The organism is Weissella sp. ESL1177 (assembly GCF_058107185.1).
This window is the reverse complement of the sequence record NZ_CM176591.1, coordinates 402,832-864,204: the sequence shown is the minus strand read 5'-3', so window position 1 is coordinate 864,204 and position 461,373 is coordinate 402,832. Positions and strand designations below refer to the sequence as shown.

Below are 461,373 nucleotides of genomic sequence, written 5' to 3'. Positions count from 1 at the left end.
ATAAAACAAGATCTTAACCAAAGTACGGATGATAAGCAACAACATCGTTCAAAAAAAGAACTATTAAAAAAATTAGATATACCAAAACATTCAGCACATTACTTATTATCACGAGGAATTGATATAGATATTTTGCGAGATAAAATTTCAAAGGATTTGGGTAACAAGAAACAATCTCATTCATCTAGTAGTAAGACAACTTATATTTATTAATTGATGATGTCATCATTACTAAATAAGAAGAGAGAAAAATATGAGTAGATTAGTAAAAACGAGCTTACTAGTAATGGGCACCTTTATACTAGTAAGCGCTGTTGATAATACCATACATAATAACTTTTCAAATAAACATGTGATTTTAGCAACGCAAAAGCATAAACAAGCAAAAAATTTAACAACGGGCAAACTGGTAAAACTTCATGATTTAAATATTAAAATAACAAAGTGGCAGCTTATTCCTGTCGGTGAACCTGGTAATGAGTACGGTGATAAATCTGTCATTGCTTTTTGGTATCGTGTTACCAACAAAACCAGTAAAAAAATTACACCATATACTGCTTGGTCAGCGGTGTTTACAGCGTATCAAGAAAAGAGTAACGCCCAAAATATTAGTTTGGAAGAAGGTAATTTGCCCGATAATAAATACTATCGCTCAGCAACAGCTAACATCAAGAAAGGTAAAACGGCCAAAGGGGTTATTGCTTATAATTTAGATAGTGAAACAATTCCTGTCCTTTTGGAAGCACGTAAAGGTTCAGATATAGCGAAATTATTAGCCAAAGAAAATATAGCAATTAAAGGTCCCTTAAAAACGGCTAAAGCTCGTTTGAAATATCCATGGTCTTTTAAAGAGAATACTTTTAACACGGGTAATATGTCATATAAATTGATTAGTAGTGAAATTGTTCCAAGTGGTATTTATGATAATAAGAAAAGTCTTTTAATTCATATGGATGTTACAAATGGAAGTAAAAAAGCATTAAGTCCTTTAGATATTTATACATTTACACACGCATATCAAAATACGGAAACTTCGCGTGTTGAATTAGTCTCTGATAGTCCAAAAATGGATGAAAACGGCAATTATCCATATGAAAAAGAAAACGATGCATTATATGATCAACTACAACCAGGGAAAACGACACGCATTTCGGTTTATTATGGTCTAGAAAACAATAATACTATTGAAGTTGATTTCACAAATAGCAATACGAATCATGTCTATGGGAAAAAATTTTTTCCAGTTAAATAACAGGATCGAAATATGCCAGTATTTGTGGATAAATATTGGCATAATGGTAAATTATGAAAGTAAAGAAAAATTTATTAGTTCAATTGTGAAGAACGTGAAATTTTTAATTTCATACAAAAAACTGAACCCCGTAGGTTGGCGTAATTTCCAAAACTTACGGGGGTTAATTTGCTTGCTTTTTTATAGAGTTTTAACAGTAAAATTTGAGTGAAGTTAAAGTTTATATATAAAAGAAAAGAAACAGTTAATATTTTCAGTTCGAGATATTTGTTAAGAACCTGGATAGCATGATATATTAAAAATACCTTAAAAAATAGTTATTAATAAGGTATTGTGTCAATTTTTATTGTTATTTGTCGGTAGTGGGGGGAGTAATATGAAAGTATCAGATCTTTTTAAACGCAAAAAAGTAATTATTGCCATTGTTAGTGTGGTAGTTGCTGTGATTGCGATTACGGTGGGGACGTTAATTTATTCACATCGTCAAGTGTCACTTACTAACGATATTGAAGTTAAGTTTAGAGGCTATAATAAATCAGGAACGATTGATTATAATTCGGAAAAAATTAATAAAAAAATCAACTCACTTTATGCCAAGCGCTCAGGATTAAGTAAGTATCAAGTACAACAAGTTCTGGATGATCCTTCATATGTCAAAGAATTACCATCTAAGTTGCAAGACAAAGGTGTCAATGTGGCTAACTGGGGGCAAGAGCTTGTATTGCGTTTTGATCATGAAAGTGGGTTGAAAAATGGTCAAATAGTAAAAGCGACAGTTACAAATGGTAATGATAAGGAAAATCCCATTAAGGAAACATCGAAAAAATATAAAGTTGCAGGACTAAAGCCAGTAAAATTGATTTCTACAAAAAAACAATTAAATTCTATTAAAACGAATTTTTCTGGCTATAATGGTGAAGGTATTGTGCAAATAAATAGTTCAAGTCAATTATTAGATAATCAAGAAGTAACGGTTAAACATAACGGGAAATTATCCAATGGTGATAAGGTAACGTTGAATTTTAAAGATGCGTTTCCAAAACGAAAAGGAAAAGAATGGACTGGCAAAGAGAAACTAGAAGTGACAGTATCTGGATTAAAAGATTTATCAAAAATAAGTAATGTTGATGAAGTGAAAGCAATGACTGATCGTGTTGCAAAAGATGATGCAGATTCATCAACAAAAAATTCATTTGATGATAAGAAATATACGGCTACTTTCGTATCACTTTACGCACAACAAGATGATGATTTGACTGCTGCATCATATAGAGATACACCGCAATATGCCATCATCAATGAAAATGATGATGCGGCTGCAGAAAATGATGATTTAAAAGTTCGGGTAGTAGGTCTTTATAAAAAAGAATCCAGTGATACTTCAGAAGATGACGTTTATGAAAAAGTAACCTTAAATGAAATTCCATTACAAGGTAATAAATTGTATCTTGACAGAATTAAAGCTGATACAACAGGCAACCTTAGCGAGGATTATACAAATGATAGTCTTGAGACCATTGATCATAATTTAGCTGCGAACAGTGTCAAATTAAAATAAAATAATCAATTTGTCTATGTCTATTAATGTAAAAAAACTAATAAGTTTGAAATATTTCAAAGTTTACATATTTTTAAGCATACTAACATTTAACAATTTTGATTTTGCCGTTAGTGTGTCTAATAAATCTTTTTAATTCATATATTACAAATTAGGAAAAGTATTAAATCTATTGGGAGGAGAAATAAGCTTATGGGTACAAATTATGATAGAAAAATGGTACGGCAACAATTAAAAAAGCATGCTAAGGCTGTTTTACATCGCGATCTATGGGGAAATATTGCACTAAGTCTGCCTTTAGTGATTATTTTTTATTTAAGTAGCGCACTTTCTTATTGGTCAGATAATAAAAATTCTATGGCTTGGTTACTTTTCAGTTTAGTCATACTGTTAATTTTTGGGGTGTTAACTATTTATACTAGTTATGTTCAAATGTACCAATCGATAAAACAATTTCGTGATGAGTCGACAAAAGCACAACCAGGACAATCTTGGTTTAAAACATATTTAACAAAATATTGGCAAAAAAGATTATGGTTAAGCTTTTGGATGGTCTTTCTATTTCTATTAGGCTGGGGAATCTTGATATTTATTGGTCAAATATTATTTGAGGGCAGTTTTATCATTGTCATCACGGGATTTTTAGTCAATAACACGATGTACCATACTTTCATGGGATTAATGATTATTGGCTTAGCTATATACTTTATATTTAGTATTATAAGTTTAATGAAATGGTATAAATATATTTTAGTTCCTTATATAGGGTACAATGATTCCTCGTTAAGTGGTTTTCAAATGATTGCTCAATCTCGTAAAATAATGACGGGGCGTCGTTGGGAAATTTTTGTGATGAATTTGAGTTTTTTCTGGTGGATATTGCTAACAATATTTACGCTTGGTTTGGCCGGCCTATACACTATTCCGTATATGACTTTAACTTTTAGTGGTTATTTTGATGAGTTTCAACAGCAAGATCAGGCATTACAAGAAAGCTTGACTAATACAGAAACGGCGTTAGTTAAACCAATTATTTTAAAGCCAAAGTCAATAAATAACGATTAACATATTATGTTTTATTTTTGAGGTAATTATGTAGTAAATAAAAATTTAAAGGCCAATATATTTTTAGACTTTTCGCAAAAATTGATATAATTATTCAAAATTGTTCTCCTTAATATGGTTTGTTATAGTTCCCTGAAGGTCGACGGAAGAAATATAACTTCTTCTAGTTAATCTTTAGGGGATTTTTCGGTTCTATGTCAAATAACGTGAAAAGTTTTTTAACAATTATTTTATCCGATTTGGTCACAACTCATCCGACAATTACATGGAAAACGTGAGCTAGAATCATTTCATAACAACTATATTGGTGAGCTTACATGTAAATGAGTATGAAACTGCATGTAGTAAGTAGTAACTAAGGCATTGATCTAAATTTTTGAAGCATACTTTTTACTTGAATATAAAAGATAACAGTGTTATCTTTTATGAAAGTGAGGTATTATCAATGGGAAAAGAAACAAAACAACAAATAATTAATTTAACGCTGCAAGAAATTGCAGCAGGTAATTATGCAACTTTATCACTAAGAAATTTATCAAAACAAATTGGACTAACAACAGGGGCTTTTTACAAACACTTTGCTAATAAAGAACAATTATTAACGGCAGCTTCGAAACAGCTGAATACTAATTTAGTACAAGAAATTAATCGATCAGCTATCATAATACAAGAAAGTCCAGAAAATGCTCTGATTGCGTTAGGTAAATTTTTAATGACCAAAACTGTACAGGAAACGGCAACGATGGACTTTCTTTTTTTTGAAACGAACAGTTCTTTTGAAACATTGACTGCTACATCACCATTATTTAATTTAACGTTACAAATTATTAAACAAATAATTAACCAACGACAGAGTACAGTAAATCCAGAAAAAATATTTTTTAGAGAATGGTCTTTTATTTTGGGCTATGGTCTATTATTAAAAAATAAGGTAACTTCATTTGATGAAATATTTTTAAAAAATACGATATTAACATTGCTGAACGAGGTATGACTATGCAAGATGATAATCAATGCAAGTCTAACCCTATTACCGATAGGGAATCCAATTGGCAAATTTTAAAAGATGTTTCGAGTAATTTTGTGGGTTCATTGAGTGGCAATATGTTTACTTATGGATTGGGCTTAATGCTTTTAGATCAAACAGGTTTAGCAATTAGTTTTGGCATTAATATGATGGTTACACCAATCGTTAGCTTATTGTTTCTAGTGCCTGTTGGAAATTTAACCGATCGTTACCCACATAAAAAAATATTGAATTATAGTATTGCTGGTCGTTTAATGGCATTGTTCATTTTGGCTCTAACGATTGATTATTTTCAGGATGTTTATAAATTGATACCTGTCAGTGTTTTTCTGATAATTAATGCTATTTCAATTAATTTTAGTAATACCAGCTATGCAGCTTCTGTACATGAGTTAGTTAATCAAAATAAAATTCAAAAATTGAGTTCCTTAACGCAAGGAGTCAGTTCATTTTCTCAAATTTTAGCACCAACAATTGGTGTTGCACTGTATAGCATAGTTGGATTTGATGCTTTTATTTATTTTGAAATTTTGGCAACCATCATAACACTTTTAATTTTACAAACAATGCATTTTCATTATGTATATCAGTCAAAGAAAGTCACAAAATCAGAACCAGCATTAAAAAATTTTAAAATTGGCTATAAATATATCAATCGACGAAAATTAATTAAATATGTCATTATTATGGCAGTGGTGATCAATTTTATTTTCACTGCTTTAAATCTAGGTATTCCGTATATTATTAAAAATCAACTTAGTTTGGGCAATAACCCAGTTGGGTATTTACAATCAGGTATAGCAGTTGGAATGTTAGCAGGCAGTCTGTTAATGTTTCTTATACCAGAGCAAAAGTGGTTTACACAAAAACTTTTAATTCCGTTATTACTTTTTGGCATTGAGTTTATTTTTTTAGGCAGCCTCTTGATAAGAAAGGTTAACCTAGATATTTTAATAATTGGTGGTACTTTAATCATGATCTTCATTGGTATGACCTTAGCAACGTTAAACGTTACAGTGCAAGTTCGACTCCAAAAAACGGTTCCAACTAATCTCCTTGGCCGAGTCATGGCTCTGTTAACCACTGCTAACACATCTGTTATGCCATTAGGTACTTTATTCTATACGTTCTTTTTTCAAAATAATATAAATGGTGGATACGTGTTTATTATTAATGGGGTCGGTATGTTTGTCTATACTTTAATTTTATTACCAATTTTAATAAAGCACATTAAGCTCGATGATAAATTTATGGAAAAATAAAAAAACGAGTTACATGTAGTACTTATTTAGCAACATATTTGCCATTTATCCCAGCCTTGCAATTAAATTTAATTAATAAATTATTCTTTCTCTTTTTTACTAAAATTGGTAAATAAAACTGAAAAAGCTTGATAATTATAAGATAAAAATTCATTTAGTAACGTCTCACTAGTTGATGTGGCTCGGTTATCTGCCACCGATGTTTGACTATTAACTAGGTTTTGCTGATACATGCTTTTAAGCATTTACTTCTAACAATTAAGTTTTGTGACATTTATTATTAACTATAAAGAACGCTGTAAGTGTTGATTTAAAGGCACTTTTGGCGGCAATATATTTTAATTATTACAATGATTTCGTAAATATTACATTGTGTTTTTTTGAAAAATTATGATACTTATTGCCGACATTGGTCGGGTATTTTTTTATCTTGAATGTTCCATTTTAGGAAAGGAAGTCTACTATTTTGGATTATAAAGACTTTGATAATTTGGCCGATGCTTTTAGTTATTGGCGAAAAAGGCATAGTTATTCATTAGCGGATGCTAATCATATAACTGGTCTTTCTAAAACAACTATTACTCGGTTAGAAAGTGGTGTTAAACCACAAATTAAAGCCTTAGAGAAAGTAGCTGTTGTATTTCATTCATCACCAGGGAAAATTTATGACTATTTTTACTGGGATAAAACATCAAAAAAGACCAATGAATGAAAACACCAACCGAAAATTCTTGCACGAATTTTGGTGTAACCATACATTGATCTTTTAAATACACAAACCTTACTAATAGATGAATTGTTATAAGTCTAAAAGTAAGTTATCTCTTCTTAAAAAATGGTAAATAAGAAGTTTGTTTAAGTGCGCTCTTTTTTAGACACAACTTAAATGTACTATTATATTATCACTTTTTTTAAAATTTGTGAAGTAATAACTTATTGGTATTAGACGTATTTCATTTTCTGTTAGTTGGAGACATGAAATGCGTTTTTTTGTGTCAATAATTTGGTCTATGCGGTTACTAATGCGACGTTGTAATGCGGTTTGATCAGCTTGGGGTTCATACAGCCTTCACGTCGTCAAAAGTGTATCTGAGAACGAATTAGCGACCGTTTGAAGTAATGTGAGCAGTAGTTACTCACTGGTGGTGACAACTAGACAAATGCGTTAAAAGGTCAGGGTGGACGTACTGGAAATGGCGTCACACGGCAATTCATAATATTTTTTGGTGCTTAGTTCATAATTCGACCGTAACTCGAAATGATATTGTGATTGTAGCTGGGCAGTACTGGCTTTAAATGTGTGCCAATTTACTAAATTGGACGACAAAACAGTGATTTTGATTTGCTCTGATCGAGGTTAGTGTTTTGTTGGGAGGCTCGCTTTAAGGGCGAACTCTCCTAACTAACGCTTCGCGTTGAGTGATCACATGCGCAAGTGTCGGGGAAAACCAGTGAATAATTATTTTTAAGATTAATTAGTTTTGTTTTAGAAAGGAGGATCCTAATGGGAAAAGAAAGAAACTTGATTTTAAATGAGCTACAAACTTTTGTTGGGACACCACAGGTGACCTATGTTGGTGATTGTAAATACTTAATTGTTGATGAAAATTTTAGCAACATTATTCAATCATTTGATTTAAAAAGTGAAGCTTCAAAATATTTATTATCACTACATGATAAAGGTAAATTAGCAGGTCATCATTTCTGGATTTGTCGCATGCCCAAAACAGAATTTCAAAATGTTTTGTACAAATGCAAACAACAGGTGGCGCATTAAATAAGTTCATTACGATTCAAAAAGTAGAGTAGCGCCTAATTATTTGAAAGGAAATAGTTTATGCATAAATATGTTGCCGTGGATTTTTCTAGAACGAATATTTTATTTGTGGCAGATTCCTTAGCGGATTTAAATAAACAAATTTTATCAATGCCTGGTCAAAAAAAAGTCGCTAATCAGGCATTATGGATTTATCGAATGACAGCCAAAGAATTATTTGTTGTGCAACAAAAAATGCTGCATTCGGGTAAACCATTTCGCTTATTTACTCGACCAAAGGACTATTAGAAAGGATTACTAAATGAACATTCAACTTGAATTAAATTTATTTTCTTCCGATACAGTACTAATTGTGCCAGAACGATTTTATTTAGCTAGTTTAATTGATGAGAGTGGTATCAAAAAGCGAACACAGATTGTGGCTTTAGCCAGCCATAATGAAGTGGCATGTGGGACATTAGTTAAGTCAGTTTTAAATCAATATTGGGTCGTTAAAAAAAGAATTAGTCGTCATTATGTCGAGAAGAAATATCATAATCAGTTCATTCGTGCTGACCCCTTAGGGGTGACATTAGAACAGGCTATGCAGCAAAAGTTGATGGGTATAGCTCAGCAGTTACAGCATTCTTTTAATGAATAGTTGTTTATGAAAACGAGATAAATATAGTTTTGCAATCAGCTTTAAGCTGTTAGAAAAGATATCATCAGTTAACGATTATTCATTTATTAATCGACAATTGATGACGAGAAAAATGGAGAAAAATTATGCAAACAAATACACATATTGGTCGTTTAATTAAGCCTTTCGCATTACAACATGTTGGTCAAAAACAAATTGCGATGGTCAGAATTGGATTGGCTGTGAAGCAATCAACAACACAAAAAGCCCCGACTGATTTTATTTATTATGTGGCATTTGGTAAGACGGCTGAACGACTTTATCAGTATGCTAATCAGAAAGGTATGCCGTTAGAAGTTAAGTTTAATTTGCAAAGTGAGCATTATCAAACGGCAACAGGCGAAACTAAATATCGAATCAATCATGTGATTGAAAGTTTTATGCCTTGGGCACCAATGTCAGATACCAACGTTCAGCAATCACAAGATAAAGGAACGGCACGGACGGCACCTGATGAACCCATTTCTACTGATGAAATGCAAACATTGGCGGATTTAATTCCTAGTCATTTTAATTGGGCATAGGAGGATTAATTGCACATGCAAAAGGTTAAAATTAAATATTCACAGAAACCGCATCTCAAAAAGAGTGCCAATTTTTTTGATAATCTCTGGTATCGGTGGCGAGTTTATCTAGATAATCGCCGATATGATTATTATGATCGGCATCGTCGACATGTTGTCATTCGACTCCTAAGTTTAATCGGCATTACGCTGTCAATTGTGCTTTATTCAGCATTTGCACCACGACCAAGTGGGACAGTTAGTACGAAATTAAATACGCCCCAATCGTTTGGAACACAAGGTAAAAATGTGCAAATAACACGTCGTGTTTTTAACAAAAAGACGGGGACAATGCTGGTCAATTTAAAATTTAGTGGCACCAATGACACGCTCGTTTCAGACGTTAATTTGAAACGATTTAAGTTATCATTTGCTGGTGATCGCTACATTCGCAAAGGACAATCTAAAGCTAACATCATACCAACATCGGTGCAAACAATGGTGATTCAATTTACCAACTTACGTCCTGGCTTTCAAGATGTAAGAATAAAAGTTGCGGATAAAACTTTAGATGATACTAACATTGAAGCCGTTACAAGTGCTAGTTCAAGTAGTCAAAAAATGAAAGTAACCGATGATAAAGCGACTTTAGTGATTAATAACGACGATCAGTTAAAACGGGATGATCAACTACAAGTTGCCACACAAAAAACGTTAGTTTTGGCACAAACAAAAACTAATATTCAAACACAAAAAGGCCTCATTGCGGCGAATAAAAAAGCAATCGATAAGTGGCAAAAGGCAATTTCTGATAAAAATGAAAACATTCGAATTACCCAACAACAAATGGGAGATATGATCAATGATGAGCTGGCCCAAGCCAATTCATTAATTGAATCTAATAAGGGTGCAATCATGAGTGCGCAATCAAATATTGTTGAAGCAAAGAGCGATATCACGAGTGCTGATAACAAAATTAAAGCACTTCATAAATTATATTTGAAACAAGAAAATGGCGAGCTAGGTGTGCCTAAACCATACTAGATATTGTGGCTGACGTTGGTTAAAAAATTTTTGAAATTTAATAAAGAGAGGACACAATTTTATATTTTTCATGTTTAGCAAACGCTAAACAACATGCTAAACAAAGGCTAAGCAACCCACTAAACAAGCGCTAAACAACCCGCTAAACAAAGACTAAACAATTGGAATCTGTTGGTATCACTTGAAATGCCCGCACAGCGGGGTTATACCACCCCGTGGTATCATTTCCCCTTAACCTGTTAAAAATAGGTCTTATCAATTTCTTAATAACTATAAATTGACAGATTTTTGACGCTTTTAAAAAATGTTTGTCAAAAGTGAGGTGATTATTTTGAAAAAAACATTTACTATTCGACATATTTCGGAACATCATTTACAAATTTTGGATGAAGAAGCTCGCCGTAATAACATGTCACGTAATGACTTAATGATTTTGTTAATCGCAAATTTTGCAAAAAATATTGAACGTGGCAAAGCGGAAATAATTTTGACAGAACCCTTGCAAGATGTGACGAAACAACTTAATAAATTAACCCAAGTCACGACGCAATCGAATGCTAATATGGCTGCTGATATGACGGCACTGATTGCCAGTGTTCGCAAACAAAATGAGTTACTGAAAATGTTAGGAGCTGAGCAACATGAAAAGCCATAAACAACAGGTCATCATGAAGTTGGCAATCTTACTAGCGATAATTTTAGGACTGACTGTAATTTACAAACGTGGTGTCATTTTTGAAAAATTTTTTGACACGGCTGGGCAATCACAGGCTGCGCCCGTAGTAAAAAATAAAGTTGATAAATCACTCGAACAAAGATTAGCTGCGTTAAATTATCATGACCAACAAGTCAAAGTTATTAATCATAATCAACCTAATTTTACAGATGAAGATTTAAACCAGAAACCAAAATTTTGGCAAAAACTTTCTTATCGGGATTGGTTAGGTCGCCCACGAGTTGCGAATGCGATGTTGAACCAAACCGCGATGCCGCGGACTGACAGAAAAAAACTAACTGTTAAAACACCTGGTTACCGTGTCTATCAATTTACCAATAATATCAATGGGCAACAAACGTATCTTTATAATCGGTCACATCTCATTGGTTATCAGTTAACCGGAGAAAATAATAATGTCCGTAATTTAATCACAGGAACAGTCGCATTAAATGCCAATCATCAAACTGATGATCAACCGTCAATGGAAACTTATGAAAATGAAGTCGCCCACTATTTAAGACAATCACCTGAACATGAGGTTCGTTATCGGGTCACCCCAATTTATCGCAATATTGAACGCGTACCACGGGGCATTCAAATGGAAGCTGAGTCTGTTGGGCGTCATGATTTACAATTTAATGTTTATATTTTTAATGCCCAACCAGGTTGGTTGATTAATTATTATACCGGTTCCGCAATACAGAATTAGGAGATGTCATCTATGAAATTAGTAATTAAACCTCAATACAAAATTAATGAAGACGTCCAATTAGTTGCCACAGAGTATTTAAAATATTATCAGTCTCATCCAGCATTAGTTGGGAAAATTATAGGGATTAAATCTGATGTACATAATGCTTATGTGCCTGAATATGTGGTATTAACGGAGCAAGGTGAGTTATTAATTCCAGAATATTCTTTTATGACTATTAAGACGGAAATTAAAGCAACTCGACATAAAAAAATCAAAGTCGCTATTGATAAATATAGACAGCATGATTTTGAAAAAGCTGAATCAATTTTACTATTTTAAAGGGGAAACTTAAAGGGGAAACGATATGACGCCGTTAACTGAATTTCGTAAGCAATTACAACAACAAAATACTAACCGCCGAAAGTATTTAGAAAAGCAATTTCGGAATAATCCATTAAATAATGAACCTCAATTAGCTGATGAAGTACTAGGAATTGAAGTAGTCAGTCAAATTTTAAATCATGAACCAATACTTGATAAGAGACAACAAGTTGCCATTCGCATTAGTCAATCTGAATCATGGTATCGTGACGCCTTAAAAAATTGGAGCGATCGCCATCCAGAAGCTGGCATTAAAAAAGATAGTGATGCTGGTTTATATCGATTTGCCTTGGAATTTTTTGTTAAAACAATCGTACTAAATCCCAAAAACACGACTTTGGATTTTAACATCATTAATGAACGACTGGCAACATTAAATGATCCTGATCCCATCCTTGCGGATATTAATTTTCAATTGGAGACTAAAATAACAGATCTTAAAAATATGACAGGTTTTATAGCAGCAATGATGTATTTGGAAAACACCACTGAATTTGGACCCGCCCGAAAATTAAGTCAAGAAAAGTTTCAGCAGCTTCATTCGGAATTAGACAGTACGAGTGATTTTGCGAAGAGTTTTCAAAAATTTCAAGAAAATCGGCAGGCGGATAAAGCAGGACTTAGAAAACGTCAGCCAACGGAAGGAGTTGCTTTTGATTATGATTAACACACCACAGCAATTTGATTTGACACGAGCATTAGCTCGTCTTCATGAACAAGATTGGCTCGCACCTGGTGAGCCTAACTTAGTAGATTATCAAGCTGAATTTGTCTTTGAAAACCAGCCGCAATTTGCGCAACGCAGCTATTGGATTGCTCAACTAACGCATTGTTTGCAGACACAATTTCATTTAGGCCCAAGTGCCTGTGCTAGAATTTTACGTCTAACAACACATAGTGTCGTTAATCATGCAATAAGCCGTTATCCCAAACAAGATTTTGCTTCGCTGGCAGAAGTAATAGATACTTTTAACTTGTATATTAAACGAATCGGGGAAGTCTAGTATGGCTAAAACAGGTGGGTTTGCAAATTTCACTTTGGGTGAAAAGAAAGCTGGGGCAGTGTTATTGCCGACACATTTTACCACGGCTTCATCAGCTACTAAAGCTGGTAAAAAATTTGGCAATTTAGTCCGAACTTATGCGGCAAAAGGGAGTAAAGTAACCGATGAAAACAACTATGCCCTCACCGACATAACGGATGAAGAAAATAATTTAAGACAAGTTGATGAACAAAGTTTTGGTTATGGTCCAAGGTTTTCAGCGACAGGTGACACGCAACCATTGTTTAATAGTGAGACATTAAACATGACTGAAGAAGAAATGATGACGTTAGATCAACGCTTGAATATGGCACAAGATAACGGCAATATCTTACATGAGATGGCTTTTTCGATGCGGGGTGACTGGTTAGTTGATAATGGTTTGTATGATCCTGAAACGAAACAATTGGATCAAGATAAATTAAAGCGGGCGGAACAACATATGGTAACGGAGTTATTTGCCAATGGGTTTCCTGCACCACTCGGTGAAGGACCCGATGATGTCGTTTGGTTCGGGGTTATCCACCAAGATACTGATCATCTCAATATGCATCTTTGGTTTACCAAAGAATCCAAAGAAACACGTCCTGAAATGATGCACAAAAGTGGCGATCCGTTAGGCGTACTTAACTTTAAAGCTAAACGTCAAGCTGAAAGTCAGTTCCGTTATGAATTAGAATCAGATGCCACCAAAATTAGGCGGGCAAATGTGTATGAAGCTGTTGGGGAATACCGCAAACAAATTAAAAACGGCTCACTTGAAACGTTAGATTTAACCCATAAATACACGGCGGACTTACAGAAAATTTTTGAGGTGCTGCCTAGTGACTTAAGAGGACGTTGGCGAGTTGGAAATACAACCTCATTAGTCAATGACGATACCAGTCGCATGGCGCCAGCTAATCGACAAATGAATCAATTAATTGATCAGTTATTGACTCATGAATTAAAGGATGAGTACCAATCCTTCAAAGCTGAAGCCCAAAAGATGGATGGCATGATGACCGAAACACATGGTCAGCAGCATAAAGGCCAAGTTAAATGGTCAGAAACGCAAGACCAGCGTTTACGTAAAGAACTCGCAAATGGCATTTATCGGCAATTCAATGAAACATTTAAGGCGCCAACCGAGGATGAAACAGGATCGCGTTATCAAAAGAGGCAACAAGGAAACTTTGAAAAAATACGACATCAACACGGGGTTGGGGTGACCCAAAAGTCATCTAAAGTTAAAACCATGCAACCAACGGCACAAAATCTCAATAAATTAAACCGTATGGCAAGACACATGACGAAACAAAGTCAGCAAGAAATCCGTCAAGTACGGCAAATGATGCAAGAGATGAATGAAACAATGACATTAACGGTGAGTGATGAATCGCTATCACGTCATATTTAATGGGAAATAAAATTTAACAGCAATTAATTATTTTCAAGTTTTAAACAAATCTTAAAAAGGCTGCAGGAATTAGATTGAAGATATAGTCTATAATCAATAGTATAAATATTAAATCATTAAACATACGTGCGTGGCTGAAATATGAGTTAATCATTATTTGAATTATGAGGAGTAGTATGATGGGAAATTCAATTGAAAAGAAACATTATAAGATGTATAAAGTTGGTAAAAAATGGGTTTATAGTGCTATTTCAGTAATCGGAATGGCTACGGCATTTACGGTTTTTAATCCACAAGTTTTTGCCGACTCAAATATAAAGTCAAACGAAACTTTTACACAAACTGAGGTTTATCAAAATAATGCTAAAAATGCCGATCAAGCATTAAAAGAGTCGAGTGTTACAGAAAATAATCCGACTCAAACAGTGGAGAAGGATGATCAATCAATCGGCCAAACGAATGCTAATAATGTAATAGCATTATCAGTCAATTCAGATAAAGTAAACACTACTAATAGTGGCAGTATGACCGATAATGCAAGCAAGGCAGAGACCAACGAAAATTCTAATGACGATACAGATCAAAAAGGTAATATTGATGAAAGTTCAACAACAGATGCTTCACAAGTAAATAATGTTAGTGATAGTGCAGTGAATGCGGTCAGTGAAAGTTCAGCATCAAATACAGGACAAGACAATATTAGTGAAAACGAAAATGTGACTGAAACTACTACTAATGAAGAAATAAAACCTAATAATAATGCAACAAATGATAAATCTGTAAACCAAGTAAGTAAGGTGACTGACATAGAGCCTCTTCAAAATAAGACCGGCTATTTAAATGATGGATCAGGTTGGAAGTGGTATGAAAACGGACAAACTTACACTGGCTTTAGGTATTATATGGGGACATATTACTGGTTTGATGATGGTATTCGACAGGATAACAAATGGGAAAGTGCATGGGGCTACAAGTATTACGTTGGTAACGATGGTCGTGCTGTTCAAGGAATTGTTACAATCAACGGTGTTAAATATAATTTTGGGACAAACGGCACTTTCTATGAACGACCAATGCCTCAAAGTACTCCTTTTTATTATTCACAATTAGACCAACGTTGGGCTAATACTTGGTTAAGTGGTGGTTCATTTGGTGCGACTGGTTGCGTGCCCACAAGTGTCGCTATGATTCTGAAAGGAGTTTATGGAATTGACACAACACCTCGTCAAGTTGGAAATACTGTATCACGATTTCACGCTGCCTATGGTGAGACAGGATTAGACTTAAAAACAATGGTTAACGCCTACGGGCATTCAGTACAATCGTTGTCAACACCAGCTGATGTTAAAAATGCTTTGGCGCAAGGCACACCAATTATTTTCTTTGTTAATGTTGGCATTGGTCACGCAGTTGTAGCATCTGGCTATAACCAGGGTAATACAAGAAATATTTGATCCTTATAATAAATATTACTATAACGGTTGGTACAGTGTTGATAGCGTCTTAAGTAGATTATCGAAAGATCCAGATGATTGGGATAATGGTACACCAGTATTTGCAATTAACTAGGTGATACAAAAGTTCAAAATGTTAAGTTAGATGACTGTAATAGTGGCAAAGCCATTGTACAGTTGGGTATTAGTAAAAAGCTCTCTAATTCTTTCAAACTTTATTTATTGAAAGGTTTTACTAATATCTAATTGAATAGTATTTATAGTTTACAATGAAAAAGCACCAGAACGAAGGAAAAATTCTTCATTCTGGTGCTTACATTTTAACTGATAATTTAAAGATTCGAACGATAAAAATTTGGATGGTTTAACGCAATTCTTTAACGTGTTATGCAAAATTGACAAGCCATGAGTGAAAATGAACTTGTTTTTTCATTCGTTATAACTTTCAATGGGTTACTACACACTCGGTTATTAGTGAAAGTCATAACCACTACTAAATCTATTAGGTGGAACGTTCATTACTTCAAAGAAGTGGGTAATTTGGTAATTTACTTAAAGAATCAAAACGGGGAAGGGTACGTTTCAATGTTGCCTATCTCGTCAACACAAATGGATTTAACGAATAATCATTTTTTTGAAATTGCGTAGAGTAAAAAGTTTTTGAAATCCATTTTAAATCAATAGAATATTATTTAGTTGAAAAAGTATAATATTTGAGAAAATAGCTGTAAAGGAGTAAAAATGTGTTTAGAAAGCAACAAACAAAATTAGCATAGAAATAAAATTATAAATTTAAAAAGGAGTTAAAAATGAAAAGGCCCAGATTTAATAAACATATGAATTCCGATGAATTTCAAAAATATTATTGGTATAAAACAGAATTACAGGAAATTTGTAGAACATATAAATTACCATCTTACGGAACAAAATATGAATTAACAAAATATATAGTTAGTTTTCTAGATGGAACATCTATTAAACAAATCAAACCTATCAGAAAAAGAAAGTGAAATACCAAAAAAAAATTTCTTCAAACAGAATTTCACTATCGACTCCAATTTTAGATTCAGGTTTTAGTTTAAACAGTGAAGCGAGAAATTTCTTTTGCCAATATTACGAAGTTCAAAAATTTTCATTTACTAAACCAATGGGAATTAAAATGCGAGAAATTGAACAATTGAATGATAAAAAAGCAACTGTTAAAGATTTGATAGATGCTTATGAAAACAAAAGTTTTATAGATTTATCAAAAAATAACGAAGAAAACACGTACCAATGGAACAATTTTGTGAAAGATTTTAGGAAAGATCCATTATCCAATAAGTTTAATACTTCTATGAAAGTTGCATCTATATTATGGCAACACGTCAAAAATAGTGATCAAGAAAAGAAATATAATTCGGATTTGATTAATCAACACTATGATGAAATAAAACTATTTTTAAAAAAAGAGGGTAGCTACTATGAATAACATGTATAAGAAAATTTGAACATATTTTTAAAGTAGCTACGAATAAAATTGCATATAAGAAATTTAAAAACAATAATTCATCATTAGCCGAAAAAATGCGAACTTATATTTTAGAGCATATTACATATAAGTTGAGTTTAAGAGGTTTAAGTTGTTATTTTGAGTATTCAGAGTGGTATTTAAATAATAAATTTAAAGAAAATATAATATAACAATTAAACAATATGTGCTTAAAAAAATAAAAGTTGTCAAGGAAATGTTATTAACAACAGATTTTCGCTGGTTCGCTTGTTGCAGCCGATGCAAAAGGTAACAAACTTGCTAACCAAACATTGCAAAATGGGCCTTATTTCACTTTTGGTAGCCGTTCACTCACAGTTAGTGCAATTAGAAGTTCTTATGTTTGTTTATCGATGAACCTGTTTAGTTTAATAGACAAGCCTTGGGTAGTAATTTAGTATTATCTAGGGATACTACACCTAGAAATTCGGTTCTACAATATTTGGTACTGATAGCTAATCTGACAGATTAGTCATTAGTGCTTTTTTTGTTGTTTTTGTATAATTCATTTATAAACACAAAAAAACAGACCAGCAGCCACTAGTCTGTCTCACAAAATCCCTTTGAAAGGACCTCTAACATGGATAAGTATATCAAGATTTTACTCGGAATTAAAGACACACGTATTGAATTAGATGATCAAGCCTCGGAGGTGATGACCACGGTCTTAAAAAATGGCGTTCGACAACAAATTTGGCATTTGAAATTATCTTATGATAATTATTGTCCACATTGTGCTTGTTTAATGAATAAGAATGGCATGAAATTCGTCCAACATATCGCCTCTCGTGCTGCCAATATATTTAATCAGCTAGCGATTCGCAAACAAAAATACATCTGCCCACAATGTCATCGAACAGCACTAGCTGAATTTTCTGATATTAAATCAGGTGATCATATCATGACGAATGTTAAACAAGCAGCTGCCATGGAGTTAAGTGAAAATGTTAGCCAAAAACATATCGCCCAAGCCTATAACATTTCATCACACACTGTGATGCGTCAAGCGCAAGGACTCTTTACTTACAACAAAACAAGTTTTCATTATCTACCTCAGCATATTGCTTTTGATGATTTTAAGTCTGGTAACTTTGCGGAAAATAGTGGTATGAGCATGATTTTAATGGACAGTACAACCTACCGCGTATTAGATATCATGCGTGAACGTGGCGATCATAGTCTTCGCCATTACTTTGAGCAATATTCAGCAGCAGCGCGTGCTGCTGTTAAAACCATTACCGTTGATTTATTTAGTCCTTATCGCAATATAATTCATGACTTGTTTCCACACGCTCAAATCATCGCCGACAGATTTCATGTTGTCACACAAGTTTACCGTGCATTAAACCAAACACGTATCCAAACGATGAAATCCTATGGTACAGATTCACGAGCTTATCGCCAGTTAAAGCGATATTGGAAACTGCTTTTGAAAGATGAAACCACTTTGAATTATACTGATTTTCGAAAGCGTCGAAACTATCGTTATGCTTATTTAACCGATCAAGAGGTCATCGATCGATTATTAACCTTATCACCAGAGCTACGTTCAGCTTATAATTTTTATCAAGACATCCTTTACGCCGTACGATATAAAGATTTTGAACAACTGCAAATAGCTGTTACAACAAATACGCAAGAAACTCGTTTCCAACATTTGCCAGAAACTATGAAAAAGGCCCAACGGACCTTGCGTAAGCACCTACCAGAAATTAAAAACAGTTTTATTTACCCGTTCTCAAACGGTCCCGTTGAAGGGGCTAATAACAAAATTAAAGCCATTAAACGGACTGCCTATGGTTTTCGAAACTTTAAAATGTTTCGTTTGCGCATATTAATTGCCTTCAAAGATAGTTTTTATTCGCAAAGCTACAGACAAAAAGCAACTAAATTTATGAAAAATTCAGCTGCTTAATGTTTAAGCTATTTAATTAAATAATTCTGCTATCAGTACAATTTGACCAATAACCAGAAATTCTGGCGATACTAACTTGAGTGCTGTTAAAAGCGCCGAAATTGCTGGCTTTAATAGTGGTAATGGTGGCTATCCATCAGGACAATGTACATCATTTGTTGCTGGCATTCTGGCGCACAATGGGGTTTCAGTAAAAGTAAATATCAATATCTTGGGAACGGTGCTGATTGGTCTAGAAATATCTGTACAAAACGTATTAAAGTTGATATGGCACCAACGTATGGTTCTGTTTTTTCATTTTTTTCTAAATGATAATTATAATTTTTTTTTGGAGCACCTTTGTGTATGATAAAATTAAACCGTTATATTTTATATCATTTAAAATGAGAGGAAAGTTTCGTGAAAAAACATAGAAAGTTCATTGTTTCATTTGTAGTTGCATTGTTACTATTTGTTTCTGGAGGAATATACGTAGTATATCAATATGGCCCAAGTTTTGGTTTCTATCTTGTTCCACCAACTCCCGAAAGAGATGCAATGTTCGCTTTTAATAAAATAACTTCTAAAGGTATTCATACAACAAATCGTAATCAGAAAACTAGATTAAAAATGCTTAGCAGTGAGATATCAAAGAAAAGCACATATAAAGACATGTATCCTCTGCTGAATCAAGCTTTAAAAATTAAGGGTGGTAAACATTCTTCTATATCAACGCTCCAAGAAATTAAAAAAGAAATTATACATTATAAAGCTCCAACTTTTAAGGTTAAAAATAATATTTTATACGTTCATTTGCCAGATTTTATTGGTTCATCGGCACAAGCAAAAAAATATGCGACAACTATTTATCATAGGTTGATTATACAAAAGTACAACGGAATAATTATTGATCTTAGTAATAACGGTGGTGGTGATATTGGCCCCATGTTAGCGGGAATCTCTCCAGTTATTCCAAGTGGTAAATTATTCGAGATAATTACTTCAACGGGCGACCATACAAAAGTGACTCTCAAGGGAAGTGTCGTTGAGAACATGGGAACAAAAGTGGACTTGGGCAAGATAAAAAAATTTAAAGATATACCTGTTGCAGTAATTCTAAATCAGGGAACTGCTAGCTCAGGTGAATTAACGGCTTTAGCGTTACAAACTAATACAAATGTTAAAAGTTTTGGTACTGAAACTGCCGGGTATACTAGTGTCAATGATACTGACACTATGTATAATGGTGCCCAGATAAATATAACTGTTGGTAAAATAAGAATAAATAACGGTCAGGTACTGTTCAATGACAAAATTAAGCCAGATGTCCAAAGCAGCAATCCAGTTATTCAAGCCTACAAATGGATATTAGCTCATTAAAAAAATTATATAGTTAAATTTCTTTAATGAGCAACAGCAAAAAATAAAAATGTAACTTTTCAGTAGAAACCGTTTATCTATTCTTGATTCTAACATTTGCGTACGAAATTACTTTTAGCCTATCACTTTCTAATTTTTTAGGTGTTAGTAACTTGAATTGTAGTATTGATTAAATTCAGTCAGAAAAATTAGCTATCTTAGGTTTGCATAGCTAGTGGTTTTTTAATTATTTTATGCCATCATCTACAATAGCTTTTAAATAGTACTGATAACAGAATTATTTCCTACAAGCAGTCAAAGTTATTGTTCACTTAAAAAAGAGCGCACTAAAAAAGCCTGAACTGAACACCGTAAATTGGAGTAATTTCCAAAACTTACGGTGTTTTTACTATGTTTTCAAAAGAAGTACAAATTGAATCTGTCTCAATGTATACCACCTTACAAAATACGGTTCTATAATATTTGGTACTGATAGCTAATCTGACAGATTAGTCATTAGTGCTTTTTTTGTTGTTTTTGTATAATTCATTTATAAGCACCAAAAAACAAACAACCACCCACCCACTAGTTTGTTTCACAAAATTTCTTTGAAAGGACCTCTAACATGGATAAGTATATCAAGATTGTAGAACATTTTTTATCAGATTCGCTTTTTTTAGTGAGTAAATTCATAAAAAGATTCATAAAACTAGCGTTTTTATGTTGATAATAGAATAATTGCAAATTTGTTCTAAAAAAGTAGTTAGATGAGTTACCATAATCATATGGATAATTTGCTTAATACGATCCTAACTATATCATTCATTAACTATATACTTTGATATTACAACAGTTTGATGTAATAATTTAACACTCTGTTGTATTGAATATTAATGTTTGAATAAAAATACTGTTATGTAAGATATTTAAATAAGTCAGAGGATAAGAATGTTCAATTTTTTTAAGCAAAGAAGTCATACTTATTGGGCAGTGAACACAGGCAACAAAATATTATCTACCAAAAAATTAACTGTTTGTGTATTATAGTTATTCTCACTAATTATATATGCTAGTACAAGTAGAATAGGTAAATTTAAGATGGTGATTTCAAACGTTTGTGGGTTAGATGATAGCTCACCACGGTCATACGCTTGATTCAATATACCTATAATGTATTGTATAGTAAAATTGTTGGTTGACAATTCTTTGGCTTTTTCAGTTGCTCTTTCAGGTGAAAAGGGCTTTATATGCCGAATAGCAATTAGCCTATCACGTGCAATTTCCTTAATATTTTTAATGCCTATTAAGTCGACTACTGGTATGCCTGTTGCTAAGAGCTCAATAAGGTCTTCTCGTAAACTACCAGTATTTGGTAATGTTAATTTTTTAATTACTACATTTTTTTCTAGCGTTGCTCCTATCACATCTAATTTAGTTTTCCATCTACGATAAATTGTATTTTTGTTAGTGTGAGCAGCTTTTGAAATGTCATCCATAGTTATATTAGCATAATCTTTTTCAAGAAGCATTTTCCATGTTGCATTTAATATTGCATTTTCTAGTTCTTGTCCTCGTCGACGATGTGGTTTTTCCATATAATAGGGCCTCCCATGTATTTTTTGTAATTTAAATTTTAATCTCGAAAATTGAAGTTGACATTGATAATAGGAGTAGTATTATTGTTAAGGTACTTTAAGTACCTTATAGAAAGGATGAAACAATGAAAACCTCAGTAATTACAGAAAAAGACTATCCTTCAACCGTTAAAATTGGAACAGTGCTTGTTTTAGGAGCAATTGTACCAATGTTGGACACAACTATGACAAATGTTGGTATCAATACAATTATGCGAGATTTAAATTCGACAGTCAATGTAATGCAATGGATAACTACGGCCTATGTACTAGCACTGGGATTAACTGTACCATTGGCTGGCTGGTTATTAGATCAGGTTTCTGGTCGCTTACTTCAAGAAGTATCATTAATCACCTTTATGATTGGATCGTTAGTTTCTGGTATTGCTGAATCTGTACCAGCGTTAATAATTGGTAGAATTATTCAAGGTGCAGGAGCAGGAATTATTGTAACTAGTATGAGTGCATTAGGTATTAGAGCCGCAAACGGACAAAATCTCGGTAGATTAATGTCTCTTATTGGGTTACCAATTGTTTTTGCACCAATCTTAGGGCCAACAATCGGTGGCTTTTTAATTAAATATCTGGATTGGCATTGGCTATTTTATATTAACATACCGTTAGTACTAATTGCATTAATAGCGGTTATCTTAATTTTACCTAAGTTTAGTCCGATGTCAAAAGGTGAAAAATTCGATCTGCTTGGTTTTATCTTTATTACTGGAACTTTTGCAGGTATTGTGATTGGAATTACAAACTATAGTACTGATAATATTTTTGGTAAATTATCTGTTTTATTGCCAGTATTCTTAGGAATTGATAGTTTAGTTATTTATATTATATATGCGATTAAACGGCCGTATAAAGCTCTTATTTCTTTAGACCTTTTCCGCAATACTAATTTTTCAGCTTCAACCGCATTACTTTTTTTATCTGGTTTAACAGTTAATGGTGTTATGTTTATTTTACCTCTTTATTTGCAAAATATTCGGCATCTAAGTGTTATTTGGGCGGGAATTTACTTAGTGGCACAAGGATTAGGTATGCTCGTTACGCGGACATTAGTTGGTATATTAACTGATAAGTATGGCGCTAAATGGGTCGTCATTATCTCATTAATTGGATCGGCAATGTTCACACTGCCCTTTGTGTTTTTTACAGCCGACACTGCTGAATGGTTAGTATTATTTATCCTATTTCTAATGGGACTTACACGAAGTGGCATTACAATTCCAATTATGTCAGATGCCTATACCGGATTAGTTGAGAACTTGGTTCCGCAAGCAACGGTTGTCACACGTATGGCCCAAAATATTGGTGGATCTGTTGCAACAGCTGTTTTAGCGGGTGTAATTCAAAGTATTGTTGGCAATAATATTGCAACAAATACGGCATTAAATAATGCCTATCAAACTGCTTTCATTTGGACAAGTATCGGCACATTTTTAGGGGTTATTCCAGCAATGTTCTTAAGTAATCATCTTGGAAAGAAGGGATAATAATGTTAATTCTGCTAATGATTATTTTATTTTTTGCAGTCATAATTAGTTTTTATAAACATTATAACGTTTTAGGAAGTATTGGCATCGTCTTACTAGTTATAGTTCAAGTTAGTTTGTTGTTAGATTCGCAGTACCATTATGCTACTAAATTGAAGAATAATATGGTTGTTTCGCAAATAGCGCCAATTACTAGTATCCATGGTAATCATATTATGGTTATAAAAAAAGTTAATGAGGGGCGAAAAATATATCATATTTTTATTACCAAAAATAAAATTAACTTAAAAAATAATATTATTATGAACAAAGATAAAAAGGTCATTGTTAATAAAACAAATACGAAGGAAAATAGGCTTATAACCAATAATTATCGATATAAATATACAAATAAATTAGTTAGCATTTTATTTGCGGGTATTACCAATCAAAACCAAATAGAAAGGCAAGTTATTAGTTATGACATTGGTAATAATTGGTATCTTTTAAATGAAAAAAAGATAAAGTCAGTCATGGGAAGATTAAGATCTGAACAATTCCAAAATGAGTTAACTGTTGATGTTAAGGTAGGCCTTCAGAAAGAAATAAATAAAAATCCAAACTTACTTCAGGAACCACAGAAACTTAAAAACATTCAAAAAAAAGTATTAACACAAAAAGTTGGTTTACTTTTAAAAAATTATGAATCTGAAAAGTGAAAATAAATCGGTTCTAAATATAAAGACAAAATTAAGATTTTAAGCTTAGTAATTTTTGTTTTGAATATACATTTAATAAAAGATGTTGATGGGCACATGAAACAATGTCTTCGAAAGTTTTAGAGGTTTTCTCGACTATATTCAGTAAATAATTATAGTAGGTAGATTTAGTAGTTATCGTAAGATAATTCTGGCTGCTAAACCTTGTGGTGCATATCTTTTTTACAATGGCAATTATGTTTTAGAATAGTGTTTATCAAATACAATGTGCTTACCCTTAATTCTAATAAAATATTAATATGGTGCTTATCCGCATTGAGCTTCCCTTTTATTTAAAGGAATTATATGAAACAGACTGGGTTGAAGCTAGTCTGTTTTTTATATATAACAATAAATAAAAAATACAGATAAATATTTCTTATTAGTAATCTAGAAAGTGAAGCTCTATTATTGACACACCGTTTAATTGCTTATATATATTTAAATACATATAATCTATATTATTTGTTTTATTATTAATGCTATTTTAGTATAAATCGATACAAATTTTTTAATACTAGTCTACGGCTAAAGATAATTGCTGAACCCCTAGTCGTATATCAACGTATTCAATTTAAATTTTTGTAAAGCATAATAAACTCCATAAGTTTTGATAATTACGGTTCTACAATATTTGGGACTGATAGCTAATCTGTCAGATTAGCTATCAGTCCCTTTTTCTTTGTTTTTTATATAATTTATGACAAGAACAAAAAACAGACTAGTTCCAACTAGTCTGCTAAATAAAAATATATCTGCCTACAATGTCATGTGATAGCAATAGCTAAAAATTCTGATATTAAATCAGGTGATCATATCATGAATAATGTTAAACAAGCAGCCGCTATGGAATTAAGTGAATATATTAGTTAGAACATATTGACCAAGCCTATATAATATTTCGCCGCATACTGTGATGTGATAAGCACAAGGCGACTTTTTACTGTTTTCATTATCTACTTCAGTATGATTCATGACTTGTTTACACATTACCAAATCATCGCAGATAGATTTGATATTGTAACAGAAGTTTACCGTGCACTAATAACTATACATTCCGTATCCAAACAATGAAAACTATGATGCAGAATCACGAGCCTCTCGGCAATTAAAATACTGTTGAAAACTACTTTTGAAAGACGAAACAAACTTTTAAACGACACCATTTTTCGAAAGCTTCGTAACTATCAATATACCCAATTAATTTAATGGATCAAGAAGATGTTAATCATTTATTAGTTTTATCACCAGAACTGCGAGCAGCCTATAACTTTTAGCAAGATATACTATACGATGTTTACCGTAAAGATTTTACAGTACTACAAACAACTATCACAATAGATACGTAAGTTCTGTCGATCCTTTTTTTTCATACCAACTACCTGAAAAAACCATGAGAAAGGCCCAATGGACCTTGTGTAAGCACCTACCAGAAATTAAAAATAGTTTTATTTACCTGTTCTAAGACGGTCCTATTGAGGTAGCAAATAACAAAATTAAAGCCATTAAAGGTTTCCGTGATTTTAAGCTATTTCGTTTACGCATATTAATTACTTTCGTAAGATAGGCTTTACTTTCAAAATTATACACAAAAACAGCTAAATTTATAAAAATTAATCTGTTTAATATTTAGATTGTTCAATTAATATAATTCTGTTATCAGTAGCGTTTAACGATTAGCTATAATTATGTCAACTTAAGGGGTTTAGTTTATTAATATAAATTAACTAATTAAGGTTCTTTTTAAAATACGAAATAGTACTATTCCATGTTTCATAAGTATCAATCATAGTCAGCTTTTTATCTGTATCTTTGTATCGGTTATTAGGTTGGAATGGAACCGTCAACATGTGTCCTGCATTTTCAACATAATGTGAATTAAATTGATGTTGAAAATTATGTTGAGCTAATCTTTTTTGAATTCGTTTGCTTGCTTGTAATGCATTCCAAATTTCATCTTTTGACGATGCAATGCATAGAATATTACCATTGATTTGTTCAACAGGAATTTCGTAAGGACTATTTTCATTTACCATAGGAAATTCTTTATGAGTAAGTTTAGCAAAAATAAAATTTTTAAATATGAACGGAAAATAGCTAATAGGCTTACCTTTATACGACCATGATGACGTTCGCGTTGGTAATCCTTTACTACTAATGCCTTCATAAACTATATTTGAAGGTGAATTAACCACAACGCATTTAATTTCATTAAAATAGCTTGCTGCAAGTAAAGCAAATTCTGCTCCTTTTGATCGACCGTAAATACCAATATATCTGTTATTGATTATTTTTTGAGATTTTAAAAATGATATGGATTCTTCAATTATTTCTAATGGAATCTGACTTAAATTATTTGTTAAATTTTCCATTCTAAAATAACCAATTGCTAGTGTTGCAAAACCGTGATTAGCTAATAGTTGTGCTATTGCTTGCGCTTTTTCAATACCACCTTCACTACCACTTAGTACTAAAATTACAGGTAGATTAGATTCATTTTCTGGGTAGAAAAATCTAGCTTTAAATGTATTTTTTTCTAATAGTTTATGTTTAATTTTTTTATTGATGAAAAAGCGTTTAATACGACACTGATCTATAATTTTATCATTAATTAATGCAGTAATTTCAAAAATACAAAATTCATTTAAAGGTGTTGTATTACTTTTTTCTTTATTATTGAGATGCTTTTTTTCAAAAGGAATTAAAAAAGTTAAGACCCCCATAGGGTAAATACCTGTATAAGTACCAGATAAACTAGGGAAAGTATTTAAATTAACTAATCCATTACTATTACTTCGAAACGTATTCCTTGATTTCCATTTACTATTTTTACTTATTTTTTTTGGTGCATTAATACAGTAGTATGGAGATACTGTACGCACTACTATTTCTACGTTGGTTAGAGGAGGTAAATTTTCGAGTTGTATATCAATAACCTCATCAATAGCTGAAGCTTTTTTTTGAATGTTAAAATGTTTCATATCAGTTGCTATCCTTTATATTTTAATCTTTCCAAGGCAAAGAGTCCCAAGCATTTTCAACTTCATCCATTAGTTTAATTATCAAGTTAAGATCCTCATCAGAAAATTTAGATAGAATCTCTTGTAATCTATTTTCTAAATATTGTTGTTGCTTTTGGTGTTTTTTAAAAATTTCATTTCCTTCTTGGGTTAATACTAATGCTGATTTTTTAATGTTTGATTCTAGTCGAATTTTTTTAATAATCCCCTTTGATTCCAATTTACTAGTTAATTGTGATGCTGCACTGTTAGATATTTGTCTTTTAGTGGCTAATTTATTAAGACTGATATTCTTATTTTTACCAATCGTAACAATCGTGTGAATTTCCGCAGTATTAAATCCATCAATAATGTGTTGGTTAGTTTTTAAATTATCATATTTAATCATAAATTGATTAAAATGATTAAAAAAAGTATTCGTAGACACTGTGTTATCTTCCTTCAATAATTAAGTCACTTAACAGTATAGCATAATAGTTAAGTGACTTAATTATTATTGTGTTAAAAATATAATTTAAGCATTCAAAATCATTGTATAAGTCCTGTATTAGATTGATAAATAAATTAGGATAATTACCATCAATGATGGAGACTATTTAAACGGAGAATGTGGATGATTATTCTAAAGGAAAGGCTTTTAATTTTTATATGAAGTGTTTGTTAAAATCAACATGTTTTCAGAAGCATTAATCATGGATCATTATTTTTTGGGAATTGTTCCAATTATATTGTAAATTCAAGGAATGAAAATTAGAATAAACAGGATATTTTGTATCAGCATCATAATGTTAATCATCAATTTGTGGAATGATAATTTTGTGGGAACGGTGTTTTGTGAAAATATATTTAAAATAAATAAGAAGGTTGAAAAGTGAATTATGAATGATTATTTATTAAGTATATTTAAGATTGTAATTAAAAACATTATATGGTTGAAGTCAAAATTGAAGGGATGATTAAATGTCTAATTGGTTAGGAAAATTTTAGTATTAAATTGTTTTTCGACCAATTTTATTTGGCTCTGTTCATTGTTGTAGTAATAGATTAGATATAATTAGTGACGAAAATTTTTAACTTGTCATAGCTTTGATAGTAATTGTTATGAACGACTCTTACTGTCAAGATAAGAGAGAAACTTTCTGCCATAGCTGTACACATAGATAAGTCGATTTGTTAATCATACTTTTAAATACGAAATTGCCAACTAAACGCAATATATATTAATGATTTTTATATTTAAATATCTAATTATAGTGAACTGTTAAATGATAGTTTAACGTTGGTATATTATGCAATAGTTCATTTAATGTTTTTATAACAGAATCGGCAGTTTTAATAAAGATTAATATTTCAAATAATAATCTCGTTACTATATCAATACATACCTTATAACATGCTCGTCTAGAAATTGCACCTGATCCCTAACAAATTTCTGTAACATCTGTAAGTACTTACTGATAAGGACGATCCCTTATAAATTAATGTTTAACTTGGATTTGTACAATGTGACCAACTTTTGCTAACGTCTAAATTATATTTACGAGTTATTCGATTAAACGTAGTACAAAGAATGTCGTTCATTTCCATGTTTATGATTTTTAACGGTTGGTATTAAAGATTTGATTATGTAGTTTCTGGGTGGCACAACGATAACTACTGTTGGAAATTTCAGCCACCTGAAGGATTTTTAACTTTAATTATTGTTTTAGCATAGTTATTACTACCGTTTTGTAATTTTTTTCTTGTTTAGTCATAGTTTTCTTTTGTTTCTGTTTATTAGGCTTCAGTTGTCCTAATTCCAGGACTTTTATCATTTTCAAATAATAACTAGGCTAAGCATATGAAATTTTTAGTTGTTACTAGAGGTGAAACTATTTGCTCAAGATATCATCAAATTTCCTTTAAATTACCTTTATTTTAAGTGAATATTATTAATTTTTATTACTTCGACTAGCGTCTTTTATATCATACTTACTAAGTTTTTTAATTTAAATTAAGAATAGTATTTATGCCTTTAGTTCAAAATTTTTCTTGTATTTTGTAAGGCAAAATACCTTGTGACAGTTTCAATTTGTACTTCTTTTGAAAACATATTAAAAAGCTATTTTCATTTTAATTTTTTTGAGGTTTTTAGGGTGATACCTTAATTATTTATATGCGACTTTAAGATCAGTAAGTTTTTTACGGTATATATCATTATAAAGGTTAAAATTTTTTGCTTTGTTATTGCCTTTGGAAAATTTTAACTTGTGATTGTTCATTGATTTTTAGAGATGTTATGTACTTTTCAAGCTTTGCTTTTTATTTAATAATAATAATGTGTTATATTTAAGGTGTAATTAAGAAATTGCACATTACTATAATAATATAGGGGGTTTTGATAATGAATGCAAAATTACATTATAAGATGTATAAGGCTGGTAAACGTTGGTTATTTGGAACTATTATGACTGTATCTATGGGAACTGGTATTGTAGCAATGAATAGTGTAGTTCAAGCTGATACTAATGTATCAGATATACAAACTAGTGGAGAAGTAAGTAAAAGTAATGAAGTATCAGCCTCACAAGCTAGTAGCAGTGAAGTAAGTAAAAGTAATGAAGCATCAGCCTCACAAGCTAGTAGCAGTGAAGTAAGTAAAAGTAATGAAGTATCAGCCTCACAAGCTAGTAGCAGTGAAGTAAGTAAAAGTAATGAAGTATCAGCCTCACAAGCTAGTAGCAGTGAAGTAAGTAAAAGTAATGAAGCATCAGCCTCACAAGCTAGTAGCAGTGAAGTAAGTAAAAGTAATGAAGTATCAGCCTCACAAGCTAGTAGCAGTGAAGTAAGTAAAAGTAATGAAGTATCAGCCTCACAAGCTAGTAGCAGTGAAGTAAGTAAAAGTAATGAAGTATCAGCTTCACAAGCTAGTAGCAGTGAAGTAAGTAAAAGTAATGAAGTATCAGCCTCACAAGCTAGTAGCAGTGAAGTAAGTAAAAGTAATGAAGTATCAGCTTCACAAGCTAGTAGCAGTGAAGTAAGTAAAAGTAATGAAGCATCAGCCTCACAAGCTAGTAGCAGTGAAGTAAGTAAAAGTAATGAAGTATCAGCCTCACAGACCAGCGATAAAAATATTGTAAATGAGAACAACCAAATTCAAAAATCAAGTGAGCCTATTAATGTAACAAATAATGTTACAAAAACTGAACGACAAGCTAAAAAAGCAGAAATAAAAAAGCAACATGTTTCAAAAAATAGCACGGTTTCAGTTTCTTATCAAACTTTTTTGAAAAGAGTAGGCCTAAAGGCTAATGAGATAACACATGTGACTAAAGAAAATTTTTTGGATTATTTTGATTTAGATGGGGATGCCACCTATGATGCGGAAACGGGTGTTGTTACTCTTGTACCAGATGAAAATGATAAGGTTGGAAATTTCACATTAAAGAATAAAATTGATTTAAACCAAAGTTTCCAGTTGGTTGGGCAAATTAATTTGGGTGATGATTCTAATGGTGCTGATGGGATCGGTATGGCATTTCATAATGGTAATACCTCAGATATTGGTGTATCTGGTGGTAGTAATGGTATGGGAAATCTAGAACATGCAGTTGGGTTTAAATTAGACACTTGGCATAATGATGCTGCAAATCCTAATCCTGATGCTACCTCTGCTTCAGATCAATTTGGAACATCAGCAGATCCTAATACGAATGGTGAACCATTTGGTGGCTTTGTTACGACAACATATAAGCATCCAAACGATAATGATGCTTATCCTGAAGTATGGTGGCCAGAAACAGCCCAAAATGAAGGTGAAGATGGATATCAAGTCATTGGTAATGATGCTGTTGATGGACAATATCATGATTTTACAATAAATTATGACGGTACAACACATGAATTAATTGTAACCTATGATACTAGTAGTGGTGTTTTAACATGGCGTAAAACAATTGATATTGATAATTATGATAATAATTTAGCTGCTTTTATGATGTCCGCTTCAACTGGTTGGGCAAAAAATTTACATCTATTTAAAATAACTAGTTTTGATTATTATGGTAGTGAAAATGCACTCATTCATTTTATAGATGGTACGACAGGTCAAGAACTTGAAACTGAGGAAATTAATGGTTTACCTGGCGAGTCAATTGATTATGATGCAAGTGAAAAAATAAATGGTTATCTAAATCAAGGATATGAGTTACAAAATAATGAGTTAACACCAGGCTTGGTCTATGATAATGATGAATTGGTGGATCAGGAATTTAATATTACTTTAGTTCACGGACAAGTGACAATTAATGCAGCTAATCCGGTAGTCCCTGGTAGTCCAATTAATACGGATGATCCTAATAGTCCAGTTTATCCTTCTGGGACGGATTTTAATTCTGTATCTCATAATGTTTCACAGACAATTAACTATCAATTTGCTGATGGGACGACGGCAGCACCTGCTGCTAAAGATGCTGTGACGTTTAATCGTGATGTTGTTGTTGATAAAGTTACGGGAGAAATATTATCAACAGGAGATTGGCAAGCAGTTAATGATGATACTTCTTTTGATGAAGTATCATCTCCTGTAGTAGATGGTTATTATGCGGATACTAGTAAGATTGATGCGGTTAATGATTTGACAGAGGATAGTCAAGACTCTAACCAAGTGGTTACTTATGAACCAATTGGTCAAGTTGTCATTAGTTCACCTGATGATGATTTTCCTAATGCAGGGACAATTACTTATCCAAATAATCCCAATGATGCTACGACTGTCGGTTCAGTGACGTTGCCAGAAGTACCAGGTTATACAGCATTTGATGCTGATGGTAATGAAATGCTACCGGGAACGGTTATTACACCAACTAATCCGGGTGAAAATACAAATATAATTTATCGACGTGATACTGGTACAGTCACGGTTAACTATGTCGATCAAGATGATAATTCATTAAAAGATCAAACCATTATTAATGGAAATACGGGTGATAATTATGAAACACAATCTCCGGTTATTAATGGCTATTATTTAACGGCTCAGCCGGGAAATGCAACTGGTGTTATTGATAAGGCGGGGACAACGGTCACCTATAAGTATGCACTTGTTGGTTCATTAGTTGCCACATCAGATGATCCTGATTTCCCAGGGGTTGACGCAGTACCATATCCTAATGATGCTAGTGATCCAACAAAAGTTGGCACAGTCACGATACCAGAAGTACCAGGTTACACAGCGTATGGTGTTGATGGTAATAAATTAGATCCAGGTACTGTCATTACACCAGCAAATCGTGGTGAAAATACGAACATACATTATGTGCGAGATACAGGTAAAGTGACTGTTCATTACGTAGACAAAGCAGGCAATAGTATTGACAATTCTGTCATTATTGAAGGGAATACTGGTGACAATTATCAATCTGATTCTAAAGTTATTAATGGTTATGTCTTAGATTCTGTTCCTGAAAATGCCACAGGATCAATTACTAATGATGAAACAGATGTGACATATGTATACGAGCCCGTTGGTGCATTGGTGCCTAGTTCAACGGATCCTAATTTTCCAAATATAGATAATGTTGTTTATCCAAATGATGATAATGATCCAACTCAGGTTGGTACAGTTACGGTACCAGAAGTACCAGGTTACACAGCTTATGATGTCGATGGCAGTAAATTAGCACCAGGGACGGTTATTACGCCAGCTGATGCAGCTGTTAATACACCAATTATTTATCAACGTGATACTGGTACAATGACAGTTCATTATGTTGATGAAAATGGTAATGAATTGTCTGATTCAGATATGACAACAGGAGGAACTGGTGATGAATACACTAGTGATGCTAAAGTTATTAATGGTTATGTGTTAAAAGCAATACCTGCAAACAGTACTGGTAAGTTTGAAAATGGCAATGTTGATGTTAACTATATTTATGAACCAGTTGGCCATGTAATCATTAGTTCAACAGATCCTGATTTTCCAAATCCGGGTGACATGACGTACGAAAATGACCCAAATGATCCAAGTAAGGTGTTGTCAGTGACCGTACCGGATGTACCAGGTTACATTGCTATTGATCATAGTGGTACCGTAGTAGCGCCAGGTACCGTAGTATCGATTGATAATCCAGGTGAGGATACACCATTAACTTATGTTAAAGCAGATGGTACTGTGGTGACGCATTATGTTGATGAAAATGGCAGTGAAATTGAAAATAGTACGACGACTAATGGCGTTTTGGGTGACGACTATACGACAACAGCCCCAGTTATCAATGGTTATGTCTTAGTTGAGACACCTGCCAATAGTACGGGAACAGTGACAACAGGTCAGACAGATGTGACGTATACGTATGCCCCAGTTGGAGCTTTAGTAGCAACATCAGATGATCCTAACTTTCCTGCGCAAACGCCAGTCACTTATCCAAATGATGATAGTGATCCAACCCAGGTAGGAACAGTCACAGTGCCAGCAGTACCAGGTTATACGGCAGTTGATAGTGATGGCCATGAGTTAGCGCCAGGAACGGTCATAACACCAACGGATCCAACGAAGGATACCACGATTAATTACGTACCAGTTACTAAGACAGGACAAGTGGTAACGCATTATGTTGATGCTGCAGGTAATGAGTTAGCACCAAGTACAACAATGACAAACAATCAAGGTGACGACTATACGACAACAGCCCCAGTTATCAATGGTTATGTCTTAGTCGAGACACCTGCCAATAGTACAGGAACAGTGACAACAGATCAGACAGATGTAACGTATACGTATGCCCCAGTTGGAGCCTTAGTAGCAACATCAGATGATCCTAATTTCCCTGCGCAAACGCCAGTCACTTATCCAAATGATGATAGTGATCCAACCCAGGTAGGAACAGTCACAGTGCCAGCAGTACCAGGTTATACGGCAGTTGATAGTGATGGCCATGAGTTAGCGCCAGGAACGGTCATAACACCAACGAATCCAACGAAGGATACCACGATTAATTACGTACCAGTTACTAAGACAGGACAAGTGGTAACGCATTATGTTGATGCTGCAGGTAATGAGTTAGCACCAAGTACAACAATGACAAACAATCAAGGTGACGACTATACGACAACAGCCCCAGTTATCAATGGTTATGTCTTAGTCGAGACACCTGCCAATAGTACAGGAACAGTGACAACAGATCAGACAGATGTAACGTATACGTATGCCCCAGTTGGAGCCTTAGTAGCAACATCAGATGATCCTAACTTCCCTGCGCAAACGCCAGTCACTTATCCAAATGATGATAGTGATCCAACCCAGGTAGGGACAGTCACAGTGCCAGCAGTACCAGGTTATACGGCAGTTGATAGTGATGGCCATGAGTTAGCGCCAGGAACGGTCATAACACCAACGGATCCAACGAAGGATACCACGATTAAGTATGTGTTAAACAGGGCTGTAAATGGTCAGATAATTATTCATTATGTTGATCAACATGGTAATGTAATTGCAACAAGTGATACCTTAACTGGTAAAATAGGAACTAGGTACACTACTCAAGGTAAGCAAATTACAGGTTATGTTTTAATTCATGTGCCTAATAATTCTGATGGATTATTTAGTAGTGGTGATATTGATATAGTTTATGTTTATAAAGAAATACAAGAAAGTGATAGTAATCACCATAGTAATGGCATGAATATGACTAGTAATTATACTACTAGTAGTGGAATTAATATAAATACTAATCAAAATCAAAAAGATGTCGTTCAAAATTCATTAGGTCATAGGGTAAATAAACAACTTCAATACTCAGATAGCAATAATAAGAAAGTGGTGTTACCTCAAACAAATGTAAATAATAATCAAAGCAATAAGGAAAATGTTATAGTATCTAGTTTATTTGCTATATTAAGTATTTTATTAGGTGGTTTTGGGATATTCAATAAAAAGAAGAGAAAAAATAAAAACTAAACCTTGAAGGAAGGTTTAGTGTGATGCTAGTATATCATTTAGTTGAGTTTGCAAAAATTGTTCGTGAATTAGTGCGGATGTCAGAATTATTTAATTGAATGGCTTAAACAAAAAGCAACTGATTTTTTTATAAATTTGGTTGCTTTTTATCTGTAGCTTTGCGAATAAAAACTATCTTTAAAAGCAATTAATATGCGCAAATGAAACATTTTAAAGTTTTGAAAACCATAGGTAGTCCGTTTAATGGCTTTAATTTTGTTATTAGTCCCTTTAACAGGAACGTTTGAGAACTGGTAAATAAAACTGTTTTTAATTTTCGGTAGGTTCTTATGCATGGTCCATTGGACCTTTTTCATGGTTTCAGGCAGATGTTAGCAACGAGGTTCTTGCGTACTTGTTGTAACAGCTATTTGCAGTTGTTCAAAATCTTTGTATCTTACGGCGTAAAGGATGTCTTGATAAAAATCATAAGGTTAATAATCGATCGATGACCTCTTGATCGGTTAAATAGGCATAACGGTAGTTTCGACATTTTCGAAAAATGGTGTCGTTTAAAAGTTTGTTTCGTCTTTCAAAAGTAGTTTTCAACAGCATTTTAATTGCCGAGAGGCTCGTGATTCGGCATTATAGTTTTCATTGTTTGGATACGGAATGTATAGTTATAGTGCAAGGTAAACTTCTGTAACAATATCAAATCTATCTGCGATGATTTGGTAATGTGGAAACAAGTCATGAATTATATTGCGGTAAGAACTAAATAAATCAACGATAATGGTTTTAACAGTAGCACGCGCTGCTGCTGAACATTGCTCAAAGTAATGGCTAGTACTATGATCGCCACGTTCACGCATGATATCTAATACGCAGTGGGTGGCACTGTCCATTAAAATCATGCTCATACCACTATTTTTCGCAAAGTTGCCAGACTTAAAATCAGCAAAAGCAATATGGTGAGGTAGATAATGAAAACTTGTTTTGTTATAAGTAAAGAGGCCTTGTGCTTGTCGTATCACAGTGTATGGCGAAATGTTACAGGCTTGGACGTTTCTGAATGATATTTTCACTTAATGACATGGCGACTGTTTGTTTAACATGCGTCATGAAATGATCACCGGGTTTAATATTAGAAAATTCAGCTAGTGCTGTCCGATGACATTGTAAGCAGATGCATTTTTGTTTGCGAATCGCTAGCTGATTAAATATATTAGTAACATGTGAAGCAATATGTTGTACAAGCTTAGTTAGGACGGTAATTATCATAAGATAATTTTAGATGCCAAATTTGTTGTCGAATGTCATTTTTAAGACAGCGATCATCACTTTCGGGGCTTGATCAGCTAATTTAATATGTGTCTTTAATTCCAAGTAAATTTTGATATACCTATCCATGTTAGAAGCCCTTTCTAGAGAAATTTTGTTTGGCAAACTAGTTCCAACCGGTCTGCTTTCAGTACCAAATAGTGTAAAGCAAAAATCTCTAAAGACTTGAACATATTAAATAAGTAACTGGTTGATTTGATTATTTTTCTATAGATAATTTTAATTAATTTAAGAATAGATACTTTTTAAAAACAATAAACTTTTTTTATATTTTTATAGTGACAAATTCCAAGTTAATAGTTCATAATTATATTTGGTTACATAAATTTGAGGAGATAATTTCACTATGAGAAGTAATAATTCAAAATCACATTACAAAATGTATAAAGATGGCAAACGTTGGGTTTTTGCTAGTATATCCGTAATCACCGCTATGTTAACTGGAGTACTTAATGCTGATAGTGTACATGCGGATACAACAAGTAATACTAATTTTGAATCTTCGGGTGCTACTAGTAACAATAGTGCATCAAGTATAGCAGTTATAGATAGTAGTACATCAAGTACCGATAGTAGTGCATCAAGTACAGCAGTTACCGATAGTAGTGCATCAAGTACAGCAGTTACCGATAGTAGTGCGTCAAGTACAGCAGTTACCGATAGTAGTGCATCAAGTAGCTCAAATGGCTGATAGTTTGAATAGTGGTATGATACCTATTTCAGTATCTGTTACAGATACTGAAATACAAAAAGTTAACACAGTGCCACATACAAAAGTTGAGTCTCAAGTTATTTCTAGTATTCATGTTTCAAATTGGACGGATTTTGTTAATGCATTAAAAAATAAAGATATTAATGAAATTATAATAGATCGTAATATTACTGCAACAGGTGGTGGATCGCAAACAATTGCTGTTAGAGATAATAATAATCTGTTAATTCGTTCAAATGATGATGGACGTTATGCTCTTGATTTTAGAGGGGCCTATCCAACAGGACAGCTTAATTTAACTTATGAAAATATTGATCTATATGGAACGGTTTATTATGGTGTTATTAATACGAGTGCTTTAGCTTCTAAACAATCAAATATTACATTCAAAAATACAAGTTATACAGGGGCACAACTAGTTTATGCTGGTAACAATACAACTGTCATTTTTCAAGGTAAAAATACGATTAAGACAGTTAACTCTTATGTGAGTCCAGTTGATGGATCAACCGTAAAGGTCGGTAATTCACAACAAGCCTTGGAATTTACTGGTACAAATGATTATACTATTTTCGATGAAGGGTCGGTTTTTGAAGGATCGACCTTTAAAGATAATGTTATTCGTATGACGGGAAATAATAGTGGTATTACGGTTAAAAAAGGGGCAGTCGTTACTTTAATACCGCACGATAATGGGACCGGAAATAATGGTTCCGCTGAATGGGGTAATAAGGTTAATGGAATCTATATGTCAGGTAGTGGTGTCTTAAGTGTTGAAAATGGTGGTATTTTGAACATTAACGCAGGTGAAAATTCATCCCAAGGTGTTGCTGCAATTAGTATCACAGATAAAAATACTGTCGTAAACATTCATGAAGGTGGTGCTGTTAATATCAATGTAACGGGAAATATTAGCAGTTATGGTGGCAGTGGACAATCATCAAATACAGCTGTTTATATTAATGGACAATTAAACACTAATTATGGCTCATCGTTCACAGTTAATGGTCATGATATGGGGACATTTTCAGGTACATTAGTTCAAATATCCGGAAATGCTAAATTGTTGGGTAATACTTTTAAAATTATATTAGATGATGCAACTAGTGGTACAGGTAACATTATTTTACTGGATATAGGTGGTAATGTTTCAATTGAAAATCCTAAAGATTTTTTGTTACACTTAGGTAAAAATTCGAAAGCACAATGGTTTAAGAATGGAAGCTTTAGCTTATCTGAAGTACGTTTAAAGACGGATAAGACGACTACTGGTCCCTTTAAAAAAATTAGTTTTACTGTAAGTAATGGTAAACTTTCAGTTACAGATGCTGATAGTAAAAACATTATTGGTCTAACACAGACTGATGAGAATACTTTAATTTCATTATTAAATCAAATGGGTAGTGATGCAAGTGACACAACATTGGAATTTGTAGAAGCTAATGACCAAGTGAATATTGTTAATGATCAAGTTACTGTTACTAAAGAAAACGGTAAATATCTAGAAGTTAGTGGTTATACGGATATACCGGGTGCATATATTCATGCTGCAATTAATGGTACTGAATTTGCTGGTCAAAAATTGAATAGTCCATATTGGCGAGAAAATGGTATTGATAGTACGGTTTTTTATGCTGCACAAGCATCAATGATAAAAGATCCAAATGGTAAAGGCTATAAATTTACATTCGAAATTCCAAATGATGTTATTAATACACTAATACCTGGTACAACGATTGATCTATACGCAACATTCAACTTCGTCAATAGTGATGTTGTTTCAGGAGATTTAGGTATTTTAACGGCGCAACAATATAAAGATAAAATCACTACAGCAGCAAATGATGCTAAGAATCATATCAATCAATTAACTCATTTAACATCTGATCAAAAGACGTCATTAATTAGCAAAATTAATACTAGTTATAATACGATAATTAATGAGCTTAAGGATGATGTTTCACAAAATACATCTAATAATGATATCTATAATAACTTTTTAGATAATGTAAATAATATTGTTACGCTTTCGGATAATCAAGATAATGCAATGAAATTATTGCAGATAGCGGCTACAGATATAGTTAATGATATTAAGAATATTGATGGTTTAAATAGTACTCAAATAACGGATTATGAGAATCAAATAAATGAAACATTTACTAATGCTAGTGTAGAAATTGGAAAGGCAACAAGTAATGACTTTGCATTGAGTGCTGAACAAGATGGTGAAACTAAATTTAATAGCATTAAAGATGCAGCAAAGTTACAAGCAGCCAAGAATGATGGTATTGCCAAGCTAGATAATGCCAAAACAAGTACTATTGATCAAATTAAGGACTCAGGTTTGAGTACGGATCGTCAAAATGAGTTGATTAACGAAGTTAATACTGCTTATGAGACGGCGGCCAATAAGGTTAAAAATGACACAACCATTGTGCAGGTTAATCAAGACACAACGGATGGTGTTAACGCTATTAGCAGTATTTCAGGAACAGTAACTGACGAGAGTAATGCGCTACATGGTGCACAAGACACGGCAAAAAATGATATTGAGGCAGCAGCTGAAGCCGTAATTAACGAGATTAATAATAACGGTAGTCTAACAGAGCAAGAGAAGCATGATTTAGCAGCTGAAGTGACCGAGGCAGCTAATACAGCTAAAGATAATATTGAACATGCAACAACGCCAGATGATGTAACCATTGCTGAGAATGCAGGTAAAGCTGATATTACTACAGTAAGTGATGCAGCAAAGTTACAAGCAGCCAAGAATGATGCTTTGAATGCCATTGATGCCGCAGTAACAACTGCAACGGATGCGATTGATCAGAACGCAAGTTTGACGACAGCACAAAAGGATACGTACAAAGAACAAGTTCAAACAGCGGCAACAAATGCGAAGAGTAACATTAATCAAGCAACGAGTGTTGCTGATGTGACAACTGCTGAGAATGCAGGTAAAGCTGATATTACTACAGTAAGTGATGCAGCAAAGTTACAAGCAGCCAAGAATGATGCTTTGAATGCCATTGATGCCGCAGTAACAACTGTAACGGATGCGATTGATCAGAACGTAAGTTTGACGACGGCGCAAAAGAATACGTACAAAGAACAAGTTCAAACAGCGTCAACAAATGCGAAGAGTAACATTAATCAAGCAACGAGTGTTGCTGATGTGACAATTGCTGAGAATGCAGGTAAAACTGATATTACTACAGTAGGTGATGCAGCAAAGTTACAAGCAGCCAAGAATGATGGTATTGCCAAGCTAGATAATGCCAAAACAAGTACTATTGATCAAATTAAGGACTCAGGTTTGAGTACGAATCGTCAAAATGAGTTGATTAACGAAGTTAATACTGCTTATGAGACGGCGGCCAATAAGGTTAAAAATGACACAACCATTGTGCAGGTTAATCAAGACACAACGGATGGTGTTAACGCTATTAGCAGTATTTCAGGAACAGTAACTGACGAGAGTAATGCGCTACATGGTGCACAAGACACGGCAAAAAATGATATTGAGGCAGCAGCTGAAGCCGTAATTAACGAGATTAATAATAACGGTAGTCTAACAGAGCAAGAGAAGCATGATTTAGCAGCTGAAGTGACCGAGGCAGCTAATACAGCTAAAGATAATATTGAACATGCAACAACGCCAGATGATGTAACCATTGCTGAGAATGCAGGTAAAGCTGATATTACTACAGTAAGTGATGCAGCAAAGTTACAAGCAGCCAAGAATGATGCTTTGAATGCCATTGATGCCGCAGTAACAACTGCAACGGATGCGATTGATCAGAACGCAAGTTTGACGACAGCACAAAAGGATACGTACAAAGAACAAGTTCAAACAGCGGCAACAAATGCGAAGAGTAACATTAATCAAGCAACGAGTATTACTGATGTGACAACTGCTGAGAATACGGGTCAAGTAGATATTACTACAGTAAGTAATGCGGCGAAGTTGCAAGCAGCCAAGAATGATGCTTTGAATGCCATTGATGCCGCAGTAACAATTGCAACGGATGCGATTGATCAGAACGCAAGTTTGACGACAGCGCAAAAGGATACGTACAAAGAACAAGTTCAAACAGCGGCAACAAATGCGAAGAGTAACATTAATCAAGCAACGAGTATTACTGATGTGACAACTGCTGAGAATACGGGTCAAGTAGATATTACTACAGTAAGTAATGCGGCGAAGTTGCAAGCAGCCAAGAATGATGGTATTGCCAAGCTAGATAATGCCAAAACAAGTACTATTGATCAAATTAAGGACTCAGGTTTGAGTACGGATCGTCAAAATGAGTTGATTAACGAAGTTAATACTGCTTATGAGACGGCGGCCAATAAGGTTAAAAATGACACAACCATTGTGCAGGTTAATCAAGACACAACGGATGGTGTTAACGCTATTAGCAGTATTTCAGGAACAGTAACTGACGAGAGTAATGCGCTACATGGTGCACAAGACACGGCAAAAAATGATATTGAGGCAGCAGCTGAAGCCGTAATTAACGAGATTAATAATAACGGTAGTCTAACAGAGCAAGAGAAGCATGATTTAGCAGCTGAAGTGACCGAGGCAGCTAATACAGCTAAAGATAATATTGAACATGCAACAACGCCAGATGATGTAACCATTGCTGAGAATGCAGGTAAAGCTGATATTACTACAGTAAGTGATGCAGCAAAGTTACAAGCAGCCAAGAATGATGCTTTGAATGCCATTGATGCCGCAGTAACAACTGCAACGGATGCGATTGATCAGAACGTAAGTTTGACGACGGCGCAAAAGAATACGTACAAAGAACAAGTTCAAACAGCGGCAACAAATGCGAAGAGTAACATTAATCAAGCAACGAGTGTTGCTGATGTGACAACTGCTGAGAATGCAGGTAAAACTGATATTACTACAGTAGGTGATGCAGCAAAGTTACAAGCAGCCAAGAATGATGGTATTGCCAAGCTAGATAATGCCAAAACAAGTACTATTGATCAAATTAAGGACTCAGGTTTGAGTACGAATCGTCAAAATGAGTTGATTAACGAAGTTAATACTGCTTATGAGACGGCGGCCAATAAGGTTAAAAATGACACAACCATTGTGCAGGTTAATCAAGACACAACGGATGGTGTTAACGCTATTAGCAGTATTTCAGGAACAGTAACTGACGAGAGTAATGCGCTACATGGTGCACAAGACACGGCAAAAAATGATATTGAGGCAGCAGCTGAAGCCGTAATTAACGAGATTAATAATAACGGTAGTCTAACAGAGCAAGAGAAGCATGATTTAGCAGCTGAAGTGACCGAGGCAGCTAATACAGCTAAAGATAATATTGAACATGCAACAACGCCAGATGATGTAACCATTGCTGAGAATGCAGGTAAAGCTGATATTACTACAGTAAGTGATGCAGCAAAGTTACAAGCAGCCAAGAATGATGCTTTGAATGCCATTGATGCCGCAGTAACAACTGCAACGGATGCGATTGATCAGAACGCAAGTTTGACGACAGCACAAAAGGATACGTACAAAGAACAAGTTCAAACAGCGGCAACAAATGCGAAGAGTAACATTAATCAAGCAACGAGTATTACTGATGTGACAACTGCTGAGAATACGGGTCAAGTAGATATTACTACAGTAAGTAATGCGGCGAAGTTGCAAGCAGCCAAGAATGATGCTTTGAATGCCATTGATGCCGCAGTAACAATTGCAACGGATGCGATTGATCAGAACGCAAGTTTGACGACAGCGCAAAAGGATACGTACAAAGAACAAGTTCAAACAGCGGCAACAAATGCGAAGAGTAACATTAATCAAGCAACGAGTATTACTGATGTGACAACTGCTGAGAATACGGGTCAAGTAGATATTACTACAGTAAGTAATGCGGCGAAGTTGCAAGCAGCCAAGAATGATGGTATTGCCAAGCTAGATAATGCCAAAACAAGTACTATTGATCAAATTAAGGACTCAGGTTTGAGTACGGATCGTCAAAATGAGTTGATTAACGAAGTTAATACTGCTTATGAGACGGCGGCCAATAAGGTTAAAAATGACACAACCATTGTGCAGGTTAATCAAGACACAACGGATGGTGTTAACGCTATTAGCAGTATTTCAGGAACAGTAACTGACGAGAGTAATGCGCTACATGGTGCACAAGACACGGCAAAAAATGATATTGAGGCAGCAGCTGAAGCCGTAATTAACGAGATTAATAATAACGGTAGTCTAACAGAGCAAGAGAAGCATGATTTAGCAGCTGAAGTGACCGAGGCAGCTAATACAGCTAAAGATAATATTGAACATGCAACAACGCCAGATGATGTAACCATTGCTGAGAATGCAGGTAAAGCTGATATTACTACAGTAAGTGATGCAGCAAAGTTACAAGCAGCCAAGAATGATGCTTTGAATGCCATTGATGCCGCAGTAACAACTGCAACGGATGCGATTGATCAGAACGTAAGTTTGACGACGGCGCAAAAGAATACGTACAAAGAACAAGTTCAAACAGCGGCAACAAATGCGAAGAGTAACATTAATCAAGCAACGAGTGTTGCTGATGTGACAACTGCTGAGAATGCAGGTAAAACTGATATTACTACAGTAGGTGATGCAGCAAAGTTACAAGCAGCCAAGAATGATGGTATTGCCAAGCTAGATAATGCCAAAACAAGTACTATTGATCAAATTAAGGACTCAGGTTTGAGTACGAATCGTCAAAATGAGTTGATTAACGAAGTTAATACTGCTTATGAGACGGCGGCCAATAAGGTTAAAAATGACACAACCATTGTGCAGGTTAATCAAGACACAACGGATGGTGTTAACGCTATTAGCAGTATTTCAGGAACAGTAACTGACGAGAGTAATGCGCTACATGGTGCACAAGACACGGCAAAAAATGATATTGAGGCAGCAGCTGAAGCCGTAATTAACGAGATTAATAATAACGGTAGTCTAACAGAGCAAGAGAAGCATGATTTAGCAGCTGAAGTGACCGAGGCAGCTAATACAGCTAAAGATAATATTGAACATGCAACAACGCCAGATGATGTAACCATTGCTGAGAATGCAGGTAAAGCTGATATTACTACAGTAAGTGATGCAGCAAAGTTACAAGCAGCCAAGAATGATGCTTTGAATGCCATTGATGCCGCAGTAACAACTGCAACGGATGCGATTGATCAGAACGCAAGTTTGACGACAGCACAAAAGGATACGTACAAAGAACAAGTTCAAACAGCGGCAACAAATGCGAAGAGTAACATTAATCAAGCAACGAGTATTACTGATGTGACAACTGCTGAGAATACGGGTCAAGTAGATATTACTACAGTAAGTAATGCGGCGAAGTTGCAAGCAGCCAAGAATGATGCTTTGAATGCCATTGATGCCGCAGTAACAATTGCAACGGATGCGATTGATCAGAACGCAAGTTTGACGACAGCGCAAAAGGATACGTACAAAGAACAAGTTCAAACAGCGGCAACAAATGCGAAGAGTAACATTAATCAAGCAACGAGTATTACTGATGTGACAACTGCTGAGAATACGGGTCAAGTAGATATTACTACAGTAAGTAATGCGGCGAAGTTGCAAGCAGCCAAGAATGATGGTATTGCCAAGCTAGATAATGCCAAAACAAGTACTATTGATCAAATTAAGGACTCAGGTTTGAGTACGGATCGTCAAAATGAGTTGATTAACGAAGTTAATACTGCTTATGAGACGGCGGCCAATAAGGTTAAAAATGACACAACCATTGTGCAGGTTAATCAAGACACAACGGATGGTGTTAACGCTATTAGCAGTATTTCAGGAACAGTAACTGACGAGAGTAATGCGCTACATGGTGCACAAGACACGGCAAAAAATGATATTGAGGCAGCAGCTGAAGCCGTAATTAACGAGATTAATAATAACGGTAGTCTAACAGAGCAAGAGAAGCATGATTTAGCAGCTGAAGTGACCGAGGCAGCTAATACAGCTAAAGATAATATTGAACATGCAACAACGCCAGATGATGTAACCATTGCTGAGAATGCAGGTAAAGCTGATATTACTACAGTAAGTGATGCAGCAAAGTTACAAGCAGCCAAGAATGATGCTTTGAATGCCATTGATGCCGCAGTAACAACTGCAACGGATGCGATTGATCAGAACGTAAGTTTGACGACGGCGCAAAAGAATACGTACAAAGAACAAGTTCAAACAGCGGCAACAAATGCGAAGAGTAACATTAATCAAGCAACGAGTGTTGCTGATGTGACAACTGCTGAGAATGCAGGTAAAACTGATATTACTACAGTAGGTGATGCAGCAAAGTTACAAGCAGCCAAGAATGATGGTATTGCCAAGCTAGATAATGCCAAAACAAGTACTATTGATCAAATTAAGGACTCAGGTTTGAGTACGAATCGTCAAAATGAGTTGATTAACGAAGTTAATACTGCTTATGAGACGGCGGCCAATAAGGTTAAAAATGACACAACCATTGTGCAGGTTAATCAAGACACAACGGATGGTGTTAACGCTATTAGCAGTATTTCAGGAACAGTAACTGACGAGAGTAATGCGCTACATGGTGCACAAGACACGGCAAAAAATGATATTGAGGCAGCAGCTGAAGCCGTAATTAACGAGATTAATAATAACGGTAGTCTAACAGAGCAAGAGAAGCATGATTTAGCAGCTGAAGTGACCGAGGCAGCTAATACAGCTAAAGATAATATTGAACATGCAACAACGCCAGATGATGTAACCATTGCTGAGAATGCAGGTAAAGCTGATATTACTACAGTAAGTGATGCAGCAAAGTTACAAGCAGCCAAGAATGATGCTTTGAATGCCATTGATGCCGCAGTAACAACTGCAACGGATGCGATTGATCAGAACGCAAGTTTGACGACAGCACAAAAGGATACGTACAAAGAACAAGTTCAAACAGCGGCAACAAATGCGAAGAGTAACATTAATCAAGCAACGAGTATTACTGATGTGACAACTGCTGAGAATACGGGTCAAGTAGATATTACTACAGTAAGTAATGCGGCGAAGTTGCAAGCAGCCAAGAATGATGCTTTGAATGCCATTGATGCCGCAGTAACAATTGCAACGGATGCGATTGATCAGAACGCAAGTTTGACGACAGCGCAAAAGGATACGTACAAAGAACAAGTTCAAACAGCGGCAACAAATGCGAAGAGTAACATTAATCAAGCAACGAGTATTACTGATGTGACAACTGCTGAGAATACGGGTCAAGTAGATATTACTACAGTAAGTAATGCGGCGAAGTTGCAAGCAGCCAAGAATGATGGTATTGCCAAGCTAGATAATGCCAAAACAAGTACTATTGATCAAATTAAGGACTCAGGTTTGAGTACGGATCGTCAAAATGAGTTGATTAACGAAGTTAATACTGCTTATGAGACGGCGGCCAATAAGGTTAAAAATGACACAACCATTGTGCAGGTTAATCAAGACACAACGGATGGTGTTAACGCTATTAGCAGTATTTCAGGAACAGTAACTGACGAGAGTAATGCGCTACATGGTGCACAAGACACGGCAAAAAATGATATTGAGGCAGCAGCTGAAGCCGTAATTAACGAGATTAATAATAACGGTAGTCTAACAGAGCAAGAGAAGCATGATTTAGCAGCTGAAGTGACCGAGGCAGCTAATACAGCTAAAGATAATATTGAACATGCAACAACGCCAGATGATGTAACCATTGCTGAGAATGCAGGTAAAGCTGATATTACTACAGTAAGTGATGCAGCAAAGTTACAAGCAGCCAAGAATGATGCTTTGAATGCCATTGATGCCGCAGTAACAACTGCAACGGATGCGATTGATCAGAACGTAAGTTTGACGACGGCGCAAAAGAATACGTACAAAGAACAAGTTCAAACAGCGGCAACAAATGCGAAGAGTAACATTAATCAAGCAACGAGTGTTGCTGATGTGACAACTGCTGAGAATGCAGGTAAAACTGATATTACTACAGTAGGTGATGCAGCAAAGTTACAAGCAGCCAAGAATGATGGTATTGCCAAGCTAGATAATGCCAAAACAAGTACTATTGATCAAATTAAGGACTCAGGTTTGAGTACGAATCGTCAAAATGAGTTGATTAACGAAGTTAATACTGCTTATGAGACGGCGGCCAATAAGGTTAAAAATGACACAACCATTGTGCAGGTTAATCAAGACACAACGGATGGTGTTAACGCTATTAGCAGTATTTCAGGAACAGTAACTGACGAGAGTAATGCGCTACATGGTGCACAAGACACGGCAAAAAATGATATTGAGGCAGCAGCTGAAGCCGTAATTAACGAGATTAATAATAACGGTAGTCTAACAGAGCAAGAGAAGCATGATTTAGCAGCTGAAGTGACCGAGGCAGCTAATACAGCTAAAGATAATATTGAACATGCAACAACGCCAGATGATGTAACCATTGCTGAGAATGCAGGTAAAGCTGATATTACTACAGTAAGTGATGCAGCAAAGTTACAAGCAGCCAAGAATGATGCTTTGAATGCCATTGATGCCGCAGTAACAACTGCAACGGATGCGATTGATCAGAACGCAAGTTTGACGACAGCACAAAAGGATACGTACAAAGAACAAGTTCAAACAGCGGCAACAAATGCGAAGAGTAACATTAATCAAGCAACGAGTATTACTGATGTGACAACTGCTGAGAATACGGGTCAAGTAGATATTACTACAGTAAGTAATGCGGCGAAGTTGCAAGCAGCCAAGAATGATGCTTTGAATGCCATTGATGCCGCAGTAACAATTGCAACGGATGCGATTGATCAGAACGCAAGTTTGACGACAGCGCAAAAGGATACGTACAAAGAACAAGTTCAAACAGCGGCAACAAATGCGAAGAGTAACATTAATCAAGCAACGAGTATTACTGATGTGACAACTGCTGAGAATACGGGTCAAGTAGATATTACTACAGTAAGTAATGCGGCGAAGTTGCAAGCAGCCAAGAATGATGGTATTGCCAAGCTAGATAATGCCAAAACAAGTACTATTGATCAAATTAAGGACTCAGGTTTGAGTACGGATCGTCAAAATGAGTTGATTAACGAAGTTAATACTGCTTATGAGACGGCGGCCAATAAGGTTAAAAATGACACAACCATTGTGCAGGTTAATCAAGACACAACGGATGGTGTTAACGCTATTAGCAGTATTTCAGGAACAGTAACTGACGAGAGTAATGCGCTACATGGTGCACAAGACACGGCAAAAAATGATATTGAGGCAGCAGCTGAAGCCGTAATTAACGAGATTAATAATAACGGTAGTCTAACAGAGCAAGAGAAGCATGATTTAGCAGCTGAAGTGACCGAGGCAGCTAATACAGCTAAAGATAATATTGAACATGCAACAACGCCAGATGATGTAACCATTGCTGAGAATGCAGGTAAAGCTGATATTACTACAGTAAGTGATGCAGCAAAGTTACAAGCAGCCAAGAATGATGCTTTGAATGCCATTGATGCCGCAGTAACAACTGCAACGGATGCGATTGATCAGAACGTAAGTTTGACGACGGCGCAAAAGAATACGTACAAAGAACAAGTTCAAACAGCGGCAACAAATGCGAAGAGTAACATTAATCAAGCAACGAGTGTTGCTGATGTGACAACTGCTGAGAATGCAGGAAAAACTGATATTACTACAGTAGGTGATGCAGCAAAGTTACAAGCAGCCAAGAATGATGCTATTACTAAACTTAACGGATCTAAGGCAAATGTTATTAATAAAATTAAGCATTCTGTGTTAAATATTAATCAGCAAACGAATTTGATCAATATTGTTAATAGTATATATGATAATTCTTTTAATATCATTAAAAATGATATTACTATTGAAAAAGTTGTACAAGATATGAATAACGGTATTGACCGTATTAATGCTGTATTAAACCTTTTAAATTCTAAAGTTAGTAAAATTAATCCATTACAAAATACTACTAGTAATAGTGAAAATAGTAATAATTCGATTAATGAAATAACATCTAATAATGATACTAATGATCAAATTAATAACAAGAATAATAAATCATTAAACTTACCAAACACAAATGTAGAATTTAATGTTCAAACAGATTTTAATAATTTTTTGTTAGAATTATTTGGATTAATGTTTATTCTTTCATTAGCAGGAATATTAGGGAAAAGTAGAAAGTAATTAGCAAAATCAGTATATTGAAAATCTGACACTTTTTGTCAGATTTTTGGTTATTGGACAAACATATTAACATTAGAAGCAGGAACAGATATGACGATATCTGTTCCTGCTTCTTTAATTTTATAATTAAAGTGTACAAATTTATAAGGTCGACAGTACCATTGGGTAATCAACTCGAATATGTCAAACTGGCCAGGAAATGTGCATATAATTAGTTTAATATGTTAGGCCATTGAGCTTGTGTAAGAAAAATAAATACTGTGCATAATATTTTTACCAGTAAATTTGTATAAATCTAAATTAGGAGGACAAAAAGATGATTAACATGGCTCTTGATGTGAGTAAAGGGTTAAGTCATTATGTTGTTGTTCAAGATGGCAAAATTATTGATGAAGGTATTGTTCATCACAATAAAGTTGACTTTCAAAAGTTTTATTGTGTTTTCTGTTGTTTGGACGAAATACCAAATGTTATTTTCGAATCAACTGGTGTATACTCTAAACCACTTGAACGCTTCTTTACAGATTATGATATAGACTTAATACATTAGCTTCACATTTAAAATTACAGACTTTAAGACAAAATAAGACGGATGTTTCTGATGCACGTGCTTTGGCAAGTATTGCTGATGATTCAGCGTTTGTTGTGCGATTTAACACTGAAGATATTTATCAACAACTAAAAACTTTATCTAATAATTATTTACAAGTTGTTGAAGACATCAGAGCTTTTTCAAATCGTGTGAGACGTGGTCTAGAATTGTCATTTCCTGAAATGAATAAATTATTTAACCCGATTACCTCGACCTTGGCACTTACTTTTATCAGACCATTTCCTCATCCAGATGCTTTAATGGGCATGACAAGAACGAAATTAAAGCATCTGATTTTAAAAAGTACAAGTAAGAAAATCTAGCTCTTGAAAAAGCTGAAGTTTTATTAGAGATGTCTCGTCTTTTATATCCAGCTATTGATATGGATGATGTAGAAATTGATCATACTTTGTACCTAGTAAATATGTTAGAAAGCTATAAGAAAGAACAAAAATATTTGAAAAACAAACTAATTAATTTAGTACAAGAACTACCCGAATTTAAATATCTAGTTTCTATTCCAGGCATTGGTGAACTATCTTTATCTTTATTTATTGGGCAAATTGGGTGTATTAAGCGATTTTTTTCTCCTAAAAAGATCAATGCATTTGTAGGCATTGATATCCGAAGATATCAATCTGGTCAAAAAATTATTCGTGACCTATTGGGCGACATGGTAACGCAAAAGCACGTATATTTCTTTATGAAATGATTCAATCAATGTTACTTAACCAAAGACGCATTCAAAATCATATTATTATTATAAGTTAGAAACTGCCCCTATGAATAAGCCTCATATGATAGCAGTTATTGGTGCTGAAAATCACTTAATTAGATGTATGTATAATCTCGTAAAATTCAATACCATGTATGATTATACTCGTACTAATCATTCATAGTGATTTTAAAAATTTAAAAGGGGTTTTGTTTTTTTAGTGCGCTCTTTTTTAAGTGAACAATAACTTGACTACTTGTAGGAAATTGTACTGATAGCAGAATTATTTAATTGAATAGCTTAAACATTAAGCAGCTGAATTTTTCATAAATTTAGTTGCTTTTTGTCTGTAGCTTTGCGAATAAAAACTATCTTTGAAGTCAATTAATATGCGCAAACGAAACATGTTAAAGTTTCGAAAACCATAGGCAGTCCGTTTAATGGCTTTAATTTTGTTATTAGCCCCTTCAACGGGACCGTTTGAAAATTTCTGGTAGGTTCTTACGCAAGGTCCGTTGGGCCTTTTTCATAGTTTCTGGCAGATGTTGGAAACGAGTTTCTTGCGTATTTGTTGTAACAGCTGTTTGCAGTTGTTTAAAATCTTTATATCGCACGGCGTAAAGGATGTCTTGATAAAAACGTAGCTCTGGTGATAGGGTTAATAATCGATCGATGACCTCTTGATCGGTTAAATAAGCATAATGATAGTTTCGACGCTTTCGAAAATCAGTATAATTCAAAGTGGTTTCATCTTTCAAAAGCAGTTTCCAATATCGCTTTAACTGACGATAAGCTCGTGAATCTGTACCATAGGATTTCATAGTTTGGATACGTGTTTGGTTTAATGCACGGTAAACTTGTGTGACAACATGAAATCTGTCGGCGATGATTTGAGCGTGTGGAAACAAGTCATGAATTATATTGTGGTAAGGACTAAATAAATCAACTGTAATGGCTTTAACAGCAGCACGTGCTGCTGCTGAATATTGCTCAAAGTAAATGGCAAAGACTATGATCGCCACGTTCACGTATGATATCTAATACACGCGGTGGGTTGTACTGTCCATTAAAATCATCAAAAGCAATATGCTGAGGTAGATAATGAAAACTTGTTTTGTTGTAAGTAAAGAGTCCTTGCGCTTGACGCATCACAGTGTGTGATGAAATGTTATAGGCTTGGGCGATATGTTTTTAGCTAACATTTTCACTTAACTCCATGGCAGCTGTTTGTTTAACATTCGTCATGATATGATTAACAGGTTTAATATCAGAAAATTCAGCTAGTGCTGTTCGATGACATTGTGGGCAGATGCATTTTGTTTGTGAATTGCTAGCTGATTAAATATATTAGTAACATGTGAAGCAATATGTTGTACAAGCTTAGTTAGGACGGTAATTATCATAAGATAATTTTAGATGCTAAATTTGTTGTCGAATGTCATTTTTAAGACAGCGGTCATCACCTCCGGGGCTTAATCAGTTAATTCAATACGTGTGTCTTTAATTCCAAGTAAAATCTTGATATACTTATCCATGTTAGAGGTCCTTTCAAAGGAATTTTGTGAAACAGACTAGTGGGTGCTGGTCTGTTTTTTGGTGTTTATAAATGAATTATACAAAAACAACAAAAAAGCACTAATGACTAATCTGTCAGATTAGCTATCAGTACCAAATATTGTAAAACCTTTTTCTTGTGAAAAAGAGCAAAAAAAGCGTGAAAGTAAAAATTTCTCGCTAAAGAGTATAGAGCCGCATTTTCATTGTAAACTATGTTTGTAGTTATAATTAAAGTCATAAAAAAAGTGTTAGGAAAGCACCCTCACCGCTTTAGATTACCCCTGAAAAGAATAACGAAAATGTATAAACATCGTAACATGAATCAACTAATCTACGGTTTATAAACCTTTAAAAGAGCATCCTTCATATCAAATAATCAATGATATGATTACCTATATATGTTCTCGCTTACTTGAATTAGGTCTAATTGATGATGTTATTTTTATTGATAACACTAAAATATATTGGCTAATGCGAACAAACATTCATTCGTTTAGCGAAAAAACACAATTCGTTATAGTGAATTAAATCAAACAAAAGAAAAAAATTAATTCATGAAATTAAACAGACACAAACTGATTTACCTGAATTAGAACAAGCTGAACCGAGTTTAGATGAGATGGACAAAGTTATTGCGCACCTTGAGGCGCGAATTGATGGTTTAAATCAGACAGCCAAAATATCTCCTAATCCAGCTAAACAAGTACGTCGCCATTTAAAATCACAAACTCATCATTTACTGAAGGTTAAAAATAAACAATAATATAGGCAATATTTTGATAATTTAGGAACACGTAACAGTTAATTAAAACCTCACTTATAATGTACAAATGGCTACAAGTAATCAATATATTCTTATATTATGATGTTTATCAACGGCCAACTGATACAAAAATATTAATTTTTTTAAATAAACTGGCAAGAGAACATATCTTAAGTAATTTTATTGCAGCTAATATAGGTTATGGTTCTGCACCAAACTATCGTTTTATCGAAGATGAAATACCCGCTCAACAGCCTTAATACTCTATGGCACAATACTTCGCGAAAATAGTTGCAAATGGCAGAGTGATATAAACTAGGATTATGATGAGTATATTGATAAAAATGGTTTAATGTTTACCTTTCATAATTATAGTAAACGTACCGATAAATCAGGTATAACTCGTGATTTTAAGGTATACCAATCAGAATTAAAAGACGAAAATAACCAGATTATTCTGGAAGCTCTTACTCCTAAACGAAATGTACGGAAAATATAAGTTAATCCATCATGAAAATATCAAAAAGCTAAAATGCGTGAAAGGCTCAACGACCAAACAAAAGCTATAATTTATGCTTGACGTAAAATTGAAGCGGAACCTGCTTTTGGAAGAATGAATCCTCTTTTTGTCTATAGCTTTGCGAATAAAAACTACATACAAAAAGGAGCCAAACTTATGAAAGATTCAGTTGCTTAATGTTTAAGCTCTTCAATTAAATAATTCTACTATCATTACTATTCGACCAATAACCTATTATTTCGACTATCAACTTGAAGAGGACTAGTATAATCCTTTATAGAAAGGAGGTAAATTGGCAAGCAAAACTTGCAAAAGCACATCTAAGGTTTCTTAGGAATCATCAGAAGTGAAATGAGCGATCTGATTAAAAAAATGATATAGGACGAATGCAAGATTGCAACATCGCAACATCGCAACATCGCTTCTTTGATGAAGAACGTTGGAACAAATCTTCTGAATACATTAAATTCAAGCAATAACAATTACAGGAAGCATAAGGAGTCTTAAACATGGCAAACAGTATTTAACTTTGAACAATGAATGTTCGAACAGTAGAAATTGATAACGAAGTTTGGTTTGTAGCGACTGGTGTAGCAAATACACTAGGCTTAACAAATGTATTTACATTAGATGATGATTAAACAGTAGGGCGTCAAGATAAGACAAATGTCATTAGTGGAGCAGTTAGTCACCAGATCTACACTTAGGCACGTATTAATCATATATCGTGATAGCCGAGGACCATTATTTAAATAATTGAATAGTCAAATTAAGCAAGTCAATTGAAGGTGTTATGCAACACGTAGTTGAGTTGTAGAGATGTTGAAAGAACATAATAGAAATGGTTTGGATAAACAAATAAAGTTGTTCATTGATCAGGGTGAAGCTGGGTTTGCAATAAATTAAAGTACGTTAAAAAATGCGATAGAATAAATTGAACCTTTAGATAAAGTTGAAATTACAATAAAAAAAGACTCAGATTAAATAATCCAAGTTAGTGAATTTAAAGCGGTGAGATGTTTTTCAACGTTTTTTCTGAATTTAATTATATTTATCAATGAAAAAGTGCTTAAAAGAAATTATAAGCAGAGATAGTACGCAACTAAGAAGCACATTTTGAACATAGTTAAATTTTACCAATTTTCTTTTTTATATAAATTGTTTCATCTTAGAATAATTAATGAAAATTTAGTAAAAGATTTAATTTAAGGTGATTTAGTAAATGATTTAGCTTTTTTATTACTTATTAAATCATTTTTAAATTTTAATTTTTAAGTTATAATTATATAAAGTTAATATTGTTAATTTTATTTGATGGAAAATAAAGAATAGAAGGAATAGTCAGGTTATGAAAGTAAGAAGTAATTTTTTTTTAGTTTTTAGTTCTTCGTTACTATTGGGATCAATATATTTGGATGATGGTCCTTTCAATACTATCTTTGCAGATGTAATCACCCCATCCTCTGTTAGAGATACTCCAAATAAAATACAATCTCGTAGTTGGACTTATTCTGAGAAAACAGATTTTTATGATAGTCAAGGAATAGGATATAGAAAAGTAAAAAATAGCACTAATGAAGTAGCTGTAAACGATTATAGAGGAACTAAAACTGACTTGGTCATTCCTAGTCAAGTATCATATGGCCTAAATTATACAGTAGTAGGAATAAATGCTTTCGCTTTTAGCCATGATGAATATTCAACTACTACCGGGGCAAAGTTAAAATCAGTAACTATTCCAAATACTGTAAAAAATTTAGGTATGTCGGCATTTTCTTATAATGATTTAACTGAAGTTAAATGCGATACTCCAACAGGAATTTTTTCACAAGGAATAGGAACAAATAATGAGGTATTTAATAATAATCATTTAACTTCTTGGACCAACTTTAAAGATTCGAGAAAAATAGGAAATGTTGATGTGTTTACTGGACAAACTGTTGAAAAAACTATTCAAACAAATACCATTAAATTAAGTGACTTATTAGATACTTATCTTAGTGAAAAATTACCGATCAGTATTACTGATTTACCTGAAGGAGTCACTTACAATTCCCAAACAAAAATTTTTACGGTTAATCAAAAGTTACCGAATAATCAATTCACATTTCATTGGTCACAAAAAGGTGACGGTGATAAACTAGGGTCACCAGATTTTGATTTATTCTCAGGAACTTATACGGTAAATGTTGATCCGACTCCTGATACTGGTAATGGTGCTGCTTCAAGCTCTGAAAGTTCATCGAGTAGTGATACGTCGTCAAGTGATGTTAACAACAAACCAAACAATTCATCGTCATCAGACAGCAGCAGTTCATCAAGTAACGATACATCGTCGAGTGATGTAAGCAAGCCAGGTAATTCATCGTCATCAGACAGCAGCAGTTCATCAAGTAACGATACATCGTCGAGTGATGTAAGCAAACCAGGTAATTCATCGTCATCAGACAGCAGCAGTTCATCAAGTAACGATACATCGTCGAGTGATGTAAGCAAACCAGGTAATTCATCGTCATCAGACAGCAGCAGTTCATCAAGTAACGATACATCGTCGAGTGATGTAAGCAAACCAGGTAATTCATCGTCATCAGACAGCAGCAGTTCATCAAGTAACGATACATCGTCGAATGATGTAAGCAAACCAGGTAATTCATCGTCATCAGACAGTAGCAGTTCATCAAGTAATGATACATCGACGAGTGATGTAAGCAAACCAGGTAATTCATTGTCATCAGACAGTAGCAGTTCATCAAGTAACGATACATCGTCGAGTGATGTTAACAATAAACCAAACAATTCATCGTCATCAGACAGCAGCAGTTCATCAAGTAACGATACATCGTCGAGTGATGTAAGCAAACCAGGTAATTCATCGTCATCAGACAGCAGCAGTTCATCAAGTAACGATACATCGTCGAGTGATGTTAACAATAAACCAAACAATTCATCGTCATCAGACAGTAGCAGTTCATCAAGTAATGATACATCGACGAGTGATGTAAGCAAACCAGGTAATTCATCGTCATCAGACAGTAGCAGTTCGTCAAGTAACGATACATCGTTGAGTGATGTAAGCAAGCCAGGTAATTCATCGTCATCAGACAGTAGCAGTTCATCAAGTAATGATACATCGTCGAGTGATGTAAGCAAGCCAGGTAATTCATCGTCATCAGACAGTAGCAGTTCATCAAGTAATGATACATCGACGAGTGATGTAAGCAAACCAGGTAATTCATCGTCATCAGACAGTAGCAGTTCATCAAGTAACGATACATCGACGAGTGATGTAAGCAAACCAGGTAATTCATCGTCATCAGACAGTAGCAGTTCATCAAGTAATGATACATCGACGAGTGATGTAAGCAAGCCAGGTAATTCATCGTCATCAGACAGTAGCAGTTCATCAAGTAATGATACATCGACGAGTGATGTAAGCAAACCAGGTAATTCATCGTCATCAGACAGTAGCAGTTCGTCAAGTAACGATACATCGACGAGTGATGTAAGCAAACCAGGTAATTCATCGTCATCAGACAGTAGCAGTTCATCAAGTAACGATACATCGTCGAGTGATGTAAGCAAGCCAGGTAATTCATCGTCATCAGACAGTAGCAGTTCATCAAGTAATGATACATCGTCGAGTGATGTAAGCAAACCAGGTAATTCATCGTCATCAGACAGTAGCAGTTCGTCAAGTAACGATACATCGACAAGTAACGTAAGTAACCAGAACAATGGTAGTGATAATACTGCACATCGTAATGCAGCGACTGAACCTCTTAAAAATTCTATGGTAATGAGTAATACTAATCAGCCAACATTATCAGAAAAACAAGTTGGTTTGACAAAGAGTGATGACAGCGTAGATTTACCTAAAACAGCAGTTAAGTTTGTAAATAATATCAATGATAATAAGCAAATTTATGGTACATTACTTGCAGTAGTGGCTGTACTTGTAAGTAGATTAATCTTGATAAAAGCAAAGCATAAGCATTAAAAATAAATTTAAGTAAAAATAGAGGTTGAAACAAAACAGTTTTAATTCAAAATAAAGAAGCATGTCAGAAAATTTATCAAATTTTTCAGTTATTGGTCAAACATATTAACATTAGAAGCAGGAACAGATATGACGATATCTGTTCCTGCTTCTTTAATTTTATAATTAAAGTGTACAAATTTATAAGGTCGACAGTACCATTGGGTAATCAACTCGAATATGTCAAACTGGCCAGGTAAATGTGCATATAATTAGTTTAATATGTTTGGCCACTTAGCTTGTGTAAGGAAAATAAATACTGTGCATAATATTTTTACCAGTAAATTTGTATAAATCTAAATTAGGAGGACAAAAAGATGATTAACATGGCTCTTGATGTGAGTAAAGGGTTAAGTCATTATGTTGTTGTTCAAGATGGCAAAATTATTGATGAAGGTATTGTTCATCACAATAAAGTTGACTTTCAAAAGTTTTATTGTGTTTTCTGTTGTTTGGACGAAATACCAAATGTTATTTTCGAATCAACTGGTGTATACTCTAAACCACTTGAACGCTTCTTTACAGATTATGATATAGACTTAATACATTAGCTTCACATTTAAAATTACAGACTTTAAGACAAAATAAGACGGATGTTTCTGATGCACGTGCTTTGGCAAGTATTGCTGATGATCCAGCGTTTGTTGTGCGATTTAACACTGAAGATATTTATCAACAACTAAAAACTTTATCTAATAATTATTTACAAGTTGTTGAAGACATCAGAGCTTTTTCAAATCGTGTGAGACGTGGTCTAGAATTGTCATTTTCTGAAATGAATAAATTATTTAACCCGATTACCTCGACCTTGGCACTTACTTTTATCAGATTATTTCCTCATCCAGATGCTTTAATGGCATGACAAGAACGAAATTAAAGCATCTGATTTTAAAAAGTACAACTAAGAAAATATCGAAAAACTAGCTCTTGAAAAAGCTGAAGCTTTAATAGAGATGTCTCGTCTTTCATATCCAGCGATTTTATTCTCCTAAAAAGATCAATGCATTTGTAGGCATTGATATCCAAAGATATAAATCTGGTCAAAAATTATGCGTGACCGTATTGGGCGACATAGTAACGCAAAAGCACGTATATTTCTTTATGAAATGATTCGATCAATGTTACTTAACCAAAGACGCATTCAAAATCATGTTGTGGATTATTATTATAAATTAAAAACTGTCCCTATGAATAAACCTCACATGGTAGCAGTTATTGGTGCTGAAAATCACTTAATTAGATGTATGTATAATCTCGTAAAAATCATAGTGATTTTAAAAATTTAAAGGGGGGTTTGTTCTTTTAGTGCACTCTTTTTTAAGTAAATAATAACTTGACTACTTGTAGGAAACTATTCTCATTAAGCCAAGAGGACACGATGATTCAACGAGCTGGTCTAGTCGGTAGGAAATACTTATGGATAATGAGCAAAATTTAATTAGTGCGGAACATTTTTTTAGAGATAATTATCAAGATCGCGGAATGGTTAAGCGGCAAGGCTTTTTTGAGTGATCACACAGAAGATGTTGGTAACTATTCAAAATTGCGAAGCACTAATTGGAAGCGGCAAGATAAAAAAATTTAAAGATATACCTGTTGCGGTAATTCTAAATCAGGGAACTGCTAGCTCAGGTGAATTAACGGCTTTAGCGTTACAAACTAATACAAATGTTAAAAGTTTTGGTACTGAAACTGCTGGGTATACTAGTGTCAATGATACTGACACTATGTATAATGGTGCCTAGATAAATATAACTGTTGGTAAAATAAGAATAAATAACGGTCAGGTACTGTTCAATGACAAAATTAAGCCAGATGTCCAAAGCAGCGATCTAGTTATTCAAGCCTACAAATGGATATTAGCTCATTAAAAAATTATATAGTTAAATTTCTTGTTCTAAGCAACATCGAAGAAAGAATCTATATTTTATAGTGTGTGGGATGTACTCTGAAAGTCAATTTCTTAGGCTGTAAGTTATCGAAATTATTTTGGCAATGTACCGTCTAATTTTGTTTGTATGCGCGGATGTATTGTAATACATCAACCAATCTTTGACTTGCTTCATTAATTCTTGTGCAGATTCATAATTTTTCAAAAGGCCAATTTCTACTTTAAGTTTGTTAAAAAACTTTCTATAGTTAGTTGCATTATCTAATCAGGTCGCACGACGATACATACTTTGAAACACATAGTGTTTCTTGAGTAATTTACGCCATGTGCGATATCGATATTGTTAGCCTTGGTTTGTTGTGAATAGTTGTTCAATATGATAATTTATGTAGTCTTTTAAACAACTGTTGTAGGAGTCATAAAGTAAATACCAAATTAGAATTGTTATCTAATGAGTATGCGATAATTTCATATATTATATAAATCTATAATTGCCTCCAAATAGATATTTTCACCTGTACCAGGTACCTTGAATTCAGTGACATCACTAACTAATTTTTTGGCTTAGGGCTATCTGTTTTAAATTTACGATGTCAGCGATTTTTCACACGTTTTCCTTCTGGTACTTTTGAGTATCCAAGGTGCATGTCATGCATTAAAGGTTGTACTTTCTTATGATTACTCCTTTTAAAATGTATCCATATTCCTTAAAGTCAACTAAACGCGGAAAACACTATAATGTCAGATAGTCTGAATGACTGTTCCTAGTGCTTGCTTTTCGTTTAGTTGATTAAAATGTCGTTTCAAATAATGATAAGTTGCGTCAGAAATTGGTAACCCTCGCAATATATCAAATCTTAATTGTGTTTCGAGTCGGTAGACCACTTCTGTGATTTGTTGTTGCGATTACTGAATCAAGGCTGATAATTTTAAAGATTCATTCTCGATTGTTAAACTTAAATTTTCATCATCGATTGTCAGATTTATTAAGGTGTTTCTTAGGTTTTCTAGGCATCTAGGGTGTATAGACAATAACCCATTTGGACCTAATTGTGAATAGATTTGCTTCCAATGCAGAATTTTTGCAATACCTGTATAGCACAAAATATGCTGATACTTCCGTTATTGTGATGTATTATTTCTTATTGCCCATAAGGCAACTTGTACACGAAATTCTGGTGTAACAATTGGCGGATTAAATAAGACATCTGTACCATTTGTCCAATATGCAGCTAAAAGTATTCGAAATTTCTTATTATTAGAATAGTATTTATGACAAATTTTCTTTATACTACCCATACCGTTTAAATATTTATAGATTTCTTTTAGTTTCGTTTGTTTTGAAATTTTAGGCATAAAAATACCCGGAAAGTTAAATTTTTACTTTAACTTTCCGGGTACACCTCATTTCCTTCGTGTTGAAGCATAAGGAGTTTTAAATTGTATTATATGCTTCGAAAATTTCCAGACAGGTTTCTTTTATTATTTACAAGAATTAGGGTATTAAAATAATGAAAACAAAATTTAACAAAGTCGTTGATGTAAATAAACTTGCTTATACTTGTTATTACTTTCATCTTAAACCATTAAAAGAGCCTAACTTTATAACAAAGCCAGGCTCTTTTAATATAGAAATTTTTCAGTGTCCTTTACGTTTTTCAATCCGCTTAGCTTTTTTTAATTTATATTTTTTCTCAATTAGTTTTTCGTTATTGAGTTTACGATTTTTTTTATTGGTTAATTTAGTCTGTTCTAATTGCTTTTTTAAAGCTAAATGCGACTTTGAACTAATACCCTTTTGAACGAATTTTTTAGCTAGCCGTTGTTTACGCTTAGGATTAATTTTTTTAGTTAATTCAATTTTTTCAGATTGTTTTTGTTTGAAAAATCGTACTTTATTCCAACGGTTAGTTACTAAATTTAAAATTAAGGGTAGTCCAGGATCTGATGTTCCCAAATTAATTTGTGCAACTTCATAAGATTCCGCCGAATTACTTTCAAAAATAGCTTTATAAAAAGGTGGATCAAAAACGATTGTTAACAGTAACTGATTTTTTTCTACATTCATAATGCTTTCCTCCTAAAATAAATAGGAAAGATGGACGACCCAGGAGGAGGGATACTGATAATTAAAATTATTATGTTTGGACTACCAACCAAACTGTGTTTTAACTTTCCACGAACAATATACTCTTTGACAAGGAAAAAGTAAATAAATATTTTACTTAGATATTAACAAATAATCAATATTTAAGTAGATTATTACATTGCACTTTATAGAAATATAAGTGGTTGTGATATTAAATAGAAAAGCATCATAACTTCACTTATTTTATCACGTCATTATATCGATGAAATTACATGCATATTTTTATTCTAAAGGACTTACGCATAATTAAAACACTTAAAATGGATTAATATTAGGTATATCTCCAAAGTTAAATGTTTGTATTTTATGATAAATTAACCATAAATATAGTTACAAAAATTTAACAGCTATGTGTCTTACATTAAATAGACCAATTATGTAGTTTCTATAAGGTTAGTTATCATAACAATCGCCGATAATTTCTTAATTTATTTTCAGATAATTTTTACTTGATAAATGTTTTGATTTTTGTATCATTTGAAAAAAATTAACCAGTGATGTAGTATACGTATCCGTGCATATAATTGATAGCGAGTATTTAGTTTTGTCGCATCGTATTGCTTTCAGAATCCCTTATTAACAAATTGAATATCTTTAATAAATGCTTCGATTGAAATAATTTCTGCTTGAAACCTAACTTAAAGGTTGATGTTAAGTGGGCCTATTTTTCTTCAAAAAGTTTTTCTAACCAATTTATGACTTTTTGAAGAATTAGTTAAATGGGCTTAGCGAGTTTCCAAAAAAATCACTGCCATGAAAGCATGAACTGAACCTCAAAAATTGGAGTAAAGTTGAAGCAGATAATTGGTCGGAAAGCTTTCGGTATTGAATCGGAGTTTTTCCAGCCAGTTTTGTTTTATTCTGCTTATTATTGTAATAATAAAAATATAATTAGTTACGTCTGACTTGAGTTCGTCATAACTTTGATAATGATCGTTGTGTATTATTTCGACATTCAAAATGTAAGAAATACTTTCAGCCATAGCAGTGTCAAGACACGTTGCTTACGACTTATGCTCTGGAATACACGGCTAGTCTTGATACATACTCATCATTTTGATACTGTAAACCTCAGTCAGAGTGAATTGTCATTCGATAATTCAACTCTAGCCTATTTTGTAGTAGTTCGTCTAATGTCTTTATGACAAACTATACGGTTGGGTGAAAAGGTGAAAATATCACTACTGTAAGCATCAATATATGCAGTAAAATAAGCAAAAGCACGCTCTGCCATTGTGTCTGACACTCGACGAACATCTGTGAAAACCTTTTGATATGGACGATCCGTGTAAATACAATGCGATGAAATATAATCAACAATGCCTGTGTAAGAATTATATTTTCGTGTTGAAAGATTAAATGAAGTGCAGAGAAACCTATTCATTTATATAATAATCGTGAAATTAATTGAAAGAAATTCTTTCAGGTTATACTGCATTTAATACAGTATTAGGGCAGGTTCAGGATGTTCAATGAAAAACATAATAATGTTAATCGTTATGGTTAGTTTAGTATTTATGATAGGTGCGTTTGTTTTTAAATATTAAGCATGGGCCCACCCATTTTTTTAAACAGGTAACCCACTTAGCCACATCAGGAGGAAATCAATTAAAACCCTATTTATTAACTAATGCGGTCTATGACATGTTATCTGCTTTTCAAATGGTAGGGTAAGGCAAGTCATTTAAATTTTTATACCATTCGGCGCTCACTATCAATGAAAGGACTAATGTTAGTGCTGTCGTTACTGGTACAATTACTTTATAAACTATTTCAATGCTGCTGTAACTACGCAAAGTATTGTGACAATTTACACCCTGTTACTTTTGTTAACGAAGTATCACCAACAATGGCATGTTGATGAATAAAAATTTGGGAGGTGTAACCAAGTGAAAATGTTAAAAACACCTCGGAGTAAGTGACACGGTTTATGTCAGACTATTTGTTGATAAAAAGATGTTTAATCACCGCCGTCAGATTATCAAAATTTAGTCAGAAAAAATGTCTGTCAAGACCGACAGGTGTTGACAGGTGTTTAAAGTTAATAAATATCACAAAGTTAGTCAATTGTCATTACAAGGTACGTTTCTGGATAATAATATTTTGTTCCAATGACCGACATTAATTAACAGTTAACGTGTTTGCCACATAAACACAAAATTTTGCGAACCAATTAAGTCATAACGCTTTACGCTAATTTATAATGGTCAAAATCATAAAATTATAGTTACAATGTCTGAGTACATATTTAATTTAAGTAAAGATAGCAGTGAACTTTAAAGGAAAAATAAAAAATAAAAATTATAAATATAAAATTCAGCTGCTTTTTAGGTATAACTTTGTGAGTAGAATATTATTTAAAAATTTAATAAGTATAATAGTTTAAATATGATATAAATTTTGAATATTTTGAAGTTATATTATTTTCATGGTGAAAAGAAAATAATATCGTTCATTTTAAATAGTTATGAATTAATTAGAAAAAAGTGTTGTATTTTATCGTTCTATGATGTTGATGGGTTAAGTTGTCCATGTTATCATAAAAATTGGTAATCATATGATAGCGCTTTCAATAGAGGAGAATCTTATGTTTAATTGGTTAGCATCATCAACTGGTTCAAATTTTAAAGTATCAACGGAAAAAATAGAAAGTACGTATAAGAAAAAGCAATTGGGTGTTTTAATTGCAACTTGTTTATCTTATATTTCTTATTACATTATTCGCTTAGTTTTTACAACTGAACAACATGCTATAATGAAGGAATATAATTTTTCAATAGGACAAATTGGGCTTGTCTTATCAACTTTTGGTGTTGGTTATGGTATATCTAAACTATTTATGGGAGCTTTATCTGATAAGGCAAGTACAAAATATTTTTTAATTATTGGGCTATATTTTTCAGCAATTTTTAATGCCGGTTTGGCTTTTACCCATAATTTTTATATTATCACAGGCTTAATGTTATTAATGTCAGCTACTCAAGCAATGGGTGCTCCTGCTTGTTAACGTGAGATTAGTTTATGGTTCTCAAAAAAGAGGCGTGGAACAGCCTACGCAATTTGGTCTTCAGCGCATAACGCAGGTGCTTTCTTATGCGTAATGACAGTGGAATTAGGGGCATTATTATTTAATAATTCGTTATCAGCTATATTTTTAACGGCTTCAGTAGTGTCAATTGTAATTGGTACCTTAATGTTTTTCATCAATTATGAAAGCCCAGAAGCTGAAGGTTTGCCACTAGTTTCTGAGTACGAAAATGACTTAGAAATTATTGATGATGGTGAAAATGCTTCTACTAGTCAAACAAACCTTTCGATTATGCAAGTATTTATTAAGTACATCCTACTTAATAAAATTGTTTTGGCGATTGCTTTAACGTCTATGGCGATTTATATTATTCGATATGGAATTATGAGCTGGATTCCCAGTTACTTGCCAACTAAGGGTTTCAGTACTTCATTTGCAAAGTGGCTTGTTGGTATATTTGAGATTGCAGCTGTGCCAGGTGTTATTATTATGGGGATGTTGTCTGATAAACTAAAAGGACAACGTGCTTTAGTTTGTTTATGGTGTCTAGTGGGATTAACTGTTTCATTACTAATTTATTTTATGAGTAGCAATCAAATGTTGATTACCGTTGATTTGTTTTTCATGGGGAGTTTAATTTATGCACCTGCTACATTAATAGGTTTAATGCTTAATGAAGCAGTTCCTAATTTTGCAGTCGGTGTTTCAACTGGATTTATTGGCTTCTTTCAGTACGTTTTGGGAGAGGTAAGTGCAACAGCATTTATTGGTCTATTAGTTGATAAATTTGGCTGGGGGGCTAATTCCGCAGTGATTTTTATTGCTTTAGTTTTGATTTTTATTTTGACAATTTATTTAGTATTAAATGATCGAAAAATATTAAAACGTGAGAAAAAAATAGTCTCAAATTCAAAATAGTAACTAAAAATCTATTACTAAAATTTAATTTAGAAATTGTACAATATATTTACCAAGAACAGAGACATGTTATTTAGCATGTCTTTTTTTGATATATATTGCCTAAAAATAACAATATTTCGACGCGAACGTTTTTTATAATAGTGAACAAAAGATTACGTGAATCGGTTTATAAAAATTTTAATTTAAGCGCTGATAGTGGTGCGTTTTAATTAAAAATTTTAGTCTCTATTGCAAATAGTGTGAAAGTTGTGAAATTGTTTCAGAACTTTTGTTTATTAATAAGTTGTTAAAAGTGTTTTGTAATGCATGCTGATTAAATAATTCAAAGCGAGTTCTTAAAGTATACGTTTTAAAACTATGAAAACCATAATCTGTAGATTAATTTGATTAATACGATGATTGATGCCTGCCATCCATAAGATCATTTGATTAGTTGTTTAAGAAGGCGTTTTAATACCTTTTGAGTTTTTTAATAGCTAGTAATAAATGAGTCCATTTCAAAATGGCAGAATTGATAGTTTTATAAAAAAAGCTGAGAACCATCAAATAATCAATGACATTGTGGGTTTAAAGTGACTTGATAAACTTAATAGGTCTTTTTGAAATCAGGAGAAATTGTACTAATATGAAAGACTTAATACATTACGAACAATAAAAGTCCATCTCACTAAATTAAAATAGATGGATTGAAAAATTTAAAATTACTAATGAGATTGTAGTTACTGGAATTTTTTAAGTGAGATACAAACTGTATATTTTGAGAAAAGCTTATAAAAATTAGGTTGCAACTTATGGTTGCAACCTTGTCAATATAACGGTTACAGTAGTTATATTGACAAAATTTATATTTTTTTTAATATAAGAATTATTAAAAAATAAATTTAAAAAGGTTGCTTTTAAAAATGGAAAACATATTTAGTATTCAATTAAAGTTGTTGAGACAAAAACGGCGGCTGTCCCAGGCTGAATTAGCTCAGAAATTACATATTTCTAGACAAGCTATTTCAAAATGGGAAAAAGGTGAAGCAGAACCAGATATTAGTCGATTAATTGCATTGTCAGGAATTTTTTCAGTTACCCTAGATTACTTATTGTCAGGCAAACAATCAGCTAATGAATTAGTTTTAAAATTACAAAATATTAGGAAGTCATTTACTGATCCAGTATTAAAGAATGTCAGTTTTTCAATTTATGGTCGTGATAGAATTGCTCTTTTAGGTGGTAATGGTTCTGGTAAATCAACAATTATCAATATTATTATTGGTCTATTAGATAATGATCAAGGCGAAGTATCACGTTTTTTTGATACAACTGAAGACCTTGGAGTCATTCCACAAGATAATGTTCTTATTGAATCATTGAAGGTAGAAGAACAAGTCTTACTAGCTGCAAAAATGAAAAAAAGCAAAAATGTTAATAATATTAATAAATTACTTAAGGATTTTAGATTAGATACTCAAAAAAATATCATCATTAGTAAGTTGTCTGGAGGACAAAAGAGACGACTATCATTATTAATTAGCCTACTAAAGCCAACGAAGTTACTAATCTTAGATGAGCCTACTGTTGGGATGGACTTAGAAACAATTGATTTTTTTTGGGATTATTTAGATCAAATAAGTGGCAGTGTTTTAACTGTAACGCATGATTTTAATCAAATTGACAAATATTTTTCAAAAATTATTCTGCTTAAAGACGTTGTGATTGCTAAGGAAGCATCCGTTTCAGATATCCATTCTAATAATCAAACAATTGAACAGTGGTATCGGATAAATAATAAAGAGGAGAGCTAAAAATATAATGATATGGATACAATTAAAGGAAACATTTCGGAATAAACGATTCATATTTTTCACATTAATTTTGCCACTTATTTGGTTCTTTATGATGATTAATATTTCGAAAGATTCAGGATTTTATAGTGAAAAATTTGCATATCTCTGGCTTTATATGTTTAGTACAATTGGTATTCTTGGAAATTCAATTGTTACTTTTTCAAAAACAATCAGTAATACGAATCATTTTTTTCAATTACAAATAAAAACAACATCTTATAAAATACAAAATTGGTTATTAGACCAAATAGTCGTACAGACTATTCTAAATATCTTAATTTGCCTAGTTGTAATAGTTACAGCTCTTTTAACAAATATGATCAAATTTCACTTGAATAATTTTTGGGTTTTACCTTTACTACTCATTTTAGGTATATATCTATGAGTATTTGGTTTTTTCCTAGGTATTTTCTTTGATAGTAAAACAATTACAACTTTAAGCATGCCATTAATGATGATTGTTGGTTTATTGATGGTTCCAATTGATACTTGGGTGTCTGGGTCGTATGGCAAATTTGTTGAAATTTTAATATCTATTCAGAAATTTTTTCCTGGTTATTATTTATTTAAAATCATTCAAAAAAATATTGAAAGTAGCTCTTTCTTTACTGAATTTTGGAAGTTCATGTTGATCTTACTCTTACTAATTATACCGATTACAATAATTTTTATGAAAATGCAGTTTCAAAAAAATGTAGTGAAACCCTAAAAATAAACATCATTCATTTATGAGTCAATCCAATGGGTTGACTCTTTTATTGTGCAATCTGTTAAGTGACTGATGGGACATTTTTACATAAAGAGTTTCTTTTCTATTATGATAAGCATAGTTATTCAAGAAAATAATCACTTTATTACTATGGGAGAAGTACTATGCAAGGTTATAACTATCGTGAATTTTCACCGGGCAACAACATCTGGCAGAAACAACCACGACTTTTATTTAGCGGTATTAGGAGGCTTTTTCATAGTTACCTATATCATGCTATCCAAAGCGTTTTCGTATCAATTAACGTTTTCAAAAGGCCTTTTTCTAGTGGTGATGGTGGTAACCGTTCTTTACGCCATCTTACCAGCACCTAGTAATCCGAATAGTTTAGTAATTGATGAAGTCTTTGTTTGCGGACCCAAAACGGTAAATTCAAAAACCTCCACGGGTTAATGAAATGCATACCATTGGAAAAGGTGTAAAGGGCCATCGTAAAATGTCATATTCATCACTTCATTGTCTGACAGATAAACTGGTAATTTGAAACAAATTTGTGCGGGTTATTGATATTCTTGCTGGTTTTATAGTTTTAAAGTGTACGCTTTAAAAATTCACTTGAACTATTAATCAACATACATTACAAAACACTTTTAACTGCTTATTAATAAACCAAAGGTTCGTAAATTTAATTAGACAACTTCATGATTTTCACACTGTTTACAATTGCTCCAAATAAGGGCTGAGACGTATTGACGTCTCAGCTTTTATTGTTGTAAACTGAGCTGGATAAACAAAGGAGGTGCTCGCAATGAGTCATAATATTATGTTTGTTGGTATGTCATTATAAAAGAATCACATGCTACTCCATGTTGTTCTTAAAAAAACAATAACAAATATGGAGAAAATAAAATGAATACATTAAAAATAAGAAATTTTTCAATTGTTGCACACATTGACCATGGAAAGTCAACTTTAGCTGACCGCATTATGGAAGAAACACATACGATTGATATGCGTGATAGTCAAGATCAACTTTTGGATGGATTATCGGTTGAAAAGAAGCATGGTGTGACGGTAAAATCACGTTCGGTTCATAACGAATATCAAGCTGATGATGGTCAGGTATATGCACTTAATTTGATTGATACTCTAGGACACGTTGATTTTAACTATTAGGTATCAAAGAGTTTAATGGCGGGCGAAGGTGTTATTTTATTAGTCGATGCAACCCAAGGGGTGCAGGCACAAACTATTGCAAATTATCGATTGGCTAAAAAAGCTAATTTAACGATTGTACCAGTCATTAATAAGATTGATAGTCCTAATGCGCAAGTTCAAGAAACTAAAAATCAGGTAATGGCCTTAGATGATCGAATAGAGCAAGCAGATTTTATTGATATTTCTGCTAAAAGTGGTCAAGGTGTTCATGAAGTGTTAGAGGCAGTTGTAGATCGTATACCAGCACCGCAAAGCAATCTTGCATCATCTTTAAAAGCGTTGATTTTTGATTATGAATATGATTTATATAAGGGTGTCATTGCACATGTTCGTTTATTTGATGGAAACATAAAGACGGGGCAACAGTTGAAATTTATGACCAATAATCTTAACTTTATTGCAAAAGAAATTGGTATTTTCGGTCCTGATCGAAAAGCTACTGATGAGTTACAACAAGGTAGTGTTGGTTAACATTGTGATGGGAATTAAAAATCCTAAAGAAGTGCGCGTTGGTGATACAGTTACACTACAAGTGGATGGCACTACGGAACCTTTGCCTGGTTATGAGCCGGCACGACCAATGGTATACGCTGGTATTTATCCGTTAGGCGATTATAAAAAATCATGAGCGAAGCGGTTGACCGTATTGCATTAAATGATTCACCATTAGAGATGGTTCCAGAAACGTCAGATGCATTAGGACCCGGCTATCGTGGTGGCTTTTGGGGAATTTTTCATTTACAGATTATTAAAGAACGCTTGCATGATGAATATGGCGTTGATGTATTAACTACAGCACCCAATGTTACATACAAAGTTCACTTAAATGAGCGTACAAAGGAACAAGGTCAGATTTTGACTGTCACTAATCCGGCTAGTTTTCCAGATTTTTCGGTGATTGATTATGTTGAAGAACCAATGGTTAAGGCAGAAATTACAACAGATAGTCAGTTACTTGGTGAAGTAATGACGCTAGCTCAGAACTTTAAAGGTGAATTTATGGACATGACAAATGAAGGAAAATTGATTGTTTTAGTTTATAAAATGCCACTATCTGAGATCGCGTATTGTTTCTTTAATCAATTAAAGTCAGTGTCGCATGGTTATGCAACATTGTCTACTGAATTTTTAGGTTACGAAATGGCTGATGTTGTCAAGGTTAATGTCCAAATCAATTATGCTCAGGTTGACGTACAAAAACAATCAACATCATTAGTTCATAAACTAAAGTATACTGTGCCACGTCGTTTATACCCAATGCCAGCACAAGCAATTGTTAATGGTAAGGCTATTGCGCGTGTGGATATTCCACCATTACGTAAAAATGCAGCTGTTAATGGCAATGCGTATAGTGTTTCTAAAAAACAAGCTTTGTTAAGACGACAGAGTATTAATAAACGACAAGCGGCCCATAGTGACCTCGAGTTACCACAAGAAGTGTTTAACAGTTTGCTTGAACCGGATGAATAGTCCATTTGATGTGTAATCATATGATGGAAACAAAATTTAATATCGTTTTGATTATTCGTTAATCAAATTAACACTAGAAAGCAGAAGCAGATATAACGATATCTGTTTCTGCTTTATTAGTTTTAGAACTAAAGTGTACGCATTTATAAGGCTGATAATTGAGGTGTTCCCCGAAAGTTAAAGTAAAAATTTAACTTTCGGGGTATTTTTGTGATTATTTAATTATAAAATTATGACTACAAAAATTAATAGTTTATGTGTTTTACGTTAACTAGACCAATCCAGGTTGACATAATACGGGCTATCTTAACAATTACCGATAATTTCTCAATTTATTTTCAAGATAAGTTTTAAAAACGATAACCCATTTTACAATAGTAGTAATCTAATTTTTGTTTAATAATTGTTTTGATTTTTGAATCATTTGAAAAGAAAATTAACCAGTGATGTAGTATATGTATCCAGGCATATAATCGATAGCAAGTATTTAGTTTAGTAGCATCATATTGCTGCCACAATTATTTATCAGTATATTGAATACCTTTAATAAAGTCCCCAACTGAAATGTTTTCTGCTTGAACCCCTAACTTAAAAGCTGATGATAAACGGGCTTCTTCATTATCCAAAAAGGTGTTTCTAATCGATTAATGACTTTTTGAAGAGTGATAAATAATTCATTAACATTAGTTAAATGGAATTTAGTATGACTTAGTGAGCTTCCTAAAAAATCGCTGCCATGAGCAATGGCATGTGCCCAACCTTTGTCAGTAACAAAACCCCGGTAATCATTTTCCAACTTTAGATACTGAACGCTCCACTTGAACAGTTCTTTTTGTTGGCTGTCATTAAGAATACTGGTATTATCATCACATTCTAAAAGAATTCCTCCTAATAGCGCACTAAAAGATCGGGTAAAGACATAATCATTTTGAGGTTCAAGTATGTCTACGAATAGTAAATCATTATTAAAAAAATACTTAATAATATGTTCTTGTTGTACTAAAGTAAAGACATTGTTCATAAAACTTGTAGTAAACAATGTGTAAACTAAATTATCTCTAATATAAGGATTGATATTTCCAATATTTTTAAGCATGAAATCAACTTGATTATTTGTAAAATATAATTTTTGAGCAGGAGTCTTTAGTAATGCTTCTAATTCTTCAATCATAATAAATTCCTTTATATATAGTGTTAATCAATCATTCATTAATTATTGTTAGACATTTAATTTCTAATTAATTTTTTTAAGAGACAGTTATTTGGCATTAATTATAATGTAACCATTCTAAAAAGAAAAACTCATTTTTGGGTATAATCCCAATATTGTAGATTATCGCAGAACCTTTGATTTGATATTTACTACGAGCGACGCTTTGACTAAGTCTAGAGAGATACTCTATAACTGCGGCAATTTGAATTTATTTTTTGAATATAATAAAACCCAATGAATTTTTCTCTAACTCATAGGGTTCAGTTCGAATAAGAAATGATAATGTCCTTTTACTCAGAGCATTCAGATTAAAACTAAAGTAATATTTATAAATGTTGTATAAATCAGAAAATTTAATTTAAAAATTATATTAAATATTATATTGAAGTAGTACAATAACATTAGCAGGCTTGGTATTTTTGTCCTAAGTTTCTTAGGAATTAAAAAAATATTGACTAAAATAAGCCAATGTTTTAGTAGGATGACAGTCTTACTTTAGCTTAATCTATGTGGAATTTCACGCAAAATGCTGTACTTCGTAAAAGGCAAGCCTGCTTTAATTTAGGAAATAATATGAGTTATAAAAAAATAAGTGATTTAAACACTAAAAATGATATTATAAATTATTTAATGAGTACTCAATCTATAAGTTTTCCAAAAATATTTTATAAAATTTTCAATGATGTATCTGCACATTATAGTGATATCTACTTAAAGAAGAAATATTCTAATGATGTTCGGCATATTAACGCTCCAGATAAGCAATTAAAATCCATACAATATAAAATAAAAATTCTAATTGAGAATCAATTAAGATATAAAAATTATAAATTTAGTAATATAAGTCAAGCGTATCAAAATGGTAAAAGTGTTTTCATAAATGCCCAGATTCATAGGAATAAAAAGTATGTATTGCATCTTGATATTTGTAATTTTTTTGATGAAATAACTTTTAAAAGAATAAACGGATTTTTACAGTATAATTCAAAATTTATGCTAAATTATACTGTTTCAACTATTATGACTAAATTGTGCTGCTATGACGGTCATCTAACTCAAGGATCACCGGTTTCACCAATAATTTCAAATTTATTAGGCGAAAAAATAGATTTAGTATTAGTTAAAGTTGCAAAAAAATATCATTTTGTTTATACAAGATATGCGGATGATTTAGTTTTTTCAACAAATGACACTTACACAATAAACGAAAAGCTTACAGAATTTATAAATAAAGTAAGTGAAATAATTAATAGTCAAGGTTTTTCAATTAATTGGGATAAATTATCAATTGCTGGACCTGATGTACGGCATACTGTTACAGGATTAACAAATAATAAAAAAGTTTCCGTACCTTTGGAATTTTATAAACAAACAAGAGCCATCGCAAATCATTTTTATATTTATGATGAGTTTTATAATAACCAACAAATTTATCGTGATTATTATGTTAAAAATTTCAATAAAGCTCCAATGAAAATTATAGAAGGGCGTTTGAATCAAATATATAATATAGAAAATCAGAATCGAACTTTATACTCAGATCATTTATCGGGATTTGAGTATCAAGCTATTACACCTATAGACTATAAACGACATGTGGTTTCTTCAACAGAAAATAAGGAAACTCATGAAGTTATTAATGAGTTTTCTGGAAAGGAACTTGAATATAGTAAGTTTATATTTTATAAGTTTTTTTTATATGGAGATTTTATTACTTTATTCACAGAGGGTAAAACAGACCCACTTTATATTAAAAAAGCTAAAAAGATATTGGATGTTGATGATTTTGATTTAAAAATTTATGATGCAGATACTGAAATTAATAAGAAGTCTATTTTTTCTCGTCTATTTAATTTACATACCGGCGGCAAAAGTTTAATAAAAATATTCGAAATATATGTTGGTCGCGCTACTGACCAACACTTTATTAATTATTCAAAATATTTTGAAAAAAAGACTTTTTCAATAAAACCAACAGTATTATTATATGATTTTGAACTTTATAGTCGTAACTCACCATTAGGGAATTTTATAAGCATAATTTGTAGCAAAAAATATAAACATTATGGTTTTAAATGTAATGTTATAATAAAGGAGTTAAAGACTAAAGGATTTTACCGAGTATATAAAAATTTATATATAGCAGTAACAATGGATTTTAATATAATTGGTCTTAATACTCAAGAAGAAGATATAAAAAGATCGATAGAAGATTATTTTCCTAGTCAATTACTATCAAACACTAATGGTCTAAATACAGAACACTTTGAAGGAGTTAGTGCACCAAACTCACATTCTGTTGTTATAGATAAAAATCAATTTTCAAAGAGAATTCAAACTTATACTGATAAAAAAATATTTAATAATTTGTTTGATATCTTTTTAGATATTCAAAAAGATTATTTATCAGTTTTATTATCAAGATTATACAAATCCAACTTAGATGATCCAGTTGAAAAAAGAATGGTCATTAATTGTTTGTATAGAATATTAAATTCAAATAAAACACTGCAACTAATTGAACAATTTAAATTAACTAAATTATTTATGGAAGTATATAATAAAAATTTTTTGTGATTTTTTAAATGTATGTATTTACATAAGTTGATAATATATTAACCTTAGAGGTAGAAACAGATGTGATGATATCTGTTTCTACTTTTTTAATTAGCTAAGTCGCCCAAAATATCCAAACTATTAGCTTAATAACATCTATACCAATCTAAGTTGACATAACCTCTAATATTGTAAGTTGTTGATTTGACGGGATTGCCAGTCGTTTGTGAGGTAACGTCATTTCACAAAATAGATTTTTAATGACTAGCTTATTTCACAAGTATAAAAATCTTTCAAATTCACAATCTAGACCAATTAAACCAGTTTAAAACCTAAAATTAACGGTCATAAGGCAATATCAATTAAGAAATCAACGATTATTGATAAACAAGGCTCATTTGGATTGATTGTATTTATGAATCCCTCTGTATCGAGGGATCCTGATTCGTCGGATCATTTAACATTATATTATTATAAGGAGGTATGTGTACGTGCATGCACATACAGAAAGTACACTAAATCAAGGTGATCTTTAGGGCAGCCACTTTCCCAAGTGTTTATCATTATTTTCTGCAAGTCAACGCTGCTTAATGAACGAGTGTTACTCCTTGCAAAAAAAGTCCAGCTGACATTTATCAAGTACGGTAGATGATGCAAAAAATATGACATCAACGGTAAGTGATGAATTGATAGCAAAAAAGATTTAAAAGGTATATAAAACATGTCACGAAAACTAGCATTATCGTGCTTTTAGCATGTTTTTATGGTATAATAGAGGAACAGGTTAAAGGCGGTGGCTGACTTTTCAATCGGAAAGAAGGTGATGCCTATGAATGTGATTCATGGACACCAAAATCTGACGAAAGGAGGGTTAGCCCAAAATGTCTGTTCACGACGTAATATCATTGATGATATTGTTCGGGAGCTTCTTGTTGGCGTTGTTGAGTTATCTCGACAACCACAAGAAGTAAGACATACTAAAAAACCGCCTATCACTTTGACGAGTCAGGCGGTTTAAAGTTATTCAAAATCAGCCACCGTTGAAGTAACCTGGGCTCCGTGTTTGCAGCACGGGGCTTTTTGTTTATATTTAAATTATAGCATGTGTTCAGACAATTTCACAAATAATTACGTTAGATAATCAAAAAGTTAGCACCTAAACTTGTCATTTCTCTGATTGTTGTTTGTATCATAAATTATAATCCCAATATAAATAATGAGAAGCGAGATAAACACTAGTACTATCATTTTATTTATCAAATGCTTTTTTTAATAAATGTTCCAAATATCTAGAGGCAGTTAGATCATTTTCTTTAGCACGGCTGGCGAGTTCATTGGCTAAATCTTGCTTCAAAGTGAAAGACTTTGAGACTCTAGGTATAGGCTTTTCACTTGTTACTGGTTGGCTAGGCATACTACTTTGTAGTTGTGCCATCTTATCTTCAAAGGCCATCTTGGTCATACTATGCTATGCTATATTTTATTATGGTTCCTGATTAGTAAACGCATTAAAGATGTTGTTGATATTCTTGAAGAATGCCTGCGTCGTTTGCGATAAATTATTTTCTTTTGCCATACTAATCAGGGGTTCATGATTCAATGTGGTTTTATTAAATATTTCTCTTTCAGGAATTAAGGCAATTGTTCGAGGATCTTTTTTCATTTGTGCCACAAATTCATGTGATGAGTTCGTATTATGTTTTATTCTATTACCAATAAACTTCAGTTCTGCTGTCACAAAACTTTGACGACTTTCAACATTAATGACATCTTGTTTTAATTGAGCCATTCTTATTGACAAATTACTTTTGGCAATAAAACCATATTCACTAGGCTCAATCGGACTGAATACAAAATCTGAAATAACAATCATATTTTGTGTGATCGTTGAAAAATCTGGATGAGTATCTATGAGGACATAATCAAATTTTTTTAATTCGTTATAGTTGTCGGCAAACCACATGTACATTAATAATTCTTTGTTAGCTCTCATTTGAAGATCATTATTGATTGTATCTAAGTTCATTGATGCAGGAATAATAGATAAATTTTTATGTAGCGGCATTATTTCTACTACTTCACTATTCTTCGTAAAAATGTTTGCTAGGGTGCCATGGTCTTTATAAATATCATAGGTTTGGGTTAAACTGCACTGATGATCGCTATCAATTAACAAAACGTTATAGCCGTTGCTAGATAGCCATTCACCATAATTAAAAGTTAATGTTGTTTTGCCAACGCCGCCTTTAATCGCTGCAAAAGTTATTATTTTCATTTTGTATCTCCTTGTTTATAAGCATGTCATAGCATGCTATGTAAGTCATTAGCTACTCAAAATAATGAGTGTTTTTATTTTTTATTTTGACGGGGTTTTGTTTAATTAGTCCTTTTTCTAATTGGTGGTTACGAATATTTTTGTCTTTGGGAATCATGCTACCTTGCGAACAATAGGTTTCGGGAGCCACCAAATCAAACCATTTTGTGAATGCTTTTTTCATTTATTTCACCACCAATCTTAGCCTGCAATCAGTAAGACCAAAATACTTACTAGAATGAGACTTAAAACGCAACTTGGCAACGCTAAATTTATTTTAGGATAGCGCCTTAGTAACAGACGAATACCATCACCCACTAGTCCAACAAGTAAGAAGAATCCAACGCATAGCCAGTAACTCAAAAATTTAAAAATGTGGCTAATGATTTTGAATATTAAAAGAAGAGAAATCAGTACTATGCCAAATAAAAGGCCCATCATTTTTCCAATGAAGTAAGCACCTGGATTAAAAAAATACATAAGCATCATTCCTTTCGTCTGGATTTATGTACTCCCTCATTGCGAGGGGTTCCTGATTAAATAAAAAACAGATTAATAAGGAGAGTGTCCGCAAAAAACATCAGGTGACAAACGTCCCACAGGTATGATGAATTAAGCGATACCATCTAATCAGGGCGATCTTTTTGGCAGCCACATTCCAAATAAGTTTGCGTGCCGTTAGGCAACGCTAACGGCTAGTTTAGTAAATTTCATTATTATAACAACTCCAGTTAGCTAACACTTGTGAGATTAAAGCTTGTAGATTAGACATAAAATCGGCATTAGGCATGTTAGCTGTGAATCGACTGGCTAACTCACCACTAAGATACTGTGAAAAATAGGTGGCAGTAGCGGCATCGTTAACCTGTAACTCAAAGGTTGTTTTTGTGGGTAGATGATCCGCTTTAATGATGAGTGCAACGGATGCCCTCGTTTTTTCAATAGTTAAGTTATAGGTTGCTATGGGGGTTATGATGGTTGTTTTAATCATAGTGCTGCCTCTCTTTTTTTCTGCAAGTCAACCCTGCTTAATAAACGAACGTTACTTGCTTTTTGACAGGAGAATCATTATATAGGCACTGGCAAATGACAAGGGCGGCTTTGCCGTGCATTTTACCCTTGTCATTTGTCGTAGTGTTGCTTAGTGCAACGCACTTAGCAATCACTGCCTATATTATTATTTGGATGGCAAAAAGAAAGGTTCAAGGATTGAGTAGGGATTGCGCAAAGCGCATGATTAGTCCCCATTTATGGGGTCGGAGGTAGCTTAAGAACCCCGCTTGCGGGGCCTGGGGCATGCAGAGAAAGGGCGCAGGACGCCCCAGTGATTTAAATTTCAACCCAACCATTGTCAACAGTTGGCGTATTGATGTGATATTTAGCATTCATTAAGTCAGTCGCAGATAAAACGACTTGTTCATGCTGGTAGGCTTGTCGCACTTGTTGGTCAAGGTCATTTTCATTATCGACTGTTAGAGCAACCGTTCGAGTTAAAGTTTCTTCATACGTTACTAAGATTTCTTTTTTCATGAGCGACCTACCTTTCAAAATCGTTTTTAACATGGAGATGAACACTTTGTGTATCGTCAGGACTTAGGACGATTTCGCCATTGTCGTACATTTGCATGGCTTGTTGACTTAAATCGTCCACGTTCATTTCAGGGGTTAGTTCAAGGGTGACTTCTTTTTGTCTGTATTCTTCAAATAAAACGCGTACTTTCATTAGTTGTCTCCTTCATTTTTAAAGTGATACAAGGTGCCGTTCTCTAATACATTATTAAAGGTTGTATGTGTTTGTTCATTCAACATATATGCCTTTTTTGTTTGCTCAAATTCATCAGTGGCAACGGATAGCGCTTGGTATTGGTTAGCTGACATAGTACTAGGTTTAACGCCAGTATCGATTAAAACTAAAGCTTGAAAGAATAGTCGGGGGCTTTCTTTTTGGAGACCATTTAGCATGTTGTAAATCGTTTCAACTAATTTTACACTGACGTTTGCCGACACCATTTCTTCATAACCAGTGCCTAAAGCTTTTTTGTAGTGTTCTTTAGGGACTTTGGTTTCTTGATAACCGTAGGTTATATCTGCCATAGCTTGCGCCATTTTAGCAATGGGTAGTTTTGAAAAATCATCATAATAGTTATGGGTCATGTTGATACTCCTTTAAAAAATTTCGTATATGAGGCTGTCATCAAAATTATCAGCGACTTGTGCTAGTACGGATAAAAATTCATACCATTCGACTTGGGTTAAATTATCTTTCACAAACCAAAAGTCGCAATCAAAACTTAACAACTCATCTGTTGTGGTTGGTGTCATGGTATACCAAATGCGAATGATAAAATCATCACTCGTTCGCAATATATCCGCTAGGATAAGTCCTTGACCTAGGTGACAAAAAGCAATAAATTTGCGTAGCTGTTCTGCCGTGTTAATTAATCTAAAGTCCATGGGCAACTTATCCTTTCAAATATAGAAAACTTGCAATTTGAAAAATTTTGCCAAGGTGTATTTTTTTGAGTAAGCGACTATGGGTCGCTTGCCAATAAGTAACGGCAGTAATGGGATAGTCGGGCGTATTCATGACCGTCATTTTCCACAAGCGAATCGGGTATCCGCCTTTGCTGTCGGGGCTACTATCTGCAATTAAAGCTGTCTGATTTCCTAAATCAAGCGGTTGTTGACCGCCACAAGCCACAAATTTTTGGGCACGTTGAAAAAGCGTTACGGGCATACTTTGTTCACTCTCCTTACAAATGCTTATTATCACAATTTTTTTCTGCCAGCTACTACCTGTTGTCGCTGGCTTTTGTCGTTGTGACAGGGAGTTTATTGCAGGGAGCCAGTGAAAAGACAAGGGCGGCGCAGCCGTGTTATTTACCCTTGTCTTTTCACTTAGTTGTCCTTAGTCACTGGTGACTTAGGAACAACTGGTGCCTGCTATAAATGATTGGCACACAAGACAGAAGTCAGCGACTTACAGGTAGTTTGGCGAAAGCCAAGCCTTTGACCCCCGTTTACGGGGACTGGGGAAATAGGGATTTGGTGAATTTGAAATCTGAGTTGACAACATTTACATCGCCTTTAATAAATTGTTTATGATGAGCCTATTAATCGGTAAGCACCGAAAAATAGGAGGAAAAACATGGCCGTTAAAAAATTGAAGGAACGCTTAAGTAAGAAACAACAAGAATTAAATCATTTAGAAGCTAAGCAAAAACAAGTGAAAGCCGACATCGTTACTTTAGAAAAGGAGATTCAGCGAGAACTGTTTGTGGACTTGCAGAAGCAGTTAAAAACCACCAACTTAGAAGAGATTGCCGATTTTATTCAAGGCGTCCACCCACTTGATCAACCAAAGGATGACTCTGATGATCAGGAGGGGCAGCCACATGAGTATTAATCGACAAGCAATGAAAGCATTACCGATTCAAGGCTATTTAGACTATCAAGGTATTGCTTATACGGTAGAACATAATCGTTTACGATTGGTGGAACATGATAGTTGCTTAATTAATTTAGATAAAAATATTTTTTATTGGAACTCACGACATTTGAGTGGTGATTTAGGAAATTTTATTGCCGCCTATGACAACGTTTCATTAAAAGAAGCCTGGATCAAGTGGACAGCTTATGCGCGTTATTACAATCAGCAAGACACACAAACCAAATCTAAGTATCAGGCAGACGCTCAACCGTCTGCATATCACTTTGACTGGTCAAAGTGGCGCACGGCGCAAACCACGACCAATTCAGAACACTATTTAGTTCATGAACGTGGTTTTGATGCCCAATTTATCCATCAACTAGCGCAAGCTGGTTTCATCAAACAAGGTATGGCCTATCAAGACTCGAAAACAAAGACTTGGCAAAAACCAGCGTTACTGTTTCCTTGGTTTGATGATCAAAGGCAAGTGGTTGGTTTAGATCAACAGGGAACATCCGTTGACTTTGAGAAATATGGTAAGCGGGGCACGCAGAAAAAAATTGCGAGTGGATCCCAGACCAAGTATGGTTATAACTTTCGGACAGGCAATGGGGCTGATCGACTAATTGTCTTTGAATCACCCATTGATGCCTTGTCGTATGCGCAAATGAATTTCAGTCAACTAGCTAACACGAATACAACCTTTTTATCGATATCAGGGGTTGATCATCAGAAAGTCTTGGCCCAACTTGACCGCATGAATGTGAATAACGGTCATTTACCAAAGCATCTTGTCTTGGCAACGGATAATGATTTAGCAGGCTATCAGGTTGCTGATAAATTTGATGTCTTACGTTTTGAGGGGGTTGAAAACATCCGTGAAGTGCCCGTTAAAGGTAAGGATTGGAACGAACAATTACAAGCGGGGGTGACTGGTATTAAGCCCCTGAGTATGAGCGAAAACAAGCAACGGTTAACGGCATTAGAACAATTTAAGGTTAACCAGACGTCGTCTGGGCACTCAAAACAGGCCGTGAAGCCCACTGAATCCAAAGATGTTGTCAGTCCAAAGCCAACGTCTAAAGCAACAAGTCAACATCCGAGTTCGCGTCAAGAACGCCAAACGCAAACCCGCCTGAAAAACCAACAAGTGATTAAAGACGCCTTAACGCAGGTAGCTAATTATCAAAATGATCCCGTTGCAGTCCAACGTTACTTGGATTTTGTGGCGCAAGGGCAAAACTATTCCCCTCGTAACACGCAATTAATTTATGGGCAACGCCAAGATGCCACGATTGTGATGGGTTATAAACAATTTGCCGAACGGGGGATTCAAGTTAATAAGGGTGAAAAAGGTCTGAAGATTTTTGGTGCGCCCGTTAATTTAAGATCAATCATTACTGCAGAAAATGAACGGGTATACTGGCGTGATGCAACGCCTGCCCAACGGCAGGCCGCTAAAGCAGGCGATTTGGAAGTTCGTTCAGTCCAACATTATCCTATTGAAACAGTTTTTGATGTGAAACAAACTAATGCGAAGTTGGATGATTTACCGCAATTACTGCCTAATCGACCAGTCAACCTAGCAACTGACCAATCACCAGACCAATTAGAAAAAGTCTATCAAACCTTAAAAAATTATGCGGCAAATGAACAACATGCTCGGGTGGTCGACCAAGATGGCGGCGCCATTCAATTTTTAGCAGACCATCAACCCATGACCAGTCAAGGAATTGCTAAAGGAGCGACCATCATTAATCGACAAAAGCCTGATAATGTGATGATTGTTTTACGACCAGATTTACCAGTTACTGATCGGATTGCCACGTTAGCACATGAAGTGGGGCATGTTGCCCTCCATCAAAATATGGATCAGCCATTATCATCAGGCGTTAAAGAATTAGAAGCTGAAATGACCAGTTACGTCATTTTAAAAAATGTGGGCATTGAACCTGGGGTGATTAGTGAAAAATATATGAGCGACTGGACGAATCATTTACAACGAGTCCCGCAATTAAATAAGCAAGATGATCAGTTCTTAAATCGGGTCACTAAAGCCAGTACGAATGTCACGGATTATTTAAGTCATCACTTATCGAATGGCAAACCCCAAGCCCTGACCCAACGGGTCAGTCAGCAAAACAAAGTAACACAAACGGCGCTACAACAAGTATTACAAGATCAAGCACAAGAAAAGACCAATGTGATCGAAGCAGGGAGAAGTCATTCATGATTAAAAAAATACAAGGATACTTAGTACAAGTAGTCCATGACCAAGACCGTTATTTACTGGCACTAGCCACGGCAAATGATGAGGAATTATTGGTGTTACCAGTCACGACAACGCATTACCAGCAGCTATTTCCAGCAGGTGAGCCAGCATTGGATGACCCTTACGAAATCACCTTATCATTTGATCAACAGCAAGTAAACTATTCAGTCAGTTTTCAATTTAACTAGTGAGGTGCTCCCAGCGACGGCTGTACCGTGGCACCAGTCAAGTGATGCACAAGAAAAAGGAGGGACTAACCCAATGGAAACCAAACAGGCACAAGCTAATTTAAGGCAACACTTAGAAGAGATTAAACAAAATGATCAGGTCATGGCTGCAATTAATGCTGCCCTGGCTGAGGAAACCGCCGTGCATGCTAAACGAATTGCCCAACGGCAAGCAGGAAAAGGCATTGAAGCCTTATTTACAACACAAGATATTGACACGATGACGCACAATCTTAAACCAGTACGCCCTGACTTATCAGGTCAGACGCATCGTTCACAATTGCGTGATATTAAACGGGAGGTGGCTGACGAATGATAAAAACGCCCTATCTTGATCGTTTTACAACAAACTTTTCACACTTGGTGACAGAAAATCCCACGCATTATGGGGCGTATGATCGTGAGAACGCGTTGGGGCAATTAGTGCGTATTCTTAATCAAACGAAGAAAAATAGTGCGGCTATTCTAGGTGAGGCGGGTGTTGGGAAAACCGCACTTGTTGAAGAATTGGCGAAGCGCATCCAAGCTCATGATGATCTATTAAAAGGGACCTTGGCGAAGCGTGAAATTATTTCATTGGAGCTATCCGCGTTAATGGAGGCCACCGATGGTGGCAGTTTTGCCTCAAACTTACATCACATTGTGGACGAGGTTAAAGCTAATCCGCAATACTTGTTATTCATTGATGAGATGCATGAGTTAATTGGGACTGGATCAGAAGGTAGTTCAGGTATGGATGCCGCTAACATCTTAAAGCCAGCAATTGGCCGAGGCGAAATCCAGGTGATTGGCGCCACCACAACGGCAGAATTTAAACAATATATTGAATCTGATAATGCAATGGAACGTCGTTTTGACAAAGTAATTCTTGACGAATTTACGCCTGAGCAGACAAAAGCAACCTTAAAAAAGGTTGCTAATAATCTTACAAAAGTAACTCATGTCGCAGTGACTGATGAATCCTTAGATCGGGTGATTCGATTTGCGGATCGCTACATAACCAATCACTATTTCCCTGAAAAAGCGATCACGTTACTAGATAATGCCTTGGTTGCTGCCAAGCTTAATAATCACGACGTGGTATCGGAAACAGATATTGCCAGCATTATTCATGAGCGATATCACGTTCCCATGGCGGTATTAACTGAAAAAGATGATAACCGATTATTCCGCTTATATGAACGGATGCAACAACAAGTCATTGGGCAAGATGCTGCCTTGCATAAAATCGTTGATAGTATTCGGATTCGAGCCGCAGGCTTGGGGGATATGAGTAAACCGTTATCGTTCTTATTAGCGGGTACTCCTGGAGTAGGTAAGACCGAAACAGCCAAAGCCTTGGCAACACATTACTTCGGTGACGAACGCCAGTTAATTCGTTTTGACATGTCGGAATTTAAATTTGCCAAGCAATCGATGCAACGGTTTGCTGAACGGGCTGCTGAAGCCGTAAAATTTCACCCGTATGCCGTCTTATTGTTGGATGAGATTGAAAAAGCAGACCCCATGGTCTTAGATTTATTGCTGCAAATCCTTGATGATGGACGGTTAACTAATGAACGCGGGCAAACCATTAACTTTAAGGATTTAATTGTGGTGATGACCACCAATATTGGTCACCAATTAATTATTGAACGGGCTGCCAAAAGTGATGCGTACCGCCAAGACACGAATAATCAAGTTACTTTTGAAAAGAACTTTGAGAACGCCTTGTTGGGGGCTGACTTACGTCAAGAGTTTATTAGTCGTATTGGCGCCATTATTGTGTATGAGCCGTTGGCAGAACCTGATGTTAAAGCAATCATTGATTTGAAGTTACGGCAGCTTAATAGCCAAGCGCAACAGCAAGGTTACAACCTGATTTATCGGGCGGATCAAGTCACCAACTTAATTCCAAGTTTTGGGGAAGGATTTGAAGTGGTCGACGATGAACGAATTAAAGCGTCTCCTTTGATTGATTTTCTGTTAGATAAAGGATATCGCAAGTCCAGAGGCGTCCGACCGTTGGATGATAGCATTATGGAATTTGTAGAAGCCCAAATGGCAGAAGCCATTTTAGAGGAACGGCGGACTGGTAAAACGAATGGACATTCATTTATTTTTCGGGCTTGGGGTAATCCACCTGACCAAACCCATCCACGTGGTGATTGGCAAGCGGTGGTGACCCAATTTGATCAAACGACCCTGCAACCTAGTGAGGAGGTCAGTTGATGCGTAAAAATCATAAAAATAAGCACCTTGCCCACTTTAATTTATCCAAACAAGCTAAAATATGGTTCGGATTATCGACCAATCCTAATGAATTTTGGGGTAATCCCTACAGTCATGAACAAAATTATGTGCATCAAAGTCGGGTTCGTTTACGAGGAAAACTGTGGTATCAACTGCTGACGTTTAGCTTATACGTGATTGTCGGTCTGTTCTTGGCCTTATTAGTCGGCACTTTTGCGAAATGTCTCTGGTACCTATTACGCTCAGGGCTCGGTAATTTAGTGTTCAATTGGTTTGATATTTATTTTCAACCGACTTTTAGTTGGTCCTATTTCCGTGATTTTATTGCCTTTTCAATGGCGGGAGGTGTTTTACAAGATACCTCCTTTATTACCTGGGGGTTAATGGAGGTTATTTTTGCTTTAATCTTACGATTAGGCATTCGTAATTGGTATGACTGGGTGCAGAAATTCAGTGATCGAACCGTTGATTATAACCGTTTTGCGAGTTTAAAAGAAATTGACCAAACTTATCAATTAGTGCCTGATCGAAATCAATTTTATAATGCCCAAGCGGGCATGCCTGTTTCCCATATTTCAGGTTATTCATGGCCATTCTTTAAGTTGCATCCGTTTTTGGCAATCAAACAATGGCTTAAAGGATTTTTAGGGATTAATCGGGAACATTGGGGCAAACGGACACAAGCACTTTATCAATGCTTAGTTAAATCCCCACACTTAGAAAAAATGTTAGGGCGGCAATTAAGCGTCACTGGTGGGTATGCAGGCTATTATTATATAGATGATACGCCCACACATGAAGTCATTATCGGTGCTACTCGTGCGGGTAAAGATCAATTACTAGGTTATATTCTAATTGATTTATTAAGACGGGGAGAAAATCCGCCAAATATCATTGATACAGATGCTGAAAATGAAGATGGCAAGATGTCCTTTAAAGCCTTGGAGCGAGCAGGCTTTGAAGTCCAACTATTAAATATTGCTGATACGGATTGGTCAGAGACGTGGAATCCCTTTCAAGTGGCTCTTGATTATGCGTTAGATGGTGAATTAGATAAAGCGCGTGATGAGGCCATGGTCGTAGTGCAGATCATTGGGGCTTCTAAAGATAGTAATGCTGAAAATGGGGTCTGGGATGATACAGCGGAAGCCACTCAGTTAGCGATCGTGTTAATTCTTATTTGGTTAGCAATTGAGCATAATGACCCAACATTAGCGACACCGACAGGGGTCCCGCAATTCATTAATTCAGTGAACCAATTTAATGATCCTCAGGACAAAAATTTGGATGGGCTAACGAAGTATTTTCAAATGTTGCAAAAGCTTGATCCAATGCCCCCCATTGTCAATGAAGCCATTTTAAAGGCAGGCTCGTACTTAGGATCAACGGGGGACACGAAGTCATCAATCATGTTTACGTTGCAGAGTCGGATTAGTTTATTTGCTTCGGAAACGGTCGCTCGGTTAACCTCACGGTCAACCATTAAAATGACTGATTATGGGTTTCCACGGATGTTTAAAGCGACTTTACCTTTAGCATATGCGGGGGCAACGGCAAAAGTGGAACTACACGATTTAACGAAAACAAAAGGTATTATAACGCCTGATTATTTAGAACAAGATGCTGTTAAAGTGAGTCGTTCAGGTGTCATTACTTATCCGTTCCAACAGCTTTTTCCTGTAAGTTGGGCAATTCATATTCAGTTCAATGATACAAGTAATCCGATTCATTTACGGGAAACGAGTTTAACAATTTTTGGTGAAAAGCGGGTCAAGAGAAACCTTGATGGCACAATTAAACTGGACAAAAATAGCCGGTTGCCAATTGAGAAATTAGTCGTTAAGCAAAAAAGGTTTAATCTTTTTGAACAAAAAACGGCGACGTTTAGTTTGCGGTATTCAGAAAAGCCGATTGCGATGTTCTTAGTAACCCCTCAAAATAATGACAATTATGCGGCATTAGCTTCTTTGTTTTTAGGACAGGTGTTCTCAATCAATACCCAAATTGCCTCAAATATTACCCGTCGTCAGATGGATCAGCGTATTTTTTATAAATTAAACGAGTTTTCGATGTTCCCCCGGATACCCGGATTTGATAATTTCTTAACCCGAGGTCTGACCTATGGACATATCGTGATTATGTATGTGCAAGATGAAGCCCAAATTGGAAAACATTATAACAATGAGGAGGTATCTGAAATTAAGAACAATATGTTAAACACGGTCTTAATTCAAACCAAAGATGCCGAAACAAATAAAAGCATTTCAGATAGTTTAGGTGAAATTGAGGTGCAAAAGGAAATTGTGAACTCCCAAATGGGAACGCAACAACAAGACCGTGGTAATCGGCAAATGTCAATTGAAAAGATGCCCTTACGGTCACCAAAAGAATTACAGGAAATGACTAGTCGGGAAATGATCATGTTACGGCAAGCCAAGCGTTTGGATAAGAAGGGCCACCGTGTGCGACCGTTACCGATCTTTAATACGCAAGCAACATTGATGCCGAATACACGTGACCTGATTGGTGAGAGTTTCCGGCTAGACTACTACACGACAGACTTACGCATTAAAAATCACACGAAACATTTAACCTATGAGGATATGTTCCAAGATTTTACGCCGTACTATGAAGAATTAGCGCAGCAAGTCCAAGGGAACGAGGGACTAACCGTGCAAGATAGTCGACTGAATTTTGACGAAATGAAACAGTTGGCGGATAAACTGACCGCTAATGATGATGCGCAAACCAATGGTGAACGTGAGTACCAGGCTAGTTTTGAAACTTGGCAGGATGATTTTGAAGCCAAACGCCGCGCCAAAACACCTGTCTTAACGCCTGAACAACTGATTAATCCGAATGAAATTAGGTTGATCGAAGATGTGATAGGCAATTTTATTAGTCAGATTCATTACACAAAGCGGACGGCGTTACAGACGAATGCCTTGGTGCTTGCCAAGAACCATCGTTTATTTGAAACTATGCCCGAACTAAATGATTGGGATCAGTTACTGTATCTCTTTGAAAATAATTATAGTCAACTATATGAGTTGACTAAATTAATGAGCAATAAAACAGCTGAACAATCACCAGCAAACGATAATGAGGATCTATAAAGGAGGAAGTACCCATGTTAACAAGATTAATGGGTTTTATGGCTTTACCAATGGGTAATCCCACCAATGCGTTTTATGACTCATGGGCGGATTATCTACAACCACAAGCCCAACTTTGGCTCAAAGCAGCCCAAATATTAGGGCAGTGGATTGCGGATTTATTTTATGATTTAGGAAATGCCGTTCTGACAGCTTGGCAAAGTGCTTGGCAACTGGCAGATTTTAGTACCTTATTCACCAAATCAACAGGCGGTAATGATCTGACTGGCTATCATTTAGCGCAATATATTGGGGTATTTTTCATGATTGGGCTAATTGTCTTAGCAATCATGATGGCGGTGCAAATGATTCAATTTTCATTGACCTCGGGTGAACGCGGTAAAGAATGGCCGCGCGGCGTCTTTATTGCCCTGGTAATTATTTTATTTGTACCGACTTTCATCACTGCAGGTAATCAAGTTGGCCGGGCAATGAATGATAGTATGTTGGGGTCGCATGGTTCGCAAAACAACAGCCAAAATATCCTAACAGATATCTGGAAGAATAATTCGGTCGATTTGGTTAAAGTGGCGAACGCTAATTTTGATGTGAACGAAAAAGACTTAAAGAATTATAGTCCGATTGGCAAGAATTCATCTGCCAGTATTGTCAAGAGTTCAATTTTTAGAGATGTCATGAGCGATGATATTTTGAAGAACAATACTAATAAAAATGTTAGAGAAGTATTCAAAAAAAAGCAGAGTGATGGGGCGAACCCTGTTGATTTAGATAAGGGCAGTTTTTTGACAAAAAGTACCGCTGCGGAAGTGTACCCCCGTGTGAAAGTTAACTGGGTTGGCATTATTTTGGCAGAAATTGTCTTTGCTTGTGTTGGCTTCTTTGCGATCATCGAATTACTAGTTCGTTTTTATCGCTTAGCTTATTATTCAATTACTCTACTAGCGTTTGCCTTTCGTGACATGGCCGGTAAAAAGGCTCTTGAAATATTGCATACCATGGAAGGTTCAATTGTTGGGATTGCGTTACTGCCACTTAATCTATTGTTGTTCTTTGGCTTTATTCAGTGGGGTATGACTACGATTGGTAAAATCGGGTTATCATGGGGACCGTACACTATCCTGTCAGTTGCCTTAATGGCCGCTGGGGCGAAAGGTCTACTTGGTGGTTTTGCCTTAATTGATGACTGGACTGGCGTGCCAACGGGTCATGGTGCAACAATATCGGGTATGGTAAATGCCGGGGCAACTGGGGCAGCCATTGGTCGGAGTACCGCTGGGGCAGGCAAAGCTGCTTTGGGGACGGTTGGTGCTGTGACTGATGGTGTTTCAAGAATTGCCAAAACCGCAGTGGCGAGTGACCGTGCGCAAAAAATACGTGAATCAATGATGGAAAAAGGCAATGAGAGTGGTCTATTACTGAATAGTAAACTGCCTAACCGTGATGTCAAGCCAGGTGCTTTGACGAATGACATGTCAGGAAACACTAATACGAGTGCGGAAAAGAACCAAAATGACGAAAAACCAGACGACACAAAGAATGCTATTGCGGCAAATGATAAAAAGAGTGAGCAAGATCAGTCTGATGAAAAAAATCGCTCGTTTGCGGACTTTACTGGACCAAATGGTGAACCAGCACAAGCACCCGAACATCAGGATATTGGGTCGTTACCTGATAGCGATAGTGAACGCGAAGCAGTGTCTGGTGAAACAGTAGACAGTAGTGGTATTGATCCTAGTCAAGCTGCTAAGCCGCAAGATCAATTAGAAAATGAGCGTGATGACCGTGATAACGTTGCTGGTTCAGGTACGATAAAGGTGCCATTGCCAGATAACAGTCCAGCTAATTTCAATTCGCAGGGAGCTGATCATGGGTTAAAGTCGTCTGCGGCTGATCAATCACAGGGAATTGATATGACGGCAGTTAAAGCGCCACAAAATGTGGGCTCAATGTCTACCAGCCAAGACCAGCCAGCAACAAGTGATGAACATGATCAACCACTTAATTTGAATCAAGCATTGGCTAAAACAACCAGTCAAGCGGGAACTATGCCAAAGGCTCCCACGGTTGCATCAGACAGTTCAAATGCTGTACCAGCAAGTGGGACCAATAGTCCGATAGCGAAGCCGACAAGTCAATCTGTGACAAGTTATGACACAGTTAACAGTTTAGACCGTACAGACGTACCTAAATCTGCAGCAGACCCAGTAACGAAAGAAATCGATTCGGAACCAGAATTTACACCTGAAGAAGAGCGAAATATGGATAAGATGCGTAAAGAACTCGAAAAATTTCGCTACCCAGAATGATTTTTAAAAATGAACATCATGATGTGATGTTTGTTATAATAAATAAAAATCTAAAAGGAGTTGGGCTGATGGGTAAAACTGGGAAATATTGGTTAATGGGCGGGGTCATTGTCATTATTTTAGGAATCTGCTTGGGCATCTATGAACATGTTAAGCCGTTAACTGAGAAGCAATTTAAAGCACTACCAATTGAGAAGCAATTTAAAAAGGCACCGCAAGGACATTACATTCACTTACGCAAAGAGGATCCAAACCTGTATCGAACAACGTGGAGTAAAAAACACATCCATGATGAAATTCTTAAGTTTGGTCGCATTAACAAACCAAATGGGGACGGTACAATTAATTTTAAAACCAAATTAGGAACGCAATATTTGTTTAATGACAACATATTAGTTGATAAAGAAGATGGTTCTGGTATTTTAGGACTAACTTATGAACATATAATTTACAATGATAAATTTAGTTCAGATCTCAAATATGATACAAAAGCAAAAAAAGCAAAGTATGATTATAATTGGTACTTCACTAGTCCGCAAGCAGCTCAGAAAGACAAATACGTCAAGCAGAGTGTGACAAGCATAACGCGTTAAATAACTTAAATATGCCTGCAAGATCGCCAGTTTATTGGCGGTCTTTTTTTGTGTCATTTGATCAAATGAGGTGTTTTCAAATCTGAGTTGACAAGATTGACACCGCCATTCGCAAATTGTTTATGCTAAACAGGTAAATTTAATCACTTTAGAAAAGAGGAGTTTTTATGAAAGGTTATAACTACATTGAATTTTCGCCTGGTACCAATATTTGGCGTAAGCCTGTTCGGTTTTTTATTCTCAGCTTTGAACGCATTGGTGTTTTAGTAGGTTATTTTGGCGTCGGGTATGTGTGCCTAAATCAATTTTTTTCCTATCAGTGGACGCTTGCAAAACTTAGTTTTCTGATTTTCTTGGCGATAACCGCCATCTACAGCATTTTACCAGCGCCAAGTGCTCCCAATAGTTTGTTAATATCAGAGGTTTTCATTCGCGCACCAAAGCCAATGATTAAATCCCAGGCGCTTCGTGAGAGTCTAAAAACTTATCCGCTAGAGCAGGAGGAACGGCATTATGAGCTTTAAGCAACAAAAACAGGCAAAACTATCGGTTTCTAAAATTGCCGAAATTGCCCGCCCCAAAGTACCATTATTGGATATTTTGCCTTTTAAGCGGTTCGAAGGAGCGGATAACTTATTGGTCTTAGCCGATGAGACAGGTAAAGATGGTGCCTACATGGACATGTTAACAATTTTAGGGAAAGATTTAGACTTTGTTTACGGGGCTAATTCTGAAGGAGCAGGCCGCATCATTCGTGATTATCACCTGCTACTTAATGTTTATACGACGGATTTTGATATTTTAATTACACAAATGTCAGCCGAAACGGTCATCCAACAACAGGCGTGGTTAGCCAATCGGGAACGCATTGCGCAAGCAATGACACATGAAACAGATAGTCGCCGTTATCGCCAGCTACAAATCCAATATGAATTGACGGACTTACAGATTAAAAATCTGCGGCAGGTAGCTGAAAAGGTCAAACATCAAAGCTATACGGCGTTCGTTTATGGCGACAATGCTGCCGAAGCCCGCTTAAATCGTGACATTTTTATGAATTCTGGTGGGCAAGCGATTACGACTAAAAAAATGTCTTTAGCTAAAAAGAAGACCATGTTATCAATTTTAGAAGATCCCACCCAACAATTAGATAAATAAACGAGGAGAGACAAGATGAAAAGAGGTACTGCGGCAAAACTAAAAGCCTTAGGTTATGATTTAGATTTAATTCGTGAGGTGCAAAATTCCAGTCCGACGATTTACCATTCGGACTATGTACATTATGGTAATGGGGTCGCAACGATTGTTTCGATTTATGATTATCCTCGTGAAGCCCAAAAACAAATGTGGTTTCGCAACTTATTAGATACGCAAGATACGATTACCTTATTGAAAATTGGGACGGAGAGTCGGGCAAAGGTTGAAAAAGCCCTCCAAGGCTCAGCCAATGCGAATCATGCCATCATGCTCGATAAGTGGCAAAATGATCAACGCAAGTTGATTGCTCAAAATGATTACGGGCAAGTGCTCAATGATTTAAATGATTCATTGAATGGTCGTGAGATTTATAAGCGACTGTATGTGCGCGTGTTATTCACTGCACGAACAATAGAAGACTTACGTCGAAAGATTGATGACTTTAAACAACGGTTAAGTAATTATCGTTCGCGAATTTATGCGGGTGAAATGGCTAATCAGATGCGGCAATTTTTTATGCCAACCATGAAAGTCCAAAATATTGGGTTGAAAGATAAAGGTTTTCCGATGAAAGCCTATGCGTTAGCGGGAACGTATGCCTTTAATCAAACGTTTTTGAATGACCCGCGTGGGGCTGATTTAGCCACCACCTTTCAAGGTGGGGAAGTGACGTTTGATCCCAGTTTTACCGATGGTAAGCACCGAACAACGGCCTACAACTTAGTTGTCGGTGATTCTGGTAGTGGTAAAACAACCTGGGTACATCAACAAATTGATCCCTTATTTGCGCGTGGAGATCGGGTGTGGCTCTTTGATCGGACTCGTCGTTTTTTCCCACATGTTAAAAAACTAGGGGGCTTGATTCTCACAATGGATGGTTCACAAAATCGGGTCAATATTATGCATGTCTTTGGCACAGTGCTAGATGAACATGGCAATATTGATGTGATAAATTCATTCTTGCAGCACTTAGAAAAAGTCAAAACTTACTATGCCACCATTAATCCTGAAGCCACAATTGGCGAACTCAATTTATTTATTGATGAACTACGTCGTTTCTATATTGAGGATCAGGAAATGTGGTCGTATTCACCAGAGGATCACCCCGAAGAATTACGAGTCATTGGGTTGGCAGCGAATGCCTATCCCACATTAGAGACTTTTATTAGTTATCTGCAAGCCCGTTCATTAAACACCAAAGAATTTACGGCTCAAAATCGCATGCGGTTAGATAACATTGTCATGATCTTACGTAACATCGTGAATCAGTATGGATCAAAGGTCAACGGCATCACGAATGTTCGTGACTTATCAGATGAACAACTCATCCTATTTGATACCTCAGGAATGGCTGAATGGGACTCAAAGGTTTATGCGGCCCAGTACTTTAGTATCTTGTCATTAATGAATGCTTACGTGGTGATTAATGGTTATGAACAATTAGAACGTGAACGGGCTGGTGAATTTAGTAAGGCTACTGTTGCCAAAGGTACGGCAGCCCCTAAGTACTTTTGGTGGATTCAAGATGAGGCGGATGATGTCATTAACTATACTAACCCCTTAGGGGTGTCGTTTGCGGACAAAATGATGCAACAGCAACGTAAAAACTACTTTGGGTTATTCATGATTTTTCCAGGATTAAAAAATGTTTTACCAACCGGTCAACAACAGGACTCAGAAGCTGCCCGTTCAATGGCTGATTTCTTTAATCGCTTTCAAAATCATCATGTTGGACGGTTACCTGAAGACGATAAAAATCGGTATGCCAAAGTCACCAGTCGTTCGGATGCAACGCCTGAACAGTTAAATACCTTGCCAGCCCTCCAAGTCGGACAATTCTTATTGATTTTAAGGGGGTATCAGTCCATTTTTATTACAGCAAAACGCCCTAGTGAAGCAGCTTTGCGTTTGTATGGAGGAGGTATTTAAATGGCTAACAAGGCTAAAAACAACTTTGCAAAACGACTTGATCGTTATCGCCCAGCTAAAATTAGAGAAGATGCTGCCCGTGATTACCAGCGTTATCGCCAGACAGGTCAATTGTCCCGACCCAGTTCACAGCTCAAGCAAAAGACGCTGCGCTGGTTCTTGATGGCTTTGTTAGCCGTAGCGCTATTAGCGCTATTGTCTGTTTTTGCTGCCAGTCGTTAAGGAGGTCAGTATGTCTGCAAATCAAGAAAATCAAGAAAATCAAACGAGTGTGGCTGCCCATTTTTTCAAGAAATGGGGCAAATATTTATTACCCTCGGGCTTAGCTTTGTTAGGCATTGCCTTCATTATCATGTTGTTTTTGTTATTACTAGTCGGTGTGAGTGATGATGATGATTGTTACACTGATGATGGGACGACAACGAGTAGTGCCACGGGAATCGGGGGTGACTGGAAAGATAGTAATTCAGCAACCCATAAAGCGATGCAATATGCCGCTGACCAATTCAAAAATACGTTGCACATGAGTGGCGATAATATTGCAGCTGCCTTGGCTATTGGTCTGAGAGAAAGTCAGTTTAATCCGAAAGCCGTTAATCCGAGTGGGGCAGTCAAAGGCATTTGGCAATGGGGAGCCGATGGTATTAATGGTAATCGTTATGGTAATACGGAGGACACGGTTGAAGCCCAGGTTGCATTGGCCATAAGAGAGTTACGAACAACACATGCGGCAACGTTAACTCATATGCGTGATGCTGACTTAGCACACTCCATGGAAGCTTGGGATATATATTTTGAAGGCCTATCCTCTGGTGATTCGCAACGTAAACCAGCGCAAGTCTTACAAACTGCAACAGCGGTCAAACAAGCTTTTAATTTAAACTTTTCGGGTAACATTTCTGATAGTACTGGCGGTGACGGGTTAGTGGCTGCAGCAGATGCTGCCGAAAGTAGCGATTGTGGGACATCCGATGGCACGGCTTCAGGCTTACCCGTTAAGGGTAAGTACAATATCACAGGTGGTTATCCGAATTATGCGGGTGCCAGTGGTTCAGCACATTATGGGGCTGACTTTCAAACGGTTAACCATGACGGCGACGCTGGTAATGTTTATGCGGTTGCAGATGGGACGGTGACGGCTAAGTCCAGTGATGCTGTCGGTGGTAATTGGGTTGTCATTAAAGCAGCTGACGGGGCTTTTACGTATTACGGACATGCACCCTCACAATCAGCGATTGTCGTTAACATCGGTGATCAAGTCAAAAAAGGTCAACATATCAGTCATCAAGGTCAAACAGGACTAGCTACTGGGGTGCATGTGCACTTCGCGGTCAACAAAAAGAAAAGTGCCTTTGCACCACAATCCGATGGCTTGATCAGCCCGGGCGATTACCTAACTGCTTTGCCTAAACAAGCCATACCAGGTCAAGGGTTGGTGGCACCAGCTGGACCATTCCAAACGAAAAATGACGATCAAAAATAAGGCATGTGACATTAAACACACTAGTGTCATTTGCGAAAAGGGGGATTATGATGGATTTCAAAGGATTTAATAAAGGTCTTATTAGTCTTTTAATTGGGCTATTAATCATTGTGATTGGCGGTCATTTTTGGCAAACTTTTCGGTATCATGATACACCACAAGCCCAAAAAACTTTAAAAGCAACCGCAAAAACCAATTCGGATGTTGTTTTAGTATTTCACAAAACAGGTTGTCGAGATTGTCAAGCTGTTGTTAGTGTCATTAATCAAGCGATTAAACAACATCATGACGATATACAGTATGTAGTTTCAGATACCAAAAAGTCGCAACTGTATCAAAAATATCAAGTGGTGCAAACACCCACGGTTATTCATTTACGTGGTAATCGTGAAGTGGCCCGTTATTCTGGTACGAACGAAAAGCAGTTATTACGCGTACTGACCTGCAATCTAAAAAAGGAGTGAATTAGATAGACCATGAAAAGTTATAAATCATTAAGCCTCCTCGTACTAAGTCTGAGCTTATTATTTTTGGTCAGTGCGGTGGTCTTTAATCAACACCAGCACCACCAATTAAAAGCGGTGCAACAAAGTGTTTTGGTTGATAAACGTCAATTGGCAACGCCGTTGCCAATCACACAACATGAGCACCTCATTGACCAGAAAGAGTACCAAACACGGGCACAGACTTTTTTTAAAAAAGCGATCCAAATGAGCAACACACCTAGCAAGGGGAACACTGCACAAACAACCGCCAGTGAAGCGACTGGTACGTCGGCAGCATTTCAGGCCGTCAGTGGGGTGGCTGGTATGGCCAATCGCCTGGCAGTAAATCAGTTAGCCCTCACCTTTAATGAAATGGCCAATGGGACGGTTGTCGGCACAGGTACGGTCACTTTGAAAGCATTCGCAACGACTGATGACGCACAGGCACAAGAAAAAAGTGCCACAACCAAGTATACGGTGCTGTTAACCATGACGAAGTATCAGCATCAATGGCGGGTTGAGCAATTGAAGTTAGGGGAGGTACAGGAAAGTGATAATGCAAAAGCGACTATCTACTAATAAGCCCCGGCACAAGTTCACTTGGCAAATAAGTTGTCTAGTGATATCGGTACTGGCTTTATTAATTGGGACGATTAATTTTTATCAGGGAAATCAAGCCAAACAACAAAGTCAGCAACAGCAAACCACCCAAAAAAAATTGCGAACGCAACAACAGTTGACAAAATTTCAACGCCATCGACCATTATATAGTGAAACCGAACAAGCCGTTGATCAGTTTATGACGGGCTATTTAACGTTTGATAATCAAAAAATGTATGATGCCCGGCGACAAGCGGTTAAAAAAGTGATCTCACCAGCAGTTTATCAAGACCGACAGGTCTTTAAAATTGATAAATATCATAAGGTCAAGCAATTATCGTTACAAGGCACGTATGTGGATAGTCTGATTGTGCCCATTAAATTGCAGGGGCAACAAATGACGGCGACCGTTTTTGCCACCCAAAAGCTTAATTTTGAAAATGAGACGGGCAAGAATACCCAAAAAGTCTTTACGTTAACCTATGATGGGCAAACGCACCAAATAACACAAGTTAAGGAAGACGGGACTTTTCATTTAAATGTTGATAGCAATCAGTTCTAAAGGCACGGATATGTAAAGCCTTGATTGTCCAAAGTAGGTTTGTTAAAATATGCCCGTGTTCCATTTGGTTCCTGCTCAATATTTTGATGATGCCAAATGAAAATGACACACCCTGCATTAAGTTCTTTAATGAATATAAGAATTTATCAGACCCCATTTTTGTGGATTTTAGTTAGAAAAGACCTAAGTAACTATTTGTTACTTAGGCTTTTTTTGTGTTTTTTTGCTGAAATGAGGTGTTTTCAAATCTGAGTTGACAACATTTACATCGACTGCTTTGAATTCGTTAAGATACAAGTGCATTAATATTTGACGCATTTTTGCCCAGTATTAATGACAACACAAAAGGAGGTCAACAGAGATGACTGTTGATGTAAAAAAGGCGCCTACTTGGCGTTGTAAAGTCGCGTTAGGGGTAAGTGCCGCTACCCTATGGTTAAGCACAAGTGGGGTGGCACATGCCGCTGATTTGGAAGGCACAGCGAAGTCGACTGGTTCAAAGGTCATTACGTTCCTGATTATTTTAGCTGTGGTCTTAGGAGCTATCTGTGCCGCCTTAGGGATTGCACTGATGGCTTCTGGTAATCAGATGTTACATGCCGCAGGTATGAAAAAACTATTGATTGGATTAGCCTGTGTGCTTGGTATTTTGTGCTTAGGTCTGATCTTTACTTGGGTCGTCCAAACCATTACCAGTTCTGGTGGTGGCTTTGGTTGGCAATGGCCTTTCTAGGCAAGACAATCGATAAACTAGGCATTAAAACAACAGAAAGTTGAGGAAAATTAACATGAATTGGCTTAATTTGAAGCGTCACCCCTCAAAAGATTGGGGGGCTTACCATGCCCAAATTGAAAATGAGACGTTAGACTTTGATAATGAATTAATTGCGCAAATCGTCCAAGAAATTGGTGATTTAGCCCAGGCATGGCCAGAGATGACCTTAGCCGACTTACAGACGTTAACGCAACGCTTAAAGCAAGAAGTTGCGATTGTCACAGGGGAACCGGTTCCGTTAGGGACCGTCACCTATTTAGTCGCCGATCCTGATACAGGTAAGAGTCAAGAAACTGGGTTAAGTTGGGATGATGCCCAGATCCGTCCTGATATGGAAAACTTTGTCATCGAAACCATTAATCAAGTGCTCAATGATGAAGAGGTGCGTGTTGATGACAGTATTACTTATGATCAACTGCAAAATGCGTTTATCCAACTGGTGACTGGCGCAGAAACATTGGCAGCTATCCCAACTAGTGAATTACCTGAATTACCAAGTGAAGCAATATACTTACACGCACTAGAACATAATCAACCGTTAACGGTGATACCTCAAAAACTAGTTATGACAACGCCAACAGTTATGGCAAATGAGACGGATCAGCAACAAAAACAAGTAAATCCTGCTCCGCCAACCAATGATGACGAGATTGTCTTACCCACTCGCCAACGTTCGCCGCATCCGTCACACGAAAAAAAAGAAACACAGTCATTGTCCATAGAGCAACAACCCACCCGGGTTGCCCGTCATCAACAAGACAATGATCCCACAATGCCTAACAACAGGCTGGTGTCGGATCAGTTATTGGCTGATATTCGTCACTTTCAAGTTGACGTCAAACAATTTCCAGTCACTCTGCCAAACGAGCAACAAACAGTTTTGCCAGAAGATGAGACGTATGTTGATATCATGATGGCACGAGAAAAGGCGACTGCCAACGAGTTGTTAGAGCAAAGTTCAAAATCAATAACGGCTGAATTGCAAAAGCAATTACTTAAAACGGTCTCAAAAATTAGTCTTGATACTGAAAAGTTGGATCAATTATTGCAAGAAGATTGACAAACGCCTATTCATGAAAAAATTAAAGATGAAGAAACGACTAAATTTAAAACCCGTTTAGCAGAAGCCCAAGCTAATCGACAAACTGCCTATGAGGATGCCATCCAACAAGAAAATGAGCGACATGAACAAAAGTTAACGGCATTAAAGCAACAAAATGCGCTTGATATGGAACGGTTAATTACCCAAAATGAGACCTTACGCGATCAAACCATTCAACAAGCCGCTGACTTAGCAATTAAAACGCAACAAGCTTACATTGACCAAGAAGTGGCTGCCCTACAACAAAAAGCGCGTGAACGCGTGCAACATGAGTTGGTAGATGACATGATTAACAAGCAAAAACAGGCTGACACACTCATGACTGAGCAATTTAAAACGATGGTGGCTGGCTTAAATAAGATGCATCAAAAATATGTACAAGAACATCAAGTTGGCCTCCAGACTAGGCAAACCGCTGATAAAGCCTTAGCGGAACGTCAACGAACAGAAACTGCCCAACATGATGTGGTTCAGTTAGAAAACCGCAAGCATATCTTAGAAACGGAACGGCAACAGTTGCAGAGTGATTTAGTAGCTGCCCAGGGAGAAGCACAACGGTGGCAGACGCAAGCCGAAGGCTCGCAAGTAGAAAACGAACGACTAACCAAACGAATCAGTGAACTAGCAGCGGGTGATCAGCAAACAGCCTTAATTGCGGCACTAGTCGGTAAAAGACCTGCCGACGAACCACAACAAGCACCGACACCACCAGTCAACCGTTCACGCGGGTATCTCAAAGGGGCGCTTGTTGGTGCAGCCATTCTTGCAGGTATTGGTGGCGTTGGAGCTGGTGTCATGATGACTAATCAACAGAAAACAGAAGCTGCGGCACAAATGAAAGCGATCAAAGCGAGTTATCATGCCAAAGAAGTGACTTTAAACAAAGCAACAACAAAAGCTGACAAAGATAGTTCGTCAGCAAGTAGTCATTCACAAACAACGCCAACTGCAACGTCAACAAGTATCGTTGATACAACAGCGCCAACAGCTAACTATGCATTGCTAGATAATGACCTCGCTAATCATTCACTGAAAGTTTATTATCGCGATTTTGAAAATCAAGATTTAGGCACCGAAGCACGTACTTTAGCTGTGGGTCAACTCTTAGTGGATCAACATAATTTACAAGCAGCTAAACAGTTAGCCGCCGCTAATAGCGGGCATAATACACAACTCTTATCACAAATTAATCAACAAGAAATTGGTCATTAGGAGGCAGGAAAAATGAGTTTTAAAACAACGGTACATCCGGCCAATGTGTTGTTTCGAGAACCCGTGCAGAGTCGCACTAAAAAACATGCGATTAATTGGTTATTGGTGCTTGGGTTCAGTATGGTCATGATTGGTATGGGATATTTCATCTTGCGCGAAATCATCTAAGAAAGGAGTTTGATAGATATGGGGTTTAAACCGATTGATCCGGCATCAAAATCTGCTAATGGACGTTTATCAGGTCAACAAAATAAACAATCTAACAGAAAAAGATCACCTGCAAAGAAACGTTGGTTGATTGCGTTAGGCGTTGGCTTAGCAGTTATTAGTGTCCTATTAGGCATTGGTTTGGTGAAACAAAGTTTAGTGAATAAAACGTCCGCACGGATGCAACATGACAATTTTACAAAGAAAGCTGATATTGCCTTAATGAACGAGCTTGATGCACACCAAAGTACGTTTGCATACGGTGCCAATAATCATGGGATTCCAAATGCTCATCAATTAAAAAAATATGCGGCTTTACCTGAAAAGTTATATGGTCGGGGCTATATCGCCGTTCCCCGACAGACGGGCGTTAGCCAACCGATTACTGCCTTAGTCATCAATGAGGGGGTCAGTGACAAAGTCTTGGCCGTAGGCGCGGGAACACCCCGACGCAATGAAATGATGGGTCAAGGTAATTTTGCCGTCGCAGCACATAATTTTGGCAATAATCAAACTTATTTTAGTCCAATGCAACGGCGAATTGACGTTAATAAGCAACCAAAGGTTTATTTAACGGATGGTCAGCAATTATATACTTATCAATTTAACAAAATTAAAGATCAGGTTAGTGGTCGTCAAGTTGTGAGTTATAAACATGGCGAAGTGGTGGATGATGCTGCGGGGAAAGGTCATAAAATCTTAACCATGATCACCTGTGATGAACCCGGTGTCTTCAATTTACATCCTGAAAATCGTTTATTATTACGAGCAACTTTGTTGCACGTTGGTCCACTGAAGCAGGCGGATAAACCAGTGCAACAATTATTTCCACAATTACAAGAAAGGTAAGCAGCATGATCAGAATTAGGAAAAAACAGAAATTAATCATCTTAAGCGCAACAATGGTTGCCGTGTCAGGAACCATTGTGCCAAGTATACCGCCAGTCACCGCTGATGATCAGGTGGCAAAAACAGATCAGTCATCAGATAAAACAACAGGACTGAAAGTAACACCAGTTGCTACTGACCTTAACCAGGCAATTCAAGCAGCTAAAGATGCTGGGTTAACGGTCGATACAACGACGAAGGTTCAGAACACTGTTACCACCGCCGATACAACGGCAACAAAAAAGAATATTGAAGCTGATTATGCAAATCAAGCTAAACAAATTCGTCAGCAAATTGCAACTTATCAGCAACAAGTTGCTCAGTATAATTCGGAAAAGGCGGCCTATGATAAAGTTGCTAGTCAGATTCCAACAGATAAAGATGATACCAATACCAAGGGGTTGAATTTGAATGGTGGCGTTTCAAAAAATAATGACTGGCGGTATATGATGACGGGGTCACGTGATGATGTTCATAATGCGAATCTAACAATTGTTGCCAATAAAAATATGGATGGTAAGGTGGCAGAACACCATTACTTGAAGCGGGGCACTATTATTAAGTGGAACGATAATACCCAAATGACCCAAGAAAAAGGGAAAACCAAGTCCATGTATGACGGAACACTTTACGATAAGGGGGGCTCGGTGGTGCTCACTAATGTGGGCACCCTACAAGATGGTACTAATGTCAATTTACGTTTAACAGGTGATCAATCATTTTTAGTTGCACCACATGAACCCAATCAAGACAACAATCAACGTACAGGTAAAATTATTGTTGACTCATTAGATGATCTCAATCTGAAAACGGAATTGTTAGACGATAAGGGGAATTCACTGAACGTTTGGCAGGGAAACTATTATGGCGATATTGATGAACCCGTGAATGGCTATGCCCAAAATCTAGATCTATCAAAATCTCAGTCTAATGGTATTGCAATTGTTGATAATAATTTAAATGCTAATGGGTACACATTATCACCCAAAACGGTTGGTGATAATCATGACTCTAACAAGTATTCAGTGATGACTGTTACCCAAGGAACGGCAAATACAATCCACTTATATACAACAGGTAGTTTGAAATCAGTGGGGTATGGTGGCAATGACCTTCACTTAATTACCCCTTTATTTGGACAGCAACTGAATGTTAATGTTGCTAATCCACCAATCGAGGTAACCAAGCCCAAAATTTCGGCTGCTTTTACTGATTTATATGAAACACCATCAATTAATAAAGATGTGGATGCAGGTGACAACATTGATGATATTTCAGGATCGTCAAACAGCAAAGTATTTATGAAAGGGGATCAATTAACCTATTCGCTCAAAACAGACCCATTACCTGGAGGACGTGAACAAGCAAAATCACTAGCCATTATTGACAAAATTCCTGATGGATTTGACCCAAAAACGATTCGAGTTCATGACGGTGATCAAGATATCACAGACAAATTTGAAATCACCACAACTGATGGTCAAGTAAAAATTACGCCAAAAGAGGATTTGCTGGCAAAGATTAATCAACAAGCTGACGAAGAAACCGTCTTTGCGCCATTAATTACGATTGCTGGTGTGGCAACCAAAGAAGACGTGACAATGGACAACGATTATCAATTGCTGTTTGATGATCAAACCTTTGCTTCCAATAAAGTGTCTAATCCAGTCAAGACCATTGCGGTGCATAAAGATGTTAAAGCGGGAGTCAAGGATACCTTAACGAAAACCAGCGTCGCTGGTAAAGCAGTGGTTAAAGGGCAGGCCTTAACGTATGATTTAAGTATGGATGACCTCCCCGCTAATCGAGCGACCGATATTCAGTCACTAAGTTGGACGGATAAGCTTCCTAGATATGTGAATTACGCGGGTTACAAAGTATTTAACGCGCAAGGAGAAGATGTGACGGCAAATTATGAGTATCAAGGTAACAATAAGCGTCAATTTTCCCTAAAGGCTAAACCAGAAGCACTTGCGATCATTAATGCAGACAAAGACACTGCCTATAAAAGTGATCGAATCGAAATTTATACAAATGCGAATGAAGATGGGGTTAACTTTAAAAATAACGCCAAATTAACGATGAATAATCAGGATTACGATAGTAATACAGTTACAAATCATACACCAAATTATCACCCCATAAAGAAAGATGTGGATGCTGATCAAAATGACTATAACAATAAAAATGTGAAACCTGGCGATACCATTCATTATCAGGTCATAGGTGATTTATCAGAGATGACAAATCTGGCGTTAACATCCGACCAGATTAATGATGAAACTTTTCAATTAAGCGATGATTACGATGAAACCCGTTTAGATGTGACAGATGATGTTAAAAAGGACTTTAAGATTGCTATCTTAAAAGATGCCCAAGCAGATGCCGACAAAACGACAGACAAGGAGGATACGTCAGAGAAACCGTCTACTAGTACTGATAGTTCAGTCAGTTCAACAGAAGCTAGCCAATCAGGTCAGAATGGAAAAAGTGCCGCTCAAGCGTCATCAGTTACCACTGATAAATCGACAACCTCATCAGAACAAGGTAAATCACAAGCAGTACAAAAGGATGATACAATCTTGATTGATAAAGGGACAGCCAAAGAGTTTGATATGGCAGATGTCGATGTCAAATGGGACGATCATAATGGTCGCTTTACCGTGACACCAAAAGATCAGGTTGCTTTCTTGAAAAAGTATGCGGGAGATAAGCTCGTCGCTTATTTTAATCCAATCGTGAAAGATGATGCGACCGGTGTCATTGAAAATGTTGCCGCCCAAACAAGCTTTGGCGAAGAAAAGACCACTAATCAGGTGAAAAATCCAATAAGTGAGCATAGTACGATTGAAAGAACCATTGATAAACAAACCAAAGAAAAAGAGCTCCCAAATACGGGTAGTCATCATTTAGTGCAAACAATCGTTAGCCATTTGATACAGCTGTTTAATCGTTAGTTTGCTGATTGTCTGTCTAGAAAGAATGGTTTACGTCAAATAATAAAAAATAAACAGCAGAGTAGAAAAACGGTAGCTAATACTATATGTTAGCTACCGTTTTTATTGCTGCCGGTCTATGATGTTGCGCCCATTTTTTATATTATATGATTACTATATGAAATTATCACTAAAGGAAGCCTATCATCATGAAAAAGTACAAACGCTTAAGTCGGCAAGAACGTTATTATATTTATGTTTGGCATTATGAACAAAAAATGTCTTTAAACCAAATTGCCATTAGATTAGAACGGACACCAAAAACAATTTATGACGAAGTCAAAAATAATCGGCGGCGGCCAGATATTCCCCTAGAAAAGTTCCCTTATGAACCAGAATATGCGAATTGGTTAGCTGCCCAAAAACGGATTGCCCGTCGGGCAGGAAAAATTCAAACCAAGCGGGGCACCCTAAAACGAATTGCCAAAGCTATTAAAGAAAAACATTGGACGATTCCAATGATTGCCCACAAGGTCAAGTATGCCCCGACTGAAGCGACCTTATATCGGTATTTAAAATTAGGTATCAATGAACTAAATGACTATCCAAAGCGTAAGTATCGGGTGAAGGGTCCCTCGTTACGATCAATGATGCGTTCAAACTATGAAAGTGATTTTATGAAGGCTCATGCTATTGATCACCGCCCTGATGTCATTAATCGACGACAAAATTACGGGCATTGGGAAATGGATTGTATTGATTCTTCAAAAGGTGTGAAAGCAGCTTTACTAGTCTTTTTAGAACGCAAAACTCGGTATGTTGAAATCACTAAAATTTCGGATAAAAGTAGTCAACAAATGCGCTTAGCTACGGAACAATTTTTAGATCGTCACCCAGATGAAGTACATTCGCTGACAGCTGACCGTGGGCATGAGTTTACTAATTTTGACATGATGTCGCTATTAGATGATCGCAAAATTAAGATTTACTTCACACATCCGTATAGCCCATCGGAAAAAGGGTCAATTGAACGCATTAATCGTGATATACGGGGTTTCTTTCCGAAAGGAAAAAGTTTTAATCGAGTAACACCAGCTGAAATTAAACAAGTACAAGATATTATTAATCATTATCCAAGGCGGGTGATTGGCTGGGAATCACCCTTATTTAAGTATAGACAATGGCAACAAGCGCAAGGACATAAACAAAAAAAATTAAGAATAAATTTGGGGTAATAGGGAAATAAAAAAAGACTGAGAGGTACAGATAAAATACCAATTTTGGGAAGAATTGTAACCAAATTGTAAAAAAGCCAAAATAGCCCGATATAAAGGTTTTTTTAAGGCATCACGTATGTTTTTTAAAAAAGTTTATAGTTAAATACTTGACAATACCTCTAACAATTAAGTTTACATAATATTGCCCAGCTAATTTAAGAACCTTGTCATAATCATAATTACGTCGTTTCATAGGGGTTGACAAGATACTTGCATATTAAATATTCAAGCGTATAATTATAGGAGCTGGAAAAGTTCATTTTTGTTGAGGCGGAGGTGAAATATAATGGCACGAATTCCGCAAAATCTCGTTGAAGAAATTCGGGAGCGCGTTAACATTGTTGATGTTGTTTCACCATATGTACAATTAAAAAAACAAGGGCGTAATTTGTTTGGTAAATGTCCTTTTCATGAAGAAAGGACGCCGTCTTTTTCTGTGAATGAGGAAAAACAAATTTTCCATTGTTTTTCGTGTGGTCGGGGTGGCAATGTTTTTAGTTTTTTGATGGAAATTGAAAATTTATCATTTCCACAAGCTGTTGCAAAAATTGCACCGCAAGCTGGTGTGGACCTAGATGAAATATATTTAGATAATGATCAAAATATTCAGGTTGATCCAGAGACAGAAACTTTAAGAAATTTATATAATGAGGCAACGAAGCTCTATCACCATTTATTAGTTAACACTACTACTGGTGAACAGGCATTATCTTATTTGAATGAACGTGGTTTAGATGATAAGACGATTGATGCTTTTATGTTAGGTTTTGCACCTGAAGGAAACATTCTTTATGATTATTTCAATGCTCAAAAAATTGACTATCAAATATTGCGTAAGTCAGAATTGTTTGTTGAATGGTCGGATGGTACGTTACATGACCGTTTTGCTAATCGAGTACTATTTACAATTAGAGATAGTTATGGTCAACCAATTGCGTTTTCAGGTCGTAAATTAACAGCCGATGACGATGAACCAAAATATATCAATTCACCTGAAAGTCCATTATTTAATAAATCTGCGGAGTTATTTAATTTAGACTTAGCAAAAGATACTATTAAAAAGAAGAAACATGTGATTTTGTTTGAGGGATTTATGGATGTTATTGCGGCGTTTCAAGCCGGTGTACAAAACGGCGTGGCTTCGATGGGAACATCATTAACAACTGAACAAATTCGGCGATTGTCACGGTTGACTGAAAAAATAAGCATTAGTTATGATTCAGATATGGCTGGTCAAAAAGCAACAAAGCGTGCACTAGATTTGATTACACAACAGGGGCGTATGACAGCACAAGTTATACATATTCCTGATAATCAAGATCCAGATGAATATTTACGGTCTAACGATGCATCAGCCTTTAATCAGATTTTGCTACACAATGTTGAAGATCCGATTACTTTTAATCTTCGTTTTCTACAAATTGATCGTAATTTAAATAACCAGACAGAATTATTTTCGTATATTAGTGATGCTTTGGGAGTTATTGCTACGGCCAAAGAGCCTGTGATTCGTGAACAGTTTTTACGCCAATTAGCCAATGAATTTAATTTGAGTTATGAAGCTTTACAAGATCAAATCCGACCAATTTTATTACAGTATCAGGCACAAAGACCTTCTAGTAATAAGAAAAGTGAGCGCAATCAACCAAGGGCTTTAAATGATAATCAAATTATCCAACGTAGTATGACACGTATCGAAAAGGCTGAACAAATATTATTGGCTTGGATGCTACGGGATAATGATGTTTGGTTGGAAGTGACCAACCATCAGAATTTTTCTTTTCAAGATGTACCTTATGAAACGTTGTTTATGATTGCAATGGCATACCGTGAAGAACAGCAACAACAAACCATATCTGATATGGCTGCGTTTATGGACTACGTACAAAAACCAGAGTTAATACGTATATTAGCAATGTTAGAGGACATTGATCCACAGTTATTTGTTGATCGGGACCAAGTTGCTGAATATATCCGTGTTATCAGTGATGAAGCACCCTTAGAAAGAAAGATTCGTCAGTTATCAAGAGAAATCAAAGAAGCAAATCAGTTACATGATCATGCTCGTATTGCACAATTAAGTGTTGAATATATGACTGTCTTAAAACAAAAACAAGCAAAAAATACAGAAAATTGAGGAGTGTACTATGGCTGCAAAGAAAACTGAGCAAAAATCAACTTCATTTAGTAAGGTGGATTTTGATAAAGCGGTTAAAGGTATTATTAAAGAATTTAAAAAAGATAAGCAAATCAAAGAAGCTGACCTACAGAAATCAGTTGTTAAGCCAATGTCTTTAAATGCTGATCAAATTGATGATTTATATGATCAAATTGAGTCAGCTGGTATTTCGGTTGTTGATGAAAACGGAGAACCTTCAGCACGTGCACTAGAAAATAAAAAGACAAAATTGTCTGAAAAAGAACTAAAGCAAGCAGCTGATGCACCTACTGGTATGAAAATTAACGATCCAGTTCGTATGTATTTAAAAGAAATTGGTCGTGTTTCTCTATTAACAGGTGCCGAAGAAGTTTCATTAGCGGAAAGAATTGAAGATGGTGATGAAACAGCAAAGCAAGAACTAGCAGAAGCCAATTTACGTTTGGTTGTTTCTATTGCAAAGCGCTATGTTGGTCGTGGTATGCAATTTCTTGATTTAATTCAAGAAGGTAATATGGGCTTAATGAAGGCTGTTGAAAAGTTTGATTATCGTAAGGGATTTAAATTTTCAACATACGCCACGTGGTGGATTCGACAAGCAATTACTCGTGCCATTGCCGATCAAGCACGAACCATCAGAATTCCCGTACACATGGTTGAAACCATCAATAAGTTAATTCGTATTCAACGTAATCTGTTGCAAGATTTAGGACGTGAACCAACACCAGAAGAAATTGGTGCCGAAATGGATGTGCCAACAGAAAAAGTACGTGATATCCTTAAAATTGCTCAAGAACCTGTCTCTTTAGAAACACCTATTGGGGAAGAGGATGATTCACACTTGGGTGATTTTATTGAGGATAATGAGGCGGTATCACCAGCTGATTCAGCTGCCTATCAAATGCTTAAGGAACAGCTGGAATCAGTTCTTGATACATTGACTGATCGAGAAGAAAATGTCCTAAGACTACGTTTTGGTCTTGAAGATGGACGGACACGTACTCTAGAAGAAGTTGGTAAGGTATTTGGAGTAACTCGTGAACGAATTCGACAAATTGAAGCAAAAGCGTTGCGTAAGTTACGGCATCCATCACGTTCAAAACAATTACGTGATTTCTTAGATTAAGTAACAATAGTCAACAATAATAGAGTGGTTTAACCGATTGATTACTGGTTAAGACCACTCTTTTTCAATAAAAATAGATGATCGTATTGAGCAGATATAGAATAGTAGGAAGGTATAAAAATGATTTTAGTTTCTTTGGGATTTGCGCTGGTGGCAGGTTTTTTATTGGCTAATCAAAATCCGATTAATTCTGATTTAAGTAGAATTGTTCGATCCCCCTTTTTAGCAGCGACTATTTCATTCTTAATTGGTACATTATTTTTAGGATTATTAAGTTGGTTAATGACTGGTGATTTATGGCCTACAGGTCAGTTTATTTATACACATCCGTGGTGGATTTGGTTAGGCGGATTATTAGGTGGTATTTATTTAACATCAAATGTTTTGTTATTTCCACGATTAGGTGCGATGCAAACAGTTATTTTACCAATTTTAGGACAAATATTAATGGGTACCATTATTGACACGTTTGGTTGGTTTCAGGCAAAAGTCATTTCTTTAACTATTCTGCGTGTCTTTGGATTAATTGTTCTAATTTTTGGTGTGTTTTGTGCTGTTGCTTTACCAACATTGTTACAAAAAGAATCATTAACAACTAATAAAGAAATTTCAAAATCAACAGAGAAAAAATTCTGGCAAATTTGGGCCGTTATAGCTGGTGGTGTTTCAGCAACCCAGCAAGCCATTAATGGGCATTTAGGTACGCTATTACATAATTCAGAACAAGCGGCATTTATCTCTTTTTTGACAGGTTTTGTACTTATTGCCATTTTTTCAGTTGTGTTTGAAAAAAGATTACCAAGTATGACTGCGTTGAAAACAACAAAGTGGTGGAATTGGTTAGGTGGTATTTTAGGTGGATTATTTGTTTTAGCGACAGTATTAACTGTACCTCAAATTGGTGCGGGACTAACAATTACCATGGGATTAATTGGGTCAATTTTGGGTTCAATGTTCGTACAAAAATTTGGTTGGTGGCATTCACTCAAAGCACCAATAACATTGGTACAAATTATTGGTGTCCTTATTATGGCAGTTGGTGTGATTATTATTAAGTTTTTATAGTGAAGGGGCGTGTTTATGACAGAACATCAATCTAAATTAGCAAATTTTAGTTTTCCGCTGCTTGCTTCAAATTTTGCGTCAGTTTTTGGTGATGGCGTTTATCGATTTGGTTTGAATTGGTTTTTAGTCGCAAGTTACGGTAATGCAAAAATTTTAGGTATTCTCACAGGATTTGGCTTTATTGTTTATGTTGTTAATGATATTTTTGTCGGTTCAATGCTTGATCGGTTTAATCGTAAGATTGTCCTCTTGGCTGCTGATTTTATGGGAGCAATCGGAGCACTGAGTTTATCATTCTTTATTAATCCAGATAAACCACAAATTTGGATTTTGTTTATTTTAACATTTATTTTAAATATGGATGTTTCCTATTCGTATCCAGCAACAAGGGCCATTTTACCTGATGTAATTAAAGAAAAATCGCTTGCAGGTTTTAATGCTTGGGCAAGCGCAGCATTTTCGACAGGACAAGCGATGGGACCACTTGTTGGTGGCCTGTTATTGCATTTTAAGTGGATCAACTTGAGAACTTTCTTACAAATTCTTGCAGTGATGTTGTTTATTACGGTACTTTTTAACTTAGCTATTAAGTACAAACCAGCGCCAAAGTCAGATTCATATACAACAGAACCCTTTTTACAAAGTTTAGCAGCTGGTTTTCGATATGTAAAAAACTCACCAGTATTGTTTGAGTCTATGTTGCTAACAATTTGGACAAACTTCTTTTTTGAAGGGTTTATTTTAGCGATGCCATATTTAATTCAACATAATTATCACGGTACGGCAACGAGTTATTCGACTGCATTAACATTAGCTGCAGTTGCTGGTATTTTTGTCAGTGTCATATTAGCAAAGTTACCAAAATATAATACGATGAGTTCGATGTATCATGACTTTTATCTGTTAGGAGTAGCGTTTATTATTGCGACTTTCTTTAAATATTTATGGGTCTTTATTATTTTAGTGATTTTATATGGTTTTGCTCGGTCTGCCTTTGTCATTAAAATTAATACGGTTCGTCAACAAGCCAGTTCACCAGATTATTTAGGCCGAGTTTTTGGCATATCGTTTTTTGCAACTGATTTATTTTCACCAATCATTACAGTGGCTTTAGGATATGGTGTTTCATGGATGGGTGAATGGACGATTTTCTTACTAGGTAGCTTATTGATTATTGGCATGCTGGTTATTAAATTATCAAGTAAATCATATGCAAAAAAATTAATGGATAATCATTGATGATAGATGAATGAACGTTCATTATTGAAATTGTCTGACATTGCAGCATAGCAACTTCAAACAATTTCATTACTTTTCGTGGTAAACTTATAATTAATATATAAAAATAGGAGTTTATAGTTATGACAAAAGTTTTGATTGTTGATGACGAACCATCATTACAAACTTTATTAACGTATAACTTAAAGAAATCCGGTTTCGAAGTCGTATCGGCCGTTGATGGTAAGCAAGCATTAGACATTATTCATCAACAAGAAATTGACATTGTGTTATTGGATGTGATGTTGCCTGAAGAAAGCGGCGTTGATGTCACACGTGAATTACGAGCTGAGAAAAATCAAATTCCAATCATTATGTTAACAGCTTTGGATGATGAGATTGATAAAGTTGTTGGTTTGGAAATTGGTGCAGACGATTATGTAACGAAGCCGTTCAGTCCACGAGAAGTTATAGCACGTGTTCATGCAGTATTGCGGCGTTTTAGTCAAAAGACAGCTGTAACAAATGAAAATGCTATGAAGCATACGCAGTCATATGGTGACTTATCAATTGATTTTGATAAAATGGTTGTGCAATTTGATGGCGAAGTTGTGAAATTAACACCTAAAGAATATGAGTTATTGGCTTACATGGCTGAACGTGAAGGACGTGTATTAAGCCGTGAAACTATTCTAGATGGCGTTTGGGGTTATGAGTTTTCAGGACCTGATACGAGAATGGTCGATATGCATTTATCACATTTGCGCGACAAAATTGAATTGGATCCAAAACACCCAGTCTATCTTAAAACGGTTCGGGGCTTTGGTTATCGATTTGACCATCCATCTGACAAATAAATTTAAAGGACAAGACTATGAATATTGATGAATTAATTGAATCAGCAAAGCGTTTTGTCCTTTTCTGGTTCCTTTATGCAGTGATTATCTGGTTAATTTTATGGTTAACATCACTTACGGGTGATCAGAATGTTACTTTAAAGTGGCACGTTTTAATCCTGCTTTCAATGATTTTGGCTGGTGCAACGACTTTAGCATTAGAAATTCAAAGGCAACGTCGAGATGCACATTTAACGCTATTTATTGAAAAATTACAAGATTTAGAGACAACTCATACGCATACAGCTCATGTTTTGATGCGTCCAGATGATTCTTTAGCACCGCTTGCCACTGCAATTAACAATGTGCAGCACTTAAACAGTAAACGTATTAAGATTATGCAAGAGCAAAGTAGTACGATGGAAACGTTGATGAGTAATATGCCTCTAGGTGTTTTACAGATTACACCTGAGCGCAAGATCATTCAGGCAAATCAGCAAGCTAATCAATTATTGGGTGTTCAGCAAAGTTTATTAAATCAACATTATGATAATGTGATTAAGTATCATCGCTTGATGGAATTATTTGAACAAGCTTTGAAACAAAAGAAAAAAATTCGTGAATTGGTCAAAATTGAGGATAAAACAATTGATGTCTCTATTGTTTATTATGAGACTCGTGAACGGCATTTCGAGTTATTAGTGCTGCTCTACGATATGACTGAAGTTATTCAAATGAAAGACATGCAAACAGCGTTTGTTGCCAATGCTTCGCATGAATTACGGACGCCATTGACGTCCATTGCTGGCTTTACTGAAACCCTATTGAACGGTGCACAGGATGATCCAAAAGACAGACAAGAATTTTTAGAGATTATTCAAGCAGAGACGAAACGTTTGTTGGATTTGACGAATGATATTTTGACTTTAGCGAAAGTACCTGAGCAAACACATAATTTGCAACAGTTTAATATGGCTGAAATGGTTGATAAAATTTTTAATACGAAAGCTGCAGCTCATAGTGCATTAAATTTGACACTAAAAAATGAAGTTAGTGAGACATTGGTCATTAAGCAGGATAAGAATGTGATTGAGCAAATTTTAACTAATTTAATAGGTAATGCTATGAAGTATAACCGTCAGAATGGGTCAGTGAAAGTATCAGCTATGATGACTGCTAGTGAGTTAGCCTTTGCAGTTAAAGATACTGGCTTAGGTATTCCTAGTGATGAACAAAACAGAATATTTGAACGCTTTTATCGGGTAGATAAGTCACGTACAAAATCAATTCCTGGTACAGGGTTAGGACTAGCAATTGTGCATGATCTTGTTGAACAAGCACAAGGGAAAATTGAATTAACAAGTCAAGTTGGGGTTGGATCAACAATTACAGTGACCTTACCATTACAATAATGATGTTTATATAGAAAAGAGAGAGGTTTAGCATGGCTACATCACGCCCAATGGTTATCGGTGTTACGGGAGGATCTGGTTCTGGGAAAACAACTGTTAGTCAAGATATTATTAAACGTCTTGAAGGTGAATCAGTTGTGATGATTCCTCAGGATGCTTACTATCGAGACCAGAGTGACAAGAGTATGTCTGAACGACGGATGACGAATTATGATCATCCAGATTCATTAGATAATGAATTATTAATTACACAATTGGAACAATTATTGGCTCGGCAACCAATTGAGCAGCCAACGTATGATTATACAAATCACACACGGTCTGATAAGACAATTACAGTCGCTCCTGCAGATGTGATTATTTTAGAAGGCGTTCTATTGTTTACTGAACCACGTTTACGTGACTTGTTAGATATTAAAGTTTATGTTGATACTGATGATGATTTACGTTTTATTCGTCGTATGCAACGAGACATTGTTGAACGTGGTAGAACTGTTGATTCAGTTGTTAATCAATATATGGCTACTGTGAAGCCAATGTATCATCAGTTTGTGGAACCAACAAAGCGTTATGCAGATATTATTTTACCTGAAGGTGGTGCTAATACTGTTGGTATTGGTATGCTAGAGGCACAAATACGAGCGATTTTAACTAAAAACCAAGCATGAAATAGATAGTATTATAGAAAGTGTGAGTGTATTGGAAGAACGAATTTGGCAGCGTATTGTAAAATATACTGAACTACAAGGAACATCCGGTCAAGAACATCAAGTTAGAAGGGCATTCAGAGAAGATCTTTCACCATTAGTTGATGAAGTTGTACAAAATGGTCTAGGTGGTATCTATGGTATTAAATATAACAAAGATACTTCAGCACCCCGAATCATGTTTGGTGCCCATATGGATGAGGTTGGCTTCATCGTGACGCAAATTACCCCAAGAGGTATGTTGGTGGTAGCACCAGTAGGTGGTTGGAATCCCTATACTGTTTCAGCAGAACGGTTTACATTATTTACACGTGAAAATAAGTACCCAGTTGTTTCATCATCTGTCTCACCACATTTATTACGACAAGGAAATGTTAACGGTACACCACAAATAGCAGATATTTTGTTTGATGGTGGCTTTTCATCAGCTGAAGAAGCAACAGCTTATGGGGTTCACCCAGGCGATTTTATTGTACCAGCAGTCACAACGACCCTGTTAGCAAATGGCAAACGTGTTGCTTCAAAAAGTTGGGATAACCGGTTTGGCCTTGTGACTATTTTAAATGCCTTAGAAAATTTGCAACATCAAACATTGCCGAATACATTGATTATGGGGGCTAATACGCAAGAAGAAGTTGGCTTAAGAGGTGTTGGACCAGCTGTTAATCAATTAAAGCCAGATATTTTCTTTGCACTTGACTCTTCAGCTGCTGATGACACTGTTTCTGAGCACGGTCAAGGTCAAATGGATCAAGGCGCATTATTACGTGTCTTTGATCCAGGAGTTGTAATGCCCCTACGCCTTAAAGAATTTGTTTTAGATACAGCGAGTGATGCTGGTATTCCATTACAATACTTTGTCGCTAAAGGTGGGACTGATGCTCATGGCGCTCAATCACAAAATAATGGCATTCCATCTGTTGCACTCGGGGTAGCATCTCGTTACATTCACACTCATCAAACAGTTTGGTCAATTGCTGACTTTGAGTCGGCACAAGCTCTTGTTGAAGCAATCGCACAAAAATTAGATGCAAGCACGGTAAATGATATTATTTATGGTGATTAGTGAGTTAAAAATACTTAATAAAATAAAGGAGAACTGACAGCATGTTAATTGCCAGCTATAATCCAGCAGGGATGGGAGATCACTTAATCGTATTAACCAACCAAGCAACCGAATACGATATTCAAAAACACGAGAATGTTGTTCAAATTAAAACAAAAAATAATGAAGTTATCGGATATAACTTTTTAAATATTAGTCAATCATTAGACCTAGCAAATATTTCTGGTCAAATTATCTTAGATGAAGCGCAAGTAGCAATATTGAATGATTTAATTAATCAGGCCGGATTTTCAGAGAAATTAGTTGTTGACAAGACACCGAAATTTGTTGTGGGTTATGTTGAAAAAGTCGAGCCACATCCAGATTCAGATCATTTGCAAGTGACAACTACAGTTATTGATCATGATGAACGTGTTCAAATTGTGTCTGGCTCACCAAATATGCAACAGGGTATTAAAGTTGTTGTGGCAAAAGTAGGTGCAATGATGCCTTCTGGATTAATTATTTGGCCTGGTGAACTTCGTGGTGTTAAATCAAATGGTATGATTACCTCTGGTCGTGAATTAAAATTACCTAATGCGCCTCAAGTACCTGGTGCATTGATATTACCTGAAGATTTTGCGCCAGTGGGAGCACCATTTAACGCTAATTCAGCAGCTGCACAATCACTCTTTCAATAGAAGGTGGTGAAGTAATGGCTTTGCAACGTCCAATTGTTTTTTATGAAACTTTAATGCACACTTATGATCAACAGGTTGCAGAATTATTAGCTGCTAAAACAGATTACATTTTGTTGGCAGATCGTGAGACTGAGATTGTTAAAACATTATCAGCGAAACAGCCTATTGTTGTAGAGGTTTTACAGCCTCATCAATCAAAAAAAGTTAAAAAATCATCAACATCAAAAACAAAAACATCAGTTAATCATGCCAAAACGAGTGTTGATCCTAAAATGATTAAAACAGGTTTAGGTTTAAGTTTGGATGATATTTTGTCAGAAGAAGACAGTGTAGCTGCTAGAGATCATAATGGTTATTTTAACAGTTAACAATTTTAAACTAGTGAAAACACTTATCGAATAATGCCGATAGGTGTTTTTTTTGGTAAAATTTTTGGTAAGATAGAAGATAATTAATAAATTTAATGAACGATATTTACGTTAGAATGGATGAAAAAAATGAACAAGAATCCTAATTATTATTTTATTGGTATTAAGGGCTCAGGTATGAGCGCTTTAGCATTAATTTTACACGATCAAGGTTATCAAGTCTCTGGGTCAGATATTGATGAATACACATTTACACAAAAGCCCCTTGAAGCAGCAGGAATTCCAATGTACTCGTTTGATGAAAATAACATTAAACCAGGCATGACGGTTATTCGTGGTAATTCATTTGAAGATGATCAGGTCGAAGTTGCAGCAGCATTAGCGATTGCTGATCAACTAACCATCTTAACTTACCCAGATATGGTTGAACAATTGGTCGTGCAATATACATCGATTGGCGTTGCTGGTGCTCATGGTAAAACATCAACGACTGGTCTACTTTCACATGTCCTTTCAGGAATTGCACCAACATCATATTTAATTGGTGATGGTACCGGTAAAGGTGTGCCAAATGCGCGCTTCTTCATTTTTGAAGCTGATGAATATCGTCGCCATTTTAAGGACTACACACCTGATTATGCGATTATGACTAATATTGATTTTGATCATCCTGATTATTACACAGGCATTGATGATGTTCGTAGTGCTTTTGAAGATTTTGGTAATCATGTTAAAAAAGGTATTTTTGCATGGGGTGATGATGAACAATTACGACGAATCCACGTTTCTGTGCCAGTGTACTATTATGGTACGAATCCTGAGACAGACGATTTCTATGCTGATAACATCAAACGTTCAACTAAAGGATCTAGTTTTGATGCGTATTATCATGACAAGTTCCTAGGAAATTATAAGGTTCCTTTGTTTGGTCAACATGGTATATTAAACACATTAGCTGTTGTTGCTGTGTCTTACTTTGAAGAAATTGAAGCATCTTTGATTCAAGAAGAACTATTAACTTTTCAAGGAGTAAAACGACGCTTTACGGAAAAACATATCGGGCCAGTGACAATCATTGATGATTATGCACATCATCCTTCAGAAATTACAGCAACGATTGATGCGGCCCGTCAAAAATATCCGGATAGAAAATTAACTGCCGTTTTTCAGCCACATACTTTTTCACGAACAATTGCTTATCAAGATGACTTTGCAAAGGCATTAGATTTGGCAGATAATGTTTTCTTAACTGAAATATTTGCTTCGGCACGTGAAACTGCTGGACAAATTAGTTCCGCAGATTTAGGTAAAAAAATCACAAAATTTGAAGGAATTGTTTCACCAACAAATGTTGCGCCGCTTTTGGCAGATGAAGATGGTGTCTTTATCTTTATGGGTGCTGGTGACCTGCAAATGACTGAGTTTGCCTTTGAAAAGTTATTGTCAAATACACAAACAAACCTACAATGATATTTAATTTTTGTTAAACCTTAAATTAAAACTAAGCTTTCTGTTATACTATTAAGTAGTGGGGAGGTTCACCAAACCATTGTCACTTATGACAACGTAGGAGGTAAGTATATGGATAATTATCAAAAACAAGAACCACGTCTCGTAAATCCTGATGTAAGTGGTGTGAATAACTTCTTTAAAAAAGTTTATTTGTACATGGCATTAGCCTTACTCGTCACAGCAGTTACAGCGTATTTAGGTGCAACATTATTTGCTGGACCAATTGTTCGAATCTTTAGCAGTCCTATTTCATCACTAGTTATTTTTGGTATCATGATGGGATTTGTCTGGCTATTCTCAAGCCGGGTTTATAAAAATCCAGCGCAAGCCTTTGGCATGTTGATTGGATTTGCTGTGCTAAATGGATTTACATTTACGGTAATTGGGTTAACAATTGATTTTGGCTTAATTGCCTTAGCATTCTTTACGACGGCATTCCTATTCGTGGGTATGGCAGCGTATGGATACTTTACAAAAAAATCACTAGCGTCACTGTCTTCAATTTTGTTTGGTTCACTGATTGCCCTGATTATTGGGGGTATTATCAACCTATTCTTTTTCAATAGTGTTGTATACTTCTTTTTATCAGTTGTTGGTATTGTTGTCTTTGCAGTGATGACAGCTTATGACATGAATCGTTTGAAGTCAATGTATTATGAATACGGTGAAACTGGTGCACAAGTTGCTCAAGGACTGGCTGTTTCCGGTGCGCTAAATCTATATATGGATTTCATTAATTTGTTTATCTATATTTTGCAACTGTTTACGTCATTTAGTTCACGTGATTAATCTAATCTAGAAAGTGTTATCTAAAGTTATTTAGCATAACACTTTTTTTGCGTTTATGTTGTTATCACTATTTGAACTCTGCTACACTAATAGATAGATTAAAAAGGGGTTTAAACCCAGAAACGAGATAAATATGACAAAACCAACTTTGCTTTTAATTGATGGTAATTCATTGGCTTTTCGTGCATTCTATGCATTGATTAATCAAGTCGAACGTTTTGTTAACCATGAAGGATTACATACGAATGCATTAGTTGGATTTAACAATCTGCTAGATGGCATTGTTGATCCATTTGATCCAGACCTTGCACTTGTCGCTTGGGATGCAGGTAAAACGACTTTTCGGACGGGAAAATTTGATAATTACAAAGGAAATCGTGATAATACTCCTCAAGAGTTAGTTGAACAATTTGAACCATTACGTAAAATGGTTGAACTTCACGGCATTCGCTCATATGAATTACCTGGATATGAAGCAGATGATATTATTGGTACCATGGCGCAATTAGGTGAACAAGCGGGCTACATGGTAACCATTGTCACTGGTGATCGTGATATGACGCAATTAGTATCTGATAACATCACGGTTTGGGTAACTAAAAAAGGCATTTCTGAGATTGATCATTATACACCAGCAATGATTTCAGAGTTGTATGAGGGATTAGAACCAAAGCAGATTGTGGATATTAAAGGATTACAGGGAGATACTAGTGATAATTATCCAGGTGTCGCTGGAATTGGTCCCAAGACAGCTCTGAAATTAATTAAACAATATCATTCAATTTCGGAAATGTACGATCATATTGATGAGATGAAGCCATCAAAACAAAAAGATAAACTGATTGTGGGAGAACAAGATGCTCGTTTGTCTCGAGATTTAGCTGAAATTCGAACTGATGCACCAATAACTATTTCACTTTCGGACCTAACTTATAAAGGACCTGATTATAAAAATATTATTCCCTTCTATCAGCATCTAGATTTTAAAGCACAATTAGTAAAATTGGCTAATCAAGGTTATACTGTGCCAACGAATGAGCATAATGGGAACGCGACATTTGATATTAATAATACAAAATTACAAGTATCAACATTAACAACAGCTAGTCTAACGCATATATCACAATTGCAAGATACGATTAGTTTTTATTTGGAACTAGATGGAGAAAATTATCATACTGCAAACCCGGTCGGTTTCGTTTTGGGAAATCAAGAAAATGGTTATTTTGCAAGTCGTGATATTGAATTGTTAACTCAAAATTCACCAATTAAAACTATTTTAGAAGATCCCAAGATTACTAAAAATGTTTTCAACGCAAAAGAACTTTACGTCAGTTTGAACCGCCTAGGTGTTTCATTACAAAATGTTGATTTTGACTTACTACTTGTTTCATATTTGTTAGACACAAATGATAACAATAATGACTTAGGGGCATTAGCTCATGATAACGATTACTATGCTGTTTTAACTGATGAAGAAGTTTATGGTAAAGGTGCAAAATTTGCTATTCCAGAAACTGATTCAGACTTTTTTGAACATCTTGGTCGTAAAGCAATGGCCATTAATCTCTTACGTGAACCACTTTATACAAAGTTGGCCGATCATGAACAAACAGACTTGTACAAGAATATTGAATTACCATTAACACGGATTCTTGCCCGAATGGAAGCGACGGGGATTACTGTGGATGCTGAACAGTTGTTACAGATGCGTAGTAAATTAACTGAGCGTTTAAGTGAGTTGGAGCAAAAGATTTATCAGCAGGCAGGTCATGAATTTAATGTCCAGTCACCAAAGCAATTAGGTGTTGTTTTGTTTGAGGAAATGAACTACACGCCAATCAAGAAGACAAAGACAGGTTATTCAACAAGTGTTGAAGTACTGGAAAAGATGAGTGATGTACCTATTGTTGAATCGATCCTAGCATATCGTCAAGTTGCAAAAATTCAATCGACCTATGTTGAAGGCTTGCTACGAGTTATTCATGGTTCAGATTCTAAGGTTCACACACGTTACTTACAAACTTTGACACAAACTGGCCGCTTATCTTCAGTTGATCCAAATTTACAGAATATCCCAGTGCGTATCGAAGAAGGTCGCCAAATTCGTAAGGCCTTTGTGCCTAGACAAAAAGATTGGCAAATCCTTAGTGCTGATTATTCACAAATTGAGTTACGGGTATTGGCGCATATTACTGGTGATAAAAATCTTCAAGCAGCATTCATTCACGGTGAGGATATTCACGCAGCAACAGCTCGTCGTATCTTTGGCTTAAAAGATGATGAAGTTGTTGATGGCAATATTCGACGTCAAGCAAAGGCAGTTAATTTTGGTATCGTGTATGGCATTTCTGATTTTGGTCTTTCAAAGAATATTGGCGTTTCACGTAAGGAAGCCAAGTCGATTATTGAAACCTATTTTGATCAATATCCTGATGTTAAAAAATGGTCAGATAACATTGTTGCTTCAGCCCGTGAAAAAGGTTATGTTGAGACCATTGCCCATCGACGTCGTTACTTACCTGATATTAAGGCAAAGCGATTTAATGCGCGTTCATTTGCAGAACGTACTGCTATGAATTCGCCAATTCAGGGATCTGCTGCAGATATCATTAAAATTGCTATGATTAAAGTGCAAGCAGCTATTGAAGAGGCGGGATTGCAAGCACATATGCTTTTACAAGTTCATGACGAATTGATTTTCGAGGCACCTGCAAGTGAAATGGCGACATTAGAGAAGCTTGTGACAAAAGTGATGGATAGTGCAGTAAAATTAGATGTACCACTATTAGTTTCATCACATATTGGTCAATCATGGTATGACGCAAAATAAGATTGATTTTTTTAAGAGTATGCTAGTTAGCACGAATTAACTAGCGACTCTTTTTTTTAAATAGGGCGGTAAATTAATAATATTTAACGACAAATTTGTTATAATACGGTACAATTAATTATTGAAAACGTTTTCAGATGACGTTTCTTTAAATATTAGGGGGATACCATGATAGCAAAGTTAGAATGGTTGGACGATCCGACTGTATTTAGAGTCGGTAAATTACCAGCACATAGTGATCATGTCGTTTATCGTTCAGCGGCAGAAATGGCACAAAAAAAATCGAGTTTGATTAAAAGTTTAGATGGGACTTGGCGTTTCCATTTTGCAAAAACACCAGCAGAGCGTTTAATTAATTTTGAAGCACCAACTTTTAATACAGAAAACTTTGATGATATTCAAGTACCAGGTCATATTGAATTACAAAATTTCGGACAAATTCAATATATCAATACCCTGTACCCATGGGAGGGTAAAACTTATCGACGGCCTCCTTATGCATTAGGAGCAGATGAGACTTATCCTGGTATTTTTAGTGAAGCAAGTGATAATACGGTTGGTCAATACATTAAAACATTTACTTTACCTGACGATTTTTCAGATCATGATGTACACATTCAATTTGACGGTGTTGAAGAAGCCATGTACGTTTGGTTGAATGGCCATTTTATTGGTTATTCTGAAGACAGTTTTGCTAGAGCAGAATTCGATTTAACGTCATTTTTGCAACCAGGTGAAAATAAATTAGCAGTTGAAGTGTTTAAATACAGTACAGCAGCTTTCATTGAAGATCAAGATATGTTCCGTTTCTCGGGTATCTTCCGAAGTGTTCGTTTACTGGCCATACCACAAGTCAATCTTGTTGATATGCATATTAAACCAGTTGTTAACGCTGATTTGAAGACTGGAAACTTGTCGATTGACCTAACAATGGCTGGTCAATTATCAGAGACGAGTGCTCAAATCACGGTTAATGACCCATCTGGGATTGTTGTCTTAGATAAACTTGTCTCAGTTTCACAGAACATTACGATTGAAAATGAACTGATTAAAAATATTAGTTTGTGGTCACATAAGCAACCTAATTTGTATGAATTGACTGTGACCTTGTTTGATTCTGATAAACAAGTTATTGCAATTGTGCCATACGCATTTGGTTTCCGTCGGTTGGTCAAAGATGCACAAAATCATGTGACATTAAATAATGTACCATTGCATTTAAATGGTGTTAATCGCCATGAATGGAGTGCTGTTGGTGGCCGAAGTGTGACGATTGACGAAATGCGGACAGATATTGACATGTTTAAAGCAAATAATATTAATGCTGTTCGTACTTCTCATTATCCAAATCAAGTACCTTGGTATGGTATGTGTGACGAAGCGGGTATCTATATGATGGCTGAAACAAATTTGGAATCACATGGTTCTTGGCAAAAGATGGGGGCTGTTGAACCATCAGATAATGTACCAGGTTCAGTACCACAATGGTTAGACGTTGTCTTAGATCGGGCAAAGTCTAATTTTGAACAATTTAAAAACCATCCATCAGTCTTGTTTTGGTCGCTGGGTAACGAATCGTATACGGGTGATAATATTGCAGCAATGGATGCTTACTTTAAGTCGGTTGATGATTCACGACTAACTCATTATGAAGGTGTCTTTCAAAATCGTGTTGATGAAGATCGAATATCTGATGTCGAGAGTCGTATGTATGCATCCCCAGCTGACATTCGAGCATATCTTTCAGACAATCCCAAAAAACCATATTTAAACTGCGAGTACATGCATAGTATGGGTAACTCAGTTGGTGGTTTGGATGAATATGTGCACTTATTTGATGAGTTTGACACATATCTTGGAGGTTTTATTTGGGATTATATCGATCAAGCCTTGTATGTCACAGATGAGGTGACTGGTCAACAAGTCCTTCGCTACGGTGGTGACTTTGATGAACGCCATTCAGATTACGAATTTTCGGGGGATGGGATTGTCTTTGCCAATCGTCAGCCTAAACCAGCAATGCAGGAGGTAAGTTACTATTATGGACGCTACGACAACGAATAAATTACAAGTTGTATATGGCGATGGGTCATTGGGATTACATGGAGACACATTTCATTATTTATTCAGTTACGAAAAAGGTGGTCTTGAGTCACTTAAGGTAAACAATAAAGAATGGTTATATCGTGTACCAAAGTTAACCTTTTGGCGTGCAACAACTGATAATGATCGCGGTAGTCATTTCTCAACCAAGTCAGCAACTTGGTTCGGAGCAGATATGTTTACTGAAGCTACGGCAGTTCATGTGACCGTTGATGGAAAAAATTTGGGCTTGCCGATTGCACCAGGGAATAACCGCTTTACTGCAAATGAATTTGCGGATAATGCGTCAGTGACGTATACCTTTTTAACAGCGACTCAACCGCAAACAACGGTTACTGTGGTATATACTGTTTCAGCAACGGGTGAATTGCATATTGCTGTTAATTATGCAGGAAAAGCTGGCTTACCAGAATTACCAACATTAGGATTACGATTTATTATGCCAACGGTTGCAAATGGCTATAGCTATGCTGGTTTATCAGGGGAAACCTATCCTGATCGAATGGCGGGTGGTCAATCTGGTACGTATGAAGTAGCAGGACTACCACTGACGCCTTATATTGTCCCTCAAGAGATGGGGATGCATATGGCAACGTCCAGTTTAACGATCAATCGGTCAACAACCTTAAATAATGCTGATTTTTCAAAGGAAATAGGTTTATTAACATTTAAACAAACGACAAAGCCTTTTGCTTTTTCAGCTTTACCATATACAGCGATTGAACTAGAGAGTGCAACTCATATTGAAGAGTTGCCAATTCCTCGCAGGACGGTTGTGACAATTTACGGAGAAGTTCGTGGCGTAGGTGGTATTGATAGTTGGGGAACTGATGTGCAACCACCTTATCATATTTCAGGTGAACTTGATCATCAATTTGACTTTATCATGCAACCAACAAAATAAAAATTAATAAATTAGTTGCGCCATAATCTTGGCATAAGCAATGGGAGGGCCGTGAATTTACCAGTTTAAACTGGTAAATTCACGGCCTTTTAAACTTTTTTAAAAGATTGAAAACTTATTATTAAAATCTATGAAATAACATAAAAAAGTTAGACATTTAAATAAACTTTGATTAATCCAAAATTTAACAAATAGCGATTCATCTGTTACAATATGTCTCTGTGCTTATCAGAGAAAGAGGTAGAAATTTTGGCGTATTTTAAATGGCTTTATAACGAGTTAACTGCAATTAATACTGCGGGAAGTATCATGTTAGCATTTATTTTTGGTGTACAACTCGCACTTTTTTTAAGTAATCCGATTACAGGATTGTCTGTGATTACTTTATTTGCAACTTTGATTGGTTCTGCATGTACGGTCTATATGATGATTGGAAAACCAATTAATGGGCTATTGGGATTAATTAGTGCGCTTGGTTATATTTATATTAATTGGCAAGCGGGACATTATGCTTCTGTTCTTGACCAACTTGTATTTATTTTACTGATTGACTTGCCTTTGATCGTTACGTGGAAAACATGGGGACATCGAATTGTTGACGGTGTAAAATTTTTACGACTACGAGGATGGATATTGACCATTGCAGCTATGTTGATACTTTGGTTACCAGTTATTTGGATTTATACTCGTTTAGGTGACTCAAATCCAGTCTGGGATGCGATTGTTTTGATTATTGGTGCAACTGCCTCATTGTATGTTTTCTTTGGTTATGGTGATTCATATACTTTGTGGTTATTATCAGATATTGTTAATATTGCGCTATGGGTATCCGCATTAGCAGCAGGGTACTCAGCAAGTTCATTACCAATGTTACTAACAATGGGCTTTTATTTAGCAACGGCTTTATATGGCCGTTTTTGGTCAGTTTGGAGTGGACATAAAAATAGACAAGCATTGTGATTCATAAAAAAGCCTCCCAAAATTAGGAGGCTTTTTTTATGATAATTTTTCCATTATCTCTATGAATACCTGACCATGTCAATGATAAAACGCCAAACAATAACCATGTAAAAAATTAGGGAAAATACATTTATAATCAAGCATTGTATTATTTCAGCATAGTTCTAAGTTGTCCGCAAATTTTTAAAGAGTTCAATATCTTTGGCATCTTCTTTTTGCATAAAAAAACTCAATGGATTGAAGTCCATTGAGCAATAGAGAATTGTAAGCGCAAAATCTCTCGTATATATCATACAATTCAATTTTACCACGTAAGGAAACTCAATATAATAGTTTTTTGTGATCTATTTATTCCAAAGATGAAACAAAATTTATGAGTTAAGCATTGATATATTAGTTATCAATCAAGATTTATTCCCTTTTGTTTTAAATTTTGAAGACATGCTTGATAGTAATTTAAATCATGCTCAGGATAGATAGGATATGTTAACGGTACAGGCACAAGCGCTTTGTATGCAGGTATATTCACGCCCCGATAAAGAGGGTTAAACCATACAGAATTGGGTACATAACCACGCTGTTGCATTTCATACATAACTTTTTCATGATATTGAAACAGTTTGTAGGGTGAATATTGAAAGACATAGTTTACTGTACGATGTTTTTTACCCCAACCGCCACCACGTAGAGCACAGCATTCTCTATGTTGGCCAAGTAATTGTTGTCTTGGTAGTTTTGTAATTAAAGCTTCATGCCATAGCCGCATCGTTCTTTCCTTTCAAGTATCATTATTGATATTTTATGTTTAAATCGATTAAATGAATTGCCCACATTATAACGTAAAAATTTACTTTCGTAATTAGTTTTTTGATATTTAATTGGTTACTGAATTTATAATCACTAACGTTTATTTAAATCATCAAATACTATTTATGAATAAAAAAGTCTTTCTTTAAGAATACCTATTATGATATTCTTACTATTATTTATTGTTAGGAGATTTTTCATGAATATGGGATATATCTATTTAGCGATTGCGGTTATTTCAGAAGTTATTGGCTCAAATCTTGTGATTGAAACAGCAGGTTTTACAAGACTTAAGCCAACGTTACTTTGTATTTTGTGCTTTGGTATAGCAATTTATATGTTGTCACTTACTGTGAAATATATACCGCTTTATATTGCTTATGCAATTTGGGGTGGCGTGGGAATCATCTTAGTAACACTTGTCGGTCTACTTTTTTGGAAGCAAAGCATTAATTTACCTACCTTATTAGGTATTTTTTTCATTGTTGTTGGCGTAGTTATTGTCAATTTATTCAGTAAGGCGCATTAAAAAAATGTTTAAGTTATATTTAGGTCTGATTTAACTTTTTCATAATAGAATAATCGCTGTAGGTAGTTTGTTTCTACCTATATTTTTACTACAAGTGCACCTATCTTATTGGAAAGATAAGATAGGTGCATTTGTCGTTAGACAAGTAATTTTTAAACGCCAACTTATTTCAGACTTATCCAAAATAAAAATGTCCAATCCTTGGCTTGATTGGACATTTAAGTAATTAGAATTTGGGACTCTATTACTTTATTATAATAACACTAGAAATTTTGGTTTTCAATACTAAATGATTTCATTATTGAAATTTTATAATAGCGATATTGAAACTACTTATTCGGAAAGATAATCTTTCTAAGATTTATTGATACTAGTATCAACACGACAAATTGACGAAAAAATAAGAAACGAGTCATATCATATTTCATGCTATCTGCACTAAAAGGGTTAATCAGTGTGAAATATAAACATTAATATTCGTGATTTATGGATACGATTTGTTGCATATTTGTTGCAGATAATAAAATTTTTTTAAAAGTAAATAATTACACACATCATGATACAGTTAAAAGTGATTCTACTGTATAATAATTAAATGTAAGATAATAAGAATATATAAATAAATTATTGTTGGCATATAAGGAGGTATATTATGATTGGTTTACATGTTTTTTTTGGGGTGATGATCGTCGTAGGTGCGATGATGACGGCAATTTCATTTCAAGGTGATACAGATAAATTAACAAAGTGGCAAAAATTTTCATTGATTATAACAACATCTGCTATTGGTCTCACAATAGTTTCAGTTGTTTCTGTCTATGCGTCTATTTATATTGGTTTGTTATTATTTGTACTTTTGGCAGCATATGAATATTTTGCTTTCGTACGAGTAGTTCGTGAAAAATAGTTGTGATAATTAACTAAAAGCGTGATTTCATATAATGAAACACGCTTTTTTAAATGCATAAGGTAAACCGGGATGGCAAGGTGAACATCTTACGCTTACCAATAACTTATTTTGTCATAGTGATTTATTTAAACACTTAGAATGAAGAACTAAGTTAATTTTTAATCAGTATTTCTAGCATTGAATATAGACCATTTTTTAGAAATATTCGTCAGATATGGCTAACTATGGGTTTAAATAACCATATTAATTAATGTTCAATAATCATTTTAAGATAGGCATAACAGAAACATTTAATAACTATCATTAATTAAAATCATCAAACAAAAGAATGATAATTATTTGTATTGTATAAAAAAATATGAACACTTATAATTTAAACAACTTGATGATAACTATGAAAAAATTATCCTTGAATAAACTCATTTTAAAAAGCTGCCCATTTTCATCAAGTTTAAAATCCACTAAGATATGTCATTTAGCATAACTTAGTGGACTTTTTTGTGTCTAATATGAATAGTTTGGTGTACCAATAAACGTTTATTGATTAATTTCTATGCAATAGAATATATTAATTTTTTGACATATTATTTATATAATATGTATGTAATTAATTGAATATGCTATTAATAACACTTGTGAACTTATTCTCAAAATACTGGCAACATGTTAAAATTAGTTGATTATCGTTACCAATGTCATTAATTTTTGAGGGGGAGAACTTTTTTATGAAAAAAAGTTTAAAAATAAGTTTTTTAACATTAGTATCAATGATGTCTGTGAGTTCAGTAATAACTAATAATGTTTTGGCAGATGGCAATCAATCATCTAGTGAGCTAATAAATATAGATAGCGTGGCCAATGATACATCTGGAATATGGGGTACCTGTCCTTTTCAGTATGATGCTAGTACGCAAACACTTATTTTAGCAGGTGGCGTAATAACTAATCCTAACTATGGTGGCTTAAAACTCAGTGAATCTGTAAAACATATAAAAATTACCAACACTGTCAAACTACCTGAAAATTCTAGTTATCTGTTTTCATTTTTTCCTGAATTAGAGGATATATCTGGAAGTAATAACATAGATACATCAGCGGTTACAAACATGCGTGGTTTATTTTATGACAACAAGAATTTGACACAGTTAGATGCTAGTCATTGGGATATGTCGCATGTGACGTCTGTATTAGATATGTTTTATGGTACTAGCAACTTAAAAAATCTGGATGCTAGTGGTTGGCAATTGGCGAATTTAACAAGTATGCAGAGAATGTTTTATCAATCTGGATTGAAAATTTAGATACTAGTCATTGGAACACATCAAATGTTACAAACATGTTAGATGTGTTTTATGGTACTGGCAATTTAAGGAATTTAGATATTAGTGGTTGGGATACAGCGAATGTCGAAACGATGCAAAGAATGTTTTATCAATCTGGGATTGAAAACTTAAGTACTAGTCATTGGGACACATCAAATGTCACAAATATGGTAGATATGTTTAACGGTACCATTAATTTAAGAAATTTAGATGTTAATGGGTGGAATACAGCGAATATTACAACAATGATGAGAATGTTTTATCAATCTGGAATTAAAGACTTAGATGCCAGTCATTGGGACACATCAAATGTCACAAATATGATAGATATGTTTAACGGTACCAATAACTTAACGAGTTTAAATATCAGTAGTTGGGATATGTCAAATATTGTAACCTATAGAATATTTAAAAATAGTTCTGTCAATAAATTAATTTTAGGTTTTAAAAATAAATTTGATAATTATGACCTGCTGCCTGATGTACCAAATGATAATATATATACAGGTAAATGGGTATATCAAGCAGATCCATCAGGCAATAGTATCAGCAATGGTCCTACGTATACATCTAGTGAGTTAACAAGTAGTTATACACCTGAAAAAGCAGGAACTTACGTTTGGCAAAAGATAAAAGATGATGCAGCTAGTTCAAGCTCGTCAACAAGCGACAATTCAAGTTCATCAGTAAGTAGTAGTTCGAGTTCATCGACAAGCAGTAATTCTAGCTCATCGAATAAGCCAGATGTAGATTCGTCAGTCAGTAACGGGTCAAACTCATCTTCGGAAAACGAAACAAGTAATACTTCCCCAAGCCATGTTGATAATGGCACTGATACCAGTGGCATAACATCATCAACTAACAGCAGTTCTTTAGGATCAATGACAAATTCAAGTAATCATGCCATTAGTACTAATTCAAATTTGTCAGCAACTAATTCGTCTAACAGTCATGATGCCAAAACGAAGAAAAAGATTAGTTTACCTAAGACGGCCACTAAATTTGTTAACAATGTGCAGGAACATAAATTTTCGTATAGTGTTTTAGTAGGTGCTTTAATTTTTCTTACAAGCGGACTAGTATTAACTACATCTAAGCATAAGCATTAAAAATAACTTCAAGTACAAAACGTTATATGTCAATAAATGTTGATATATAGCGTTTTTTTGTGTAAAACGTTTGGTTTATATTTATTTCTTGGTGCATTAGTTATCTTATTAGTGATAGTTAATAAATTACAGGTAATATAATGATAGATAATAAAACGAGTGCCTAAAATGAAGCTAAGTAATGGTGGCTACAAAAAATAAGGAACATAAGAATCGAACTTATGCACGATCGTTTATTAAAAATTTAGTTATGGCAGAAAACTTAAATGAATTGAAAGGGCCAATTTCAGAACGTGAAAATAATTGACGTTAACTATAACTATGTATATACTTATATGTATACAAAAAGGAGGTGGGCAATATGGTAGTAAAAGCACGTAAAGTAGGAAACTCCACAACCGTTACAATTCCCAGTTCGTTTAATATCCCTGAAAATACAGAGTTTGAAGTGAAATCTGATAATGATGGTAATATTATTTTTAGCCCTATTGTCAAATTGTCTGGTCAACAAACTGATAATATTCATGATTTCATGGATCAGTTTAAACCCTTGATGGAACAATTAAAGAATAAGTAATGCGATATTTGACAATAGCTGAATTAGAGGCAATCAATCAGTATGCTGTTCAAATGGTAGGTGGTCATAATTATGGCGTGCAATCACATGAGGCTTTGTTGGTTGTCGTTGATCAACCACAACAAGTTGTTTTTGGCAAAGAATTATATCCAACCATCTGGTTAAAAGCAGCTTTTATTTTGCAAAAGATTACAAAAAAACATGTATTTGTTGATGGTAATAAAAGAACTGCGATACAAGCTGCACTTTATTTTCTATCAATTAATGGTATCTCAGTTAAAAATGTAAATGTAGTGAACAAAACTGGTGAAAAATTAATGCTCATGGTCACTAATGCTCCAGACAGTGAAGAAGTCATGTTAGCTGTCGCAGAGTGGTTGGAAGCAATAACTAAATAGCGCTGCCATATGAATTATATGGCAGTTTTTGTTTATCCTAACTCTGCCATTTTATAATGCTATTGTTAAGTTTTATAAAACGGCATAGGTCACTTCAAATAGACATGATATTACCGATTTATTCTTTAAGATTGCATGTGAAATTATTTTTAAATAAGGAGACTATAAGATGAATGTCAATGTATATGTAGCTAGTGCTTTCAGCAAGGATGGGGCAGGCGGTAATAAAGCAGGCGTTGTTTTTATGGACAGGTATCTCAAAAGAAAGAGATTGCTCGACAATTAGGGTATGCTGAAACTGCTTTTATTTCACAATCTAAAGTAGCTGATTTTAGACTAGAATACTTTACGCCTAAAGAAGAAGTAGACTTGTGCGGTCACGCTACTATTGCAACCTTTGTCATATTAATGTACTTAAACAAGCTATCTAAAGAACAATATCAGATTGAGACCAATAGTGGTATTTTAGTGATTAATATTAAAGATTCAGTAGTTTTCATGCAGCAAAATAAGCCAACTTTTTTATGAAGAATTATTTCCAGGAGAATTAGCTGAGTGTTTTGATATGAATTCTATTGATAGAAAATATCCAATTCAAATTGTTTCAACAGGTTTAAAAGATATTTTAGTACCTATAAAGTCAGAGCAAGCACTGCATGAATTACAACCAAACTTTGACAAAATTAAAAATGTTAGTGAGAAACATGATGTGATTGGTATGCACTTATATACGATACAAGAAAACCGTATTGTGTGCCGAAATTATGCGCCACTATACGATATTGACGAGGAATCAGCTACGGGAACGTCTAGTTGTGCGGTAGCCGGTTATTTATACACTCATAACTATTTGCGACAAAGCATGTATGTGTTTAATCAAGGTTATTCTTTGAATGCTCCTTCGGAAATATTAGTAAAACTGAATCATGATCAAGAAAATAATATTACTAGTATCTTTGCAGGTGGACGGGGCTATTATTGTGAAACAAAACAGTTACTTGTTTAACCTGAGTAAAGATGAATTACCTAAAATATGATATCTTTACCGGAAGTACATCAAGAAAACTGAATACATGGACTCGTCATATCTTATCAGATAAGATAAACTGTAACTATTTAATGCGCAGTGAAAAAGAGCTTGAATACCATTAATAAATAAAAGTGGTTGGCTACATGTCACAATTGTCGATGTGTAGCCAACTACTTTTATTTTGCACTGAAAAAGGGGGTATTGATATGAAACCATAAAAAACACCATCTATCATTGATAGCGTAGATTACTACTTATCTACCGTTATAATCATCTCTTAAACCGTTGATAAAATCAGGAATGTTAGTCATTTGGCGTTGTTCTATTTGCAGTAACTAGCATTAATTTATGATAATAAACAAAACAATGATATTTATTTCTATTGTTTTAAAAAATATGAACACTTATAATTTAACCAACTTGATGTTGACTATGAAAAACCCATCCTTAAATAAATTGATTGTAAAACCTACGAATTTTCATCAAGTTTAAAGCCCACTGAGCTATGCTAATTTGCATAACTTAGTGGGCTTTTTTTCATGTTTAATATAAGATAGTATAATGAATAATAGGTAAGACATTATACGGTTAAATTTTAAAAATTAGTTAGTAAATAATTTTAAAAAATAAATTACACATGAAAACACACATCGAATTTTATAAACATTGATACAAAGAGGTTTACAAGAGATATGCCAGAGCTACCTGAAGTGTCTTTTAACAATTAAATAGCATAAGAAAACGCCAGTAAATGCCTATATAAAGGTACTTACTGGCGTTCTTTAATTTGTTCGATATAAGTTAATATTAGGTAAAATAAGATACAAGTTAAGATTTTTTGTTAAGATTTTTCGTTAAGTAATAATTAAATTTAGTCAAAACCATCGTTTAATATGTCATCTACAATATCATTTTCACGACTTGTAGCATGGGTATAAATTTGTAGAGTCATTGCCACATCAGCATGACCTAATCTTTTTTGTACCGCCTTAATTGGTGCTGATTTCCCATGACGTGCAGCTTGCTCAAATAACAATGTAGCATGCGTATGGCGAAGTCCGTGAAGGGTGACATGCTTTAAATCATTATCTGAATCTGGCAGTTCATTACGCATTTTTTGTATCCATCTTTCAGGAACATTGAAATCCATGTATGTGTGCTTACCTGGCCAAACAATATTGTTCATATTTTTAGGTGCAATGCTTTTATAAGCTTGCATAATTTCTAGCGTTTTCTTATCTATTGAGATGATACGATTACTTGCACCAGTCTTTGTCTGCTTAAGATACATGTTTGTTGTTTTATTACGATAGTCTAGACCAACAGATTTATTAATAGTTAAGCGATGACGTTGAAAATCAAAATCATTCCAAGTTAATGCTAATATTTCACCACGTCGTAAACCTGTATAGGCTAGTAAGCGAAAATATGCATATTGTGGTACAGTTTTTGTTTCCCAATAATTTAAAAAACGGGTGAGTTGTTCGGAATTCAGAAAATTTTCTTGCTTACGTTCTCGGCTAGTATTAACCTGCTTTGGCCTAGTAACTACATCAAATGGGTTTTTTAAAATAATTTCATGTAACTGAGCATATGAGAATAGCTGTTTCAGGTACTGTCCCCATACAACACCAGATTTTGCTTGTGTGGCCCATTTATTTAGTAGTGACTGTAATTCTCCGGAAGTTATATCACGCACCTTACGAGAACCAATCGCAGGCAATATATGATTTTTATAATAAGATTCTGTTTTAGAAAGAGTAGAGGCTTCAACAGATTGAGCGTATTCTTCATGCCACTGCTTATATAAGGTTTCAACCGTTACTTTTTCAACAGCAAGTGATTCAAGGGTATATGATCCTTTTTCACGCTCTTCGAGCATTTTTGCATAGGCAATTGTTGCTTCAATCGGAGATTTAAAACCACTTTTAGTTTTTATAATCTGCTTACCAGTGATAGGATTACGACCTATGAATATTTGAAATAGCCAACGATCTTCACCATTCTTCAATTTATACTTTTGCGGTTTCATTGTTTGCACCTTTCTAAGCTGGTACAATTAGTGCCATAGGCTATTTAATTGTGGCTTGTATTTTTATTACACGCACATCCATTTGTTTATCGACAGGGGATGTGCTTTTTAGCCTAATTTTTCAGAATATAAGAATATATGGTCAAATTTAAAAGGCGTGAATGCCTTCGTAATACCATAACGCATAAATTCAGGAACTACATTTAAAAAGACAGTAAAATATGCTTGGGTAAACTGTATATCATTTTTAGGTATCAACATTTCTTTTTGTAGTTGTTCTTTAGTATTCGGATTTCTAAATAGATATTCTTGAAGAATTCCATCGAAATTCACAGATAGTGTGTTAAAAATGCCTTTATCATCCAAACTCATCAATATTTTCATTAGTAACCATACACCACTTTGTCCAAATCCTTCTCGATACATACTAGGGGTAATTTTTAAATATTGATGAGTAGCTTCACGATATTGAATTATCGGTTTATATTCTTGACTTCTATTGTCAAAAAAATTTGATTTTGGAAAATAATTGTAAATTCTTCCACCATGAGCAGCTCTATTTCTGAATTGATGAAATAAATCAAGCATTGAAGAAAAATACTTAACACTTTCTACAATTCCTAAGTTCTCTACTAAATCTTTATCCAATATATCTCCTACAATTTCTTGTTTTTCAGGCGTCTTAAGCATCGAATACCAAATTTTTAATCCACCAAAGTCTAATCCCTTTACCACAATCCAAGGTGGTACATTTTTATATTGTTCTCTGTAATGTTTAAATGGTTCATCTAAATTTGAATAAGCAATACTAGCTAAAGTTTTTATCAACTTTGCTAATTTGTAGGGGCCTTTTCTAGGAGACCTATAATTTGAAAAATTCAAATATTCCTGTTGGTTTTCAGTATGATATTTTGAAAATACTCTAGCAATTGCTTGGCGGAGTGATAATTCAAACAATTCTATTGCTGATAGTGTAGCATCCCTTAACTCTTGATCAAATTCAAACAAATAATATAAATCATAGAATGTAGTATTTTTTTTAAAATTATCATGTTCTCCATTTACCAAAAAAGGGGTACGATAACCATTAATAATTTCATAATATCCGTATTGCATTAGTGCATCTGACACAAAAAGATAGTCTTCGTCTGTTATCAACATGCCACGTTCTTTCAGTTTGGTTATTTGATTTTCTATTGATAACCAAACTTTAGGTTCTAACTCCATAAATAAATCTCCTGTATGCACAAAAGGCCTAGCTACATATAGATGTAGTTAGACCTTTTGGTAGAGTGTCCAGCACTCGCTTCATTAACCTAATTACACCATATTGTTTTTTCTTTGTCAATAATAAACATCTGTTGCTAACTTACGCTAACTAATTATGTTTTTCTTTTTAAAGCACACAATTCAATTAGTTTGTATAAGATTTCATTACTTTACTTCCAAAAGCTTTTAGTGTGATTCCTTTCTAAATATATGTATGCCCCCAGCAGGGTGGCTTTTTAATTCGATTACTAACCATTAATTGATGAAGTTAGTGTTTTTAGCTTTCCAGTCCTCTAGCTTGATATTAACCCAGAAACTATAAATTCCTAGAGTTATAATGATGAAGAATAGCCACTTAATCCAATTTCCAAATAAACCAACAGCTGATCCACTGAATCGCATACGATGACCATCAATGACAGTATGATTAATTTTCCACCCATAGACCATGACTATTGACCAAGGATATAAAATTCCAAACGATAGTACAGTTACTAAAAATCCAAGAATTGTCCATCCAATTAAAGCGAGTAAACCGCCATCAAAAAAAGATGCTCTGCCAAATTTTCTTTCTGGTCCCATATTGATTCTCCTGAATAGCTTTTTACGTGGATCATTGTTGCACGTGTTAGAATATAAACAAATGGAGGTATTTATGTTATGGATATATTTGCTAATATAGTTGGCTTTTTCCTTTGTATCGTAATAATAGTTTCAGCAATAGTAGCATTGTTCATGACAATCTCTATAATTTATTACATATTAGACGATTTAATTCATTAGAGCTTTCTTTTGCTAATCATTAAAGCAGCATTTAATATTATTTGATTAATGGTTTTAGAACTAACGTTATAGGGTGGTTTAGCATCCGTCCAAAGGAAATCATTAAACTGCCCAAAATTAACGTTAAAATCATCTTTGTATATTTTGTGTGACCTTTTTTTGCTACAAAATTCGATGTGAATTGTAACTTGTTCTGAATACTAAGTTATGTAAATAAAAGCGCAAAAAACGCTTGTTAATATAATTACACGTACATGACTGTTTGGTGATAGGAGTGCACGTGTTTTTTTATCTAATAGAATTTAAATTCACTATTATTAGTTATCTTGGAATGACCAATAGCATTGTTATTTGTATCATAAAAAGCGGTGTATATCATATCAGTCATGTCTTCATATTTTTTATAATGAGAACCCAGAATCACAATTGAAGATTTTTGAATTGAATTACCAACGAATTTTTTAGATGTATTAGAAAGTGAGTTAAAATTGCCATTAACAACAGCTTTTAATTGTCCATCTTTTGTATAAGTTATTTTACTAACGGTTAATGACCAATTGTAAGATGAATTTGGGGTTCCATTATCAGTTGGATTTCCATTTTCATCAAGTGTTCCATTTGCCCATCCTTGGTCTTGTTTTAGTCCGTCAGCTATTTCTTTATTTACAACTTTTCGTTTTTGGTTAGCATTCTCTGTTTTTCTAGAAGAAGCACTAATCGAATCAATGTTTGAATCTAAAGAAATAATTGAATTTGAAAACATTATTTCCATTGACATACTAGTCAATAAAATAGCACTGATTTTTGTAATTTTATTCATTGTTATTCTTTTCCCAAAGCTTTTAACGTGAATCCTGTCTGCACGTAATATGTATGCCACCGATGGGTGGCTTTTTTTACATTTAATTTAAATTTCTTGTATTGCATCTTTAACAATAGGTTCAAACCAAGAGGGCAAGTGAAACTTATTCATAAAGTCAGTGTAATTACGATATTCTAAAGGTGTGTCACTATAAGCCAAGGTTGCTAATATATAAATCATGCCTTTATTTGCAGTAATTTCAGATTGGTTTTTAAAGCCAATTGAGAAATGATAAAGCATGGGCTCACCGTCACCATATATAATGTGTGAAAGTTCATGAGATTTTCTAGCAACCATAGGATAAGGTGTAATGAACGCTGTGTTAATGATAATAACTGGCGGTTTATCAAATCTAATAATAACCACATCTGGATCATCAGGGCTAAATTCAGCATATTGTAGAATAACATTTGATGAATAGATGAGTTTATTAACTTGTTCCTCTAATTCGTCCATATGTCAATCCTCATCACCATCAATTAAATTTAAAATTTCAAGAATACCACGTTTTGCCTTATCCGAAAGCTCACGCCCTTGAAATTCCATAACAACTCCCTTATCAGATAGAGCTTTATCAAGATTGATAACTTTGTCTGACTTTTTATTTGCGTGCATATCATCAGTGTTACCTAATAGGTAATCTACCGATACGCCTAGGACGTCAGCAACCTTTAATAGATTTTCAGCTGAGGGAGTTTTATTTTTCCAAGAGTAAATAATATTGTTTTTTAATTTTGCAAAATCATTTAATTGATTGAGAGTTAAGCCACGTTCCTTCGCGGTTTGTTTAATTCGTTCAAATGTTGTCATTGTAACTTCTCCAAATTAAACGAAATAAAATTAAACTTTTGTTATAAAACGCTTGACGTAATTAAACTATAGTTATAAAATTAAATCATTCAAGTAATAAAGCAACTAAAAAAGCGTGTAAATCTCGTACTATATTTTGATGAAGTAGAAGCAATAAATACAGCTATTTGTTGCGGTTTTTAACCATGTTTAAAGTTTAAACTTTAGTTATAAAAATGTCAATAAAAATTACTTGTTTAATTACACTACAAGAAAGGAGGAAAGGAAATGGGATCATAAAATAAAAACCCCTTCTAAGCATGTAGAAAGGCATTGGAACAATTATATATTACTAATTACATCATGCTATGCAACTTTCATGATTTGGCCGTTCCAAGTCAACCCTCATGAGATAAAAAATGATTAACCCTCTTGTAAGTTCATTTTTAAAGTAAGTTTCCACCAACTTTGAGTTCTTGGTTGAATGGGCCAAGAAAACTTACACCCTTAAGCGCGGGCCGTGCAAGAGTTGAGTCTTGAAACTTAATTAAACAGTTCTTTAAGTAAAGGGTTAATTCAAAAAGGTTTCCATAGAAGAAAGGCCCTCCTAAATTTTTAATTGTGCATAAGCACAGACGTAATTATAACACTAAAAAAACAACCCTTAAAAAGGAAAGCAAAATAAAAAATCACTTAGCCGACCAAAACTAAGTGATTCTAAGAGGTTTTTACCTGATGTCTAACAACACTTTAAGTGTAAGATTACTCAACAAATTAATCAAGTAAAAATTACTTGTTTAATTACACTACATGAAAGGAGGAGAGGAAATGGAAGGACAAAATAAAAATACTGTCACTAAAAATTCTGGAAATAATGACAGTATCAAATTTGTTGAATGTATCGTATGTAAAACAATGGTACCGGCTTATAAATATTGTGGCAATTGTGGATTACCAACAGGTAGATCAATTAAATATAAGCGTTAATAATAATCAAGAATTTAATAAAGATTACGCAGAAAGGAGGTTGTGAAGATGGATGATATGAACAAAGAAATTAGTAAGGTCATCAAAAATAAATATGAAGAGGTCGAAATTGATTTAACAAAACATAGAGTCGAAATTATATCAGAAATAGATGGGACAACTAACGTTATTGTTGATGGCAAAAAGTTACAGTTTGTTAAAAGAATCAGTTTTGAAGGTTTGTTTATGAACGAGTGGGACGATGCAAAAAGAAAGACCCTTAAGGTAATTATTCATTATCCAGAAGAATCTAATATACCGCCATCATATCTAACGTATCTTAGTGAATGAAATAGAAGTGTGGTGATCCAGATAATCATCAATTGATGTTACTGAAAATCCGCTCTTCATTAAAAATTGAACGACTTCGTTTGTATTCGAATTATCAGGAACAATTACATTGAATGTTTTATTCTTGATAGCATCTTTAACGTCATTAATAAAAGAATTATCTAGTGTCATGTCTAAACCACCTTTTTGTTTTTAAAAAATTGATGAGATAAGTATAACACTAAAAAAGCAACTACTAAAAAGGAAGTGAAAATATGGTTGAACGAACTATTGTAGATGAAATCAGCACAGAGGAGGCTTGGGCAAGAATTTGGTTTCCGTTAAATGACTTCAAAAACTACATCAAAACAAATCATTTTAAGCGTCAAGATTTGGCAGACAAAATCGGCGTAAGTAAGAAATACGTTGATGATCTACTAGATTTAAAAGCTGGTGGACCCAATACCGTTATTAATTATCAACAATTAATGAACATCACAGGATTCAAAGGTGAAAACGTCTATATCCATAGATAAGGAGACAAACATGGCAAATGAAGTACAGGTATTTAACTTTGAACAGATGAACGTTCGAACAGTAGAGATTGATGATGAAGTTTGGTTCGTAGCAGTAGATGTGGCGAAAGCTTTAGATATTAAAAATACTACTCAAGCATTGGCAAGATTAGAAGATGATGAACGGGCTATGTTTAACATAGGTCGTCAAGGTGAGGCAAACGTCATCAGTGAACCCGGTTTATACAATTTCATTGGTTCAAGCCGTAAAACAGAAGCTAAGCAGTTTATGCATTGGGTACGTCATGAAGTCTTGCCAAGCATTCGTAAGACTGGAAGTTATCAAGCACAACCAATGACGCTAGACGAAAAAATGAAGCTGGCACTTGAATCAGAACAGGACTCGCGTGAACGAGTAGGAACTTTAGAAGGCAAGGTCGACAACATCATTGTTAACCAACCAGTGAATGCCACTGATTATGCAGCGATTGGTGAAGCAGTTAGTCACAGAGTCCACACTTGGGCACGCATGCATCACATTCCTCGTGATAATCGAGGGCCATTGTTTAAAGACTTGAATAGTCAAATTAAGCAAGTCACGGGAGCTGGTAACCGAACTCGTATCAAGTCTTCACAATATACCAAGGTAATAGATTTTATTGAAACAAAATGGGAACCGTCTGCTGCGACGATTGAAGGCGTGATGCAAACAGAATTGGAGGTGTAGAAATGCTTCATCACTATATGACACGATTTACTGATGAATCTGGCGAACACTATATAAGTTGGATCCAATTTAATTTGTTCAACTTTGCTTTCACTCTAAGCAAGCGTGAGTACGTTAGCGGTGTGCGAATTGGAAAGTAAAAAACACACATCTGTGAGAGATGTGTGTTGCCAGGTTACTTGTGCTCCCAACCACGACCAGGCTTTTGGGTTGGTGGGAGACGGTCACCACGACCAATTTTAACATTTCGCCCACCAGGAACTTTTCCACCTCGAGGGCCAACTTCAGTGTAACGACCAGGTCGTTGATTATCAGTACCTGGCTTAATAGGGTTTGTCATATGCAAACACCTGCTTTCGTATGAATTTTGGAAAGCAAATGAATCTTTGGGAAATCGGATTCAAAACATTTCCATAAACAATCATATCATGAAATAGAAATAACGGAGAGTTAAGCAAATGTCACTAGCAGAAATAATCAATGATGGACTTCGTTTAAAAGGAAATAAGACCCGCTATTGGCTAGCAAATGTAACGGGTGTATCTATCGCAGCGTTATATGATGTTACGAATGGTAAACGAAATAGGTTAACGTTACCAGCAATGGTAAAGGTAGCAATTGCGTTAGACCTAGATTTGAATGAGTTAAAGAAGATTAATTGGGAGGTGTAGACATGACAGAAATAAATATTCAACAAGATGTTCAACAACTAATTCACGATGTATTAACTGACGATCAAACAAAAGGCAACCCAGAACTGATTACAGCAGTTACTGGATTGCTAGCACAAGCATATTCATCAGGAATGCTTCGAAATACATCAAATAATGACAGTGTAGAAATTGTTCCAGGTGTCTTTATTTAATCAATTTATAGATTAACTCATTTGTATATTCAACGTTTAAATTATCCATGGCAAGTACTAGAGCGTTCATTTTGTTGTTGTTAGTTAGTGTACTTTCAACTTTTTTAACAGCTTCTTCCATATGATTTTCATCATAGACGTCTGAATATACGCTTTGAGCAATTTTATCAAATTCAGTTCTATCCATTTTTTCTGCCTCCTTTCATTTCAATGTAGGGGAGGATTGCGACGCTCACAAATTAAATTATATCAATAAAGGAAGAAGGCTATACATGGAAAACAAATATGAAGAAATTTCAATTGATCTAAGTAAACACGATGTTGAAATTATTTCAAAGGCTGGGAACTATGTAGTACTAAAAGTTGACGGCATTGAATTCCCTAGTAATGTGCCAGAAATGCACTCGTTGGAGAGAATCGAATTTATAGCACCGTTTTTAAATGGTGCTGAAGATATGCGTAAAAAAACGCTCCAAGTAATTGTCGGTTACTAGAAGCGAAAGTATATCAATTAAGAAAAGTAGGAAATAACAATGAATAATGAATTAATCAAAGTTCATGAAAATGAACAGGGTGAGCAACTAGTTAGTGCTCGTGAATTATATAAGGGTTTAGGTATTAAAGAAAGATTTAGTCTTTGGTTTGCTCGATATAAAGATATGTATGTTGAGGGAATTGATTTTGAGGGCGTAGGTTTACCTACACCCTATAGAAAAGGCTCAGATAAGGTACAAGTTGTCCAAGACTACAAACTAATGGTTGACATGGCAAAACACATTGCGATGATGACCAAGACAGAAAAAGGTAATCAAATTCGAGATTACTTCATTCAAGTCGAAAAGGAACATCAAGCATTGCTAAACGATCCACGTTACCAAATGGCAATGGGAATGAAGTCAGCTCAAATGTTGCTAAACCACAAGGACGAGATTATTGCAGAAATGAAACCTAAAGCATTGTTTGCTGATGCAGTATCTGCCAGTCAATCGTCAATTCTCATCGGTGAATTGGCAAAGCTGTTGAAACAAAACGGCATAGATATTGGGCAAAATCGTTTGTTTAATTATCTTCGCGAGAAAGGTTACTTGGTCAAGAGACTTGGAACAGATCGTAATATGCCTACACAAAAGAGTATGGAACTTGGCTTGTTCGAGATTAAGGAACACAACCACATTAATTCCAATGGTGTAAACGTAACTACTAAAACGCCAAAGGTAACAGGTAAGGGACAACAATATTTCATCAATAAGTTTCTTGGTAAATCACAAACGGCATTGGAGGTATAGGGATGGTTTTCATAGAAGAGCAGATTGAGGAGATTAAAGAACACTCTCGTAAGCAAGATGAACTAATTGATTACTTGCTTCGAAAGGTCGATAAAGATAACCAAAGTGAGTTATTAAGTGTGGAACAGGCTTATATCAAGTTAACTGGCAACAAACATGTAACACAATCAGCACGTAGCCAGTATATGAATAGCCTAGTAAAAGAAGGGGCAATTCATAAAATTCTGATTAGTGGTCGTCCCAAGTATGACCCAAAGGAATTGGATGAGCTAATTGAAAGTCGTAAAGTCACTGGACGAGTTATTTGAGAGGAAATATAAGAAATGGATGAATTATTATTTTTTTGGAAGTTATTGTTAGCAGCAATTCCACCAGCCGTTGTTTTAACAATGATCATCATGACACTAATTTATTACGGTGGTTCAATCATTCGTTACATTGGTCGATTGACTAAATGGTTAGTCATGATGATATTTGACGAACCAGAGGCAGCACATCGTGTGACAAAAACTTGGCGTTCTCAGCAAAAATAATCAATCAACTAGAAAAGCAAGGTAATGATTAATGATAACGATTGAATTAGCAATTGCACTAAATAATGAACGTGATCATGTGTTTAATAATTACTTATTTGCTCCTGATATGATGACACAAATATTACATATGAGAGCGGAAGTAGAGCATGGAATTAATGCAAAAACGCCTAACCATTTCAATGGTCAGACGTTGGGTAATTAGAGTTGCAATCAAAATTACCCTTCTACATTAACACAAGGAGGCATGATATGCCAAATGATTTAATAGATCCACCAAATGATGATTTACCTTGGGGATACACAATATATGGTGAAGAAATCGAACGAGGTGAACTGGATGTTAGGGAAATTGAACCGGGAAAATATATAAAACCGCACGAATTTGGGCGACTCGTGATTGATAACAGCATCGAGGTTAATACGGAGGAATAAAAATGAATGAAATACAAGCAGTACAAAAACAGTTAAATAAGCCAAAAGTACAAGAAAAATTTAATCAGATCTTGGATAAACAAGGGCCATCATTTGTAGCCGGTTTATCAACATTACTTAACGATAATGAATTATTGGCCAAAGCAGGTACTAATAAAATTGTGACAGCAGCCTTAAAAGCCGCTGCATTGGATTTGAGTCTCTTACCTGATTTAGGTGAAGCCTATGTGATTCCTTATGAGAAAAAGCGCAAAGTGAACGGTAAATGGTCAACGGTAGATGTTGACGCTAATTTACAGCTTGGTTATCGTGGCTTAATTAAACTCGTACAAAACACTGGACGTGTTGGTAAAGTTGCTGGTGTTGAAATTTATGAAGCTAACAAGCCTAAATATAACCGCATCTACGGTGAATTATCGATTGGTAACCCAGAATATGATCCTGATGTTGATGAAGAAAGTGAGGTAGTTGGATATTTAGCTTATTACTATCTTGATGGTAATCGCATTGAAAACTACTGGAGTAAGAAGAAAGTATTGAAGCATGTTGAGAAGTTCTCGCAGTCTTGGGACTCATATAACAAAGAAATCAGACCTAAAAGTGCTTGGGGAACTAATTTCGATGCCATGGCAATTAAAACCGTGATTAAAGATTTACTGAAGTTCGCACCTAAGTCACAACAAGTTGCTGAAGCAATTGCAGAAGATGATCATGTCGATAGACGGGATATAACTCCTGATGAGCAAGTGGTAACTGAAGATAGTAATAATGTCACACCAACTATTAATGTTCCAGAAGAAGCTGTCGAAGAATCACAGTCAGAACCAGACCAACCTAAGCAAGCACCAGCAGTTAAAAAAGCGGAACAATCGGCAGCAGTTGATTTTGAAGATAATGCCGCTGATGATTTTCTAAAAGGTTTGGGTTACTAGGGGGGACAAGATGAAAAAAGTAGATACTGATTTAGTCGAAATTAAAGGCGATGAATTATTTGGTGCAAAAGAATTCTTAGCGCAGCTTCAGGAAATCAAAGCTTTTGACGTTTCAACTAATACTGAATTGGCGCAAGCTAAAAAGCAACGGGCGGTTGTTGCAAAGGTTAAACCATTTATTAAAAAATTGCATAAACAATATCAAGAAGAAAAAGAGGCTGAGTTTAGAGCTAATAATCCTGAATTTGCATTAATTGAAGAACTAACCAACGATTTATTGCAAGATTTTGATGATGAGATTAAACCTTATGTTGCTTCAATTAAGGGTGAACGTTTAGCCCGTATTCAACCAATGATTGATGAAATTTCAGGTAACTATCATTTAGAAACCTATCAAGCACCCAATGAGTATGCCAATGAAGAGTATTGGACGCAAACAAATAATCCTGCTAAAAAGCTGGAAAAGAAAATTGTTGATGATGTTCGCATTCGTGAGTTTGAAAATCGTAAAAAAACAGCTAAAGAAGATATTAAGCAACGTCAGGATGACAAATTAAAAGATACGATTAAAAGCATTATTGATGGCATAGACCGTACAGCACTATATGACGGTAATGACGTGATTAAGTTGTTAATCCCACTTGGTGAATTTATTAAAGAAGAACAACCATAATTTAGAATTGGAGCGATATTATGCCAATCAAGAGAGCTAATCGCAAAAGTAATTTTGCCCAAATTCCAAATGAAACCCTTCAGGATAAGAATTTAACAAACAGCGCTTATAGATTACTGATGTATATGCTTTCAATGGCGGATGGTTGGATATTTCGCAACAGAAAGATTGCTAACGATTTAGGACATAACGAGAGATGGGTAATGAATAATTTAGCAGAGCTTGAAAATGCAGGTTATGTTAAACGAAAACCTATTAGGAACAATCTTGGTCAAATTGTTGAATGGGAACGAATTATCTATGATTTACCACATGTCGCAAAAGAGACACCTGGTAATCATTGATCTAGCAGCATTACCCAGGTGTCGCATTTACTACATGTAGTAAAAGGACACCCTAACAATACTAATTATTTAACAATACTAATTATTAATAATACTAAGTCTGGTCCGCCGTGCATCCGCTATCACAGTATATAGAGAAATAAATACAATTACAGAACAGACAGAAATTAAAAATGTTTAGAAAATCCCAATCATTTGCTGATTATCGTACCAGCAGATTTTATAGAGGTGGACCGTGGTAAATAAAGAAAAAGTGAATCCACAAATATTAAAAGAATGGACGGCTGCAGAGCTTCCAAAAAATAAATATTTTATTGGAGATATTAACAAATATTTGTCTACTCTGAATTTAGCTACAAAAAATGAGCTAGAAGCAAGAAAAATATTAATTCTGGCTATTCGGGCGACTAAATCTGAAGGTGGGCATACAAGTGCATATGTAAAAAATAAAATTGAAAGTTGGGTTGCCAATAATTTAAAAACGGCTGCAGAGGTTGGTCGATATGTAGAAGAATCACAAAAGATGCAGTCTAAGAGGCGTTATGGTCAACCTTTTAAACAAGAAACCAAAATGGTTAAACCCACAAAAGATGATATTCAAAAGAAAAATGAGCGTTTGGCTAAAGAACTTGGCTATGAAAGTGTTGAGGCAATGGCAAAAGGCACTCATGACATATTTGTAAATCTAAGGCGAACACGTTCGGAACGTTTGGCCAATAAAGCAAAGACTGGGTTAACAGCAACTGGTCATCAGGTAGTCAGGAGGTTTTAATGGCAAAGCTAATAATTCCACTAACAGTATTTATTTTGCCAGTGAAAGAAAAAGGCAAAATGCAGTTAGTTAAAATGACCTTAAACAATTGGATTATGATCCATGGTCAGCGAGCAGGTCGCTTTATTGCTAATCAAAACAAACACCGCATTCAAACAAGGATTATGCCATTAGTTGCTCAAGCAATGGTTGACGGATTGAAACCAATTGAAAAACACACTAAATTCAAATTTGATTGGTATTTTCCAGACCGTAGAACAGACTTGGACAACTGGACGTTCACACACAAGTTCATTTTTGACGCGTTTCAGACAAGTTCAGTCCGTGGACAGGTATTTATGCCAAACGATAATTTAAACTTCGTAGTGGCGACATATGACGATTTTAAAGGTGTGGATAAGGACAACCCAAGGGTTGAAATAGATTGGAGTGATGAAAATGGTTAAGTTTAGAGTTTGGAATGAAATGTATCACTGCTATTTCAGTAGTAACTATGGTGGTGAGTATGCCTTGGAAGAGACGGGAAACTTGATTGAAAGTGATGATTACGAACACTTTGATGATGTACCATACGATCAAAAATGTGTTGTTGAACAGTGGACTGGCTTAAAGGATATGAATGACACCAACATTTACGAAGGTGATATTGTCAAAATTTTACGAACAGGTACGAGAAGAAGCATTGGGTTTGATGAAATTATATTTTCAGAAGCACGTTTCTGCTTTAAACACGAAAATATTCGAGACGATTTTCTGCCTTTCTTATCTCATTCAGATATCTATAGCTTGAAGATCATTGGCAATGTTCATGAAAATACCGAGCTGGTGGCAAAGATAGGAGTACCAAACTAATGAAAAATATTGCACCAGTAAAATTAGCAATGCTTCTCATAGTACTAGTAACAATTGTTGGCGTCATTTGCGAAACAATAATTAAGGTGGTGGGCTAATGGGACAAAACAAAGATATCGATGAAACAGCAATCATGAATGATATGAACGTTATTAGCAGTGTAGATGAGCATTTTGCTCAAATGGTGAAATTAAAATCAGGGCAAGATGATATTAATGACAAGGTACAACATGATCTCCAGTCATTAGCTAAGATACAAACTTATGAAGATGAGCTGATCAATAGTCATGATAAAGAGCTGGATCGTATCAGTGAAGATTTGACGTTCACAATGGTTACGCTGTGTATCGTATCCGTGCTACTACTCGTAACAGCTATCTTTCTGATATTTGTAATTAATCGGGTGGGCATATGACAACAACAGTGATTGGCTTATTAATAATTTTATGCATGATACTTGGTGTATTGCTAATACTCATGATTAGAAAATTAGGAGATATGTGGTGATGACAGATAAAGCATATATCGTTGCGAATGAGCAACAAGAGTGTGAAGTGTTACGTGAGTTGGAGGAACAAGGGTATACGTGGAACGATAAAAGTAAGGCAACAAGTTTTATCCATAGTGAAAAAGCATGTGTAACGTTCCTTTATGCAATAACAAGCGATAGATTTATTGGTTGGCTTTCAATAGATGATGCAGTACAAAACAATTACGAAATCGCATTTGACGGACGAAAGGAAGAAAAGATGAGTGATAAATATGTGGTGTCGCAGGAGTTTATGGAAGAGTTGGAGGAGTGGAAAAAACGAGGAAATGCTGAGACATATTTTGTTGGCTCGTGTGATATATCAATGCTACCAGATGATATTAAACGTTGGTGGAACCATCCAGAAATAAACAATTTTGAATGCAACAACCGCCTAATCGCAATCATTCGTTGGGTGAGCGGCGAAGATGTGTTCGAAGTTGAGAAGCCTAAGAAGTGGGTTGTGAGAAGTAAAGAGACTGATAGTAATGGTGCTTATGGGTACGCACATATTTTTGAAAATCTTATTGCTAATAATAGCTACTACAAAGATACAGCCACGCGTTTTGATACCCAAGAAGAAGCACAAGAATGGTGCAACTCACATCAAGAACCGATTGAGGTGAAAGAATGAAACGAGAAATTAATTTAAAACAATGGAGCTTAATTCAAAAAGGATTTGTAGGCATGATAATAATGGATCGTGTTGAAAAAGGCAACTCCGAAGTTAATGAAAAACAACGTCGAAGAATTAATAAGTTAGTGTCAATGAATAATCGTTTGTTTTGGAAAAAAATAAAAGCAATAGGCGGAACAACTAAGATTATTCGTAAACCTAGATGGAGAAGAATCAAAACATTGAAGCATCAAGAAGCTGTTAAGGTTGAAGCATGAAATATGTATTAGTTTGTGAATTTTATAGTTAGTTTTCAGATAAAGTTAATGAATATATAAAAGATGGATACTCATTACGTGGAAAAACTTTTATTTTACATGAGAATAACGCTCATTACTTTTGTCAGGCAATGATTAAGGAGGAATAGTAATGGCAATAGCAGGAATTGAACCAGAATGTGATATGCGTGAATTAGTTGAACATTCAAGAACGTACGCTTATATACCCCATGGTGTTGAACTTTATAGGAACGAACAAGTGCGTGAGATTTTGGTTAAGTTTGCAAATTCTAAAAATGCAATGCGCCGTGATATGACAGCTGAACAAATCGTTGATGAATTTATGGAAAGTGGTGAGTAGTAATGACATTTGATGAAGCGGGTGAAAGCTTAGTAAGTCGTACAGATTTTAAAGAATTAACTATACCGGTTGCTGATGTAGATGAAATTTTAGATGATTTACGTGTAACATATGCACCAATTGTCAAAATGACACGAAAGCAATTTGAACAATTTATTGAGTCTAAAAAGCAAGACGTCTATTTTGCAACGTTTATATTCAATCGTGGGAGAGACGAATTAAGTGAATTTGAAGCTTTTAAAACGCCCCCCGAACATGAAATAGAACTTGAAAAAGGCTTTATGAACGCATGGTTGCACCCAGAATTAATTAAGGTGGTGAATTAATATTGAACAAATTACAAGTAAATAATGTCGTTAAGAGCAATAACAAGTTGTTTGATACTAAGTTGGAACAAAAATTAGATGTGCTGTTACTAGATATGATTATCAATGACGTTAAGGAATTTAACGTACCATATCAAATGTCAATTCCTTACAATTGGAAGGGTTTTGCTAGTTATAGTGATCATCCTCTGATTGATGTTGTAAGTCCTAATTTGGGTGAATACATTGAAGATTATTTGTTAATGTATACGCCAGCTAATATTTTCATCAACAAAGAAAATATGTATTCAGAAGATGGATCAGTTTATTTTGATTTGTTGGTCATACAAGAAGCGTAAGAGGGAGGATAAAAAATAGTTATTTAAATTTAAAATGATTAGGCAGAAATTAGAATTCATCAATACCGCTGATAATATTTAATTGTATGAGACTTATGTCTCTAAAATACACTAAAAATAAATAATTTGGTTTTAGTGTACTTATTTGATAATAATAAGGGCTTTTAGTAATGAAATAATCAAATGATTATACGATAATGTGCTTATTGTGTGAAGAAACTTTAAATATTATTTAGGAGATCATATGCGGAAAAATTTGGTAATGAGTGTATTGACAGTTGTAGCAACATTAATGGTATGTAATCTGGTAGATTCGAATACTACGTATGCAGATGAAACACCACAAAATGAAATAGGTACGCAATTAAATGTTGCAGATGTTCAAACAGGTATGTGGGGTACTTGTCCCTTTCGATATGATCCTAGTACGGGAACTTTGACTTTAGAAGGTGGCAAATTAATAAATGGTATGTGGGGAAATCCGCCAATATCGGTAAATGGTTCCGTAAAACATATAAAAATTATCAACACTGTAAAATTGCCTAAAAATTCTTCATATTTATTTACTTATTTTCCTGACTTAGAAGATATAGATGGTAGTAACAAAATAGACACATCAGGGGTTACAGAGATGCTTAGGTTATTTCAATATAATACTAAATTAACGCATTTAGATGCTAGCAATTGGGATATGTCACATGTTACAGATGCATTAGATATGTTTATGGGTACGAGCAACTTAAAAATCCTAGATGTAAGTGGTTGGAAATTAGAAAGTTTGACAAGTACACAGAGAATGTTTGATGATTCTGGGATTGAAGATTTAAATACTAGTAATTGGGATGTTTCAAATATTACAAATATGGTGGATATGTTTTACGGTACCAGTAATTTAAGACATTTAGATGTCAGTGGCTGGGATACTTCAAATGTTACAGATATGTTGAGAATGTTTGCTAATTCTGGAATTGAAAATTTAGATGCTAGTAATTGGGATACTTCAAATGTCACAAGTACGTATTGCATGTTTGAATTTACAAGTAATTTGCAAAGTTTAAATATTAGTGGTTGGGATATGTCAGGTGTTAATAGCTATAATTTTATATTTTATAAAAGCTCGGTAAAAAAGTTAATCTTAGGTTCTAAATGTAGGCTTAATTTAGTAGACGATTTTCCCTTATTGCCTGATGTACCGAATAATGATAAGTATACAGGAAAATGGGTGTATGCAAAAAATGTGATGGGGAATACAGTGGTCGATGGTGCAACGTATACATCAGATAAATTGTTAAGTGACTTTAATGAGCCCGGAACGTATATCTGGCAGAAAAAAATTAATAATACTCCTGGTTCAGCAGATAGTAGTGCATCAAGTGATGTGAGTTCGTCGAGTACATCAAGTACGTCTTCGTCAGACAGTAGTAGTACATCAAGTGATATGATCTCATCAAGCACGGCTTCATCTGATAGTAGTAGCACATCAAGTAATGATGCATCATCGAGTGATGTTAACAAACCAAACAATTCATCGTCATCAGACAGCAGCAGTTCGTCAAGTAATGATACGTCGTCAAGTAATGTGATCTCATCAAGCACCGCTTCATCTGATAGTAGTAGCACATCAAGTAATGATGCATCATCGAGTGATGTTAACAAACCAAACAATTCATCGTCATCAGACAGCAGCAGTTCGTCAAGTAATGATACGTCGTCAAGTAATGTGATCTCATCAAGCACCGCTTCATCTAATAGTAGTAGTTCATCAAGTAGTGATGCATCGTCTAGTGATGTTAACAAACCAAACAATTCATCGTCATCAGACAGCAGCAGTTCGTCAAGCAATGATACATCGTCAAGTAATGTGATCTCATCAAGCACTGCTTCATCTAATAGTAGTAGTTCATCAAGTAGTGATGCATCGTCTAGTGATGTTAACAAACCAAACAATTCATCATCATCAGACGACAGCAGTTCGTCAAGCAATGATACATCGTCAAGTGACGTAGATAAGCCAAGTAAGTCATCGTCAAATAAAGGTAGTTCATCGGGTAATGGTGTGACGGCAAATGAATCATCATCAAGTAGTAGCTCGACAGAAGATAATGCACCAATAAGTAAGCCGCATAGTGGTTCACATCATGATACAACAAATGGAGATGTTGTGGTTCCTACAGGAACTAATGATGTAAATCATATTAAGCTAAATTCTAGCCAACCAACGTTGTCAGAAAGTCGAAAACGAGTTGGTCCAACAAAGACTGATGCTTCAGTCAGTTTACCAAAAACAGCTGTTAAGCTGGCAGATAATGTTAATGAACATAAAGGTATTTATAGTTTATTAGCTGCTGTCGTAGTATTATTGACAAGTAGCCTAATATTGATCAAATCTAAGCATAAGCATTAAAAATCATTTCAAATAAAAATAACCGCTATACATCAATGAGTGTTGATATATAGCGGTTTTTTAATGTTTTTGAAAACTTTTTAATTGATATAAATGGTATAATATAATTAAATATATAACATAATGGAGGTTGGCCTAATGGGGTTATTAGGATTACTAGGTGATTTTGAAATAAATGAAAAAGCTACAATTAATAACGTGCGCCATTTCTTTGAGCATGATTGGCCAATTATTCAAAACAGAGCACACATTAGCTTTGCAGATGTGAAGTCGCCAGTGATAAGTGGGATGCCAACTGGCAGTATGAACGGTAAGGTCAATGATGATAAATATTCTATTCATGCCCAAGCAACACAATGGGTAGATGATGTAATCAAAGCTTGCCAAGGAATGCCAAACCTATACAGATGCATTCTAGAGTTGCGCTATTTTAAAAATCAGAGCTGGGTAGAGATTGAAACAATAACGGGTTATTCAAGAAAACGCGGTTATGAGTTATTGAATGATGCCCTTTTGAGTTTTGCAGAAGCATTTTCAGACACGTATGATTACCGTGAGTATAAGTAAAAATGTAACATGTAGTACCCAATAAGAGGACACAAAGTACACGTACTATGTCATATAATAGTATTGTGGAATAGTTAGTTAAGTTACGAGTAAAGAATATCTACTGATAAAAACTCCTATAACTATTTTTTGAAAGTTAACTGTTTCACATACATAATATATGGGATAATAGATAATTGTAGAATGGTTGTTTTATTAGTTTACGTACAGTGCAGTTTCTTAATTACAAATTTGGCGTTAGAAAATCATGAAATCATTCTATGGGGCAAGCGTGGGTGGAATAGGTAAAGCAATTGCACTAGTCGTTGTTAGGTGCAAATCCTAACCGCTTGCATACATAAGGCATATAGGGGGAAAATAATGAAAACTTATTCAAGCAAAGAAGAGCTAATTATAGAAATTAAACAACGCTATGAAAAATATATCGCTGAATTTGAAGGCATTCCTGAAAAATTAGCAAATAAAAGAATTGAGGAAACCGATAAAACACCCTCTGAAAACTTATCCTATCAGTTAGGATGGATATCTTTATTATTAGACTGGGAAGAAAAAGAAAATGCAGGGGTTGAAGTTCAAACACCAGCAGAAGGTTATAAGTGGAACAATTTAGGTGAACTTTATCTGTCATTTTATGAAAGTTATGAGGAAAAAACTTTAGTTGAACAAATTCAACAGTTAGATAAAAAAGTGATTGAATTGTGCGATTGGATAGAAACATTAAGTGATAAAGAATTGTTTGAAACTGAACAACGCGAATGGGCGACTACAAAAGCAAAATGGCCTTTGTATAAGTGGATTCACATTAATAGCGTTGCACCATTTACAAATTTTCGAAGTAAAATACGTAAATGGAAGAAGTTTGCTTTATAAAATATGGTTATGCATGAGTGAGTACATCTTGAGTAAAAACTAGAAAATCAAATTCAACAGTTAAAAAATTAGATGATGGGAAAATTTATTAAGAAAAATTTGCTTGGAGAACAACATACCCGGTTTAATAAACCATTAAAATGGGTAGCCTTTTTTATTTTGGAGGTGCAAAAATGATATTTTCGATAGTTGCTCTACTAATAGGTATTGTTTCGCTATCAATAAGTGCGTATTCTATTGGTTATAAACACGGAAAGTTAGACAAGTAATTTCAGGTAGCAATCAAAAGATTGTTGCCTTTTTATTTTGCACTGAAGGAGGGGATTGAAATGAAGACTGGGTTCTTAAATTTATTAACGATTATATTTGTTGGTTGCAAGTTATTCAGCGTAATTGACTGGAGTTGGTGGTTGGTATTCGCGCCAACGATATTAAACGTGCTGCTTGTGCCTGTGTGGATATTAATTGTAGCCGTTACTAAAACATTACAAGATATGAAAAAGTAAATGGCAAACGAATGGTACAGACAAGTAGAAAATCACATTATTGGTTCGATTGACAGAGAAATTAAGAAACAAAAACGTTTAGATGAGCAAAAGAAGAAACGAGGTGGTGATATGTAATGGCAAAAGGAAAATACTTAGAATGGTTATCACTAGAAGGATTAATAAAACTTGAGGGTTGGGCCCGTGATGGCCTAACAGACAAACAAATTGCTAATAATATTGGTATCAGTCGTCCTACATTATATGAATGGAAAAAACGGTATCCCGACATTTCTGACGCCCTAAAAAAAGGAAAAGAAGTTGTTGATCGTCAGGTTGAAAATGCCTTATTAAAAAAAGCCTTAGGTTATACCATTATCGAAACTACGAAAGAACGTATCGCAGATACTGGTCAAAAGCGACGACATGATGGTGCTCAAAAATTAACAGATAAGCAATGGCGAATGTGCCAAAGCTATTTTTCTAATCAGTGTGCTTATTGTGGCAGACAAGTTAAGCTGACTAAAGATCATTTAAAAGCTTTGGATAAAGGTGGACAAATGGATTTATTCAATATTGTGCCAGCATGTGGCAGATGTAATTCGAGTAAACAAGATGAAAATTGGCTGAGTTGGTTTCAAGGACAATCTTTCTATAATGCAGAAAGAGCTAAACATATCAACGATTACATGAACTTTGTCGTTTACCTTGATATTGATGGAAATGAAACATCCCAAGATGAAGACAACAAATTAGTGATTACCAAAGAGGTGACAAAGGAAATAGGACCAGATGTTGGTGCAATTGCTTTATGGCTTAAAAATCGAAAACCAGATAGTTGGCATAAATCTAATCCTGCTGAGGAACAATTGAAACGTTCACAAGCAAAACTTAATGAACAACAACTTGCGCAGTTACAAGGATATGAAGATCTAGATGATAACATTTTGTTAGTAGATGATTTGGGGGTTAATGATGACACAAAAACAAGTGATTAAAACATCTAAATTAGTTAACCCACATTTCAGTAGACTATGGAATACTAAATGTCCCTATATTATTGCAAAAGGTGGCCGTGGTTCTTTCAAATCGTCTGTTATTAGCCTGTGGTTGGTCTTGGCTATGAAAAGACAGACGCAGGCAAAGCATCGGGTAAATATCATTTGTATTCGTGAAAATCAGGCATACTTACGCGATTCAGTTTATGAACAGGTGCTGTGGGCAATTGATATGCTTAAATTAACTTCCGAGTATCGCAATTATAAGTCACCGTTAAAGATTGAACATATTAAGACAGGCTCAGCGTTTTATTTTTATGGTGCTGATGATCCACAAAAATTAAAATCAAATAAGGTTCAACATGTAATTGGTGTGTGGTATGAAGAAGCAGCTAACGTAAAATCAGCAGAAGTTTTTGACCAAGCTAATCCAACGTTTATTCGTAACAAGTCACCTTATGTCAATGATGTAAAGGTGTTTTATTCATATAATCCACCCAAAAACCCTTATGATTGGATTAATGAGTGGGTTGAAAACAAGAAGACTGATGAGCAATATTTGATTGATCATTCAACTTATTTAGATGATGAATTAGGCTTTACAACTAAGCAAACCATGTTATTGATTAATAGCTATAAAGAAAATGATTATGACTATTATCGTTATTTGTATTTAGGTGAAGCAATTGGGCTAGGGACAAATGTTTACAACATGGATATGTTTCATCCACTTGATGTAATTCCCAATGATGACCCAATTACTCAAGTAGCCTATACAGTTGATGCTGGTCATGCTAATTCAGCCACAACAGCTTTATGTATTGGTGTAACAGCCAAAAAGAAAGCTATTTTATTAGACACTTATTACTACTCGCCAGCTGGTCAAACAATTAAATTAGCACCTAGCGATTTATCAATTAAAATACATGATTTTATTGCTAATCAAACGAAACAATCATGGGGAAGATTACCAGTTGTTAAGCGTACGATTGATAGCGCAGAAGCTGCATTGAAAAATCAATACTTCAAGGATTGGCAAATATCTTGGCATCCAGTAGCAAAAAAGAAGAACACAACTATGATTGATAGCGTCTACTCATTGTTAGCGAGTGGACGTTTTTATTATCTTGATAATCAGGCCAATCAAGTATTCATTGAGCAACATCGTAATTATCGATGGGATGAAAAGACAGTTGAAACTGACGACCCGAAAGTTATCAAAGTTGATGATCACACGGTTGATGCGTTCAAATATTTTGTATTAGACAATGCACGACTACTTGAATTAAAGGTTTAGGAGCGTGATATGAAACTGATAGATAGATTTAAGAATTTTTTGAAACGAGGAGGCGCTAAAATGGGCGTTAGTACAACGTTAAATAAAATTACAGACCACCCAAGAATAGGCGTATCTGATAGTGAATACCAACGCATTAATGAAGATTTAAAGTTCTTTCAGGGAAAGTTTCCAAACGTGAAGTTCATTAATACGTACGGTGAACGGAAGACACGACCATATACAGCATTAAACATGGCACAAGTACTTTGTCGCCGAATGGCATCTTTATTAGTTAATGAACAAATGACATTTAGTGTTGCTAACAATGAATTAGCTGATAAATATGTGCATGAAGTGTTTGATAATAATGATTTTATTAAAAACTTTGAGCGCTATTTGGAATCTGGTTTAGCACTAGGTGGGTTAGCAATGCGACCTTATGTAGATGGTGACAACATCAAGATTGCCTATGTGCAAGCGCCTGTATTTTATCCGCTACAATCAAATGCCAACGATATTTCAGAAGCAGCCATTGCGACTAAAACAACGACAACAGAAGGACAGCGTACTATTTATTGGACGTTGTTAGAGTTCCATTCATGGGACGGTGACAAGTATGTTATTGACAATGAGTTATATCGCTCAGAAGATGCTGGCACAGTTGGCGTTCGACAATCATTAGATGCTAATGAAATCTATGCTGATTTAACTGAACACGCAGAGTTGAATAACTTTAAACGCCCTTTATTTGTTTATTTAAAGCCATTTGGCTTTAATAACCGTGATATTACTTCACCATTAGGACTATCAATCTTTGATAATGCACGGCCAACGTTGACACAAATTAATGATGCGTATGATCAATATCATTGGGAAATTAAAATGGGGCAACGACGTGTGATGATTCCGTCATTTATGACGCAAATGATTAATGAAAACGGTAATTATACTCGTTTCTTTGATACTGACCAGAACGTTTACACTGGTGTAAATGTTAGTGACGAGGACGCTAAGATTACGGATTTGTCCACGGATATTCGTGCGGATGCATATATTCAATCAATTAATCAATTCTTAAAGACCCTTGAAATGCAAGTTGGTTTGTCAGCTGGCACGTTTTCATTTGACGCTAAAGATGGGTTAAAAACAGCGACCGAAGTTGTATCAGAAAACTCGATGACCTATCAAACTCGTAATTCACATTTGAACAATGTTGAGCGTGCTTTACAAGAATTGGTGGTAACAATTTTAGAGTTAGCAGCGGCAGAAGGCTTTTACTCAGGTGATATTCCAGATATTGGTGATGTACAGTTTAACTTTGATGATGGGGTATTCACTGATAAGAATGTTCAGCTCACTTACTACACACAAGCTTTAACAGCTGGTTTAATTTCAAAGAAGCGCGCTATTATGAAAGTATTTGATGTGCCAGAAGATGAAGCAGATTTAATCTTACAAGAAATTGGTGATGAATCTGAACCTGCTCCAAGTGCGTTTGACCAATCAATGTACAGTAATTCAACTGGTGATGAATAATGGCTAAAGTGAATGATGACCAAATGTTGTTAGGCGCGTCTGTTGTTGGAGATATATACAGTAACATGGCACAGGAATTGTTTATTCGCATGATTAAACGAATTAAAAAGCGTGGTGTTGCTGATTTAAAAGATAATCCCTATCTGTGGCAACTTGAAAAGCTTAACGACATGCACATGCTGAATGAAGAAAATATCAAATATGTTTCAGAACAAACGGGTGTTGCAAGAAAACTACTCGATGAAATTATCCAAAATGAAGGTTTAAAAGTATATCAGAATACGGCTGAACAATTAGCTAATGATTTAAACCTAGCCATACCCGCATACAATAGTGTACAAGAGACGTTAGCAGTTTATGCTACTCAAACCTTTTTAGACATTGACAACTTAGTTAATCAAACGTTATTAACGACTAATTTAGGCAATAATTCAACCATGCGAGTATATAAAAGCATTATTGAACAATCAGTTGCAGAAGTCACAACGGGGCTTAAATCGCCTGATAAGGCTTTATCTGATACAGTCATGAAATGGATTAATAAAGGCATTCCGTCTGGTTTCGTTGATAAAGGTGGTCATACGTGGTCCATTGAACGTTATGCAGATACAGTCATGCAGTCAACAACCTATCGTGTATATAACGAGATGCGCACTAGTGCATCTGAACAGATGGGTGTTGATACATTCTTAATGAGGTCACACGCTGCTTCTCGTCCTGCTTGTGCACCAATTCAAGGACATATTGTAACGAAGAGAGAGACAGGCTTTGAATCACACGAAAGCGATATTGGATATGTTGAATCATTATATGATCATGGCTGGGGCGAACCTGGTGGTACGTTAGGAATAAACTGTCATCACACACTCACACCGTTTGTTATTGGTGTGAATAGTCTACCTGACATTGATATACCTAATCCTAGTAAAGCAATTGCTAATGGTAAAAAACAAGCTAGTCAACGTTCATATGAGCGTGGCATTCGTGATGCGAAGTATAAGCTAGAAGCTGCTAAACAATTAGGCGATGATGATCTTACGAAACATTACAAAACGGTATTATCTAATAGGCGATTAGGATTAAGAAATTTAATTGATGATAATGATTTCTTACATCGTGACTATTCGAGAGAGCGTATTTATAAAAATCAAAAGCTAATTGACACTTACAAAATGCAATTTGCACACAAAAACAAGCACTGACATTAATTTGTTGGTGCTTTTATTCTGACCCGAATATGTCATTAAACTGTTCTTTTTTAATGCAAAAATCTGTGCGAGGGCTGACTCGCTAATCAACAGCTAAGGAGAAAAGCATGAAAACTGAAACGCTTAAAGGCTTTGGCCTAGATGACGAACAAATCAAGCAAGTAATGGCTGAACATGGTAATGACTTGAATGCCCTGAAGCAAGAGAGAGATGCAGCGGAACAAGAACGTGATTCATATAAATCACAATTTGATGATATCAATACACAACTTGCTGATGCGCAAAAAGGTGCAAAAAAAGGTAGTGAATATCAAGACCAGTTGAAAGAATTACAAGCTAAGTTTGATGAATCTAAGGCCAATGCTGAACAGCAACTGCAAGAGACTAAGAAGAGTTATGAAATCTCAAACGCATTAAGAGAAGCAGGCGCTAAGAATGAGAAAGCTGTCATGGCATTAATTGACACTGACTCAATTACTTTTAACAACAAAGGTAAATTAACTGGTTTGTCTGATCAACTTGATTCAGTAAAGAAAGATAACGACTTCTTATTTGTTGCAGAGAACGACGACAGTAAGACGCCAACTATTACACCAACTGGTAATCCTAATCCAACAGGTGAGCCACAAGTCAAAGCATTGGCTGATTACTCATATCAAGAGTTATCTGCTTTAAAGGCTGATAACCCTACACAATACCAAGAATTAGTAGGAGGAAGTAACTAATGGTTGTTACACAAATGGAGAACATGATTGACCCCGAGGTTATGGGGGCAATGATTCAAGCACAATTGCCAAAGGCGATTAAGTTTAGTGGTATTGCTCAAATTGATACTGCATTACAAGGACGTCCAGGTGATGAAATTACTGTGCCATCATACAAGTACATTGGAGATGCTGAAGACGTTGCCGAAGGCGCTGCTATTGATTACAAGCAACTAGAAACATCAACACGTAAGATTGGCATTAAAAAGGCTGGTCTAGGGGTCCAATTGACTGATGAAGCTGTTTTGTCAGGTTATGGTGACCCAGTTGGTGAGGCACAACGTCAAATTCGTATGGCCATTGCTTCAAAGATTGATAATGACATTTTAGCGACTGCACAACAGGCAACCCTAACAGTTAATGCAAAGATTGATTTGGATTTGATTGACCAGATTGAAGCAACATTTGTTGAAGCACCAGATGCAATTGAAACGCAAACCACTGATCAAACTGGTGTGTTGTTCTTGTCATATAAGGATGCTGCTAAGCTACGTAAGTTAGCGGCTAATGACTGGACACGCACCTCACAAATGGGTGACAACATTCTAGTGACTGGTTCATTTGGTGAGTTATTTGGTTGGGAGATTGTGCGTTCACAAAAGATTGCAGACGGACAATTCATTGCTGTTAAGCCTGGTGCTTTGAAGATTTATATGAAGCGTGACCTATTAGCTGAGTCAGCACGAGATATTGATCATAAGCAAACTAAGTTTAATGCTGACCAACATTATGGTGTGGCAATTGACAACGATGCATTGATTGTGCGTTCGGCAGATGCATCACAAACATCAGCTCCTAAAGCTTAATGAGAGGTGACTAGATGGCGTATTTAACTTATAACGAATATCTGGCTTTGAAATTAACAGAAGTTTCAGAAGATGAGTTTGAAAAAGTCTTAATGCGTGCATCAATGGCGGTTAACGCAGCAACTAATTTTAAATTCATTAAAGATGAAACGGCGTTAAATGATTATCCAGAGTGGTATCAACGACAATTCAAGTTAGCAGAGGCTATGCAAGTTGAATATATCGCTAAAAGTGGTATTGAAACAGCGGCAGACGCCAGAGAACAAGGCAATATAACCAGTTCATCTATTGGATCGACTAGTATCAATATGAACGGTAGTAATCGCTCAAATGATACAAGCCTGTATATGTCGCCTGATGTGATGAGTATTTTAGGTGCATTAGGTCTGTTGTATTCGGGGGTGAGTTATGTACGTTAATAAACGTTTATTAGTTCACCGTGTCCAAGTAGCAAAACCTACTAATAATAAAGATTTATATGGTCAGCAACAGCAATATGAGTGGCAAGAATTAGCCCCTGTACGTTTTGAAGAGAGTTTAACCAAAACAGGCAGTAACAATCAGAAAGAACAACAAAAAGGGGCTAAGTTATTTGTTTATCCAGCTTATCTGACAAACAAAATTATGTTTGATGATAGTTGGTTAGGTGGGGTGGTTAAGTTTGATGGTATAGATCATGAAATCATTGCAGTGAAACGATTTGATTATCCGTTTGCTGATAAACCATTCAGTTATGAAATTGAGGTGCGCTAATGGCTGATACGCAAATTCATTTAGATGTTGGCAAAGTTGATAAGCTACTTAGCCCAATGAATAAACAACGTGTCAAATTGGCATTAGCTAATCAAATCGCAATTGATATGGATAAGTACGTGCCCCTTGATAAAGGAAAATTGCGTGCTAATCGAACCGTTACAGTTCATTTGGGCAGGTATATGCTAGAGCACAGTATTACGGTACAAACGGTATTGTGAGTTTTAAAAATTATACAACACCAGACACTGGTCCTAAATGGGATGAAAAAGCTAAGGATAACAATATGGACAAGTGGATTGATACCTATAAGAAAGAGGTAACGAAATATCAATAAGAATGATTTTTTAGAACAGCTGGCAAATTATTTAAATAACAATTTGAACTTGCCACTGCCTGTGCAACTTTCTTTTTTGACTGACAAGCCAAGCATTGCATTGTTCCCTGTACCAGGTGGTAGAACAACTGCTGAGTATTTTGATGGTACTAAAGAAATGGATTTTGCTTGGCAATTAATGGTACAAGAAGAATCACCACAAGATACTGCAGCAATTATGTGGGCTATCTATGGAGCACTATCTAATGAAGATTTAGTTATCAAAAGCACTGATGATTCATTTGAATTTAATTACATGACCCCTAATCAACCTGAATTAGAGGGTGAAAAGAATAATATGACGGTCTGGTCTTTATCAGGAACCGCCAACTTAACAATTTAGAGAGGATTTTAAAACATGGCAAAAACAAAATTTCAATTAAACTTTGAAAATCACTTAGAAATTGACGTGGCTGGTAATACGTCACTCGATGATATCAGCAAGGCTAATTGGGCAGCTTTATCAGAAGGAATTCAAACAATTACACCATCTTCATCAGAAACGGCTGATACGACTCCTTATTATAGTGGCGAGGGATTTTCTGATCATGATGTTACTGGTAAGGCGGTACAATTTGCAGTTGCTGGACACCGTCTATTAGGCGACCCTGCACAAGATTACGTTGCTGATCACTTTACTGACGTTGGTGACTCATTGCGTACATTGGCACGCTGGACTAATCCAGAAGGCAAACAACTCGTATTCGTTGCTACCTTGACAGCAATCGTACCATTTGGTGGTGCTGCGAACGTTAAGCAAACATTTAGTTTCACGTTAGCTATGAACGGTAAGCCACAGAAAGTTGCTGCTAACACCACACCGAGTAACCCCTAAAGCAGGTAATGTAACAGTTGCTACACAACCGGCTGGAAACGAATAGATAAGTAGTAAGCGACAACGGCTTTAAACGTTCGAACAGGGTGAAAAGCCTGATTTTTTTGTTGAATTAAAAAGGAGAATATTCATGGCAATTGATATCACACCACTAGTTATTAAATCACAGGAATTTGTAATTGGTAAGAAAACTTACACCGTACGTTATACACCAGAACTTGATGACCAATTTTCAGATGTGATTCTTAAAACAGAAGATCTACTGAATGAAATCAAAAATGCTGATTATAGTAACAATATACCACTAGATGAGCAACGCAAGATTGTTAAGGATGGCTATGCTGAAGTTGCCAAGATTTCAAAAGAATATCTAGCTGCTGCACTTGGTGAGAAGGCTGCTGATGAAGTTGTTCGTTATGCTGATAATCGCACAGTAACGCTTGCTAAAATTGCACGTACGATTTATGAAGCTGGTCAAGATGATGAAGATCTACGCAAAAAGTATGGATCTAATCGAAATGAACGTCGTAGAAAGGGTAATGGTAATCACTAATGTTTTCATTCACTAAACAGCCTGAACAAACGGTTAAACTAAACGGACGTGTCTATCATGTTAATTTAGCTTTTAATCGAGTGATTGCAGCGTTTGGTGTGTTAGATAACGACAATTTAAGTGATTACGAAAAAATTAATAAGTGTTTTAATCTTTTCAATGTTGCAATTCAAACAAATGATATTGCTATTAAAGCGAGCGTAGTAACAAACCTATTTGATTACATTAACGAACGACCATATGGCAATTTTGATGATGAAGAAAATGAATCATCTCAACTAGTAGACGATAGTCATGAAATTATTGCTGATTATGATTTTGAACAAGATGCAGCCGCCATTTATGCTTCATTCATGGCTTATTACGGTATCGATCTAAATGAACAAATAGACGTTATGCATTGGGATGTATTTAAGGCGTTATTTGATAACTTGGGTGAAAAGATGCCAATTAGTCGTATTCGACAAATCAGAAATGATGATCCAAGTAACTACAAAGATGACGCTAAACAAGCTGGTCAAATAGCCGAAGCACAAATGTTTTATCAACTGGATAAAAATAAACATGCTGATTCATTTGGAAATGGTGCTAGCTCAATCTTTGATAGTCTAATGGGAATGACAGGTTAAAGGAAAGGAGGAAAATAAATGGCAGACGGCAAGATCGATATTGATTTAATCTTAAATGACCAATCAGATAAAACGTGGACCGCGTTTAAAACTAAGGCTGAAACGACTGGTAAGGAAGGTTATGAAACATTTAAGAAGTCTTTTGGTAATCAACCATTAATTGCTAAGTTAGAAGCTAAAGCTGAAAAGGAAGGTATTGATAATTTTCAAGATTTATTAGCTGAAATACCTGAAGAAGAACAAACGGAGTTACTGGCCAAAGCTGAAAAAGGTGAGATTAATAGTTTTGATGACTTGTTGAATGCGTTACCTGAAGAAACTCGCACAGAGTTACAAGCTAAGGCACATACAGCAGATATCAGAACATTTGATGACCTATTAAAAGAAGTACCTGAAGATGTTCGTACGGAATTGAAAGCTAAGGCCGAAAAGGGTGAGATACGCTCATTTGATGACTTATTATCTGTATTACCAAAAGAAACGCAAACACAATTAAAAGCCAAAGCTGAACGTGGTGAGATTGCTAGTTTTAATCAATTATTGAAATCTGTTCCTATGGATAAGCAGACACGTTTATTGGTTGATGCAGATGTACATGGTATTAGTAATTTCGATAAGTTACTGAAGCAATTGCCTAAGAAAACTCAAACAGATTTGGAAGCTAAGGCTGAAAAAGATGAGGTAATTAATTATGAAGAATTATTAGCTCAAATACCAGCTCGTAAACTCACGCAGATTCAATTAAATGACAACGCTAGTCCTGAACTACGCAATATTCAAAGTGAAGCTGAAAAAACTAAAGCTAAATTTAGTAGCTTGAAGGATATTATTAGTGGTTCATTCTTAGGTAACGTTGCTGCAAGTGGTTTTAGTAAGATTACCGGTTATTTGGGTGGCTTAGTTAAAGAAGCTGGTAACGCATCTGACGCGATGCAAGGTTTTGATGCTACTATGCAATTAGCTGGTTTTGGGCATGACAAAATCAAAGCAGTAGGTAAAGATGTTAAAAAGTATGCTGATGATACTGTTTATGATTTAGAGGATGTTTCAAATACGACTGCGCAATTAGCTGCTAATGGGGTTGATAATTTTGAAAAGCTGACTGAATCAGCTGGGAATTTGACTGCTGTTGCAGGTGGTACTAAAGATGATTTTAAATCCGTTGCGATGGTAATGACACAAACAGCTGGAGCTGGTAAACTGACAACCGAAAATTGGAATCAATTAACTGATGCTATTCCTGGTGCTTCTGGTAAGTTACAAGAAGCCATGAAGAAAAATGGTGCCTATACTGGTAATTTTCGTGATGCCATGGAAAAAGGGCAAATTAGTTCTAAAGAATTCAATAAAGCTATTGAAGAACTAGGTTCTACTGATAAGGCCAAGAAGTTCGCTAAAGGAACTGCTGAATTTCAAGGGGCTTTTGGCAATCTTGAAGCTGAAGTAGTCAATGGTTGGAATAAGATTATTGACGCGATCGGTAAGAAAAATATTACTGATGTGATTAATGGTCTAGCTAGTACAGCAACAAAAGCGTTCAGTGGAGTCGCTAAAGGTGTTGATTTGTTAGGCGATGGACTTAGCAAATTAAAAGATCATCCTGCATTATTAGCAACATTGACGACATCGTTTAAAGCATTAGGAACTGCCATTGCAGTCTTTGCAGGTATCAAAAGTGTTATTAGTATTATAAAAGGGATCGGAACAGCATTTTCTGTGCTGAATGCAGTATTGAATGCAAATATTTTTATAGCAATAGCTTCAGCAATTATTGGATTGGGCGTTGCTTTAGTCAGCTTGTATAAACACAACCAGAAGTTTCGTGAATTTGTCGACAACTTGATTTCTGCCAGTGTTGATTTTGCTAAAGGTATCGGTAAATGGCTTGGTAGTGCATTTAATGCCATTGGTGATTTCTTTAAAAATGTTGGTAAGTCATTTAGTAATGGCGGCAAGACTATTCAAGGATTTGTTAAAGATATTGGCAAGTGGTTTAAGGGTATTGGTAAGTCGATTGGCAATGGTGCTGATGCCATAGATGACTGGTTTAGTGGTCTTATTAAAGGATTCCAAAAAGGTTGGAATAAATTTATTAAAGCTGTACAAGACCTGGCTAAGGGTTTTGGCAAAATGATGTTGTATGCATTGGCTCTACCAATTGGAATTGATATAGCAATTACTAAACCGCTAGTTGGCTCATTAAAGAATATTTTTAATAGTTTAGTGAAAGACATTAAAAATATTTGGAATGGATTAACGAGTTTCTTAGAAAATATATGGCAACCCGTTCAAAAAAAGTGGACTAAAGTTTGGAATGCTATCTCTGATTTTTTCGATGAACTTTGGAACGGTAAGCATGGTATTAAACGTTTATTTAGTGACGCAATTAATGGCATTTCAAATATTTTAAATAGTGCACTTAATGGTATTTCTAAAGTTTGGACTAAGTCATGGAACGCTGTTGCTGATTTTTCTAATGAATTTTGGAATGGCAAGCATGGGGTTAAACGATTGTTTAGCGATGCAATTGATGCCATTGCAAATGTTTTGGGAAATGTATTAAATAACATCTTGAAAATATGGATTAAATCATGGGATACCATTGCTGATTTTTTTAACGATCTTTGGAACGGTAAACATGGTATTAAACAAGTTTTTTCCAACGCAATTAATGCAATTAATGACATTTTAAGCAAAGTGCTAACCAACATTTCTAAGACTTGGAATAAAACATGGGAATCAATTGCTGATTTCTTCAATGATATCTGGAATGGTAAGCATGGAATAAAGAACACAGCCTCAAAAGCTTGGAACTGGATAAGCAGCGGATTAAGTAATTTTGGTGACGGCATTTCTAAAACATGGACTAACATGTGGTCAGGTATTCGAGATTTCTTTAGTAATATATGGGATGACATTAAAAGATTGGCCAAGGATGGCATGAACGGTGTTATCGGATTTATTAACGGAGGCGTTGGTGCTATTAATGACGTTATTCATGATTTTGGGGGTAAAAAACAAGCAATCGCACCATTAAAGAAGTTGGCCACAGGTACCACTGGTGCGCCAAGTGGTTTAGCAATGGTTAACGATGGCTTTGATAGTCCAACTGGTCAAGAATTGATTATTGATAATCAGGGTAACGGCACCATTTTATCTGGTCGTAATCGATTAGTTAATTTTGAAGGTGGTGAAACAGTTGTACCTGCCAATGTGACACATGCAATGCTAAGTGGTCACATGTTCGCAAATGGAACGAGCGACTGGTTTGGTGATATTAAGCATTTCTTTGGTGATGTAGCTGACGATATCAGCGATGCTATTTCGTCTGCAACAGGTAAAGCTAAAGACTTTTTGGGAATCGCAATGCATCCAGTAAAGTACATTGAGGATAAAATATTCAATCCTATGACTAAGGGAATCAGTAATCTAGCTGGTTCAGCGATTAGTTCATTGGGGTCCGCTGTCAGTGGTAACAATGGTGTTCAAGGACAACAAAGTAATTGGTGGCACGAACTATGGAATATGCTAAAAGATGCGATGTCTGGTAGTGGTAACGGTGGTTTAGGTGATGACTATCGCTTTAAGAATAAAAGTAAAGATGAGGGTGCCCCCAGTGGGGATCCTTGGGGTTATTTCTTCCGTGAATGTGTTTCTTTCGTTGCTAGTCGTTTAGCAAATGTCGGTGTTAAACCAAGTTTGTTTACTGGCTTAGGCAATGGGTCTAATTGGACTAGTGCTCATGTTAAACATAAAAGTACACCTAGTGTTGGTGACATTGCTGTTTATTCTAATGGTTCTAAGTATGGAAACCACGTTTCAGTGGTTACAGGTGTTGACAATGGACGTTACAGTGAAGAAGGTTACAACTATGCTGGCAATGGTAAGTATTACACCTCTAGTGGTCTAAAGTTTAGTGATGCAACAACATTTTTGAACTTTGGACGTAGTGCAGCGCGTTCTAAATCAGAATCAAATAAGTCAGATTCACCATTACAAAAGTTAATTCGGTCGCAAGTTGGTGGTATGTTTGATTGGGTTTCAGACATGATGAATAACTTATTAGGCTCATTTAATGGTGGTGGTGAACAAGCTGCAAGTAGTGCAGCTCCTAGTGGTTCACATAAACATTGGCTAGAACAAGCTGGTATTCATGGCAATTTTGATAAGTGGAATTATATTATCAATCATGAATCAGGTTGGAATCCACGAGCAAAAAATCCTGGATCTAGTGCTTATGGTATTGGTCAAGCATTGCCACCATCAAAGATGGCACCATTTGGTGCGGACTATATGACTAACCCAATCACCCAATTAAAATGGATGAAAAGTTATGTAAACGACCGTTATGGTGGTATCGATCATGCTTACGATTTTTGGCGTAGTCATCATTGGTATGCTAACGGTGGTCGTACAAATGGTATTGGATTAGTCGGTGAGATAGATGGTGAAGATGAATGGGTTATTAACCCTAATCGCAATAGTGCTGATGAAACCATATTAGGGTCAATTAAAGAAACAGCTGATAAACAACCAAATAGTTTTGCTGCAAAGTTAACGCAAGTAATTAATACTGCGAAGACGGGTTCACAATCTAATATGATTACACAATTCCATAATGGATCACATACTCAAAATGTTGGCCAAACAAATGGTGGCATTGATTTAAGTGGTGATGTTCACATGGTTGTTCAGTTAGATAGTGGTGAAGTTGCTCGGGCTACCTATCCAAAGATTAAGATACTTCAAAATCAAGACATTCAATTGAAAGGACAAACAACAGGTAATATGTATGGCTACTAAATTTCAAAGTGACATTTTAATTCAAAAAATAGATGGAACCGTTTATGATTTAGGGGCCGAAGGTATTCGTGTGGTTACTTTTGATCCACCTTCTCCAGCTTACACGCACACTTATGCACAAATCGGTAACTATGGTGCTACGTTAACTGGGACACAGGTGACACAAACAACAATTCCGATAACATTTGATGTGTTTGCACATGATAATTTTGATTACGAATTACAAAGGCTCAAGGTACTAAAAATTTTTAGTAGCGTTGAGCCTTTTTACGTCATTAATTTACGTACACCTTTCATGCGTTGGAAAGTTGTTGCGGATGCATTTACTTATCCAAGATTAGGTAATTACTGGAAAGCTAAAAACGTTGCTATTAATTTAATTTGTTATGAGGGTTTTGCTGAAAGTATCGCAACAACCTTACACACAGCAACAATTAATGGTCAGGTTTATGATGCGAGTTTGGGTATGCCATTTGCTGATTATCAATATGAGTTTTCATCGTCACAATTTAAGATTTATAATCCATCGGTCATTCCATTATTAGCTGATGAAAGACCCATAACAATTACCTTTAAAGGCAGTGCCCCGCAAGGGCTGACTATTAAAAATAACACGACAAACCAATCTTTTACTTATAAAAAGGCGATCACAAGTAGCGATACATTTCAATTAATTGGATTGGTGCCAATTGTTAATGGTATTCAACGATTGGGAAATGATTATTCAAGTCGTAGTTATTTAGATATAGCAAAAGGGTATAACGAACTTGAAATCAGTGGCGCAAGCAGTTTTACAATTTCTTTTGAAACGAGGTTTTATTACTAATGGGAAATGTTATTTATGCTTATACAGCTAATCTTGATGAAGTACCAGCAGTTGTCACTGGTTTATCCATTACAGAAACATTGAATGAATTTAGTACATTATCATTTAATTTTGTTGCTGACAGCCGTAATAAAATAGCTGCGGAAGCTATGATACCTCAAACCAGAGTACTTGTTCCTGAAACCGGACAATGGTTTAGACTAAGTAGTGTTAATCCTATTCCATCTGCTGATTTTCGTACTTATCAAGTTTCCGCCGTACATGTTGGGACGGATTTACATGATAAATACGTTGAAAATAAATTAACAAATACACAGAGCTTAGATCAATGTATGAAATTAATTACAGACGGAACATCATTTAACTATGTCATACATGATTCGTTTTCTAATTATTCATTTAGTGATGGTTTTGGTGCAGATTATGCTGATTCATTGCTGATGAATACTTTAAAAGATGATTTTGGATTTGAATTTTATGTTGATAATTGGACTATTCATATTTATAAAACACTTGGGCAAGCTGACCAATTTATTTTTATTGATGGTTATAATGCTAGTAAAATTCAATGGACAGAAGATTACAGCAATATTCGTACCAAAATTAAAGGACTTGGCAAGCAAAATGATGATGGCACTTATGCAGCAACAGCTGAATATAATAGCCCAACGCAAAAAATTTGGGGCATAAAACAAGCAGCAACTATTCAAGATGATCGTTTTACGGATAATAATTCATTGTTAACTTACGTTAAATCACAATTACAGGATTATCCAATAATTCAATACACAATGGAAAGAGCTGAATTTGAACATCATGCGAAATTATCTGATATTAATAAAATTGTTATTGGTAATTCTGGCCTTATTAAGGATCGTTTGGGTGTTGAAGTAGATGTACGGATTATTGGCAAGACATTTTACCCACAAGATGCTAATCAAAATGATACAGTGACGTTTGGCAACAAGTTGTTTGACTATACACAGAACTATGCTGCTTTACAAAAAGCTCGTGATAGTAATGAAGCTCTTGGTAAAGCAGTTTCAAAGTTACAAACTAGTGTAGGTAACGTTATTAACGTAAATGCTAATCGCAAAAGCTGGGTAGTTGGCGAGGTGATTGAATGACGTTAAATGGTATTGACATTTCAAACTGGCAACCAACAATTGATCTATCAAAAATAAGTGCTGATTTTGTCATTATCAAGGCAACAAAAGGAATTGATTATGTTTCACTTGTATTTAAAGACCAATATCAACAAGCTGTTGCAACTAACAAATTACGTGGCTTATACCATTATGCAGATGGTTCAGGGGCAGAGAAAGAAGCCCAGTACTTTTTGGATAATGTTAAAGACAATATTGGTGACGCTGTACTTGCTTTAGATTGGGAAGGTGATGTTGTTAATCAGGGTGTCTCGTATGCTAAAGCGTGGCTTGATTATGTGTATAGTCAAACAGGTGTCCGACCACTGATTTATATGAGTAAATCGGTAACAAGTGCTTATGATTGGTCATTAGTTTCAAAAGATCACGCGTTATGGTGTGCTCAATATGCTGATAAAAACCCAACTGGCTACCAAGATACCCCTTGGACTGATGCACTGCCATTTGGTGACTGGTTGTTTCCTACCGTTTATCAATACAGTTCAACCGGCAATTTAAGTGGTTATGATGGCAATCTTGATTTGGATAAATTTTATGGGGACAAAGCTGATTGGTTGAGCCTGACTAAGTCAAATGATGGTGAGCCATCTAAAACAAAAACGCCAATTGTGCAATATTCAGATGATGATGGTAATCGAGCCTATGCGTTGACCCATTGGGCAGCCATTAACAATAAGCCTGAATTACTGGGCAAAGATGATTTACAGCCCTATGCCTTGAAAACTGACTTACCTCAAAAAATTGCTTTAAGCAAAGGAACACTTAACCTGACTAACGGATTGCCAATTCTTAATTATGCTTACAACGACAAATTAGTAACACTAATGCTGGTTGGTTCGGTTGCTAAAACAGTGTCAAATATGCAAGGTGATACGCAAGTTGGAACACTGGCAGCTAACATTCCTAAACCACCTTTTGATGTCACCGCATCATTAATTGATATTTCAAGTAAGTCCAACATGGGGCATTTAAAAGTGCAACCTGACGGGGCATTGATCATTAACATGACAGATGCTTGGAATGGTGATTGGATTTCAGGAACGGTAAGTTATGCCATTTAGAAAGGAGTAGACCTATTTTTGATACAAGTAAATTAGAACATGTTGATCAGAAACTACAATTAATTTATCAAAAACTAGATAGTATTTTTTTTACGGGTCTTGTGGTTAATTCACAAGGCCCGTTTACTATAACTGTTTGGAATGAAAACACATATTCATTTTTAAGAAGTTGTTTATTAAATTTGTTGAAGGAATATAACCGTTTATTAGATATTCTTGGTGACCATAATTTAAATCCTTTTGGTGATATTAAGCTTGATGACTTGGAATTTATTGATAATGGGAGCGATTTAACAAAATTAATTAGTAAATATGATGCAGTATTAGATAACTTAGAAAAAAACTTGAATAATATACAAATTATTATGAATTTAAATGGTTTAATGGAGGATTTATAATGGCAGAAATTGACGGCAGATTCGCTGTTATTAACACACAGTTAGATGTCGCCGAGATAACTCTTGTAGAAAGCATGTCAGGGCGTCAAGGTGATGATGGTCGCATTGTATATTTTGCTTTGCGTGATGGAGATAAAGCGCATAACTTAATGAATCAAGATGTGTCTTTAGAAATTAAAGATAGTGTTGGAAAAATTAAGGTCATGCACGGCATTTATGACATGATATCGATTGAACGTGGTCTATTTTCCATGTTAATTCCTGGTGAATTTTATCAGGCGGCTGGTGATATTGAAGAGGGATATTTAAAAATCACAGATAACACAGGAATAGTGATCACTACTGTGCCAATTACATTTACTGTTAGAGGAAACGGCGTATTACTGACAGCTAATGCTTCACAAGACTTTATCGATACCATAAAAAAAATGATTGCCAATGCTGACAAATTAATTACGGATTTAAACGGTAGAATTGAGCCGCAAAGATTAGCTGTTGAAACATTACAGAAGACGCTTAACGAAACGACTGAATTAGTCAACAATAAACAAGTTCCGACTCTAAATTCAGCCAATGTTTATACTGACAATAACGATTTCAAGAAAGACGTCACGGTTGAGGGTGCTTTACATGCTAAGGCGTCTGATGCAGAACATGCTGATATGGCTGAAGAAGCAATGGTGGCATATTCATTAGATAATCGGGCCATAATAAATAACCGCTCACAAGCCCATACAACGTCTGTAAAACTATTAGATAATACCTTATATTTGATTAGGTACGGCAATACAGTCACGGCAAAATTTAATAATGCTGGTAGTACTATTCTATTTGGCCAATTTGCTGGTTTGATCCCTGCTGGTAGTATTCCAGCTGGTTATCGTCCCATTGATTTCGCCGCACTTAGTCTAGAACAAGCTGATTGGCAGGACGGACGCAAGGCAGGTAATGTTTGGATATATGCGGATGGTTCAGTCATGAGTCGCTCGACGTATAACAAAAACAGCAAGGATAGCAGCGTTATCTCAATTTATGGCACGTATCAAACAGCTGATGACATGCCAAAATAGGAAGGAAGTTTAGCGAATGACACAAGAAGCAACTTGGTGGTCAGGTTATGACCCCGTAACATTTCAATACAACGGTATGCGATTGTCTGTTGAACAACCAGCTAATGCAACGGCTGTTGGGATTGGTAATTTAATTAATCCAGTTTGGAACCCATCATTGAATGAATGGGAGGGTGCAGATTTAGCTAAACAATTAGCTGACTTACAAGCCAAGGCTGAAACCACTGCTCAAACATCCGCAACAGAAACTTTGCAACAAGACATTGCCAACCTGACGTCAGCAATAGCTAAGGATAAAGCCACAAATACAGCTACTATTTCAGATTTAATGAAAGAAGTTGCCACACTTAAGACACAAGGGCAAGGAGGAACAACCAATGCGTGAGATGGTCATTGAATATTTTAAAATGGGGTACTTTAATGAAGCTGATTTAGCCTTGTTCACACAAGTACAATGGATATCTGCACAAGACTACAAAGACTTAACGGGTAAAGATTATCAACCAGCTTAGGGAGGTGAGGCAATGCATGGATTTTGGCCACACGATTTTGCCACTTGGATATCAACAGGCGGCATCTTGTTAACTGGCTTATGGTGGGTGTTAAAAAATACAATCGTTAATTCTATTAACGGGTTGCGCAGTGATATATCCAACTTAAGAGACGAGTTGAAGCATGCGAATGATATTACGCACAATCATGAAGTACGCTTAACGAAACTTGAAACATGGCAACATGATCATTGGGAGGTTTAAATGCTTAAAAAATTAAATAATTCGCTCAAGAATGCAGACGGCACTTATTCTGGAAAGGTAATTGCAGGTCTGTTTTCTTTATCTATTGTACTAGTACAACAATTGTTTGCTGCTTTTGGCATCAAATTTACAGGTGACTGGAACGCGATTGCCGCTGTTGTTAATACCGTCTTAACCATCTTAGGAATGCTTGGTGTGATCTCTGGTGGCGGTGTTGTTGAAACCCCAACAACCACTCAAGAAAAAACAGACGAATCGGTTAAGGTTACCGAAATAGCTGATACGACAGGAGGTTCAAATGAACAAAATTAAAACTACTATTCTAGCAGTTGGTGCTGTATTGGCGTTAGGTGGTGTTGATGAAACAACCGTTCATGCTGATACACCGCGTGTAGATATGGTGGACGTGTCGAATCATAATGGGCAAATGACCGCACCTGAATTTACCTACATGCGAAATAATTATGGTATGAAAGCCGTCACAATCAAAATTAGTGAAGGTGTTGGTTATCATGATTACACGGCACGGGGAAATATTGCTGCTGCTGAACAAGCTGGCGTGTACATTAATGGCTATCATTATTTGCACGCAACAACAGTCGCTGGTGCTGTTCAAGAAGCTGATTATGCTGTTAATATGGCGAAAGCTGACGGCTTGCCCGTTGGTGCCGTTTTAGCTGTTGACATTGAGAATCAAGATCAAATTGCGATGGGTCGTGCAATGCAACCCGTTGCTAGAGCATTTGAGAATGAAGTTGCCCGTTATGGTGGCTATCGTTCAACGACTTACACGGGTGGTTCAGCGATTTCAGTATCGCCTGATAGTGAAAAAGCATGGATCGCAGCATATCCGTATGTGCCAACGTCTGCAATGCATCAATACAGTACAGAACATTCGTGGCAATGGACTTCAAGCCAAACATTTGCCAGTTCATTGGGACGTTTTGATGCTTCAATCTTGTATGATGACTTCTTCACAGCGGGTACTGATAAAACGGCTGTTGTGCCTAATGTGACACCAGCTGCTCCCGTTGTAAATCATGATACATCAGCAATTAAGCAATTTAAGAACGCTGATAATCGGTTCACGGCTTATAAGTCATTCAAGGTTGATAAGATTGCTTATGTCAACGGCATGTGGCAAGCCATCAATTACGATCTTGCAGGTGGTAAAGATGCCAATTGGACGACCAACGGTATTCCACTTGCTATGCTTGACAACTTAACTCGTGGTAACTATCGTGCAACACAAGTAGGCGACACCGTTAAGTTCATGACTGGTTACAACTATGGCACGATTGATCAATACGACAACAACTCAAATGGTGCAGGTATTGTTGAAGGACGTTATGGCAACGTTTGGTACAACGCTAATGCATTATTAGCTAAATAAAGTTATCCACACATGTATCAAACTGGTCGATTTCGACTAGTTTGATGTAAAATTAATTTCACTGGTCATTGCGATTTGTAGGAATTTTTTTGCATTGTTCTGTAATTAATAACTAGCATTAATTTATGATAATGAACAAAATAATGATATTTACTCCTATTGATTTAAAAAATATGAAGACTTATAATTAGTTCGCTTGACATTGATTTATGAAAATCATCTTTAAACAATTGGTCGTAGAACCTACCCATTTTCGTCAAGTTTAAAGCCCACTAAGTTATGCTAAACTGCATAACTTAGTGGGCTTTTTTTCATGTTTAATATAAGATAGTATAATATTGTGTAGGACTAAAATAAGTAAGGCTAAACTTAATATAGATTAATCAGAAAATTATTAGTTAAGATTTTTGTTAAGATAAAAAATATAATCATTGATACAAAGAGGTTTACAAGAGATATGCCAGAGCTACCTGAAGTAGAAACGGTCCGTCGCGGACTAACAAATTTAGTTGCCGGACGTACAGTATTAAGTACAGAAGTAAGATGGGAAAAAACAGTTGGTGGGTTAACTGCTGCTGAGTTTGATCAAGCATTAAGTAATCAAACAATCTTAAAAATTGATCGTCGTGGAAAGTATTTATTATTCCGTTTTACAAACGGTTTAACGATGGTCTCACATTTAAGAATGGAAGGATCGTATTATACGGTGCCTGCTGGTACTGAACCAGGTAAACACGATCTAGTTACTTTTCATCTTGATCAAGACATCGACTTGTTTTATCGAGATACTCGTAAATTTGGACGCATGAATGTTGTGCCAAATGACAAGGCAATGACAGTTGCTGGATTAGCAACAATTGGTCCTGAACCAACAGCAGAAGATTTGACGTTAGATTATATGATTAAAGAATTTGGTAAATCTAAGATGCATATAAAACCATTTTTATTAAATCAAAATCATATTGCTGGCTTGGGAAATATTTATGTTGATGAAACACTTTGGCAATCTAAGATTCATCCCCTAACACCAGCAAATGTCATTACTAAAGAAGAATTAGCAATATTAAGAGAAAATATTATTTCTGAATTAAAACGTGCTACAGAACATCACGGTACAACAGTACATAGTTTTACAAATGTATTTGGTAATGCTGGTGAATTTCAAAATGAACTACAGGTATATGGTCGTGTTGGTGAGCCTTGTTTACGATGTGGTGAACCATTAATTAAGACCAAGGTTGCACAAAGAGGGACTACATATTGTCCGGTTTGTCAAATTGAAAGGACCCACTAATGTTTAAATTGGGATTAACAGGTGGCATTGCTACTGGTAAAACAACAATTTCTAATTATTTAGCATCAAAAGGCATTCCCGTTTTAGATGCCGATAAATTTGCGCGATTAGTGGTTGCACCAGGTACACCTGGGTTAGCTAAAGTTATTTCAACTTTTGGTGATGAAGTCAAACAAGCAGATGGTTCACTTAATCGACAGCTTTTAGGAAAAATTGTATTCAGTGATGATACCGCTCGTCAAAAGTTGAATGATATCACACATCCACTAATTCAACAGATGATGAACAATGAACTAGCAGAATTAGCACGTCAGGGTACGAAATTAGTTATTTTAGATATCCCATTATTACTTGAAAACCATAATATTGCGGGAGCTGATGCTGTTATGGTGGTTAGACTACCAGAATCAATCCAATTATCTCGCTTAATGATACGAAATCATTTAACAAAAGATGAAGCAAAAAAACGCATTGCTTCACAAATGCCATTATCAGAAAAAGAAAAACTAGCAGATTTTATTATCGACAATTCAGGCAGTGTGGCACAAACAGTGGCACAAGTAGATAAAGTTATTCAAGAAGTATGTCATAAGATTTAAGTAAAGGGGGAATATTCATGGCAAATTTTTCTAACCAACAAAGATATCGACTGATATATGATGAAACAATTGACATGAATTCAGTGCGATCTTTGACAAAAGTCTATCTACCAATTATAGGACGTGATGCTTATACGTTATATCTGGCTTGGGCAACAGTTGGTACAACAAAAGAGGCCAAAAGTCGCCATGTTGATTTACTTGACCAATTAGCAATGAATCAACATACATTTCTAATTGCTCGTGAAAAATTAGAAGGTATGGGACTGGTTAAATCGTATCAACAAACAACTAATTTTGGTACGCAATGGACCTATCAAATTTTTCCACCAATGAGTATTCGGGCTTTTCTTTCAGATGTTTTACTATCTAGTCTATTAGCACATTATCTTGGTGATGAATTATTTAATGATTTAGTAACTGATGAATTATCTGATAAGCGGTCGATTAATGGTGAAAATGTTTCGAAAACTTTCTTTGATTTGGTTGGTCAGGAAAGTTTTATTCATCGCAATCAAGCACCCTTGGATAAAAATGAAGATAATCAGGATAATTTGCCACACACCATTAGAAAAGCAGTGAAGGCTTTGGATATTGGTTTCATGGCAGATATGTTAAAATCATATGGTATTAAGCAAAAAGTATTACAAGAAAATGAAGTTGACTTAACACTTCAAAAGACACTGTTCAATCTTTCAGATATTGAAATGGTTCGTGTGATTCAAGCAACAACATCACCAAATAAACCAATTGATATACCGGCTATTCGTAAAGCACTCGAACAAAATTTTCAACAATCCCAAATTAAAGATAGGACTAACAATCACACAAGTGATGCTAATACAGGTAAAGTAGCAAATAACAAAGCAGAAACTTCAGACGCAGCAACATTATTAATTCAAACAGCAAAGACTGTGTCACCGTTAATTTTTTTGAAGAATCTGCGCCACCGAAATAATGGATTTGTTGCTGATAATGAGGTAAAAGCATTAACTGATATTGCCCAAATGAATGTTGTTTCCGCAGAAGTATTGAATATCGCAATCTATGAATTGACTGTTGTCGAAAAACGGACAACTTTAAATAAAACGATTTTACAAACATTAGTTAACGATTGGACACAACATCAAGTTACTGATGCCATTAGTGCACTACAATATTTACAACGACGTACAAAAAAGCAACAAGCTCGTCAAACTAATCAATCGAATAAAAAATGGTCAAAACAAAATAATCTTGTTAAGCGAGAAACACGTCCTGATTGGGAAAATCAACATGGCACAAGCATTTCTAAAGCAGATGCAGCTTCAGCAAGGGAAGCTTTAGTAGCAATGCGTGCTCGTCGGAATAAAAAGAAGCCAGAGGAGAAATAAGCGATGAGCGCAGAAAAATTTGAAAAGAATGATAATCAGTCAGAAGTAACGCCAATGAATGTTGGGGATGCCTTGCGAGATTTCATGGACAAAAAGCAGTTGAATAGTCGCTATCAAGCATTACAAAAGGAAGTTTTTAAGGATCCCGACATACGACGGTTTTTTAATGATAATCATGATAAATTATCACGTAAAATTATTGAACGTGACTTTGCGGTTTTATATGAGTACTACTCACAACAAAAGAATGCAAAAGCTGGTAAAACTGTTGTTCATCGAGGATATACACCAGCTTTACAAGTAACAGAAGGTCGTATTGTTATTATTTATGAACCGGATGAGTCAACCCTATTAACACAACGGATGAACATGCAAGCACATTTAGTGAAATCAATTGGCATGCCAAAATTAATTAAAAAAGCACGCTTAGATGATTTTTCTGAACATGATGGTGAACGACTAGCGGCATTTTCTGGCGTCCTGAAATTTATTAGTGATTATATCCAATCACCTGATGATTTTCATCGGGGTCTATACATTCATGGTTCTTATGGTGTTGGTAAAACCCATTTGATGGGCGCCATGGCAAATGAACTAGCTCTTGAAGGTATTGCAGTAACACTCATTCACTTCCCGAGTTTCGTTGTTGAAATACGTAGTGCCATTGGGAGTGATCAACAACCCCAAGAAAAAATTAATACGATTAAACGTGTGCCTATTTTAGTAATTGATGATATTGGTGCTGAATCGTTAACAGCGTGGGTTCGAGATGATATTTTAGGTGTTATTTTAGAATACCGCATGCAAAATGAACTAACGACATTTTTTACTTCGAATTTTTCAATGCAACAACTTGAAACAGAACATCTCACAGTAACCAAAGACGGTGCTGAACCATTAAAGGCAGAAAGATTAATGCAACGTATTAAATTTCTGTCTAAAGAAATTCAAATGGGTGGCGAAAATCGTCGGGAGTTTGATTAAATGAGACAAAAAAATATAAAGCATATCATCTTAAAATTTCTTGTATTGATTCTTCTGATGATTGCAAGTTTTTTTGTTTTACGTCACAATGCTGGTTGGTATCAACAGCCAATTGGTGAAGTTACGACGGTTAAACAATTATCAACAAAAACTTTGCGTGATCAATATGGAAATGACATCAAACAGCACAATGAACGTGTACAGGTTAAATTACTCAATACGGACAAAAAAGATAAAATCATTACGTTTGTGAATACTTATGATGATGCAATGGCAATTACGCAACCCTTGCATCGATCTGATCAAATTTTTTTATCACGTTCCGAACATGCTTGGGGACTTAAAAATTTTAAGCGTGATACATTTTGGATTCCTGTTTTAATCCTAGTTATTGGGATTCTAATCATTTCAATGGGAAAAGCAGGTAGCCTAATGACGGCATCTTTATTTATCAATGTTGGGTTATTTATTCTAACAGTTTACTTAAACCTTTTAACAAAAGACGCCAATATTTTTTGGCTATTTATTTTGTTTAGTCTCATTTCTTCAGCAATGACCTTGATGTTTGTTATGGGTATTAAAAATAAATTAACGTGGACAGTACTTTTGACTGTGATAACATCTACGACCTTAGCCATGTTAATCGGTGTGATAGTATTTAAAATAACTAATGGTAAAGGTTTGCATTTTGAATTAATGTCTTTTATTACACAATTACCACAACCAATGTTTCTATCAATGACATTAGTTGGTGTACTTGGTGCAGTTATGGATGAAGCAACGGATATGATTGCGACATTGTTTAGCGTTGAACGGGAACATCCAGATATTGGCATAAAAGAGCTATTAATTACTGGTCGCCATGTTGGACAAGAAATATTTGGCGCACTGAGTAACACACTTTTCTTAATTTTTATCGCTGAACAAATTCCAATGGCAATTTTGTACTTAAGAAATGGTAATAATTGGGGCTTCACTTATACAATGAACCTGTCGCTAGGCATGATACAAACACTAATCAGTGCCATTGGGATTGTATTAACTGTACCAGCTGGTATCTTTTGGGTCTGGTTATTACATCAGTGGCAACAAAAAAAGGCAGGTATCTAATTATGGGTGTTTTAATGATGCTATCAGTTATACTATTTGTCTTAATGCTAATGATTGGTGGAATAAAGGGCATTGGTGCCTTTATTAGTTTATGGATCAGTTTTGCCATTATGGTTATTATGATCATGTTAATTAGTTTTCAATTTAATGCATTTTGGGTGCTACTAATTGGTGGGACAAGTCTCTTAACTGTAACTGTTTTAAGCGCTGGTGCTGATGAACGGACAACAACCATAGCACTTATTGCTAGTTTTATTGTTATGCTAATTTTATTAGCAGTAATTTTGCCAACTGAACATATTGCGGTTACGCAAGGATTTGCTGAGGAAAACTCTGAAGATTTGGAAGGGTTATCATTAGCAATTAATGTTAATTTTGGTACATTAGGTATTGTAGCCGCTTTATTAGCAACATTGGGCGCAATTGCTGAAGCCTCTGTTGCCATTGCAACTGGTATTGGTGAGTTATTAGCAGATAATCCAAAATTACAAAATAAAGCGCTCGTTAATGTTGGACAAACGTTAGGTAAACAAATTATTGGTACAGCTGTTAATACCGTATTGTTTGGATTTTTGGCTGATTTTTTAAGTTTGGCAGTTCTGTTTAGTAAATTGAAATATACTCTCGGTGATATTCTAAATGCGAAATTATTTACATCTTCTATGTTGTCACTTCTATATGCACTATTAGGTGTGATGATAACTTTGCCGATTACAATTGGTATCTTTTTGATCTATCAAAAGCATCAAAAACTTGACTCTGATAGGGAAAAACTATGATTTATTAGAAAATCATGTTATGATTAATGTAAATTATGTCATAGTTGTAGAATGGCATCGTATTATGTAAGAAAGTAACCAGAGGTATAGCGTATGAGTAGTGTGCTTGTTATTGAAGATGAAGAAAATTTAGCGCGTTTTGTGGAGCTAGAACTACAGCACGAGGGTTATGAGACTCATGTTGAAGATAATGGACGAGGTGGTTTAGATGCTGCCTTAGGAAACGATTACGATTTAATTTTACTTGACTTGATGTTACCCGAATTGAGTGGCTTGGAAGTGGCACGTCGTTTGCGTGAAGAAAAAAACACACCAATTATCATGATGACTGCACGTGACTCTGTCATTGATCGTGTTTCAGGATTAGATTATGGTGCTGATGATTATGTCGTTAAGCCATTTGCCATTGAAGAATTATTAGCTCGTGTGCGTGCTTTGTTACGTCGCATTGATATTGAAACCGAAGAACATAGTACGCACCAAAGTGTTGTGCGCTATCGTGATTTAACTGTTGAAAAAGAGAATCGCATTGCTCGTCGAGGTAATGAAATTATTAACTTGACAAAACGTGAATATGAATTGCTATTAATTTTGATGGAAAACATTAACGTTGTCCAATCACGTGAGGAGTTATTAAAGAAGGTTTGGGGATACGATTCAGAAATTGAAACAAATGTTGTTGATGTTTATATTCGTTACCTACGCAATAAAATTGATCAACCTGATTCAAGAGCATCTTATATTCAAACAGTTCGCGGTACTGGTTATGTTATGCGCCAGTAATTTGGAGGAAAGTTAATGGATAGGCAAACATCCATTGTTGAAAAAACACCACAACGTAAAGGTCTTTCCTTGAAATGGAAATGGGCTCTTGGATCAGTTGCTGGTGTTTTTTTAATATTTATTATATTTACATGGTTTGTAATGCAAGCTTTTGCAACACAAATGATGAAAACAGAAAGGCAACAAGTCAATAGCTCTTTAACAGCTGTTACTAATCGTTTGCAACACATCGATGAATCTCAGATGTTACCATCAAAAATTGATAATATGTTACGACCACATAGTACTGATTTTAATCAGGTCGTTAATGATCCAGTGTTACAGCAGATTGCTCGTAAAGATTATACAATTAGAGTTTATAATAAAAATGGTGCTCAAATTTATCCAATTGGTGGTGCGAGAATACCCTTCAATAAGACCAAACAACGTGTGATTCAAATAGAACGTATTGAGGGCGTCAAAATGTTGGTTGGGCATCAAGCATTACGTGATAATAAGCATCATATTATTGGTCATGTTGTTGTGGAAAATCATTTAACTGGTTATCATAAAACATTTAATCGTGTATATTCAATTATCGCGATTTTAATTGTACTTGGTCTTTTCTTAATTGCTCTTTGGGGATACTGGTTAGCTGGTTTTTTCTTACGACCAATTGACAACATTAAAAAGACGGTTGATACGATTAATCATGATCCACAATCACAAGTACGTGTTGCTAATGAAGAACGTAAACCTGATGAATTAACAGACCTATCTGATTTGTTAAATGTTATGCTTGATCGTATGCAACGCTTCATCTTGCAACAGCATCAGTTCGTTGAAGATGTTTCTCATGAATTAAGAACACCTGTAGCGATTGTAAAAGGGCATATGGAATTATTAAACCGTTGGGGAAAAGATGATCCAAAAGTCTTAAATGAATCAATTGCGGCCTCATTACAAGAAATTAGTCGAATGGAAGGATTGGTGTCAGAAATGCTTGATCTGACTAGGGCTGATCAAGTAGAGCTAACTTTTCGTGAAGGTGATACAGATGCAAAGGAATTAATTAATGGCATTTACACAAACTTTAAAATGATCCATCCGGATTTTTCATTTTGGATTGATGATGATTTAAAAGGGCCTACAATTATTAATATGAACCGCGATCATTTAGAACAAATTTTAATTATTCTATCAGACAATGCGGTTAAGTATAGTCAGGAGCGTAAAGAAATTCATTTTGCAGCATCACGTTCGGGAAACATTGTCGAATTAGCCGTTCAAGACTTTGGTGAAGGTATCAGCCCCGAAGATGCTAGTCGTGTATTTGATCGTTTTTATCGTGTCGATAAAGCACGTTCACGTAAACAAGGTGGGAATGGTCTTGGTTTAAGTATCGCGCAAAAACTAGTAGAAGGTTACGGCGGCCGTATTCAATTAGAATCAGCTATTGGGCAAGGTTCTATTTTTAGAATTACACTTCCCATTAAGCATCAAGAGAAAAGTTAAACATTAGCAGGTCATGGTAGTCCGATAGGAAAATTCTGTATGTCTATCGACCTGCTTTTTTATTTGTGAAGGATAGTAAAATATGATTATAAAGCACGTGATATTGCACGTTTTAGACAAAAATAGTGGGAATTTAATTGCATCACAAAATGAATTGGATATTACTCAACCAAATTTACATGATTATGTGCAAAAATTAATTGAAAAATTTGAAACAAGTGATTATAAAATTGGACAACTGACTGATAATGAAATGATTTCAAAAATCATTTCAGATAATGATGAACGTTCTTTTACTGAAAAAGCAACAGATTTAGCAGAAAAATTATATGAAATAATTGCACAAAATGAGTCAATTCCGGCTGGTGATTTATTGGTTGTTGAATTTTCAGAAGGTACAAACGATTTTTGGGGGATTTTAAAGCTAAATTTTACACCAAGATATACGCATATTGTTGAGTATCATGAGGAGAAGCTCGTCAATAATCTTGTTCTTAATCAGGCTATTTTACCTGCGGCAACTCAAAAAGTGGACGAGGGTATCATGATAAATTTAATGAGTGGCGAATATATGTTGGTAGAAAAACGTTATTTAATTGATGGTCATCGAACGAATTATTTTTCAGAAAAATTTTTGCAAATACAACCAGGTAAGTCAACAAAAGATAATATTCAAGCAATTAAGCAAGTTGTAAAATCAGTTGCTAGCAGATTTGATATACCAGAACATGAAGTATTGGCGGATACCCAAAATGTTATTTTTGATAATGTTCAGGATGATGGTGCAATCAAAACGGCAGCTATTGCAGAATCTGTATTTAAAGGTAATATATCGGCTCAACATGCTTATCAAGAGATAATTGATCACAAAGAAATTGATAATGATATTGCTGTACCAAATACTGAAAGAATTGAAAAAAAGTACAGTTTGCAACGTTTTAAACTTGATTCTGGTATTGAAATTGCGATTCCAATAGAAATTTATCAAGATAAGAGTAAGGTAGAATTTATTAATAAGCCAGATGGTACAATGTCATTAGTTATTAAAGACATTTCATCAATTGTTAATAAATTTCGTTCGTAATCTATTAACAGTTATAAGCAATCGCTAAAGATTCGCAACTTATATGATGTTTCGTGATATAATTATTACTTGAAAAAATGAAATAGGTAGGATGATACATTCCATGAAAATTAAAGGTTTAACACCCATATTATTAATTGTACTAGTCGTTTTGTTTGTTACTGGCCATGCTGATTTCTTAAAGACGCCTTTGACAGACTTTATGAACTGGTCAGAATCAACAATTGGGGGCGCCAATGCCGTTGGTTGGTCAATCATTATTTTAACGCTCGCCGTACGTTTAGTGCTGCTACCAATGATGATCCATCAACAAAGAAACGCAACGATTCAGCAAGAAAAAATGCGTCTATTACAACCACAACTTGCAAAGGTCCAAGATGCACAAAAGAATGCACAAACGCAAGAAGAGCAATTATTGGCATCGCAAGCCATGATGACTATTTATCGAGAAAATAATGTTTCGTTGCTTGGTGGCATGAATTTTACGACATTGATTATTCAATGGCCGGTTTTTATGGGGCTATATTCTGCGATTAGATACTCAAATGATATTGCTCATGCATCATTTTTTGGAATCAGTTTGTCGTCACATGCACCGATTTTAGCAATTGCAACAGCGATTGCATATGGTATTCAAGCATATCTATCATTAATTGGTATTCCACCAGAACAAAAAAAGCAAATGCAAATGATGATGTTTATGATGCCGGTCATGATGCTATTTATGACGTGGGTTACTAATGCTGGAATTGCTTTATATTTCTTTGCTGGTGCATTAGTTATTATTCTTCAAACATTGATCATTATTCTTTGGCGTCCAAGACTTAAAGCACATGTTGCTGATACCTTTGAAGTTAAAGATGTTGTTGATGATGCCTTAGCAGGTAAAATTCAATCAAAACCAACTGGTCGCTTTGCTGAAGCAATGCAAGCTGCACAACAGCAACAGCAGCAGCAAAGTAATGAGCGTAAGGATATTACCAAAACAGCTCAAGAACGCCAACACGAGGCTAAAGGCGGCCGTAATGCTGGTAAACAACACCATAATTAAAAGTAATAAATAAAAAATCACCTGATAGCGGAATCGTTATCAGGTGATTTTTTAAATATTAGCATGTTGTGCATTTGTCATTTCATTTGCAATGTGAACCATTTGATCAATTGATTCATGAGCACCAGTGGCAATCCAGCGAATCGCTAAAGCTAACATCCCAGATGCTGTAAAGTCAGAGACGTAATCAATAGACTGGTTAAATGTCACTTGATTTTGTAATAATTCTGCATAAAGTCCATGTAGAATATCACGTAAGGGTGGATAGAATTGTTCACGTAATCCGGCATTTAACAGGACAGCGATTGTAATGCCATTCGCCTTAACAAAGCCAAAAAAAGCTCTTGAAATTTCATTAACATCTAATGGTAATGCATTCGCTTCTTTTTCAAAATCTTGGGTCAATTGCAAAACAATTTCCTTGATGACAGCTTCTTTTGTACCAAAATGGCGGTAGAAAGCCATCCGTGACACGCCTGCCTTACGGGCAATTTCTGTAACCGCAAGTTGGTCATAGGAGTGACTTTGTAACAAGGTTAGTGTTGCATCAATAATTTGATCGTCTGTTTGTTGACGAATACTTTCTGTTAACAAGTTTTTCATACTTTAATTTTACGCTATTAACAACTAAGTCAGTGAAAAATTAAGCAAACTGAAGATTCATTTTAACGACTTAATAAAACCTTTGTAAACGCTACCGAAACATTAATATTATAAGTGTCGTTGTTGTTGATAATTTTGTAATTCAGGTGATAGCACATATTGAACTTTTTTTAAATCAGCTATTGAATCAGCACCAACTAATGCATATAATTCCTTTAATTGTTGTTGCCAGGTTTTAATTTCTTGGGTTAGGCCTTCAGAACCATGCTGTAATACAGTATGTAAAAAATGTCCCGCAATACCAACAGCCGTTGCTCCTAAAACTTGCGCTTTCAAGACATCAAGAGGATTTTGAATACCTCCAGTTGCAAAAATAACAGGTTTTTCATGCAGTAACTGAGTATCTAATAGACTTTCTGCAGTCGTTTGTCCCCAATCATATAAAAAATCATAACCTAATTTTTTGTCACGATTTCTTCGATCTTCAATAATTGCAAAATTAGTTCCCGAGCGACCACCAATATTGACATATTTGGCACCATTATCATACAATTTTTTAATTGTTTGGGCGCTCATACCAAAGCCAACTTCTTTAACGATAACAGGAACAGATACAGAATGAATGATGTCAATAATATTATCAAGCCAGACAAACTCTTGATCACCTTCAGGCATGACAATTTCTTGGGCAACATTGACATGTACTTCTAATGCATTTGCATCGATCATATCAACAACTTCTTGAGCAGAGCTTGCTGAATGACCAGCACCAATGTTTGCCATGATGAAGCCATCTGGATTAATTTCACGTGCAATAGTAAAAGTCTTGATTGCAGATGTATCTTTTAGAGCAATACTTTGTGATCCAACAGCCATAGCGATACCCGTTGATTTTGCCGCTTCGGCCAATTGACGATTTATTTCCCCGGTCCGTTCACTACCACCAGTCATTGCCTCAATATAAAAAGGCGTTGTAAAATTAAAATTTTCATCCTGGATAGCTGTGGATACCTTATTAATTTTTATTTCGGGTAAACTTTGATGAATGAGTCGAACTTGTTGCAAAGACGATACTGGCGCATGTCGTCGAAATTCTGCTTCAGCTAATGCAAGGTGTTCATCTTTTCGATGTGCGTGTGCTGATTCCATTATTATTCTCCTAATATTGCGATTTTTAAAGGTAATGGCACAATGTTTGCGCGACGCCAAGACTGTTTCAATGACTTTGCTTGACTATTATTAATGGCCACTGCAACAACATTATCACCAGCACCAGCACCTGATATTTTAGCAGGAACACCAATCTTTTTTGCGATAAGCATAGCATTAGAGAGATTGTTCGTTAAATAATCAATGTTAACTTGATCAGCAAAGTTAATGAGGCTCGTTTGATTTGCCAAAATATTTTTAATCAACAATGAAAAATCAACAGTCAAAATACTTTTAACAAGATTGTCTATGATGGGTAATGTTTGCGCTGCTAAGGTCTCTTTGGCGTGCTTTTTTTCTTTTGTAGATACGACGGTATCCAATAATTGCTGTGTATCGGCAGGCTCGCCAGTCCAGCCGATAACCAGTTGCCATTGTGATGGCCACGATAGTTCTGTGATAGTTAACTCTGGCCAATATGTATTAATTATTGATTTATAATCATGCATGTTTCTCATTAACTCTGCAACTGAATGATTGTCAAATTTTTGATATAAAACCATGCCACCGTATACCGCAACCGCCAAGTCTCCCATAGATCCATGGGAAAATTGGGGAAGTGATAGCATGACAATAACACCTAGTTTAAATTGTTGTTGTTTCGTCAAATGTAGGTGCCATAGTGTATTGAAAGCTTTGATTATTGCTGAGACAACAGCTGCTGATGAACCAAGACCTAATTTTTTACCTTCAAAGGTAAGAGCACTAGTTATTTTTATTTTTACTGCTAATAACTCTTGATCATCCGTAAAATGATAGTCATAAATGACTTGAATGGTTTGCAAAACAAGTTGCCATTGATTAGAGACTATATTTTTATGAAGATCATTTAAAGAAAATTTATAAGTTCCTAATTGGTCACTTTCTAACTGAACGTCATTACCAGAAATTTCCTGCATTGTTACAGTAATATATTTATTTACACCAAAAATAATGGCACGTTGCCTTGGTAATGTAATTGCATATTCTCCTGCCAAGTATAGCTTACCAGGTGCTTTTGCCGTCACTATCATATAGTATCTCCTACAACAATTTTAATACCAGGACCGGGTGTCGCAACAATCACCTGAGAAGGTGAGACAATTTTTGAAAGTGCTTTTTTAATATTTAGTGAATCATCTGGACGTGAAATTAATTTAACGTTTGGTCCTGCATCCATAGTGGCATACACAGGAATACCATTTGCACGTAATTTTTGCGCCATCATAATGACTTGCCAGCTTGTATCTGTTAAATAGTTAAAGGGTGGCATGGCAGTTGTATTTATCGCATGCATTTGTAATGCATTTGCTTCAGCAAGCTCGCCTAATTTCATTAAGTCATGCTGTTCAATAGCTACAATCATGTCATCTATTTGTGAATTTGCTAATGTTACCCAATCATTATAAAAAGGGGAAGTTGCTTTAGCATGTTGCATACCAAGACGTGATCCAACTTTTTTAGGTTGATCACTGACAATAACAGTCATGAGTTGGATCGGCCAATCAACTGTCTCAGAAATTGAACTACCAACTGATGTTTGATCATCACCAGGGATCCATTTGGCAAAGCCACCAAAGATTGATCTAGTGGCAGAACCAGAACCATGTCGTGCTAGTCGAGATAATTCTAATGGTGTTAGTTGTAATCCCGCTGCTTTACTGGCAGCACCTGCTAGTGCCGCGAAAGCTGATGCAGATGAGGCAAGTCCAGCAGCGGTTGGAACATGATTGTTGGAAACAACATGGGCATATGAATCAACTGCTGCATTTTGCCGTACTAAATTTAAAAATCGACTAACTTTATCTTTCTCATGGCCAGTAATTGCAACATTATCCAAAATTAACTGATCAGTGGTCAATTGCTTATCGAACCAGACAGTTGTATCAGTATAAAATTCATTAAGCGTTAGTGAAATTGACGTCGTTGTAGGGGTAATAATTGATTCATCAGCCTTTCCCCAATACTTCAGTAAAGCGATATTTGTGTGCGCACGAGCCGTGTAATGCATGATAGATACTCCTAAACTAATGATGATTATAATTCTGTGTCCAGACTTCTTGTGCACCGCTTTCTTCTAGCGCTTTAATTACTTGTGCTGTTTGTTTTTCACCTTTAGTAATTGCAATCATCGTCCCACCGATACCGCCACCGGTTAATTTTGCACCCACAGCACCAGCATTGCGAGCAGCTGTAATCAATTCATCCAGTTTAGGATGAGAAATACCTAATGCAGCCAAATGTTTTTGTGCTTTATTCATAAAATGACCAACCTTAAGTAAATCATTTTCTGAAATTGCCAAGCGTGTATTTCGGGCAATTTCACCAATTTTATCGATGTGATGTTGGGCAATTTCAGGCTCATTTAGCAAGTGTTCACGAACAACTGAAATAGCGAGACCCGTTTGCCCTTGAATGCCAGTATCTGCGATGATCAAGGTACCATCTAATGACATGTCAATCTTTTCAGGTTGATTACCCTTAACAAACCAAACGGCCTGATCGTGTGCGGCCGTTGCTGTATCAAGTCCAGAGGGAGATCCATGAGTGATGGCTTCTTCAATACTTGACCAACGTTGTAAATCTTTCTTTGATAAAGGCTTATCAAAGAAGTCAAAAAAACTACGAACAATCGCAATTGCAGTTGCAGCTGACGATCCCATGCCACGCTCTTGTGGAATATTTGATGTGATCGTCATTGTAAAAGGCATTTCATCTGAATTGAAATACTTTAATAATCGATTGATTAATTGTCGAATCCCTTCATAGACTTCCGCCATTGCTTCTAATGGGCCCTGATAAGATTGTGATAGCACAATTTGTCCTGCTTCACGTGATTCGATTTTAACAGTCATTGCCAAATCCGGCAGAGGAAGTGCAATAGCTGGCTGGCCATAAACGACCGCATGTTCGCCAAGTAAAATAACTTTGGCATGGCTGACGCCGATTCCTGGTTTTTTCACTTTGAAATTACCAATCCATTCTATTTTTTATTTTAGCTTTCTTAATCATACCAAATTCATTGATTAATTACATCATTCATATTACTGATTCTAGCTTAAATTACTTTATATAAATGAAATTTTACATATTGTCAACTGTTCGTTTTATAATGTATTTTATATGAAAGGTAAATAATTTATTGTTATATAAGGCAAATTTTAGACTGCAGATATGCTATAATCAAGCTAAGATTACAAAGAGAAAGTCGTGGTACGTTTCGATGCTAAATAAAGACATCTATGCGGTTGTTGATCTTGAAACAACCCGTACAACGAGCGAATCAGGCCGTATTATCCAAATTGCGATTGCGTTCGTGCAGAATAAAAAAATTATTAATCAATTTTCAACTTTAATTAATCCAAATGAAATAATCCCGCGTAATATTATCCAGCTAACTGGGATTACGCAAGAAATGGTGCAACAGGCACCCGTATTTGAAGATGTTGCAGAATCAATTTATACGATGTTATCCGGCACTATTTTCGTTGCGCATAATGTGAACTTTGATTTACCATTTTTAAATGCTGAATTTCAACGAATTGGTTTATCACCACTACGGTTAACAGCGATTGATACGGTGACACTAAGTCAAATTGTTTGGCCAACGGCACCAGGATTTCGCTTAGTCGATTTAACATCATATTTATCATTATCACATGGTCACCCACATCAGGCTGACAGTGATGCTTTAGCAACAGGGGCTTTATTAATTAAAATAATGGACCGCCTTGAAAAATTACCGATTGTCACGCTACAAGCATTAGTTGATTTACCATTAGTTTTACCACAAGATACAGCACATTTATTTGAACAAGTACTTCTCAGAGCAAAAGCGTTACGGCGACCTTTACCAAAACATTTGCAAGTTATTGATGGTTTAGCCATTCGCCGATTTAGTGATCCTGAGGCACTCGTACCCAAGCAAGGAGAGTCGTATCCAGCAAAACGAGCAGCTAAACAGCAGCTTTACGGCAAGAAACTAGTCTATCGTGAGCAACAGGCTAAGTTAATGAACGCAATCAAAAATCATTATACTAATACCGATTTATCGGAAGTGCCAGGTGAATCAGCTTTTATTGCAGAAGCACCTACTGGTATGGGAAAAACACTTGGCTTTTTATTACCGTATGCTTACCTAGCAAATGATAATAAAAAACAAGTTGTTGTGACAGAACCAACCATTACTTTGCAAACACAAATTACCGAAACTGTTAACACTGTTTTACATGATATTTTACCTTTTGAGGTACGAGCAGTAAGTTTAAAAGGAAGACGACATTATTTGAATTTGCAAAGTTTTAAGCGCTCTTTACAAATTGATGAGGGAACAACTTCACTACAATTTATCAAAGCACAAATTTTAGTTTGGTTAACAGAAACAACGAGAGGGGATTTTGATGAACTACATCTAATGAATGCCCAGCAAAAATTTATTGCAAAGTTGTCACAAAATGCCAATAATCCAATTGGTTCACCGTTTTATGGTTATGAATTTTTTGAACGGCAGCACATTTTGGCACAACAATCACAATTTTTGATTGTGAATCATAATTATTTAGCAGAATACGCGAATGAATTGGGCACAAAACAAAATCCGCCATATTTAGTCATTGATGAAGCGCAAAACTTGCCAGCTGCCATTTTGGAACAAAGTCGGCATCACTTGCCAATTCAAATTTGGATTGCCAGAGTACAAACAGCTATTAATCTTATTTTACAAGACGTTCAACCAGCAATCGGCAATATATTACGGCATATAGTTGGTGGTGAACAGCTACGAAATCATTTATTACGCTCATTAGAGCAATTAGCAAATGAAATTCCACAGTTACAAGTTGCTTTGTATCGACGTTTTTTACTTAACAAGAGAACCCCACCAACACAAGGAAGGTATGAAATTGCTTTAGCTAATAATGATTTTGCACAATTTTGGATAGATCAAGCAAACCATGTTAAAACGATTCATGATGAAGTACAAAATCTAGATGATACCTTACAGTTATTACTAAAAGAGTTCAGCGGTACAAAAGGCAAATTTTCATTAGGTGAACGCCAACAACTGGCTGATTTCCGTCGATTATTAGATAGTATTACACAGTACGAAAAACAATTAATGACTTTCCAACAAGATTTAGTGGACTTTCCAGATGCTAGTATCTTCTGGTTAACTGAATCACAAAATCGTGATAGTAGTAATTTACAATTAAGTGGTGGCCTACTGCATACATTAAACTATTTTAAAGAGAAGGTGTATCCACACTTTATGCCTCCAACAATTATTGGTGCAACATTGTTTACTTCTACAAAATCTGGCTACTTGTATGATCGTTTAAATTTGGATAAAGACACGGCAACAGTACGACATTATCCAGATATTTTTGACTTTAAAAATCAAGCTGATTTAATTATGGTTAAGAATGCACCGTTACCAACAAGTGTGAACTTTGCTAATTATTTAGCCAAACAGTTAGTTGATGTCACAACAGCTATAAATCAAAATACATTAGTTCTGTTCAATTCTTTAGATACAATTCGCCAAGTATATAATCATGTTCAAAGTAATCGAAAATTTCAACAAACACAGTTAACATTATTAGCACAGGGAATTACAGGTACCCGTGGTAAAATCAGAAAACGGATGCAAAGTGAACAACATCTCGTTGTTTTAGGTGCTGCTAGTTTCTGGGAAGGTATTGACTTACCTGGAGACCAACTAAAATTATTAGTTATTGCTCGTCTACCTTTTGACCGTCCAGATTCCGTTTTACAAAAGGCAGAAGAAGCTGTTTTGACAGCACAAGGCAAACAGCCGTTTTATCAAAGTACACTGCCTAAAGCTGTTTTAAAATTACGCCAGGGCGTTGGACGCTTAATCCGCACGCCAACGGACCATGGTGCTATTATTATTTACGATACAAGAATTATTACAAAGTCTTATGGTAAAACTTTGCGAAAAATGTTACCTAATAATTTACCACAAAAGGAATTAAATGATTCTGATGTTGTTAGAGAGTTAAAAGATTTCTTTGATGAACATCTTTAATAAGATTAGAAAATTTGGTAAAGTAGTAAGTGGTTTATTTTTACAGTAGGCAAGACTATTAAAGTAAAGGAGCTTAGTATCATGGAGATGCGATCAACGGTCCACGGACGCCGTGGTAAGCGGCTTCGACACTGGTTACTTGGCATTCTAGTGTTTTTGTTTATTATTTTGATTGGTGTATCGATATTAGGAGAAGCACAAAGGCCCGTTGATGTGGCCAGAAATCGTGTAACTAAGCTTGCTAAGCAATCAAACGATTTAACTTCTGTCTCAAAATTTTATCGAATTTCACGACAACATACTTATTACAGTGCAATCGGTGAAAATAAAAAACATCAAACGGTTGGTGTTATTGTTCAGGGAAAGTCAAATAAACTAACAACAATAAAAATGTCAGATGGTTTATCTGAGAGTCGTGTCCGTCAGTTAGTCGAGAAACAGTATCAACCTAAAAAAATAACAAGTATTGGTCTTGCTATATATAAAAAAGTACCTGTTTGGCAGTTAACATTTATTGACAAAGATAATAATTTAAATTTCATTACTTATCAATTCTCAGATGGTAAACAAGTTCAAACAATTCGTCATTTATAAAAAATAAATAATTTATAAGGGAGCTTAAAACAATGGAGACTATTCGCATTGAAGACGCGAAGAACTATGTTGGCCAAGAAGTCCGCTTAGGTGCTTGGTTAAGAAATAAACGTGGATCAGGGAAAATGCAATTTTTACAATTGCGTGATGGCACGGCTTTTTTTCAAGGAGTGGTTGTTAAGTCAGTTGTTGGTGAAGAAATTTTTGCCAAAGCAAAGGCACTTTCACAAGAAACAAGTATGTATTTGGTTGGAACAATTGTTGCTGATGAAAGATCACCATTTGGTTATGAAATGCAAGTGAAAGATTTAACGGTTGTCGGTAGCTCACAAGACTATCCGATTACACCAAAAGAGCATGGTACAGAGTTTTTGATGGATCATCGTCACTTATATTTGCGTCATATCCAACCATTTGCTGTCCTACGTATTCGTAATACTTTGATTGCAGCAACGTATGAATTTTTCAACAAAGAAGGCTTTATTAAAATTGATTCACCATTATTAACGGGTTCAGCTCCTGAAGGTACCACAGAATTGTTTCATACTGAATACTTTGATGAAGATGCCTACTTATCACAGACTGGTCAATTATATGCTGAAGCTGGGGCAATGGCATTCGGGCGTGTCTTTACATTTGGGCCAACGTTTCGAGCTGAAAAATCTAAAACACGTCGTCATCTAACAGAATTTTGGATGATTGAGCCTGAAATGGCCTGGATGACTCAAGAGGATTCATTAAAAATTCAGGAACGTTATATTGCTTATTTGATTCAAGCCGTTTTGGATCGTAACGAATATGAATTGGATTTATTAGGGCGTGATAAAGATTTGCTAAAGTCTTATACACAATTACCATATCCACGTATCTCTTATGATGATGCCATTACTTTGCTTCAGGAAAATGATTTTGATGTTAAGTGGGGGGTTGACTTTGGTTCACCAGAAGAAACCTTTTTAGCAAATCACTTTGCAAAACCTGTCTTTATCGTCAACTTTCCTAAAGAAATTAAGGCTTTCTACATGAAACGCCATCCAACCCGTGACGATGTTGTCATATCTGCTGATCTGCTAGCTCCTGAAGGCTATGGCGAAATTATTGGTGGTTCAGAGCGTGATACTGATTATGACTATCTTGAAGCACGTATTAAAGAACAAGGATTAGACCTAAATGAATATTCATGGTACTTAGATTTACGTAAGTATGGTTCCGTGCCACATTCAGGATTTGGTTTAGGACTAGAACGTGCTGTCACTTGGATTACAGGTGAGAAACATATTCGTGAAGCGATACCGTTTCCACGAACCATGAATCGCCTATGGCCATAAACAAAATTAAAATAAAACCAGTATAGTCACTTAAGAACGGTAATGTGATATATACTGGTTTTTACTTACTAATTCATAATTATATTGCCAAAATTTAAATATGATTATGATATGCTTATAAATAATATCTGCAAAGAAAGTGACCGATAGAAATGACAATTGATCAAAATAATGTCTTAAAATTTTTAAAAGTTGGTCAGACAACTTTAGACAACTTTTTATTACTTCATTATCGAGAAGTAGGTATGAATAATGAAGAACTTTTAGTTTACATCCAAACCAAAATGGGCATTGATCGTGGTAATCCAGAACCCAGTACTGAAAATATAGGTAATACAATGGGATGGTCTGCCAAAAAAGTGTTCTCGTATCTTGAATCAATGCGCAAAAAGGGGTTAGTTGACTTTAATAGTCGTCATGCGAGTGATGGTAAAGTAACGACTGAACTCGATTTTAGCCCACTTTATATGGCACTACTAGATATAAAAACAGATCATGAGCGTTTGACAACAAACCAAGGCATTCCCAAAATTGATAATGAACAGATTGCACGAGCTGATATTTATAATATGGTTGAACAAGAATTTGGTCGTCCTCTAAGTCAAATTGAAATTGAAACGATTAAAAATTGGTTCGATATTGACCATTTTGACCCCAAGTTTATTAAAGCGGCTATCCAAGAAGCCGTCTTAAATTCAGCACTTAATTTAAGATATATCGAAACTATTTTAATTTCTTGGCAGAAAAAAAACTATCACTCACTAAATGACATAAAAAATGAGCGTAATCGTCATACAACCTATAAACAATTACAAGTTGATGATGTGGTTGATATTCCAACGAATGTTGATATTTTAAATACTGATTGGGAAAAATTTAAATAATAACACACAAAAAAGGAATGCCTAATTAGACATTCCTTTTACTTTACTACCTATTATTTATTGTGTAGGTGTTGTACTTTGTGTACTACTTGATTGTGAACCACTATCAGTGGACGTATTAGCACTACTTGTATTTTCTGAGGGTTGACTTGAACTTTCTGCTGAAGACGACGATGATTCTGAGCTGCTACTTATCGATTCATTAGAAGTCGATGATGGTTCTGAGCTGCTACTTGATACCTCACTAGATGAAGAACTACGTGAGGAAGATCTTGAAGACGACTTTTTAATCACTTGACTAACTGTATCTTCAGAAGAAGTATTTGCACCAACAACAGAGTATTCTTTAACACCATTAATCGTCGAACTCTTTACCGCACTTGGCATTGTCCAATCCGAACCATCGGCGCTACCACTAGACATAATGTAATCCATCAAAGCTTTATAAACACGCAATGGTATAAATTGTTGTTCTCCAGATGCTAATGAGTGACCAGTTTCATTTGGTTGATCATAACCTGTCCAAACGGAAATTGATGCTGCTTTTGTAAATCCAGTAAACCATGAATCAGAGGCTGAACCATCCGGCATGTTCAATGAATCAGCATAAGCAGTAACACCAGTTTTACCAGCTTGTGCGTAGTCAGATGTGTTAATGATTTTGGCATATGAATCAGTTATGACTGATTTCATCATATTAGTCAGCATGAAAGCTGTTGATGATTTCATTGCTGTGCTACCTGTATTTTTGAATTCCTTAACAGCACCACTTTGGTCTGTAATCTTAGAAATATACTGTGGCTTGTAATAAGTACCACCGTTATCAAAGGCAGCAAAAGCAGCTGCTTCCTGTTCACTTGAAACATCAATACCAATGGCACTTGATGCAACAAGTTTGTTACTCTTAATTGGAATACCAACCTTATTTAAGAAAGCAGATGACTTATCGTAACCAACTTCTTGCAATGTTTTGATTGCTGGAATATTTCTTGAAAGAGCTAGTGCTTTACGCATTGTAATTTGACCAAGATAGGTGCGATCCGCATCGTATACAGATGTATTTGTTCCTGGATAAACATAGGCAGAATCATTAACTGCATGATTTGTTGACCAGCTCAAATTTTCAACTGCTGGACCATAATCAACTAATGGTTTAGCTGTTGATCCAGATGAACGCTTTGTATTCGTTGCGCGGTTTGAACCCTGTAACGTCGTCTGCTTACGACCACCAATTTGTGCTATAACTTTCCCATTCTTAGGATTTGTCACAGTTAATCCAACTTGCATGAGGTTATCCGTCCATGAAACATAATCATTAGTATTAGTAATGTCGTATGCCCGTTTTTGAATATCAGGATCCAAATTAGTTTGTACGACCAAACCGTCTTTGTTTAAATCGTAACCCATCTTTGTTAATTTATTGCGAACAGAGGTAATATAAGCATCATCAACACGTGCATCTTTATCTTCAGAACTTAAGGTTGCATGTTCTGATGCTAAGCCATCCTTAATTGATGTTTTACTATATTTTGTTGCATCTGATTGTGAAATGACATTGTTACTTGCCATAGCTTGCAAAACTTCATTTCGACGAGCTGTTGCACCTTTTGGATTAGCATAAGGATCGTAGCCAGAAGGAGATTGAGGCAAGCCGGCTAGTAGGGCCATTTGTGGCACTGTCAACTGTGACAAGTCCTTGTTGAAATAATATTCAGCAGCTGTTTTCATACCATAAACGCCATTACCCATATAAACTTTATTCATATATAATGTTAAAATTTGGTTTTTTGAATATTGTTTCTCGAGTTTAATAGCCAACCAAGCTTCTTGCGCTTTACGCTTTAATGTTTGATCACTAGCATTTGTTGAAAATGCCGTTAATTTAATTAATTGTTGTGTCAGGGTAGACCCACCTTGTAAGCCCAGTGATGAACCAGTGACATTGGCAAACGCTGCGCCAATAATACGTTTAGGATCAACACCATTATGCTTATAGAAGCGACGATCTTCAATTGAAACAACAGCCATACGCATTTCTTTGGGAATTTCACTTTGCTTGGCGGTTTCTCGTTTTGACCCTGTTGAATAGAAAACATTCCCATCTTTATCTAAGAATTTGGTTTGTGATGTCCCAACTAAAGCTGCATTCGTCACTTTTGGTGCAGATGATGCATAATAAGCAAATAAACCAGCTCCAGCTAAACCACCAACAACGAATAAAATAACTAACGACCAAATCGTATACTTTAAAACACGTTTAAATTTTGAACTAGGTTTTTTTTGTTTTGGCTGAGAAGGCCGTTTATGATTTTTCGTGTTGTTACGTCCTCGTTCAACACGTGACATCTCTTCTGTCATAGTGCGTTATCTCCTTCTTGTTTACGTTGTGCTAATAATTTATCAACGGCCATTAAATAAGGGGTTGTTGGATTGACTTTAGGTTCTACTAATTCACCTGCATTAACAACGTCCTCATAAGGAATTGATTTTCGACCAGTTTCTTTATTTTCCCAATATTGAAAAATGAAGTTGGCCCAGACAACGTATGTTTCTTTTAAAACTGTAAATCTAATAATCATGAAAGCTAAACCATGTTGTTTTGCGATTGCTTTTAGATGTTGGATTTGATGGTCATGGATATTATTTAAAGGAAAAGAGCGTTTATGGGTTGTTTCCTTGGCATCAAAGTCAATATAATATCCTTTATAAACACCATTATAATCCGTCGTAGAAGCTTGCCGAAAATACGCTTCTGTAATCTTAGCTGCAGAACGAGCCGGATAGCTCACATTGACAATTTGGATGGGTGTAGGTTTTTTATGTATAACCGCTTGCTCAGTTGCCAAATAATAGTCATTCGCAGCATTAATATCGGCTTCTAATGACATTCCGCGATTACTTTGCGAAATACCTGAATTAACACTAGGTTTTCGAAAAGCTTTTTGATTAAATGAATGTCCGTTGGGATAATTAAAAGTCATCATAAACTCCTAAAATTAAACTTTATCTTTGTTATTATACCAAAAGTGGTTCAATAGTAACAGTTTAGTGGAATTTGTAAGGAAAAAATAAGTTAAGAAAGGTATTTATAATTAATGAATCGTCTTTGGGTAACCGGATTTCGTAGTTTTGAACTAGGTATTTTTAACACAAAAGATCCAAAATTAACTGTAATTAAATATGCACTAAAAAAAATTCTAAACATGAAAGTAGAGGATGGCTGTGAATGGCTGTTGACAGGGGGACAATTAGGTATTGAACAATGGGCTATTGAAGAGGCTTTACAACTAAAAGAACAACAATCTTTAAATTTTCAAATAGCACTCATGGTACCATTTTTAGATTTTGGTAGTCGTTGGCAACAAAATAAGCAAGAAAGATTAAATGAACTAAAACAATCTGTTGATTTTAGCAGTTCTGTTTTTCAATCAAACTATCAAAATCCACAACAGTTGCGATTATATCAAGAGTTTATGTTAAAGCATACAGAAAGTGCAGTCATATTCTATGATCAACAAGCTGAGAAATCACGAGCAAAATATGATTATCAAGCTATGAAAAAATTTTCCGAAAATCATAATTATCCAATCTTATTAGTTGATTTCGATCGTCTGCAAGAATATGCTGATGAATACCAGTTAGAAAATGCCGATGATTTTGATCAATAACGATCATAATAAATATTATTTTTTACATAACTAGCTTTGTCATCTGTTTAAAAAGCTGGTAAACTAGGATAAGAAGAAAACTAAGGAGTGCAAGTGATGGAAAACGTGCAACATACTCGTGAAGAAATTCTAAACAAGGATTTTAAGAAGACCCGTATTGGTACTGGCTATGATATAACGGATGTAGATGCTTACTTAGATGAGATTATTTCTGATTATCAAGCCTTCCAAACGAATATTAATGAACTCAACAATCAGAACCAAAAATTAAAAGATCAAGTAGCAGAATTAACAAAACAAATTTCTGCAGCGCCAGCGTCGACACCAAAAGCATCGCCGGCTCCTACAGTTAATACAAATATGGATATCTTAAAGCGTTTATCGAATTTGGAGCGTCGTGTATTTGGCGCATCATCTGAGCAATTTAAGAGAAACCAGGAAAGTAGTGTTGAGAAGACATCTGATGTAGAAAATATCGTTGTTGAAGAAAGTGCTACACAATCGGCTGAATAAGTGTATAATGATTATTCGTGATGTATTAGTGGGTGATTGCGTGTGACTGATGTTGCATGAGGAAAGTCCATGCTCGCACTAACTGTGATGTTAGTAGTGTTCGCGCTAGCTGAAAAAATAAGGCTAGGCATTTAACTGTGTTAAATGACGGCCAGTGAAAAATCTAAGGATTTTATCTATGATTTAGTAGCTGTTAAGGTGCCACAGTGACGAACCATCAAAGAAATACGATGGGTGGAACGCGGTAAACCCCACGAGCGGGCAACCCAAACTTTGGTAGGGGCGCTTGACCTAACAAAAAGAAGTGATGGTCGGGGAAACAGGAATGTTTGAGATAGATGATTACCACTAAATAAAGATTGCCAATTTTTATTTAGAACAAAACATGGCTTACAGCTAATACATTCGGCAGCCGGCGTCCTTGTGGCGTCGGTTTTCTTTTTGCCCAATTTTTTAAACTCATTTATAATAAAATGTATCAACCTGAAAAGAGAAGTAAATATGAAAAACTTTAAATTAATGGCAACCATGGGAGCTGGTATGGAATCCTTAGTTGCACGAGAACTCAAAGAAATGGGTTATGCAACTCAAACTGAGAACGGCCGTGTTTTTTTTGATGGTGATATAGAAGATATTTACCGCGCAAATTTATGGTTACGTGTTGCCGATCGTATCAAAATCGTTGTTCAAGAATTCGATGCCAAAACTTTTGACCAGTTATTTGAAAAAACAAAAGCATTTCCCTGGGAAGATTTATTACCCTATGATGCCAATTTCCCTGTGAATGGTCGTTCAAAGAACTCAATCTTACATTCAGTACCAACTGTCCAAGCAATTACTAAAAAAGCAATCGTTAAACGTTTATCTGAGGCATATCATACTCACAGTTATTTGCCCGAAACTGGTCAACGATATGTTTTAGAAACAGCAATTGATAAGAACCATGTCATGATTACCCTTGATACGACTGGTGATTCATTATTTAAACGAGGTTATCGTACTGAAAAAGGTGGTGCGCCTTTGAAAGAAACAATGGCCGCTGCATTAGTTAAACTAGCACACTGGTTCACTGATAATCCATTTGTTGACCCAACAACTGGATCAGGAACGATCGCTATTGAGGCTGCTTTAATTGGTCGAAATATTGCTCCTGGATTAAATCGTGAATTTGATATTACTGATTGGGATTGGTTTGATAAAAAGATTGGGCAGACTCTCAAAGCACAAGCGCGTAGCATGATTAATTTTGATGAGCCGTTAGATATTAGCGGTTTTGATATCGACGAAAATATGATTGCCATTGCAAAAGCTAATGCAGAAGCTGCAGGTGTTGGTGATGACATTACATTTAAACAATTAGCTGCGGCTGATTGGTCAACTGACAAAATTAATGGTGTGTTAGTTGCTAATCCCCCATATGGTGAGCGTTTGGGTGATGAAACAGCTGCTCGACAATTATATAGCCAAATGGGGCACATTTATAATCATATGCCGACATGGTCTAAATATATTTTGACATCAGATGAAGAATTTGAAAATGCATTTGGTCAAAAGGCTACGAAAAAACGTAAGTTGTATAATGGGGCATTAAAAGTAGATTTGTATCAGTATTGGGGAAAAAAGATTCGCCATTAAAATATTGAAAGAAGTTCAAGTTGATGATTTGAAGGGAGAAATAATATGAATCCGTTACTTGCGGGTATGAATGATAAGCAAGCTGAAGCTGTTGTTACAACTGAAGGACCACTTTTAATAATGGCTGGTGCGGGTTCAGGAAAGACACGGGTGTTAACACACCGTGTCGCACATCTCATTAAAGATTTAGATGTGCACCCATGGCGTATTTTAGCAATTACGTTTACCAATAAAGCAGCTCGTGAAATGAAAGAGCGTATTGGCCAGCTTGTGGATGATGCAGATGCTGAAGCTGTTTGGGTTTCAACTTTTCATGCACTTGCTGTGCGAATTTTGCGACGTGATATTGATAAATTGGGCTATAAAAAAGATTTTTCAATTATTGATGCCAGTGCACAACGAACTTTAGTAAAACGTATTTTAAAAGATTTAAATGTGGATATTGAGAAATACACGCCACGTGCTGTTTTAGGTGCGATTTCTAATGCAAAGAACATTATGGAAAAACCAGACATGTATTTAAAACATGCCTCTGAACCTTTTGAGAAAATTGTTGGTAAAACCTATAAAGAATATCAACACCGGTTAGCATTAGCGCAATCTCTAGATTTTGATGATCTAATTATGTTAACAATTGAACTACTTCATCAAGATGAGGCCGTTCGTCAATACTATCAAGAAAAGTTTCTCTATGTTCATGTCGATGAGTATCAAGACACAAACGATGCACAGTATGAATTAGTAACATTACTCTCTGCAAAACATCGTAATTTAGCAGTTGTTGGTGACTCTGACCAATCTATCTATGGTTGGCGTGGCGCAAATATGCAAATTATTCTAAACTTTAACAAGGAATATCCAGATGCAAAAACGGTCATGCTTGAACAGAATTATCGTTCAACACAAACGATTTTAGATGCCGCAAATGCCGTTATTCGTAATAATAATGAACGAATTGCTAAAAAGTTGTGGACAGATAATGGTGATGGAGAAAAAATCACTTATTTTCGTGGACAATCTGATCGTTCTGAAGCACTGTATGTGCTTAAAGAAATTCGTGACGCTGTCAATTCAAAAAAGTATGCTTATAAAGATTTTGCTATTCTTTATCGAACTAATGCGCAATCTCGTGGTGTGGAAGAGGCTCTAGTTAAAGCCAACATCCCTTACACAGTTGTTGGTGGTTCTAAGTTTTACGAGCGAAAGGAAATTCGAGATATTTTAGCATACTTAGCACTAATAACTAATCCAGCAGATAATGAAAATTTTTTACGAATTGTTAATGAACCTAAACGTGGCATTGGTCAAACATCATTAGAAAAATTGCGCCGCTTTGCTCTAGAAAAAGATTGGACATTACTTGATAGCGCTGCCAATGCAGCACTAATTCCTGATTTATCAACACGTGCCGCAAATAAACTGGCAGAGTTCGCCACGATGATTGCAACCTTCAGAGAACAAATGTCATTTGATTTAAGCCTAACCGATTTAACAAAATCAATTCTGGATAAATCCGGTTACGAGACACAATTGAAAAAAACACCTACACCTGAAAACGAAGGGCGTCTGGAAAATCTTTCTGAATTTCTGTCTGTTACTGAAGAATTCGATAAATCTTATCAGCCAACAGATGAGAGTATTTCTAAATATGTTGACTTCTTAGGTGAATTAGCACTGGTATCAGATTTGGATAGTGTTGATGAAAATAGTAGTAATCAAGTAACCTTAATGACTTTACATGCTGCTAAAGGACTGGAATTTCCAGTTGTCTTCTTAATTGGTATGGAAGAAAATATTTTCCCACTATCACGTGCTGCGATAGATGATGATCAATTAGAAGAAGAACGTCGCTTAGCTTATGTTGGTATTACCCGTGCCAAAGAAAAATTATACTTAACAAATGCTTTCTCAAGATTATTGTATGGTCGAACAACAAGTAATCCAGCGTCAAGATTCATTGATGAAATTGACGCAAAACTTATTAAGGTACAATATGATGGTGATAGTTTCCAACCAAGAAATCGTGAAAATGACCTGCCATTTAATCAACGTAACAATGTCGCGCAAGGTGTCACGTTTAGTGGTCGTCGTCAAGCTCGACAATCGGTTAGTCAAGCTCAGCCAAGTACAACAAGTACTGGTGCTGAAAAGAAAGATTGGACGATTGGTGATGCCGTACAACATAAGAAGTGGGGAATCGGACACGTCATTAAAATTACTGGTGAAGGGGAGGATAAAGAATTAGATATTGCTTTCCCTAACCAAGGTATTAAAAGATTACTGGCTGCTTTTGCACCTATTAATAAAGTTGAAAAATAGATAGGAGATTGATCATGTCAGAGGTTACACTAACAAATCCAGCGAAAGCAGCTGAAAAAATGGCCCAACTACAAGAGCAGTTGCAAAAGTGGGCGGTAGAATATTATGAAAAAGATGCCCCGACTGTTGAGGATGCTGAGTATGATCAAGTTTATAAACGTTTAGAAGAACTAGAAAATGCTTTTCCTGAATTAGTTAGCAGTGACTCTATTACACACCAAGTTGGTGGTCATAAAACAAAGTCTGAATTACCAAAAGTACAACATGACGTACCAATGCTATCACTAGGTGATGTCTTTTCATTTAATGAATTATCTAGTTGGTTAGATAATACGCAAAAATCATTTATTGAGCCATTATCATATAATGCTGAACTAAAAATCGATGGTTTAGCCATTAGTATTATTTATGAAAATGGTCATTTAATACAAGCATCTACACGTGGTGATGGTAATATTGGCGAAGACGTTACCAAGAATATCAAACAAATAAAAGGTATTCCGATCGATCTTAACGAACCACTATCTGTTGAGGTTCGTGGAGAGATATATATGCCAAAACAGGCGTTTGTTAATTTAAACGAAAGTCGAGAACGTGACGGTATCCCAACATTTGCTAATCCTCGTAATGCAGCAGCTGGTTCATTACGGCAATTAGATCCACAAATTACAAAAAAGCGAAAGTTGGCAGCATTTTTCTATCAAGCTGTTGATCCAATAAAAAATTTACATGTGTCGCAACAGTCTGATTTACTACTCAAATTAAATGATTTAGGATTGCCTACCAATACAACTAATCGTGTGATTAACAATATGCAAGATATTGAAAACTATATTGTCTCACAAACGGCAGCCAGAGATACCTTAGCATATGGCATCGACGGTATCGTCATTAAAGTAAATAATTTAAATTACCATGACGAATTAGGGAATACAGTAAAAGTTCCTAAATGGGCAATTGCTTATAAATTTCCACCTGAAGAGGCAAATACAACTGTTTTGGATATTGAATGGACAGTTGGTCGAACTGGTGCTGTGACGCCAACAGCAGTCATGACGCCCGTTCAATTAGCGGGTACGACAGTTGCAAGAGCGTCGCTACACAATGCTGACTATCTACAAGAAAAAGATATTCGCATCGGTGATGTCGTAACACTACATAAGGCTGGTGATATCATCCCAGAAGTTGGTAAAGTTCTATTAAATAAGCGTTCTGAAACAAGCGTTGCATATGAGCTGCCCAAAAATTGTCCTACTTGTCATCAACCTTTAGTCCACGTTGATGGTGAAGTCGCACTAAGATGTATTAATCCTGCTTGTCCAACTCAGGTACAGGAATCATTAACACATTTTGCTTCACGTAATGCAATGAACATTGATGGTCTTGGTCCGAAAATCATTTCACAATTGTTAGCACACCAATTAATTACCAAAGTAACAGATCTTTATCGTCTAACATATGACGATTTAATCCAATTAGATAAATTTGGTGATACGGCTGCTAATAATTTATTAAACGCCATTACTACTTCCAAGTCTAATTCAGTTGAACGGTTGTTGTTCGGTTTGGGTATTCGAAATGTTGGTGCAAAAGCAGCCAAAACGATTGCTGTTAAATTTGGTTCACTAGACGCAATTGCCAATGCAACAGCTGAAGAAATTTCAAAATTACCTGGTATGGGACTCATTATTGGTGATAGTATTACGCAATATTTTGCCACTAATCAAGCACAAGAATTATTAGCTGATTTTAAATTGCTAGGTGTTAACTTAACATTCACTTCACATGCAAAGGCCATTGACAATCCACTATTTACAGATAAAAAGATTGTTTTGACTGGGACGCTGTCTTCATTTTCTAGACGTGAAGCTACTGCTTGGTTAGAAACACAAGGAGCAACTGTTGCTGGCTCTGTTTCTAAAAAAACTGATTTATTGATTGCTGGAGAGAACGCAGGTTCTAAACTCACAAAGGCACAAGATCTTGGCATAGAAATTTGGTCAGAAAAACAATTGCGTGATATTATGGATACTAATGATAATGAATAATTGCTAAATTAAACGCGATTTAGTTTAAAGGAGAACAAGTATGCGTGCAGTAAAATGGTTATCTACCATTGGAGTTGTCGCTGTGTTAGTTGCAGCGTTAGTTTTCTTTGGAAACTTTTTTTCTAAGAATTCTTCTTCCGTTTCAAACACAAATAGTAATAAAACAACGACAACAAAATCAAGTTCAAAAAAGGGTATTCAAATAACTAGTAAAAATAATAACTCGTCTTATCAGACAGTGATTAAAAATGGTCGTTATCTAACTAGTAAAGCACGAGGCGTGACAGCTTCTCAAGAAAATAATACCTTTAATCAAGTGAGCTTTGAAAATGGCTTATTAGATTTTTCTAAAGAGCACTTCAGTACTTCAAAATATATTTTCCAAGAGGGTCAATATTTGACAACTAACACTGCAAATAATTGGTTAGCTCGTAAATCAAGTAGTAATCAACTTGGTCTTAATCCTGAAGATAACGGTAAATATGATGATAGTCGTAATCCTATTTATCTTCAAAGTATCGAAGAACAGGATTTCATGACCAAAGAAGGTAATAACCTCAAATTAAATGGTATTGTTTTAGGTTTAGCAATGAACACACAAGATACCTATCAAAAAGAGCAATATGGTGCTAGTTACACGCAAGATATTAGTAATGCAGATCGCATCAGCCATGGTCGAGAAATTGCTAATGAAATTGTAAAACGTTATCGCAAAATTAACGGCATTAGTAATAATACGCCAATTTATGTTGCAATGTACGCACAAGCAAAAGATGATTCATTAGCCGGTGGTAACTATTATAGTTGGAATGTTTCAAAGTCTGGTGATAATTTAGGTAATTGGACAGATCTTAATAATCAAACGGTTGTCTTGCCAATGCAAGCAGACACAGATAATGCAAAATCCGTTGGTACAAAATTAAATACTAGTTTTGTTAATTTTACGGATAATATCGAAAGTTTTTTCCCAAATCTATCTTCTGTCACCGGTCAAGCATCATATGAAGGTAATAATTTAAAAGGGCTCATTGTAACTGTTTCGACACAGTTCTACTCAGCAACTGAAATCGAAAGCTTTGCAAATTATATCGCGCAGAGTGCACCAAATTATTTGCCAAAAGGAGTCTCTGTTAAAATTAAAATCGAAGCTTCGACAGGTATGCAAGCCTACCTAATTCAAAGTGCTAATTCTGATAAGTATAAAGTAACTATTTTAGGTTCATACTAATTTGAATAGAAAAGTCACAGAATTGTGGCTTTTTTTCTTGCTTTTTTATAGACTTAAAAGTAACATAGTGAAAATGTTTATTTTATGAGGAGGCTCAAACTAATGGGAATGCATCAATATTTATCGGGATTAAACGAGCTAGAAATGATTACACGAGCACCTGGTTATTTTAAATATCAGCCACATTCGGTAGCTGCACATTCTTGGAAAGTGACTGAAGCGGCCCAATTTCTTGGTGATATTGAGGAAGCACACGGCAATGAAGTTGATTGGCGTATGTTATATGAAAAAGCACTGAATCATGATTTAACTGAACGTTTTATTGGTGACATCAGAACACCTGTAAAGTATGCATCATCAACATTGAGACATATGTTAGCAGATGTTGAAGACACGCTCTCGGATAATTTTATTCGTACAGAGATTCCCGAAGAGTTACAAGAAATTTACAAACGTCGACTGCATGAGGGTAAGGATGATACATTAGAGGGGCGTATCTTATCAGTTGCAGATAAAGTCGACTTATTATATGAAGCTTTTGGTGAACTACAAAAAGGTAATCCAGAACCAGTATTTACTGAAATTTATAAAGAGAGTTTAGAAACAATTTTTGCATTCAGGGATATGCCTAGTGTTGCATACTTTATCAAGGAAGTATTACCAGAGTTATTAAACGAACACTTCCCTGGATCTGAAAAGCTACAGCGTATTTACATTGGTATTTTTAATGCCGATTAAAAATTCAATCTTGGCATAATAAATTAAGCTATTTTCAATTAGGATGAAAGGGGTTATTTAAATAAAATTCCCCTTAGTTATTCTTTTATTTTCGGCAAGAAAGTGAGTTATAACACACATGATTAATCGTCGCAATGATAATGACTACCAATTAGTATCAAAATATCAACCAACTGGTGATCAACCAGCAGCTATTGAAAAATTAGTTAATGGTTTGAAAAACGGTATCAAGGAACAAATCCTTTTAGGTGCAACTGGAACGGGGAAAACTTTTACAATTTCAAACGTTATTGCACAAGCAAAAAAGCCGGTTTTAGTGTTATCCCACAATAAAACGTTGGCTGGACAATTATATGGAGAATTTAAAGAATTTTTCCCAAATAATGCTGTTGAGTATTTCGTTTCTTATTATGATTATTACCAACCTGAAGCCTATGTACCGTCGTCAGATACTTATATTGAAAAAGATTCTTCAATTAACGATGAAATTGATAAATTACGTAATTCTGCGACCGCTTCTTTGCTAGCAAGAAATGATACCATCGTTGTTGCGTCGGTTTCTTCAATTTTTGGTTTAGGTAGCCCAGAACAGTATCATGATCATGTTATTAATGTTCGTGTTGGTGATATATTGGACAGAAATACGTTAATGCATCAACTAATTGATATTCAATTTCAACGTAATGATATTGATTTTCAGCGCGGCCGTTTCCGAGCTCGTGGAGATGTATTAGAAGTATTTCCAGCTTCATCTGATGCGAAGGCTATTAGAATTGAATTTTTTGGTGATGAAGTTGATCGTATTCGTGAAATTGATTCATTAACTGGTGAAGTTACTGCTGAATTAGATTTAGCAACTATTTTCCCTGCCACTCACTTTATGACTAATGATGCCATTCGTGAGCGGGCGCTCAAAACCATTCAAGCTGAACTTGATGATCAATTACAGAAATTTGAAAAAGAGGGGAAGCTACTAGAAGCACAACGTTTAAAGCAACGTACAGAATATGATATTGAAATGATTCGCGAAATGGGGTTCACAACTGGCATTGAAAATTATTCACGTCATATGGACGGACGTGCACCAGGCGAACCACCATTTACACTACTAGATTTCTTCCCAGATGATTTTTTGATTATTGTTGACGAATCACATGTTACCATGCCGCAAGTACGTGGCATGTATAAAGGTGATCGTGCTAGAAAAGAAACTTTAATCAATTACGGTTTCCGGTTACCTTCAGCATTAGATAATCGACCTTTACGTATTGAAGAGTTCGAAAAACATGTTAATCAAATCATCTATATGTCAGCAACACCGGGAGATTATGAAAATGAACGTGTTGCAAAAGAAGATGTTGCACAACAAATTATTCGACCGACAGGTTTGCTTGATCCAGAAATTGAAGTACGTCCAGTTATGGGGCAAATTGATGACTTAATCGGTGAAATTAATAAACGCGTCAATCGTGATGAACGTGTTTTTGTCACCACACTAACTAAAAAAATGGCAGAAGATTTAACAGACTATTTGGAAGATGTTGGGATTAAGGTGAAATATCTCCATTCTGATATAAAGACATTGGAACGTACTGAAATTATTCGAGATCTTCGATTAGGTAAGTTTGATGTTCTGGTTGGAATTAATCTCTTACGTGAAGGTATTGATGTGCCCGAGGTTTCATTAATCGCCATTCTTGATGCTGACAAAGAAGGATTTTTGCGCAACACACGTTCCTTAATTCAAACGATTGGTCGTGCCGCACGTAATGAAAATGGCCATGTTATTATGTATGCAGATGTTATCACAGCTTCAATGCAAGAAGCAATGGATGAAACAGCACGGCGTCGTCAAATTCAAATACAATATAATACAGATAACCATATTACACCGCATACCATTAAAAAGGATATTCGTGACCTTATTTCAATTAGTCATACTGCCGATAATGATCAGTCTACAAATCAGGGTAGTTTTACAGACGTTGCCTTTAAAGATATGGCTCGTGATGATCAAAATGCTATGATTAACAATTTGGAAGATCAAATGCGGTCAGCAGCAAAGCGTCTTGATTTCGAGGAGGCAGCTAATTTGCGGGATGCAGTCATGGAATTAAAATTGCAAATGGGTAAATAAATACAAAAAAAGACATATCAGCATGACTCTGACATGTCTTTTTATTTAATTTGTTTCACTTAAGCTATCATTTAAAATTTTAATTTTCTTTGTGGCTACCCATAACAAGAAACCAGCGATTATTGTCACAAAACCAATAATTAGGAAATACATGATTTCAGTATTCGGTGCATATAGCTTTACTAGTTGTGCGTTAGCAGCCTGTGCAGTTGCATCAGACAAATTCCAAACAGTTAACATCTGCGCTTGAAAGGCAACAGGTGCCATCTTTGCAGAAGCTGATAAACCAACTGGTGAAATAAGCATTTCTCCAATTTCAACTAACGCCCAAGAAGCAACTAACCAGAGTGGGTTAAAATGATTATGAACACCAAACAACATGCCAGGAAATGCCATCCAAACATATGACAAACCTGCAAACACAAGTCCCAAGGCGAATTTAACACCCGTTGCTGGTTGCTTATCTTTTAGTTTCTTTGACCATAGCCAGACAAAGAAAGGAGTGAACAACATGATAAACAATGGATTCAATGATTGAAACCAAGAAGCCGGTATCCCATGAAGTGCTGTTTGGTTTGATGCGAATAGTGCTAGGACCACCGATCCTTGCTCCTCAATCACCCAGAATAACATTGCTGCAATAAATAATGGTATGTACGCAACAACCTTACGTCGTTCAAACTTCGTTGTTTTATTTGAAGTCAACATCACAACAAAATAAAGAATTGGTACCAAAATAGCAATAAACGTTAATAAATTAATAATAGTATTAATATTTAGCGCATTTTTGGCATGCAAAATCATCAAGAAACCAACGATAACAATAATGCCAACAATTAATTTCCAAGCCAATGATTTCATTTCTTCTGGTTGTAATGGGGAAGGTGCAGATTTTGAAATATTTTGCAAATGCTTACGCCCATCAATCACATATTGTACGAGACCAATAAACATACCAATCGCTGCTAATGAAAAGGCAACATGGAAATTTACGTTAACCTGGAACCAACCAACTAAGATCGGTGATACAAAAGACCCTAAATTGATACCAAAAACATAAATAGAAAAGCCTGCATCACGACGTTCATCATCTTTATCGTAAAGATTACCAACCATTGTCGCAACATTTGGCTTTAATAATCCAGTACCAAGAGTAATTAATAATATCGAGCTGAATAACCCAGTCGATCCTAAAGGCATAGATAGTGCAATATGTCCAAACATAATTAGCACACCACCGTAGAATACGGTACGCCAAGATCCTAGGATACGATCTGCCAAATAACCACCAATAATACCAGATAGGTAGACCATCGAACCATAGATTGACATAATGGCAGCACCGGTAACTGCATTGAAACCTAAGCCACCCTTATCAGCTGCATAAATCATATAAAACAATAGTATGGCTCGCATACCGTAATATGAAAAGCGCTCCCACATTTCAGTAAAGAACAAAGTCATTAAACCTCGTGGTTGACCAAAAAATGAGGCACTATCTTTCTGATTCATCAAAAGACCTCACTTCACATTTAAAACTGTGCATATTTATTCGTAAAAACGAACGTTTGTAATTTTACTCTCATTTAAATTAAAAATCAAATGGATAATGATTGATAAATACATCATTCTTAATATAAGAAGATAAAGTAATATTCTACAATCTTTTGGACATACTTAAAAAACCGCGAATCTACCAAATTAAAATGGTTAGATTCACGGCCTTAGTGTCATATAATCTGCTGCAATCAAAATCAGTAAAAATATGTAAATTTTTATTCATTTTGTGACAGAATTAACTTGACTACTTATCCTTCTTTTTAGAAAATGCTGCTAAAGTCTCTGTTATTCGTGTTTGTGCTTCATCTATGCGTTCAAGATGTGGCTTATTTTTAAAGTTTAACTTACTAATCTGTTTCTGCAAATCATCCATTAATTTGTTAATTTCTTTTAATGAATTCTGAATATTAGTGACGGCAATTTTAATATGATTGATTGCGTCTTTTTCATATTGAATTGCATTTTTAAAATTTAGGATGCGCATCTTGATTTTTTTTAGCATAATTAATCCTTTTCAAATTGTGCGGCAATTTTTTGTGCACGTTCCTTATAGATTTCATCAGTCATTTTATCACTATTATCTAGTACGGGAATTTCATATCCATCATCAGCATAACGGGGTAACAAGTGGAAGTGTGAGTGAAAGACTGACTGACCAGCTGCTTCACCATTATTATTAATGATATTTAAGCCGATAATACGATTATCACTTGCCTTAATTGCGCGTGCAATCTTAGGCAAGACGCTCAATACACGTGCTGCTAATTCATCACTATATTCATAAATGTCTGCAACGTGTTGCTTAGGCACAACCAACGTGTGACCAGGTGTTGCTTGTGTTAAATCCAAAAAAGCTAACACATCATCATCTTCATATACTTTATATGAAGGAATCTCACCAGCAATAATCTTATCAAATACATCTGACATCTTTATTTCCTCCTCTGACTTTAATTTCATTATACAGTTAATTATAGTTTCTGTCTGGTATAAATATTGGGCTATTTTTTGTTAAAATAGAATAAACACTTAGAAATACAGGTGAAACATTATGAGTTTAGAAATACAACATCTTTCCGGTGGCTATGGTCAACTAACCGTATTAAATGACGTGTCATTTAGCGTACCTACTGGTAGTCTGACTGCTTTAGTTGGTTTAAATGGATCTGGAAAATCAACAACAATAAACCACATCATTGGTTTATTAATGCCTAAGCAGGGAACCATTACACTAAATAATTTAACACTACTAGCGCAACCTGTTGCTTATAAAGCACAGATCGCTTATATTCCAGAACAACCCATTGTTTATGAAGAACTTACTCTAAAAGAACACTTAACAACAACAATTGCTGCTTATCATCTTGATGAAAAAGCTGCTTGGCAGCAAGCAGAAAAACTTTTAAAAATGTTTCGATTGGATGATAAGTTATCATGGTTCCCAACACACTTTTCAAAAGGTATGCGTCAAAAAGTCATGATTGTGATGGCATTTATAACTGACGCAAAATTGTTTATCATTGACGAACCATTCTTAGGATTGGATGTTATAGCTGTAAATGATTTATTGTCATTAATTGACCAACGCAAAAAAAATGGCACGAGTTTTCTACTAACGACCCATGTATTACAAACGATTGCTGGACATGCAGATCAATTTGTTTATCTTAAGGAAGGACAAGTTGCTGCGACTGGACCAGCAGCAGATTTTGCAAAACTAGTGCCAGAATTAGCAGGTAACGAAGGATAAAAAATCATGCAATTAAATCATTTATTCAAAGAACGACTAGCTAAGCGCTGGCAACGCTATCTAAAATATCTGCGATACGTGTTCAATGATCATGCTGTTTTAGCTTTATTTATTTTAGCAGGAGCAGCAGCCTTGGCATATCGTTCTATTTGGCAAACAGCACCAGTTAATTGGGGAACAAAATCATTATTAGTCATGATTGTTTTACTAACATTTTTCTTGTTCAAAAATCCAACAAACTTCTTAAAATCAGCTGATCCAACGACTTTATTAGGTGATGAATCTGTACTAAGAAAATTAATCAAACAAGCAACCATCTACAGCATATGTGTCAATGGCTTGATAGAATGTTTGTTAGTCATGTTGCTCTGGCCAATGATGTTAAGGTTATGGACAAAATCACTACTATTAATCATGATATATACGATTGTATTGGTGATTTTAAAAATGATGCTAACAGACCGCATTGCCAGAAAGCAGCAACAATTTGCAAACCAACAGGCATCAAAATTAGTCAATTGGCGACAATTAATGCTGGCAGAAGACAATCATCAATTTATTGTCCTATCCTTCTTCAATCTTTTTGTTGATGTTCCTGGTATTGCACCCCGTGTTAAACGCCAAGCTTGGGCAGATACGATGATTAATCATTGGCCAGATAAACAACAAAATGGCATGACAAAATTATTTGTGACTGCATTTATTAGACAAACACAATATTTAAAACTTTGGTTACGGTTAACAATTATTGGCGGTTTTGCAGCTTGGTTAACTTCAGGATGGTTACAAACCATCTTGTTATTAATTTTATTCTATTTATTGGTCTTACAACTGTTACCACTTAATGATGTCCATCAACACATTGTTTTTAACTTTTTATATCCAATAACCGCTTTAGAGCGCGTACGAGCTTTTCAGCAAGCCGTATTGCCTTGGTTGATTATGACTGAACTCTTTTGGATACTAGTTTCATTTATTGCTCATCCAAGTATTAACTTATTATTGCAAAATATAATATGTCTTGTCGTAGTTGGGGGCTTTTTGGTATTCTGGTATACGAAACAAAAAATTAACAAAAACACACAAAGGAGAAAGACTCGTGCGTTTAAGAAATAAAAAATGGGCACAACCTTGGCTAGAAAAGCATACTGATCTTGTCATTAATCAAGAACGTGCTGTCTCATTAAAGGGACATTGGCAAGAAATTTTTGACAAGCAACAACCATTACAAATTGAAATTGGCACTGGCAAAGGGCAATTCATTATTGGCATGGCGAAAAAATATCCCGATATTAATTTTATTGGAATGGAAATACAAGAAGCTGCAGTTGCAGTTGCAGGTAGAAAAGCAGCAGAAGATGATGCATCATTACCAAACTTAAAATTTATTTATGGTGACGGTGCAGGTGTAGACACGTACTTTGATAAGGGGGAAATTAGTAAGTTATTTCTAAATTTCTCAGATCCATGGCCCAAAAATCGTCATGAATCTCGTCGTTTAACTTATCAATCATTTTTAAAGAGTTATCAAGAGGTGCTACCAGAAGGTGGGAAAATAGAATTTAAAACAGATAATCGTGGTTTATTTGAATATTCATTATGCTCTTTTGCTAATTTTGGCATTCATTTTGAACCAACGGGTATTTCATTAAATTTACACGAAGATGCTGAAAAAATGATTGATAACGTCGAAACTGAGTATGAGCAAAAATTTGCTTCACAAGGATATCCAATCTACAAATTTACAGGTTCATTTAATTAATAATCCAATACATCGTAAAAAGAGCATGCCATAACTACTAGTCAATTCAGCCTAATATTTATGACACGCTCTTTTTTTAATGATGATCTAACTTGGTAGGTTAACTGGTTCTTCCGTCATGACTGTAAATGTGACCGTTGTTTTATCACTTGTCCACTGTGCTTCTGCACCACATTGTGCCAGTTGTTGCACTTGTTGTGCCAAAAAGCCAGCTTCTAACGAGAAACTTGCATCAACATTATCAGTCAATCTTTTTTCAATAACAGGACCATTTAATAGCCACGTTTGTTCTGCAGATTTTTGTGTCATCTGTGTTAGATAACCAAAACCGGCTGACATAAAAAAGTTTTGAATTTCATTAATACCTTTTAACTCATATTGCGTTGCTAATGATTTACCAGCCCAATAAGTAATCTCAGATAGATCATTTTGTAATAATTCTGGTAATAAATGATCTCTTAGTAATTCTAATGAAAAAATATCAAATTCCTCGTCTTGTATTGATTCCATCATGATTTACTCCTTTAAATGTTCACAAATAATTATAATGTATTCAAGTGTAATTTGCCAACAGTTTACATGAGTGTTACAATTAGATTCTTGAAAGGATGGAGTTTTACATGGTTTTACCGTATAGTCCACTAAATAACAGTACACTAGGTTTGGTTACTGGTGATTTAATAGCACGGCGGCAAGTCGATGGTCAACAGACATCATGGAGTGGGGACTCCGCCTTAACATTAGCAACAATTAGTAGTTTGTCATATGGTTATAATCTAACTGACATGATGTCACGTTATCTGAGTTGGTATCAGTATGGTACCTATACTAGTCATTCTGAAAAGCCTACCACTGTTGGTGACACAACTACTTTTGCATTAAATAAATATGAACGTACTAATGACCCATTTAATTCTGGTGGTCGCGAAATTTCTGATAATGGTAATGGGGCATTAATGCATATTACACCTGTCGTTTTATATTTGAGAGCAAAATATGGTGAAGATTTTGTGGCACATGATCCTGCCATGCTAGTACTACACCAAATTACAGGATTAACTCATAATCATCCCCAATCATTAATTGCAAGTGGTATCTACGCAATGTTAGTGAACAATCTTTTGCAAAACATTCCGCTAGTTGAAGCAGTTGATCAAGCGGTCAGCAGTTCTTACGAATACTATGCCCAACATCAAATATTCGCACAATATTTATCAGCTTTCCAAGGACTAAATAAACCTGATTTAAAAAGTGAGTCGATTGATTCACTACATACTTCAGGATATGTTGTTGACACACTGGAAGCGACAATATGGGTCATATTGAATAGTGAAAGTTTTAATGAAGCAATTTCGCTAGCAAAAACATTACCTGGTGAATCTAACCGGATAATGTCTCTAGTAGGTGCAGTCGCAGGCATTTTATATCATCAAGAGATATTTGATCATGATCACTTAAATGAAGAAGAACTTGAATTAGTAATGGATACATTAAAGGTAGCTAATCAGAGTCATAATTTTAATTAATATCATTGATGAAGATGGCGATATGTCATCTTTTTTATTTAATTTTTTTATAGAAAGAAGGAATAACGGGTTACATGGATGACTTAGCTCACAGTATTACTGGTGTTTTAATGATTTTAGGCTTAGTTGCCATTGGATTTGTTTTAATAAAAGGAAATGTTTTTGACGATTCTGATGGTCGGATTAGTAAATTTTTATCTGGCTTTATCACAAAAGTAGCGATGCCAGCTTATTTAATCGTTCATATTCCGCAAGATTTTACACCCAAAACACTTTTATCAATGGGAACAAATTTATTATTTCCAATCGCAAGTATGATGCTTTTATTGGCGCTTTCTTTTATTATTGCGCGATTAATTCACGTTGATCCAAAGCATAAAGGCCTTTTTCAATCATTGTTATTTAATTCCAACACAATCACCGTTGGTTTACCAGTAAACATGGCATTATTTGGTACAAAAAGTTTACCGTATATTCTCATTTACTATATGGCTAATACCACAGTTTTTTGGACAATTGGTGTTTATATGATTTCTATTGATGGTAATCATAATAATAAACATTTTAATTTACGACAAACACTATCTGGTATCTTAAACCCACCAATGATTGCCTTAATTGTGGCATTACTATTTGTCTTTTTAAATATTAAATTACCTGCATTTTTAGTAACCGATTTAACAGAATTGGGTGACACCAACGTGCCATTAGCTTTAGTATTTATTGGTTTTGCCATTGCTAAAACGCCTAAAAAAGATTTACTACCAAATAAAGAAACCATCACTCTATCGCTTAGTCGATTTGTCTTAGCACCATTAACAATGGCACTTATCTTGATGCCTTTTGATTTGCCACTATTGTTAAAACAAGTATTTATTATTCAGGCCGCTATGCCTGCTATGACGAACGCTGCAGTTATGGCATTACAATTTAAAGCTGATTATAAATTTGCATCCATTAGTATTACACAAACGACATTGTTAATGTTAGTCGTTATTCCAATTTTAATGGTAATTATTAGTTAACGATTAATAAAAATCCGACTTGCATTCTAATCATTATTTGTATTATGGTGAAGGTAGATGAATGAAATATTTATTCATCAAAACAAGAATACAGAAAAGATTAAGGAGGCAATATAATGATTTTATTTGGCACAAAGGCATGGGCAAAGCAGACATTGAAGGCTGCCGGAATTAATCAGATTCCTGTTGCAAAACGACCAACTCGTCTTGCAAATGCAACAACAACTGCTCTTTACCAAGCTATTTTCAGTCATAATCTCGTTTAAAATTTATTAAAAATATAAGATACGAAGATGAATGTATCTCAAAAAAAGTTGGACTACTGTTATTATTCAGTAAGTTCAACTTTTTTGGTTATTTATACTAAATAAAATAAAAATATTGCATATTATTTCATTTATTGTTAATATAATGGCAACATGATGAAGATTTATTTGGAGGATTGCAATAAATGAACGAAATAGATACGACAATATACCAAGATGCATGGTTAAATGATTTAATTGGCTTATTAAAAATTCCCTCAGTGCGTGACGATACAAACGCTACGATGACTGCACCTTATGGACCGGGTCCAAAAGCAGCTCTTGATTTTATGATGTCGTTAGCACAACGTGATGGCTTTGAAAAAATTGGTACAGTTGGCAATCGTGCTGGCTATATTTATATCGGTCCGGAAAATGACAAGCAACCAATTGGCGTCATTGTACACGTAGATGTTGTCCCCGTTAATGATATTGATCAATGGGAAACAGAACCGTTTGTACCAACCATTAAAGCAGATCATCATATCTATGCACGTGGTGCTGACGATATGAAATCTGCTGTTATGCTAACTTACTATGCAATTAAAGCAATACAAGATGCACATTTACCTTTAAAGCATCAAATTCGTTTTATTATCGGGACTGATGAAGAAAGCGAATGGGCTGATATGCATCAATATTTTGCTGAAGAAGGGCAATTACAATATGGTTTCTCACCTGATGGCTCTGCTCATCTTTCTTATGGTGAGAAAGGTATTAGTCAACTAGATCTATATTTTGATGCAACTAACGATGCAGATGCACCGCTAAAATTATTATCATTTCACAGCGGCTCAGCAACAAATGTTCTACCAGGGTCTGCAACAGCGATACTAACAGGTCTATCAACGGCTGAAGTTAAGCCATCATTTCAAAAATACTGCGATAGCCACAAAGTTTCTGGTTCACTAACTGAACATGATAATAACATCACATTAAAGTTACAAGGGATTGCAACACACGCCGCACGACCAGAAACTGGAAAAAATGCTGCGACATACTTAGCTAATTTTCTAAAAGACTACCCATTTAGTGGACAAGCTGCAAAATTTTTAGCATTTATTGGTGAAAAGTTACATCAAGATCCTTATGGTGAACATTCGGGTTATGGTAAAACCGAGCCAAAACTTGGTAAAACAAGTCAAAATATTGGCATAACTGACTTTGTTCCTGGTGAGACAGGTCATATTAATCTAAACTTCCGCTATTCATTAGCTTTTGACGAGCAGCAAACGATTGATCAAATTATCCAAGACGAACCATGGTTAACTAATATTGTTCGTGATCCGGCTGGACTTGTGCCACACTACGTCGATCCAGAGGATAAGTTAGTGACATTATTGGCCAATGCTTATCAATCAGTAACTGGACAATTGCCTGAAACCGGTGTTAACGGCGGAGCATCATTTGGACGTTTAATGTCTAATGGTGTTGGCTTTGGTGTTTTACCAACTAATGAACCATCAACGGCTCATGCTGCAAATGAATCTTTTGATTTAGACCTATATGAGAATGGACTGAATATGTTAATCACCGAAATTTTAGCACTAGCCAATAACTTATAAAACAAACTATTTTGCCATTAGCCATCTAAAGCTTAAAGCATAATGAAAGCGTTGACTTGTCCTATGTTAAGTGCAATAATCATGTTGTAATTAAATAATTTACTAGGGGGGCTTTATGCTGAGATGTTTTTAAAACAGACCCTTTGAACCTGTTTAGTTAAGACTAACGAAGGAAAGTAATGGTAAACTTGCATTTTCAAGCACAAATAACCAGGATTTCCTGATTATTTGTGCTTTTTAGTTACCACATATTTGGGAGGAATCATGATAGAAGTACCACAGGTCATTACAATTGCGACAACAGATGCCAGTGGAGGGGCAGGCATTAATGCTGATTTAAAAACATTCCATAATCAACAAGTTTATGCTGCAACAATTGTTGTTGGTTTAACTGCGCAAAATACGTATGGCGTTCAAGGGCAGTATACAATTCCAACAACGTTTATTTTAGAAGAATTTAAAAGCATTGCGGATGACTTAGATATTAAAGCCGCTAAAACGGGCGCTTTACTAGATGCTAATCGTGTCCATGCAGTTGCTCAAGGTTGGCAAAAAAACAATTTTGGTAAATTAGTTGTTGATCCAGTTATGGTTGCAAAAGGGGGCGCACATTTATTGAGTGATGAAGCCATTAACACTTTAAAAGCTGAATTAATACCCCTTGCATTCCTAATTACGCCTAACTTACCGGAAGCAGAAGTCCTAGTCAAAAAAACTTTAGTCACTGATAATGATGTCATAGAAGCGGCAATTAAATTACAAAAAATGGGTGCACAAAATGTCTTGATTAAGGGCGGTCATCGCCCAAATTCACAAAATGAATATGCCGATTATATACTATATGCTGATGGTACGTCAGAATGGTTAACAATGCCAGGAATTAAAACAAATCGAACTCATGGAACAGGAGACACACTGTCTGCCTTTATTACTGCCAACTTAGCTAAAGGGTACGCATTAAAGGATATTATGCCAAAAGCAAAGCAATTTACTTATGAAGCCATTCGCCAGACAATCAATGTTGGTCATGGACATGGTCCCTTAAATCATTGGGTAGATGTTCAAATGGAGGAAAAGAAATGATTTTTCATAATTATTTATTGGAACAATCAGATGATATCCGAAAAAATATTTATCAAACATCATTTGTACAGGGAATCGCTTCAGATAATTTGCCACAAACTCAAAGGGATTATTATGTTGCCCAAGATACCTATTACACAAATTATTTTGGAAAATTATTTGATTTAGCAACCAAAAAACTAACCGTATCACAACAGGCGGCTCAACCACAGTCATCGGATGAAGAATTAGCTCATGAAGCTTTGTTAGCTAGTCCAGCAAGTTTGGATATTCTACCTGATGTACATAACTTAGCATATCTCGATCATATGGAACAAGCCATTAAACGTGGTGATGCAACAAATGCAATGTTGGCGCTATTACCTTGTACAGAGTCTTATCATTTGATTGGTCAACAATTCATCAACACGACAAAAAATAATACGTATTTACCTTGGTTATCTTATTATACTAGTCCTGACTATACTGCATTCACGCACTGGAGTTGGCAAGTTGTTGACCAACAAGTTCCAAATTGGCAGACGTTATCAACAAAACAACAACAAACCTATTTAGAGACGTATTTAACATCTTATCAATATGAATTATCTTTTTGGGAACAGGCAGCGAAACATTAATCATTATTGAATGATATACTATAGGTGTCTATAAATAAGAGGAGGACAAATAAATGAACACATTAATTTCAGTTGCAATTGCACCATTTGGTGTAGGAGATGAGTTAAGTAGTTACGTTAACGACATTATTGGGGTCATTGAAGAATCTGGTCTAACATACAAAACAACAGCCATGGGAACCGAAATTGAGGGGGAGTGGTCTGACGTTATGGGAACAGTGCAAAAAGCAATTCAAACGCTAACAGATCAAGGAATCCGTGCCTATGTTTCATTGAATGCAGATATTCGTCCTGGACACACAAACACGATTGAAACAAAGTTACAGAAGTTAAGTCATAAACTAGAAGGTTAATTAATTTAAACTTGAAAGTCACTAATCTGAAATAGTTAGATTAGTGACTTTTTTGAAATATTATCAAAAATTCAAATCGCGTTAATGCACTTTTTGTATTGTATATGGAATTATAAATCAATGTGAAATCATTTTTTAAAATTGTTTTTATAGACAAATCCCACAAATAGGACTATATTTATTTTTGCAAGCGTTTTCAAACCCGTTTGCAATTATTTTTAGGTTTTTTAGGAGATTTTATTATGGAAACTGCAATGTCATCCTCAAAGAGTCAGCCAAAAGTTGTTAATCGTTGGCTGGTCATCTTTGGTACTGCTCTTGTGCAATTAGGTGTGGGAACTTTTTACGCATGGAGTATTTTTAATACACCCATTTTGAAGATGTTTCATCAATTAGTCATTGATCCAGCCACTGGTAAAACAGCATCTGTACAGCCTCATTTGGGATCTATTTCATTGATTTTTTCAATTGGCGCTTTAGCCTTATCATTATCAACAATCTTTGTTGGTAGTTTAGTTAAAAAGTTTGGTGTGCGTAAAGTGACGATAACTGCTGGCATTTTATTTGGTGTTTCGGTCTTTATTGCTTCACGTGTTCATTCATCTAACCAATTATGGTTATATTATATTTCAGCAGGTGTTATGCTTGGGGCAGCTGATGGTATCGCTTATATGGCAACTCTTTCAAATGCGATTAAGTGGTTTCCTGAAAAAACTGGGTTAATTTCCGGTATTTCTGTTGCTTTTTATGGTTTAGGTTCATTTGTTTTTAAATATATTGATTCCGCTATTTTAGGTAATAATATTGTTCATAATCTCCCATATGCTTTAATGGGTTGGGGATTTTTATCAATGATCCTTATTGTCGGCGGTGCGATGTTTATCCATGATGCCCCTGAAGTAAAAGAAGCTACTACTGTGGATGATGGTATGCATCATGAATTTACAACAAGTGAAATGTTACGTAAGCCTCAAGCTTACTTGTTATTTATTGCATTATTAACGATTTCATTGTCAGTCTATCTAACTGGGATTGCATCCAACTTAGGAACTAATTTAGCTGGATTGGACATTGCCCAAGCAACGAACGTCGTTGCTTTAGTTGCTATTGCTAATACAGTGGGTCGTTTCTTAATTGGCTCATTATCTGATAAATTTGGACGTAAACCTATGTTTATCTTATCTTACACGGTAACCTTTATTGCCGTTGCAATATTAGCATTTAGTTCTCATCTAAGTGTACCTGTATTCTATACCGCAATGATGGCGGTAGGCTTCTTCTTCGGTGGTACGATTACAGTATACCCAACAATGGTGGGCGACTACTTTGGTCTAAAGAATCATAGCCAGAATTATTCATTGATTTATCAAGGATTTGGGTTTGGAAGTTTAGCAGGAGCCATTATCTTGTCACTAGCTGGTGGTAATCTATCGGTTGTCTTCAATATTTATATGGTAATGTTGATTGTCTCATTACTTATTTGGATTTTCATTAAGAAACCAGTTTATCACAAATAAAATATTATTATCGGCAGGTTAGTTCAAACGAACTAACCTTTTTTATATTGTCAGAAACCAGTTGTGACTAATAATTTTATACACGTAAAATTTTCAGTTATCATTTTGGCTAAAAAATAGTAGCTTTTTTTATATTATTTTGTGTATAATATCATTTGTAGAAAAATGATTTTACGATAAATGAAACAGGAGACGTTAATTGGATGACTACTCAAATTCAAAAAAATAAATTTTTACAATTAACCACTTTTGATATTAAGGTAATTGGTTTAGTATTAATGGTTATTGACCATTTTCATCAAACTTTTGCCCCACTAGGCGCACCTAATTGGTTAGACTGGTTTGGGCGTCCTGTGGCCACACTGTTCTTTTTTACGGCTGTTGTTGGTTTCGCACATACCCACAGTAAAAAGAGCTATATGCTACGTTTATACATCAGTATGGTCGTCATGGCACTTTTAATGAACTTGACCCAACAAATTGTTGGCTTTGAACAAGTGCAGTTAATTAATAACATTTTCCGTGATCTGTTTATTGGAACCATCTTTATGGCTGGTATTGATCAATTTGAGAAAGTGCGTGAAGGGCAGGCAGGTAAGCATATTACTTTAGGTGTTCTGTTATTTCTATTACCTTTCTTGTTATCAATCATCGTCATGCCAGTGCTATCTTCGGGAGGAGCAATTGGCTCTGGGCAGAAAATATTTATGCAGATCCTATTAGCAATCGACCCAGCAATTTTACTTGCCGAAAACAATATTATGGTTTTACTAATACCAGTATTATATATTTTCCGTAATATACGTTGGGCACAAATTTTAAGTATTGCTGTTGTTGCATGTATCTACGGTATTTTTGGTTCAACACAATGGATGATGATTTTTGCCATTATTCCAATTGCTTTGTACAGTGGTGCTAAAGGACGGAGTATGAAGTATTTCTTCTACATCTTCTACCCAGCCCATATCATTATTTTGTACTTACTTGCTGATTGGATGTATATGCCAATGAAGTAATAGAAAAAAGGACCACATCAATTATGAATTGGTGTGGTCCTTTTACTATAAAAATTATTATTTCGTATAACGATAAACTTTTGCTTCAAATGGGCGTAATGTTGTTCCACGATCGTCCGTATAATTACTAATTAATACTTCCGCATTAGCCGGCACATCATAGTCACGTGATTGTTCTGACTCAGTAAAGTTATTAATGACTAACAATTCTTCATCATCACCAATTCGCTTATACGAGTATACTTCAGCATCTTCTGGATCCAACAACTGATAATGACCAGTTGTAATGATAGGTAACTCATGACGTAATTTAATTAACTCTTGATAGTAATAAAATACCGAATCTTTATCAGCTAGTGCTTCTTCAACATTAATCTTATCAAAATTGTCATTCATCTTTAACCATGGTGTCCCATCAGTAAAGCCAGCATTTTTACCAGCAGTCCACTGCATAGGAGTACGTGCGTTATCACGTCCCTTATAATGCACGTAACGCAACATTGTATCATCATCAATTAAATGATCTTTATTAACCAAATACTCACGCGCATTCAAAATCTCAATGTCATTGAAATCATCCCAACCTAAATTATACGCATTCGTCATACCAATTTCTTCACCCTGATAAATATAAGGTGTTCCTTGCATGAAGTGAAGAAGGGTACCAACCATTTTGGCAGATACAACACGGTATTCTGGTTTATCACTACCGTAACGACTGACTGCACGTGGTTGATCATGGTTATTCCAATATAGTGAATTCCATGCTTTACCATCAAGTTCATATTGCCACTTGCTTAAGTTTTCTTTCAACTTTGGTAGAGAGACGCGTTGATCATACCACTTACCCAAAGCAGCATCAGGATTACCATCTAATTCAACATGTTCAAATTGGAATACCATGTTTAATTCTTTGCCATCATTTGATGCATATTCTTTAGCATTCTCGATATCAACACCAGATGCTTCACCAACAGTCATCATATCAGCATTATTCAAGACCTTATCACGCATTTCTTGTAAGTATTCGTGAACACGAGGGCCATTAGCAACTGCACGATTTGAATTACCATAGATATCACCATCGGGCACCTTACCATCAGGTAAACCATCTGGCTTAGAAATCAATGAAATAACATCCATTCGGAATCCATCAATCCCTTTATCAACCCACCAGTTCATCATGTCCCAGATGGCATTGCGCATCTTAGGGTTTTCCCAGTTAAGATCAGGTTGTCCTTCAGCAAAAAGGTGTAGGTAATATTGACCCGTTTTTTCATCATATTTCCAAGCTGGGCCAGAGAAGAATGAACCCCAATTATTTGGCTCATGACCATCAACAGGATCTCTCCAAATATAGAAATCACGCTTATCATTATCTTTTGATGAGCGACTTTCAATAAACCATTTATGCTGATCAGAAGAATGATTAACAACCAAATCCATCACAATCTTTAAACCACGACCATGTGCGGCTGCTAATAAATGATCAAATTCTGCCATATCACCAAACTCTGGATTAATACTCTGATAATCAGAAATATCATAACCATTGTCCTTATTAGGAGAATTGTAAACGGGATTCAACCAAATCACATCTGCGCCTAATTTCTTAACATAGTCCAAATGTTGCTCAATACCTTTCAAATCTCCAATACCATCGTTATCTGAATCTTGGAATGAACGAGGGTAGATTTGGTAAACAACTGCTTTTTGCCACCATTTAATATCTTCTTGTGTCATAATAACCTCCGATTGTTATGTAAATTAATAAAGTATTTTGTCTAATCTAAATTTCGTCGCGAACCATCCAAATTGCAAAACCAGCAATAAAGAAAGCAATTGCGGCAATGATAAACATGTGAGCCATCGAGCCACCCAAAGCAGGTAGAATTAGGAAACTAATTGAAGATGCCACAATTTGTGGAATACAAATAAAGCAGTTAAACAATCCTAATACAATACCATCATGCTTACCATCCAAGGCGTTAGTCAAAATTGTAAATGGAATTGTAATTAATGCAATCCAAGCTACTCCAAATAGAGCAAACGCAATGATAGATGATAGCTTTGTCGTACCAAAAGCAATCATTAAGAAACCAATACCACCAAGAATCATGCTGACAGTATAGGCTGGGCGACGAGTTTTCTTAGTTAAGCGTGCAAAGAAGAGACCAACGATAATGGCAACGACTGAATACACTGCTTGAACAATTCCAAACCAATTTCCAGCTTCTTGATAACCAGCTGTCGATGGATCAGTGACATGCCAAATATTTTCTGCTAAAGCACCAGTAGAATAAGTCCACATATATGGAATAGCAAACCAAACAAAGAATTCTACAATACCAAGTAGCCAAAATACCTTTGGTGCACTTCTTAACACATTCATAATAGAAGCTTTTTCTGCTTGTTCTTCTTTAGAAATATTGTGATATTTTGCCATTTCTTCTGGCGTATATTCTTTAACGTTCAAAATGGTAAACAATGCTGATAATGCTAAAATAATTGCTGATGCATAGAATGAGATTTTAACAGACATAGGTACTTCACCACGAGGTGCCGTATTTGCAACGCCTGCAGCTGTCAAGATGAATGGGAAAACAAAGGCCACTAGGCTTCCTAAGCTACCCCAAACATTTTGCATTGACCATAATGAATTTGATTGTTTTTCATTAGCCATATCAGGAATAATCATCTTGAATGGTTGTTGCGAAACGTTTGATGCCAAATCCATAAATAGGACGGTTACTGCACCAAACCATAACGCAGCGGCTGAACCAAATCCAAAGCCTAATGAACCAGCGTTAGGTAATAGTAACATAACGATAAATGACACTACCGAACCACCAATTAGATATGGCATCCGTCGGCCAAGTTTTGGTATCCATGTTTTATCAGAGAAAAAACCGACTAATGGTTGCATAATCATTCCTGCCAAAGGCGGTAGAATGAAGAAGAACCCTAAATTATTTGGATCTGCACCAATTGTTTGAAAGATACGACCCATACTTCCAGTCTGCATTGAAAAGGCAATCTGAGTTCCAAAGTAGCCAAATGTCATCATAAACATTTGAACTTTTGTCAAATCAGGTAACCGATGTTTAACCGGTGTTGTTGTGACACCGTCTGTTTGATTATCCATTAGAAAATCTCCTTGTATATAAATAAAAAATAAAACCCTCTAAACGTTGTACAAACGTTTACGCAATATATTGTAAGCGTTTCCATTTTACGTGTCAAGTAATATTTATAAAAGCAGTGAAATTGAGCTGCAGTTTACATATCCAAATAAACGAAATAATTTATATAATGTTACAAGAAAGTCAGTGTATAATAATACCAACTGAAGGAATAGGAGTCACTCATGAAAGTCACCTTAAAAGATGTTGCAACAGCGGCTAATTTGTCTGTTGCGTCAGTTTCACGTATCCTGACAAATAGAGGTCGGTACAGTGAAGTAACAGCAGCAAGAGTCAGAAAATTAGCACAAGAAATGGGTTATTATAAAAATCAAAACGCAGCAGATCTATCTAGCAAAAAAAGCCGAGCGGTTGGTGTTGTTGTACCATTAATACACACGAACTTTGCTGATGTGGTTATCAAAGGTTTATATGAAGAAACCATTTCTTCGGGTTATGAGCTATTAGTTAGTTACCTTGATGAGGATGAAGATCATCAATATCAAGTTTTTAAAACATTACTATCAAGGCAGGTAGGGGCAGTATTTCTATTATCACTGGATATTCCGTCATGGATGATTAAAAAATTATTGGAAGAGCAGATTATGGTTATTTCGTTAACTACCATATTAGACGACAAAGTCTCAGCTGTTACTTCAAATGAATTTCAAATGATGGATACGTTAGTTTCGTACCTCATTGAAAAGGGGCATCATAATATTGCTTTAATTGGTGATACAAAATTAACAACTAATATTTCAAGTGTACGTCGATCTAATTTTATTAAATCTATGAAACAGCATCATTTAACAACTGATAATATCTTTTTTTATGGTAATGATCATTCATATGAAACAGGTTATAATAGCGTGACAAAGGGATTCAATATTAATAATTTACCTTTCACAGCAGCAATTGGCACTGCTGATATGATTGGTCCAGGAATCACAAACGCTATGTTGGATAATGGTAAAAAAGTACCCGAAGATCTATCAATAGTTACTATAGATGGACTAGAACAAACCAAAATTAATCGACCAAAGTTAACCACTATTCAACAAAATTTCCAGGAAATTGGTCGTGTTGCCATGAAATTTTTCTTGGATTCTAATAAGCCGGCTAATGACTCAAATAAATCAGCCAATATAGAGCAATCACAAATCATATATGTACCAACAAAATTAATTGAACGTGACAGTGTCAGATTATTATCGGACCATTAAATAATTAAAAAAATAATTAAAAATGAATATTTATTTTTAATTATTTGGCATGTGAGGGGGATTTATGTACGCTGGTTTACTAACTTTGATTTATATCGCTTTTATTAGCTTGGGATTACCGGATTCCTTAATTGGCTCAGCTTGGCCATTGATGCATAATGATTTAAACGTACCTACGTCTTATGCCGGAATTATTACAATGACAATTTCAGTGGGAACAATTATTTCCAGTTTATCCACCGGTTATTTAACGAAAAAATTTAGCACCGGTTTAATTACCGCAATCAGCGTATTGTTAACTGCAGTTGCTTTACTTGGCTTTTCTTCTTCAAATTCATTCTTAACGATCTGTCTCTGGGCTGTACCATATGGTTTAGGAGCGGGAGCAGTGGATGCAGCGTTAAATAATTACGTTGCCGTTCACTATGCCACCCGTCACATGAATTGGTTACACGCATTTTGGGGAATTGGAGCTTCAATTAGCCCTTATATTATGGGGTTCGCACTAACAAATCAAAACAATTGGCATTTAGGTTATCAAATCATTGGCATTTTCCAACTTATTTTAACGTTCATTTTATTAATCAGCGTACCACGTTGGCAAACTAATATCGTGTCAAACGATGATCAAACTGCGGTCATCGATGAACTAGCAAGCTTAACTGATTCTGACCAAATACCTATAACTGATTCTGACCAAATACCTATTTGGAAGACAGCTGGCGTTATGCCAGCATTAATCACTTTTTTTGCTTATGCGACTATAGAACAAACCAGTGGCTTATGGGCAAGTTCATTTTTTGTGAATAGTCGTGGTGCCAGCCTCGACATAGCGGCAACTTTAGCTTCGTTATTTTATATTGGTATTACACTTGGGCGATTGATAAGTGGCGTTATTTCTAATAAATTATCCGATCAAAAATTGATAAAATTGGGTTGTTATTTGACTTTATTCGGTATAATTATACTTTTCATACCAAATAAATATTGTGCTTTTTTAAGTTTGGTATTAATTGGCTTTGGTTGTGCACCAATTTTCCCATCATTAATACATGCCACGCCAACAAACTTTGGTCGCAGCAAATCGCAAAGTATCATGGGTTTTCAAATGGCCATCAGTTACTTAGGGACAACATTAATGCCGCCATTATTTGGGTTAATTAGTCGATATGTATCAATGTCAATTTTACCTATATATTTGTTAATTGCAGTCATTGTCATGCTAGTAATGATCAGACGAATACCTTTTAAAAACGAAATACATTAAAAATGGGTAGTCAAGCAGTAAAAGGAGGGGGCATAACTTGCTTAGCATTTTGATGTCTTATTATTGATGTTAATATTTTTATTTATATTAGTTTACATAATATATATTATCGAAAGTTAAACAAGAAAAGGCACTGTCAAGTATTTGACGAAGTAATGATTTATTTTACATCTTTTCTATGTACTGTACCAGTATCACACCAGTTTTACTGGCATCTTTTACATTTTTCTAACAAAAGTCGTTTTGCAACATTTTTTGAGCCTTTATTTGAGCCTTTATTTGTATTTTTTCTCTTAATGAGTTAATGAATGAGCTAATAAGCTTTTTAATCCATTTTTAAACACAATAATCAGGTGGTATTTAAACCTACCTAATAAGATTAATTAATCTTATTGCTGTTTTAGCCACTCTAGCTAGCAGCCATATGGACTCGTACGTTATTCTCGTTGGCGTAAATGTTTAGTTGTATGTTTAAACAAATATTCTATTCTGCTGGTGATTTCTGTTGTTTATTAGCTGATGCGTTAACGTCTTACTATTGATTTCATTAAAACACCTGATCCACGCGCCCCCAAGCGCTGTTGACCAATATCACTAAAACGCGTGCCTTTGGGAAAATATCATTTGGCACGTATGGCACCATTCTAAGTTAGATTTTATTTTCGTAATAACTATCGACGACTTCTTTATCTACGGCTTGTTGCATAAACGCAGTGTTTTTAACTCACTCAACTGCATGTTCAGCAATGTTTATGCTAAATCATCACCCGTTTCATTGATAATTTGTGTCTGATAAACTAACGCTTGTTTCTTTTTAGTTTTGTCGAGTGTTTAAGCCAACTTCATCTAGTTAATCTCCTTTCAACTACTGATTAATGAATTAGAATGGTCATTGCCAAGTAAAGCCCCCACCGGCATCCGTAATGGTTTGGACAAATCCACAAGTCACCCCCTTAATCCTAAGTAAAGAATACCGACAATACTTGCTAAAGCAATCATAACTTGCTTAGTGTCTGAAGCGTGCAACATTTGGTTACCTGATGCCATCATCTGTTAGTAAGATTAGGAAAGTAATAACCTTACTAACAATATTCTTAGCAGTTTCTTCTAGGGCTACAGCATGTTATTTAGACAACAAAAAATAGGTCTTTGACTTAGCAGTGCACACGTCCAATCAAAGGCTTATTTTTTGTTGTCTAATTATGACTTATGTAAATTATTTCTGTAAACAAACTTAAATCCCTTTTTTAAATAAAATAAATGAATAAATAACTGGCACAACAACAATTAGAATTACAGTTCCAATCATTATCCAGGTTTGTATGAAGTAGCCATTAATAATAAAGACCAATCCACCAAGCATCATTAACCAAGCAGCAACACGATTGGTTTTGTCCCAATTTTCTGCACTATTCAGTGTCCAAGAAATTCGAATGCCAACGGTATAATTTTGTTTAACCTTATGCAAATAGTTTCCAATCACGATAAATAATATACCCACTAAAATATTCACAATTGTTACAACGTTGATGGTATATCCTAAGGCAATAGCATAAGTTATTGCCATCACAATTAAATTAATTATAGGCAACAACCACAGAATTATTTTAAAGAATACAGGGCTAATATATTTCTTTTTTGGATCAAAGTACGTGCCCAAAAATACTAACCATTGAACACCAATCATAATTAAAGGTAGTATAAAAACCGTAAAAGGTTTGCTACTCCAGCCATTTGGTTGATTGCGTTCATTAAAATGTGTAGCAATTGAATTGGGTAATTCCTGCCAAAGTAATAAGCCAATTAAGATTGGAACTAGTAAAAGTATTGTTGTGATAATCATTGTTTTTTTTAAATTAAGATGGCTCATCAAATCAATCTCCTTTCAGATCAAACAGCCAACGCATTAATTCGTCTAACAAAGTCGTATTTAAGTCATAATATATGAAATTTTTGTCATGTTCTTCCCAGATTAAGTCTGCTTTTTTTAGGACTTTGAGATGATATGAAATGGTTGCATTAGTCATGGTAAAGTGTCCTGCAATTTCCCCAGCAGATAATTTACCATGCTTTAATAATTGTAAAATTTCTCTTCTTGCTGGATCAGCTAAAGCTTTAAAACTATTTTCAAAACTCATATAATTTCCTTTACCTATTTTAACTATTTCGAAAAGTTTCTAATTAGATGTCTATCTAAATTATATCAGTAAACAGTCCAAAGGCAAATTTATCTTACGGTACCAAAAAACATATAAAAAATCTCTCGGAAAATTTCATATTCTGAAAGATCAGTATGTTTTTAAAACATTAAATGTTCCAGATTTTTAACTGGCAACAAGATTTTTAAATTCTTATGTATCAGGTACTCTATGCCTCTTGTTGCCTTAAATATAAACGTAATACTTCAAATATTTTATGAAACGACTAGCATATTTGCGGTTTTTACGCCCTTTTAACGTTATTTATAGCCAAATTTCATGGCTTTTAACATTTCAATAATATTTTGTGATTTTTTGTTATGATCGTGTGCTTTTTATGATAAAAATATACTTAAACTATTAAACGACTTTATCTAATTTTTATCTAATTAATGTTCTTATTTATTTGCACACTAAAAACCCCACTAAGCTGCTTGAAGTGCCACAAAAAGTTAGACATTTAAACATTTAAATAAATCTCTTAATTACCTAAGGCCTGTTTCCGATATGCAACCGGAGACAGGCCTTTTGTTTTCAATGAAATACGCTTATCGACAATAACGCGCAATTCTGCGATATTTTTAATATGTTGTTGGTTAAGACTTTCCCGTTTTAACAGATTAAAAAAGCTTTCAATAGGCTCATTGTCCAAACAATTTCCTTTATATGACACGTATATGACATGCTGGGAATAACGTGCATAGTCTTTAACTTTGCTGATAATCTTTGAGTTGATAATGCCAGCCTTGATCAGAATGAATAATTTTCTTTGTTCCCTTAACTCCTTCTTATTCATACAACCCCATACTGAAAACAACCTTCTACCTATTTGTATTAATAAATAGTTGTTATTATTGCGTTTAAAACAACACCCATTTTATCATTTACTATTTCTACTAACTAATACAATGACTGATGCTTTTGGAATAAAGCCCATTGAAGATTACTTGGGACGTGACTTGTTAGCAGTTTTCTCTAATGAAGAGCAAGTTCGAAATATGCAACCAAATTTTGAAAAATTAAAAAAATTAGATGGGTTACTTCAAAATGTCACTGCTCATGGTATAGAATATGACTCTGTTTCTCGTTCATTTGCACCTAAACTTAATGTATTGGAGGATCCAGTGTGTGGCAGTGGTCATTGCCACATTATTCCTTATTGGGCTAAAAAACTTGGAAAAAATAATATCGTTGCTTTTCAGGCCTCCGAACGAACAGGAAAATTGTATTGTGAATATCATGGGGACACTGTCAACTTAGCAGGTCATGCAACCATTTATTCTACTGGACAACTGAACCTATGAGTTATTGTTTGTTAATCCATTCATGTAAAACATTAATCTAGAATATTTATCATTACTTGACTTGATACATTTGTTCTTCAATGATATTCAAAATATTACAATCAGCTCTTTGGATCACACGATGCGTAATTGGTTGAATTTCTTTCACCAATCTCCAAAATTGACATCATCGTAGCAAAAAACGCTATGCTGTAAGCAAAGCGTTTATATTATTTTAAAAATAACTGATTTAAAATTAATTTGAAATCGTACAGCGCAATCACCAATCTTACGTTCTACAAACGTAATCAACATTGATTCATAATGTTGTTAACTCACACTTTTTTCTACATAATGAACACCTTGTGTATATATAATAGAGAATAATTGTTTAGTTAACATCCATTTTTTCTAATCGATATTTTTGAATAAAACCAATCAAGACAGTTATTAATAAGCACATAATAACTGTTACATAACTAACATTACCCTGATAGATTAATGAACCATTATCATACCGAACAATTTTTAAAAATGCAGTGATAGGATAATAATCTTGCCAGTTCTGCCCTGCGACAAAGATACCGACAAATCCGTAAACAAATCCTAAAATAACATTGGTATACGAATTTGTTTGCGTTAAGAAAAGCAGGATTAAAGGCAATACTGCAATATAGACCCCTACACTAGTGCCAATAACCTGCATCATAGACCAAAAAATTTGTGACCACGGTTGAGTAGCATGTGGTAAAAAATTAAAGATGCTATACGATAATAACGCGTTTAAAATGGCAAACAAAAAATTAACAATACCAACCATAAGTACCTTGCAAGTGTAGAGCTTTGTAATAGATACAGGAATTGTAAGATTATTTTTTAATGCCCCTGATAACGATTCTAAGTTAATTAAGTAGTTACTAAACACCAAAATCATTGCTGGTAAAATCATGCTAAAACTATCCCAGATAATCGTGTTTGTAAAATCTGTATAGGTATATTGGCCTTTCTCTTGCCCACTATATAATTGAAACGCTGCTAATATATCTGTAAATAACCACACTAGTAGAAAAATAAGTAATACATCATTTCTTTTTATTTTTTTTGCTTCATTAATAAGTAACCCTATCATCTTACGCTACACCTCCTCGTGTCTAAAGACGGCAAAGGCAGACCAGCACGAAATAATTGTGACAACCAACAAAATACCAACACATGATGACGTAGAAAAGAAAAATCGTGTAACGTCTTGAGGTCCTGTTGATATATGGGGTAATGACCATTTCATGACAACAGACAAAGGTAGCGGAATACTCATGTACTGTAATGAAAAGATAAAACTTATGATGGTATAAAATAAGCTGATAATAAATGTCATTAAATAATTTTTACTTAGTTTAAGCACCACTAATAGCATAGGAGAATTCCCCAAAACAACCATCAAGCTGATCATTATACCCAAGCCAAAAGTTTTCAATACTTGCAACAAGCTAATATCGTTATTAATAACTGCCATCCCTACTGGCAGGATTAGTGATATCATGGCATAGATAATACCGATCAGTAATATCAGACACATTTTAGCTCCTAACAAGCTCCCTCGTGGTACAGGAATCGATAAAATATTTTTTAATGTTTGGTTATCACGTTCTTCAAAAATTAGCGTTGCCAAAACCAGACTACTAAAAATGGGTAATAAAACATAAAAACTAAAAATGAAAATAAACATTCTAAGCTTTTCAAATGACATACCTGTGTGACTTGCCAAAATTGATAATAATACTGGAAAAATAAACGCTGCTACAAGCGTAAACATCACGATATGATTACGCTTTAACTTTGCCATTTCACTCATAACTAAACTAATCATTTTTATCACCCCCAGTGAGTGATTCAAAATAACTTTCTAGATTACCGTTCTGTCTATAAGCCGCCCGTACATCAATGCCATATTGCACTAACAATGCAATTATTTTTTCTGGGTGGGTGACCTTTGCTTTAATTTTCAACACATCTTTTTCAATTAAAATGTTTTGCAGTGAAAATTTATGTTTTATCAAATCAACTGCTTTTGTTGCATCTGATAATTCAAGAATGAATGTTTGACTGTTTTTATTCATTAATTGATTCAAGGGCGACTCAACTAATAATTTGCCATCGGAAATAATACCAATATCGTCTGCAATAAGTTGTATTTCAGACAATATATGACTTGAAATTAAGATAGTTATCTGTTCATCATGGCTCAGATGCAATAATAAATTTCGAATTTCGATTATCCCATCTGGATCTAATCCATTTGTCGGTTCATCCAAAATTAACAGTTCTGGTTTATTCAATAAGGCGTTAGCAATCGCTAATCGTTGCTTCATACCTAACGAGTACTCTGAAAACAATTTTTTGTCTTTATATGGCAACGACAATTGTTTTAAGACCTCAGCTATTGTTCGTTCAGAAGTTCCTCGGAGTCGTGCAAATATTCGCAAATTTTCCGTACCAGTTAGATTTGGATAAAATCCTGGCGATTCAATGGTATTACCAATTTTAGAATAAACGTTTATGGCTTCTTTTTTAGAAGCTGCCTGCATATTCTGTGAAAAAAGGTTCACTGAGCCGGCACTGGCTTTTACTAAACCTAAAATAATTTTCATTGTTGTACTTTTACCAGCACCATTTTTCCCCAATAATCCGTAAATTCTACCCTTCCTTAAGTGAATATTTAAATTATCCACACTGGTTTGTTCACCATAGCTTTTAGTTAAATTTTTGGTTTCTAATATAAAATTTTCATTTTCTGACACAATACTACCCCCACCCAAAACTGATTTATGTCATTTTCTTAATTTAAGCGTAAAACAAAGCATGATAAAATACTACTTACAAAAGTGTAAGGCCATCTAAAAAAACGCTATCGCTCTTGTTGTCAGAATGATAGCGTTAAATTAGTATACTAAGTTAGCAATCTTTAATTGAAATTTATCATTAACTAATTACTTCACTAAATGATAGTATTTTGAAGATGTCATCCAATAAATAATCAAATACAATATAGTGAACATTATCCCAACGATGAAGTAACTGACGAAATAAAGATGCATATTTGTAATGCCAACCATTCCCATCAGTTGACTCATTATATTTGTTGCAAATAATACATGAATCAACCCAACAACTAGTGGCAAGCCGAACAGCCAAATAATTTGTGAGCGAATTGTCCTTCTAATTAATTGATCAGGTATTCCCACTTGTTGCATAATTTGATAATTATTCCTGTCCGAATAACCTTCACTAATTTGTTTGAAATATATCATCAATACGGTAATGATAAATAATACTAAACTTACCAACATGCCTATGAACAACAAACCACCATATAAATGGTACTCTTCCTGTTGTACAGAATATTTTGTTGTAATAATTTGACTATGATTTATTTGAAATTCTTTTATTTCATGATTAGTTACCTTTTGCCCATTAGCTAAGTCAAAATATAAATTACTATCTAACGGTGTTTTAACCATTTTATTTGATTCTTGATCATAGACTTGATATTGATTTTGTGCTTTTAACAAAGCTTGTTTATTTGGCACAATAATACTAATAACTTCAATACCATAATTTCCCGTCAATGATGATGTATTAACCTGTTTCACTTGATATCGTTTATCAGCAAATTTTATATGTTGATAATCAGACACATCAATAAGATTTGAGCCAATCATTACAGTTTTATCATTTAATTTGTAATGTTTATTTACAAGTTTATTAAAGTCAGTAACTGTTTGTACTAGTATATAAATAGGTCTACCATTATCCGTCGTTGGACTTTTCTTCAAATTAATAATTTCATGATTTTTAGTTAGTGAAGCAGGTACATTTAATTGCGTCAACAAAAAGCTATGCGTAACTTTTTTAGTCTGTTTAATTTGCTTTAACCCTGTGTTCAAACTTTGCACAGTTTGTCGATGGCTCTCGTTACCAAGTTTACTGGGTGCTAATTCGTATTGACGTGGCATGGCACTATTAATTTGTGATTGCATACCCAAATATAAAGTAACCGTTGCACTTAATGTCAATATAATGCCAGAACATAATATTGCAATTGTTGCCAAACTAACCGCATTTGACTTCATACGATACAGCATACCCGAAATGTTCAAAAAATGATGAGCTTTGTAATAATAACCATCCCTTTTCTTCAACATTTTTAATAAGGCAATTGATCCAGTAGTAAATAAGCAATAAGTTCCTATAACCACTAACAAAATAGCGATGAAAATTTTAATAATTGATTGTATAACACCTTCTGATGTTACAGCAATATAGTAGCCTAATATCAGAGTAATGATACCCAACAATGTCATCACTGGCCGAATTTTAAGTTCACGTTCCCCAGACTTTGCTAATGATAATAATTCAGTTGGTTGATATTTAACTAGCCTATAGTTATCTAAAAGAAAAATCATGATGAAAATTGCTAATAAAATACCAGATGTTCCAACGGCTGTAGCAAGGTCAAATGAATAATTCATAAAGGTTGCCCCAGTATCATGCATCATTCTATTAAGAATAATAAATAAAAACTTTCCTAGGCAAAATCCAAAAGAAATACTGATTAAACTAGTAACTAGCCAACAAGAGAAATATTCAATAAAAAACATATATCTAATATGTTTATTTTCTAGTCCCAAGATAGTATATAAGCCAAATTCCTGCCGTCGAACTTTACTTACGAACCGACTACCATATAATGCAATGATAATATTCAGTATAGTAATAAAAAATAATGTCATGCTTAACAAATTTAATAAATAATCACCATTGTTTCGTACATAATCATTTTTTATTAATGATAGTAAAATATATTCTAACGAAAACAGAAAACCAACTGCCAAAATATACGGCACATAAATATTTTTCCAATTTAAAATACTTTTAAAAGATAAGCGACTTAGAATGCTATATTTCATCATTATTCTCCAGTCTACTCATCATTGATAAGCTTGATGCAATTTTATCTTGAAAATCTAAATCATTATTCGTTCCTTTATAAATCTCATGAAAAACAATACCATCTTTTATAAAAAGTACCCTGCTTGCTGCTGCGGCAGCCTGAGCAGAATGTGTCACCATTAAAATGGTATGACGCATTTCATTTAATTTTTTAAACAACTTCAAAATTTGATCAGATGATTTTGAATCAAGTGCACCAGTTGGCTCGTCAGCTAATAGTATTTTAGGTTGATTTATCAATGCACGAGCTATTGCCACTCTTTGTTTTTGACCACCAGAAATTTCATATGGATATTTCTCTAATATTGTTTGAATATTCAACGTACTAGCCAAGTTATTAACGCGATTTATCATATCTTTAGGTTTTTGATTTGATAAAACTTGTGGTAATAAAATATTATCTTTGTTGCTAAACGTATTTAAAACATTAAAATCTTGAAAAACGAAACCAAGTTCATCACGTCGAAACTTAGCTAAGTCTTTTGATTTTATTTTTGTTAAATCACGACCATCTAGGCTAATTTGTCCTTCGCTAGGAATGTCAAAAGTCGCAATCATATTTAATAATGTTGTTTTACCCGACCCAGATTCTCCCATAATCGCAACAAATTCACCTTTGTCTACACCAAAGGTCACTTTATGAAGTGCCTCCACACGAACACCTTTGTTCTGATAAATTTTTTTAACATTTTTAATATCCAGTAGCATTATTCTCACTTCCCTTACAAGTTTATGGATTAAGCATACTGAATTTGCTAGCACATTGCCTTTATCTAAGCTTACAAAATTTAATTTATATGTCAGTATTGTAAGTTATAACTTAATGTAAAGTCAGTTTAAAACATGTTCCCTTTCCCCTAACAGATTTAACGACAATAGGCTGCGATAAACGTTCGGAAATTTTTTTAACTAGAAATAAACCAATACCACTTGATTGTTCATTAAGTTGCCCATTAAGTCCCATATATCCTTTGTCAAAAATCCGTGGCAAATCTGATGCTTCTATGCCAATACCTGAGTCTTTAATTATCAGTTGATTGCTTGGTTCTTGATATGTTATCCAAATATCCTTGTTATGAGCATACTTAATCGCATTTGTTAATAATTGTTCAATCATCAATGACGTTAAGTTTGCTTCAGTTAGTACTATTGCTGTCGATTTTTGATAATGTAAAGTAATATGATAATGTATAAATTCAAGACGATATTTTCTCAACAACGGTTGTATCAATTGATCAATTGAAATATGATCAAATAACATATCTGTATCAGGATTAGTGATTTTTAAATAATTCAAAACCATATTGGTATAATGATCAATTTTTAATATTTCTTCTTGTAAATGTATGGTCATTTTATCTTTATGCATTTGCGATAATAATAATTCACTTGCTGTCACTGGAGATTTAATTTGGTGTACCCACATCAAAAAATAATCTTCTTGATTCTGTGATTGTTGCGTCGTTGATTTCTTTAAATTTTCAAGTTGTTCTTGTAAAAGAGTGATTTGTTGGTTTAGGTTCTCCGTATGTACTGTATGAAAAGATAAATATGCCAAAGCAACAATGTATATTAAAAGAACAAATAAAAAACCTGCACGAAAAATGGACCAATCTAAATTGAATAAATAGAATAATAAAGCGAATATCCCCAAAGGTATTCCAAGCAAACAGGTCACAATACTAGCCGATTTCAAAAATTTTTTGCCCATACGATACCTCATATTAAACAATAACCTAATTTCTTTTTTGTTTTTATCAAATTGTCCAACCCAATTGTTTTCAATTTTTTTCGTATCCGAGTGACATTGACAGTTAGTGTATTATCATCAATAAACTGATTATTTTGCCAACAAAAATCTAGAATATCATTACGTGCAGCATAATTACCTTTTTTGTCAAAAAGATATGTCATAATCTGCAGTTCCGTATGGGTTAAACTAATAGATTTTTGTTGGTATGTTATCATAGCCTTACCAACATTTAGGGAAACATCCCTATAATCCTTGATTGTTTTCATAGGTGTATCAAATTCGTAGGTTCTTCTTAATAAGGCTTGAATTTTTGAAATGGTTAACTGCAAATCAATAGGTTTACTAATAAAATCATCGCCACCCATCTGTATAGCCATCAATTTATTAAATTTTTCGTTAATTGAAGAAATAAAAATAATTGGCACCTCTGACCATTCCCGTATTTTTTCACACCAATAATAGCCATTATTACCAGGTAGCTTAATGTCTAATAAAACTAATTGTGGGTTAGTTTGCTGTAGAAATAAAACAATATTTGAAAAATCATCTGGTAGCACAACTTCATAATTTTGAGCCATTAACTCTTTTTTTATTATGTGAGCAATCACTAAATCATCCTCAATAATTGCTATTTTCATTTTTATTTCTCCTTTATTTCGTTAATAAAATGGTGGCAAACAAATAGATAATATTTTTTTAAATTTAAATTTCAAATTAAATGATGTAATTTGGAATATTTTCAAAACTAATCAACATGATAACAATCAGCTAAATTATAACATCCCCTAACACTTTTCATTCACATTTGGACTAATTAAACCGAACAATTGATTAGTTGGTATAGAAAAATTAGTGGTTTGGAACGCTCGCCTTTTCTGACAGAAGATCTAATTTGGCTTTATCAGCGTCATCTGATCCATTGTAATGCCGCAATAGCCTTGTTCGTAAGCTACTATAAAACTACCTAAATCAACAAATAACCTCCTCGCTACCAACACGAGACATAGGTTACTTCAACGATGACTAGTTTAAAAATATATTTTAACACTGCCTAACTCGTCAAAGAGATAGGCTATCTTACTACGTGTGGTTGAAAAGAAACTCCAAAATAATATTATTAAAGATATTGCATTATAAACAGATATTTATGACTAATCCTCCTTTCATTAAATTTTGACGACCATCCATCGTATTCATAGGCATCCCCCTTCTTTCTAATGAAAAACTTTAACTTGTCCCATTATCATCACATAAAAAGTGCTCCAAGCATTGATGTTATCATGTTTGGAGCACTTTTTTATATTGATTGACTAGTTGCTATTGATTTGCTTCGCAATAGCTTTGGCCTCATTTAACGGAGAATGAGCATCAAGAATACCACTTCCGATAATTACAATATCTGGTTTAAATGACAAGTATTGAATAACTGTTTGTTTGTTAATACCACCTGCAACGGCTATTTGAACACTTTTGGCATATTTCTTTAATTCATTTAAATCTTCTATCGGTGTTCTGCCAGCTTGTTGCTGGTCTGCACCCGTATGAACAGCAATAACATCAACCCCTAAAGTTTCAAGTTCAGGCACTCTTTCTTCAAAATTTTTAACACAAATCATGTCTGCCACTACTTTTTTCCCACGCTTATGTGCTTCATTAACACAACCACTAATTGTTAAGTTATCTGTAATTCCTAACACAGTTATATAATTAGCACCTACATCAAATGCTAGTTTAGATTCATAACCACCCGCATCCATTATTTTTGCGTCACAAAGCACTTCTAACATTGGAAATTTATTTTTAATTTGCTTAACAGCTTCTCTACCCGCATCTATCAAAAACGGCGTGCCAATTTCAATGATATCAATATACGGCACTAATTCATCTAAAATAATTAATGCCTGTTTTAAAGACAATTTATCTATCGCTAGTTGTAATTTCATTATCTCACCTATTCTAAATTTGCATGATTATCAAAGGACTTTTCTAAATTAATATTTTTATATTTTGCCAACGCCACAATTAGAGAATCAGCTAATAGAAAAACTGTTTCCTCAAATAAACTTCCTCCTGGTAATATTCCTTTTTTATTAATTTGACTTGAAATTAATTTGTCTGTATATGCTGGTATTGTCACTACATTCGTAGCAATTTTGGATATACTAGAATCCTTACTAGTAGTAAAAATAGTTGATAGACCATGTAATTTATCAACTTTATCAATAATCATCAATAAGGATTTGGTTTCACCTGAAGCACTAGCAACTATGAGAAGATCACCTAATTTAAAAGACGGTGTTGTAACATCACCAACAACAAACACCTCAAATCCTAGGTGCATTAACCTCATAGCAAAAGCTTTCATCACCAATAATGATCTACCCGCTCCCACTAAAAAAATTCTATTAGCGGATTTAATTTGTTCTATTAATATATCCAAATTCTTTTGATCGATCAGTGAAATACAATTGGTTAACTCTTCTGCCGCCTGTATTGCAACTTTAATTGATTTCATAGTATGCTTTTAACCTCGTAAATTTTTATAACTAGCAAAAAACATATCCATCTGACCATTTAAATTAAGTTCACCAAAATCATCTGGGATAAGAACGGTTTCTCCTTTAGTAACAGTGACACCATTGATATCACCTTGGCCTTCGACAATCGTGACAAATGCAAATCTAGGAGAAGTATATAGACCATGCGCTTGTGTTTTAACACGACTAAGCGTATATAATCCTGGTTCGTCCCAGTAATTAGTAACTTCACAACCTTCATTATAGGAAGGTGCATACCACTCGAATCCTTGAGACTTATCTGGTACTAGTACATTATCTTGCACTTTATCAATGTGCAATTCTCGTTCTTTACCTGTATTTTTATCCTTACGATTATAATCAAAAAGACGATAAGTTAAGTCAGCGTTTCTAGATATGTTATAAGTTAGGACGTCCCTACCTATTGCATGCAACGTTCCTGCTGGAATATCAATAAAATGATCTTTTTTTACTGGTAAATATTTTAACAACTTTCCCCATTCTTTTTTCTCAGTCCACTCTCTGAATTCTTCTTTAGTACGAGCATGATGGCCAAATTCAATTTTTCCATCTTCTGGAGCATCTAGAATAACCCACGCTTCCGGTTTTCCACGAGAGCCATCATGAGCCATTGCATATTCATCATCCGGATGCAATTGTACAGATAAGTCAGATAATGGGTCTAATAAATTAACCCTAATTGGTAGTTCTTTTGTATCACATTTAAACCAATCCGGCTTTAAATTATACAATTGTGACAAGGTCATATCTGTACCCGACACTTTACAATCTGCTGCACCTGGCAAAGCAACGACGTTATATGCCTCACCAACTGGATAAACATCTGTTTTATAATTGTATCGTTTTAACATTCTATCACCACCCCAAATCCGTGGTTCAAAGTAAGGTTCAATTTTTATAATTTGTTTTACCATGATAAGCCAACCTCTTTTGTTTGTTTTATGGTACAAAACAAATTATACACTGCTTTTTTGTTTTATCAACAAAAACAAATCATATTAATTTGTTTCATTCCGAAAAGCCAAAATTTGTGTTAAAATTTATCAAAGAGGTTTCTAATGAAAAAAAATAGCAATGATAGAAGAAACAGTATTCTCCAAGAAGTTATATTACATAATAAAATTTCTATAAATGAATTAGCTGATAAATATAATGTGACAACTGAAACTATTCGAAAAGATGTTTCGAATCTAGAAGAAAAAAAACTTCTTACCAAAAGTTATGGATTTGTTACTGCCAAAACACCTTTTGTCGAAAATGAATTCACCAAAAAAGAACAACAAAAAATAAAAGAAAAGAATATCATAGCTGAACATGCATTAGCAATGATTAAACCTAATTCCTCAATATTTTTGGAAGCTAGTACAACTGTGCTACAGTTAGCTAAATTATTAGTTATGCAATCCGGCTTAACGATTTTTACCAATTCATTACAAATTAATGAAGTCCTTTCTAATTCTGATAACCAAATTTTTTTAACGGGTGGGCAATATCGACAAAAAAGTAATTCATATGTTGGTCCTTGGGTTGAAAGCTTTATTTCGCAATTAAACATTGACTATGCTTTTATTGGTTGTGACGGTTTTTCGAAAACTGGTCCCACAATTCATGCCTATCAAGAACTGAGTGTTAAAAAATTGCTCAAAAAAGCTAGTCAACAAACCGTTTTATTATGTGACACTTCAAAACTAAACAACACAGGTTTATATACATTTTGTCAATTTTCGAATTTAGATTTAATTATCATGGATAGAAAATTGCAAGATGAAGAATCACTTATTTTCCCAAATGATCTTTTAATTCAATAATTAAACCCTTAATTTAACAGAGATTCTACAATTTTTGTACTGATAGCTAATCTTACAGATTAGTTATCAGTACTTTTTTGTGTAAGTTACTCATAAACAAATAAAAAACAAACTAGCTCAAAGCTAGTTTGTCTCATAAAATCTTGTTAAAGAAGTCTTCAACTATAAATAAAGTTACTAAAATTTTACTAGGAATTAAAATCAAGTGAATTTTAAGATCTAAACGTTTATTTATCCCAATATTTCTTATGATATTCATTAATTAATCCTGCAAAAGCAATTGGTTCGTCTTCATTTAAAATATGTTGTCCTGGAATAATATGTAATTCAGCACCAGAAATCAAAGTTGCTAATTCTTCTGCTGCTTTTAAATTAGCTTTATCTTCAGAGCCACAAATAACATACGTTGGCAGATTTATATAGGACATCTCTGTTCTTAAATTTAATTTCTTAAGCGATCGACATAGTGCAATTGTTTGTTTTTTGGTGATTCCTAAATTGCTAAAGTTTTTATTGGGCATGAATTGAAACATTAAATTTTGTAAATTAATTAACAGTTTATTTGGACTTTCAAATTGGGCGCCAGAAACAATGATGCCTTGTAGAAATTTATTTTTCATCGTCGCTTGTGACAAAGCTAAAATACCACCCAATGAGAGTCCACATAAAATATATGGTTCATTAACCAATGCTAGTCTCTTTGTTAAACATTCATTTAGTAACGAAAAAGATAAATGTGTTTTTTCATGGACATCTGCAAATAAATCCACTGATATAAATTGTATATGCGAATCTAAATTTTTTATAACTTTAGTCCAGGAATTTTTATCTTGTCCTAAACCGTGTAAAAATACTATTTTCAAAATTCTCCCCCTTACCTTATTAGACTGTTATTCTCAAATTATTGACATAAACGTTAATTCATTATTGTTGTAAATGTACTTTAGCTTGCCACTCGTCTCTTAACAATGTCCAAATATAACCATCATGATAGCCATCTGCTAATAATTCATTTGCTCGAATAGTGCCGTCCAAATGAAAACCAGCCTTTTTTGCAACGTTATTGCTTTGTTGGTTATCTATGGCCGTATGAATTTCAATTTTATTGACTTGATAATCATTAAAACCTAATTCACACATACCAATAACAGCACGATGCATAATACCATGTCCATTAAAATTAGTCCCTAACCAATAACCAATTTCCGTACTATTATTTAGATCATGAAACCTGTTAAGACTAATTGCACCTACAGGTTGTTCTCGAAACATGATAATCGTCGTAACTGAAGTCCCTTTACCAAATTTTTCTAAATCTCTTACTAAAGCCTTCTCTTCATCAGCGATATTTTGTATCTCATTGACCCATGACAACCAAGTGCCTAGTTCATTACGGCTGGCATCAATCAATTTAAATATAGATTCAGCATCTACTTTAGGTCTTGGTATGGCTAAAGAAATTTCGTTATCAATTTTATATTCAAACATTGGTTATCCTCCATAAATTTATAGATATTGTTGTGTCTCTTGTTGTCCTTGTTTTGTATTCGTCTGACAATTTTATCAAATGACCAATAAATCTTATTTAATAATTCTTTTATATAAAGTGAATAATTACTATTTTACATTCATCTTAACCTACGATATATTAAAGTCAAATGAAAAAGACTAGTACGACAGAAAGGTGATTTAAAATGAAAGAACTTTATTTAATGCGTCATGGTCAAACGTTATTCAATCAATTACATCGAATTCAAGGTGCAAGTGATTCACCTTTAACAGAACAAGGCATTAACGACGCCAAAGAAGTTGGTCACTATTTTAAGGAAACCAATTTAACATTTGATCATGCCTATGCTTCGACGCAAGAACGCGCCTCTGATACACTCGAAAATATTGTTTCGCAACCGTATACCAGAGTTAAAGGATTAAAAGAATGGGATTTTGGCGTTTTTGAAGGACAAAGCGAACAACTAAATCCTCAAACCGATTCAGAACGCCATTCATATGGTAACTTTTTCGTGCAATTTGGTGGTGAATCAGATTTACAAGTTCAAGAACGAATGAATCGCACATTAACCAAAATTATGGAAAAACCTGACCATAATCGTGTGCTAGCAGTTAGTCATGGTGGCGCTTGTTTTATGTTTCTTCAAAAATGGCTACCATATAAAGAAATAGAACAACGAGTCACTAATTTCCATAATTGTTGCATTCTTAAATTCACCTATTCATCAGACGTAGGTTTTACCTTTGTTAAAACAATAAACGTCAAAGAATTGTAAAATACAAAATCGTCAAGACAAAGATGTTTAGCTTTATCTTGACGATTTTTTCATTTTTGACAAATTATAATGATAGAAAAGGACGAAAGAACTACCTATCATCTTTATTTTACAACTAGAACATCACAACCCGCATGTCCCACAATATAACTAGTATGTGATCCCTGCAACATTTTTTCGACTGCATTAGCACCAGTACTACCAACCACAATCAAATCAGTTTCTAATTCCTCTGGTAGTGTCTTCGCTAAACTTGTTTTGACATTGCCGATAATGGCATCAGCATAGACATCAACCTCTTCATCTTTATTAGCTGCTTTATCTAAATACTCGATAACTTTTTCGTGAGCTTGTTTTGCTAAATCTTGATAAAAATCTTCGCTAACACCAAATGATGAATCCATACCACGATCTCGATTAATTACCCAAGCAACATGTAAATCTGCCCCTAAATTTTTGGCTAAAGAAAAGGCAACCTCAAAAGCACGATTAGCTTGCTCAGAACCATCTACACCAACTAAGATATGTTTATAGGTCATAACGATACTCCTTTTTAGAATTTTAGATCAGCATGACGCTTACCATAACTAAAATATACAATCATTCCAAGGGCTAACCAAACCAAGAAACGTACCCATGTTTCCCAATTCAAACCAGCAATCAATACAATACAGAACACAATCGCAATCAATGGTGTTACTGGTACCCAAGGCGCTTTAAAGCCACGATGCAAGTCAGGCTTTGTACGACGCATGATCATGACACCAGCTGATACCAAAATAAATGCTGTCAAAGTTCCGATATTAACCAATTCTGATAGAATATTTAAGTTAATAAAGCCACCTGCTAAAGCAGTGATAATACCAAAGAACCATGTTCCCTTAAATGGCGTTTGATGCTTTTCATCAACATGACCAAAGAATTCTGGAAATAAACCATCACGAGACATTGAATAACTAATACGTGATTGTCCGTATAATTGGACTAAAATAACAGTTGTCATACCAAGAATGGCACCTAAACTAACAATGATTGATAACCAAGTTTGCCCTGTTTTTGCTAAAACAGCTAAAATTGGTGCATTCAAATATTTTTCAAAGACACTATATTTCACAACACCCGTCATAATCAAAGTCATGATAATGTAAAGGACTGTAGAAATTAACAAAGAATATAAAATTCCTCTGGGAAGTGTTTTACTAGGGTTAATTGTTTCCTCAGCACTTGATGAAACGGAATCAAAACCAATAAAAGAAAAGAAAACGATAGAAGCAGCGGGAATAATTCCAGTTGCAACACCATTTGTACGAGAATACATCCCAAATGGACTAAATGGATGCCAATTGCCAGGCTTAATGAACCAAATCGTACAAACAATAAACAAAATGATAACAGCTAACTTAATAATAACCATCGTATCATTGACACGCTTAGTTTGTGTAATACCAATTGAAATAACCCAAGTAATAATTAAAACAATGACAAAGGCAGGTAAATTAAAATATGTGGTCACACCGGGTGTCGTACCCGCAGCAGCTGTTAAGGCTGTCGGTATATGTATCCCTATATTATCAAGTAAATTAACAAAATAACCTGACCAACCAACAGAAACTGTTGCTGCACCTAAGGCGTATTCAAGAATTAAATCCCACCCCATAATAAAAGCAATAATTTCACCAAATGCAATATATGAATACGTGTAAGCTGAACCGGCAACTGGTGCCATTGATGCGAATTCGGCATAACATAATCCAGCAAAACCACAACAGATAGCGGCAATCAAGAATGAAATAGACAAGGCTGGTCCAGCAGTAAGCGCCCCTTTACCTGTCAAAACAAAAATACCTGTTCCGATAATTGCTCCAATTCCTAAGAAAGTTAAATCCCAAATACGTAACGTTCTCTTTAACGGGGAAGCATTCATAGTTAGCTCGTTAATGTCCTTTTTTCGAAATAATGTTGACATATTCTTTCTCCTTTTCTCATTTGATTTTAATGAGTTTATCACTGCCAAAATGATTTGTAAAATAAAAAGGTGAAATTTATCCAATAAAATCGAGCTAATGTTCGCTATTTACGTTTTATTTTAAAGCGCTTACTATTTAAAATAAAAATTAATATCTATATTTAATATATATAATAAATTATTATTAGATTAATAATATATATAATCTTTTTTATTATACCTTTTTTTGTCATTAATTTTATTATTGGATAATTAATCAACGATTTAGAAAAATATTTTCGATAAAAATTAATTAATGATGAGAATTTAATTAGCTATTATCCATCAATATGTTAGAAAACCTAACGAATTTTATTAAACTTAACATCCTCCTATTTTATAATGAAATAACACATGTTTCTTTAACTATTATTTGTACAAAAATGAAGGGAGCCAGATATGCAAAATTTTAGTCAACGACAAATTACTGCTAACATCATCAAAGGTTCTTTAGGTAATATGATCGAATGGTTCGACTGGTACATCTATGCCTCATTCACGGTTTATTTTGCACCATCCTTTTTTCCAAGTACAAATCAGACCACAGAACTATTAAGTGCAGCTGGGGTTTTTGCAGTCGGTTTCTTAATGCGTCCCTTAGGAAGTTTTATTATGGGAAAGTTAGCTGATATTCGCGGTCGTCGTGCTGCACTATCTTTGTCAGTGACTATCATGGCTACCTGCTCAATGATTATTGCATTGATGCCAAGTTACCAAACCATTGGTATCTTGGCACCGATTGGACTAGTTATCGTACGAATGATTCAAGGTCTTTCATTAGGTGGCGAATATGGTATTTCAGCAACTTATTTATCAGAAATGGCTTCCCAAAATCGCCGTGGTTACTATGCTTCTTTTCAATATGTTACTTTGATTAGTGGTCAACTGGCCGCACTTGCAATTCAAGGTATATTGCAATTCTTTCTAAATGAAGTACAACTTCAAACATGGGGATGGCGTATCCCTTTCGTTATTGGCGCATTGGGTGCTATCTTAGTGATGTATCTACGACTATCAATGGATGAAACACAACAATTCGAAAATTCCGTCCAAGAAAAAAATGGTCAATCTCGTGGATCATTGCATACACTCATGCAATATCCTAGTCAGGTGCTAACTGTGATTGGTTTAACATTTGGTGGTACGATTGCTTTTTATACATACACTACCTATATGCAAAAATATATGATTAACACTCTAGGGTTACCAAATCAAACAGTGACCACAATTAATTTTTCTGCCCTTTTAATTTTCATGGCTGTTCAACCATTATTTGGCGCACTTTCAGATAAAATCGGCCGTAAACCTTTACTATATTGGTTCGGTATTATGGGGACGTTACTAACGGTGCCAATTTTTATCGGATTAAAATACGTTTCAAGTCCAGTAATGGCCTTTTTGTTAATGTTAGCAGGTCTATTAATTGTTAGTGGTTACACATCAATTAACGCCATTGTGAAAGCTGAAATGTTTCCTACTGAAATTAGAGCCCTAGGGGTTGGATTACCCTATGGTTTAACAGTCGCTATCTTTGGTGGTACTGTCGAGTATATCGCTTTATGGACTAAGAGTATTGGCCATGAAAATATCTTCTTTTTCTACGTTTCTTTTGCCATCCTAGTCAGTTTATTGGTTTATGTCCGCATGCTTGAAACGTCAAAAAATTCAACATTATAATTATTGTTGATTTGATAAGTAATCATTTTTATTAAAGTCCGTTTATGTCGTTCATTATAAGAATTTAAAACAAGCATAGCATACTATCAAAAAGTAGTTTCTACCCACAAAATTGTAAACAAAAAGTAGCACAATTGATGAAACAATCAGCTACTTAATATGCAAACTATTTAATTAAATACCTCTGTTCAGTACCGTTTAGTGTATCAATGGTCATTTCAGTTTATCAGTTCATGTTTTTTATTCAAACACTCAGCTAATCATTAGCCCCAAACTGATTTGATAACGGTCCCGATAATCCAAACAATCGCAACAATGATCCACCCGCCGTGGATTAAAAAATCCCAAAAATTAGTTTCAGAATGACTACTATCATCAATAGTAATTCTATTTTTCAAATCTACATCACCCTTTATCAAATTATCTAATGAGATATTAAAAAAATCACTCAATGTAATTAACCGTTCAATATCAGGGTAAGCAGTTCCCAACTCCCATTTAGAAATTGCCTGTCGACTAACATTTAATGTTTGTGCTAATTGATCTTGTGTCAAATCTTTTTTCTCACGCTCTTCTTTGATTCGTTTACCCAATATTGTTGTCATATGACTACGCCTCTTATCTATTTATTTGTACTCATTGTGCACCAAACTGATTAGAAAAGCACGCTAATCATCAGAGCACAACCATGCAACCACTAGTTGCGAGAAAAGCAACCCAACTTTCTGTCATATTAGTTCAAATCCTCACTCATTGAATTATGACTAATATAAATATCTGTACTATAGAATGGCACAAATATTTGAACTGACAAAAACAGTACATTATGATCCAAATAGAATTCATGATTTCAAAAATATTTATAGAATATTTAATATGTGCTTCATAGCTACTTTCAAAAAATTTTTCCCACTTCCTATTTCAACTGAAAACTCATTCAAAAATAAAAAATGGTCTCATCCTGATGTACATCAGCAATGAAACCATTTTTGAACAATGAATACATTTCTACTATACTATATCGCTTACCTTCCAGAGTGAAATACAACTATTGAAAGGCTAGTAACAAAGACTGAGACAAAAATGAAAATACTTGAACTATAATTGATAATGTTTCTTATTTGCCGTCACTTTATATCAGGCAGACGTAATCATTTATTAATGAGACTTTCAACTCTGTTTTATTTCTACTTTATTCTCCCCAAACTTCTTGGGCAGTTTCAACAACTAAGCGAATTTTATCCCATTCTTGTTGTTCAGTAAGCTTGTTTCCTTCCTCAGTTGAAGCAAAGCCACATTGTGTGCTAAGTGATAAGTTCTCTAAAGGCACAAATTGTGAGGCTTCTTTAATTCGTTCGACTAGCGTTTCTTTAGATTCTAATTCTGGCTTCTTACTAGTAACTAAACCAAGTACAACTTGCTTACCCTCTGGTACTTCAGCTAAAGGTGCGAAATCACCAGAACGATCATCATCAAATTCTAGATAAAAAGCATCCACTTTCTCTTGCGCTAATAGATGACTAGCAACTGGTGCATAACCACCTTTAGCTGCCCATGTTGAATGATAATTACCACGGCAAACATGCGTGCTGATACGCAAATCATCAGGCAAATCTGTTATTGCGGCGTTATTTAATTTCAAATAAATATCTTGCAAATCATTCAAATCAAAATCACCATTCGTCATATCTTCCCAAAAGTCATGATCAACCACCATACCCCAAGTACAATCATCAATTTTGACATCGCGACAACCTTCGTCATACAAAGCCAAAATCAAATCATGATATGCCTGACCAATATCTGCAATCAAATCTTCTTGATTATCGTAATACTTATTTACAGCTGCAACATTTTCTTCGCCGCGCACGATTTCTGCATAAAACTGTGCAGGCGCTGGAATACTCTGACGTGGTGTAATGTCATCTTCATCAGCTACTAAGTCACGTAAAAACTTAAAAGCCTTGACATCATGATGATCGGGATCAAAGGCAATCTTACCTTCTACCTGTGCTGAGTCAGCTCGCGTTTCTTCATCATGAAATAGATAACCATGTTCTGGGACCGTATGTTTTATTCCAGCAAATCCCCAAAATGTATCCAGATGCCAATAACTGCGACGGAATTCACCATCAGTCACAATTTTTAAGCCAGCATCAATTTCCTTCGTAACCAAATCACGAATGGCTTCATCTTCCACTGCTGTCAATTGTTCATAGCTAATCTTGTTTGCTGCATAATCTTCACGTGCTTGCTTTAATTCACTTGGTCGTAGGAAACTTCCTACAATATCATAATGTAACTTTGTTGCTGTTTGACTAACCATTGTCATTTCTCCTTTTCTATACAAAAAACACCCCCAGAAAACAACTCTCGTTATCTTCTAGGGGCGTGTCATTAACAATATAATTTTCACGCGGTACCACCCACTTTTAACATCATCTTTACAAACGATGTTCTCATCAGGTACACAATACTTGCTATACCTTTCTACGTTAACGGGCAGAACCGCGACCGACTTATTTCTCAACTTGCCGTCCGTTTGCATTCCAAGACCATCTTCATCAGAATCCACTTGTCATTTCACAGCTACCATGACTCTCTGTAAAGCTTCTATCATTGATTACTCATCTTTTCTTAGCAATTACTTATTAAGTTGTCATTAATGTTAATCCGTCTGTTTGAAATTGTCAAGGCTTAAATGGAAATATTCTCATTTAAAATTCTAATATTAACACTTAAGAAAATATAAATGCTGACTATGTATTAAACTATTTATTGTTTGTTTTTGATAAACCAATATCGCAAGCAGCACCGTTCATAATCCTACTTTTAATACATACAAAAAATTTCTTCTTTTTTATAATTGATCAATCATTTGAACGACTTGTTGAATAGCGCGGTCCCAAACTTGCCATTCATTTGCACCAGGTACTTCCAGAAACTCATGTTTTAATCCTTTTTGTTCAATCTGATGATTTAGTGTCTGATTCATGGCATAAAATGGATCATCAACACCACAAAGTTGCCAAATTGCTGGCGCATTCTCTGTCTGTTGAGAAATTAAATATGCAATATCATTTTCTGATCCTGGTACCTGATCTGGTGAGCCAAACAAACGATGATACCAATTATTACGGTCAGGATGGTTTCGCCAATGCTTTGCAATATCCGGCATTGCTGATAACGCAAATATTTGTTGGAATTGATCAGGGTGCGTTAAACCAATTTTTAGCGCACCAAACCCGCCCATTGACACACCAGCAATAAAACATTTGTTTGAATCAGATGGCAAATGAAACCATTGTCGACAACGTTGCAACACTTCATCAGCAATATAATCAAAATACTGGCTGCCACCGATTATATTTGTGTAATAGCTACGATCAGCACGTGGCATGATGATTGTCATTTGAAATTCACTAGCATACGCTGCTAATCTTGTCTGTGTTAGCCATGACGTTTCGTCATCATTCAAGCCATGCAATAGTAACAATACCTTGCCATGATGTTCTGGATATTCTGGTAATATAACGTTAATTTTTGTATTCATTTGTAATTTTTCAGAATAAAATTCGATGTTAGTAATTGCCATAATTGTCTCCCCAATTTCGTATCATTTTAGTATATTGAGATGATAGTCTATTTTGTAAAATACCGATAAACCTTTGCCTCATATGGTCTTAACACGTCATCGGCATCATCCCGATAATTACTAATAATCTTTTCGGCATTTTGGGGTATTACCAATTTACGAATGACTTTATGATCTGTAAAATTAGCAATAATTAATAATTCTTCCTTATCAGCGATTCGCTTATACATATAAACTTCTTCATCATCAGATGCCAACAATTCATAGTGTCCTGTTGTGATAATTGGTAGTTCATGGCGTAACTTAATCAAAGATTGATAATAATAAAAAATCGAATGATTATCCGCTAATGCCTGTGTGACATTAATTTCTGGGTAATTTTCATTGACCTGAAGCCAAGGTGTCCCAGTCGTAAATCCAGCCGCGGTTCTATTATCCCATTGCATTGGTGTTCGAGCGTTATCGCGTGATGAATGATAAACATATTTCATCATTTGATCAGGTGATATACGATGTTGTTTCATAACTAAATCTTGATAGGCATTCAAAGTATCAATGTCTTGATAATCGTGAATATCATCATACTTAATATTTGTCATACCAATTTCTTCACCTTGGTATACATAGGGTGTTCCTTGCATCAAATGTAAAACAGTTCCCAACATTTTAGCTGATAATTCACGATACTCAGGACGCTCGTCACCGAAACGTGAAACAACACGTGGTCGATCGTGATTATTCCAATACAAACTATTCCAAGCTTTACCGTCTAATTCATTTTGCCATTTTGATAAAACACGTTTTAAATCAACTAATGAAAAACGCTCATCACTCCATTTACCTAGCCCTTCTTTACTATCATCAATAGTCGTATGTTCAAATTGGAAAACCATCTGTAACTCATGCGCGTTAAAACCGGTATATTTTATTGCATCTGCCGGTGTAACACCTGGTGTTTCACCAACTGTCATAATATTAGCTTTTGATAACACTTTTTCATTCATTTCACGCAAAAATTCATGAACACGAGGCCCATTTGCAACCATCTCCATTGATGAACTATGTTGACCAACAACAACATTGGGATCATCTGGAAACTGCATATCTTTTGAAATTAAATTAATCACATCCATACGGAACCCATCAACACCTTGTGCCAACCACCAGTTCATCATGTCATAAATAGCTTGACGTAACTTTGGATTCTCCCAATTTAAATCAGGTTGTTTCTTTGAAAAGATATGTAAATAGTATTGACCAGTGTAAGCATCATACTCCCAGGCTGATCCACCAAAATCAGATGCCCAGTTATTAGGCTCATGACCGTCAATTGGATCACGCCAAATATAAAAATCACGGTATGGATTATCTTTTGATACCCGACTTTGCTTAAACCATGCGTGCTCATCAGATGTATGATTAACCACCAAATCCATCATAATCTTTAAATCTAATTCATGGGCTTTCTGGAACAACTCATGCATATCTGCCATCGTCCCAAATGCCGGTTGAATGGCTTGATAATCACTAATATCATAACCATTGTCAGCATTTGGCGATTGATAAACTGGACTTAACCAAACAACATCGATTCCCAATTTTTTTAAATAAGGTAATCGCTTAATCACACCGGGAATATCTCCCATACCATCCCCATCAGTATCCTGAAAACTACGTGGATACACCTGATACACAACTGCTTTTTGCCACCATTCACTTGTCATCATATTCCCCCTTATATGGTAATTTCACACATCTTTATCTTATCATGTTTGATTTTTGCAATCGCTATAAACATATTAAAATAAACAAAAAAGAAGTGCGCTTAGAAGTTAAATTTTTACTTTAACTTCCAAGCACACTTCAAAACCCACTGTCTTCTAAAATCTTTTAATATGTGCTAAATATATCAAAATTAGCTAATTGTATCGTCTGTTTCCTTTAACATACTGCCAGGTGCTGATGGTCGAATCATCCATAATGAAATAATCAATACTGGCAAAAAACCAATTATCACTTCAGTCCATGTCATTGCTCCCGAACTGTTTTGAATCAGCGAGGTGATATCTACAAAAGAGTGGACAATAATTGGTAGCCATAACGAACCCGTTCTAATATAGAGAACTGCAAAACCAATTCCAAAAACAGTGGCGTACATAACTTGTTGAATCACTTCTAGTGGCGCTTCACCTCCTGATATGTTAATAAAGTGTATTGATCCAAAAATCAACGAAGAAATGATAGTTGCCATAAATATTTGCCATTTTGAATCATTAAAAAGCCACAGCAGCAGTATAAAAATAGTGCCGCGTATTAATAACTCCTCAAAAAATCCTGGTTGACTGCCAATGACAATATCCGCATAAATGGCATCAATCTCCATGTGTGGTAAAGCTTTGATAGAATCAATTATTTGATCACACGTTGGCAATATTATCGCCAAAAGAAGTGGAACAATCGACAGCCAATTGATATTTTTTTTGATACTGAAATGAAACTTGACAGGCCACTTAATGTTCAGAATCAATTTTGGTAGTATTGCTAACAATATTGATCCTAAGAAAAACAGTGTTGTCCCCAAAAATGCCGTAGGTTGGTCATGTTTAATCAAACCAAATTGACCTAAAACGTTATAGAATAAAACATCTCGAATCATCACTAAACTAATCAAAATAATAAATGACCCAACTATAATACTACCTAATCTCACATACTTATTCGAAATTAATTTCTTCACAATCAACCTTTAACCTCCTAACCTCCGAATTTTGGTATCTAACAATCATATAACCTCACTTTTTTTAACTGATACGCCCAATATGACAACGTACTTTGAGATTAAAAGAAACCACAAAAATTCATTATCAACAGAAATAGCCAATTTTTTAAAAGTTTTCATTTAAGAAACTGATAATGCATTTAGCAGCTAATTGTTTATCGCCAACTTGACAATGACGCTCGCCACCACTCCTTTCAGTAAACACTTTGCTAGTAATAGAACGCGCATTGACCAATTGTAAGGCTTCTTTTGCAGCTGTTTCAGCAGGAACATACAAATCTTTTGTACATCCAATTAATAAAACATCTTGTGTAATACGATCTAATTTGCCATTCATCGTGTACTTAGCTGCTTCCATCACAAAATCTACAGGTCGCTTCGTTAACGTGATATCCATTCCTTTTTGCAATTTAAAAGTTAAGTCAACATTATCTCTTGCTTTTTCTACTAAAATCGCATTGAACTTATTCTGTAATATTGAATCACCAGTTAATTTAGGTACAATTTCAGCTGCAGCTGGCATCTTCATAATTAACGCTTCAGCTAAATCATACATCACATCATAGGCTAGTACCTTTTGAATACGTGGTTCATAAGCAGCTGCACGCGTTGCTAGATAACCGCCTAGTGACATCCCTAAAATATCAGCTGCCTCAATTTGATAATAATCAAGAAGCGCACCAACTGGCTTTTCCCATTCATGTGTTAATGGGACCCCAGTTTTTAAACAAGTTCCTTGTCCAGGTCCCTCAAATAGAATGAAATTATAGTTTGGTAGACCATCGTACAAGCCTTGTGAAAATGTCAAACGTATGATTTCCTCCATATATGAATCGAAACCACCATGAAAAATAATTGTCTTGTTTGCATTTTTATGATTAATACGAACGACAGGCATATAACCTTGCTGATAAGGGACTTTATCAAAGATTAATTTTGATGTATCAATACTTTGATAGAAATTTTCTGAAAAACGACGATAAGTCTCTTTTTTACGAACATCTTTCTCAATTAAAAAGAAATCAGCCATTTGAAAATATGCTGAAGCTAACCCATAGTGCTTCGCTTTTTCAGCTTGATCACCTAACTTGTACCAAACTGTATACCAGCTTTCCTGATCAGAAATATATTTAACAGACTCATTAAGAATATTTTGAATATCATTGTTATTATAATATGGTTCCATGAAACGATTGATTTGAAAATTAAATTGTTCATTTTTCATGTATTCTTTATACATCATTAATCCCTTTCTTTTAAAACACGAATTAATTATTTCAGTACCATTAATTTATAACATCGTTAAGCACCGAGAGCAAGTGATTGCTATCTATTTGTGTCAAAATGATATCTCATCTTTTTAAGAAATACTGAAAAGCAATAATCTTTCAAACTAATTACTGACATTTTTTCCCAAATAACAAAAGAGGTTGGGACAAAAGAAAATGTTCCAACCTCTTTTTGCTAAAATTGTTTGAATTATAAGCCTGTCATTTTTATAACATAAACGCGTTCACAAAGACTGGATTCTCAATGTAACGAATTTTGCCCGCTTCACGGTCTGATGACCGCAAAACGTCTTTATTATCGCTCTCTCAACATTAAATAATTCTATTTTTATATCATTAAAAGGGTATTTTCCCAATCGTCCTTCAGTAACGTCCATATATACTCATCATGGCATCCATCTATTAACAATTCATTTGCCCGAATGAAGCCATCTAAATGAAAGCCACCTTTTTCAGCAACTTTGTTACTTCGTGTATTTTCGACTGCTGCGTGAATCTCTATTTTATTAACTTGATAATCATTAAATCCTAAATAACACATACCAACTAGTGAACGTTGCATAATGCCTTTTCCAACAAATTTCGTACCCAACCAATACCCGATTTCAGTACTATTGTCTAATTCACGAAATCTATTGAAGCTAATCATTCCCGCAGCTTGATTTCTATAAAGAATAATCAAATTTAATGAATAACCCGTCCCAAAGTGCACCATCACTTGAGATAAGAACTTTTCTTCATCTGCAACATTTTGTATAAGTGGTACCCATCGTAACCAGGGCATCAATTCTTCACGGCTATCGTTAACCAAGTTATAAACCGCTTTAGCATCAACTTTAGGTCTTGGTAAAACTAAGCTGACCTCATCATCAATTTTATATTGAAACACTAGTTAACCTCCAACATATCAGATTACTTCTCATAAACTTTCAACTTTAATGGTTCTGTGCTCATTTCAATTACACCACCCAAAGGAAAGGTAAAAATAGGTTGCGTGTGTCCAAAGTCAACATCATAAATGACAGGAATTTGCTTAAGCAACGGATATTTATCTAATATGTACAACAATAAATCATGTGTCATACCGCATTCCTTAGGAAATCTACCAATGACTAATCCCCTTATATCTGGATAAACTTGTAAAAATTGCGCTAAAAGACGATCAAATTCGTCCGCATCATCTTCTTCAGCTTCCTCTAAAAATGCGACTGGCTGCGCAATTCTTTTAAAAAAAGGAGTGCCAAATAATAAATGATAAGTCTGAATATTACCACCAATTATTGTGCCAGTTGCCCGGCCACCATGATAAACTTGCCATTTATTTGGCAAAAAATTCCTTGGTATCGATGTGTCATACCACGGATCACTTGTATACACATCACTAGCTACCAAATCATAATTCGCATCTTTTTCTTGATTTGATACGACTTGCAACCATTGTTTTGTTTGAAAGTCTTGCAATGCATCCATTTTAAAGGAAGAATACGCTGGTGAATAATATGTCACCAATCCTGTTTTAGCAAAGATGGCTGTATGTAAACTCGTTGTATCAGAATAACCAAAGAAAAATTTGGGATTACTTTTTATTAATGCCCAATCAATATAGGGTAATAATTCATTCGCGTTAAAGCCACCAATAGTTGTCATAACTGCTTTAACTTGCTTATCCCTAAAAGCATCATGTAAATCTGCCAATCTTGATGAAATCGAAGCAGAAAATAGTTGATCATTTTCATAAATATGTTGTCCAAACGTCACTTTGAAGCCAAGATCTTCTAAACGTTTTTTAGCAATTAAATTATTTTGCATCCCACCAATTTTTTCTAAACTTGAACTAGGTGAAATAACACGAATTTCATCACCAGGTTGCAATTTTTTAGGATAAATTTTTTCCATAAGTTATCTCCTTTCTAATATTTTTATTAAAAAATACCTTATTTACCTGTTTTCTACGACCATACATTAACGCTTAACTTATATGACGTTACTATATGGCGCGGTAAATATGTTTTAAAGATGCGCATCCTGACGTCAAGTTAAATAATCACAACGGGTCTTGGATGACTTGGTGCATCCCATGCTTCTTTTATATGATCTAACGCAAATAATTTTGTAGAAACTTGCCAATTGTTTGTCATTGCTAATTGAAAAACATGTGCAATCGCAGAAACTAATTCTTTGCCATGCAATGAACCAATGCCTGATCCCAATAAACTAATTTTGGTTGATCTTAATAAATTACCTGGTAAATTAATATTTGGGGATGCTAATGTTCCTATTTGAATATAGCGAATTTCAGATTGCACATGATTAAATTGATAAATCGCTTGCATAATTTTCTCGGTAGAATCTCCCCACAAATAGTCTAAAACAATGGTCACATCAACTATTTTTTGACCTAAATCTGCCACATATCGAGATTGTTCATCATCATTGTAGTCGTTAGAAGATAAATAAACATCTGCGCCAGCTGCTTTTAAATCTTCTTTTTCACGTCCTAATGCAATAACTTTTTTAGCGCCCAAAGCATATGCCATCTTAACAGCAAGACTACCCGCTGTACCAGTAGCACCATTAACTAAAACCACATCATTTTCAGTAATTTTAGCACGATTAACCAAAGCTGCATATGAACTCATACCTGGATTTGCAATTGCTGCAGCAGTAATTGTATCTAATCCTTTAGGAACTTTGACCGTCCGATGTCTATCAACAATTGTTTGTTCTGCTAATGCACCATAAAACCCCTTTGAACCATTAAAATAGTAACGTTCCCCACTTTTAGACTCACCAACACCTTCTATACCAGCAATTCTTGGAAAAGAATTGTCACTAGAATAATGACTCCCTAAAGATATTCCTTTACTAACTCTCGTTACTGCACTGGCTTTAATGGTCAGTACCAAATCATCACTAGTTAATGCTTGCGGTTCTTCTATTTCTTGAATGACAGGCATCATTCCTTTATTTTTAACTACGGCTGCTTTCATAATAAAAACCTCTCTTTATTTAAGTGCATTATGCACATAAATAAGTATAACATAGTGCGTGCATTATGCACGCATTATGTTTATAATACAAATATGGATACTCAAAAAATACAAGAATTATATGTTGAAACTTTTAAATTAGTAACCTTTTTTAATCAACCTGAAAACGATAAACTACTATTAGAAAAAAATAATATTGATTTAGACTTTAAACTATTTCCATTGTTTGTCGCTATTTCAAGAATGCAACCTGTAACCGTCCAAAAATTGAGTGATTTTTCAGGTCGCCCACACTCAACAATTAGCCGACAAATACAACGCTTAGAAGCTGCAAACCTCGTAGAAACTAACATAAATGTTAACGACAGCCGAAGTCGTATCATAAAGTTAAGTATGACTGGCGATAAATTATCGGATAAGATTAAAAATGCAAGATTTAAAACAATGAATCAGGTTTTAAGCAATATTACCGATCACGAACAGGAAACGATAATTAATAGTTTAAAATTACTAAATAGACTGATTTTCGAAAATGCCTCTGAAAATCAACGTAAATAATCTATCTCTTTTCGAATAAAAATAAAAAACACATTAGTCGTGATATACCAAAAAACAACTAAATTCATGAAAAATTCAGTTGCTTAATAATTAAGTTATTTAATGACATATAATATACATAACGGTTTTAGACTACTTGATGAGAGTATTTCGACCTCCCTTTTATTACGTCATTTTTCTAATAAAAATTACCGCCGAATTCTTTCTGTAATTGTTCAAATTCATAATCCGATTCAGATGTATCAACTGTCCATTTTTTACCATCTTTGATCAGTTTAATATCTTGACCATCATTTTCTCGCACAGGCATTGTCTCTAAAACTTCTGGAAACTTTTTGATGAGTGACTCCTTGACAGCGCGATCAACTTCACTATACGACATATCACCATTAGCATTCTCATTTTCATCTACTTGTCGATGCGCTTCAGTGATAACTGCCGATAAATCAGTCAATTTTACTAAAGTTGGCGTTACTGTAATTTCTGCAGTTGTTGGTGTCGCTGTCTTTATTGCATATTTAACAGACCCTTTTTTAGTATTCACAGCTTGGATTTGTTTAATCATATTTGTCGTTGCTTCATCAGCAATCGTATTGTTAAATGCGCGTGTTTCAAGGAAATCTCGAGTCACATTCCGATATGAAACTTGTTCATCTTCTAACTTATTAGTCAATAATTTGTCATACGAAATATCATCTGTCTTATTTAGAAATACCCGATTAACATAACTTGTCATCGCTTTTTGCGATTCCTCGGTATGATCTTGATACTTACTAGTGTTAACCTTCACCTTAGTCATTGGTATTTTATTTGTACCTGATGCGACTGGTGAGACTTCTAAAGTATATTTTTTGTTCTTAGTAACAGGGAAAACAACATACCCATTGATTACGTCATGTTTGGCTAGTTTTTCATATCCCATAGTTGAAAAATCATCCCCACTACCATAAATTTGAACTGATTTAATCCGATTACCACTTTTATCCCTTAACTTAATATCGCTAGTCATTAAGCTATGCTTAGCCCCTTTGTTTTTAATGTGTAAATTCAAAGCTAAATAACCTTTGCTTTTAGATAAAGTTTCTTTGTCTTCCGGAATAATGTATTCACCACTTTTAATGGTTACTGCATCCCCATTTGCAGGTGCTGAAGCTGTTGCGGCAATAATATGATTGTTACCAGCATATCCCGCGAACGTACTCACTGCTATCAAACTTGCAAAAACAATCCCCATTTTCTTATGTATTTTCATAATAAATCCCCTTTTATTAATCTACATTTGAACATAGTGCCCGTACCCATTTATTAAATTAACCAGTCATTAATACATTCTTTAGCAATTAACACCGCTAACAGCAACGTATTTATGATGAGAGATATCCTAATTAAATTATAACAAATATGAAATAAAGACTGTTGTAATAACAACTCGTTTCATTTTTGATTCTTATTAGTACAAATCTATTAGTGAATTTTAATAATAACAAGATTTTCTTGACCTAAAGTCAGATTTAGGGTTTAAAGTAAACATGTGAGAAAAAAAGAGATAAACAAGAAGGAAAAATATGGAATTAGTTAATTTATTACAAAAAATGAACACGGAACAATTTATTGCAAATAATTCTGAAACACAACAGGCTATGAATGCTATTTCTAGTGACACACGACGTTTATGCATGATTTTAAACACTGGCGTCTATACAGATGAAGAAATTAGACAACAGTTTTTTAAAATTATTGGTCAAAAAGATGATCCGACATTTTCAATGTTTTTACCGTTCACCACTGATTTTGGTAAAAATATTAAAATTGGTCATCATGTTTTTATGAATTCAGGCTGCCGTTTTCAAGATCAGGGAAGAATTATTATTGGTGATGATTGCTTAATTGGCCATAATGTTGTCATCGCAACCATTAATCATGATTTAAACCCTGATAAACGAAATAACTTACATTTACAACCCGTTGAATTAAAAAAGAATGCTTGGATTGGTTCAAATGTCACTATTTTACCAGGTGTGACCATTGGAGAAAATGCTGTCGTGGCTGCTGGTTCAATTGTCACAAAAAACGTACCAGATAATGTTGTCGTGGCTGGTAATCCAGCAAAATTTATCAAATCAATATCAATATAGGATTCATATACTCTTAAAAGACGCCATCGCTATTAAATTGCTGCATTTAATAACAACGGCGTCTTTTACAACTAAATATTAATTCATTTAAAAGTCCCTTCTAACAATTATTTTTTACATAAAACTCTGTACCATCTTTAACTGCCTGTCCGTAATAATGACATTTATATTCAAGCGTTGCTAATGTTTCATCTAATTCAACCATTTTAGCTTGCACAGTTTGTCGTAAATCCTGAAACATTTGCAATCGCTGCTGTAATGTACTATCTCCCATCTCACACCATTGAATAAATATTTTTATATCTTTAATAGCCATCCCTGATTTTTTGAGACATTCAATAATTTTAATGGTTTCCAGATTTTCTGATGTAAATTGTCGGACACCTGCATCGTTTTTTTGTAAATTAGGGATTAGATTTTCCTTATCATAATAGCGTATTGTTGAAATTGATAAATTAAATTGTGTTGCAACTTCTCCGATTGAATATGTTTTTCTCATAATTACATTGCCTCTTAAATTTTTCTTGACCTAAAGTCAGGTTTAGGCTTTAAAGTGATTGTAACATAATAATAATTTTATATGAAAGGAAGAATCAATATTATGGCTATTAAAGATAAAGTAGTAATTATCACGGGTGCTTCTTCAGGTATTGGTGCTATAGCAACCGAATTATACACATCATCCACTGACCCTGAAACTCAAAAAGCTGAACTAGAAAATGAAAAACACATTGGCCTTAGTGCACAACAAATCGCAAATGCGGTAACGTTTGCAATCGATTCACCTGCTAGCATGGATATTAACAAAATGATGATTCGACCTATCAAACAAACTGTCTAATTGAAGAAGGGAGCTAATGATGAATAAATTGACTAATGATACACGTGTATTTACAATTAATGAACAAATTGATGTACAAGATGTGCGATTCCAAAACAGATATGGTTTTAACATAGCTGGCCATCTTTATTTACCACTTAACTTTGACCGTACTAAAAAGTATGCTGCTGTTATTATTTCTGGTCCATTTGGTGCTGTTAAAGAACAGTCAAGTGGGTTATATGCTCAAACTTTAGCTGAGCGTGGTTTTGTGACTTTAGCATTTGATCAATCTACTACTGGTGAGAGCTCTGGTATTGTTCGTAATATGGCATCTCCTGACATTTTTGTAGAAGATTTTTCGGCAGCTGTTGATTTTATTGGACTACAAGACTACGTATCACGAAAAAGAATTGGTGCCTTAGGAATTTGTGGCTTAGGTAGCCATGCATTAACAGCAGCTTCTATTGATAAAAGAATTAAAGCTGTCGCAACAAGTGTTATGTACGATATGAGTGAATCAATGTGGTTAGGATTGAATAATTCAAAAACTAAAGAACAACAAGATATTGAACGAGATTATCTGGCAATACAACGCTGGCAAGATGCTGAATCAAATACTTATGAAGGTGGTCCCCACGAACTATCGTTTGACAAAAACAATCAACCAATTCATTCTGCAACAGTACTACCAGATACTTTAAGCCCTGATGCAGATCCTATCACAATTGATTTTTTTCATTATTATAAAGAACGAGCATTTCATCCACGTTCAATTAATTCAAATGGTGCATGGTCTGCAACAAGTCCTTGGAGTTATTATAATTTTCCACTACAGCAGAAAATTTCTGAAATTTCGCCACGACCTGTATTAATTGTAACTGGTGAAAAAGCACACTCACGATACATGGCCGAAAGTGCGTACGAACATTTACAAGAGCCAAAAGAATTAGTTACTATTCCTAATGCAACTCACACAGATTTATATGATCAAATGAATCTAATACCATTTGACAAATTTACTCATTTTTTTAAAGTCAATATTGCTTAGTTAACGTCTGACATTTGTGATACTTTATAGTAATTAGTTAAAAATAAAGGTTGTATGATATTTATGCCTAATTAACTAGGTACCATAGTAACTTTTATATTCAAGCAAGCGTCACAAATAAATTAAATAAAAACTAAACTATAAAAAAGATACAGAATTCACAAAAGATTTCTGTATCTTATTTTTTAATCTTACTTTGCGTTATATAAGTCACCAAGATAGTCAAAGTTATTCAATATGTGGTTGGCCAGTAGAAGCTGTTGTCCCACCATCTACAGTCAGGATTGTTCCAGTAATATATGCAGCATCATCTGATGCCAAGAACAATACAGCGGGTGCAATATCTTCTGGTTTTCCAGGCCTACCAAGGGCAATTCTATTAATAAATGGATTCAACTGTTCCTTAGATTTAGCCATGTCTTTTGTCATGTCAGTTAGTGTAAATGCGGGTGCAACAGCGTTTACCCGAATGCCATCAGTTCCCCAATCAAGTGCCAAAGATTTAACAAAGCCATTGACAGCATGCTTAGTAGCATTATAAATAGATTGTTGCCAATCACCATTACTTCCAGAAACGGAAGAAATTGCAATTAAAGAACCTTGACTTCTTTTCAATAATGGATAGCTCGCTTGAGCCAGATAGAAAAAACCATCAATATTTGTTGCACGTACATTTTCCCATTCTTGCTTTGTTATCTGATTAAACTCACCCGAAATCATAGCTGCCGCATCACTAACAACAATGTCTAAGCGACCAAATCTTGCACTTACTTCATCTACTGCTTCTTGCGCTGCTGTTGGTTGGGAAATGTCTTTTGAAATTGTTAAAACCTTGTTTTCATCATAACCAGCAATTGTCTCTTTCAATGCTTTTTCTCGCCGACCAACGACAGCAACCTGTGCGCCATTATCTAGAAAGGCTTGTGCAATGGCCCGGCCAATACCACTACCACCACCGGTTATTAACACGGCTTTATTTTTTAAATCATATTTATTTTTAGTCATGACTGTACACTCCTTATTAATTTATGTTAATCTTTTGTTATAGAAAGGAATTTTAAGCTTATGAAAAAAACATACAAACGGTTATTAGAACGTCATTGTGCTACTGCCAACACACTATCTTTAATTGGTGGTAAATGGAAGATTTTAATCTTAAATCATTTGCGTAACAGAGCCTATGGTTTTAATGAACTGCAGCGTTCATTATATGAGATTACTGCACATACATTAAACGACAGCTTAAAAGAACTTGAAGAAGATCAATTAATTATTCGTAAAGACTTTAAAACGGTACCACCCAAAACAGAATATTTTTTATCATCTAATGGCCAAGAATTAATCCCCTTATTAGATGAAATTATAAAATTTGGTGAAAAACATCCTGTCTTAGAGGATAGTGATATTGCTGATTCAGATACTCATCAGAAAAAAATTAGTTAATCTCGTCTTTCAAATTTTTTGTGATAAATGAATGCGCAGATTGTGCCATTTCCAATGGATTAACGTGGTTTGGATTTATTTCAGCATCAACCATTACCCATCCCTGGTATTTCTTCTTTATTATAAAATCAAAAAGTGGTCTGAAATCGATATCCCCTTGCCCAGGGACTGTAAACATGTCATTTAAAATTGCTTCTTTAAAGGAGAACCCTCTTTTACGAAAAAGGGTTTCTTTTTTTTGATGAACGTCTTTTAAATGTAAATAATTGATCCGTTTTGCATACTTTTTTAAAAGTGGCAGATACGACCCGTCTGAAACAACCGCATGGCCAGTATCTAAAAGTAATCCAACTAAGTCAGCATCTGTATTTGACATCAAACGATCAACTTCTTCACTTGTCTGCACGCCAGTTCCTAAATGATGGTGGTATGCGATTTGGACACCATATTTATGTGCTATACGCCCATATTCATTCAGTCCAGCACACAGCTCTTCCCACTCGGCATCAGTAAAATAGGGTTTATCTGCAAAGATATTTTTATCTGTTTGCCTTTGTATCGAATTTGTTTGTTCGGATAGCACTGTAAATGATGCATGAATTTCAGCGAGATATTGGCAATGCTTTTCAAAATCTTGTAATGCTTTTGCTATACCATCACGAATAATAAAACTACTAAACCACTGTCCACCCACCTGCAATTTACGAATAGCCACTTCAGCATTTAAATCAGCTGCTTTCGGAAAATAGCTACCAGCTTCTGTACCTTGGTATCCTGCCAAAGCGACTTCACTTAAAATACGTCGGTAATCAGTATCCCCACCAAGTTCAACGACATCTTCATTTCGCCAACTAATTGGTGATATACCTAAATAAAAACCGTTCATTATAGATTTCATCGTTCAAACCCCCATCTAAAAATCTAACCAGTTAACGTATTCTATTTTCTATTTGTTAAATACACAACAACAAAATAATAAGTACCCTACTTAAATAATGCCATTAACCGTGTAGCCAATTATTTGTTGTTATTTTAACCAGGTATTAATTATCATGTTTAAAAACATTTTCATAACCACCCATTGTTTCAGCAATTTGATCTAAGAAACTTGGCTGAATTCCTAGATCCTCCATATCGGCCTTTGTAAGATAGTATCGAATGGCCTCTTCGTTACCAGCCTCAACTTTTTGAACCCACTTAGGCTCCCAGATAGATTCGTGCCCTAAAGCGACAAGATCAAATGCCTGACTGACCTTTTCTGCTTCTTGTGGTGTTTTAATATTACCAACAACGATCAGTGGGAACGCTCCTGCAACACGATCTCTAATGGCTTGATTAACAATTGTCTGAGATGATTGATCCCGCATTGGTGTCCGCCACACATTACTTTGAGAAACATGCAAATAATCAATTTTAGTTTGTTTCAACCTATCAATCAATTGCAACGTATCATCCAACGAAATACCTGGTTCCTCCAATTCTTCCGGTGAAATACGGTACCCTAATAGAAAAGGTTTTTTAGCATATTTCTCGATTACTTGAGTCGCTTCATCAATGACTGCAAGTGGAAAGTTCATTCTTTTTTCAAGCGAACCACCCCAATGATCTGTTCGACGATTCGAATGTGGCGAGAAGAATTGTTGCAACAAGTACGTATTCGCACCATGCAATTCTACTCCGTCAAAGCCTGCTTGAATTGCTCTTTTAGTTGCTGCACCAAAGTCTTTGATAGTTTGAATAATTTCATCTTCAGTTAGTGCTCGTGGCACTTCAGAATCTTCGCGTACCGCTGAAACAGCGCTGGCACTGATAGGTTGTTCGCCTCTTAAGATTGCACTGTTTGACATGCGACCGGCACTAAAAATCTGAATAATAGCTTTGGTGCCATTTTTCTTCATATGCGAGGTTAGCTGGCTGAGCCTTGGTAAATATCTATCATCTGAGATACTCAACTCGCCTTCAAATCCTTTACCTAGAGAATTGACATTTGCAACTGCCGTAATAAATAGACCTGCACCACCAGAATGCTGAGAATAATAAGCTAGTTCATCACTGCTAACAGTGCCGTCCTCTAATGACAATCGTTCTGTCATTGGTGGAATAACAATTCGGTTCTTTAATTCTATATCCTTATTTTTAAATAAATATGGTTTTAAAAAGTTATATTTTGTCATATACAAAACCTCCTAAGACAATGAATAAACTTAATAAATTTAGTATAACTTGCTAAAATTTAATTTAATAGTACTGACTTTTTTAATACTACCCCTCATTTATAAACTGCAGATAATATTGATGTCACATTCCCCAATGAAAAAACGGACAAATAACTGGCTATCAAGTCACCAAAAAAGTGAAGGGAAACATAAGTCGTTATAACTAGCTGAAAAGAGCGTAAATCTATCAATTTGAAGTTGGTAGATTTACGCCCTTAAACGTGTTTGATTTTTCACTGATATGACAAAATTTTTATACAAGAAGAACTCATCTTATTTCAACTCTAACCATTTATCCAACAATTGTGATACCTCTATTTTTCGATTATTTTTAATATTTAAAAGTCGTCCTTTATTTTCTTCACCACCCTTTACTGAAAATCCCTGAATAATTTGCGCACCTAATGCCAGCGACTCAATTTGATCAAAGGTTGACCCCTGACCATAACCGCCATTAGTATTAAAAGGCATTATCCTTAATCCTGTAAAATCATGATTGATCAAAAATGAAACAACTGCTTGAGGTAAAGCCATATTCCAAGTCGGTGAGCCAATGAAAACGCATTTGTAAGACTTCAGATTATCAATATGAGTATCTAAAGTGGGTAAAATATTATTTTCTTGTTCCATCTGATTTTGGTGTACTTCTTCTCGGTAATCAATAGGACGAGCCTCACTAGTCACTATCCGTACAATATCTCCACCCAATTTGTCATGAATCAATTTTGCCACAGCTTCTGTATTACCAGTTCGTGAATAATAGACAATTAAGTTTTTGTTACGATGCATCGATAAATCCCTCCTTAATTAATTTAAAAACAAATCTTAGTATGCACCTTGGAGTAAACGCCAAGTCAATAAAAAAATTAAACTAGTGTCACATGCATCACAAATGAATAATCCGTTTTATCTAAAATTAGATTGATATAATTTATTCACTCATAGCCCCAGCAATATCACTCTCTGGTTCCTGCATCGTAATAACCGTATCACCATGTATGACCTTTTGGGCTTCTGCCATTGGTTCAATTAATTTATGTTCATCATTCGTAACAATAACCATTACTGTGTCATCATAACCTGCATCTCGTATGACTGGCGCATTAAAGCTTCCTAGCAAATCACCTTTTTGTACAATCGCTCCCACTTCAACATCTTTATTAAAACCCTTTCCTTTTAATGCAACCGTATCAATACCAATATGTACTAAAATTTCAACACCATTTGTCATCGTGAGACCATATGCATGACCAGTATCTGCAACCACCGTCATTTTACCTGATTGCGGTGCATAAACGTTGACTTGATTATCCTTGCTACTCTTAATAGCAACACCATTTCCCATGATACCAGATGAAAATACTGGATCATTTACTTTGCTTAAGTCTGTTGTTTCACCATCAATTGGTGCATAAACACTATCGTCTACTATTGCTGCTTGTGTTGCGTCTGGATCAACTAATAATTCTTTGGGCATTGCGAACATATTCGTTAAAATGAACGCAACAACAATCGCAGATAATGAAACAATTGTATATACTAACAAACTATGTCCATTATAAATATACATCAAGTACGATGGTACAACTGCTAAGCCATAAGTATTGGCAGAAACATTGAAAATACTTAATAATGCACCACCAACACCACTCACTAACACAGTAACTAGCAATGGTTTTAGATTATATCTAATCAATATTCCAAATAAAGTTGGTTCTGAAACACCAAATAATTGTGATGAGAAAGCACCGGTAAAGGTTGCTTTATCTTTTTTATTACGTGCACGCATAATCATAGCCAAAGCAACACCCAAATTAGCAAATCCATAAATTCCTTCTAATGGAATCAACGGATTAAGGTGAGTCGCTGCTAACAATGATGTCTCAATCGCAATCATCATTTGATGGATACCAATCAAAACCATCAATGGATAAGCAGCACCAATAATAAATCCACCGATACCATAAGGCAAATGAATTAGACCTTGAACACCATCTACTAAAATATTTTCAACACCGTGAACAATTGGACCGACACCTAAAATCATGATACCGAACGTTACCAACATAGTTAAGAATGGTGTGATAATTTGGTCTAACACATTTGGTACATGTTTATGAAAATAAATCTCTAACTTTGCCCCAAGGAAACCTGCAACTAATGCAGTCAAAACTGATCCCTGACTACCAACTACCGGGATATGTTTAAAAAGCATAATTGCTTTAGCTGTTCCCCCAGCAACATCATATGCGTTGGGCAATGATGGTGATACTAGCATCAAGCCAATGACAATCCCAATAATCGGTGTTCCCTTGAAATATTTAAAAGTTGACCATACGATTAATGCCGGTAAAAAAGTAAAAACAGTTCCTGTTAGTACTGAAACAACCGTATTAAAACTCCCCGGAATATCAGATGGTGATGCACCAAATAAATGTAATACTTCTGGATTAGTTAACGCGCTTTGTAAGCCTAAGAATAATCCAGTTGCTGCAATAACTGGAATAATCGGTACAAATATACCAGTTAACATTGCCATGATTCTTTGAACAATTGATTTATTTTCAGAATTCGAACCATTTTCATCACCATTATTATCCGAAATGTCATCTTTTCCATAAATGGCATTAACCTGGCCTTGCTTATCAATTTCATCATAAACATCATTCACAACGCCAGTTCCGATAATAACTTGATATTGTCCTGATCCATAAAAGACACCTTTGACATTGTCCAAATTTTTTATTTGCTTATCATCAATTTTTTTACGATCTTTTACTACAAACCGTAATCTTGTTTGACAATGTGTTACTGATTCAACATTATCTGCACCTATATTATCAATTATATTGCTAGCTAATTTACTATAATCCTTTTTCATTATTCGTTACCTCAATTAAAATTCCTTGATATGGTTTTAATTCATTGACTGTATATGACTGATAAGTATTTAAAATGACATTTCCTTCAGGTAAATTCACATAACAGTTTTCATCACTTAAATTAAGATACATTTGAACATGTTGTCCTCTACGATAAGCAATGATCGTATCACCACTTTTTATTGGTCTGAAATCACCGTAAATTAAATCATCTGACCATTTCGAGTGGTTTCTTAAATTAATCATGGTTTGATAAAAATGCCAAACTGAAAATGCATCATTTTTTTCGTCGGCTAGATTAATTTCTTTGGCTTGTTTAGCTAATCCTAGCCATGGCTGATGACCTTTATTAAACCCATTATTCACTTTATTATTCCAAGCATAAGGCACGCGTCCATTATCACGTGACCGAATATTGACAAAGTAAAGTGCTTCTTTATCAGAATATCCTTCTTCAACTGCGCGATAATAATTGTCTTTACTTGATACGTCATTAAAGTCATCAATGGTTCCCCGCTTTGCATTAACCATCCCCAATTCTTGTCCTTGATAAATAAACGGGCATCCCCGCAAAAAGAAATACATTATTGCCAGGGCCTTGGCACCCCTACTATCACGATAATCACTATTTTTAATATATTTATTAACACTTCTAGGCTGATCGTGATTTTCCAGAAAATTTGCTCCCCAACCTACTTTTTGAATGGCAGTTTGGCTATTGTTTATTTTTTCTCGTAACTCATTTGTCGTCCAATCAGTCTGTCGATACCATTCAGACCCAGAAACAACATCAATGTCTGCATAGCTAAAATCAAAAATCATTGAAAAATAACCATCTTCACCAATAAATCGTTTATAGTCTTCATACCCCACACCACTTGCCTCACCAACTGTCACTGCATGATATTTTTTGAAAGTTCGTTCATTCAATTCCTTCAATAAAGTTGCAATACCTGGTCGATTTTCTGCTTTTCGTTTCACTTTTCCTAATCCATCAATACCATCAGGCGTAATTGACGCGAAATCTTGATCTTTTTTTATAAAGGTAATGGCATCAATTCTAAAACCAGCAATACCTTTATCTAGCCACCAATTAATCATCGTATATATTTTTTCTCGTAGTTCTGGGTTCTCCCAATTTAAATCCGGTTGTTGCGGTGAAAACACATGATGGTAGTACATATTTGTTTCACGTGGTACTGGTTCCCACGAAGAGCCTTTCCCAAAATTTGATCGCCAATTATTGGGTGGCAACCCTTCATGACCTTCTTTAAAAATGTAAAAATTTCGGTACGGACTATCTGGAGATTTGATTGCATCTTGAAAATATGGATGTTGATCTGATGTATGATTAATAACTAAATCCAAAATAACCTTTATTCCCAAAGAACGTGTTTTTCTCATTAGTTCGTCAAAATCAGCCATCGTTCCAAACATGGGATTGATATCGTAATAATCAGCAATGTCGTAGCCATTATCAGCCATTGGTGAAACGTACATGGGTGATAACCAAATTGTCGTCACACCAAGTTCATTAAGCGAATCTAATTCCGAAATAATTCCTTGAATATCACCAATGCCATCATTATTACTATCTTTAAATGATGCGGGGTATATTTGATAAAAAATTTCTTTTTGCCACCACTTTTTTTCCATTTCCGCTCCTTTTTGGAATCGTTTCCAAATTGCTGTAAAAAAATTAGGCACTTGCCCTAATAATTAAAGACAAAGCTAATTTTTCATTTTCTTGTTTTATTTCTTCTGAATTTTTATCTAATCCCTGCATTAACAATGCGACAGCAGATGCCGCCATCAATTCTACCGGTTGACGCACGGTTGTTAATGGTGTCGCCACATACTTTGCCATCGGCTGATCATCATAGCCAACAACAGCAATATCATCAGGCACTTTAATATGTTGTTGTTTTAAACTATCAATGATACCAATTGCAACTTCATCAGAATTAGCAAATACTGCATCTGGCCGATTTTCCTTTGTTAATAGTCCAATATTTTGTCCAATAACGATCCCATCTTCAATTGTATGAGCCTTTGTATAAATATCTGACGGGAGAATTTCTAAGTCATAATACTGACAAAAATCCTGATAAGCTTTCGTTCTTGTTTGACCATGGGCTGAATTTTTATATTCTCCACCAGTTACATAAGCAATATGTCGCTTCCCCTTATTGTAGAGATATGTCAATGCATCGTAAGTTGCTTGATAATGATCAACAACAACACATTTCAAATTAGAATTATCAATGTGCTCATTAAACAAAACAATTTTATCCGCATAATCCTGTCCCATATTAGCAACCAATTTTTCATTTTCCACAGATGCCATAATCACACCATCAACTTGATGGGTTTTTAATTTTTCTAAGAATCGTTGTTCAGCCAAAGAATCATCATGCGTTTGCGTCACGATCACTTGATAACCTAATGCATTTAACCTGGTTTCACACATATCAAATAAATTTGCTAAAAATGGATTAGAAATACGCGATACTAGAAAACCAATGTTTTTAGTTGACTTTGATCTTAATTGTGCGGCAATCGCACTTGGCGTATAATCCAATGCATCAATCGCTGCACTAATTCGTTTCTTTTTTTCATCAGATACATGCGGTTGATTATTTAAATATCGTGAAACCGTTCCAACACCAACCCCAGCCTTCTTTGCAATTTCACTAATTGTCACTGGCATATTTTCACCCCTTTGAATCGATTCCAAAAATAATATAACATATTTAATTAAATTAGTAAACGCTTTCACTATTATAAAAATTTACCTATATGAAACATACAATATCTTATTAATTAATAAATTACCTATATTCACGAAATTACTCATTAAATTAAGTAGCTTTGATAGTGCTTATTTACGATTCACTGGTACAATCAAATTAACCAATGATGGCGATAACAATAGTTGATGAGGTTGCTAACCCGAATTTAATGTACTTTGGTAAAACAATCTCTGAATAATTTAAAAGGTGGTCATTCACATGATAATTGTTTTGTGGATTTTACAAATTTTATTAGCACTATTATTTTTAAGTTCTGGTTATTCAAAAACTTTCCAATATAGCAAAAAAGAAGACGAATTAAAAAAGATGGACCATCTTGAATCAAAGAATTTAATCATGTTCATCGGAACAGCAGAAATGCTTGGTGCTTTAGGATTAATTTTACCTAAAGCAACCCACATTCTACCTGTGTTAACAATGTGGGCGGCTATCGGTTTAATGCTTATTATGTTTGGTGCTTTTGTTATACATTTAAAATTTAAAGAGTATAAAAACGCTACTTTTGTCACTATTGTTTTCATCTTGTTACTGATTATTGCGATCTATTCCGTTTAGTCTACTAACTGCTAATCAAATCTTTCTACAAATTAAAAGCGTTGGCATGAGGGCAAAAGTCTTCGTACCAACGCTTTATTTTTGAATGCTTCATTCAAGTTTATTTTCTATATCTCACCTAGATTAGAAATCTTAGCAGTATGTCATTCGATGAAATGAACTTATTTATCTGTCTTTTCATAAACTGGAAACGAATCCGATTCACCATAATTATCGATATGCTTAACTTGCTTTAATGCCGTCATATCATCATCACTAATTGTAAATGCTAACTCAGTATTACTGATAATATGACTTGGTGTTTCCGCCTTTGGCAAAGGTAGCATCCCCAACTGCAAACAATATTGCAAGCATAATTGTGCAACACTAACACCATACTTATCAGCCATTTTTTGTAACTCTGGATTATGCAAGATTTCACCATGAGCAACTGGTGAATAAGCTTCAACTAGAACATCATTATCCTGACAGTATTTGATTAAATCAAACGGCGTATTAGAGACATGTGCTAAAACTTGATTAACAACCGGTTTAATACGACCATTTTGCAAAATATTGTCTAAATCAACTTGTTGGAAATTTGATACACCAATGGCTTTAATTTTACCAGCATCATAAGCTTCCTCTAGAGCACGCCATGCTGCTAAATTGCCCTTGAAATAGTGTTCACCATTCCTAAAATCAGCCCATGGTTGTGGTGCATGAATAATCATCATATCGACATAATCCAGACCTAAATCAGTCAGTGACTGGTCAATTGCAGTAACTGCCTCATCATATGACTTGATTTCGGCTGCCAATTTCGTTGTCACAAACACATCTTCACGTGAAACTGATGACTCACGAAGCGCTTGACCAACTCCTCTTTCGTTTCCATATGCTTGGGCCGTATCAATATGTCGATAACCAGCATCAAGCGCTACCTTGACAGGCTCAACGACTTTATCATTATCAATTAACCATGTACCAAACCCTAATTTTGGAATTTTAACACCATTTGATAACGTAAATGTTTCATCTAAAATTGTCATGTTAGACTTCCTTTCAATCTTTCTATTTATTTTTTAAAAATTAAATGGACACCACCGTCTGGTAATTTCTTAGCTTGGTCAAAGGTAAATGTGTCATCAATATATTGACCAATGGTTTCAAAACTAGACTTTTGAGTCCCATCACCATTCACATGCGGTGCAACGACTAGTGAAATTTCATCAACAACATGGGCTTTCAAAAAAGCACCATTAATCATGGCACCGCCACAAACTGCTAATGTTTCAATATTAAAATAGGCATTTAATTTTTCTAAAATTGTTTCAAAATCAAATACTGTGTCACCACCAATAATATATGGAATATTCATTGATTTGAGAAATGCCAAATAAGCTTGGCTAGCTTGTTTTGTCACCACTTCAATGGCATGCATTTGACGCCCATTATATTCAAAAAAGTTTTGTGTCCAACCACATCTACCTTGCCGATCAAAAGATACAGACCAAGTATCTGATGTAATTTTTGGTATCCAATCTTCATAAGGAACTTGTACATCGCTAAATTCACTTAAATCAAGCTTTGCTGGCGCTGCGTACATCTGAATCGTTTCACGACCGTTAGCATCAGCGTTACTCATTTGAAATAGTTCATCTGAGTAATAAGTACTTGAAGCGCCACTACCATGTGGTCCATCAATTTTACCATCAATCGAAACATACATGTGGATAATCACTTTACTACGTGTCATAACTACCCCTTTTATGTTTTTACTTTGCTAATTGATTATAAACGGTATCTTCAACCGGTTCTAACCATTCTGACTCACCAGTCGTAATTGCTAAATGACTGAACCAACTATCTTTCGTTGCACCATGCCAATGCTTAACGCCATCATGAGCAATGACAACATCACCTGGATTTAATAGTTGCGCTGGTTTGCCTTCTTCTTGATACCAACCTTGGCCACCCGTCACCAATAAAATTTGACTACCATTATGATGAATGTGCCAATTATTTCGGCAGCCTGGTTCAAAAGTCACATTCCCAACAGGTACACTGACATCACCACCTGGTGTCACTAATGTTTGATTATAACTCTGACCAATAAAATATTGGTCAAACGCATCATTAGTTGGTCCTGTTGGAAAAACACCTGGTTGTTCAACTTTTTGATTTGTCATGTTCATTTCTCCTTATTTTTATACTGTTATATCTAATTTATTGCCAAATTTCCTTAGCTCGATTAAAGGCTGACCATGCTTTTGGCCAACCCGCATAAAATGCAAGGTGTGTAATTTCTGCCGTAATTTCCTCTTGCGTAATACCATTTGATTTACCAATTTTTAAGTGTGCTTCCAACTGTTCAGTGTTCCCCATTGCAATCAGTGCTGCAATCGTTACCAACGAACGATCGTGCGCACTTAATTCATCTTCTTTATCCCAAACTTCACCAAATAAAACATCATCATTTAAATGAGCAAATTGTGGGGCAAACTTTCCTAATTGTTCTTGCCCTGCTGTTTGTTTCTTAGCCATAGTGGCACCTCCCTAATTTATATTTATAAAACACTTTTATTGTAAAACCTAAAGTGCACTTTAAGTCAAATGATTATCTTAATATTATTAAATTTGTTTTTACTGTATAATAGCATTTAAAGTCAACTATAAGGAGAGTTTAGCATGACACCAACACAAAAAATTTATAATATTGGCGAATTTAGTGAATTAACAGGTATGCCAACTTCAACTTTACGTTATTATGAGGCTGAAAACTTAATAAAGCCACAACGTTTAGCTAATGGTCATCGTTACTATACGAACGATGATTTTGACTGGTTACGTTTTTTAAATCACTTAAAGGGAGCTGGTATGAGTATTGCTGATTTAAAACAATACATTATTCTGCGTGAGCAAGGAGATAAGACCATTCCACAACGTCTAGCGCTTTTAAAAAGGACTAAAGCAAATTTTCTAAAGGAATTAGCTGAAATCCAACAACATTTACAAATTTTAAACGATAAAATCAACTGGTACGAAGCCAAAGATGCAGGTATTATTTCTGATAGTGAAAAGTTTAAAACTTACCTCGAACACCTGGGCCACGAAAATTATTAATAAGTCGAGTATTAATAGTTTTGATAAAATTCATTAGCTAAATATCATAATGACATCACCACTTAAATAAATACTCTCTAAATCCATAAATAAACAATCACGATTAATAAAAAACATAGAACTAATCGATATGTAACTACATGTATTACACTATTTTATGACTGTTGTTAATGAGAGAAATATTTCATCAGCTGCTCAATTAGAAAACCAAAAATTGATTTTTCCATTAACAAATTATCAACTAACGACATTTAATGATTGGTTCGGTCAAAATGCTATCAATTATCAGATTATTGGCCATTATAATCTTATTAATAACGCTGCAAACATAGCCATGACGGGGATAGGCCATGTTCTATGTTTAGAAGGTGTCTTTAACACCATTAATACTAATTTGAAATTCATTCCTTTAAAACCGACGATTAGTGCTACCACTAGTTTTGTCTGGCCTAAAAATATGACGCTTTCCGTTGCTAGCAGTAGATTTTTAAAATACGTTCAAAATAAATTACTATCAAAATAAGGTATATCCATAAATTAAATTTTTACTTTAATTTATGGATATACCTTTTAAAAAATATTATATTTTAAATTTAACGATATCGTTTTAACAATGTTTTTATACTTTTTTACATGACAATTAGTGATTTAATGGCTTCACGTTTGTCCATTGCGTCATAAGCATCCGGAATATGATCAAGATCAAATTGTTTCGTGAAGACTTTTCCAGGATGAATCGTTCCTTGAAGCACAGCTTGTAGCAAGCCATGCTGTTCATCATGAGTTGTGACTGCAGCAATACCACCACGTAGACCAACATTTTGCCAAAATAATTGATTAGTATCAGGTGTACTTTGTGGCACACCAACTCGCCCAATAACTGCCCCTGGACAGCTAATTTGTTGTGCTTCAGTTAAAGAATTTTCACTACCAACACATTCAAGGACTGCATCAACTCCTTTTTGATTTGTCAAATTCATGATTTTTTCAACGGCTTGCTCATCCCGTTCTGACACAATAGTCGTTGCGCCAAATTCACGCGCTAGTTCGGCACGGTCTTGATGATGACTTAAAGCAATAATTTCCTTAGCACCCAATAATTTTGCACCAATCACTGCGCAAAGGCCAACAGCGCCATCGCCTAAAACGGCTACCGTTGTGCCAGGCTTAACCTCAGCTGTATAGGCCGCATGATAACCAGTTGCCATCACATCCGATAAAGTCAATAGATCATTCAGTTGTTCCTCTGTGTAATCTGAAGGCTGTCCTGGGATTTTAACCAATCCCCAATTAGCATTGTGATAGCGTAAATATTCGGCTTGATAGCCATTTTCGGGATCTGAGACTTGATTAGTACAATTACCGTCAAATCCAGCAAGGCATGCTGCACAGTGTCCACAACCATGTGTGAATGGTACGACAACAAAATCCCCTGCTTTAACTTTTTGAACTGCATTACCAACTTGTTCTACAATGGCAATCGCCTCATGACCAACCCGTGAATGATGTGTTCTAGGATTAATGCCCCGATACCACCAAAGATCAGAACCGCACACACAAGCGCGTACAATCCGTAAAATGGCATCTGTCGATTCTTTTAATTCTGGCTTTGGGGTTTCCTTAATTGCTATTTTTCCAGGTTCTATAAAGTAAGTTGCTTTCATAATTTTTCCCTCTTCTAAATTTTATTTTGGTTGTAAAGGTCCATAATAATAAGAAGCCGTCGCACCACCGTCAATTAAGAAAGTCGACCCAGTAATAAACTGTGCACGTTCACTCATCACAAGTTCAGCGACATCTGCTACTTCATCAGCCGTTCCTGGACGACCTGCTGGTGACTTAGCAAACATATTTTTGTAAAAATCGCCTCGTTGCCCGTTAAATTCATCAATTGCCAAGGGTGTTACTATGATACCTGGCGCAATATCATTAATCCGTGCTTTCTTTTTGCCCCATTCAACCGCTTCATACATTGTCCGCTTTTCATTACATCTTTTTGCTAATTGATATGCTTGTAATGAATCTTTAATCTGATTAGGCTGTAGAAAATCAAGTTTTAAGAGTTCTTCTGTCGGTGTCATCGCTAGTTGACGATTTTGTTCTGCTGTTAATGCTGGCATCCGAAAACCAGACTGACTCGATATCACAACTCCTGCGCCACCTGGTGCAATCACCTGACGTACCTCTTCCATTAAGACAGCTGTCCCATAAAGATCAACTTTTAGAATAGTCTCAATTGAAGCTTGTGATGGTGATACACCAGCACCATTAACTAAATATTTAATGGATCCATATTCTTGTCCTTTTTTAATCATTTTTTGGATAGATTCACGTGATGAAATATCCATTTCACAAATTTCTGTATCATAACCCGCTTGATTTAAAACATCTGCTATTTTCTGCGCATTATGAATATTTTTATCCCCTAAAATAATCTTCTTACCATAGCCAACTCTCCGGGCTATTGCTAAAGAAAGTTGTCCTGCACCAGTAACTAACATAATATCTTGACTCATTTGATAAAATTCCTTTCTTTTTTGAATACCATTACTATAATTCTTGGAGTATACTCTAAGTCAAACAAAACTATTTAAATTTTTTATGGCGTACGCTAAGCTTTATACTGTCATTAAATTAAAAAACGAAAAAATCAAGAAAAGGACCAACATCATGAATATTAAAAAAGCTAGTGAAATTAGTGGCGTTTCAGCAGATACAATTCGCTATTATGAACGAATTGGTCTCATCCCACCAGTTAAACGAAAAGAAAACGGTATTCGTAATTTCGATGATGAGGATTTAAAATGGATCAAATTTAGTCGACAAATGAGAAACGCAGGTTTGTCCGTTGAAGCTTTAATCGAATATTTAACTTTATTTAGAAATGGTCAAAAAACAATTCCAGCTCGAATTAATTTATTACAAGAACAAAGAGATCAATTAGAAGAAAAAATTGCCTCTTTAACAAAAGCAAAAGAAAAGTTAGACTACAAATTATCTAATTATCAAACACATATGCTAAAGGCTGAACAAGGTTTACGCCCGTTTGACACCAGTAATTCAGAAGATAATTAAAAAATCAAGTATATAGTAAAGCCCCATGAGTTTCGGAATTTAATCTAACTCATGGGGCTTAATTTAAATTTTAATTAAAGCGGTAAGTCTTTCTTTTGGAAGACAACCGCTGAAGCTGCGTATAATACAACTGCAACACAACCTAATGCCAGTAATGGTATACCAAAGTCACCATTACTTAAAATTTCATCTGTCTTATACAGAGTTGTTAATGAGAAGTACTTTAAGTTCTCCAAACTATCACTTTGTTGGATAACCAAACTAATCAGGAAGAATGCGAATGGCAACCCTGCTCCAAGAATCATGGCATGGTTTGATCGGTTAAACAATGTACTTGCAAAGAATGAAATACTACCCATTGCCAAAATTAACAAACATGCACCAACGTTTAACCATACAAACGTCTCGATATCAAATTCTAATGATTTATCAGATTTCAAAGCAGCATTTACTTGCGATGTATCAATCAACACCTTTAATTGCTCCTCAGGAACTTTAGTTGCTTCTGAAGCAGCTTTGATAGCTTTATCATCTTTTAGTAAACTCATATTATCTTGAATATTACTCTCTGATGTATTCAAAGCCTTAGCACCTGCTTTTTGAGCAATTGCCATAATAATTGACGGACTAGCTGGCAAACTTTTTTCCATCTCTTTTTGTTTTGCAGCACTATCATCCTTGATTTGATCATTAATTGAATTACGATAATCACTAACACTCTGACCAGTAACTTTAGCACCTGCACTCAAAGCGTCATTATCATTCAGCATTAACTTTGGATTCTTAGTTAATTCATTTTGAGTAATTTCAATCGTTGATTTACTCTTATCAGAATCAGCAAACTTATCCTTACGATCTGATGTTAATTTCTTAGCAGCAGCGTCATAACTATCACGTAAAATAGCTTGATCAAGATATTTCTTATAAGCTTCTTTATCCATATTGCGTGCTTCAGCACCTGCTTGTAGTGCATACTTATCGTCTTCGATCATGTACAAATGCCCACGAACATAACTGGGCTTACGATCCATTGCATCGGCAGCAGCCTCAACATCTTCCGTCATCGGTTCACCAGTAATATTATGGTGAGTAACTTCAGATACGCCAAGTCCAACACCTGTTACAATACCAAACATTAAGACAATTGAGCCAATCATGTATGCCATCTTGGTAAAGATAACAGTACTACGTTTAGTTGGTGTTGACAAAGTGTAAGCCATTGAGCCACTATCTACTTCGTTAACTACTAAATTATTAGCTGAAAAAATAATATAAACTAATCCTAGTAGGATAGCAATGGTTTTATAAAACGTTTCTAGCGTTCCTAGAATTGAATTAAATCCTGATAAGATACTATCAAAACTGGTTCCTGAAGCCGCACTTGATAAAGCAGCAAAATCCTCTGGATCAAATTGAACAATAAAAACACTTAATAGTGCGCACGCAACAAGTGTGATGACAAGCCAAAGTGTCCCATTTGATCGTACACTTTGTTTAAAAATTGCTTTACTGAACATTATGCCTCCTCCTTGAATGTCTGGTTAAAATAATCTTCAAAAGTTTGTTTGATTTCTTTAAAGAACGACACTTGATGATGTTGTAAATCATTCATTAATGTGTTTATATTTTGATCATTTATTTTGACTGTTACTAAGTATTTATCATCTTTGATCTCTTCAAAATGATAATCTAAGTGAATAAAATGTTGGAAACTTTCAATATCTTGAAAACCAACCTGAAACAACTTGTTTGGATTATACCGAATATTATCCATATCAATCGTATTGATAATTTTACCGTCTTTAATCATAGCAACATGATCACAAGTTTCTTCCATCTCTTTAAAAATATGACTCGACATAAAAATCGTGTTCCCAATTGCTTTTTGCTCTTCAACCAATTTGATAAACGTATCTCGCATCAAAGGATCTAATCCGGTTGTTGGCTCATCCATAATCAAAATATCTGAGTTTGCAGCAAACGCTGAAGCTAAGGCTGTTTTTTGTTTCATTCCCTTACTCATACTCTTAATATTTGCTGTGATATCTAGTTGTAAATCGTCACAAATTTCTTTACAACGTTCCCAACTACCATGACCAAGCATTTCAAGTTGTCGTTTTAAAAATACTTCACCGCTATCATTACCTGGAAAATTAATTTCACCAGGTACATAAGCCACTTTTTGCTTTATTTGAGCACTTTTTTTTGTACAATCAAGGCCGTCAATCGTCGCATTCCCACTATCAGGTTTAATAAAACCCATGAGGTTGCGAATCGTGGTTGTTTTACCAGCACCATTAATACCAGCAAAGCCAAAGACTTCACCTTTTTCAACTGATAAATTAATATCAAAAATGCCACGACCTTTACCATAATCTTTTGTTAAATTATTAACTTCAATCATTGCCATGTTCTAATTCCTCCTGTCCAGCTTCAACACTCAGTTTGCGATCGTAGAAATTCATGAAGTAATCTTCTAGGGTAAATTTAATTTCTGAAATAAAATGCAAATCAAATCGACTAAGTTCACTAAATAATTGATGAATATTACTATCTTGTATACGTAATTTCACTTGATCTTGATCGGGTCGTTTCGCAGAAATATCTAGCTGTGTTTGATCAATAAACCGTTCATAGGTCTCATGATTAATAAATTCGATCTTAAATTCTTTATTTTGATTTTTTCTTAACTTATCTGCCACAATAGTTGAAACAATTTCACCGTTTTTAATAATCGCAATTCGATCACATGTCGCGTCAACTTCATTAAAAATATGACTTGAAAGTAAAATCGTTTTACCAGCCTGCTTTTCAGCCAAAACAAAATCAATAAACCGTTCTTGCATCAACGGATCCAAACCACTAGTTGGTTCATCCAAAATCAAAATCTCTGGGTCATGCATAAACGCCGTCACAACTGCTAATTTACGTTTAGTACCTAAACTCATTCGTTTAATTAGTCCCGACGGGTTTAATTCAAACATGTCCAACAAATAATTTGTTTTAGTCATATCAGTAATTTGCCGTTCTTTTGCCATAAAACCAATGAATTGTGTGCCCGTCATCCCCGATGGAAAGGCTAATTCACCTGGTAAATAACCAACTTTACGCTTAATGGACGCTGCATTTTTCCAACTATCCTTTCCGTCAACTTTTATGTCACCCTCTTGTGGTTTAGAAAAGCCCATGATATGACGAATCGTCGTGGTTTTACCTGCACCATTGGGTCCTAAAAAGCCAAAGACTTCACCTTTATTGACTGAGAAAGATACATCAAAAATACCACGTTGATGTCCATAATCCTTTGTCACATGATTAATATCAATAACTGCCATTCACTTCTCCTAACCTATTAATGTACAAATGATAATTTATTTACAGATGTTCAATAACAGATTATAATGGTTTCAGATAATATGACAACGTACAATTTATTTTAAAAAGGAACTTAAGTATCAAATTTGTATATTATGTTCGTTAAAATTATAGAGAAAGGCAATTTATTATGGATTTAAATTTAGATTTACGTGTTCAAAAAACTTATTCATCACTTATTAATGCTTTTTTTGAGATTCTTGAAGAAAAAAGTATCAATCAATTAACAGTTAATGAATTATGCCAAAAAGCAAATGTTCGTCGACCAACTTTTTATAAACACTTTTCTGATAAATATGCCTTTATAAAATTTGTTGCCTATACTACTCAAAAAGAACTATTGAAAGAAATTGATACACAAACTGAAATGGAAAATCCATTTGATTTTTTTCTCACTTGTTTTGAAAAGTTTCTCGATTTAGTTGAACAATATCAAAATGTGTTAGTTCGCTTAGAAATGGAATTGTCCACTGATTTTTCATTTGAAATAATTGATAATTATTTACAACCACAAATCGAAAAAAGAATTCTATCCTTTGAAAAAAAAGGTGCTGTACTTGCTGAAGATATTGGGTTTACATGCCAAATTATTTTAGGTATTTTTCGCCAAACCAGTATTTGGTGGTTAAAACCAGAAAACCATCTTACTAAACTGGAAATACGTAATCATATGGCACAAGTTCTTCATTTACTATTTCCAATTATTTAAGGTATTTTTTACTCAAAAGCTTTCAAAGCACTTGATAGTAAACTGAACTATGCATTATAGACAATTGGTTTTACAAAATGACTATTTAAGTTCTATACAATCAAGTAGTCATATTGTTTAATATCTAAAAGTGTAGTAAACTACATATTTGTGAGGTACAAAAATGATAAATACTTTTCTTAATAAAATAGGGCCACAAATCAAGGTTGCTAACACTTTGATCGAAAAAAAACTAAATAAACACATGTCAGAATTGCTTAGTGACTGGAACTTAACTGGTCCACAGATTTCTTTATTAATTTATTTATATGAAAACTCTGAGCGGGTTGTCACACAAAAAGAAATTGCTGATCGTTTCGTTTTAAGTCATCCCACAATCAGAAGCATCGTTAAACGTTTGGAAAAAAATGATTTATTAGTGATTACTCAATCAAAAAAAGACATGCGTCAAGTTATTTTGACGTTATCTGTTTCTGGACAAAAATTAATTACTGATCATATTACGGAAATTTACGCTGTGTTAAATGATGTTGACCACCAAATTGTGACAAATTTAACTCCTTCGGAACAAGAAAAATTTTCACGGATTTTAGCACAAATCATCCGCAATTTTTAATTGCACCGCATAAATGTGTCGCTTACTACACAAAAACGGAGGAAAAATGAATACAGAAATTATAAATATTTCAGGAAAAAAACGAACAGTCATGATGGCTGTTCTGCTGTTTGGTGCTTTCATGGCGCTACTTTTGCATCAATTTTGAAGAGTATCGTCTACCTGGTGGTGCAGCAATTGTTATAAACCGTGTACTTTATGGTGAAAAAGAAAATTATCGCCGCTACCCAGGAAATGTTAAAAGTAGTATGGTTGTCAATATTTCAGCCTATGTCTTCTATTTATTAGCTGTCTTTTTCCCTCAATTTATTTGGCTAGGATTAGCACAAAGCTTGTTTGGCTTTACTCAAGTAATTGGTCATGGTTTCATGTTTAATATTCGTATGAAACGTTGGTATAATCCAGGTATGTTAAGTGCCGTCTTATTACATTTACCAATTGGTATTTATTATATTGTTTATATAACACAACACCATTTGGCCACAGGATGGGATTATCTATGGGGAATAGTTACGCTTCTGATTGCGGTCATTGTCACGATTCCTTTACCAATTTTAGCCTTTCGAGATCCAAATAGTCCTTATGAATTCACAGAAGAAGAAGCTTCTCGGTATCACATCATGGATAAAATGAAAGAAAAAGGACTATAGAAAGAGGAAAAATTATGGAACGTATTGTGCGTCACTGGTATGAGTTTTCTGTTTACATTGCAGGTTGCTTTGCATTAATTCTTGGTTTGGAAAATTGGAATCTACAGTAAAAAGCACTGTTGTTAGGACTAATCATCATTCATCTTCACTTTTTTGAAGAATTTGGTCTGCCTGGTGGCTTTGCTTGGGGAGGTATCAAAGTTGAGATGCGCAAAGTGAACCCAGATGTATCGCAATGGCAACTAAACCAATTAAGTGCCTTGTTTGGTAATGAATGGTTTGCAATTACTGTATATTTATTACCATTATTGACACCGCAATGGCACTGGACTATTTTAGCAGCTGTTATTTTCGCTTTTCTAGAATTTTTAATGCATGTTGTTATTTTTAATATTGGCTTAAAAAGTTGGTATAACCCTGGCACATTTACAGCCACTTTTGGTTTAACACTTGTCTCAATTTGGTATTTATATCAAGCTATTCCAACTGGTATCTTTAATTGGTGGGACTTGTTATTAGCCATCATTTGGGTTGGCTTTAATTATTGGATTGGATTCCGGTCACCGCTCTTCCAGTATTTCAATAATAATAACAAATATACATTTTCCAGAGCTGATGTTGAAAAATCAATCGATAATTTAAAAAATTTACATTAGATTCAGATCTTTGATATCCACTTATTTATAACAACAAAAAGCTATCAACATTTCAATGATGATAGCTTTTTGTTTACTTAATAAAGCCTTATCCCGTTGATAACGGCTATTTTTTGACAATATTTTAACCATTAAAATAACGCTTCATTGCTTTAGCAGTTAAAGTATTATTTTGTTGTACTAACGTATATGGCGTTCCTTGAAATAGTAATTTGCCACCATTTTTTCCTGCAAAAGGACCAATATCAACCAGCCAGTCCGCTTGCCCCATTACTCTAAGATTATGTTCAATGACGATAATAGTTAAATGTTGTTCTTTGATTAATTTTTTCAATAGATCAATTAAATTTTGTACATTTGCCTCATGTAAGCCACTAGTGGGCTCATCTAAAACTAAAAGACTCGTATGATCTTGCAATAAAACTTTCGCTAATTTAACACGTTGTAACTCTCCACCAGAAAAAGTATCTAGGCTTTGGCCTAATTTAATATAACCCAAGTCGACATTTATTAAATGATTCAATGCTTTAGCCAAATTATCTGTAAAAAATTTAACTGCCTCTGTAACTGAAAGATCAAGTATATCTGCTATATTATACCCATGAAATTTCACTTGCAAAGCTTCTTTTGAATAACGTTTACCATCACAAACTTCACATGTTTCATGTCGTATCACCCATATAAGCTAAGTCTAACTTAATCATTCCTTTTCCTTTACAAACAGGACACGCACCCTTACCGTTATAGCTAAACAAAGAAACATTCTGACCTGAACTCTTAGCAAAAATGTGACGTAATTTATCAAATACACCTAAAAAGGTCAGGACATTTGAACGAATGCTACTGTGGACAGGTTTTTGATCAAGTAATACCGTGTTCGTATATTTCTCTTTAAAAGTATCAATTAAAGTGCTTTTTCCAGAACCAGCAACACCTGTGACGACAGTTAATGCATTTTTAGGAAATTTAACAGAAAGGTTCTTAATATTATATTTTGAGACTTTTTTTAATGAATAAAATTCATTGTCACTTTTAATCTGCTTATTAGATGAAGACAGTTGCCCCTTATTTCGCAAATAATTTCTTTATGTTGCGTATTTAGCGCAAATTCTAACACTATTGCTGATAATAATCACTTTCATCTGAGAGAATGATGACATATCTATTCACAAAAAAATCCTCACAATTATTAAATATTTATATCTAACAATTGTGAGGAACTATCTTTGTTCTTATTTATCGCATGATTTTGTTTATTATAAAACGATGTCGTTATGGCATCTTGAAATAGTTTTTAATCCTTATTCAACAACACTATGCTTTGTCTTGCGAAATTGCTTTGGTGTAACATCAGTGAATGATTTGAATACCTGAATAAAGTAACTTGTTGTTGAAAAATTTAGTTTTGTTGAAATATATTTTAAACTAAAATCTGTTGTTAATAACATATCTTTAGCAACTTTTATTTTTTCTTGGAGTACATATTGTTTAATTGTTATATTATATTTTTCTTTAAATCTTTTATTTAGATACCGTTCTGAATACTCAAAATGACGACTTAAATCTTTTAAACTTAACTTATGTGTAATATGCTCTAAAATATAATTTTTTGTTTTTTCAGCTAATGACGAATTATTGATTTCAACTTGTTCATTTGTCGCCATAAAATAATAAAGTGTAATATTTTCTAGCCAAATATTAAATGAAATTTCAACTTCTTGCATTTCAATCTTTGCAATAATCTTATTAAATATGTAATATGCTTTTGTAATTGGAAAATTATGATTAATAACTGAATCATTAAGAATTGTTAGATAAGAAATTAAAGCATCCTTTTGCCCACGTAAATATTTCTTTTGACCAAACATCTCGCCATATTGTTTCGCACGCAAATCCGATTTTAAATAATACCTTAATTTGGTTTCATCTTTATTATTAAATGCCTGTAATAACTGAATTAAGTTATTTTGCATTTGCCGTTCTTCGGTGGCATTAAACGATACCTGATTATTATTTTCATAAACAACATCATCTAAATATGTATAATATAACAACCAATCAGGTGCTTCTACTCGTTTAAGTAATTGATACGCAAATTGCAAGATCGTTTTTACTTGTGGTGTTAATGTAGACAATATTAAATTTTCTTTGGAATAGATGGAAGTTGATACTTTTGGTTGCATCACCAAATATTCACGATTACCAAAATTAATCACTAAATAATAATTACCTGCATCTCTAATTAAATTATATGATTCGTCAACACTATTATTTAAAACATTATCAAGTTTATTATATTTATTGCCGATTAATGATTTTTGTATTTTAATATGTGAATTTTCTTGATAATAGTCAATATCCATTTCTAATAGAAGTCCTAAATATTTTAAATTACTTAATCTATCCATAGTTCTACCTTTTCTTCATTATTAAATTAAAAATATTTATTAAAAATGATGCCAATAAATTTATATACAGCATGTCTTAATATTTAACATAACTAAAACTTATTAACTGAATTGAATAAAATATACTGACACACCTTATAAAGTTATCACATTAATAATCTTAAATTTTTCATGTGATAATACGTTTTTTATTATGCCACTATTTAATTAATTGTTTTTTAAATAAATCATTTTATGATTTATAATACTATCTAAGTACCGTAAAAAATCGTAGATAACTATACATCTACGATTTTTTTAATTTGTCTATTCTATTTAATACTTCACCACCATAAAATACTTCAATTGAATCATATTATTGACGACTTTTACGACGACCAAAACCTGTTAATACTGGTATTAATAACATGAAAATATTTGCTAGTAATACCATCATAATTGCGAAATTATCATCTTTAACAACAGCTGTTTTAGGTAACATCATATGAGAAATTTCCATCTTTTTATTTGATTTCAACTGACTGCTACGATTGTTATCTTGTTGTTTCACAATATTTAATGTCGTAACATCATCAGACTTAACATTATGCAAATTGGCTGTCGTCAAACCAGAATTTCCATCAATCGTAGTTGTGTCATCATAAATTTTTTCTGATGATTGATTTAAGGCATCATTTCCCTTTCCTTGTAAATTAGCTGCCGCTACTTCAGCATTAATTTGATCAATACCTGCTTTTAGTTCGTCAGCCACATCCGTTAGTGTAAGTGATTGTTGAATATTGGCTTGGGCAGTGACACTGGCTTGATTAATAGCCTCTTTATAGATTACCTTTTCAGCCGTTGTCAAGCTGCCATTACTATCAATAGCCGCTAAGGCTGCACTCGTTGCTTGTGCTAATTGATTTAATGCATTTGCTTTAGCAGTTTGCAGAGCAGTATTTTCTGTTTCAACTGTCGTATCAATGGCATTAAGGGCCGTCACTCCGGCTTGCGCATCCTGTTGCACCATTGCAATCGTCGTATCACTAATTACTTGTTTTTTAGCTGCAGCATAAGCGTCATTCACTTGTTGTAACAAGGTATTCTTACGATCTGTACTTAGTTCAGATTGGTTAATATTATTGATAACTTGTTGCTTGGCCGTGTCTAACGTTGCAATCCCGTCATTCTTGGCCGCTTGCAATTTTGCGTTTGCTACTTCTGCATTAATTTGATTTGAACCACTATTTAATTCAGTAATGACATCAGCCGGTATTGTTGCTTGTTGAATACTCGTTTGCGCAGCGGCACTCGCTTGATTAATTGCTGCTTTATAGCTTGTTTTTTCATCTGCTGTTAAACTCGTATTCCCATCAATGGCGGCTAGCCCATCACTCGTTGCTTGTACCAATTGCTTTAATGCTTCTGTCTTAGCTGCTTGTAGTGCACCATTTTCGCTAGTTACTGTCGTATCAATGGCATTAATGGCTGCTACTCCGGCTTTTGCATCTTGTTGGACTGTTCCAATTGTCGTATCACTAGCTACTTGTTTTTGGGCTGCATCATAAGCATCATTCACTTGTTGAAGTAACGCATTCTTACGATCTGTACTTAGTTCAGACTGATTGATCTTATCGATAACTTGTTGCTTTGCTGTATCTAACGTTGCAATCCCATCATTCTTGGCTGCCTGCAAATCTGCAGCTGTTAGTGACATAGCAATTTGATTTGAACCATTCTTTAATTCAGTTGTCACATTACTTGGTGTCGTTGCTTGTTGAATGTTGGCTTGCGCAGTGGCACTTGCTTGATTAATTGCTGCTTTATAATCATTCTTTTCAGCTGTCGTTAAATTAGCATTCCCATCAATAGCTGCCAGCGCATCACTGGTCGTTTGCGCTAATTGCTGTAACGCATCATTTTTTACACCTTGTAAATTCGCTGCTGTTGTTGTTGCGTTGATTTGATCCGTATCACTCTTTAATTCAGTTGTCACATCACTTGGTGTCGTTGCTTGTTGAATGTTGGCTTGTGCAGTGGCACTTGCTTGATTAATTGCTGCTTTATAGCTTGTTTTTTCGTCTGCTGTTAAACTAGCATTCCCATCAATGGCTGCTAAGGCATCGCTCGTTGTTTGTGCCAATTGTTTTAAGGCATCTGTCTTAGCTGCTTGTAATGCACCATTTTCGTTCGTCACCGTTGTATCAATGGCATTAATAGCTGCCACACCAGCTTGTGCATCTTGTTGCACCGTTGTAATCGTCGTATCACCGGTTACTTGTTTTTTAGCGGTATCATAAGCGTCATTCACTTGTTGTAACAAGGCATTCTTACGATCAGTACTTAGTTCAGACTGATTAATCTTGTCGACGGCTTGTTGCTTGGCGGTGTCTAACTTCGCAATGCCGTCATTCTTGGTTGCTTGCAAATCTGCGGCGGTGGTCTCTGCTTCAACCTGACCAACACTTGTCGTTAATTCAGCTGTCACATCAGTTGATGTTGTTGCTTGTTGAATACTCGTTTGCGCAGCGTCACTCGCTTGATTAATTGCTGCTTTATAGCTTGTTTTTTCATCTGCTGTTAAACTCGTATTCCCATCAATGGCGGCTAGCCCATCACTCGTTGCTTGCGCTAATTGCTGTAACGCATCTGTCTTAGCTGCTTGTAGCGCATTATTTTCGTTCGTCACCGTTGTATCAATGGCATTAATGGTTGCTACACCAGTTTGTGCATCCTGTTGCACCGTTGCAATCGTCGTATCACTCATTACTTGTTTTTGGGCCGAATCATAAGCATCATTCACTTGCTGTAACAAGGCATTCTTACGATTAGTACTTAGTTCAGACTGATTGATCTTATCGATAACTTGTTGCTCAGCTGTGTCTAATTTCGCAATGCCGTCATTCTTAGCCGCTTGCAAATCTGCAGCTGTTGTTGTTGCGCTAATTTGATTTGTACCATTCGTCAATTCAATTGTCACATCAGTCGGTGTCGTTGCTTGTTGAACGTTGGCTTGCGCAACAGCACTCGATTGATTAATGGTCTCTTTGTAGCTCTTCCTTTCGTCTGCTGTCAAACTGGCATTCCCATCAATAGCTGCCAAAGCTTCACTGGTCGTTTGCGCTAATTGCTGTAACGCATCTGTTTTGGCCGTTTGTAGCACATTATTTTCGTTCGTCACCGTTGTATCAATGGCATTAATAGCTGCTACACCAGCTTGCGCATCTTGTTGCACCGTTGCAATCGTCGTATCACTAGTTACTTGTTTTTGGGCTGCATTATAAGCATCATCCACTTGTTGTAACAAAGCATTCTTACGATCAGTACTTAGTTCAGACTGGTTAATCTTGTCGACGGATTGTTGCTTGGCGGTGTCCAACGTTGCAATGCCGTCATTCTTAGCCGCTTGCAAATCTGCGACGGTGATCTCTGCTTTAACCTGACCAACACTTGTCGTTAATTCAGTCGTCACATCAGTTGATGTCGTTGCTTGTTGAATATTAGCTTGCGCAGCAGCGCTTGCTTGATTAATCGCTGCCTCATAATTTGTCTTTTCGTCTGCTGTCAAACTCGTATTCCCATCAATGGCTGCTAAGGCATCACTCGTTGCTTGCGCTAATTGCTGTAACGCATCATTTTTTACACCTTGTAAATTCGCTGCTGTTGTTGCTGCATTAATTTGATCCGTATCATTCTTTAATTCAATTGTCACATCAGTTGGTGTTGTTGCTTGTTGAATGTTAGTTTGCGCAGCAACGCTTGCTTGATTAATCGCTGCCTCATAATTTGTCTTTTCGTCTGCTGTCAAACTCGTATTCCCATCAACAGCTGCTAAGGCATCACTTACCGTTTGTGCCAATTGCTGTAACGCATCATTCTTTACACCTTGTAAATTCGCTGCTGTTGTTGCTGCATTAATTTGATCCGTATCATTCTTTAATTCAGTTGTCACATCAGTTGGTGTTGTTGCTTGTTGAATGTTAGTTTGCGCAGCAACGCTTGCTTGATTAATCGCTGCCTCATAATTTGTCTTTTCGTCTGCTGTCAAACTCGTATTCCCATCAACAGCTGCTAAGGCATCACTTACCGTTTGTGCCAATTGCTGTAACGCATCATTCTTTATACCTTGTAAATTCGCTGCTGTTGTTGCTGCACTGAGTTGATCTGTGCCACTCTTTAACTCAGTTGTCACATCAGTCGGTGTCGTTGCTTGTTGAATGTTTGCTTGCGCAGTGGCACTTGCTTGATTAATTGCTGCTTTATAGCTTGTTTTTTCAGCTGCTGTCAAACTCGCATTGCCATCAATAGCTGCTAAGGCATCACTTACCGTTTGTGCTAATTGTTTTATGGCATCTGTCTTAGCTGCTTGTAATGCACCATTTTCGTTCGTCACCGTTGTATCAATGGCATTAATGGTTGCTACACCAGTTTGTACATCTTGTTGCACCGTTGCAATTGTCGTATCACTAGTTACTTGTTGTTTAGCGGTATCATAAGCGTCATTCACTTGTTGTAACAAGGCATTCTTACGATCAGTACTTAGTTCAGACTGATTAATCTTATCAATGACTTGTTGCTTTGTAGTGTTTAATGTTGCAATACCATCATTTTTGGCCGCCTGCAAGTCAGCAGCTGTTGTTGTTGCACTAATTTGATTTGTACCATTCGTCAATTCAGTTGTCACATCAGTCGGTGTCGTTGCTTGTTGGATGCTGTTTTGGGCAGCAGCACTCGTTTGATTAATGGTCTCTTTGTAACTCGCCTTTTCGTCTGCTGTTAAACTAGCATTCCCATCAATGACCGCTAGCGCATCACTCTTTGCTTGTGCCAATTGCTGCAACGCATCATTCTTTGCACCCTGTAAATTGGCTGCTGTTGTTGTTATGTTGATTTGATCCGTATCACTCGTTAATTCAGCTGTCACATCACTTGGTGTTGTTGCTTGTTGAATGTTAGTTTGGGCAGTAGCACTCGCTTGATTAATTGCTGCTTTATAGCTTGTTTTTTCGTCTGCTGTCAAGCTGGCATTCCCATCAATGGCTGCTAAGGCATCGCTCTTTGCTTGTGCCAATTGCTGTAACGCATCTGTTTTGGCCGTTTGTAGCGCACCATTTTCGTTCGTCACCGTTGTATCAATGGCATTAATAGCTGCTACACCAATTTGCGCATCCTGTTGCACTGTTGCAATTGTCGTATCACTCATCACTTGTTTTTGAGCTGCATCATAAGCGTCATTCACTTGTTGAAGTAATGCATTCTTACGATCAGTACTTAGTTCAGACTGATTGATCTTATCGACTGCTTGTTGCTTGGCAGTGTCTAACTTTGCAATGCCGTCATTCTTGGCTGCCTGCAATTTTGCGTCCGTTACTTCTGCATTAATTTGACTAGAACCACTCTTTAATTTAGTAGTGACGTCAGTCGATGTTGTTGCTTGTTGAATGTTGGCTTGGGCAGTAGCACTCGCTTGATTAATTGCTGCTTTATAGCTTGTTTTTTCGTCTGCTGTCAAGCTGGTATTACCATCAATTGTTGCCAAAGCATCACTGGCTGTTTGTGCTAATTGCTGCAATGCATCATTTTTTACACCTTGTAAATCGGCCGCTGTTGTTATTGCATTGATTTGATCCGTATCACTCTTTAATTTAGCTGTCACATCAGCTGGTGTCATTGCTTGTTGAATATTCGTTTGTGCAGCAGCGCTTGCTTGATTAATTGCTGTTTTATAACTTGTTTTTTCGTCTGCTGTCAAGCTGGCATTCCCATCAATGGCTGCTAAAGCATCACTCGTTGTTTGTGCCAATTGCTGTAACGCATCATTCTTCACACCTTGTAAATTCGCTGTCGTTGTTGCTGCATTGATTTGATCTGTACCACTCGTTAATTCAGCTGTGACGTCAGTTGGTGTTGTTGCTTGTTGAATGTTAGTTTGGGCAGTAGCACTCGATTGATTAATTGCTGCTTTATAGCTTGTTTTTTCACCTGCTGTTAAACTCGTATTCCCATCAATGGCGGCTAGCGCATCACTCGTTGCTTGTGCTAATTGCTGTAACGCATCTGTTTTGGCCGTTTGTAGCGCATTATTTTCGTTAGTTACTGTCGTATCAACTGCATTAATAGCTGCTACACCAGCTTGCGCATCCTGTTGGACTGTTGCAATTGTCGTATCACTCATCACTTGTTTTTGAGCTGCATCATAAGCGTCATTCACTTGTTGTAACAAGGTATTCTTACGATCTGTACTTAGTTCAGATTGGTTAATATTATTGATAACTTGTTGCTTGGCCGTGTCTAACGTTGCAATGCCATCATTCTTGGCTGCCTGCAATTTTGCGTCCGCTATTTCTGCATTAATTTGATTCGTACCATTATTTAATGCAGTTGTCACATCACTTGGTGTCGTTGCTTGTTGAATGTTGGCTTGCGCAGCGGCGCTTGCTTGATTAATGGTTGTTTTATAATCATTCTTTTCAGTCGCCGTCAAACTAGCATTCCCATCAATGGCCGCTAGCGCATCACTCGTTGCTTGTGCCAATTGCTGCAACGCATCATTCTTTACACCCTGTAAATTAGCTGCTGTTGTTATTGCATTAATTTGATCTGTATCATTCTTTAATTCAGCTGTCACATTAGCTGGTGTTGTTGCTTGTTGAATATTAGTTTGGGCAGCAGCATTCACTTGATTAACGGTTCCTTTGTAACTTGTTTTTTCAGCTGCTGTTAAACTCGTATTCCCATCAATAGCTGCTAAGGCATCGCTCGTTGCTTGTGCCAATTGCTGCAATGCATCTGTCTTAGCTGCTTGTAGCGCATTATTCTCGCTAGTTACTATCGTATCAATGGCATTAATAGCTGCTACACCAGCTTGCGCATCTTGTTGCACCGTTGCAATCGTCGTATCACTAGTTACTTGTTGTTTAGCGGTATCATAAGCATCATTCACTTGTTGTAACAAGGCATTCTTACGATCAGTACTTAGTTCAGACTGATTGATCTTATCGATAACTTGTTGCTCAGCTGTGTCTAATTTCGCAATGCCGTCATTCTTGGCCGCTTGCAAATCTGCAGCTGTTGTTGTTTCACTAATTTGATTTGTACCATTCGTCAATTCAGTTGTCACATCAGTTGGTGTTGTTGCTTGTTGAATGTTGGCTTGCGCAGCAACACTCGTTTGATTAATGGTGTCTTTGTAACTCGCCTTTTCGTCTGCTGTCAAACTGGCATTCCCATCAATGGCCGCTAAGGCATCACTCGTTGTTTGTGCCAATTGCTGTAACGCATCATTCTTCACACCTTGTAAATTCGCTGTCGTTGTTGCTGCATTGATTTGATCTGTACCACTCGTTAATGCAGCTGTGACGTCAGTTGGTGTTGTTGTTTGTTGAATGTTAGTTTGGGCAGCAGCGCTCGCTTGATTAATGGTCTCTTTGTAGCTCTTCCTTTCGTCTGCTGTCAAACTGGCATTCCCATCAATGGCTGCTAAGGCATCACTCGTTGCTTGTGCCAATTGCTGCAATGCATCTGTCTTAGCTGCTTGTAGCGCATTATTTTCACTAGTTACTGTCGTATCAATGGCATTAATGGCTGTTACACCAGTTTGTGCATCCTGTTGCACCGTTGCAATTGTCGTATCACTGGTTACTTGTTTTTCAGCTGCATCATAAGCGTCACTCACTTGCTGTAACAAGGCGTTCTTACGATCAGTACTTAATTCAGATTGATTGATCTTATCGATAACTTGTTGCTTAGCAGTATCTAACGTTGCAATGCCGTCATTCTTGGCTGCCTGCAATTTTGCGTCCGTTGCTTCTGCATTAATTTGATTCGTACCATCATTTAATGCAGCTGTCACATCAGCTGGTGTTGTTGCTTGTTGAATATTAGTTTGGGCAGCAGCGCTCGCTTGATTAATTGCTGCTTTATAATCATTCTTTTCAGCTGTTGTTAAACTAGTATCCCCATCAATGGCTGCCAGAGCATCACTCGTTGCTTGTGCCAATTGCTGCAATGCATCATGTTTTACATCTTGTAATTGAACATCCTGGTTAATGCCATTAATTAATGACAGCCCATTGTCTTCAGCTGTTTGTACTGCATCCAATGTTGTTGCATTATCAATATCAGTTGTTGCATTATCACCAGCTGTAACGATTTCTTGTTTATAATTACTTTTTTGATTGTCAGTTAAATTAGCATCGCTATCAACGACAGTTAGCAGATTATTAACCGATGTATTAATCGCATCAATCGCTGTCTGCTTTTCGCTCGCTAAAATAGCAGTTGCAACATCAACTGTATAGTTACTGGTAACAAAATCTTTTGAAGCTAAAATATCAACTGTATCAACATCTGACCAATCATACATGCTTAAATCGATTTTAAAATTACCATTACTATCGGTCATCGTACTGTATTTATCAGTATCTCGCCAATATGGACTAGCAATCGTACCAACAACTTCTTTTGTGCCATCCGCATGATTAAGAACTACCTGTATATAGGTATCTTTTTCTTTATCAAAAACATTTCCCTGTAATATATGCGATTTATTTAATGTAATATTTTGTAAAGTGACATCGTCTCCTGAACGTTTCAAATCTAACATAGTTAATTTATTATTATTGAATAAGTTCTTAATTTGGTCTTCTGTATTTTCATCTTTTGCTTCTACAGACTGAACAGACGCGACACCATTTTGAAATTGTAATACTAATTTTTTAATTGGCTCACTATATGTTGTCCCTAAGTTAGCTTTTACAAGATTGAAAGTTAAAGTACCATTTGTGATGATGGAACTACCACTATTAGTATTTGCATTTCGATTAATATAAAACACTTTTGGCTGAACAATCGTAAACGTACTACCCGATGAAAGATTGAATACTTGAATTGCGCCTGTACCATCAATACTTACTGAAAAATTAGCATCATGATTAACCAAAAAATTTGATGTACCAGATACGACAAAAATATTTTTAGCATAATTGCCTAAATTTTTACCGGTATATTTAAATGTTGCATTGGTATCAATTAGGAACTGTGCATTTCCCCCTAAATAGATAGGAGCAGCAATCGGTTCACCATCGTTCACCATATTTAATGTACCGTTCTTATGTATAACAAAGTTCGCATTCCCACTTAGATAAATATCACTAGCGGAATTATTAATAAAGCCATCATTATTTGCATAAATATTTAACTTTGCGCCATTGCCAATAGAAACATTCGCATTATTAATGACTAAAGCATACGCTGTACCATTATTAATATCCTCACCCGAACCATCACCATGTGGATATAAATCCACAGTAGCATTGTCTTCTAGAATAACACCCTTACCACCATTAGACATTTCTAAAACATTACCATTAATAGTTGTTCCAGAAAAGTGACTATTCGTCGTAAATGTGATTGATTGACCTTGAATAATTTGTTGTCGATTTGGTGTACCAGTTGCTGAACTGTCCTGAGTATATTTTAAATCATTGGTAAAACCATTATTATAAGACGAAACGGTTTTGACATTAACATTGCCATGAATATAAATATCAGCACTCGGTGAATATACTAGTTGTGATCCAGTATAGGTCATATTTGTAAAATCATAACGAGCCGCATCATTGAACATACCGTAATAACTCCGACCATAGGCATCAATATTAGAAATGCTGATATTGACCGACCCATTAAAGGTAAAACTATATGGCCCAAAATCTACAATGTAGTGATTACCAGACGTTGAAGACAAGTTAATATTTCTAACATGATTAACACCCACAGTGCCAATGCCAGCACTAGGATTAATCGTTGTTAAATCAATATTTGAATCAATATAAATCGTTTGGGCTGTGCCGTTAACAATGGCATTATATAAATCTTGTGCTGTACTGACAGTAACCGTTGTATCATCATCAATTGATTTATTATCTATACTATCCGTTTTACCAGCTAAATTACTTATTGCAACGCCATTGCTTACTATATTCGCTGCACTATTTGCAACAACATGACTGATTGGATTTGAACTGTTTGTTGCACTAACCTCGTTGCCTGTGTTCGCTGCATCGCTAGTTGCCATACTATTATTATCTATAATTGTGACACTGTCAGTTGCAGCATTGTCATTACCCGTATTCACTGCACTACTAGTTACGACACCACCATCACTACCCATATTCATCGCAGCGCTACTGGTCGACATACTATCACTGACCGTATTTGCCGCACTGCTAGTTGTTGCACTATCACTAACTGCATTTGCTGCACTGCTAGCTACTGTACTATCACTGACCACATTCGCTGCACTGCTAGCTGCTACACTATCACTGACCGCATTCGCTGCACTGCTGTCTGCTGTGCTATCGCTGTCCGTATTTGCCCCACTGTCGGTTGCATTATTAGACGGAAAATTACTAATTTCTTTTGTACGATTATTTTTGTTATCTAATATAACAACATTTGTTTTTTTATTCGTTATATCCTGATAATTAATTCCCCCTTGTAATTCACCACCTGATGTATCATTCGTGTCTGCTAAAACATTGCCACCAATTAAAGAAGAACCAAATATGGTCAGCCCCATTACTAACCATTGTTTACCACCCTTATACATTTTATAATGAAGTTTGCCATTAAAATTTTTATTAAACATATTAAACATATCCTCCACCGTTATAAAAATAATACAAGCTCCATTATCTAAAATTTTCTTTTTTCAATTCAAGTCATTTTTGTATTATTTAAATCAAAAAACGGACTTCGTTCTAATAAAAAGTGTGTGAAAAAAAAGACATGCGATTTTTAAAAAGTTACTCGTTGGTAAAAAGTATTAACCCAATGATAATCAGTATATAAACAATATTAGGCGGTAAATTATCAGAATAATTCCGACAATTTACCGCCTAAAAACATGGAATATTTAATTTTTTGAATATAATTACTATCAAATATTTCTGAAACTGTTCGTTTAAATGTTGTAAAAGTCAGCCATCACTTGCTTTTACAATTTACCCATCTTTAATCCGTCGTTTTTCTTTCGTATGCTAATTTTTCATTTTCATAATTTAAAGTGCGATCTTCAAAATGTTCAATTTTAAATGTCAAATAATGAACAGTTTTTTGGATTTCGTTAATTTGTGCTAACAATTCTTGGCGTTGATCAACCAATATCGATTTACGAGTCTCATTAGTCTGTCCGCCCTGTCGATACAAGGAAACAAATTTTAATAATCTTTCAACAGTCATTCCAGCTTTACGTAAAACTTGAATATAGAATACCCAATTTAAATCATATTCTGTGTATTCACGATAACCCGCACTATTTCGGCTGATCTTGGGTAATAATCCTACTTTTTCCCAATAGCGTAATGTATCTTTTGATATATTGAATTTCTTTGCAACTCTGTCAATATTCATTAGTTAACAAACCCCTTTTTTGTCTTAAAACACATATTATAATTATAACTTATTAGCAAATGCCGCAGATAACCCACCATCTACTGTGAGCTCAATACCAGTAATATAATCGCTATCATCAGATGCCAAAAAAAGCACAGCTTCAGCAACATCATGAACCTGACCAGTTCTGCCAAGAGGTGTTAAACTAGCTCGCCATTGCTGGCGCTCTAATTCTTGTGTTTTACTACGTCCTAATTCCCCCGTTGCAGCTGCTGTTGGAATAACTCCTGGACTTACTGCATTCACTCTAATCTCTGTTTATTCTTTAAATCAGTAGTCCAACTATGAACAAAAGAACGAACTGCTGCTTTCGATGCAGCATAAAGACTAAAATCAGGTAACCCTAAGTCAGCCGTAATTGAAGTATTTAAAATAATGGATGCACCTTTTGTTAATAAAGGAATCATTGTCTGAACTGTAAAAATAACACCCTTAACATTTACATCAAATGTTTGATCAATATCATTTTCTTGGATATCAGCTAACTGAATATATTTACCAATACCTGCATTGGCAAATATTATATCAAGCTTATCTGCTTGTTCCTTAATGATTGTATAAACTTTTGTCATATCTTGTTTTATACTGACATCAGCCTGTATACCAACTGCTTGACTACCTAATGTTTGCACGGCTTGCTCTAAAACATTTTTTCTGCGACCCGTAATATAAACAAAGGCACCTTCCGCAATCATTATTTTAGCTGCTTCTAACCCAATCCCTGAACTACCACCAGTAATTAGAGCAATCTTATTTTTTAACTTTTCAGTCATAATATTAATTACCTGCTTTTCAAAATTTAAACGTTTCGTGTCATATTCAAAATACGTTTAACTGAATTGGGGTCCCGATGATCAAAAAATTGACTTTCCTTTTTATCTAATTGACTAATCCACTGCATTTCTTCCTGATTTAACTTAAAATCAAAAACATTGATGTTTTCTGCCATTCGTTCTAAATGTACAGTCTTAGGAATAACAACAATGTCTCGTTGTAATAACCATCGTAAAATTACTTGACCAATTGTTTTATCATGATTTCGTCCAATTTCTTGCAAGATAGGATTATTAAATATATCATTTTTACCTTCAGCAAAAGGTGCCCAAGCCTCAGCCTGAATATTTTCTTGTTGCATAAAGGCCGTATTTTCTAATTGTTGCATCCAAGGATTAATCTCAATTTGATTCACAGCTGGTGCGACTTTATTATTTAATTTTAAATCAATCAAACGATCAGCTTCAAAGTTAGAAACACCAATAGCCCTAATTTTACCAGCCTGCACCATTTCCTCCATTGCTCGCCAAGAGCCATAGATATCACCATAGGGTTGGTGAATTAAATACAGGTCAAGATAGTCTAATTTTAAACGTACCAATGACTTTTCAATCGCTTTTTTGGTCGCATCATATCCCGTTTCTGAAACCCATAGTTTACTAGTAACAAATATTTCTTCTCTGGCAACATCACTTTTAGCAATAGCTCGACCAACTGCTTCTTCATTGCCATATGAAGCAGCTGTATCGATTAGACGGTATCCCGTTTGAAGTGCATTGACAACGGCTTGTTCAGCTTCTTTTTGATTTCTAATTTGAAAAACACCAAATCCCAACTGTGGCATTTCAACGCCATTATTTAATGTAATATATTTCATACTTTACTTCTCCAATCATTAATTTTTTAACTTAATGTGATATTAAAAGTGCGTTTCATCAATATCAATCTTATCCAAAGCCGCATTAATTTCTTGTAATTCAGATGGCGTTAGTTCAACATCAGCAGCCGCTAAATTTTCTTCTAATCTTGTTATTTTCGTTGTTCCTGGAATTGGTACAATAAAAGGCTTCTGTGCTAATTCCCAAGCAAAAACGATTTGAGCATCAGTCACATTTTTACGTTTTGCCATTGCATTAATGATATCTAATACTTCAGGCTTAAAGCGTCCCATGAAATTTCTAAAATCACCTTCCGGAAATTTTGTTTTTTTAGTATATCTACCTGATAAAAAGCCATTTCCTAATGGACTATACGCCACAAAGGCAATTCCTAATTCTTCACAAAGGTTAAATAGTTCTTTTTCAGGTTGACGAGCAACCATAGAATATTGATTTTCAATAGCTGAAATTGGACAAATGGCATGAGCACGCCGAATATAATCTATCGGCGCATTTGAAACTCCCCAAGCTCTGATTTTACCTTGGTGGATTAAATCCTGCATAACCTTGGCAACTGTTTCAGGTTCAACCCTTGGATCGACGCGATGTTGATAATACAAATCAATCGTTTCAGTTTTTAAGCGCTTTAATGACGCCTCAACTTGTTCATATATTGATTCTGGCCGACTATCTAAAACATTTTGTGTTTTGCCATCGACAATTTTTTGACCGGTAATACCAAACTTAGTTGCAATCACGACTTGATGACGTATTGGTTCAAATGCTTCACCCAATAATTTTTCATTTTCTTCGCCATAAACTGGCGCAGTATCAAAAAAGTTACAGCCTAATTTGACAGCTTGTCGTAAAAGCTGGATCATCTCTTGTCGATTCCTTTGCGGTCCATAAGCATGATCCATTCCCATTGTACCCAATCCAATTGCAGACACTTTAATGTTTGATTTTCCCAATGTTCTGACCTTCATATTAGCATCCTTCTTTCTTTATGATATGTTATATCATAAACGGTAGAGTTCACTCTAATGCAAGCCTTTCAGACATTATTAATGAAATAATTCGTTAAACAGCATGGTTTTTAAGTTAATTTGATAAATAACTTCTATAACTTCAGGAGAACAGTTAATTAATGCTTTTAACTTAATTAATCGTTATCATATAAAAATAATGTCACAAACACTATGATGATAGCGTTTGTGACATTATTTTTATTAACTAGTACATATCTTTTCAACCAATGACTCGTTCAACTTCATTAGTCCTAATGACGTATTTCTGGATGGGTCATTTTTATATGTGGTGTTGATTCAAAAATAAAAGGTTGACCTTGACTGATGAATCCTATTTTTTTGTAAAATGATTCCACTTGTTGTTGTGCTTCAATTTCAATTTTTTGTTCCGGAAATTTATTAGTAATATTTTGCATAACATGGGTCATTAATTCTTTTCCTAATCCTTGACCACGGTAATTATTATCAACGACAACTCGTCCAAAAGTGATATGATCTCCTTCTTGAAAAATCCTCGCATAAGCAACAACTTCTTCATTGATCATTTTAAATACGTGCCATGCAGTTAAGTCATGAGCATCCACTTCTTGATAGATTCTTTTTTGATCAACGACAAATGTTGCTACTCGTAAAAAATAAATCTGGTAAAGTTCATAAGCAGTTAGTTCTTCAAATCTTTTTTCAGACCACATAATTCCCCTCATTTTTCAAATAAAATTGTATTGATTGACTTAAAAGCTTGGTAAAGTTGCGCACGTTGTTGTTCAGGAACAGAAATTAATATTTTTTTTATTTGCTGATCTGATTTTTGATTTAATTGTGCAACAGTCTGATTACCTTTACTAGTTAAAAATAGTTCAACCGAACGTAAGTCAGTCTTTGAAGCTTTTTTTATAATTTCTTGTTTTTGTATCAAGCGATTTATCAAGCGACTAGTATAGCTTTTATCTAGATTCAAAGATCTTGAAAGTGCAATAGGTGTCACAGGGTAGTTAAAACTAATTTCTAAAAGAAGTCGTCCTTCTGGCCAGGTTAAAGAAGTATCAAAGACTTGTTTATCTAAAATACCTAGTAATAATGTGTAATGACGATTAAAGTTACGAATTTGTTCTATTTGTTTAGCCTCCATTATTGGTACCTCCTTACACTGATTATAATCGCACATAGTGGCTTTTGTCCACTATATTGATAAATAAATTTTTTTAACTTGATACAGACCATGAAAAAAATTCAGAAAAGTTTGCCAAAAATCAAAAGCAAAATCTTTTCTGAATTAATTTTAATATTTTAGTCATCAAATGCGATTAACTTACCATATTTATATACTTTTTTTGCACCCTGTAAAATTGTGATATTATCTAGCGGATTTTTATCTAGGATAATAAAATCTGCAATAAAATTATCTTTTATCTCGCCAACTTGATGATCAATTCTTAATAACTTAGCAGCCTCACTTGTGGCAGATAATATGGCTTGACGAGGTGACAATCCTAATAACGTCATTCTTTCTAATTCTTTAGTTGAACCATCAATAAAATCATTAAATGGTGTACCTGCATCCGTTCCCATGACCATATGAATCCCAGCATCAATGGCTTTTTTAATACTTTGACGATGAATTTCTACAACAGGTTCATTCTTTTCATATATCCAATCGACAACTTGTCCTTTATGATTATGAATGGCTGCTGGTGCATCCAATGTTGGTACAATTGGAATTTTTGTTTCTAGTAACATATCAATGGCTTCATCATCTAGATAAATCGCATGTTCGATAGAGTCAACACCAGCTTGAATGGCATTCTTAATACCTTGAGTTCCTTGTGCATGAGCAGCCACGGGCACGCCTACACGATGAGCCTCAATGACTGCCGCGGTTAATTCATCAGTATTAAATTCTACATTACCAGGTATTTCGGCATCATTACCTGTCACCCCAGCTGTTGCCATTAGTTTAATATTTCGCGCACCTTGCTTTAATAATTGACGAGTTGCTTTTCTTACTTCATCAGGTCCATCAACCTCAATTCCCATTGATCCAGCCCCATGACCACCAGTAATTGTTAACGCAGAGCCACTTGCAATGATATTTGGACCGACAATTGTTCTTTGCTTAATTAATTTTGCTAAATGAATATCAATATTTTTCACTGAACCGACATCACGGATCGTTGTGACACCATCCATCAAAAATTCGTGTAAATGTTTGATTGCATAAACCGTTCGTTCAACTTGATTTGTGACTACTGGTAATGATTGTTTATCAGCTTCTGTTAAGTCAGAAATATGTGTATGGGCATTAATCAAACCTGGTATTACAAAACGTCCAGACAAGTCAACTCTTGAATCATATGTTTCATTGTCTGTAAAAATTCCCAAATCAGTGTCAACCGTAAAAGAAATCTGTTTAAAATCACCTTTAATAAATACATTTGCATTGTTAAAACGTACTTTTGTCATATTATTCTCCTATTTAGCCTTATATGCTTTCTTAAAATCAAATGTTGCACCATATGTGTTGATTACTAATCCTTTAACATCCGGACGAATTAATGCAGGTGTCGATTTATGTCCTAACGTCACAATTGGTAATTCACTTTGTAAACGATGTTCTGCTTGTATTAAATCTTGATAACGAGCGCCTTGATTATTCACATCTTCACCGTTAGCTCTTTTTAAAGCGTTATCGTATTGATTATCATTAAATTGTGCGATATTAATACCGCTATCACTTGTAAATAGATTTAAAAAGCTCATCGGATCTGCATAATCTCCTCCCCATGAAGTAAGCACAATATCAAACTGATGTGCAAGCTGTGCTTTAACTCGTGCTGCTTTAGGTACGAACTTAATGGTTAATGTCAAACCTGGTAAATTCTTTTGTAATTGACTTTGAATATACTGTGCTTCAACTTTACTTTGTTCGTCATTATCAGCTAACAAACTGAGATGAATTTTACTTGATCCTAATTGTTGTTTAACACTTTTAAATCGTTTATTAGCCATAGATTTGTTAAATGGATATTGTTTCGTCGTTGCCTCTTTGCTAAAATCTTTATGATTTTTGGGATTTGTAATTGTATTTTCTGGTGTAAATGACCTACCTGGTCGTTCAATACCTTTAAGCACCTTATTTGTTAATCCCTTCGTATCAATTGATTGACGAATAGCAATTCTCATATCTTTATACTTTAAATATTTTTGTTTTGTGTTCAAGCCCAAAAAATCTGTTCGACCATTAACTAAACTGTGATAAGCTTTATTTTTTTCATTGATTCTGACTTGATCTGCTGTTAATGGTGTGTAATCTGATTTGCCAGATTTATACAAATTGTAGCCTGTTGAATTATCAACAACCGTTTGAACATTAATACGTTTTGTTTTAACTTCAGAACTATCCTCATAAAATTTATTTTTTTCTAATTGATAAGAATCACTTGACCCATTCCATTTCTTTAAGACAAAAGGTCCATTTGAGAGCGTTTTATTAGCAGAGGTACCATATTGATCACCAAGCTTAGTCACAAATTTTTGTGGTTCTGGATAAAATGAGGAACTAGCTAAAATGCTTTTAAAACTAGGTACTGGTTCATTTAATGTGATTTCCAAGGTGTTGTTATCAATAGCTTTCACTCCTAATTCATTTGCTGACTTAGTCCCATTAGTAACTTCAGTGGCATTTTTTATCGGTGTTGCTAAGGTTGCCCCATTTGATTTATTTTTCGGGCTTACAGTCTGTTGAATACCATAAACATAATCATTTGCGGTTAGTTGTTCACCGTCAGACCACCGAAGATTCGACTTTAAATGAAAAGTGTATTTTCGACCACCATCAGAAATGTCAACTGATTTTGCATCGGCCAATTGCGCCTTGTTGTGTTTACCATTACGATATAAACCTTGTCCAATTTGAGTCACAATTTCGGTTGCTGTTGCATCATTTGCCTGAGATGGATTAGTTGTCGTTAGTGACGATGGCTCTGTCCAATTAATTGTTTGATCTGCAAAAACCGTTTGATTTTGTTGTTCAACTGTAAAAATAGTTGTTGATATCCCGACACACATGAGTAAAGTTAATTTTTTTAATGTCATTATAATTTCTCCCGTTTGTTAACAATGTTTTTTAGACAAAAAAGCGGCTAATCAGCACAACATGTGCTAACTAACCGCTGTCTTTTACTAAAATAAATAATCTAGCGGCTAGCTATCGTTAATACATAACTGATAGCTAGCCCATCACAAATAGCCAACTATCTCATTGGCCGCCACCATAAAATAGTTGTTGAAATTACAACATGATTAATTTTTGTTGTTTGTAATATCATGAAATCTCTCCTTGTAATGATTAGAATAATTTAATGATAACATCATAATTAGAAAATTCAACAGTTAATTAAAAATAAATTAAAAAATGTTAATTTTAATTATTCCCTGAATATCGTTGATTTTGTCAAAAAAATCATCGATTAAATTTCTAATCAGTTAAATTATTATTGTTTAAGTTATAGTAATAAACTTCTTTATCCGACCACTGTTCAAATTCGTACATAAAGTTCTTTCGAACAGTTTCAAACGAAAATCCTAATTTCTTTAACAGTTCTTTAGAGGGTGTGTTTGGCAAACTGACATGTGCCTCTATTCTGTGAAACTGTAATTCACGAGAAGCAAATTCTAAAATAGCTGATATTGCTTCAAACGCATAACCATTTCGCCATAATTGATTATGAATAAAATAACCAATTTCACCCCAGTTCATAGTCGCTCTGGCAAGTGTTGCAATATCAACCATACCAATATGATGATGGTTTTTATCAAAAATTGCAAAAATATATGTGTTATCTGTATTTCTTAACTCGTCATGTTTTTTGACCAAGTCATTAAACCATTCTTGTGTACAAACACTCATGTCCATAAGACCTTCGTCAAATGGATTCTGAGATGGCTTACGTTCAGAAAAACCATTCAACCAACTCGCATAATCTGTTGTCTTTAATGGTCTAATAATCAATCTATCTGTTAAAATTTTTTGCATCATTTATTTATATTTCCCTTTCTTTTAGGTGTTTACACCACTTATCCATTCCAATAATCTTTAATAACCCTAAGGTAAAATTAGCTTGACTATTGGTAACTTTTTTAAACATAAAATAATAAAGATACTTATTCCCCAAACAATTATGGGCAACACAAATAAATACTCCCAAGAATTATCTGGTATTGGCCAAAAATGTGTCACTATCGAAATAATAAATTCATGGATCACATAGACGCCCAAAGATGCCCCTGAAATTTGTTTTAACCAATAAGCAACTTTTTTTGAAGGATGCCACGTCAATGGAAACTTATTTTGTACGAATACCCAAATACCAAGAGGCAATAAAAAACCACCAATGGAAAATATTGAATACACGTTTTGTGCCGTCTCTCCTTGCTTAGCAGATAAAAATACAGTCAGGATAAACATAAAAATAATACTTAGTATTGAACCAATGTACACATAAATTCTTTTTTTGGCATTTAACCAAAAGGTGTTCAAATACCAACCCACAAAGAAAATACCAACCCCCGTTGTTAGTGCCATGGGAATATTGTTTAGTAATTGACTAGCAGTTTGATTCATCAAACTATAAACATAATTTATAACATCGGTACCAACAAAATATAATAGAATAACATATTGTACAAGTCGTTTATTTTTCTTTTCTGCAATAACTGACAAATATGGCATTGCAATATAAATTGGAATGATAAAATAAAAGAACCAAAAAATAGGTTGTATTTTCCCATGGGCAACGCCATGAATAAACCCAACAATTGACCAACTTTGTTGTTGAATCACAAAATGATTCCAGACATACCAAATCAATGACCAAAACAAGAAAGGGATAAAGACATGTAAAAAACGTTTTTTAAAAAAAGTTTTTGTATCATAACGTTGCCGATAATTTAACAAGTTTGCACCTGAAATCATAAAAAAAATGGGCACTGCCCAGATAAACAACACTTGAATAAATAGACTAATATACCAAACTAGTTGTTGCGGATGATAACGGAATGCATATTCTGACGTATGCAACACAACAACTGCTATTGTTGCCATAATATTCAATATATCTAAGTAATAAAATCTTTTCCTCTTTTTTAAATTTGACTCCATAAATGCATCCTTAAATCTAAACATTAATTTGAGAACTAATTTTGAATTATGTCCAAAAATACATTATAAAGTATTATTAACTGTTATTTTTCTCAATATTTTTTATTTAATTTCAAAAAAACAATAATGGTTTCAACCATATTTTTTTAACAATAACAATCTAAATTTTTCAGTTTATATTCTTTTCCAAAAATGATGACATTTATTCTCATCAGAAGCTAATTAATAAACGAATAACAATATAAAAGAGCTATTTTCAAAATTTCATTTTGGAAAATAGCTCTTTTATCGTGACACGATACTTATATTTACTTTGCTTGATTAATCGCTATTTCAACAGGCGTTTGTCCGCTAATTAGCGGAATAATCTTACCGATTGAGGAATTATCATGCAAACATGCAACAACAGCAGCAGCAACATCAGACCGACTAATTGATCCCCCTGTATCAGAGACATTAGTTGTTACTTTACCTGTCTCAGAATCAAAAGTTAAGCTGCCTGGTTCCAAAATCGTATAGTCAAGCAATGTCCGATTTCGTAGCCATTCGTCTGCATAAAACTTTGCTGCATAGTAAGGTTTGATTGTAATCCATTTTGTTCGATCTTCTGCATAAATCGCGCTAACCATGATGAATCTTTTCACACCTGCGATTTCTGCAGCTTGCATACTTTTTACTGCACCATCTAGATCAACTAACATGGTCATATCATCACCAGTCTTACCACCAGATCCAGCAGAAAATACAATTGCATCATATCCTTGTAACTGTTGAGCCATCTCTTCCGGTTGCTTTAACAAGTCAAAGACCTCTGCATTCACATCTTTTCTTTGGAAATCAATCACCTGTTTTTCACGATGTACACCTGCAGTTGCATGATCATTTGCTTTTACTAAATGATCCACAACCAAACGGCCAACATTGCCCCCAGCACCAATAACAAATACTTTCATTTTAAACCTCCCTCTATGATGAATAATCATTATTAATTTAGTTTAATCACAGACAAACAGAATCGTCAAATAAATAATAGTTGATAGTCGCTATTTACTAAACCAGTTATACTTATTTATGGTAGTTCGTTATTGCAAGATAGTCATCAATTACCGTCATTAGTTAAAATATTATTAAATAGAAAAAATCATGACTTCAAACAAGCCAAGTTTAATGATGCAGAAAGGATGCTCTAAATGCAACTTATTATTTCACCAGCCAAAAAAATGGTAACCGATCAGGATAATTTTACGCCAAACAATGAACCACTTTATTTATCCCAAACAGAAATGATTCTTCAAGAATTACAAAAGATGTCTTATGATGAAGTACAACATTTATGGCAAACAAGTCAGCAATTAACGGCGAAACACTTTGAACAATTACAAAACATCAATTTACATCATCATTTAACACCTGCTATTTTTAGTTATTCTGGCATTCAATATCAATATATGGCTCCTGACGTTTTAAGTCAGGATGCGCTAGATTATCTCCAAAAAGTTCTGCGTATTCTATCTGGCTTTTATGGTATCTTACGTCCATTCGACGGTATTGTGCCTCATCGTTTGGAAATGAACGCCCATTTGTCTATCAATCATACTAAAAATTTGTATGAGTTTTGGGGTGATCGCCTATACCGTGAAATTAACAAACAAGGACCAATTATCAACCTAGCCTCTAAAGAGTATTCACAAGCAATAACACCTTATTTACAGTCAAATGATCAATTTGTTGAAATTACTTTCGCACACGTTATTGGTGATAAATTACAAGTTCGTGCTACTCCTGCAAAAATAGCACGTGGTGAAATGGTCCGTTTCATTGTTGAAAATAAGTTAACGACGGTTGCTGAACTAAAAGACTTTCAATCAGCAACTTACACATTTGACTCAACTTATTCAACCAGTCAAAAATTAGTTTTTATTCATAAAGAATAGTTTAACTCAGTACTTTCCCGATGATACTCTATTGCTTATTACTAACGACTAATTAGCATATTTTGGATTAGCATGTCGCACACTATTTGGTAACGATACCTGTAATCTATGGAATGCGTCGATAACATTTTCTGGTATATCAACATGACTGATAAAATTCTGACCATTTGGACCATAGCCATCTTTTGTATCTTGTAATCTCACAATTTCCCCCATTATCAAATTAACGTAACGTTTCAGATACCACATACCAAATGGTGGTTCGATAATCTCGTGATTTTGAACATTAATGTCGTATGTTGCGTAATTAATGATTATTTTTTTATTTTGGACGTATTTTCGTAATCCAGCTGCTATTCGCCGTTGCATCGTTGCATCTTGTGACAAAATAATTGATTGCCAATCAGGTAGCTTTTTTGCTAACAATGCCAATAAATTTGTAATGTTATTACCACAATTAGTGGAATTAGTTTCAAGCCAATCCACGTCTAAGTGATAACGATGTCGAATATAACTTTGAAAAATTTCTGCTTCTGACAAATTTTCTGTTGCAATCGCAGGATAAATATGACGGACAGTTCGCCTTAATGTCTCAGTTGTATGTCCAGCCCCACCAACAATCACATAGTGCTTAGCAATATGATTATTGATGGCTTCAGCTAAGACGTCCCCACCTGCCAAAATGCTACCACCAAATAACACCATCACATCAACTTGTCTAATATGAAATTTTTCAATCAAATTCTTCGTACTTAACGTTGTTAAATCTTTTTGACTTAAGAAATCACTCAAAATATTAATATCATGATCGATATCAGTTAAATTCATTATATTCTCCATACACTTTTAACAAAATACTCAAGCTAGTGGACGATCATTTGTTAATGACAAACAATCATGAGTTATTAAACTGATTGTATTACAGCCTTCAAATCAAGGCAATGACCTTCATTATATATGAAAACAATGAAAAAGCGAGTTGGTAAAATTTCCCAACTCGCTCTATTTTTATTAATCTAACGTTTCATCTAATTAATGATATCTATTGTTCCCGTAAATAATAGGTGCCATCATTACCAAAATAATATTTTTTACCATTGATCCATTGTATACCTTGTACCGCACGACCATCACCATCGACATAATATTGATAACCCCAAGCACTTTCCCATTGATTATTTTGACGCACACCGTTGTTAAACCAATAATAGGTACCCATATAATATCTGAAACCCGTATATACTTGGCCATTCTCAAACCATTGCCAACTACCATTAGCTGTTTGAATATAGCCTTGCCATGGTTCTAATACCCCTTGTTTGTTAGCATAATAAGTTGCATTATCCCGTTTAATAAATTGATCAGTTCGAGCATAAAATGTCCCATTATCGCCAAAATAGTATTGCTGACCATTGATCCATTGGAATCCTTGCACAGCACGGCCATTACCATCAACATAGTATTTATTGCCCCAGGCACTTTCCCATTGATTATTTTGACGCACACCGTTGTTAAACCAATAATACACCCCCATGTAGTATCTAAAACCCGTATATACTTGACCATTCTCAAACCATTGCCAACTGCCATTAGCTGTTTGAATATAGCCTTGCCATGGTTCTAATACCCCCTGTTTGTTAGCATAATAAGTTGCATTATCTTGTTTGATAAATTGATCAGTTCGAGCGTAAAATGTCCCATCATCGCCAAAGTAGTACTGCTGACCATTGATCCATTGGAATCCTTGCACAGCACGACCATTATCATCGACATAGTATTTATTGCCCCAAGCACTTTCCCATTGGTTATTTTGACGCACACCATTGTTAAACCAGTAATACGTTCCCATATAATATTTGAAACCAGTGTAGCGAGTCCCATTTTCAAACCAATACCAACCAGTGCCATCATTCAAATAACCGTTTTTTGGTTGAAAAAAAGGTGACCCATAATCGATACTAACATCAAATACACCTGCAACGCCTGGAAAGGTTGTCTGTGAATTCCATTGCCATGCGCCATATTGTGTATGCCATAAATTATTACCATCTGGATAATAAGGGTACGAGGCCATCCAAATATTTTTTAAACCAAATGACTGGGTATTTAACCCAGTCACATTAATATAATTAGGTGACGTATACAGCATTTGATTACGAAATCCAGCTGCAGCTAATTGATTTTGGAAGGCCAATGCATTAGCCGTAACGTTACCAACCTGAGTGACGGTGTCTTCTAAATCATCAACCAATAGTGTATCTTTAGACAATCCTAATTTGTTAATATTCTCCAAAAAATAATTTGCCTCAACAATTGCACTATTTTGTGAATTATAAGTGGCATAATGGTACACCGAAATTTGTAGACCAGCCGCACGAGCATTGGCAATTTGGCTACTAGCATATGGATTCAAATAATTATTGCCTTCTGTTAATTTAACAATTACCCCCTTGACACCATAAGCCTTTAGCTTCAAAAAATCTGCAACCGTCAAATTACGATTCCAGCTAGAAACATCCACAAAATCAATGCGTGGCAAACCAGACGTACCAGCAACAATATTCGGAATGCCACTTCTTAATGATAAAGTCGTTTCGTTATTAAGCGTTTGATTAGTTGTTGCTTGATTACTAGTATTACCTTGCCCCTCTGTTTCGCTATGATTTGTTTGCAATGCCACATCATTTTTAACCGTTGTTGTCGTTTTTTCCGTATCGCTAGTTGATATACTGGCTGATGCATCACTGGATTCGTTAGATGATTCATCTTGTGAAATCGTATGCTGTGATATATTCTGGGTGCCACTATCTTGCGATGTCACAGTCGTATTCACTGCGGAATTATTATTCTGCGCATTCTGCGAGATATCCTGATTAAGTGTACTTGTACTTGTTTCATTATCAGATGATTGCATGCTATTGTCCGTATTAACATTTGCATTGTTCATCTCTTCTTGATTAGTCGATATATCAGATTTATTTGAAAAATGTTGTCCATTTTCATCTGTATTTATTTGTGTTGTGTCTTTTTCAGTATCATCAACCTGACTCGCATTGTTTGGTAAAATAATTTGTTGTTGCGTTAACGTATTGTCTGCAACATAATCTTTACCGTTATTTGAATCTTGACTGACTGTATCGGCTGCTACTTTCGTGTTTGCCATTGTCCCAATGGTCATCATCGTTGCTATTGAAATAGCACCATAAACCCACTGCTTTCTCGATTTATACATTTTATAATATGAATTTTTACTGGAATCTTTCACCATGGCTCTCCTTAAAATTTTATACAAAATAAAGCGGTCTCTTCAATGCCTGACTAGACTAACATCAAAAACAACTCCCTAAATTGTTAATTATAAGGTAAAATTATGCTCTAATTTAATCATTATTTTTTATAATAAATAAAAAACATGATAACGTCATTGAATAAAATAAAAGGCAGCTCATCAAAAAATGACCTGCCTTATCTTCCATAAAAAATCACAACAATATCATCTAAATAATCGTAACTTGTCTAGTAGATATTGCATTCAAAGCAATTAAATGAATACTCTCATTAGTCGTTGTACATGCATCTTGTAATATACGAACATCATATTTACTTGCTGCGGGTGAGATAGCTGTATGTGTCACACAATTTTGTGTCATCATACCACAAATATCAAGTGTATCTATATCATACTTTGATAAAACATTTTCTAGTTCGGTTTTGTAAAATCCATCAGCATAGTGTTTGATGACCGTATTTTCTTTTGGCACCAATCCATCAAGTGTTTCAATTATTCTTTCACCACCCGTACCTTCGTTAAAGAATGGTGCGATACCTAGTGATGGATCTGCAATATGCTGCACAATAAAAACTGGTTCATGTTCTTCGTTTGCTCTAATAATTAAGTTTTTGATGTTATTAACAACTGCTGCCATATTCCATAAGGGAAATCTACCATCTGGTAAATAATCATTCTGTGGATCAATAACAAGTAATGCCTTCTTCATAATGTAAAGTCCTCCGTAAAAAATTAATTATTATTTTTAACAATTCTTATTTTAGGATTTCTTAGTGTTTTAGAATAATACTAGATAATGTTATACTTATCACAAAAAGTGATAGGTATTAAAAATGAATTTTAACGATTTAAGTATTTTTCATGCGATATACGAATCTGGTTCAATCAATAAAGCCGCTAAAAAATTGGGTTACGCCCAATCGAATATCACGACAAGGCTACAAGAAATGGAAAAAGAGCTTCATACGCCACTTTTTTTACGTACTTCGAGTGGTGTCATACCAACAACTGAAGGTAATCTTTTTTATACCGCGGTGCTAAACATTGAAAAAGAATTCACTAACGTAACCAATCAGATTAAGCATCAAAAAAAATCTCTTTTAGGATCAGAAGTTTTAGTGTCGGATTTGGTCAATCATAATCTCATTAATTATGATGCTTTTAGCAAAATTATTGTTAAAAAACAAAACGACATTATCCAAGAATCAACTAAACACTTATATAACATTGTTGTGACATTTTCTGATTTAAATAATCAATCAAATTATTCACTACAAAAAGTTTGTACAATTTATTGTAATTATTTAGCACATCATGAAACTGATTTTGAAAATAAAAATTTACCAATTCTGATTAACAGTGACCCCGAATGCGAATTTAGGAAAAAAACATTGTTAAATGTCACAAACGATAATCGGGTGCTTGAAATCGACTCACTACAAACAATTACTCAAATGGTTGCGCAAGGTCAAGGTATCGCCTTCTTGCCCGTCTCTCTTGCTAATAAAAAGGATTTTACTAAGTTACAGGGGACGGACATTCCGCTAAATTATCATTTATATCGTGCAAAACAAGGTTAATGACTAACCCATCATTATACAAAAATAGATGATTGTCTCATGATGAGCAATCATCTATTTTTAATGTTCAATTACGTTGATAATAAAATTAGTACATTACCGAATAATTTTTTTCACATATTTGGCAACATTGGTATCTTTTTGTGCATCACTTAAGCTATTAAAGTACCAATTATAATCATACTTACTTTTTTGCGAAAACGAATTATTTCTCATATTACTATTAAAATTACCATTACCATTCAGTTCAAATGTTATTAAAGTTAAAATACCCGGACCATTTTCGGTATTCGATACACCATTATCATTAAATAAATGACTGGTTCCTAAATTACTTTTGGCATCAGTTGTACCATTACGATTAACTATCGTTGTATTATTCATTTGATTTATCAAATAATCATGTATCTGTTTTGCACTCCAAGTTGTTCGATAAATGATATCACTTTTTTTCTGCAGATGAATATAATGTCCAGCAGGCGCTTTTTTGAATTGTTCATTTATAGGTAATGACTCAAATTGCGCGTTCGTTAATGAATGATCGTGTGTGAAAACGCTGAATCCAATTGTACCAATTATTATTAGAAAAATTATATAAATATACCAAGTTTTGCCCTTGCTCCCCATGATAGTTATCCTCTAAATCTTTTCAGTAATTCTACCAAAAACTTCAACATTGTTATTATCAAAAATTTATGTGATTACGTAATTAATTAAAATTGCTCAATGAAACATCAAATTAATACCATCATTTTAATGACTGACCAACGATTTGCATAATTTAAAAAACAGATAACGTTATCACTTTTTAAGATATGTTTTTTTGATAAGTTAATTTTTAATGAATATTAACGTTTTCGCCAATTCCGATGGTTTTGTGGTAATACATTTTGTTCAATTAACTTAATAATTTGTCGATTCTGTGGCAAATCTGAATGTTGCGCATCATCACCTGTCACGGTTATTTGTGTATAATTAGCAACCTGTTTCTGAAAAATAAATTTGCCAGTTTCAACTGATTGCTCTGGTACAATACCATCGTCGTCATATGTTTCTGTCCCCAATATTGAATACACCGTTAAATCACTAGGCAATTTGCTCCGATTTTTTATGAAATCATCAAGCATTTTGGTCCGATTATGCACATTTTTCTCAGAAAAATTATAAGGTGTGCCAATCGTCATCAATACGGATAATTGAACTGACTGCTTTTGATAGTACTTTTCTAAATAACGTGTCCAAATTAAACCACCATTTGAATGACCAATTGCTTGAAATTGTCGAAAACGATACCGTTCTTGCAAAGTTAGAATTGCTTTGTCTAACCACTGTGCTTGCTTTTTAATATTTTCATAACCATCCTGGTTGTTTTCAAAAGCTATGACAAAATAAGGTGCTGGATCATTTGCATGATATTTACCATAAATTTTCACAACCCCTTGTTTATTAACCACTGCCTTAATCAAGCTATGTTTATTATTACCAGTATTTAATTGCTTGATTAAGTAATCAAATCGGTCTTGTGAAGCTGAAGATCCTGGTACCAAAATCGTTGGTGATGTTTTTGAATTATAAATGGCACGATTCACCGTTGTTTTATGATGATTCCAATTGATTTCTAATATCAGCATGCTAACAATTAAGGTAACAGTACCCACTAAAAGGAACATTTTAATTATTTTCCGCATCTTTTATCTCCATCATCATTTGATGTGCCACCGGCCAATATATCATGACATCAATCAGTAAAAGCACCATAATAACAATACTATAGGCAACCAAGTGATGTGATGCTAATCCACCAAAAAATAAATTAGGCATCCCGTTTGTCACCCAATAAACAGCCGGTTTTAAATGACAATATAATAATAAGCTACCAATGATGGCATTCGTTGTCGTCACCATAACCGCCCGTTTCAAAACATTAAATCGCCAAAAGATTGGCAACATAAAGGCCAACGGCCACCACAAATCAAAAATTAGTGGTATACCAACAAGATACCATTTTAATGGTATCTTCTTAAGCGAATGCCATTGTACAATGAATGCAATAAACAAGGCTAACAACATCCCTGCACCACCCACTAATAAGAAACTAGATAACGGATAAGTCGTGAATAAATATGGTACCGTATGATGTTGTAAAGTTGCAACAAGATTGTCATTAGCACTTGTTAAATTAAGATCATGACTATCTAACATTGAAATGCTATTCAATCCTAGTAAATTGGTGATAGTTGATATAATCTGTAAAACAATTGTATGAACAACATTTGTTGACCCATCCCCAATAAAGTTATTAAAACTTTGTTGTAGAAACATCGCCAAATTAAAATGATAAATTTTTTGTGCAATTAATATATACATCGCATATCCTGAACTAATCATGATACCCAGAGAAAAACGCCATTTGGAAGGTACTTTTTTTAGTGGCCAAGCAATTGAGATGACATATAATGGTAAAACTAACCAATTGAGATACACAAGATTATTCATCAAACACCAGACAATTATCCCTGAAATAGCAACTAAAATACTTAAATGATCACCAACCATTTCTTCATTTAAGATTGATATCAATGACAAAGTAATTACTAATACAATAACTAACTGGTATCCCACCGTTATCAGCATATTCATCACCATGTTAATGAAACCATGACTAGTCATAAATGACTGATAATTAAGAATGGTAGGGAAAAAGCCGTCTGGTTGAATAAACAAACGTTGTATCAATGTTAGCCATGTTAAAAAAATAACGCTTGGCAGTAATTTATACATATTTTTTTGAACTATTCGGAATATCTGGTGCATTTAAATATACTCCTTCTATTGAAATGAACAAAAAAGGTGGTAGAGAGCCTCCACCACCTTAAAAGACAATTTAAAATATTCTCTATCGATAACCTACTTAATAAGCATACGAATCCATCATCCACGATTTTGTATAATATTTGTCAGTTAAATGATATGTTGGTGCTGGTTGCTTTGTTGTTAAAAAGTTATTCACTTTCTTATCAAACGCTAGCCAGCCACGCCATCCTAAATGAATTGTATCTTGCATAAAATACTTTTTCTTACCATCATTTGAAAAATCAGCAATATTTTTAAATCCCTGAGACGTTAATTGATGTTTAATTTTTGCAACAGAGTGTTGATACATACTGGTATTTAACCCTGTATATCGAGCCCATTTTTCATTCACTGGTTGGATAACAAACAGCACATTTGTATTTGTGCGTGCAAATTGTTGTAAAATCAGCTGTAAATCACCGTATTCTGGTGATTGTAGATAGTTAACCGCTTTTTGTGACCCTTTAATTTCTTTTAATTGTGAAGCAATTCGTTGCTGGTAAAAAGTATTATCAATCCCAAATTTATTATTCGTTGTATTATTTCGGGCATACGAATCTGCTAAAGTATTTAATTGTTGATAATTATAAGTTTTGGGTAAATTCTCAACCTTGGGCAAAATCTTTTTTGTATAGTTATTACCAATTTGTATGTCCGCAAATAACGAATCTTCATGATTTAAAAATCTTAATTTGATTGCTATTTTCGTTAAATCTGTATTAGATAAAGATTTTCCAGCGGCAATTTTTGCTAAATAATGATTTAGCGAAGAAGAGATATTCATTTGTAACAAACGTTTTGCAGCGTATTGATCAGCAGCTGTATTTTTAGCATGCTGCAACCAAGTTAAAGCTTGTGTTTGATTAAAATAATAATTAAATGCTGCTGGATCCTCTCCAGATTTGACAAACCACTGAGGTGAAATAACAAAAACAGCTTGTTTGTGACGCATTTGTTGTGTCATTTGTTGCATGCCAAAATATTGCGTTAAACATTGTGCCCCTCTTTGACCAAGTAGAAAAGGACGATATGATCGATGATAAGCTTCTGCCATGACTGATGGATGAAAGCTGTCCATTCGATTCCACTCACTAGAACCAAAAAATGGTACAAAACGATGATTTGGATCACTTAGTGCGCGTTGCTTTAAAGTCTCATTTTTAAAAACTGTTGGCGTTAAAGCATTAGCAGCACGCTGTTCCTCAAGAAAATTATGTTTTGTTTGACTTGATTCTGGAATCAACATGATTATTGAAAAAACCAGGACAAAAGCTAAGATCACTGGGCCAAAAATTAGGCCCAATTTTTTAAACATCTTGTAACTCCTTAATTCCTTGAATAATCTTATTCGCTGTATTCCAATCATCACGTCCCATTTCTGAAACTGGAATTTTAATATTAAACTTTGCTTCAAGTTCCAACACTAATTCAACGGTTCCCATTGAATCAAGCACACCGGCATCAAACAAATCGTCATCCATCATATCACTAACATCAGCCATAAATAATTCATTAATGATACTTAAAACTTCTTCTTTAATATTCATTTTAATATACCTCTTTTATTTATTAATAGTTGTGAAACCATAATTGATCTAAAAATCCTGAGAATAACAAGAAACTAAACATAACAACATTAAATGTTATAAAGATTGCTAATGCTTCTGTTAATTTATTATGTGGTAATTGATCTTTATGACGTCGTTTATAACGTAACCACCAATCATTAATAACCATACCTAGGCCATGGAAAATACCATAGCTAACGTAATACCAAGTTACCCCATGCCAAAAACCCATAATAGTCATATTTAAGACATATACAACACCAGATGTCACATTACGGTTTTTAAAAACTTTGTGGCGCATAAATACCATTACTAAACGCATAAAAACAAAATCACGGAACCAAAAACTGAGTGACATATGCCACCGATTCCAAAAATCTTTTAGGTTTTTAGCCAAAAACGGTTTGTTAAAATTAACCGGTGTTTCAATACCCATCACATATGAAATGGCAATTGCAAACAATGAATAGCCAGCAAAATCAAAAAATAAATCTAGGCCATAAACATACATCACACCAATTGTTGGTAAATTAAAGACCCCTCCTTCTGCCAATGCCATATGTTCTATGTTTGGCAATAATAACGAGCCAAAGATATATGCCAAGATAAACTTATATAGAAACCCTAAAAAAAGGTAATGAACTGCTTTTTCCAGCATGCTTAAATATTTATCACGATCTGGTAAGTGTTCATAATCAGCAGTAAAACGACGAAAACGATCAATTGGTCCTGAAGAAATTGTTGGCATAAACAACATAAACCGTAAAAACTGGCTAAGTGTAAATTCTTTTAGCACACCATCACGTGTTTCCATTAACATACCAACCGATCGAAACATCAGATACGAAATACCTAAAAAACCAATAATTGAACTTTTACCCATAGTAAAGGCTGGTGTCAATTTAACAATTGCCAACGGCAAAATATCTAAAAAAACAGTACCATAAAAAATCCATTTATTATCCGCTTTTCTTCGATAAGCAGCATAACCAAAAACAATCATTGATTGCCAAATAATGTAACCACATAAGGCGACAAACTGCTGCCAATGGTCTCCTGCAAACATGAGAACAATAAAAATTAGTGAAATGATTGATTCATACCATTTCAGTCGCTTACCTAAAAAAATAGCGATAACGATTGGAACTAGTAAAACAATTAAATAAACAAAATATTGTGGATCCCCATAAGGTTGTAAATTAGGCAACGCTTGTAACCAATCCATCATCGCTTATTAACCTCACTAATTAGTGCCTTGATATTAATTTTACCGTTAGGCGTCAATGGTAACTCATCCCGATACAGAAATCTTGATGGCATCATATACGGCATCATATTATCTTTAATATCTTCTTTAATTGCCTTGGTCAACAACATCTCTTTACGAAATACATCATGAACACCTGGCTTTAATCTGATAAATGCCAATAAATTTTGAACCTTATGCTGTTCATTATATCTAGGCACTGCAACTGCAGCAGAAACGTACTTAGACATACTTAGTATTTGCGAAACTTCCTCTAATTCAATGCGAAAACCATTAAACTTAATCTGAAAATCTAACCGACCACCGTAATGAAGCATACCTGCTGAGTCAAAATAACCAAGATCACCCGTATGATAGGCAGGTTGATTATGAAACATAAAAAAGGCTTGTTGTGTTTTTTCAGGATTATTAATATAACCCTTAGAAACACCTGGACCAGTAACAATAATCTCTCCCATTTTACCAGTTGGTAAAACTTCGCCCTCGTTGTCAACAACAACGGTTGGTGAATCAGGTTTTGGAAAACCAATTGGCAATCGTTCAGCTTGATCAAGCATTGCCGGTGTAATTTGTACAGCTGATAACGCAACGGTTGCTTCAGTAGGTCCATATGCATTCACAATTCTTGCGTTAGGGAATCTCTCGTGTAATTTTACTGCCGTATTAACTGTCAATTCCTCACCATCAAAATAAAAATATTTTATGCTGGGAAGATTTGCCTCATTAAAGTCTTCTGATAACATCGCCATATCTGCAAATGATGGTGTTGAAGTCCATACATCTACCGGTAACTGAGGTAGTGTTTCAAATAACGTTTTGAAATTTTCAGTTATCTGTTTTGGTAGTGCATACAGCGTGCCACCCATTGCTAAAGTTGGCGCCCAATACATCACAGATAAATCAAAAGAATACGGTGGCTGTGCCAGCATTTGCGGGTGTTCAGGTATACAAAATGTCTCCGAATTAATCATCCAATTTGTAAAGGATAATAAATTATTATGAGATATTTGAACACCTTTTGGTAATCCCGTTGTACCAGACGTGAAAATAATGTAAAAATTATCGTCTGCGCTAACCGGATGCGTCATGACATACTTGTTTTTGGTTGAAAAGATGTCATGTAAAGCTGCCAATCCAACGACGGGAATCTGATCAACCTCTATTGGTAAAGGTTCGATTGCAATAATCAAACTTGGTTGTCCAATTTGTAAAATATTTGTGATACGCTCATTTGCCGAATTAACATCAACCGGCGCATATGCGTGACCTGATTTGCTTAAGCCAATAAAAGCGACTAACATTTCATATTGTTGTCCACCAAAAACCATGACTAAAGATTTTGGCGGAATATTTAATGAATCAATGTAAGCTGCTAATCCATCAGAATCGCGCTTCAAGTCAGCATACGTATGACATTCTCCGAGCATGTTATACATCGTTGTATTTGGTTGTGTCATTGCATAACCATCAATCGTCGCAAGCATATTCGTAATTTGCATGTTAACCCCTTAAAAATTTTAGTAGAGTAGATATTAAAACTCGTTATAAATAAAATGACCCTGACCTAAGCCTGAGTATCCATATAAATAAACAAGTGAAAAAATAATAATGGCATAAAATATTGTTTGACACAAAAATTTTAATGCCTGGCGCATCGTTTGTGAAACTTGTACTTTATTCACAGATCTCCCTCCTTATTATGACAATGTATTTCATAAATTGTCATTTATATTACAAATGTTTCAACAGTAAGGTAACGATTTAACCTTAACTATTTATTAAAAATAAATTATTCGTTCCATGATTTTTAACGCCTCATCATTTTTTTAGCCCAAAAATTTATCCATACATTTTTAACATTTACTTTGTGTTATTATATTTAAAACATCATTTTAAGGCAATCAATCCACAGACTTTTAACTATCTTATTTTTTTATAAATTTAAAATTTATTGATAGAAAGCGCTATTATATTCTTGTTACAATTTTTTTATGCACTTAGTCTTGCTAAATTTTAGTTAATAATAGGTGGTAATACATGTCAAAATTTGATTTATCTTTTGTAAAAAAACTAACAACTACTGAAAAAGCAGAGCTAGTTAGTGGTAAAAATTTTTGGTTTACGTCAAGTAATGAAATGCACAATGTACCTGAAATAATGGTTACTGACGGGCCATCTGGATTACGTAAACAAGCCGATAATGCAGATGCACTAGGCTTGAATAAAAGTGTTGAAGCGATTGATTTTCCTAGCGCAGCATTAACCGCTAGTTCATTCAATGTTGATATGCTATATCAATTAGGACAGCATCTCGGCAAAGCTGCTAAATCAGAAAACGTTTCAGTATTACTTGGACCTGGAGTAAATATCAAACGTTCGCCTTTAGCAGGCCGCAACTTTGAATACTTCTCTGAAGATCCTTATTTAGCAGGTGAACTAGGTGTCGCTTACGTTAACGGTGTCCAACAACAAGGTGTTGGTGTTAGTGTAAAGCACTTTGCTGGCAATAATCGTGAAAATCAACGCTTCACTTCTTCTTCCAATATCGATGAACGTTCTTTGCGTGAAATTTATCTGTCAGCCTTTGAAAAAATTGTTAAACATGCTGAGCCAGCGACTATCATGTGTTCATACAATGCAATTAATGGTCAACTAAGCTCACAAAATTATCGCTTATTAACGCAAATTCTGCGTAACGAATGGGGATTTACCGGCCTTGTTATGTCTGATTGGGGCGCCGTTGCAGATAATATTGCTGCCTTAAAAGCTGGCTTAGACTTAGAGATGCCTGGTAATGGTGAATACTCAGTAAAACGAATCGTTACTGCCGTTCATAATGGTGAATTAGAAGAATCCGTCTTAGACACTGCTGTTTTGCGAGTTCTACATTTGGTCGAAAAATTTCATATTGAGAACAGCCATGCTTTAACCTATGATAAGGACGAACAACATGCATTTGCACGTCAAATTGCTGATGATAGCATGGTTCTCTTGAAGAATGATGAACATATCTTACCAATAAGTACAACAGATAATATCGCACTTATTGGCGAGTTAGCTGAAAAACCTCGCTATCAAGGTGGCGGTAGCTCACACGTTAATGCTTATAAAATCGTGACACCTCTTGCAGCTGCACAGTCTAGTAAACAACGTATCGTTTATGAACCAGGTTACCGCATCGATGACACAAAAACTGATGCACAAATGGTTCAAGATGCATTATCAGTTGCCAAAGCAAGTGATAAAGTAATTATGTTTGTTGGTGTGCCGGAGCGTGATGAATCGGAAGGCTTTGATAAAAAAACACTTGATTTACCAGATAATCAAGTTTCATTAATTCATCAACTAGCCACAGTAAATTCTCATTTGATTGTTGTCTTACAAAATGGTTCTGCAATTACTATGCCGTGGAAAAATGAAGTGCAAGCTATTTTAGAAACTTATCTTGCTGGCGAAGCTGTTGGTGAAGCAACTTGGGATATTTTAACAGGTCAGGTAAATCCTTCTGGTAAATTGGCTGAAACCTTCCCAATTAAAATTCAAGATACCCCAACTTATGGCACATTTAATGCTAGTCGCCAAGAAGAAAACTATCATGAAGGTATTTTTGTTGGTTATCGTTACTATGATTTAAAAGAACGTCCTGTTAGTTTCCCATTTGGACATGGATTAAGCTATACAACATTTAAATACGATCATTTTAAGATACAAAGTAATAAAGAAAGTGTTCATGTACACTTTACAATAACAAATACTGGCCAACGTTTCGGGCAAGAAGTTGCCCAATTATATATTGAAAACTTAGTAAGCGATGTCGAGATGCCCGTTAATTCTTTACAATCATTTAAAAAGGTTGCTCTGGCCCCTGGCCAAACAAAAGATATTGACATTGAATTAAGACGACGTCATTTTGCTTGGTATAACGTCAATAATCAATCTTGGGTCGTTGATAACGGTGATTATCTCATTAAAATTGGTAGTTCATCACGAGACATTCGCTTAACGCAACGTATATTTGTTAAATTGGGAACAAGTTCATTAGCACCTATAACAACAGAAACCTATATCAGTGAAGTTGTTAAACGAGATGACTTACAACCAGCTCTGCAAGAATCAGGTCTTAATGAAGTCATTACTTACATGACAAGCACTGAGGATAATCAAGAATTACTAGCTAATATGCCACTAAGAGCAGTCGTTATGGTCGGTGCTGACATCAAGCAATTAAATGATTTTCTATCTTTAGCTAACCAATAACAAGTCTCAGTAAAAAGCCACATATGATGATTAATTTTAAATCATCATATGTGGCTTTTTATATAATAATCAACAATTACAGAATTCCTTCTAACAAGGCACAATAAATAGTTAAAATAAGTAAATCAGCGGATCCACCCAGACTTAAATTTTTCTCAATAAATACTTCATCAAGACCTGCCAAATATTGCATGCCTGCTCCTGTCTGACTCCCACCTAATTGAAAGAAATGATTAATTTTTTCTTTCACCCAAGGTAAAACATTAACGGTTCCTGCTCGTTTAATAAGATTGGAGTCTTCCGTATTTTTCACAATGATCATCAAAGTATCTAACAATTTTTGATTGCGTGTTCCTCGAATCTTTCTTAAATATGGCAACGCAATCTTAAATACAACTGGATAACCACTTGCAGCTTCCGCACGAATTCCGCCTTTACCATACTGTATGAACTGCTTTTCACCTGCAGTTAATTCGTTTTTATTGGTTAAACCATTAAAATCTGTTGCAATTAATTCTTGTAACATTTTCTGAATCACTGGCACAAATTCGTTAGTTTGATAAGATTGTTCAGATTGCTGACAATAACCAGTGGCTGCTACCAAAATACCTAACGAAAAAATAGCACCTTTATGAGTATTAACGCCTTTTGTCGCCTGAAACATTAATTTTTCGGCTTGCACACCAATTGGTCGTATTTGTTTAAATAATGCTGTTAATTGTTGCCCTTTAAATTTGACACCACAGTCATAAACTGACATAAAGTAAGGTCGTAAAGCAATTGCACTATCTATAAAAGTAAACATATCCATATCATCATGTGCACCAACACTTATCGGATCTACCAAACCCGGTTTTGGTTTGACAGAAACTTCATACAGTAACGCTTTCACTGCTGCATCTATTACTTCTTGTTTTGTCATCATCATTTCCCTTCAAAGTAATCATCACACAAAATATTAATAGCGTGCTTAATCTCCTGACTAGAGTGTTTCTGCATACGTGCACATATTTTTGCCGGCTGTTGACAAACAAAACATACTCTTTGTGGTAATCCTAATGCCGTTCGTGAGATTTGCTTAGCTGCCCTTTTATGGGTCATCACATCCACATCAAATAGGCGACCTAAGATGTAATCCACTTCAAACTGAATGGTCTCACGCTTAACATCATCAATTGACCCATCGATAACGATAAACCCTTCTGGACCAGTGAAACGATCAAGGTCGTATTGGCTGACTAATTCTTCATTATTCAAAAAAGTCGTCTTTAATTTCTGCCAGCCATCTATAAATACTTGTGTCATTAGTTGATTATTTTTAATGGCACCAGGTATGTTTAATTTAACGGCAACAACAACAGCTTGTGGATATTTGTTCATTAACTGCTGCTGTTGTTCAACTCGCCAATCTTTATTGTCTAAAATTTCGAGTAGCGTTACGGGTGAACCTTCTTTAAATATATCAACCATGCCATCACTCCTCATATCTGATATGTATAAGGACAAACATCACTGGTCAGCGACATTTGTCCTTCATAAATTAATCCTTTACTTCTTTAATGACATCAATAATTGATCCATCGCGATATTCAATCATTGCAACAACCTTGTCTGTAAACTCAAGTTGCTTAGGTTGACCAACAATTTCTTCCGCTTTTTGTTGCATTTCTTCAATTGTGTAAACTGGTACACCAGGAATGTGGCCCAGTGTTTCCATCAGGTCTTGACGCTTTGGGTTAATGGCAATCCCAATCTCTGTCACTAACACATCAATTGAATCTCCTGGCGTAACAACAGTTGTGACGTCTGGTACAACCGTTGCAATTCGACCACGAACTAATGGTGCTGAAATAATTGTTAACTTTGCTGCAGCAGCATCTTGGTGACCACCAATTGCACCACGAATAACACCATCTGACCCTGACATAACATTGACATTAAACTTCGTATCAATTTCAAGCGCTGAAAGAATCACGATATCTAATTTGTCAACCATTGCACCCTTATTAGCTGGATCAGCATACCATGAAGCATCAATTTCTTGCTGATTCTTGTTCAAATGCATAGAAGCTGCGGCGCCTTTATCAAAGTCTTGCACGTCCATCACACGATCAACTAATCCTTCTTCAAGTAAATCAATCGTAGGTTTCGTGATACCACCTAAGGCAAATGAAGCTTTAATTTGATTATCAATCATTGATTGACGTAGGAAACGTGTCACGGCTAATGCTGCACCACCTGAACCAGTTTGGAATGAAAAGCCATCTTTGAAATAACTTGAATGCGTAATGACTTTATTAACAGTCTGTGCGATTTTAAGTTCTTTAGGATCTTTGGTAAAACGAGTTGCTCCTGACCCAATCTTATCCGCATCCCCAACTTGATCTACCTTAACCACGTAATCAACTTGCGTTTGATTAATTGAAGCAGGCACATTTGGGTAATCTTTCAAATTATCAGTAATTAAAACAACTTTATCAGCATATTGTGCATCTACTAATGCATAACCAAGTGAACCGAAAGCAGTCTCACCATCCATACCATTTGCATTTCCCATTTCATCAGCATTAGGTACACCCAAAAAGGCCACATCAATTTTAATTTCACCTGATTCGATCGCACGAGCACGATTACCATGAGAACGGAAAATAACAGGATTTTTTAATGCACCGTGTGATACAGCATCCCCTAACGTACCACGCATTCCTGAAGATGTAATATTTGTAACAACACCCTTGTTGATTGCTTCGACCACAATATCATTCATAACATTTGTTAATGATGATGGTGCCAAAGTCAAGTCACGATAGCCTTCATCAATGATAATGCGCATCACCTTGTTAAAGACATAATCTCCTTCTCTAAAATGATGATGGAAAGAAATCGTCATACCATCCTTAACTGTTTGCTTAACCACTTGGACTAGCGAATCAACAATCTTACTTTCAACTGCTGTGGCATGAACCTTTGGTGCAACACGCTGAATATCAGGCGTACCAAAATCAGTTGTCTTAAAAGGTTCATAATCCAGACGACTCATCAATTTTTCCGGCAATTCGCGGTTTACATTATTCTTCAATGTTATTTCCCTCCTCATCTACAAGATGTGCTGCTTTCGCAAGACGCATCACACGTTCTGCTCGTAAGACAACCGGTCGATCCACCATCTGACCATTCATTGAGATAACACCAGAACCTTTTGCATGAGCTTCAGCAATTGCAGCAACAACGTTCTGTGCATTTTCAATTTCTTTTGCTGTTGGTTGATAAACTTTATTAACCATTTCAATTTGTCGTGGATTAACCAATGACTTACCATCAAAGCCAAGTTGATGAATCAATTCAGTTTCACGATAGAATCCTGCTTCGTCATCCATATTGGTAAACACCGTATCAAAAGCAGCAATACCTGCTGCTCGTGCTGCATGAAGAATCATGTTTCGAGCAAATAGCAACTCTTGACCATCAGGATAACGGTGAGTTTTCATATCAGTTGTATAATCCTCAGCTGATAAAGCAATACCAATCATCCGTTTCGAAGACTCAGCAATTTCATAAGCATTCAAAACACCCTTAGCTGATTCAATTGCTGCCATAATATGGGTTGAACCAACTTCACGACCAAATTCACGTTCAGCATCTGCAATAAACGATTCCAGTTGTATCATCATCTTAGCTGATTCAACCTTTGGTAAACGAATCACATCGATACCGGCTTTGACCATCGCTTTAATATCATTTTCATAATATGGTGTATCTAGTCCATTAATACGAACGACTAACTCTGCATCACCATAATCAACTGTTTGTAATGCTTCATAAACTAAGTAACGAGCGGCATCTTTTTCGCCCATCGACACAGCATCTTCCAAATCAAACATAATTGAATCAGCACCATAAATACCCGCATCTTTAACCATGGCTGGATTATTACCTGGTACAAACATCATTGTCCGGCGCAAACGTTCTACTTGTTCTGCCATTAGAGCACCTCCCACGTTGGTTGATCAACAATATCTAATGCACGTTGTACGGCTGTAATAGTCCGTGCTTTGATAACCATGTCAAGAGCACCCTTATCAATGATTTTGACGTCCACATTTGAAATATCATAATGTGTTAATACATCAGTGACTGTCTGACGAATTTGATCTCCAAATTGTTTTTCGACATCGGACTCAACATCAAATTGAATGCCTGAAGTTCCTTTTGAAAGCATGATTTGTACATCAGAAGACTCTAATGTACCGGCAATTGCCGTTTGCTTAATTTCCATTAATCCTTTGTCCTTTCTTAATGCGACTTTGTATGTTAACAAAATTCTTTTTAATATAATTTAGCGTAGAGACTGGCACGTTTTTTGCAACTGTTTCTAAATCATTTTTCGCAATTGCTTGGCGCACGTTCCTCGCCGAAATAATATCACCATTCTCATTTTCTTTTCTCTGGATAATTCGCACATCAACTTGATCTGCCAATTCATGTTGCAAGCTTTGATTATAAATTGCTGTTGTTCTTGAAAAAGGTTCATAACCAAGATATCGACTTGTAATCGCTAATGATGGCACAATTTTTTGTTTAAACAGTGTGGCATCCAATGTTGTTTGATATCTAATAACATCGTTTTCAGATTTGATAAAATAGGATGGAAAAGTCGTATAACTAACCATATAAGGGCCACCATCTACGACACAAACATTGCCTAAATCTTGAATGCCTTGTGAAACTAATGCTAGTCTTTCCTTAGTCGTAAACAACGACACATCTTGATTAACCACAAAGACATAAACAAAGTCATTTTCTTTAGCAGCTTGTTCAATTAAATACCGATGTCCTAAGGTAAATGGATTCGCATTTATCACAAGACTTGCAATTTTTTTATGACCATCATTCTGTATTTTTGGTACACGATTAAGGTAATCACTGATATTGGGATGCCCTTTTTCTAACAAAACTCCCTGGTTGGTTGACGCTAATTCATTAAATCCGACGTATTGAAAACTCGTCAGATACTGTGGTTTTGTAAATACAAATATGTGAAAAATACCTCGTTGTGCCAAACGATTCGTTAATTCGGTCAATATCAAATTGAATCGTGAACCTTTTGGCACATCTTTTTCACAAGCAGCGATATATTTAATTACCTGACCAGCAATTGAACCAGTTGCAACTAAATCATCGCCTTTATAAATACCTACCGTTTCATCAATCGTTGCTATTTCACGATCGTCAAATCTGGTAATACCACGATCAATCAAAAAAGTTTCCCATTTATGTCGCGTAGCTGGATTTGCTATATATAAATCTTTCACTTGCATCATGACAAATCCTCCTTGCGAAAATTATCCTATAACAATGTCTGTAGCATCATAATGACTGGTACAACAATGATAAACAATACTGAAGCTGATGCAACAACATTCGTTGCAAATTTTACATCACCATGATACTCGTTAGCCATAATTGGTAACACAGCCAAAGTTGGTGTTGCTGATTGAATAATCAACGTTTGTTGGAAAATTGAATTTAATTGAATACCAAACAGATGTGAACCAATTAAAATCAAGGCAACCATAATAATTGGTGATAAAATAAAACGACCAACTAACGTCATAATAACATGACTATCAAATTTCATATTACTCAAGCCAAAGTTACGTAACATAATACCAATATAAATCAAAGATAATGGTGTAACCAAGTTACCTAGATCAGGTACAAATGTCTGACTCAAAAATGAAATAGATTCATAAGCATGCTTTAATGGTGCAATATAGACAAATGGTAGTGCGGCAATAAAACCATACAATGGTACTGGTAATAAGTGTGACCAATCAAACTTTACCTTTTGCCCGTTCGCACCCACTGTTGGATCATCTTGAGCAATCACCCAAACACCCAAAGTCCAAACAATAATCGTATTAATAATGTAGTAAACCAATAAATATGGTATTGATGTTTGACCAAACAATGCTGTATTTAGTGGCATACCAATGAACACGGTATTTGCACCATTGATTGCTTGAATCATTAATCCGCGCCGACCATGTGGTACTTTCATTAATTTCACCACGTATGATGTGACTGCGTAACCAATAAGAATGGCTAAAATAACATAAATTAATCCAGCGGCTAGCTTTGAAAGTTGTGACGGATTAAATCGTTCTAGCATTGCATTAAAAATTGAAACTGGCAATGCAATTTTCATAATCAACTTTGATAATGAATTTGAAAATCCTTCTGAAAAATATCCTTTTCCTTGTGCCCAATACCCTACTGCCATTAATAAGATAATGGCAAGTACAGATTGAATTGAATTCCAAAATACACCCATTTATATTCACTTCCTAAATCATTTTTGCCTTATGTTTGTTTCAATGTTCTTTACTTTCCTTTTTAATTAATTATCTAATGTACCTACATAACTTAATACTGCTTCAGATACTGTCTCCACAACACCAGTATCAAACACACCAGGGACGATGTTTTCTTTATTCGGCTTTTTAATCATATGCGCTAATCCCTCAGCGATTTTTACTTGTAGATTTATATCAACCTTTTTTAAACCACTAGCAAGTAATCCTTTAAACAAACCTGGAAATACTAAAATATTATTAACCTGGTTCGGCCATTGCGATGAACCGGTTGCTACAACGGCTGCACCAGCAGCATTTGCTTCAGTTGGATCAATCTCAGGAACCGGATTAGCTAAAGCAAAGACAATCGGTTGATTGGCCATTCGCTCAACCATCTCTCCAGACAAAACATTAGCATCCGACAAGCCAATGAAAACATCTTGATCATCAATCACATCATCTAATGTTTTACCTTGTGCTTGTATGACTTGTTGCGCCAATTCACGCTGATAGCTGTTATACCTAGCGTCATCATCCCGGATAACACCATGAATATCGACCAAAGTTAAATGTTGAATACCGGCAGCTAATAAAACCTTGGCTGTTGCAACTCCCGAAGCACCAACACCATTAATAACCACTTTTAAATTCTTTAATGACTTACCAACATATTTCGCAGCATTAATCAAACCAGCTAATACAACGATAGCCGTTCCAGTTTGATCATCATGATAAACCGGAATGTCCAAAACTTTGTTTAATCTTTCTTCAATTTCAAATACACGTGGCGCAGCAATATCTTCTAAATGAATACCTGCAAATGACTTAGACATATTTTTAATCGTTGCCACAAATTCTGGAATAGGCACTTGATTCAATGCTAATGGCATTGCATCAACATTTGCAAAATCTTTGTATAATAATGCTTTTCCCTCAATAATTGGTAATCCAGCAGAGGGGCCAACATTTCCTAATCCCAATACAGCAGAACCATCGGTTATAATTGCAATCAACTTGCCACTTGTCGTGTATTTATTTTTTTCAGTTTCATCTTTTTGAATTAATTTTGCCAAATCAGCAACACCAGGTGTATATGCCTCACTTAATTCAGTTCGATTTGTCACGTCAAATGCCGGGTTAATGCCTAAAACACCAGTATGATTTTCATGCAATGCTAGCACTTTTTCCCTGTCGACCAAGATTTATACCTCCTGTCAAATACTTTTGATTCTAATTTCAATTATTTAAACGTGCACGTTTTCATTTGTTAACATTTGTAATTGTAGCGCTTGATTTTAAAAAATGAAAGAGTTTATTTTATATTTTTTAAAATAAACTCTATATTTTTAAATGTTATAAAATTTCTGAGAAAATAGTACTGGTAACAAGTTCATTTATCCAAAGATTTTTTAAATTTTTTAAGTGTATTTCTTTTTTTAAAATATGCTATGATGGAATTAAATTTGTAAATGAATATGTAATAGGTGAATACATGACTAACAATGATTTTCTTGCAAACATATCACAGGACTTTTATATCTCTCAATTAAGTCTTGCTGAAATATCTAAAAAATATGGGATTAGTCGCTATTTAGTAAACAAATCCTTAGATGATGCTCGAAATAGCGGTATTGTAAAAATTGAAATAACAACGCCTACAACTCGTAATATCGAGCTTGAGCGTGAAATTAAAAAACAATTTAATATTCCAAATGTTTATATCATCAGATCTTCTGATAATCCAAATGATACAATTCAAGATACGATTAATTTTGCAGCACAACATGTCCAGTCACTGATTCACAATAATGACATTATTGGTACAGCCTGGGGCGGTACAATATATCAAGTTATCTCAAAATTTCAGAGTAAAGTCTTAGAAAATGTTACATTTACGCAGTTTATGGGCGAGAATATGAAATATAACTCATCGGCTGGTACCATGAGGATGGTTGAACGTGCTGCTCATAAATTTTCAGCAAATTATTTAACAATGGTTGGTCCCCTTTATATTGTTAACGATGCTGTCCGCCATGGCTTAACAGAAGAAATTTCTGTTCGTTCAACTTTTGCTGCTTCAAGTCGTATGGATATGATTTTCACCGGATTGGGAACTTTAGCATCAATTAATTCTATTCCAGCTTGGCATCAGGGCATTAACGATATTTTCCCTGGTGTCGATGTTGATAGCATTGCTGGCATGTTGTATGGACGACCTTATGATATTAATGGTCGTTTTCTAAATTTGTCGGTTGATAAAACATTTGGCGTCGATTTAGATAGTGTCTTAGCAACCCCCCGACGTGTTTGTATCGTAAAAAGTAAATTTAAGACAAATGCAACACTAGGTGCTTTACGTGGTGGCTTCATAACAGATTTAATCACAACAGAATCTGTTGCTAATCGTATTTTAACCGATCGTTAGTTCTAAAATAATCAGGCAAATTCCCCCCAAAAAGTGGATGACTTTTTGGGGGGAATTTGTCTGATTATTTTCATTACCATGCAGGGTATTCTGAATTGCCAAATAATTTTTTAATTTCTGCTTTGGTCTCTTTTGTCTGATATACCTTTACAATTTGTTTGTATATTTTCTTATTTGCTTCATTTTTTCGAGAAGCAATTAAGTTAATATAAGGGCTGACATTCTTTTTCAAATTTTGTGTTAATAATATGTTTTTATCATTCAAATTCGCGTCATGAGCAAAATTGCCATTGATGACTGCGGCATCAGCTGTTTGTAAAGCAGAAACCGTTTGTCCTGCATCTACCTCTTTAATTTTCAGGTGTTTGGGATTTGAAGTAATGTCCTTTGCAGTCGGATCAGTGACTTTTTTATTATATTTAATAAGCTTTGCTTGCACTAACACATCTAGTGCACGTGCTTCATTAGTCGCATCATTAGGCACTGCAATCGTACTGCCGTTCTTAAAATCACTAATCTTTTTCGTTTTTAACGAGTATAACCGCATGGGAACAATCACTGTTTTACCAATAGAGGTTAGTTTACTGCCCATTTTTTTATTTTGATCATCAAAAAAGATCTTTGTTTGAAAAGCATTTAAATCTAGGCTACCATCAACCAATGCTTGATTTGGTTTCACATAGTCATTAAATTCTTTTAACTTAATTTTAATACCATATTTTTTTTGTGCTCTTTGACCAATATTTTCCCATAGTTCACGAGAAGTATCACCAACAACCCCGACCGTTACTGTTTTATTAGTATCCGCACTGGCTATTTGCAAGGACAAACCTATGGTTGAGATTAAGACAGTTGTGCCAACTAACACACCAAATTTTACACTATTTTTCATTTACATCTTGCCTCCAATATCTTATTAACGAGTTAATCATTTATCATGTCATAAAAAATCCCGTTGTACTACAACAATGTAATACAACGGGACGATTGATTATCGTGTTACCACCCGAGTTCTGTCCATTAATTTGAACACTCCATTAAGTACCTATAAATATTTCATGATACCCTAGCGCAATAACGGGCGCACCCGAAAATAATTCATTAAAAATTCTTAATAACTCATTATTTTTACACTCCGAGGCCATATTCATCAACAAAATTGGTTGCTTTACACCAAACACAACTCTCTGAACAATCTAAGATTGATTACTCACCTCTTCCTTGTGCAATAAGTATATTTGGATTAAAATGAAAAGTCAATAAGTTTATTAGAAATATTTAATTTTATTGTCAACTAACACGACTCCTTAGTAATCTAAGATTTGTTTATTTTCAATATGAAAATGTTCATCAAAAGTATAAATGATTGGTGTTGCATTCGGTATTTTAATGGCATCTAACTGATCATCTGCAATCTTTTCAAGATATTTTACTAAAACTCGTAAACTACTGCCATGTGCAACAACCAACTGGTTTCTTCCTTGCTGCAATTTAGGCAGAATATCATTTCTCCAATACGGCATCAATCTTTCTAAAGTCATCTTTAGACTTTCTGTCCTTGGTATAGACACACCAATCCGATCGTAAACTAACTGATGATCGGATTCAACTAATTTAGGCGGAGTATCAATGAAACCGCGTCGCCACAATTCAACTTGCTTTTTACCAAATTTTTCACGTGCCTGATCTTTATTAAGCCCTGCTAATGCCCCATAATGCCGTTCATTTAATCGCCACGTTTTATATATCGGTATCCAATTTATTTGCAATTCATTACAGATGATATACGCCGTTATAATTGTCCTTTTTAGAAATGATGTATGAACATCGTCAATATCTACTGCTTCATCTATTAATCGTCGTCCCGCATCTTTAGCTTGTAACCGTCCTTTTGTCGTTAACGGTGCATCAGTCCATCCCGTAAAAGTATTTTGCATGTTTGCTGTACTTTCACCATGACGCATTAATATTAATTTAACCATCCCTTACCTCCTGAACAATCATACACATTGTGCTATAAAAATAATACAAAATATTATTACTTCACACTTCGTGGTTATATTGCAATATTATAAACGGAATTGCCATTTTGTTAAATACGTCACAAATAGTTTTTAAAAATTTTGGTAAATCATTATATTTATCAAAATAGAAAAGATAGTTTGCTTTTTTTAAAAAACACGTTCTTCATCATTTAGAACATGCCAACTTTGATAAACAGAATCGGCAACCCGAAACTCATTTGTCTTTAAATATTCTTTTGCCTTTAACACTAAGGGTGATGAATTTTGATCGTTTATAGCCATTAAATCAATGGGTAGTGCTCCTAATGAGTCTTGACCATTAAATTGACGAACCGCCTGCAATAAATTGCCTGTATACGCCTGTATTTGATAAAAAACTGCAATATGTTGATTCATCTCAGCATCTAAATATTGCCAAGGGTATTTAAAACTAGTCGTTCCTATTTGTACTAACTTTTGAGCTTTTAGCCCAGTTTCTTCGCTAATTTCGCGAATAATTGCGTCTTCTAATAATTCACCATCTTCCAAACTACCACCTGGCAAATCGTAACGATTAATATATGGTCCCCCATTTTTCTTAATAACAACCAATTGATCATTAATCGTGACAATGCCATAAACACCAAATGCACGATGCGTATGCGTTTTAGTCATATTTTTCCCCTTTTTATCATTGCTTTTAACATCATTCTAATCTAGTCATCCTCTTTTAAATGTTACGTTATCTCTCCTTATAAACCGTTTATTTTGTCACTATCACAATGTTTATCGCAGCATGCATTATAATGTACTTCTTATACAAATTCTCAGCGTCGAGTCGGTAAAATTATTTACATATCAACAATTTTACAATAAATAATAAACTAATCAATAATGACAAGGACGTCGCACATCATTCGTCATTGTTGAATAAAATAAAAATAGCAACGTTCTTCGTTCCGAAGACGTTGCTATTTAACTTAAACAATACTATTTTTAAATAAGTGTTCTTTAAACATTTTTGCAGTTAAACCATAAATCGCCATCGCAACAAATACCCAAAAAATCCCCAGTGCGACACCGCCAATTAAATCACTTAAATGATGTGCATTAAAGTATAAACGTGAAAATAAAATGCTAATCCAGATTAAAATAATGACCGTGCGTGTAATAATTCGTGACCATTGATTTCTCATCATTGGTACTAATACTAATAGAATCGATAATAGCAGTAAAGTACTAGCAACTGAATGACCACTTGGAAAAGAAAATCCATTGTCTATGGCCAGATGATGTACTGGTCGTGCACGATGCATAGCAGATTTAACAACAATTCCTAGCATACCACCAGTACTAACGACTGCCAAAAGCCAGAATGCTAACAAGCGATAATTTTTTATAAATAATATGATTGCTATAAAAAAAGTTATGACGACTAATGGTTTTGCATCGGCGTAGCTCGCTAAAAATGTCATCACATCGTTAAAAATACCATGATGGTAATCCATCATTGGATACCCGAAGGCATTTTCAAAAAATGCAGTCACTTTATTATCGACAGTCAACAAATAACTATTATTTGTCGCTATCAATACCGATATTAGTCCGAAAACAACGAGGGCAATAATTGAAAAATATAAATAATCCCTTTTATAGTTGATTATTTTAGACATAAAAACAAACCTTTCATGATTGATTATTTATTACATTAAGCAAATAATACTTTAAACCTTACTTGATTGCAATGGGTCTCAAAAAAAGGAGACAAAATCACAACATTTTTTCTTTCTTTACGAAATGGTTAAGCGTATGATAAATGGTAAGGAATATTAAATTTAAATGAGATTATCACTCATTATTTTTTAAATGAAAGTCGAAGGTATTATTATGAACATGACAAACAAAGAATTTGCTGAAGTACTCCATCAGGCATACACAACGAAACAACCATTATTACAAGAATCTTATGCCTCATTTCTTGATAATTCAGAAGATGCATATGCTGTTCAACATTATTTAACTGAACTCAAAGATGAAAAAGTTGGCGGATATAAAGTCTCATTGACAAGCAAAGAAACACAAGATATGTTTGATTCTGATTCCCCACTATACGGTGCGCAGATTACTAGTCATTTTTTACAGTCACCAGCTACATTATCGCCTGATCAATTATTAGCACCTTTGGCTGAAGTCGAACTGATGTTTACTGCAAAAGAACCATTAACTTCTGCAGATTCATTAGAGGACTTAATGGCCAAAACTTTAGTATCTCCCGCTATCGAGGTTCCCGACTCGCGTTTTTCTGATTGGTTCCCTAGCCTATCAAAATATCTTGTCATTGCTGATGCTGCTGTCGGTGGTTATATTGTCTATGGCAAACAAGTTGAGACGGCCACCCATTTCAAAACACCTGACGAGTTGGCACAAGTAACCACAAAATTATACCATGATGATCATTATTTGAAAGACGGGGCTGCAACCGAAGTATTAGGCAATCCTTTACTATCATTACAATGGTTAGTAAAAAAATTAGAAACAAACGGCACAAAGTTAGAGGCAGGTCAACATGTTTCTAGTGGTACTTTCTTACTACCTGAACATCTAACGGCTGGTAAATGGCGTGCTTCATTTGACCACGATTTAGGAGATGTTTTCATTGATGTAAAATAAAATCATATATGAAAAGAGAGTGTTACAATCGGCTTCAGTCTTTTGGAACACGTTTAAAGGCGCTAATCTACCAATCAAAATTGATAGATTAGCGCCTTTTTCAGCTGATCATAACGACTGATGTCTCAGTCCCTTTTCATATTATTTTATTTAGCAGTATTACTCAACATGACGCCAGTCCGGATCCATAATAATACGCGCAACAATTAATCCTAGTGGTAAAAATAGCACAATCAAGAGTGCTGCAATAAACCAATCTGCACCTGTTGAAATGTTGCCAACACCTAGATAATACATTGCCCGATACATGTATAGACCTGGTACCATAATCACAATGGCTGGCACCGTTAGTGAAATACGTGGGTATCCCATTCGTTTATGAAACAAAGATGCCAATATCCCAGCTGTCAAAGCACCAATAAAAGCTGCTGCTGCTGCTGGTAAGGATGTTAAATCAACTAATTCTAACCGTAATGTATTCGCAATTGCACCAATATATCCTGCTGTTGCTGCCATCTTAACCGGACTATTAAACATAATCGAAAAACCAAAAACACCACAAAAACTAGCAGGAATCCTAAATAAACATAGTAACCAAGGACTTAACCCTAATGGCAAAAAGCTATCTGGTTTCAAATCACTAGCCAAAGCAACTAGCCAGCCAACCAAAGTTGCAATCAAAATGATGGAAACTGCGTGCACAAGTCGTTCAATACCAGACCGCATATCTGACTTAGCAATATCAAGACCGCTTGTAATAAATGGAAATCCCGGAATAGCAAATAACATCGCACCAATATATCCTGCCTCATGTGCCACATTAATATTGAAAATTAATTCTAAGCTTCGTGACAAGACAAGATATGTTAAACAAGCAACCGCCACACCTGTTGCTAAACCTGCAAAAATAGTCAAGTGTTTGCCATTCATTTTCGCACGCGTGTAATTCCCTAATCCTGCACCAAAGAATGAACAAAACATTTCTACTGGTCCGCCACCAAGTAAAAACACGAAAGAACTGCACGCAAGAGCTGCAGCTAAGCCAAGTAATATTGGCGTATAATTGCCTCTTTTACCATTAATACGATCTAATAAACGATGGACATCTTTTACCTTTAAAAAAGCACCCTCATTTGTAAACATTGTCACAAATTGTTGCATATTTGTTAGTTTATCTGTATTAACACCTGTCGACTTTAAAGATAATGATTCTGTATAACTACTAGTCTCGTCAAAGCAAGTATACGAAATGGAAATTAATCCAATATCTGCAGAACAATAAACTTTTAAAATACGTGCCATCGTATTCATCGCCTCACGAACACGCCAAGCACCAGTACCACAAGATAACATAATTAATCCTACACGACCAACAATAATTGTTTTTTCTTTAAGGGACGCATTGACAACTAAAGTATTCGATTCTTTAATTGCAAGTTCATCCCATGGAATTAACATATGGTTCGTTGATAAACCATCATTTTTTTCTGCCATTTCCAAAACCTTCTTTGTTCAACTTTTCAATACTTTTTATTGTAACATAGGTAAAACAATTAATTGTTTTACTGCTTATCCTTAAATAATTGTATTTTCACCCATTGCATTTTATAAATGAAGCTCCTACAATGATGGTGAAGGATAAATTAGAATCCTGACAAAAAATAATTAGTTTAGGAGGAAGTTATTATGGCAAACGAGTTATCAAATCGTTTTAATGGTATGTTTCATGATTGGGATCATTTCTTTAATGATTTTAACCATTTGATGCCAGCATTTAATGCTGACAGTCAGCACTTAAAGAGTGACGTTGTAGATTTAAATGATCACTATGAAGTATCAGTTGACGTGCCTGGAATTAATAAAGAAGATATTAATTTGGACTACCAAGGTGATACGTTAACGGTGTCTGCTACACAACACACTTCTAAAACTGACAAAGATTCTGAAGGAAATGTTCTGACCCATGAGCGTGCTGAAGGTCGGATTCAACGTCGTTATTATTTACCTGGCGTTGATATCAGTAAAGTTAACGCAAAGCTGACTGATGGTGTCTTAAAGATCACATTACCAAAATCAGAATCAATCAACAATCAACAAATCACTATTGATTAATACCAATTAAAAGCAAAAGGACTGGCCATTAATATCGGTCAGTCCTTTTCGGTTTTATTGTCGTTGATTTAATTTTTTTAGTTGTTGTACATAATCATATTGTGCATTAATCCCAGCTAACAACGCATCATCGTGCGTATGAGCAACACCATCAAACAAAATTTCCTGATATAAATTGACATACGGTAATCCTGCTGCCTTAGCAATTACCAATTCTTCTGATAAGTTATAAGCGACTTTTCTGAAATCAACTTGCGCCAAGCCAGCATCATCAATCTCAAGTATGGCATATTGTGCCCGTCGATCACGATTTAACTGACGATGTTTAAAAAATGGTTGTCCTACCGAACCTGGATTAATAATTAATTGATCTCGACTACTGTAACGTAACATTTGATGATGCACATGACCATAAATAGCCATATCAACATCATCACTTAAAAATAATTGATCAAAATGTGTGGTTGCTGCATCCGCTAACAATGCAGGACCCGAATTTAAATCATTTAAATTATGCGAAATGTTAATTGATAGCCCATTGACCGATTTTATTTGATGGATTGGAAAATGCTGCAATGCCTTTTGATACTTACCATCAAGATGATCAATGACATACTGGCCTAACATACCAATATAAACATCTGACGGATCATCATAATGATTACCAACCGTCTGATTCTGAACATCTAAAAAACAATCATCCCAATTACCTCTAATATAAACAGATACTTTTATTTTCTCCAATAGTGCAAATAGTTCATTAGTTGCTGGCCCTGGCATGACCAAATCACCTAAAAACCAACAATCATTAATTTCTTGTGTCGCTAAATCTGCAATGACTGCTTTCAGTGCGGTGACATTTCCATGTATATCAGATAACAAAGCAATCCTTTTTTTCATCTATCTTCCCCCATCATTATTCTTAATAATTTCATGATTCTCTAGAAGTCTCTCCTCAACCACTCATGAAACAACCACAACCCCATATTAATGATAACTTCAAATGGTTATGATTGCACCGTTATTTGAAGTTATCCTGTCATTATTTAAAAATTAGCCATTTATTTAGTAACATGATGTAAAAAAAGCAATAACTGAACACTTACTCTGAACAGTTATTGCTTGGTTTTAAATCAACCGAATTAATTTAGAAACTAATCATCTGATGATTATTAATATTCGCCCCACCACTTCTTCATAGAAGTTTTACCAATTCCAGGGTTGAAACTATTTGTTGGGTCGTTCTTCTTATAATGCTTGACCAATGCTGGTGCAGCTTCATATAAGTGGCCAACGTTATGCTCAGCTGGATAAATTGCGCCACGTTCGTCAAAAATCTTTAGCATTTCTTGTTTCAATTCATGAGCATCAACACCTGGCTTTAAGATGTAATCCTGATGCATAACGTGATCTAAGAAGTGACCATAATAAACTTTGTATTGAATCTTATCGTCAATTTCCTTTGGCAATGTTTCAAACCAGTTATCATCATTACGACGCAAAGCAACATCAATTGGCAAAATATCAATTTTATCTTGCATCAATTCTTGGTAACGGATGACAACTGAAGCAGTAACATAACGGTGCAATGATGCTTTATTTGTCTCATCAGCATTTGCTTCAAAGAATTCACCTTCTTCTTCTTTAAAGAATTCAGTCAGGTAAGCACGTGCCTCTTCGATACCGTCACCAGCCATCTTCAATTGTAGATAGTGTTGAAAACGATTAGCATAGTCTTCCATACGCTTTGGCAATTGGTTTGGGAACAAGTGCCCTGCTTTTTGCAAGAAACGATCTGGGAAATAAGGCTTGAACGTTGGTACATGTCCCAATATACGTTCAGCAGTTGCTTTTAAACCAAATAAAGTTGGTAACATACTTGTACCTAACTTATCGATGACCATTAATGAGTCCTTACCGTATAACTTAGCTAACTCATAGGCATCCTTGTGCATGTATTCACCTGAAACAGGTAAGTTCTTAAATTCTGCTAGGATGTGACGACGCATTTTCTCTAAGACAGCAGGTGAATTCGTTCCAATATAGAACACTTGTGACTTACCCTCTGAAGGATACGTATCTAAGCGGACAGCAAATGTGGCAACTTTACCAGCTGCACCCGATGCTTCATACAATCCTTTAGGATCAGCGTTATAACGCGTTGGCATATCAGAATCAACATCACGAACACGCTTCTCATAATCACGATTATGACCAACACGTTCGTCTGAATTGGGCACATTATTCAAATCAAAACGACGATTTGTTAAATTATCCAAAATTTCTTCTGGTGAATCACCAAGATCAATACCTAAATGATTTACCAAGTGTAATTCATTGTTTTCATCAATTCGAGCGTACAATGACAATTCTGTGTATGCAGGCCCACGTTGAATCAATGCACCACCTGAATTATTATTGATACCACCAATAACTGAAGCACCCAACGTTGATGAGCCAATCACTGAGTGTGGCTCTCGGTTCAATGGCTTTAATGACTTTTCCAAATTAAATAATGTCGTACCTGGGAAAGCAATCACTTGCTTACCTTGGTTAATTAATTGTAAGTCTTTAATACGACTACCCTTGACAATAACTGCATCACGATCATATCCTTCAGTCGGTGTAGATCCCTCTGTCAAACTGGTATTTGAAGCTTGCATGATAATAATAATATTATCTCTATGCAACACTTTCAAAACCTGCCACATTTCAACAAGAGTTCCTGGCATAACTACTGCCAAAGCCTCTCCATAACCTGAACGGTATCCTTTACGATAGCGTAATGATTTGGCTGCGTTAGTCACAATATGGTGACTACCAACAATGGCTGTTAAATCTTTTACCGTAGACATAAAATTAACCTACCTCCTATTTTTGTACAGTCTATACCTTAATATACCACTTTTTTGTCCTAAAAACGAAGATTTTGTGAATTTTGGCAACCTATAATCGTACTATTTTTCACAATTTAGGTCAATAAAATTATTATTATTATCTTAAATTCCCTGTTTTTTAGTTATTTAGCCAATTAAAAAATGTGCAATGTTATTCACATAGCACATTTTTTATTTTATATTTTAACGACATTGACCAAATCATTTGCGAGATATCCCTGGATATTTTCAACGACAATATCTAACAAGCGTTGTCGCGTTTCCAAAGGTGCCCATGCAATATGTGGTGTTAAATAGCAATGTTTTGCTGTTAACAATGGATTATCAGCATTGATTGGTTCTTGTGAAGCAACATCCAGAGCCGCATAAGCAATTTGATCATGGTTTAAAGCCATCGTTAGGTCATGCTCATTGATCAATTTTCCTCTTGCTGTATTGATCAATATTGCTGTTTTCTTCATCTTAGCAATCGTATCAGCATTAATGAATGCTGACATTTCTGGTGTATACGGTATATGTAAGCTGATAATATCGGCTTCAGCATATAGTGTCTCTAAATCTACTTGATGAATCGCATCATCAAAAACTGTCCGTGGGCGATGATTATAAAAAATGACATTCATATTAAACGCCAAGGCAATTTTTGCAACCGCTTGTGCAATTTTACCAAAACCAACAATACCCAACGTTTTATTTTTCAATTCCATTAATGGTGCATCCCAAAACGAAAAACGCCCTACCTTTTGCCATTCGCCCGCATGAACCAAATCATCATGTTGCTTCACACGGCTAGTAACAGCCAATATCAATGCAAATGTAAACTGTGCAACTGCATCCGTCCCATAAGTTGGCACATTAGTGACTGTAATCCCTTTCGTTTGTGCATATTGCACATCAATATTGTCATAACCAGTTGCTGTTTCTGCAATCAATTTAAGTTTTGGTGATGCATCAATAACTGACTTGGTAATCGGTACCTTATTAACTAACACAATTTCTGCATCTGCTAGACGTGCACTGATTTCCTTCTGATCATCATACGGTGTCTCATCATAAACAACAACTTCACCAAATTGATCAAGAATATGCCAATCTAGATCCCCTGGGTTTAAAGCTTTCCCATCCAAAACAATAATTTTCATTATGATTCCCCCATATATCTAAAATACCTACAATAACATTATAACCTTGAAAGTGACATTTTAGAAAAATATACCATTACCAACAATAAAACTAAGAATTTCAAACACTAAAATGATAAACAAACAAATGAGATGAAATAATTTATGATTTGCCAATAACGCAATATATTCTCTGATAAATGCGTTTGGGATAAAGAAACGACTTGTTTTAGCACCCAAACCGTCAATATTTAAGCCAACTAAACGAGCATAACCAGCTGCACGGAAAGTATGATAGTCGCTCGTGGCAAATAAACCATTTAAGAAATTAATATCTTTATCTGCTAATATTTTTTTAGAGAAAAGCATATTTTCATAAGTATTTTTTGATTTATTTTCGATTAATATATGTGACGTTTGTGCACCGTGTTGTTCTGCATAACTCGCCATCGCTTCCCCTTCAGGTAGTAACTCATCCCCACCTTGACCACCAGAAAATATTAACCAAGGATAGTAACCTGTTTTCTCATTTTGCTTGACAGCAAAATCTAATGCGACTTGAATTCGTGAGGCTAATAATGGTGAAACGTCTTTACCATTCAATAAGCCTGCTCCCAAAACGATAATATAATCCTTGTTATACTTTGGTCGATATAAACGGGTAATAATAAATGATGTAATAAATGCTAAGAACCAGAAAACAAAATATAAAATAACCGGCTCAACGAATGCCATGTATAACCCAATTGCTTGATGACTTAATAGTCGACTATCCAATGCTCGTAACAGTGGTAAAATAACGACAATTAAAACACCTAAAGCTAACGTCAACATATTACCAAGTGTATGACTTTCACGACGCCAAACCGTAAATGCATTCCATAATAGTAAAATTCCCAACAGTGAATACAAAATTGCTAATGGAATTGAAACAATAATCATTATGGTATAGAAAATCAAAGATAACCAATGTATGTTTATCAATTCTATAAACATCATTAATGTTATGCCACCTAATAGGACTGAAAAATTTGCTAGGACGCCGTTTAATAAGCGGAATTTATTTTGCTTTAGGCTGATCACCAACATCGTGATACAAATAATTGTTAAAACGAAACAGATGATAATTGGTAAATTACTCGTGTCTTTCATAATAGACATTTAAAATAACCTCTCCTTTAACGGTATTTACTCATACTAAGATTATACAAAACCTACCTGTTACTGACCACTATAATGCATAATGAATAATTCTCTACCAAGTTGTATCCAACATTAATGAATATAGTCAGTTACACTAACGTTTTTTTATGCTATTCTTAATTGAGATTATTCAATCTATAGAAAGACATATAAATCAATGAAAAAGAAAATTATAACTGTTGTATTGGGAATCATTGCTATTATCTTGATTGTTACTGTTTCTCAACATGACCAAAATTCACAAACACAATCTAATCATCAACAATCATTAGCTGCTCATAAATGGACCAAAAAATCATTTGATCAATTAACACTCGGCGATTTTAATAAAGCTGGTAAAAACGGCACTTCTTATGAAAAAGTTGTTGCCACCTATGGTCGACCAGATAAAAAGTCAAAATCAAAAGCAAATGGCCACATCCTAACTGTTGTCTCATGGAAGAATGTGTCTGGTGATTATACCGGTGTTACCTTAACTTTCATGAGCGCAAATAATAATACCAATCGTGCCAGATTAACTTCAAAAACAATCTTAGATACAAAGACCATTAATCTAGCGAAGAAATGGACACTATCAGCATACAATGCCATTGCCTTAGATAAGAGTGACGATCCCACTCATGAGGGTGATTCTTTAAAAAGCTTAACCAGTAAGTATGGTAAACCAGCAATTTTGACTTTAGCCCGTGTTAATGGCGCTATACAAACGAATGCTGTTTGGCATAATACAAATGGTGGTGCAAATGGTACCGTATCTGTTGATTTTTCTGAACAACAAACGGCTACTGATAAAGAACAAGATAAATTACGATAACATAAAAAGGTTTGAGCAAGCAAAATTATTTGTGCCTGTATCAAACCTTTTTTGTCTCTAAAAGTATTAAGTTATCAATCTGTTTCATCAAAGAAAACACCATCAGCTATATCTGCGAGTGTCTCTCGTGATGGAATGAAAAACAATTGTCCACTTAAAATAGTTGAGAACTTTAGTAGAAAATCTGATTTTTCTAACATCTGTTCTAACATGAGCTTTGTTACTCGCCAATGGCGTGAATAACCAATAAAATATGTGCCTGTATAATCTAAAGCTGGGTCAGAGAAGGGCACATTCATACGAATGATTTTCTGTTCTTCACCATCTATTTCAATCTTTGAAGCAACATTGTGAGCATTTGCTAGTTTATCATCATCATCTAATTCCATATCATCAAATTTATGACGACCGACTGCTTTTTCTTGATGTTCAACCGTTAGATTTTCCCAGAATGCCATATCATGCTGCCACTTTTGAGCAAAGGCATACGAACCATTTTCAAAATTTGGATCTTCATCACCAATAATGGCATAATCAGCCGCATCTTCAATCGCTGGTGCTTCAGTACCATCAATAAAACCAATGATGGCACGCCCCTCTAAATAACGGAATCCTTTTGTCTCATCAATGACACTCGTTATTGGTGATAACAATTTCATAAATTGACGGACGATTTCGTAAACAACTGCTTCTTCACTTGCACGAATATGCAAGAAAATATCGCCATCGCTAGCGGGCATCGTGTATTCTGGGCCATGCAATGTTTGATACGTCTCTAATTCCTTGGGTTTATTTGCATTTGGAAATAAATAATTCCAAGCATAGTTACTAAATCCAATCGCAACTTGTAAGCCAGCTTCCGGATTACGAATACGCATTGATCTAATAATAGCTTGCGATTTATCCGCAAATTCAGCAATACCTTCTCGCTCATCATTTAAATTCTGATGATTCAATGCTAGTACAATAAATGAAACATTTTTTCCAGGATCTTTCCAAACATCTTGTGCTAATCGTGCGTTTAACATGTTAACCTTACCTCTTAAAATATTATATATACAAACTAATGATACATCTAATTACTTTTTTTAAAAAGTCCCGTGAAAAAATTTTATTTACTATTCCAAAGAATAAACGTGCACTTGTGAGACAAAATCACCCGCTTGGGCTGGATCATCATAAAATCCTAATTGCATTAACTCATCACCAAAGCATTTTTCTCCAGTGACTTGATCAATATAGACACCATCTGATATCAAATGAACCGGTTTTGTCACTGTAAACGGTTGTTGTGCAGATGCTAGTAATCTAAAGTGATAGACCAATACATCAGAACTATCTGGACTAATAAACTCCCATGCAGCTTCATTAGTCGTAAATGGATCTTTTAGACGATAGAAATCACCGTATTGAATCAGATGACGGTATTTTTTATAAAAAGCTACTTGCTCTTTAACAAGTGCTTTTTCTTTATCCGACAACTGTTGCACGTCAAGTTCATAACCAAAGACACCTGAACTTGCAACATCTCCTCTGGTCTTTAAACTCGTCCAACGTTGTGTTTGTGGATTAGGAACAGCTGCCACATGCGCTGTCATACTTGAAACAGGATAACCAAAAGTCGTCCCATATTGAATTTTAATTCTTTCAGCAGCATCAGTACTATCTGATGTCCATGTTTGTGGGAAGTAATACAACATTCCTGCATCAAAGCGGCCACCACCACTAGAACAACCTTCAAATAAGATATCCGGATAACGCTTGGTTAGACGATCAACTAAGTCATAAACACCTAAGATATAACGATGTGCTACTTCTCCTTGTTGTTCGGCTGACAACACAGCTGAATAAACCTCTGTCATATGACGATTCATGTCCCATTTAATATAATCAATTGGCACACGATCTAAAATAGCTGTCATCTGCTCATAAATATTATCAACAACCTCCGAACGTGAGAAATCAAGAATATATTGATCGCGTGAAAGCGACTTTGGCCGATTAGGAATTTGAATGGCATAATCAGGATGGGCACGATATAAATCAGAATCTTCAGAAATCATTTCTGGTTCAAACCATAAACCAAACTGCATGTTTTTTGCATGTACCTTCTCTGCTAAGCCACGCAAACCACCACCACTCGCTAATTTACTTGTATATTCATACCAATCACCTAATGCACGCTTGTCATCATCACGATCACCAAACCAACCATCATCAAGTACAAACATTTCAATCCCTAATGGTGCAGCCTCATTCAAAATGGCTTCAATTTTTTCCGCATTAAAGTCAAAATAAGTCGCTTCCCAATTGTTAATCACAATTGGACGATCCTTAAATTGATGATTACCACGTGCCACACGTTCACGGAGTAAGTGATGGAAAGTTTGTGACATACCATTTAGACCTTCATCAGAATATACCATAATTGCTTCTGGTGATTGAAAACTCTCTGTCGGATTCAACTGCCAACTAAAACCATCTTCATTGATTCCCGTCACCAAACGGACTTGATCAATATAATCTTTTTCAAATGTAAATTGATGATTACCTGAATAAACTAATTGCACACCCACTGCTTCACCCGTTTGCTCGGTAGTTGCTGGGTCAACCATAACAACAAATGGATTCATTTGATGAGAACTAGCGCCACGTCTACTACTAAATTCCGTAATACCCTGTCTTAGTGATTCGCGTTCGACTTGTCGTTCATGAAATTGTGAGCCTGGAAATGAGATTACTGCCATGTTTTGTTTTGGAACATCCAATTGTAATGATGCAATTTTTTCAATCTGAAAATCAACATCACTATTATTGACAATTTTAGTTGAACGAGTAATCACTGCCCGATCAGCATAAATTGTATAGTATAAGATGACTGAGGCAGCTAATGTTGTATCTTTTAATGTAATTGCTAAAGTTTGTGCTTCATCTGCTTCCTTAACGTATGATTGTGGTAAACCTGATAACTCAGGCTTACCAGCAAAAATTTCATATGATTCATAACGAAAATCAGTTGCTAAAGCCCCATTTTTTGCCTTAATAACGATAGCTGGGCAACGAAAATCACCGGTCTGATTACCTGCATATTCTTGTGGTAACACGTCTTTTGAATAGTGACGGTCTACCTCACCAGGAATGCCAGCTAAATTAGGTGACAGACCACGTTCGTATCTTGGATAGTGACGTAACCCATGATAACCACTGACATGCTTTCCAAAATATAAATGACTCAGAATATTTCCCTCTTCGATGGCCATTAAATATGAAATTTCACCATTTCTCAGGTGAAATATTTGTTGTGCCTTATCAAATGTAATGACTGCTTTTGCCATATGTTCCTCCATAAGATGTTCGAAATCCAGTACTGTAACGTTCTCAAAATAGTTGCCACACTAATATTGTAACCGCTTACCAAGAAAGTGTAAAAGATTTATAATAAATAAAAAAACTTGCTTTATTATCTGAAAGCGCTTACAATTAGGCGGTTGACAATTTTATAATTTTATAAGGAGACTTTGTATCATGAAGGCTGAAAATAATAAACAGTCCGCATTATCACGTTGGTCGTATTCCTTTGGAGCTTTTGGTAATGATGTCTTTTTTGCCACCTTATCAACTTACTTCATCATGTTCGTCACCACCCACTTGTTCAGTGGTGGTGACTCTGCAACCAATAATAAAATGATTAGTGCTATTACATTAATCATTTTCTTGCTTCGTTTTGTCGAATTAGCTATTGATCCATTCATTGGAAATGCGATTGACAACACCAGAACTCGTTGGGGTAAATTTAAGCCTTGGGTCGTTATTGGTGGAACAATTGGTTCAATTGCTCTAATCATTTTATTTACTAGCATGGGTGGTTTGAACAAATCAAATCCAATGGCTTATCTAATTCTATTTGCTATTATCTACATTACAATGGATATTTTTTATTCATTTAAAGACATTGGATTTTGGTCAATGATTCCCGCTTTGACCTTTGATTCACGTGAACGTGAAAAGACAGCTACTTTTGCGCGAATTGGCTCAACGTTAGGCGCAAACCTTGTTGGTGTTGTTGTGATGCCGTTAGTACTCTTCTTCTCTGTTAAGAGCAATGGTGGTACTGGGGATACACGTGGTTGGCTATGGTTTGCCATTATTATCTCTTTTGTTGCTTGGATTAGTGCCATTGCTGTTGGTGTTGGTACAAAGGAAGTTGATTCAGAACTTCGTCAAAATAAAGAAAAAACAACATTTAAGCAAGTTATCAAAATTTTGCTTAAAAATGACCAATTAATGTGGACTGCTGTTGCTTACGGCCTCTACACGACTGGTATGACATTAGTTAATTCACTTGAACTTTACTACTTTACTTTCATTATGGGGGATTCAAAGTCATTCTCTATCTTAGCAAGTTTAAATGTCATTACTGGTCTTATCTCTGTGTCACTATTCCCTAAGTTAGCTGACAAACTTAACCGTCGTAAGTTATTCTTCTGGAGTGTCGGCATTATGCTAGTCGGTTTAGTTGTCTTTGTATTTGCCGGTAAGTCATTACCTGTTGTCCTAGTTGCTGCTGAATTATTTGCCATCCCACAACCACTCGTATTCTTAGTTGTGTTGATGACAATTTCTGATTCGGTTGAATATGGTCAATTAAAATTAGGTCATCGTGACGAATCATTAACACTGTCAATTCGTCCTCTACTTGATAAATTAGCTGGTGCTATTTCTAACGGTGTTGTTGGATTAACTGCTGTTGTTGCTGGTATGACAAGTGGCGCCACTGCTGCATCAATTACACCTGCTAACTCAGCTACTTTCAAAGCAATTATGTTTGGTATTCCAATTGTGATCATTCTTGCTGGTGTCTTTGTCTTCTTCAAGAAAGTTACCTTAACCGAACAAAAGCACGCTGAAATTGTTGATGAACTAGAGCGTACTTGGGGTAAGCAATTCAATGATACTAATGAAACAGTTACTGAAGTATTGCCAACCCTTGCAGATGGTGAATCAGTCTATTACGCACCAATCAGTGGTACATTATTACCATTAAGTGCCGTTAATGATAAAGCATTCGCTTCTGGTGACTTAGGTAAAGGATTTGCAATCAAACCAACTGATGGTCGTGTTTATGCGCCATTTGATGGAACAATTCGTATTGCTTTCTCAACCCGCCATGCGGTTGGCTTAGTATCTGATACTGGTATTGTGACATTAATTCATATTGGATTAGATACTGTCACACTGCAAGGAACTGGTTTTGTATCATACTTTGAACGTGGTCAGCATGTTAATAAAGGTGATTTATTGATCGAATTCTGGGATAAATCAATCACTGATGCCGGTTTGGATGATACTGTTATTGTAACAATCACAAATTCAGATAATTTGTCGACCTTTGAATTACTAGAAGAACCAAATACTTTGATAGAGCAGTCAACCCCTATTCTAAAGCTTGGCCGTCACTAATTAAAAACGTTTTATCTATATAATTGAATAACTAAAAAAGGTCGTTATCCACCAAATTTATTGGTAGACAACGACCTTTTAATAACGTCAAAAAATTGTTTTCTCGTTAACGTGCCTTAGCTGAACGAAGTTTACTATTTGTCATCATCTCTATCTGTCGTAAAGTTGCTGCATCAACATGTAACCCACTAGCGATTTGTCCAAAAGTCCAAGTTGGATGACGCTCACATAAGTCATGAAAATGTGCAATCAACTTTTCATTCACTTTAGGTTGCTTATTTGTTTGTGTTCCGCCAGCAACAAAATCAGTAACATTAGACTTTTCAAAACTGTAATGTAAACTGCTTGGTCCCATTGCTCCAGTTGCAAAATCCATTGTTCTTTCCCCCTAATTATAGGCTAAAAATATCAACACCAACTACTATGAGGTTTATGTTAACACTTTTAAAGTCGAAAATAAAGTTAACTTTATAACAAATAAGTAATTAATTCATTCGTTTTTAAATATTAATGGTGCTTTTAAATCCCTTTAAAAAATTAGATAGTTCGTATATTAAGTAAATATCTGACTAGAGCCGTATTCATTTTTATGAAAATGGTATAATATGAACACAACAATTTTAAGGAGTCAACATGTCTACACGTCAAAAATACATTCGTAACTTTGCCATTATCGCCCATATTGATCATGGTAAATCAACGTTAGCCGATCGTATCATGGAAATGACAAATACCATTTCAGAACGAGAAGCTCAAGATCAATTACTCGATGATCTAAGTGTCGAAAAAGCCCATGGTGTGACCGTAAAGTCAAGAACCGTTCGTAACTACTATACTGATGAGAATGGCGATGAATATCAATATAATTTAATCGATACGCCTGGTCATGTTGATTTTAATTATGAGGTATCACGTAGCCTTTCTGCAACTGATGGTGTCCTTTTATTAGTGGATGCAACAAAAGGTGTCCAAGCGCAAACTGTGGCGAATTATCGGTTAGCAAAAGAAGCCAATTTGGTCATTGTACCAATCATTAACAAAATTGATACTGCTGCAGCTGAGGTCGATGCAACAATTGATCAGTTAGCAGATTTGGATTCATCATTTACATCAGATAATATTATTAAAATATCGGCTAAAAGCGGTTTAAATGTTGATCGCGTCTTAACTGCCATTCGTGATCGTGTGCCAGCACCCGTTGGCAATGAAAATGATAACCTACAAGCACTCGTTTTTGATTCCAAATTTGATCCATATAAAGGTGTTATCGTGCAAGCTCGATTATTTGCCGGTACACTAAATAACAATGATCAAATTCTATTCATGGCAAATCATGTGAAATCAGATATTAAAGAAATGGGTGTTTTTACACCTTTAATGACACCTATCAAACAATTAAAAACGGGTGATGTTGGTTTTATTGTCACTGGTATCAAAGATCCTGAAGCTGTTAAAGTTGGTGATACGATTACATTATCTAAAAACCCAGTTTCAGTCGCATTACCCGGTTATCAAGAAGTTGAACCAATGGTATACGCTGGACTTTATCCTCGTGGTAGTGACTTCAAAGATTTGAAAGTTGGTATTGAAAAACTAGCCTTAAACGATGCTGCTTTCCAGTATGAGCCTGAACAATCAGAAGCCTTAGGCATGGGCTTTCGTGGTGGTTTTCTTGGTATTTTTCACTTACAGATCATTCGAGAACGTTTAAAGGAAGAGTTTGGATTAGATGTATTAACGACTATGCCAAATTCAACGTATCGTGTCACGATTAAAAATGAAGATACGCCCATTTACGTTGAAAATCCAACACAATTTCCTGACTATGGGCAAATCGTTCAAGTTGAAGAACCCTATATGTTAGCAAAAATGACAATGCCTAATGACATGTTAAATGACGTCATGCGTCTCGCTGAATCACGTCGTGGCGAATTAGTTGACTTAGAAACAATTGGCACGATGTTATTAGTGACATATCGCATGCCCATATCTGAAATTGCCTATGACTTCTTTAATGAGCTAAAATCTGTTTCGCATGGATTTGCCACACTATCAACAACCTTTGATCAGTACCAGCCATCTGATTTGGTTAGAATAGATATTGCGATTGATTATGCAAAAATCGATGCATTAACTTTCGTCGTCCATCGAATGAAAGCAAATCGCATGGGGATTGAATTAGTTGATCGTTTAAAAGATTTAATTCCAAGAAAATTGCAAGCAATGCCCGTACAAGCAATTGTTGAAGGTCGTGCCATCGCACGTGCAGATGTACCACCATTACGTAAAGCACAGGCTTCAGGCACTAAGGTATCTAAAAAGCAACAACAAATGCGTAGACAAGGACTTAAGAAAAGTAATATTGAACTACCCCAATCTGTCTTTGATGCCATTTTAGAAATGAATAGCAACTAATAATAAAAAAGATTGTATCTTTATCATGACGTGTTTAACGTTACAAGATTAAGATACAATCTTTTTTCACTTTACTTTTCTAAATCAACTGTCCGACTAATAATATAAACAATAATTGCACCAATAACTAATGCAGCAAATTCTCCTAATGCCGTCCATGCATAGGTTGCCCAAAATGGCGTTTTAGCCATGTAATATAGTTCCGCAGCAATCACCCACATCATTAACGTATCAACAATTGTGCTAATCATTAAGCGAGTCACAATATGCTTAACATGCTTCGCTAAATAATACGAAATCGATAGCATGGCACCCGTTTGAAGTGTACCAACAATCATATCAACAATACCATAAGGTGACCAAATATTCGCTATGAAGACCCCCACTGTTATTGCAACAATATAGCGTTTATTAAAGACTGCTAAATGATTAAATGCTTCTGAAAAACGTAATTGCACCGGCCCATATGATGCAAACGGTAATGCAACAGTCGCAACAACATATAGCGCAGCAATCACCGCAGTAACTGCTATATTTCTAGCTGAACGAAACTGATTTATTTTTTGTGCCATTTTATTATCTACTCCTAGTTTTTTTGAGTGGGATGGTTACGAACCACTGATAATAAAACTATCACTAACACTTAAGAAATGCAACTAACTAGTCATTCACTTGAAACGATACTGCTTGTGGATTATCTCGAAATGATTCAATTAATGCTGCATTGATTGTTAACTGAATGATCACTTGATTACTAAAATTATCACTTAGCATTTTAATTTCGGGATGTTGTTGCACAGTTTCCTGTATTTGTTGATGATCACGAATAATTTTTGCCGTTACTTCTTTTGAACTAACTCTCAAACCATCTTCTTTATTATACCAAGTTGTAAACGCGACAATGCCATTATGAGTAATATTTGCGACTCGTTCAGTTTCTGCTCCTGTGACAAGGTAAAAAATATTTTCTTGACTAGCCGATTGTTTAAAGGTGATAATACTAGCAGTCAAATGCCCCTTTTCTGATTGTGTTGCTAGAACCAATACATTTTCCATTTTTGTCAGGGCACTTTGGAAAACATCCGTCTGACTACCCTTCTCAACACCACGAAATTTTTTCTTTTGCTTTAAAATCGTCAAAATCGTTAAAGGAATAATCAAAATAATATAACCAACAACTGTTAAAACAACTGCTTGGGGTAAAAAGCCAGTAATGTGAAATAAATCGACGATAAAAAGCGAGATAAATATGGTTATTAAAAATATTAAAAATAATTGAATAAATCTTTTAGGATACATTTGTTTCCTCCTTCACAAAATAATTTTACCATGATTTTCCCTTTTTACTTCACCAATTTTATTGTTAGACTAGTAGTTGAATGATTATTATAATTGAGAGGTTTTTATGTTTAATCGGCATTTTAAAAACATATTGTTGCTAGCTTTATGTGCATTATTAATAATTTCACCACAGATTTTGCATCATAGTCTCATTATGGGGGCAGATTCACTTTTTCATTTTAATCGTTTTTACGATATGGCCTCACAAATAAACGATCAAAATTGGCAATATTTTGTTTCTATGTATGGTTTTTCACAGTCTGGACGTATCGTGAATGCCATTTATGGTCCCGTTCTAGCTTATTTCAATGGCTTTATTTTATGGTTAACACGTTCTTGGTTTTTTTACCAAATTATTTCAGATTTCATTGTCATGCTTATTGCTGGTATTTCAATGTATTATCTGCTCATTCAAAATAAAATTAAACAATGCTATCTGGTACCAATTGCCGCACTTTATATGTTAAGTTATGGTATTTTTACTTGGACTATTTCACAACAATTCTTAAGTTGGGGTGCAGCGCTACTACCCATTGGTGTTTCTGTCGCCACGAGGCTTGTCAAAAATAAAACTGATCCTGTTAACATTATTGAAATGACTTTGGCTGTGACGTTGATGGTTCAAACACATATGTTATCTTCGATATTACTTGTTGTCCTACTCATGATTTTCTTCATTATTGCATTTTTTCAAACAAACCAACGACAAGTTTTAATCTATAAAACGTTACTAGCTGCATTGTTGACAATTTTATTAACAGCAAATGTTTGGGGAGGATTTATTGAAGTCTACACTAGTAATAAAATACTCCCGCCCTTCCGAAACCACACGCCGCAAACGCGCGGTAGTGTCACATTCCCGATTGATAATTTAAAACTTTTCTTCCCATATGTTTTATTATATGGTTACCAAATCATTGTTGTTCTTCGTCATTGGCGACAATCTAGCCTAACCAATCGCATTGTGACGATTATTGGGAGTGTTTCCTTAGTATTAACGCTCTCAATTATCCCTTGGAATACAATATTTAAATTACCTTTTATCAGTATGTTACAATTTCCATATCGTTTACTACCTACAGCAACTGTACTCTTGCTACTTGGTCTAGGAATGACTTTGACTGATCTGCAAGGATCGTTTCAAAAAAATCAATATTGGCGTCCCATACTACTCGGTGCGGTCATATTGGTCATGGCTAACAATATAGGTATTGTTAACAAAAAGGCTTTAATTTGGGAAACACCGCAAGTACTCGCTGATAATAATAAAATTCATCAAGACACCAGCAGTACACATTTGCGACAAAGTTTTTATGCCAATAAACGACTCCATGTGTTACTGGATAGTGTTTGGAAACCCACCCCTGACTACTTACCAATTCAAGATAGTCAAAAAGAAAAAGTTAAAAATCCATATGAACAATATGGTCAACAGATTGCATCAAAACAGTACACATTTATTAAATACACTGAAAATGGTCAATTATATGTTGCTTGGCATGCACATTCAAACCGATTAAAAACAATTAGCGTTATTAAATATGCGCACACTCATTTAAGACTAAACAATCATTCCTTAAAGCCATCAGACTATGAATTAACTGATATTGGGACAGTAAAAGTTCACAGTAAAATTGGTGATAACGTCCTACAGTTATCTTATCAACCAGCACAATGGTTTACATTTTTAATGAATGTTACCAAAATCTCTTGGTTACTCTTTATCTGTTACCTTATTGGTTTACGCTTAAGTTATCGGCAACAAAATTTTTCAAAACAGTCATAAATCGTTATAACCAGCTAAAAAGGGCGTCAATCTTTCACATTGGTAGATTGACGCCCTTAAACGTGTTCTAAAAGACTTATTGAAGCATTGTTGTTACAGTTAGCTTCAACAAGCCTTTTGTTGCATTCCCTTTTTTGTTTTATGGTTTAATCATTAATTATAATTGTCCCCATGCTTGTGACGCAATTGATGGGAATAAGTAAACCATGCGCTCTAATTCTGCAGGGCCAAACTTAAATTCAATTGCTGGTAACAATGCATTAATGACATCATCCGCCTTATTTGACACTTCAGTTGCACCAACCAACTTGTGATCTTGGTCAAAAATCAATGTATTCTTACCAATTTTTTCTTTATCAACTTGACGATACCAGTCACCCGCCAAATCATTTTCAACAATCGTATACTTATCTGGGTTTGCTTGTGCCTCAGCAACGGACACACCTGCTTTGGCAATACGTGGTGTCGTAAAGACAACTGACGGAATCACTGGATATTGAATAGCATCAGTTGTCTCACCAGCAAACGTGTGCATCAAGTATGTTGACTCAAAAATTGCTGTTGGTGTTAACTTAGGTTGCTGCTTATCAATTACATCACCTGAAGCATAAATATTAGGTACAGATGTCCGCAAATGATCATCAACTTCAATGCCGTGTTCGTTATACTTAACACCAACTTCATCTAATCCTAAATCAGCTACGTTAGGTACACGACCAGTTGCGTCAAGAACCCAGTCAGTTTCAACATTTAAATCAGTACCTCGGACAACTAAACCGTCCGCACCACCCACAATGGCTTCTACTTCTACTTCACGGACAAATTGCACACCTTGTGACTCAAGGTCTTTAATAATCATTTCAACGTATGGTTGGTGATAGGCTCTCAAGGCTTGATCACCGTGCATAATCACTGTGACTTTTGAACCAGCTGCCACAGCCATTGATGCGAATTCCATGGCAATATAACCAGCACCAATCACGGTGATACGATCGGGCATTTCTGTTAAATTCATGAACTCTTCGGAATCATGTGCCAAATCATCTCCAGGAATATCTAGGCGATTAGGTTGCAGACCCGTTGATAAGACAATATTTTCAGCTGTTTTTTCTTCACCATTAACCTTAACAGTGTGATTATCAACTAAAGTACCCCGACCAAATAAAATATCAATATCTGAAGATACCAATAATCCCTTGATAAAGTCTGGTAAACCGGCAATAATTTCTTGTTTGTGTGCTTCATTTGCTGCCCAGTTGATGTCAATATCACCTGTCACAACAATACCATGAACTTCTTCTAAATGGCGCTTCAAAGCAACTGGTGAATCTAAAGCAATTTTGGCATTGCATCCACGATTTGGGCAAGTTCCCCCAATAAGGTCTTGTTCAACAACAGCTACCTTCTTACCTTTAGCTGCTAATGGGGCTGCCCCATCAAACGTTCCATGACCACTACCAATATATAACACATCATAATCATATGCTGTCATTCTATTTATTCCTCCCGTGGACTTCTACAAAAAATCTCAATCGGCCGATATCTCTTAAATCAACCGCTACACTTAGTATATAAGAAAAGTATCACTGATGCATTCATTTTAACTTAAAAATAAAAATCACTTACTTAAAAATAGCTCGTACAGCCATCGTTATGAAGTCTTCAACCTCGGCATCCGAAACAGTTAAACCATTTTGAATACGCGATTGCAGTAACCATTGCATTGGTTGAATTGTTTGCGCAACAATTAAATCAACACTCCCCGTCACTAATAATTTTTGTCGATAAGCTGCTGTAATGATCGTCAGTAATTCTTCATTTAACAATGACCCACTGTTTTGTAAGTCTGCTGGTAAAAATTGTGGATTTGCTAACATTGCTGCTAGAAATTCAACCTCCTTCACATTATTTCTAAAACGATTTGCATACTGTCGCAAAATGGCCGCAAATTGTTCTTTAATTGGTAAGTTTTCATCTGGTATGTCCATGTCATTAATTAAAAGATGCTGAACTTGCTGGAATAATTTACCAAGTAAATCAGCCTTATTATCATAATAAACATATGCTGTTGCTACAGACACACCTGCTCGCTTTGCCATTTTATTAATACTTAAGTTGATAATACCCTGTTCTGACACTAGATCCAATGCTGCATTTGATAAAGCTGATATTTTATTTTCATCTCGTTGTCTCATACCCTTATTTTAGCCTGTTTTCCTAAAAAAAATAAGAGTAAACACGTATTTTGTGTTTACTCTAGTGACGAAATATCAATTAACTTAATTTAACACTCGTGAGATAAGTAATAAATCTGTCTAAGCCAGCTTGACCATTCAGATCGTCTTTATAAACACCCGCATCTTCTAAGACGCGAACAAAGACTTTACCAACTTCTTCATGCACAATGTCCGTAACATTGGCCGGACTAGCTTGATGGTTTTGCTTGATTTCTTCTGCCCAGAGCCGATGGCTTTCAGCAACTTCTTCAAGTGATACACGGTCAATTAAATATGCTTCAACTTGTTGCAATTCTTTTAACAAACGTGCTGGTAGAATTGCAAGTCCCATCACTTCAATTAAACCAATGTTTTCTTGTTTGATATGTTGTACATCCGCATGCGGATGAAAAATACCCATCGGATATTCATCTGAAGTACCATTATCACGAAGAACACAATACAATTCATAACGTCCATTCTTAAATCGTGCAATTGGTGTTACTGTATGTTGCCGATCACCGGATTCACTCGTTGCTTGAATCATTAGTTTGTCATCAGAATACTTTTCCCAAGCTCGACGAATAAATTCACCAGCAGCAACCACGTCTGCCGCATCAGCTGATGAAATACGAAATGCTGTCATTGGCCAATTTAGGACAGCCACTTCAACATTTTCATAGTCAGGCAGTGCGACCACTTGCTTAACAGTGGCTTTCATCATTGGAAATTCATGACGACCGCCTTGATAGTGTTCTTGTGACAAAATTGAACCACCAACAATTGGTAAATCAGCATTAGACCCGACCATATACATTGGATAACGCGTCACAATTTGCATTAATCGTGTAAATGTTCGCCGCCCCATTTGCATCGGTTGACGCTTAAAGTTAACGAAAATCGCATGTTCTTCAAAATAAGCATATGGAGAATAGTGCCAACCCCAAGTTTCATTGCTAAAATTATCTCGAATGAATCGATGAGTTAAACGTGGTGCAGCTGTCACTGTTCCCAAATAACCCTCATTCGTATAATCTAAAGCGGTTGGTGGATATGTTGACTTTGGTGCACTCGCAGCTGCTTTAATTTCCGCAGTTGTTTTTTCAGGTTTTGATAAATTGATCGTAATCTCAATATCACCATACTTAGATTGATGCGTAAAGGCAATATTACGTGCAATATCTTTCACTTTCACATTTTCAACTGATTCACTAATAAAGTAGTAGTATTTAACAGCTTGCTCAGGATCAACCGCATATAAACGCTTAAATTCACTTGCTAAGACATCCGGCATTGGTGTCACAATATTTAACAGTTCTGTGCGATTAATTGCTTGTTGCCAACTCATATCAAAATCAACTGCTTGTATAGCGACTAATTGGTCAGTTAAGTCGCTTAAATTAGTATCTGTTTGCCCAGTCAAACCTTGTACAAGACTTGTGGCACCTATTTTTGCTAACACTAGATTTGTTCGATATACAATCTCATTTTCTGAATAAGCATGCATGGCTACACCCCATGCAACGAAATCCATAACGATTTGACTTTGTTCTGCATTTAATGACTTCATTTTAACAGCTCCGCCTCCTACAAGGCATGTGTCCCATCAACAATATCAGCAACAAAGAACGATGCTTGGTAACCAATTTTATCAGCATATGCCTTGCCAACTGCTGCAGCAAAGTTTTCAGATTCTGACTTAGCTACAAGCGCAATGGCACTACCACCGAAACCTGCACCAGTCATACGCGCACCTAACACACCAGGTTGTGCCATTGCTGCAGAAACTAACGTATCCAACTCAATACCTGTTACTTCATAATCATCACGCAATGAATTGTGTGAGGCTGTTAACAACTCACCAAAGCGTTGCATATCATGGTCAGACAAAGCTGCCTTTGCCAAAACGGTCCGTTCATTTTCTGTCACAGCATGACGTGCACGCCGTTGGTTAACTGGGCTACTAATGTGATCAACAATCTTTTCAAACTCTTCAGAAGTTAAATCACCTAGTGTTTTAATATCTGTCACTGTCTGTAGATCTTCAAGTGCCTGCTGTGTCTCCGCACGGCGCTCGTTATACTTTGAATCAACCAATTCTCGCTTCTTATTCGTGGTCATGATTACTAAGTCATAGTCACCAAAATCAGCTGGCACCATTTCATAATCCATCGTATTTGTATCTAGGAAAATCGCTTGCTTTTTTTGACCAAAGGCAACAGCAAATTGGTCCATGATGCCTGTTTGCAAACCCAAATAGTCATTTTCAACCGCTTGACCTAACTTAACTAATGACAGTGTGTCCATGCCATAATCGAATAAATCATTCAACATGACACCAATTAGCAATTCCAATGAAGCAGATGATGATAATCCTGAAGCTGTTGGCATATCACCAACGATAGCCAAATTAAAGCCACGTGGTACTTCGTGGCCTAATTTACTTAACTCACTAATCACACCACGAACATACTTTACCCAACTATCATATTGACGTAGTGCTAAATCACCTTTATCAAAGGTGACCATACCAGCATCTTTAAAGTTTGCCGAAACAGCATGAATTTCATTATCATCACGTAATGAAACAGCTGCATATGTTCCAACACTAATTGCTGCTGGAAAGACGTGACCACCATTATAATCCGTGTGTTCACCAATCAAATTAACACGACCAGGTGAAAAGAAAAACTTTTCTGCAGGGTGACCGAAACGACGTTGGAATGACTCACCTAATTCTTTTGTAAGTGTCATGATAAATTACCTTGTTTAATCCTTTTAAATTAATTTTTTTCTACTTCTTCTTTAACTAATCGTTCCTCAAGTTGACGAACTATTTCTGCGTGCTTTTTTTCAGTTAAGGTTACTTTGAACCAATAGATAATAACCGAGATAACAATCAATACAATGGGAATGTAGAACATAAATAAATTAAATGATTGTAATCCACTGGCTGTAATATCTTCTGGCTTTGCTGATCCGGTCATACCGGCAGCTACAGCAGCAACACCAACAATACCATTGGCAAAAGCACCAGCTAATTTGTCAATTAATGGACGAAGTGATAAGGTGACTGACTCATTACGAATCCCTAACTTCCACTGACCATACTCAACTGAATCAGTAATCGTCATTAAGACAACCAAGAACAAAATAGGATATGGTGAGAAGAATAACGTAATAGCTAAAATAACAAGTGGCAAACTACTTGATGCGAATAAGAACAAAGCGTAGCCGACCAACATAATAATCGCACCTGATAAGAAAATTGTACGACGTGAGAAAAACTTTGATAACGTTGGGAAGATGGCAACAGCAATGATTCCTTCAACGGCCGTAAAAATACCAACCAAGTAGAATTTATCACCAGCACCCATTACATACTTAAAGTAATACAACAACATTGAATTTGTTGAAACATAAGCTAACGCAAACAAGAAATAAGATAACGCTTGCCACATCAATTGATCATTTTTGGCAACAGCCGTAAAGATTGCTTTAATTCCTGATTTCTCAGTATTCTTACGCACAATATTATCTTCTTCTTTGGTACCCCAAACAGTTAACAAGGCGCCAGCATAAGCAACAATGGCAATGACAACCGCAAACCAAAACCAACCTGTTTTTGTTTCAGCATGTGAACCAACAAAGGCTAATGAAAAGAATGTTACTAAAGGAATCACAACGATTTGGACCCCTTGTTGACCAAGCGTTGATCCAAATCGTGCAATCGTACCAAACTTTTCACGTTTCTTACTATCCAATGATAGCGCTGGCAACATTGACCAAAACGCCACGTCTTTAAACGAGTAAAATCCATCTAACGTAATAAAGACAATCCCAAATAGCACAATGTACAACACAGGATGACTAACATTTAAACCACCAAAATTAGTAAAGATGACAACTAATAAGATTGAACTAATTAATCCGGCAACGACCAACCATGGCTTAAACTTTCCCCAACGTGTGCGGGTATTATCAACAATTCCCCCAATCACTGGGTCAAAAATAATTTCAACTATTCGTAATACCACGATTAAAGTTGTTACCCAACCAATCATCTTATCATTAAACGCTGAATCAGATGTGTTAAACAACTGACTCGTCACAAACATCATAAAATACGTACTCAATGTTGCATAAAACGCATCGTGACCAAAAGCACCCGCCGCATAGGACAAGTACTGTTTTACCTGTTTCATCTTAAAAAAAACCTCCAAAACACAAATTGTGAACTATCTACTCTTACAATGATAAAGCGCTTTCAGGTTTAAATTTGCGCAATTTAAACCAAAAAAAAGGACAAATTGAAATTATGTTCAATTTATCGCAATATGGTGACTTCAAAATTACGTTTGCCATTTACGGAAATTTAACGGGGTCACGCCAGTTTCTCGCTTAAAGACACGACTAAAATAAGCAGCGTCACGAAAGCCACTTTCATTCGCAACGGCCATAATACGTAGATGTTTTTGTGAAACTAATAATTTCTTAGCATGACTTAATCTCACTTGTAATAAGTATTCTTGTGGGCTTAAATTCATAATTTTTTGAAACACACGGTCTAAATATTGTGGCGTCACATTTAAATATTTCGCAACTGACGTAATTGTCAAGTGACCCGCAAAATTTGTTGACATATAATCCATGGCTGGTTTGACGTATCGCTCAAAATCTGGATGCTGACTATTAACATGATGTGCCTCTTCACGACCAAGTGATAACAATAAATAGTATGACAGGGCCGATACCCATTCTTTGTCTAGTGGATTTTCATTTAAACAACTGATGATTTTTTCGACTTGTTGAACGAATTCATCCCCTCTTTCAGCAGGAATATACACATATTCATGATTTAACATCTGTTGATTAAAATCATCTGCAAACTTTCCCTGAAATGTTACAAACATGACTTCCCAAGGTTCATTTTTTTGCATTGATTCATAACGATGTGGCACACCAGGAGATACTAAAACACCAGCTTTTTCTGGCAAAGTTAAGCGTGTATTGCCAATCCAAAAATTACCAACACCTTTTTGTGTTTGTAACCAATGGAAATGGGGAAATCCCTGATAACGAATAATTTGATCTTGTTGCCACTCTGCACCGATATGTTCAACGGTTACTGGAAAATCATTTGCATCTAAATTAAAATATGCACGCATAAATTTTCCTCACTTCATTTTTATATTATTGAAAATAATAATTCCTCTTTTATTTTAGTCTATTATAGATTCTTTGCCTAATTGTTTGCCATACCGTTTGCTTTTTTGATTATTTACTTATAAAATGTAATTAAAATAAAAGTTATTTGGAGGTTTCTCATGACAAAAGTTGGTATTATTGGTGCAACGGGGATGGCTGGATCGGCCATCTTTCAAGCCGCTCAGGCTGCAGGTTTAGATGTAACCGCCATCGTCCGCAATGCTGCTAAAGCCAAGCAAACACTTGGTTCGGATATTGCAATTATTGAAACTGATGCATTCAAGTTAACGAAATCTGATTTAACCGCATTTGATGTTGTTATCGATGCCTTTGCAACAGCACCTGAAATTGCCTATCAACATACAGATTTAACTGCTCATCTAGTTGCTGAATTACGTGAAACAGAAGCACCACGTGTTATCTTTATTTTAGGGGCTGGTAGTACATTTGTAGGTACTGGAGTAGATCGTCATTACTCATATGACGATATTAAAGCTGATCCCAATAATGCTGCTTGGCAAAACATCCCTGAAAATCAATTATATGAATTGAATTTCTTGAAGGATGTTAAAAATGTCAATTGGGTTGGTGTTTCACCCGGTCAATTATTTGTACCTGGTGAACTAGCTGACAAAATCTTGTATGGTCAAGATGATATGCTATTTGATGACGCAGGTCATTCACAAACAACTAGTGATACAATGGCAAAAGCAATTGTTGACGAAATTGTCACACCTACTCATAAGCAAGAACGTTTTATTGTTACCAATGGTTAAAACAAAGTGTGACAAAAGATGGTTTGAAGCCGATTGTAACAACAATTAGACTTCAGTCTTTTGGAACACGTTTAAAGGCATCAACCTACCAATCAAATTGATAGATTAATGCCTTTTTTTCTGGTCATAATGACTGATTTCCCAATCTCTTTTTAGTACAGTATTGTATTTAATCAGTTAACGAAAGATTAATAAACCAATACCAATCGCAACAAAAAGGACTAGAAATAATAAATTAATAACCATTAATCGTATCGGAAAAGATAATGGCACACGATCAACACGTTGGTATTGACGCCATGCTAATAAATTAGCTAATGACGCAATAATTGTTCCCAACCCGCCAATCGAAACACCCAAATAGACTGCATAAGTTTGGTTTGTAAACGTACTTAATAATACCGTTGCTGGCACATTACTAATTAATTGGCTCAATATTGTACCAGAAAAAAAAGTTCCCATTGCTGTCATTGTCAATTTTTCAAATAAATTAGTCACAAAGGCCACCCGACTTAAAGCACCAACAATTAAGAATAGCTCGATAAATAGAATAATAATTCCGTAATCAACCGTTAAAAAGCTTTTACGATCAATAAACAAGGTTAGTAAAATACTCGTTATCAACGATATCATGATTGGCACCACATGCAACAACCCTGCTAAAACGATGCAACTACCAATTAACAAAATAATTGTTGTCTTGATTTTAATCTTTGGTGGCTCTAGTGTTAACTTTGTTAATGGTTCAGAGCGGAATAAAAAGCTACTTAAAAATAAGATGACACAGCTAATGAGGCCAAGCGGTAATGACATTTTAAAAAAATGACTTAATGTGACATGATAATGACTCGTTAAATAAATATTCTGTGGATTACCAAAAGGTGTCACGGCACTACCTAAGTTGGCAAATATCGTTAATAAAATAATCGGTAAAGAAGCTTTTGTATTCATTTTTTGTGCAATGACAACATATATCGGAATAAAAGTTAGTATTGCGACATCATTTGTTAAAAACATAGCACTCACATACACCAATAAAAAGATTGTCAGTTGGACTTGCCGGGTAGATTGACACTTATTGATAATTGTTACAGCAATAAATTTTAGCAATCCTTCATGTTCATACAAACTAATCAAAATCATTAATGATAACAATGCGAGAATCGTTTGTGTGTCAATATCTTGATAGTTAATTGATCCAAAAACTATGGTTAGCATTAATAAACTGGTTGTCACCCATAATGTCCGGTCATGACATATTTTAGAAATCAGTGTTTGCATCATTAATTCCCTTTCACCTTACTTATCACATACTGCTGTTATTAAATGGTAAACGAAAGGATCAAAGCAACCCTACATATCGGAAAGCTTTGATCCCCTAAATACCTAACCATAGTCACCTTGCAATAAGGGACTATGTTGTATGAAACGATTAATTATTAGTCACGTGCAGTCATAAAGGCACGATTCATTGGCAAATCATGACCTGAAGCACCTTTTGTCATTAAGAACTGCATAACATCGATATTACCACTCTCAAAGGATGCTGCACAAGCTTGCAAGTACAAATCCCACATGCGAGCAAATTGGTCACCGTACTCACTGACGGTCTCATCATAAACTTTATGATAGTTTGTTGACCAATGCTCTAGTGTCTTCTGATAATGACGTCGTAAAGGCTCAATATCATCCAGCTGTAAATTAGCATCCAAAACATGGGTCACATTCTCAGCAATATTTGGAATATAACCACCTGGGAAGATATACTTCTCGATAAATGGATCTACACCTGCACCATAATGTTGACCAGTAATACCATGAATTAAAGCACGACCATTTGGTACAAGATATTTGGCTACGTCTTTAAAGTATTCACCAAGGTTTTCTTTACCAACATGTTCAAACATACCAACTGATGTTACATAGTCAAATTGTTGATCAATATCACGATAATCTTTCAACATAACATGAACTTTATCTGTCAAACCTAATTCTTGTACGCGTTGCATAGTATAAGCATATTGTTCTTCAGAGAGTGTCACACCATAACTTTCAAGGCCGTATTCTTGCGCAGCCGTAATAATCAATGTACCCCAACCAGAGCCAATATCAAGTAATTTTTTACCAGGTTCACTGTGTAATTTGTCTAGAATATGATGAACTTTCGCGATTTGTGCATCTTTCAATGTCATATCATCATTTGCCCAATAAGCACATGAATAAGTCATCGTTTCATCTAACCACTTTTTATAAAAATCATTACCAATATCGTAATGACTTTGAATATCTTCCTTAGAAGTCTCTTTGTCATGAGAAGAAGTAAACTTACTCATGACTGCCCCTTTGAAACCACTTTGATCTGTTAAAAAGCTATCAGATTGACGATAAGCAGCACTCACTAATTCTTGAATACTACCATCAATCTCAATATCTCGTCTCATATAAGCTTCTGCTAACTCCAAAGTTGGCACTTTTGCCATCCGTTTCAAGTCAAGTTTCTTGTTAAAGGTCACGTGAACTTTTGGTAACCCTTCACCATACTTTTCGGTCTTACCATCCCAATAAGTCACTGAAATAGGTAAGTCAAACGCATTTTCAAGAAGCTTATTCAAAACTCTTTTTTGTAACATTCCTTATACCACCTCACAATAAAAAATATATATGTCCATTGTAAACCATATTGTCAAGTAGTGCGATAGATGATTTTTAAATTTTTTTCAAAAAAAAGAACAACCACAAATAGCGGTTGCCCTTTTTTGCCTTATGATAAAAATTTTACCATGAAGCCTTCTTAACACCAGGAATTTGACCCTTGTGTGCCAATTCACGGAAGTTCAAACGTGACATACCAAACTCACGCATGTATGCACGTGGACGTCCATCAATCTTATCACGACGGTGGATACGAACAGGTGAAGCGTTGCGAGGCAACTTTGACAACCCAACGTAATCACCAGCAGCTTTTAGTTCTGCACGCTTTGCAGCATACTTCTCTACAGTTGCTTCAATCTTCTTTTCCTTAGCGATCTTTGACTTTTTAGCCATGATTACTTTACCTCCTTGAACACAGTAACGCGACGCAACTTTGGAGAATACTTCTTTAACTCCAAACGGTCTGGCGTGTTACGACGGTTCTTAGAAGTCAAATAGATACGCTCACCGGTTTCGGCAGCTTCTAATAAAATGTTAATGCGCATTAACATAACTCCTTGAATTTATTTGTGAGGTGCCCCTCACCACTAATTTGAACGACAGGATTAGCTGCATTGGGCTAATCCCCAAGCTTGCGCCGTTACAATATAGCTAGTAAATTACAAATATTTATATTACACACTTTTTCAATAAATAGCAAGCTTTTTAACTCAAAAACATTGGTTTTCTTGGCAATGTTAAGCTTCTGTCAAACGCATAAAATACCAACTTAAAAAGCCCATCGCTACTGCCAAAATATCATTAGCAATCACATCCAAAAAGCCATTAATTGGCCAGCCCACTCGTTCAACAATAAACATTAATATGTGAAACAAAACATATAAAATAGCCAAAAGTGTTAATGCATTTCTCAATGATTCAAACCCATTTTTACGGGCCGATTGCCCAAAACGAATCATCGCATAAGCTAGTCCAAGAATAATTAATCCAGAAATAATATCATGAAAGGAAATTGGCGTAACTGTGATTGCAACATCTAATGAGATTGACCAGACAAATTGAAAGACCAACCAAACGACCCAAACTAACGCTAATACACGCATATCACGATTAAAGTCATCTTTTTTTGTTGCAATTGCGTATTTTATTAAAGCAACCATCGTCATTAAGATTAAACCGTCAGCAATGAATTGTAAGGTTTTAAAAACATATTCATAAGGCGTCCCCGTTGCTGTCAACATCGCTAATGGATATGGTCCAATTTTATACGTTGGCCAAACAATGGTCCCTAAAATACTTTGTAATAGCAATAGTGCACTACCAACCATCCCTGCACCAACAATAATCTTTTTCTGCCACCACGGTTGCATGTTTTTCTCCTCATTCATCAATGATTTTTATAAACAAAAAGAGCAAAAAGCTCCAACACCAATATAACGAAAAACTGCTTCGTCAGCAAGTTTTAAAATAGGTCTGTTATATTGAGCAAATCTTTTTACTCCATTACAATTGTCATTATTTTGGTTCAATTTCTAGCAATAAATCACCACCATCAACAACATCTGACGCGACGACGTGCACTTGCTTGACGACGCCATCGAATGGTGCTTGAACCGTTGTTTCCATCTTCATTGCTTCAGTAACAAGTAATGTATCTCCTTGCTTAACTAATTGTCCATTAGTAACCGCAACCGATAAGACACTACCAGCCATGGTTGCCCCAATTTCATTTTCATTCGATGGTTCTGCTTTACGACGAACAACCGTGGTTGTTTGTATACTCGTATCTTGAACATCTACTTCTAGAGGTGTGCCATTAACATCAAAGTAAAGCGTGCGTACACCATCAACATTCGGCTCACCAATTTCTTCTAACTGGAAAACAACTGTTTTACCAACACCCATTTGTACATCTACGCGTTCACCAACACGCATACCTTGGAAGAACGTTGGTGTATCAAGTACAGTCATTGGGCCAAACTTTTCATAATTCGCAATATAGTCCATGAATACCTTCGGATAAAGAATATATGAAATAACTTCTTCATCCGTTGGTTCGCGATGCAACAATGCTTGCAAATCTGTTTTTTCAGCAACAAAATCAGCTGGTTCACTCAGTTCACCCGGACGTACCGTGATAGGTTGCTGCCCTTTCAGGACAACTGCCTGCAATGCCTTAGGAAAACCACCAACAGGCTGACCTAAATCACCAGCAAAGAAGTCAATAACTGATTGTGGGAAATCAATGGTCTTGCCTTCTGCCAAGACTCGTTCGGGAGTCAAATCATTTTGTACCATAAACAATGCCATATCACCAACGACCTTCGATGAAGGTGTTACCTTGATAATATCACCAAACATTTGGTTAACCGTCACGTACATTTTTTTAACATCGTTCCAACGATCACCAAGACGTAATGCTTGTGCTTGTTGTTGTAAGTTAGAGTATTGACCACCTGGCATTTCTACTTCAAAAATGTCTGTTTGCGTCCCTGATGTTTCACTCATAAAGTCACGGTAGTATGGTTTGACACCTGCCCAATAATCATTAATTCGATTTGCCGCATGAATATCTAACTCTGGTTGTCGATCATGGCCGGTTAGAGCATAATAGACTGCCCCCATTGATGGTTGTGATGTTGCGCCTGAAAAGGCTGACATGGCAACATCAATAACATCAACACCAGCATCAACTGCGCGAGCATAGGTATAAACACCATTACCAGTAGTATCATGTGTGTGTAAATGAATGGGTACATCCACTTTATCTTTTAGTGCACTCACCAATTGGTAAGCAGCTTCCGGCTTTAATAATGCAGCCATATCCTTAATTGCGATAATATGTGCGCCTGCCGCCACTAGTTCTTGTGCAAAGTCCGTATAATATTTCAAGTTATATTTTGTTCTAGATGGATCTAAAATATCACCTGTATAGGCCATAGCAACTTCTGCTAATTTATTATTATCGCGTACGTATTGAATCGACTTTTCCATTTGTGGTAACCAATTCAAACTATCAAAGATACGGAATACATCCATACCATTCGTAGCAGATAGTTTAATAAACTCTTCTAAAACATTGTCTGGATAATTTTGATAACCAACCGCATTTGAACCACGGAACAACATTTGCGTTAATGTTCGTGGCATTTGCTTTCGTAACACACGCAATCGTTCCCAAGGATCTTCACCTAAGAATCGGTAGGCTGTATCAAAAGTGGCGCCACCCCACATCTCACTAGAAAACAAATTTGGCAAAGCTTGTTGCACATCGGCAGCAATTGCTGTCATATCCTTTGTTCGTAAACGTGTCGCAAATAATGACTGATGCGCATCACGCATTGTCGTATCTGTTAACAATACTTTGTCTTGTTGTTTTAACCAGTCAACAACACCATCTGGTCCTTGTGCATCGAGCACATCCTTAGCTGTAACCAGATTATCATCAAGTGGTACTGCAGGCGTTGACTCGTAATGACTGGCCGTATAAACCTTTGGCCGGTCATGGTCTAATCCAGGAAAACCATTGACTGTTGTTTCAGCAACATAACGAAGTACTTTACGTTCTGGATCCTTATCAGGTAAAATTTCAAACAATTCAGCATGATTATCAACAAAAGTTGTTGGTGCATCAGCTGCTCTAAAGGTTGGATGAGCATAAACATTCTTCAAAAATGGAATATTGGTCTTAACACCTCGAATCGCAAACTCATTCAATGCACGCTGCATTTTATCCACGGCTGCTGTGAAATCAGAACCATGTGTAATCAGTTTCACTAATAATGAATCAAAATAAGGCGTTACTGTTGCCCCAGCGTATACATTACCAGCATCTAAACGTACACCGGTTCCACCCGGTGAACGATACCAATCAATTTTACCCGTATCAGGCATAAAGTTATTTGCTGGATCTTCAGTTGTAATACGTGATTGAATTGCCACACCCACAGCTTGTAATTGTTCTTGCTCTGGAATATTTAGTGGTGCCTCGTGTAAGCTATATCCTTGTGCAATCAATAGTTGTGACTTCACAATATCAACACCTGTTACTTCTTCGGTAACAGTATGTTCAACTTGCACACGTGGATTAACTTCAATAAAGTAAAAATCATCCCCTTCGACCAAAAATTCTACCGTACCAGCACTTTGGTAAGCCACACTACGCATTAAACGTAAAGCAGCCGCTTGAATTCTTCGACGCATCTCGACAGAAACAGATACTGCTGGTGCAAACTCAATGATTTTTTGATGACGTCGTTGAATCGATGAATCACGTTCAAAGAGATGCATCACTTCACCTTGCTCATCTGCCAATATCTGAATCTCAACATGCTTGGGATCACGCAAATATTTCTCTAAATAAATATCAGGTTTACCAAAACTTTGCTTTGCTTCTGATGCTGCACGTTCGAAGGCTTCTTTTAACTCTGCTTCATGTTCAACAACACGCATACCACGGCCACCGCCACCAGCAGCTGACTTTACAAATAATGGATAACCATGCGTTTTACCAAAAGCCAATGCTTCCGCCACATCTGCCACTGGATGATCAGTTCCTGGCACGGTTGGTACATCTGCTTTCATTGCAATTTGTTTTGCAGTAATTTTGTCCCCAAACATCTTTAAATGTGCAACTGTTGGCCCAACAAACTTGATACCAGCAGCAGTGACAGCAGCTGCAAATTCATCATTTTCAGATAAAAAACCATAGCCTGGATGGATTGCATCGGCACCAGCTTCTTTTGCAATGCGAATGATATCCGCAATATCCAAATAAGCAGCAATGGGTGCTTTACCAGCACCAACTTGATAAGCTTCATCAGCTTTAAATCGATGTACAGCAAATTCATCTTCTTTTGCAAAGATAGCAACCGTTTTAATACCGAGTTCTTTTGCTGCACGAATAATACGGACAGCTATTTCACCTCGATTTGCAATCAACAACTTTTCCATTTGCTTTTATTCTCCCCTTATGACTTACTTTATGAAAAACATCTCATTTAAATAATAATGCTTTCATTTATTTTATCAGAAAAAGCGTTACATACGACAAAAAATTTCGTACATAACGCTAAACTGTAACATATTTTATAAACTAAACGATCATTAATCCAATTTTAATACATCATTGCGATTAGTGACGCTTAATTTCCTCAAATTCGCCATCAAAAACTTGATTATTTTTTTGATCACTTTGATAATCACTAGAAAACTCAGCATTTTGAATCTTGACTGCTAGACGCTTTAAGCGTTGAGAACGACGCCACCACCAGACACCGATTAGCAACATAATAATTAGAAAAAGCATATTTTTCCCCCCTATTTAATTAATGTGTATACTAACAATTATAGCTTAAAACAACCTCGGCTATTTTTCTGTATTTAAAGTTGCAATTTTAATAATTGTATCTGTTGCCTGTGCCATCACCTTAGTTGACACATACTCATAACGCCCATGCATGTTTTCACCACCTGCAAATAAGTTAGGTGTTGGCAACCCTAAGAATGTAATCTTTGAACCATCTGTCCCACCACGTACGGGTTCAATAATTGGTTCAATATCTAAATCACGCATTGCTTCAGCAGCTAGTTCAACAGGTGTCATATCATCTTTCAAGATTTCACCCATGTTATAATACTGATCTTTCAGTGTTAATTTAATACGATCAACACCTAATTTTTTATTCAAACGATCAACAATTTCGGTCATTAATGTCTTACGTGCCTCAAATTGTTGGCGATCGTGATCACGAATAATATAATCCATGCGCGCATCTTCAGGCGTACCAGTCAAACTCAATAAATGGAAGAATCCTTCACGACCCTCTGTCAATTCTGGCCGTTCATTAGCTGGTAGTGCATTATGCACATCAATGGCGACTTGTAAGGCATTAACCATCGTATTTTTGGCAGTTCCAGGATGAACATTACGTCCTTGAATCTCAATCGTTGCTGAAGCTGCTGAGAAAGTTTCCCACTCTAATTCACCTAATGGACCACCATCAACAGTGTAAGCAAAATCTGCCCCAAACTCAGCAACATGGAAGTTATCTGCCCCAATACCAATTTCTTCATCAGGTCCAAAGCCAAAGACTAATTTACCATGTTTAACTTCAGGATGCGTTATAAAGTATTCAGCTGCTGATACAATTTCTGCCACACCAGCTTTATCATCAGCACCTAATAAAGTCGTTCCGTCAGTGACAATCAACGTATGACCAGCATATTTTTTTAATGAAGGAAAATCTGCTGTTGTTAATGCGTAATCTTCATTTAGCTTAATGTCGGACTCTCCATCATAATCCGGAACAAACTGTGGCTGCACATTTTCAGCATTGAAGTCAGCCGTATCAACATGTGAGATGAATCCAATCGTTGGGACATCCTTATCGATATTTGAAGCTAACTCCGCAAAAACATATCCATCGGACATTGTTCTGACATTATCTAGGCCCAATTTTTTAAGATCAGCTGCTAAATCCTTTAAAAAGGCGACTTCTTTTGGGTCTGAAGGGACTGTTGTGGCATTTTCGTTAGACCGTGTATTGATTTTAACGTAATCAATGAAACGATTGATTAAATTAGGATAAAGTTCTTCTGTCATGTTATACCTCTTTTTTAAATGTAGCTATAAGGATCTGTATTAATTGTTGATGCAAAAACTTTTTGTAATGACCAATGATTCTCTTTTTGCCATGTTTTGATCAAAGACACCATATGTGGTTTTGCAATGGCTTCCATATGATGATCTGGATCAATCACCACAAAATCGTCTGCCAGTATATCATGGGCCGTATGATAATAAAGATCTGCTGTAACATAAGCATCAGCGCCAGCTGCAATTGCAGCAGCATATTCATCACCACCATCACCACCAAGGACTGCAATTTTTTGTATTGGTCGCTGTAAATCATTTGCAATGACCCGCACCGCTTTTACTTGAAATAGATCACGTACAAACTTGGCATATGCTGTCACTGTTTGTGGCTGTGCTAACTGACCAATACGCCCCATACCTGTTTGACCATCTGCATTCGGAATAAGTGGGACGACTTGCTTTAATTGTAAAGCAGCCGCCAACCAATCATTCATACCATTGATTGTTGCATCTAGATTAGTATGTGCGGCATAAACGACAATATTGTGCTTAATCAAATCTGCATACATCCGATTTTGTGGAATTGACAGATCTAAATTTTTGGCTGGATGAAACATCATCGGGTGATGTGCAAAAATAAAATCAACTTGCTGATCAATCGCTTCTTGAACGACCTCTGGCCGAACATCTAATGTTGTCATCACCCGCTGCACTTCTTGTTGTGGATCCCCCAACTGTAAGCCAATCGGATCTTTTTCCCAAGCTAAAGATTTTGGCGCGTAATCTTCAATCATGGTCATTAAATCACATGCTAGCATAAGCAATTGCCTCCATAATCATCTGTAATTCTTTTGCATACGCTTGATAGGCGTCACTATCAGCTTGATTATTTTTAATTAAAGTCTGCATAATTTTTTGAATTCGATTTGCTTCACGCTGCCATTTTTCAAACCAAACTGATGATGGTTCTGTTAAATTATATGGACCAAATTTAATTTCCCGAGCTGAATACGTCACATTTCCCGGTTCGGCAACCAAAATTTCATAGTAATGTCCATCATCTTCAACAACTGCTTCATCAGCAAGTTGATAGCCATTTTCTGCAAGCCAACTACGAACTAAATCGATATCAATATTGGGCTGTAAAATTAAGCGACGGTAACGATAAACATCTAACTGCCCTTCAGCAAGAATTTGACAAATTAAACGACCACCCATACCAGCAATAACGACAGTATCAATTAAATCACTGGTTCTAATTGCTGCTAGCCCATCAGCTAAACGTGGGCGCAAGACATCATTTAATCGATGACGCGTTATTTCTGCTTCAACATTAGCAAATGGACCAGGTGCAACTTCGCCCGCAATCGCAAATGAAATATGATTATTTAATAATAAATTAGCTGGTAAATAGGCATGGTCTGACCCAATATCTGCCATCCGTGCCCCATCTGGCACAAAGTCAGCAACTGCTGCTAAACGTTTTGACAAGTGCCAAGCGTCCATTATCCATCCTCATTTCTATATCTTATTATTTTCTAATAAACATATTATACAGTTTTAAATTCACCGTGACAAACGACCAAAATATTCGCGATATTAAAAAAACATATTATTTTGATAGCAAAAAATGACTGTCAAAATAATATGTTTTATTTATCTATTTATCTTTATCAAGTTCTTCTTGCAAAACTGCCATCATATCAAAATCTTCAGGAACTAATTTGACATATTGTTGTAGTGCTTGTAATGCCAATTGATGATCACCTTCATCTCTGAAATAGTAATAAGCTGGTTTCAAAAAGTCTGGCTGATCCATTAAAAATGGTAATGCTGCATGCCAATACTTTGTCGCCATATTAAAATCTTCTAACGCCGTGTAACTTTGTGCCAAGTGCCAATACAACTCAGGATTACTGTCTGTATCATCATCTTCAAAGTACGTATTTAGTAAATTAATATCACCTACATAGTCTTCTGTTTGTACCAAAAAAGCAGAATAACTTGTTACTAAGACACTATCATTAGGATTATTAGACAACCCTGCCTGGTATAACGAATTTGCTTGCTCTGGTTCGTTTAATTCAGCTGCTATTTTGGCACCTGCTTGATAAAACTTCACATTGAAAGGATCAACCGCAATTCCTTCCTGATAAGTTAATAATGCTAATTTAGGTTGATGTGTTTCTAAATATAATTGCGCTAAAGGATCATATAAACCAACATATGAAGCATCAAGATCACGTAATTGTGTAAATACTTTTATCGCTTTTTGCCAGTTATCTGGATTTGTTGCATAAGTTAATCCCAGTTGGAAACGCACATCTGGCGTCATGTCAGTCTCTTGAATCTGTTCCAAATACCCCAAGGCATTATCAAAATTTCCTACCAAAGCATAGGCCACACCAATTCGTGACACAATATCTAAGCCAGAAAAATATCGCTCACCTTGTTTAAGGAGTTCTCGATAATAAGGGATTGCAACTTGATACTTAGCTGTTGAAAAATAAAATTCCGCCAAAGCAAATTGAATAATCGGCTCTGCACTATCTAATCGATAAGCTGTTAATAGTTTGTCTTCAGCTGCTTCATTTATGCCCTCAGACTGATATAGGTCAGCAGCAACTAACAATGATTCAACATAGGCCGGTGATTCACTGGATATTTCTGATAAATACATCAATGCTTGATCAGTATTGTCTTCATCAATCGCAATATCCGCTAATGCTGTCCGTAGTTGATCTTCTTCTGGAAATTTACTTAATAATTTTTGATAAGCTCGTTTTGCTTGATTTGAGAATCCCAAGCCATATAGTTCCTCTGCTAATGAATAAATCGTATCATCATCGTCATATCGTAAAGATGATGCAAACGATTTTTTAGCTGCTTCTAGTTGTCCACTTGATAGTTCATCAAGCATGCGTTCTGCAAAACTTGCCATAACGCCTCCTGTTTCAAAATTAATCTTTCTGTTGTTGGAATTTTTGTTTTGCTTTTTCAAGTAATGCTTGGCGAGCTGATTTCTTTTGATCAACACTAACTTGACCCTTTTTTGCGGCACCCCGAGCAAAATCGTTTGATTTTATTGTTCCTTTACCCATACAAACTTCCTATGATTTATTTCATTCTAACGATTCGTTTTTAATTGACACAACATTGGCTACAGCTGCACCTTTGATTGATTTAACCTTTAAGTCAACTTGATCGCCTGCTTGCATCAACAAAGCAGTTTGCTTTTGTGATGGATCCAATGTATATAATGTGTCATCATTAGCTAATTTAAAGACAACAACTTGTTTACTATTTAAAGTTGCATTCGTATTGACTCGCACAACTTTACCACGAACTGTTTTAATTTTTACCTTTTGATCACTAGCAGCAGCTGATTGCGCACTCCCAGCCAACGCATTACGATATGATGCTAAGGCATCTGAAGCATTCGCTCCTTCTCCAATCACATTTTGATCAGCACCTTTAATATAAGCATATTCACGGAATCGTTCATTATTATCCATCATTGACACAACCCATGTTGGTGTTCCATCAATATTCATAATAACTGGATTCGAACCATGCCACTTATTTTGCGGATGTAATTGCTTGGCAACTTTCATGGCACCTTCAGAATCCATAATACCAACATTTTTACCTGTATAGAAACGTAATTGTCCGGTCCGAGTATCTACCAATGAATACCCTTTGTCTGAATCGGCATTTGAACGCACCGTTGTAAAATCATCAAAGTAAGCTAATGAACCATTAGCATTAAACGTTGGTGTTACACCACTTTCAGAGCCATTTTCAGTTGGTTTGATTTGATTTTTATGTCGGAAATTAAAGGCATATGGATTACCATAAGTACGATTCATTAACGTGGCAGCTTCGGGTGAAACACCAACGTCTACCCACTTTGGTAAGTTACTCGTTTTGTAGACCGTTGTTTTCCCAGTATCGGCGTTGGTAACAGCAACATGAATGTTATCAAACAACAATTGACCAGCCCATCTCACACGTAGTAATGTTTGTACCCAATAAGTTTGCCCATGATTATTAACTTCTAAGATTGGTTCACCAACTTGTTGATAACTTGGATTTGCAATATAAATTTTACGAGCAATACTATGTGAAAACCAGCTCGTTTCAGAATAAGCCATATCTCTTTTTACAAAATGGGCTGTATCATTAATATCCGTTGCTGATACCACAAAATATCCGGGTAATTTACGATTCATAAACCATGAAACAAACCCGTTAAATTCGACAGGTGCAACATAGTATGGCTTACCTTTAATATATTGTGCAGATAAATCACCTAACTCATACATTGATGAATCTGGCACTTGCGAGAACGCCTTTTTCATCATATTTTTTGCAGCTTGAGCTGATAATGCAATTGGTTGATCATCCTTTGTTAGAGGTGCTTCCTGTTGCTTCTTTGCTTGTACAGAATGATACATTGGTCGCACAGTAACCGCTTTTGAAACACCAGCAGCTACTGAAATACCAATCGCCAACAATGGTATAATAAACGGCCATAAACTAATGCCCTGTAAACTATATGAACGTTTACCATTTGTCACTCGCTCAACTATGACAGACGATGCACCGATAATTAATGACCAAATACTAATGAATGTTGTTTCAATAGCAACTGGTATGACTAATTGTGATAAGGTTGGTACTGGCATCCACCAGTACACAAATATTAAGTTTAAGACTGTCACAATAATGATTGCTAACCAGTCTAACTTATGTAACTTCAATTTTTTTGCCCATAAAAACGTTGCAATAGCAGTTATTTCAAGGACCAAAAATGATGTAATCATATCATTCTCCTCATAAAAATAGATACCCATATTGTACCATAATCTAGGCTTTTTTTAAGTTTACCTTCGTTATGCTATCATTGATATAAAAAAAGGAGACATCAATCATTATGGTAATGGAACAATATTTTAAACAACTCCGCCAAAAAATTGGTCATGACGAAATCATCATGCCTGGTGTTGCTGGTATTTTATTTGATGAGAGTCGACAAAAAGTGTTGATGGAACAACGTGGGGATGGCGAGATTGGCTGGAGTCTTGTTGGTGGTATGCAAAATTTGGGTGAATCTGCAATGACTTCACTCATCAGAGAATACAAAGAAGAAACAGGTCTTGATGTTAAAATAACATCTTTAATTGGTGTTGACACCAACTTTCATCATATCTTTCCTTCTGGTGACAAAGCACAGATCCCCATGTTTTTATTTGAAGTGACACAAATTGGTGGTACTTTGACAGCTGATGGTGATGAAACCCTCTCACTCACCTATGTTCCCCTTGCTGACCATCCCCAAATGTATAATCAACAACATCAATTAGCGATCGATCAACTCATTAATGGTGTCCCATATGGTTGGTATTTCTAAAAAATAAAAGCGCATGCTCCCAATTGTGGTTGCATGCGCTTAATCGTCTAATATCATTTATAAAATATGCATCGTTATTTGACTATGACCATCACCTAATTTTTTAACCGCTAATTGTTGTGGTATTTGTTGTTTCATTGATGTGACATGTGAAATGATACCAACTAAGCGCCCACTTTGTTCAACCATATGCAACGCTTCCATCGCTTGTGCAAGTGTCTGTTCATCTAATGACCCAAAACCTTCATCAATAAACAGCGCATCAATTTTAGCACCACCTGCACGATGTTGCACGATTTCAGCCATCGAAAGCGCAATCGATAATGCGGCAATAAATGATTCACCACCAGACAACGTACTTGTTGCCCTAATTTTATCGCCATCTTGATCATAAATGTCGATGTCTAAGCCGTTTTGATTTGCACGCCCACCTTGTCGATCTGATAGTATAAACTGATAGCGTCCCGCAGATAGTACCCCAATATAATGTTGATTTGCATAATCTAAGACATCAAACAAAAATCGTCGCAAAATAAATGGTTCTAATCGTAATTTCTTCTCATTATGACCATCAACTGCTTGCACCAAAGTGAAAAGATCTCGACTGGCCGTTTGTTGGTCAAGCCATTGCTTTTGTAAATTTGTTACTTCTTCACTAATCTTAACGTGTTGCTGATATTGATTTTGTTTTGTCACGACCAACTCGTATAGCTCTTCAACGATTTGCTGTCGTTGATTTACAGTAGCTTCTAATGCTTTCAAATCAGGTTGCTGGTGTTCATGTAATTGGTGTTGCAAAGCCTTGATATCTGTTTGTAATTGGGTAACAACCGTTTCATAAGTTGTGATTTCTTTTGCTAACTGATCACGCTCTTCAGGATGTGTTTGCACATGTTGCATTAATTGATCGAAGGCCGTGTGATCATTTACCGGACCATGCTGAATCGCATGATCAAGCAACCGTTTGACGTTCGCTAGATCATCCTGTAGATGTTGACATTTTTGTTGCACCGTTTGCAATTGTTGTGTTTGTTCACGTTGACTGTTTTCATTAGTTAATAATTGTTCATGCACTGTCGTTCGTTGTTGATCATAATTTTCACATGCTGTCTTTAAAACCTGCCGTTCTTTTTCATAATCAGCAACCGACTGACGTCCCACCAAAGAATGATTAAGTTGTTGTCGTTCAATATCAAAATCGGTCTGACTTTTCTTTTGTAAAGAGAAAGTATTTTTATTTGCAACTAAGCGCTCATTTAACGTTTGCTCTAATTGTCGTTGTTGTACGATATCATTCTCTAAGCTCTGTAAACGCTTTTTTGCTGAGGTAATAAATGTACTTGCTGCTGTCAGCTGTTTTGTTATTTGCTGAAGGTCTAACTGGATGGGCAATACAACAAATGTTTCATCAAATGTTGTAAACATTTGCTGCCAGTCTTGACGGAAAGACGCATATTGAGCCGTTAATTCATCATTTTCTGCTTGCAACCACTTTGTTTCTTCAACAATATCAAATTGGTAATTTTGCCAATTAGTTTGTACTTTTGATAATTGACCACTAGCTAATTGTGTTGCTTTTTCTGTTTCTTCAACAGATTGAATTGCTGCTTTTAAATCATCATAAGTACTGGTTACGATCATCGCCTGTTGATCTTCACCATCATAAATATGACCACAAATCACACAAGGTTCACCAATCACCAATTCTTGTTGTAACTGTTGCATTAAAATTTCACGGCGCAACTGCTCCTTTTCTTTCAATTGTTTTTGTTGTAAAGTCAGATTTTTTTTGGCAAGGTCAACCTGTTCCGCTAACTTTGTCATTTCCTGTTGTTTGTCAACTAATGCTGCTTTTTTTGTTATATATTGTTGATAACGTTCTTTTAACTGACTAAAGCGTGCCAACAAATTACGCAATGGCTGATCGCAATCAATAATAGTTTGTACTTGCTGTCGCTGGTTTTCTAATGCTTTGAGCTCAGCTTGTACTGTTACTTGTTGTGCTGCCAATTTTTGACCATCATCTTTGGTCGTCGCTATTTCATTGATAAGTTGGTCGATTTTCTGGTCTAGACTTGTTAACTGGCGTGCTTTTGGTAGCCAATCATTTTGAATATTTTCAATACGTTGGCGCTTGTTATCAATAGACTCTTGTTGTGCATCTAATTGTTGCTTTATTTGCTGCAAGTCATTATTTTTCTGAACTAATTGTCGCAACTGATCAGATAAGGTTTGTTGTCTGTCTAATTCTTGGGTATAACTTGTTTGTAGCCTTTTTTGCGTCTCAATATGTTCGCGTTGTGCTAACCCCCATGATACTTGTTGTAAGTCATGTCGTTTTTTTGCAATATCAGCTGATTGCGTATCGTACGTTTGTAATAACGCTTGTTTTTGTGCTAATTGATCAAATTGATTTGCAAGTTTTTGACCGATTTGATACGCTTGTTGTCCCTTTTTTAGCTGGTCACGAGCAACCTTTAATTTTTGCTCATCATTTTCTAGCAATTGTTTATATTTACTATTCAGTTGCTGCAATAATGCTATTTTTTCTGTTGCAGTTGGTGCTTTTGACTCAACGTCATCTTGCAACCAGTGCACCTGTGCTAATTTTTCGTCACGTTGATAGGCAATTTTTTCTAACTGATCTCCCAATGACTTTTGTTGTTGTTTTAGATTGGTTGTTAATTGGTCAAAGATGGTCGTCCCAAACAATTGTCGTAAAATGATCATCTTCTCATCACTTTGCGCACTCAAAAATTCGCGAAATTTATCTTGTGGCAATAAAATAATTTTGCGAAACTGTGCTGCATTAAGGTGCAATAATTCCTTGATCTGATCATTAACAACGGTCGTTTTATCACCTAGTGCCGTTAACGGTGTCTGTAATGTATCATCAACCTCGATCAATGACACCGTTGCTTTATGCTCAGTTGTATCCATATCCGATTTTGCACCACGCTTCTTTTTTAATTGTTGCGTAGGTGTTCTCGTAATCACATAAAAATGACCATTGTGTTCAAACCAAAATTTAACCCTTGTTTCTGACGAAGCATCAGCAAACTCACTACGCATGTCTTCTGGCCGTCGTTCACCGGTTCCTTCACCAAATAGCGCATAGGTCATACCATCGAAAATCGTTGTTTTACCCGCACCAGTATCACCAGTAATCAAAAATAACTTTGATTCCGTAAATTTTGAAAAATCAACGGCTGTCTGCTCATAAGGGCCAAAATTACTTAACTGTAATTTTAAAGGTCGCATGCTATTCTTCCTCCTCTTTGTGCAGCTCGCTGAGTGTTTGTTCAACAATTTGTAATTGATGTTGATTTAATGATTCATTAGTCACATATTGATAGAAATTAGCAATTAATTCATCATCCGCTTCTTGTTGGTCAACTTTTATCTTGGACATTTGTTTCTGATTAAATAGTTGTCGTGGTAATTCATACTGTACTTCGACAACATCTCCATAAATGTCAGCTAAAGTTGCCCGTGCGTTAACTGCTGTGACTCGTCCCTGAATTTTGATACTAAAATAATTTTTATGTGCTCGTTCAAATTGTTGATAAAACGCTGGTGTTGTTAGTTCTTCAAAAGATCCTGTTAGCAATATCAAATCTTTTTTCGGTATCAATGGGCACCATGTCGTCGTTACTTGGTGATCGTTGATTTCAACTATAAAGACGCCTTTCTGTGTTTGGGCTTCTTTTGTGTTAAATTTAATTGGAGAACCAGCATATTTTACTTTTTCACTTGGACTAGCTTGCTTTAAATGTAAGTGACCTAATGCAACATAATCAAAGTCTTTAAATAATGAGTCATCTAAGCCACGCAGCCCACCAACCTGTGAATTTGTTTCACTAGTAAACTCATAATCTTTATTTTTACTACCAACGACATAATAATGAGTCACTAAGATATGATTTTTGTCAGGATCAAACTGATCAGTCATATCAGCAATAATCTGTGGCATGACTTGATTAATCGTTTGATACTGTTGTGCATCATCTTCTGGAATATGATAATACACTCGTGCCATTGATGGTTCGATAAAAGGCAGTAAAAATATCTGTGTATCTGATGTCTCTATTGGCACAAATGCATCTGCCAACGTCGTATTCAAATAAAAATGATTTTGTTGACGCCATTCACGACCAGCACCTAAACGTGTTGCCCCATCATGATTACCAGAAACAGCAAAAATTGGCATGTGATGCGTCATATTTAAATCCTTTAGCATACTTTCTAACCCATTAACGGCTGCAATTGGTGCAATACCACGATCATATAAATCACCCGCAATAATAACGCCATCAACTTTTTCAGCAAGGGCAATATCTTTAATTTGTTGATAAGCTGTTTGTTGCTCAGTTAACAATGAATAGCCACCGAGCTCTTTACCAATATGCCAATCAGCTGTATGTAAAAATTTCATGTATGTTATCCCTCTATTTTTTGAACGATATAAAAAAGAAAGAACTGCCATGCCTGACAGCTCTTGAATCGCTATTTATCGAATCCACTTCCGCAGTGGGACACTAATAATCAATGCTAAGATAAAGCCCACTAAAACTTGGAAAATATTGGCCGGTACATCAGCCAAACCTGCAATAAATGCTGCTTGCACTGACATCTTTGCACCACCAGTCACCCATAATAAGAAACTACCAGCGAGCCAATAACCAACAACCATCACGACACCACCAACAAAATTACCCAATAAACGAACAGCAACTGTTTTGTTGACATTATAATGACCGATTGTCCAACCTTCAAGACCATGAATAATTAGTGAAAAAAACATCCACTGTGGATAACCAGCAAATAAATCCAGTAAAAATCCTGTTAACCCACCAACTGCGAGACCCATTTTAGGGCCAAAATGCCAGGCACCAATAAAAATGCCTGTTTCTACTAGCGAAACAAAACCAGTAGGTGTTGGTAATTTTGCGACATAACTCAAAACAATATTAATTGCGACTAACACCGCACCAATCGTTACTTGCTTAGTTTTCATGTATCTTTTCCTCATACCGACGTGCAGCTTGCCACACATTACCAACCCGAAAATCATTATTTAAATTAATACCATGTAAAATACCTTGGTGAACAAAGTCTTTCGCATCAGTAATTGCCATCATAGGCTCAATACCTTGAGCAAGTTGACTAGTAATTGCTGCTGAAAAAGTACATCCAGCACCATTATTAAATGGTTGCTTAATTTTTGGTAATCTAATCAACTTTTTATCATGATCAGATACAACGGCATCGACTGCCATCTCACCCGTTAACCGTGTACCACCTTTAACCACAACAACTTGTGGTCCTAGTTGTTTTAACTTTTCTGCCACAGATAATAAATCTGCCTCAGTGTTAATTGTTTGTTGGGTCAATAATTCTGCTTCCGTTAAATTGGGGGTTATAACCGTTGCTAGTGGCAACAATTGTTCTTTCATTGATTTTGCTAACAAACTAGCATTTATTGTATCTGTTTCCTTAAATACCATTACTGGATCAATTACAACAGGTATATTTGTGCCATATTGTCGTATAAATTCACTCACAACTGTCATATGATCTATTGATGGCAATAAACCAACCTTAATGCCTGTAATATTTGTTAACTGACTAAGCGAAATTAATTGTTTTTTTAGTACAGGAATTGGTATCGCATGTATATCAAAATCTGTTTGATCGACCGTAACAATACTTGTTAATGCGCTCAAACCAAACAAGCCATACTCATTAAACGTCGCTAAGTCGGCTTGAATTCCCCCACCAGCCAAAATATCAGAACCAGCAATCGTTACAATTTTACCAACCACCATTGCGACACCTCCCTTACAATAATTAAATTTAAGTTTAGCACAAATTATGACTGGTAAACATATCTAGTTAACAGATACATCAAAAATTTTGGCAATAAAAAAAGAAGTTATGTGAACACAACTTCTTTTTTGAAAAATTACTTGATGGCGTCTTTCAAAGCCTTACCAGGCTTGAATGCAGGAATCTTTGATGCAGCAATCTCGATTTCCTCACCAGTTTGTGGGTTGCGACCCTTGCGAGCGGCACGAGAACGTACTTCAAAGTTACCAAAGCCAATTAATTGTACTTTTTCACCTTTTGCCAAAGTATCTTGAATTGAAGCAAATACAGCATCAACTGCTGCAGTTGCATCCTTCTTTGTCAAACCAGTTGCAGTTGCAACATCAGTTACTAATTCTTGCTTGTTAGCCATTTAACTTTCCTCCTGGATAGGTATATTGGCAATTTGCCAATAAATTTAGATCGAATCTGTAATTAGATTTCGATAATTAGAATATCATAATTAACGCCATCTTACAAGTAAAATCTGTCTTAAAACGTTGATACAACAGGCTTTTTGTCATATCCTTAAACATTTATATAAAAAATTGTTTAAGGAATGTCAAATTAAGTTTATTTTTACTTGCGTGCCCGTTTAATTAAGTGAATTGGCGTTCCTGTAAAATCAAATGATTTACGGATTTGATTTTCTAAGAAACGTTCATATGAAAAGTGCATTAATTCTGGGTCATTGACAAAGACCACAAATGTCGGTGGCTGAATAGCAACCTGTGTTGCGTAATAAACTCTTAGACGCTTACCATTCACCGTTGAGGTTGGATTTAGTGCCAAAGCATCCATAATCACTTCATTCAACGTAGCTGATTGAATACGCTTTTGATGATTTTCATTAACTTGCTTAATTAACGCAGGTAATTTGTTTAGTCTTTGCTTAGTTACTGCTGAAACAAAGACAATTGGTGCGTATGATAGATACTGAAATTCTTCACGGATTTGATTTTCAAAATCTGCCATCGTGTGGTTGTCTTTTTCAAGCGTATCCCACTTGTTAATCACAATAATAACGGCACGACCGGCTTCATGTGCATAACCAGCAACATGCTTATCCTGTTCACGAATACCTTCTTCTGCATTCAAAACGACAAGAACAACATTTGAATCATCAATAGCACGCATAGCACGCATAACAGAGTATTTTTCTGTTGATTCATACACTTTACCACGCTTACGAATACCAGCCGTATCGACCATCACAAATTCATCACCTTCTGCAGAGGTGAAACGCGTATCAATTGCATCACGCGTCGTACCAGAGATATCTGAAACGATCACCCGCTCTTCACCTAACATTGCATTAACTAACGATGATTTACCCACATTTGGGCGTCCAATAAATGAGAAGCGAACGGCTTCATCATCTTCTTGTACGGCAGATTCAGGAAAATTAGCCACAACTTGGTCTAATAAATCACCTAAACCAGTACCATGGGCACCTGAAATAGGGTATGGATCACCAAATCCCAAAGCATAGAACTCATAAATTTCTGAACGTAATTCAATATTATCAACCTTATTCACGGCCAATACAACTGGTTTCTTTGACCGATACAAAATTTTGGCTACGCGCTCATCAGCTTCAGTCAATCCTTCCCGTGCAGACACCATAAAAATAATGACATCCGCTTCATCGATTGCAATTTCCGCTTGCTGTACAATTTGTGACATGAATGGTTCATCACCCATATCAATACCACCAGTATCGATTAATCGAAATTCATGAGTCAACCATTCTGCACGTGTATAAATACGATCACGCGTTACACCAGGTGTGTCCTCAACAATTGAAATTCGATCACCCGCAATGCGGTTAAAGATTGTTGATTTACCCACATTTGGGCGACCAACAACTGCCACAACAGGGAATCCCATATTATCCTCTTTTCTGAGGTATTAAATTTTTGCTACCTCAATTTAATTTGTCACTGTTACATATAATCTTAACATGAATTAAGACGAAACAAAAATTAGAGGCTGAGACAACTCTTGTCCCAGCCTCTAACTGTTTTAAGCTATTCTAATGCTTAGTTAAAATCTTTAAAAATATCACCAAATGCATCACCTAGTGTTGCTGATCCTTCTTCTTCTGAAGTTGAATAGTTAGTAGGTGCTGATTGACGTGGGCGACGTGAACGACGAGGACGATCATTTTCCTCGTGTGCAGGTGCCTCTTCCAAAGCCTTGATTGACAATGATAAACGTTGACGCTCTGGATTAACATCCAAAACCTTAACCTTAACCTTGTCTCCAGCCTTCAAAACATCACTTGGGTTAGCAATGTGCTTGTGTGAGATTTGTGAAACGTGAACCAAACCTTCGACACCTGGGAACACTTCAACGAATGCACCGAAGTCAACCACACGCTTAACAGTTCCCTCTAGAACTGTACCAGCAGGTGCCTTCTCAGCAGCTTCGTCCCAAGGTCCAGGTTGAGTAGCCTTGATTGACAATGAGATACGCTCACGTTCTGGATCCAAGCCCAAAACCTTAACCTTAACTTCTTCACCAACTGACAAAACGTCTGAAGGTTGTGAAACGCGTTCGTGTGAGATTTCAGATACGTGTACCAATCCATCAACACCACCAAGGTCAATAAATGCACCAAAGTTAGTCATACGAGCAACTTTACCTTCAATAACATCACCAACTGATAGTTCGTCGAAAATACGTGCCAAAGCAGCTTTACGCTCTTCGTTCAATACATCACGACGTGACAAGATCAAACGACTGTCTGCTGCATTGATTTCGATAATCTTTGCACGGATAGTTTGACCTTTGTATTGGTTCAAATCTTGCACGAAACGGTTCTCAATCATTGAAGCAGGTACGAATCCACGTACACCTTCAACGTCAACAACCAAACCACCCTTAACAGCTTGTGTTACTGGTGCTTCCACAATGTCGTCAACACTGTGCTTGCTTGCGATTTCTTCCCAAGCACGACGAGCTTCAAGACGACGCTTTGACAATAGGTATGATCCACCTTCCTTGTCAGAACCGATAGTTGATACAACTACCAAATCCAACACGTCTCCAACCTTGACAAGGTCATTTACGTCCGCATCGCGGTCAGTTGTCAATTCACGCAAAGGAATCACACCTTCAACGCCGGCACCTTCAATACCTACGATAACTTGACGATTATCATCAATTGCCAAGACTTCACCCTTAACTACATCGCCAACTTTAACTTCGGCTACGCTGTCAAGAGCTGCCAATAGCTCGTTGTTCTCTTCGTTCATTACAATATATCCTCCTGGTCACACGACTCTAATGAGTATTATACCTAATATTGGTATATTTTACTAGTACTTTTTGCACTTTTTTAGCCGTAATTATTATTTTTGTAATTTATTTTCAATAATATGCTTCACTTCACTCACTACTTCGTTAATTGAGAGACCTGTCGTATCCAATTCAGTTGCATCAATTGCTTTCTTTAGTGGTGAAATTTCACGATGAGAATCAAGATAATCTCGCTTCTCAATTGCTGTTTCAAGTTCAGTCAAAGTAGTTGCCATTCCCTTGGCTTGATTTTCTTTAAAGCGACGTACTGCACGTTCATGAACAGATGCAATTAAAAATATTTTCACTTCAGCATCTGGTAGCACAGTTGTCCCAATGTCACGACCATCCATCACGACACCACCAGCAGCAGCAATTTCTCGTTGCAACGTGGTCATCGCATTGCGCACTTCACCATAAGCAGAAACAACGGATACATTTGCTGTGACTGCAACCGAACGAATCTCTTCAGTCACTTCCTCACTATTTAGAAAAACGTGTTGTACTGGGTTACCCGGCTGAAATGAAATTTTAATGTCAGGTAATAGCGCTGTCACAGCTTGTTCATCAGTTAATGTAACGCCTGATTTAATTGCTGCTAAAGTTACTGTCCGATACATTGCCCCTGTGTCAACATAGACAAAGTTTAAGTCCGTAGCCAAAATTTTAGCAATTGTCGACTTACCTGCAGAAGCCGGGCCATCAATTGCAATCCGAATTGGGTTCATGATTCACATCCTTATTCAATTTATTACTGTCTTATTTTACGCTTAATTGCCTAGAAACACTAGTACGACTAGTTTAAAAAATGATTTGACATTATTTGAAGTATACGCAAAAAAATCGTTGATCTACCAACATAAAATGGTAAGATTAACGACTCCTATCACAAACTGACGTTTTAACAACAACGATAAATTTTTACTTAACTTTTAAGCCTTTGCCATAATAAGTAGCATAATTACTTGCCGTTAAGCCTGGATTTAACGTATACAATTCTTCTGGTGTTGTCCCATTTGCAACAGCAAAACTATAAAGCGTTCCTGACTCAAAATTAACAGTCTTTGAAGCTTCTTCTGAAGAAGATGACGCTGCTGATGAAGAGGCTGCTTCAGAAGATGCAGCTGCCTCAGAAGATGCGGCGGCTTCTGAAGACGATTTAGCTGCAGCCTCGCTTGACTTTTTGGCAGCTGCCTCAGAAGATTTCGATGCAGCCACCTTTGCCTTTGATTCTGACTTCGCAGTATCTGTCACTTTATTGGTTGAGGTGGTTGTTTTCGTAGATGAAGCGACAGGCAATTCAGTATTTGTTGTGGCATCAGCAGGTTTATTCAATTCCTGTAAATATTTATAGACAGGAACAAACGACAAAGCAATGACAATCAATACCAAAATTCCGACAACCATACTAACACGTTGTGACTTACGTCGGTTTTGTGTTCTTGAATATTGTTTGGTCGTTTCATCTTTGAAAGATGCCTCCCATGGCTGTTGTTCATTCTTCTTTTCGGTCATGATTGGTGGCTCTCCTTACTCTCTTTTTTTATTATCTTTAATCATACACTAAGTACCTTAAAATAGTTAGTGTCACACCCAAACTTTATTGTAAATTAAACAGTTTTTTTAACTGTTGTGACCAATCTGCCACCATTTCAGGTCGTGGTACGTTTTCTTTTCTTGCCAGTGCCAATTCTGCAGGTGGCCAGTCTGTCACACCCACGCTTTCATCTGTCAAAGATAGCGTCGTCGTATCATTACCAAAATATTCACTAATTTGTTTGCGCAACTGACCTGGCGACTTAGCGTAATTGATCATTGACCACAAATTTTCTTGACGACTATATTTTCTTTGTTCAAAAATTTGAATAATATCAGCAATTGACAGACCACTGTTGCGATAAAAGTTTAATAATTTTACTTGATCAGCAGTTAAAACATCTGCATTAGGGTGTTCTAAGTAAATTTTGATTGCAGCAGAATTTGGAATCGTTTGATCAATTAAATTAAATTGAATCAGTTCATCCCCGGGGACATATAATAATATTGCAACAGCTTGCTGGTTATCACGACCAGCACGCCCAATTTCTTGTAAATAATTAGATAAATCATTACTTAAATGATAATGAATAACAAAACGAATATTATCTTTATCTATTCCCATACCAAATGCGGAAGTTGCCGTAATCACATCAATATCACCATGCATAAACTGTTGTTGGACACGATATCGTGAAATTGTATCCATCCCACCATGATAAGCAACCACATTTTGCTGGGTTTCTTCATGTAACCATTCAGCCATACTTGTTGCTAATTTTCGTGACGTAAAGTAAATAATCCCTGGACCTGTCGTGGTCATAACTAATTCTTTTAAGCGCTGTCTCTTTTCAGCGTCATTAGCCAACTGTTCTGTATGTAAATAAATATTGGGACGATCGACTGCATGTTTATAAATAAACCAATCTGTCTCAGCCATGCCAAAGCTATCAATAATTTCATCAATCATACGTGGCGTGGCCGTCGCCGTTAATAATAGTAGCTGTGGTTTATGTAACTGCTCATGAATTCGTGGCAATGCCAAATAATCTGGTCGAAAATCTTGTCCCCACGTCACCATGGTATGTACTTCGTCAACCACCATTAAGTTAATGGTAATTCGTGTCAAAGCAGCTTGTACTGGTTCTTGATGAAGCATTTCTGGCGAAATAAACAAGAAATGATAACTTGCAAGGTTTTTTAACACCATTTTTTTATTTTCGTACGATAAAGTTGAATTTAAAGCAACGACCTTTTTTTCACCAAGATAATTCAAACGAGCAACTTGATCCTGCATTAACGATAATAAAGGCGTTACAATGAGAATCAATCCTGGTCGTAACGCACCCATCATTTGATAAATTAATGTTTTCCCCCCACCAGTTGGTAACACAGCCATGGTTGATTTTTTAGCCAATAAAGCTGTTAAAATTTCTTGTTGACCCGTTTTAAATGTTTCAAAACCAAATTTACGATGTAAAACATTTTCTAAATTAGAACCTGGCATCTTTTGTTCCCTCTTGCTTGGTTAAATAAATTTCATATAAGCGAAATAAAAAAAATTCGTTTGGATCGTCTGATCTTCTAACACTTGAAAATTGCCAGTCATCAATGGCACCACTGAGATTTTCTTTTAAGTAACTCACTATTTGGGGTGTTAAAAACAAATCGTAAGGAAAATTCTGTTGCGGTAACCAAATTGCCGCCGATAGTAAATGTTCTCGCACGGTTCCTATTTTTAAATGACGTCGTTGACTAATTTGCGCAATTGACAATCCTTGGCTAACTTGTCGACATGTTAATTGCATACTATTGGAAAGATTGCTTTGTGTTTGTGTTAACTGCCATAAGGTTTTTAATATACTTGGACGCGACCTTTTTGAAATCGTTGTACTCCATAAAGCAAACAAATCTAATTCCCATAAATAAAAATCAATTGCTCCCCAAGTTGTTGGGTGTCCTAATTGCGCAATATTTTTCCCTGCTATTTGATGCCCCACCCACGTTGCAATAAATTGATTGGCAGTTTTTTTAGGTAACTGTTCAAGAAATTGCTGGATGTCGGCTGACCAAGTAACACCTAATGTCTGTTTATTCGTTATCTGTCGATACCATTGCTTCACTAATAATTTCGTTTTTAAATCAACTTGCAATGGATAATAATGGTTATTGTGATATGACGCTTCCGAAATAATCTGATTGGCGAGTAAGAATGTTTCTCGAAAATGACGAACATTAGCTAAAGGCTGGGTTGCCAACGTGACATACTGCAATTGATAGTGTTGCTTAGCAAACTTTTGTTGTGCCAAAACGCCTTTTTGTGTCAATAATAACTGACCTGTTTCAGATTGCTTTTCAATTAATAAACCCGTTTGGATAAATCGCTTTATTTGTTCATCAAAAGTTGTCTTTTCTAATTGTGGCATCAGGCCAACATATGGCAACAATTGATAACGTAATCCCCAGTACTCAGTCGACACAGTTAATCGACGTTTCAATAAACTAAAAATTACCCGATGTCGTCGTGCTTGTGTTGACGAAAATAGGGTAATCAAAAAATTATCTGTCACCACACTGTCCACCTTTCCACATACTAATCATTAGTTTAAGAAAATAGTGAACGAAGTGCAAGTCACTTGATTTAATTTAGTTGTGAATGCATTCGTGCCAAAACACGTTGGAAAGAGAAAAAGACGACACCAGATACGGCACCTAGAATAACCCCCTCAATTAGGTTAAACGGTACGACCATCCAAAGCAAATAATGTCCTAGTCCAATCGTGGCTTTAATATCAAAATTAGCAAACACGGCATACAGCGGTACAGCGTAAACATAATTAAGAATAACCATGGCAATCGTTAATCCAATCGTTCCCATTAATGTGCCAATCATAAATTGTTTTTTTGATACATCAGTTCGTTTCATTACCATGATAATAATTGTCATCAAAACAGCCATCCCAATAATGTTCATTGGCAAACCGATCAAATCACCTGGCCCTTCATTATTTAACAATAATTTTAAAACAGATCTTAAAATTAAAATAACATAGCCTTGCTTCAAGCCTAATAATAAGGCACCAAACAAAACTGGTACAATTGAAAAATCAATTTTCAAAAAACTTGCTCCCGGTAATAACGGAAATTGCGGAAATACCATCAAAACAAAAGCAATTGCTGATAACAGTGCAATAATCGTTAAATGACGTGTTCTATTCATGATACAATATATCCTCCACACTGATAATAAAAAAGTCGGTCTCATTCGTGTCAGGGCGACACAAATAAAACCGACTATATCAGTCAATTCATTAATTCTTCTGCATACCAGACTTTACTGTCGGTTATGGATTCACACCATATCAACCACAACATTGTGGGTCGCGGACTTTCTAAAAAATCAGATTACCGCCGGTCGGGAATTACACCCTGCCCTGAAGATATTTAATTATCATATTTATAGTAGCTTTCCTGTTACTAAAAGTCAATAGTCATTTGGTATTGCTTACCAACGTCCAGCTGATTTACGGAACTGGTGACCTGATTTTAATGTTTGCACCTCTTCGTGACGCAATGGTCGATATTCACCAGCTGTCAAACCAGTTAAATCTAGCATACCATAACGTTCACGCGTTAATTTAATAACCTCATAGCCAACCGTACGTAACATCTCTTTGACTTGATGATACTTACCTTCATGAATCGTCAACTTAACGATTGCTGTATGCTTTTTCTTATCTGTTGATAAAATTTCAGCATGTGCTGGGGCTGCACTAAATGTATAATGGCGTCCTTTTTGGACTGTTTTAACAGTCACACCATGACGTAATTTTTCTAAGGCCTCATTTGTTGGAATGCCCTTCACTTTAGCCACATACACCTTATCTATACGATATTTAGGATGCATTAATTTATTCGCTAAATCACCATCGTTCGTTAATAACAATGCACCAGTCGTATCATAATCCAAACGACCAACCGGGTAAACACGCTCAGGCTCATCAACAATATCCATCACTGTTTGTCGTCCCTTATCATCAGAATTGGTCGTTACCACCCCGCGCGGCTTGTTTAACAAAAAATAGACTAATTTTTCTTTTGCTTCAATGGGTGTCCCATTAACTTCGATATGATCACTAGGTTCTACTTTTGTCCCCAGCTCTGTTTTTACTTGGCCATTAACTGTGACTTGACCTGCGGTAATCATTTTTTCAGATGCACGACGTGAAGCCACCCCCGCTTGTGCCATCACTTTTTGTAATCGTTCTGCCATTATTTTTCCTCGTTATTTTCTAAGTCATTCGTCAATTCAGCAATCGTCACATCAAATGAAGATTGCTCATTACCTGTTGGCATTAACGGGATGACTGTCTCTTGATTATTTTGCAAATCTTCTAATGCTTTTGCTGTAACCAAAGGTGGTAATTCGTCCAAATTTGTTAAACCAAAGTAATTCAAAAAATACGACGTTGTCCCATATAAGATAGGTCGCCCCGGTTCGGTAGAACGTCCCTTACTAGTCACCAAATTGCGTAAGACTAACTTTTGAATCGTTGATTGAGATTGCACTCCCCGAATTTCATCCACCTCAATCCTAGTCACTGGTTGTTTATAGGCAATAATTGCCAGTACTTCAAGAGATGCTTGTGACAAAGCAGTTGTTAATGGTGCTGTAAAAAATCGATGAATTGTTTCAGACAAGGTTGTCTTCGTGACTAGTTGATAACGATCATCTGTCTTGAGTATTTCAAAAGCACAACTCTCATCTGACGAATATTTTACTGCTAAATCGTCTAGTAGCCCATTAACAGCTGGCTTTAAAAATTGTGTTGCTGCTGCCAGTTCGCCCAGTGTAATGCCTTCATCCCCTGCAACAAATAACAATCCTTCAATTTGTTGTAAGCTATTCTGCATTGGCCGTTTCTTCCTCTCCTTGTTCATACGGTATTTGACCACATGAAAGATTAATTGTATCAAATAATTTATCCTGCTTCACTTGCAAATGCTGATGTCTGACCAATTCAAGCATCGCCATAAATGTTGTCACGAGCTCATCGCGACTCTTTTTTTCAGAAAACAATTCTTCAAAAGTCAACGTATCCACCGTCGTCATGCGGTCCATGATATGTGACATTTGTTGGTGAATAGACCAGTTGTCATTTCGTAATGATCGCGGCTGTACTTGCTTTTGAAATCTTTTTTTAACTAACTGATCAAATGCTGTTTGTAAATCAGCTAAAGTCAATCCTTCAGGTAAAGGTGCACCATGAATATCGTCAGGAATTGGCATTGGCGCACGTGAAAATTGTAATTGTCGTTCTTCTTCACGTTCACGTAAATCTCCCGCAGCTTGTTGGTAACGTTGGTACTCCAATAATTGCATCATCAATGTTTCGCGAGGATCTGCCTCTTCCGTTACGAACTCAGCCAGATCTTCATCATACTCAAAATTATCATTTTTAGGCAATAAATAGTTGGCTTTAATCGACATCAACGTTGCAGCCATCACTAAAAATTCACCAGCAACATCTAAATCTCTCTCTTGTTCTGCGTGTAAGAAATCTAAGTATTGTGCAGTAATTGCAACAATTGGTATGTCCATAATATCCATCTCATTGACCCGAATGAGGTGTAACAATAAATCCAATGGACCATCAAAATCATCTAAATGATACGTTAATTCTTCACTCATTTTGTTTCTCGCCATTTCGTAACATATTTCTGCGTCGCAATTGATCCCATAATCACTCTGTCTGGATATTGGGACTTTAAAGCTTGATAAATTTCATGACCAAGTCTTAGTTGTTGGCGACGTTGTACTTCAGGACTAAAAACAATTCGTCGAATAACAACCGAATTATAAATTTGTAAAATGCCAAGTAACACCGTAAAGTGATGCGTATCTTCATCACGCCATAACAAAATATGACGACTATCATCTGTTTGGTACCAGTCATACTCTCGCTGCACAGCAGCAATATCTGGTAAGTTTGGGCTATATGATAATAAGCCCATGACAATTTTTGATTGATCTTTACGTACGATAATTAACATATTTTCCTCCAATCAATCCGAACTAGGCTCGAGGATGCGCTTTTTCATAAACTTCAGTTAACCGTTTATTTGAAATATGCGTATAAATCTGTGTGGTTGATATGTCAGCATGCCCCAATAATTCTTGTACAATACGTAAGTCCGCCCCATTTTCTAAAATATGGGTTGCAAAAGAATGACGTAAAGTATGGGGTGATACATCTTTGGTAATGCCTGCTTGTTTGACCCATTGTTTGATTAATTTCCAAATACCCTGACGTGTCAACTGATGACCACGATCATTCAAAAAAATAATATGGGGATCTTGCTGTTTACCTAACAATGGTCGTCCGTCACTTAAATATTGTTTCAACCACTTTGCTGCCACGTCACCAATGGGCACGATCCGTTCTTTGTCCCCTTTTCCAATCGTCTGAATTAACCCTAAATCTAAATGCAGATTGTCTAATCTTAAATTAACTAACTCACTAACGCGCAGACCAGTTGCATACATCACTTCTAGAATCGTCCGATTGCGCAATCCCAGAGGTGTTTTTATATCCGGCACACGTAACAAAGCTTCTACCTCAGATAAAGTTAAAACTGCTGGCAAATGTTGTGCTTTTTTAGGGGAATCAACTTGTAACATCGGATTATGATCAATCATATGGTTCATTTGCAAAAATTCAAAAAATTTTCGTAAAGTTGACACCATGCGAATCACTGTATTACGCGACTTACCTTTTTGTTCTAAAACACCTAAAAAGGCCATAATTGTAAAACGATCAACGTTTGTTAAACTGTTGTATTTTTCAGTCATCAAATATTGAAAAAATTGTGTCAAATCTTGTTGATAAGAATATTTTGTATTAGCTGATAAGCCGCGCTCCACAGTTAAATAATGAAGGTAGTCAACCAAAACGTCCTCAAATGGTCCTACCTGCACTTTCATATTATTCGCCTTCGCTTTCTACTAAAAAGAGTCCTTTTTCATTTTGTGTAATGCGACGTTCCTTATACAATCTACCAACAGCTCGCTTAAATTGTGACTTTGACATGCCAAAGTATTTTTTTATAGCCTTTGGGTCTGACTTGTCCGTAAATGGCAAACTGTGTGTTGCTGATCGCTCCAACAAAGTTAACAGCATTTGCGCATCTTCAGGAATAGCTTCGTATGCTCTTGGACGCAACGACAAATTCAGCACACCATCAGGTCGCACACCAATAACACGTGCTGATAATACTTCACCTAAACGAGGTTCTCTTTGACGTTCATCGGGATGGATAAAGCCAAAGTGATAATCAGACGTAATTACTAATGTACCCACCATTTTTAAACGATACACGGTTGCTTGCACTTGTTTGTTATGCATATTTGTTTTAGCAGGAATTCGCACAGCTTGCAAAATTTCTGGTGTCACTAATTCACCCCATAAACGGTCTTTTTTATCGATACGCAACGTTATCATCAATTTGTCACCGCGTTGTGGCCACAATTCTTTAATTGTTGGTAATTCATCTAATGACACAACGACATCTTTATTTGGCAAACCAATATCAACAAAGACACCTAAGTCTCGACGAATATCTGTCACTGTTCCCCAAGCATAATGTCCTACCCGAACATCAGGGATATTTTTCGTTATTTCTAGTTGGTGTTTCTCATTTTCATAGGCAAAACCTGAAACAAGTCCACCAATTTTTAATGGTTTAATCAGTTCTTCTTTTGCAATTTCATAAGTTTCACCGTTAATTTGCGCATAGTAATAACGATCATTTTCGTCAGTTACTTTAGCCGTAATCACATCACCAAGTTTATGTGTCATTCTATCTCCATCCTTTTACATCAGTTGCATCCGTTGTTATAACAGTCCGATGCCACAGCACTGGTAAAGGTTATTTATAACCAGCATCATAGCGCCAGTAATCTTGTTCACTATATTTAATTATCTTAACAGATATGCATTGGATATGATATATGTAAACCAAATTCTCTCATATATCTCGGCAAAAACATGAATTTTTGCTAAAATGGTTAATATTATCTTGAAAGCGGGTTTATATTTATGAAAGCAATTGGTATGGAACCACAGGTATTAATTGATATCTTAGTTGGTGCCAAAGTTGGTGTGGTGTATCCATTCAATACAGAGCATCGTGGTGATTTAGTTATTACATCGTACGCATTGAAACAAAGTGGCTTACCTTCCAACATGGCTGGTGCTGTTGTGCAATTAGAAAATGTTGAAGAAACTGCGCCAGGTAATTTTGTTTGGCAATTTAATCCAAAAGTAACTTTAATTCGGCCATTTAAAGTGCATGGCACAATGGATTTATTTGACGTTGATGATCAATTAATTCACCCTGAACCAACAAACTGGTTTAACGTTGATGAAGAAAATGCTGGACATGCGAAAATCGGTGCTTGGTTAGATGAGTATTTTACAGCACATCCAGACATAACACATATTCCTCGTACCGAGATTCCTGAGGATATTGCATCATTGGCCGCTTCTTTTGATGATTGGCGAGCAGCTTATTTTAATTTCTTATACAAACCCACTAAAGGTCAAAAACGTGAACTCAGAATGAAACGTTATGATATTGATCCCCTATAAAACAAAAAAAGGTACCGAAGCAACGCAAAGTTGAACTGAACCCCAAAAAATTGGCGTGAAGTTTAAGCAAGCGCAACTTGGTACCTTTTTTTGATTAAATGATCATATAGATCAACTACACTTTTTTCAATAATGGACGTAATAGAATAGGCGCAATAATCGTTGACATGATAATGACAATGACCATATCACCAAAAATATTTTTCGAAATCAACGCTGCATTCAAACCAATTTGTGCAACAACTAACGCCATCTCACCTCGTGACACCATGCCTGCGCCAATTGCCTGAGCGGCAGGTTTATTCAATTTCGCTAAGCGTGCACCCCATTGCGCACCATAGTATTTTGTTATCACTGCTAAAATCGTCAAAATAATAATCAGTGGCCACGTTTTTTGTAACCCATTCAAAGAAATATGCAAACCAATCGAACCAAAGAAAACTGGAAATAGGATCCAAGTACCAACTAAATTTGCCATTTTTAAAATTTGTCCAGATTTAGACAAGCAATTCACCAAAATTCCTAAAATAAAGAACGCAATTGGTAGTAATGTCGTCATACTTAGCCCTTGACCACCAAAAATTAGAACATAGGCACCAACTAATAATAATGCTAATATGTCATCCAATACGGCTGCACCTAGGACAACAGCACCTACCTGTGAACCTAAACGACCCGCTTCACCCAACACACTAATCGTAATTGAAATAGAAGTTGCGGCAAACACAATGCCCCAAAAGATGGCGACATGAAACTCATAGCCCAATATCAGTGCTGTCGCTGAAAAAAGAAGTAATGGCACAATAACACCTAAAACGGCTGTTAAAGTTGCGCCTGTTAGATTGCGCTTTAGTTGACTGACGTCTGTCTCCAAGCCAGCTGTAAACATCAACAGCCACACCCCTAATTCTGACAGTGTTGCAATTGTTGGTCCAGTCGTAACCCAATGTAATAAAGCCGGCCCGACAATAATTCCTGCAATTAATTGGCCAACAACCTCAGCAAAGCCTAGTTTTTTTCCAATATATCCAATCAGTAATGTGATAATAATTAAAATAATGACCTGCCCAATAATCCCCATTAAAGCCTCCAAAAAAAGCGTACACTTCAATTTCTACTGGTTACCCACCCAGAAACTTGAAGCATACGCCCAACCGAAATATTATTTACTTTGATAAATTACGTGAAAATAAGTTGCTAAATGGTGACTCACCAGTATTCGCAACTTGTGTCAAGAAAATCTTGATTGCTGTCTGCGTGGTTAACCCTTGTGACTTAAAAATTTCATCTGCTTTGTCTTTGACACTGTCCTCAACGCGCAATTGAATTAACTTTTCTGCCATAATGCTACTCCCTTCACATTAGTTACTTTGTATGACGATATTATATCATAGTACAGTTTACATGTACCTTAAATATGAATCAAATACTAGCAGTTTTTATACAATTTTGCTAGTTATTACTACTTAAATATGAATCTTTCACTTATTTTCAGTATCAAAAATAATGGTTACTGGTCCATCATTGGTTAATTGAACTTGCATATTAGCCCCAAACTTACCAGTTGCCACTGTCAATCCAGTCTCACGTAATTTCTCATTAAACCGTTGATACATTTGATTGGCATAATCAGGTTGACCAGCTTTAGTAAAGCTTGGTCGATTGCCCTTCTTCGTATCTGCATATAATGTAAATTGTGAAATTGACAAAATTTGACCAGCAACATCATTGATGGATAGATTAAGCTTACCCACTGAATCTTCAAAAACTCTTAATCTTGTAATTTTTCTCACTAAATAATCTAAATCAGCATCAGTATCACTATCTGCAATGCCAACTAATAGCACATAACCTATACCAATTTGTCCGACAATTTTTTCACTAATGGTGACACTTGCCGATGTTACTCTTTGTAAAATGATTTTCATTACTTAAATGCTCGCTTTACTTCATAGACATCCTTAACATTCCGGATGTTTACCATCAACGCCTCAAGTTGTTCCAAATTCTTTATGCCAATACTTAAAGAAATACGCACATCATTATTATGATCTGCCCGACCGTTGACCGAATTCAATGAACGCGTTGTGTTATTGACCATGCGAATCACATCATTTAATAAGCGGTTGCGATTGGTCGCCGAAACTTGTAAATCAGCATCATACTCTGTTTTATTATTGCCATTAGGATTTTCCCAAGCAACATCAACTAAGCGATTACCTTCTACCTCAGCAGCTTTCAAATTAGGACAACCCAATCGGTGAACTGAAACACCACGCCCTTTTGTGACATAACCAATGACTTCATCACCTGGCACTGGCGTACAACAACGCCCTAAGCGCACCAACATATTGTCAACACCTTGAATCACGATTCGATCTTCACGATGACTATTGGGCTTTGCGTTTTTGGGGTTATTTTCAATTGTTTGATGGTGCTCAAGGATCGCCTTTTGTTCTGCTTCTTGCCGTGCTGCTTCAATTTCAGCACGTTTTTCTTCTGTAAAGCGATTCGCAACCCCTTGTGGTTTGATATCGCCAAATCCTAATGAAGCATACATATCATCAACAGCTTGATAATGCATCTTCTCAGCGGCACGCTCTTCATTTTCAGGTTGCATCAACTCTTCAATATTATAACCTTCACTATCCAACCAGTCAGCAACCATCTTTTTCCCGGCCTCAATATTATCGGCTTTATCTTGTTTGCGGAAATATTGCTTGATCTTATTGCGCGCACGACGCGTTGAAACCATAGTTAGCCAATCTCGATTGGGTTGGGCATTAGGGGATGTTAATATTTCCACAATGTCACCCGTTTTAATTGGAAAATCAAGCGGTACCATGCGATCATTCACTTTAGCACCCACTGTATGATTACCAACATTTGTATGGATGGTATAAGCCATATCCAATGGGCCAGCACCCTTTGGCATTTCGATAACATCACCTTTCGGCGTGAAGACAAAGATACGATCTGTAAATAAATCACCTTTGACAGATTCCATAAAATCATCGGCATCTTGGGCATCAGCTTGTAATTCTAAAATACCTTGAATCACATTCAACTTTTGTTGATCAGCATTTTGAACATCTGCTCCGGCAAAATTACCTTCCTTGTATGCCCAGTGTGCCGCGATACCAAACTCAGCAATTTCGTGCATTTGATATGTACGAATTTGTACCTCTAAAGGTCGACCACCTGGACCAATAACAGATGTATGTAGTGACTGATACCCATTGGCTTTTGGTAAAGCAATATAATCTTTAAATCGACCCGGCATTGGTGTCCAACGTGCATGAATAGCACCAAGAACAGCATACGTTTCCGGAATCGTGTCAACTAAAACACGAATTGCTAATAGATCATATATTTCTTCGAAACGTTTATTCTTATCAACCATTTTACGATAAATGGAATAGATATGTTTTGGACGACCATAGACTTCTGTATGTTTCAAATGTAAATCAGTGATAGCATGTTCGATGTCATTGACTGCTTGATCAACAATTTCTAAACGTTCTTGACGACGTAAATTCATTGACTTGGCAATATCATGATAAGCTTCTGGATTCAGATATCGTAACGACATATCCTCGAGTTCCCATTTGATTGTCATGATACCTAAACGATCTGCTAGCGGTGCATATATTTCCAGCGTTTCAGACGCAATACGCCGCTGCTTTTCTTCTCTGAGTGCAGATAACGTCCGCATATTATGCAAACGATCTGCCAATTTGACAATAATGACACGAATATCATGTGACATTGCTAATAATAATTTACGATGATTTTCTGCCAATTGTTCACGGGACGACTTATACTTGATTCTCGATAATTTTGACACACCATCGACAATCACTGCGACATCATGGCCAAATGCTTCTTCAACATCAGTCAGTGTGGCCGTTGTATCTTCAACAACATCATGTAAATATCCAGCAACGACCGTATCTGGGTCCATATGTAATTCGGCCAAAATACCAGCTACCTGAATAGGGTGAATAATATACGGTTCACCAGATTTGCGCCTTTGTTCCTCATGTAAATGGGCTGCAAAATGATAGGCCTTATCAACTTTTTTGACATGCTCATCATTCATATAATCTGCGACTAAGTCATGCACATCTTGTGCTGTCAAATTTTTTACTTCTGCCATAAGAAATCATCCTCTATTTTTAGATTCACGCCGATTGGGATTCATACCCGCAGCATCGCATCTGTTGTCTATCACTCTGAATAGTTAATTTATTCTAACGCATTTCATAGGTGTTTGTATTGTATTTTGCGCTTAATTTCGATATTTGCTAAAAAAATCAATGCTTAAGTTGAAAAACGACGTTATTTTCACCTAATACGGCACGTAACGCACGCATGGTTTCATCATCATCATTCAACCAATATGTTTCATTCAAAGCAACTTTTCGATGATCACGTTCAAACACCATTAAAACAGGATTTGATCCTTGATGTTGTTGTAACGTTTGTTGTAGGACGGGCAGGACACCCGCATCCTCAGCTAATGACATAATTCGTAAGTACCATTGTCCTGTCGTTTGCTGCATTTGTTCATGATTAGTTTGTTGTAAAAACTGGTCGCCATCCACTATCTGATTGGCAATTAGTTGCAATGCATCACGACCACGTTGTTGTTCAATTTTACCTGTAATGATCAACACTTTTTCATTTGTTAGTAAAGGTGCAACTTTTTTAAAGAGATTTGGAAAAATCGTAATTGATAAAGTGCCTGTCAGATCAATGCCATCAATGAAGGCCATTGGATCACCTTTTTTTGTCCGAATTTTTTTGATTGTTTGCAAATAAATAACAACCGTTACTTTGGCCATGCCAACGGTCAAATTTGCGATATCGGTATGCTGCGTTTCTGGCATCGCAGCTAAATAAGGTTCGATTGGGTGCCCACTTAAATAGACACCTAAATAGTCATGCTCATAGGCTAATTTTTCATTTAGTGGAAATTCACTCACTTCACGCATTTTGGGTGTCAATGTTTCAAACAAAGAAATTGACTCACCTGCCAGACCAATTGCATCAATATAACCTTGAAGGGATCCTAGCAGGGTTCGCCGATTAAAACCAAATTCATCCATTGCACCTGAATAAACCAATGGCTCTAATTGTGATACTTTACGATATTTGCTGGGAAGTCGACCAATAAAATTACTCAAATCACGATATTGGCCACCTTCTTGGCGCTCTTGAATAACAGCTTCACGAAAATCACGTCGTAAACCACTAATTGATGCTAAGCCCATTTGCAACTCACCTTGTTTATTCATACTATACCCTTGCCAAGAATGGTTTATGCTTGGGCGCAGAATAGTGACTTGACTTAATTTTGCTTCTGAAATATAAATACTTATTTTTTGACGATCAGCAATCGCATCATTTAGGACTGCCTTATAAAAGGCTGCTGGATAATGGGCTTTAATATACGCTAATTGGAACGCTAATTTTGAATAAGCAACCGCATGTGACCGATTAAATCCATATTGTGCAAAGGTTTCAATATAACTAAAGACTTCTTCTGCAACTTGTTGTTGATGCCCAAGATTTACTGCACCATTGACAAACTTTGATTTCATCGCAGCAATCTTATCATGATCTTTTTTTGACATGGCACGTCGCAATAAGTCCGCTTCCCCTAATGAAAAGCCTGCAAATTTTTCTGCCACACGCATGACTTGCTCTTGATAAACAATAATACCGTAAGTTGGTGCTAAGATGTCGGCCATACTATCATCTGGGACAACTTGAGCCTCTTGATGATGTTTACGGGCCACAAAATGTGGAATATTTTGCATTGGACCTGGTCGAAATAAAGCATTGGCTGCAACGATATCTTCAAAGCTGTCGGGTAGTAGCTGCCGTAAAATATTCTTCATCCCCCCCGATTCAAATTGAAACACGCCATTTGTTAGACCATTCTGAAATAGCCTTAATGTTGCCGCATCATCTAAAGGCACATTGGCAATATTAAATGATTCATGGTCTGGTAACTTTTGAATTTCACGAACGGCAATGTCTAAAATATTTAAATTTGATAATGCCAAGAAATCCATTTTTAACAAACCTAATGCTTCAACTGGACCCTTTGGCAATTGTGTCACCAACCGACCATCTTCACCCAGTTGGACAGGCATGTGATTCACTAACGGTTCAGCTGATAAGACCACTCCTGCAGCATGCAAAGAAGCGTTTCGTGGCAATCCTTCCAACTTTAAAGCTGTTTGATACAGTAATTCACCGTCAACAGGTAAATCGATCAACGCATTACGAAAGGGTAGTGACTCTTCATATGAGGCTTTCAAATTAGCTGTCCCTCGGGGCATTGCTTTTGATAAATGATCAATTTGAGTCGGATTCAAACCAAAGACACGAGCCACATCACGGATAACTGCACGTTGCGCCATTGTTGAAAAAGTAATAATTTGAGCAACCCGTTCATGGCCATAATGTTCATGTAAGTAATCCAAAATTTCTTCCCGTCGATTATCAGGGATATCGATATCAATATCGGGCATTTGTCGTCGTTCTGGATTTAAAAAACGTTCAAACAATAAATCATAGGCAATTGGATCGACATCCGTAATCCAAAGTACATAGGCAACCAGTGAACCGGCAGCTGAACCACGTCCTGGTCCAGTTCGAATCGATTGTTTATGGGCGTAGTTTAAAACATCCCATATAATCAAGAAATAATCTGCAAATCCTAATTCATTAATAATTCGCAATTCTTCTGCTAAACGGGTTTGATATGGTATTGGATCAACATCTAAATCATGTAACCGATTTTTTAAACCAGTTTCAGATAATTCAGCTAAATAGTCCGCTGATGATTGTCCCTGCGGTGTTTCATAACGTGGGACAGTCACTGATGATTGCTCCAATTTAAACGTTGTATGCGCAGCAATCCAATCAGTATTGGTAATCGCCTCTTTTAAATCATGACTTTCATATTCAGCAACCCAATCATGCACCTCTTTCAAGTACGCTGTGGCCGGTTGCTTTTGTGCCAAGCCAACGTTAGCAATGATTTCACCTTGACCAAGTTTTTGAATGACCTGTGCAGAAAATTGATCAGTGGCGTTAGGATAAACCACTTTTTCATTAGCGACTATTCGCGTATTTGTTTGTTGTGCAATGTTTTTGATTGCTTGTACAAGTTCAGTACGCATCTCTGCATTTACGCCTAAAAATACATGATTCGCATCAGTCATCTGGATTAATTTTTGTACTAATGCCTGTGCTTGGTCTGGTTCTGTCCCTAAAATGACCGACAGTTCACCAACACTTGGTAAAATAACGTATAACCCCTCTAAATCATCTTTTAAATCGTTGATCGACAACTTATCATTTGTTGTGTTAAGCAGACTACTGATACGCAACAAATGATGATAGCCTGTTTGATTTTCCACTAATAAAATCAATGGATATGTTTGTGAAGATTTCAAACCAATGAGGGTGACAGTTAATCCTAAAATTGGTTGCATACCTGCACGTGTTGCTGCTTGATAAAAGTCATACATGCCATACAAAACATTTTCATCTGTCATTGCAACTGCTCGATAACCCTTTTCTTGTGCAGCAGTTACTAATTGCTGAGGGGTCATTGGGCTCCGCAACAAACTAAATGCTGTCATGGTTTGTAGTGGTACCATAATAGCCTCCTTCTTGAGATATGTCATTGACTAATATTCAATTTAACTTAATTTCATTATAGCGATTACAAATAAAAAAGACCACCTGTGACAGTGATCTCTTGGTATTTCGTTTGTTAACTAGGTCCTATTTGTCTGCATGTGGTGCAGCTGACTTTGAGATAGCAAGATATGCAATCGTACCAACCATACCGATAACTACAGAAAACAAAGAAGTTGCCGTTGCATTATAAGGTGCACTTTCTAGCGCACTACCAATATAACCAAGCACTTCACCTAAAACAAACGTCCAAACAAACGCTACAATGTACTTCATATCGTTACCTCTTAGCATATTGCCAAAATGTTTTACAGTTTCATTTTACGCTTCACATTCTCATTTGTCACATGTTAATTAGTTCACAGCCGTTTATGTTTAACGCGTATACTTTACTAATCGCCAATCGTAATCATTTTCAGCATCTACGGTACCACTGTCAATTTCTTCTGGGTGCCAAATGGTCGTATCAACAGCTGGCATCTTGACATCTCCGGCAAAATCTGAGTCTAAATAAGTCACATACAATGCGTCTGCTTTATTCAAAAAACTCTCATAAATTGGCTTACCACCAATAATTTGTAACTTAACACCCGCTTGATCTGCGATTTCTTCGGCTTCTTGGACACTATAAACCTTTTGAAAGCCACTGGGTACAACTAACGATCTATCATGCGTTAATACCAAGTTCAGACGCTCTGGTAACGGCCGACCATTGAAACTAGTCATCGTATGACGTCCCATCAATGTTGCCTGATGGATCGTTGCTTGTTTAAAAAAATGCATGTCTGCTTTTTGATGCCAAGGAATGCGCCCATTCATGGCAATCGTACCGTCTGATGTTTGCGCCCAAATCAAATTCTTTTCAGCCATTACGCACCGCCTTCCACGCGTTCCGATAATTCTTCCCAACGATTCATTTTTTCTTCTAATTTTTGATTTGTTTCATCTAATTTTATTTGTAAGTCACCTAGTTTGGTAAAATCAGCTGCATTATCATTCATTTCTGTCTCAATATGATCAATGGTCGTTTCTAACACTGCCATATCATCTTCAATTGTTGTCCATTCTTGTTTCTCTGACCAAGTCAACTTTTTCTTTTTTGGTACTGATGATTCTTTAACAGTAGTTGGCGTTACTGATTTATCCGTTTTTATTGCTAATGTTGGCGCACCATACGTTGCCAAATAGTCACTGAAACGACCATTATATCTAGTAATCTTGCCATTTCCTTTAAAGATCCACAATTTTTCTGCCACTTTATCTAAGAAATAACGATCATGTGATACCGTGATCACAGTCCCAGCAAAAGTGTTTAGATAATCTTCCAATATCGTTAATGTCCCAATATCTAAATCATTTGTCGGTTCATCCAGTAACAAAACATTTGGTTGTTGAATCAATAACTTTAGTAAGTACAGCCGGCGCTTTTCACCACCTGATAGTTGGCGAATCAGTGTCCCATGCATAAATGGTGGAAACAAAAATTGTTCTAGTAATTCAGCCGCTGAAATATGATTGCCATCACGGTCGATCACTTCTTCAGCAACTTCACTCAAGTAAGCAATCACGCGCTTATCTTCTGGAATCGGCTCTGTTATTTGGGTATAATAAGCCATCTTGACCGTCTCACCAATTTCAATAAGACCACTATCTAACGGTTGCTCACCAGCAATGGCATTCAATAAGGTTGATTTTCCAGAACCGTTTGGTCCAGTGATACCAATTCGCTCATTACCTTGCACAAGTTCACTAAAGTCTTTCAAGATAACCAACTGATCAAAGGTTAGATTAGCCTGCTGAATATTAATGACCTTTTTACCTAAACGTGTTTGCCCTAAATTAACTGAAACTTCACCTTCGACTTGACGTGTCCCTTGTTGCGCCTCAAGATCAGCAAAAGCATTTTCACGTGCTTTTTGTTTCGTTGACCGTGCTTTAGCCCCTGCATGCATCCAAGCTAATTCTTTTTTATATAACTGTGCTGATTTGTGTTCAGCAACCGCCTCAGCAGCTACTCGTTCTGCTTTTGCCGTGACATATTTTTCATAATTGCCATGATATTCATACAATTGGCCAAAAGACAATTCGAATATTCGATTAGTCACATTATCCAAGAAATAACGATCATGGGTCACTGTCATAACAGCACCTTTGTAATTTGCCAAATATTTTTCTAACCAGGCAATTGAATCGAAATCTAAATGATTCGTTGGCTCATCTAATAACAATAGATCAGGCGCCTGAATAAGCACTTGCGCTAACCCAACACGCTTACGTTGACCACCAGACAACGCTGAAATTTGTAATTCTAAATTAGGCAAATGTAATTGCGTTAAAATATTTTTCACTTCAGATTCAGCTAACCAGGCATCTTGTTGTGTCATTTGCTGTTCAAGTTTTGTATAACGAGACAACAATTTCTCATCTGCAGGATTTTCTGAGTATGCTGCTAAGGCTGCTTGGTAATCTCTAATCAATTGAAAAACCGGTTGTGCGCCATTGAAAATGGCATCCATGACCTTTTTATCTTCGTCAAGTGGTGGTTCTTGCTGTAAATAACCAATCGTGTAATCATTTGGTGTGTCGACATCCCCACTATCTGCTGGTACTACCTGTGAAATAGCATTTAACAAAGTTGTTTTACCCGTACCATTGACCCCAACGATACCAACACGATCACCAGTTTCAATCAAGAATGATACATTATCCAGTAAAGTTTTTTCACCATAGACACTATGTAAGTTTACTGCTCGCAATTGTTTCATTTATACTATTTCTTCTCTTTCTCTACAATCGCAGTTGCTGCTGCTAGCAAAACCGATTTTTCATTTGTTAAGTGACCCATCACAACACGTTTTTCTAAATCGGCTAAGATTTTGCCGAATAATGGTCCAGGCTGCAATTGTAATTCTTTTACCAATTCACCACCGTTAATCGCCAAATCTTTTTTATCTTTAATCGCTAATGCTTCGTAACGCATTGCCAATTCAGAAACATTTGCATTAATTTCACTTAATTTTATTGTTGCTAATGCCGTTTGAATGGCACTCTTTGTTTCATATAAGTCCCAATCGCTTACTTCACCCAAGCGCAACTTATTCATTAAGTTCACAGCAGCTTTTGCCTCTTGAATCATGTCATTGGGTTGCTTCCACGACTTTAAAAATTTGCTCGTATCTTGTGGACTTAATCCCAACTCAAAAGCTAATAATGTCCATGCTTGAGTCGCATTTTTTGGTTGATCTAAGCGTAATAATTCTGCATACGCTGCTAAATCTTGATCAGCATTGGCTAATCCCGGCATAAAATGATTTAATTTTGTTTTGATCATGGCCACTAATCCATAACTAGCTGAAGTCCCCTGCATTAATTTTGTCAATTCAATATTGACACGTTCAATGGCAATATTAGCTAATAGATGCGCATTATCCATGATTGCTGTTTCTATTTCAGGTGCAATTTGAAAATCTAATTGCGCAGCAAATCGAACTGCTCGCATCATACGAAGGGCATCTTCATGAAATCGCTCTTCAGCTCGACCAACAGCTCGCAATATTTTTGCAGACATATCCTGAATGCCACCAAACAAATCAATGACTTCACCATCTTTTTTCAAAGCCAATGCATTAATTGTAAAATCACGACGTTTCAAATCTTCATTTAAAGATCTCACAAAAGTCACTTCATCAGGGCGTCGAAAATCTGTATAAGTTGATTCTGTCCTAAAAGTTGTCGTTTCATAGCCTTTACCATGATCTAAAATCATAACAGTACCGTGTTCAATTCCTGTGTCAATGGTACGTTTAAATATTTTTTTGATTTCCTCAGGATAAGCTGAGGTTGCAATATCAACATCATGAATTGGCTTGTCTAGTAATGTATCACGCACAGAGCCACCGACAAAATATGCTTCATATCCTGCTGCCTCAATCGTTTCTAAAATTGGTAACGCATCAACAAATTCTACAGGCATCTGATTAATTTTCATACTGGCCTCCTCAATGTTATTTCTAATATTTAGTATACCAGACCAGCCGACATTTTTTCACGACCACGCTAACAGATGACACCATGTTAAATAAATGAATGTTCATTTTTATACATCAACCATTAATAACGTCTTTAGCCAGCTTTACTGCCTGTTCTTGCGTATTCACAACAGCCATAAATCCTGTACGATGAATAAAAACAACACCTGGCGCATTAATTTGCGGCACTGGCTTTTTAACTTCAAAGCTACCATGTGCAACAGGAACCCCTTGAATCATCCAGTTGCCATCTCGACGAGGCATGATAACAAAGATCAACTTTTCAAATTGTTCAGCATAATCTTTCCAAGGTCCTGAAATTGGTAACAATAAAATTTGATCTGAAATAAATTTTGCATGCGCAATGACTTCTTGTTGCGCCATTTCTTTTGCAACAGTTTTTTTAACGCGATTTTCCAAAATCAAGCGTGCACATGCAACAGCCTCATGAAAACTAGCTGTCTCATGCTTATCATCGTAAAAATCATTAATGACATCAGGTACTGTGAACACATCACTCTGGTACTCTGACACACCATTATCTAGTGCATCAATACCAATCACAAAACTTGTCATGACGTGCTGTTTAACAGCATTCACAATATTAGCAGATGTATTTGGTACTAGTGATTTTATATATTGTTCACCAAATTGTTCCCAAATTAAACCAAAGGCAGCCATTGGCACACCATTTTTATGTTGCCGTGTATCATCAATACCATGATGATCAAATTGTCCGCCACCAACATCAAAAACAAAATTTTCTTGGTTACTAGTGATTGTCTCATCACGTGTGCGTACAATGGGTAATTCCGGTAGCAACTGTGTCATCACCACCGTTCCTAAAACATCATCTGCGTGAAATTTACCATTATGAGTAACGAGTTCCTTATACATTGGTCATCCCTTCTTTATAATCATTTTTATCTTCTATTGTACACATTGTTGCGAATAATAAAAAACGTTAACTGAATATCATTCAAGTTAACGTTCCAATATTTTATACACACTTTATTGTACAGTCACTGATTTTGCTAAATTACGTGGATGATCAACATCAAGTCCACGACCAAGTGATGTGTAATAAGCCAGTAACTGGCTTGGCACAACACTAACTAATGGCGTTAATAATTCATTGATATCAGGCAATACAAAATCATCTTCCGGTTTTGCAATGGCTTGCGTAACAATCGTATACGTTTTTGCACCACGGGCTTGTGTTTCTGCTAAATTACCACGAACTAAGCCAGCCAAGCGTGGTTGGGTCATTATTGCAATAACTGGTGTATTTTCTTCAATTAACGCTAACGTACCGTGCTTCAATTCACCAGCAGCAAAGCCTTCTGTATGCACATATGACACTTCTTTCAACTTTAATGCTGCTTCAATTACAACAGCAGAATCAACCCCACGACCAATATAAAAAGCATGGTGAGCAGGTACTAACATCTCTTCAGCAACTTGCTTTAATTGTTCCTTATTATCAACAATACCTTGAATTGCAATGGCAATTTTTGATAGTTCTTGTTCTAAATCAATCTCTAATTTGGTACGATCAGCTAATGCATAAGCCAAAATCGCTTGTAAGGCAGTTTGTGCAATATAAGCTTTTGTTGAAGCAACTGCAATTTCAGGACCAGCAAGCAATGGCAAAGCGTAGGTTGCTTCACGCCAAAGTGTTGATTTTTCAACATTAGTCAACGTCAATGACTTAAATCCTTGTGCATTAATGTTTTGTAGTACTTCGCGCGAGTCTGCCGTCTCACCTGATTGTGACAAGAAAATGAAAAATGGCTTATCTGATAATAAAGGTTGTTCGTAAGCAAATTCAGATGAAACACGTACTTCGGTTGGTATGCCAGCCCATTGCTCAAATAACCGTGCTCCGACCAAGCCAGCATGATAAGACGTTCCAGCAGCAACAATGTAAATTCGATCTGATGCAAGTATATCTTTAATAATACCTTCACCAATTTGTGGTTGCCCACCCTGTGGTAAATATTTTGAAATCAATTGACGAATAACAATTGGTTGCTCATCAATTTCCTTCAACATATAGAATGGATAAGTTCCTTTATCAGTTTCTGTTGCATCAATATCTAAATGGAAAGCTTCACGTGAAATCTCTTGACCGTCAGCATCGAATAATTGGATATGATCAGGATCAACAATAGCAATTTCACCATCGTGTAATTCAATGAAATCATGTGTTTGGTCCAACATCGCCACTGCATCAGAAGTCACCACATTAAAATCACTACCAACACCAATTAGGAGTGGTGACTTTTGCTTCGCAACATACATCCGTTCTGGTTCTTCACGATCCATTAACAAAAAGCCATAGGCAGAATTTTTATCCATCAACGAAATTAGCTTTTTTAATGCTGCAAGCGTTGTGGCGCCTGCCTTAACAAACTTATCAATCATTTGGACAGCAACTTCAGTATCAGTATCTGATTCAAAATGAACACCCGCTAAATATTGTTGCTTTAACTCAGCATAATTTTCGATAACGCCATTATGAACGAGATAAAAACGACCATCTGCTGACACGTGAGGATGGGCGTTGGCTACTGATGGTTCACCATGAGTTGCCCAACGTGTATGTGCAATACCTGCACTACCAGTAACATGTTTTGATGATACCAGCTTTGCTAATTCTGAGACACGTCCGTTCTCTTTCACTAATTGGTCTGTACCAGCTTTTTCATCAGCAACATACAAACCAGCGGAATCGTAGCCCCGATATTCTAATTTTTGTAACCCTTTTAACAAGATGGGGGCTGATTGGTAATTATTTCCAGTAAATCCAACGATTCCACAAAACATATCTGTTCTCCTTATACAACTCGATCATTTTTATAAATGGTATAGTATTTTTTATTTGTTTTTTTAATTACAAAAACCATTATCACGCGTTAATATTTATTGGTCAATAAATATGAGCCATTTTTTTACGAATTTGGTATAAATTGGTATACTTTAAATTTGTGAAATCTCATAACATCAAATAACGATTATTTTCTAATAAAGAAATAGTTGGTACATCAGTCGTTACGACCAGATGAAAAAAGTGCCAATCTATCAATTTGATTGATAGATTGACACCCTTAAACGTGGTCCAAAAGACTGATGCCTTTTGTCTCACTCTCAAAAATTTTAGTGACCTAAATGTGACCACAACGTTATAATCATCGCGAAATTAGTGAGCATTTGTATGCTGACAATCGTTATGGTGGCGCTCAATTTTCATGTTCTTATATGCACGAACAGCGCGATCAACTTTCTTATTCAACATATTCATTCCAAACATATGATTGCCTCCCTTTTTATTATTTTACTAATGTAAAGATATTCTTTACATTGTTGTCATATTTATCCATTGCCTTATACTAACCCATTTACCTTAAGCCGTCAATAAACTAGACATTTACCTCACCATGTAAGTCATAATCTAGTCCGTCTTCTTCAACTGCTTCATCAACCCGCAATGGTGTTATCAAATTAACCACTTTTGCAATAACAAACGTAACGATAACAACCAGGACAATTGTTACCAAAATAGCTCCGATTTGTGTGCCAATCAACTGCCAGCTAACTGACTCACCCGCCAAAGGCTTTGAAGCAAAGACACCAGTTAAGATACCACCAATCACACCACCAACACCATGGAGGCCAAATGCATCTAATGTATCATCGTATCCTAAACGATACTTAATAACAGTTGTTGCAAAATATGTGCCGACTGCAACGATGATTCCCATCAACATGGCACTCATTGGCTGTACAAATCCAGCACCAGGTGTGATAACTACTAAACCAGCGACCCCACCAGATATGGCTCCTGAAATACGAACACGTTTGAATAATGAAAAATCAAGTAACACCCAAGTTAACATGGCAAAGGCTGCCGCAATATTTGTATTTGTAAAGGCAACAATGGCAACTCCATCTGCTGCTAAAGCAGAACCAGCGTTGAACCCAAACCAACCAAACCACAAGAGACCGCCACCAATAACCGTTGCCAACAAATTATTACCACTTGAATCTTGCACAACTCGTCGCTTACCAATCATTAATGCCAAAACTAATCCTGAAACACCTGAGGAGATATGAACAACATCTCCACCAGCAAAATCAAGCGCACCATGCTGAGCAAGAATACCACCGCCCCAAATCATGTGTGCTAATGGCACATAAACTAATAACATCCATGCGACTAAAAATAAGATAAACGCTTTAAAGTTCATTCGACCAACAACTGACCCAGCAATAATAGCCATGGTAATCATTGGGAACATTCCTTGAAATAAAGCAAACAGGCCGTCGGAAATACCTAAGTTTCGTGTGCTCTCAGTCATTGAAACGTGATGTAAGAATGCAGCATCTAAGTTACCAATAATTGGCCCTGATCCACTAAATGCTAGTGAATAGCCAACTGTAAACCAGACAACACCACCAACCGCGATGGCAATCATGACCATTGCCAATGTATTTACTGTCGTGCGTGTTTCTGATAAACCACCATAAAATAATGCCAATCCTGGAACCATTAACCAAACTAAACCAGCACTAATTAAAACCCATGCAACATCTGCGCCGTTCATTCGAATCACCTGCTCTTTCTTTAAATAACTTAACATCAGTATAATCATGTGTGCCAAAAGAACGGTAAAATGTGTTAGAAATCCTAACATGTGTGGTCTAGACTAATCAAAACCAAGCATATAAAAGACCTGTTTCCAAACATATCTTGGAAACAGGTCTTGTATAATTAATTTTAAATGCAACAATTTTTATCATACTTCATTCTGATAATACAATATGATACGCTTGTTTACTAAACAAGACTAATTTGTGGGTACCCCAATTGAACTCATGGTTGCTGTTGAGATATTGCCACCATATAACGGTCCTGACTTAGCTGCTTTCAAACCAAGCGATTTACGTAAGACATTTGTCGCACGCTGTTGTTCATCACTAGTCACAACCTCAGTTGATCCAGATGATAGACTGTAACCTTGTCCTTGGATATGATCATTTTCCACATGACCAGCAGCTTTCGCATACTTGCGAACGATTGAAATCATATCACCATATGATAAATCAGTCTGTGTTGAATCTGAAATTGAATTTAAGAAACCAGAATTCAATAACTTTGTTGGATTATCCTTAGCAGCTTGAATAATCCCTTGCAAAACTAAACGTTGTCGTGTTTGACGACCATAATCACCCTGAGGATCATCATAACGCATCCGAGAAAATGCTAAAGCAGCCTTACCAGTCATTTCTGTATAGGTTTTGCCATTATGCGTATAGGTGCTTGAACCCTTCGTAAAGTTATATAGATTATTACCAGTTGCGTGAGCAGTATCTGGATTAAAACTAAAGGTCAATGGTGATGTTACTTTGATACCACCAATTTTATTAACAACCTTCTCCATACCACCCATATTAACGAGTGCATAATAGTCAATTGGCACATTTAACCACTTTTGAACTGTCTTAATCGTTGTTGCTGATGAACCGTATGAATATGCCGCATTAATCTTTTGTGGGAAAGTATTTTCATAGCCCACAATTGCAATCAACGTATCACGTGGAATTGACATAATCGTCGTTTTATTTGTTTTCGGATTAATTGTCACTAACATCATCGAATCCGTCCGACCTTTGTAATGACGATTTAATTCACCCGTATCAGTACCCAATAGTAAGATTGAAATTGGCTTACCAGAACTAATGACCTTAGAAACATCACGTGACTTTTTCATTGTTGGTGCAACATAAGACTTATCAATCGCACCTTTTGTTTGCATATAAGCGTATCCAAACAAGCCCGCTACTGCTAAAATAATGACTAATAAGATACTCAAAATAATATTGCGTACCTTATGAGACTTTTTTTTATTTTTTTTATTATCACGATTTGATCGTGATAACTTTTGCTCGTTATCCATGAGCCATCCTCCCTGTACATCAGGTTATCATCTAAAAAACGATACCGTACTACTCCTAAAAATAGATGTCCTTAATAGAATATATACCATCCTTAAATATTATACACAAATAAAGTACTAAATTATTAATGAAATGATTAAGATATAAAAAAGAATTGAGCACGTCATGTCCTCAATTCTTTTTAAAAATAAATCATTAACTTAAATTGTTAATAACTCTTTTTCTTTTTCAGCTGCAATGCTGTCAACATTCTTAATCGCAGCATCTGTTGCTTTTTGAATGTCATCTTCGATACTATGTGCTTCATCTTCTGATAAATCGTTGTTCTTCAAAGCTTTTTTAGCATCATCCATTGCATCCCGACGGACGTTACGAACAGCCACTTTCGCTTTTTCTGATTCAGCCTTAACTTCTTTTGCTAATGACTGACGACTTTCTTCTGTCAAAGCTGGAATTACCAAACGAATAACTGAACCATCATTAGCCGGTGTTAATCCTAAGTCAGATGCAAAAATAGCTTGCTCAATACCCTTTAATGCCGTTTTATCAAATGGTGTAATTAACAAAACACGTGCTTCAGGTACTGTAACCGATGCTAATTGATTTAATGGTGTGTCTGCACCATAATATTCTACCGTAATATTACGAAGAATTGATGGATTAGCGACACCCGCACGGATATTACCTAATTCACGACGTAATGCGTCACCAGCCTTACTCATACGCGTTTTTGCTGATTCAATAATTGCATTAGCCATAATACTAATCTACCTCCACAGTTGTGCCAATATTTTCACCAAGGACAACTCGCTTAATATTACCAGATGTATTCATATTAAAAATCACTAAATTAATATTGTTATCCATTGATAATGTTGATGCAGTTGAATCCATAACCTTTAGGCCCTTAGCAATAATATCTTTATGGGTTAACTTTTCAAACATTGTTGCGCTTGGATTCTTACGAGGATCATCACTGTAAACACCATCAACACCATTTTTGGCCATTAAAATTGCTTCAGCATTAATCTCAGCTGCACGCAAAGCTGCAGTTGTATCCGTTGAAAAATATGGTGAACCTGTACCAGCGCCAAAAATAACGACCCGTCCCTTTTCCAAGTGACGAACAGCTTTACGGCGAACATATGGTTCTGCGACTTGGCGCATTTCAATAGCAGTTTGTACACGTGTTGGTACTTCGTGTGATTCAAGTGCATCTTGCAATGCTAAAGCATTCATGGTTGTTCCTAACATACCAACGTAGTCAGCTTGGGCACGTTCCATACCTAATTTTGCACCAGCTTCACCACGCCATAAATTACCACCGCCAACGACGATTGCAATTTCAACACCTAGTTCATAAACTTCTTTGATTTCCGCTGCGATATTGTTAACCGTTTCTGGATCAATACCATAACCACGTTCACCAGACAAAGCCTCACCTGATAACTTTAACAATACTCGTTTGTACTTTACATCTGCCATCATTCAATCGCCTCGGTCTCTATTCACCCATTTGAGCTGCAACTTCAGCAGCAAAGTCATTTACCTTCTTTTCAATTCCTTCACCAACTTCATAGCGAACAAATGAAACGACCTTACTGTTTTTGCTTGCAACATACTTGGCAACAGTTTCTTTACCATCACCCTTAACAAATGGTTGGTCAACCAATGCAATTTCTGCCAAGAACTTGTGCAAACGACCTTCAACCATCTTTTCTTTGATGTTATCAGGCTTACCTGCCAAGTCTTCTGACTTCATTTGTACGGCCTTTTCATGGTCTAATACATCGGCTGGCACTTCTTCAGCAGAAACATACTTTGGCGCAATTGCTGCAACGTGCATGGCAACATCTTTAGCCACTTGCTCATCTGAGCCATCCAACAATACAAGTGATGAAATACGACCACCCATATGTGAATAAGTACCAAATACTTGACCTGCTGCTTTTTCAACAACTGCGAAACGACGTAATGTAATCTTTTCACCAGTGATTTGTGTTGTGTGAATGATCATATCATTTAATGTCTGATCTTCAGCAACTTGTAGTGCCAAAGCATCGGCAACATTTGCTGGTGCATATTCAACGATTGCGTTAGCCACAGCGTGTAGCAATTCATTAAATTCTGCGTTACCAGCAACGAAGTCAGTTTGTGAGTTCAATTCGATGATAGCTGCTTTGTTATCCTTTGAAACAACGTAAGTCATACCTTCAGCAGCAACAGCATCAGCCTTCTTAGCAGCCTTTGCCATTCCCTTTTCACGCAAAGCATCGATTGCTTTGTCCATATCACCATCAGTTTGAACCAATGCCTTCTTGGCATCCATCATACCAACGCCAGTCTTTTCACGTAATTCTTTAACTTGTGAAGCAGTAATAGCCATTTTATGGTCTCCTTGTATATGCTAAATCTTATCTCAACTAGTATACACGAAAATATAACGATTTTCTATACACACGTTAGATATCTAATACTCATTTTACATGAGTTTTGCGTAGAGCGCAAAAAAAGCTTGTTCTCAACAAAGAACAAGCTCTTTTGCTATCAAATTAAAAGATAATTAGTTCTTCTTACCTTCAACAAGATCAGTCAATTCTTCGATTGAAGCAGGCTTGTCACCTTCAGCTGCGAAATCAGCTTCTTCAACAGAATCTTCACCTTGGTTACCTTCAATAATAGCATCTGCCATCTTTGAAGTAATCAAACGTACCGCACGGATAGCGTCATCATTTGAAGGAATCTTAACATCAATTTGATCAGGATCAGCATTTGTATCGACCATTGCAACAATTGGAATGTTTAACTTATGTGCTTCTTGCACTGCTAATTGTTCCTTATGTGGATCAACGATAAACATCAAATCAGGAATCTTAGGCATATCAGCGATACCACCCAAGAACTTGTCCAACTTCTCACGTTGCTTAATTAACAAAGAAACTTCCTTCTTAGGCAAACGATCAAAAGTACCGTCTTCTTCCATTGCACGCAATTCCTTTAGACGAGCAATACGTAATTGGATTGTCTTCCAGTTAGTCAAAGTACCACCCAACCAACGGTGGTTAACGTAGTACATATTTGCACGAGTTGCTTCTTCAGCAATTGAGTCTTGTGCTTGCTTCTTAGTACCAACAAACAAAACCGTTGCGCCATCAGCTGCTGCATCACGTACATAGTTATATGCTTGATCAACCAACTTAACTGTCTTTTGCAAATCGATAATGTAAATGCCGTTACGTTCCGTAAAGATGTAATCTGACATCTTTGGATTCCAACGACGTGTTTGGTGTCCAAAATGTACACCAGCTTCAAGTAATTGCTTCATTGAGATTACTGCCATGAGTATCTGCCTCCAAATGTTTTTTCCACCTAGACTCGCATGTAGCCTGGCGACCCGGTAAAGGGGCACCCGTCAAACTATTGAGTACTAGTGAGTATTTTGGTATAAAACCAATAACTAATTTTACGCACTTCTTCTTTACCTGTCAATAGTTATTACTTCGTTAAAAACTCTTTGACTTGGTGATGACGCAAAAATTGTTCTTTTTGTGGTCGTGTTAACTGCTTAAACATTGCTTCAGCATGTAAAGCATCATGTTTTGTAGGAAAAGCTTCAGCATAAATAACTCGTAATGGATGACGCTTCGCTGGACGAGTAAATTTCGCTCCTTTGCCTGCTTCATGCACTGCAAAGCGTTTCCCAACATCATCCGTAAACCCACAATAAAGCATATTATCAGCCGTTAACAACACATACATATAATATGGCTTATTCATGTTGATTTCTACCTTCGTAAATTGACAAAACGGCATCCGTATAGGTGTCATCATCATTGTGAGTCACAATTGGTGGTAAAATTTTGGCACCAGTTAACTGACCATCCTTGATAGCATCGATGAGCAAAATATTCGCAGTCTCCCCCGCCTTTGGATAAACAAATTGTATTCGTTTCGGTGCAAGATGATTTTTTTGTAAAGCGTCTAAAATCTCAAATAAGCGATCTGGTCGATGAACCATAAAGAAGTGCGCCTTATTTTTTAATAGTTTCTTGGCTGTATAGGTGACTAAATCTAAATCTGCCATAATTTCATGACGAGCAATGGCAAAATGTTTATTTTCGTGCATAATTGTTTGATCATTATCAACTGTAAAATATGGTGGATTAGACACGACCATATCAGCCGTACCTGGTTTAATGTCATTAAAAATATCACGCATATCTGCATTCATGATATGAATTTTTTCCGTCAAATCATTCATCATAACTGATCGTTGCGCCATATCGGCTAAACGTTTTTGAATTTCAACACCTATAATTTTCCCAGCGACTTTATGTGCCATAAATAGTGATACAGCCCCATTACCAGCGCCTAAATCAACAGTCAACCCTCGACCGCCTTTACGCGGTGTTGCAAAATTTGCCAGTAAAACTGCATCTAGTGAAAATGAAAAAACATCCTTACTTTGAATAATATGAACGTCGTCATTATATAACATATCAATGCGTTCATCTGGTAATAAATTAACTTCCATAAAATTGATCTCCTGAAATCATCCTCGTTTGCCAAAAACGCCATGTATGTGGGATAATAAGACGTTATTATTAGGGAGGATGAACAAACATGTTCTATTCATTCATACGTTATGTCGCTGTAGGTATTGTCTGGCTAATAAATGGTCGGTATCGAATATTAGGGACAAACAAATTACCACAAGGCAACTTCATTTTAGTTGCCCCACACCGTACTTGGTGGGAGCCTATCTTCTTTGCATTAGCTGGTTGGCCTCATAAATTTAGCTTTATGGCTAAAAAAGAACTTTTCAAGAATCCTATTTTACGCTGGATTTTGATCCATGCCAATGCTTTTTCAGTTGATCGTGCGCATCCAGGGCCATCGGCTATTAAAACACCTGTTAGAAATTTAAAAAAGACACCATTAAGTCTGATTATGTTTCCCTCTGGTAGTCGGCATTCCGAAGAAATGAAAGGTGGCGCATTAATGATTGCAAAATTATCTGGTGCACCATTAGTACCAATTGTTTATCAAGGTCCTGTCAAGTTCTCTGGATTATTCAAACGCCACAACGTTACAATGGCTTTTGGTGACCCAATTTATATTGACAAACGTATCAAACTAAATGAAGCAAACACTGCTGAATTTGGCGATACGCTACAAACAGCTTTTGATAAACTTGACGACGAAATCGATCCTAATTGGGTTTACGTTGATCCACATCCTAAAACTAAAGATGAAGACAATAAATAATGTTGCATGATGAAACAGGCTATTAATAAATAACCTGTTTTTTTGTCGAAAAAAAAAGACTGAGCGATAATAACTCAACCTCTTTAACCACTATTTCTTCTTTGAAGAAGTTTGTGCTTGATTCTTCATTTGTGCCATCATTTGGTTCAAACGCTTTTGTGAAGGCTTTTGTCCCATCGATGACATCATAGATTTCATCATTTCTTCTGAAATAGGGGGATTATTCTTAATGTACGTCTCCATAGAACGACGTGCAATGAAGAAACCAGCAATAGCACCAACTATTGCGGCAATAACGACAATGACAATCCAAATAGTTGTACTCATTTTATTACTCCAAAAATATATTCAAGTATCATTATAGCGAACTATCCGGCATTTGACTAGCGAACTGAACAACTAATTATCTCGTAATCCTTTTTCTTGTTGAATTTTCTTCACTTTTTCTGGTGTGACCTCTTTTCCATTTTCATCATAAACTTGTAACATTTCAACTTGTGAACGGAATGATTTTCTAAAATTATCTAAAAATTCTGCACGTAAATCTGCACGTTCTGCAATTTCGTCTTTAGTCAAACCTTCTGGCGATTTTGCTTTTGCTGCCAATTCGTTAATTCGTGAACGAACAGCCATTATATGATCGGTTTCAGTCATATCATTTCCACCTTTTCTGAATTGAATGTATCTATTTTATCATATTTTAGCTAATAATCATGCCATTAGCTTACCTAACACATCTCTCTGTTTTATCGTACAATAGACTAGTACTAAAGGAGATTTGACAATGACTCAAAAATCTACAAAACAATTTGAAATTTTACAGTATATTAATGATGTACAAAAAAAGCGGGGATATCCACCTACTATTCGTGAAATTGGTGCTGGTGTTGACTTAGCTTCTTCGTCAACAGTACATGGTCATTTAATGCGCCTACAAAAAAGGGGCTTTATTGATAAAACTGCAGAAAAAACACGGGCTATTAAAGTTACTAATGCTGGTCTCGCTTTTCTACAACATCATACTAACATCAACGCTGCTGATTCATTAATAACTGAAAAACCGCTTTTACTGCAAAATTTAATACCTACTCATGAACCTGACGTGTTTGTCTTAAGGCATCATGGCAACACGATGATTAACATTGGGATACTAAATCATGATTATTTAATTGTTAAAAAGCAAACAACTGCAACAGACGGTGATATTATTGTGGTTCAAATGAACGATGATAATGACTCTCATCAACGTGTCTATCGCTATTTTAAAGAAAATGACCATTTCCGATTACAACCAGAAAACAACAATCTAAAATCTGTTATAACAACAAATATCCAAATAATAGGTCGTGTCATTGGACTCTATCGCAATAACATCAAATAAAAAGTGAGTGAAACAAAAGCCGTTATGAAGCCGATTGTGATACCAAAATTTTATTCTTTTGGAACACGCTTAAGGACGTCAATCTACCAATCAAATTGATAGATTGACGTCCTTTTCAGCTGGTCATAACAACTGTTATCCAAACTTTTTTCTATAAAATTAATGTCACTCTAAGCAACAATTAAATGAAAAGATAACCAATGCATCAGTCATTTATCATCACTATTTGGCTTTGCTATCAGTATTTTAAGCGTGTTGAACAAAGTGTTTAAAATTAATTATTCTTTCGATTCACAAAATAATCTTTTTCTTGCTGTTCCCAATAGACTTTATCTTCAGCGGTTATCTCACGCATAACTTTTGCCGGATTGCCAACAGCAACTGAATTGGCTGGGATATCTTTCACAACGACGGCGCCCCCACCAATCACTGAATTATCACCAATGGTTACACCAGGACCAATAAAAACATTAGCGCCAATCCAAACATTGTTGCCAATCGTTATGGGCTTTCCAAATTCTAATCCACGAGTACGCACACCTGCATCGATCGGATGTCCGGCTGTAATAATACTAACTCGTGGGCCAATCATAACATGATCCCCAATATGTACTTCACAGGTATCTAAAATTGTCAACCCAGTATTACCATAAAATGATTCACCAACATAGATATTTTTACCATAATCAATATACACACTTGGCTCAATATAACTATTAGCACCCACGCTTCCCAGCATGTCTTCTAACAAGCCTTGAACCTGTTTCTCTTCTTCATGCGCTATCTGATTGTACAATGCGGCGCGTCTTTTCCCCGCTTTACGCAATGCAGCTAATTCCTTATCAGCCGAATTATATAGCTTAGCTGATAACATTATTTCACGTTCAGTTTTCATTAAATCCCCCCTCTAATCATATCAATATTAGCTATTTTAACATAAAAATTTACTACATGACCAATTGTTAAACCTTAAATGACATGTTAAGATGACAACTAGTTGAGTTTATTTAAGAAAGGTATTAACATGACAGTCGCTAAACGTAATCTTTTGTTCGATATCGCTCGTGCAATTGCAATTTATCTTGTCATTATTGGTCATTCAATGACAGGACTTTGGGGAACTTGGCAATCCAATCTAATATTTGCTGCCAACTTACCTATATTTTTTGTTATTTCAGGATATTTCTATCATCCTAAAAAAATTAAAGATGTTATTAAAACAGGTACGAATACATTATTAACACCATTTTTTATAATTATTATTTTTTATACAATTTTACGAGCCATTATTAGTTTCTTGGTTAAACACAAACATTATTTAAACTTCCAAACTTTAATGCCAATTATTTATGGTAATGGCGCAACCGCTCATTCCCCTTTTGGTTTTGAGTTAACTGCTCATGTTGGCGCCATTTGGTTTTTATTGACCATGTTTATTGCTAATATTATTTTTTACTTGTTAATGACTGTCAATAAAGAATATCTACGGTTCATTATCGTTAGCTTGTTATTCTTATTAGGTTGTTTATTGGCAAATTATGGTTATTTCCCATGGTCTTTACAAACTGCTCTTGAAGTTCAAATATATTATTTATTTGGCCATTGGTTATCAATAATTACCAAGCATTGGTCCGAAAACACAATTTTTTCAAATCCACTTATTTTTATCGTTGGTGCTGCTTTATGGTTGATTAGTTCTTTTAGCGGTGCATATGAATTAAATCGTGGCTTAGCTGATAATATGTTAGCTGCTGTCTTAGGTGGCTTTGGTAGTTCAATTGTCATTCTAAGTATTGCGTTATTAATTGAGAAACACTGGACACACTTGGCTAGGATTCTTAGTTATGTTGGGCGATATTCTTTAGTTATTTTAGGTGTTCACTCAGTGGATATTAGCTTATTAGATGCAGAATTAATGCACTTTTTACAAGCGCATGACTGGTTCATCACATATAGTTTGTTTATTTATTTAGGTTTAATGTTCGCACGAATTATTTATACAACCGTCTTTTCATGGCTTATCCTGAAAGTGCCATTTATTTATCGTTTATTAGTTGATCGTTACTTCCCACTTAAAATCAAACAGGTATCAACAAAATAATATTTCAATATAGCAATCAAAAAGGGTCTATGAATCTGAAAATATCAGATTCATAGACCCTTTTCATTTCATGACATGACTCTTATTGCTTCGTAAACTTTTCTGATAAATAATGTTTACCTGAACTTAGATCATACTGGACTAACTTAAAATCATGTAATAACTTTTTCTGCTTATTCGTTAAGTCTTTCGTTTTTAACTCATGCCCTTTATTATTAACAAACGTTCCCCGTGTATAATTTGCAAATGCTGGTAATTCTTCTGTCACTTTTGTCTGTAATGCAAAAAATGGTGTCAATTTACTATTGGTTGCTTCTAATGCTAATGCAGGAAAATCACTTGGTGAAGCATAAGCACGATTCTTCAAATCTGTACTGAGGCCACTCTTTTCCCGGGCTGCTTTATTTTGATAAATAAAATAATCAGTTTCATGCGATCGCTTGAGTTGCTTATCTTGATCAACGAATGTAAATACACCTGGCCAATGATCACCGTAAAAAATCAATGTTACTGGACGTGACATATTTTCTAATTGATTGATCAAATCTTTTGTTGCAACATCAGTATAGTGAACACCTGTAATGTAACTTTTAACCGTTTCTTTTGTGCTCTTTGAAACTGCTGGTTCTAGAACTTTATATTGACTATTTGGATATTGATCTGCTGAATAAGGCATATGATTCTGCATTGTCATTAATTGTAAGAACTGTGATTTCGTACCATCAGCTGCTGCAATTTTATTTTCCAAATATTTGTATGAATATTTATCAGCGGGATAATTACTATCAGAACCAACACTCTTCAAATATTTTTCCGGATATTTATATTGTTTACCATCCGTTGTATAGAATTTTTGGATGCCAATTTTGTTATACGCATCACGTCGATTGTAAAATGTCCCAACATAAGGATGAATAACTTCACGTTGTTGGAATAGATTAGTAATTGTTGGTACTTCATTTGCAGCTGGCACTAACTGTGTATATGGCACAACCATTTCTGGTGCGTAAGTCGCTAATGGAAAGCCAGCCAACGTCATGTATTCAATATTGGCAGTCCCACCACCATAACCTGATGACAACATCTTACCAGAAAATACTGACTTTTTTTGAATTTGTTTGATATTTTGAAAAACATCAGTACCTTTATACTTCAATCCGGGTACATTATCGGGGTCTGTTAAAGACTCACTTAATATGTAAGCTACCGTTTGTCCTTTTAAATTATCTTGTCTTGTTTTATTTAATGAATTTGCATACTTTGTATACTTTTTTTGCAAAGACACCATTGATTTTTGCGAATAACCAGCCGGTTGACGCATAATGACACTCGATATATTCGAGACAAATGTCATCACTGGTCCATTTAGCATAGCATCTTCACCAGTATTAAAACTCTGCCATTCATAGTTAAAATGATTCAAAATAGCTCTATTTTGATCCGCATTGGCAACAAAAGGCGTTGCTAAGATGATAAATAAGACAACCAATACACCAATACGAGTCCCCGTTTGTTGCACCATCATTCGTACAATTGAATCTGCAAATCGTCCAGCCCTTTTCCGTCGAACCCAAAATTCTAGTAGTATTGCGCCAACAAAAAGCACAATAATGCCACCAATTGCAAACATCATCAAATTTTTATCAACCATTTGCGTTAAACCACCAACAGCTGTTACTTCAGACATATCACTAAATAAAATGGGTTCATTTCTTGATTTCATTTTCATATATTCAGCAACAAATATAATAATAGAAATCGTCAAATAGATGGCTGTCCCAATAAATAAATGATTAACCAATACGACAATAAAAATAAAAACAATTAAGCAAGCAATAATTGTAAAAATGGCTTGTTGACGCGTTAAAAAATGAATCGATGTTTCAATCGCTTGCCCGAGGTCAAGTGTTTGATCAAAACGTCCCCAAACTTGATAATACATAGCAAATTGCAAAGCAACCGTGGTACAAACGCTCAAAACAAGACCAATAATTAATAATTTCATCCAATTATTAAGATTTGGACTCACCAATTTATGTCTAGTTAGAAGATTTTTCATTCAATGCACCCTTTTTACCTTCAATAAACTTCAATAATTTGACTACCAACAACTTGCCAATGACTACCAAAATTAACGTTATTAACCAACTTAACGCAAAATTAATGACCCCTGTTGGTAAAACTTTATCAACATAATTATGAATAGGCGTAACTGTATTAATAAAAATGTAGACAACAACATTAACGATTGAATAACTACCAATTGTTAAAAACAAGGGTGCTAATTTGTCATAATTAGCAACGCTCTGTGCCATAGTAATTAAACCCAATAAACTGATTAATCCAGTTAACGTTCCTAAAATCCAAAATGGTGTGTAAGCAACCACCATATCTAACCCTGTCGATGCAGACATGACCAAATTTATCATTAATGATGCCATAATAGTCGTTAATCCACCGGACCATTCACGTAATTTTCGATAATGAAAACCTACAAATACATATGGCAAGGCAACGAAAGCTTCTTCAAATGCCCAGGGTATCTGAATGAAAGTTGCCAAATAAAAACCAATGCCTGTTAATATCGTAATGACAACAATAATTAATGATGTCCTTCTTACTCTTGAAAGAAACAACATCAATATTGTACTAACAAATAACGCCATTAATAGCCATAATAAACCAATACCAGTATCCAAAAAGCCAAAAATTGTCGTCACTGGAACGCCATTACCATATAATAACGTTTTTAATCCTGCGCGCATCGATCCAAATGGTGCGTTGAGCCACTTTGTTAACGACAATATTTGAATAATTTTGTTCAGAATAATGACTAAGATACCCAGCATAAAATATGGTACCAAATATTGTTTAACAGCCAACTTAATCCCTTGTTTTAAGTTAATCTTTTCATCAATGGCGTATCCACAAAGAAAAAAGATTGTTGGCCACGTTAACCATGTAAAAAAATGGTATAAAATACTATGATCTTGTGGATTAATCATTTGAATAAAAATCAACATAATCATTGCAAAACTAGCTAATATGTACGTTGTTCTACTTTTTACATTCATCATCGTTTCAGATGCTCCTATGTATAATTTTGAGCTACTTTATTATATATATCTCTATATGTAATAAAAAAGGATCGGATATTTACTAGCCCGACCCTATCATTTATATTTAATTATAAATTAAATTTTCAAAATAAAGCTTAAAAAAAACTTATTTTTAAAAATTCGTTAATGACAGAATTTCATAACCAGCTAATTGCTCACGCCCATGTAATTCGTTCAATTCAATCATAAAGGCCAATCCAACGACTTCACCACCTAATGCTTCGACAAGTTTGATTGTTGCAGCAATCGTACCGCCCGTTGCCAGTAAGTCGTCAGTAATTAAAACTTTTTCGCCTGGTTTAATGGCATCTTTATGCATCTCCAATGCAGCCTCACCATACTCTAACGTATACTTCTCACGAATCGTTTCACGTGGTAATTTGCCAGGCTTTCTTGCCAAAACGATACCAGTTCCTAATTCATTTGCAACTGGTGCCCCAACTAAAAAGCCCCGTGATTCTGGTCCAACCACAACATTAACATCGCGCATTTTAGCAAAACTTGCAATACGATGAGTGGCCTCTGCATAGGCCTCTGCATTACCCCAGAGTGGCGTTAGATCACGGAAAATAACCCCTTTCTCTGGAAAATCCGGAATAGAAGCAATATAGTTATTTAAATCCAACATCAGTTTCGCTCTCCTGCTTACTCAAATTCATTAATAAAGTCTCTAATTCAGCTGTCGTGCTGTAAATTAATTGTTGTTCAAGATCTCGCTGCACCATAAACCTTTGGAACGTCCTTGTTTGAGTCAACTTTGTTGGCGTTGGATTCGGCACAGCATTTAAAACACCATTCTCGATTATAACAAATTTTGCATCTAAAAACACCTTTAATATCAGTTTTAATGTTAATTGATTAATCTGCAAATGTTTTGCCATTGCTTCAAATTGTGTCCGCATATTAATATCTTTAAATACATGTAAAAATTTATAGACCTTTGAAAACACTTGTTTATTTGGCATTGTTTGTAAATAAACTGGTGTCTGTACGTAAAACATTGGCGCTAATATACTTGGTGTTGTTTCACTTAATAAAGATCGTAATTGTCCTAATTCTTCAGGTAGATCAACCAATACCATTGTTTGTATATTTTCTTGTCCTAGCGCTTCTTGCCACATCAATGCTTGCCCCGCCTGACCAATATAAGCTGACAATTGTTGATAATGTTTTTCTCTAAAGAAAACATATGTGCCTGGTTTATCAAAATTTTGTTTTGTCAAATGACTCGTACGCCAATCTAATAAAGCTGACCCTGTAGCTTTCATATCTTGCAACATTAGCTGATAAGTTGTATTACCGCGATATGAATTTTGACTCATTGTGCCAACAATTTGAAAGGATGAAAAATGACCGGTTAACGTGTTGGCTTGCTTTCCCCATCCAAAGGCAACAACTGGCAATTGACCCGTATCAGTCTGGGCCATGAATCGCAAATGTTTACCATTCGTCATCGTTTTCACTTGATTAACACTCTGCAAATTAAGCATAAACTTCGGTTCGGGATTGCCTTCCCCAAACGGAGCTAATACCTGTAAATTATCAAAATTTTGTTGTGTAAAATCAGTGGCAGTCACCTCATCTGCAATTTGAATAGTTGGTTTCTGTGCTGTTGCTAATTTTTGCTGGTCTGCCTCTACTTTTAAAACGTCTCTCATTTGAGCCAAATACTGCGTGGGTATGGTCATACCTGCTGCACTTGCATGGCCCCCAAAACTAGTCATTAAATCTCGGTGACCATCAAGTGCCGTAAATAGATCAAAGGCTGGAATAGAACGACCAGATCCTTTCATCTCATCACCATCAATATTAAGCACAATTGTTGGCTTGCCAGTTTGTTCAACTAACTTACTAGCAACAATTCCTAGCACACCTTCATGCCATCCTTCCCCCGCAACAACTAAAACGGGTTGATCCGATAATTGTTGGACTTGTTGTTCAGCTGCCTGTGTGATGTCATTGACTAACTGTTGCCGCTTTTGATTTAGTTCATTAATATGTTCAGCCAGTGGTTCAGCACTCTCCAATGTATCCATTAACAACAATTGCACACCTGTCGTTGCATCTTCCAAACGTCCCAGAGCGTTTAGTCTTGGAGCTAAAGTGAACCCAATGGTCGAAGAATCCACATCCGATAATTGTACGCCTGCTGCAGACAATAGTGCAGCAACACCGGGTCGTGGATCTAATTTAATATTTGCAAGGCCATGTTTCACAATGATTCTATTTTCGTCAGTCAGTGACATCACATCAGCTACTGTACCAAGTGCCGCTAAATCCAAGACTTCATCAGCGGGTTCTTCAAGCAAAGCAGAAGCAACTTTAAAAGCAACGCCTGCCCCTGAAAGGCCACCAAACGGATAATTACCCGCTGGATGCCGCGGATGAACAATTGCCGTTGCATTTGGTAGTTCTGAGGGCAACTCATGATGATCAGTAATCACCACATCAATCCCTTGAGCCATTAACCAAGCAATTTCATCTTTTCCAGAAACACCATTATCAACGGTCACCAATAGTTGCATACCCTCTGCTGCTAATTGTTGGTAATTCTCAAGATTTGGTCCATAGCCATCTTTAAATCGGCTGGGAATAAAATAAGTCACATCTGCACCCATTAACTCCAGTGCCCAAGTCATGATGGCAGTACTTGTCATACCATCAACATCATAATCACCATAGACAACAATTTTCTGACCGGTATCAATCGCTTGCATGATGCGAGCAACAGCTTTATCCATATCATGCAAGAGGAACGGATCATACAAATCCGTTAATTCAGGTCTTAGAAAAGTATTCGCAGTCTCAACGGTATCATATCCACGGTTAACCAGTATTTTAGCGATTAGTTTTGAAACACCAAAAGATTCACTAATCTGTTTAATCGCCTGTTGATGACTCACTTCCGGATATTCCCATTGATAACGTGAATCGATCATGCCTTGCCCCCTTTACTTAATCATCCTCATCAGTCATTGTCACTTTCATCGGTTTCGTATTATCTTGTTTGCCAAATGGCACATCAAACACGTCAAAGTCATTAACAACGCGTGTGTTCGAAAAAATTGCGCGCGCTTGATAAGCCAATTCATTTGCTGCTTTACCAGCATAACGTGCCGATATATGTGTTAATAACAAACGACCGACTTGTGCTTTCTCTGCAATTGTGGCAGCTTGAATACTGGTTGTATGGAAATGGTTACGTGCCTGTTTTCCTTCGCCTTTACCATATGTCGATTCATGAACCAAAACATCGGCATGTTTAGCTAATAAAATTGTATTATCAGTTTTACGTGTATCACCAATAATCGCCACACAACGTCCTGGTTTGGGCGCACCGATAACATCCGCCCCACGAATGAGACGACCATCTGAAAGGGTAATATCTTTACCTTGTTTTAACTGACCGTAGAGTGGTCCAGCAGGTATGTTCAACGCCTTTAATTTATCAACAAGTAATTCGCCTGGATGTGCATGCTCTGTTATACGATAACCAAACGACGTGATACGGTGATCTAACGGTAATGCAGTTACCGTAAATTTCGCATTCTGTAATACCTCACCGCCTGAGTTAGGTAATTCAACATATTTAATGGGATATGTTAAATGTGTTTGTGCCACCTGTAAACTCACTTCAACGAATTGCCGAATACCTTTCGGACCATAAATAGTTAGCTCGTCTTCACCACCTTGAAATGATCGTGACGCTAATAAGCCAGGTAATCCATAGATGTGATCACCGTGTAAATGGGTGATAAATATTTTTGTCACTTTACGAGGTCGAATTGTTGATTGTAACATTTGTCGTTGTGTACCTTCACCAACATCAAATAACCAAACTTCATTAATTTCCTCAAGTAGTCGTAATGCGATACTTGTCACATTGCGAAAATGTGCTGGCGATCCAGCTCCAGTTCCTAGAAACTCGATTTGCATGATTAGGAACTCCTTATCTTCTTTAAATTATTCGTTGAATCTACGTTTTAAACTGATTCAAAAAGAAAACCGTCCAAAATGACGGTTGATACTACCTATAATATTATCATTTTTTATATATTTAATACAGTTGTTTCACATATTAGAAAGTGATTGTTTTAACTGCTGATGGTTTCACAATATCTTTTCCTGACGAATCTTTTACCGTTGCAAATTGGATGTCAATCGATGACAAATTAGCAACTAATTGTTTTGGTACTAGTATCGTAGCTGTCGTTGTAACTGTATCATAAGGCACAATTCCTGCCGTATTTAATTGACCATCATTGTATATACCACTTAATGCCGACATCGTATCATTGTTTGGATATTTAATCGCCGTTATTCCTGGTGTAATTGCCGTGACAGCACCATTATTAGTCACAGTATAGGTAATAACTAATGTCGTAAACTTAGATGCTAATTTACGATCATTTAGCGTGCGTCTTGCAGACAACAATGCATTTTGCGTACGCGCAGTGTTTTCAATCACATTGATTTGTTCTATTTTGTAACTTATATCACCATTTATAATCGTACTGTTAACTTGTTTACTAGCCGCCCATTTCTGGACGAGGCCACTTTCAGTAATTTGGTACTGACCAACCTTTTTAATATGGCCAAGTTTAACATAATTACTATTAGCTAAATCCTTCTTAGTCGGCTTGTACTTACCATTATTTTTGTCACCTTTTTTTGCAAAAGGTTGTTTATTGTGGGTCAATGTTTCTTCTGCCATGGTTTGGACACGAGTAGGTTGTCCATTAGTACGATATAATACTAAAACCACAATAATTGCAACAATTCCCACAATAGTTGCTACAAGCCAGCCTATTCGTCTTTGCATATCAGCCTTCCTTAATCTCAACCAAGTACAACAACATCATCAATAATACGATACCCATATATTTTGTGCAATTGTTGTTCGTTGTCACGTATCACAATTTCTAATGTGTTATCGTGGTACTTTTGCAAATCATTAATTGTTGTTCGCTGTTGCATATCTATTTCCAGTACCAAAAGATTATCATCTTTACCAACAATTCTAACAGGTTCATACTGAGGAACCAATAAACGAGTCATTATTGGTCGATCTAAAGGCATACCGCCTAATGATACTTTTAAATCTCCTAAATACATAGATACTCTCCAATTTATGTTGTTAATTATGACACAAAAAAAAACAAGCAACCTTAAATTGAGTCACTTGTTTAATCTATTTAACCGAAAAACCCTTTTTTATGTTCTCCAGTCATTGCTTCACGGAAAGCTTCAAGTGCTTTCTTTTGGTCTTTATTCAATTTCTTTGGTACATCCACGTACAGTGTCACAATATGATCACCATTATTGTTACTACGCATATGAGGGGCACCTTTACCACGCAAGCGGAAGTTTGTCTCAGTTGCAGTACCTGCTGGTACCTTCAATTTTACATCACCATGAACTGTCTTAACAGAAATTTCACCACCAAGCGTTGCGGTTGTAAAATCAATTGGCATACGTGAGTAAACAGTCGCACCATCACGTTCGAAGCCATCTTTTGATGGTGAAACATGAAAGACAACAAATAAGTCTCCATAAGGGCCGCCATTAATACCTGCTTCACCTTGACCAGACAGGCGCATTTGTTGACCATTTTCAACACCAGCTGGCACAGTAACCTTTAATTCCTTATTTTCTTGCTTGCCATTATCCGTAGAACGCGTATACGAAATAGTTGTATCTTTTCCGAACACAGCCTCCTCAAATGTTAGATTCATGCGGTATTGTAAATCTTGTCCCTTGCGTGGTCGATTTGGATCTTGGAACCCACCGCCAAACATTTGGCTAAAGATATCCCCAAGATCAGAGAAATCACCGTATTGGGCATTGCCACCACCGAAGCCACCGAAACCGCCAAAGCCACTTTGGCCACCAGCTTGACCATCAGTTGCACCGTATTGATCATACATTGCTCGCTTTTGCTCATCGCCTAAGGTTTCATATGCTTCTTGTACTTCTTTATACTTTTCTTCAGCGCCTGCCTCATGGTTAAGATCTGGGTGATACTTCTTAGACAGCTTACGATAAGCCTTCTTAATTTCATCTTGTGAGGCATTCTTATCAACACCTAAACGCTCATATAATTCAGTATTATTCATGAGGCAACTCCTCCTAAAAATTCAATATGTATCGCCTTGTGAGCTGCTATTCTCACAGAGGCGTACGGTCTGTAACGTAGGGGTGTTCAGATCGTTAATTCAGTTTACTTCTTATCATCATCTGAGACGTCTTCGAAGTCACCATCAACAGTATTGTCATCGCCTGACTTACCTTCTTGAGCAGTACCTTCAGCACCTTCAGCTGGTTGTGCTTGTTGATATAACTTAACAGCTAATTCTTGAGAAACTTTCTCCAAAGCTTCCTTCTTTGTCTTCATATCTTCCAAGTTATCAGCTTCTTTGGCAGCCTTCAAATCAGCAACACCATCTTCAACTGGCTTCTTCTCATCTTCAGGCAACTTGTCGCCAACTTCTTCCAATGTCTTTTCTGATTGGAAAATTAATTGGTCAACTTCATTACGTAAATCAGCTTCTTCTTTACGCTTCTTATCAGCTTCTTCGTTTGCCTTAGCGTCATTCATCATACGCTCAATTTCATCATCTGACAATGATCCTGAACTCTGAATGGTAATCTTTTGCTCTTTATTTGTACCCAAATCCTTCGCAGATACAGAAACAATACCATTACGATCAATGTCAAACTTAACTTCGATTTGTGGTACACCACGAGGTGCAGCTGGGATGTCAGCTAATTGGAAACGACCCAATGTCTTGTTATCGGCAGCCATTGAACGCTCACCTTGCAAAACATGAATATCAACGGCTGGTTGATTATCAGCAGCTGTTGAGAATGTTTGTGACTTTGACGTTGGAATGGTCGTATTACGATCAATCAACTTAGTGAAGACACCACCCATTGTTTCAATTCCCAATGATAATGGTGTCACATCAAGCAAAACCACATCCTTAACATCACCGGTAATAACACCACCTTGAATAGCAGCACCCAAAGCAACAGCTTCATCAGGGTTAATTGAGTGATCTGGTTCCTTACCAGTTAACTCCTTAACAGATTCTTGTACTGCAGGGATACGAGTTGAACCACCATTCAAAATAACCTTGTCAATATCGTTCATTGAAAGTCCAGCATCCTTCAAAGCATTGCGAACTGGTCCTTCAGCGCGCTTAACCAAGTCAGATGTTAATTGATTGAATTGTGCACGTGACAATGTTGTTTGCAAGTGCAATGGTCCTTCATTAGTTGCCGTGATAAATGGCAAATCAATTTGTGCTTCTGTTGCTGATGATAACGTCTTCTTTGCCGTCTCAGCAGCATCCTTCAAACGTTGCAATGCTAGCTTATCATTCTTCAAGTCAACACCATGTTCTTGCTTAAAGCCATCAGCTAACCAATCAATAATCTTTTGATCAAAGTCATCACCACCAAGATGTGTATCACCATTCGTTGACAAAACCTCGAACACACCGTCACCTAACTCTAGTACGGAAACATCAAATGTTCCACCACCCAAGTCATAAACCAAAATCTTTTGATCTTGATCTAACTTATCTAGACCATATGCCAATGAAGAAGCTGTGGGCTCGTTAACAATACGTTCAACTTGTAGACCCGCAATCTTACCAGCATCTTTCGTTGCTTGACGTTGTGCGTCATTAAAGTATGCAGGGACAGTAATCACTGCCTTATCAACTGTCTCACCTAAGTAATCTTCAGCATACTTCTTAATGTATTGCAAAATCATTGCTGAAATTTCTTGTGGTGTATAATCTTTACCATCTACAGTAACCTTATAACCAGGCTCACCCATGTGTGACTTAATTGATAAAATCGTGTCTGGATTAGTAATTGCTTGACGCTTTGCAGTATCACCAACTTGTGTTTCACCATTCTTAAATGAAACTGCTGATGGTGTTGTCCGACCACCATTTGGATTAGTAATAATCTTTGGTGCGCCACCTTCCATAACTGCAACAGCAGAATTTGTTGTTCCTAAATCAATTCCAATGATCTTTGACATAATAATTTACCTCTTTTTGATCAGATTTTTTATTTTTATATTGTGCTAATGGCTCGGTCGCTATGTTAATTATAAACAGCTACCATTGCTGGTCGAATAACACGATCAGCTAAAACATATCCCTTTTGAAGAACCGTCGCAATTGTATCAGCTGGATGATCATCATCAGCTGGTACTGACTGAATCGCTTGGTGGAAGTTAGGATCAAATGCTTCACCAGCTTCACCAACCGCTTTCACATCATGCTCTTCAAGCGCTGAAATTAATGTTTTATAAACCATTTCAACACCTTTTTTAATTTGTTCAGCTGCACCATCGTCAGCTTCAACTTGTAATGCGCGTTCAAGATTATCGACAGCTGGTAAAATTGACGCCGCCAATTTTTGATTAGCAAATTTCACAGCTTGAACTTGCTCTTTTGCATAACGAGACTGCATATTTTGCATTTCAGCATGTGCACGCAAATAATTATCTTCAGCTTCGGCAACTTTCACTTTCAAATCTGCAATTTGATCTGCTTCAGTTTTTACTTCGGCTTCCTCAGATTCAGTCGTTTGCGTTTCAGCGTCAACATCTGTTTCTTCACTGGTAGCTTCTAGCTCTTCTTCAGGGTTCTGCTTTTCTTCTGACATGTTAACACCTCTTTTCTAACGATAGTATTCTAATAACTGCTGTGTTAAAGCACTACGGAACGCATCAACCAAACTAACCATATCAGCATATCGCATTGATGTTGGGCCAAGTATGGCTATCGCACCAACACCGTACTGTGCAACACGGTATGTGGCTGATACTAGGCTATATGGTGATAATAAATTATTACCATTCTCATCACCAATTTGTACCATTACGCCATCATTTGCTGTTCCAACAACCCGACGCATATCATTTGCCGAATCAAGCAACTGATACAATTGCTTAACGTCTTGCAAACTCGAATTAACCGTGAAGTCTAGAACATTTAAATAACCACCAATGAATACTTGTTCATGAATCGAACGAGCTAATACATCACCAAACAGTTGCAAAAAAGCAACCGGTGTTCGAATCGTTCGTTCCATTTGCCAAGGTAAATCACCAGTCAATGTTTTTAAAACATCAATAATCGGTTGGTTCACTAATGTCTTATTAATATAATCAACCATATCATCAAGGTTTCGCACTGACATACCTTCTGGTAATCTGAAACTTTGACTTGTCACTTGCCCATCATTAGTAACTATAATCGCCATGATTTGCTGACCATTAATTGGTACCAAGCGGAATCCTGATAGTCGAATATCAATCGATTCAGGTTTTAGAGCAACAACCGTATAACCTGTTAGACTTGCTAACTCATTTACCATTGTTTGCATTAAATCATCAATTTCTTGAAAATTGCGATTAAACACACGTTCTAAAGATTCCTGAACGACTTTTGATAAACGATGTTGATGCATTAATTCATCAACATAGTAACGATAGCCTCGTTGTGAAGGTACACGTCCTGATGAAGTATACTCTTTTTGTAGCAAGCCTAATTCTTCTAGTAGTGCCATCTCGTTTCGCACAGTCGCTGAACTTACTGTCAAACCCAATTCACTCAATAGTGTTTTTGATCCAACAGCTTTGCCGGTTTTTGCGTAATCGCGAACTATTGTAGCTAATATTAGCTGCTGTCTTTCCGTTAACATACGCGCCACCTTTCTTAGCACTCTCAACTACTTCGTGCTAACAGTTATTATAGTACACGCCTTATCGTTACTTGTCAACACTTTTTAGCACTCTTTATTATTAAGTGCTAAATTAGTTTACTTTTCCCGGTATATCAAGCATTAACTGTTCAAAAAAGCAAGTAGTGACCTATTAATGCCGCTACTTGCCCCATCCTATGATTTATGTTTTGCTTTGATGATTTTCATACTGCCAATGATTATCAAGATTAACCACGATACTAGGCTAAGCCAGTTTGCAAAAATTCTAACTGGTGTGTTTTTGTATCTAATATCAATTTTATTATGCCCTTTTTTAATAGCAACAACGATTAGATTTTCCTTGGTATACTTAGTAGTCATTTCTTTACCATTAACGTAAGTATGGAAGCCTGGATAATATATATTTGGTAGTATCAATCGTTGATTTGCTTGCTTAGAACTAATCTGATAGTGAATAGCATTATAGCCTGTCGACCAGCTCAGCTGTTGTATATTTTGATTAGGATTAATTGCTGGAATATTATGTTGCTCTAACTGATACTTTAATCCAACACTTTGTTTTGGCAAATAATCATAAACATAGTTATTTAATGTACTTTTTTGAAAGTCTTGCCACTTAACAATGGTTACTGCATTATTTTCTGGATTATGTTTAATATTGAAGTTTAACGCAGTTGCTGTCGTCAAGCCAATTAAGCCAAACAAACTAATTATTATTAGTCGGTTCTGCCTATTGGTAATTAAGTCCTTTAATGCAATGGCACCTAACAATGAAGATAAGAACGTTGCAAAATATAAAAAACGTCCAACAAATTGAATAAAACTAAAATATTTATCAAAAATTGGCCATGGAAAAACATTAGAAGCCAATATCACTGACAATAACATCATGACAGCATAATATTTTAAAGGTGCTTGAAACTTGTGCCAACGAATGGCGACACACACAAATAAAATTATTCCTAGTATGCCCAAACTATATGATGCAATATTGCTAGTAATAAATAGACTTGTAAGTGCATAAGTTGTCTTGGATAAAATCAATTTATTTACGGAAATATTTTTCACAAATAATAGATTTTGCATTAGTGGTAATAAGAAAAAGGCTGTCAGACAACCCGTTAATATGCCGGCATATACGAGTCTCAATAATCTAAACCACTTTACCTTTAACGATTCTGATAGCGTTAAAGTTGCAAAGAAGCATAGCATTAATAATAAAAGTGCGACACAAGCATCTGGCAAGTCACTAAAAATCAATCCAGTGACACCGAGTGATAAAAGCCACCACTGTTTATAATCGCCAACTGCAATTTGATACATACCCAAAAAAGCAATTGGTATAAAAATAAATGCAAATGATCCGCCAAAACTCCGGTAAAACAATGTAATTGTTAATGTAAAATGACCAAAGCCGTATAAAATACTGCTTAATAGTGCCGTATAGCGATTATGAGTTAATTTTAGTGTCACAACGTACATTGATGTAAAAGTCAAAAAGAAGATTAGTGCAACAAAAATCAGATACGCCAAATAAGCATTGCCAACAATGACTTGCAAAAAAGCTTCTGGTAATAGCGTAAAAATTGGATAAAACATATTTTCAGGATAACCAAATGATCCGAAAGTTTTCGTCATCATACTTGGATTAATTTGCGTTATATGTCCCGCTTTTAAATTCAAATAACTTTCGGCAATACGTGAAATATGAAAACGACCATCCCATCCCGGATTATGCTGGTAAGCAGGTCCGTGCAGATAAGGTAATATCAGTAAAAAACTTAATATGGCAAATAATAATAACGTGCTTATATTGGGATGCTTATTAATAACAGCTTTAATTTTTGAACCCACGACTCTATCGCTCCTTTAAAAACATAGTCTTACTATATTGTACGTGATAACACCGAAATAATGGCCCTTTTTTCAAAATAAAAAAAGATTGCTAATGACGCATTAACAACCTTTACCATAGACCATCTTTCGATACTAGTCATTTAATTTTTTATTTTTTGCAAATTCAACCTTAGGACGGAAGAACCATCCAGTAACCGTTCCTTTAATAATCATTTTTAATCGTAACTTCATATTTGGTTGGTGGTTACGGAACACTCTAAAAATTTCGTACAACACTTTAAGATGGGTTCGCAGGTATAACAATAACCCTCTTTGCCGACTAAAGTACATTTGATTACGAAATGCATAGAAATAACGTGGCACTCGATTAATTGTATCTAGTGAGACATTAGAGGCAATATTATTAGCCATCTTATGAATCACTCGAGACGTTGGTACCATGTAACCTGGCAATACCCGTGCTGAACGTTCTGTATATTCAATATCATCGCCCCAAATAAAGAATTCAGTAATTGGCAAGCCAATATTTGCGACGATTTCTCGACTAAACATAACAGAAACAAAAGTCGCATTACGCAATGGTTCAAGTGCCGTTGCATCAAGTGGAATTTTATGGAATCGTTTTTTTGGTGCTGGTAAATTCATTTGTGCACGAGAATTATCCGTCCATCGTACATCAGAAGCCAAAAAGCCAAATTGATTATTTAGTTTATCAGCAGCATTCACTAATTCTGTTAGTGCCGTTGGTGTTGGTACAGTATCATCATCCATTAACCAAACATAGTCATCATTCGTCTCTTCCATAAAGTAGCGAACACCTTTATTAAAGCCACCCGATCCACCAATATTTTCTGTCAAACGGACATAACGAATTGCATCACCCAAACTGGTTAAATATTCTTGTGTCTCTTTTTCACTATTATTATCAACAATAATAATATTATCTACCTTAGTTTCAGAGTTTTGTAAGGCCTCAACGACCTCTTTTAACATAGGTAGTCGATTATATGTTACCACAACCGCACTCACAGTCATTTTTATAGTCTCCCAACTATTTCATTCTTTATTTTTGAGTTAATTAACATTACTCAGACTTACTTATACAGATTTGACCTAAAAAGAGGCTTAGATTATTTCACCTTTTTAGCCACATAAATTGGTCGTTTTTTAACTTCCAAATAAATATTTGAAATATAACGACCAACAATACCAATACTTAACAGTTGTACACCACCAAGAGCCAAAATGATAACAACCATTGATGGCCAACCAAATACGGATGTACTTGGATACAAAATTGCTCGAATAAAGACAATAATTGCACCAATAATTGCCAGGATAAATGCCAAACCACCTAACAAAGAAACTAGTAACAAAGGGGCTCGTGAGAAATCAATAAAGCCTTCAATAGAGTATTTGAACAATCCCCAAAAAGACCATGATGTTTGTCCAGCAACCCGATCTTTATTTTCATAGTCTAAGTACTTCTGTTTAAATCCTACCCACGAAAAAATACCTTTTGAAAACCGATTATATTCTTGCATGCTTAAAATAGCATCCACCATTTGTCGACTCATGACACGAAAGTCTCGTGCACCTTCAACGATATGTGTATCGGACATTGCATTGATCAATTTATAAAATAGCTTTGAGAACCATGAACGAATAATTGGTTCTCCCTGTCGATTCGTACGACGTGCACCGACAGCATCCCATTCACCAGATGACACACCAGCTAACATTTCTGGTAACATTGCTGGCGGATCTTGTAAATCAACGTCCATGACAGCAACGTAATCACCGGTTGCATGTTCTAAGCCAGCGTATAATGCCGATTCCTTACCAAAATTTCTAGAAAATGACACTGTATGCACATGATCATCTTTTGCAATTAATTCATCCACGACAGCCATTGTCTTATCAGAAGAGCCATCATCAATGAACCAATATTCCAATTCATATTCGGAAAAATTTTTGTGTTCTTCTTCTATTGCATTATAAAACAAATTTACGGTATCTTGTTCGTTAAAAACCGGTACAATCAAAGATAGCTTTGCCATGTCTTCCCCTTTTAAAAACTTACTGCATTCTATTATAGCAAAATTTTCCTTATTTCTTATTTTTTAAAAAATTTTTTTACAAAAGTTAGCCCTTCTGTCACGATATTCGCACGTAGCAATATCACCACCGCAAAATAAACGACGGTTCCAACCGCTATACTGACAACAGTGCCACTCGGATTAGGTTGTAACTTCAACGTCATTGGTATCAGGATCGCAAACATAATTATGCCCGCAACAAAATACTTCCAAACACCAGTAAACAGTCTTGTAATAGATAAATCATGTCTCACAACAATTAATTGATAAATCGTCACTGCTGCTTCAGATAATACTGTTGCAACTGCTGCACCGTAAAGACTCCACATTGGAATTGCAATGAAATTTAAAATAACATTTAAAATTGCTCCAATCGTCACAGACATCGTGTAGTCCTTCGTACGGCTGACTGGCATCAAATATTGTGTTCCTAGCACATTACTCCAAGCAATCAAAACAATGATAGGCGATAATATTGATATTGTCCAACCGGCTGGTAAAAATGACCACCCCATATACCAAATAGATGTTTTCGGTCCCAAGGCCATCATACCAAACATTAATGGTACAGATAATGCGGTCACAAAATCCATTGACTTATAAATTGCCTTATTCACTGCTGATAAATTACCTTTAACAAAATAATTTGCAACACGTGGTAACATCACCGTCCCTAATGCGGTCACAAGCGCTAATGACACCTTAATAATCTTGTCAGCATTTTCATAGAATGCAGACAAACCAATTGAATCAGGTTGAAAAAGAGGCAGCATTGTTTTATTTAACTGTAAGTAAATTTGCGTTGCAATTGTCGGCATAAACAATGCTAACGTTGGTATCAGATGTTGTTTCAAACGTAATGTTTTAATCTTTGGCAATTTAACTTGTCCGGGTATATAAAACCACATTGATAAATTACCTAAAACCTGCGTCAATGCTAGTAACAAAATATAATTGTTAACGTCATCAGGTGATTTCACAACCAAAAAGATGAGGACGACCATCGCTATTTTGACTAGTGAATTTCGAATAACCGTCTTTTTAAAGTCTTCTAAGCCCATGAAATACCAAGAAATATCTAGCAAACCTGAAACAATGACCCAAGTTTGTAAATATAATTGGTGTGTATTTTGATTAAATTCACCCGAAACATTGCGCATCAAATAAACAAAAAGCAAATAGGCAAAAATAGCAAGTAAACTAACGAGCGTGTGTAGAATCTGAATTTCCCAGAATCGTCGATTGCGTAGTTCAATATCATCGCGAACATAAGCAATTTCTCGTTGACCATATAGTGTAATACCTAATGTCGCAAATAATAGAAAATAACTCACAATTGAATTTGTCCATGCTTGTATTCCCATACCGTTAGCACCAAGTACATGTGACAAATACGTCATTGTTATCAATGGTGCTAATACCACTAATAACTGATAAAAGACATTATATAAATAATTTTTTACAACTTGCATGTTCTCTTTCCTTATATATAAATAAAATCAAGTTCTATTATGACATGATTTTATTTATAGTTGGTATTTTTACTTAACAAATTATCTCAGTTATCTGAGATAAAACCAACAGATGAATTAGTCAGGCTTATTTCAGTTATAAAAAGTAAACTAAAATTTGAATAGCAATACCTATTGCCACTGAAATACCCCATGCCATTCTTAAATAATTTATCATCTAAGTATTAAGTCCTTAGAAAAATAAGGCACAACGCACCTTTTCATCGGATGATTGTACCTCATTAACAGGTTATATTAACAATGTTTTAGTGTTCCTCATCATGAGCAAAGTTGAAATCTGCTGGGATATCAAATTCTTTCTTAACAGTATTAAATGCTGCATTAAACACTTGATCCATGTCATAGTAGCGATATTGTCCTAGACGACCACCAAAAATAAATTGGTCTTTATGTTGACGTGCTTCCTTTGCATATTGCTTATACAAATTCGTATTTTTCTCATCATTAACAGGATAATATGCTTCCTTTGAACGATCCCATTCCTGTGGATATTCCTTGGTAATAATCGTTACGCCATCATCTGATAAGCCATCAAAATGTTTCCATTCCATCACACGTGTATAAGGTGTCTCCGCATCTGTATAATTGATGACCGAATTACCTTGATAATTATCCGTGTGCTTCAATTCTGATTCAAAACGAACTGAACGGTATTCTAATTCACCATACTTATAATCAAAGAATTGATCGATCATACCCGTATAAACAATGCGTGGGAATTCAGCAATATATTCTGCCTTGTGATCAAAGAAATCTTCATTGACACGCACATCGATCAACTCATTATCCAGCATCTTTTCAAAGATTTGCGTATAACCGCCAACCGGAATACCTTGGTAACGGTGGTTAAAGTAATTATTATCATAAATAAAACGGACGGGTAGACGCTTAATAATGAAAGCTGGTAATTCCGTTGCCTTGCGTCCCCATTGCTTTTCAGTATATCCCTTAACTAATTTTTGATAAATATCCGTACCAATTAATGAGATTGCTTGTTCCTCTAGGTTGCGTGGCTCACGATCACCTAATTCAGCGAGCGCCGCTTTTTTTTGTTCTTCAATCTTAGCTTGTGCTTCGGCTGGGGTCTTCGTTCCCCACATCTCATAGAAGGTATTCATGTTGAATGGCAAATTATAAAGTTCACCCTTGTAGTTTGCCACCACTTGATTTTGATAACCATTAAACTCAGCAAATTGGTTAATATATTCCCAGACCTCTTTGTTATCTGTATGGAAAATATGCGCACCAAAATCATGAACCGTAATGCCATGGTCTGTATGGGTATAAGTATTACCCGCAATATGTGGTCGCTTTTCAATGATAAGTGAACGCTTACCACGCTTTGCAGCCTCATAAGCAAAAATTGCACCAAATGGACCAGCTCCTACTACGAGATAGTCATAATTTTTATCGTTTAAAGTCATTGATTAATTTCCTCTATATATATCTATAAAAATATCCTGAATTTACTTTACCATAAATTCAGGATATTGTGTTTTAAAAGTGGACCTTCTTGTTAGTATTTTTTAAAAATTTACGCTTTAAAAACTGTGTCCCTTTATCTAACCAATTCGTTTTTTCTGTTGTAATAACCGGAAATTCAAGGAAAGTTTTTCCCTCAGTATATAACCATGTGTCCATCAACCTTTCAGATAAAAAGCCGAAGACGCGTCGTTCTTGTCCTTCATAAGTCTCATAAGGAATATTTTGAGCAACTTGATTTAAAACACCAAACAAAAAGTCTGTATAAGACTGAAAATCAGCCTGTTTCATCACACTCATATTAAATAAATGCGCCTTTTTACTCTTCTCCATTTTTTCAAATGCTGGTAAATATTTTGGGAAATTTTCTTTAATCACCCGTTGCATTTCAAAATATGGTTCATGTTGATGTGCATTCAAGTAATGATCCTTCTGTGACTCAATATAATAATTACGTTGCTTTGGTAAAAGAACGTCTACTTTTGCTAATGCATCATCAATTTGTTGCTGGTTAAGCACATTTTTCAAATCATGTCCTGAAGTAACCCCAAGATAACGACGATAATGATCTAATCCGATAATTTCCTCATCTTTTAAATTATATTTCGCCCAATATAACGCTGTTAATTCATTAAAAAAAGGGTTCAACTCTGAAATATTCTTGCCAGTATCATCTCGCAAATACGTCGTTGGAATTTCATCTCTTAAAGCAGATCCTACCATAATAGGCTGATAACCAGGCATTTGAGGAATATCGTATTTTTTATGCGTTGCAATTAGGATTTTCATTGTTCAACATTTCCTCCTCTGCAATATGAATAACACGCCAATAAAAGAATAACATTAATAAGATCGGCCATGAAAGGACATTTGATGGTGTTACTGCGCTCACAATGGTGATTGTAATAATCGTCATATAGAACGCTTTAATCGACACACGATAAAGGACACTATGCTGGTCATTCTTACCACGCAATGACTTTAAGACAATCAAAGACCGCTTAACAAGTCCCATCAATAACCACACGAAGATCAGCAAGAAAATAACACCATATCTAGAAAGCCAACCAAACAAATCATTTAAGATTGGATAAGCTTGCTTTGTATAAACTTCTTGGAATTCAAAATTATCCTTTGACCATGCTGGCAAGTTATCTATGATATATTGTCCTTCGTAACCATACCCAACACCAAATAATGGATGTTGCAACCAAGTTTTAATCAACGCAATTGTGCCACCAAGACGATTATCAGTACCACCCTTTTCAAAGATCCAAGTATTAAGCAAACTATGAATACTTGGTATGACGTAGTAAGCAGCAACAATACCGAAAAAGCCAAATATACCTAGGATAAATAAGCCAATTTTTTGTTGTTTTGGTGCAGCTAACCAATAAACGACTGCAATTACTGCAATTAACAAAAATCCAGTCGTTGTCTTTGCCAGTAGCAAAACCAGCATACTCATTAAACTCAAGCCCAATACTGCCCAGTATACCCAACGCTTTTTGAAGTTTTTAATTGGTTCCTGAATCAGCATCAACAACATTGGACTGAATGCAATACCAACTAGTAATGCAAGATAGGCAGCTTCAGGCTCAAAGCCATTAACACGTTTAGATGTTGTCACATAACTACCATTCGCATAAAAATCTCTACCTTGCCAATGACGCTCAAACAAATGGGCAATCGGATTAATCCAATGCTCTAATTGTGTCATACCAAATAAATACAATATTTGCGGTACAACGATAAGAATTAAATATACAGCCAAAGTAATTACTAATGATTTTACAAACTTTGCCACATCATTATAATTTTGAATGACCATCTTTTGAATCGTATAGACCATCCAAATTACTAAAATCATTTGAATGAACATCATTAATCCGTGCAACAAGCCATAAACACGCGTTGTTGCGCCAACCGTAAACGACTGGTGTGTCATTATAATCAATTGCACAACAATAAAAACACCCCAGATACGCAATGTATTTGTTTTAGGTAAAATTTCGTCAAGTTGTGTCGGTTGTAAATAAAGCTTCACTAGGATAAATAATCCAAATACTAATACTGCTATTTGTGAAAATAAATCAAAGAAAAAGAAGGTATAAGTTTTTGGCAAAATTGCAAAAGGCATTAACCAACTAACCATATGTCACTCCTTTTTATGCTTTTATTGTTTTAAAATTTTTAAATATACCTGTAAAAAATGCTAAGACAATGCCAATGACAACCCCGGCAACGAGACCAAATGCGGCCGCTTTCTTAGGAGACCCGGCAACGATTGTTGCAATATGTGCCTTCTTAGGTGCTGACATCAATTCTGGTTTAGGCATATTTGAAATTAATTTTGGTGCATTAACCGCATATGAATCTGTATAAGCCTTCACCATTTTAACGGCTTGTCGACCCTTCTTCACATCATGCACTTTTGCATTAATTAACAACGTACTATCGGGTGATGTTAAATCAACTGATTGACGGAGCTCATTTGCTGTGATTTTCACATGTTCTTTTTTAAGTTGTTTCACTGCTGGATCGATAATTTGACTATCCTTACCGATTGCACGATAGGTTTTTAACATCCAAGAATTTCCCATCACCCGTGAATTCGGATCTTTGACATTACTATCATTTTTCCCAACATACATTGTTCGCGATGCACTAAAGCTCGTTGCTGTTGGTTGCTTATTCATAAAATACATCGCAACACCACCAATAATACCCAAAACGATAATCCACCAAGCATTGCGAATCATATGCTTAATTAAATCAGTCATAGTAAATTGATTTTCCATTGTACACTATTTCCTCTTAGTCTAAAAAATTCTGATATCAATATCAATCAGTTAGATGCGAAAACTCGCTACATCTCAGTATACAGGAGATGTCGCGAGTTTTATAGTTTTATCACAAATTTTTGAACTTTTACATTGCCCCTTCACCTTTAAAGACGGCAATAACAGTCATAAATAATATTTTAAAATCAAACCATAAGTCTGCTTTATCAACATAGGCAATCTCCAATTGTGCACGTTCAGGATATTGTATTTCGCTTCGTCCACTGGCTTGCCATAATCCCATTGCACCTGGTTTGACTGATAAAAATTTATCAACATCTTCCCCATATTCAACCAGCTCTTTTTCGACAACTGGTCGTGGACCAACAATGCTCATTTCACCTTTTAAAATATTAATAAATTGCGGTAATTCATCAATAGAAGTTTTACGTAAGAAAGCACCAAACTTCGTAATACGTGGATCTTCTTCTGTAGGTAATTTATAACCGTTCTCGACAAACTTTGCGTATAAATCTTTATTCGCGTACAATTTTTCCTCAGCGCCTACAACCATTGACCGAAATTTGTAAATACCAAATTCTTTATGATTTTGCCCGATTCGTTTTTGTTGATAAAAAATAGGACCACGATTATCACCAAAAAAGTAAAAAATCGAAACAATTAAAAACACTGGTGATAAAATGATTAACGCAAATAGTGAGACAGAAATATCTAAAAATCGTTTTGTAAATAAGTATCCGGTTTCTGACATTTTGAAACTTCCTTCTTGTTTGCTAATTTTTATAGATATTTTGCGTCAAATATTGGATCTTGTGACGTCAAAATTTTAGGACCATCGTTAGTAATTGCCACAACATGTTCATATTGTGCCGACCAAGAACCGTCAGCAGTTGTCACTGTCCAACCATCTTCTGATGATGTATTAACTTTCCAACCACCAATATTCACCATTGGTTCAATCGTAATGGTCATCCCTGCTTTTAGACGTAATCCATGGCCAACTTTACCATAATGTGGTACAGCTGGTTCTTCATGCATTGTTGGTTGAATGCCATGTCCAATATATTCACGTACATTACCATAACCGTTTTCATCTGTCACATATTTATCGATTGCTGCACCGATATCACCAATACGATTGCCAACTTGTGCTTGATCAATACCAAGATACAAGGCCTTTTTAGCCACTGCCATCAAACGCTTTACTTCGTCAGAAACTTCACCAACAGCATAAGACCAAGCAGAATCTGAATAATAGCCATCTAAATCAACAACAGTGTCTACCTTGACTAAATCGCCATTTTTTAAAAACAATTTTTTTCGTGGAAAAGCATGTGCGACTTCATTATTAACCGAAACGGTTGTCGCATATTTGAAACCTTCAAAACCAATTTGAGCTGCACGTCCACCATGACTCTCGATGTAGTTGCGACTAAATTCTTCGATTTCCCAAGTTGAAATACCTGGCTTGATTAATTCACGTAACCCCTTGTGCATACCGGCAATAATTTCACCAGATTTCTTCATGCCTTCGATTTCACGTTGTGACTTAATTGTAATCATTAATTTTAACCTGCTTTTCTTATTCGATATAACTAGTAAACATTATACGCTTATTCACATAATTCTTGTCAATTTTTCTGATTAACTAAAAAGGCTATTCTCATTTTTCGTAAGAACAGCCTCAAAAATTCAGTTGTTAACGTAGATAATATGTGCCGTTATTACCAAAATAATAATAACGACGCCCTATTTTTTGATAACCTTGCACTGCACGACCGTCATGACCAACATAATATTGATGACCCCAAGCAGAACGCCATTGGTTTTCCTGACGAACACCTTGGTCAAACCAATAAAAAGCGCCCATGTGATATCGGAAACCCGTATATAACTGACCTTTTTCATACCAACGCCAACCTGCGCCAACATTAATATATCCTCGCCAAGGTGACAGGATACCTTGTTCATTTGCATAATATGTTTGTTGGTTCACGGTTATAAATTGGTTCGTGCGTAAGAAGTACGTGCCATTGTCACCAAAATAATACAGGTGCTCTCCAATTCGTTTTATTTTTTGGACAGCACGACCATTATTGTCAACATAGTAGCGATAACCCCAGGCAGTTTGCCATTGGTCGTTTTGACGGACACCATCCGTAAACCAATAATACGTTCCCATATAATAACGGAAACCAGTATAACGTTGCCCGTTTTCAAACCAATACCAGCCGGTACCATCATGATAATAACCAGTTAACAGCTTATTATTTTGCAATCCATGTATATCGGCACTTTGTATCTCAACTGATTGCGGTTGCTGCAAGAAAACTGATCCATAATCCACACTAACATCGAATAAACCTGCCACACCTGGAAAGGTCGTTTTTGAATTCCATTGCCAAGCACCATACTGGGTATGCCATAAATTATAACTCGTTGGTTGATATGGATACGATGCCATCCAAATATTTCGATTGCCAAATGCTTGTACATTAAGTTTCGTTACTGCGATAAAATTTGGCGACGTATAAAGCATCTGCTGATGATAACCTGCTGCTGCTAAATAATCTCGAAATGCCATCGCATTTTCAGTAACCCTACCATTTTGAGTAGCCGTATCTTCTAAATCATCCACTAAGACTGTGTCAGTCGATAAATCTAAATGTTTAATCTGATTCAGAAAATAATCCGCTTCTTTATTTGCGGCTAGTCGTGAATTGAACTTTGAATAATGATAAACAGCAACTTTTAATCCAGCTTGCCGAGCAGCATTAATCTGTGTTCGTGCATTTGGATTTAAGTAATATTGACCTTCAGTTAATTTAACAATGACACCTTTGACACCGTATGCCTTCATCTTATTGAAGTCATTTACTGATAATTGACCATTCCACGAAGAAACATCTACAAAATCAATCCTAGGCATATTTGATTGACCAGCTGATATATTCGGCACGCCATTCGCTGAAATACATTTTACCGCTATGACAGTGCTCAATATCCCAATGATCAAAACCGTCAGAACCTGTTTAAAATAAAACATCTTAAACTTACCTCATATTGTATGATTACACTTCTCAAGTGCTTGATAATCTTACTATATTTAATAAGTTAAAAATGAATGGTTATTTATCAAAGCCAAAAAAATTGGTCAGTATCTGCGTCGACAACTAACAAAATGATACAAGCTTAATATAATTGCTGTCGCAATGCTAATACACCAAGCAACGACAGTCGTTACTGGCGTCTTAGCATAAACCGTTATCACCTTAAGGCGTTGATTACCTGACTTGATTTGCAATTGCTGGTTGTGATTGATGCGATAAGCATAATGCTTATTATTTTGATCAGTAATATCATATCGTAAACTATCATAACCAACCATTGGTAATGTCGTTAATTGGTTCGTTTTTAAACTGCCTTTATATTGCATACCATTAGGTAATGACGTTGCAGCGGTTTTAACTGGTTTACCATCTTGAACAATTTTTTTATTCTGCAAATTCTTATTAAAAGTAACATTTTCAGGCATATAATCAAACGCCCCATATGTCACCCAATACCCCATTATGTTAGAAAAATCATTATTTTTTATTTTAAAGTTGGCCATTGGCGTATAACTAACTGGTTGCTTCGCCGTTGATCGTTGACTTGTCCGGACTGCAGAAGCATTGACACGGTCAACAAAGCCATATTTCACGTTAAGGACGGCAAATCCAAATGAAAACAGCATGAGCATTATATAGATACTTTGCCGTAAACGATTTGAAGGGACAACATTTTTAATTGCGAAGACAGCTGCTAAACTTAACAAAAAAATTGCAATAATGAAAACACGATGTGGGAATTGAATCACACCTAATTTCGTACCATACAGGTATTGCCAAATATAGTGCATTCCGCTAAAAGTAACCAAGATTCCAATCAGGGTTGCTACCTTTGTGAAGTGATCTTGTTTACGCCACGTAAACAACACCCCAAAAATTGCTAAGAAAGCAATCACACCAATCGTATCTGTCTTGAACCGTGCGTCAGGCTGGATAGCAAATGTTGCTTTTAAAAACTCATGAATATCTGGTGCTGACCAAATACTCAATTCTGTTGCTGCGGGTGTGACAAGATGATTTCCTAGCATAGCAACAATAAATGGTAAGAGAAATACTAATGACAGTAACACCGCAATGACACCAGCGACAAACAAATTTATGAAAACATTTAAACGATTTTTCTTAAATACTAATAAATAAACAACATATAATAAGGCATAACCTAGAACAATCGCAAACGACAAGACGTGTGACAAGACGATTAGTGTAAACCCAATGGCTAATAAATTAATTGTTTTCTTATCAAGTTTAACTGTTGTATCGGTCGTTGTTTTCGATAGTCGAACCAACCCCAAGACGATCAGTGGCATAAATGACATTGCCCAGACTTCTCCAAACAGCCATTGCTGAATAACTTGTGATAATGTTGGCACAGCCACAGTGTAAATAAACGCCATGGTTGTACTTTCAAAACTAGCCATCCCCAATTCTTTACCAACCCACTTTGCAATACTAAACTGCGTCATCAGTTGTAACCACATCAACACATACATTGCCGTTACTGGTGGAAAAATAAACTGTAAAACAGCCCCAATATATACTGGTAAAGAAGGATACATTGTTGGCACAATACTGCCGATTTGATTAGCCGAATATGTCGAAATAACCGGTATCAAGTTACCATTCTTTAAATGCTGATAAAATTCATAAATTCGATTAGCATGAAATTGTAGATCCGCACCTGAATATAAGAATCCAAATCGGCAAACATAACCTAGAATTAAAGCAAAAGCTAATCCAGGTATCAAATAATGGCTGATCTTTTTGACTACGCCAGCGTTCATAACAAACTCCTTAATGATATTTTTATGTATATGTTCACTTATCTAAATGACACTCGTAATTTTAGCTTGCGATATAAAGCCTTTATTATTGTATCATGACAAGTGCATCAAAATATTTTTTAATGCCAACGCTGCATCTTTTCCTGCATGTGGGTTATATGTATTGCTAATATTTGCTAATACATCGTAATCATAATGATCAGTACGTAGTAGATCCATCAATTCTGTTTCAGAATAAGCAACTGGTAGATTTAAATCTTTTTTAGCATCTAAATAAATACCGCGACGAACACAATATTCATTCACATCCGGTTGAAAAATATAAATTTTCTTACCATAAATTGCAAAATCAAAAAAGACACTTGAAAAATCTGTAATTAATGTATCTGCAACAATGAATAATTTATATAACGAATATTTATCTGCTGTAATAATGCGCCCTTGTTTGACTCCCTCAGAAAAATAATGACCACGATAAACAACCGTGTATGTCTGTGATAATTTTTCTAACGTTGCCGACGTCAGATTTGTTTGCTCTTTTGGCTGATATCCTCGAAATGTCGGAACATACAATAAAATAGGTTTATCTGATTTAATACCCAATTGATATTTAATGCGAGCTGGTGTCATATTTTTCTGATAGCGTGTCACAATATTTTTACGTAACTGCCCCTGCTCTACAAAACGCTTCGTTTTTGGAAAGACGTCCTTAAACTTTTCTAAGTCATAATCACTGTAGGTAAACATAAAATCAAATTGCACATGATCATACCAATACTGTACTAAACGTGATAGTCCAATTTCAGCATGACCTAACGTTTTTAGCGGAATACCATGCCAAAATTGAATATAAATATGTCTTTTGTGGTGAAATGGAATTAAACGATCAATACTAGAATTTGCAATCCAATATTTTGATTTCAGTAAATGATAAAAAAATAATGGTGAATTCGCTGATATTTTCCGTCCTAATTCTGGCTGAACAAAAATTTTGGGCTTATTAAATGCCCATACCAGATCATATTCTGCAAAATCAGGATCTTCACGAAGCATATTGTACGCTTCTTTTGGAGTGTCTGAATATTGACGACCACTATATGATATAAATAAAATTTGTTTTTCATTTGGTCTAATGAATAATTGTAATACCTTTATAAAGGCACCTACACTTGCCAGATACATCATACCAAAAAAGCCTGAATTTTTTATACGATTTTTTATTTTTTGTGTTCGTCCCATAGTATTACCCTTTACCCCTAAACAAGATATTCCAAGTATAACAAAAATATGGCATTCATATTTTGCAATTATCTGACAATTAGCCGTTTATTGCATTTCGTGCATGATTTCTGCGCCACGATTAACGATTAGGTATGATTTCCCATGTTCGTCCCAAAATTGTGACTCGAATTCTCTCGTGCCCTGTTTCTTTGTGGCATAAACACCACTTTTAATATCCGATGATTGTAAATTGTCACTAATCCACTTCGTAGCAGGTATCGCATAATAAGCACCATCAGTCAAATAAAATAGTTGATCCGTTTGTTGATTGACAGATAAAAATTGCCCAAAATAACCTGGCTTTTGGCGAATAATTGTTTGCGATGCCCTCATTCTTAACTGACCATGCCTAATATTCCCATGGTATAACATGACATCTCCCACTTGGATATTTTTTGCAGTCAATGAATGTTTCGTTTGCTTAGAAATCATTGCAACCATGGCAACATTACCATCTGCATCAATACTCAAATTTTGTTCACCATGAAATGATTGCTTGTTTTTAATATCTCTAAATATAAATTTATGTTGATCAGTAGGATACAATGTATCTAGCCGTACGCGAATCAATTGCTGTTGCCTTGAGTGCCGTGCTAAAGCCACAAGCCATATATGATGATCTTGCGCATTATATGCAATCGCTTGTCCATGTCCCATATAAAACTCTGGTCCAATTTTGACGCTTTGTATTAATTGTTCATCATGATTTGTAGCAAAATAATGATTATTAATTCTACTTTCTAATTGACGTAAATCATCGTCACTGCTTGATTGCCAAACATGTAACGCCTTTAATTTTTGAATATCGTAGCGGACGATCCGACCATAACTCTTATGTTGTTGCGATTCATACATGACATACAAATAATGACCATGCATGACACTTCCTTGTGGTAACTGCCAATTGACTAATCTTGTTGAAATAGTGGGCAAAAGCAACGCTGTTTGGTAACCAGCAATTGGATCAACAGATTGTTTATTCGCCCGAATAACTGATAATTTATTTTTTGCTGATATGTACGTCGGTTTTTTTAGATAAGACAAACCTGTTTTGGGCGCTTGGACAACGCGATATTTTTTTAATGCCACACGACTATTTTGAAAAACATTTGACCAATTAGCCATCTTAATTTTTAATGATGGTTTACCCAATACTTGCCATTTTGCGAGTGTCATCGAGACAGCTTTCGCCATCACCTGCCCAGATTTATTCTGTAACTGTATCGTTATTTGATCGTGCTTGTTTAACTTTCGACTAAGCGTTGCCGTAAATGATTGATTCAAAACAATCACTTTTTTTAATAATTGTTCTTGTTTACTCTTTATTACTAGCGTATATGCCGTTGTGCGATCTATTTGTGAATCCAAAATCGCCCCTTTAACTTGGTTACTACCAACTTGCAATTGTACATTTTGCTTTAAATTAATATGATCTAATGCATTTGTTTGTCCATGAACAATAGGCATTGGCACATCAACACTCAATGTACAGACAAAAATTAGAATGAATGCATACTTTAAAAATTTCATATCTTGTTGCCATCACCTCACAAATAATGCTAATAAATATCTTTCTCATTTTATCACACTCTATCACGAGCATTACTAATGACGCTTCATAACAAAAATGGGAATGTTACAATCGGCTTCAGTCTTTTGGAAAACATTTAAAGACGCTAATCTACCAATCAAAATTGATAGATTAGCGCCTTTTTCAGCTGATCATAACGACTGATGTCTCAGCCCCTCTTTCAAATCATTTCATTGTCTCATCATGATTAGTCAAATTTGCACAGACCTTTTATCAAATATCTTTTCGAATCACGGCCTTTTTCACAGCCTTTTTAGTGACTTGAAATGGTGAATAATCTGCACGATCAAGCATCATCAGCGTATAGGTCATACGATCAACATCACAAACAAAATAGTTAACACCAGGTTCCAATGCCCTGTCCCGTGAGATTTGGATTTTCTTACTAACTGTAAAAACATCATTTATCACCAACTGTTTTGTCTGTTGCCGATGAATAAGATTTCTGCCAACAATACCCAATAACCATAAAACACTCCCCCAATAACAAGAATGCTTCATTTTTTTAGGCTGCTTAACAATTGTTGCCTTTTGTTTATTTTGTTTCATTAAAAATAGCCCCCAATTAACTAATTTTAGTATATCATAAAACAACCTTGCAGCTGTTCGCCATATATAAAAAGGCACTATTTATATAGTAGGAACTTATTCATATCTCATTTTAATAAGCCACGATATTAGCACAAAAAACGGCTCATGAAGCCAGTGACTCACGAACCGTTCAACATTATTTAAAAAACAATCAACTAATCAAGCTGCGCACCATTTGTCGCAATAACTTGCTTGTACCAATAGAATGAATCTTTTGGCATCCGATCTAGCGTACCATGTCCTGCATCATCTTGATCAACATAGACAAAACCATAGCGCTTTGACATCTCTGAAGTGCCTGCACTAATTAAGTCGATTGGTCCCCATGTTGTGTACCCCATCAAATCAACGCCATCTTTAACAGCTTCTTTCATTTGCATGATGTGTTGACGCAGGTAATCAATACGATAATCATCATGAATGTGTCCATCTGCAGCAATCTCATCTTGTGCTCCTAGACCATTCTCAACAACAAACAATGGAACATGGTAACGACTCCAGAATTCGTTTAATGTAATTCGCAAACCAACAGGATCAATTTGCCAACCCCAGTCACTTGATGCCAAATAAGGATTCTTGCCTCCAAATGTTAAGTTACCACTTGTCTTTTCAAAATCTGTATCAGCTGAAGCAACCATTGACATATAATAACTAAATGATAGGTAATCGACAGTTCCTTCACGCAACAAGTCTTCATCACCAGCAGCCATATCAATCACGACATGATGCTCAGCAAAATAGCGATTCATAAATTCGGGATACTCACCACGCACTTGCACGTCAGTAAAGAACAAATTCATTTCATCTTGCTTTTGGGTTTCTAAAACATCTGCTGGATTTGGTGTATTGGGATAGTTTTGCATGCGAGCTAACATGCAACCAATTTGTGCATCAGGGTCAATTTCATGAATTTGTTTTACAGCGATGGCACTTGCGACAAATTGATGATGTAAAGCTTGATAATGTAATTATATTTTTTCATCTTCAGTTAAGCCATCTTCTAACGCACCCGTTGCGTTAAAGCCCCAAGTACCCGCATTAATTTCATTAAACGTCATCCAATACTTTACCTTATGTTGATAACGCTTGAACACAGTTTCTGTAT

Annotated in this window: 420 protein-coding genes, 1 other RNA gene, 8 pseudogenes, 3 riboswitches and 1 other annotated feature (2 of these 433 cut by a window edge); of the genes and pseudogenes, 210 read left to right on the top strand and 219 right to left on the bottom strand. The window is 35.5% G+C overall.

Annotation, left to right across the window (positions count from 1 at the left end; all coding sequences use genetic code 11):
* The 22 genes and pseudogenes from AC3B5D_RS04100 to AC3B5D_RS03995 form a co-directional block, all read left to right on the top strand.
* Nucleotides 1–213, top strand: partial view of a hypothetical protein gene (locus AC3B5D_RS04100; RefSeq protein ID WP_489839369.1) — the final stretch only. It extends 447 nt beyond the left edge of the window; 213 of the gene's 660 nt are visible here — the last part of the coding sequence; its start codon lies off the left edge, out of view; the stop codon is at nucleotides 211–213.
* A 40-nt stretch (nucleotides 214–253) separates the two neighbouring features.
* Nucleotides 254–1,252: a DUF5067 domain-containing protein gene (locus tag AC3B5D_RS04095; protein WP_489839370.1), complete on the top strand. Its 999-nt coding sequence runs from the start codon at nucleotides 254–256 to the stop codon at nucleotides 1,250–1,252.
* A gap of 376 nt (nucleotides 1,253–1,628) precedes the next feature.
* Nucleotides 1,629–2,810, top strand: a complete 1,182-nt coding sequence (locus tag AC3B5D_RS04090; protein WP_489839371.1) for a hypothetical protein — start codon at nucleotides 1,629–1,631, stop codon at nucleotides 2,808–2,810.
* A gap of 192 nt (nucleotides 2,811–3,002) precedes the next feature.
* Nucleotides 3,003–3,875 (top strand): DUF975 family protein, encoded by an 873-nt coding sequence (locus AC3B5D_RS04085; protein ID WP_489839372.1) that lies wholly within the window; start codon nucleotides 3,003–3,005, stop codon nucleotides 3,873–3,875.
* A 445-nt stretch (nucleotides 3,876–4,320) separates the two neighbouring features.
* On the top strand, nucleotides 4,321–4,869 hold the full coding sequence (locus AC3B5D_RS04080; protein ID WP_489839373.1) for a TetR/AcrR family transcriptional regulator: 549 nt from the start codon (nucleotides 4,321–4,323) through the stop codon (nucleotides 4,867–4,869).
* 2 nt (nucleotides 4,870–4,871) lie between these two features.
* Nucleotides 4,872–6,164, top strand: coding sequence for an MFS transporter (locus AC3B5D_RS04075; RefSeq protein WP_489839374.1), 1,293 nt, complete (start codon nucleotides 4,872–4,874; stop codon nucleotides 6,162–6,164).
* Nucleotides 6,165–6,630: 466 nt separating this feature from the next.
* Complete coding sequence (locus AC3B5D_RS04070; protein WP_489839375.1) at nucleotides 6,631–6,876, top strand: helix-turn-helix domain-containing protein; 246 nt, start codon at nucleotides 6,631–6,633, stop codon at nucleotides 6,874–6,876.
* A 792-nt stretch (nucleotides 6,877–7,668) separates the two neighbouring features.
* Entirely contained in the window at nucleotides 7,669–7,941 is a 273-nt protein-coding gene (locus AC3B5D_RS04065; RefSeq protein WP_489839376.1) for a hypothetical protein, read from the top strand.
* A 60-nt stretch (nucleotides 7,942–8,001) separates the two neighbouring features.
* On the top strand, nucleotides 8,002–8,229 hold the full coding sequence (locus AC3B5D_RS04060; protein ID WP_489839377.1) for a hypothetical protein: 228 nt from the start codon (nucleotides 8,002–8,004) through the stop codon (nucleotides 8,227–8,229).
* A 13-nt stretch (nucleotides 8,230–8,242) separates the two neighbouring features.
* A complete protein-coding gene (locus tag AC3B5D_RS04055; RefSeq protein WP_489839378.1) occupies nucleotides 8,243–8,581 on the top strand; it encodes a hypothetical protein in 339 nt (112 codons plus the stop codon).
* Nucleotides 8,582–8,706: 125 nt separating this feature from the next.
* On the top strand, nucleotides 8,707–9,144 hold the full coding sequence (locus tag AC3B5D_RS04050; protein ID WP_489839379.1) for a single-stranded DNA-binding protein: 438 nt from the start codon (nucleotides 8,707–8,709) through the stop codon (nucleotides 9,142–9,144).
* Between the two features lie 15 nt (nucleotides 9,145–9,159).
* Nucleotides 9,160–10,167, top strand: a complete 1,008-nt coding sequence (locus AC3B5D_RS04045; RefSeq protein ID WP_489839380.1) for a hypothetical protein — start codon at nucleotides 9,160–9,162, stop codon at nucleotides 10,165–10,167.
* Nucleotides 10,168–10,498: 331 nt separating this feature from the next.
* Nucleotides 10,499–10,822 (top strand): hypothetical protein, encoded by a 324-nt coding sequence (locus AC3B5D_RS04040; RefSeq protein WP_489839381.1) that lies wholly within the window; start codon nucleotides 10,499–10,501, stop codon nucleotides 10,820–10,822.
* Entirely contained in the window at nucleotides 10,809–11,594 is a 786-nt protein-coding gene (locus AC3B5D_RS04035) for a DNA/RNA non-specific endonuclease (RefSeq protein ID WP_489839382.1), read from the top strand. The genes AC3B5D_RS04040 and AC3B5D_RS04035 overlap by 14 nt, the downstream gene beginning before the upstream one ends.
* 12 nt (nucleotides 11,595–11,606) lie before the next feature.
* A complete protein-coding gene (locus AC3B5D_RS04030; RefSeq protein WP_489839383.1) occupies nucleotides 11,607–11,918 on the top strand; it encodes a hypothetical protein in 312 nt (103 codons plus the stop codon).
* A 25-nt stretch (nucleotides 11,919–11,943) separates the two neighbouring features.
* Nucleotides 11,944–12,627 carry a hypothetical protein gene (locus tag AC3B5D_RS04025; protein ID WP_489839384.1) on the top strand — a complete coding sequence of 228 codons (684 nt, stop codon included), beginning with the start codon at nucleotides 11,944–11,946 and terminating at the stop codon, nucleotides 12,625–12,627.
* Nucleotides 12,620–12,964 carry a hypothetical protein gene (locus tag AC3B5D_RS04020; protein ID WP_489839385.1) on the top strand — a complete coding sequence of 115 codons (345 nt, stop codon included), beginning with the start codon at nucleotides 12,620–12,622 and terminating at the stop codon, nucleotides 12,962–12,964. The genes AC3B5D_RS04025 and AC3B5D_RS04020 overlap by 8 nt, the downstream gene beginning before the upstream one ends.
* Nucleotide 12,965: 1 nt before the next feature.
* Nucleotides 12,966–14,402 (top strand): MobP2 family relaxase, encoded by a 1,437-nt coding sequence (gene mobP2, locus AC3B5D_RS04015; RefSeq protein WP_489839386.1) that lies wholly within the window; start codon nucleotides 12,966–12,968, stop codon nucleotides 14,400–14,402.
* A 176-nt stretch (nucleotides 14,403–14,578) separates the two neighbouring features.
* Complete coding sequence (locus AC3B5D_RS04010) at nucleotides 14,579–15,856, top strand: KxYKxGKxW signal peptide domain-containing protein (protein ID WP_489839387.1); 1,278 nt, start codon at nucleotides 14,579–14,581, stop codon at nucleotides 15,854–15,856.
* 809 nt (nucleotides 15,857–16,665) lie between these two features.
* Nucleotides 16,666–17,327: pseudogene (locus tag AC3B5D_RS04005) on the top strand (SAP domain-containing protein).
* Nucleotides 17,328–17,967: 640 nt separating this feature from the next.
* Nucleotides 17,968–19,302, top strand: coding sequence for an ISL3 family transposase (locus AC3B5D_RS04000; protein WP_489839388.1), 1,335 nt, complete (start codon nucleotides 17,968–17,970; stop codon nucleotides 19,300–19,302).
* 399 nt (nucleotides 19,303–19,701) lie between these two features.
* Entirely contained in the window at nucleotides 19,702–20,661 is a 960-nt protein-coding gene (locus AC3B5D_RS03995; RefSeq protein ID WP_489839390.1) for a S41 family peptidase, read from the top strand.
* A 959-nt stretch (nucleotides 20,662–21,620) separates the two neighbouring features.
* On the opposite strand, the gene AC3B5D_RS03990 is transcribed toward AC3B5D_RS03995, so the two are convergent.
* Entirely contained in the window at nucleotides 21,621–22,235 is a 615-nt protein-coding gene (locus AC3B5D_RS03990) for a TetR/AcrR family transcriptional regulator (RefSeq protein ID WP_489839391.1), read from the bottom strand.
* 125 nt (nucleotides 22,236–22,360) lie between these two features.
* On the opposite strand from AC3B5D_RS03990, the gene AC3B5D_RS03985 reads away from it, so the two are divergent.
* The gene (locus AC3B5D_RS03985; protein ID WP_489839392.1) at nucleotides 22,361–23,773 is read left to right on the top strand and encodes a DHA2 family efflux MFS transporter permease subunit; all 1,413 of its coding nucleotides are present in this window, start codon (nucleotides 22,361–22,363) and stop codon (nucleotides 23,771–23,773) included.
* Nucleotides 23,774–23,775: 2 nt separating this feature from the next.
* The gene (locus AC3B5D_RS03980) at nucleotides 23,776–24,471 is read left to right on the top strand and encodes a DUF4811 domain-containing protein (RefSeq protein WP_489878292.1); all 696 of its coding nucleotides are present in this window, start codon (nucleotides 23,776–23,778) and stop codon (nucleotides 24,469–24,471) included.
* 1,766 nt (nucleotides 24,472–26,237) lie between these two features.
* Here AC3B5D_RS03980 and AC3B5D_RS03975 read toward each other — a convergent pair.
* Together AC3B5D_RS03975 and AC3B5D_RS03970 are read right to left on the bottom strand one after the other, a co-directional pair.
* Nucleotides 26,238–27,491, bottom strand: coding sequence for an acyl-CoA thioesterase/bile acid-CoA:amino acid N-acyltransferase family protein (locus tag AC3B5D_RS03975; protein WP_489839393.1), 1,254 nt, complete (start codon nucleotides 27,489–27,491; stop codon nucleotides 26,238–26,240).
* A 22-nt stretch (nucleotides 27,492–27,513) separates the two neighbouring features.
* Nucleotides 27,514–27,957 (bottom strand): MarR family winged helix-turn-helix transcriptional regulator, encoded by a 444-nt coding sequence (locus AC3B5D_RS03970; RefSeq protein WP_489839394.1) that lies wholly within the window; start codon nucleotides 27,955–27,957, stop codon nucleotides 27,514–27,516.
* 1,956 nt (nucleotides 27,958–29,913) lie between these two features.
* On the opposite strand from AC3B5D_RS03970, the gene AC3B5D_RS03965 reads away from it, so the two are divergent.
* Complete coding sequence (locus AC3B5D_RS03965; protein WP_489839395.1) at nucleotides 29,914–35,469, top strand: MucBP domain-containing protein; 5,556 nt, start codon at nucleotides 29,914–29,916, stop codon at nucleotides 35,467–35,469.
* Between the two features lie 146 nt (nucleotides 35,470–35,615).
* On the opposite strand, the gene AC3B5D_RS03960 is transcribed toward AC3B5D_RS03965, so the two are convergent.
* The gene (locus AC3B5D_RS03960; protein ID WP_489839396.1) at nucleotides 35,616–35,825 is read right to left on the bottom strand and encodes a transposase; all 210 of its coding nucleotides are present in this window, start codon (nucleotides 35,823–35,825) and stop codon (nucleotides 35,616–35,618) included.
* A 303-nt stretch (nucleotides 35,826–36,128) separates the two neighbouring features.
* Nucleotides 36,129–36,362, bottom strand: a complete 234-nt coding sequence (locus tag AC3B5D_RS03955) for a transposase (protein ID WP_489839397.1) — start codon at nucleotides 36,360–36,362, stop codon at nucleotides 36,129–36,131.
* A gap of 773 nt (nucleotides 36,363–37,135) precedes the next feature.
* On the opposite strand from AC3B5D_RS03955, the gene AC3B5D_RS03950 reads away from it, so the two are divergent.
* From AC3B5D_RS03950 to AC3B5D_RS03930, 5 genes and pseudogenes are all read left to right on the top strand, one after another.
* Nucleotides 37,136–37,480 carry a KxYKxGKxW signal peptide domain-containing protein gene (locus tag AC3B5D_RS03950; protein WP_489839398.1) on the top strand — a complete coding sequence of 115 codons (345 nt, stop codon included), beginning with the start codon at nucleotides 37,136–37,138 and terminating at the stop codon, nucleotides 37,478–37,480.
* Nucleotides 37,473–49,751: a beta strand repeat-containing protein gene (locus AC3B5D_RS03945; RefSeq protein ID WP_489878291.1), complete on the top strand. Its 12,279-nt coding sequence runs from the start codon at nucleotides 37,473–37,475 to the stop codon at nucleotides 49,749–49,751. The genes AC3B5D_RS03950 and AC3B5D_RS03945 overlap by 8 nt, the downstream gene beginning before the upstream one ends.
* Nucleotides 49,752–50,067: 316 nt before the next feature.
* Nucleotides 50,068–50,301: an IS110 family transposase gene (locus tag AC3B5D_RS03940; protein ID WP_489839400.1), complete on the top strand. Its 234-nt coding sequence runs from the start codon at nucleotides 50,068–50,070 to the stop codon at nucleotides 50,299–50,301.
* Between the two features lie 26 nt (nucleotides 50,302–50,327).
* Nucleotides 50,328–50,666: pseudogene (locus AC3B5D_RS03935) on the top strand (IS110 family transposase); the annotation flags it as partial.
* A 29-nt stretch (nucleotides 50,667–50,695) separates the two neighbouring features.
* Entirely contained in the window at nucleotides 50,696–51,055 is a 360-nt protein-coding gene (locus AC3B5D_RS03930) for a transposase (RefSeq protein ID WP_489839401.1), read from the top strand.
* Between the two features lie 310 nt (nucleotides 51,056–51,365).
* Here the strand turns inward: AC3B5D_RS03930 and AC3B5D_RS03925 are convergent.
* Nucleotides 51,366–52,080: pseudogene (locus AC3B5D_RS03925) on the bottom strand (transposase).
* Between the two features lie 1,154 nt (nucleotides 52,081–53,234).
* Between AC3B5D_RS03925 and AC3B5D_RS03920 the strand changes: the two are divergent.
* Complete coding sequence (locus AC3B5D_RS03920; RefSeq protein WP_489839402.1) at nucleotides 53,235–53,378, top strand: hypothetical protein; 144 nt, start codon at nucleotides 53,235–53,237, stop codon at nucleotides 53,376–53,378.
* A 2,695-nt stretch (nucleotides 53,379–56,073) separates the two neighbouring features.
* On the opposite strand, the gene AC3B5D_RS03915 is transcribed toward AC3B5D_RS03920, so the two are convergent.
* Entirely contained in the window at nucleotides 56,074–57,633 is a 1,560-nt protein-coding gene (locus AC3B5D_RS03915; protein ID WP_489839403.1) for a hypothetical protein, read from the bottom strand.
* Nucleotides 57,634–57,694: 61 nt separating this feature from the next.
* Between AC3B5D_RS03915 and AC3B5D_RS03910 the strand changes: the two genes are divergently transcribed.
* The 4 genes and pseudogenes from AC3B5D_RS03910 (at nucleotide 57,695) to AC3B5D_RS03895 (ending at nucleotide 59,679) form a co-directional block, all read left to right on the top strand.
* Nucleotides 57,695–57,895 carry a hypothetical protein gene (locus AC3B5D_RS03910; protein WP_489839404.1) on the top strand — a complete coding sequence of 67 codons (201 nt, stop codon included), beginning with the start codon at nucleotides 57,695–57,697 and terminating at the stop codon, nucleotides 57,893–57,895.
* 356 nt (nucleotides 57,896–58,251) lie between these two features.
* Nucleotides 58,252–58,485 carry an IS110 family transposase gene (locus AC3B5D_RS03905; RefSeq protein ID WP_489839400.1) on the top strand — a complete coding sequence of 78 codons (234 nt, stop codon included), beginning with the start codon at nucleotides 58,252–58,254 and terminating at the stop codon, nucleotides 58,483–58,485.
* A gap of 26 nt (nucleotides 58,486–58,511) precedes the next feature.
* A pseudogene (locus AC3B5D_RS03900) lies at nucleotides 58,512–58,796 on the top strand (IS110 family transposase); the annotation flags it as partial.
* Between the two features lie 646 nt (nucleotides 58,797–59,442).
* The gene (locus AC3B5D_RS03895; RefSeq protein ID WP_489878290.1) at nucleotides 59,443–59,679 is read left to right on the top strand and encodes a S41 family peptidase; all 237 of its coding nucleotides are present in this window, start codon (nucleotides 59,443–59,445) and stop codon (nucleotides 59,677–59,679) included.
* Nucleotides 59,680–61,464: 1,785 nt separating this feature from the next.
* On the opposite strand, the gene AC3B5D_RS03890 is transcribed toward AC3B5D_RS03895, so the two are convergent.
* Complete coding sequence (locus tag AC3B5D_RS03890; RefSeq protein WP_489839407.1) at nucleotides 61,465–61,893, bottom strand: YjdF family protein; 429 nt, start codon at nucleotides 61,891–61,893, stop codon at nucleotides 61,465–61,467.
* A 2,668-nt stretch (nucleotides 61,894–64,561) separates the two neighbouring features.
* On the opposite strand from AC3B5D_RS03890, the pseudogene AC3B5D_RS03885 reads away from it, so the two are divergent.
* From AC3B5D_RS03885 to lepA (AC3B5D_RS03875), 3 genes and pseudogenes are all read left to right on the top strand, one after another.
* A pseudogene (locus AC3B5D_RS03885) lies at nucleotides 64,562–65,920 on the top strand (MFS transporter).
* Nucleotides 65,921–66,825: 905 nt separating this feature from the next.
* The gene (locus tag AC3B5D_RS03880) at nucleotides 66,826–67,716 is read left to right on the top strand and encodes an XRE family transcriptional regulator (protein WP_489839408.1); all 891 of its coding nucleotides are present in this window, start codon (nucleotides 66,826–66,828) and stop codon (nucleotides 67,714–67,716) included.
* Nucleotides 67,717–69,376: 1,660 nt separating this feature from the next.
* Nucleotides 69,377–71,155: pseudogene (gene lepA / locus AC3B5D_RS03875) on the top strand (translation elongation factor 4).
* A gap of 583 nt (nucleotides 71,156–71,738) precedes the next feature.
* On the opposite strand, the gene AC3B5D_RS03870 reads toward lepA (AC3B5D_RS03875), so the two are convergent.
* Entirely contained in the window at nucleotides 71,739–72,326 is a 588-nt protein-coding gene (locus AC3B5D_RS03870) for a DUF2785 domain-containing protein (RefSeq protein ID WP_489839409.1), read from the bottom strand.
* A gap of 615 nt (nucleotides 72,327–72,941) precedes the next feature.
* Between AC3B5D_RS03870 and AC3B5D_RS03865 the strand changes: the two genes are divergently transcribed.
* Entirely contained in the window at nucleotides 72,942–74,945 is a 2,004-nt protein-coding gene (locus AC3B5D_RS03865) for a reverse transcriptase domain-containing protein (RefSeq protein WP_489839410.1), read from the top strand.
* Between the two features lie 860 nt (nucleotides 74,946–75,805).
* Nucleotides 75,806–75,895, top strand: coding sequence for a putative holin-like toxin (locus tag AC3B5D_RS03860; protein ID WP_489839411.1), 90 nt, complete (start codon nucleotides 75,806–75,808; stop codon nucleotides 75,893–75,895).
* 278 nt (nucleotides 75,896–76,173) lie between these two features.
* Here the strand turns inward: AC3B5D_RS03860 and AC3B5D_RS03855 are convergent, their stop codons facing one another.
* From AC3B5D_RS03855 to AC3B5D_RS03815, 9 genes are all read right to left on the bottom strand, one after another.
* The gene (locus AC3B5D_RS03855) at nucleotides 76,174–76,359 is read right to left on the bottom strand and encodes a hypothetical protein (protein WP_489878289.1); all 186 of its coding nucleotides are present in this window, start codon (nucleotides 76,357–76,359) and stop codon (nucleotides 76,174–76,176) included.
* A 48-nt stretch (nucleotides 76,360–76,407) separates the two neighbouring features.
* Nucleotides 76,408–77,199, bottom strand: coding sequence for a ParA family protein (locus AC3B5D_RS03850; protein ID WP_489839413.1), 792 nt, complete (start codon nucleotides 77,197–77,199; stop codon nucleotides 76,408–76,410).
* 52 nt (nucleotides 77,200–77,251) lie between these two features.
* Nucleotides 77,252–77,422, bottom strand: coding sequence for a hypothetical protein (locus AC3B5D_RS03845; RefSeq protein WP_489839414.1), 171 nt, complete (start codon nucleotides 77,420–77,422; stop codon nucleotides 77,252–77,254).
* A gap of 516 nt (nucleotides 77,423–77,938) precedes the next feature.
* Nucleotides 77,939–78,229, bottom strand: coding sequence for a hypothetical protein (locus AC3B5D_RS03840; protein WP_489839415.1), 291 nt, complete (start codon nucleotides 78,227–78,229; stop codon nucleotides 77,939–77,941).
* A gap of 338 nt (nucleotides 78,230–78,567) precedes the next feature.
* Nucleotides 78,568–78,768: a hypothetical protein gene (locus AC3B5D_RS03835; RefSeq protein ID WP_489839416.1), complete on the bottom strand. Its 201-nt coding sequence runs from the start codon at nucleotides 78,766–78,768 to the stop codon at nucleotides 78,568–78,570.
* A 7-nt stretch (nucleotides 78,769–78,775) separates the two neighbouring features.
* Entirely contained in the window at nucleotides 78,776–78,961 is a 186-nt protein-coding gene (locus AC3B5D_RS03830; protein ID WP_489839417.1) for a hypothetical protein, read from the bottom strand.
* Entirely contained in the window at nucleotides 78,961–79,392 is a 432-nt protein-coding gene (locus AC3B5D_RS03825; RefSeq protein WP_489839418.1) for a hypothetical protein, read from the bottom strand. Before AC3B5D_RS03825 ends, AC3B5D_RS03830 begins: the two co-directional genes overlap by 1 nt.
* Before the next feature lie 12 nt (nucleotides 79,393–79,404).
* Complete coding sequence (locus tag AC3B5D_RS03820) at nucleotides 79,405–79,692, bottom strand: hypothetical protein (RefSeq protein WP_489839419.1); 288 nt, start codon at nucleotides 79,690–79,692, stop codon at nucleotides 79,405–79,407.
* A gap of 7 nt (nucleotides 79,693–79,699) precedes the next feature.
* Nucleotides 79,700–79,975 (bottom strand): hypothetical protein, encoded by a 276-nt coding sequence (locus tag AC3B5D_RS03815; RefSeq protein ID WP_489839420.1) that lies wholly within the window; start codon nucleotides 79,973–79,975, stop codon nucleotides 79,700–79,702.
* A 411-nt stretch (nucleotides 79,976–80,386) separates the two neighbouring features.
* Between AC3B5D_RS03815 and AC3B5D_RS03810 the strand changes: the two genes are divergently transcribed.
* The 39 genes from AC3B5D_RS03810 (at nucleotide 80,387) to pnuC (ending at nucleotide 125,804) form a co-directional block, all read left to right on the top strand.
* On the top strand, nucleotides 80,387–80,644 hold the full coding sequence (locus AC3B5D_RS03810) for a hypothetical protein (RefSeq protein ID WP_489839421.1): 258 nt from the start codon (nucleotides 80,387–80,389) through the stop codon (nucleotides 80,642–80,644).
* Entirely contained in the window at nucleotides 80,634–82,901 is a 2,268-nt protein-coding gene (locus tag AC3B5D_RS03805; RefSeq protein WP_489839422.1) for a toprim domain-containing protein, read from the top strand. The genes AC3B5D_RS03810 and AC3B5D_RS03805 overlap by 11 nt, the downstream gene beginning before the upstream one ends.
* Nucleotides 82,898–83,128, top strand: coding sequence for a hypothetical protein (locus AC3B5D_RS03800; protein ID WP_489839423.1), 231 nt, complete (start codon nucleotides 82,898–82,900; stop codon nucleotides 83,126–83,128). Before AC3B5D_RS03805 ends, AC3B5D_RS03800 begins: the two co-directional genes overlap by 4 nt.
* Before the next feature lie 73 nt (nucleotides 83,129–83,201).
* Nucleotides 83,202–83,483: a hypothetical protein gene (locus AC3B5D_RS03795; RefSeq protein ID WP_489839424.1), complete on the top strand. Its 282-nt coding sequence runs from the start codon at nucleotides 83,202–83,204 to the stop codon at nucleotides 83,481–83,483.
* Entirely contained in the window at nucleotides 83,480–85,378 is a 1,899-nt protein-coding gene (locus AC3B5D_RS03790; RefSeq protein WP_489839425.1) for an AAA family ATPase, read from the top strand. Before AC3B5D_RS03795 ends, AC3B5D_RS03790 begins: the two co-directional genes overlap by 4 nt.
* Nucleotides 85,378–88,515, top strand: coding sequence for a type IV secretory system conjugative DNA transfer family protein (locus AC3B5D_RS03785; RefSeq protein ID WP_489839426.1), 3,138 nt, complete (start codon nucleotides 85,378–85,380; stop codon nucleotides 88,513–88,515). Before AC3B5D_RS03790 ends, AC3B5D_RS03785 begins: the two co-directional genes overlap by 1 nt.
* A 14-nt stretch (nucleotides 88,516–88,529) precedes the next feature.
* Nucleotides 88,530–90,821: a pLS20_p028 family conjugation system transmembrane protein gene (locus AC3B5D_RS03780; RefSeq protein ID WP_489839427.1), complete on the top strand. Its 2,292-nt coding sequence runs from the start codon at nucleotides 88,530–88,532 to the stop codon at nucleotides 90,819–90,821.
* Between the two features lie 68 nt (nucleotides 90,822–90,889).
* Nucleotides 90,890–91,414 (top strand): hypothetical protein, encoded by a 525-nt coding sequence (locus AC3B5D_RS03775; protein WP_489839428.1) that lies wholly within the window; start codon nucleotides 90,890–90,892, stop codon nucleotides 91,412–91,414.
* Between the two features lie 167 nt (nucleotides 91,415–91,581).
* Nucleotides 91,582–91,938, top strand: coding sequence for a hypothetical protein (locus tag AC3B5D_RS03770; protein ID WP_489839429.1), 357 nt, complete (start codon nucleotides 91,582–91,584; stop codon nucleotides 91,936–91,938).
* On the top strand, nucleotides 91,928–92,572 hold the full coding sequence (locus tag AC3B5D_RS03765) for a hypothetical protein (protein WP_489839430.1): 645 nt from the start codon (nucleotides 91,928–91,930) through the stop codon (nucleotides 92,570–92,572). The genes AC3B5D_RS03770 and AC3B5D_RS03765 overlap by 11 nt, the downstream gene beginning before the upstream one ends.
* 15 nt (nucleotides 92,573–92,587) lie before the next feature.
* Nucleotides 92,588–94,540 carry a type IV secretion system protein VirB4 gene (locus AC3B5D_RS03760; protein ID WP_489839431.1) on the top strand — a complete coding sequence of 651 codons (1,953 nt, stop codon included), beginning with the start codon at nucleotides 92,588–92,590 and terminating at the stop codon, nucleotides 94,538–94,540.
* Entirely contained in the window at nucleotides 94,541–94,762 is a 222-nt protein-coding gene (locus AC3B5D_RS03755) for a hypothetical protein (RefSeq protein WP_489839432.1), read from the top strand.
* 10 nt (nucleotides 94,763–94,772) lie between these two features.
* Nucleotides 94,773–96,023, top strand: coding sequence for a phage tail tip lysozyme (locus AC3B5D_RS03750; RefSeq protein WP_489839433.1), 1,251 nt, complete (start codon nucleotides 94,773–94,775; stop codon nucleotides 96,021–96,023).
* Nucleotides 96,024–96,073: 50 nt separating this feature from the next.
* Nucleotides 96,074–96,487, top strand: coding sequence for a thioredoxin family protein (locus AC3B5D_RS03745; protein ID WP_489839434.1), 414 nt, complete (start codon nucleotides 96,074–96,076; stop codon nucleotides 96,485–96,487).
* A 12-nt stretch (nucleotides 96,488–96,499) separates the two neighbouring features.
* Nucleotides 96,500–97,087: a hypothetical protein gene (locus AC3B5D_RS03740; RefSeq protein WP_489839435.1), complete on the top strand. Its 588-nt coding sequence runs from the start codon at nucleotides 96,500–96,502 to the stop codon at nucleotides 97,085–97,087.
* The gene (locus AC3B5D_RS03735; protein ID WP_489839436.1) at nucleotides 97,059–97,670 is read left to right on the top strand and encodes a hypothetical protein; all 612 of its coding nucleotides are present in this window, start codon (nucleotides 97,059–97,061) and stop codon (nucleotides 97,668–97,670) included. The genes AC3B5D_RS03740 and AC3B5D_RS03735 overlap by 29 nt, the downstream gene beginning before the upstream one ends.
* Nucleotides 97,671–98,031: 361 nt before the next feature.
* Nucleotides 98,032–98,403: a hypothetical protein gene (locus AC3B5D_RS03730; RefSeq protein ID WP_489839437.1), complete on the top strand. Its 372-nt coding sequence runs from the start codon at nucleotides 98,032–98,034 to the stop codon at nucleotides 98,401–98,403.
* Between the two features lie 55 nt (nucleotides 98,404–98,458).
* Entirely contained in the window at nucleotides 98,459–99,505 is a 1,047-nt protein-coding gene (locus AC3B5D_RS03725) for a hypothetical protein (protein WP_489839438.1), read from the top strand.
* Between the two features lie 168 nt (nucleotides 99,506–99,673).
* Nucleotides 99,674–100,759 (top strand): hypothetical protein, encoded by a 1,086-nt coding sequence (locus AC3B5D_RS03720; protein WP_489839439.1) that lies wholly within the window; start codon nucleotides 99,674–99,676, stop codon nucleotides 100,757–100,759.
* Between the two features lie 12 nt (nucleotides 100,760–100,771).
* Complete coding sequence (locus AC3B5D_RS03715; protein ID WP_489839440.1) at nucleotides 100,772–100,927, top strand: hypothetical protein; 156 nt, start codon at nucleotides 100,772–100,774, stop codon at nucleotides 100,925–100,927.
* Between the two features lie 18 nt (nucleotides 100,928–100,945).
* Entirely contained in the window at nucleotides 100,946–101,815 is an 870-nt protein-coding gene (locus tag AC3B5D_RS03710) for a class A sortase (protein WP_489839441.1), read from the top strand.
* Nucleotides 101,816–101,820: 5 nt separating this feature from the next.
* Nucleotides 101,821–104,811, top strand: a complete 2,991-nt coding sequence (locus AC3B5D_RS03705; protein ID WP_489839442.1) for an LPXTG cell wall anchor domain-containing protein — start codon at nucleotides 101,821–101,823, stop codon at nucleotides 104,809–104,811.
* Nucleotides 104,812–104,999: 188 nt separating this feature from the next.
* The gene (locus tag AC3B5D_RS03700; RefSeq protein WP_489839443.1) at nucleotides 105,000–106,025 is read left to right on the top strand and encodes an IS30 family transposase; all 1,026 of its coding nucleotides are present in this window, start codon (nucleotides 105,000–105,002) and stop codon (nucleotides 106,023–106,025) included.
* Between the two features lie 328 nt (nucleotides 106,026–106,353).
* On the top strand, nucleotides 106,354–108,204 hold the full coding sequence (gene dnaG, locus AC3B5D_RS03695) for a DNA primase (protein ID WP_489839444.1): 1,851 nt from the start codon (nucleotides 106,354–106,356) through the stop codon (nucleotides 108,202–108,204).
* Between the two features lie 10 nt (nucleotides 108,205–108,214).
* Nucleotides 108,215–109,351 (top strand): RNA polymerase sigma factor RpoD, encoded by a 1,137-nt coding sequence (gene rpoD, locus AC3B5D_RS03690; RefSeq protein ID WP_489839445.1) that lies wholly within the window; start codon nucleotides 108,215–108,217, stop codon nucleotides 109,349–109,351.
* 123 nt (nucleotides 109,352–109,474) lie between these two features.
* Nucleotides 109,475–110,416: a DMT family transporter gene (locus AC3B5D_RS03685; RefSeq protein WP_489840585.1), complete on the top strand. Its 942-nt coding sequence runs from the start codon at nucleotides 109,475–109,477 to the stop codon at nucleotides 110,414–110,416.
* A gap of 15 nt (nucleotides 110,417–110,431) precedes the next feature.
* Nucleotides 110,432–111,655: an MFS transporter gene (locus AC3B5D_RS03680; protein WP_489839446.1), complete on the top strand. Its 1,224-nt coding sequence runs from the start codon at nucleotides 110,432–110,434 to the stop codon at nucleotides 111,653–111,655.
* Nucleotides 111,656–111,777: 122 nt separating this feature from the next.
* Complete coding sequence (locus AC3B5D_RS03675) at nucleotides 111,778–112,491, top strand: response regulator transcription factor (protein ID WP_489839447.1); 714 nt, start codon at nucleotides 111,778–111,780, stop codon at nucleotides 112,489–112,491.
* A 17-nt stretch (nucleotides 112,492–112,508) separates the two neighbouring features.
* Complete coding sequence (locus AC3B5D_RS03670) at nucleotides 112,509–113,882, top strand: sensor histidine kinase (RefSeq protein WP_489839448.1); 1,374 nt, start codon at nucleotides 112,509–112,511, stop codon at nucleotides 113,880–113,882.
* A gap of 32 nt (nucleotides 113,883–113,914) precedes the next feature.
* The gene (gene udk, locus AC3B5D_RS03665; RefSeq protein ID WP_489839449.1) at nucleotides 113,915–114,550 is read left to right on the top strand and encodes a uridine kinase; all 636 of its coding nucleotides are present in this window, start codon (nucleotides 113,915–113,917) and stop codon (nucleotides 114,548–114,550) included.
* A gap of 31 nt (nucleotides 114,551–114,581) precedes the next feature.
* Entirely contained in the window at nucleotides 114,582–115,655 is a 1,074-nt protein-coding gene (gene pepA / locus AC3B5D_RS03660) for a glutamyl aminopeptidase (RefSeq protein WP_489839450.1), read from the top strand.
* Between the two features lie 41 nt (nucleotides 115,656–115,696).
* Nucleotides 115,697–116,335, top strand: a complete 639-nt coding sequence (gene ytpR, locus AC3B5D_RS03655; protein ID WP_489839451.1) for a YtpR family tRNA-binding protein — start codon at nucleotides 115,697–115,699, stop codon at nucleotides 116,333–116,335.
* 14 nt (nucleotides 116,336–116,349) lie between these two features.
* Entirely contained in the window at nucleotides 116,350–116,703 is a 354-nt protein-coding gene (locus AC3B5D_RS03650; protein ID WP_489839452.1) for a hypothetical protein, read from the top strand.
* 129 nt (nucleotides 116,704–116,832) lie between these two features.
* Nucleotides 116,833–118,173, top strand: coding sequence for a UDP-N-acetylmuramate--L-alanine ligase (gene murC / locus AC3B5D_RS03645; protein ID WP_489839453.1), 1,341 nt, complete (start codon nucleotides 116,833–116,835; stop codon nucleotides 118,171–118,173).
* A gap of 111 nt (nucleotides 118,174–118,284) precedes the next feature.
* A complete protein-coding gene (locus AC3B5D_RS03640) occupies nucleotides 118,285–119,004 on the top strand; it encodes a Bax inhibitor-1/YccA family protein (protein ID WP_489839454.1) in 720 nt (239 codons plus the stop codon).
* A 133-nt stretch (nucleotides 119,005–119,137) separates the two neighbouring features.
* Nucleotides 119,138–121,837, top strand: a complete 2,700-nt coding sequence (gene polA / locus AC3B5D_RS03635; RefSeq protein WP_489839455.1) for a DNA polymerase I — start codon at nucleotides 119,138–119,140, stop codon at nucleotides 121,835–121,837.
* A 168-nt stretch (nucleotides 121,838–122,005) separates the two neighbouring features.
* Nucleotides 122,006–123,901, top strand: a complete 1,896-nt coding sequence (locus tag AC3B5D_RS03630; RefSeq protein WP_489839456.1) for a glycoside hydrolase family 2 TIM barrel-domain containing protein — start codon at nucleotides 122,006–122,008, stop codon at nucleotides 123,899–123,901.
* Nucleotides 123,879–124,844, top strand: coding sequence for a beta-galactosidase small subunit (locus AC3B5D_RS03625; protein WP_489839457.1), 966 nt, complete (start codon nucleotides 123,879–123,881; stop codon nucleotides 124,842–124,844). Before AC3B5D_RS03630 ends, AC3B5D_RS03625 begins: the two co-directional genes overlap by 23 nt.
* Nucleotides 124,845–125,057: 213 nt before the next feature.
* Nucleotides 125,058–125,804 (top strand): nicotinamide riboside transporter PnuC, encoded by a 747-nt coding sequence (gene pnuC / locus AC3B5D_RS03620; protein WP_489839458.1) that lies wholly within the window; start codon nucleotides 125,058–125,060, stop codon nucleotides 125,802–125,804.
* Nucleotides 125,805–126,204: 400 nt separating this feature from the next.
* Here pnuC and AC3B5D_RS03615 read toward each other — a convergent pair whose 3' ends face one another.
* Nucleotides 126,205–126,570, bottom strand: coding sequence for a TIGR02328 family protein (locus tag AC3B5D_RS03615; protein ID WP_489839459.1), 366 nt, complete (start codon nucleotides 126,568–126,570; stop codon nucleotides 126,205–126,207).
* A 240-nt stretch (nucleotides 126,571–126,810) separates the two neighbouring features.
* Here AC3B5D_RS03615 and AC3B5D_RS03610 point away from each other — a divergent pair, with 240 nt between their 5' ends.
* From AC3B5D_RS03610 to AC3B5D_RS03575, 8 genes and pseudogenes are all read left to right on the top strand, one after another.
* A complete protein-coding gene (locus tag AC3B5D_RS03610; RefSeq protein WP_489839460.1) occupies nucleotides 126,811–127,140 on the top strand; it encodes an SMR family transporter in 330 nt (109 codons plus the stop codon).
* A 652-nt stretch (nucleotides 127,141–127,792) separates the two neighbouring features.
* Nucleotides 127,793–128,047, top strand: coding sequence for a hypothetical protein (locus tag AC3B5D_RS03605; RefSeq protein ID WP_489839461.1), 255 nt, complete (start codon nucleotides 127,793–127,795; stop codon nucleotides 128,045–128,047).
* A gap of 728 nt (nucleotides 128,048–128,775) precedes the next feature.
* Nucleotides 128,776–129,351: a BspA family leucine-rich repeat surface protein gene (locus tag AC3B5D_RS03600; protein WP_489839462.1), complete on the top strand. Its 576-nt coding sequence runs from the start codon at nucleotides 128,776–128,778 to the stop codon at nucleotides 129,349–129,351.
* On the top strand, nucleotides 129,288–130,481 hold the full coding sequence (locus AC3B5D_RS03595) for a BspA family leucine-rich repeat surface protein (protein ID WP_489839463.1): 1,194 nt from the start codon (nucleotides 129,288–129,290) through the stop codon (nucleotides 130,479–130,481). The genes AC3B5D_RS03600 and AC3B5D_RS03595 overlap by 64 nt, the downstream gene beginning before the upstream one ends.
* A gap of 181 nt (nucleotides 130,482–130,662) precedes the next feature.
* Nucleotides 130,663–130,788: a hypothetical protein gene (locus tag AC3B5D_RS03590; protein WP_489839464.1), complete on the top strand. Its 126-nt coding sequence runs from the start codon at nucleotides 130,663–130,665 to the stop codon at nucleotides 130,786–130,788.
* A 54-nt stretch (nucleotides 130,789–130,842) separates the two neighbouring features.
* Nucleotides 130,843–131,058, top strand: coding sequence for a type II toxin-antitoxin system PemI/MazE family antitoxin (mazE, locus tag AC3B5D_RS03585; RefSeq protein ID WP_489839465.1), 216 nt, complete (start codon nucleotides 130,843–130,845; stop codon nucleotides 131,056–131,058).
* Nucleotides 131,058–131,456, top strand: coding sequence for a type II toxin-antitoxin system death-on-curing family toxin (locus tag AC3B5D_RS03580; RefSeq protein WP_489839466.1), 399 nt, complete (start codon nucleotides 131,058–131,060; stop codon nucleotides 131,454–131,456). Before mazE ends, AC3B5D_RS03580 begins: the two co-directional genes overlap by 1 nt.
* Before the next feature lie 169 nt (nucleotides 131,457–131,625).
* Nucleotides 131,626–132,462: pseudogene (locus AC3B5D_RS03575) on the top strand (PhzF family phenazine biosynthesis protein).
* An 895-nt stretch (nucleotides 132,463–133,357) separates the two neighbouring features.
* Here the strand turns inward: AC3B5D_RS03575 and AC3B5D_RS03570 are convergent.
* The 6 genes from AC3B5D_RS03570 to AC3B5D_RS03545 form a co-directional block, all read right to left on the bottom strand.
* Nucleotides 133,358–134,518: a site-specific integrase gene (locus tag AC3B5D_RS03570; protein ID WP_489839467.1), complete on the bottom strand. Its 1,161-nt coding sequence runs from the start codon at nucleotides 134,516–134,518 to the stop codon at nucleotides 133,358–133,360.
* Nucleotides 134,519–134,626: 108 nt separating this feature from the next.
* On the bottom strand, nucleotides 134,627–135,745 hold the full coding sequence (locus AC3B5D_RS03565) for an Abi family protein (RefSeq protein WP_489839468.1): 1,119 nt from the start codon (nucleotides 135,743–135,745) through the stop codon (nucleotides 134,627–134,629).
* Between the two features lie 297 nt (nucleotides 135,746–136,042).
* Nucleotides 136,043–136,369 carry a hypothetical protein gene (locus tag AC3B5D_RS03560; protein ID WP_489839469.1) on the bottom strand — a complete coding sequence of 109 codons (327 nt, stop codon included), beginning with the start codon at nucleotides 136,367–136,369 and terminating at the stop codon, nucleotides 136,043–136,045.
* A gap of 493 nt (nucleotides 136,370–136,862) precedes the next feature.
* Entirely contained in the window at nucleotides 136,863–137,390 is a 528-nt protein-coding gene (locus AC3B5D_RS03555; RefSeq protein ID WP_489839470.1) for a hypothetical protein, read from the bottom strand.
* Nucleotides 137,391–137,477: 87 nt separating this feature from the next.
* Nucleotides 137,478–137,888, bottom strand: a complete 411-nt coding sequence (locus AC3B5D_RS03550; RefSeq protein WP_489839471.1) for a hypothetical protein — start codon at nucleotides 137,886–137,888, stop codon at nucleotides 137,478–137,480.
* A 3-nt stretch (nucleotides 137,889–137,891) separates the two neighbouring features.
* Nucleotides 137,892–138,242: a helix-turn-helix domain-containing protein gene (locus tag AC3B5D_RS03545; RefSeq protein WP_489839472.1), complete on the bottom strand. Its 351-nt coding sequence runs from the start codon at nucleotides 138,240–138,242 to the stop codon at nucleotides 137,892–137,894.
* Nucleotides 138,243–139,049: 807 nt separating this feature from the next.
* Between AC3B5D_RS03545 and AC3B5D_RS03540 the strand changes: the two genes are divergently transcribed.
* The 4 genes from AC3B5D_RS03540 (at nucleotide 139,050) to AC3B5D_RS03525 (ending at nucleotide 140,759) form a co-directional block, all read left to right on the top strand.
* Nucleotides 139,050–139,208 (top strand): hypothetical protein, encoded by a 159-nt coding sequence (locus AC3B5D_RS03540; RefSeq protein WP_489839473.1) that lies wholly within the window; start codon nucleotides 139,050–139,052, stop codon nucleotides 139,206–139,208.
* Nucleotides 139,209–139,256: 48 nt separating this feature from the next.
* Nucleotides 139,257–139,538 carry a hypothetical protein gene (locus AC3B5D_RS03535; RefSeq protein WP_489839474.1) on the top strand — a complete coding sequence of 94 codons (282 nt, stop codon included), beginning with the start codon at nucleotides 139,257–139,259 and terminating at the stop codon, nucleotides 139,536–139,538.
* Between the two features lie 254 nt (nucleotides 139,539–139,792).
* Nucleotides 139,793–140,053, top strand: a complete 261-nt coding sequence (locus AC3B5D_RS03530; RefSeq protein WP_489839475.1) for a hypothetical protein — start codon at nucleotides 139,793–139,795, stop codon at nucleotides 140,051–140,053.
* A 10-nt stretch (nucleotides 140,054–140,063) separates the two neighbouring features.
* Nucleotides 140,064–140,759 (top strand): BRO family protein, encoded by a 696-nt coding sequence (locus AC3B5D_RS03525; RefSeq protein ID WP_489839476.1) that lies wholly within the window; start codon nucleotides 140,064–140,066, stop codon nucleotides 140,757–140,759.
* 175 nt (nucleotides 140,760–140,934) lie between these two features.
* On the opposite strand, the gene AC3B5D_RS03520 is transcribed toward AC3B5D_RS03525, so the two are convergent.
* Entirely contained in the window at nucleotides 140,935–141,099 is a 165-nt protein-coding gene (locus AC3B5D_RS03520) for a YjzC family protein (protein WP_277380278.1), read from the bottom strand.
* Nucleotides 141,100–141,217: 118 nt separating this feature from the next.
* On the opposite strand from AC3B5D_RS03520, the gene AC3B5D_RS03515 reads away from it, so the two are divergent.
* Together AC3B5D_RS03515 and AC3B5D_RS03510 are read left to right on the top strand one after the other, a co-directional pair.
* On the top strand, nucleotides 141,218–141,430 hold the full coding sequence (locus AC3B5D_RS03515) for a hypothetical protein (protein WP_489839477.1): 213 nt from the start codon (nucleotides 141,218–141,220) through the stop codon (nucleotides 141,428–141,430).
* 2 nt (nucleotides 141,431–141,432) lie between these two features.
* Nucleotides 141,433–141,624, top strand: a complete 192-nt coding sequence (locus AC3B5D_RS03510) for a hypothetical protein (protein WP_489839478.1) — start codon at nucleotides 141,433–141,435, stop codon at nucleotides 141,622–141,624.
* Here the strand turns inward: AC3B5D_RS03510 and AC3B5D_RS03505 are convergent.
* Nucleotides 141,617–141,811 carry a hypothetical protein gene (locus AC3B5D_RS03505; RefSeq protein WP_489839479.1) on the bottom strand — a complete coding sequence of 65 codons (195 nt, stop codon included), beginning with the start codon at nucleotides 141,809–141,811 and terminating at the stop codon, nucleotides 141,617–141,619. The two genes, AC3B5D_RS03510 and AC3B5D_RS03505, sit on opposite strands and share 8 nt — an antisense overlap.
* A gap of 85 nt (nucleotides 141,812–141,896) precedes the next feature.
* On the opposite strand from AC3B5D_RS03505, the gene AC3B5D_RS03500 reads away from it, so the two are divergent.
* The 57 genes from AC3B5D_RS03500 (at nucleotide 141,897) to yidC (ending at nucleotide 185,985) form a co-directional block, all read left to right on the top strand.
* A complete protein-coding gene (locus tag AC3B5D_RS03500) occupies nucleotides 141,897–142,118 on the top strand; it encodes a hypothetical protein (protein ID WP_489839480.1) in 222 nt (73 codons plus the stop codon).
* Between the two features lie 39 nt (nucleotides 142,119–142,157).
* Nucleotides 142,158–142,910 (top strand): phage antirepressor KilAC domain-containing protein, encoded by a 753-nt coding sequence (locus AC3B5D_RS03495; RefSeq protein WP_489839481.1) that lies wholly within the window; start codon nucleotides 142,158–142,160, stop codon nucleotides 142,908–142,910.
* 2 nt (nucleotides 142,911–142,912) lie between these two features.
* On the top strand, nucleotides 142,913–143,218 hold the full coding sequence (locus AC3B5D_RS03490; protein WP_489839482.1) for a hypothetical protein: 306 nt from the start codon (nucleotides 142,913–142,915) through the stop codon (nucleotides 143,216–143,218).
* Between the two features lie 15 nt (nucleotides 143,219–143,233).
* Entirely contained in the window at nucleotides 143,234–143,443 is a 210-nt protein-coding gene (locus tag AC3B5D_RS03485) for a hypothetical protein (RefSeq protein ID WP_489839483.1), read from the top strand.
* 31 nt (nucleotides 143,444–143,474) lie between these two features.
* Entirely contained in the window at nucleotides 143,475–143,648 is a 174-nt protein-coding gene (locus AC3B5D_RS03480) for a hypothetical protein (protein ID WP_489839484.1), read from the top strand.
* Between the two features lie 47 nt (nucleotides 143,649–143,695).
* Complete coding sequence (locus tag AC3B5D_RS03475; protein WP_489839485.1) at nucleotides 143,696–143,878, top strand: hypothetical protein; 183 nt, start codon at nucleotides 143,696–143,698, stop codon at nucleotides 143,876–143,878.
* A gap of 2 nt (nucleotides 143,879–143,880) precedes the next feature.
* Nucleotides 143,881–144,810 (top strand): recombinase RecT, encoded by a 930-nt coding sequence (locus AC3B5D_RS03470; protein ID WP_489839486.1) that lies wholly within the window; start codon nucleotides 143,881–143,883, stop codon nucleotides 144,808–144,810.
* A 10-nt stretch (nucleotides 144,811–144,820) separates the two neighbouring features.
* Nucleotides 144,821–145,483: a hypothetical protein gene (locus tag AC3B5D_RS03465; RefSeq protein WP_489839487.1), complete on the top strand. Its 663-nt coding sequence runs from the start codon at nucleotides 144,821–144,823 to the stop codon at nucleotides 145,481–145,483.
* A gap of 20 nt (nucleotides 145,484–145,503) precedes the next feature.
* Nucleotides 145,504–145,827 carry a helix-turn-helix domain-containing protein gene (locus tag AC3B5D_RS03460; protein WP_489839488.1) on the top strand — a complete coding sequence of 108 codons (324 nt, stop codon included), beginning with the start codon at nucleotides 145,504–145,506 and terminating at the stop codon, nucleotides 145,825–145,827.
* A 235-nt stretch (nucleotides 145,828–146,062) separates the two neighbouring features.
* On the top strand, nucleotides 146,063–146,599 hold the full coding sequence (locus AC3B5D_RS03455) for a hypothetical protein (RefSeq protein WP_489839489.1): 537 nt from the start codon (nucleotides 146,063–146,065) through the stop codon (nucleotides 146,597–146,599).
* On the top strand, nucleotides 146,599–147,045 hold the full coding sequence (locus tag AC3B5D_RS03450; protein ID WP_489839490.1) for a dTDP-glucose pyrophosphorylase: 447 nt from the start codon (nucleotides 146,599–146,601) through the stop codon (nucleotides 147,043–147,045). Before AC3B5D_RS03455 ends, AC3B5D_RS03450 begins: the two co-directional genes overlap by 1 nt.
* On the top strand, nucleotides 147,038–147,451 hold the full coding sequence (locus tag AC3B5D_RS03445) for a YopX family protein (protein WP_489839491.1): 414 nt from the start codon (nucleotides 147,038–147,040) through the stop codon (nucleotides 147,449–147,451). Before AC3B5D_RS03450 ends, AC3B5D_RS03445 begins: the two co-directional genes overlap by 8 nt.
* A 97-nt stretch (nucleotides 147,452–147,548) precedes the next feature.
* Complete coding sequence (locus tag AC3B5D_RS03440; RefSeq protein WP_489839492.1) at nucleotides 147,549–147,866, top strand: hypothetical protein; 318 nt, start codon at nucleotides 147,549–147,551, stop codon at nucleotides 147,864–147,866.
* A gap of 91 nt (nucleotides 147,867–147,957) precedes the next feature.
* Nucleotides 147,958–148,614 (top strand): hypothetical protein, encoded by a 657-nt coding sequence (locus tag AC3B5D_RS03435; protein ID WP_489839493.1) that lies wholly within the window; start codon nucleotides 147,958–147,960, stop codon nucleotides 148,612–148,614.
* Nucleotides 148,611–148,874, top strand: a complete 264-nt coding sequence (locus tag AC3B5D_RS03430) for a hypothetical protein (protein WP_489839494.1) — start codon at nucleotides 148,611–148,613, stop codon at nucleotides 148,872–148,874. Before AC3B5D_RS03435 ends, AC3B5D_RS03430 begins: the two co-directional genes overlap by 4 nt.
* Before the next feature lie 151 nt (nucleotides 148,875–149,025).
* Nucleotides 149,026–149,235: a hypothetical protein gene (locus tag AC3B5D_RS03425; protein ID WP_489839495.1), complete on the top strand. Its 210-nt coding sequence runs from the start codon at nucleotides 149,026–149,028 to the stop codon at nucleotides 149,233–149,235.
* A 2-nt stretch (nucleotides 149,236–149,237) separates the two neighbouring features.
* Complete coding sequence (locus AC3B5D_RS03420) at nucleotides 149,238–149,561, top strand: hypothetical protein (RefSeq protein ID WP_489839496.1); 324 nt, start codon at nucleotides 149,238–149,240, stop codon at nucleotides 149,559–149,561.
* A gap of 2 nt (nucleotides 149,562–149,563) precedes the next feature.
* Entirely contained in the window at nucleotides 149,564–149,899 is a 336-nt protein-coding gene (locus AC3B5D_RS03415; RefSeq protein ID WP_489839497.1) for a hypothetical protein, read from the top strand.
* 244 nt (nucleotides 149,900–150,143) lie between these two features.
* Nucleotides 150,144–152,303 carry a BspA family leucine-rich repeat surface protein gene (locus AC3B5D_RS03410; RefSeq protein WP_489839498.1) on the top strand — a complete coding sequence of 720 codons (2,160 nt, stop codon included), beginning with the start codon at nucleotides 150,144–150,146 and terminating at the stop codon, nucleotides 152,301–152,303.
* Between the two features lie 138 nt (nucleotides 152,304–152,441).
* Nucleotides 152,442–152,870, top strand: a complete 429-nt coding sequence (locus AC3B5D_RS03405) for an ArpU family phage packaging/lysis transcriptional regulator (protein WP_489839499.1) — start codon at nucleotides 152,442–152,444, stop codon at nucleotides 152,868–152,870.
* 360 nt (nucleotides 152,871–153,230) lie between these two features.
* Nucleotides 153,231–153,740: a ClbS/DfsB family four-helix bundle protein gene (locus tag AC3B5D_RS03400; RefSeq protein WP_489839500.1), complete on the top strand. Its 510-nt coding sequence runs from the start codon at nucleotides 153,231–153,233 to the stop codon at nucleotides 153,738–153,740.
* Between the two features lie 329 nt (nucleotides 153,741–154,069).
* The gene (locus AC3B5D_RS03395; protein WP_489839501.1) at nucleotides 154,070–154,246 is read left to right on the top strand and encodes a hypothetical protein; all 177 of its coding nucleotides are present in this window, start codon (nucleotides 154,070–154,072) and stop codon (nucleotides 154,244–154,246) included.
* Between the two features lie 116 nt (nucleotides 154,247–154,362).
* Nucleotides 154,363–155,223 carry an HNH endonuclease gene (locus AC3B5D_RS03390; RefSeq protein ID WP_489839502.1) on the top strand — a complete coding sequence of 287 codons (861 nt, stop codon included), beginning with the start codon at nucleotides 154,363–154,365 and terminating at the stop codon, nucleotides 155,221–155,223.
* The gene (locus AC3B5D_RS03385; RefSeq protein WP_489839503.1) at nucleotides 155,201–156,520 is read left to right on the top strand and encodes a PBSX family phage terminase large subunit; all 1,320 of its coding nucleotides are present in this window, start codon (nucleotides 155,201–155,203) and stop codon (nucleotides 156,518–156,520) included. Before AC3B5D_RS03390 ends, AC3B5D_RS03385 begins: the two co-directional genes overlap by 23 nt.
* Before the next feature lie 60 nt (nucleotides 156,521–156,580).
* Complete coding sequence (locus AC3B5D_RS03380; protein ID WP_489839504.1) at nucleotides 156,581–158,038, top strand: phage portal protein; 1,458 nt, start codon at nucleotides 156,581–156,583, stop codon at nucleotides 158,036–158,038.
* Nucleotides 158,038–159,240, top strand: coding sequence for a phage minor capsid protein (locus AC3B5D_RS03375; protein WP_489839505.1), 1,203 nt, complete (start codon nucleotides 158,038–158,040; stop codon nucleotides 159,238–159,240). Before AC3B5D_RS03380 ends, AC3B5D_RS03375 begins: the two co-directional genes overlap by 1 nt.
* Nucleotides 159,241–159,353: 113 nt before the next feature.
* Nucleotides 159,354–159,971 carry a phage scaffolding protein gene (locus AC3B5D_RS03370; protein ID WP_489839506.1) on the top strand — a complete coding sequence of 206 codons (618 nt, stop codon included), beginning with the start codon at nucleotides 159,354–159,356 and terminating at the stop codon, nucleotides 159,969–159,971.
* Entirely contained in the window at nucleotides 159,971–160,816 is an 846-nt protein-coding gene (locus AC3B5D_RS03365; RefSeq protein WP_489839507.1) for a N4-gp56 family major capsid protein, read from the top strand. The genes AC3B5D_RS03370 and AC3B5D_RS03365 overlap by 1 nt, the downstream gene beginning before the upstream one ends.
* 14 nt (nucleotides 160,817–160,830) lie before the next feature.
* A complete protein-coding gene (locus AC3B5D_RS03360) occupies nucleotides 160,831–161,235 on the top strand; it encodes a head-tail connector protein (RefSeq protein WP_489839508.1) in 405 nt (134 codons plus the stop codon).
* Complete coding sequence (locus AC3B5D_RS03355) at nucleotides 161,225–161,569, top strand: putative minor capsid protein (protein WP_489839509.1); 345 nt, start codon at nucleotides 161,225–161,227, stop codon at nucleotides 161,567–161,569. The genes AC3B5D_RS03360 and AC3B5D_RS03355 overlap by 11 nt, the downstream gene beginning before the upstream one ends.
* Nucleotides 161,569–161,790 (top strand): minor capsid protein, encoded by a 222-nt coding sequence (locus AC3B5D_RS03350; RefSeq protein WP_489839510.1) that lies wholly within the window; start codon nucleotides 161,569–161,571, stop codon nucleotides 161,788–161,790. The genes AC3B5D_RS03355 and AC3B5D_RS03350 overlap by 1 nt, the downstream gene beginning before the upstream one ends.
* A complete protein-coding gene (locus tag AC3B5D_RS03345; RefSeq protein WP_489839511.1) occupies nucleotides 161,787–161,906 on the top strand; it encodes a minor capsid protein in 120 nt (39 codons plus the stop codon). Before AC3B5D_RS03350 ends, AC3B5D_RS03345 begins: the two co-directional genes overlap by 4 nt.
* Nucleotides 161,899–162,288 (top strand): phage tail terminator protein, encoded by a 390-nt coding sequence (locus AC3B5D_RS03340; protein ID WP_489878294.1) that lies wholly within the window; start codon nucleotides 161,899–161,901, stop codon nucleotides 162,286–162,288. Before AC3B5D_RS03345 ends, AC3B5D_RS03340 begins: the two co-directional genes overlap by 8 nt.
* A 15-nt stretch (nucleotides 162,289–162,303) precedes the next feature.
* Nucleotides 162,304–162,780, top strand: a complete 477-nt coding sequence (locus AC3B5D_RS03335) for a phage tail tube protein (RefSeq protein ID WP_489839512.1) — start codon at nucleotides 162,304–162,306, stop codon at nucleotides 162,778–162,780.
* Nucleotides 162,781–162,910: 130 nt separating this feature from the next.
* The gene (locus tag AC3B5D_RS03330; protein WP_489839513.1) at nucleotides 162,911–163,333 is read left to right on the top strand and encodes a hypothetical protein; all 423 of its coding nucleotides are present in this window, start codon (nucleotides 162,911–162,913) and stop codon (nucleotides 163,331–163,333) included.
* Complete coding sequence (locus tag AC3B5D_RS03325) at nucleotides 163,333–163,962, top strand: Gp15 family bacteriophage protein (RefSeq protein WP_489839514.1); 630 nt, start codon at nucleotides 163,333–163,335, stop codon at nucleotides 163,960–163,962. Before AC3B5D_RS03330 ends, AC3B5D_RS03325 begins: the two co-directional genes overlap by 1 nt.
* An 18-nt stretch (nucleotides 163,963–163,980) precedes the next feature.
* The gene (locus AC3B5D_RS03320; protein ID WP_489839515.1) at nucleotides 163,981–168,765 is read left to right on the top strand and encodes an aggregation-promoting factor C-terminal-like domain-containing protein; all 4,785 of its coding nucleotides are present in this window, start codon (nucleotides 163,981–163,983) and stop codon (nucleotides 168,763–168,765) included.
* Nucleotides 168,755–169,591, top strand: coding sequence for a phage tail domain-containing protein (locus AC3B5D_RS03315; protein ID WP_489839516.1), 837 nt, complete (start codon nucleotides 168,755–168,757; stop codon nucleotides 169,589–169,591). Before AC3B5D_RS03320 ends, AC3B5D_RS03315 begins: the two co-directional genes overlap by 11 nt.
* Nucleotides 169,591–170,718, top strand: coding sequence for a phage tail protein (locus AC3B5D_RS03310; protein ID WP_489839517.1), 1,128 nt, complete (start codon nucleotides 169,591–169,593; stop codon nucleotides 170,716–170,718). Before AC3B5D_RS03315 ends, AC3B5D_RS03310 begins: the two co-directional genes overlap by 1 nt.
* The gene (locus AC3B5D_RS03305; RefSeq protein WP_489839518.1) at nucleotides 170,715–171,818 is read left to right on the top strand and encodes a GH25 family lysozyme; all 1,104 of its coding nucleotides are present in this window, start codon (nucleotides 170,715–170,717) and stop codon (nucleotides 171,816–171,818) included. Before AC3B5D_RS03310 ends, AC3B5D_RS03305 begins: the two co-directional genes overlap by 4 nt.
* Nucleotides 171,785–172,216, top strand: a complete 432-nt coding sequence (locus AC3B5D_RS03300; RefSeq protein ID WP_489839519.1) for a hypothetical protein — start codon at nucleotides 171,785–171,787, stop codon at nucleotides 172,214–172,216. The genes AC3B5D_RS03305 and AC3B5D_RS03300 overlap by 34 nt, the downstream gene beginning before the upstream one ends.
* Complete coding sequence (locus tag AC3B5D_RS03295; RefSeq protein WP_489839520.1) at nucleotides 172,216–173,286, top strand: hypothetical protein; 1,071 nt, start codon at nucleotides 172,216–172,218, stop codon at nucleotides 173,284–173,286. The genes AC3B5D_RS03300 and AC3B5D_RS03295 overlap by 1 nt, the downstream gene beginning before the upstream one ends.
* Before the next feature lie 16 nt (nucleotides 173,287–173,302).
* On the top strand, nucleotides 173,303–173,671 hold the full coding sequence (locus AC3B5D_RS03290; RefSeq protein ID WP_489839521.1) for a hypothetical protein: 369 nt from the start codon (nucleotides 173,303–173,305) through the stop codon (nucleotides 173,669–173,671).
* On the top strand, nucleotides 173,664–173,798 hold the full coding sequence (locus AC3B5D_RS03285; protein WP_489839522.1) for an XkdX family protein: 135 nt from the start codon (nucleotides 173,664–173,666) through the stop codon (nucleotides 173,796–173,798). The genes AC3B5D_RS03290 and AC3B5D_RS03285 overlap by 8 nt, the downstream gene beginning before the upstream one ends.
* A 12-nt stretch (nucleotides 173,799–173,810) precedes the next feature.
* Nucleotides 173,811–174,041 (top strand): hypothetical protein, encoded by a 231-nt coding sequence (locus AC3B5D_RS03280; protein ID WP_489839523.1) that lies wholly within the window; start codon nucleotides 173,811–173,813, stop codon nucleotides 174,039–174,041.
* Entirely contained in the window at nucleotides 174,042–174,353 is a 312-nt protein-coding gene (locus AC3B5D_RS03275) for a phage holin (RefSeq protein ID WP_489839524.1), read from the top strand.
* Nucleotides 174,340–175,434: a GH25 family lysozyme gene (locus AC3B5D_RS03270; RefSeq protein ID WP_489839525.1), complete on the top strand. Its 1,095-nt coding sequence runs from the start codon at nucleotides 174,340–174,342 to the stop codon at nucleotides 175,432–175,434. Before AC3B5D_RS03275 ends, AC3B5D_RS03270 begins: the two co-directional genes overlap by 14 nt.
* A 457-nt stretch (nucleotides 175,435–175,891) precedes the next feature.
* On the top strand, nucleotides 175,892–176,728 hold the full coding sequence (gene mutM / locus AC3B5D_RS03265) for a bifunctional DNA-formamidopyrimidine glycosylase/DNA-(apurinic or apyrimidinic site) lyase (RefSeq protein ID WP_489839526.1): 837 nt from the start codon (nucleotides 175,892–175,894) through the stop codon (nucleotides 176,726–176,728).
* Nucleotides 176,728–177,327: a dephospho-CoA kinase gene (gene coaE / locus AC3B5D_RS03260; RefSeq protein ID WP_489839527.1), complete on the top strand. Its 600-nt coding sequence runs from the start codon at nucleotides 176,728–176,730 to the stop codon at nucleotides 177,325–177,327. Before mutM ends, coaE begins: the two co-directional genes overlap by 1 nt.
* 17 nt (nucleotides 177,328–177,344) lie before the next feature.
* Nucleotides 177,345–178,700, top strand: coding sequence for a replication initiation and membrane attachment family protein (locus tag AC3B5D_RS03255; RefSeq protein ID WP_489839528.1), 1,356 nt, complete (start codon nucleotides 177,345–177,347; stop codon nucleotides 178,698–178,700).
* Nucleotides 178,701–178,703: 3 nt separating this feature from the next.
* Nucleotides 178,704–179,684, top strand: coding sequence for a primosomal protein DnaI (dnaI, locus tag AC3B5D_RS03250; protein WP_489839529.1), 981 nt, complete (start codon nucleotides 178,704–178,706; stop codon nucleotides 179,682–179,684).
* Nucleotides 179,685–180,794: a YibE/F family protein gene (locus AC3B5D_RS03245; protein ID WP_489839530.1), complete on the top strand. Its 1,110-nt coding sequence runs from the start codon at nucleotides 179,685–179,687 to the stop codon at nucleotides 180,792–180,794.
* 2 nt (nucleotides 180,795–180,796) lie between these two features.
* Nucleotides 180,797–181,573: a YibE/F family protein gene (locus AC3B5D_RS03240; RefSeq protein WP_489839531.1), complete on the top strand. Its 777-nt coding sequence runs from the start codon at nucleotides 180,797–180,799 to the stop codon at nucleotides 181,571–181,573.
* A gap of 93 nt (nucleotides 181,574–181,666) precedes the next feature.
* Nucleotides 181,667–182,356 carry a response regulator transcription factor gene (locus AC3B5D_RS03235; protein ID WP_489839532.1) on the top strand — a complete coding sequence of 230 codons (690 nt, stop codon included), beginning with the start codon at nucleotides 181,667–181,669 and terminating at the stop codon, nucleotides 182,354–182,356.
* 15 nt (nucleotides 182,357–182,371) lie between these two features.
* A complete protein-coding gene (locus tag AC3B5D_RS03230) occupies nucleotides 182,372–183,850 on the top strand; it encodes a HAMP domain-containing sensor histidine kinase (protein ID WP_489839533.1) in 1,479 nt (492 codons plus the stop codon).
* A gap of 82 nt (nucleotides 183,851–183,932) precedes the next feature.
* Complete coding sequence (locus AC3B5D_RS03225) at nucleotides 183,933–184,934, top strand: nucleoid-associated protein (protein ID WP_489839534.1); 1,002 nt, start codon at nucleotides 183,933–183,935, stop codon at nucleotides 184,932–184,934.
* A 103-nt stretch (nucleotides 184,935–185,037) separates the two neighbouring features.
* Entirely contained in the window at nucleotides 185,038–185,985 is a 948-nt protein-coding gene (gene yidC, locus AC3B5D_RS03220) for a membrane protein insertase YidC (protein WP_489839535.1), read from the top strand.
* Between the two features lie 51 nt (nucleotides 185,986–186,036).
* Here the strand turns inward: yidC and AC3B5D_RS03215 are convergent, their stop codons facing one another.
* The 5 genes from AC3B5D_RS03215 to mvk all read right to left on the bottom strand — a co-directional run bounded on the left by AC3B5D_RS03215 (nucleotide 186,037) and on the right by mvk (nucleotide 190,739).
* Nucleotides 186,037–186,588: a TetR/AcrR family transcriptional regulator gene (locus AC3B5D_RS03215; RefSeq protein WP_489839536.1), complete on the bottom strand. Its 552-nt coding sequence runs from the start codon at nucleotides 186,586–186,588 to the stop codon at nucleotides 186,037–186,039.
* Nucleotides 186,589–186,696: 108 nt separating this feature from the next.
* Nucleotides 186,697–187,737, bottom strand: coding sequence for a type 2 isopentenyl-diphosphate Delta-isomerase (fni, locus tag AC3B5D_RS03210; RefSeq protein WP_489839537.1), 1,041 nt, complete (start codon nucleotides 187,735–187,737; stop codon nucleotides 186,697–186,699).
* A 2-nt stretch (nucleotides 187,738–187,739) separates the two neighbouring features.
* The gene (locus tag AC3B5D_RS03205; RefSeq protein WP_489839538.1) at nucleotides 187,740–188,810 is read right to left on the bottom strand and encodes a phosphomevalonate kinase; all 1,071 of its coding nucleotides are present in this window, start codon (nucleotides 188,808–188,810) and stop codon (nucleotides 187,740–187,742) included.
* Nucleotides 188,807–189,787 (bottom strand): diphosphomevalonate decarboxylase, encoded by a 981-nt coding sequence (mvaD, locus tag AC3B5D_RS03200; protein WP_489839539.1) that lies wholly within the window; start codon nucleotides 189,785–189,787, stop codon nucleotides 188,807–188,809. The genes AC3B5D_RS03205 and mvaD overlap by 4 nt, the downstream gene beginning before the upstream one ends.
* A 16-nt stretch (nucleotides 189,788–189,803) precedes the next feature.
* Nucleotides 189,804–190,739, bottom strand: a complete 936-nt coding sequence (gene mvk / locus AC3B5D_RS03195) for a mevalonate kinase (RefSeq protein ID WP_489839540.1) — start codon at nucleotides 190,737–190,739, stop codon at nucleotides 189,804–189,806.
* 260 nt (nucleotides 190,740–190,999) lie between these two features.
* On the opposite strand from mvk, the gene AC3B5D_RS03190 reads away from it, so the two are divergent.
* From AC3B5D_RS03190 to AC3B5D_RS03175, 4 genes are all read left to right on the top strand, one after another.
* Complete coding sequence (locus AC3B5D_RS03190; protein ID WP_489839541.1) at nucleotides 191,000–193,822, top strand: helicase C-terminal domain-containing protein; 2,823 nt, start codon at nucleotides 191,000–191,002, stop codon at nucleotides 193,820–193,822.
* 81 nt (nucleotides 193,823–193,903) lie between these two features.
* Complete coding sequence (locus AC3B5D_RS03185; RefSeq protein WP_489839542.1) at nucleotides 193,904–194,416, top strand: cell wall elongation regulator TseB-like domain-containing protein; 513 nt, start codon at nucleotides 193,904–193,906, stop codon at nucleotides 194,414–194,416.
* Between the two features lie 32 nt (nucleotides 194,417–194,448).
* On the top strand, nucleotides 194,449–195,744 hold the full coding sequence (asnS, locus tag AC3B5D_RS03180; protein WP_489839543.1) for an asparagine--tRNA ligase: 1,296 nt from the start codon (nucleotides 194,449–194,451) through the stop codon (nucleotides 195,742–195,744).
* A gap of 152 nt (nucleotides 195,745–195,896) precedes the next feature.
* Nucleotides 195,897–196,628: a DnaD domain-containing protein gene (locus tag AC3B5D_RS03175; RefSeq protein ID WP_489839544.1), complete on the top strand. Its 732-nt coding sequence runs from the start codon at nucleotides 195,897–195,899 to the stop codon at nucleotides 196,626–196,628.
* Nucleotides 196,629–196,685: 57 nt separating this feature from the next.
* On the opposite strand, the gene AC3B5D_RS03170 is transcribed toward AC3B5D_RS03175, so the two are convergent.
* Both AC3B5D_RS03170 and recU read right to left on the bottom strand, forming a co-directional pair.
* Nucleotides 196,686–198,986: a PBP1A family penicillin-binding protein gene (locus AC3B5D_RS03170; RefSeq protein ID WP_489839545.1), complete on the bottom strand. Its 2,301-nt coding sequence runs from the start codon at nucleotides 198,984–198,986 to the stop codon at nucleotides 196,686–196,688.
* Nucleotides 198,983–199,609 (bottom strand): Holliday junction resolvase RecU, encoded by a 627-nt coding sequence (gene recU / locus AC3B5D_RS03165; RefSeq protein ID WP_489839546.1) that lies wholly within the window; start codon nucleotides 199,607–199,609, stop codon nucleotides 198,983–198,985. The genes AC3B5D_RS03170 and recU overlap by 4 nt, the downstream gene beginning before the upstream one ends.
* Nucleotides 199,610–199,723: 114 nt before the next feature.
* On the opposite strand from recU, the gene AC3B5D_RS03160 reads away from it, so the two are divergent.
* The 9 genes from AC3B5D_RS03160 (at nucleotide 199,724) to uvrB (ending at nucleotide 210,914) form a co-directional block, all read left to right on the top strand.
* Nucleotides 199,724–200,296 carry an SLOG family protein gene (locus AC3B5D_RS03160; protein WP_489839547.1) on the top strand — a complete coding sequence of 191 codons (573 nt, stop codon included), beginning with the start codon at nucleotides 199,724–199,726 and terminating at the stop codon, nucleotides 200,294–200,296.
* A gap of 96 nt (nucleotides 200,297–200,392) precedes the next feature.
* Nucleotides 200,393–200,809 (top strand): cell division regulator GpsB, encoded by a 417-nt coding sequence (gpsB, locus tag AC3B5D_RS03155; RefSeq protein ID WP_489839548.1) that lies wholly within the window; start codon nucleotides 200,393–200,395, stop codon nucleotides 200,807–200,809.
* A gap of 24 nt (nucleotides 200,810–200,833) precedes the next feature.
* Nucleotides 200,834–201,207: RNase P RNA component class B (rnpB, locus tag AC3B5D_RS03150), an RNA gene on the top strand.
* 103 nt (nucleotides 201,208–201,310) lie between these two features.
* A complete protein-coding gene (locus AC3B5D_RS03145; RefSeq protein ID WP_489839549.1) occupies nucleotides 201,311–202,444 on the top strand; it encodes a THUMP domain-containing class I SAM-dependent RNA methyltransferase in 1,134 nt (377 codons plus the stop codon).
* Between the two features lie 45 nt (nucleotides 202,445–202,489).
* Entirely contained in the window at nucleotides 202,490–204,763 is a 2,274-nt protein-coding gene (gene pcrA, locus AC3B5D_RS03140; protein ID WP_489839550.1) for a DNA helicase PcrA, read from the top strand.
* Nucleotides 204,764–204,777: 14 nt separating this feature from the next.
* The gene (gene ligA / locus AC3B5D_RS03135) at nucleotides 204,778–206,811 is read left to right on the top strand and encodes an NAD-dependent DNA ligase LigA (RefSeq protein ID WP_489839551.1); all 2,034 of its coding nucleotides are present in this window, start codon (nucleotides 204,778–204,780) and stop codon (nucleotides 206,809–206,811) included.
* Nucleotides 206,812–206,851: 40 nt separating this feature from the next.
* On the top strand, nucleotides 206,852–208,039 hold the full coding sequence (locus AC3B5D_RS03130) for a CamS family sex pheromone protein (RefSeq protein ID WP_489839552.1): 1,188 nt from the start codon (nucleotides 206,852–206,854) through the stop codon (nucleotides 208,037–208,039).
* Between the two features lie 102 nt (nucleotides 208,040–208,141).
* Complete coding sequence (locus tag AC3B5D_RS03125; protein WP_489839553.1) at nucleotides 208,142–208,777, top strand: YfbR-like 5'-deoxynucleotidase; 636 nt, start codon at nucleotides 208,142–208,144, stop codon at nucleotides 208,775–208,777.
* Nucleotides 208,778–208,895: 118 nt separating this feature from the next.
* Nucleotides 208,896–210,914 (top strand): excinuclease ABC subunit UvrB, encoded by a 2,019-nt coding sequence (gene uvrB, locus AC3B5D_RS03120; RefSeq protein ID WP_489839554.1) that lies wholly within the window; start codon nucleotides 208,896–208,898, stop codon nucleotides 210,912–210,914.
* Between the two features lie 45 nt (nucleotides 210,915–210,959).
* Here uvrB and AC3B5D_RS03115 read toward each other — a convergent pair whose 3' ends face one another.
* The 3 genes from AC3B5D_RS03115 to AC3B5D_RS03105 all read right to left on the bottom strand — a co-directional run bounded on the left by AC3B5D_RS03115 (nucleotide 210,960) and on the right by AC3B5D_RS03105 (nucleotide 213,404).
* Nucleotides 210,960–212,426: a peptide MFS transporter gene (locus AC3B5D_RS03115; RefSeq protein ID WP_489839555.1), complete on the bottom strand. Its 1,467-nt coding sequence runs from the start codon at nucleotides 212,424–212,426 to the stop codon at nucleotides 210,960–210,962.
* 292 nt (nucleotides 212,427–212,718) lie between these two features.
* A complete protein-coding gene (locus AC3B5D_RS03110) occupies nucleotides 212,719–212,976 on the bottom strand; it encodes a hypothetical protein (protein ID WP_489839556.1) in 258 nt (85 codons plus the stop codon).
* 2 nt (nucleotides 212,977–212,978) lie between these two features.
* On the bottom strand, nucleotides 212,979–213,404 hold the full coding sequence (locus AC3B5D_RS03105) for an HIT family protein (RefSeq protein WP_489839557.1): 426 nt from the start codon (nucleotides 213,402–213,404) through the stop codon (nucleotides 212,979–212,981).
* A gap of 121 nt (nucleotides 213,405–213,525) precedes the next feature.
* Here AC3B5D_RS03105 and AC3B5D_RS03100 point away from each other — a divergent pair, with 121 nt between their 5' ends.
* From AC3B5D_RS03100 to trmB, 3 genes are read left to right on the top strand one after another with little or no spacing between them, the layout of a single operon-like run.
* A complete protein-coding gene (locus tag AC3B5D_RS03100) occupies nucleotides 213,526–214,224 on the top strand; it encodes an ABC transporter ATP-binding protein (RefSeq protein ID WP_489839558.1) in 699 nt (232 codons plus the stop codon).
* 6 nt (nucleotides 214,225–214,230) lie between these two features.
* Complete coding sequence (locus AC3B5D_RS03095) at nucleotides 214,231–215,340, top strand: ABC transporter permease (protein ID WP_489839559.1); 1,110 nt, start codon at nucleotides 214,231–214,233, stop codon at nucleotides 215,338–215,340.
* Nucleotides 215,324–215,986 (top strand): tRNA (guanosine(46)-N7)-methyltransferase TrmB, encoded by a 663-nt coding sequence (gene trmB, locus AC3B5D_RS03090; protein WP_489839560.1) that lies wholly within the window; start codon nucleotides 215,324–215,326, stop codon nucleotides 215,984–215,986. The genes AC3B5D_RS03095 and trmB overlap by 17 nt, the downstream gene beginning before the upstream one ends.
* 87 nt (nucleotides 215,987–216,073) lie before the next feature.
* Here trmB and AC3B5D_RS03085 read toward each other — a convergent pair whose 3' ends face one another.
* Nucleotides 216,074–216,499 carry a DUF2507 domain-containing protein gene (locus AC3B5D_RS03085; protein WP_489839561.1) on the bottom strand — a complete coding sequence of 142 codons (426 nt, stop codon included), beginning with the start codon at nucleotides 216,497–216,499 and terminating at the stop codon, nucleotides 216,074–216,076.
* A gap of 107 nt (nucleotides 216,500–216,606) precedes the next feature.
* Here AC3B5D_RS03085 and AC3B5D_RS03080 point away from each other — a divergent pair, with 107 nt between their 5' ends.
* The 9 genes from AC3B5D_RS03080 (at nucleotide 216,607) to AC3B5D_RS03040 (ending at nucleotide 224,993) form a co-directional block, all read left to right on the top strand.
* Nucleotides 216,607–217,512 carry an ADP-ribosylglycohydrolase family protein gene (locus AC3B5D_RS03080; protein WP_489839562.1) on the top strand — a complete coding sequence of 302 codons (906 nt, stop codon included), beginning with the start codon at nucleotides 216,607–216,609 and terminating at the stop codon, nucleotides 217,510–217,512.
* A 74-nt stretch (nucleotides 217,513–217,586) separates the two neighbouring features.
* Complete coding sequence (locus AC3B5D_RS03075; RefSeq protein WP_489839563.1) at nucleotides 217,587–218,537, top strand: AEC family transporter; 951 nt, start codon at nucleotides 217,587–217,589, stop codon at nucleotides 218,535–218,537.
* Between the two features lie 116 nt (nucleotides 218,538–218,653).
* Nucleotides 218,654–218,803 (top strand): hypothetical protein, encoded by a 150-nt coding sequence (locus AC3B5D_RS03070; protein WP_489839564.1) that lies wholly within the window; start codon nucleotides 218,654–218,656, stop codon nucleotides 218,801–218,803.
* Nucleotides 218,804–218,988: 185 nt separating this feature from the next.
* On the top strand, nucleotides 218,989–220,407 hold the full coding sequence (locus AC3B5D_RS03065) for a Sapep family Mn(2+)-dependent dipeptidase (RefSeq protein WP_489839565.1): 1,419 nt from the start codon (nucleotides 218,989–218,991) through the stop codon (nucleotides 220,405–220,407).
* Nucleotides 220,408–220,501: 94 nt separating this feature from the next.
* A riboswitch (TPP riboswitch) is annotated at nucleotides 220,502–220,599 on the top strand.
* A 72-nt stretch (nucleotides 220,600–220,671) separates the two neighbouring features.
* A complete protein-coding gene (thiD, locus tag AC3B5D_RS03060; RefSeq protein WP_489839566.1) occupies nucleotides 220,672–221,490 on the top strand; it encodes a bifunctional hydroxymethylpyrimidine kinase/phosphomethylpyrimidine kinase in 819 nt (272 codons plus the stop codon).
* Nucleotides 221,487–222,107 carry a TenA family protein gene (locus AC3B5D_RS03055; RefSeq protein ID WP_489839567.1) on the top strand — a complete coding sequence of 207 codons (621 nt, stop codon included), beginning with the start codon at nucleotides 221,487–221,489 and terminating at the stop codon, nucleotides 222,105–222,107. The genes thiD and AC3B5D_RS03055 overlap by 4 nt, the downstream gene beginning before the upstream one ends.
* Nucleotides 222,108–222,160: 53 nt before the next feature.
* The gene (locus tag AC3B5D_RS03050) at nucleotides 222,161–222,460 is read left to right on the top strand and encodes an MTH1187 family thiamine-binding protein (RefSeq protein ID WP_489839568.1); all 300 of its coding nucleotides are present in this window, start codon (nucleotides 222,161–222,163) and stop codon (nucleotides 222,458–222,460) included.
* Between the two features lie 242 nt (nucleotides 222,461–222,702).
* Nucleotides 222,703–223,977, top strand: coding sequence for an OFA family MFS transporter (locus AC3B5D_RS03045; protein WP_489839569.1), 1,275 nt, complete (start codon nucleotides 222,703–222,705; stop codon nucleotides 223,975–223,977).
* Between the two features lie 203 nt (nucleotides 223,978–224,180).
* Entirely contained in the window at nucleotides 224,181–224,993 is an 813-nt protein-coding gene (locus AC3B5D_RS03040) for a TraX family protein (RefSeq protein WP_489839570.1), read from the top strand.
* Between the two features lie 57 nt (nucleotides 224,994–225,050).
* Here the strand turns inward: AC3B5D_RS03040 and AC3B5D_RS03035 are convergent, their stop codons facing one another.
* Together AC3B5D_RS03035 and AC3B5D_RS03030 are read right to left on the bottom strand one after the other, a co-directional pair.
* Nucleotides 225,051–226,736 carry a glycoside hydrolase family 13 protein gene (locus AC3B5D_RS03035; RefSeq protein ID WP_489839571.1) on the bottom strand — a complete coding sequence of 562 codons (1,686 nt, stop codon included), beginning with the start codon at nucleotides 226,734–226,736 and terminating at the stop codon, nucleotides 225,051–225,053.
* A gap of 46 nt (nucleotides 226,737–226,782) precedes the next feature.
* Nucleotides 226,783–228,138: an SLC45 family MFS transporter gene (locus AC3B5D_RS03030; protein WP_489839572.1), complete on the bottom strand. Its 1,356-nt coding sequence runs from the start codon at nucleotides 228,136–228,138 to the stop codon at nucleotides 226,783–226,785.
* A gap of 222 nt (nucleotides 228,139–228,360) precedes the next feature.
* On the opposite strand from AC3B5D_RS03030, the gene AC3B5D_RS03025 reads away from it, so the two are divergent.
* A complete protein-coding gene (locus AC3B5D_RS03025) occupies nucleotides 228,361–229,398 on the top strand; it encodes a LacI family DNA-binding transcriptional regulator (RefSeq protein WP_489839573.1) in 1,038 nt (345 codons plus the stop codon).
* Nucleotides 229,399–229,462: 64 nt separating this feature from the next.
* Nucleotides 229,463–230,665: an MFS transporter gene (locus tag AC3B5D_RS03020; protein ID WP_489839574.1), complete on the top strand. Its 1,203-nt coding sequence runs from the start codon at nucleotides 229,463–229,465 to the stop codon at nucleotides 230,663–230,665.
* Between the two features lie 1,234 nt (nucleotides 230,666–231,899).
* On the opposite strand, the gene AC3B5D_RS03015 is transcribed toward AC3B5D_RS03020, so the two are convergent.
* The 3 genes from AC3B5D_RS03015 to AC3B5D_RS03005 all read right to left on the bottom strand — a co-directional run bounded on the left by AC3B5D_RS03015 (nucleotide 231,900) and on the right by AC3B5D_RS03005 (nucleotide 233,659).
* Entirely contained in the window at nucleotides 231,900–232,535 is a 636-nt protein-coding gene (locus AC3B5D_RS03015) for an SdpI family protein (RefSeq protein WP_489839575.1), read from the bottom strand.
* Nucleotides 232,536–232,539: 4 nt separating this feature from the next.
* Nucleotides 232,540–232,803: an autorepressor SdpR family transcription factor gene (locus AC3B5D_RS03010; RefSeq protein ID WP_489839576.1), complete on the bottom strand. Its 264-nt coding sequence runs from the start codon at nucleotides 232,801–232,803 to the stop codon at nucleotides 232,540–232,542.
* A 541-nt stretch (nucleotides 232,804–233,344) separates the two neighbouring features.
* Entirely contained in the window at nucleotides 233,345–233,659 is a 315-nt protein-coding gene (locus AC3B5D_RS03005; RefSeq protein WP_489839577.1) for an IS3 family transposase, read from the bottom strand.
* 58 nt (nucleotides 233,660–233,717) lie between these two features.
* Here AC3B5D_RS03005 and AC3B5D_RS03000 point away from each other — a divergent pair, with 58 nt between their 5' ends.
* Entirely contained in the window at nucleotides 233,718–234,167 is a 450-nt protein-coding gene (locus AC3B5D_RS03000; RefSeq protein WP_489839578.1) for a PhzF family phenazine biosynthesis protein, read from the top strand.
* 370 nt (nucleotides 234,168–234,537) lie between these two features.
* Here AC3B5D_RS03000 and AC3B5D_RS02995 read toward each other — a convergent pair whose 3' ends face one another.
* The 10 genes from AC3B5D_RS02995 to AC3B5D_RS02950 all read right to left on the bottom strand — a co-directional run bounded on the left by AC3B5D_RS02995 (nucleotide 234,538) and on the right by AC3B5D_RS02950 (nucleotide 244,381).
* Nucleotides 234,538–235,275, bottom strand: coding sequence for an ABC transporter permease (locus AC3B5D_RS02995; protein ID WP_489839579.1), 738 nt, complete (start codon nucleotides 235,273–235,275; stop codon nucleotides 234,538–234,540).
* 6 nt (nucleotides 235,276–235,281) lie between these two features.
* Nucleotides 235,282–236,013: an ABC transporter permease gene (locus AC3B5D_RS02990; RefSeq protein ID WP_489839580.1), complete on the bottom strand. Its 732-nt coding sequence runs from the start codon at nucleotides 236,011–236,013 to the stop codon at nucleotides 235,282–235,284.
* Complete coding sequence (locus tag AC3B5D_RS02985) at nucleotides 236,006–236,944, bottom strand: ABC transporter ATP-binding protein (RefSeq protein WP_489839581.1); 939 nt, start codon at nucleotides 236,942–236,944, stop codon at nucleotides 236,006–236,008. The genes AC3B5D_RS02990 and AC3B5D_RS02985 overlap by 8 nt, the downstream gene beginning before the upstream one ends.
* 189 nt (nucleotides 236,945–237,133) lie before the next feature.
* Entirely contained in the window at nucleotides 237,134–239,113 is a 1,980-nt protein-coding gene (locus AC3B5D_RS02980; protein WP_489839582.1) for an FtsX-like permease family protein, read from the bottom strand.
* Nucleotides 239,103–239,867 carry an ABC transporter ATP-binding protein gene (locus AC3B5D_RS02975; protein WP_489840587.1) on the bottom strand — a complete coding sequence of 255 codons (765 nt, stop codon included), beginning with the start codon at nucleotides 239,865–239,867 and terminating at the stop codon, nucleotides 239,103–239,105. Before AC3B5D_RS02975 ends, AC3B5D_RS02980 begins: the two co-directional genes overlap by 11 nt.
* Nucleotides 239,868–239,976: 109 nt before the next feature.
* Nucleotides 239,977–240,867, bottom strand: coding sequence for a sensor histidine kinase (locus AC3B5D_RS02970; RefSeq protein WP_489839583.1), 891 nt, complete (start codon nucleotides 240,865–240,867; stop codon nucleotides 239,977–239,979).
* Nucleotides 240,868–240,875: 8 nt separating this feature from the next.
* On the bottom strand, nucleotides 240,876–241,547 hold the full coding sequence (locus AC3B5D_RS02965; RefSeq protein ID WP_489839584.1) for a response regulator transcription factor: 672 nt from the start codon (nucleotides 241,545–241,547) through the stop codon (nucleotides 240,876–240,878).
* Nucleotides 241,548–242,219: 672 nt separating this feature from the next.
* A complete protein-coding gene (gene hxlA / locus AC3B5D_RS02960) occupies nucleotides 242,220–242,852 on the bottom strand; it encodes a 3-hexulose-6-phosphate synthase (protein ID WP_489839585.1) in 633 nt (210 codons plus the stop codon).
* Between the two features lie 8 nt (nucleotides 242,853–242,860).
* On the bottom strand, nucleotides 242,861–243,424 hold the full coding sequence (gene hxlB, locus AC3B5D_RS02955) for a 6-phospho-3-hexuloisomerase (protein ID WP_489839586.1): 564 nt from the start codon (nucleotides 243,422–243,424) through the stop codon (nucleotides 242,861–242,863).
* Nucleotides 243,425–243,433: 9 nt separating this feature from the next.
* Complete coding sequence (locus AC3B5D_RS02950) at nucleotides 243,434–244,381, bottom strand: class I mannose-6-phosphate isomerase (protein WP_489839587.1); 948 nt, start codon at nucleotides 244,379–244,381, stop codon at nucleotides 243,434–243,436.
* A gap of 144 nt (nucleotides 244,382–244,525) precedes the next feature.
* Between AC3B5D_RS02950 and AC3B5D_RS02945 the strand changes: the two genes are divergently transcribed.
* Nucleotides 244,526–245,275: a DeoR/GlpR family DNA-binding transcription regulator gene (locus AC3B5D_RS02945; RefSeq protein ID WP_489839588.1), complete on the top strand. Its 750-nt coding sequence runs from the start codon at nucleotides 244,526–244,528 to the stop codon at nucleotides 245,273–245,275.
* A 227-nt stretch (nucleotides 245,276–245,502) separates the two neighbouring features.
* On the opposite strand, the gene AC3B5D_RS02940 is transcribed toward AC3B5D_RS02945, so the two are convergent.
* Both AC3B5D_RS02940 and AC3B5D_RS02935 read right to left on the bottom strand, forming a co-directional pair.
* The gene (locus AC3B5D_RS02940) at nucleotides 245,503–246,138 is read right to left on the bottom strand and encodes an alpha/beta fold hydrolase (protein WP_489839589.1); all 636 of its coding nucleotides are present in this window, start codon (nucleotides 246,136–246,138) and stop codon (nucleotides 245,503–245,505) included.
* Between the two features lie 61 nt (nucleotides 246,139–246,199).
* Nucleotides 246,200–246,763: a GNAT family N-acetyltransferase gene (locus AC3B5D_RS02935; protein WP_489839590.1), complete on the bottom strand. Its 564-nt coding sequence runs from the start codon at nucleotides 246,761–246,763 to the stop codon at nucleotides 246,200–246,202.
* 206 nt (nucleotides 246,764–246,969) lie between these two features.
* Here AC3B5D_RS02935 and AC3B5D_RS02930 point away from each other — a divergent pair, with 206 nt between their 5' ends.
* The gene (locus AC3B5D_RS02930) at nucleotides 246,970–247,560 is read left to right on the top strand and encodes a histidine phosphatase family protein (RefSeq protein ID WP_489839591.1); all 591 of its coding nucleotides are present in this window, start codon (nucleotides 246,970–246,972) and stop codon (nucleotides 247,558–247,560) included.
* A gap of 104 nt (nucleotides 247,561–247,664) precedes the next feature.
* On the opposite strand, the gene AC3B5D_RS02925 is transcribed toward AC3B5D_RS02930, so the two are convergent.
* Together AC3B5D_RS02925 and AC3B5D_RS02920 are read right to left on the bottom strand one after the other, a co-directional pair.
* A complete protein-coding gene (locus tag AC3B5D_RS02925; RefSeq protein WP_489839592.1) occupies nucleotides 247,665–248,099 on the bottom strand; it encodes a universal stress protein in 435 nt (144 codons plus the stop codon).
* 14 nt (nucleotides 248,100–248,113) lie between these two features.
* Nucleotides 248,114–249,526, bottom strand: a complete 1,413-nt coding sequence (locus AC3B5D_RS02920) for an amino acid permease (RefSeq protein WP_489839593.1) — start codon at nucleotides 249,524–249,526, stop codon at nucleotides 248,114–248,116.
* A 438-nt stretch (nucleotides 249,527–249,964) separates the two neighbouring features.
* Between AC3B5D_RS02920 and AC3B5D_RS02915 the strand changes: the two genes are divergently transcribed.
* A complete protein-coding gene (locus AC3B5D_RS02915; protein WP_489839594.1) occupies nucleotides 249,965–251,242 on the top strand; it encodes an MFS transporter in 1,278 nt (425 codons plus the stop codon).
* A gap of 263 nt (nucleotides 251,243–251,505) precedes the next feature.
* Here the strand turns inward: AC3B5D_RS02915 and AC3B5D_RS02910 are convergent, their stop codons facing one another.
* From AC3B5D_RS02910 to AC3B5D_RS02870, 9 genes are all read right to left on the bottom strand, one after another.
* The gene (locus AC3B5D_RS02910) at nucleotides 251,506–251,847 is read right to left on the bottom strand and encodes a helix-turn-helix transcriptional regulator (RefSeq protein WP_489839595.1); all 342 of its coding nucleotides are present in this window, start codon (nucleotides 251,845–251,847) and stop codon (nucleotides 251,506–251,508) included.
* Nucleotides 251,848–252,434: 587 nt separating this feature from the next.
* Nucleotides 252,435–253,568, bottom strand: coding sequence for a 5-methyltetrahydropteroyltriglutamate--homocysteine S-methyltransferase (locus tag AC3B5D_RS02905; protein WP_489839596.1), 1,134 nt, complete (start codon nucleotides 253,566–253,568; stop codon nucleotides 252,435–252,437).
* A gap of 534 nt (nucleotides 253,569–254,102) precedes the next feature.
* Nucleotides 254,103–254,837 carry an alpha/beta hydrolase gene (locus AC3B5D_RS02900; RefSeq protein ID WP_489839597.1) on the bottom strand — a complete coding sequence of 245 codons (735 nt, stop codon included), beginning with the start codon at nucleotides 254,835–254,837 and terminating at the stop codon, nucleotides 254,103–254,105.
* 47 nt (nucleotides 254,838–254,884) lie between these two features.
* Nucleotides 254,885–256,561 (bottom strand): alpha,alpha-phosphotrehalase, encoded by a 1,677-nt coding sequence (locus tag AC3B5D_RS02895; protein ID WP_489839598.1) that lies wholly within the window; start codon nucleotides 256,559–256,561, stop codon nucleotides 254,885–254,887.
* Between the two features lie 191 nt (nucleotides 256,562–256,752).
* On the bottom strand, nucleotides 256,753–257,574 hold the full coding sequence (locus AC3B5D_RS02890) for a CPBP family intramembrane glutamic endopeptidase (RefSeq protein ID WP_489840588.1): 822 nt from the start codon (nucleotides 257,572–257,574) through the stop codon (nucleotides 256,753–256,755).
* Nucleotides 257,575–257,722: 148 nt separating this feature from the next.
* Nucleotides 257,723–258,856: an alpha/beta fold hydrolase gene (locus AC3B5D_RS02885; protein WP_489839599.1), complete on the bottom strand. Its 1,134-nt coding sequence runs from the start codon at nucleotides 258,854–258,856 to the stop codon at nucleotides 257,723–257,725.
* A gap of 377 nt (nucleotides 258,857–259,233) precedes the next feature.
* The gene (locus AC3B5D_RS02880; protein ID WP_489839600.1) at nucleotides 259,234–259,794 is read right to left on the bottom strand and encodes a GNAT family N-acetyltransferase; all 561 of its coding nucleotides are present in this window, start codon (nucleotides 259,792–259,794) and stop codon (nucleotides 259,234–259,236) included.
* Between the two features lie 23 nt (nucleotides 259,795–259,817).
* Nucleotides 259,818–260,801 carry a S66 family peptidase gene (locus AC3B5D_RS02875; RefSeq protein ID WP_489839601.1) on the bottom strand — a complete coding sequence of 328 codons (984 nt, stop codon included), beginning with the start codon at nucleotides 260,799–260,801 and terminating at the stop codon, nucleotides 259,818–259,820.
* Nucleotides 260,802–260,941: 140 nt separating this feature from the next.
* On the bottom strand, nucleotides 260,942–261,895 hold the full coding sequence (locus AC3B5D_RS02870; RefSeq protein ID WP_489839602.1) for a quinone oxidoreductase family protein: 954 nt from the start codon (nucleotides 261,893–261,895) through the stop codon (nucleotides 260,942–260,944).
* A 93-nt stretch (nucleotides 261,896–261,988) separates the two neighbouring features.
* Here AC3B5D_RS02870 and AC3B5D_RS02865 point away from each other — a divergent pair, with 93 nt between their 5' ends.
* Nucleotides 261,989–262,453 carry a MarR family winged helix-turn-helix transcriptional regulator gene (locus AC3B5D_RS02865; RefSeq protein ID WP_489839603.1) on the top strand — a complete coding sequence of 155 codons (465 nt, stop codon included), beginning with the start codon at nucleotides 261,989–261,991 and terminating at the stop codon, nucleotides 262,451–262,453.
* A gap of 178 nt (nucleotides 262,454–262,631) precedes the next feature.
* On the opposite strand, the gene AC3B5D_RS02860 is transcribed toward AC3B5D_RS02865, so the two are convergent.
* Nucleotides 262,632–263,705 (bottom strand): DUF5105 domain-containing protein, encoded by a 1,074-nt coding sequence (locus AC3B5D_RS02860; protein WP_489839604.1) that lies wholly within the window; start codon nucleotides 263,703–263,705, stop codon nucleotides 262,632–262,634.
* A 313-nt stretch (nucleotides 263,706–264,018) separates the two neighbouring features.
* Between AC3B5D_RS02860 and AC3B5D_RS02855 the strand changes: the two genes are divergently transcribed.
* Nucleotides 264,019–264,588 (top strand): DapH/DapD/GlmU-related protein, encoded by a 570-nt coding sequence (locus AC3B5D_RS02855; RefSeq protein ID WP_489839605.1) that lies wholly within the window; start codon nucleotides 264,019–264,021, stop codon nucleotides 264,586–264,588.
* 100 nt (nucleotides 264,589–264,688) lie between these two features.
* Here AC3B5D_RS02855 and AC3B5D_RS02850 read toward each other — a convergent pair whose 3' ends face one another.
* Nucleotides 264,689–265,087: a MerR family transcriptional regulator gene (locus AC3B5D_RS02850; protein ID WP_489839606.1), complete on the bottom strand. Its 399-nt coding sequence runs from the start codon at nucleotides 265,085–265,087 to the stop codon at nucleotides 264,689–264,691.
* Between the two features lie 102 nt (nucleotides 265,088–265,189).
* Here AC3B5D_RS02850 and AC3B5D_RS02845 point away from each other — a divergent pair, with 102 nt between their 5' ends.
* Both AC3B5D_RS02845 and AC3B5D_RS02840 read left to right on the top strand, forming a co-directional pair.
* Nucleotides 265,190–265,429, top strand: coding sequence for a hypothetical protein (locus tag AC3B5D_RS02845; RefSeq protein WP_489839607.1), 240 nt, complete (start codon nucleotides 265,190–265,192; stop codon nucleotides 265,427–265,429).
* A gap of 16 nt (nucleotides 265,430–265,445) precedes the next feature.
* Nucleotides 265,446–266,459 (top strand): alpha/beta hydrolase, encoded by a 1,014-nt coding sequence (locus AC3B5D_RS02840; protein WP_489839608.1) that lies wholly within the window; start codon nucleotides 265,446–265,448, stop codon nucleotides 266,457–266,459.
* 228 nt (nucleotides 266,460–266,687) lie between these two features.
* Here AC3B5D_RS02840 and budC read toward each other — a convergent pair whose 3' ends face one another.
* The gene (gene budC / locus AC3B5D_RS02835) at nucleotides 266,688–267,464 is read right to left on the bottom strand and encodes a meso-2,3-butanediol dehydrogenase (RefSeq protein ID WP_489839609.1); all 777 of its coding nucleotides are present in this window, start codon (nucleotides 267,462–267,464) and stop codon (nucleotides 266,688–266,690) included.
* A gap of 60 nt (nucleotides 267,465–267,524) precedes the next feature.
* Here budC and AC3B5D_RS02830 point away from each other — a divergent pair, with 60 nt between their 5' ends.
* Complete coding sequence (locus tag AC3B5D_RS02830) at nucleotides 267,525–267,902, top strand: winged helix-turn-helix transcriptional regulator (RefSeq protein ID WP_489839610.1); 378 nt, start codon at nucleotides 267,525–267,527, stop codon at nucleotides 267,900–267,902.
* On the opposite strand, the gene iolE is transcribed toward AC3B5D_RS02830, so the two are convergent.
* The 6 genes from iolE to AC3B5D_RS02800 form a co-directional block, all read right to left on the bottom strand.
* Nucleotides 267,895–268,800 (bottom strand): myo-inosose-2 dehydratase, encoded by a 906-nt coding sequence (gene iolE, locus AC3B5D_RS02825; protein ID WP_489839611.1) that lies wholly within the window; start codon nucleotides 268,798–268,800, stop codon nucleotides 267,895–267,897. The two genes, AC3B5D_RS02830 and iolE, sit on opposite strands and share 8 nt — an antisense overlap.
* A 145-nt stretch (nucleotides 268,801–268,945) precedes the next feature.
* A complete protein-coding gene (locus AC3B5D_RS02820; protein ID WP_489839612.1) occupies nucleotides 268,946–270,076 on the bottom strand; it encodes an NADH-dependent flavin oxidoreductase in 1,131 nt (376 codons plus the stop codon).
* A 315-nt stretch (nucleotides 270,077–270,391) separates the two neighbouring features.
* Nucleotides 270,392–270,907: a flavodoxin family protein gene (locus AC3B5D_RS02815; protein WP_489839613.1), complete on the bottom strand. Its 516-nt coding sequence runs from the start codon at nucleotides 270,905–270,907 to the stop codon at nucleotides 270,392–270,394.
* A gap of 142 nt (nucleotides 270,908–271,049) precedes the next feature.
* Nucleotides 271,050–272,999 carry a PTS sucrose transporter subunit IIABC gene (locus AC3B5D_RS02810; protein ID WP_489839614.1) on the bottom strand — a complete coding sequence of 650 codons (1,950 nt, stop codon included), beginning with the start codon at nucleotides 272,997–272,999 and terminating at the stop codon, nucleotides 271,050–271,052.
* Nucleotides 272,983–274,656 carry an alpha-glucosidase gene (locus AC3B5D_RS02805; RefSeq protein WP_489839615.1) on the bottom strand — a complete coding sequence of 558 codons (1,674 nt, stop codon included), beginning with the start codon at nucleotides 274,654–274,656 and terminating at the stop codon, nucleotides 272,983–272,985. The genes AC3B5D_RS02810 and AC3B5D_RS02805 overlap by 17 nt, the downstream gene beginning before the upstream one ends.
* A 43-nt stretch (nucleotides 274,657–274,699) precedes the next feature.
* On the bottom strand, nucleotides 274,700–275,710 hold the full coding sequence (locus AC3B5D_RS02800; RefSeq protein WP_489839616.1) for a LacI family DNA-binding transcriptional regulator: 1,011 nt from the start codon (nucleotides 275,708–275,710) through the stop codon (nucleotides 274,700–274,702).
* Nucleotides 275,711–276,011: 301 nt separating this feature from the next.
* Between AC3B5D_RS02800 and AC3B5D_RS02795 the strand changes: the two genes are divergently transcribed.
* Nucleotides 276,012–276,368, top strand: a complete 357-nt coding sequence (locus tag AC3B5D_RS02795) for a DoxX family protein (RefSeq protein ID WP_489839617.1) — start codon at nucleotides 276,012–276,014, stop codon at nucleotides 276,366–276,368.
* Between the two features lie 161 nt (nucleotides 276,369–276,529).
* Here the strand turns inward: AC3B5D_RS02795 and AC3B5D_RS02790 are convergent, their stop codons facing one another.
* The 4 genes from AC3B5D_RS02790 to AC3B5D_RS02775 are packed head-to-tail and all read right to left on the bottom strand — an operon-like array spanning nucleotide 276,530 to nucleotide 278,894.
* Nucleotides 276,530–277,399 carry an aldo/keto reductase gene (locus AC3B5D_RS02790; protein WP_489839618.1) on the bottom strand — a complete coding sequence of 290 codons (870 nt, stop codon included), beginning with the start codon at nucleotides 277,397–277,399 and terminating at the stop codon, nucleotides 276,530–276,532.
* Nucleotides 277,400–277,425: 26 nt separating this feature from the next.
* Nucleotides 277,426–278,106: a dihydrofolate reductase family protein gene (locus AC3B5D_RS02785; protein ID WP_489839619.1), complete on the bottom strand. Its 681-nt coding sequence runs from the start codon at nucleotides 278,104–278,106 to the stop codon at nucleotides 277,426–277,428.
* Between the two features lie 19 nt (nucleotides 278,107–278,125).
* Nucleotides 278,126–278,539 carry a cupin domain-containing protein gene (locus AC3B5D_RS02780; RefSeq protein WP_489839620.1) on the bottom strand — a complete coding sequence of 138 codons (414 nt, stop codon included), beginning with the start codon at nucleotides 278,537–278,539 and terminating at the stop codon, nucleotides 278,126–278,128.
* Between the two features lie 37 nt (nucleotides 278,540–278,576).
* Nucleotides 278,577–278,894 (bottom strand): carboxymuconolactone decarboxylase family protein, encoded by a 318-nt coding sequence (locus AC3B5D_RS02775; RefSeq protein WP_489839621.1) that lies wholly within the window; start codon nucleotides 278,892–278,894, stop codon nucleotides 278,577–278,579.
* A gap of 144 nt (nucleotides 278,895–279,038) precedes the next feature.
* On the opposite strand from AC3B5D_RS02775, the gene AC3B5D_RS02770 reads away from it, so the two are divergent.
* Together AC3B5D_RS02770 and AC3B5D_RS02765 are read left to right on the top strand one after the other, a co-directional pair.
* Nucleotides 279,039–279,473, top strand: a complete 435-nt coding sequence (locus tag AC3B5D_RS02770; protein ID WP_489839622.1) for a MerR family transcriptional regulator — start codon at nucleotides 279,039–279,041, stop codon at nucleotides 279,471–279,473.
* A 157-nt stretch (nucleotides 279,474–279,630) separates the two neighbouring features.
* Nucleotides 279,631–279,996, top strand: coding sequence for a LysR substrate-binding domain-containing protein (locus AC3B5D_RS02765; RefSeq protein WP_489839623.1), 366 nt, complete (start codon nucleotides 279,631–279,633; stop codon nucleotides 279,994–279,996).
* A gap of 106 nt (nucleotides 279,997–280,102) precedes the next feature.
* Here the strand turns inward: AC3B5D_RS02765 and AC3B5D_RS02760 are convergent, their stop codons facing one another.
* Both AC3B5D_RS02760 and AC3B5D_RS02755 read right to left on the bottom strand, forming a co-directional pair.
* Complete coding sequence (locus AC3B5D_RS02760) at nucleotides 280,103–281,137, bottom strand: zinc-binding dehydrogenase (protein WP_489839624.1); 1,035 nt, start codon at nucleotides 281,135–281,137, stop codon at nucleotides 280,103–280,105.
* A gap of 21 nt (nucleotides 281,138–281,158) precedes the next feature.
* Nucleotides 281,159–281,989, bottom strand: coding sequence for an SDR family oxidoreductase (locus AC3B5D_RS02755; RefSeq protein ID WP_489839625.1), 831 nt, complete (start codon nucleotides 281,987–281,989; stop codon nucleotides 281,159–281,161).
* A gap of 154 nt (nucleotides 281,990–282,143) precedes the next feature.
* Between AC3B5D_RS02755 and AC3B5D_RS02750 the strand changes: the two genes are divergently transcribed.
* A complete protein-coding gene (locus AC3B5D_RS02750) occupies nucleotides 282,144–282,548 on the top strand; it encodes a MerR family transcriptional regulator (RefSeq protein WP_489839626.1) in 405 nt (134 codons plus the stop codon).
* Nucleotides 282,549–282,622: 74 nt separating this feature from the next.
* On the opposite strand, the gene AC3B5D_RS02745 is transcribed toward AC3B5D_RS02750, so the two are convergent.
* Genes AC3B5D_RS02745 through AC3B5D_RS02735 form a run of 3 tightly spaced genes read right to left on the bottom strand, consistent with a single transcriptional unit; the run spans nucleotide 282,623 to nucleotide 285,883 of the window.
* Nucleotides 282,623–284,065 (bottom strand): ABC transporter permease subunit, encoded by a 1,443-nt coding sequence (locus tag AC3B5D_RS02745; protein ID WP_489839627.1) that lies wholly within the window; start codon nucleotides 284,063–284,065, stop codon nucleotides 282,623–282,625.
* On the bottom strand, nucleotides 284,065–284,958 hold the full coding sequence (locus tag AC3B5D_RS02740; protein WP_489839628.1) for an ABC transporter ATP-binding protein: 894 nt from the start codon (nucleotides 284,956–284,958) through the stop codon (nucleotides 284,065–284,067). Before AC3B5D_RS02740 ends, AC3B5D_RS02745 begins: the two co-directional genes overlap by 1 nt.
* On the bottom strand, nucleotides 284,945–285,883 hold the full coding sequence (locus AC3B5D_RS02735) for an ABC transporter ATP-binding protein (RefSeq protein WP_489839629.1): 939 nt from the start codon (nucleotides 285,881–285,883) through the stop codon (nucleotides 284,945–284,947). The genes AC3B5D_RS02740 and AC3B5D_RS02735 overlap by 14 nt, the downstream gene beginning before the upstream one ends.
* A 170-nt stretch (nucleotides 285,884–286,053) precedes the next feature.
* Between AC3B5D_RS02735 and AC3B5D_RS02730 the strand changes: the two genes are divergently transcribed.
* The 4 genes from AC3B5D_RS02730 to AC3B5D_RS02715 all read left to right on the top strand — a co-directional run bounded on the left by AC3B5D_RS02730 (nucleotide 286,054) and on the right by AC3B5D_RS02715 (nucleotide 288,554).
* Entirely contained in the window at nucleotides 286,054–286,632 is a 579-nt protein-coding gene (locus tag AC3B5D_RS02730) for a TetR/AcrR family transcriptional regulator (RefSeq protein WP_489839630.1), read from the top strand.
* Between the two features lie 163 nt (nucleotides 286,633–286,795).
* Entirely contained in the window at nucleotides 286,796–287,248 is a 453-nt protein-coding gene (locus AC3B5D_RS02725; RefSeq protein WP_489839631.1) for a MarR family winged helix-turn-helix transcriptional regulator, read from the top strand.
* A gap of 113 nt (nucleotides 287,249–287,361) precedes the next feature.
* Nucleotides 287,362–287,898, top strand: coding sequence for an HXXEE domain-containing protein (locus tag AC3B5D_RS02720; RefSeq protein WP_489840589.1), 537 nt, complete (start codon nucleotides 287,362–287,364; stop codon nucleotides 287,896–287,898).
* A 119-nt stretch (nucleotides 287,899–288,017) separates the two neighbouring features.
* A complete protein-coding gene (locus tag AC3B5D_RS02715; protein WP_489839632.1) occupies nucleotides 288,018–288,554 on the top strand; it encodes an HXXEE domain-containing protein in 537 nt (178 codons plus the stop codon).
* A gap of 124 nt (nucleotides 288,555–288,678) precedes the next feature.
* Here AC3B5D_RS02715 and AC3B5D_RS02710 read toward each other — a convergent pair whose 3' ends face one another.
* The 16 genes from AC3B5D_RS02710 to AC3B5D_RS02635 form a co-directional block, all read right to left on the bottom strand.
* Nucleotides 288,679–289,167 carry an ATP-binding cassette domain-containing protein gene (locus tag AC3B5D_RS02710; protein ID WP_489839633.1) on the bottom strand — a complete coding sequence of 163 codons (489 nt, stop codon included), beginning with the start codon at nucleotides 289,165–289,167 and terminating at the stop codon, nucleotides 288,679–288,681.
* Nucleotides 289,168–289,216: 49 nt separating this feature from the next.
* Nucleotides 289,217–289,630 (bottom strand): ATP-binding cassette domain-containing protein, encoded by a 414-nt coding sequence (locus AC3B5D_RS02705; RefSeq protein ID WP_489839634.1) that lies wholly within the window; start codon nucleotides 289,628–289,630, stop codon nucleotides 289,217–289,219.
* Between the two features lie 225 nt (nucleotides 289,631–289,855).
* Entirely contained in the window at nucleotides 289,856–290,962 is a 1,107-nt protein-coding gene (locus tag AC3B5D_RS02700; RefSeq protein ID WP_489839635.1) for a helix-turn-helix transcriptional regulator, read from the bottom strand.
* Between the two features lie 355 nt (nucleotides 290,963–291,317).
* Nucleotides 291,318–301,592 (bottom strand): DUF1542 domain-containing protein, encoded by a 10,275-nt coding sequence (locus AC3B5D_RS02695; RefSeq protein WP_489878288.1) that lies wholly within the window; start codon nucleotides 301,590–301,592, stop codon nucleotides 291,318–291,320.
* A 365-nt stretch (nucleotides 301,593–301,957) separates the two neighbouring features.
* Nucleotides 301,958–302,356 (bottom strand): MerR family transcriptional regulator, encoded by a 399-nt coding sequence (locus tag AC3B5D_RS02690; RefSeq protein ID WP_489839638.1) that lies wholly within the window; start codon nucleotides 302,354–302,356, stop codon nucleotides 301,958–301,960.
* A 42-nt stretch (nucleotides 302,357–302,398) separates the two neighbouring features.
* Nucleotides 302,399–302,644, bottom strand: a complete 246-nt coding sequence (locus tag AC3B5D_RS02685) for an SDR family oxidoreductase (protein ID WP_489839639.1) — start codon at nucleotides 302,642–302,644, stop codon at nucleotides 302,399–302,401.
* Nucleotides 302,641–303,171 (bottom strand): SDR family NAD(P)-dependent oxidoreductase, encoded by a 531-nt coding sequence (locus tag AC3B5D_RS02680; RefSeq protein WP_489839640.1) that lies wholly within the window; start codon nucleotides 303,169–303,171, stop codon nucleotides 302,641–302,643. Before AC3B5D_RS02680 ends, AC3B5D_RS02685 begins: the two co-directional genes overlap by 4 nt.
* 26 nt (nucleotides 303,172–303,197) lie before the next feature.
* Complete coding sequence (locus AC3B5D_RS02675; protein WP_489839641.1) at nucleotides 303,198–304,049, bottom strand: aldo/keto reductase; 852 nt, start codon at nucleotides 304,047–304,049, stop codon at nucleotides 303,198–303,200.
* Nucleotides 304,050–304,091: 42 nt separating this feature from the next.
* Nucleotides 304,092–305,036: an aldo/keto reductase gene (locus tag AC3B5D_RS02670; RefSeq protein ID WP_489839642.1), complete on the bottom strand. Its 945-nt coding sequence runs from the start codon at nucleotides 305,034–305,036 to the stop codon at nucleotides 304,092–304,094.
* A gap of 293 nt (nucleotides 305,037–305,329) precedes the next feature.
* Nucleotides 305,330–305,770, bottom strand: coding sequence for a GNAT family N-acetyltransferase (locus AC3B5D_RS02665; protein WP_489839643.1), 441 nt, complete (start codon nucleotides 305,768–305,770; stop codon nucleotides 305,330–305,332).
* A gap of 8 nt (nucleotides 305,771–305,778) precedes the next feature.
* On the bottom strand, nucleotides 305,779–306,207 hold the full coding sequence (locus AC3B5D_RS02660; protein WP_489839644.1) for a MarR family winged helix-turn-helix transcriptional regulator: 429 nt from the start codon (nucleotides 306,205–306,207) through the stop codon (nucleotides 305,779–305,781).
* A gap of 158 nt (nucleotides 306,208–306,365) precedes the next feature.
* Nucleotides 306,366–307,538 carry a metal-dependent hydrolase family protein gene (locus AC3B5D_RS02655; RefSeq protein WP_489839645.1) on the bottom strand — a complete coding sequence of 391 codons (1,173 nt, stop codon included), beginning with the start codon at nucleotides 307,536–307,538 and terminating at the stop codon, nucleotides 306,366–306,368.
* A gap of 9 nt (nucleotides 307,539–307,547) precedes the next feature.
* Nucleotides 307,548–309,170, bottom strand: a complete 1,623-nt coding sequence (locus AC3B5D_RS02650) for a peptide ABC transporter substrate-binding protein (RefSeq protein ID WP_489839646.1) — start codon at nucleotides 309,168–309,170, stop codon at nucleotides 307,548–307,550.
* A 382-nt stretch (nucleotides 309,171–309,552) separates the two neighbouring features.
* Nucleotides 309,553–310,113 (bottom strand): GNAT family N-acetyltransferase, encoded by a 561-nt coding sequence (locus AC3B5D_RS02645; protein ID WP_489839647.1) that lies wholly within the window; start codon nucleotides 310,111–310,113, stop codon nucleotides 309,553–309,555.
* 66 nt (nucleotides 310,114–310,179) lie between these two features.
* Complete coding sequence (locus tag AC3B5D_RS02640; protein ID WP_489839648.1) at nucleotides 310,180–311,235, bottom strand: acyltransferase; 1,056 nt, start codon at nucleotides 311,233–311,235, stop codon at nucleotides 310,180–310,182.
* 308 nt (nucleotides 311,236–311,543) lie between these two features.
* Complete coding sequence (locus AC3B5D_RS02635) at nucleotides 311,544–312,188, bottom strand: SDR family oxidoreductase (RefSeq protein ID WP_489839649.1); 645 nt, start codon at nucleotides 312,186–312,188, stop codon at nucleotides 311,544–311,546.
* A gap of 237 nt (nucleotides 312,189–312,425) precedes the next feature.
* On the opposite strand from AC3B5D_RS02635, the gene yaaA reads away from it, so the two are divergent.
* The gene (yaaA, locus tag AC3B5D_RS02630) at nucleotides 312,426–313,169 is read left to right on the top strand and encodes a peroxide stress protein YaaA (protein ID WP_489839650.1); all 744 of its coding nucleotides are present in this window, start codon (nucleotides 312,426–312,428) and stop codon (nucleotides 313,167–313,169) included.
* Between the two features lie 48 nt (nucleotides 313,170–313,217).
* On the opposite strand, the gene AC3B5D_RS02625 is transcribed toward yaaA, so the two are convergent.
* The 3 genes from AC3B5D_RS02625 to AC3B5D_RS02615 form a co-directional block, all read right to left on the bottom strand.
* Entirely contained in the window at nucleotides 313,218–313,997 is a 780-nt protein-coding gene (locus AC3B5D_RS02625) for a YdcF family protein (RefSeq protein ID WP_489839651.1), read from the bottom strand.
* A gap of 214 nt (nucleotides 313,998–314,211) precedes the next feature.
* Entirely contained in the window at nucleotides 314,212–316,437 is a 2,226-nt protein-coding gene (locus AC3B5D_RS02620) for a GH25 family lysozyme (protein WP_489839652.1), read from the bottom strand.
* A gap of 229 nt (nucleotides 316,438–316,666) precedes the next feature.
* The gene (locus AC3B5D_RS02615) at nucleotides 316,667–317,167 is read right to left on the bottom strand and encodes a cysteine hydrolase family protein (RefSeq protein WP_489839653.1); all 501 of its coding nucleotides are present in this window, start codon (nucleotides 317,165–317,167) and stop codon (nucleotides 316,667–316,669) included.
* Nucleotides 317,168–317,291: 124 nt separating this feature from the next.
* On the opposite strand from AC3B5D_RS02615, the gene AC3B5D_RS02610 reads away from it, so the two are divergent.
* Nucleotides 317,292–318,038 (top strand): LysR family transcriptional regulator, encoded by a 747-nt coding sequence (locus tag AC3B5D_RS02610; protein ID WP_489839654.1) that lies wholly within the window; start codon nucleotides 317,292–317,294, stop codon nucleotides 318,036–318,038.
* Nucleotides 318,039–318,134: 96 nt separating this feature from the next.
* Here AC3B5D_RS02610 and AC3B5D_RS02605 read toward each other — a convergent pair whose 3' ends face one another.
* The 8 genes from AC3B5D_RS02605 to AC3B5D_RS02570 form a co-directional block, all read right to left on the bottom strand.
* On the bottom strand, nucleotides 318,135–318,665 hold the full coding sequence (locus AC3B5D_RS02605; protein WP_489839655.1) for a hypothetical protein: 531 nt from the start codon (nucleotides 318,663–318,665) through the stop codon (nucleotides 318,135–318,137).
* Between the two features lie 221 nt (nucleotides 318,666–318,886).
* Nucleotides 318,887–319,726 (bottom strand): alpha/beta hydrolase, encoded by an 840-nt coding sequence (locus AC3B5D_RS02600; protein ID WP_489839656.1) that lies wholly within the window; start codon nucleotides 319,724–319,726, stop codon nucleotides 318,887–318,889.
* A complete protein-coding gene (locus tag AC3B5D_RS02595) occupies nucleotides 319,710–320,852 on the bottom strand; it encodes a hypothetical protein (protein ID WP_489839657.1) in 1,143 nt (380 codons plus the stop codon). The genes AC3B5D_RS02600 and AC3B5D_RS02595 overlap by 17 nt, the downstream gene beginning before the upstream one ends.
* Nucleotides 320,853–320,949: 97 nt before the next feature.
* Entirely contained in the window at nucleotides 320,950–322,206 is a 1,257-nt protein-coding gene (gene dltD / locus AC3B5D_RS02590) for a D-alanyl-lipoteichoic acid biosynthesis protein DltD (protein ID WP_489839658.1), read from the bottom strand.
* Nucleotides 322,199–322,438, bottom strand: a complete 240-nt coding sequence (gene dltC, locus AC3B5D_RS02585; protein ID WP_489839659.1) for a D-alanine--poly(phosphoribitol) ligase subunit DltC — start codon at nucleotides 322,436–322,438, stop codon at nucleotides 322,199–322,201. The genes dltD and dltC overlap by 8 nt, the downstream gene beginning before the upstream one ends.
* Nucleotides 322,439–322,460: 22 nt before the next feature.
* On the bottom strand, nucleotides 322,461–323,687 hold the full coding sequence (gene dltB, locus AC3B5D_RS02580; protein WP_489839660.1) for a D-alanyl-lipoteichoic acid biosynthesis protein DltB: 1,227 nt from the start codon (nucleotides 323,685–323,687) through the stop codon (nucleotides 322,461–322,463).
* Nucleotides 323,684–325,210 (bottom strand): D-alanine--poly(phosphoribitol) ligase subunit DltA, encoded by a 1,527-nt coding sequence (gene dltA / locus AC3B5D_RS02575; protein WP_489840590.1) that lies wholly within the window; start codon nucleotides 325,208–325,210, stop codon nucleotides 323,684–323,686. Before dltA ends, dltB begins: the two co-directional genes overlap by 4 nt.
* Before the next feature lie 48 nt (nucleotides 325,211–325,258).
* Complete coding sequence (locus AC3B5D_RS02570) at nucleotides 325,259–325,381, bottom strand: teichoic acid D-Ala incorporation-associated protein DltX (protein ID WP_489840591.1); 123 nt, start codon at nucleotides 325,379–325,381, stop codon at nucleotides 325,259–325,261.
* Between the two features lie 382 nt (nucleotides 325,382–325,763).
* Between AC3B5D_RS02570 and AC3B5D_RS02565 the strand changes: the two genes are divergently transcribed.
* The gene (locus AC3B5D_RS02565) at nucleotides 325,764–327,983 is read left to right on the top strand and encodes a glycoside hydrolase family 3 C-terminal domain-containing protein (RefSeq protein WP_489839661.1); all 2,220 of its coding nucleotides are present in this window, start codon (nucleotides 325,764–325,766) and stop codon (nucleotides 327,981–327,983) included.
* A gap of 76 nt (nucleotides 327,984–328,059) precedes the next feature.
* On the opposite strand, the gene citG is transcribed toward AC3B5D_RS02565, so the two are convergent.
* The 8 genes from citG to AC3B5D_RS02525 form a co-directional block, all read right to left on the bottom strand.
* The gene (gene citG / locus AC3B5D_RS02560) at nucleotides 328,060–328,905 is read right to left on the bottom strand and encodes a triphosphoribosyl-dephospho-CoA synthase CitG (protein ID WP_489839662.1); all 846 of its coding nucleotides are present in this window, start codon (nucleotides 328,903–328,905) and stop codon (nucleotides 328,060–328,062) included.
* 2 nt (nucleotides 328,906–328,907) lie between these two features.
* Complete coding sequence (citX, locus tag AC3B5D_RS02555) at nucleotides 328,908–329,453, bottom strand: citrate lyase holo-[acyl-carrier protein] synthase (RefSeq protein ID WP_489839663.1); 546 nt, start codon at nucleotides 329,451–329,453, stop codon at nucleotides 328,908–328,910.
* A 70-nt stretch (nucleotides 329,454–329,523) separates the two neighbouring features.
* On the bottom strand, nucleotides 329,524–331,062 hold the full coding sequence (gene citF / locus AC3B5D_RS02550) for a citrate lyase subunit alpha (protein ID WP_489839664.1): 1,539 nt from the start codon (nucleotides 331,060–331,062) through the stop codon (nucleotides 329,524–329,526).
* Nucleotides 331,052–331,966 (bottom strand): citrate (pro-3S)-lyase subunit beta, encoded by a 915-nt coding sequence (citE, locus tag AC3B5D_RS02545; protein ID WP_489839665.1) that lies wholly within the window; start codon nucleotides 331,964–331,966, stop codon nucleotides 331,052–331,054. The genes citF and citE overlap by 11 nt, the downstream gene beginning before the upstream one ends.
* Nucleotides 331,966–332,259 carry a citrate lyase acyl carrier protein gene (gene citD / locus AC3B5D_RS02540; RefSeq protein WP_489839666.1) on the bottom strand — a complete coding sequence of 98 codons (294 nt, stop codon included), beginning with the start codon at nucleotides 332,257–332,259 and terminating at the stop codon, nucleotides 331,966–331,968. The genes citE and citD overlap by 1 nt, the downstream gene beginning before the upstream one ends.
* Nucleotides 332,249–333,301: a [citrate (pro-3S)-lyase] ligase gene (citC, locus tag AC3B5D_RS02535; RefSeq protein ID WP_489840592.1), complete on the bottom strand. Its 1,053-nt coding sequence runs from the start codon at nucleotides 333,299–333,301 to the stop codon at nucleotides 332,249–332,251. The genes citD and citC overlap by 11 nt, the downstream gene beginning before the upstream one ends.
* Before the next feature lie 29 nt (nucleotides 333,302–333,330).
* Nucleotides 333,331–334,317, bottom strand: coding sequence for an AEC family transporter (locus AC3B5D_RS02530; protein ID WP_489839667.1), 987 nt, complete (start codon nucleotides 334,315–334,317; stop codon nucleotides 333,331–333,333).
* Between the two features lie 66 nt (nucleotides 334,318–334,383).
* Entirely contained in the window at nucleotides 334,384–335,538 is a 1,155-nt protein-coding gene (locus AC3B5D_RS02525) for an NAD(P)-dependent malic enzyme (RefSeq protein ID WP_489839668.1), read from the bottom strand.
* Between the two features lie 293 nt (nucleotides 335,539–335,831).
* On the opposite strand from AC3B5D_RS02525, the gene AC3B5D_RS02520 reads away from it, so the two are divergent.
* Complete coding sequence (locus AC3B5D_RS02520; protein ID WP_489839669.1) at nucleotides 335,832–336,764, top strand: sugar-binding transcriptional regulator; 933 nt, start codon at nucleotides 335,832–335,834, stop codon at nucleotides 336,762–336,764.
* Between the two features lie 73 nt (nucleotides 336,765–336,837).
* Here AC3B5D_RS02520 and AC3B5D_RS02515 read toward each other — a convergent pair whose 3' ends face one another.
* The 4 genes from AC3B5D_RS02515 to AC3B5D_RS02500 form a co-directional block, all read right to left on the bottom strand.
* Nucleotides 336,838–337,656 (bottom strand): MetQ/NlpA family ABC transporter substrate-binding protein, encoded by an 819-nt coding sequence (locus tag AC3B5D_RS02515; protein ID WP_489839670.1) that lies wholly within the window; start codon nucleotides 337,654–337,656, stop codon nucleotides 336,838–336,840.
* Between the two features lie 84 nt (nucleotides 337,657–337,740).
* Nucleotides 337,741–337,995 (bottom strand) — a binding site (T-box leader).
* Nucleotides 337,996–338,071: 76 nt separating this feature from the next.
* Nucleotides 338,072–338,746, bottom strand: a complete 675-nt coding sequence (locus AC3B5D_RS02510; RefSeq protein WP_489839671.1) for a 2,3-bisphosphoglycerate-dependent phosphoglycerate mutase — start codon at nucleotides 338,744–338,746, stop codon at nucleotides 338,072–338,074.
* Between the two features lie 189 nt (nucleotides 338,747–338,935).
* A complete protein-coding gene (locus AC3B5D_RS02505) occupies nucleotides 338,936–339,442 on the bottom strand; it encodes an NUDIX hydrolase (RefSeq protein ID WP_489839672.1) in 507 nt (168 codons plus the stop codon).
* A 305-nt stretch (nucleotides 339,443–339,747) separates the two neighbouring features.
* Nucleotides 339,748–340,440 carry a phosphatase PAP2 family protein gene (locus AC3B5D_RS02500; protein ID WP_489839673.1) on the bottom strand — a complete coding sequence of 231 codons (693 nt, stop codon included), beginning with the start codon at nucleotides 340,438–340,440 and terminating at the stop codon, nucleotides 339,748–339,750.
* Nucleotides 340,441–340,660: 220 nt separating this feature from the next.
* On the opposite strand from AC3B5D_RS02500, the gene AC3B5D_RS02495 reads away from it, so the two are divergent.
* On the top strand, nucleotides 340,661–341,437 hold the full coding sequence (locus tag AC3B5D_RS02495) for a 2-keto-4-pentenoate hydratase (protein ID WP_489839674.1): 777 nt from the start codon (nucleotides 340,661–340,663) through the stop codon (nucleotides 341,435–341,437).
* A gap of 159 nt (nucleotides 341,438–341,596) precedes the next feature.
* On the opposite strand, the gene AC3B5D_RS02490 is transcribed toward AC3B5D_RS02495, so the two are convergent.
* Nucleotides 341,597–342,931, bottom strand: coding sequence for a threonine/serine exporter family protein (locus AC3B5D_RS02490; protein WP_489839675.1), 1,335 nt, complete (start codon nucleotides 342,929–342,931; stop codon nucleotides 341,597–341,599).
* Between the two features lie 192 nt (nucleotides 342,932–343,123).
* Here AC3B5D_RS02490 and AC3B5D_RS02485 point away from each other — a divergent pair, with 192 nt between their 5' ends.
* Entirely contained in the window at nucleotides 343,124–343,549 is a 426-nt protein-coding gene (locus tag AC3B5D_RS02485; RefSeq protein WP_489839676.1) for an Hsp20/alpha crystallin family protein, read from the top strand.
* 54 nt (nucleotides 343,550–343,603) lie between these two features.
* Here AC3B5D_RS02485 and AC3B5D_RS02480 read toward each other — a convergent pair whose 3' ends face one another.
* The 4 genes from AC3B5D_RS02480 to AC3B5D_RS02465 form a co-directional block, all read right to left on the bottom strand.
* Nucleotides 343,604–344,449, bottom strand: a complete 846-nt coding sequence (locus tag AC3B5D_RS02480; protein WP_489839677.1) for a metallophosphoesterase family protein — start codon at nucleotides 344,447–344,449, stop codon at nucleotides 343,604–343,606.
* 272 nt (nucleotides 344,450–344,721) lie between these two features.
* Entirely contained in the window at nucleotides 344,722–346,404 is a 1,683-nt protein-coding gene (gene dld, locus AC3B5D_RS02475) for a D-lactate dehydrogenase (protein ID WP_489839678.1), read from the bottom strand.
* Between the two features lie 218 nt (nucleotides 346,405–346,622).
* A complete protein-coding gene (locus tag AC3B5D_RS02470) occupies nucleotides 346,623–347,588 on the bottom strand; it encodes a D-2-hydroxyacid dehydrogenase (RefSeq protein ID WP_489839679.1) in 966 nt (321 codons plus the stop codon).
* 60 nt (nucleotides 347,589–347,648) lie between these two features.
* Nucleotides 347,649–348,728 carry a YdcF family protein gene (locus AC3B5D_RS02465; protein WP_489839680.1) on the bottom strand — a complete coding sequence of 360 codons (1,080 nt, stop codon included), beginning with the start codon at nucleotides 348,726–348,728 and terminating at the stop codon, nucleotides 347,649–347,651.
* A gap of 199 nt (nucleotides 348,729–348,927) precedes the next feature.
* Between AC3B5D_RS02465 and AC3B5D_RS02460 the strand changes: the two genes are divergently transcribed.
* Nucleotides 348,928–349,584, top strand: coding sequence for a DUF3862 domain-containing protein (locus AC3B5D_RS02460; RefSeq protein WP_489839681.1), 657 nt, complete (start codon nucleotides 348,928–348,930; stop codon nucleotides 349,582–349,584).
* 74 nt (nucleotides 349,585–349,658) lie between these two features.
* Here the strand turns inward: AC3B5D_RS02460 and AC3B5D_RS02455 are convergent, their stop codons facing one another.
* Together AC3B5D_RS02455 and AC3B5D_RS02450 are read right to left on the bottom strand one after the other, a co-directional pair.
* The gene (locus tag AC3B5D_RS02455; RefSeq protein ID WP_489839682.1) at nucleotides 349,659–350,612 is read right to left on the bottom strand and encodes a Dyp-type peroxidase; all 954 of its coding nucleotides are present in this window, start codon (nucleotides 350,610–350,612) and stop codon (nucleotides 349,659–349,661) included.
* A 90-nt stretch (nucleotides 350,613–350,702) separates the two neighbouring features.
* Nucleotides 350,703–352,919, bottom strand: coding sequence for an alpha-galactosidase (locus AC3B5D_RS02450; RefSeq protein WP_489839683.1), 2,217 nt, complete (start codon nucleotides 352,917–352,919; stop codon nucleotides 350,703–350,705).
* A gap of 190 nt (nucleotides 352,920–353,109) precedes the next feature.
* Here AC3B5D_RS02450 and AC3B5D_RS02445 point away from each other — a divergent pair, with 190 nt between their 5' ends.
* A complete protein-coding gene (locus AC3B5D_RS02445; protein ID WP_489839684.1) occupies nucleotides 353,110–355,044 on the top strand; it encodes a glycoside-pentoside-hexuronide (GPH):cation symporter in 1,935 nt (644 codons plus the stop codon).
* Between the two features lie 106 nt (nucleotides 355,045–355,150).
* Here AC3B5D_RS02445 and AC3B5D_RS02440 read toward each other — a convergent pair whose 3' ends face one another.
* Entirely contained in the window at nucleotides 355,151–355,420 is a 270-nt protein-coding gene (locus AC3B5D_RS02440; RefSeq protein ID WP_489839685.1) for a helix-turn-helix domain-containing protein, read from the bottom strand.
* A gap of 257 nt (nucleotides 355,421–355,677) precedes the next feature.
* On the opposite strand from AC3B5D_RS02440, the gene lepA (AC3B5D_RS02435) reads away from it, so the two are divergent.
* On the top strand, nucleotides 355,678–357,459 hold the full coding sequence (lepA, locus tag AC3B5D_RS02435; protein ID WP_489839686.1) for a translation elongation factor 4: 1,782 nt from the start codon (nucleotides 355,678–355,680) through the stop codon (nucleotides 357,457–357,459).
* Nucleotides 357,460–357,530: 71 nt separating this feature from the next.
* On the opposite strand, the gene AC3B5D_RS02430 is transcribed toward lepA (AC3B5D_RS02435), so the two are convergent.
* Nucleotides 357,531–358,031: a QueT transporter family protein gene (locus AC3B5D_RS02430; RefSeq protein WP_489839687.1), complete on the bottom strand. Its 501-nt coding sequence runs from the start codon at nucleotides 358,029–358,031 to the stop codon at nucleotides 357,531–357,533.
* 8 nt (nucleotides 358,032–358,039) lie between these two features.
* Nucleotides 358,040–358,084: riboswitch (PreQ1 riboswitch) on the bottom strand.
* A 35-nt stretch (nucleotides 358,085–358,119) separates the two neighbouring features.
* Complete coding sequence (locus AC3B5D_RS02425) at nucleotides 358,120–358,758, bottom strand: pyridoxamine 5'-phosphate oxidase family protein (protein WP_489839688.1); 639 nt, start codon at nucleotides 358,756–358,758, stop codon at nucleotides 358,120–358,122.
* A 106-nt stretch (nucleotides 358,759–358,864) separates the two neighbouring features.
* On the opposite strand from AC3B5D_RS02425, the gene AC3B5D_RS02420 reads away from it, so the two are divergent.
* Nucleotides 358,865–360,586, top strand: a complete 1,722-nt coding sequence (locus AC3B5D_RS02420) for a hypothetical protein (protein ID WP_489839689.1) — start codon at nucleotides 358,865–358,867, stop codon at nucleotides 360,584–360,586.
* Between the two features lie 157 nt (nucleotides 360,587–360,743).
* On the opposite strand, the gene AC3B5D_RS02415 is transcribed toward AC3B5D_RS02420, so the two are convergent.
* The 6 genes from AC3B5D_RS02415 to AC3B5D_RS02390 all read right to left on the bottom strand — a co-directional run bounded on the left by AC3B5D_RS02415 (nucleotide 360,744) and on the right by AC3B5D_RS02390 (nucleotide 367,970).
* Nucleotides 360,744–362,078, bottom strand: coding sequence for a dihydrolipoyl dehydrogenase family protein (locus AC3B5D_RS02415; RefSeq protein ID WP_489839690.1), 1,335 nt, complete (start codon nucleotides 362,076–362,078; stop codon nucleotides 360,744–360,746).
* Nucleotides 362,079–362,208: 130 nt separating this feature from the next.
* On the bottom strand, nucleotides 362,209–362,781 hold the full coding sequence (locus AC3B5D_RS02410) for a TetR/AcrR family transcriptional regulator (RefSeq protein ID WP_489839691.1): 573 nt from the start codon (nucleotides 362,779–362,781) through the stop codon (nucleotides 362,209–362,211).
* A 79-nt stretch (nucleotides 362,782–362,860) separates the two neighbouring features.
* A complete protein-coding gene (locus tag AC3B5D_RS02405; RefSeq protein ID WP_489839692.1) occupies nucleotides 362,861–364,372 on the bottom strand; it encodes a UDP-glucose--hexose-1-phosphate uridylyltransferase in 1,512 nt (503 codons plus the stop codon).
* 17 nt (nucleotides 364,373–364,389) lie between these two features.
* Nucleotides 364,390–365,556, bottom strand: coding sequence for a galactokinase (locus AC3B5D_RS02400; RefSeq protein ID WP_489839693.1), 1,167 nt, complete (start codon nucleotides 365,554–365,556; stop codon nucleotides 364,390–364,392).
* A gap of 29 nt (nucleotides 365,557–365,585) precedes the next feature.
* Entirely contained in the window at nucleotides 365,586–367,007 is a 1,422-nt protein-coding gene (locus AC3B5D_RS02395) for a glycoside-pentoside-hexuronide (GPH):cation symporter (protein ID WP_489839694.1), read from the bottom strand.
* A 147-nt stretch (nucleotides 367,008–367,154) separates the two neighbouring features.
* Entirely contained in the window at nucleotides 367,155–367,970 is an 816-nt protein-coding gene (locus tag AC3B5D_RS02390) for an AraC family transcriptional regulator (RefSeq protein ID WP_489839695.1), read from the bottom strand.
* A gap of 159 nt (nucleotides 367,971–368,129) precedes the next feature.
* Here AC3B5D_RS02390 and AC3B5D_RS02385 point away from each other — a divergent pair, with 159 nt between their 5' ends.
* The gene (locus AC3B5D_RS02385) at nucleotides 368,130–368,786 is read left to right on the top strand and encodes an NAD(P)H-binding protein (RefSeq protein ID WP_489839696.1); all 657 of its coding nucleotides are present in this window, start codon (nucleotides 368,130–368,132) and stop codon (nucleotides 368,784–368,786) included.
* 177 nt (nucleotides 368,787–368,963) lie between these two features.
* On the opposite strand, the gene AC3B5D_RS02380 is transcribed toward AC3B5D_RS02385, so the two are convergent.
* From AC3B5D_RS02380 to AC3B5D_RS02320, 13 genes are all read right to left on the bottom strand, one after another.
* Nucleotides 368,964–370,070, bottom strand: coding sequence for an SLC13 family permease (locus AC3B5D_RS02380; RefSeq protein ID WP_489839697.1), 1,107 nt, complete (start codon nucleotides 370,068–370,070; stop codon nucleotides 368,964–368,966).
* A gap of 155 nt (nucleotides 370,071–370,225) precedes the next feature.
* Nucleotides 370,226–371,416 carry a class I SAM-dependent methyltransferase gene (locus AC3B5D_RS02375; RefSeq protein ID WP_489839698.1) on the bottom strand — a complete coding sequence of 397 codons (1,191 nt, stop codon included), beginning with the start codon at nucleotides 371,414–371,416 and terminating at the stop codon, nucleotides 370,226–370,228.
* 145 nt (nucleotides 371,417–371,561) lie between these two features.
* Nucleotides 371,562–371,831, bottom strand: a complete 270-nt coding sequence (rpsN, locus tag AC3B5D_RS02370; protein ID WP_042493910.1) for a 30S ribosomal protein S14 — start codon at nucleotides 371,829–371,831, stop codon at nucleotides 371,562–371,564.
* Nucleotides 371,832–371,833: 2 nt separating this feature from the next.
* The gene (gene rpmG / locus AC3B5D_RS02365; protein ID WP_002827335.1) at nucleotides 371,834–371,983 is read right to left on the bottom strand and encodes a 50S ribosomal protein L33; all 150 of its coding nucleotides are present in this window, start codon (nucleotides 371,981–371,983) and stop codon (nucleotides 371,834–371,836) included.
* A 192-nt stretch (nucleotides 371,984–372,175) separates the two neighbouring features.
* Nucleotides 372,176–372,808, bottom strand: coding sequence for a hypothetical protein (locus AC3B5D_RS02360; RefSeq protein ID WP_489839699.1), 633 nt, complete (start codon nucleotides 372,806–372,808; stop codon nucleotides 372,176–372,178).
* Between the two features lie 145 nt (nucleotides 372,809–372,953).
* Nucleotides 372,954–376,391: a pyruvate carboxylase gene (locus AC3B5D_RS02355; protein ID WP_489839700.1), complete on the bottom strand. Its 3,438-nt coding sequence runs from the start codon at nucleotides 376,389–376,391 to the stop codon at nucleotides 372,954–372,956.
* 181 nt (nucleotides 376,392–376,572) lie between these two features.
* Nucleotides 376,573–376,746, bottom strand: coding sequence for a hypothetical protein (locus tag AC3B5D_RS02350; RefSeq protein ID WP_489839701.1), 174 nt, complete (start codon nucleotides 376,744–376,746; stop codon nucleotides 376,573–376,575).
* A gap of 60 nt (nucleotides 376,747–376,806) precedes the next feature.
* Nucleotides 376,807–378,042: a peptidase T gene (gene pepT, locus AC3B5D_RS02345; protein WP_489839702.1), complete on the bottom strand. Its 1,236-nt coding sequence runs from the start codon at nucleotides 378,040–378,042 to the stop codon at nucleotides 376,807–376,809.
* A 14-nt stretch (nucleotides 378,043–378,056) separates the two neighbouring features.
* Entirely contained in the window at nucleotides 378,057–378,854 is a 798-nt protein-coding gene (locus AC3B5D_RS02340; protein WP_489839703.1) for a Nif3-like dinuclear metal center hexameric protein, read from the bottom strand.
* Nucleotides 378,841–379,542 (bottom strand): tRNA (adenine(22)-N(1))-methyltransferase, encoded by a 702-nt coding sequence (locus tag AC3B5D_RS02335; RefSeq protein WP_489839704.1) that lies wholly within the window; start codon nucleotides 379,540–379,542, stop codon nucleotides 378,841–378,843. The genes AC3B5D_RS02340 and AC3B5D_RS02335 overlap by 14 nt, the downstream gene beginning before the upstream one ends.
* 154 nt (nucleotides 379,543–379,696) lie before the next feature.
* Nucleotides 379,697–380,977 carry a tetratricopeptide repeat protein gene (locus AC3B5D_RS02330; protein WP_489839705.1) on the bottom strand — a complete coding sequence of 427 codons (1,281 nt, stop codon included), beginning with the start codon at nucleotides 380,975–380,977 and terminating at the stop codon, nucleotides 379,697–379,699.
* A 19-nt stretch (nucleotides 380,978–380,996) separates the two neighbouring features.
* Nucleotides 380,997–381,137 (bottom strand): hypothetical protein, encoded by a 141-nt coding sequence (locus tag AC3B5D_RS02325; RefSeq protein ID WP_489839706.1) that lies wholly within the window; start codon nucleotides 381,135–381,137, stop codon nucleotides 380,997–380,999.
* A 21-nt stretch (nucleotides 381,138–381,158) separates the two neighbouring features.
* Entirely contained in the window at nucleotides 381,159–382,862 is a 1,704-nt protein-coding gene (locus tag AC3B5D_RS02320) for a hypothetical protein (protein ID WP_489839707.1), read from the bottom strand.
* 110 nt (nucleotides 382,863–382,972) lie between these two features.
* Between AC3B5D_RS02320 and AC3B5D_RS02315 the strand changes: the two genes are divergently transcribed.
* Nucleotides 382,973–383,449: an NUDIX hydrolase gene (locus AC3B5D_RS02315; RefSeq protein WP_489839708.1), complete on the top strand. Its 477-nt coding sequence runs from the start codon at nucleotides 382,973–382,975 to the stop codon at nucleotides 383,447–383,449.
* A 57-nt stretch (nucleotides 383,450–383,506) separates the two neighbouring features.
* On the opposite strand, the gene AC3B5D_RS02310 is transcribed toward AC3B5D_RS02315, so the two are convergent.
* The 18 genes from AC3B5D_RS02310 to AC3B5D_RS02225 all read right to left on the bottom strand — a co-directional run bounded on the left by AC3B5D_RS02310 (nucleotide 383,507) and on the right by AC3B5D_RS02225 (nucleotide 402,015).
* Entirely contained in the window at nucleotides 383,507–386,710 is a 3,204-nt protein-coding gene (locus tag AC3B5D_RS02310) for an SbcC/MukB-like Walker B domain-containing protein (RefSeq protein WP_489839709.1), read from the bottom strand.
* A 1-nt stretch (nucleotide 386,711) separates the two neighbouring features.
* On the bottom strand, nucleotides 386,712–387,884 hold the full coding sequence (locus AC3B5D_RS02305; RefSeq protein ID WP_489839710.1) for an exonuclease SbcCD subunit D: 1,173 nt from the start codon (nucleotides 387,882–387,884) through the stop codon (nucleotides 386,712–386,714).
* A gap of 75 nt (nucleotides 387,885–387,959) precedes the next feature.
* Complete coding sequence (locus AC3B5D_RS02300) at nucleotides 387,960–388,466, bottom strand: ECF transporter S component (protein WP_489839711.1); 507 nt, start codon at nucleotides 388,464–388,466, stop codon at nucleotides 387,960–387,962.
* The gene (locus AC3B5D_RS02295; RefSeq protein WP_489839712.1) at nucleotides 388,456–389,277 is read right to left on the bottom strand and encodes a bifunctional hydroxymethylpyrimidine kinase/phosphomethylpyrimidine kinase; all 822 of its coding nucleotides are present in this window, start codon (nucleotides 389,275–389,277) and stop codon (nucleotides 388,456–388,458) included. Before AC3B5D_RS02295 ends, AC3B5D_RS02300 begins: the two co-directional genes overlap by 11 nt.
* Before the next feature lie 137 nt (nucleotides 389,278–389,414).
* Nucleotides 389,415–389,690 (bottom strand): HU family DNA-binding protein, encoded by a 276-nt coding sequence (locus AC3B5D_RS02290; RefSeq protein WP_042493879.1) that lies wholly within the window; start codon nucleotides 389,688–389,690, stop codon nucleotides 389,415–389,417.
* A 206-nt stretch (nucleotides 389,691–389,896) separates the two neighbouring features.
* On the bottom strand, nucleotides 389,897–391,207 hold the full coding sequence (gene der, locus AC3B5D_RS02285; RefSeq protein ID WP_489839713.1) for a ribosome biogenesis GTPase Der: 1,311 nt from the start codon (nucleotides 391,205–391,207) through the stop codon (nucleotides 389,897–389,899).
* A gap of 152 nt (nucleotides 391,208–391,359) precedes the next feature.
* Nucleotides 391,360–392,577 (bottom strand): 30S ribosomal protein S1, encoded by a 1,218-nt coding sequence (gene rpsA, locus AC3B5D_RS02280; RefSeq protein WP_489839714.1) that lies wholly within the window; start codon nucleotides 392,575–392,577, stop codon nucleotides 391,360–391,362.
* Between the two features lie 96 nt (nucleotides 392,578–392,673).
* Entirely contained in the window at nucleotides 392,674–393,348 is a 675-nt protein-coding gene (gene cmk, locus AC3B5D_RS02275) for a (d)CMP kinase (RefSeq protein WP_489839715.1), read from the bottom strand.
* Between the two features lie 193 nt (nucleotides 393,349–393,541).
* Complete coding sequence (locus tag AC3B5D_RS02270) at nucleotides 393,542–394,135, bottom strand: LysM domain-containing protein (protein ID WP_489839716.1); 594 nt, start codon at nucleotides 394,133–394,135, stop codon at nucleotides 393,542–393,544.
* Between the two features lie 85 nt (nucleotides 394,136–394,220).
* Nucleotides 394,221–395,663 (bottom strand): RecQ family ATP-dependent DNA helicase, encoded by a 1,443-nt coding sequence (locus AC3B5D_RS02265; protein WP_489839717.1) that lies wholly within the window; start codon nucleotides 395,661–395,663, stop codon nucleotides 394,221–394,223.
* Nucleotides 395,650–396,726 carry a helix-turn-helix domain-containing protein gene (locus tag AC3B5D_RS02260; RefSeq protein ID WP_489839718.1) on the bottom strand — a complete coding sequence of 359 codons (1,077 nt, stop codon included), beginning with the start codon at nucleotides 396,724–396,726 and terminating at the stop codon, nucleotides 395,650–395,652. The genes AC3B5D_RS02265 and AC3B5D_RS02260 overlap by 14 nt, the downstream gene beginning before the upstream one ends.
* A 71-nt stretch (nucleotides 396,727–396,797) precedes the next feature.
* Complete coding sequence (locus tag AC3B5D_RS02255; RefSeq protein WP_489839719.1) at nucleotides 396,798–397,376, bottom strand: ECF transporter S component; 579 nt, start codon at nucleotides 397,374–397,376, stop codon at nucleotides 396,798–396,800.
* Nucleotides 397,377–397,467: 91 nt separating this feature from the next.
* Nucleotides 397,468–397,602, bottom strand: a riboswitch (FMN riboswitch).
* A 59-nt stretch (nucleotides 397,603–397,661) separates the two neighbouring features.
* Nucleotides 397,662–398,429 (bottom strand): pseudouridine synthase, encoded by a 768-nt coding sequence (locus AC3B5D_RS02250; RefSeq protein ID WP_489839720.1) that lies wholly within the window; start codon nucleotides 398,427–398,429, stop codon nucleotides 397,662–397,664.
* Nucleotides 398,429–399,070 (bottom strand): SMC-Scp complex subunit ScpB, encoded by a 642-nt coding sequence (gene scpB / locus AC3B5D_RS02245; protein WP_489839721.1) that lies wholly within the window; start codon nucleotides 399,068–399,070, stop codon nucleotides 398,429–398,431. The genes AC3B5D_RS02250 and scpB overlap by 1 nt, the downstream gene beginning before the upstream one ends.
* Nucleotides 399,060–399,848, bottom strand: coding sequence for a segregation and condensation protein A (locus AC3B5D_RS02240; protein ID WP_489839722.1), 789 nt, complete (start codon nucleotides 399,846–399,848; stop codon nucleotides 399,060–399,062). Before AC3B5D_RS02240 ends, scpB begins: the two co-directional genes overlap by 11 nt.
* Nucleotides 399,845–400,210: a reductase gene (locus AC3B5D_RS02235; protein WP_489839723.1), complete on the bottom strand. Its 366-nt coding sequence runs from the start codon at nucleotides 400,208–400,210 to the stop codon at nucleotides 399,845–399,847. The genes AC3B5D_RS02240 and AC3B5D_RS02235 overlap by 4 nt, the downstream gene beginning before the upstream one ends.
* Before the next feature lie 22 nt (nucleotides 400,211–400,232).
* Nucleotides 400,233–401,141: a site-specific tyrosine recombinase XerD gene (xerD, locus tag AC3B5D_RS02230; protein WP_489839724.1), complete on the bottom strand. Its 909-nt coding sequence runs from the start codon at nucleotides 401,139–401,141 to the stop codon at nucleotides 400,233–400,235.
* A gap of 1 nt (nucleotide 401,142) precedes the next feature.
* Nucleotides 401,143–402,015: a CvfB family protein gene (locus AC3B5D_RS02225; RefSeq protein WP_489839725.1), complete on the bottom strand. Its 873-nt coding sequence runs from the start codon at nucleotides 402,013–402,015 to the stop codon at nucleotides 401,143–401,145.
* Nucleotides 402,016–402,255: 240 nt separating this feature from the next.
* Between AC3B5D_RS02225 and AC3B5D_RS02220 the strand changes: the two genes are divergently transcribed.
* Nucleotides 402,256–402,807 carry a hypothetical protein gene (locus tag AC3B5D_RS02220; RefSeq protein WP_489839726.1) on the top strand — a complete coding sequence of 184 codons (552 nt, stop codon included), beginning with the start codon at nucleotides 402,256–402,258 and terminating at the stop codon, nucleotides 402,805–402,807.
* Nucleotides 402,808–402,922: 115 nt separating this feature from the next.
* Here the strand turns inward: AC3B5D_RS02220 and AC3B5D_RS02215 are convergent, their stop codons facing one another.
* The 19 genes from AC3B5D_RS02215 to AC3B5D_RS02125 all read right to left on the bottom strand — a co-directional run bounded on the left by AC3B5D_RS02215 (nucleotide 402,923) and on the right by AC3B5D_RS02125 (nucleotide 425,052).
* Nucleotides 402,923–403,888, bottom strand: a complete 966-nt coding sequence (locus AC3B5D_RS02215) for a cation:proton antiporter (protein ID WP_489839727.1) — start codon at nucleotides 403,886–403,888, stop codon at nucleotides 402,923–402,925.
* A gap of 85 nt (nucleotides 403,889–403,973) precedes the next feature.
* Nucleotides 403,974–404,150, bottom strand: coding sequence for a type II toxin-antitoxin system RelB/DinJ family antitoxin (locus tag AC3B5D_RS02210; RefSeq protein WP_489839728.1), 177 nt, complete (start codon nucleotides 404,148–404,150; stop codon nucleotides 403,974–403,976).
* A gap of 138 nt (nucleotides 404,151–404,288) precedes the next feature.
* The gene (gene dtd, locus AC3B5D_RS02205) at nucleotides 404,289–404,735 is read right to left on the bottom strand and encodes a D-aminoacyl-tRNA deacylase (RefSeq protein ID WP_489839729.1); all 447 of its coding nucleotides are present in this window, start codon (nucleotides 404,733–404,735) and stop codon (nucleotides 404,289–404,291) included.
* Nucleotides 404,735–406,966 carry a RelA/SpoT family protein gene (locus AC3B5D_RS02200; protein ID WP_489839730.1) on the bottom strand — a complete coding sequence of 744 codons (2,232 nt, stop codon included), beginning with the start codon at nucleotides 406,964–406,966 and terminating at the stop codon, nucleotides 404,735–404,737. Before AC3B5D_RS02200 ends, dtd begins: the two co-directional genes overlap by 1 nt.
* Nucleotides 406,967–407,123: 157 nt before the next feature.
* Complete coding sequence (locus tag AC3B5D_RS02195; protein ID WP_489839731.1) at nucleotides 407,124–410,489, bottom strand: DNA polymerase III subunit alpha; 3,366 nt, start codon at nucleotides 410,487–410,489, stop codon at nucleotides 407,124–407,126.
* Nucleotides 410,490–410,616: 127 nt separating this feature from the next.
* The gene (locus AC3B5D_RS02190; protein WP_489839732.1) at nucleotides 410,617–410,805 is read right to left on the bottom strand and encodes a YjzD family protein; all 189 of its coding nucleotides are present in this window, start codon (nucleotides 410,803–410,805) and stop codon (nucleotides 410,617–410,619) included.
* Nucleotides 410,806–410,904: 99 nt separating this feature from the next.
* Nucleotides 410,905–411,399 (bottom strand): dihydrofolate reductase, encoded by a 495-nt coding sequence (locus AC3B5D_RS02185; RefSeq protein WP_489839733.1) that lies wholly within the window; start codon nucleotides 411,397–411,399, stop codon nucleotides 410,905–410,907.
* The gene (locus AC3B5D_RS02180; protein ID WP_489839734.1) at nucleotides 411,399–413,294 is read right to left on the bottom strand and encodes an ABC-F family ATP-binding cassette domain-containing protein; all 1,896 of its coding nucleotides are present in this window, start codon (nucleotides 413,292–413,294) and stop codon (nucleotides 411,399–411,401) included. The genes AC3B5D_RS02185 and AC3B5D_RS02180 overlap by 1 nt, the downstream gene beginning before the upstream one ends.
* A 5-nt stretch (nucleotides 413,295–413,299) precedes the next feature.
* Complete coding sequence (locus tag AC3B5D_RS02175) at nucleotides 413,300–414,517, bottom strand: CCA tRNA nucleotidyltransferase (RefSeq protein ID WP_489839735.1); 1,218 nt, start codon at nucleotides 414,515–414,517, stop codon at nucleotides 413,300–413,302.
* A gap of 115 nt (nucleotides 414,518–414,632) precedes the next feature.
* Entirely contained in the window at nucleotides 414,633–415,454 is an 822-nt protein-coding gene (locus AC3B5D_RS02170; RefSeq protein ID WP_489839736.1) for an MYG1 family protein, read from the bottom strand.
* Between the two features lie 114 nt (nucleotides 415,455–415,568).
* A complete protein-coding gene (glmS, locus tag AC3B5D_RS02165) occupies nucleotides 415,569–417,386 on the bottom strand; it encodes a glutamine--fructose-6-phosphate transaminase (isomerizing) (protein ID WP_489839737.1) in 1,818 nt (605 codons plus the stop codon).
* A gap of 593 nt (nucleotides 417,387–417,979) precedes the next feature.
* The gene (locus AC3B5D_RS02160) at nucleotides 417,980–419,164 is read right to left on the bottom strand and encodes an ammonium transporter (RefSeq protein WP_489839738.1); all 1,185 of its coding nucleotides are present in this window, start codon (nucleotides 419,162–419,164) and stop codon (nucleotides 417,980–417,982) included.
* Between the two features lie 243 nt (nucleotides 419,165–419,407).
* On the bottom strand, nucleotides 419,408–420,517 hold the full coding sequence (locus AC3B5D_RS02155; RefSeq protein WP_489839739.1) for an LCP family protein: 1,110 nt from the start codon (nucleotides 420,515–420,517) through the stop codon (nucleotides 419,408–419,410).
* A 201-nt stretch (nucleotides 420,518–420,718) separates the two neighbouring features.
* The gene (gene frr, locus AC3B5D_RS02150) at nucleotides 420,719–421,276 is read right to left on the bottom strand and encodes a ribosome recycling factor (RefSeq protein WP_489839740.1); all 558 of its coding nucleotides are present in this window, start codon (nucleotides 421,274–421,276) and stop codon (nucleotides 420,719–420,721) included.
* Between the two features lie 4 nt (nucleotides 421,277–421,280).
* Complete coding sequence (pyrH, locus tag AC3B5D_RS02145) at nucleotides 421,281–422,003, bottom strand: UMP kinase (RefSeq protein WP_489840593.1); 723 nt, start codon at nucleotides 422,001–422,003, stop codon at nucleotides 421,281–421,283.
* A gap of 19 nt (nucleotides 422,004–422,022) precedes the next feature.
* Nucleotides 422,023–422,904 (bottom strand): translation elongation factor Ts, encoded by an 882-nt coding sequence (gene tsf, locus AC3B5D_RS02140; protein WP_489839741.1) that lies wholly within the window; start codon nucleotides 422,902–422,904, stop codon nucleotides 422,023–422,025.
* Between the two features lie 177 nt (nucleotides 422,905–423,081).
* The gene (gene rpsB / locus AC3B5D_RS02135) at nucleotides 423,082–423,858 is read right to left on the bottom strand and encodes a 30S ribosomal protein S2 (RefSeq protein ID WP_489839742.1); all 777 of its coding nucleotides are present in this window, start codon (nucleotides 423,856–423,858) and stop codon (nucleotides 423,082–423,084) included.
* Between the two features lie 155 nt (nucleotides 423,859–424,013).
* Nucleotides 424,014–424,295: a GIY-YIG nuclease family protein gene (locus tag AC3B5D_RS02130; RefSeq protein WP_489839743.1), complete on the bottom strand. Its 282-nt coding sequence runs from the start codon at nucleotides 424,293–424,295 to the stop codon at nucleotides 424,014–424,016.
* Nucleotides 424,288–425,052: a tRNA1(Val) (adenine(37)-N6)-methyltransferase gene (locus tag AC3B5D_RS02125; protein WP_489839744.1), complete on the bottom strand. Its 765-nt coding sequence runs from the start codon at nucleotides 425,050–425,052 to the stop codon at nucleotides 424,288–424,290. Before AC3B5D_RS02125 ends, AC3B5D_RS02130 begins: the two co-directional genes overlap by 8 nt.
* 89 nt (nucleotides 425,053–425,141) lie before the next feature.
* Here AC3B5D_RS02125 and AC3B5D_RS02120 point away from each other — a divergent pair, with 89 nt between their 5' ends.
* The gene (locus tag AC3B5D_RS02120; RefSeq protein ID WP_489839745.1) at nucleotides 425,142–425,786 is read left to right on the top strand and encodes a lysophospholipid acyltransferase family protein; all 645 of its coding nucleotides are present in this window, start codon (nucleotides 425,142–425,144) and stop codon (nucleotides 425,784–425,786) included.
* Nucleotides 425,787–425,876: 90 nt separating this feature from the next.
* Here AC3B5D_RS02120 and AC3B5D_RS02115 read toward each other — a convergent pair whose 3' ends face one another.
* Nucleotides 425,877–426,113, bottom strand: a complete 237-nt coding sequence (locus tag AC3B5D_RS02115; RefSeq protein WP_489839746.1) for a YneF family protein — start codon at nucleotides 426,111–426,113, stop codon at nucleotides 425,877–425,879.
* Between the two features lie 72 nt (nucleotides 426,114–426,185).
* Nucleotides 426,186–426,440, bottom strand: a complete 255-nt coding sequence (locus AC3B5D_RS02110; protein ID WP_489839747.1) for a DUF896 domain-containing protein — start codon at nucleotides 426,438–426,440, stop codon at nucleotides 426,186–426,188.
* Between the two features lie 130 nt (nucleotides 426,441–426,570).
* Here AC3B5D_RS02110 and lexA point away from each other — a divergent pair, with 130 nt between their 5' ends.
* Nucleotides 426,571–427,167 (top strand): transcriptional repressor LexA, encoded by a 597-nt coding sequence (gene lexA / locus AC3B5D_RS02105; RefSeq protein ID WP_489839748.1) that lies wholly within the window; start codon nucleotides 426,571–426,573, stop codon nucleotides 427,165–427,167.
* Nucleotides 427,168–427,441: 274 nt separating this feature from the next.
* On the opposite strand, the gene AC3B5D_RS02100 is transcribed toward lexA, so the two are convergent.
* The gene (locus AC3B5D_RS02100) at nucleotides 427,442–428,062 is read right to left on the bottom strand and encodes a sugar O-acetyltransferase (protein WP_489839749.1); all 621 of its coding nucleotides are present in this window, start codon (nucleotides 428,060–428,062) and stop codon (nucleotides 427,442–427,444) included.
* Between the two features lie 129 nt (nucleotides 428,063–428,191).
* Here AC3B5D_RS02100 and AC3B5D_RS02095 point away from each other — a divergent pair, with 129 nt between their 5' ends.
* Nucleotides 428,192–429,268: an acyltransferase family protein gene (locus AC3B5D_RS02095; protein WP_489839750.1), complete on the top strand. Its 1,077-nt coding sequence runs from the start codon at nucleotides 428,192–428,194 to the stop codon at nucleotides 429,266–429,268.
* A gap of 82 nt (nucleotides 429,269–429,350) precedes the next feature.
* Here the strand turns inward: AC3B5D_RS02095 and AC3B5D_RS02090 are convergent, their stop codons facing one another.
* The 27 genes and pseudogenes from AC3B5D_RS02090 to AC3B5D_RS01960 all read right to left on the bottom strand — a co-directional run.
* Complete coding sequence (locus AC3B5D_RS02090) at nucleotides 429,351–431,327, bottom strand: sulfatase-like hydrolase/transferase (protein WP_489839751.1); 1,977 nt, start codon at nucleotides 431,325–431,327, stop codon at nucleotides 429,351–429,353.
* The gene (locus AC3B5D_RS02085) at nucleotides 431,308–432,345 is read right to left on the bottom strand and encodes a hypothetical protein (RefSeq protein WP_489839752.1); all 1,038 of its coding nucleotides are present in this window, start codon (nucleotides 432,343–432,345) and stop codon (nucleotides 431,308–431,310) included. The genes AC3B5D_RS02090 and AC3B5D_RS02085 overlap by 20 nt, the downstream gene beginning before the upstream one ends.
* A 154-nt stretch (nucleotides 432,346–432,499) precedes the next feature.
* On the bottom strand, nucleotides 432,500–433,018 hold the full coding sequence (locus AC3B5D_RS02080) for an adenine phosphoribosyltransferase (protein ID WP_489840594.1): 519 nt from the start codon (nucleotides 433,016–433,018) through the stop codon (nucleotides 432,500–432,502).
* Nucleotides 432,999–435,326, bottom strand: a complete 2,328-nt coding sequence (gene recJ, locus AC3B5D_RS02075) for a single-stranded-DNA-specific exonuclease RecJ (RefSeq protein WP_489839753.1) — start codon at nucleotides 435,324–435,326, stop codon at nucleotides 432,999–433,001. The genes AC3B5D_RS02080 and recJ overlap by 20 nt, the downstream gene beginning before the upstream one ends.
* Before the next feature lie 16 nt (nucleotides 435,327–435,342).
* The gene (rnz, locus tag AC3B5D_RS02070) at nucleotides 435,343–436,323 is read right to left on the bottom strand and encodes a ribonuclease Z (protein ID WP_489839754.1); all 981 of its coding nucleotides are present in this window, start codon (nucleotides 436,321–436,323) and stop codon (nucleotides 435,343–435,345) included.
* A 142-nt stretch (nucleotides 436,324–436,465) separates the two neighbouring features.
* Entirely contained in the window at nucleotides 436,466–437,209 is a 744-nt protein-coding gene (locus tag AC3B5D_RS02065) for a hypothetical protein (RefSeq protein WP_489839755.1), read from the bottom strand.
* Between the two features lie 17 nt (nucleotides 437,210–437,226).
* On the bottom strand, nucleotides 437,227–437,502 hold the full coding sequence (locus tag AC3B5D_RS02060; protein ID WP_489839756.1) for a hypothetical protein: 276 nt from the start codon (nucleotides 437,500–437,502) through the stop codon (nucleotides 437,227–437,229).
* An 80-nt stretch (nucleotides 437,503–437,582) separates the two neighbouring features.
* Complete coding sequence (locus tag AC3B5D_RS02055; protein WP_489839757.1) at nucleotides 437,583–438,503, bottom strand: DnaJ C-terminal domain-containing protein; 921 nt, start codon at nucleotides 438,501–438,503, stop codon at nucleotides 437,583–437,585.
* Between the two features lie 104 nt (nucleotides 438,504–438,607).
* The gene (dnaK, locus tag AC3B5D_RS02050; protein ID WP_489839758.1) at nucleotides 438,608–440,443 is read right to left on the bottom strand and encodes a molecular chaperone DnaK; all 1,836 of its coding nucleotides are present in this window, start codon (nucleotides 440,441–440,443) and stop codon (nucleotides 438,608–438,610) included.
* Between the two features lie 65 nt (nucleotides 440,444–440,508).
* A complete protein-coding gene (grpE, locus tag AC3B5D_RS02045; protein WP_489839759.1) occupies nucleotides 440,509–441,075 on the bottom strand; it encodes a nucleotide exchange factor GrpE in 567 nt (188 codons plus the stop codon).
* A 15-nt stretch (nucleotides 441,076–441,090) separates the two neighbouring features.
* Nucleotides 441,091–442,116 (bottom strand): heat-inducible transcriptional repressor HrcA, encoded by a 1,026-nt coding sequence (hrcA, locus tag AC3B5D_RS02040; protein ID WP_489839760.1) that lies wholly within the window; start codon nucleotides 442,114–442,116, stop codon nucleotides 441,091–441,093.
* A 195-nt stretch (nucleotides 442,117–442,311) separates the two neighbouring features.
* Complete coding sequence (locus AC3B5D_RS02035) at nucleotides 442,312–443,991, bottom strand: hypothetical protein (protein ID WP_489839761.1); 1,680 nt, start codon at nucleotides 443,989–443,991, stop codon at nucleotides 442,312–442,314.
* A 135-nt stretch (nucleotides 443,992–444,126) separates the two neighbouring features.
* Entirely contained in the window at nucleotides 444,127–445,029 is a 903-nt protein-coding gene (locus tag AC3B5D_RS02030; RefSeq protein WP_489839762.1) for a glycosyltransferase family 2 protein, read from the bottom strand.
* Between the two features lie 95 nt (nucleotides 445,030–445,124).
* A complete protein-coding gene (locus tag AC3B5D_RS02025; RefSeq protein ID WP_489839763.1) occupies nucleotides 445,125–446,054 on the bottom strand; it encodes a glycosyltransferase family 2 protein in 930 nt (309 codons plus the stop codon).
* Between the two features lie 56 nt (nucleotides 446,055–446,110).
* Nucleotides 446,111–447,565 carry a flippase gene (locus AC3B5D_RS02020; RefSeq protein ID WP_489839764.1) on the bottom strand — a complete coding sequence of 485 codons (1,455 nt, stop codon included), beginning with the start codon at nucleotides 447,563–447,565 and terminating at the stop codon, nucleotides 446,111–446,113.
* A 305-nt stretch (nucleotides 447,566–447,870) separates the two neighbouring features.
* On the bottom strand, nucleotides 447,871–449,049 hold the full coding sequence (gene glf, locus AC3B5D_RS02015; protein WP_489839765.1) for a UDP-galactopyranose mutase: 1,179 nt from the start codon (nucleotides 449,047–449,049) through the stop codon (nucleotides 447,871–447,873).
* A 73-nt stretch (nucleotides 449,050–449,122) separates the two neighbouring features.
* Nucleotides 449,123–449,896, bottom strand: coding sequence for a DUF4422 domain-containing protein (locus AC3B5D_RS02010; RefSeq protein WP_489839766.1), 774 nt, complete (start codon nucleotides 449,894–449,896; stop codon nucleotides 449,123–449,125).
* The gene (locus AC3B5D_RS02005; RefSeq protein WP_489839767.1) at nucleotides 449,871–451,262 is read right to left on the bottom strand and encodes a hypothetical protein; all 1,392 of its coding nucleotides are present in this window, start codon (nucleotides 451,260–451,262) and stop codon (nucleotides 449,871–449,873) included. Before AC3B5D_RS02005 ends, AC3B5D_RS02010 begins: the two co-directional genes overlap by 26 nt.
* Before the next feature lie 13 nt (nucleotides 451,263–451,275).
* Nucleotides 451,276–451,908: a YveK family protein gene (locus AC3B5D_RS02000; RefSeq protein ID WP_489839768.1), complete on the bottom strand. Its 633-nt coding sequence runs from the start codon at nucleotides 451,906–451,908 to the stop codon at nucleotides 451,276–451,278.
* A gap of 130 nt (nucleotides 451,909–452,038) precedes the next feature.
* A complete protein-coding gene (locus tag AC3B5D_RS01995) occupies nucleotides 452,039–452,662 on the bottom strand; it encodes a sugar transferase (protein ID WP_489839769.1) in 624 nt (207 codons plus the stop codon).
* A 29-nt stretch (nucleotides 452,663–452,691) separates the two neighbouring features.
* Entirely contained in the window at nucleotides 452,692–453,474 is a 783-nt protein-coding gene (gene map / locus AC3B5D_RS01990) for a type I methionyl aminopeptidase (protein ID WP_489839770.1), read from the bottom strand.
* A 136-nt stretch (nucleotides 453,475–453,610) separates the two neighbouring features.
* Nucleotides 453,611–454,840, bottom strand: coding sequence for a GH25 family lysozyme (locus AC3B5D_RS01985; protein ID WP_489878287.1), 1,230 nt, complete (start codon nucleotides 454,838–454,840; stop codon nucleotides 453,611–453,613).
* Nucleotides 454,841–455,065: 225 nt separating this feature from the next.
* Nucleotides 455,066–456,805 carry a hypothetical protein gene (locus tag AC3B5D_RS01980; protein WP_489839772.1) on the bottom strand — a complete coding sequence of 580 codons (1,740 nt, stop codon included), beginning with the start codon at nucleotides 456,803–456,805 and terminating at the stop codon, nucleotides 455,066–455,068.
* Nucleotides 456,806–456,898: 93 nt separating this feature from the next.
* Complete coding sequence (locus tag AC3B5D_RS01975) at nucleotides 456,899–458,044, bottom strand: CDP-glycerol glycerophosphotransferase family protein (RefSeq protein WP_489839773.1); 1,146 nt, start codon at nucleotides 458,042–458,044, stop codon at nucleotides 456,899–456,901.
* Nucleotides 458,045–458,131: 87 nt separating this feature from the next.
* A complete protein-coding gene (locus AC3B5D_RS01970) occupies nucleotides 458,132–459,616 on the bottom strand; it encodes a hypothetical protein (RefSeq protein WP_489839774.1) in 1,485 nt (494 codons plus the stop codon).
* Nucleotides 459,617–459,890: 274 nt separating this feature from the next.
* On the bottom strand, nucleotides 459,891–460,226 hold the full coding sequence (locus AC3B5D_RS01965; protein ID WP_489839775.1) for a hypothetical protein: 336 nt from the start codon (nucleotides 460,224–460,226) through the stop codon (nucleotides 459,891–459,893).
* A 197-nt stretch (nucleotides 460,227–460,423) separates the two neighbouring features.
* Nucleotides 460,424–461,373: pseudogene (locus AC3B5D_RS01960) on the bottom strand (glycoside hydrolase family 1 protein); it runs 517 nt beyond the window's last position.

What these genes read in the sequence shown, in the direction of transcription:
- AC3B5D_RS04095 (WP_489839370.1), top strand. Translation starts at nt 254, where the DNA reads ATGAGTAGATTAGTAAAAACGAGCTTACTAGTAATGGGCACCTTTATA.
- AC3B5D_RS04090 (WP_489839371.1), top strand. Translation starts at nt 1,629, where the DNA reads ATGAAAGTATCAGATCTTTTTAAACGCAAAAAAGTAATTATTGCCATT.
- AC3B5D_RS04085 (WP_489839372.1), top strand. Translation starts at nt 3,003, where the DNA reads ATGGGTACAAATTATGATAGAAAAATGGTACGGCAACAATTAAAAAAG.
- AC3B5D_RS04080 (WP_489839373.1), top strand. Translation starts at nt 4,321, where the DNA reads ATGGGAAAAGAAACAAAACAACAAATAATTAATTTAACGCTGCAAGAA.
- AC3B5D_RS04075 (WP_489839374.1), top strand. Translation starts at nt 4,872, where the DNA reads ATGCAAGATGATAATCAATGCAAGTCTAACCCTATTACCGATAGGGAA.
- AC3B5D_RS04065 (WP_489839376.1), top strand. Translation starts at nt 7,669, where the DNA reads ATGGGAAAAGAAAGAAACTTGATTTTAAATGAGCTACAAACTTTTGTT.
- AC3B5D_RS04060 (WP_489839377.1), top strand. Translation starts at nt 8,002, where the DNA reads ATGCATAAATATGTTGCCGTGGATTTTTCTAGAACGAATATTTTATTT.
- AC3B5D_RS04055 (WP_489839378.1), top strand. Translation starts at nt 8,243, where the DNA reads ATGAACATTCAACTTGAATTAAATTTATTTTCTTCCGATACAGTACTA.
- AC3B5D_RS04050 (WP_489839379.1), top strand. Translation starts at nt 8,707, where the DNA reads ATGCAAACAAATACACATATTGGTCGTTTAATTAAGCCTTTCGCATTA.
- AC3B5D_RS04045 (WP_489839380.1), top strand. Translation starts at nt 9,160, where the DNA reads ATGCAAAAGGTTAAAATTAAATATTCACAGAAACCGCATCTCAAAAAG.
- AC3B5D_RS04035 (WP_489839382.1), top strand. Translation starts at nt 10,809, where the DNA reads ATGAAAAGCCATAAACAACAGGTCATCATGAAGTTGGCAATCTTACTA.
- AC3B5D_RS04030 (WP_489839383.1), top strand. Translation starts at nt 11,607, where the DNA reads ATGAAATTAGTAATTAAACCTCAATACAAAATTAATGAAGACGTCCAA.
- AC3B5D_RS04025 (WP_489839384.1), top strand. Translation starts at nt 11,944, where the DNA reads ATGACGCCGTTAACTGAATTTCGTAAGCAATTACAACAACAAAATACT.
- AC3B5D_RS04020 (WP_489839385.1), top strand. Translation starts at nt 12,620, where the DNA reads ATGATTAACACACCACAGCAATTTGATTTGACACGAGCATTAGCTCGT.
- mobP2 (WP_489839386.1), top strand. Translation starts at nt 12,966, where the DNA reads ATGGCTAAAACAGGTGGGTTTGCAAATTTCACTTTGGGTGAAAAGAAA.
- AC3B5D_RS04010 (WP_489839387.1), top strand. Translation starts at nt 14,579, where the DNA reads ATGATGGGAAATTCAATTGAAAAGAAACATTATAAGATGTATAAAGTT.
- AC3B5D_RS04000 (WP_489839388.1), top strand. Translation starts at nt 17,968, where the DNA reads ATGGATAAGTATATCAAGATTTTACTCGGAATTAAAGACACACGTATT.
- AC3B5D_RS03990 (WP_489839391.1), bottom strand. Translation starts at nt 22,235, where the DNA reads ATGGAAAAACCACATCGTCGACGAGGACAAGAACTAGAAAATGCAATA.
- AC3B5D_RS03985 (WP_489839392.1), top strand. Translation starts at nt 22,361, where the DNA reads ATGAAAACCTCAGTAATTACAGAAAAAGACTATCCTTCAACCGTTAAA.
- AC3B5D_RS03980 (WP_489878292.1), top strand. Translation starts at nt 23,776, where the DNA reads ATGTTAATTCTGCTAATGATTATTTTATTTTTTGCAGTCATAATTAGT.
- AC3B5D_RS03975 (WP_489839393.1), bottom strand. Translation starts at nt 27,491, where the DNA reads ATGAAACATTTTAACATTCAAAAAAAAGCTTCAGCTATTGATGAGGTT.
- AC3B5D_RS03965 (WP_489839395.1), top strand. Translation starts at nt 29,914, where the DNA reads ATGAATGCAAAATTACATTATAAGATGTATAAGGCTGGTAAACGTTGG.
- AC3B5D_RS03960 (WP_489839396.1), bottom strand. Translation starts at nt 35,825, where the DNA reads ATGAAAAAGGTCCAATGGACCATGCATAAGAACCTACCGAAAATTAAA.
- AC3B5D_RS03955 (WP_489839397.1), bottom strand. Translation starts at nt 36,362, where the DNA reads ATGATTTTAATGGACAGTGCCACCCACTGCGTATTAGATATCATGCGT.
- AC3B5D_RS03950 (WP_489839398.1), top strand. Translation starts at nt 37,136, where the DNA reads ATGAGAAGTAATAATTCAAAATCACATTACAAAATGTATAAAGATGGC.
- AC3B5D_RS03945 (WP_489878291.1), top strand. Translation starts at nt 37,473, where the DNA reads ATGGCTGATAGTTTGAATAGTGGTATGATACCTATTTCAGTATCTGTT.
- AC3B5D_RS03940 (WP_489839400.1), top strand. Translation starts at nt 50,068, where the DNA reads ATGATTAACATGGCTCTTGATGTGAGTAAAGGGTTAAGTCATTATGTT.
- AC3B5D_RS03930 (WP_489839401.1), top strand. Translation starts at nt 50,696, where the DNA reads ATGTCTCGTCTTTTATATCCAGCTATTGATATGGATGATGTAGAAATT.
- AC3B5D_RS03920 (WP_489839402.1), top strand. Translation starts at nt 53,235, where the DNA reads ATGGACAAAGTTATTGCGCACCTTGAGGCGCGAATTGATGGTTTAAAT.
- AC3B5D_RS03910 (WP_489839404.1), top strand. Translation starts at nt 57,695, where the DNA reads ATGAGTAATACTAATCAGCCAACATTATCAGAAAAACAAGTTGGTTTG.
- AC3B5D_RS03905 (WP_489839400.1), top strand. Translation starts at nt 58,252, where the DNA reads ATGATTAACATGGCTCTTGATGTGAGTAAAGGGTTAAGTCATTATGTT.
- AC3B5D_RS03890 (WP_489839407.1), bottom strand. Translation starts at nt 61,893, where the DNA reads ATGAATGTAGAAAAAAATCAGTTACTGTTAACAATCGTTTTTGATCCA.
- AC3B5D_RS03880 (WP_489839408.1), top strand. Translation starts at nt 66,826, where the DNA reads ATGGAAAACATATTTAGTATTCAATTAAAGTTGTTGAGACAAAAACGG.
- AC3B5D_RS03870 (WP_489839409.1), bottom strand. Translation starts at nt 72,326, where the DNA reads ATGATTGAAGAATTAGAAGCATTACTAAAGACTCCTGCTCAAAAATTA.
- AC3B5D_RS03865 (WP_489839410.1), top strand. Translation starts at nt 72,942, where the DNA reads ATGAGTTATAAAAAAATAAGTGATTTAAACACTAAAAATGATATTATA.
- AC3B5D_RS03860 (WP_489839411.1), top strand. Translation starts at nt 75,806, where the DNA reads ATGTCTGTTCACGACGTAATATCATTGATGATATTGTTCGGGAGCTTC.
- AC3B5D_RS03855 (WP_489878289.1), bottom strand. Translation starts at nt 76,359, where the DNA reads ATGGCACAACTACAAAGTAGTATGCCTAGCCAACCAGTAACAAGTGAA.
- AC3B5D_RS03850 (WP_489839413.1), bottom strand. Translation starts at nt 77,199, where the DNA reads ATGAAAATAATAACTTTTGCAGCGATTAAAGGCGGCGTTGGCAAAACA.
- AC3B5D_RS03845 (WP_489839414.1), bottom strand. Translation starts at nt 77,422, where the DNA reads ATGAAAAAAGCATTCACAAAATGGTTTGATTTGGTGGCTCCCGAAACC.
- AC3B5D_RS03840 (WP_489839415.1), bottom strand. Translation starts at nt 78,229, where the DNA reads ATGATTAAAACAACCATCATAACCCCCATAGCAACCTATAACTTAACT.
- AC3B5D_RS03835 (WP_489839416.1), bottom strand. Translation starts at nt 78,768, where the DNA reads ATGAAAAAAGAAATCTTAGTAACGTATGAAGAAACTTTAACTCGAACG.
- AC3B5D_RS03830 (WP_489839417.1), bottom strand. Translation starts at nt 78,961, where the DNA reads ATGAAAGTACGCGTTTTATTTGAAGAATACAGACAAAAAGAAGTCACC.
- AC3B5D_RS03825 (WP_489839418.1), bottom strand. Translation starts at nt 79,392, where the DNA reads ATGACCCATAACTATTATGATGATTTTTCAAAACTACCCATTGCTAAA.
- AC3B5D_RS03820 (WP_489839419.1), bottom strand. Translation starts at nt 79,692, where the DNA reads ATGGACTTTAGATTAATTAACACGGCAGAACAGCTACGCAAATTTATT.
- AC3B5D_RS03815 (WP_489839420.1), bottom strand. Translation starts at nt 79,975, where the DNA reads ATGCCCGTAACGCTTTTTCAACGTGCCCAAAAATTTGTGGCTTGTGGC.
- AC3B5D_RS03810 (WP_489839421.1), top strand. Translation starts at nt 80,387, where the DNA reads ATGGCCGTTAAAAAATTGAAGGAACGCTTAAGTAAGAAACAACAAGAA.
- AC3B5D_RS03805 (WP_489839422.1), top strand. Translation starts at nt 80,634, where the DNA reads ATGAGTATTAATCGACAAGCAATGAAAGCATTACCGATTCAAGGCTAT.
- AC3B5D_RS03800 (WP_489839423.1), top strand. Translation starts at nt 82,898, where the DNA reads ATGATTAAAAAAATACAAGGATACTTAGTACAAGTAGTCCATGACCAA.
- AC3B5D_RS03795 (WP_489839424.1), top strand. Translation starts at nt 83,202, where the DNA reads ATGGAAACCAAACAGGCACAAGCTAATTTAAGGCAACACTTAGAAGAG.
- AC3B5D_RS03790 (WP_489839425.1), top strand. Translation starts at nt 83,480, where the DNA reads ATGATAAAAACGCCCTATCTTGATCGTTTTACAACAAACTTTTCACAC.
- AC3B5D_RS03785 (WP_489839426.1), top strand. Translation starts at nt 85,378, where the DNA reads ATGCGTAAAAATCATAAAAATAAGCACCTTGCCCACTTTAATTTATCC.
- AC3B5D_RS03780 (WP_489839427.1), top strand. Translation starts at nt 88,530, where the DNA reads ATGTTAACAAGATTAATGGGTTTTATGGCTTTACCAATGGGTAATCCC.
- AC3B5D_RS03775 (WP_489839428.1), top strand. Translation starts at nt 90,890, where the DNA reads ATGGGTAAAACTGGGAAATATTGGTTAATGGGCGGGGTCATTGTCATT.
- AC3B5D_RS03770 (WP_489839429.1), top strand. Translation starts at nt 91,582, where the DNA reads ATGAAAGGTTATAACTACATTGAATTTTCGCCTGGTACCAATATTTGG.
- AC3B5D_RS03765 (WP_489839430.1), top strand. Translation starts at nt 91,928, where the DNA reads ATGAGCTTTAAGCAACAAAAACAGGCAAAACTATCGGTTTCTAAAATT.
- AC3B5D_RS03760 (WP_489839431.1), top strand. Translation starts at nt 92,588, where the DNA reads ATGAAAAGAGGTACTGCGGCAAAACTAAAAGCCTTAGGTTATGATTTA.
- AC3B5D_RS03755 (WP_489839432.1), top strand. Translation starts at nt 94,541, where the DNA reads ATGGCTAACAAGGCTAAAAACAACTTTGCAAAACGACTTGATCGTTAT.
- AC3B5D_RS03750 (WP_489839433.1), top strand. Translation starts at nt 94,773, where the DNA reads ATGTCTGCAAATCAAGAAAATCAAGAAAATCAAACGAGTGTGGCTGCC.
- AC3B5D_RS03745 (WP_489839434.1), top strand. Translation starts at nt 96,074, where the DNA reads ATGGATTTCAAAGGATTTAATAAAGGTCTTATTAGTCTTTTAATTGGG.
- AC3B5D_RS03740 (WP_489839435.1), top strand. Translation starts at nt 96,500, where the DNA reads ATGAAAAGTTATAAATCATTAAGCCTCCTCGTACTAAGTCTGAGCTTA.
- AC3B5D_RS03730 (WP_489839437.1), top strand. Translation starts at nt 98,032, where the DNA reads ATGACTGTTGATGTAAAAAAGGCGCCTACTTGGCGTTGTAAAGTCGCG.
- AC3B5D_RS03725 (WP_489839438.1), top strand. Translation starts at nt 98,459, where the DNA reads ATGAATTGGCTTAATTTGAAGCGTCACCCCTCAAAAGATTGGGGGGCT.
- AC3B5D_RS03720 (WP_489839439.1), top strand. Translation starts at nt 99,674, where the DNA reads ATGGAACGGTTAATTACCCAAAATGAGACCTTACGCGATCAAACCATT.
- AC3B5D_RS03715 (WP_489839440.1), top strand. Translation starts at nt 100,772, where the DNA reads ATGAGTTTTAAAACAACGGTACATCCGGCCAATGTGTTGTTTCGAGAA.
- AC3B5D_RS03710 (WP_489839441.1), top strand. Translation starts at nt 100,946, where the DNA reads ATGGGGTTTAAACCGATTGATCCGGCATCAAAATCTGCTAATGGACGT.
- AC3B5D_RS03705 (WP_489839442.1), top strand. Translation starts at nt 101,821, where the DNA reads ATGATCAGAATTAGGAAAAAACAGAAATTAATCATCTTAAGCGCAACA.
- AC3B5D_RS03700 (WP_489839443.1), top strand. Translation starts at nt 105,000, where the DNA reads ATGAAAAAGTACAAACGCTTAAGTCGGCAAGAACGTTATTATATTTAT.
- dnaG (WP_489839444.1), top strand. Translation starts at nt 106,354, where the DNA reads ATGGCACGAATTCCGCAAAATCTCGTTGAAGAAATTCGGGAGCGCGTT.
- rpoD (WP_489839445.1), top strand. Translation starts at nt 108,215, where the DNA reads ATGGCTGCAAAGAAAACTGAGCAAAAATCAACTTCATTTAGTAAGGTG.
- AC3B5D_RS03680 (WP_489839446.1), top strand. Translation starts at nt 110,432, where the DNA reads ATGACAGAACATCAATCTAAATTAGCAAATTTTAGTTTTCCGCTGCTT.
- AC3B5D_RS03675 (WP_489839447.1), top strand. Translation starts at nt 111,778, where the DNA reads ATGACAAAAGTTTTGATTGTTGATGACGAACCATCATTACAAACTTTA.
- AC3B5D_RS03670 (WP_489839448.1), top strand. Translation starts at nt 112,509, where the DNA reads ATGAATATTGATGAATTAATTGAATCAGCAAAGCGTTTTGTCCTTTTC.
- udk (WP_489839449.1), top strand. Translation starts at nt 113,915, where the DNA reads ATGGCTACATCACGCCCAATGGTTATCGGTGTTACGGGAGGATCTGGT.
- ytpR (WP_489839451.1), top strand. Translation starts at nt 115,697, where the DNA reads ATGTTAATTGCCAGCTATAATCCAGCAGGGATGGGAGATCACTTAATC.
- AC3B5D_RS03650 (WP_489839452.1), top strand. Translation starts at nt 116,350, where the DNA reads ATGGCTTTGCAACGTCCAATTGTTTTTTATGAAACTTTAATGCACACT.
- murC (WP_489839453.1), top strand. Translation starts at nt 116,833, where the DNA reads ATGAACAAGAATCCTAATTATTATTTTATTGGTATTAAGGGCTCAGGT.
- AC3B5D_RS03640 (WP_489839454.1), top strand. Translation starts at nt 118,285, where the DNA reads ATGGATAATTATCAAAAACAAGAACCACGTCTCGTAAATCCTGATGTA.
- polA (WP_489839455.1), top strand. Translation starts at nt 119,138, where the DNA reads ATGACAAAACCAACTTTGCTTTTAATTGATGGTAATTCATTGGCTTTT.
- AC3B5D_RS03630 (WP_489839456.1), top strand. Translation starts at nt 122,006, where the DNA reads ATGATAGCAAAGTTAGAATGGTTGGACGATCCGACTGTATTTAGAGTC.
- AC3B5D_RS03625 (WP_489839457.1), top strand. Translation starts at nt 123,879, where the DNA reads ATGGACGCTACGACAACGAATAAATTACAAGTTGTATATGGCGATGGG.
- pnuC (WP_489839458.1), top strand. Translation starts at nt 125,058, where the DNA reads ATGTCTCTGTGCTTATCAGAGAAAGAGGTAGAAATTTTGGCGTATTTT.
- AC3B5D_RS03615 (WP_489839459.1), bottom strand. Translation starts at nt 126,570, where the DNA reads ATGCGGCTATGGCATGAAGCTTTAATTACAAAACTACCAAGACAACAA.
- AC3B5D_RS03610 (WP_489839460.1), top strand. Translation starts at nt 126,811, where the DNA reads ATGAATATGGGATATATCTATTTAGCGATTGCGGTTATTTCAGAAGTT.
- AC3B5D_RS03605 (WP_489839461.1), top strand. Translation starts at nt 127,793, where the DNA reads ATGATTGGTTTACATGTTTTTTTTGGGGTGATGATCGTCGTAGGTGCG.
- AC3B5D_RS03600 (WP_489839462.1), top strand. Translation starts at nt 128,776, where the DNA reads ATGAAAAAAAGTTTAAAAATAAGTTTTTTAACATTAGTATCAATGATG.
- AC3B5D_RS03590 (WP_489839464.1), top strand. Translation starts at nt 130,663, where the DNA reads ATGGTGGCTACAAAAAATAAGGAACATAAGAATCGAACTTATGCACGA.
- mazE (WP_489839465.1), top strand. Translation starts at nt 130,843, where the DNA reads ATGGTAGTAAAAGCACGTAAAGTAGGAAACTCCACAACCGTTACAATT.
- AC3B5D_RS03580 (WP_489839466.1), top strand. Translation starts at nt 131,058, where the DNA reads ATGCGATATTTGACAATAGCTGAATTAGAGGCAATCAATCAGTATGCT.
- AC3B5D_RS03570 (WP_489839467.1), bottom strand. Translation starts at nt 134,518, where the DNA reads ATGAAACCGCAAAAGTATAAATTGAAGAATGGTGAAGATCGTTGGCTA.
- AC3B5D_RS03565 (WP_489839468.1), bottom strand. Translation starts at nt 135,745, where the DNA reads ATGGAGTTAGAACCTAAAGTTTGGTTATCAATAGAAAATCAAATAACC.
- AC3B5D_RS03560 (WP_489839469.1), bottom strand. Translation starts at nt 136,369, where the DNA reads ATGGGACCAGAAAGAAAATTTGGCAGAGCATCTTTTTTTGATGGCGGT.
- AC3B5D_RS03555 (WP_489839470.1), bottom strand. Translation starts at nt 137,390, where the DNA reads ATGAATAAAATTACAAAAATCAGTGCTATTTTATTGACTAGTATGTCA.
- AC3B5D_RS03550 (WP_489839471.1), bottom strand. Translation starts at nt 137,888, where the DNA reads ATGGACGAATTAGAGGAACAAGTTAATAAACTCATCTATTCATCAAAT.
- AC3B5D_RS03545 (WP_489839472.1), bottom strand. Translation starts at nt 138,242, where the DNA reads ATGACAACATTTGAACGAATTAAACAAACCGCGAAGGAACGTGGCTTA.
- AC3B5D_RS03540 (WP_489839473.1), top strand. Translation starts at nt 139,050, where the DNA reads ATGGAAGGACAAAATAAAAATACTGTCACTAAAAATTCTGGAAATAAT.
- AC3B5D_RS03535 (WP_489839474.1), top strand. Translation starts at nt 139,257, where the DNA reads ATGGATGATATGAACAAAGAAATTAGTAAGGTCATCAAAAATAAATAT.
- AC3B5D_RS03530 (WP_489839475.1), top strand. Translation starts at nt 139,793, where the DNA reads ATGGTTGAACGAACTATTGTAGATGAAATCAGCACAGAGGAGGCTTGG.
- AC3B5D_RS03525 (WP_489839476.1), top strand. Translation starts at nt 140,064, where the DNA reads ATGGCAAATGAAGTACAGGTATTTAACTTTGAACAGATGAACGTTCGA.
- AC3B5D_RS03520 (WP_277380278.1), bottom strand. Translation starts at nt 141,099, where the DNA reads ATGACAAACCCTATTAAGCCAGGTACTGATAATCAACGACCTGGTCGT.
- AC3B5D_RS03515 (WP_489839477.1), top strand. Translation starts at nt 141,218, where the DNA reads ATGTCACTAGCAGAAATAATCAATGATGGACTTCGTTTAAAAGGAAAT.
- AC3B5D_RS03510 (WP_489839478.1), top strand. Translation starts at nt 141,433, where the DNA reads ATGACAGAAATAAATATTCAACAAGATGTTCAACAACTAATTCACGAT.
- AC3B5D_RS03505 (WP_489839479.1), bottom strand. Translation starts at nt 141,811, where the DNA reads ATGGATAGAACTGAATTTGATAAAATTGCTCAAAGCGTATATTCAGAC.
- AC3B5D_RS03500 (WP_489839480.1), top strand. Translation starts at nt 141,897, where the DNA reads ATGGAAAACAAATATGAAGAAATTTCAATTGATCTAAGTAAACACGAT.
- AC3B5D_RS03495 (WP_489839481.1), top strand. Translation starts at nt 142,158, where the DNA reads ATGAATAATGAATTAATCAAAGTTCATGAAAATGAACAGGGTGAGCAA.
- AC3B5D_RS03490 (WP_489839482.1), top strand. Translation starts at nt 142,913, where the DNA reads ATGGTTTTCATAGAAGAGCAGATTGAGGAGATTAAAGAACACTCTCGT.
- AC3B5D_RS03485 (WP_489839483.1), top strand. Translation starts at nt 143,234, where the DNA reads ATGGATGAATTATTATTTTTTTGGAAGTTATTGTTAGCAGCAATTCCA.
- AC3B5D_RS03480 (WP_489839484.1), top strand. Translation starts at nt 143,475, where the DNA reads ATGATAACGATTGAATTAGCAATTGCACTAAATAATGAACGTGATCAT.
- AC3B5D_RS03475 (WP_489839485.1), top strand. Translation starts at nt 143,696, where the DNA reads ATGCCAAATGATTTAATAGATCCACCAAATGATGATTTACCTTGGGGA.
- AC3B5D_RS03470 (WP_489839486.1), top strand. Translation starts at nt 143,881, where the DNA reads ATGAATGAAATACAAGCAGTACAAAAACAGTTAAATAAGCCAAAAGTA.
- AC3B5D_RS03465 (WP_489839487.1), top strand. Translation starts at nt 144,821, where the DNA reads ATGAAAAAAGTAGATACTGATTTAGTCGAAATTAAAGGCGATGAATTA.
- AC3B5D_RS03460 (WP_489839488.1), top strand. Translation starts at nt 145,504, where the DNA reads ATGCCAATCAAGAGAGCTAATCGCAAAAGTAATTTTGCCCAAATTCCA.
- AC3B5D_RS03450 (WP_489839490.1), top strand. Translation starts at nt 146,599, where the DNA reads ATGGCAAAGCTAATAATTCCACTAACAGTATTTATTTTGCCAGTGAAA.
- AC3B5D_RS03445 (WP_489839491.1), top strand. Translation starts at nt 147,038, where the DNA reads ATGGTTAAGTTTAGAGTTTGGAATGAAATGTATCACTGCTATTTCAGT.
- AC3B5D_RS03440 (WP_489839492.1), top strand. Translation starts at nt 147,549, where the DNA reads ATGGGACAAAACAAAGATATCGATGAAACAGCAATCATGAATGATATG.
- AC3B5D_RS03435 (WP_489839493.1), top strand. Translation starts at nt 147,958, where the DNA reads ATGACAGATAAAGCATATATCGTTGCGAATGAGCAACAAGAGTGTGAA.
- AC3B5D_RS03430 (WP_489839494.1), top strand. Translation starts at nt 148,611, where the DNA reads ATGAAACGAGAAATTAATTTAAAACAATGGAGCTTAATTCAAAAAGGA.
- AC3B5D_RS03425 (WP_489839495.1), top strand. Translation starts at nt 149,026, where the DNA reads ATGGCAATAGCAGGAATTGAACCAGAATGTGATATGCGTGAATTAGTT.
- AC3B5D_RS03420 (WP_489839496.1), top strand. Translation starts at nt 149,238, where the DNA reads ATGACATTTGATGAAGCGGGTGAAAGCTTAGTAAGTCGTACAGATTTT.
- AC3B5D_RS03410 (WP_489839498.1), top strand. Translation starts at nt 150,144, where the DNA reads ATGCGGAAAAATTTGGTAATGAGTGTATTGACAGTTGTAGCAACATTA.
- AC3B5D_RS03405 (WP_489839499.1), top strand. Translation starts at nt 152,442, where the DNA reads ATGGGGTTATTAGGATTACTAGGTGATTTTGAAATAAATGAAAAAGCT.
- AC3B5D_RS03400 (WP_489839500.1), top strand. Translation starts at nt 153,231, where the DNA reads ATGAAAACTTATTCAAGCAAAGAAGAGCTAATTATAGAAATTAAACAA.
- AC3B5D_RS03395 (WP_489839501.1), top strand. Translation starts at nt 154,070, where the DNA reads ATGAAGACTGGGTTCTTAAATTTATTAACGATTATATTTGTTGGTTGC.
- AC3B5D_RS03390 (WP_489839502.1), top strand. Translation starts at nt 154,363, where the DNA reads ATGGCAAAAGGAAAATACTTAGAATGGTTATCACTAGAAGGATTAATA.
- AC3B5D_RS03385 (WP_489839503.1), top strand. Translation starts at nt 155,201, where the DNA reads ATGACACAAAAACAAGTGATTAAAACATCTAAATTAGTTAACCCACAT.
- AC3B5D_RS03380 (WP_489839504.1), top strand. Translation starts at nt 156,581, where the DNA reads ATGGGCGTTAGTACAACGTTAAATAAAATTACAGACCACCCAAGAATA.
- AC3B5D_RS03375 (WP_489839505.1), top strand. Translation starts at nt 158,038, where the DNA reads ATGGCTAAAGTGAATGATGACCAAATGTTGTTAGGCGCGTCTGTTGTT.
- AC3B5D_RS03370 (WP_489839506.1), top strand. Translation starts at nt 159,354, where the DNA reads ATGAAAACTGAAACGCTTAAAGGCTTTGGCCTAGATGACGAACAAATC.
- AC3B5D_RS03365 (WP_489839507.1), top strand. Translation starts at nt 159,971, where the DNA reads ATGGTTGTTACACAAATGGAGAACATGATTGACCCCGAGGTTATGGGG.
- AC3B5D_RS03360 (WP_489839508.1), top strand. Translation starts at nt 160,831, where the DNA reads ATGGCGTATTTAACTTATAACGAATATCTGGCTTTGAAATTAACAGAA.
- AC3B5D_RS03355 (WP_489839509.1), top strand. Translation starts at nt 161,225, where the DNA reads ATGTACGTTAATAAACGTTTATTAGTTCACCGTGTCCAAGTAGCAAAA.
- AC3B5D_RS03350 (WP_489839510.1), top strand. Translation starts at nt 161,569, where the DNA reads ATGGCTGATACGCAAATTCATTTAGATGTTGGCAAAGTTGATAAGCTA.
- AC3B5D_RS03335 (WP_489839512.1), top strand. Translation starts at nt 162,304, where the DNA reads ATGGCAAAAACAAAATTTCAATTAAACTTTGAAAATCACTTAGAAATT.
- AC3B5D_RS03330 (WP_489839513.1), top strand. Translation starts at nt 162,911, where the DNA reads ATGGCAATTGATATCACACCACTAGTTATTAAATCACAGGAATTTGTA.
- AC3B5D_RS03325 (WP_489839514.1), top strand. Translation starts at nt 163,333, where the DNA reads ATGTTTTCATTCACTAAACAGCCTGAACAAACGGTTAAACTAAACGGA.
- AC3B5D_RS03320 (WP_489839515.1), top strand. Translation starts at nt 163,981, where the DNA reads ATGGCAGACGGCAAGATCGATATTGATTTAATCTTAAATGACCAATCA.
- AC3B5D_RS03315 (WP_489839516.1), top strand. Translation starts at nt 168,755, where the DNA reads ATGGCTACTAAATTTCAAAGTGACATTTTAATTCAAAAAATAGATGGA.
- AC3B5D_RS03310 (WP_489839517.1), top strand. Translation starts at nt 169,591, where the DNA reads ATGGGAAATGTTATTTATGCTTATACAGCTAATCTTGATGAAGTACCA.
- AC3B5D_RS03305 (WP_489839518.1), top strand. Translation starts at nt 170,715, where the DNA reads ATGACGTTAAATGGTATTGACATTTCAAACTGGCAACCAACAATTGAT.
- AC3B5D_RS03295 (WP_489839520.1), top strand. Translation starts at nt 172,216, where the DNA reads ATGGCAGAAATTGACGGCAGATTCGCTGTTATTAACACACAGTTAGAT.
- AC3B5D_RS03290 (WP_489839521.1), top strand. Translation starts at nt 173,303, where the DNA reads ATGACACAAGAAGCAACTTGGTGGTCAGGTTATGACCCCGTAACATTT.
- AC3B5D_RS03285 (WP_489839522.1), top strand. Translation starts at nt 173,664, where the DNA reads ATGCGTGAGATGGTCATTGAATATTTTAAAATGGGGTACTTTAATGAA.
- AC3B5D_RS03280 (WP_489839523.1), top strand. Translation starts at nt 173,811, where the DNA reads ATGCATGGATTTTGGCCACACGATTTTGCCACTTGGATATCAACAGGC.
- AC3B5D_RS03275 (WP_489839524.1), top strand. Translation starts at nt 174,042, where the DNA reads ATGCTTAAAAAATTAAATAATTCGCTCAAGAATGCAGACGGCACTTAT.
- AC3B5D_RS03270 (WP_489839525.1), top strand. Translation starts at nt 174,340, where the DNA reads ATGAACAAAATTAAAACTACTATTCTAGCAGTTGGTGCTGTATTGGCG.
- mutM (WP_489839526.1), top strand. Translation starts at nt 175,892, where the DNA reads ATGCCAGAGCTACCTGAAGTAGAAACGGTCCGTCGCGGACTAACAAAT.
- coaE (WP_489839527.1), top strand. Translation starts at nt 176,728, where the DNA reads ATGTTTAAATTGGGATTAACAGGTGGCATTGCTACTGGTAAAACAACA.
- AC3B5D_RS03255 (WP_489839528.1), top strand. Translation starts at nt 177,345, where the DNA reads ATGGCAAATTTTTCTAACCAACAAAGATATCGACTGATATATGATGAA.
- dnaI (WP_489839529.1), top strand. Translation starts at nt 178,704, where the DNA reads ATGAGCGCAGAAAAATTTGAAAAGAATGATAATCAGTCAGAAGTAACG.
- AC3B5D_RS03245 (WP_489839530.1), top strand. Translation starts at nt 179,685, where the DNA reads ATGAGACAAAAAAATATAAAGCATATCATCTTAAAATTTCTTGTATTG.
- AC3B5D_RS03240 (WP_489839531.1), top strand. Translation starts at nt 180,797, where the DNA reads ATGGGTGTTTTAATGATGCTATCAGTTATACTATTTGTCTTAATGCTA.
- AC3B5D_RS03235 (WP_489839532.1), top strand. Translation starts at nt 181,667, where the DNA reads ATGAGTAGTGTGCTTGTTATTGAAGATGAAGAAAATTTAGCGCGTTTT.
- AC3B5D_RS03230 (WP_489839533.1), top strand. Translation starts at nt 182,372, where the DNA reads ATGGATAGGCAAACATCCATTGTTGAAAAAACACCACAACGTAAAGGT.
- AC3B5D_RS03225 (WP_489839534.1), top strand. Translation starts at nt 183,933, where the DNA reads ATGATTATAAAGCACGTGATATTGCACGTTTTAGACAAAAATAGTGGG.
- yidC (WP_489839535.1), top strand. Translation starts at nt 185,038, where the DNA reads ATGAAAATTAAAGGTTTAACACCCATATTATTAATTGTACTAGTCGTT.
- AC3B5D_RS03215 (WP_489839536.1), bottom strand. Translation starts at nt 186,588, where the DNA reads ATGAAAAACTTGTTAACAGAAAGTATTCGTCAACAAACAGACGATCAA.
- fni (WP_489839537.1), bottom strand. Translation starts at nt 187,737, where the DNA reads ATGGAATCAGCACACGCACATCGAAAAGATGAACACCTTGCATTAGCT.
- AC3B5D_RS03205 (WP_489839538.1), bottom strand. Translation starts at nt 188,810, where the DNA reads ATGATAGTGACGGCAAAAGCACCTGGTAAGCTATACTTGGCAGGAGAA.
- mvaD (WP_489839539.1), bottom strand. Translation starts at nt 189,787, where the DNA reads ATGCATTACACGGCTCGTGCGCACACAAATATCGCTTTACTGAAGTAT.
- AC3B5D_RS03190 (WP_489839541.1), top strand. Translation starts at nt 191,000, where the DNA reads ATGCTAAATAAAGACATCTATGCGGTTGTTGATCTTGAAACAACCCGT.
- AC3B5D_RS03185 (WP_489839542.1), top strand. Translation starts at nt 193,904, where the DNA reads ATGGAGATGCGATCAACGGTCCACGGACGCCGTGGTAAGCGGCTTCGA.
- asnS (WP_489839543.1), top strand. Translation starts at nt 194,449, where the DNA reads ATGGAGACTATTCGCATTGAAGACGCGAAGAACTATGTTGGCCAAGAA.
- AC3B5D_RS03175 (WP_489839544.1), top strand. Translation starts at nt 195,897, where the DNA reads ATGACAATTGATCAAAATAATGTCTTAAAATTTTTAAAAGTTGGTCAG.
- AC3B5D_RS03170 (WP_489839545.1), bottom strand. Translation starts at nt 198,986, where the DNA reads ATGACAGAAGAGATGTCACGTGTTGAACGAGGACGTAACAACACGAAA.
- recU (WP_489839546.1), bottom strand. Translation starts at nt 199,609, where the DNA reads ATGACTTTTAATTATCCCAACGGACATTCATTTAATCAAAAAGCTTTT.
- AC3B5D_RS03160 (WP_489839547.1), top strand. Translation starts at nt 199,724, where the DNA reads ATGAATCGTCTTTGGGTAACCGGATTTCGTAGTTTTGAACTAGGTATT.
- gpsB (WP_489839548.1), top strand. Translation starts at nt 200,393, where the DNA reads ATGGAAAACGTGCAACATACTCGTGAAGAAATTCTAAACAAGGATTTT.
- AC3B5D_RS03145 (WP_489839549.1), top strand. Translation starts at nt 201,311, where the DNA reads ATGAAAAACTTTAAATTAATGGCAACCATGGGAGCTGGTATGGAATCC.
- pcrA (WP_489839550.1), top strand. Translation starts at nt 202,490, where the DNA reads ATGAATCCGTTACTTGCGGGTATGAATGATAAGCAAGCTGAAGCTGTT.
- ligA (WP_489839551.1), top strand. Translation starts at nt 204,778, where the DNA reads ATGTCAGAGGTTACACTAACAAATCCAGCGAAAGCAGCTGAAAAAATG.
- AC3B5D_RS03130 (WP_489839552.1), top strand. Translation starts at nt 206,852, where the DNA reads ATGCGTGCAGTAAAATGGTTATCTACCATTGGAGTTGTCGCTGTGTTA.
- AC3B5D_RS03125 (WP_489839553.1), top strand. Translation starts at nt 208,142, where the DNA reads ATGGGAATGCATCAATATTTATCGGGATTAAACGAGCTAGAAATGATT.
- uvrB (WP_489839554.1), top strand. Translation starts at nt 208,896, where the DNA reads ATGATTAATCGTCGCAATGATAATGACTACCAATTAGTATCAAAATAT.
- AC3B5D_RS03115 (WP_489839555.1), bottom strand. Translation starts at nt 212,426, where the DNA reads ATGAATCAGAAAGATAGTGCCTCATTTTTTGGTCAACCACGAGGTTTA.
- AC3B5D_RS03110 (WP_489839556.1), bottom strand. Translation starts at nt 212,976, where the DNA reads ATGCTAAAAAAAATCAAGATGCGCATCCTAAATTTTAAAAATGCAATT.
- AC3B5D_RS03105 (WP_489839557.1), bottom strand. Translation starts at nt 213,404, where the DNA reads ATGTCAGATGTATTTGATAAGATTATTGCTGGTGAGATTCCTTCATAT.
- AC3B5D_RS03100 (WP_489839558.1), top strand. Translation starts at nt 213,526, where the DNA reads ATGAGTTTAGAAATACAACATCTTTCCGGTGGCTATGGTCAACTAACC.
- AC3B5D_RS03095 (WP_489839559.1), top strand. Translation starts at nt 214,231, where the DNA reads ATGCAATTAAATCATTTATTCAAAGAACGACTAGCTAAGCGCTGGCAA.
- AC3B5D_RS03085 (WP_489839561.1), bottom strand. Translation starts at nt 216,499, where the DNA reads ATGATGGAATCAATACAAGACGAGGAATTTGATATTTTTTCATTAGAA.
- AC3B5D_RS03080 (WP_489839562.1), top strand. Translation starts at nt 216,607, where the DNA reads ATGGTTTTACCGTATAGTCCACTAAATAACAGTACACTAGGTTTGGTT.
- AC3B5D_RS03075 (WP_489839563.1), top strand. Translation starts at nt 217,587, where the DNA reads ATGGATGACTTAGCTCACAGTATTACTGGTGTTTTAATGATTTTAGGC.
- AC3B5D_RS03070 (WP_489839564.1), top strand. Translation starts at nt 218,654, where the DNA reads ATGATTTTATTTGGCACAAAGGCATGGGCAAAGCAGACATTGAAGGCT.
- AC3B5D_RS03065 (WP_489839565.1), top strand. Translation starts at nt 218,989, where the DNA reads ATGAACGAAATAGATACGACAATATACCAAGATGCATGGTTAAATGAT.
- thiD (WP_489839566.1), top strand. Translation starts at nt 220,672, where the DNA reads ATGATAGAAGTACCACAGGTCATTACAATTGCGACAACAGATGCCAGT.
- AC3B5D_RS03055 (WP_489839567.1), top strand. Translation starts at nt 221,487, where the DNA reads ATGATTTTTCATAATTATTTATTGGAACAATCAGATGATATCCGAAAA.
- AC3B5D_RS03050 (WP_489839568.1), top strand. Translation starts at nt 222,161, where the DNA reads ATGAACACATTAATTTCAGTTGCAATTGCACCATTTGGTGTAGGAGAT.
- AC3B5D_RS03045 (WP_489839569.1), top strand. Translation starts at nt 222,703, where the DNA reads ATGGAAACTGCAATGTCATCCTCAAAGAGTCAGCCAAAAGTTGTTAAT.
- AC3B5D_RS03040 (WP_489839570.1), top strand. Translation starts at nt 224,181, where the DNA reads ATGACTACTCAAATTCAAAAAAATAAATTTTTACAATTAACCACTTTT.
- AC3B5D_RS03035 (WP_489839571.1), bottom strand. Translation starts at nt 226,736, where the DNA reads ATGACACAAGAAGATATTAAATGGTGGCAAAAAGCAGTTGTTTACCAA.
- AC3B5D_RS03030 (WP_489839572.1), bottom strand. Translation starts at nt 228,138, where the DNA reads ATGGATAATCAAACAGACGGTGTCACAACAACACCGGTTAAACATCGG.
- AC3B5D_RS03025 (WP_489839573.1), top strand. Translation starts at nt 228,361, where the DNA reads ATGAAAGTCACCTTAAAAGATGTTGCAACAGCGGCTAATTTGTCTGTT.
- AC3B5D_RS03020 (WP_489839574.1), top strand. Translation starts at nt 229,463, where the DNA reads ATGTACGCTGGTTTACTAACTTTGATTTATATCGCTTTTATTAGCTTG.
- AC3B5D_RS03015 (WP_489839575.1), bottom strand. Translation starts at nt 232,535, where the DNA reads ATGAGCCATCTTAATTTAAAAAAAACAATGATTATCACAACAATACTT.
- AC3B5D_RS03010 (WP_489839576.1), bottom strand. Translation starts at nt 232,803, where the DNA reads ATGAGTTTTGAAAATAGTTTTAAAGCTTTAGCTGATCCAGCAAGAAGA.
- AC3B5D_RS03005 (WP_489839577.1), bottom strand. Translation starts at nt 233,659, where the DNA reads ATGAATAAGAAGGAGTTAAGGGAACAAAGAAAATTATTCATTCTGATC.
- AC3B5D_RS02995 (WP_489839579.1), bottom strand. Translation starts at nt 235,275, where the DNA reads ATGATAGGGTTACTTATTAATGAAGCAAAAAAAATAAAAAGAAATGAT.
- AC3B5D_RS02990 (WP_489839580.1), bottom strand. Translation starts at nt 236,013, where the DNA reads ATGATTAGTTTAGTTATGAGTGAAATGGCAAAGTTAAAGCGTAATCAT.
- AC3B5D_RS02980 (WP_489839582.1), bottom strand. Translation starts at nt 239,113, where the DNA reads ATGAAATATAGCATTCTAAGTCGCTTATCTTTTAAAAGTATTTTAAAT.
- AC3B5D_RS02970 (WP_489839583.1), bottom strand. Translation starts at nt 240,867, where the DNA reads ATGGGCAAAAAATTTTTGAAATCGGCTAGTATTGTGACCTGTTTGCTT.
- AC3B5D_RS02965 (WP_489839584.1), bottom strand. Translation starts at nt 241,547, where the DNA reads ATGAAAATAGCAATTATTGAGGATGATTTAGTGATTGCTCACATAATA.
- hxlA (WP_489839585.1), bottom strand. Translation starts at nt 242,852, where the DNA reads ATGAAATTACAACTAGCGATAGATAAATTGTCTTTAAAACAGGCATTA.
- hxlB (WP_489839586.1), bottom strand. Translation starts at nt 243,424, where the DNA reads ATGAAATCAATTAAAGTTGCAATACAGGCGGCAGAAGAGTTAACCAAT.
- AC3B5D_RS02950 (WP_489839587.1), bottom strand. Translation starts at nt 244,381, where the DNA reads ATGGTAAAACAAATTATAAAAATTGAACCTTACTTTGAACCACGGATT.
- AC3B5D_RS02945 (WP_489839588.1), top strand. Translation starts at nt 244,526, where the DNA reads ATGAAAAAAAATAGCAATGATAGAAGAAACAGTATTCTCCAAGAAGTT.
- AC3B5D_RS02935 (WP_489839590.1), bottom strand. Translation starts at nt 246,763, where the DNA reads ATGTTTGAATATAAAATTGATAACGAAATTTCTTTAGCCATACCAAGA.
- AC3B5D_RS02930 (WP_489839591.1), top strand. Translation starts at nt 246,970, where the DNA reads ATGAAAGAACTTTATTTAATGCGTCATGGTCAAACGTTATTCAATCAA.
- AC3B5D_RS02925 (WP_489839592.1), bottom strand. Translation starts at nt 248,099, where the DNA reads ATGACCTATAAACATATCTTAGTTGGTGTAGATGGTTCTGAGCAAGCT.
- AC3B5D_RS02920 (WP_489839593.1), bottom strand. Translation starts at nt 249,526, where the DNA reads ATGTCAACATTATTTCGAAAAAAGGACATTAACGAGCTAACTATGAAT.
- AC3B5D_RS02915 (WP_489839594.1), top strand. Translation starts at nt 249,965, where the DNA reads ATGCAAAATTTTAGTCAACGACAAATTACTGCTAACATCATCAAAGGT.
- AC3B5D_RS02910 (WP_489839595.1), bottom strand. Translation starts at nt 251,847, where the DNA reads ATGACAACAATATTGGGTAAACGAATCAAAGAAGAGCGTGAGAAAAAA.
- AC3B5D_RS02905 (WP_489839596.1), bottom strand. Translation starts at nt 253,568, where the DNA reads ATGGTTAGTCAAACAGCAACAAAGTTACATTATGATATTGTAGGAAGT.
- AC3B5D_RS02900 (WP_489839597.1), bottom strand. Translation starts at nt 254,837, where the DNA reads ATGGCAATTACTAACATCGAATTTTATTCTGAAAAATTACAAATGAAT.
- AC3B5D_RS02895 (WP_489839598.1), bottom strand. Translation starts at nt 256,561, where the DNA reads ATGACAAGTGAATGGTGGCAAAAAGCAGTTGTGTATCAGGTGTATCCA.
- AC3B5D_RS02885 (WP_489839599.1), bottom strand. Translation starts at nt 258,856, where the DNA reads ATGTATAAAGAATACATGAAAAATGAACAATTTAATTTTCAAATCAAT.
- AC3B5D_RS02875 (WP_489839601.1), bottom strand. Translation starts at nt 260,801, where the DNA reads ATGGAAAAAATTTATCCTAAAAAATTGCAACCTGGTGATGAAATTCGT.
- AC3B5D_RS02870 (WP_489839602.1), bottom strand. Translation starts at nt 261,895, where the DNA reads ATGAAAGCAGCCGTAGTTAAAAATAAAGGAATGATGCCTGTCATTCAA.
- AC3B5D_RS02865 (WP_489839603.1), top strand. Translation starts at nt 261,989, where the DNA reads ATGGATACTCAAAAAATACAAGAATTATATGTTGAAACTTTTAAATTA.
- AC3B5D_RS02860 (WP_489839604.1), bottom strand. Translation starts at nt 263,705, where the DNA reads ATGAAAATACATAAGAAAATGGGGATTGTTTTTGCAAGTTTGATAGCA.
- AC3B5D_RS02855 (WP_489839605.1), top strand. Translation starts at nt 264,019, where the DNA reads ATGGAATTAGTTAATTTATTACAAAAAATGAACACGGAACAATTTATT.
- AC3B5D_RS02850 (WP_489839606.1), bottom strand. Translation starts at nt 265,087, where the DNA reads ATGAGAAAAACATATTCAATCGGAGAAGTTGCAACACAATTTAATTTA.
- AC3B5D_RS02845 (WP_489839607.1), top strand. Translation starts at nt 265,190, where the DNA reads ATGGCTATTAAAGATAAAGTAGTAATTATCACGGGTGCTTCTTCAGGT.
- AC3B5D_RS02840 (WP_489839608.1), top strand. Translation starts at nt 265,446, where the DNA reads ATGATGAATAAATTGACTAATGATACACGTGTATTTACAATTAATGAA.
- budC (WP_489839609.1), bottom strand. Translation starts at nt 267,464, where the DNA reads ATGACTAAAAATAAATATGATTTAAAAAATAAAGCCGTGTTAATAACC.
- AC3B5D_RS02830 (WP_489839610.1), top strand. Translation starts at nt 267,525, where the DNA reads ATGAAAAAAACATACAAACGGTTATTAGAACGTCATTGTGCTACTGCC.
- iolE (WP_489839611.1), bottom strand. Translation starts at nt 268,800, where the DNA reads ATGAAATCTATAATGAACGGTTTTTATTTAGGTATATCACCAATTAGT.
- AC3B5D_RS02820 (WP_489839612.1), bottom strand. Translation starts at nt 270,076, where the DNA reads ATGACAAAATATAACTTTTTAAAACCATATTTATTTAAAAATAAGGAT.
- AC3B5D_RS02815 (WP_489839613.1), bottom strand. Translation starts at nt 270,907, where the DNA reads ATGCATCGTAACAAAAACTTAATTGTCTATTATTCACGAACTGGTAAT.
- AC3B5D_RS02810 (WP_489839614.1), bottom strand. Translation starts at nt 272,999, where the DNA reads ATGAAAAAGGATTATAGTAAATTAGCTAGCAATATAATTGATAATATA.
- AC3B5D_RS02805 (WP_489839615.1), bottom strand. Translation starts at nt 274,656, where the DNA reads ATGGAAAAAAAGTGGTGGCAAAAAGAAATTTTTTATCAAATATACCCC.
- AC3B5D_RS02800 (WP_489839616.1), bottom strand. Translation starts at nt 275,710, where the DNA reads ATGCCAGTGACAATTAGTGAAATTGCAAAGAAGGCTGGGGTTGGTGTT.
- AC3B5D_RS02795 (WP_489839617.1), top strand. Translation starts at nt 276,012, where the DNA reads ATGATAATTGTTTTGTGGATTTTACAAATTTTATTAGCACTATTATTT.
- AC3B5D_RS02790 (WP_489839618.1), bottom strand. Translation starts at nt 277,399, where the DNA reads ATGACAATTTTAGATGAAACATTTACGTTATCAAATGGTGTTAAAATT.
- AC3B5D_RS02785 (WP_489839619.1), bottom strand. Translation starts at nt 278,106, where the DNA reads ATGACACGTAGTAAAGTGATTATCCACATGTATGTTTCGATTGATGGT.
- AC3B5D_RS02780 (WP_489839620.1), bottom strand. Translation starts at nt 278,539, where the DNA reads ATGACAAATCAAAAAGTTGAACAACCAGGTGTTTTTCCAACAGGACCA.
- AC3B5D_RS02775 (WP_489839621.1), bottom strand. Translation starts at nt 278,894, where the DNA reads ATGGCTAAGAAACAAACAGCAGGGCAAGAACAATTAGGAAAGTTTGCC.
- AC3B5D_RS02770 (WP_489839622.1), top strand. Translation starts at nt 279,039, where the DNA reads ATGACACCAACACAAAAAATTTATAATATTGGCGAATTTAGTGAATTA.
- AC3B5D_RS02765 (WP_489839623.1), top strand. Translation starts at nt 279,631, where the DNA reads ATGACTGTTGTTAATGAGAGAAATATTTCATCAGCTGCTCAATTAGAA.
- AC3B5D_RS02760 (WP_489839624.1), bottom strand. Translation starts at nt 281,137, where the DNA reads ATGAAAGCAACTTACTTTATAGAACCTGGAAAAATAGCAATTAAGGAA.
- AC3B5D_RS02755 (WP_489839625.1), bottom strand. Translation starts at nt 281,989, where the DNA reads ATGAGTCAAGATATTATGTTAGTTACTGGTGCAGGACAACTTTCTTTA.
- AC3B5D_RS02750 (WP_489839626.1), top strand. Translation starts at nt 282,144, where the DNA reads ATGAATATTAAAAAAGCTAGTGAAATTAGTGGCGTTTCAGCAGATACA.
- AC3B5D_RS02745 (WP_489839627.1), bottom strand. Translation starts at nt 284,065, where the DNA reads ATGTTCAGTAAAGCAATTTTTAAACAAAGTGTACGATCAAATGGGACA.
- AC3B5D_RS02740 (WP_489839628.1), bottom strand. Translation starts at nt 284,958, where the DNA reads ATGGCAATGATTGAAGTTAATAATTTAACAAAAGATTATGGTAAAGGT.
- AC3B5D_RS02735 (WP_489839629.1), bottom strand. Translation starts at nt 285,883, where the DNA reads ATGGCAGTTATTGATATTAATCATGTGACAAAGGATTATGGACATCAA.
- AC3B5D_RS02730 (WP_489839630.1), top strand. Translation starts at nt 286,054, where the DNA reads ATGGATTTAAATTTAGATTTACGTGTTCAAAAAACTTATTCATCACTT.
- AC3B5D_RS02725 (WP_489839631.1), top strand. Translation starts at nt 286,796, where the DNA reads ATGATAAATACTTTTCTTAATAAAATAGGGCCACAAATCAAGGTTGCT.
- AC3B5D_RS02700 (WP_489839635.1), bottom strand. Translation starts at nt 290,962, where the DNA reads ATGGATAGATTAAGTAATTTAAAATATTTAGGACTTCTATTAGAAATG.
- AC3B5D_RS02695 (WP_489878288.1), bottom strand. Translation starts at nt 301,592, where the DNA reads ATGTTTAATAAAAATTTTAATGGCAAACTTCATTATAAAATGTATAAG.
- AC3B5D_RS02690 (WP_489839638.1), bottom strand. Translation starts at nt 302,356, where the DNA reads ATGAATATTGACAGAGTTGCAAAGAAATTCAATATATCAAAAGATACA.
- AC3B5D_RS02680 (WP_489839640.1), bottom strand. Translation starts at nt 303,171, where the DNA reads ATGACTGAAAAGTTAAAAAATAAGATTGCTCTAATTACTGGTGGTAGT.
- AC3B5D_RS02675 (WP_489839641.1), bottom strand. Translation starts at nt 304,049, where the DNA reads ATGAAATATATTACATTAAATAATGGCGTTGAAATGCCACAGTTGGGA.
- AC3B5D_RS02670 (WP_489839642.1), bottom strand. Translation starts at nt 305,036, where the DNA reads ATGAAGGTCAGAACATTGGGAAAATCAAACATTAAAGTGTCTGCAATT.
- AC3B5D_RS02665 (WP_489839643.1), bottom strand. Translation starts at nt 305,770, where the DNA reads ATGTGGTCTGAAAAAAGATTTGAAGAACTAACTGCTTATGAACTTTAC.
- AC3B5D_RS02660 (WP_489839644.1), bottom strand. Translation starts at nt 306,207, where the DNA reads ATGGAGGCTAAACAAATAGAACAAATTCGTAACTTTAATCGTCATTAC.
- AC3B5D_RS02655 (WP_489839645.1), bottom strand. Translation starts at nt 307,538, where the DNA reads ATGACAAAAGTACGTTTTAACAATGCAAATGTATTTATTAAAGGTGAT.
- AC3B5D_RS02650 (WP_489839646.1), bottom strand. Translation starts at nt 309,170, where the DNA reads ATGACATTAAAAAAATTAACTTTACTCATGTGTGTCGGGATATCAACA.
- AC3B5D_RS02645 (WP_489839647.1), bottom strand. Translation starts at nt 310,113, where the DNA reads ATGATGCAAAAAATTTTAACAGATAGATTGATTATTAGACCATTAAAG.
- AC3B5D_RS02640 (WP_489839648.1), bottom strand. Translation starts at nt 311,235, where the DNA reads ATGGAGTCAAATTTAAAAAAGAGGAAAAGATTTTATTACTTAGATATA.
- AC3B5D_RS02635 (WP_489839649.1), bottom strand. Translation starts at nt 312,188, where the DNA reads ATGAAAGTATTTGTTATTGGTGCTGGGGGCAATGTTGGCCGTTTGGTT.
- yaaA (WP_489839650.1), top strand. Translation starts at nt 312,426, where the DNA reads ATGCAACTTATTATTTCACCAGCCAAAAAAATGGTAACCGATCAGGAT.
- AC3B5D_RS02625 (WP_489839651.1), bottom strand. Translation starts at nt 313,997, where the DNA reads ATGAATTTAACTGATATCGATCATGATATTAATATTTTGAGTGATTTC.
- AC3B5D_RS02620 (WP_489839652.1), bottom strand. Translation starts at nt 316,437, where the DNA reads ATGGTGAAAGATTCCAGTAAAAATTCATATTATAAAATGTATAAATCG.
- AC3B5D_RS02615 (WP_489839653.1), bottom strand. Translation starts at nt 317,167, where the DNA reads ATGAAGAAGGCATTACTTGTTATTGATCCACAGAATGATTATTTACCA.
- AC3B5D_RS02610 (WP_489839654.1), top strand. Translation starts at nt 317,292, where the DNA reads ATGAATTTTAACGATTTAAGTATTTTTCATGCGATATACGAATCTGGT.
- AC3B5D_RS02605 (WP_489839655.1), bottom strand. Translation starts at nt 318,665, where the DNA reads ATGGGGAGCAAGGGCAAAACTTGGTATATTTATATAATTTTTCTAATA.
- AC3B5D_RS02600 (WP_489839656.1), bottom strand. Translation starts at nt 319,726, where the DNA reads ATGCGGAAAATAATTAAAATGTTCCTTTTAGTGGGTACTGTTACCTTA.
- AC3B5D_RS02595 (WP_489839657.1), bottom strand. Translation starts at nt 320,852, where the DNA reads ATGCACCAGATATTCCGAATAGTTCAAAAAAATATGTATAAATTACTG.
- dltD (WP_489839658.1), bottom strand. Translation starts at nt 322,206, where the DNA reads ATGTTTAAAAAATTGGGCCTAATTTTTGGCCCAGTGATCTTAGCTTTT.
- dltC (WP_489839659.1), bottom strand. Translation starts at nt 322,438, where the DNA reads ATGAATATTAAAGAAGAAGTTTTAAGTATCATTAATGAATTATTTATG.
- dltB (WP_489839660.1), bottom strand. Translation starts at nt 323,687, where the DNA reads ATGATGGATTGGTTACAAGCGTTGCCTAATTTACAACCTTATGGGGAT.
- dltA (WP_489840590.1), bottom strand. Translation starts at nt 325,210, where the DNA reads ATGCTTGCGACGATTGATGGTTATGCAATGACACAACCAAATACAACG.
- AC3B5D_RS02570 (WP_489840591.1), bottom strand. Translation starts at nt 325,381, where the DNA reads ATGCGCCAGGCATTAAAATTTTTGTGTCAAACAATATTTTATGCCATT.
- AC3B5D_RS02565 (WP_489839661.1), top strand. Translation starts at nt 325,764, where the DNA reads ATGTCAAAATTTGATTTATCTTTTGTAAAAAAACTAACAACTACTGAA.
- citG (WP_489839662.1), bottom strand. Translation starts at nt 328,905, where the DNA reads ATGACAAAACAAGAAGTAATAGATGCAGCAGTGAAAGCGTTACTGTAT.
- citX (WP_489839663.1), bottom strand. Translation starts at nt 329,453, where the DNA reads ATGGTTGATATATTTAAAGAAGGTTCACCCGTAACGCTACTCGAAATT.
- citE (WP_489839665.1), bottom strand. Translation starts at nt 331,966, where the DNA reads ATGGCAGAACAAGTAGAACGTTTGCGCCGGACAATGATGTTTGTACCA.
- citD (WP_489839666.1), bottom strand. Translation starts at nt 332,259, where the DNA reads ATGGAAATTAAGCAAACGGCAATTGCCGGTACATTAGAGTCTTCTGAT.
- citC (WP_489840592.1), bottom strand. Translation starts at nt 333,301, where the DNA reads ATGCAAGTGAAAGATTTATATATAGCAAATCCAGCTACGCGACATAAA.
- AC3B5D_RS02530 (WP_489839667.1), bottom strand. Translation starts at nt 334,317, where the DNA reads ATGGGTGTATTTTGGAATTCAATTCAATCTGTACTTGCCATTATCTTA.
- AC3B5D_RS02520 (WP_489839669.1), top strand. Translation starts at nt 335,832, where the DNA reads ATGACTAACAATGATTTTCTTGCAAACATATCACAGGACTTTTATATC.
- AC3B5D_RS02515 (WP_489839670.1), bottom strand. Translation starts at nt 337,656, where the DNA reads ATGAAAAATAGTGTAAAATTTGGTGTGTTAGTTGGCACAACTGTCTTA.
- AC3B5D_RS02510 (WP_489839671.1), bottom strand. Translation starts at nt 338,746, where the DNA reads ATGGTTAAATTAATATTAATGCGTCATGGTGAAAGTACAGCAAACATG.
- AC3B5D_RS02505 (WP_489839672.1), bottom strand. Translation starts at nt 339,442, where the DNA reads ATGACTAAAACGCATACGCATCGTGCATTTGGTGTTTATGGCATTGTC.
- AC3B5D_RS02500 (WP_489839673.1), bottom strand. Translation starts at nt 340,440, where the DNA reads ATGTCTAAAATAATCAACTATAAAAGGGATTATTTATATTTTTCAATT.
- AC3B5D_RS02495 (WP_489839674.1), top strand. Translation starts at nt 340,661, where the DNA reads ATGACAAACAAAGAATTTGCTGAAGTACTCCATCAGGCATACACAACG.
- AC3B5D_RS02490 (WP_489839675.1), bottom strand. Translation starts at nt 342,931, where the DNA reads ATGGCAGAAAAAAATGATGGTTTATCAACGAACCATATGTTAATTCCA.
- AC3B5D_RS02485 (WP_489839676.1), top strand. Translation starts at nt 343,124, where the DNA reads ATGGCAAACGAGTTATCAAATCGTTTTAATGGTATGTTTCATGATTGG.
- AC3B5D_RS02480 (WP_489839677.1), bottom strand. Translation starts at nt 344,449, where the DNA reads ATGAAAAAAAGGATTGCTTTGTTATCTGATATACATGGAAATGTCACC.
- dld (WP_489839678.1), bottom strand. Translation starts at nt 346,404, where the DNA reads ATGTCTACGGTAAAAGATTTAACAGCCATTGTTGGTAGTCACCATATT.
- AC3B5D_RS02470 (WP_489839679.1), bottom strand. Translation starts at nt 347,588, where the DNA reads ATGAAAATTATTGTTTTGGATGGGAAAGCTTTAAACCCAGGGGATCTA.
- AC3B5D_RS02465 (WP_489839680.1), bottom strand. Translation starts at nt 348,728, where the DNA reads ATGTCTATTATGAAAGACACGAGTAATTTACCAATTATCATCTGTTTC.
- AC3B5D_RS02460 (WP_489839681.1), top strand. Translation starts at nt 348,928, where the DNA reads ATGAAAAAGAAAATTATAACTGTTGTATTGGGAATCATTGCTATTATC.
- AC3B5D_RS02455 (WP_489839682.1), bottom strand. Translation starts at nt 350,612, where the DNA reads ATGTTAAACGCACGATTAGCACAAGATGTTTGGAAAGATCCTGGAAAA.
- AC3B5D_RS02450 (WP_489839683.1), bottom strand. Translation starts at nt 352,919, where the DNA reads ATGGCAAAAGCAGTCATTACATTTGATAAGGCACAACAAATATTTCAC.
- AC3B5D_RS02445 (WP_489839684.1), top strand. Translation starts at nt 353,110, where the DNA reads ATGAAGGCTGAAAATAATAAACAGTCCGCATTATCACGTTGGTCGTAT.
- AC3B5D_RS02440 (WP_489839685.1), bottom strand. Translation starts at nt 355,420, where the DNA reads ATGGATTTTGCAACTGGAGCAATGGGACCAAGCAGTTTACATTACAGT.
- lepA (WP_489839686.1), top strand. Translation starts at nt 355,678, where the DNA reads ATGTCTACACGTCAAAAATACATTCGTAACTTTGCCATTATCGCCCAT.
- AC3B5D_RS02430 (WP_489839687.1), bottom strand. Translation starts at nt 358,031, where the DNA reads ATGGCACAAAAAATAAATCAGTTTCGTTCAGCTAGAAATATAGCAGTT.
- AC3B5D_RS02425 (WP_489839688.1), bottom strand. Translation starts at nt 358,758, where the DNA reads ATGTATCCTAAAAGATTTATTCAATTATTTTTAATATTTTTAATAACC.
- AC3B5D_RS02420 (WP_489839689.1), top strand. Translation starts at nt 358,865, where the DNA reads ATGTTTAATCGGCATTTTAAAAACATATTGTTGCTAGCTTTATGTGCA.
- AC3B5D_RS02415 (WP_489839690.1), bottom strand. Translation starts at nt 362,078, where the DNA reads ATGACAGCATATGATTATGATGTGTTATATATTGGTAGTGGTCATGGA.
- AC3B5D_RS02410 (WP_489839691.1), bottom strand. Translation starts at nt 362,781, where the DNA reads ATGAGACAACGAGATGAAAATAAAATATCAGCTTTATCAAATGCAGCA.
- AC3B5D_RS02405 (WP_489839692.1), bottom strand. Translation starts at nt 364,372, where the DNA reads ATGAAGTCATTAAATGCAGAACAAAGTCAAATCGTTATGGATTTCGTT.
- AC3B5D_RS02400 (WP_489839693.1), bottom strand. Translation starts at nt 365,556, where the DNA reads ATGACACTTACAAAAGAATTAGGTGAGTCATTCCAACGTCGTTTCGGT.
- AC3B5D_RS02395 (WP_489839694.1), bottom strand. Translation starts at nt 367,007, where the DNA reads ATGAAACAGGTAAAACAGTACTTGTCCTATGCGGCGGGTGCTTTTGGT.
- AC3B5D_RS02390 (WP_489839695.1), bottom strand. Translation starts at nt 367,970, where the DNA reads ATGCGTGCATATTTTAATTTAGATGCAAATGATTTTCCAGTAACCGTT.
- AC3B5D_RS02385 (WP_489839696.1), top strand. Translation starts at nt 368,130, where the DNA reads ATGACAAAAGTTGGTATTATTGGTGCAACGGGGATGGCTGGATCGGCC.
- AC3B5D_RS02380 (WP_489839697.1), bottom strand. Translation starts at nt 370,070, where the DNA reads ATGATGCAAACACTGATTTCTAAAATATGTCATGACCGGACATTATGG.
- AC3B5D_RS02375 (WP_489839698.1), bottom strand. Translation starts at nt 371,416, where the DNA reads ATGTTACAAAAAAGAGTTTTGAATAAGCTTCTTGAAAATGCGTTTGAC.
- rpsN (WP_042493910.1), bottom strand. Translation starts at nt 371,831, where the DNA reads ATGGCTAAAAAGTCAAAGATCGCTAAGGAAAAGAAGATTGAAGCAACT.
- rpmG (WP_002827335.1), bottom strand. Translation starts at nt 371,983, where the DNA reads ATGCGCATTAACATTTTATTAGAAGCTGCCGAAACCGGTGAGCGTATC.
- AC3B5D_RS02360 (WP_489839699.1), bottom strand. Translation starts at nt 372,808, where the DNA reads ATGCAACCGTGGTGGCAGAAAAAGATTATTGTTGGTGCAGGGATGGTT.
- AC3B5D_RS02355 (WP_489839700.1), bottom strand. Translation starts at nt 376,391, where the DNA reads ATGGAAAAGTTGTTGATTGCAAATCGAGGTGAAATAGCTGTCCGTATT.
- AC3B5D_RS02350 (WP_489839701.1), bottom strand. Translation starts at nt 376,746, where the DNA reads ATGCTTTTTCTAATTATTATGTTGCTAATCGGTGTCTGGTGGTGGCGT.
- pepT (WP_489839702.1), bottom strand. Translation starts at nt 378,042, where the DNA reads ATGACAGAAGAACTTTATCCTAATTTAATCAATCGTTTCATTGATTAC.
- AC3B5D_RS02340 (WP_489839703.1), bottom strand. Translation starts at nt 378,854, where the DNA reads ATGCTAGCATGTGATTTAATGACCATGATTGAAGATTACGCGCCAAAA.
- AC3B5D_RS02335 (WP_489839704.1), bottom strand. Translation starts at nt 379,542, where the DNA reads ATGGACGCTTGGCACTTGTCAAAACGTTTAGCAGCAGTTGCTGACTTT.
- AC3B5D_RS02330 (WP_489839705.1), bottom strand. Translation starts at nt 380,977, where the DNA reads ATGGCAAGTTTTGCAGAACGCATGCTTGATGAACTATCAAGTGGACAA.
- AC3B5D_RS02325 (WP_489839706.1), bottom strand. Translation starts at nt 381,137, where the DNA reads ATGGGTAAAGGAACAATAAAATCAAACGATTTTGCTCGGGGTGCCGCA.
- AC3B5D_RS02320 (WP_489839707.1), bottom strand. Translation starts at nt 382,862, where the DNA reads ATGATTACATCATTTTTGGTCCTTGAAATAACTGCTATTGCAACGTTT.
- AC3B5D_RS02315 (WP_489839708.1), top strand. Translation starts at nt 382,973, where the DNA reads ATGGTAATGGAACAATATTTTAAACAACTCCGCCAAAAAATTGGTCAT.
- AC3B5D_RS02310 (WP_489839709.1), bottom strand. Translation starts at nt 386,710, where the DNA reads ATGCGACCTTTAAAATTACAGTTAAGTAATTTTGGCCCTTATGAGCAG.
- AC3B5D_RS02305 (WP_489839710.1), bottom strand. Translation starts at nt 387,884, where the DNA reads ATGAAATTTTTACATACAGCTGATTGGCATATTGGTAAAGAGCTCGGT.
- AC3B5D_RS02300 (WP_489839711.1), bottom strand. Translation starts at nt 388,466, where the DNA reads ATGAAAACTAAGCAAGTAACGATTGGTGCGGTGTTAGTCGCAATTAAT.
- AC3B5D_RS02295 (WP_489839712.1), bottom strand. Translation starts at nt 389,277, where the DNA reads ATGGTGGTTGGTAAAATTGTAACGATTGCTGGTTCTGATATTTTGGCT.
- AC3B5D_RS02290 (WP_042493879.1), bottom strand. Translation starts at nt 389,690, where the DNA reads ATGGCTAACAAGCAAGAATTAGTAACTGATGTTGCAACTGCAACTGGT.
- der (WP_489839713.1), bottom strand. Translation starts at nt 391,207, where the DNA reads ATGGGATTCCCTGTTGTGGCAGTTGTTGGTCGCCCAAATGTGGGTAAA.
- rpsA (WP_489839714.1), bottom strand. Translation starts at nt 392,577, where the DNA reads ATGAACGAAGAGAACAACGAGCTATTGGCAGCTCTTGACAGCGTAGCC.
- cmk (WP_489839715.1), bottom strand. Translation starts at nt 393,348, where the DNA reads ATGAACCCAATTCGGATTGCAATTGATGGCCCGGCTTCTGCAGGTAAG.
- AC3B5D_RS02270 (WP_489839716.1), bottom strand. Translation starts at nt 394,135, where the DNA reads ATGACCGAAAAGAAGAATGAACAACAGCCATGGGAGGCATCTTTCAAA.
- AC3B5D_RS02265 (WP_489839717.1), bottom strand. Translation starts at nt 395,663, where the DNA reads ATGCCAGGTTCTAATTTAGAAAATGTTTTACATCGTAAATTTGGTTTT.
- AC3B5D_RS02255 (WP_489839719.1), bottom strand. Translation starts at nt 397,376, where the DNA reads ATGAATAGAACACGTCATTTAACGATTATTGCACTGTTATCAGCAATT.
- AC3B5D_RS02250 (WP_489839720.1), bottom strand. Translation starts at nt 398,429, where the DNA reads ATGGCAGAACGATTACAAAAAGTGATGGCACAAGCGGGGGTGGCTTCA.
- scpB (WP_489839721.1), bottom strand. Translation starts at nt 399,070, where the DNA reads ATGCAGAATAGCTTACAACAAATTGAAGGATTGTTATTTGTTGCAGGG.
- AC3B5D_RS02240 (WP_489839722.1), bottom strand. Translation starts at nt 399,848, where the DNA reads ATGAGTGAAGAATTAACGTATCATTTAGATGATTTTGATGGTCCATTG.
- AC3B5D_RS02235 (WP_489839723.1), bottom strand. Translation starts at nt 400,210, where the DNA reads ATGTTAATTATCGTACGTAAAGATCAATCAAAAATTGTCATGGGCTTA.
- xerD (WP_489839724.1), bottom strand. Translation starts at nt 401,141, where the DNA reads ATGAAAGTGCAGGTAGGACCATTTGAGGACGTTTTGGTTGACTACCTT.
- AC3B5D_RS02225 (WP_489839725.1), bottom strand. Translation starts at nt 402,015, where the DNA reads ATGACACATAAACTTGGTGATGTGATTACGGCTAAAGTAACTGACGAA.
- AC3B5D_RS02220 (WP_489839726.1), top strand. Translation starts at nt 402,256, where the DNA reads ATGAAAGCAATTGGTATGGAACCACAGGTATTAATTGATATCTTAGTT.
- AC3B5D_RS02215 (WP_489839727.1), bottom strand. Translation starts at nt 403,888, where the DNA reads ATGGGGATTATTGGGCAGGTCATTATTTTAATTATTATCACATTACTG.
- AC3B5D_RS02210 (WP_489839728.1), bottom strand. Translation starts at nt 404,150, where the DNA reads ATGGCAGAAAAGTTAATTCAATTGCGCGTTGAGGACAGTGTCAAAGAC.
- dtd (WP_489839729.1), bottom strand. Translation starts at nt 404,735, where the DNA reads ATGAAAATCATTTTACAAAGAGTAACATCGGCAAGTGTCACCATTAGT.
- AC3B5D_RS02200 (WP_489839730.1), bottom strand. Translation starts at nt 406,966, where the DNA reads ATGGCAGAAGTAAAAAATTTGACAGCACAAGATGTGCATGACTTAGTC.
- AC3B5D_RS02195 (WP_489839731.1), bottom strand. Translation starts at nt 410,489, where the DNA reads ATGGTACCACTACAAACCATGACAGCATTTAGTTTGTTGCGGAGCCCA.
- AC3B5D_RS02190 (WP_489839732.1), bottom strand. Translation starts at nt 410,805, where the DNA reads ATGAAGTACATTGTAGCGTTTGTTTGGACGTTTGTTTTAGGTGAAGTG.
- AC3B5D_RS02185 (WP_489839733.1), bottom strand. Translation starts at nt 411,399, where the DNA reads ATGGCTGAAAAGAATTTGATTTGGGCGCAAACATCAGACGGTACGATT.
- AC3B5D_RS02180 (WP_489839734.1), bottom strand. Translation starts at nt 413,294, where the DNA reads ATGAAACAATTGCGAGCAGTAAACTTACATAGTGTCTATGGTGAAAAA.
- AC3B5D_RS02175 (WP_489839735.1), bottom strand. Translation starts at nt 414,517, where the DNA reads ATGAAAATTAATCAGATGCCTGTAGAATTTGTTGATGCGTTACCAATT.
- AC3B5D_RS02170 (WP_489839736.1), bottom strand. Translation starts at nt 415,454, where the DNA reads ATGTATAAGGAACTCGTTACTCATAATGGTAAATTTCACGCAGATGAT.
- glmS (WP_489839737.1), bottom strand. Translation starts at nt 417,386, where the DNA reads ATGTTTTGTGGAATCGTTGGATTTACTGGAAATAATTACCAATCAGCC.
- AC3B5D_RS02160 (WP_489839738.1), bottom strand. Translation starts at nt 419,164, where the DNA reads ATGAACGGCGCAGATGTTGCATGGGTTTTAATTAGTGCTGGTTTAGTT.
- AC3B5D_RS02155 (WP_489839739.1), bottom strand. Translation starts at nt 420,517, where the DNA reads ATGGATAACGAGCAAAAGTTATCACGATCAAATCGTGATAATAAAAAA.
- frr (WP_489839740.1), bottom strand. Translation starts at nt 421,276, where the DNA reads ATGGCTAATGCAATTATTGAATCAGCAAAAACGCGTATGAGTAAGGCT.
- pyrH (WP_489840593.1), bottom strand. Translation starts at nt 422,003, where the DNA reads ATGGCAGATGTAAAGTACAAACGAGTATTGTTAAAGTTATCAGGTGAG.
- tsf (WP_489839741.1), bottom strand. Translation starts at nt 422,904, where the DNA reads ATGGCTATTACTGCTTCACAAGTTAAAGAATTACGTGAAAAGACTGGC.
- rpsB (WP_489839742.1), bottom strand. Translation starts at nt 423,858, where the DNA reads ATGGCAGTAATCTCAATGAAGCAATTACTTGAAGCTGGTGTACATTTT.
- AC3B5D_RS02130 (WP_489839743.1), bottom strand. Translation starts at nt 424,295, where the DNA reads ATGAATAAGCCATATTATATGTATGTGTTGTTAACGGCTGATAATATG.
- AC3B5D_RS02125 (WP_489839744.1), bottom strand. Translation starts at nt 425,052, where the DNA reads ATGGAAGTTAATTTATTACCAGATGAACGCATTGATATGTTATATAAT.
- AC3B5D_RS02120 (WP_489839745.1), top strand. Translation starts at nt 425,142, where the DNA reads ATGTTCTATTCATTCATACGTTATGTCGCTGTAGGTATTGTCTGGCTA.
- AC3B5D_RS02115 (WP_489839746.1), bottom strand. Translation starts at nt 426,113, where the DNA reads ATGAGTACAACTATTTGGATTGTCATTGTCGTTATTGCCGCAATAGTT.
- AC3B5D_RS02110 (WP_489839747.1), bottom strand. Translation starts at nt 426,440, where the DNA reads ATGACTGAAACCGATCATATAATGGCTGTTCGTTCACGAATTAACGAA.
- lexA (WP_489839748.1), top strand. Translation starts at nt 426,571, where the DNA reads ATGACTCAAAAATCTACAAAACAATTTGAAATTTTACAGTATATTAAT.
- AC3B5D_RS02100 (WP_489839749.1), bottom strand. Translation starts at nt 428,062, where the DNA reads ATGAAAACTGAACGTGAAATAATGTTATCAGCTAAGCTATATAATTCG.
- AC3B5D_RS02095 (WP_489839750.1), top strand. Translation starts at nt 428,192, where the DNA reads ATGACAGTCGCTAAACGTAATCTTTTGTTCGATATCGCTCGTGCAATT.
- AC3B5D_RS02090 (WP_489839751.1), bottom strand. Translation starts at nt 431,327, where the DNA reads ATGAAAAATCTTCTAACTAGACATAAATTGGTGAGTCCAAATCTTAAT.
- AC3B5D_RS02085 (WP_489839752.1), bottom strand. Translation starts at nt 432,345, where the DNA reads ATGATGAATGTAAAAAGTAGAACAACGTACATATTAGCTAGTTTTGCA.
- recJ (WP_489839753.1), bottom strand. Translation starts at nt 435,326, where the DNA reads ATGATCGATTCACGTTATCAATGGGAATATCCGGAAGTGAGTCATCAA.
- rnz (WP_489839754.1), bottom strand. Translation starts at nt 436,323, where the DNA reads ATGCAAATCGAGTTTCTAGGAACTGGAGCTGGATCGCCAGCACATTTT.
- AC3B5D_RS02065 (WP_489839755.1), bottom strand. Translation starts at nt 437,209, where the DNA reads ATGCAAAGACGAATAGGCTGGCTTGTAGCAACTATTGTGGGAATTGTT.
- AC3B5D_RS02060 (WP_489839756.1), bottom strand. Translation starts at nt 437,502, where the DNA reads ATGTATTTAGGAGATTTAAAAGTATCATTAGGCGGTATGCCTTTAGAT.
- AC3B5D_RS02055 (WP_489839757.1), bottom strand. Translation starts at nt 438,503, where the DNA reads ATGAATAATACTGAATTATATGAGCGTTTAGGTGTTGATAAGAATGCC.
- dnaK (WP_489839758.1), bottom strand. Translation starts at nt 440,443, where the DNA reads ATGTCAAAGATCATTGGAATTGATTTAGGAACAACAAATTCTGCTGTT.
- grpE (WP_489839759.1), bottom strand. Translation starts at nt 441,075, where the DNA reads ATGTCAGAAGAAAAGCAGAACCCTGAAGAAGAGCTAGAAGCTACCAGT.
- hrcA (WP_489839760.1), bottom strand. Translation starts at nt 442,116, where the DNA reads ATGTTAACGGAAAGACAGCAGCTAATATTAGCTACAATAGTTCGCGAT.
- AC3B5D_RS02030 (WP_489839762.1), bottom strand. Translation starts at nt 445,029, where the DNA reads ATGACTGTGAGTGCGGTTGTGGTAACATATAATCGACTACCTATGTTA.
- AC3B5D_RS02025 (WP_489839763.1), bottom strand. Translation starts at nt 446,054, where the DNA reads ATGGCAAAGCTATCTTTGATTGTACCGGTTTTTAACGAACAAGATACC.
- AC3B5D_RS02020 (WP_489839764.1), bottom strand. Translation starts at nt 447,565, where the DNA reads ATGCAAGTTGTAAAAAATTATTTATATAATGTCTTTTATCAGTTATTA.
- glf (WP_489839765.1), bottom strand. Translation starts at nt 449,049, where the DNA reads ATGACTTTAAACGATAAAAATTATGACTATCTCGTAGTAGGAGCTGGT.
- AC3B5D_RS02010 (WP_489839766.1), bottom strand. Translation starts at nt 449,896, where the DNA reads ATGAAAATCCTAATTGCAACGCATAAAAAATACGATATTCCTCAAATG.
- AC3B5D_RS02005 (WP_489839767.1), bottom strand. Translation starts at nt 451,262, where the DNA reads ATGGTTAGTTGGTTAATGCCTTTTGCAATTTTGCCAAAAACTTATACC.
- AC3B5D_RS02000 (WP_489839768.1), bottom strand. Translation starts at nt 451,908, where the DNA reads ATGGAAAATCAATTTACTATGACTGATTTAATTAAGCATATGATTCGC.
- AC3B5D_RS01995 (WP_489839769.1), bottom strand. Translation starts at nt 452,662, where the DNA reads ATGTCAGAAACCGGATACTTATTTACAAAACGATTTTTAGATATTTCT.
- map (WP_489839770.1), bottom strand. Translation starts at nt 453,474, where the DNA reads ATGATTACAATTAAGTCACAACGTGAAATCGAAGGCATGAAGAAATCT.
- AC3B5D_RS01985 (WP_489878287.1), bottom strand. Translation starts at nt 454,840, where the DNA reads ATGCCTAGGATTGATTTTGTAGATGTTTCTTCGTGGAATGGTCAATTA.
- AC3B5D_RS01980 (WP_489839772.1), bottom strand. Translation starts at nt 456,805, where the DNA reads ATGAACGCTGGCGTAGTCAAAAAGATCAGCCATTATTTGATACCTGGA.
- AC3B5D_RS01975 (WP_489839773.1), bottom strand. Translation starts at nt 458,044, where the DNA reads ATGGGACGAACACAAAAAATAAAAAATCGTATAAAAAATTCAGGCTTT.
- AC3B5D_RS01970 (WP_489839774.1), bottom strand. Translation starts at nt 459,616, where the DNA reads ATGAAATTTTTAAAGTATGCATTCATTCTAATTTTTGTCTGTACATTG.
- AC3B5D_RS01965 (WP_489839775.1), bottom strand. Translation starts at nt 460,226, where the DNA reads ATGAAACAAAATAAACAAAAGGCAACAATTGTTAAGCAGCCTAAAAAA.